The sequence below is a fragment of the Streptomyces sp. 135 genome (assembly GCF_020026305.1).
Lineage (GTDB): Bacteria > Actinomycetota > Actinomycetes > Streptomycetales > Streptomycetaceae > Streptomyces.
In genome coordinates this window covers 284,242-740,437 of record NZ_CP075691.1, presented here as the reverse complement: position 1 = coordinate 740,437, position 456,196 = coordinate 284,242, and the positions used below count along the sequence as shown (strand labels likewise).

Genomic DNA, 456,196 nt, shown 5'->3' with positions numbered 1-456,196 from the left:
TGTCGAACGGGTCGACTCCAACCGCACCTCGCATGAGACCCCGCTCTTCCAGACGGGGTACTCCTTCGAGCAGTCCACGGAGTTCGAGGCCACGCTGCCGGGCTGCGCGGTGACGGAGTTGTACGAGTTGTCCAATGGCGGGGCCCGGCTCCGTCTCGGTCTCGGCGCTGTGGACGCGCTGGGGGAGCTGAGTCTTCAGTTCGAATACGACAGGGAGCTGTTCGACCCGGGCACCATCGAGGCAATGGCCGAGAGCTACCTGGCGCTGCTCGGCGAGGCCGTGTCCCATCCCGAGTTCCCGCTGGGAGCGCTTCGCACGTCGACCGGCGCCGAGCCCGATCGGGAGCTCACCGGTCGGCCCGTGCCGGGGGACGAGCCGGCTACCCTGCACGCGCTGTTCGAGCGACGGGTCCGACAGAGCCCGGATGCGCCGGCGATCGAGCGTGAAGACGGTACTCAGGTCAGTTACGCACAGCTCAACAGCCAGGCCAACCGGCTCGCGCGGCATCTGCGTCAGCAAGGTCTTCGCACGGGCGAGCGAGTGGCGCTCGCCTTGCCCCAAGGCTCCTCCTGGCCGTCCGCCGTGCTCGCCGTGCTGAAGGCGGGCGGGGCCTACGTCCCTGTGGCTCCGGACGCGCCCGGCAGCCGCAAGGCCCACGTCCTCGCCGAGACCGCGCCCCGTTTGGTGCTCACGGTCATGGACCTCGCCGAGGACTTTGCCGGGGCGCACCCTGTGCTCGCCCTCGACGATCCGGCGGTTGTTTCCTCGATCGAGACCCAGACCGGTGAAGATCTCGAGGACATCGCTGTGCCAGGCCGTCAGGTCGCGTACGTCCCGTTCACCTCCGGCTCGACGGGAGTGCCCAAGGGCACCCTCGTCACCCATGTCAACCTGACTGCGTTCACTCGTGCCGCGGTGGACACATTCGAATTGGGCCCGGAAGACAGGATGCTGCAGCTCGCCGCGATGACCTTCGACGTACATGTCGAGGAGTTCTTCCCCACCTGGCTGGCCGGTGGCTGCGTCGTCTTCTTCGATGGCGTGCTCGGCCGGACCAGCCCGGAGAAACTGCTGCACCTCCTCGGAGAGCGCGAGATCACCATATGTGAGCTCCCCACCGCCTACTGGATCGAAGTAGTGCGCCTGATCGACCCTGCTGTTGTCTCCATTCCACAAACCTTGCGGCGAGTGCTGGTCGGCGGCGAACGCGCGCCGATCGACGTCTACCAGCGCTGGTTGGACTTCGGGATTCCGCTCACCAACGTCTATGGGCTCACCGAAACGGCGGTGACCAGCACGACCTACCAGCCTGGTGCTGACTTCGACCGCGAGGCGCTGCCGATCGGACGCCCCATGCCGCACGCCGCCGTCTACGTGCTCGACGCTTTGCTCGCACCGGTTGGACGCGGCGTGCCAGGGGAGATCTACCTGGCCGGCCCCGGCGTCAGTGACGGCTTGCTCAACCGGCCCGAGCAGACCGCCGAGCGCTTCTTGGCGGACCCCTTCGCGGCCGAGCCGGGCGCACGTATGTATCGCACCGGCGACCAAGGCCGCTGGACCACCGAAGGTGACCTGGAATTCCTCGGCCGCGTGGACCGCCAGCTCAAACTGCGCGGCCATCGGGTCGAGCTCGCCGAGATCGAATCGGTACTCGACGGCCATCCGGACGTGGCGCGGAGCCTGGTCGTGCCTCGGCGCACCGAGGCTGATCCGGCGACCGAGCTTGAGCTGATCGCGTTCCTGATCGGTGCGTACGCCGATGAGGCAACAGTCGCGGCGTACGTTCGTACCCAGCTTCCCCCACACCTGGTTCCGGCTCACATCTCCGTAGTCGAACGGTTTCCGCTCACCTCGCACGGCAAGGTCGACCAAGCAGCCTTGCTCGCGCTACAGAGCCGCGAGCGTGTCGTCCCCGAGGAAGCGCAGGGCAGCGAGCTCGAAGTCAAGATTGCGAAGATTTACTGTGAGGTACTCAAAGTACCGACGATCGACCTGCGGACGGACATCTTCGCGCTGGGTTTCCACTCTCTGGCCGCGCTGCGGCTCGTTTCCCGCCTCAAGAGCGTGTTCACGGTGCAAGTCCCGATTGCCGAGTTCTTCGTGGACTCCTCAGTCACCAACGCCGCCCGACTGATCGTGGCGGCGGGGGCCGACCAACCAGTCGGCTGACTGTGCCATCGGCGCATATGACCGACGTGCTGCGCGGAACGGATCTGGAAGCCTGGCGGGACGCATGCGAGAGAGACTCTGACACGTGGCGATGAGTTGCAACGTCCGTTCCTGGGACATACGCGAGCCTTTCGACGAGCACACGGGTCTGCCGGCGTCAGCGCTTCGGTGCTCTCTCGGAAGCCGATGTGCTCCGAGGGCTGCATTCAGCGAAGTACTCAACCCCGCTGTGGAGAGAGGTTACTTCGCGGAAACCCCCTGAACGGGCATAGGTGGAATGCCTCGGCGTTCAACGAGGAGGTGGACCCGGCTGCCGTTCCCGATCCGGCCCAAGTCGCGGGGTTCTTCCGCGCGGGTTGCCCAGCAGCGAGGGCGGACTGGCCAAGCGGCCCTACGATCTCCGGCATGCCGGAATCTCGTTCTGGTTGTATTCCGGTGTGGATCCGGCCGCATGCGCCCGCCGCGCCGGAGAGAAGAAGCCGAGCTTCTTCGCCGCGTACGACACCAGAAGATTCTTCGTCTGCTGGTGGTACAACAGCTGCTCCCAGGCTGACCTGGGAAAACGATGCTTTGTGAGCCTTTGGCCCGGGGGCTGGTCCAGTACTGGTCCGGATCTTGGTAGCCACTGGCACGGGCGGGAGGGGTCGGTCAATAGTGGGAAGTCGTGGGAGCGATCGGGATCAGGGGGCGCTCCCGCGGGCAGCCCGTGCAATCGGCTACGGGCGGTGGTCGTCGCAGAGCCATCCGGCGGGTTGCTCGAGCTCGGCGATCTGGGGACCATCCCTGCAGGTGCGGGGATGGTCCCTCCAGCGCCGCATCCCTGCGAGCCTCAGTCAGGTGCTCTCTACACCCGCTGGGATGGTTCTCGACGCGGAAGCTGATCACGCTCGCCGTAGAGAATTCCCGGACGAGTCTGAACGCCACGGCGTCTCCCGACACACGATTCGGCGAGCCCTCGACGCACCGCGTCCGGCCGACCACGAGCTCACCCGCCGCCGTCCCCTGCCCGTCGTCACTCCGCGCAAGTCCCTGATCGACCCGCTCCTCGATGAAGGGCTCGACCCGAAGGAAATCTGGGTCCGCATCATTGACTAGCACCCCTCCGGGCGATGATCGACTGGAGCTGGGACCTGCAGGGCGAGTCCGAGCGCACCGTGCTGCGCCGCCTCGCGGTGCACGCCGGGGGTGCACCCTGCAAGCGGCGGAAGCCGTCTGCGCCGGACCGGGAGTCGAGCGTGACGACGTCCTGGACCTGCTGGCCCGGCTGGTGGACCGCTCGATGGTCGTCAGGGCGGACGGCGGTGACGAGCCCCGCTACCGGCTCCTGGAATCCGTCGCGGAGTACGGGCTGGCCCGGCTGGACGAGGCGGGCGAGAGCGACGTCGTGCACCGCCGCCACCGCCGCTACTACACCGAACTGGCCGAGCACACCGCGCCGATGCTGCACGGCCCCGACCAGCGGCGCCGCCTGCGGCGCCTGGACGAGAACGGCGCCAACTTCCGCCGGGTACTGGAGGACACCGGCCGGCACGGCAGTGTCGAGGACCGCCTCCGCCTGGCCAACGCGCTCACCTGGTACTGGTTCCTGCGGGGCAGACTGCGGGAGGCGGACCGGTCCCTGGCGGCGGTGCTCGCCGCAAAGGCTCCGGGGAGAAGACCGCGGTGCCGGACGGTGTGGTGCCGACAGCGTCCCTGAGGGCTCAGGCTCGGGCCTGGCGGGCCGGGTTCGCCGTGCTCGTCGGCGACGACGCGGAACGCCTGCGGCACGGGAAGGGCGTCCGCGAACTCTCCCACGACATCACGGGTCCGAGGGAGCGTGCCAGGGCCCAGTCGTTCGTCGGGTTCGCCCTCTTCGGCGTGGGCCACCAGGCCACCAGCGAGGCCCTCATCGAGCGCGCGCTGGAAGGTTACGGGGCGCTCGGCGACGACTGGAGCGTCGCGGCGGCGCTGAGCGTACGGGCCAACCAGGCCCATGCCCGCGGCGACCTGGACCGGCCGGCGAGCGACGGCCACCGCAGGGCCGAACTCTTCACCCAACTGGGCTGACGGATGGGCACGTTGCAGACCATCGAGCCGCTGGCCTCGCTGGCAGAGATGGCAGGTGACTACGAGCGTGCTGTCGGCTTTCACGAGGAAGGGCTGCGGATGGCGGAGAACCTCGGGCTCTGGCCGGAGGCCGCCGACCGGCTGACCGGCCTCGGCAGCACGGCCATGCCGACCGGCGACCACGAGCGGGCGTGCGAATTCCACCAGCGGGCGCTGCGCCTCCCGGCGGAGCACAGCTTCAAGCCGGGGGAGCTCCACGCGGAGATCGGGCTGGGGCTCGGCGCCCGCCGCGAGGGCCGGCTCGACGGGGCCGAGGCGCACATGCGGCACGCGCTGGAGTGGCAGACCGCGATGTTTTTCGAACCCGGCCGCGCTCTGGTTCTGACCGAACTGGGCTTCGTGGCGGAACAGCGCGGCGAAGCGGACGAGGCGCTGCGCCTCCACCTGGAGGGCTGGGAGTCCGCGCGCAACACCGGTGACGTGCGGGCGCTCGCGCTCGCGCTGGAGGGACTGGCGGGAGCGCACTCCCTCGCGGGCCGGCCACAGAACGCGGCCCTGCTGCTGGGCGCGGCGCACGCGGCCCGTACCTCGGTCGGCATGCCGCTGCCGTCGGCCGTACGCGGCGGCGTCGACCGCGTCACGGCGGCCGTACGCAGCCACCTCGACGAGGACGCGTACCGGACCGCCCACGACCGGGGCGGCCGACTGACCTCCGAACAAGCCGTCGTCGCGGTCCAGGGCCAGTACGGCAACTTCCAGCCGCCGGCTCCCCCGAACACGACAGTCCCGCACCATCAACCGCCGCGCCATCGTCAGCGACACAACCAGCCGTTGACATGTTCGAACACGAGCGAGAGCCATCCGGACTCGACGGTGCCGCCTATGATCGAACCGCGCGTTGTCGATGGGGGAGGAGCTCAACGTCCATGACTGGTGGGCGGGTTGTTGTCGTCACTGGCGGCGGGACGGGCATCGGTGCCGCGACGGCCCGGTTGCTGCGGGCCGCCGGACACGATGTCGTGATCGCCGGCAGAAGACCGCAGCCGCTGCAGCAAGTCGCTGCCGAGACCGGAGCGCTGGCCCACCCTGCCGACGTCGCGGATCCCGAGGCCGTGCGCGAACTCGTCGCGACGACGGTGAAGGCCTACGGGAGACTCGACGGCATAGTGCTCAACGCCGGAATCGGGCGAGGCGGCGCGGTCGGCGACACCGAGGTCGAGGACTGGGAAGAGCTGATACGGACCAACCTCACCGGCCCGTTCCTCCTGCTCCGTGCCGCGCTACCGCATCTGCTGGAGAGCCGCGGCGCGGTGGTGGCGGTCGCCTCGGTCGCCGCGCTCCGCAACAGCGCCGGTAACGCCGCCTACGCGACGTCCAAGGCGGCCTTGCTCCACCTGTGCCGTTCCCTGGCCGTCGACTACGGGCCGCAGGGGCTGCGGGCCAACACGGTGTGCCCGGGCTGGGTGCGTACGGAGATGGCCGACCAGCGGATGGAACGGTTCGCGGCGGAGGCGGGGCTGGCGGGCGGTGCCGAGGCGGCATACGAGGAGGCGAACCGGCTGAACCCCGCCGGGCGGCCGGGTGATCCCAAGGAGGTCGCCGAAGCGATCGACTGGCTGCTGTCACCCGCCGCGTCCTACGTCAACGGGGCTGTCCTCACCGTCGACGGCGGCGTGACCACGGTCGGAGTCGGTGGCGCCGCCTTCGACTACCGGATCGAGGCACGCACCCCGCACCTGTGACGGACTCCGGGCAGGCTGACGCTCGGAGAGGGGCTTGTTGGTGTATCGCGGGCTTGTTGGCCTGGTGTGTTGTGGGTTCGTTGCGAGAGGCCGGGCGCATGGTTCCAGCGGGCGGTTACGCCGACAACGACCCCGCCAATCTCTCCGCCCCCTCCGGCAACTGCCCCTCGTGCATCGGCGCAGGCATCGGCGGCGTCATCGGCGGGTCTACGCCCTGACCCACCGGGACGACTTCGACCGGGACGACTTCACAGGCGCCCTCGGCCTCTCCGGCGGCCGAGCCCTGGCCACCGCCGCTGTCACCGACGCCGCGATCAGCATGGGCTACACCTATGCCATCAACACCGTGCGATGCCAGCCCACCAGCCCGACAGACGTCCTTATAGGTGGCCTCGGTGGCGCCCTAAGGCTTGCCCCGTAACCGCGGGTCACGGGTGAGATGATCATGGTGTGGCTGGTGTGATCACGGCGTCGGAGCCGTTCTGGATAAGGCCCTTCACCGGACTGAGGCCGCGGCAGTTCGACAAGCTGATCACCGCGTTGCGGGGTGAGGGCGCGGACCGGCCCGCAAGGGCCGACCCTGGTGACTACGGCTGAAGGATCGGGTCCTGCTGGTCGCCGGGTACTGACGCACGAACCTGACAATGCGGCAGCTCACGCCGTTGTTCGGGGTCTCGAGGTCCGCGGCCGACCGCATCATCGGGCATCTCGGTCCCCTATTCGCGCTCCGGCCCCGCAAGCGGTTCTGTATGGACACCGTGCTCATCGTGGACGGCACCAAGCGCCAGGGCATCATCGACGCCGACAGCCGTCTGGTCGTCGTGGTCCGTCGACTGCTGCCGGGTAACCGCGCCGACTGCAAGGGATGGGCGGAATCCGGGGCCTAGGCCGCCGTCGGGCACACCGCCACGATCACGGACGGCGGTTACCCGGGCACCGGCCTCGTGACGCCCCATCGGCGCAGGAAGGGCGAGGAACTCCCGGACTGGAAGCCCGCACACAACAAGTCCCACAAGCAGGCCGCGCCCGCGTCGAGCACGCCTTCGCCGGCATGAAGACCTGGAAGATCCTGCGCGACTGCCGTCTCCAGGGTGACGGCGTTCACCAGGCCATGCTCGGCATCGCTCGCCTTCACAACCTCGCCCTAACCGGATAACTCAAGTTCCCCTCGTTGGCACTGGCTTCTCACTTCGGAGACTGACTGCAACGCCCGAGCGGTGGACCAAGGGCGAGTCAGGGCTGGAGGTGTTTCAACGTGAACTCGGGCAGGGCGTACGGGCCGCCTTGCGGAGCTTCGGAACCGGCAGGGATGTCGGCGTCGGTGATATGCGACGCATGTTTTTCGGCGTTGTCGACCGGTGTGTAGGCCAGTTCGGATTCCGCGGGGAGTTCCCAGAAGCGGCGGGTGTTGGCAGAAACGGCGTAGACCGTGGCAAAGCGAGTGGAGAAAGGTGCGGTAAGCGCGGCGCGGCAGAAGCCGACGGCATCGCGCGGGCTGAGCCAAGTCGCCAGGTGGCGTGACTCGGTGGGCACTTCCTCGAAGCTACCGATACGCAGGCAGATCACGGAAACGCCGAACTTGTCCGCGTACAGCCGCCCCAGGGCCTCGATAGCCGCCTTGCTCACCCCGTACAGGCCGTCGGGGCGCACCGGCTCCTGCGGGCCGGTGCGATGGCCCGTGGGATAGAACCCGGTCACGCGGTTGCTGCTGGCCAGCACGACCCGCGGAATCGCCGAGCGGCGGGCCGCTTCCAGGACATGGTGGGTGCCCAGCACGTTGGCGTCCAGGAGTTGCTCAAGCGGTGCCTCGTCCGGCAGGCCGCCCAGATGGAGCACGGCGTCCGCCCCCGCGAGCGCGGCCTCGACGGAGGCCGCGTCCCGAAGGTCGACGGTGTGGACCACCTCATTCGCGGCTTCGACCTGGAGGACAGTGCGGTCGAGCAAGACGAGGCGGCCAGCCTCGCTGCGCAATGCCCGGCGTACGACCGAGCCGATGTTCCCCGCTGCCCCGGTGATGACCACTGTTCCCAGCCCCACTGCGCGCCTCCCCCAGTCCGCCTCATCAACGCCCTGATCCGGGCAGGCGGCGATCCTCTCATCGCCGGACATGCCAACCAACGGGTGGGGAGCCAACAGGTGGAGGTGACCAGGGCCGGGTCCTGGTCACCCGCAGCCACAGCCACAGCCACGACCGTGGGCCGGATCCAGGCAGCCTTCTCGATCACGTCGGACACGCGGTCAGGCGGTGGGGGTGCCGGCCACGCGGCGCTCGCCGCCGTTGCGCTGCTGCCAGAACTTGTAGACGGCGGTGGCGTCCTCGCGTGCCTCGTAGCGCATCGGAAGGCGGCGCTCGTCCCAGTTCTTGGCGAACTCGCTGTAGAAGGTGTCGAGCCCGAAGTATTTGCGGTCGTCCACGTAGTGGGGCTCGTAAGCGTCGCGGGTGGTGAGAAAGACGACCTCGTCCGGGGAGCAGTAGTAGAGCGAGCCCAGGCACATCGGGCAGGGGTGGGCGAGGACGTAGATGGTGGTGCCGGTCAGGTGCTCGGTGCCCAGCTTCGTGCACGCTTCGCGGATGGCGAGGATCTCGGCGTGGGCGGTGGGGTCGTTGGTCTGGGCGACCTTATTGGGGGACTCGGCGAGGATCTCGCCGTCCTTGACGATGACGGTCGCGAAGGGCCGACCGCCTTCGGCGACGTTCTGTCGGGCGATGTCGATGGTGCGCTGTGCGAAGTTCATGGGCGTCCGCCGATGGGGAAGGGGCGCGCGCGTGCCGTTTCGGCGTCGGCGGCGGGCCGCGAGGAAATGGGGGAGGGGCCGGTGCGGGCCCGGGGACGTGGTGGTCCGGGCCCGCACCGGGTTGTGCTGTCCTGCGGGTTGCCTCAGAAGGGCTTGGTGGGCAGGTACTTGCCGTCGAGGGTGATGACGGCGCGCTCGCCGCCCTCGGGGTCGGCGACCTTCTTCACGTCGAGCTTGAAGTTGATCGCGGAGATGATGCCGTCGCCGAACTGCTCGTGGACCAGGGCCTTGAGGGTGGTGCCGTAGACCTGGAGCATCTCGTAGAAACGGTAGATCGTCGGGTCGGTCGGGATGCCGCCCTCGATGGAGCCGCGGGTGGGAATGGTCTGCAGCAGCATCACCGCGTCGTCGTCCAGGCCAAGGAGCGCGGCGACGGCCTTCGCGGACTTCTCGGGCAGGGCGTGCTGGCCGAGGACGGCGGCGGTGACGTACGCGACTGACAGGCCGGCTGCGTCGGCGATCTGCTGCCAGGAGAGGCCACGGCGGGTCTTGGCCTCGACCGAGGCGATCGCGAGCTGCTGACGGGCGCTGTTGTCGAACTGGGCGTGCACCATGAGAGGCGGTTCCTTTCCAGTGGGTGCCGTCCCCATGAGGAGGGGCGGCAAATACGTGGGAGTCCGGGCGAAGGTGCCCGGACGAGATCAACAGGGGCTGGGTCAGGCCGCGAGGGTCTGGGGCGCGTCGTGGAGTTCCTCGACGGTGCCGGTGGGGATGTCGAACACCCAGCCGTGCAGCCGCACGCTGCCTTCGGCCATGGCGCGGGCCACTGAGGGGTGAGTGGCCAGGTTCGTCAGCTGGGCGGCGACGTTCTGCCGTACCAGGGCTGAGACCTTGTCCTCGCCAGCCGAGGGGGCGATGGCGCGGGCCTGGGAGGCGTCCGCGTGGCGCAGCCAGTCGGCAATGGCCGGGGCGCCGGTCAGGTCGTGGCCCTCGGCGAGGGCGGTCATGGCGCCGCAGGCGGAGTGCCCACAGACGATGACGTCCTTCACGCCCAGGACGGCGACCGCGTACTCGATGCTCGCGGCCACACCGTCGGCGCCGGGGGTGTAGGCAGGGACGAGGTTACCGGCGGTGCGGATGACGAACAGCTCGCCGGGGTCGGACTGGGTGATCAGCTCGGGGACGACGCGGGCGTCGGAGCAGCTGATGAACAGCGTGCCGGGCTGGTGGGCAGTGCCCAAGTGGGCGAAGAGCCCGGCCTTGGCGGGGAAGATCTCCCGCTGGAAGCGGTCGATTCCCTGGGCGAGATGACGCATGACCCGTACTCCCTTCGATCGGGTGTGCCGGTGGGGGCCGACGTCATTCACTGTCCACGACCTGCACCTATAGTGTCCAAGACTCACTACCACTGACATCTATCGGTCACATCTATAGTTGGGGTCATGAAGCCGGAACTGCGTCATCTGCGCTACTTTCTCGCCGTCGCCGAGCACGCCAATTTCACCCGCGCCGCCGAAGAGCTGCGGATCTCCCAGCCCACGTTGTCGCAGCAGATCCGACAGCTGGAGAAGGCCCTGGGCGTCCAGCTGCTGGACCGCACCGGCCGCACCGTACGCCTCACCGACGCCGGGACCGCCTACGCCCACTACGCCCAGCGCGCCCTACGGGACCTCGCGGCCGGTGAACGGGCGGTGCTGGATGTCCAGGACCTCTCCCGCGGACGCCTGCGCCTCGCCGTCACCCCCACCTTCACCGCCTACCTCACCGGCCCTGTGATCTCCGCTTTCCACACCCGCCATCCCGGCATCAGCCTGGATGTACGCGAGATGACCCAGGACCGCATCGAAGCCGACCTGCTCGCCGACCGGCTCGATCTCGGCATCGCCTTCGCCGGCAACCACCTCCCGGGCATCGAGGCCACCGCACTGTTCACCGAATCCCTCAGCCTCGTCGTCGGCCCCCACCACCCCGACACCGGCGCACCCGGACCCATGCCGGTCACCGACCTCGGCGAACGCCATCTCGCGCTGCTCAGCGGCGACTTCGCCACCCGACGGCACATCGACCAGCACTTCGCCGACCACCACGTGCAGCCGCGCATCGCACTGGAGGCCAACTCCATCAGCGCCCTCACCGAAATCGTGGCGCGCACCCGGCTCGCCACCGTCCTGCCCGACGCAATCACCCACGAACACCCCCACCTGACGCCCATCCCCCTCACCCCCGCACTCCCTACCCGCACCGTCACGCTCCTGCGCCGCGACAGCACCTACCAAAGCGCCGCAGCCCGCGCCTTCACCCTTCAGACCGTCCACTGGGCACACGCCCGGGTATGAGTCGGACCGCCCCCGGGCTCCGAAGGCGGCACGTGTGAAGCGCGGCTCCCGTCCTGCACAGCCGCAGATCCCCAGTCAGGAAACCGGGGATCCTCAAGGCCATAGATGCCTCACTCGTCGTAAACAACTCGGCCATGGAGGCGCCATCAATGCTCACCATCCACAGACACCGTCGATGCTCGCCGTGTCCGGAAAACGCGTTTCCGCAGGGATCAGGGCCAACGAAGTAGCGGACCCTACATCCGCCTTGCTCTTCATGGACCACGTCGCCCTGTGCGAGGGATTGGGTCCCTCCCGTACCGGGACAACGCTTTGGTCCTGTCGCCACCTCGCTGGTCCTGGAGGAGCAGCGAGGCCGGCAGGGGCAGTTCTGAATCGTGGTTCCGATGTGGGGTTCTCCTGGCGTCCCTTGAAGTGGACGAAGCCGGCTGACGGCCCGGGCCCGGCTGCAGCTTCGTGACCATGGCTGTTGGGCACGAACTTGATTGCCGGTTCGAGCACGTTGGTGGCTCGTACATGCATGGTTGCGGCGTGAGCGTGAGCGATCGAGGTCACTATGGCCAGGCCGAGGCCGACTCCTTCGCCGGTCTGGTGGCTGCGGGCCTGGCGGCGTTGGAAGGGTTCCAGGAGTCGGGAGACGGATTCTGGAGGTTGCCCACCAAGTGGGCGAGGAGAATGCTGTCACCGCGGACGGTCACCGGTTCGATCTTGGCGGTGAGCCTGGGGTCGTCGGTCTTCACTTCGGCGAGGACTTGCCGGACCACGTCGTGCAGTGGCACGTCCGCGTAGTGTTCCAGTCTCTGATCGCTGGTGGACAGCAGCAGGGACTCGATGAGGTGCTCGGAGCGGCGTACGACGGTGAGCATGTCGGCACCGGTTCGGGCGACGCGTCGTGGGTCGGGGTCGGTGGGTCCGACTTCGATCGCGGTGCGCTGGATGGCCAGAGGGGGTGCGCAGCTCTTGGGCGGCGTTGGCGGTGAACCGGCGCTGGGATTGCACCAGTGGAACGGACAACGGCCCTCGCCCGGGAGGAGGGGTCGAGAACCAGGACCATCACACGAACCCGAGACGGACAGGCGACAGCACGTGTATCCCAGCTCAACGCCGGCCCGGCAGCAAGGTCACGCACGAGCGAGCCAAGTCCGCACCATCTCATATGTCGACCACGACCGATGACGTGGAAGAGTAGGCGCCCTGGTCACAGGCACGGCGGTGTTCGGTGCCTTTACGTGTTCGTGCTGGCACACCGCTGTGCCATGCACTGATCGCCCTCTGTTGGCGGTTTCCCGCGGCGGTATCCCACCAGCAGGTCCGCCAGCTCCTTCGACCTGCTGAGCGCGACACAGTGACCGCCGCCGATCTCGTCGGGCACGATGCCGAGGCGCGCTCGCGCAAGGCCACGGAAGAACTCGGGCGGGAAGAAGCGGTCGTCCTCGCACACGATGAACTTCGTGGGCACGTCCGGCCAGGCCGCGCGGAACATCGTGGTAGAAGCTCTCGAATAGGTCCTCGATGGCAGACAGGCCCGCAGCATCCCCGGCCCGCTTGCAGCCGGTCGTCTCCCTCCAATCGTCCGGCCGCTCCCCCGGGGGCCGGGATCATCCCGGCCAGCAGGACCAGGTGGCTGGCCGAGAGCCGGTCGGCCACCAGCGGTGCGGTGAAGGCGCCGTAGGACTGGCCGACAACCACGAGACCCCGCCGCCCGCCGATGGCCCGACGACGGCATCGGCATGACCGGCAAACCCCGCAGAAGGCTGCTCCGACGGCAGGTCCGGGGCCACCGTTTCATGCCCCAGCGCACGCAGCTCGGCTTCGAGAAGATGCCAGGCCCAGCCGCTGTCGCCGCCGCCGTGAAATGCGTACGAAGGTCGCCATCTCCTATGTATAACGTCGCTCCGCCGTCCGGGCGGGCAGTGCGGCGAGACGGCGGGGGCCGCAGGTCAGGCAGAGGTTTCGGGAACAACCCGGGGCAGGGACCGAGCTCGGCGTACAGGGCGGCGTGCAAGGCGGTGGCCGGCTTGCGGGCCCGCTGCTCACCGTCGATGTCGTACAGCACGAAGTACACCGGACGGCGCAGGAGTCCGGGCGGACCTGGCGCGAGCGGATCAACCGGATCACCGCGTTGCGGACGGCGTCGTACACGCTGTCGTCGACCGGGTGGCCGACGGCGGCGCGTGTCCGCCTTCGCCGTCCGCCAAGGGCCCTGGCGCTCGACCGCGACGTACACCGCCTGCTGCTGCTTGGCCCGCCGGTAGGCGGCATTAAAGGCATCGAGGTCTGTGGCATTCGGGATCAGGTCGGCAGGGCACGCGCTGAGCGAGTCGAAGGGAAGGCATCTGACGAGCAAAAGCCCAGGTCAGGCGCCTTTTTGTGCCCCTAGAAGAAGCCGAGCTTCTGCGGCGAGTACGACACCAGAAGGTTCTTCGTCTGCTGGTAGTGCTCCAGCATCATCTTGTGCGTCTCGCGACCGATGCCCGACTGCTTGTAACCACCGAACGCCGCGTGCGCCGGATACGCGTGGTAGCAGTTCGTCCAGACACGGCCCGCCTGGATAGCACGGCCCGCCCGGTACGCGGTGTTGAGGTCCCGCGTCCAGACCCCGGCCCCCAGCCCGTACAGCGTGTCGTTCGCGATCTTGATGGCGTCGTCGAAGTCGTTGAACGACGCGACCGAGACGACCGGGCCGAAGATCTCCTCCTGGAAGATCCGCATGCGGTTGTCGCCCTCGAAGATGGTCGGCTGGACGTAGTAGCCGCCCGCCAACTCCCCGTCGTACTCGATGCGCTGCCCGCCTGTCAGGACCGTGGCCCCCTCCTGCTGACCGATGTCCAGGTAGGACAGGATCTTCTCCAACTGGTCGTTGGAGGCCTGCGCGCCGATCATGGTGTCGGTGTCGAGCGGATGCCCCGCCTTGATCTGCTCGGTGCGGGCGATCGCCGCATCGAGGAAATCGCTGTAGTGGCCGCGCTGCACCAGTGCCCGTGAGGGGCAGGTGCAGACCTCACCCTGATTGAGCGCGAACATCGTGAAGCCTTCGAGCGCCTTGTCGCGGAAGTCGTCGTTGGCGGCCCACACGTCGTCGAAGAAGATGTTCGGCGACTTGCCGCCCAACTCCAACGTCACCGGCTTGATGTTCTCCGAGGCGTACTGCATGATCAGCCGGCCCGTGGTGGTCTCCCCGGTGAACGCGACCTTCGCGACGCGCGGACTCGACGCCAACGGCTTGCCCGCCTCGACACCGAAACCGTTGACGATGTTGACCACACCGGGCGGCAGCAGGTCGGCGACCAGGCTCATCCAGTAGTGGATGGAGGCAGGCGTCTGCTCGGCGGGCTTCAGAACGACCGCGTTTCCGGCGGCCAGCGCCGGTGCCAGCTTCCATGTCGCCATGAGGATCGGGAAGTTCCACGGGATGATCTGCGCGACGACGCCGAGCGGCTCATGGAAGTGGTACGCGATGGTCTCCTCGTCGAGTTCGCTCAGCGACCCCTCCTGCGCGCGGATGACTCCGGCGAAGTAGCGGAAGTGGTCGATGGCGAGAGGAATGTCCGCAGCCAGCGTCTCGCGGATCGGCTTGCCGTTCTCCCAGCTCTCGGCCACCGCGAGCTGTTCGAGGTTGGCCTCCATCCGGTCGGCGATCTTCCGCAGGACGTCCGCCCGCTCGGCGACGGACGCCCGGCCCCAGGCGGGCGCGGCCGCGTGCGCCGCGTCGAGGGCACGCTCGACGTCCTCGGCGGTGCCCCGGGCGATCTCCGTGAAGGTCTGCCCGGTGATCGGGCTCGGGTTCTCGAAGTACTGCCCACGCGCGGGAGCCACGTACTCGCCGCCGATGAAGTGGTCGTAGCGCGACTGGAAGTCGACGATCGCGCCCTCGGTGCCGGGCGCTGCGTAACGGGTCATTTTGGCTGGCCTCCCGGGGAAGACTGCCCACCGTCGGGCAGCTCTCGCCCGGAGGCTAGGACCACGGACGTTGCATGTACGTTGCGGGAGTCCCCCGCAGCACGGTCGCGGAAGTGTCTCGCAGTGCGGTTGCGGGAGTTCCCCCGGGCACGGTTGCGGATGTGTCCGGCAGTACGGTCGTGGGAGTTCCCCCGGGCACAGTTACGGATGTGTCCCGCAGCACGGTCGTCGGAGTTCCCCCGGGCACGGTTGCGGGAGTTCCCCCGGGGCCGGTTGCCGGAGTCTGCCTCAGTACCGTTGCTCGGAGCCTTGCCCGGCCACGGCCAGCTCGCTGTCGAGTGCGCGCAGGCGCGCCAGAACGGGAGGCGTGGAGCGCAGCTCGGCCAGCGCCCGCCACACCACCAGGTCGTCCTCGCCCCAGGGGGCATGCGCCCAGTCCGCCAGCAGGTCGGCGTCGCCGCGATCGACCAGCGCCGCCCGCAACTGATCGGCGAGCCTACGGCGCAGTCGCACCAGCGCGGGCGCCTGAGACTGCGGCAACAGCGGACCGGCGTACGCGGCGGCTGCCCCCGCCACCGCACCAGCCGCCAGCCGACGCTCGACCATGTCGACATCGCACTCGACAGGCCCCGCCAGGCGATACGGACGCGACCGCAGCAACTCCGCCCCGAGCACACGCCTGAGCCGAGCCAACTCCGCCCGCAACGTCACCTGCGGCACCGACTCGTCCTCGTACAGCGCATACAGCAATTCGTCCCCGCTCAGCCCCTCCGGGTGACGGGCGAGCAACACGACGATCTCGCTGTGCCTACGACTGAGCCGCACCTTGTGCCCGCCCACCACAAGCAGCGCTTCGTCCCTGCCCAGCGCCGATATCTCCACCGTCTCCCCGCCCTTTGCCGGCGGCGCGAGCAACGCGAGTTGGGACTCCGCGGCCCTCGCCACCGCCTGGACGAAGGCGAGGCTGTGCGGGTGCGCGAGCCCGTCCCCGCCGGTGATGTCGACCGCCCCGATGAGCCTCCCGGTACGCGGGTCGTGCACCGGTGCCGCCGCACACGTCCACGGCTGTACGCCCCGCATGAAGTGCTCGGTGGCGAAGACCTGAACGGGCCGGTCCACGGCGACTGCCGTCCCCGGGGCGTTGGTCCCCACGGAGGATTCCGCCCACCGCGCACCCGGTACGAAGTTCATCAGCCCCGCGCGCTGTCGCGCCGTCGCGTGACCCTCGACCCACAACAGCCTGCCTTGCGCGTCACACACGGCGAGAAGGTGCTCCCCGTCTGTCGCGAAGGTGCCCATCAACTCCCGGAACAGGGGCATCACCCGCGCCAGTGGATGCTCCGCCCGGTACGCCCCCAGGTCGCCGTCGGCCAGCTCCACCGCGGCCCCGACGCCCTCCGGGCTGACGCGGGCCCTGGCCGATCTCCGCCATGAGTCGGCGACGACCGGACGCACCGGGCGTGACACCGTCCCGGCGGCGGTGAACCTCTCGTGCGCCCGGCGCAGCACCCGCACCCGCTCGGTGGGATCTGCTCCCGGCTCAAGAGCCACCCATGGATCGGTCAACTCGGCCTCCCGGAACGGCGGTGCGGTGGTGTCATCGTCGCGCCGGGAACGGTGACCGACAAGCGTGCCGCGACGGGCGAAACCCCCTGCCTTGGACCGCTGCGGTTGAAGCCGTCTCTCAGGCGAAGTTGACGAGGCGTATGTAGCGCGACCAGTCCCAGTACGGACCGGGATCCGTATGGTCCGAGCCGGGGACCTGGTGGTGCCCGATGATGTGCTCACGATCCATGGGGATGCCGTACTTCGAGCAGATCGCCGCTGTCAGCGCTGCGGACTGCTCGTACATCGCGTTGGTGAAGTACTGCGGCTTGTCGACCCACCCTTCGTGCTCGATGCCGATGCTGCGCGTGTTGTAGGTCCAATTCCCCGCGTGCCAGCCGACGTTGCGGTCACGGACACACTGGGCGATGTGGCCGTCCCTGGAACGCACCACGTAGTGGGACGAGACCTTCCTCGCCGGGTCCTGGAAGATGGCGAGCGTGTCCGCGTAGGTCTCCTGGGTGACGTGGATGACCACGTAGTCGATGGGATAGGTGCTGGGACGGTTGGCGGCCGTGTAGTTGGAAGTGCTGGCCGGGATCCACTCGGCCAGGGGGTAGTCGACCGCCTGGGCCTGGGCGGCGGTCGCGCGGTTCGCGGTCACGAGCGCCGCCGGAACGGCGGCGGCGACCGCGCCCTGGAGCAGTCGGCGCCGACTCGGGAAACGTCTCGTTCCATCCATGACTGACCTGCCTCTCGGTGGAGGGGAATGGCTGGACTGGCGCGCTGCACTGGGGAGGACCGCAGCCCGATGGCGTCTCGTGTGAATTACGTTACGGCGCTGCCTGGTTGGGGCGGAAGGGCGCGGCTCGGATCTGTGCACGGCGGCGTGATTGTGGAAATCTCGGCCACTCGAACGGGGGAGAGGAGGGGTTCAAAAGGCTTCACTTCGGCCCGCCCGGCGCGCCGGCCCCGCGGTGTTCCGCCGGGCAATGCGGCACGCGGCTCGCGTGAACTCGCCGGTCTCGGCGTGGCGTCGTGTCGCCCGCACCCGCCTACCCCGCCGCGCCGACTCCCACCGGATCATCCAGCACGGCCCGCACCACCGAGTGCGCCGCGCCCAGCAAGGGCCCGTCCGGCCCGAGCCCCGACACGGTGACCCCGCAGGCCCGGCCCCCGGTCCGGCCCGTCAACTCCCGCTCCAGCGACGGCAGCAGCCAGGGCGCCAGGCGGGACAGCGCCCCGCCGAGAACCACGGCCTCGGGATCCAGGAGATTGACGGCCCCGGTGAGCGCGATGCCCATGGCAGTGCCCGCACCACGCAGGGCCCGGCGTACCGCCTTGTCGCCCGCGGCAGCCCGCTCGGCAAGGAGTCCGAGCCGGTCCTCGCCGGGCTCCAGCCCCGCCGCTCGGAGCACCGCCACCTCTCCCGCGTACTGCTCCAGACAGCCACGGCCCCCGCAGGGACAGGGCGGCCCCTCGGCACACACCGGTATGTGCCCCAGCTCTCCCGCGAAGCCCCGTGTCCCGCGCAGCAGCCGGCCGTCGACGACGAGCGCGGCGCCGATGCCGATCTCCGCCGAGACGTGGAGGAAGTCCTCCGGTATGCCGTCGCCGAGCCACAGCTCGGCGAGCGCGCCGAAGTTGGCCTCGTTGTCCACCGTCAGCGGCAGCTCGGAGAGGAGCAACGGTTCGAGGTCGAGGTCGTGCCAGCCGAGGTTGGGCGCACGCACGAGCGTGCGGGTGTCCCTGGCGACGAGGCCCGGCACGGCCACCGCGAGACCTGCCGGGGTCATGCCCGCCCCTCGGGCGTCGTCGCAGACCCGCCGCACCAGGGCGGCGAGTTCCCGGAGGACCGGCTCGGGCGACCGCCCACGGTTGCCAACCCGCCGGACGGCACGCGCACGGGTCTCTCCTCGCAGGTCGACCGCGCAGACGGCGAGATGGTCGACGCCGACCTCGGCTCCGATGCCCACCGGGCCGCGCGCGCTGACCGCGAGGGCGGACCCGGGGCGGCCCACCCGTCCGGGGCGCTCGGGGCCGAGCTCGTCCAGAAGCCCGGAGCGGATCAATTCGTCCACGAGGGTGGAGACGGCGGCTCGTGTCAGCCCGATCCTGGAGGCCACCGCCGCACGGGACAGCGGGCCGTGCGCGGCGACGGCGTGCATCACCCGGGAGAGGTTGCGGCGGCGCATCCCGTGCTGGGTGTCGGGCAGCCGCGCACCCGATGTTCCTGGGCGCTTGTCGTGCAGCGGTGCGGTCATGCCTCGGTCAGCCCTCACTCCCCATGGGGCGCCCTGTCCATGAGCGGCGCCGCGTCGGAGAGTACCCCGGAGATCCGCGACAGCGTCGCCTCGTCCCTCTCCACCGGGTCGAGTACCGGCCCCTGGGCCGTGCCCCAGCGCCGTGCGATGGCGCTCGGGTCCTCGCCGGTCAGGATGCCCGCCGCCTGCGCGGCGGCACCGAGCGCGACCAGTTCCTGGGCCTGGGGCACCTGGACAGCGCGGCCGGAGAGACGACGTACGGTGTGCTGCCAGGCCGCGCCACGCGCTCCGCCCCCGATCAGCAGCAGCGGGGACGACCTGTCGGCGTCGGTGTCCAGGACGAGGTCGAGAGCGCCGAGCAGAGAGTGCACGGCCCCGTCGTACGCGGCCTGCAACAACTGTCCGGGCGTCGTGTCGTGCCGCAGGCCGTGCAGCATCCCGGTGGCGCGGGGGAGGTCCGGCGTCCGCTCGCCGTCCAGGTACGGCAGGAGCGTGACCGTGCCGCCCGGGGCCACTTCTTCACGGTCCAGGCGCAGCAGCGTCGCCACCCGGTCGACGGCCAGCGTGCAGTTGAGGGTGCACGCCAGCGGCAGCCATGCGCCTCGTGCGTCGGCGAAGCCCGCCACCGTGCCGGTCGGATCCGCGGGGCGGCGCTTCGAGACCGCGTACACCGTGCCCGAGGTGCCCAGGCTCAGCACCGGGGTGCCGGGGCGCAGCCCGAGCCCCATGGCGGCCGCCGCGTTGTCGCCGGTGCCCGGGGCGACCAGCGTGCCTTTGGAGAAGGGCAGTTCAGCGCCGCCTCGCACGGTGCCGACGACTTCACCGGGGCGTGCCACGCGGGGCAGCAGCGCCGGGTCGAGGCCGACCATACCGAGGATCTCCTCGTCGTACGTCTCCGATGCCGACGCCCACCATCCGGTCCCCGAGACGTCGCCACGATCGGTCGTGCCGAGTCCTGTGAGGCGTTCGGTGAGGTAGTCATGGGGCAGACGAACGGCGGCCGTCGCGCGCGCGGCGTCGGGCTCGTGCTCGGCGAGCCAGGCCCACTTCGTCACGGTGAAGGAGGGCCCCGGCACACTGCCGACCCGATCGGCCCACTCCTTGGGGCCTCCGAGCCTCTCCAGGAGGCTCCGGGCCTGCGGGGCGGAACGCACGTCGTTCCACAGGAGCGCCGGCCGCACCGGCTTGCCGTCCTTGCCCAGCGTGACCAGTCCGTGCTGCTGACCGCCGACTGACACCGCGGAGGCCTCCCGCGCGAGAGGACCGCACTGCCGCAGCGCCGCGCAGAGCGCTTCCCACCACTCCTGGGGGTCGCTCTCGCGTCCCTCGCCCGTGGTGACCCGATGCGGCGCCTGGCCGCTTGCCACGACCTGCCCGGTGGCCGCGTCGACGACCAAGGCCTTGGTGGACTGCGTGGAAGTGTCGACACCCACGACAAGGGGTCCCTGGGCTGATGGCGCTGATGACATAAGGGTCTCCGTTCCTGCGGCTCTCCCCGGGTGTGCCCCGGAGTTTCCTCCCCGACCTTCCCAGCGGCGCCCTCGGATACTAATTTGTAAAGCGCCATGACGAAATAGGTGAGGGAGCCGTACATGAACTACCAGCCCACCCCTGAGGACAAGTTCAGCTTCGGCCTGTGGACCGTAGGCTGGCAGGGCCGTGACCCGTTCGGCGACGCCACCCGAGGCGCACTCGACCCCGCAGACTCGGTACGTCACCTCGCCGAACTGGGTGCCTACGGAGTGACCTTCCACGATGACGACCTGATCCCCTTCGGGTCGTCCGACACGGAGCGCGAAGGCCACATCAAGCGGTTCCGGCAGGCGCTGGACGCGACAGGCCTGGTCGTACCGATGGCGACCACGAACCTCTTCACGCACCCCGTCTTCAAGGACGGCGCGTTCACCGCCAACGACCGCGACGTACGTCGCTACGCGCTGCGCAAGACGATCCGCAACATCGACCTGGCGGTGGAGTTGGGCGCGCGCACCTACGTGGCGTGGGGCGGCAGGGAGGGAGCGGAATCCGGTGCCGCGAAGGATGTGCGCGATGCGCTCGATCGGATGAAGGAGGCCTTCGACCTCCTCGCCGAGTACGTCACCTCCCAGGGCTACGACCTGCGGTTCGCGATCGAGCCGAAGCCGAACGAGCCGCGAGGCGACATCCTGCTGCCGACCGTTGGCCACGCCCTGGCCTTCATCGAGCGCCTGGAGAAGCCCGAGCTGTTCGGCGTCAATCCCGAAGTGGGCCACGAACAGATGGCGGGGCTGAACTTCCCGCACTCCATCGCGCAGGCGCTGTGGGCGGACAAGCTCTTCCACATCGACCTCAACGGCCAGACCGGCATCAAGTACGACCAGGACCTGCGGTTCGGCGCCGGTGACCTGCGCAGCGCCTTCTGGCTGGTCGACCTCCTGGAGAGGGGCGGTTACGAGGGCCCGCGGCACTTCGACTTCAAGCCGCCCCGCACGGAGGACTATGAAGGGGTGTGGGCATCGGCCGCCGGCTGCATGCGCAACTACCTGATTCTGCGGGAGCGGGCGGCCGCTTTCCGCGCCGACCCCGAGGTGCGCGACGCGCTGAACGCCTCGCGCCTCGACGAACTGGCGCTCCCCACGGCCGAGGACGGGCTCAGCGGACTGCTCGCCGACCGGAGCGCCTGCGAGGCCTTCGACGTGGAGGCGGCCGCCGCGCGCGGCATGGCCTTCGAGCGCCTCGACCAGCTCGCCATGGACCATCTCCTGGGCACGCGCGGCTGAGCGTTCCGCGGCGGGTGCGGGCCGCCTCCGGTGGCTGGGGGCGGCCGCCGTCCACGCCGCCGGGAAGGGCCCTCAGGGCGGCGCAGCGGGCTGTTCGTACTGTTCGCGGTCCGCGTGGCCGTCAGAGTCATCACATCCGTAGCAGGCCGAACCGCACCCGCGGCCCCTCCGTGTGCGCTGCGTCAGCGCTTCCGGGGCAGCCGCACGTACGTCACGGTGGTCTCGACGCCGCTGTCCACCAGACGCCCGTTCTTGTCGAACGCTTCCGCCCCGTCCCTCATCCCGAAGTCGTTGTCATTGATGAGGGCCAGCGTGCGACCGTCGACTGCGGCGACGCCTTCGATCTTGTCGGGTACGCCGTTGACAGCGCCCAGGTCGACGACCAGACGCTTGGCGAGGACGGGCACCCCGGAGGCCGTGGGGTCGTCGAGCTGCTCCAAGGAGGGCCGTGTGGTGGCCCTGTCCCACTTGCTGCCGAGGATGTCAGCTCGGTGGTTCAGTGTGACGGCCTGAAGCCTGGCGGCCTTGTCGGTGCGCTCCTGTACGAGCAGTCGGTCGCGGCCGACGGCCACCACGGAGGAGATCTTCAACTCCGAGGTGTCGTCCTCACCGGGATCGACGATGTCCACCGCGTCGAACCGGTAGGCGTACTCGGCGGTAACCGCCTGCTTCTTCGGCGAGAAGCGCAGCAATCGCGCCGTGCGCGACGCTTCGCCCGCGTCCTCGTCGGGCAAGGACAGGGGACTCTGCACGGCCATCACCAGATCGCCCCCGGGAAGCTGGGCGAGCCCTTCGAAGCCGCGGTTCGTCTTGCGGTGCAGCAGAACGCCGGGCAGCGCCTCGACCACCGGATAGCCGGCGTCACGCAGCTTCAGCCCCTGCGGGACGTAGCGCTTGAGTACCTTCCCGCGCGCGGAGACATGGATCAGGGAGGGTCCGTACTCATCGACCAGCCAGAAGCTGCCATCGGCGGCCCGCACGATGCCCTCGGTGTCCAGCCCGTTCGGGTCGTACGTGACCGAGGTTCTCGCGTCATAGGAGTACGGCGCCTCATCGCGCCCCTCCTGGTTGGGCAGGCCCGTGACAGGCCTCCCTGAGGACGTCGTGAGAGGCAGGGCGGAGACGACCTTCACCTTGTCCCCGGAGACCCGGATCTTCACGATGGCCGGGTCGAAACCGGGGACCGGGAAGGTGCGGCGCTTCTTGCCGTCCACCTTGATCTGGCCGTTGGGCCCCCGGTCCGTGACCGTCCAGAACTCGCCCTTGCGGCCGGCCGGGTAGAGGTCACTGCCGATGCCGCCGAGATCCACTCCGCGGTCGTCGCGCACCGTCCCCGGCAGCAGGGCGTTGCTGAAAACGCCGAGAGGGATGTCTCCCAGGGTGGCCGCTGCGGTGATACGCGCCTGCTTGTGGCTCCCGCTCGCCTGACTGCCGGTCGCGGTGCCTGCCACCGCCAGCCCGGCCACGACGGCGAGCGGAATGCCGATGGCTACGGAGCGGCGGACGCGACGCCTGCGGGAGGCGTGCGGGGACATCGGGGCCTTCTGGGGCACGAGTTCGGTCACAGCGGCCAGACTTCGCCGCTGCCGAGAACAGGAAGAAGCTGCCAGATGAACGACAGGAGACGCGCCGACGGCGCCTCCTGCGAGAGGCAGAAGGCGCTGCCGGTGTGCCCGGCGTACGGGCGTCCGGCGCGAACACGCCGGTGAGCGGGGCATGCTCTCCAAGAACACCGCACGCCGTCCGCGCGGTCGAGCGAACCGCCTGGCCCGTCACCCGCAGACCGAGAACGCCCTTGTCACTCGCTGCCGCTCGCCATGGCCAGAGCCGTCGCCGGGTCATGGGCGGCCGGTCCCGCCGGGGTCCAGCGGCCGCGCTCCTTGCGGTAGGGCCACCAACGGCCGTCCCGCCCGTGGCGCAGCTGAGCGTCCGAGCCGACGACGGTCCACCGATTGCGGGCCGCCCGCAGTTGTGGGCGCTCACCCTCTTCCCAGGCCGCTTCCAGCGCGGCACGCGCGCGTGCCAGCGGGTCGCCCTTGGGCGTCCACTTCTCTTCGAGTACACGCAGCGCGGCCTGACCCCCGTACCGCCAGGCCTGTACGGCGAGGGCGAGACCGTCACGGCCGCGTTCCGACGCCGTCGCGAGCCGGGCCTGGACGGCGGGCCCCGGAGCGGCGGCGGCCAGGCGTACGGCGTCCTCGCTCGCGGTCAATTCCTCCTCGATGGCATGCTGTTCATGACCAGGAGTGAGCGCGTCGGCCAACAGACGGTGCGCCTCGGCGGCCGCCTGCGCCGCCAGGAACTCCACGGCGGCCACATCGAGCCCCTGCGCGGGCTCGGCCTCCGTGTCGAGGGTCGGCGGCAGCCCCGGCTCGGGCGGCAACGCGGGCAGGACGGGCAGCGGCGGCAGGATGGCACCGTCCGCGTACGCCTGCGCGGCGCTGACGCCCTCTGGAGCGCCGTCCTCGGCCCCTTCGCGGGGCTCCGGTGCCTCGGCCCGCGCAACGCTGCGCTCGTGCAGCTCGTCGAGGAGTTCACGCTCCCCGCGGCCCCGCATCAGCAGGAGCACGAAGGGGTCCTGGTCGAGCAGCCGCGCCACCTGGTAGCAGAGCGCGGTCGTGTGCCCGCAGTGGTCCCACGCCTCACAGTCGCACTCGGGCTCCAGATCGCCGATGCCCGGCAGGAGTTCGATGCCTGCCGCCGCGGAGTCCTCCACCAGGTGCGGCGGCATGTCGCGGTCGAGGAGCGCCGCGATGTGCCCGGCCCGCTCAATGGCCATCGTCAAGAAGCGGTCCCACTCCTCCGGGCTCAGCTCCTGCAACAGCACATCGGAGCGGTGCGGGGTACCGTCGCGGTCCTTGACGACCGCGGTTATCCGGCCGGGCCGCACAGAGACCGCCCCCACCGCACCCGCACGCGCGAGCCGACGGCCGGCCTTGAGCTGACCGTTGTCCAGGGCCGTGTCCTCCAGCGCCTTCAGCCAGGCCTGGCCCCACCAGGTCTGCGCGAAGCTCCGCCCGTGCGGAGGCGGCAGTGCCTCGAAAGTACGCTCGTCCGTAGCCCCGTCGGCGTGCTTGCGGCCGTCCTCGGCCCCGTACGCCTCGTCATGGATGTCACTCATCGCGTGCCCCCTCGCAGCTCCACCAGGTCCGACAGTTCGGCGTCGGTCAGCTCGGTGAGACCGCTCTCACCCGAACCGAGGACGGCGTCGGCCAACTCCCGCTTGCGCAACAGCATGTCGGCGATACGGTCCTCGATCGTGCCCTCGGCGATCAGCCGGTGCACCTGCACCGGCTGCGCCTGCCCGATGCGGTACGCACGGTCGGTGGCCTGTGCCTCGACGGCGGGGTTCCACCAGCGGTCGTAGTGCACGACGTGCTCGGCACGGGTCAGGTTCAAGCCCGTTCCCGCCGCCTTCAAGGACAGCAGGAAGACCGGCACCTCACCGTCCTGGAAGCGCTGCACCATCGCTTCGCGCTCCGCGACGGGTGTGCCGCCGTGCAGGAACTGCGAGGGGATACCGCGGTCCGCCAAGTGCCGCTCGATGAGCCGTGCCATCTGCACGTACTGCGTGAAGACCAGCACGCTCGCCTCCTCGGCGAGGATGGTGTCGAGCAACTCGTCGAGCAGCTCCAGCTTTCCGGAGCGGCCCGGAATCCGGGGCTTGTCCTCCTTGAGGTACTGCGCGGGGTGGTTGCAGATCTGCTTGAGACCGGTCAGGAGCTTGACGATCAACCCGCGCCGCGCGAAACCGTCGGCTCCGGAGATCTCGGCGAGGGTCTCTCGGACCACTGCTTCGTAAAGGCCCGCCTGCTCCGTGCTGAGCGAGACGGCACGGTCGGTCTCCGTCTTCGGCGGCAGCTCGGGCGCGATCCCGGGATCCGACTTGCGCCGGCGCAGCAGGAACGGACGTACGAGCTGCCCGAGCCGCTCGGCGGCGCCGGGATCCGCGCCGTCCTCCACCGCCTTGGCGTAGCGAGTGCGGAAGGCACCGAGTTTGCCGAGCAGGCCGGGGGTGGTCCAGTCGAGGATGGCCCACAACTCGGACAGGTTGTTCTCCACGGGGGTGCCGGTGAGCGCCACGCGTGCGCGTGCCCCGATGGCGCGCAGCTGCTTCGCGGTCGCCGAGTACGGGTTCTTGACGTGCTGCGCCTCATCGGCGACGACCATGCCCCAGGAGGTCTGTGTCAGCCGCTCGGTGTCGAGCCGCATCGTGCCGTAGGTCGTGAGCACGAACTCGCCGTCCGCCAGGTCCTCCAGATTGCGCTGGGCCCCGTGGAATCGTCGTATGCGCGTGCCGGGTGCGAACTTCTCGATCTCTCGCTGCCAGTTCCCCATCAGCGACGTCGGACAGACCACCAGGGTGGGGCCCGCGGCGTCCTTCTGCGTCTGACGGTGCAGGTGCAGCGAGATCAGCGTGATCGTCTTGCCGAGACCCATGTCGTCGGCGAGGCAGCCGCCGAGGCCGAGCGAGGTCATCCGCGCCAGCCAGTTGAGGCCGCGCAGCTGGTAGTCGCGGAGCTCCGCGGCGAGTGCCTCGGGCTGGCCGACGGGCTCCATGCCCTCGGGGTCAGCGAGCCGCTCACGCAGCGTGGCGAGCCACCCCGTGGGCTCTACCTCGACGGATCGCCCCCCGACCTCGGTGGTGCCCGTCAGGGCGGCGCTGAGGGCGTCGATCGGGGTGACCTTGCGGTCCTGCTGGTCGCGGGCGCGGCGGACCTCCTCGGGGTCGATCAGCACCCACTGGTCGCGCAGGCGCACCACGGGGCGGTTCGACTCGGCGAGACGGTCCAGTTCGTCGCGCGTCAGCTGCTGGTCGCCCAGCGCGAAGCGCCAGTTGAAGGCGAGCAGGGCATCGGCGGAGAGAAACGACGGCGTGTCGGAGGACAGCTTGTCCGGCATTTTCTCGTCGCCGTGCCGCTCGTCGTCCGGCGGGCCGATGACGGCGCGCGCGGTGAGACTGCGTGCCAGTTCCTTCGGCCAGTGCACGTCGACGCCTGCGGCCGCGAGCATCCGGGCTCCTTCGCCGAGGAGTTCGGTGACTTCCTCGTCGGCGAGCTCGATCGCGTCGGGCACGGTCGCCGAGAGCAGCGGGGCGAGCGGAGGCCACGCGCGCGTGGCGCGACGCAGCGCCAGGAGGGCATCCATACGAGAGCGCGACCCGAAGACCTGCGCGGTCGAGCCGCCCCCTGCCCACACCTCGGCTGCGTCCGCGACCAGGGAGGGATCGCTGACGCTGTGCAGTTGCACAACGGCACGGAAGGGAAGCCGCGTACCGTCCTCGGTGACCGAGACGAGGCCGGGAATCTCCACGCGCAGCGAGATCCGAACTCCCGCGTCGTGCCCCGCCGCCACGTCCGCGGCCCACGCCCGCTGCTCGGGCACGTGCTGTGGCTCCGGTGACGCGAAGACCGGCCCGCCCGCGGCCAGCGCGGCGGCGGGGGAGCGGGGCAGGGTGTCGGCCACGGCATCGAGGAACTGTCGCAGCAGTCGCTCCGGCTCGGGCAGCCGCAGCGGTGTGCCGTCGTCCAGCGGCAGGGCGTGGGCGGCCGGTGGCATCGCCGCGGCGAGCTCACGCAGCCTCTGAAGATCCTGTACTCCCAAGGGGCCGGCGCGCCAGGAGTCGTGATCAGTGGCCGATAGTCCCGGCAACAGCAGGCCGCGGGCGGCGAACTGTAGCGCGAGCACCCCCGCCGTCCCCCAGAAGGCAGCCGCCGGGTGGGTTCCCGATGCGGCACGCGCGCGCGTGAGGACCGGCAACGCGGCCCGAACCGGCAGCAGTACCGCGGACACGGCACTCAGTTCGACGTCGTCATCCACCAGGAGGGCGATGGACAGCTCCTCGAAGGTGCCGTCGACGACCGCAGGCGGCTGCGTGCCATCCGGGCGCCAGAAGGCGACCCGGCCGCCACGTGCAGGGTCGGCGGGCACGAAGAGAACGGAACAGCGCGACAGTTCAGAAATCTCGTCGGGGGAGACGACAGGGAGTTTGTGCACAGCGATGGCGCATTCCTCAAATTTGACTACTGGGACCGGAGCGGCCGAGAGTACATCATGTGCAGGGCTTTCCGAGTGGCCGCGCGTGGTGATCCCGGTCACCTCGCGCGGAGGGGGTGTAGCCAACCCCCCTCTCCGAAGGCGCTGTCCCCCGATGGAACACGGGGGGTGCCGCCATGGTCGCCGCAGGTGACCGATCCGTACGTTGTGACACGTCAAGCCCGCCGTCACGGATACCGGAGACCCATCCATGCCCCAGGTCGCAGCAGCAGTCGCGGAACGGCCCCCAGCCATAGTCGGCAAGCAGCCCGCCGGAAGCGATTTCGCGCCCCTCCTGCGCACCGTCAAAGAGCAGGGGCTCTTGGACCGCCGAATCGGCTGGTACACACGCTCCATCGCGATCAACGCCCTGGCGCTGGTCGCCGTGGGCACCGGAATGTTCTTCGTCGGAGCTTCGTGGTGGGTGCTGCTGCTCGCCCCTGTCCTGTCCGTCCTGTGTGCCCGAACCGCCTTCATCGGCCATGACGCGGGACATTCGCAGATCACCGGCAACCGGTCCGTCAGTCGGGTCCTCGGCCTCGTACACGGCAACCTGCTGCTCGGGATGAGCTCGGCCTGGTGGAACGACAAGCACAACCGGCATCACGCCAACCCCAACCACATCGAGAAGGACCCCGACGTCGCCGCGGACGTCCTCGTCTGGACCAGCAAGCAGGCGAAGGTCCGGGTGGGCTTCCGGCGTTGGCTCACCCGCAACCAGGCCTGGTTGTTCTTCCCGCTGACGCTCCTCCAAGGCATAGCCATGAAGATCTACGGCTTCCAGGATCTGCGCCGGCAGTCGCCGCGCGAACGCGTGGCGGAGGGGACACTTCTTGTCGCCCACCTGGTGGGGTACGTGACACTGCTGCTCGCCACCATGCCCCTCGGCCACGCGATCGCTTTCGCCGCCATCCATCAGGCGCTGTTCGGCCTGCACCTCGGACTCGCGTTCGCGCCCAACCATAAGGGCATGGAAATGCCCGATCCGGACGGCGAGCGCTGGGGCCATCTGAGCCGTCAGGTGCTCACGTCCCGCAACATACGCGGCGGCCCGCTCACCGACTGGTTCCTCGGCGGGCTCAACTACCAGATCGAGCATCATCTCTTTCCCAGCATGCCCCGCCCCCACCTGCGGCTCGCCCAGCCGGTCGTGCGCGCCCACTGCGCCGCGCTGGGCATGTCGTACACGGAGGCCGGATTCGTCGACTCCTACCGTCAGGTGCTGCGGCACATGTACGAAGTCGGCGAGCCCCTGCGGGTCGAGTAGGCCGCGGACGCGGCGGGCAGTTCACATGCGACGAGCCGCTGGGTGAAGGCCAGTGGCTCGGAAGTCGGGATCCAGTAGGGGGACGACTCAGGGGTCTCTCAGGGTCGCGATCAGGAACCGTCTGAAGCCCGATGCCGTTTTCCCAGACAGAGAGCGGCGCCAGCCGCGAAGGAGGCGACACATGTCGAGGAACGCGAAGATCGCCGCAGGAGGTGTGGCGGCCGGGCTCATCATGCTGATCTGGCTGCCCTGGTGGGCCGCACTGCTGATCGTGCTCGGAGTCCCGGCGGCGGCCTATCTGACACTCGACCCCGGGCAGCGGCGCAGGCTGCGCCGAGTCACGCGCAAGGAGCTCGGCCACTGAGGTCGCTGTGCGGCTTCGGTGCTCCGGTTCGCTCGCGGCCCGACAGACGTCGGTTCCGCGAGCGAACCGAACAGTGTGTCGTGCCACCGAGCGTGTTCCTGCGGCCGTTTCAGGTGGGGCGGACCGCCATCTTGTCGAGGGCCTCCAGGAGCGCCGGAAGCTCGGGGCCGCGACCCACCGGCAGCACTTCGCCGGGCTCCTCGTCCAGGAGTATGAACGCGATGTCGTCGGTCCGGGCGACCATGGACCAGCCGGGGCCGTCGACCCGCAGTGTGCGGGCATCCCCGGTGGCGAAGGAGGACCGCACCCGGCCCAGGGGCGGAGGAGTACCGAGATAGGCACGCGCCTCGGCCAGGACGCGCCGGACGTCGGTCAGCGGTGCCTCCTCGGAGCCCGCCGGGGCCGCCTCCTGGGAGCCCTCCGGCGCGAAGTCAGCGTCATCGATCTGCTCCCGCCAGGCCGCCCACTGCAGCGCTATCTCGTCGGCGCCGAGGCGCCGTTGAGCCGGGCCCCAGGTGTCCGACCGCGGCGGTGCGAGAGGTATCCGGTTCTCGTCCTCGGGGTCCGGCTCCGGATCGTGTGGAACGGGCACGCCAGGGGCCGCGACCGCGACGGCCAAGGGCCAGCCGGGCAGTGCGGCGACGACCGTGCGCTCGTCGGGGGACAGGTCGTACTCCATGCCGCAGTCCCACGAGGCGATCGCCACGGCCACGAGCGACACGTCGTCGACGACGACCGTCCATCGCGCGCCGTCGCCGTCCTGTCCGAGTACCAGCCCGTACCCGGCGGCAAGGGGCGCGAGGCCCAGCGCCGCACACGCCTCCGGATAGTCGTCGCCCAGCACGCTGGGGAACTTCGCGGGCGTGAGGAGAACCGCCGTCAGCACGTACAGCGCGTCGTCATCGGCGGCGACAGCGTCGTCCGTACCGGCCATGCGAGCCTCCCATCGCTTCCTCTGTCGGCGCACCCTAACCAGTCGTCCCAGAGATCGTCGAGAGGTGGGTGACCAGGAAAATCACCGAGGTCCCGACCCCGATCCGGCTTCCCCGGGGCAGACCACGGCTCAAGCGGCGGGCAGCCCCAGCAGCGTACGAGCCACGTCCCGAGGTGACTCGTCACGTTCCCGCGCGAGGGCGATGACGGCCCGGCAAGCCAGTTCACTGACGCCGAAGGACAGCGCCTCCGGGGAGACCCAGCCCGTGGCTTCCGCCATCTCGTCCTGATCGTCCTCGGCGCAGGCCGCCACGTAGACAGCGGCCGCTTCGAAGAGATTGTGGGGGCGCTTGCGCTTCGCGGGGCCCTGCGCGCGCTCACCGTCGTCACGCTTGCCGGCACGCCATAACGTACGAAGCCTGTCAAACATGTGGTCGACCTTCCCCCGGGGTGTGACTTACACCGCTGAGTGCTCATCTGCCGTTGCCCAAAGTAGAGTTAGCGCTTCGGTCACAGAAGGGGGAGCGCGCGGTGAAGCGTTTCGAACGGCTTGAGCAGATCAGGCGTCTCGACCCGGAGAAGGACTTCCTCGAGATCTACCGGCTCACCGCGACGCTCGAATTTCCGTGGGACTACACGCGCGCACTTGAACTCGCCCTCTACCGCACCTACGCAGTGCCCAGCATCGGCCGACTGCTCGCCGAGACGGCCGAGCTGACGGACCGTACGCAGAAGAGGTACGACGACACGGCGCTGCTCCTCGACACCGTCGTTGAGCACGGATTCGAAAGCGACGAGGGCCGCACCGCTATCCGCCGCATCAACCAGATGCATCGCAGTTACGACATCAGCAATGACGACATGCGCTACGTCCTGTGCACGTTCGTCGTGGTGCCCAAACGATGGATCGACTCCTACGGCTGGCGCAGACTCTCGCGTCACGAGACGGTCGCCGCCGCCACGTATTACCGCACCCTCGGGCAGCACATGGGCATCAAGGAGATCCCGGGCTCCTACGAAGAGTTCGAGCGCTGCCTCGACGACTACGAAGAGGCCAACTTCGGCTGGAACCAAGGCGGGCGCGAGGTGTCCGACGCGACGCTCGACCTGATGGCCTCCTGGTACTCGCGCCCCCTGGCTCCCCTGCTGCGTTCCGCGACCCTCGCCCTGCTGGACGAGCCCTTGCTGCGCGCGTTCCGCTACGAACCGCCGGGCGCCGTCACACGGTCGCTGGTGAGGGGCGCGGTGCGGCTGCGCGGGCGCGCCGTCCGCCTGCTGCCGCCACGCAGGGCGCCGCACTATGCGCGGCAGAACTGGGAGATCAAGGGATACCCGGACGGCTACGAGATCGCGGAACTCGGCACCTTGCCGGTGCCCGGCGCCCGCGGCTGCCCGGTGCCGCACAAGGCCAGGTCAGCGGCCGCTCCCACCGAGTGACGCCAACGTCTCGCACAGCCACGCCAATTCGGCCTGGCTGGTCGCGCGGGCGATCGTGAGGATGCCGCGCCGGAAGGGGTCGTCGAGCTCCTCCGCGCGCAGCGGCCGCTCGCCCTCGTAGAAGAAGCTCGCCGGCTCCTCCAGGAAGGTCAGCCGCCTGCGCAGCACCGCCGCCTGGGCCGCCTCGTCGTCCAGGTGGCGGAGGAACGCGAGCAACGTGAACCAGCGGTTCTCGTCGGTGATGTCGCCTCGCGCCGGTTCCGCGAGCCTCTTGCGCAGTTCCCGCCTGCCCTCCGGTGTGAGGGTCAGGACGTGGCGTGGCGCCGCGACGGCCCCCGGCTGCGTCTCACGGGCCAGCAGTCCCGCCTTCTCCAGCCGCTTGATGGCCGGGTACAGCGTGCTCTCGGCGACGGGCCGCACGTGCCCCGTCAGTGCGGTGATGCGCTTGCGCAGTTCGTAGCCGTGCAGCGGGGCGTCATAGAGGAAACCGAGGATGGCCAGTTCGAGCATGGTCCGCATTCTGCCGCAGCCCTCACCGCTCCCGTTGTACCTCACCCCCGTTATACATCGGACACGATGTATTGTGCCGACATTGCTCAGGGTGCCTGGCGAGCGGCGTCGCGGCGCCCGACATGACGACGAGAGGCAGGGGAAACGGCCATGAGAGAAGCGCGATTCGACGCGCGCGGGAGCCGCGTGCGATGGACGGAGACCGGCGGGGACGAGCCGGCGAGGGTGTACGTGCACGGCCTCGGTGCGGCGTCGACCGTCTACCATGCGCACATCGCGGCCACACCGGAACTGGCGGGACGCCGCTCGCTGTTCGTGGACCTTCCGGGGCACGGCATCAGCGATCGGCCGGCCGACTTCGGCTACACGCTCGAAGATCACGCACGGGCACTGGCCGCCGCTCTGGATGAGGCCCAGGTCGCCGACGCGGAGATCGTCGGGCACAGCATGGGCGGATCCGTCGCCATCGTGCTCGCGTACCGGCGGCCCGACCTGGTGTCGCGGCTGGTCGTCACGGAAGCCAACCTGGACCCGAACCCTCCGCTGACGGCGGGCAGCAGCGGTATCGCCGGCTACGAGGAGGAAGACTTCGTCAAGGGCGGCGGCCACGCGCGCGTGCTGGAGAAAGTGGACCCTACATGGGCGGCCACCATGCGGCTCACCGACCCAAGGGCCCTGCATCGAAGCGCGGTCGATCTCATGGCGGGGACGCGGCCCACGATGCGCCGCATGCTGATGGAGCTGTCCGTGGACCGCGTCTACTTGCACGGCGCTTCGAGCGGTGAACTCCCGGAACGGGACGCGCTGCGTGCGTCCGGGGTGCGGGTGGTGACCGTGCCGGAAGCGGGACACAACATCATGTTCGACAACGCGGACGCGTTCGCCGCCGAAGTCGCGGGGCGGCATTGAGCGTCGGCCCGAAGGCGGGGCTCGCTCAGTTCTCGCGTACGGCCAGAGCGAGGAAGCGGGCGTCCTCGTCGACGTATGACGTCATGTGCCAGCCGGAACCGGCGAGGAGGGGGCCGAGGTTGGCCTCCGCCCGCAGATCGTCCGACGTGATCCGGCGTCCCTGACGGGTCGCGAGCGCCGCCCGGCCGATCGGGTGGAAGAGGGCGAGCAGCCCACCAGGGCGCACCACTCGCCGCAGCTCCCGCAAGTTCTCCGCGGGATCCGGCAGATGCGCGATGAGTCCGGCACCGAAGACCGCGTCGAGCGACTCGGCGAGCAGCGGCAGCCGTGCCACGTCGGCGAGGAGGAGCTGACCGTCGCGGTCCCTGCCCGCTTCTTTCGCGGCCACCAGCATGGCGGGCGTCAGATCTGCGCCGAGTACGACCCCTGACGCCCCCACGGCGTCCCTGAGGGGAGGGAGGGCGCGTCCGGTGCCGCAGCCCGCGTCGAGCACCCGGGAGCCGGGGCGAAGCCGGAGCTCGGCCACGGCTGCCTGGTAGGCGGGCCCGTCGTCAGGGAATCGGGAGTCCCAGTCGGCCGCGCGGGCCGTGAAGAATTCCTGGACCTTTGTGTGGTCGTCGCTCATGGGCCCCATGATCCCGCAAGAACCACACGCACGTTGGGGGTACTCGTTCGAGCGTGACCCGATCGTTCACGACCCTCTCTGTCATAGTCCACCAGCTTTCAAAATGTGCGCGTACCGGTATCGCCAGGGACTTCGAAGGAGGTGCTGATACGTCTGGTCGAATGCGCCGGGCGGGCGTACACCGCCCGGCTGCTCGACTCGGTGGGCTGACTCTCAGTCGGAGACGGCGGCGTACGCGAGCACCTTGTCGATCTTCACACGGACCAGGAGTTCGCCGGGCACGCCGTTACGCTTGCCGAATTCCTCGGCGCGTTCCTCGCCCATATAACGGGCACCGAGCCGGGCGGCCCAGTGCCGGACCTGGTCGATGTCCTCGATCAGTTCAGCCTGGCCCTGCAGGACGACGAAGGCGAACGGCGGCTGATCGTCGTCCACGCACAGCGCCACGCGTCCGTCGCGTGCGAGGTTCCGTCCCTTCACCGTTTCCTTGCCGGTGTTGAACACGAGGTCGTCCCCGTCCAGCAGGAACCAGATCGGTGCGATGTGTGGGCTGCCGTCCGCCCGGACGGTCGAGAGCTTGCCGGTCCGTGTGCCGTGCGAGATGAAGGCCCGCCATTGGTCATCGGTCATCTTCTGTGCCATGTCCTCATCATGCTTGCCGGGGCGCCGGTCGTGGGGAAGGCTGGCAGGTCAGATCCTCCAGCCAGGGGGAGCGGACGCGGGGAGACGGGACCATGGGGCAGAGCACGGGGCTGGGCTGGCTGCTGGACGACCTGACGCAGCGGATGGAACACGTACGGCATGCGCTGGTGCTCTCCAACGACGGACTGGTGACGGCTGCGAGTTCGGATCTGAAGCGTGAGGACGCGGAGCATCTCGCCGCGGTCTCGTCAGGACTTCACAGCCTTGCCAAGGGATCAGGGCGCCACTTCCACGCCGGCAATGTGCGGCAGACGATGATCGAGTTCGACGACGCCGTCCTCTTCGTCACGGCGGCGGGCGACGGCAGTTGCCTCTGTGTCCTGAGTTCCGCGGAAGCCGACATCGGTCAGGTCGCCTACGAGATGACGCTGCTCGTGAACCGTGTCGGCGAGCACCTGGGCGTCGGAGCCCGGCAACCGGAACGCACGCCTGTCGTGGACCTCTGACCTGCGCTGACGCTGTCACGACAAGAGTTATCCACAGGCCCAGCGAGGAGCGCGGTGGTCGGGCTACGGTTTTTCCCGAGAGCAATCACGTCTCACGGGGGAGAACCACCATGGCAAGTGACACAATCACGCAGACGGCCGATGCGGCTGCCGTCCGACCGCCGATCACGCCGAGCGGCGCCGCGAGGGAACTGGGTCTGAAGCGCGGCGAGTTCGACCTCGCGGTGATGTTGGGGCGCATCCGCACCGTCGGGGACACCGGGAGCGGTCAGCGTCGCGTGTCACGTGAGGAGATCGACCGCGTACGCGGAAGCGAAGGCTTTCCCGAGTCGTTGCGCAAGGACATCAGAGCCGTGGGTACCACGGAGGGCGCGAAGGTCATGGGCATCAGCCCGGCCCGCTTCACCCGACTCGCCCGAGTCGGTGCGCTGACGCCGGTCAAATTCTACTTGAACCGGTACCGAGCGGTCGTCTGGCTCTATCTCGCCGAAGAGCTGCGCCAGTTCGCCGAGATCGCAGCCAACGCCGGCCTCCTCACGGGACGCATGCCGGCAGCGTTGCGCGCACGACTGGAAGAAGGCCAGGACCTTAGGGCGCGCAACTGGCGGGGCCGCTATGCGGATTCCCTGCTGCGCCAGGCCGAGGACCCTTGGGAGCGCGCCGCCGCCATGGCTTCGCTGCTCGACCCGGTGCAGATTGCGGAGATCATCAGGGATCCGTACGAACGCGCCTACCTCAACCGTCTCAAGCCCGTGCCGCGCACCCACGGAGCACCGGACTCGCCCGTGGCTCGCATCGTCGAACGGATCACCACCGCTGACGACCCGGACGAGATCCGCTGGCTGCGCTCCAGCCTGCTGATCGGCCTCGTTCAGGCCCGCGCACAGCGCCCGGCGCCCCGACCCGCACAGCGCCCGGCGCCTCAGCCGATGCCCGAACGGGCAAGTCTTGCAGCGGAGCCCGCCCTCCCGAGAGAGGTGGTGCTCGACGCTTCGGCGGAGGAGCCGAGAGGTCTGCGGAAATGGCTGCGCCGCAGGCGGGCGTAGTCCGGTGGGCGCACGCCATCCATATCGGCGCTGCTACATCGTCGCGTGGAGGTCCTTGGCGTACTCCTCGATGGCAGGACGGTAGCCCGCAATCTCCGGATCCCTGCTCGTGGCGGCAAGCAGCGTCAGGAGCAACTCCATCGCGTCGTGGGTCCGGCCGGTGTTGTACAGCGCCATGGCCAGGAACGTCTTGAGCGCGCCGTCGTCGGGGAACTCGGCCGCCGCGTCGCCGAGCGTGGTGACGGCTTCCTCATAGCGGCCAAGGGTCCTGTAGGTACTGCCCAGGCCCAGGAGCGCTCCCCGCCGGTCGTCATCGGAAAGCCCCTCTCCGGCGAGCGCGCGCTCGTAGTAGGGAACGGCTTCGGCCTCCAGGCCCAGCGTGTCGTGGACCCACGCGGTCTGGTACGCCACCTCGGCGTCCTGCGGCCACCGCGCCGAGAGAGCGACCAGCCGCTCTCGGGCTTCCTCTCTTCGACCTGCCTCGCGCAGCCCGACCGCCTCGGCAAGGAGCCCCTCCCTGCTCTCGGCACTCTCGGCGCTCCCCGCCGTGTTCTCGCTCAACTGCCCGCCCCCCTCGTCACGTTGCCCCCATCATTCCGGACCCATCCGGGATCCTTCCCGGGCCCACTTCTGATCCACCCATGAATCCGATCTGAACGGAAAAGCAGATGCCGGACCTGACCCGCTCCAAGCCTGCTGCTCCGGGTGCTTCAACCGGCCAGCTCCTCTTCGAGCCATGTGCGGCCACGCGTGCGCGCGGTGAGTCGCACCCCGCCCAGGCGCGCGGCGAGACGCTCTGCCTCAACCCGCACAGCGCTCTGCGCGTCGCTCCCGACGTCTTCCAGGAACCTGCACACGATCTCACCTCGGCTGTCTTGAGCCCACCCCCCGACGATGCGGCCGTTCCACCACAGAGACGGGCCGATGTTGCCGTTTCTGTCGAACAGGCGGGGGCCGTGGTCGCCGAGGAACCAACCACGGTTCTGCCAGCCCATCGGAGTCGAGTCGAGCGCCGGGAGCAGGGCGGCCCACGGCTCAGGTGGAGGAGTCTGCTCCATGTCGTCGGGAAGCAGCAGACCGGTCACTCCGTCCAGGTCGACCTCGACAGGGCACAGCTCCGTCAGCGCTCGCTTCGTCTGGGTCTTGGTCCACCCGGTCCACCAGCGCAGATCATTCGCCGTGGCCGGACCGAACGTTCGCAGCCACCGCCGGGCGAGTTCGAACTGGGCTTCCTGGGTCTCCCAGTCGGCGAGCCCGCCAGGGAACCAATCCGTCAGCGGGGCCCAGCGGTACTGGTGAGAGGTCCACGTGCCGCGGGGGCGTCCGCGTACGACATGGCCCTCGGCGGCGAGCAGGAGAAGGAGCCTGCTGGCCAGTTTCTGCCGGTCCTCGTAGCTCTTGCCGCGCGCCATCACCAGCTCCGTGCTCAGACGTGGGTCGTCGCTCGCCAGCTCGGCCGCCGTTGCCTCGCCCCGCTCCTTGAGGGCCCGCAGAGCCGCCTCCTCGGCCTCCGCCAGCCACGCGGCGATTCCGGCCGCGTCCGCGGCGACGCCGCTCTCCGTGAGCATGCCGAGGAGGAGGCGGCGCTCCCGGGCGGCGACCGCGCGGGAACACGCGGCTTGCAGCACGGGAGCTACATCAAGGGACGTCACGAAGACCGTGCGGCGCATTCCCATCAACCGGATCACCGACCGGTCCTCGTAGAGCGCCCGCTCCACGTCCGCTACACGCCCGTCCCGCATACGGGCCCAGGCGCCCACGTACACCGACGACGGATCAGTGCCGTGCAGCGCCAGCAGAGACCGTGCCACCTCGGCCGGATCGTCCGCCCTGGTGTCGGCCGTCAGCCGATGCCGAAGTGCGAGTCGCGCCCGACGCTCGGCCACGCCTATTCGTTGCACCATGCCTCCCACCAGGATCCTCCGCCCCTCAGGCGCCTGGCGCCGGGCTGTCCATGTGGCGCTCCCCGTACGGGCGGAACAGCCCTTCCTGGACGACCGACACCAGGAGCCGGCCGTCGGTGTCGTAGATACGGCCTCGGGCGAGGCCGCGGCCCCCCGTCACGATGGGGGACTCCTGGTCGTACAGGAACCACTCGTCCGCCCGGAAGGGGCGGTGGAACCACATGGCGTGGTCGAGCGAGGCCATGTCGAAGCCACGCGGGCCCCACAGGGGCTCCACCGGGATGCGCACGGCGTCGAGGAGCGTCATGTCGCTCGCGTAGGTGAGCGCACAGGTGTGCACGAGCGGGTCGTCGCCCAGCGGGCCGACGGCGCGCATCCACACAGCGCTGCGCGGCTCCGCGTCCTTGATCTCCTCGGCGGTCCAGCGCAGCCGGTCCACATAACGGATGTCGAAGGGCTGGCGCCGCGCCATGCGCTCCAGCTGTTCAGGGAGCGCACCGAGGTGCTCCTTGATCTCGTCGACGACCGTCGGAAGCGACTCGGGGGCGGGAGCCTTGAGGCGCGGCGGCAACTGGTGTTCGAACGCGCCCTGCTCGGGCTGATGGAAGGAGGCGGCGAGATTGAAGATCGTGCGGCCCTGCTGGACGGCGGTGACGCGGCGCGTGGTGAAGGAGCGCCCGTCCCTGACCCGCTCGACCTGGTACACGATGGGCACGCCCGGGCGGCCCGGACGGAGGAAGTACGCGTGCAGGGAGTGCACCGGGCGGTCGCCCTCGGTGGTGCGGCCCGCTGCCACCAAGGCCTGTCCGGCGACCTGTCCGCCGAACACCCGCTGGAGGGATTCCTGGGGGCTGCGGCCCCGGAAGATGTTGACCTCGATCTGCTCCAGGTCCAGCAGATCGACCAGCCGGTCGGCGGGATTGCTCATGACAGTTCCTCGACTCCTGTCCGGGACGCGTGCTTCCTCCGGGCGGTCAGAGCTGGCCGACGTCCGTGACCCGGACGATGGCGCGGCCCTCCTCGTCGGAGGCCGCGAGATCGACCTCCGCGCTGATGCCCCAGTCATGGTCGCCGTTCGGGTCGGCGAACGTCTGCCGGACGCGCCACAGACCGTGCTCCGGATCCTCCTCGATGCGCAACAGCTTGGGGCCGCGCGCGTCGGGACCGGTCCCGAGATCTTCGTACTCATCCCAGTACTTGTCCATGGCCTCGCCCCAGACGTCCGCGTCCCAGCCGGATTCGCCGTCCAGTTCGCCGAGCTCCTCGACGTGATCGAGAGCGGCCAGCTCGACCCTGCGGAACAGCGCGTTGCGCACGAGGACGCGGAAGGCGCGGGCGTTCGCCGTCACCGGCTTGACCTGGTCGGCCTTCTCCTGGGCCTCCTCGGCCGTCATGACCTCGGGGTTGGCAAGCTGCTCCCACTCGTCGAGGAGGCTGGAGTCGACCTGGCGGACCATCTCACCGAGCCAGGCGATCAGATCCTCCAGATCCTCCGACTTCAGGTCGTCCGGAATGGTGTGCTCCAGCGCCTTGTACGCGCTCGCGAGGTAGCGCAGCACGATGCCCTCGGTGCGGGCGAGCTCGTAGAAGGAGGTGAACTCAGTGAAGGAGAGCGCCCGTTCGTACATGTCACGGATGACCGACTTCGGGGAGAGCGGGTGGTCGCCGACCCACGGGTGGCTCGTGCGGTACGTGTTGTACGCGTGGAAGAGCAGCTCCTCCAGGGGCTTCGGGTACGTGATGTCCTGGAGCCGCTCCATCCGCTCCTCGTACTCGACGCCGTCGGCCTTCATCAGCGCGACGGCCTCACCGCGCGCCTTGTTCTGCTGGGCCGCGAGGATCTGGCGCGGGTCGTCGAGAGTGGACTCGACGACGGACACCATGTCGAGGGCGTACGACGGGGACTCGGGATCGAGCACTTCGAAGGCGGCGAGGGCGAACGTGGACAGCGGCTGGTTGAGGGCGAAGTCCTGCTGAAGGTCGACGGTCAGCCGCACGATGCGGCCGGTGGCATCCGGCTCGGTGAGCTTCTCCACGACGCCGCCGGCGAGGAGCGAGCGGTAGATCGCGATAGCGCGGCGGATGTGCCGAAGCTGCTGCTTGCGCGGCTCATGATTGTCCTCGAGGAGGTGACGCATCGCCTCGAAGGCGTTGCCGGGACGGGCGATCACGGAGAGCAACATCGTGTGCGTGACCCGGAAGCGGGACGTCAGCGGCTCCGGCTCGGACGCGATGAGCTTCTCGAAGGTGTTCTCGGTCCAGCCGACGAAGCCCTCGGGAGCTTTCTTGCGGACCACCTTGCGACGCTTCTTCGCGTCGTCGCCCGCCTTGGCAAGCGCCTTCTCGTTCTCGATGACGTGCTCGGGCGCCTGGGCGACCACGAGGCCCGCGGTGTCGAAGCCCGCGCGCCCGGCCCGCCCGGCGATCTGGTGGAACTCCCGCGCGCGCAGCGTGCGAACGCGGCTGCCGTCGTACTTGGTGAGTGCGGTGAAGAGCACCGTGCGGATCGGCACATTGACGCCGACCCCGAGGGTGTCCGTGCCGCAGATGACCTTGAGGAGACCCGCCTGCGCGAGCTTCTCCACCAGGCGGCGGTACTTCGGCAGCATGCCGGCGTGGTGTACGCCGATGCCGTGGCGCACGTAGCGCGAGAGGTTGCGGCCGAACTTGGTGGTGAAGCGGAAATTGCCGATCAGATCGGCGATCTTGTCCTTCTCCTCGCGCGTGCACATGTTGATGCTCATCAGCGACTGTGCTCGCTCGACGGCCTGCGCCTGCGTGAAGTGAACGATGTAGACCGGCGCCTGCTTGGTCTCGAGCAGCTCCGTGAGTGTCTCGGTGATCGGCGTCAGACGGTACTCGTAGGAGAGCGGGACCGGACGCGTCGCGGACCGCACCACCGAGGTGGGCCGACCCGTGCGGCGGGTCAGGTCCTTTTCGAACATGCTGACGTCGCCGAGCGTCGCCGACATGAGGATGAACTGCGCCTGAGGCAGTTCCAGCAGGGGGATCTGCCACGCCCAGCCGCGGTCCGGCTCGGCGTAGAAGTGGAACTCGTCCATCACGACCTGGCCGATGTCGGCGTACTTGCCGTCCCGCAGCGCGATCGAGGCGAGGACCTCGGCCGTGCAGCAGATGACGGGGGCGTCGGCGTTGACCGACGCGTCACCGGTGAGCATGCCGACGTTCTCGGTGCCGAAGAGCTTGCAGAGGTCGAAGAACTTCTCCGAGACCAGTGCCTTGATGGGCGCCGTGTAGAAGGTCACCTTGTCCTGGGCGAGGGCCGTGAAGTGAGCGCCCGCCGCCACCAGGCTCTTGCCCGAGCCGGTCGGCGTGGACAAGATCACGTTCGCTCCGGAGACCACCTCGATCAGCGCCTCCTCCTGGGCCGGGTAGAGAGTGATCCCCTGATCCTCGGCCCACGACGAGAAGGCTTCGAAGAGGGCATCGGGGTCGGCATCCGGCGGCAGCTGATCAATAAGGGTCACACCCCCATCTTGCCTTCCTTCTCACCCGATCAGGGAACCGGAGGCCCTGACGAAGATCACGAACGCTACGCTGTGTCGCCAACGGGGCGTCAGAACAATCGAAATGGGGCGGGCGACAGCAATGATGGGACCGGCACACTCACTGTCGGGGGCGGCGGCCTGGCTCGGAGTCGGCGCGGCTGCCGCGGCCGCGGGGCACACGATGCCCTGGCCGGTCCTCCTCGTAGGAGCCCTGATCTGTGCCGGGGCGGCGCTCGCGCCCGACCTCGACCACAAGTCGGCCACCATCTCGCGCGCCTTCGGGCCGCTGTCACGCGGCCTGTGCGAGATCGTCGACAAGCTCTCCTACTCCGTCTACAAGGCGACGCGCAAGCAGGGGGACCCGCGCCGCTCGGGCGGGCACCGCACGCTGACGCACACCTGGCTGTGGGCGGTGCTGATCGGCGCGGGGGCCTCGGCCCTGGCGATATCCGGCGGGCGCTGGGCGGTCCTCGCGATCCTCTTCGTCCACATGGTGCTCGCCATCGAAGGCCTGCTGTGGCGGGCCGCACGCGGATCGAGCAGCGATGTGCTGGTGTGGCTGCTCGCCGCGACGAGTGCCTGGATCCTCGCCGGGATCCTCGACAAGCCCGGCAATGGCTCGGACTGGCTGTTCACCGCGCCGGGCCAGGAGTATCTGTGGCTCGGGCTCCCGATCGTCCTCGGAGCGCTGGTCCACGACCTGGGGGACGCCCTGACGGTCTCCGGGTGCCCGGTCCTCTGGCCCATTCCCATCGGACGCAAGCGCTGGTACCCGATCGGGCCCCCGAAGGCGTTGCGTTTCCGGGCCGGCAGCTGGATCGAGCTGAAGGTGTTGATGCCGGTGTTCATGCTGCTCGGGGGAGTGGGCGGCGCCGCCGCGCTCAACGTCATCTGAGGGCCGACCTTCGCACGAGCCTGGCCTGCGCCACCGGGCGGCGCGCTTCCGCCCCGCCGATCACCGCTGAGCCCGTGGTCGGCTCCTCGATGCCTGCGACAGGGCGGATCGGAGCGGTCCCGGACGCGTCGGTGAGGCCGACGATGATCAATCCGGGCGCGGCCGCCCCCGCTCACGCGCGAATGGCCGCCCCCGCCCATGCAAGGGCCGTGGCCCCGCTCACCGCGGAGCCGCTGCGCCCACCCCCTCCTGAGCAGCCGCTATCCGTGCCAGGACCGCCACAGCGCCGCGTACGCGCCGTCGGCGGACACCAGGTCGTCGTGGCTGCCGAGCTCGCTGATCCGACCGTTCTCCACTACCGCGATGACGTCCGCGTCGTGCGCGGTGTGCAGGCGGTGGGCGATCGCCACCACCGTGCGGCCGTCCAGGACGCGGGCGAGCGAGCGCTCCAGATGCCGCGCGGCCCGGGGGTCGAGCAGGGAGGTCGCCTCGTCCAGGACCAGCGTGTGCGGATCGGCGAGAACGAGACGTGCCAGTGCGATCTGCTGTGCCTGCGCGGGCGTGAGCGGGAACCCGCCGGAACCGACCTCGGTGTCCAGCCCCTCGTCGAGGCCACGCGCCCAGTCGGCCGCGTCGACCGCGCCGAGTGCCGCCCACAGTTCGGCGTCCCGCGCTCCGATCCGCGCGAGGAGGAGGTTGTCACGCAGGGAACCGACGAACACGTGGTGCTCCTGGTTGACCAGCGCCACATGGGAGCGGACCTCCTCCGCCGGCATCGCCGACAGGGCGGCGCCGCCCAGTGTGACCTGGCCGGTGCGGGGTCCGTAGATGCCGGCGAGCAGTCGGCCGAGCGTCGACTTCCCTGCGCCCGACGGTCCGACCAGGGCGACACGCGAGCCGGGCTCGATGGCGAGGGACACCTCGCGCAGCACGTCGACGCCCGCGCGGTACCCGAAGTGCACGTCGTCCGCGAGGACGTGACGCCCCTCCGGGACGACGGAGGTGTCGCCCGCGTCCGGCTCGATGTCACGCACGCCGACGAGCCGGGCCAGCGACACCTGGGCCACCTGAAGCTCGTCGTACCACCGCAGGATGATCCCCAGCGGGTCGACGAGCATCTGGGAGATGAGCACTCCCGCGGTCAGCTGCCCCACGCCGATCCAGCCCTGGAGGACGAAGACTCCGCCGATCATCAGTGTCGAACAGAGCACCGTGGTGTGGGTGAGGTTGATCGCGGGGAAGAGCACCGACCGCAAGTAGAGGGTGTAGCGCTCCCAGGCGGTCCACTCCTTGATGCGGCGTTCCGAGAGCTCGATGCGGCGTTCGCCGAGCCGGTGCGCCTCGATGGTGCGCCCCGCGTCGACGGTCTCGGCCAGCGCGGCGGCCACGGCGGCGTATCCGGCCGCCTCGGAGCGGTAGGCGGCGGGGGCCCGCTTGAAGTACCAGCGGCAGCCCACGACCAGGAGCGGCACGGCGACGAGGACCGCCGGTGCCAGCGGCGGCGCGGTCACGACGAGCCCGCCGAGCAGCAGCACCACCCACACCACGCCGATCGCCAGCTGCGGCACGGCCTCACGCATGGCGTTGGCCAGGCGGTCGATGTCCGTGGTGATCCGGGAGAGCAGATCGCCGGTCCCGGCCCGTTCCAGAACACCGGGCGGCAGCCCGACGGACCGTACGAGGAAGTCCTCGCGCAGGTCGGCCAGCATCCGCTCGCCGAGCATCGCACCGCGCAGCCGCACCTCCCGTACGAAGAACGCCTGCACGGCGAGTGCGAGCGCGAACAGCCCGATGGTGCGCTCCAGATGCAGGTCCCGGGCGTCGGCCGAGACCTTCTCGACGAGGTCGCCGAGGAGGTAGGGACCGGCCATCGAGGCGACCACGGCGAGCGTGTTCACCGCGATGAGCAGGGCGAAGGCCTTGCGGTGGCGCTGGAACAGCTCGCGTACGTAGGCGCGGACGGTCGAGCTCGCGCCGACGGGCAGGGTCTCCGCGGTCGTGGGGGCCGCCGGGTCGTACTCCGGGGGCGCCAGGCCGATCATGCCGTCTCCTCGATGTCGAAATTCGTGGGGGCGCCGACACTGGCGCGCTCGTCGTCGGTCTCGCGGGTCACGACCGCGCGGTACCGCGGTTCGCCGTGCATCAGTTCGCGGTGCGTGCCCACGGCCGAGACCTCGCCGTCGGCCAGGAAGACGACGTGTTCGGCACGGTCCAGGAGCAGCGGTGACGAGGTGAGCACCACGGTGGTCCGCCCGGCCCGCAGCCTGCGGATTCCGTCGCCGACCCGGGCCTCGGTGTGCGAGTCGACGGCGGACGTCGGCTCGTCGAGCACCAGGGCTTCGGGGTCGGTGACCAGGGAGCGGGCCAGGGCGAGGCGTTGGCGTTGCCCGCCGGAGAGGGAGCGGCCGCGTTCCGTGAGGTGGGCGGCCATCGGGTCGTCGTCCACCGACGCCTGGGCCAGCGCGTCCAGGACGTCCGCGCACTGCGCCGCCGCGAGTGCTTCTTCGGCGGTGACGGCTCCGGAGGCCGGTACGTCGAGGAGCGCGCGGAGTGTCCCGGAGAGAAGGACGGGGTCCTTGTCCTGGACCAGGACGGCGGCCCGGGCCTCGGACAGGGGCAGGTCATCGAGCGCCATGGCGCCAAGGCGTACGGACGGCAGGCCCGCGGCGTCCTCGAGCGCCGGGTGGCCGCCGAGACGTTCGGCGAGTCGCCCTGCCTCGTCCGGGTCGCCGCAGACCACGGCGGTCAGGCGCCCGGCCGGGGCGAGAAGCCCTGTCACGGGGTCGTACAGGTCACCGGTGGGACGAGCACCGCCCGGCCACGTCTGCCCGTCCGCCCGCGTCCGCTCGTCCGTCCGCGTTTGCCCGCCCGCCCGCGTCTGCGCGTCCGGCCACGCCTGTCCGGTAGCGCCCGCAGCCGCGCCCACCGAACCTCCGGCACCGACTTGCGGCACGGACGCGGTGAGACCGGGCTGCTTCTCGGCCTGTCCTGCCGTACGCGGGCCCGGGGTCTCGGGCCGCGGCCCGGACCGCTGCCCAGTCGTGGGCTCCGCCGCCCGCTCCAGCGAGAGCACCCGTGCGGCCCGCTTCGCGGAGGGACGTGAGAAGGAGTACGCCATGGCGATCTCCTCGAAGTGCCGCAGCGGATAGTTGAGCATCATCACCGCGCTGTAGACGGTGACCAGTTCGCCGACGGTGATCCGGCCCTCACGGGCCAGGTGCGCGCCGTGCCAGACGACCGCGATGAGCAGCAGACCCGGCATCAGGACCTGGATCGCCGAGATCGCGGCCCACATCCGGGCGCTGCGTACTGCCGCCGTGCGGACCTCCTGCGAGGCGCGGCGGTAGCGATCGAGGAAGAGTTCCTCGCCGCCGATGCCGCGCAGCACGCGGAGCCCGGCGACGGTGTCCGACGCCAGTTCGGTGGCCCGTCCCGCCTTCTCGCGCTGGAAGTCGGCCCGACTCGTCGCGCGGGGCAGCAGGGGAAGCACGGCGAGCGCGAGCACCGGAATGCCCACGGCGACGACGACACCGAGCGCGGGCTGGTAGACGAGGAGCCCGACGCACACCAGGAGGACCGTGAACGCCGCCGCCGCGAACCGGGAGAGCGCCTCCACGAACCAACCGATCTTCTCGACGTCACCGGTGGAGACGGCGACGACCTCACCGGCCGCCACGCGCCGGGTGAGCGCGGAGCCGAGCATGGCGGTCTTGCGCGCGAGGAGCTGCTGCACCCGGGCCGCTGCCGTCACCCAGTTGGTGACCGCGGTGCGGTGCAGCATCGTGTCGCCCAGGGCGATGGCCACGCCCAGCAGGCCGATCAGCGCGCCCGCGAGGGCGAGCCGACTGCCGGACCGGTCGAGCACGGCCTCGACGGCGATGCCGACCATGTACGGCAGGCCCGCGATGGAGCCGAAGTGCAGCAGGCCCCAGCCGAGGGACTTGAGCTGTCCCCCGAGCTGGTTCCGTCCCAGCCAGAGCAGGAAGCGCGGCCCTGACCGGGCATCGGGGAGGCCGGGGTCGGAATACGGAAGATCGCGAATCTGCATGACGTCCCAGGACTCGGAGCGGCGGCCGTCGGCTCCGCGGATGGTCAGGAGAGGCGGCGGCGGTAACAAACCGTGAAAGGTTCACCTCGGATCGTGGTCCGAAGCAAACGGTTTTCCGTCCGGGGGCAAAGAATCGGCCCCGTCTTCCAAGGGGCCGCAGGGCTGGACAAGTGAAGTGCGGGCCGGGTGCGACCATGGACGAATGCGTATAGCCGGTGTGGTGCGAGTGGTGGTCGCGGCAGCGGCCTGCGGTGTCCTTCTCACGTCCTGCGGGAGTGGGGACGGGAGTTCGGCCAAGGGGGGCGGTGCCGACGCGGGGCACGGCAAGGGTGCGGGCGGCGCGGGGAGCGACCGCGGAAGTGCCGCCGACCTCAAGCGCATCCCCGATGTGGGCGATCGGCTCCAGTCGAGGATTCCGAAGGACTCGCGGCAGGTCGTCGCGGTCTACGGCGAGGGTGAGGACTCGGCGAAGTCGAAGGTCGTGCTCTACACGAAGTCGAGTGAGACGGACACCACCTGGGAGCAGAACCGCAGCTGGCCCGCGCACAACGGCAAGAAGGGCTGGACCACCGACCACCACGAGAACGACAAGCGCAGCCCTGTCGGGGTGTTCACGCTCACCGACGCGGGCGGTGTCCTCGCGGATCCGGATGCCAAGCTCCCGTACACGAAGTCGGACTCCATGCAGGCGCCGCACTACTGGCCCAAGACGCACTGGCACGACTTCGACTACGTCATCGCCATCGACTACAACCGGGCCAAGGGCACCCCGCCGAACGACCCGACGCGCCCCCAGGGCCAGGCCAAGGGCGGCAGCATCTGGCTGCACATGGACCACGGCAGCGGCACGTCGGGCTGCGTGAGCCTTTCCAAGTCGGGCATGGAGCATCTGCTGCGCACGCTGGATCCGAAGCAGCACCCGGTCGTGGTGATGGGGGACAAGGCGAACCTCAAGGCGTAGACGCAGCGTCCCCCTAACCGCTTAGCCCCCTAGCCGCCTCGCCGCCCTGTAGAGAGCCCATTGCGGTGATCCGCGAGGGGCCATAGAAATCCCCCATGAGAAGACACGTCATGTCCATGCTCGTGGGGGCGGCTCTCGTCGCGAGCACGCTCGTCGGTGCGGGCCGGGCCACGGCCGCCACGGCCACGCCCCGCCCCGCATCCGCCGCTACGCCCCCGCCCGAGTTCGGCACCGACTGGCACGACCCGGTGACCGCCGCGCCCCCGGTCGCCAAGCCGCGCACCAAATCCTGCGAAGTGACGATCGCCGAGGCGCGGTTCAAGGACTTCACGCCGTACGAGGGTGACTACATGCCGCCCCGCGGCTGTGGCGACCGCTGGGGCAAGGTGGTGCTGAGGCTGGACGGCAAGGTGAAGGGGCGGCAGTACGACCGTCTCGGCTACCTGCGCGTCGGCGGCGTGGAAGTGTTCCGCACGTCCACCCCGCAGCCGTCCCCCGACGGCATCACCTGGTCCGTGGAGAAGGACGTCACCCGTTACAGCGAGACGCTGAGCCACGAACAGCGCGTCGAGATGCTCATCGGCAACGTCGTCAACGACACGTACACCGGCATCATCGACGTCAAGGCCACGCTGACGTTCTACGCGCGGGAGAAAGGCGCCGACGCGCGGGCCGAGAGCACTTCGGGGAGGGTGGCACCCGACCGTGTCCTTCCGCTCGGTGACGGCACCACGCTCACCACCCCGCGCAACAGCGAACGCATCGTCGCCGAGGTCTACGCGACCGGCTCCGGGGGCGGCTGCGAGGAGTACTGGTACATGACGGTTCCCGACGCCGTGCCCTACTCCTGCGAGGCGGACAACGGCCCCTACCGCGAGGTGCAGGTCAGAGTGGACGGCCAACTGGCCGGGGTCGCCGCGCCATTTCCGACCGTGTGGACCGGCGGCTGGTCCAACCCCTTCTTGTGGTACGTGATCCCGGGCCCCCGGGCTTTCGACGTCAAGCCCATCGAGTACGACCTGACGCCCTTCGCGGGGATCCTCAACGACGGCCGCCCGCATGAGGTGGAGGTCTCCGTCGTCGGCGTCCCGAAGGCGCAGACGGGGTGGAGCACCCCGGTCAACGTCCTGGTCTGGCAGGACGAGAAGAGCGAGCGCGTCACGGGCCGGCTGACCCGGCACACGGAGAACCCCCTCTCGAACAAGTCGACGTACACGCCCGGTTCGGGAGAGGCCGCTTACCGGCTCGACACCAAGGGCTGCCACCGTTTGAGCGTCTCCGGGCATGTGAACACCTCGCACGGCCGAGTGACCACCACGGTGACGCGCACCCTCGCCAACACCTCCGTGCACCGATGGACCGAGGGTGAGGCGGTGGACGCGCTCAAGGCCACCTGGACCGACCGCGAGACGGTCACGACGGGCGGCCGGTCGGTGCGCACCGACCGGACGTACACGATGGACGGCACCACGACGCTCGGGGCCGGTGATCGACTCCGTACGGAGATCTCCCTCGGGGACCGCACCGAGAGCGTCACGACGCACGGTGGCCGACGGGTCGGACGGACGGTGATCGACGACCGGTACGACGGCGACGCCTCCTACCTCACCAGCGTCCCGCGCGAGGAACGGCACGCGGTGGGCACCTCGCGTGAGCGCTACCGGCAGTTCGGCGACAGCGGCTGTCATGACCGCACCCTGGCCACCGTGCAGGGGACTCTGACGGAGGACCGGCTGCGCTGCTGAGGCGCGGACGCAGGGACAGCTTGGACCAGGGAGGGGACGGGCCCGGTGGTGACATGAACACCGTGACATGAACACCGCGCCCGAACCCGCCCTCGAACCCGCCCCCACCGGGCCCCTGCTGACCGCTACGCCAGCGCCTGCGCCTGCGCCGGAACCTGCGCCTACGCCTACGCCTTCGGCTTCGGTGAGTCCATCCCCGGGCGCGCCTTCCGCCACAGTCCCCGCGTGAAGTCGGGGATCGCCTGCGGTGCGCCCTTCGCCTTGATCGAGAGGTGGCTCAGCGGCACGGGTGCCGTCCACGTCGCGGCGTCGTACACGTCGAAGTCCGGGACGAGGCCGAGCTGCATGGTCTGCATCAGGCGGAAGATCATGATGTAGTCCATGCCGCCGTGCCCGCCCGGCGGGTTGGCGTGCTCCTTCCACAGCCAGTGGTCGAAGTCGGCGTACTTGGTGAAGTCGGCCCACTCGTCGTCCGTGTGGTCCGGCTCGATGTAGATGCGCGCGGGGTAGTCCTCGAAGACGCCCTTCGTGCCGCCGAGGCTGTTGATGCGGCTGTACGGGTGGGGGGTCGAGACGTCGAGATCGTTATCAGACCCACGTCAGTCGTAGGATGCCCCCTGGACATGACGAAGGCCCCCAGCCGAAGCCAGGGGCCATGACGCGCAGATCGTCACCAGTCGATTGGCTGGGCGTCTCCGCCTATGCACAACGGGCAGGGTCGTTTCCCAGTCGAGAAGCAGTGGGGACAGCCGCCGAACCCACAGCATTGGTCACACCAGATGGCCTGACTCCCTGTACAGAGCCCGCACAACTCGCCCAGCGTCCAGAGAGCCTGTACCAGTCCGTCACTACCGTTCTGGGCATCAGACCCGAAGGAGGGACGGTCCGTGGACGGACGCTCCGGGGCCATGGTCATGCGTCGGCGTCCTCGGATTTCTCAGGGGCAGACGCCGAGGAGGACGCGGAAGGATCCTTACGCAGTCTGCGTGATTCCGCGATCCGCAGCACGTCCGCCAGGCATTCGACCAGCCGAATACCGATGTACTCCACTTCAGCGCGCGTCGACAGCGGGTTAGTGAGGACTGTCTCCGCGTCGGCCAGAACGCCCCCTGCCACAGCGATCTGGGCCGTCTCCATAGTGTCAGCCACCCGTGAGAGGGGGCTTCCCGGATCGTCGCTGCTGAGTAGGCACGGCTTATCTGGTTCGTTCTGCCAGGGGAGTAAACGGAGGGCGGAGCCAACTTCCGTGGTGCCCAATTCCTTGCCGGTCGACTGCTCGTCGGTTGCTCTATGCATGACGCGGCCCCTCTCTGACAGTGATCAGTGAGGGGACCGTATGAGCATCGTCGGTGCTAATCCACGCGCGGGGCACGGTAGTTCTGCTGGCTCACCCCATGAAGAACTACCGCTCTTCGCAGTAGTTAGCCAGAAACGCCCAGGTGGACGGCCATTGACCGCATCTCCTCAGTCAGCGTCCGCTTGCGCGTCTTCAGGATGTCCGTCATAACTCGTCGTGCCATGGGTTGATGGGTCAGCCACGTGTCCGCAGTCTCCCGAAGGTTGACTAGCTCGTCCATGGCGTCCTGGTGGGATCCGAGGAGGGTGTGGGCGTGCGCGACGTCCAGGCGGTGCCGCCCCCAGTTGTTCATGTTGAGGCGTCCAACGGCCTTCATGCCTTTGGGACTGAGGGGGCCCTCTTCCGCCTTACGCAGTACTCCGCGCGCGTCCCCGATCAGCGCTAGGTCCTCCGCGGCCTTCGCTGCGACGGTCGCAGGTCCAAAGCCGCCCCAGTGCGAGGGGAAGTCGCTGTGTTCACGCTGCATGGCGCTGCCGGCGCTCTTAGCCATCCGCCGCGCGTGCTTGGCGACGTCCTTGCGGCCGTTTCGCCGGGACGCGGCTGCGACACGGAGCCAGAGTTCTCCCCAGAGCGCGATCTGATCGGGGGACGCGGTCGACAAGCGAGGCTCAATCTCCGCTGCGGTCTGGACGGCCAGCCGCTCACTTTCAGCGAAGCGGTCCTGCCTCAGTAGCAACCAGCACAGGCCGTTCACGCCCGTGGCGGCTAGCTGTGTCTGCCCTGTCTCCTGGGCTAGGCGGATGGCTTCGGACAGCGCCAGATAAGCCATGTCGTACTGACGTACTTGGGTCAGGAACTTCCCGGTGAGCAACAAGGCGTGCGCCCTTGCGATCTTGGCGTGTTCCTTCTCCTCACCCTCCAGGATGGCCACGGCAGCTTCAGAGCTACGGAGCAGTGCCGGAAGCTGCCGAGCCACGGCCCCGTAGCGGTCAGCCTGGTAGAGCGCGTGACCGTCCTTGACGCTCCGCTGGATGGTCCGCGGCTCTTCTGCATCCCCGGCTTCCATCTGAGGGACGGAGAGGCCCAGGGGAGGCATGAGGGCACGGCGGAGTTCTGCCAGGCTTCGGCGGTTCTCCTCGTCCTCTTGGCCGACCACGGACCGTGGCGCCTCACTGGCGAAGAGGGCGGCTGTGGTCACGTTCAATGCGGCGGCCAGGGCCGCGAGACTGCCCATGCTGACGTGGCCGCCTTGTTCAACCTTGGCGACGGTAGTCAGTGACAACCTGGAGGCGTGAGCCAGGTCCTCCTGAGTCATACCCGCTGTTCGCCGCAGCTTCCGTACGTTGTCTGCCAGACCTGTGGTCATACGCGCTCACCTCGCGTCAAGCGTACGCCCATCCCTGCCTGGGGAGACGGGCGTTGGCGGAGCAAGGACGACGGAACGCCCGCCAGCAACTCCGAGGAGGCTGACGGGCGTTCACGGCGTCAAGGCACGGTACGAAGGTGTGTCTTGGCCGGCTCGGACACGGGCTCGCGCTCTGCCGGCCTCCGGCGGACAACCAGGAGACGGGCCCGCGTCATCTGCGGGACCAGCGGATCACCGTCTGGCCGGTACACGCGGAACTCGGAGTCCCACACCCATTGATCCCTTCCGCATGCTGCTCCGGACAGGGAATCGAACGCCGTTACGTTGAAGCTGAACCCCAGCACTGGTTTGACGATGCGGGCCACGGCACGGCCGTACGACCGCAGGACCCGGGGCAGTTCGGCCATGTCGGCTATGCGCTCTTGGGCGTCCGGAAACTGCTCTTCACACCTTCCCCACGTCCAGCCGTTCACGATCGGAACGGGGACGAACACAGCCAAGTTCACCAAGGTCTCCGGCGTCATCATTACGTTTCCCTTTGCTCGCGTCTTGCTTGTGGGTTCAACGACCTACCAGCAAAGTGAACGGTTGCGCTCCATGTGGCGGCTTTGCGTGTCCGAAAACGAGCGAAAGGCCCCCGCCGAAGTGGCGGAGACCGATCGTTCCTGGTCAGTGGCGTACATCACATATTCCTATGGGTCTGCGTGTGACGCACGCCACAATTCGTACGGGGTCGCAGATTCCGGAAGCCCTCTTCCGTTATGCAGACCTAAGCTTTGGCCTACGCTCCGACACGGAGTGACGACCCCGTGTGAGCATCCTGGGCCGCCTGGTACTCCTTCAGATACCGGCGCCCGGAGCGGTCAGAGACGCCGAAGTACTCCGCCAGGCTCGACCCATTCACGGGCAGGCCGTCCCGCTTGATGTCCTCCACGGCAGCGGCCATGTCCGCGTGCGACGGCTTCGACGTGATGCGCAGGACCTCGTGAACGGTGTCCGGCTCCACAGCCGGCTCCTCCTCGTATCCGCGCTCCGCGTCCTCCTGGCCCTCCACGTCGGCCAGAACCTCCTCCAGGTCCTCCCCGATCGTGAACGGCACCGGTCGTCCAGTGGCGCCGGCCCCGACCCGCTCCATGTCCGCGGCCAGGCGGTTGACAGCCTCCTGGGTGCGGGCCAGATCCTCCGGGCCCGGCTTCAGCCACTCGACAGGAGTTCCTGTCTCCTTCGCCAGCTCCTCCACCATGCCGTCAACGACTGCGGCGAAGCCATCCGGGCTGTTGTCCAGGGCGGTCATGCGCTCCTCATGAGCCTTCGCCTGGGTGGCCACAGTGAGCTGGGCATCCTGAACAAGTTCGTTGGCGGTGCGCCTGTCCTCGCTGGTCTCCGCTGTCGACTCGTCAGGCTTCGAGACAGCCGCGTGAAGCTGCCTCATCAGGGCGCCGAATGCGAGGAGGGCAGCGGCCGGCGGGACAGCGGCCACGACGTACGCCAGGCGGTCCGCGTCAGGCCCGACCCCGAGCACGTTCAGCGCGATGGAGCCAACCGAGCCAGTCACGGTCAGCCCGATTGCCCAGGCGTCGCGCTTGCCGTTCAGGGCCGCGACCAGCATGAGGATCTCACCGGCGACGATGAAGAGGTCCAGGGTTGCGGGCCAGGCCCAGGCGCGTTCCGGGGAGCCGCCCAGGCCGTATGTCGCTGCGACGTCGTGAAGGTGCGCGTACGACAACCAGAACGCTGCGGCAGTCAGGGCGATGATGACCACACCCGCGGCGACAGTCAGGCGGGTCCGGATGCTGTCCACGATCAGGTCCTCTCAGGGGCGTTAACGGTGTCACCGGAGAAGGCCCCCGACCGGAGTCAGGGGCCGTACTAGTGCTTTGAACAGCGGTCGGTGCCGTACGACTTGCGTCGCCTGCAGGGGATGCCGCTGCGGGTCTTGGCTCCGCACTGGTTCCGCGGGTCGTGTGCCGGGCAGGTGGGCCGACCTGGGGTCGCCAGGTTGATGCACTGGAAACCCCGGGAAGTGGCCTGGCCGCAGATCACGCCTTGGCCTCACAGCGCGGGCAGAACCTGTACAGATGGGCGTACTGGGCCGACTCGATTTCGGCACGGGTGCGGAGTCGGGGGCCTTCCGTCTGCGACAGGGGACGGGGGTACCACCGGATGGACTTCCGGCACTTCGCCCGATAGTCCGCGCTCTTGTCGGCGGGCCCATCACCACTGAACTTGTGGAGCAGAGAGGCCGTAGCCGCCTCTCCCCATTCCTGGGCCTCCTCGGCGTCCGTCTCGATCAGGCGGACCGTGCGCCCATCCTTGTACTCAATGATGTGGTGTCCGCGGCCGGAGGACATCGTCTTGACCTGGCGACGTCCCTCCATCATCGCGGTATTGACCTCCGCCAGAGCCTCACGGACGGATACCTGGACCGTGAGGCTGTTCTCGGTGCGGTTGTAGACCTTCACGGAGGGCTCCTCTGGGGTGCGTGGTGGGGTGATGTCAGTAAGTTAGCCGACTCAATTGAGTCGCGTCAAGCGAGTCGGCTAACTTCGCGTCAGTCCGTGAGTGGTGCGCCCAGTTCCTCCCGGAACAGTGCGGCCATGGCCTGGCCCACGTAGCCGTCCTCTCCGCCGGCCCTGATGGCGTAGTCCAGGATCTTCGTCACGGGGTGGAGGCCCTCCCCGCCCAGCTCGGCCTCCAACTCCTCCTGGTCCAGGTCCAGGAGGAGAGCCGCGGAACGGGTCGACATGCGGATGTCGTCGGCCACCTTGGGGAGCATGACCGTCAGGATGGCGGCGCGTTCACGGACGCGGTTCAGCTCGTCGTACAGTGCGTCGATGTGGACCGACTCCTCCAGGTCCTCCAGCTCCCTGAACAGCAGCGGGACATGTGGTGCGCATCCCTCGTCGCATACGTGGTCGGGCCGCTGGCTGTCGTACTCGGACACGGTGTCTCCTCTCAGTGAGGAGGCCCCAGGAAAGGGGCCCCTCTGCGACTGACCGGAGAGGATGTGAGACGCGGTCAGTCCTCCGTCAGGGCCTCTTCCAGGGAGACGCCAGCCTTCTCAGCCGCTGCCTCCAGGGCGGTCAACTCCGTGCCGTTCTTCGCGATCAGGGCCGCCCAGCGCTTAGCGAAAGCCGTCTGAGCATCACGGCGGACCATGCGGACCATGGGTGCGCCCACGTCCCCGATACCAGCGGCCTTCATCGCGCGGGCCACGGCAGCATCGTCCTTGAACTTGCCCATGAAGCCGAACGACGCGGCCAGGACGTACGCCTGGCGCTGAGACATGGTGGCCACCACGCGACGGACCAGGGCCCGCTTCACCGCGTTCTCCGTGACCTTCTCCAGGATCGAACGCTGGGCGGTCAACGCGATGGAGCCGCGGCCCAGAGCCGCGTCAGCAGACTTCTCGGCAGTCGACGCCTGGGGGGCCTCCTGGCGCTGGGTGTGAACGGCGCGGAGCATGGCCACGGCCGTACCGAAGTCAGCGGTGCGGCAGGGGAGGGCCTCAAACAGCTCCAGGTCCGACTCCGTTACGGTGCCTGCGCGGAAACGATCCAGCGCGATAAAGACGGCCTCACGGGCGTCGGCGTCACGGGGAACAGTCAGGGCGTCCTCCAGGGCGTGAACGGCCTGAGTCCACTGGATCGGTCGGTACCCGACCGCGGCCACGTCGGCTTCCGCGTCAGCGCTGACCAGGGCGTCCGCGATGGTGGTTTCTCCGTCGTCCTCACCACCGGTCGGCGTGAAGATGCTGACGGATCCCTGGTAGGCCAGGCGCGCGGCGTAGGCGGCTTCCGCGGACATGCGGACACGGCTCTTGTAGGCGCCCCCGTTCAGAGCGGCCACCAGGCCTTTGTCCTGGACTGCGGACTCAGCCAAGTTCAGGTAGTCGCCTTCGGTCAGGTTGTGGCGCACGTCGGCGGTGCGGAAGTGCTTCACCATCTGCGCGAACAGCTTCTTGCCGTCGGTGTCGTCCTGAGTGCCGTTCAGGAGGTCACGGGCCACGGCAGGCAATTCCTTCTGGACGTAGGCCCAGACGTAGGCCCGAAACGCGTCCATCGAGTCACCCTCATACGTGGCCAGGCGCTCCAGCGCGATCACGTTTGCCTCCTGGAGGAGGTCCTCCTGATAGGCGGCGCGCAGTCCCTCGCTCGCGTCTCCGTCGGCAGTGTTCGCGGAGCGGCTGGCCAGGTATCCCAACTTGGTGGCCATGTGCTCCAGGATCGACGCCTGGGCGTCCCTGTCTCCTCCCTTCGCGGCGGCCAGAGTGGCGTCTGAGACGTCGCTGGTGATGACGGAGCCGATGACCTGGGTACGGGTCGTGACAATCACGGAGGGGGTCCTCTCGGGAGGCCCCCGGGCACGACGGCATGGCGGCATGGCGGTCTGGCGTGCGGACCGGGACGCGGGCATGGCGGGGCCTGGAGGCATGAAGGGGTAGGGAGTTGGCACCTACACGCGGAGGCTGATCGGGCCATCACGCATGTGGTGAGAATGTGAAAGTAGACGACTCAATTGAGGCGGGTCAATGACTTGGGAGATCTACGTTCTCAGGCGTCCCCCGTCCCGACTAGCGAAAAGACTCAGGTGAGACCCGGACCATCCCTGCGGAGGACCTGGCGGAGGAACGACCTCCGTTCGTAATCTGCGCCCACACAACCGTGATGACCGGGAAGGAACGCGGTTGCGTGAGGCGACTCATGAGGAGCGGCTCACGCAACCGTCCGTGGTTCGGGTCTAGGGCGTCGAATGCCTCAGATGGCCCTGGAGCGCAGGGGATTCCCCGTCAGAAGTCAGCGCCGTACAGTGATCCCCAGGATCGGATGCCGATTTCCGGCTTGCCGGCAGCGATGGGAACGCCCAGCAGATCGAAGGTCATGCAGTCGGCCACAGCGCGGGAGATCTCCTCCGCGTCCGCCTTCGGCATGGACAGGATCACCTCGTCATGCACGGGGAGGCGGACGTACCCGGCGCTGATCAGGCCCTTCTCGTCCATGTTGATCAGGGCCTGGCCCAGGCAGTCACGAGCCGTTGACTGGACCAGGTAGTTCGTCACGGCATACGTTCTGTCTCTATCCAAAGGGAGTCGGTGACCCGTGATCGACGTTGCCACCATGCCGTTGTTGAAAGCCTCGATCCGCCAGTCCTTCGCGGCGCGGCCAACTTCCGGGTACACGCGGTCATACGCGGCCATCGCGCGCTGAACAGCGGCCAGGGGGGCGCCTGTCTGCCTGCTCACGGTCGCGGCGCCCCCGCCGTAGACCTTGCCGAACGCGATGCCCTTACTGACCTTGCGGTCCTTCTCCGTGAACCCCTCCCCGAACACGAGCCTGGCCGTGTAGCTGTGAAGGTCCTCTCCCGCAGCGATGGCCGCCTTCATGCGCTTCACGTCGGCCAGGGCCGCCAGTACGCGGAGTTCTACGGCCTGGAAGTCGACCGACCCGGGGACGTGGCCTTCGTCGGCCAGGATCGCGCGGCGGATCATCTTGTCCGAGCTGGGGAGTGTCTGGACTGCGGGGTTCGTGACGGACATACGGAACGTCCGTGCCTGCATGGTCTGGATTCCCGGGTGGATGCGTCCGCTGGCGTCGACCTGGTCCAGGAAGTTGTCCGCGTAGGCGGAGCGCCACTTCCCGGACCGCTTCGAGCGAAGGACCGCATCCGCCAACGGATTCGGCGTGCGGGAGCCGATCGGCTTCCAATCGCGGTCCAGGTCCGCCAGAGCCATCAGGACGGCTTTGTCCACTTTCCAGGCGCCGGAGGCCGTCTTCTCCGTGAGGGTCTCGCCCATGCCCAGAAGGGCGTCAGCGACCTTGCGGCCACTGTTCACGGCGTCGACTCCGTACCGGGCAGCGATGGCCGCGTGAGTCTCGGCGTCGGTCACCAGGTCGTCCCGGAGACCCTCCGTGTACGGGACGTCAAGCACCATGCCGGCGCGCTGCATCTGGGCGCAGATACGGGCCACGCGATGCTCGTAGCGGGACAGCTTGGGGGAGACGCCCAGCCGCTCCAGGTGAACCTCCAGTCGCGGCCGGAGACGAGAGGTCAGGATGACGTCCAGGAGGCCGTACTCCAGGTACGTGGGGTGATCTAGGGGGACCTTCGCGAAGCCCTCAGCCACCTTCAACTTCAGCGCCTTGAAAACCGACTTCAGGCCGTCCTGGGTGTCGGGTGCGTTGGCGTCGATGTAGTGCGCTGACAGCGGCTTCAGAGACGAACCCACACCGCCCTCGAAGTCCTTGCGCGGGTCGATCAGCTTGGCCAGGAGCATCGTGTCCGTGGCCTTCGCGCACGTCTCTTCCAGCGGCACCTTCAAGTGCTTGTCGAAGACTTGGGCGTCGAAGCCGCCCCAGTTGTGTCCGGTCAGGTCCGGCAGGGTGCGAAGTGCCCAGGCGGCGGACTCAGCGAACACGCGACCGTGCTCGATGGGCAGGGCCCAGGCCTCGTCTTCCGTACCGAACTGGGCCAGACGCAGGAAACCGTCACCCCAGGCGTAGATCTTGAGTCCGCACGTCTCGGAGTCGACAGCGACGGGAACGCCGGCTTCGGCCTGGCGCCTGACCCAGGTCTCGAAGGCGTGGAGGTCCTGGGGACGCTCCACCACATAGCCGTCCCAAGGCTGGCCGTTCAGGGAACCGCTGAAATGCCTCACGGGCGTGTCCTCTCGGCAGGTGAGTGGTCACGCCCGAAGCCAGACCCCCGTCAAGGGGCCTGGCCTGGGTGGTTCAGTTGGAAGTCAGGTGGTGGAGGAGGTACGCCCCGATGAAGGCGGAGTAGGCAGGCGGGATGCATTCGCGGAGCCCGTCACGCGTGGCCCAAGGCATGTCCAGGTCCCGGCGGACGTAGGCGACTCCAGTGAAGTGCCCAACGGCGTGGTAGAAGTCCCCGTCTCGTAGAGGGCGGCCCATCTTCACGGTCTTCGCGGTGTGTTCCGGATGCTCGGGAGCCCTGAACGTGAACCCTCCGCCTGTCTCGAACAGTCGGTGTCTGTAGGTGTGCAGACCGAACATGGCCCCGCACAACACCACAGGAAGTTCCAGGGGGGCGCCCGGTACGTTCTCGATGACCCAGGGCCGCCCCAGTTCGGTCAGCAACTTCCGTGTTGGCGTGATGAAGTCAGGGTGTTCGTTGGCCTGGATTCGCTGGGCCAGCGTGAACGCCTGGCACGGCGGAGAGGCGCTGACAGAGTCGAAGAGATGGCCGTATCTGAGCAGGAATTCCACGGCGTCCGCCTGGACGAAGGCGTACGGGTACCGTGGCTGGGGGTCCAGGTCGACACCCAGGACCGTGAACCCTGCCCGCTCGTATCCCGCGGAGGCGCCCCCCTGACAGCAGAACAAGTCCAGGTGAACGGGCTTGCCCGCGCGGCGGAGTTCAGCGATCAGGGCCAGGATTTCGGCGTGGTCGGACAGCGTGATGTGCGGCATGGGGCGTGTCCTCTCGGCAGGGAGTGGTCACGCCCGAAGGCCCGACCCCGAAGGGCCGGACCAGAGGGGGGTACACGACTGACCGGAGAGGAGGTGAGATCAGGCGAAGATGCCGGGACCGGCGGGAGCGTCCGCGTGCTCCTGGTGGAGTCGGACACCGACCAGGGAGACACCCTTCGTGGTGTTCACGCGGCCCACCTGGCGCTCCTCCATCGCGTCCAGGAACGTGCGTCGGGTCCACTGCTCGCGCAGCGGGAGGCCCTCCGCTTCACACCACTGCTTGTACGCCTGGTAGGCCTCACCGGCGGTCATCTCGCAACCGTCGTCGCAGCGCTCCAGAACGCCAGGGAAAAAGCCGGCCATAGCGTCTGATGTGCGCCGGTACTCCTTCGTCGCGTCCTGGATGCGGTCCGGGTCCTGAAGGCCGTTGGCGTACCACTCCATCGCGCCCCGGACTACCCAGGCAGCGATGCCCTCGGCCTCCGCGGCCAGCTTCTGGTCCAGGGTGTGGTCCCGCTCCTCCGGCGTGAAAAAGCGGGTGAAGGGAATCAACTTGACGCGCCGCCACAGGCCTTCATCCTGGCCGCGGAAACGAGGCTTGAAGTTGGTCGCCAGCATGAGGAGGAACGTCGGCTTGAAGGTGAAGAACTCCTGACGCAGGAACCGGGCGCTGATCTCGTCCTTACCGGTGACGCGCTTCAGGACGGCTTCCGACATCGGCTTGCCCGACTCACCTTCGGAGGCCATGACGAAGCGGGCGCCGCGCAGGGCAGCGATGTCGTTGGGGATACCACCGCTGGCCCGCTCCTCGAAGGTGGCGAAGGGGGTGGTTTCCGTGACCGCGCGGAAGATGCTGGTCAGCGTGTCGGTGAGGACTGACTTCCCATTGGCTCCCTTACCGTGCAGCACGGCGAAGCACTGCTCTGCCTGATGACCTGTCACCCCGTACCCGGTCAGGCGCTGGATGTATGAAGGCATCTCCGGCATGCCCGGGAAGATCTCCTCCAGGAACGACTCCCAGCGCGGGGCCTGGGCCTCCGGCCTGTAGTCGATGTCCAGGCAGTACGTCAGGAGGTCCTCCTTACGGTGCTCCCGGAGCCGGCCAGTGCGGAGGTCCACGGTCCCGTTCCGGAACGACAGGAGGTCAGGCTGGGCGTCGAAGTCCGCGACCTTGACGGATACGGCGGGGACGGACTCCAGCGTGGCCATCAGGTCATCGATCTTGCGGCGGGTCGTGAACGACTTCGACGCCTTGCGGAGCGGCTCACCCGGGTCTTCCTTCTGGTCGGGCGTCTTCTCCGCTGTCTTCTCCTTCGCGGCGGCCATCAGGGCACGGCCGATGAAGTGGACCAGGGTGCGGACCTTCGCGTCCGACCGCTCCCAGACACGACCAGACCAAATGAAGAACCCCAGACCGGGCGCGTACTTGATCTTTCCGTCAGCGAAGTGCGCCAGGAGGTATGCGCCCTGCACGTCTGACGCGCCGTAGTCCGACAGGGTGTCGTAATACAGGTCCGTGATCAGGCGGACGTGTCGGGGGTCGATGTCCTCACCGTCAGCGTTAATGGCAGGTCCCTCCGCAGGGGCGGAGAAGGATCTGTCAGCGTCAACAGCGGCGGCCAGGTCTGCGGGGAAGTCGGCCACGTTGCGGGCCCTCCAGTCGGTCAGGTCATCACCGGCATGCGGGATGGGCAGTGCGAAGGTGTGGATGCCGTGATCACCCAGGCCGTCCGCCAGGCGCTTGGTGAACGCGTTGCCCGCGTTGTCGTTGTCACCAGCGATGATGACCCGCTTCCCAGCCAGGCCCGCGGCCAGTTCCGCGACCAGTTCAGGGGAGTTGACGAGGGAGGCCCCGCGCACGATCAGCGCGTTGTACCCGGCGGCCACGGCGGTCAGGCCGTCCCCAGGGCCCTCCGTGACGATGAACGTGTCCGTGTCCTGGTCGGCCAGGAGCACGCCGTACGAGGCCCAGCGGAGGCCGTCAGGGTTGGACAAGGACATCCATCGCGCAGGGCAGTTACCCGACAGGTCGCGTCCCTGGAGGCCGCGGGCCACTCCGTCGAAGCCGGCCAGGGGGACGATCAGGCGGGGATGATGGACGAAGCCGCGGGAACGGTCCTCCAGCGTGAGCCAGTGTTCCGGGGAGTCCACGCCCAATCCCAGGCGGATCGCCTCCTGGGATGTGGTGCCGAAGCGGTGGGCGGCGTACTCCACCGCCATGTTCGCCACGTGGTCCCCGCTGTCGGCCAGCAACGAGGCTGCGGAATCCAGGTACATCCGAAGCCGCGCCACTTCCGCCGGCCCGACGAGGTCCGGTCGCTTCGAGCTGACCACGCTGGCCGTGCCCGTGACGCCGAACATGTGGGTCCAGCCGAGCCCCACCGCCTTGATGACGTTGGCAGAGTCACAACCGGCCCGGCAGGTGATACGGCAGCGGCCGGAATCGTCGAACCAGATGCGCAGGGACGGACGGCTGTCGTTGTGCCCTGGGCAGATGGCCAGGTAGCCGCCGTCCGGTTGGTCGCTCACGTCCTGGAAGCGGTCCAGGATCGCGGACATTTCCACGGGGGACTCCTCTCGTCGGTGCCTTCATCACTGGCCGGAGAGGATGTCCCCGGGCACTGACGAAGCCCCCACCCGAGAGGGCAGGGGCCAGAGAGGGTCAGTCGTTAACGGGAGGCTCCACGAACACGCGTGTATCGGGCTGGGCGAATGACGCGACACTGATCGATTCCGTGGCACGGACAGCGGCCAGGACCTGGGCGAACTCCGCCAGGGTCCACGTGCAGTAGCCGTACCGCATGTTGGCCACGGCGGTCAGGCCAGCGGCCCAGACGTCTGGGTGATCGCGCCAGATGCGCCGATACGTGGCGTCGCTGATGTGCACGCGGGCCAGCGCTGGACCCTTCCCGCGAACCTTGTGGATCACCACGCCGTACGGGAAGCCAGCGTTAACGGCCTCGACCTCCGCCTGGCGCAACCAGGTAGGTACGGCAGGTGACTTGACGTCCTTCGCCTCCAGGATGAACGGCCAGGCGTGGAGGTCTCCAACGTCCTTCGCGCCCTCCTGGGCCTGACGCTTGACCAGCCGCCAGTCCGTGGGGTGGGAGTAGCCCAGGACGCCGTTCAGGTAGTCACGTATCGCGGACTCCCAGCGGGTACCGCGGGCCTTCGACGGGTTAGCCATGAGGGGTCACCTCCACCACGGGCACGGCGGGGAGACTTACGGTCGTCACGCTGGCGCCCTTCGAGATGGCGGCGGCCAGGGCCTCCACGATCCGGCCCCAGTCCCTACGCTGGTTCGCCTCGTAGTCGACATACACGCCGTCACCCAGACCCAGGGCCCGAACACGACCCAGGGCGGGAGCCTGATCCTTCGTGATGGTGAGGATCACGGTCATTCCCCGTTCCGGATACGCGCGGCCAGCTCTTCGGCCTCCGTCTTTGCAGCTGCCTCGCAGTCGCAGGACATCGACATGCAGAACTCGCCGTGGTTGCTGAGGATGATGCCTGCCAGCTCTTCGACCGCACTCACAGCGCACCAACTTCCACCAGGAGGCGAGTCACCAGAACGGCCACCATGGCCTGCGAGTCGTCCTCATCCAGGTCGTGGAGCAGCGGCGCCAGCGGTGACTCCCAGACCGCTTCGTCAAAGCGCTTACGCAGGTACTCAGCGTTCACGGCAGGATCGAACCCCATGCGTGCCTCCTCAGTAGGTGTTGGCACGCCCGAAGGCCCGACCCCGAAGGGCCGGACCACGGGAGGGTCAGTCCTGCTTCGTCAGCGGACCGTACGCGCCCACGACGGTGGTCAGCGTGCGGTCCTGGTAGGGGCCTGTGCAGGCGAGACGCTCGCAGTCCATCCGCGGAACACCGGTCAGAGATACGCGGCCGTTGAACGTCCAGGTATCCCCGTCGCGATCCACGTAGGTCGCGTTCAGGTCGTACTCAGTGCCGCGAAAGCTGAACGTGTTCAGGCGGGCCGCCAGGACCGGCTTCAGCGCCACCTCGTCAACCCAGATGTGCGTACCCGACGCGTACTTGACCACGTAAAACGTGGCCTGGGAACGGCCCAGGAACGGACCAGCCTCCACCTTGCCCGGGGTGTCCAGCGGCAGCACCAGGACATCGTCGCCGACCGCGAACTTCGGGCCCCGCTCCAGGGAGCGACCGTTGACTGTCGCTGACTTACCGGCATGGAGGCCGTCCAGGTGCTTGATGACGTACGCCTGGGTGCCCATCTGAGTCGTGAACGGGCCGAACTCGACCCTGACCTTCCGACCCTCAGACTTCAACGTGACCTCGTCGCCGACGCTGAACGTGTTGTTCTCCATGGGTGTGTCCTCTCGTCAGCCGCCCGCATAGGGGCGACTCAATGTCTGGGCACGCCCGAAGCCTGACCCCCATCAGGAGGCCAGGCAGCGGTTCAGATGTTGCGGAGGTAACGGGCGAGGACGTAGGCGCCCTCACCGCCACTGAAGCGGACGTAGTGGTCCCCGTCGTCGTCCACGTTGTTGATGACGGTGGCGGGGCCGGAGTGGTTGACCCGGTCACCATCAGCGGACCTGGCCCCCACCTGGACCGTGACCCTGTCACCGGCCCTGAAGGTTTGGGGCTCCTCGTCCTCCGCCGGGACGTACTTGGGGTTGTCCAAGGCCCTGAAGATGTCCATGTTGGCTCCGTTCTCCGCACTGGGGCGGAGGGGGCCCAGCACACCCCGCAGATAGTCCCGCTCCGCCTGGTTCAGCGTCAGCGTGAACGTGACCTCCGTGGAGGTGATGACCTTCTCCGTACGCGTCGCCTCAGCCATGGTGCTGTCCTCTCGTCAGGCCCCTGTCTGGGTCCTCTCACGCCGTAAGGCCCCCACCCGTCAGGGCAGGAGCCAGCGGCTAGACGGGGACCACCTCCAGGTAAAGGTCTTCGTCGTCGGACAGCGTCGACACGTCGATGCGCTCCTCCTCGATGCCGAAGCGTCGCCGGCGTTCGTGCAGGACCAGCGGAACCTCTTCAGGGAGGAACTCCCAGAGAGGGCGTCGCACATCAGCGTCAGAGGCGGTGCCCAGAACAGCAGAGACAGCGCGTAGTGCCGCTGGCTGAAGCGGACGCTTGAACCTCATGCGTCAGGCTCCGGGTCCTGCGAGATCGCGTCCTGGTACGAGCCGATGACCGTCATGACCGGCTTCACGAAGGACTGCATCTTGCCGTTCTTCTCCCACTCGATGTAGTCCAGGCGCAGGGCGCAGAGGGCCTCACCCTCGATGGCCTTCAACTGGCTCATGACGTAGGGGAAGTCCTCGGCGAAGGACCACGCCGTGGCCGTGTACTTGCCCGTGCCCAGGTCCTCATCCTGCGGGATCCTGACCGGGACGACGATGTTCGGCTTCGGGCCGCGCCGCTGCTTGGCCTTCTCCTTGCGCTCGTCCAGAAGCTTCGGGCAGTCACACGGCTTGCCCTTGTCCTCCTCCGGCGACAGGAACTTTGAGCCGTCGCACTCGTGGATCGGGTGACCATCCGCCCACAGGATCAGCTTGGACTCGATCTTGGAGGCGTCCACGATGACCTCGATGCGGTCCAGCTCCGTGTCCAGCGCATAGTCCCCGTTCGGGGCTTCGCTGATCGTGCCACCGAACAGCTCCCTCAGGGCCTTCGCCGTGTCGTGCCGCGGGGTCGTGATGCGCCACTCCCGCAGCGACACAGGCTGGTTGCCGTTGCGCTTGCCCGAACGGAACTGGAAGGCCCACTCGGGGCGGCGGGCAGCGTCGGCCTTCGCCTCGCGCTCCTCGCGCTGGGCCTTCGCCTCCGGATCGGTCGCGAAGATGTCAAGCATGGGTGTGCCTCCTGAAAGCTGGCGGAATGTGGGGCGCTGCTCGCCTCTGCCACTGACCGGGGAGGAGGTGAGAAGGGGCGCCAGAAGCGCCGTGTAGCGGCCTCTGCCACTGACCGGAGAGGAGGTGAGAAACCCTCAGAAGAGGGCCAATTGAGCGTCACCCAGGGGGATATCGAAGGTCTCCACATGGACCGCGTCAGCGGCACTGAACACGATCTGGCCCGAGCAGGAACCGAACCTGACAGCCGACTCCGGCACGTCGTACACCCAGACCCTGAAGCCGTTCTCATCCAATGCCGAGTGGAACGACGCGAACCAGGTCAGGAGGTCACCCAAATCCAGGAAGCCGCAAACCTCGTGCTTGCCGATCCCGCAAAGCGCGTGGTCCCAGCCAGGGCTCGGGTGTTCGGCGTCGCGGTGTGCCCAGCCCATCAACCGGAGGCTGGCTGTCACGGGAAAGTTCACGATGTACGGACCGACAGGGAACGTAACCCCGACGTCACTACGGGTCTGCTCTTCGTGGCCCACACGGAACACGCGCACGGCTGGTCTCCTCCCAGGCGATTTCTGTGTCACCACCGACCGGAGAGGACGTGAGAAGAAACGAAAAAAGGCCCCCCGACCAGGCACGGAGCCAGGCCAGGGGGCCAGTTGAAGGGTCAGCGGTGCGGCTGGGAGCCGCACTTACGGCCGCAGGTCCAACACCAGTCGGGGGAGCGCATGTCCTCCTCAGAGTTGCGTAAGGTCAAGAGGTGACCTCCTTCGAGACAGCGGACATGCGGGCCAGGACCTTCTCCGTGAGGGGGTAGTCACCGTGCTTGGTGGACATCAGGAGAGCGTCCTGCTCCTCCAGGAACTCCGCCAGCTCCTCCGCTCCGAAGTAGAGGACGAAGTCGTGAACGGGGTACATGGACGTCTTGCGGTAAGCCCTCACGGTCAGACCGCCTTCCAGACGACCTCAGCAGTCTCGATACGGGCTGACACCGTGAACGCGCGGTCAGGGTCGCGCCGTGGGCCACGGGACGCCGCCGCGAGGCCCGCAGCCCGAGTGATCAGGCCCTTCGCTGGCGCCGGATTGTCGTACGGCCCGAAAGTTCGCGAAGCGGCCCGACCGTCCGCGTAGGTTCTGGTGATGACAGCGCGAAAGACACGGCCATCGTTCGCGTGTGAGCGGGCCATCAGACCTCCTCCGCGAAGTAGGTGTCCCAGTCCGCGGCAGGGATCTTCGTGTACGCGGGCCAGCCGTCCTCCTCGCCAACAACGAAGATGTGGAGGTCCCGCTTGCTGCGCCTGGCCGTGCGGATGACGTTGCGAACGTTGGACTTGGCTTCGTGACCCTGCCACTCACCACGGCGGCCAGGCTGGAAGGTGAGGTAGGTCTCCATCAGCCGCCGGCCTCCTCACCCATCAGGAAGCGGGCCAGGCGCTCCACAGCGGCCACCTTGTCGCCGAAGCGGACACCGTCCTGGTAGCCGCGCCCGTTCGTGGCCAACTTGTCCACGTACTCCGTGGCCTTCGCCAGAGCGTCCTCGCGGGACATCGGGACAGGGACGACCACGGGACCGGACGGGAGGGCCGGCGTCACCGTGCTGGGCGTAGACGGCTCCACGACAGTCAGCGGACCGTACTCCTCAGCCACGTCGTGAAGCGGACGGGGGCGCAGACCCGAAGACGTGTACTCACCTGCGTCGTTCCTGGTCCACACGTCCCCTTGGCGGTCTCGGACATGGGTGAAAGCAGTCATGGTCACTTCCCCCGTCGCTGCGTGCCGGTGGTCATGGAGCCCTTGGACTTCGCCAGGGCCGACCCGATGACGTCCTTCGAGTCCGTACGGACCCAGTCGAAGGTCCGCCGCAGCGTCAGGAACGCGTTGAAAACCTGGCGGTCAGCACGCACACCCTTGAAGGACCAACCCTCATCCGTGATGTGCAGGACCGCGGCGGAGTTGACCTCCGGCATCGGCTCCTCGTTGCCCTGCGGGTCGATCACCACATCCGCGTAGCGGTAGGCAGCGAGTTGGAGGGCAACGTCGCTGTACGTGCTCTTCGACGTCTTGTAGTCGACCATGATCAGGATGGGGGTGCCGGATCGGTCCGGGGTGATGCGGACGCCAGTCGGTCCGCCAGCCTCCACCCAGACACGGAGGATCGCATCGAAGCTGCCGGCGTAATTGTGCTCGTACGACCAGGCGACGTCTTCAGCGCGAACCAGCTCCGGGTTCACGGCGGCCAGGAACTCCCGGAAGAACCGCACGTGGTTGACGATGTCGGAGTGGACGTAATCCAGCTCCTCACCGTTCATGAGCCGCTCGAAGGCATCGTGAGCGCGGGAACCGAGCTTCGAACGAGCCTCCGTGTAGCGGCGAGCAGCGCCGGACAGATACCGCCTGGCGCCAGCGCGGTCACGGGCGGCCATCTCCCGCAGGTAGTCGAAGCTGTCGATGGCCAGATCTGCGGCCATGCCGGCTTGCCACGGCCCCAGGAAGTCCTGTTTCGGAAGCATGCTGATGATGCTGGTCACGCCAGGGACTGTCACGTTCGGCGCAGTGTCGCGGAAATAGAACCGCGCACCTGCCTTCTTCACGGTGTCGATCGCTGTCATGGGAAAACCCCCAGGTAGAGAGGCTGAGTTGCCTTCTCTACTGACCGGAGAGGAGGTGAGAAGCCCCGAGGGAACCGAAAGGCGGGGAACTGTCCCGGCATTGGAGGTGTAGGCAGAGGGAGCCCTTAGTTGTAGATCTTTTTTATATGTGGGACGAAACAAAAATAAGAGATCTAGGGCTTTCTGGGGCCGCCCCCTCTCCAGCGCTGAAAACAGAGAAGGGCCGACCCGACCGGGCCGACCCTCGTCCTACGCGCTGCTCGCTACAGGCCTGCGGCCTTCGCCTTCGCTACCAGAGCGGCCCTGGCGCGGGCGTCCTCGCGCGCCAGCTCCGTGCGGCCCTTCCGCGGGAGGCTGATCCCGCAGTCCTCATAGAGGGCGTAAACGGCCTCCATCGGAGACAGGTCCGGGAATGCCGTGCTGGCCCTCTCCATCGCATCCGCAGGGAAGCCCTGGGGCCACTCGTCCAGCGACCGGAGACGTGTCACCACGACGTCCGTCATGCGGTTACGGACTGCCTTCACCAGAGATTTGTGTACGGCCGCCGGCATGTGTTCCTGGGCGCCCGCGTACATGTCACGGGCAATGTCCTTCGTGAACTTCGATTCAGCGGTAATGTCGGGCAACCCGCACTTATTCAGCATCTTCAGGCGCGCGTCCACGACCAGCTCGGCAATGGGTACAGCCGCATCCGCTGGCCGCATTCCCTGATCAGCAGCCTTACGAAACAGGTTCACGCCCCTAGTGACCATGGCTGGCACACCCCGCACGTCTGTGTAGGGCCGCAGGGTCACAGTCGCAGCGGGACCAGACGTGACCAGAGCCTCCGCCAGGGCCATGTGGAGGGCCTCCTGGTCCTGCGGTCGGCACTCTTGAATAGCGGCAGTCGCGCGCCTGGCCTCTTCCTGCGCCCGCTTCGTGGCGCCCTCCTTCAACAGGTCAGCGACACGGTCAACCAGATCGTGCGCGGCCTTCTTCTTCGATGCGGGGGGCATGGGGGTTCCCTTGATCGTCAACGGCTGGACGGCCAAAATACCGTACCGTAGCCGCCCCAAGAGAGTCGCCTGGAACGCAAAAAGGGACCCCCGAAGGGGCCCCAATCAGCCATGGTTCAGACGACGAGCGAGTCAGCGAGCCCGGCCACGCCCTCCAGGGAGCCACCGTTCACGATCTCGTGGTCTGCCGGGTAGTCGAGCATCTCCCGCTCACTGGGATGCGAGCCTGGCGTCTGGCCAGGGCGTTTCACGCGGACGATGTCGAAGCCGTGCATCGTCAGGTAGTCCGCTTCGTTCTGGTAGCGGACGTCAGTGAAGACGAGCGGGCGGCCCTGTACCTGGGCAGCGCGAACCTGGGGCCATGCTGCCTTGACCCAGAACAGCGGGTCAAGCTCCCGGATCGTCTGGCCGTAGTCCTGGAGGAAGCGGCGGACCTCCGGGTACCCGTCCTTTGCACACTCCCAGCCGATGTGATCCACAAGGGTGGACAGCCTGGTGTGATTGAGTCCGCCGAACCCCGGAAGGTCGTAAGGGATGACCGGGTCAGCCTTCAACGCTGCCTCCTTCAACTTGTCAGCGAAGGCGACGCGCACGTAGCCGTGCTTCTCCACGAGCCTGGCCGCGACAGTGTCTTTCCCTGCGCGGGACAGGCCCGTCAACGCGATGTTCTCCATGAGGTCCCCTCTGGTCTGTGGTGCTGCCATCACTGGCCGGAGAGGACGTGAGACCGTCAGGCGCCCAGAAGGACGCCCAGGCCGTTAACGATGTCGTCCACGGGGAGACCAGGGATGTAGCCAGCAGCCACAGTCAGGCCAGCGGCGGCCACGGCCAGGACAGTGCGCTTGTGCGCGCGAGCCCACGCGTAGGCGGTGCGTATCTTCTCCATCAGGCTCCTAGCTTCGTCGCGAGTGTCACCCCTGCCGAGATGACCGCGGTCACCAGGGCAGTGGGGACGGAGTACTTCCAGCGCTCCACGGCGCGGATGCGGGTCTCGTGGTCGACCAGCTTCGTGTCGACCGCCGCGTGGTTCAGCGTGGACGCCCGGACTTCGTCCCGGAGGGACACAAGCTGGTCGTAGATCTCCCTGGCACCGATCGTGACCGTGCCCAGGTCTTCGCTGTCCGGGTCAGTCATCAGTCGGTCCCGTCGGCCTTCGACTTGATGGAGAGGACGCGGCGCCAGCCGTCAGCGCCGAACACCTTGCCTGCGGTCGTCGTCTTGTAGTCCAGCTCCTGGGCGTAAAAGGCGTGAACGGCCTTTGCGGTCGCGTCGTCGTAAACGGACGTCACCTTCACCGCCGGCAGGAACCTGGCCAGGTTCCGCTGGAGCCAGCCGACGTACCAGCCGCGGTCACCGTGGCGCAGCTCCGGAAGGAAGCCGGACACGGCCAGCATCTTGTCCGGCCTGTCCGCAGGCGGCTTCGGCTTGTCCTCCGGCTTGTCCGCCTGTCCGGACAGGGTGGCCTCGATGTCCGCACGCACCTTGGCCATGTCCATCATGCGGCCAGGAGCCATGCCCGGGTCCCACTTGCCGGGGGAGCCCCACTCACCGTGGCCAATGACGCTCTTGGCCGTCCACTTGTGGAAGTCGCAGATGGCCGCGGACAGCTTCCGCAGGGCCGTGTACTGGGCCTTCGTCATCTCGTGACTGCCGGAGTACCAGATCTCCACGCCGTAGAAGCAGTCGTTACCGTCGACCGTGGCCTGGTTGTCCGCCGGAGGGTAGGCGCCGTAATCCTCTGACCGGACAGCGGCCAGAACGTCCGGGTCACCCATGCCGGCATGGTTGGCTCGACCCCAGCCGATCAGGTGGACAGTGCCGTCCTGGGCCAGGCCGAAGTGGGACAGGGGGCCAGGGAGTCCGGCCACACCACCACGTAGGAGGGCACGCTGGTCGCGGCTGTCCGACCCAGTGTGGTGGACCATGAAGCCGTTGACCGGACCCCAGGCCTTGCCGGTCGCGCGGTCACGGCTATGTGTCCGCCAGTTCTTGTACTCCGCAAACTTCACGCCCCACTTGCGGAGCTGGGTCAGGAGATCGTCAGGAGACATGGGGGAAGCCATAAAAGGTCCTTCCAAGAAAGGGGGCGGCCCCGGACAGTGCGCGGTCATGCCCGGGGCCAGGGGGATTACTGAATGTCCGTAGCTACTGCGCTACCGCCAGACGTCGTGCCATCGACCAGACCGCCGTTAACGTTCGTGCCGCCAATCTGGCGCAGGTCGTTGCCCCAGCGGGAGGTGTTGGTCACGGCGCCGATAGAGAGGCCGTAACTCATCTTGTTCGCGTTGTCCGAGTTGGGACGGACCGTGTTGCCCGTGAACGTCAGGGCGTTCTGGCCGTCAGAGGCGCGGATGCCGCTGAAACCACCGTTCGTGGCACGGCTGGCACCCTTCACGAAGTTGTCCCGGACGTGGATGTACGACGACGTCTGAAGCAGGATCCCTTCGTTCCAGGCGTCGCGGACCTGGTTGCCCACGATGCTGGAGTTGTCGGAGTCCACGCATGTGATGCCTCGACCGCCGGGCCACCAGACCGTGTTACCGGTCAACGTCATGTTGTTCATGTTCTCGGTGCTGATCCCGGTACCTGCCACGTTCGCGATCACGTTGTTTCCCAGCGTGGCACGGGACACGTATCGCATCCGGATGCCTGCCTGACCACCTGACGTGCCGTCGATGGTGTTGCCGACAACAGTGAGGTTCAAGACAGTGCCGGATGTCTCGCCCTGAGCCACGATCGCGTTGTCGTAACCACCGCCGCCGCGGAAGCTGTTGCCCGTCACCGTGATGTTCCGCATGACCTGGCTGGCGTTGGTCTGGGTGCCGTCCGGGAGCTTGGTGTCCTCCAGGTCCCCCACGATCACGGTCCGCAGGCGCACGCCAGAGCCACAGGAGACGAACGTGTTGGACGAGATCGTGACGTCTTCCCAGTTGTAGGCGCTGATCGCGAACTGGGTCAGGTTCTCGAAGGAGCAGTCGGAGATCCTGATGCGGCGGTGCCACTTCGTGATCGTCGCGGAGTGGGAGCCGATACCGCGCGGCCACGCCGTGGTCCCGGCCGTGCCGGAGTCCCCGAAATGACACGCGCTGATCGTGACGTCCTTCGTCTCCGTGTTGTCGTACGGTCCGAAGCCTCCGAAAACGCCTGAGGACTTCGCCAGGTCGAGCTGGACCGCCTCCGAAAAGTCACGGCCTCCCGGGTCCTTGTACCCCCGGAATCGACAGTTGGAAATCAGCGCGTGGTTCGTAGAGTTCAGCTCCACTGCGTGAAAACCGGGGACGTCCCGGATCTCCAGATCCCGGATGACGATGTCCTGGCAGTGGCCGAAGGACATACACATGGCCGACGACGTCATGCCTGCGGTGGTGCCGCGCATGTTCCAGAGGCCACCCTCCACGATGATGTTCGAGTGGCCCGTGTAGCCAGGGAAGTTCTGTCCCGAGTCACCGTTCAGCAGCATCGTTCCGCCGTGGTTGCGCCGAAGTTCAGCGCCCGCCATCAGCGTCAGACGAGTGTTTCCGTAGATGCGGATTGTGGACGCAGTCAGGTAGACACCCGGAGGTATCAGGACCCACGCTCCGCCCCTGTCTCTGGCATCATTCAGCGCGAGCTGAATAGCGGGAGCCGCGTCGACCGTGCCAGAGGAGTCAGCACCGTAGTTGGTGACCATGACCCAGGCGCGCTGGTTCATCGACTCCAGGCGGCCGGCAGTGATGTCCATACCGGGGAGCCATGAGGGAACGGGTGTCGTCAAGGGGGCCTCCTTAGCGGAGGGGAGGCCCTCCTACAGGGGTACGACAGCGGGGAATGCCAGGCGAATTGAGGCCCCCGCCTGATGGGGCTTAGTGACTCCGTTCACGGAGCGCACGACGGTGAAGGCCTGCGGTGACGTCGTCCCGCTGACTGCGGTCACAGACATGACTTCACCCCCGACTTCGATCGGGATGGGCATGTCCACCACGCTGGTTGTCCAGGGGAGGCCAGCAGAGGTCACGGTCAGAGTCGTGCTGGTGGCAGTGACAGCGGAGACCAGGGAAGAGCCATCCGTGTCGACCTTCGCCACCGGTTGCTGGCCCAGGACCAGGCGCAGGTTGTCGATCCAGACAGCATCGGCGCCCGCGGCAGCGGAGTTGTCCTTCCTGTACCGGAAGGTGACTGTCTTCGTGGAGGACACATCCAGCGTCTTGCGCGTCCACGGAGTGGCACCCTGCGCCCGGAGGACCTCCACACCATCGGCCAGGACCGTCAGGTAGTCGCCTGTGAAGCCAGCGCCGGCGGCTTCGGAGCTGGTGAAGTACCAGAAGGACAACTCAGTGGCGTTCGCTGGGATGGTCAGGACCGCGTCAGACGTCTGGTTGTTCGTGATCGCACCAGACTTCAGCGACCAAGTCCCTGTGTGGGCCTGGGCGGAGGAGCGGACCCAGGGGAGTGCGCCAGCGCTGGTCAGCGGAAGCGCGTAGTTGAGGTCCTCAAAGTCCTCCGTGACGACGTTCACGAGAGCCGTACGCCAGGGGCCACCAGGGGAACAGTTGAAAACGAGAGTCCAGCGGTACAGGTCGAGCGTCTCTGTCCAGCCCTCCACGATCAGGTCCACATCTCCATGCGCGACCCACGGGGGAAGGCCCGTCAAACGGATCAGGTCCCCTTCTCGCAGACCCAGGATCGCGGGGACGTGCGTCTCTGCCCCCGGCTTGTGGACAGTCACGGACACGGTTGGGTAGCGCGCACCATCGAAAGTGCCCAGATGGAGACGCCAGGACGCTGCCGGCTCGGTCTGGGTGTCGTGGGCCAGCGAAAGGGTCAGGGCTTCGTCATACCGACCGATACCATGCGGCGGTACCTGGACGGACAGGGGGCCCTCTGCCAGGAACGCGCGACCGGCACCACCGCCATCACGTGTCACAGTGATGTCGTTGCGGACAGCGCTGTCATCGTCCACGGGCTGGAGATCAGGGCCCAAACCAGGCGCCGTGTAGGACAGCGTCAGGACTGGGTACTGGCTGTAGAGGCTGGACCGATCCCGGTAGATCAGGCCTACCCGGCGGGGGTCCTCCAAGAGCATGCCGCCATCGGCCTGGGCCGCAGCGTCCAGAAGATTAAGGATGGTATCTCGGCGCTGGTACCCCACGCGCTCCGGCGTCAGCCTGCCTGGGATGCGGGACAGGGGAAGTCGCTCTTCGTCGGCCAGTCGGCGGAGACGCTCCCACGCAGTCTCTCCGTGGTAGGCATCGTCTGATCCGTCCATCAGCGTGGAATTCGCCGTGTCCAGAACGGTCAGATGGCCGATGCCCCACCCCTCCATGGCGGCGCCCCAGTTCGCGGTCAGGAAGGACAGGCGTCCGGCAGCACCCACACACGTATCCGTGAAGCCGCCGGCGTCTCCGCCTACGTCCTTCCAGTCGATGCGCCAGCGGACCGTGCCGTCCCCCTCGTCCCGGGCCCAGAAGCGCAAGCGCATCCACCCATGGAAGACGTCATCCCCAATACCCAGATGCGCAAGCGCCACAGTGTTGGTGCCGGAGCCGTACCCAGTGATTCGGGCAGTGCCCTTCTTCAGGGCGATGACCCAGCGGCGGACTGTGCCGTTCGGCGAAGAGAAGCTGATCAACTCCGTATAGTCCGCAGGCGGTTTGTCGTCTGCGGCATAGACGAACTCCACCTGCCAGGCGCCGGAAGCCATCGTCCCTGGGATCTTGGCCGACAGCGACGCGGCAGCGGTAAGGCGGGGAAGAGGAGAGGAGGAGGGCAGCGAGTCGAGAGAGGCGAACTCCACTCCGGTCAGGGCAGCGGGGTCCACGCCATGAACGGGGGAGTACGCACGTGTGGCCGCGCCTTCGTCCTCCAGAGGCCAATACGCCACAGGGTTACCCGACGGGATGCGGCGGCGGAGGGTCGAGTCGAAAGGCTTCTGGCCCTGGCCCAACCGCCGCATGATCCCGGACGCTTGGACAGGGGTCCAGATGTCGGAGCCGTCCAGCGCCCACTCCATAGGCCAGGAGGAGATCTCCCCCAGGAATCGGTCCTCACGCTCTCGGATCTCCGCCCCGCCGGACAGGGTCCACACACACCCAGCGGAGTCCGTGAACGACGTCGCTCCTGCGGCCTGGGCCGTGAAGTCCGGCGACGCGACCACGGGACCGGTGACGCCGTTCCGAACCTCGAACCTGTACCCGCGACCTGAAAAAGGGAGCCGGTAGGCCGAAGGGTTCAAACTCAGGTCAGAGGGGCCGATCGAGAGAGGAGCCGTCCCGTTGAAGATGGTCGGGACGTCGGACAGCAGAGACCGTGACGCAAACTCGGTCCAGGGCCCAGCCAGTGACTCCGCCCAGTAGAAGCGGGTCTGCCGCTGGCCGGCCCCGTTGTCCGCCTCCCAGGTCACTCGTACTGCCGCAGTCTCAGGGAGGACAGGCAGCGGACGGCTAGCGAACCAGGCATCTTCTTGACTTCCGTCGCCGGACCACGTGAAGTACAGCCGCCCCTGATCCACGCGCAAGAGCCATGACCGCTGACCAGCCGCAGCGTCCCACTTGCCGATCAGTGTCTGGTTCTGCGGCCCGTACCAGTTGGGGGCAATCTCCGCCCGGACGTCCAGAGCAGCCGAGACATCCAGGGCCGGACCGTCAGGAGTGGTGACGTGTTGCCCGCTGTCAGGCTCCATCTGGAGATACGGCGTCCCCGGACTGGGCACAGACACCCTCACCCGCGTGTTGCGCCCGATCAGGCCGTACAGCGGGGACATGGCGTTCCTGGGGGAGTATCGGCCGCCCCGGTTGTTCAGGGTCAGGGAGAGAGAGGAGGGGTCCGTGGTCGCGCCCTGGTCCCGACGCCCACGGGAGATCACCTTCTGGTCCCGGACATAGACATCAGGGCTGACATCGGTCCAGGCGCCAGCCAGGTGGAACTCCGTGCGGATGTCGAGAGGGAAGGCCACGGCCCCCTCCTTTCTCAGTAAGTACCGAATGCGGTCTGCACAGAGCCGCGGCCCTGGGTCTTGACGATGCGGCGGATCAGACGCTTCATGTCCTCGTCCGCGCCGGTCACGTCGAAGACGACGCGCTGTTCATTGCGCGAGGAAGCGCTGAAGACGCCCTTCGGGGTGATGTCTGCGGTCATGCCTGGCAGATCCGACGTCAGCCCCTGAAGCTGGCGCCTCAGTAGGGGCGTTTGGGCGTCGATGCCTCGCATGAAGCCCTGGAGGACGGAGCGGCCTGCTGGCGTAAGGATCTTCTTGTCAAGACGCTCCGGGCCCTTCCAGTCCGGCAGCATGCCGGTAAGGCTGGAGAGCTTCGACTTCACGGAGCCGAACATCGAAGTGATGCCGGAGATGAAGCCCTTGACCAGTTGCTTTCCGGCGTTGATCAGTGCGCTTCCGATGCCGGACAGGGCCGACTTCGCCTTACTGGGAAGCGTTTTGATCCAGCGAACGGCGTCAGAGATCCACTGCTTAACCGTGGAGATCAGCTTCACGCCGGCCTGGAGCGCGATCTGACCCACCTTCGTGATCAGAGGCCGGAGAACGGCAGCAACCTGCCCGGGAAGTCGGGTGATCAGGCTGACGATGAACCGTGCGGCACCCGAAACAGCCTGCTTCGCCAGCGCCCACGCCTGGGAGAAGTCGCCTCGCAGGATCGCAGCGACCGCCTGAACGGCAGGGATGACGACGGTAGTGATGTACCGGGCCAGATATTCGCCCAGGATCGCGGCCAGTTGCGCGATGATCGCGATCAAAGGGATGAGGATCGGGACCAAGGCCGCGACTACTTGGCCCAGGGCCTGGAAGAGCGGTACCAGGGCGGTCAGGATCGGGGTCAGCGCAGGGAGGACGGCAACAACCAGTTGAGCCAGGACTGGCAGGAGCGGGAGGAACGCCTGGAGGAGCGCCAGGACGGCCTGGACCAAGGCGGCCAGGACCGGCTTCAGGGCGACGATCACCGGCTGGAGGCTGGCCCCCAGCATCTTGATCACAGGCGCCAGGCCGGACAGGAGCTGGCCTAGACCGGGCCCCGCTACCTCCAGGAGTGTGCCGAGAAGCTCACCCAGGGTGGGCAGGAGTGCGCCCACGGCATCGAACAGACCATCGAATAGTGCGGCGGCGCCTCCAGCTCCAGAGGCCAGGCCTTCCAGGAAGCCACCCAGGGCTCCGCCCAGCGTGCCCAGGCCAGAGCCGATGGCCTCGACCAGAGGCTGTGCGGCCTCCATCGCGGGGACCAGGCCAGACAGGAGGCCCTTCGCGAACTCGCCGACGCCAGCCACTAGCGGCTCGATCATCGGCGCCATGGCCTTGAAGAGCTGGCCTATCTGCGGGGCCAGATCATCGAAAATGTCCTTCATCTGGCCGGCCGCTTCCTTCAGCGGGCCCACCAGTGGCTTGGCCAGGCTTTGCATCTCTGACGTGACGTGGCTCTTCAGGTCAGAGAAAGCCGACTTGACTTCCGCGTTCTGGGCAGCGACGGCAACACCCAGGCCGAGCACCGCGAGCGGCACAGCGGCCAGCGCTCCAGCCGCCCCTACTGAAGCGGCAGCGATGCCCCCCAGGAGTTTCGGGGCGGCGGACAGCGCCTTCATCCCGCCGGCCATGCCAGAGCGGAGACCGTTGCCCAGGGCAGAACCCATGCCGCGGCCAGCGCTGGCGAACTGGCCCTGCGCGTTACGCAAACGCCCGTTGGCATCACGGATCATGTCGTCCGTGCCGACGCCGATGGAGCGGAGGGAGGCCACGGCCCTGCGGGCGCCCGCAACCACGGGGTTGGTGTCGATCCCCAGCCGGACCGTGAGGGACGCCAGCGTGGCCATAGGCCACCCCCATTCATTTGTTTTGCGGTTGTGGTGCTGCGGTTGTTATTCGGTTGTGCTGACGGACCCGCCCAGAGCTGAATTCGCGGCCATCACGTCACGCCAAATCTCTTCAGGCGACTTACGGCGCTTGAACCAGACCGGGATGAAGTCGGAAGCCTTCGTCTTCTTTTTCGCACCCTGGGAGTTGGCGACAGTCGCGGCGACGATGCCAGCCTGGATATCACCGCGAAGGCGAATATCCAGCGGGCCCGTGATCTTCTCGTACGCCATCCACTCCGTGAGTTCACGGGAAGACGTGCGCGCAAGCAACTCACGGACAGGCATGCCCAGATGACTGGCCAGGCGGAAATAGAAGGCTCGCTCCGGGCGGGCAGTCAGTTTCCCGTCAGTTCCTTGACGTCAGAATCCGTCAGACCGGAGAGGCGGGAAGCGGCCTCCACGACCCTGGTGAGAGCCTGGGCGCTCTTCTCGCCCAGCCGCTTTACCGCAGCGCCCTGGAAAAGGCGCTTGCCGTTCTCGTCCACGAGACAGGCAGCGGCCAGGCGAGCGCGGTAGTTGTCCAGGGCGTTCTCCTTCGAGACGCCGGACATGTTGTCGTTCATCATGGCCGCCTCGAAGCGGTCGCGACTCGTACCGTCCATGCCCTGGACCAGGACCGTTCCGCCCCACTCGGGGACGTCCACCGGCTCCCGCTGGAGGTCATCGGCGGAAAGGATGTCGTCAGCAGACAGATAAGGCACGGGTCACGCTCCGGGGGTAATGGTCGGCTTGCCGGTCACCTTGAAGGTCAGTTCGCCGGTGAACTTGTCGTCCACGGGCGCCTCCTGCGTGAAGCCAGTCAGGATGGCCTTGAAGGCCCAGGAGCCACCGCCGGCAGTCGCCGGAAATACCAGCTTGTAATTCCGCGCTTCGGTGTCCTCGAAGTCCTCCACGAGGTCATCGTGCTTGCGGGGGTCGTAGTTCAGCTCCAGGCTGACCTCCCCGCCGTCCTTCAGGCCGCCGATGAACTCGCGCCATCCGGCAACCGAATCGTGGGCGGTCACGTCGTACGTCTCCCGCTCAATCTCGGGACCGGACACCGAAGTGACGTTTCCGATTGCGGTGAACGTCGGAGTCGTGGGGGTCATGTCGGAGCGCTGGAAAGAAATTCCGAACGCGTCAAGTCCAGCCATGCGGCCAGCTCCTAACAAGAAAAGGGAGGGAGAGCGTCAGACCGCGGTCAGCGTCACGCGGTACTGCGCAGAGATGTGGCGGACGTCAGGGTCTGGATCGCGCATGGCTTCGTGCTGTTCATGCCGGATCGAGACGTCCGTGAAGCCAGCGACAGCCAGGGGGACGCGGTCCAGCGCAGCGTCCAGTGCGGCAAAGACGTCGTACGCCTGACCGAAACCTGGCGCCTTCGACCAGATATCCAGCGTCACCACGACGTCCAGGCCCTGGTGATCGTGCGCGTCGTCACGTGTCTCCGTGATGGAGCCGAAGGAGACGTAGGGGAAGGCGGCTGGCTCCGGGACTTCGTCGTACAGGCCGGAGATTCGAGACATCAGGGCAGAGGACGCGGTGGCCTTCGCGTAGATGGCTGTCTGGAGAGGACGCAGAGCGGTAGCCACGTCACCATCTCCGTAGGAGGCGGCTGGCGGCGGCGCGGACTGCGCGCTCACCAGTGCGCCGATGAAGTTGGGCCGCAGGGCCTAGGAAGGGCTGGGCCTCCATCTTGGAAGTGCCCTTCTCCACGTAGTACGGATACTCCAGGCGGAGGGAGGGGTCGACCGTCACCCAGGCCTTGCCGGTGCTGGCGTTCGTACGCGCCTCGATGGAGCCCTCCAGACGCCCCGTACGCTTCGGGGCCAGGTCCTTAGCCGTGGCTTCGATGGCCCCCGCCCACTCCTCCAGCGCCTGATTACGGGCGCGATTCATGCGCAGAGGGAGTTCACGCAGGCGACGGAGAGCCGTCTGGAGGCCCGATACAGCGGATGCCATGCGGGCCTCCTATGGGGTAGCGGCCTGGTGTACCTCGCAGTTCACGCGCAGGTACGTCCCAGGCTCGGAAGGTTCGAAGACGGCCAACACCTTGAAGGTGCGGCCAGGCTGACGCAGCTCGTCACCGCGGCGCACATCAGCGCGGTCGTCCGCGTACACGACATGTGTCAACTTCGCGCCGGACTGGTCTGCCACTGTCCGCTCCGTGGCGGACGGCTGGGAGACACGGACCCGGACAGGCCTACTGCCTACCTGGGCCCAGGTGTCCACCCAGCCGCCCATGCCGTCAGAGACACGGGTCCGGCGCCAGAGGTCAGCGCGTGCGTTCAGCAGACGAGAGACTCGACTCACCGCGCACGCACCGACCCGACGCCACCGCCGAAGCGCGCGGCCAGGCGGTCCCGCTGGAACCTCGTCAGCGCCAGGGTGCCTGTCTCCAGGTCAGTGTCATAGCCGGCGGAGTAGTCCCCGATCCGCTCCGTCTTCAGAACGCGGGAGACACCCTCACCGGAACGGAAGGAGAGGAGTTCCTGGCCGACCATGCGGCACACCATGTCGACGATGTCGGCAGGGACCTCAGGCAGACCGTGAACATATGTCACCTCGACCAGGGTCAGGTCCGCGACACTGAACCAGCCGCAGGAGCGGTACAGCGCGCCAGAGGGGACCAGCGTCCAACGAGAATCCGCGAGGCCGTCCACCGTCACCGCAGACACCGACCGGACCGGCAGTCCAGGCAGACACAGCCAAGGCGACGGGCCGCCCTCCAGAACCACGGTGCTGGTCGTCTCAGAGACTGGAGAGCCCGCCGCCTGACGAACCAGGGTGGAAGCCACGTCCAGGTACGCGGTAACGGCGGTCAGCTCGTCCAGCTCGATGGTGACGCCCCGGGCCTCCAGGTCAGCGACCGTGGCGAGAGGAGCCAGGGCCATGGGACGTCACCTCCTAGGTGGTGGACTTGCGACGCGCGGGCGCGCGCCTGGGAGTGGGAGCCTTGGGCGGCTCCGGCTTCTCGTCTGGCGCGTACGTGTACTCACCGGACCCGTCACCTACCAGGCAGGCAGCGACGTCATCCGGGATGTACGCCCTGGCCCCATTCGGGCCGATCACGTACGCCACGATCAGGCCGTGCTGTCGGTGAAGGTCACGATGCCCTTACCGCCGCGCATGACCCGACCGCCGTAAACGTGCAGGCCGCGAAGACGGTCACTGAACTTGTTGTCCGCACGCATGGCCTCCGTCTTCTCCACCTGGGAGACGTACGCGAGCGTCGGGGTGTAGAGACCCACGGCCTGGGGCGCGGACACCGTCGGAAGGTTCTCGGACGAGATGATCGTGAAGTTCAGGTAGCGGCCCAGGGTCGCGTTCCGCAGCGTCTCGCTGGCGCCCGACTGGTCGACGTTCATCAGCTTCGCGTCCGCGTCCAGGAGGATTGCCTCGAACTCCGCGTTGATGATCAGGACGCGCTGGGACTTCGGGATCTTGTTCTTGTTCATCGACTTGTTCATGTCCCTGATCACGTTCAGCGCGGTGGCCGGAGTCAGGTTCGCGGACGGGAGCGCAGTCGAAGCGCCAGCAACAGCCAGGCCCAGAAGAAACTTGTCGGCGTCCTCCGCCAGGCCCTCACCTGCCGACCGGGTGAAGCTGTCCATCGAGCCAGCCGCCTGGGCGCGGTCGATGTCGTCCACGTAGAAGTCGAAGTTCTTCTCCTGGTCGATCAGGAGGTCTTCCGACGTGGTGGCCACAGCGTCCGGGGCGGTCGTGCGGCCCGCGGCCTTGTAGTCCTTCACGGCCACGGCGCCGGCAGTGTTGATACGGACCGTGTTGCCCCGGGTCGCGTTGCCTTCGTACTCGCGATTGGCGAGAGCTACGGCGATGGTCTGCTCACGGAAGTCGGTCAGGAGCTGGGCGTTCCAGATCTCCGGGATGAAAGAAGTGACAGCCACGGAGGCGTCCTTTCAGGGGGAGGGGTGCCGGAGATCCGGCAGGGAAGGGGTCGGCGTCAGCCGCCGGAGAGGATGTTCTTCAGCCGTCCCTCGCGCTTCGCCTTCACGATCGCTTCGGGGGACATGCCGTTGAGTTCCTGGCGGGTCAACTGAGTCGGGCCTGACGCTTTGCGCGCGGCGCCACCATCAGCGGTGCCCTGGAAGCGCGGTCGACCGTTCGCGGCCAGGTATGGCTTCCGAGTCAGAAGGTCCTCGATTGCGTCGGCCAGCTCCTCCGCGTCCACGTCCCCGTTCGCGTCCAGCTCGAACTGGGACAGGTCCAGGTACGCCAGGGCGTCCGACGGGTCGGCCAGCTTGCCAGCGGCAGCGGCCTTGATCTCAGAGCGGATGATCCGCTGGTTCGCCTTCGCGTTCGCCTCGCGCGTGGCCTGGCGCTTGATCTCCGCAGCGTCGGCCTTGTCGTCCGTGCCGGACGGCTTCGGGGACCGGAGGGTCTCCAGCTCCTCCTCCAGCTTCCGGCGCTGGTCCCGCTCTGTCTTCCACCGAGACTTCATGGAATCCAGGGCCTTCTTGCCGGCGTCGCCCAGATCGTCAGTACCTGCCGGATCGGGACCGTCACCATCTCCGTCAGCGCCAGCCGGAGGTGCCTCCGGGGGAGCAGGCTCCTGCGGAGTCAGGGTCTCGTCGTTCGGGGTCTGAAGCTCTTCAGGCATCGTCAACTCCATTGCGGGGTCATCAGAAGGGGGGGGGGGCGACGCGTTGCGCGTCAGCGGAGAAAGCCGTTCTTGTACAGCAGTCGGATTGCGTGATTGCGGTCCTCGCCAGCCAGGCGGTAGATCTCCTCCGGCATGAGCCGCGGAGGACGTTTCTTCTTGCGGGAGCCAGTCCCAACACGCGTCACCTGGACCGTGCGGCCGAACATCTCGACCTGATCCATGGACTTACGGGCGTTCACGACAGCGGAGATACGCGCGCCATCCTGAATGGCCTTCGCGCCAGCCTCCCCGAACGTCTTCCGACGTTGCGCCGGAGACATCGACTCGAAGAGGTCCTCCGCGTCCAGACGAGTCGGGCGGTTCCGGCGGGTTACCGGCTCCATCGTGCAGTCACACCGCGGATGCCGCAGGAAGCCACTGGAGACGCCATACTCGCGTCCAGCCAGGATGATGCAGCGGGAACACGCGGGAAGCTCCACCACGCGCACGTACGCGCGCACGCCCTTGTTCGCGACCATGGCCGCCTGGTCCGCCTGGCGCCCCGTGTCAGCGACGACAGTGCGAACGACCAGGTCCAGGAACGCAGCACCACGGGCCATTGCGGCACGCGGGCTGAACCCCCTTCGCTGGGCGGAGATCGAAGCCGGAGCACTGCGGGCCAGAAGCCCCATCGCGTCGCGACCGTCAGGCGTCTGGGAAGCGAACTGGGCGGGATCGACCTCCGGCCCAGCATCGGGTCCAAGCAACTCACGCATGAACGTGTTGGACCCCTCCGCGGCGTGGAGTTGGCCAGCCTGAACGTAGGCAGTGACCCGGGGGAGGAGCCGGGCCCAGTCACGGGCCACAGACTCCGGCCGGACCTTCGCCCACTCCGCCAGGACAGCGCGAGCCGTAGCGTCTGCCACAGCCGCACGCGCCTCCTGGTGTCTGCGCGCTATGGGGTTCCAGGCCATGCGACCCCCTACGCGGCTTCGGCAGGCGACTCATCAGGGTCGGGTGAACCCTGCGAAGGATTACGCGACATGAGGCCTGTGAGCACACCCATGGGGTCGGCCTCCAGCTCCTTGTCCCGCATCACCACCAGGTCCGCTACCTCAGTCGGTGTCAGGCCGTACTTCAGGGCGATCCACTCGAAGGGGAAACCCATCTGCCGAAGCTTCGTGAGCGCGTCAGCGAGCTGGGCATGGGAGCGGGACTCCGCGTCAGCCCACACCACTTGGCCGGCAGCGATGGACTTAGCCTTAGCGTCTTCTCCGCGGGCCAGTGCGATCAGCCGGAACATCTCCCGGAGGGCCTGGCCGAACCAGGTCTGTTTCTCCTGCACGCGCTTGACCAGGCCAGTCTCCGCGGCCAGGAGGGCATCCCCGGACAGGTTGGCCATCTTGCCAATCAGGTAGTGCTGGGGGGTGCGGGTCTGCGCAGCAATGTGGGCCACCGCAACTTCAATGATCTTGGTGTACGCCTCCAGGTTGGCGGCGGTCCATTCAGTGACCTTGACGTTCTCGCCCGTGAAGAACATGACGCGGTCGACCGCGAAGCGTTCCATGTCCACGGGGCGGGAACCGACGATCTTCCCTTCGGCGTCCAGGATCGGGACTTCAGGGACCTCCGCGCCCAGGACGATGCGCTGGGGGAAAGAGGCGTAGTCGGAGGCTGTGAAGAGCTGAGCCCACAAGAGGTTCACAGCGTCCTGCATCGCGATCACACCCGTGACGTCAGAGACAGGCTCCTCAGTCAGGGTCGGGCGATTCGGCAGCTCCACCATCGGGACAACACCCAGCGGATTCGGCTGGGGGTTAGGCTCCAGGCCCGTGTCCCGCGGCTCCCAGCGGTTCAGCTCCTCGTCAACCGCCTGCATCTGCGGGGACTTCGAGCTGGCCCCCAGTATCGGGCGCTCGAACTTCCAGACGGAGTCAGCCAGGTACAGCGTCGCGTACGAGACATTGCCGTCATCCCAACGCTTCAGGGCCGCCCTGCGCTTGCGACGCGAGCCAGGCTCGTACGCCACGATGCACTGGGCCGCGTCCTCGAAGGTGACCTCTGGAGTGTCCGGGTCGTCAGGGTTGCCCCAGACCAGGACGAAGGACCGGCCGGCATTGACCGCGCCCAGGAAGCCGAGTTGCGAATCAGCGTCCAGGCCGTTCATCTGCCAGACACGCCACGACTCGTCATCGGCCTTCTGGGAGCCAGCAGGCTGGATGCCGTTAACGGTCAGACGCTCCACTGGGGAGTCGCTGACGACCGGGACCCAATTGTCCGCAAAGTTGCGGTACCGGTCACCGTGGAACTTGCGGAACTGTTCGGAGGCGAAGGTGAGGCGCTGGATACCCCGGTAGTAGTCGGAGTTCCGTTGGATCTGGGGGCGCCTGGAGATCAGTTCGTCTTCCAGACGCTGAACCAGGGCAAGAGCCTGTTCGGGGGTGGTCAGGGTCTCCACCTCCTAGGCGGACATGTAGAGGGGTTTGCGGCGCAGGAGACCCGCAGCAATCGCATCGCAGGCGGCTTCGTGCGCGAGCACAGCGACCACGGCCATGTCGATCTTTCGACGGTGCTCCGGCTTCGCTAGGACGTATCGCTCCGAAGGGCGAGCAGCCATGCGCGCGTTGAAGACGTGCCGCTCCGTGACCGGGCAACCGTCATGCGTGAACGTGCTGTCGCGCTTCACGCAGTCCGTCTTCATGCGCTCCGCGGCAGCGTGCATCTGGACCGGCCGGCGAGTGTGCCAGCGGATGACACGACGCTCGCCGTAGCGCTCCGCCCAGCGGTCGACCTCTGTCTCCCAGTACGGCGGATCGGCATACATCAACTTCACGTCGTACGTGGCGAAGAGCTGATCCACAGCAGCATCGACTTCCAGGCGGGGAACCTGGCCGCCCCACTCCGCCGGGTCCCAGATCGTGGGCCGGTTGGAAGGGCCGTACGTCGGCGTGAACTGGAAGCCTTCGAGCGTCTCCGCGCGAATACCAGTCCAGTCGTCACTGTCGGACCCGTCGAAGCCGAGGACAATCGGGACCTTCATCAGCTTGTATGTGGACGGAGCCGGTATCGCCTGGTCGCTCTTGCGAGACAGCCAGTGCGCAGGCTCCAGCCAGGAGCCGTGACCGGCCATGATGCGGTTGCCGAAGAACCGTTCGGCCTGGCCAGGGTCGGACTCCAGTAGCTCCGCGGCCTCCGCCTCGATGGCGTCCAGGTCGATGTGTGGGCAGTCCGTGTAAACGGCCTTGTGGATGCGGCGCCGTTCCTGCTTGTTGCGATAGGACAGCGTGGGAGGAGCCTGGGGAAAGTACCGGTAGACGTCCTCTGCGGAGCCTTCCAGGGTCTTCTGGGCCGTGCTGTACTCGCTCGGGTCGTACGCGTTCGTCGTCTCCATCGAGCGGCCAGACATGCCGGCCAGGCCGCGACGCATCGTCTCCGCCACTTTGATCATCTTGTTCGTGGCGGTGTACGTACCTGTCTCGTCCTGCACGGCGAAGGTGATGGGGTTACCCAGGCGGGACTGTGCGGAGGACGTGACGACGTCGATGCGGCCCTCGTCGCCCACCTTGATGAAGCCCTCACGGACGCTCATCAGGGACGACAGGGAGCCGTGTTTGACCATGGCCTTCAGCGGCCTGTACACGTTCGCCACCTGGTCCTCAGACGTCGCCAGGAGCTGGATCAGGGGAGTCGGCTGGGGGACCGCCATAGGGTCACCAGCGCCGTAGACGAACTCCCAGCCGCAGGTACAGCCGAAGTCACGGCAGCGGTACGACTCGCCACCCTGGGCGAAGCCGGCGAAGACAGTCGGGCCAGCAGCTTCAGCCAGCACCACAGCCGCCGCAAAGGGGCCCTTACCGCTCTTCTGCGGCATGATCACCTGTGCGCGGCGGTACACGAAGGCCGTGGACTTCTGGCCCACTTCAGCGGTCGGCTTGACCGCGTACATGTTGCTGGCGACCTTCAATTGCCAGGGCAGCATCGTGAACCGTTTGCCCTGGTCAAAGCCATCAGGGATGACCGCGTGGTGTTCGATCCACGCCAGGGTCACCATCAGGACCTTGCCGTCAGTCACCGCTGACCGCCTTCAGGCGTGCGGACAGGTCCGCAACAGCCGAGACAGCGGCCTGAGGGGCGTCGGCGTCGGAGGAGTCGTTAACGGCCTGGATCGTCCAGCGGTTGCGGGCCATACCAGACGCTGAAAGGCCCAGGGACTCCGCGAGTTGCTTGACCTGGCCCCAGATGATGGCGCTAGACCGGGGCGACTCTGCGCGCGCGAGCAGGCGCACATAAGAGGCCACTTCGAAATCCAGGTGAAGCTGGTCCCACATGACCGCCTGGGGTGTTTCCCAGAGGCGTTCCCAGAGGTCCATCTCACGGTCGGTCGGGGAGATCAGCGGCCAGGCGGGGAGAGGGCCATCACGTCCGGCCGGCGGGAGGGTTGTCCAACCTTCGGCAGAGGCTTTAGCCTTGTGGCTCCGGTCAGTTGACGTCGGAGCGGGGCCACTTCGAGAGCGGGAACCACCACTGGGCATACGTGATCACCCCCTGGGTGCGCAGTCGGAAGGCTGGCGCCGATGGCGGGCCAGAGTCACGGAGCGTGAGTGACGAGCGTCACAGTCAGGTGTTTGAACCGGGCGCAGGGGGCAGAGCCCTCCCCCGCGTTCTTCGTCCCCTAGGGGTCAGGGGGTCACCCCCCGGGTTACGTCACGGTCAGTGACCGCGATCGTTCCAACCACCAGGCTGACTGCGTGCTGTCTCGCGTGAGTGATGAGCCTTCGTCATCGCGCGAAGATTCGCATGATCATGACCACGAGGACCTAGTGGACCAAGACCGTCGATGTGGTCAACATCAGAAGCAGCGGGACGCAGTGGCATGGGGAGATCAGCGCACTCATCACACTCACAGTACGGATGCTCGCGCAGGTAAGCGTTACGTGTGCGTGCCCATGCGCGGTCATAGCCTGCGCGCGAGGCGCCCCTACGTGAGGCCCTGGCGCGAGCCTGGCACGCCTCACAGCGACCGCCAGGCGTCAGCGTGGGGCAACCAGGGGTGGGACAGACGGACATGGCCCTTCGGGGCATGCGAAGGCCTCCTGAGTGGCAGGATTGTCACGACAGCTCGCAGGAGAGGAGCCGCAGATGGCCGAAGAGCACGCTGATAGCGAGTCGGCTAAGCAAGAGATCGCGGACGCAATGGCCCTGGCGCACATCTCGCGGAGCTTGGAAGATCCGAACACGCCTGACGACGCCCGGCAGCTACTGGAACGCCTGGCAGGTCCGATTGCGGACCGGCTCCAGGCGGGGTCACCCAGTGACCCAGAGAGCAATTCGTAGGCTGGGAGGGGATCAGACCCAGCCGCCCGTCAGGAAGTGTGCCCCCAACCAGCCGATGCCAGCCAGGAGGAGGAAACGGCGAAGCCTGGTGAAGCCATCAGGTTGGGGGTCACGGCGCGCGATGGCGAACCAACACCACACGTGCTCGCTGAGGGTGTCGTCAGGCCGCTTACGGGCCAGCGCGAGGCCCTCGATCACGCCGAAGGCGGCCAGCCAGGCGACCCAGGAGAGAGTCCAGACGTTCACGGGACCTCCAGGGGACCGTCAGGCGCCCTCATAGGGGCGACTCGAAGAGGGTCGGACAGCGTGGCAATGTAGTCCAGTTCCCTGGTCCTCACGCTGTCCTGGTGGGAGTCAGGGGCTCGAACCCTGTCGCGTCACCGCAGTGCGCTTTCACCATGTGCCCTCGTCAGGGCCTCCCTTGTGCTCCGTCAGCCTGGGCCGGTGAGGGCAACCAGGCTGACGGAAGACAACTCCCTGGCCGCAGCGTGCGTGCGCTACAGCCAGGGATTCCGCAACACAGGTACTCGGGGGAGTGTTCACCGCCGACCCGCCGGCCACGGCTACTAGTCCCCGTTTCGCTGCGTTAACGGAAGTAGTCAGGCGGAGGACCAGGAGCCAGGCTCAACCGGTCCTCCGCCGCATGTGCATCGACTGGCGGAGAGGAGGACGCCAGGAGCACACGAAAGCGGGTCAGAAGATCCCCAGGCGCTCTGACCGCCGAAGGGGGAGGGGTGCGCGGCACTCCCGGGAACTTCCTTCCCTATTACTAACCGGTGATGATGTGAGAAATCTGGACCGGTGAGGATGTGAGACGCAGCGACACGACGAAGGCCCCTGCCCTGACGGGTGGGGCCTTGTATGAGGCGTGCGGGTCAGTGCATGGGCGGAACCGTGTTCTCAGCCACCAGCGTCGCAGCGCGGGCAGCGTTGTCCGCGATGACCTGAAGCGCGTCAGCCAGGTGCGGGTAGGTGTCCGCGCCCCGCCATGTCTCCCTGACGAAGGCAGCACGGTTACGAAGTTCGTCCGCCGCGTCGGCGTGGCCGGCAGCATGGAGCGACTCCGCCATGGTCATCAACTGGTCGTCCAGGGAGTTCACGGCAATCGTCTCATTCTGTGGTCAGCGAACGCGGGTCTTCGTCTTTCGGCCCATCATCGCAGCGATCGGCCAGCCTGGTTGGCTACTCGGGAGCACGGTCCTCGCGAACGCCTATGGCGTAGCCCCAGAGGGCCCACGGCATCTTCTCCCTGACGTTGCTGTCGTCGAGCTGAAGGGCCTTCGCCAGGCGCCGGCCCAGGTCCTCCCAACCAGCGTCATCCAGCGTGCCGAACGAGTCGGCCGTGTCTGCCTCGCGGAGGATCTCCCGGGCCGCCTCGATGTCCACCCTGTCCACACTGTCCCCTCATGACGAAAGCCCCCAGCGTATCGCCAGGGGCTGTCAATCGGGTGCGTCAGGGCTGTTGCTGCGGCTTGTCCACGGTCACGATGTACTCGGCCTTGGGGACGCCCACCTGAGTCACCCTCGTGACCTCCCACAGGTCCCCGTGATTATCCATCACGAACTCACCAACGCGCGGGTACGTCAGGTACCACTCCACGGTGTCCTCGGTCGGCCAGGAAACGGAAACCTTGACCTTCGGCGTGTCCATGTGCTGTCCCCTCTGTTCAGTCGATGCTTGATGGTAGTGGCCCCAGCGGTGACCAGGGCCGCAACATTAGCCGCCTCAATTGAGGCACGTCAAGCCCCTTCGTGGTACTCGGCGGTGCGCCGCTCGATCTCCTCCTCCGACAGCCGCTCGTGAACGTCGAAGAACGGCTCCAGCCACGGCGTCAGCTTCGGGAACAGTTCCGCGATGAAGCGGTACGGGCAGCGGCCAGACTTCGCCAGGTTGTGATCAGCGCAGAGCGGTACCAAGTTGTCCAGGGTGTGACCGCCGCCGCGGATCAACGGAACGTTGTGGTCGATGTGCTCGAACGGGCCGCCACAGACCACACAGGAGTACAAGCCCTCTTCGTCCCAGTGGAGCCACACGTCCTCAGGCTGGTGACCGTCGTACTCGGCCCCGAACTTCAACGCCCGGTACCGGCGGCCGTTGCCCGCCGCCTGTGCCTTCACCCGCGGATCCTCGCGCCGGACAGACTCCCTGGCCGCATGGCAGACACGACACTGCGTGAACCGACCATCAGGGCGCGAACGGTCACGCGGGAACGCCGTGAACGGCAAGATGACGAAACAGCGGGCGCAGGACTTCGCAGGGATGCCCTGGGCGCGGAGCCTGGCGTTCACGCGGACGCGGAGCTGGCGGGAAGCCAGGGGAGAGGCTGAGTTCACGACGTCGCCCGGTAAGCAGCTCGCTTGCAGCGGCCCGAGCAGTACCGCGGAGGGCGCCCACGGCCCTGGTACGGGATCGGGGCAGCGCATGAGGGGCCGTGGCAGGTCGCCGACTCCCGAACGGCCTGACGAGCCGCCTGGAGGTCCTCCTGGTCGTCCTGGAGACCCTGACAGAAGTCGTCAGCGTCCTCGTACGGACACACAGTGCGCCGGCCAGGGCCAACCGGTTGGAACGGCTGGCCGCAGAGTCGGCAGTCACGGAGGGCGGAGGGCTTGCGCTGGATGGCCTTACGGCAGCGTGGGGAGCACGTCCGCCGCTGACGGCCAGTCAGTGGCTCCCCACAGTGCAAGCACACGTCTTCGTAGGTCACAGAGAGGCTCCTCACCGGTAGGCAGTGCGATCACTACCGGACCGGTGAGGACGTGAGACCCGGTGGAGGAGCGGAAAGGTGGAACTGTCCCGGCTCCTGGGGTGAGGCCACAGAAGACTGATAGTTGTAGATCTTTTTTATATGTGGGACGAAACAAAAATAAGAGATTCGTCCGCCGTTGCTCCTAGTCCTCGTCCCCTGCGTCGGGCGTCTCCCGCCACCGCAGCACCAGACGGTTCGAGTCGAAGCCCTTGGGGCCCCGCAACCCCGGCTTCAGGGTCAGCTCCTCGAAGGCGTTGTCCAGCTCCCGCCGGCGGTCATCGACCAGGGCGCCCTCCCAGTACTCAGCCATGGTCTGACCGGTCGGGACTAGGTCTGTCCGCCGTTCAGGCTCCAGGGTGGCCAGGTATTCCCGTTTGGCTTGTAGCTCCTGGAGCTTCACGAAGCCGGCCTCCGTCGCCTTGGTGGCCAGGGTGGCCATCGTGTCCCGCAGTTCCTCCTCCAGGGCGGCCAGTTCCTCCACCCCGGACACGAACGTCCGCTCCACGTACATGGGCATGTGACCAACTGTGGCGAGGAAGCGGCCAGTTACGTACGCCTCAACGTGCTCGGCTGTGGCGCTGACCGGTGATACGCATGTCTGGCCCTGCGTGCGTGTCTTGCAGCGGTAAGTAACGAGCGGTTCAGGGTTGGATGTCCGCCGCTTCACGCGCTCCACTCCCAGGGGCCGCTGGCATCCAGAACAGCGGATGAGTCCGGACAGCAGTCGTGAGGGGTGGCGGCCACCCTTCTTTTTGTCCGGCTTCGGGGTCAGTGCTTTCCGCAGGGCGGTGACCTGGCCCACCGTCAGCACTGCTGGCCACGGTGCGAGGATGTTCCCTTCGGCGTCACGGACAGGGTGGCCGTTGACCACCGCACGGCCCATGATGTGATCGCCAGTCAGCACGCTAGCGATGGTGCTACGACACCACTCCTTCGCGCGCCTGGGTTTCACGCCCATGTGGTTCCAGCGGCGGCTGATCATATTCAGCGTGTCAGGTTCGGGCTTCAGGAGGGCGTCCGCGGCGTCTCGAATGAGCTTGGCTTCTGTTGGCTCGATGTCCAGTACCCAGCCTTTCGGCTTGCCGTCCTCGTCTGTCTCGGGGTTCGGTACCGGCTTGTAGCCGAAAGGCAGTTGTCCGCCACTCCATCGACCGACAGTGCGAAGTCGTCTGTTCCTGTCCCGTGACCGGTCGCGGATGCGCTCGCGCTCTGCTCGCCCCACTTCGGCCTGAATGACGAATCGGAAGCGGAACGCATCTCCGTGTCGGCTGTCGATACCGAAACAGTCAAGAAGGTGTACGGGTTTATGGTTGGGCCGTCCCGTGGAGGGGTCCTTGCCTTCGATTACGTCCAGGATCTGGGCAGCGACGTTCAGGCCCTCTCGGGTCAGGCGGTCGGTGTGGTAGTTCACCAGAAACTGGGCGGCACCGGTTTTGGCGTCGTTCAGCCACTGTTGATACTCGTCGCGGTCGCGGAAGCCGCCACTTTTGCCATCGTCAACGTGGATTGGCTCCAGAACATCAATACCCTCTTTGGCGCAGAGGGCGCGCATGTCCGTGATCATGCCCTCCAGGGATACGTTCTCAGTGTCTGCCGCAACAGACAGGCGCGCGTACAGGCTGGCCTTCGGCCGTCGACTCATCACCCCATCAGAGTAGAGAGCTGATGTGGGTCTGGGGGTGGATTTGACGATTCACGGTGAGAGCGGATCTACGTCAGGACATCCTACGTCTGTAGTGGGTCTGGAGGAAGTAACGACACGTCATGCTCCAAACGGATCACCCGCCCCTTCGCCGTCTGCACGAGGCTGATCGTGCGGTCGCTCTCGATGTACGTCTCCTTCCAGCTCGGGTCGCCCGGCGGCATGTGCGCCTTGCGGTACTCGGCGAGGCCGAGAGCGGGCGTGCCGAAGCTGGATATGTGCGTGACGCGGTCGCCGCGGTTGACGTCCATGTAGTTGGCGACCGGGCCGAAGCCGTGGTTGGGGTAGAGATCACCGCGCAGCCGCGTGTGCCAGAGCCGGCGCCACGGGCCCTCGTAGTAATCGGGGTCGAACATCAGGCCGCGCAGATCGTGGTTGTAGGCGCCCGCGCCGTGCAGCAGGTCGCCGAACTTGCCCGCGTGTGCCATCCGCAGGACACGCATCTCGTTCTTGCCGTAGCAGCAGTTCTCCAGCTGCATGCAGTGCCTGCGGGTCCGCTCCGAGAGGTCGACCAGCTCCCACAGCTCGTCCAGACGCATGGCGAGGGGACACTCCACGCCGACGTGCTTGCCGTTCAGCATCGCCGACTTGCAGATGGCGAAGTGGGAGTCCCAGGGCGTCGCCACGTACACGAAGTCGATGTCCCCGCGCCTGCACAGGTTCTCGTAGTCGTCCTCGCCCTTGGTGTACGTCGCCGGGGCCGGCTGGCCCGCGGTGGTGACCTTCTTCGCGGCCGCCGCGGTCTTCTCCTTGACCGGGTCGCAGAGCGCCACGACGCGCACGCCGGGGATCGCGAGGAACAGGTCGATCATGGAGCCGCCGCGGTTGCCGAGGCCGACGATCCCGACCCGCACCGTGGAGCGCCGCTGGAACGGCACACCGATCATCGTCTTGCCCTTGCGGGCGGGCGCCTGGGCGGCCGTGTCGGCGGCCTCGGCGGGGACGGCGTCCGGGGCGTCGGCGTGGGCCGTGCCGCCCGCGAAGGCGCCGAGTCCGAGCCCGGCCCCGGCGAGCCCGCCGTGCGCAGCACCGTACGGCGCGAACGGCCGCCTCCCGGCGTGCCGGCGGTGCCTGCGTCGGGCGTGGCGCCGTCTGGGGTCGGTGTCGCGTTCTCGTCGTGCATCGGACCTCCGTAGCTGTATGTCGGGTGGTCTCTACCACTGGGGCGGAAGCCACCCTGATGGGGCTACGGCGGGGATGCAAGAGGCTGAAGTGGTCGGGAAGTTGGACTTCCTTGCGCCAGGTGCCGACCCCCACGGTGGCAGGCAGTGGCAGACGGTGGGGAACGGCGGCGAACGGAGGGGCGTCAGCGGCCGCGCGGCGCCGGCCCCGGCCCCGGCGGGCGCGTCGCGCGTTCCAGTTCGAGGAGGACGGAGTAGTAGCCGCGGCCCGTCGCATGGTCCATGCCGACCTCGCACATGCGGTTCGCGGAGAGGTGGGCGTCGTAGGAGCGGGCGGTGACCTCCGCCGCCTCCTTGCGGGTCGCCGACTCCGTCAGCTCCTTGTGGAGCATCCCGCGGTCTCCGGCGAACGCACAGCACCCGGCGTCGCCCGGTACGACCACCTCGTCCGCGCAGGCCTCCGCCACGGCACGCAACTGCGCTTCGTCGCCGAGGTGCCGCATGGAACACGTGGGGTGCAGTACGGCGGAACCAACCGTCCGGCGCACCGTCAGGTGGGGGAGCAGTTCGTCGGCGGCCCAGACGATCGAGTCGACGACCGCCAGCTCCCGGTGCAGCGCGCGGTTGTCGGCCGTCAGATACGGCACCACCTCGTGCGCGATGCCGAGCGTGCAGGACGACGCGTCGACGACCAGCGGCAGCCGGCCGCCCGCGGTCCAGCCCCAGGCCGCCTCGACGATGCGGTTGGCCATGAGGGTGTTCCCCGCGTCGTACCCCTTGGAGTGCCAGATCGTCGCGCAGCACGTCCCCGCGACGTCGTCCGGAATCCAGACCGGCTTGCCCGCGCGCGTGGACACGGCGACGACGGCCTCGGCCAGGGAGCGGTCGCCGGGGCCGCCGAAAATGCGGTTCACACACGCCGGGTAGTAGACGGCCGAGGCTCCCGCACGCGCGGTGCGCGGCAGTCGGCGGGCCGCGGCGCCCGGGATCTGCGGCAGCCACTCCGGTACGAGGTCGGGCCGCACGGCCTTGCGCGCCGTACGCGTCACCGCGGTCAGCAGCCGGTCGCTGATCCTGTCGGCGGCGGCCACCGCGAGCCGCGCGGACGCCTCGACGGCCTTGAAGTGCTTGGCGGCGCGCGCGGCCGTCCGTTCCTCGCGGGGCGAGTGCCGCGCGTGCCGGAAGCCCTTCATCAGGGCGCCCGTGTCGATGCCGACCGGACAGGCCAGTTTGCAGGTCGAGTCGCCCGCGCAGGTGTCCACTGCGTCGTAGCCGTACGCCTCGACGAGGCCGTCCTCGACCGGGGAGCCCGCAGCCTGGCGCATCATCTCGCGGCGCAGCACGATGCGCTGGCGCGGTGTCGTGGTCAAGTCCTCGCTGGGGCAGGTCGGTTCGCAGAAACCGCACTCGATGCACGGGTCCGCGATCAGCTCCACCTTGGGAATGGTCTTCAGGCCGCGCAGATGGGCCCGGGGGTCCCGGTCGAGGACGACGCGCGGGGCAAGGACCCCGTCGGGATCGATGACCCGCTTGGTGCGCCACATCAACTCGGTGGCCCTCGGCCCCCATTCCAGCTCCAGGAAGGGCGCGATGTTGCGGCCCGTGGCGTGCTCGGCCTTCAGGGAGCCGTCGAACCGTTCCACGGTCAGTCGGCAGAACTCGTCCATGAACGCGGCGTACCGCTCCACGTCCGAGGGGCGCGCCGCGTCGAAGGCGAGCAGGAAGTGCAGATTGCCGTGCGCCGCGTGGCCCGCGACGGCGGCGTCGAAACCGTGCCGCGTCTGGAGCTCCAGCAGGGCCTCACAGGCCTCGTCGAGCCGGCCCGGAGGCACCGCGAAGTCCTCGGTGATCAGTGTCGTCCCCGAGGGGCGGGAGCCGCCGACGGCCGTGACGAACGCCTTGCGCGCCTTCCAGTAGCCGCCGATGGTCTTCGCGTCGCGCGTGAAGGTGTTCGTCACCGAGGGAGCCGGGGTGACCAGCTCCAGCCCGGCCAGGACCTCGGCGGCGGCGGTCTCGTACGCCTCCTGGGTGGCCCGGTCCGGCGCGCGGAACTCCACCAGGAGCGCGGTCGTCGACTTCGGGAGCCCGGCCCAGTCGGCGGGCACCCCTTGCACGCTGACCGAGGCGCGCAGGGTGTTGCCGTCCATCAGTTCGACGGCGAGCGCGCCGGCGGCGTTGAAGAGCGGGACCGCGGCGGCGGCCGCGGGCAGCGAGGGGAAGAAGAGCAGGGCCGTACTGGTGTGCCGGTCCAGCGGCAGCGTGTCGAAGACGACCTCCGAGATGAAGCCGAAGGTGCCCTCGGAGCCGACCATCAGGCCGCGCAGGATCTCCACGGGCGTCGCGCCGTCGAGGAAGGCGTCGAGGCGGTAGCCGTTGGTGTTCTTGATCTGGTACTTGGCGCGGATCCGGGCCACGAGACCGGCGTCCGCCTCGATCTCCCGCTTGATCGCCAGGAGCCCCTCGCACAGGGCGGGTTCCGCCTCCGCCAGCCGCTCGTCGGCGTCCTGCTCGGCGGTGTCCACGACCGTGCCCGAGGGCAGGACGAAGGTCAGCGAGGCGAGCGTGCGGTACGAGTTGCGGGTCGTACCCGCCGTCATGCCCGAGGCGTTGTTCGCGACGACGCCGCCGAGGGTGCAGGCGATGGCGCTCGCCGGGTCGGGGCCGAGCACGCGGCCGAACCGGGCGAGCGCGGCGTTGGCGCGCACGACCGTGGTGCCGGGCCCGATGCGCGCCCGCTCACCCTGGCCGAGCACCTCGACGCCCGCCCAGTGCTTGCGCACGTCCACCAGGATGTCCTCGCCCTGGGCCTGGCCGTTCAGTGAGGTGCCCGCGGCGCGGAAGACGACCTCGCGGCCCTTGCCGTGGGCGTACGACAGGACGGCCGAGACGTCGTCGATGTCCTCGGGGACGACCACGGCCTGCGGCAGGAAGCGGTAGGGGCTCGCGTCCGAGGCGTACCGCACCAGGTCGGAGACCTTGGTCAGGACCTTGTCCGCCCCGAGCAGCGCGGTCAGCTCGGACCGCAGCGGCTCCGGGGTGCCCGTGGCCCGGCCGTCCGGGACGCGGTCGGGGGCGGGCCCTTCCGTGCGTGAGGTGGGGCGCAGGGCGTCCGGCTCGGGCTCCAACAGCGGCATGGGCTCTCCTCGGCGGTGGCGGCGTACGCGCGAGGGGGCCCGCGGTGCGCCTGGGCTTCAGCAGCGGCGGTGGCCGTCCCGCGGGTCCCGCACATCGAACAGGGCGTTCAGCAGACCGCCCAGCCGCGCGCGCTGTTCGGCGTCCAACGGGGCCAGGATGTCCTCCGCGGCGGCCCGCCGCGCGCCGCGCAGCTCGCCGAGGGCCTTCAGGCCCGCGTCGGTGAGCTCGATGCGGATCACCCGGCGGTTGGTCGGGTCGGGCACGCGCCGTACGAGATCACCGGCCTCCAGGGCGTCGACCAGCGTCGTCACGGCGCGCGGGACCACCTCGAGGCGGTCGGCGAGGTCGGCCATGCGGGGTGGGGTCTCGCAGTGCGCGAGGGTGCGCAGCAGGCGGGACTGGGCGGGGGTGATGCCGATCGGCACCAGGTGGCGCTTCTGGATCCGCTGCAACCTGCGGGTCAGCCGCAGCAGCTGTTCGGCGAGCAGGCCGTCGGGGTCCGGGGTGTTCATGCGGGAACTTTATCAGGACCTTGTACATTGTGAGTATAGGTAACAGTGAGCTATGCTCCTCGAGTTGTCTTCAGCGCAATTTGCGTAGCTCCCTCTAGATCCGTAGGAGCCCATGCGTCACGACGAACCCACCTGGACACCACCTGCCCCGGCGCCGGGCGAGGAGCCGCAGCCGCGCCAGATGCGCCGCATCCTGCGCCTCTTCCGCCCCTACCGAGGCCGCCTCGCGCTCGTGGGCCTGCTGGTCTGCGCCGCGTCCCTGGTCTCGGTCGCGGCCCCCTTCCTGCTGAAGGAGATTCTCGACACCGCGATCCCGCAGGGGCGCACGGGCCTGTTGAGCCTGCTCGCGCTCGGTATGATCCTCAGCGCGGTGGTCACGAGCGTCTTCGGCGTCCTCCAGACCCTGATCAGCACCTCCGTGGGGCAGCGCGTCATGCACGACCTGCGCACGGCCGTCTACGGCCGGTTGCAGAGCATGTCCCTGGCCTTCTTCACCCGCACCCGCACGGGCGAGATCCAGTCCCGCATCGCCAACGACATCGGCGGCATGCAGGCGACCGTCACCTCCACCGCGACATCCCTCGTCTCGAACCTCACGAGCGTGATCGCGACCGTCGTCGCCATGCTCGCCCTGGACTGGCGCCTGACCGTCGTCTCCCTGCTCCTGCTCCCGGTGTTCGTGTGGATCAGCCGCCGGGTCGGCCGCGAGCGCAAGAAGATCGCCACGCAGCGCCAGAAGCAGATGGCGGCGATGGCCGCGACCGTCACCGAATCCCTCTCCGTGAGCGGCATCGTCCTCGGCCGCACGATGGGCCGCGCCGACTCCCTCGCCGCATCCTTCGCCGACGAGTCCGAGCGGCTGGTCGGCCTGGAGATCCGGTCGAACATGGCGGGCCGCTGGCGGATGGCCGTCATCTCGATCGTGATGGCCGCCATGCCCGCCGTCATCTACTGGAGCGCGGGCCTCGCCTTCCAGATGGGCGGCCCCACCGTCTCCATCGGCACGCTCGTCGCCTTCGTCTCGCTCCAGCAGGGCCTCTTCCGGCCGACCGTGAGCCTGCTCTCCACGGGCGTGCAGATCCAGACCTCGCTCGCACTCTTCCAGCGCATCTTCGAATACCTCGATCTGACCGTCGACATCACCGAGCCCGAGAAGCCGGTGCGCCTCGACGCGATCAAGGGAGAGGTCCGCTTCGAGGACGTCGAGTTCCGCTACGACGAGAAGTCGGGACCGACGCTCCAGGGCATCGACATGGTGATACCTGCCGGCGGCAGTCTGGCCGTCGTCGGATCCACCGGTTCCGGCAAGTCGACCCTGAGCCACCTCGTCCCCCGGCTGTACGACGTCACGGGCGGCCGCGTCACCCTCGACGGCGTCGACGTGCGCGACCTCGACTTCGACACCCTCGCCCGCGCCGTCGGCGTCGTCTCCCAGGAGACGTACCTCTTCCACGCCTCGGTCGCCGACAACCTCCGCTTCGCCAAGCCCGACGCCACCGACGAGGAGCTCGTGGCCGCGGCCCGTGCCGCCCAGATCCACGACCACATCGCCTCCCTGCCCGGCGGGTACGACACCGTGGTCGGCGAGCGCGGCCACCGTTTCTCCGGAGGCGAGAAGCAGCGCCTGGCCATCGCCCGCACCATCCTGCGCGATCCGCCGGTCCTCATCCTCGACGAGGCGACCAGTGCCCTGGACACCCGCACCGAGCGGGCCGTGCAGGAAGCCATCGACGCCCTGTCCGCCGACCGGACCACCCTCACCATCGCCCACCGGCTCTCCACCGTCCGCGGCGCCGACCAGATCGTGGTCCTGGACGGCGGGCACATCGCCGAGCGCGGCACGCACGAGGAGCTCATGGCGCGCGACGGGCGTTACGCCGCCCTGGTCCGCAGAGACGCCCAACTGGAGCCGACGCCATGAGGATATGTCGGAAATAACCGTATTTACGGGTTAACGTGCCCCCATGCAGACCAAGATTCCGCGACGGGGCACGATTCGACTGACGCGGCGGGGCCGGATCGCCCTGATCGCGACCGGAGCCCTTGCGGTGGCCACCGCCGTGACGGTGCCGCTGCTGCTTCCGGACGACAATGCGCGGCCAGAGTCCTTGACGATCCCCGAGGGCTGGCGCTCGAGCCAGGTGTACGCGGCCGTGGACAAGGCCCTGAAGGTGCCGGCGGGCACCACGAAGAAGGCTCTGCCCAAGGCCGACCTGAAGCTTCCCGGTGACGCCGGGGGCAACCCCGAGGGTTATCTCTTCCCGGCGACATATCCGATCAGTTCCCGCTCGACCCCGGCATCGGTCCTGTCGTACATGGTGGACACGGCGAACAAGAAGTTCAGCGGCAGCCATGTGACGGCGGGTGCCGACCGCAACGCCGTCAACGTCTACCAGACCGTCACCATCGCCAGCATGATCGAGGCGGAGGCCGGCTCCAAGGCGGAGATGGGCAAGGTGGCCCGGGTCATCTACAACCGCCTCGACAAGGGCATGCCGCTACAGATGGACTCGACCATCAACTACGCCCTCAACCGCTCCACGCTCACCACCAGCGACCGTGACACGAAGATCGACAGCCCTTACAACACCTATGCGCGCATGGGCCTGCCGCCCACACCGATCAGCAATCCGGGCGAAGCGGCGATGCGGGCGGCGACCAGCCCGACTCCAGGGGACTGGCTGTACTTCGTGACGGTGAAGCCGGGTGACACACGCTTCACGGCGACCTTCGAAGAGCACCAGAGGAACGTCGCGGAGTTCGACAAGAACACCCGGCACAGCCAGGGGTCCTGACCGCCGCGCGGGGCGACGGATCACACCGTGACCGGCGCCCCCGCCAGCAGCCTGCGGATGTCGCGCACGGCGGCGCGGCCCGCGCGATTGGCGCCGATCGTGCTGGCCGAAGGCCCGTACCCCACCAGGTGGACGCGCGGGTCGGCGGCCGCTCCGGTGCCCTCCATACGGATGCCGCCGCCCGGCTCGCGCAGCCGCAGCGGAGCCAGGTGGTCGATCGCGGCGCGAAAGCCCGTGGCCCACAGGATGATGTCCGCGTCGACGCGCCGCCCGTCGTCCCACTCGACGCCCGACGGCGTGATCCGGTCGAACATCGGCAGCCGGTCGAGGACCCCGTCGGCCCGTGCCCGGCGGATCGTGTCGTTCACGGGTAGGCCGGTCACCGACACCACGCTGCGCGGCGGCAGCCCCTGGCGTACGCGCTCCTCGACCATGGCGACCGCGGAGCGCCCCCAGTTCTCGTCGAACGGCCCCTCGCGGAACACCGGCGGGCGACGGGTGACCCAGGTGGTCTCCGCCGCGTAGGGAGCGATCTCCATCAGGTGCTGCGTGCCTGACGCGCCACCGCCGACGACGATCACCCGCTGCCCCGCGAAAGCCTCTGGGCCGGGGTAGATCGCCGTGTGCAGCTGCCGTCCACGGAACGTCTCCTGGCCCGGGTAGCGCGGCCAGAACGGCCGGTCCCACGTGCCCGTCGCGTTGATCAGCGCCCGTGTCGACCAGGTGCCCGCCGAGGTCTCCACGAGCAGCCGCCCGCCCTCGCCCTCGCGCACCTTGTGTACGTCGACGGGGCGCCGCACCCGCAGGTCGAAGCGGTCCTCGTACGCCGTGAAGTACTCCCCGATGACCTCCGACGAGGGACGCGCGGGGTCGGCGCCCGTCAGCTCCATGCCGGGGAGCGCGTGCATGCCGTGCACCTTGCCGTACGTCAGCGAAGGCCACCGGAACTGCCAGGCGCCGCCGGGCCGGGGCGCGTGATCGAGGACCACGAAGCCCCGGCCCGGTTCGAACCCGACCCGCCGCAGGTGGTAGGCGCTGGAGAGGCCCGCCTGGCCCGCGCCGATGACCACCACGTCCACGTCGTGCGCCTCTGCGGCGGCTGCGTCCCGTACCCCGATGTAGTTCACGGTTCCACTAACCGCGTCAGGGGGCGAGATCTTCCCGGCGGGCCCACGGGGCTCAGCGTCCGCCCGCCACCAGCAGCGGAGCACCGCCCGGAGCCGACGCCGGACGACCGTTCGCCGCCGGCACCCCGGCGAGCGGTGACGCGGGGACGCGCGGCAGCAGCCCGCGCCGTGCCAGGTCCGGGATGACGCCCTCGCCGAACCAGTACGCCTCTTCGAGGTGCGGATAGCCGGACAGCACGAAGTGCTCGACACCGAGCGCGTGGTACTCCTCGATCCGGTCGGCGACGTCCGCGTGACTGCCGACGAGCGCCGTGCCCGCGCCGCCGCGCACGAGGCCGACCCCGGCCCAGAGGTTCGGTGCGATCTCCAGCTTGTCGCGGGAGCCGCCGTGCAGCGCGAGCATCCGCTGCTGACCGACCGACTCACTGCGGCCGAGCGCCTCCTGGGCCGCGGCGATCGTGTCCGGGTCGAGGTCGTCGAGCAGACGGTGCGCGGTGGCCCAGGCCTCGGCCGACGAGTCACGGGAGATGGTGTGCAGCCGGATGCCGAAGCGGACCGTACGACCCTCGCGTTCGGCCAGCCCCCGGATCCAGTCGATCTTCTGCTCGACCTGCTCCGGCGGCTCGCCCCACGTCAGATACACGTCCGTGTGCCGCGCCGCGACCGGACCGGCCGCCGCCGAGGAACCCCCGAAGAAGATCTCCGGCAGCGGATCGGGCGGCAGCGCGGTCAGCCCGCCCTCCACCTGGTAGTGCTCGCCGTCGAAGTCGTACGGCCGGCCGCTCCACACCCCTCGTACGACCGAGAGGAACTCATCGGTACGGGCGTAGCGGCGATCGTGGTCCAAGTGGTCGCCGAACCGTCGCTGTTCGGTCGCGTCGCCGCCCGTGACCACGTTGAGCAGCAGCCGTCCGCGCGTGATGCGCTGGTACGTGGCCGCCATCTGCGCGGCGAGCACGGGGGAGAGGACGCCGGGCCGGAAGGCGACGAGGAACTTGAGCCGCTCCGTGTGCTGCGCGAGCGCGACCGTCGTCAGCCAGGCGTCCTCGCACCACGTGCCGGTCGGCGTGAGCACCGCCTCGAACCCCAGCTGCTCGGCGGCCTTGGCGATCTGCGCCAGATACTCGATGTCGGGCGCGCGGACGCCGCTCACCGGGGTGACACGGGAGCGCGTGATGCCGCCGTCGGTGTACGCGTGCCGGTCGACGAGGGTGCGGCCGTCGCCGCCGGTCGGCAGGAACCAGTGCAGGTGGACGGTCATGATCAGGATTCCTCGCCGTTCGTGTGCGCGCGGTACGTGCGCGGCTTGGTGGTGGAGGGCGGCAGCCCGCCGTTGAAACGGGTGTCGACGAAATCGCCGAAGTCGATGCGGCGCGGGATCAGCTTCAGCGCGGTGAAGGTGTCCGCGATCTCCTGCTCGGAGGTCACGACGTTCTTGTCCACGGCCACTGGAACCCGCGTGCCGTTGGTGCGCTTGACCGCGTCGAACGCCACCTCGTAGGGCAGGCCGGTGTCCTTCGCCCAGACCTTCGCCCATGCCTGAGGATGGTCGTGGACCCAGTCCTGCGCCCTGCGCAGGCGCTTGAGGTAGTCGGCGACGGCCGCGGACTTCTTCTTGTCCTTCAGCGCGCCGGGCGCCGCGACCTGGAAGTTGAGGCCGTTCACGACACCGTCGCCGTCGGTCAGGACGCGGCCCGTCTTCGCCCGCAGCACTTGTGAGGTGTACGGGTCCCAGACAGCCCAGGCGTCCACCTTGCCACTGGTGAACGCGGCGAGCGCATCAGCCGGTTGCAGGTACTTGACCTTGATGTCCTTGAAGCCGAGGCCCGCCTTCTCAAGGGAGGCGATCAGCTGGAAGTGCGCGGACGACCCCTGTGCCACGGCGACGGAGCGGCCCTTGAGGTCCCGTGGCTTCTTCAAGGGCGAGCCGTTCGGGACGAGGATCGCCTCGCCCGCCGCCGTGCCATGGCTCGCGGCGATCACGGAGATCTTCGAACCCGCGCCCGCCGCGAACACAGGCGGGGTATTGCCCACCGCGCCGATGTCGACGGCCTTGGCGTTGACGGCCTCCAGGAGCGGCGGCCCGGAGGTGAAGGTCGACCAGCGGATCTTGTACGTGAGGTCGTCGAGCTCCCCGGCCGCGCGCAGCACGGCTTCCGAACCGCCGCGCTGGTCACCGACGTTGAGGGTGAGCGACCCCTTGCCGTCGGTACCGCCACCCGCGCCGCCGACCGAGGTGCCGGCCGACGAGGTGCCGGAGCAGGCGGCGAGGAGCAGGGCCAGGGGGAGGAGCAGGGCGGCCGGGGCGGGGTGTGGTGGTCGTCGCATGGGGTTTCCGTTCGATCGGTGCGTGAAGGGTGGGGGGAGGGGGCGGGGTCAGGCGGTGGCGCTCTCGGCGGGCGCCTCCACGCCGAGGCGGCGGAGCAGCTCCTCGCGCAGTTCGGCGAAGCGCGGGTCGGAGATGCCGCGCGGCCGCTCCAGGTCGATCCGCCTCTCGTACGCGATGACGCCGGCGTCCATCACGAGGACCCGGTCGGCGAGGAGCACCGCTTCCTCCACGTCGTGCGTGACGAGCAGGACCGCGCAGCCGCGCCGCTGCCACAGCTCGTCGACGAGCCGCTGTGCCTTGATGCGGGTGAGGGCGTCGAGCGCGCCGAACGGCTCGTCGAGCAGGAGCAGGTCGGGCTCCCGTACCAGCGCCCGGGCCAGGGAGGCGCGCTGGGCCTCCCCGCCGGAGAGGGTCTTGGGCCAAGCGCCGACGCGGTGCTTCAGGCCCACCTCCGCCAGCGCCTGCTCGGCGACGTCGCGCCCCGGCTTGCCCGGCAGCCCGAGCAGCACATTGCGCCACACCCGCTTCCACGGCATGAGACGGGGCGCCTGGAACGCCACGGCCTTGCGGCGCGGCACGAGGACGGTGCCCTCGATGTCGCGGTCGAGCCCCGCGAGGATGCGCAGCAGCGTCGACTTGCCGCAGCCGCTGCGTCCGAGGAGCGCCACGAACTCGCCCGGCCGGACGTCGAGGTGGAGGTCGTCGATGACGGCGCGCCCGTCGAAGGAGCGGGTGAGCCCGTCGACACGTACGGCGGACACGGGGGCCGGGATGGCGGCGTCGGCGGGCGCGGGGATCGGAGCGGTGGCGTCGGCGGAGGTCATCGGCCGGTGAACGTCGGTCGCCATTGCAGCAGGAGCCTTTCGAGGGTGCGGACGACGAGGTCGGCGACGAGGCCGAGGAAGGCATAGACGATCAGGCAGACCACGATCACGTCGGTCCGCAGGAAGTCGCGGGCCTGGACCATGAGGAACCCGATGCCGGAATCGGCGTTGACCTGCTCGGCGAAGACGAGCGCGAGCCAGGCGATGCCGAGCGAATAGCGCAGCCCGGTCATGGCCCCCGGCAGCGCGCCGGGCAGGACGACATGCCGCACGAGCCCCCACCGCGACAGGCCGAGCGACTCCCCGGCCTCGATCAACTGCGCGTCCACGCCCCGGATCCCCGCGTACACGTTGAGGTACAGCGGGAAGGAGACGCCGAGCGCGATGATGGCGATCTTGGGCGTCTCGCCGATGCCGAACCAGATGATGAACAGCGGGATGAGTCCGACGAACGGCACGGTGCGCAGCATCTGCACCCCGGCGTCCACGAGGTCCTCGCCGACCCGGAAGAGCCCCGAGACGAGGGCGAGTGCCGCACCGGCGGCGATGCCGAACAGCAGTCCCAGGGCGACGCGTTGCAGGGAGACACCCATGGCGGAGGGCAGCGAGCCGTCCCGGATCAGATCACCGGCGACACGGACGATGGTGCCCGGTGAGGCCAGGACGTCGCTGGACAACGCCCCTGTAGTGCTGAGGAGTTGCCACAGTGCGCCGAGGAGGACCGGCCCGGAGGTGCGGCGCAGCCAGCGGGGGAAGCGGGCGCGGCGGCTGGAGGAGGGGACGAGGGCTTCGAGTTCGGGGCCAGGGCCAGGGGCGACGCTGGGGCCGGGGTCACCGTCGCCGGTTGATGTCTCGGATATAGGCGAAATGTCGGTCGAGGCATGCGGAGAGGCATGGCTGACGCTCATAGGCGCTCCATGGCAGGAGGAAGAACAGGAGAAAGGAGGGGAGGGGAGGGGCGTGCGTCCGCGACCCGAGCGAGATCAGGCGAGACGGGGCGGACCGAACGGCCTACGGAGAGGGGAAAGCGGGTGAGAGGGCGTCAGCAGCCGCGGCGACACGCGGAAGAGGCCACCCGCAGCAGGTCGATGTGACCGCGCGTGGTGAGCAGAGCTGAACGCAACATGCCGCAGAACGTAGCGAGATCGCGTACGCAGGGTCAATGGCGTCTCGAAAGCCGGACGCCCCGTATCACTCGCTGGGCGGCGGGATGAGAGAGGATGGGGGTATGTCCGATGCGTTCACCACCCGAGTCCTGCGGGTCGCCACCGGTTCGAGCGAGCGGGTCCTCGACCTCACCCGTGACTGCGAGGCCTTCCTCCGCGAGGTCGCGGCCGGCCGCGACGGCCTCCTCAACGTCTTCGTCCCGCACGCCACGGCGGGCATCGCCATCCTGGAGACGGGGGCGGGCAGCGACGACGACCTCCTCGCCGCGCTGCACACCCTGCTCCCCGCCGACGACCGCTGGCAGCACCGGCACGGCAGCCCCGGCCACGGCCGCGACCACGTCCTGCCCGCCCTCGTCCCGCCGCACGCCACGCTGCCGGTGGTGGGCGGCAGCCTGGAACTCGGCACATGGCAGTCGGTGTGCCTGGTCGACACGAACGTCGACAATCCCGACCGGCAGGTCCGCCTGAGTTTCCTCGGCTGAGCGAGCCCGCGGACGCGGCGGTTCCGCGGGAGCGGGGACCGAGGGGTGAGGCGCGTCTCACCGAGCCGGCGGCTCTTGTCTATGCAACGAATTGCATAGAAAGATCTGCGCATGGCGCTAGAGCACGCGATCCTCGTCTCGCTGCTGGAGAAGCCGGGCTCCGGCTATGAGCTGGCCCGGCGGTTCGAGCGGTCCATCGGGTACTTCTGGACCGCCACCCACCAGCAGATCTACCGCGTCCTCAAGCGCATGGAGGGCGACGGCTGGATCGACGCCCGTGAGGTGGCGCAGCAGGCGCGGCCGGACAAGAAGGAGTACTCCGTCACCGCCCAGGGGCGGTCCGTCCTGTCCGCGTGGCTGCACGAACCCATCGCGCCCGAGAGCGTCCGGCACGAGCTCGCCGTGAAGATCCGCGGTGCCGCCTTCGACGACCCGGTCGCGCTGATCCGCGAGGTCGAGCGGCACCGCCAGGAGCACGCCGACCGGCTCGCCCGCTACCTCGCGGGGGAGCGGCGCGACTTCACCGGCCCCGAGGCTCCCACGCCACCGGACGCCGCGCAGGAGCTCCAGCATGTCGTGCTGCGCGGCGGCATCGCGTACGAACGCATGACGCTCGCCTGGCTCGACGACGTGATCGACACCCTCCACCGGCTCGGCCCCCAGGGCTGAGCCGCACCCGTACCTCGACTCCCTCAGGAATAGGCGAACCCCCATGGCCGACGCGCTGCTGTTCAACCCCCGCACCTACGACCCGACGCACTTCGACCCGGAGACCCGCAGGCTGCTGCGCGCCACCGTCGACTGGTTCGAGGCCCGCGGCAAGCGCAAGCTGATCGAGGACTACCGCTCCCGCGTCTGGCTGGCGGACTTCCTGGAGTTCGCCGCCAAGGAGGGGCTCTTCGCGACCTTCCTCACTCCCGCCTCGGCCGCCGAGGACGGCTCCGACAAGCGCTGGGACACCGCCCGGATCGCCGCCCTCAACGAGATCTTCGGCTTCTACGGGCTCGACTACTGGTACGCCTGGCAGGTCACCATCCTGGGTCTCGGCCCGGTGTGGCAGAGCGACAACGCGGCGGCGCGTGAACGGGCGGCCGAACTGCTCGCCCAGGGCGAGGTGTTCGCCTTCGGTCTGTCGGAGAAGGCCCATGGTGCCGACATCTACTCGACCGACATGCTCCTTGAGCCGGACAGTGACGGTGCCGGCGGCTTCCGGGCCACCGGCTCCAAGTACTACATCGGCAACGGCAACGCCGCCGGGCTCGTCTCCGTCTTCGGCCGCCGCACCGACGTGGAGGGACCCGACGGGTACGTCTTCTTCGCCGCCGACAGCCGCCACGAGGCGTACCACCTGGTCAAGAATGTCGTCGACTCCTCGAAGTACGTGAGCGAGTTCCGCCTGGAGGACTATCCGGTCGGCCCTGAGGACGTCCTGCACACCGGCCGCGCCGCCTTCGACGCCGCCCTGAACACGGTCAACGTAGGCAAGTTCAACCTCTGCACCGCCTCGATCGGCATCTGCGAGCACGCGATGTACGAGGCCGTGACCCACGCCCACCACCGCATCCTCTACGGGCGCCCCGTCACCGCCTTCCCGCACGTGCGCCGCGAGCTGACCGACGCGTACGTCCGTCTCGTCGGCATGAAGCTGTTCAGCGACCGCGCCGTCGACTACTTCCGCTCCGCCGGGCCCGACGACCGCCGCTACCTCCTCTTCAACCCGATGACGAAGATGAAGGTGACCACGGAGGGCGAGAAGGTCATCGACCTGACGTGGGACGTCATCGCCGCCAAGGGCTTCGAGAAGGACAACTACTTCGCCCAGGCCGCGATCGAGATCCGGGGGCTGCCCAAGCTGGAGGGCACGGTCCACGTCAACCTCGCGCTGATCCTGAAGTTCATGCGCAACCACCTGCTCGACCCGGCTGAGTACGCCCCCGTGCCGACCCGTCTCGACGCGGCCGACGACGCGTTCCTCTTCCGGCAGGGACCGGCCCGCGGGCTCGGCTCCGTGCGCTTCCACGACTGGCGCGCCGCCTACGCCGCGTACGCCTCGGTGGCGAACGTGGCCCGCTTCCGGGAGCAGGCGGACGCGCTGTGCGAGTTCGTCACGACCGCCGCCCCCGACGAGGAGCAGAGCCGGGACCTGGACCTCCTCCTCGCCGTCGGTCAGCTGTTCGCGCTGGTCGTGCACGGCCAGCTCATCCTGGAGCAGGCGCGTCTGACCGGGCTCGACGAGGACGTCCTCGACGAACTGTTCGCCGTCCTCGTGCGCGACTTCTCCGCGCACGCCGTCGAACTGCACGGCAAGGATTCCGCCACCGAGGAGCAGCAGCGCTGGGCCCTGGGTGCGGTGCGCCGCCCGGTCGTCGACGAGGCCAGGTCGGCGCGAGTGTGGGAGACCGTCGAGTCGCTGGCCGGGGCGTACGAGATGGCGCCGTAACGGTAACCGGGGTGCGCCCGCGCTTCAGGCGCGGGCGCAGTCCGGGCAGTGGCCCCGGTACGTCACCTCGACGTCGGAGACGGTGAAGCCGAACCTCTCCGAATCCGGCAGCGCGCTCAGCGGATCGCCGGTGGGGTGGACGTCCCGGATCGCGCCGCAGTCCGAGCAGATCAGATGCTGGTGGGGGCGGTGGGCGTTCGGGTCGTAGCGCTTGGCGCGGCCGTCCGTGGCCACCTCAAGGACCTCGCCCAGCGAGACCAGTTCGCCGAGGGTGTTGTAGACCGTGGCCCGGGAGATCTCCGGCAGCCGGTCGGTGGCACGCGCGAGCACCTCGTCGGCGGTGAGATGGACATGGTCGCCGTTGAGCACCTCCGCGACCACCCGGCGCTGAGCGGTCAGCCGCCAGCCGCGCCCCCGCAGCCGTTCCAGCAGGTCACTCATTGCCACCAGCCTTAGTGTGCGTCGTCCGACAACTGACTTCTCATGGGCTTGTCTGCCGTATTGACTTGGACTTGGTCCATCGTAGGATCGGTTCCGGCCGTAGCCAAGGGACAGGGCAACAGCAGGGAAAAGTACGTGACTTCAGGAGCCGGGTCCGTTCGCCGCGGAGCCGGGTACCCCGCTCACGGGCGATCCATGCGGCGAGCAGCCCGCCCCGTCCCGATGACCTGCGACCACCGAGGCTTCCGTGCCGGCGGAGCCGAGGTCAGCCATGGGCCTGTGCTGCGGCGGTGCGACCGTCAGCAGTTCCCGAGCATTGTGATCCGCCCCGTCCGGAAGGATTCCCGTGACCGAGAACCACGACGCGATCGTCACCGACCCGAAGCCCGAGGAGGTGACCGGCTGCCCCGTCGCGCACAACCGCGCCCCGCACCCGACCCAGGGCGGCGGAAACCGCCAGTGGTGGCCGGAGCGGCTCAACCTGAAGATCCTCGCCAAGAACCCCGCCGTGGCCAACCCGCTCGGTGAGGAGTTCGACTACGCCGAGGCGTTCAAGTCCCTCGACCTGCCGGCCGTCAAGCGGGACATCGCGGAGGTCCTCACGACCTCGCAGGACTGGTGGCCCGCCGACTTCGGCCACTACGGCCCGTTCATGATCCGCATGGCCTGGCACAGCGCGGGCACCTACCGGATCAGCGACGGCCGCGGCGGCGCGGGCGCCGGTCAGCAGCGCTTCGCGCCCCTCAACAGCTGGCCGGACAACGCGAGCCTCGACAAGGCCCGCCGCCTGCTGTGGCCGGTCAAGAAGAAGTACGGCCAGAGCATCTCGTGGGCCGACCTCATGATCCTCACCGGCAACGTCGCCCTGGAGTCCATGGGCTTCAAGACCTTCGGCTTCGCCGGTGGCCGCGCGGACGTCTGGGAGCCCGACGAGGACGTCTACTGGGGCCCCGAGACCACCTGGCTCGGCGACGAGCGCTACACCGGCGACCGCGAGCTGGAGAACCCCCTCGGCGCCGTCCAGATGGGCCTCATCTACGTCAACCCCGAGGGCCCCAACGGCAACCCGGACCCGCTCGCCGCGGCCCGCGACATCCGCGAGACGTTCCGCCGCATGGCCATGAACGACGAGGAGACCGTCGCCCTGATCGCGGGCGGCCACACCTTCGGCAAGACCCACGGCGCGGGCCCGGCCGACCACGTGGGGCCCGACCCGGAGGCCGCCCCGATCGAGCAGCAGGGCCTCGGCTGGAAGAACACGTACGGCACCGGCAAGGGCGCCGACACGATCACCAGCGGCCTTGAGGGCATCTGGACGAACACCCCGATCACCTGGGACAACAGCTTCTTCGAGATCCTGTTCGGTTACGAGTGGGAGCTCTTCAAGAGCCCGGCGGGCGCGCACCAGTGGCGGCCGAAGGACGGCGCGGGTGCCGGCACCGTCCCCGACGCCCACGACGGGTCGAAGACGCACGCCCCGACGATGCTCACGACGGACCTGTCGCTGCGCTTCGACCCGGCCTACGAGCAGATCTCGCGCCGCTTCCTCGCCAACCCCGATGAGTTCGCGGACGCCTTCGCCCGCGCCTGGTTCAAGCTCACCCACCGCGACATGGGCCCGGTCGCCCGCTACCTCGGCCCCGAGGTCCCGCAGGAGACGCTGGTGTGGCAGGACCCGCTGCCCGCCCGCACCCACGAACTCGTCGACGCGGCGGACGTCGCCGCCCTCAAGGCCCAGATCCTCGCCTCGGACCTGTCGGTGTCCCAGCTGGTGTCGACCGCGTGGGCCGCGGCCTCGTCCTTCCGGGGCAGCGACAAGCGCGGCGGTGCCAACGGCGCCCGCATCCGCCTGGAGCCGCAGAGCGGGTGGGAGGTCAACCAGCCCGACCAGCTGGCCACGGTGCTGCGCACCCTGGAGGGCATCAAGGCCACCTTCGACGCCGCGCAGAGCGGCGGCAAGCGGATCTCGCTCGCCGACCTGATCGTGCTCGCCGGTACCGCCGGCGTCGAGCAGGCCGCCAAGGACGCGGGCTTCGACGTCGAGGTGCCCTTCACGCCGGGACGCGTGGACGCCACGCAGGAGCAGACGGACGTGGAGTCGTTCGCCGCGCTGGAGCCGAGCGCCGACGGGTTCCGCAACTACCTCGGCAAGGGCAACCGCCTCCCCGCCGAGTACCTGCTGCTCGACAAGGCGAACCTGCTCACCCTGAGCGCCCCCGAGCTGACGGTCCTCGTCGGTGGCCTGCGCGTCCTCGGCGCGAATTACCAGGGGTCACAGCACGGCGTGTTCACCGCCACGCCCGGGACGCTGACGAACGACTTCTTCGTCAACCTCCTCGACCTCGGTACGGAGTGGAAGTCGACGTCCGAGGCCCAGGACACGTTCGAGGGCCGCGACGTCGCCACGGGCGAGGTGAAGTGGACCGCCACCCGTGCCGACCTCGTCTTCGGCTCGAACTCCGAGCTGCGGGCGGTCGCGGAGGTGTACGCGAGCGATGACGCGCGGGAGAAGTTCGTGAAGGACTTCGTCGCGGCCTGGGACAAGGTCATGAACCTCGACCGGTTCGACCTGGTCTGATCCTGTCTCTGCTGTTCCCCTCTGCTCTTCCTCTCCGCTCTTCCTCTCCGCTCTTCCTCGGTGACGATGTCCGGGGCGGCCGCCCGGCCGCCCCGGACATCGTCGTCACCTTCACCCGATCTCGACCACCCGCGCCCACTCGGGCGGCGCATCCGGCACGTGGTCGGGGTCGTCCTCGTCCCACGCGTCGTCCGCCCCCGGCCGGGGGAACAGGCCCACCACCGTCCGGCACGGCGGCCGGCTGTTCGGCCACGGCGTCTGCCCGTCCGTCAGGACCACGACGACATCGGGGCCCGGACGGGCCCCGAGCGCCTTGGCGAAGCCCGTACGGAGATCGGTCCCCCCACCGCCCACCAGCGGGATCCCCTCGCCCCGGCACAGCGGGTGCACGATCCGCGCCGCCGCGTCGCACGACACCACCGTCACCAGGTCGCGACGGCCGCCCACGGCACGGCCGATCGCGGCGACTTCCAGGAGCGCGCTGCCCAGTTCGGCGTCGCTGACCGAGCCCGACGTGTCGACGACCACGCAGACCCGCGGCGGCCTGCGCCGCAGGCTCGGCAGCACGACGCCGGGCACCCCGGCCGAGCGCCGAGCCGGCCGGCCGTACGTATAGTCCTCGCCCTGCACCGGCATGGGATGCTCATAAGGCCGCCTTATGGGGTCATAAATTCGACCCGGCTACTTACTTAGGTTTGCCTTAGTTTAGGCTTCCCCGCGAGTACCCCCATCACCGCTCGAAGGGAACCTGAACATGCCTCGCCCTCTGCGGGTAGCCATTGTCGGAGCCGGCCCGGCCGGGATCTACGCTGCCGACGCGCTGCTGAAGTCCGCGGTGGCCGTCGAACCCGGTGTGTCGATCGACCTCTTCGAGCGGATGCCGGCCCCCTTCGGCCTGATCCGTTACGGCGTGGCCCCCGACCACCCGCGGATCAAGGGCATCATCACGGCCCTGCACCAGGTGCTCGACAAGCCCCAGATCCGCCTCTTCGGCAACGTCGACTACCCGGGTGACATCAGCCTGGACGACCTGCGGACCTTCTACGACGCGGTGATCTTCTCCACCGGCGCGACCGCCGACCGCGCCCTGGACATACCCGGCATCGACCTCGACGGTTCCCACGGCGCCGCCGACTTCGTCTCCTGGTACGACGGCCACCCGGACGTGCCCCGGACCTGGCCGCTGGAGGCGGAGAAGGTCGCCGTCCTCGGCGTCGGCAACGTCGCGCTCGACGTGGCCCGCATCCTCGCCAAGACCGCCGACGAACTGCTGCCCACCGAGATCCCGGCGAACGTGTACGAGGGCCTGAAGGCCAACAAGGCGCTGGAGGTCCACGTCTTCGGCCGCCGCGGCCCCGCCCAGGCGAAGTTCAGCCCGATGGAGCTGCGGGAACTGGACCACTCCCCGAACATCGAGGTCATCGTCGACCCCGAGGACATCGACTACGACGACGGTTCGATCGCCACGCGGCGCGGCAACAAGCAGGCCGACATGGTCGCCAAGACCCTGGAGAACTGGGCCATCCGCGACGTCGGCGACCGGCCGCACAAGCTGTTCCTGCACTTCTTCGAGTCGCCCGTCGAGATCCTCGGCGAGGACGGCAAGGTCGTCGGCCTGCGCACCGAGCGCACCGCCCTGGACGGCACCGGCAACGTCAAGGGCACCGGCGAGTTCAAGGACTGGGACCTCGGCGCCGTCTACCGCGCCGTGGGCTACCTCTCCGACGAACTGCCCAAGCTGCCCTGGGACGTCGCCTCGGGCACGGTCCCCGACCAGGCGGGCCGGGTCATCCAGGAGACCGGCGAGCACCTGCCGTCGACGTACGTCACCGGCTGGATCCGGCGCGGTCCCGTGGGCCTCATCGGCCACACCAAGGGCGACGCCAACGAGACGGTCGCGAGCCTGATCGACGACCACGAGAACGGCCGTCTGCTCACTCCCGAGGCGCCCGCCCCGGAAGCCGTGGACGCCTTCCTCGCCGAGCGGAACATCCGCTTCACCACGTGGGACGGCTGGTACCGCCTCGACGCCGCGGAGAAGGCGCTCGGCGAGCCCCAGGGCCGCGAGCGCGTGAAGATCGTCGAGCGCGAGGACATGCTGGACGCGAGCGGCGCCTGACCTGCCCGGCCCGGGTCGTCAGCCGAGGTGACGTGTGTCGCCGAGGCTGACGACCTGCCGGTTGTGGAAGAAGTCGTCCTCGCGCAGCACCGTGATGCTCCCGCTGGGCGCCCGGAAACTGACCGAGCCCACCGTCTCGTACGGCATCTTGATCCAGGCCGCCACGACGAACGTCAGGGCGAAGCCGTGCGTCACGACGATCTGGTGCGCGCACGGGCGGCGCAGCAGCCCCTCCATGACGTCGTAGACGCGCCGCGCGCACTCGCCCCTGGTCTCCGCACCCGCCACGCCCTCGTGGTGGCCCATCCGGTCCCCGGCCGCCGGCGGCGGGACGAACCGCCGGTCCAGCCACTCCTGCGGGCGGCCCTCCGCCTCGCCGTAGGACTTCTCGCGCAGTCCGCGTTCCACGACCACCGGCACGCCGAAGGGCTCGGCCGCCGCGTGTGCCGTCCGCCGGGCACGGCGCAGATCCGAGGAGACCACCTCCACCTCCTCGCCCTCGGGGATCTGCTTCCGCAACGCCCCGGCGATCGAGGCCGCCGCGCTCAGCCCGGCCGCCGTGAGGTCCGAGTCGTGCCAGCCGCCCACCACGCGCTCGACATGGTGGGTCGCCTCCGGGTGGGCGATGACGTACAAGCTGCGCATCGGTTCCCGCCATTCCTGTAGGCCTCCACTCTGCTTCATGCATGCGGCGCGCATGGCTGATTCCCACTGCTCAGCGGAGAGTTGGAGCCGCGCGGACGTACCATGACCAGTTGATCGGGGACAGGGGGCAGGGGACAGGGAAAGGGAACCGGGGAACAGAGAACGGCGAGCGGGGGCGGTGCGGGGCAAGGACCCATGGAGACGGGCGTGGACACGGACATGCACTTCCGCTTGCTCGGACCGGTCGAGGCGTGGCGCGAGGGCAGACGCCTGGCCCTCGGCGGCCCCAAGCCCCGGGCGCTGCTCGCGGCGCTGCTCCTGGAACCCGGCCGGGTGGTCTCCGCCGACGCCCTGATCGACGCGATCTGGGGCGACAGACCGCCCGACACGGCCCGGTCCCTGATCCAGTCGTACGTGTCGGCGTTGCGTCGCGCGCTGTCACCCGACGTCATCGAGACACAGCCGCCCGGCTATCTGATCCACGCGGACGCCGACGTCGTCGACCGTGCCGCGTTCGAGCGGCTCACGGCGCAGGGCCGGCAGGCGGCGGCCGCGGGCGATCACGCTGGTGCCGCCCGGCTCCTGAGCGAGGCCCTCGCTCTGTGGCGCGGCCCCGCGCTCGGCGGGATCGGCGAGACCTTGCGGGCCATGGCCGACCAGCTGGAGGAGGCCCGGCAGGCGGCCCTTGAGGAGCGGATCGCCGCCGACCTCGCCCAGGCGGGCCGCGAGACGGAACTGGTCGCCGAACTCACCGCCCTCGTCGCCACCCACCCCACGCGAGAGCGCCTGCGCGGTCAACTGATGCTCGCCCTCTACCGGTTGGGCCGCCAGGCCGACGCCCTCGCGGTCTACGCGGAGGGCCGCGACGTACTCGCCGAGGAGCTGGGCATCGACCCCGGCCCGGGGCTGCGGGCCATGCACGAGGCGATCCTGCGGGGCGACGAGGAGCTGCTGCCCACCCCCCGGAGCGCGCCGGCCGCCGGTGACGCGCCAGCGGCCGCCGGTGAACGCCCGCGCGCCCACGACGTCGGCCCGGCGCTTGCCTCGCCCGCCCCCGCCCTCCTGCCGCCCGCCATCGGCGACTTCACCGGACGCGAGGCGCAGCTGAGCGAGATCAGGGCCGCTCTGACCGATACAGGTACGGGGGCGGGTACGGGGGCGCGCGAGGCCATGCCCGTCGTCGCCGTGACGGGACCCGGCGGCGTCGGCAAGTCCGTCCTCGGCGTCACCGCCGCGCACCGGGTCGCCGACGCCTACCCCGACGGGCAGCTCTACGCCGAACTGCGCGGCGCCACCGACCCCGTGGCCCCCGGTGAGGTCCTCGGCCGCCTGCTGCGCGCCCTCGGCGCCGACCCGCCCGAGGGCGACGCCGAGCGCAGGGACCTCTTCCGCAGCCTGGTGGCGGGGCGCCGGGTCCTGCTCGTGCTCGACGACGCGGGCAGCGAGTCGCAGGTCCGCCCGCTGCTGCCCGGCAGCGCCACCTGCGGTGTGCTGATCACCGCGCGCCCCCGCCTCGCCGCCCTGCCCTGCACGCACCGCACCGACCTCGACGTGCTCGACACGGAGCGCGGCGCCGACCTGCTCGCCCGGGTCGCCGGTGAGCGGCGCGTACGCGACGAGCCGGACGCCGTCCGCCGCATCGTCGAGCTGTGCGGCGGGCTCCCGCTGGCGCTGCGCATCGCCGGGGCCCGCCTCGCGACGCGCAGGCACTGGACGGCACGCACACTCGCCGAACGGCTCGCCGACGAACGCCACCGCCTGGACGAACTCGCCGTCGGCGACCTGGAGGTCCGCGCCGGACTCAGCCTGAGCTACCAGGCCCTGGACGCCCCCGCCCGCACCGCCCTGCGCCGCCTCGGCCTGCTCGCCGCGCCCGACGTCGCCTCCTGGGTGGTCGCGGCCCTGCTCGACGTGAGCGAGACCGAGGCCGAACGCGTCGTGGAGCAGCTGATCGACGCCCAACTCCTGCACTGCACCGTCGTCGACCGTGCCGGACAGCCCCGGTACCGACCGCACGACCTCGTCCAGGTGTACGCGGCCGAACGCGCCGAGGCCGAGGACAGCCCCGCCGAGCGTTCCGCCGCCGTCGGCAGGGCCCTCGGCGCCGGGCTCTGGCTCACCGGCCGCGTCGCGTCCGCCACGCCGTCCGGCGCGGTCGAACTGCACCGCGGCTTCCTGGACTCGGGCGGCCCGGTCAGCGCGGCTTCCGACGCCATGCGCCGGCTCGTGAGGCCCGTCGGGCCCGAGGCCACCCGGCGGGCGCTCGCCGACCCCTCCGCCTGGTTCGAGGCCGAGGCCGACGCGTTCGCCGCCGCCGTCGAGCGGGCCGCCGCCTACGACCTGCACACCCTGGCCTGCGAGGCCGCGGCCGCCCTGTGCTCGTCCGCGTACGCCGTCGGCAACCGCTTCGAGGCCTGGTGGCGCAGCCATGACGCCGCCCTGGCCGCCGCCCGCCGCGCCGAGGACCACTCCGGCGAGGCCCTGCTGCTCATCGGCCTCGGTCAACTCCGCTACGAACAGGACCGGTTCGCCGAGTCGCAGGAATACTTCCGCCAGGCGGCCGGGCTCTGCGCCGAGCTCGGTGACGCGCGCGGCCGGGCCGCCGCCCTCGCCGGACTCGGCAGCGCCCTGCGCGAAGCGGGCCGCCTGCGCGCCGCGCTCGACGTGCTCATCCAGGCGGTCGAAGGCTTCCGTGGGCTCCACGACGACCCGGGGCTCGGGCTCTCCTGCCGCTTCGCGGGCACCGTCCACCTCGAACTGGGCGAGCACCGGGAGGCGTTCGACCTCCTCGACGAATCCCTGCGCGCCTACCGCAGGCTCGGCAGCCGCCGCGGCGAAGCCCTCACGGTGCGCTCCCTCAGCCTCGTGCACCGCGCTCTCGGGGCGTACGAGGAGGCGGAGAGGCTCGCGGACGAAGCGGTGGGTCTGCTGCGCGTCATCGGCGACCCGCTCATGTCGGCGTACGCGGTGCAGGCGCGCGCCAAGTGCCGCTTCCGGCTGGGCCGTTGCGAGGAGGCGGCGGCCGATCTGCGGGACGTCCTCGACACCTGCCGCTCCCACCACGACCGCTTCGGCGAGGCCCTCGCCTTGCGCACCCTCGGCGAGTGCGAACTGGCCGTGGGCCGCCCCGGCACCGCCGAGAAGCACCTGACCGCGGCAGCCGCCTTCTGGGCCGCCCTCGAACTGCCGCTGCCCCGCGCCCGCACCCTGCGCGACCTCGCCGCGGCGCGCGAGGCCGCGGGCGACCGGGAACAGGCCCTCGCGCTGCGCGCCGAGGCACGGGAGGTCTTCACCGCGTACGAGGCACGGGAGCGGGACGAACCGGGCATCTGACGCCCGCCACCGTGGCTGCGGAACACTTGTCGCGGTTTTGCAGAGAACTTGCAGCGCCCCGCGCCATGCTCTACCTGTCGGCGGCACCAAGGGGCCGGCAGCAACGGGGGACCCAACGGGGGAAAGGCCACTGTTGCCTCGCACGGCCCATACGACCGCGACAGTCGGCCGTGTGGGCCGTTGCCGCGTGGAGCCACGGGGAACGACATGGGGCCACTGCACAAGGGGGAGTCCGGGGGCGGGTGGGAGCCCGCCCCGGCGCTGTGCCCGTCACTCCTGGCACGAAGGGGCCGAGCATGCCGCCGATCATCCTCATGAACGATCCACGGATCGTCGACATCCCGGTCCACGAATGCGGTGAGGCCTTGGTCGACCTGCGCCATCTCCCCTTCGTCGACGTCGACGACCGTCTCGCCGACCCGGCGGGGGCCTACGCCCAGCTGCGCGAGGGCGTCGTCTGGCGCCTGGCCCGCGCCGCCCGGCTGCTGCCCGAGGGGCTGCGGCTGCTGGTCACCGAGGGCTACCGCCCGCTCGACCTGCAGATCAGGTACTTCGAGGAGTACGCCGCCGAGCTCAGACGCGCGCACCCCGAGTGGTCGGCCGACCACCTTCGCCGCCAGACGAGCCGTTCCCTCTCGCCGCCCGAAGTGGGACCGCACGTCGCGGGCGCCGCCGTCGACGTCACGCTGTGCACCACGGCAGGGGACGAACTCGACCTCGGCACACCGGTGAACGCCAGCCCCGAGGAGAGCGACGGCGCCTGCTACACCGACACCGACCGCATCTCCGCGGCGGCCCGCCGCAACCGCCGCACGCTGAGCGCGGCCCTGGTCACGGCGGGCCTGGTCAACTACCCCACCGAGTGGTGGCACTGGTCCTACGGCGACCGCTACTGGGCCCACCAGACCAGCACGCCCGCCGCCCGCTACGGCCCTGCGACCTTCGCGGCGCGCAACGGCGGCCGGGGCGTCTCCTCCTAGGCCAGGGGGACGTCGAGACGGGCGCGGCGGTGGCTGAACGTGGCGATGGAGTGCGGGCCGTGGTAGCTGCCCATGCCGCTCTCGCCGACGCCGCCGAAGGGCAGGTCGGGCACGCGCAGGTGGGCCATCGGCAGCCCGAAGCCGAGCCCGCCGGACGAGGTCTCGGCGGCGAGGCGCCGCCGGGTGGTCTCGTTCTCCGTGAAGCCGTAGAGGGCCAGCGGCTTGTCGCGGTCGTTGATGAAGGCGATGGCCTCGTCCAGGTCCGCCACCTCCACGATGGGCAGGACGGGGCCGAAGATCTCCTCCCGCATGACCGGGTCGTCCCCCGTCACACCGGTCAGGACGGTCGGCGCGATGTACACGTCGTCGCGGTCCGTCCGTCCGCCGAACGCCACCGTCCCGGAGTCGAGCAGCGCCGCGACGCGGTCGAAGTGCCGCTGGTTCACCATGCGGCCGTAACCCTCGCCGCGCTGGGGGTCCGCGCCGAACATGCCCTCCACGGCTTCGGCGAGGGCGGCCGCGAGGGCGCGGGCGGTGGCCGGGTCGGTCAGGACGTAGTCCGGCGCGACACAGGTCTGTCCGGCGTTGCGGAACTTGGCGTCGGCCAGGCGCTTGGCGACCGTGGCGACATCGGCGTCCCGGTCCACGAACACCGGCGACTTGCCGCCCAGTTCGAGCGTGACGGGAGTCAGGTGCTCGGCGGCGGCCCGCATCACGATGCGGCCGACCGTGCCGTTGCCGGTGTAGAAGATGTGGTCGAAGCGCTGGGCGAGCAGCTCCGTGGTCTCCGGCACGGCGCCCTCGACGACGGCGACCGCCTCGGGGTCCAGGTAGCGCGGCACGAGGCGGGCCATCAGCGCGGAGGTGGCGGGGGCCAGCTCGCTCGGCTTGAGGACGACGGCGTTGCCCGCGGCGAGCGCGCCCGCCACGGGGACCATGGAGAGCTGCACCGGGTAGTTCCAGGGCGCGATGACCAGGACGGTGCCCAGCGGCTCGTACTGCGTACCGGCCGTGGATCCTTCCGGAAGGCCGGCGAGGGCTTCCCGGTCGAGCGGCGTCGGGGTGAGCCACCGCTCCAGATGGGCCAGCGTGTGGTCGACCTCGCGCACGGGGAAGTCGACCTCGGCGGCGTACGCCTCGGGGCGCGGCTTGCGCAGGTCGCTGTGGAGCGCGTCGGCGATGGCCTCGCGGTTCTCCGTGAACAGCGCCCGCAGCCGGGTCAGCTGCTCCATGCGCCAGGCGAGCGGCCGGGTGCGGCCGGTGGCGAAGGTGGCGCGCAGCCGGGCCACGAGGGCCGCGGTGTCTTCGGTGGGGGTGACGGCGGTGGTCATCAGGGGGTTCCTCGGGGGTTGCTGGGAGTGGGGGGAGGAGTGCGGGAAGCGCGGGGAGCGCTCGGGACGCCGAGCAGGCCGGTCGCGAGCGTGGCGGTCGCCGGGGCCAGCAGGTCCCGGGCACCGGGCATCGACTCCAGGCCGATGACCATCGCCACACAGATGTCGGCGGCCTCACGCGGCTCGACGCCCTCGGCCGTTCCCGCTTCGGTGAACAGTGCGGTCAGGAGATCACGCAGGTCGGTGGTGAACGCCGTACAGATCTCGCCGAACAGCCGGGCCTTGCCGTCGAGCAGCTCGGTGGCGTGTGGGGAGTCGCCGGCCAGCTGGAGCACCAGGTCGAGCTTGGCGGCCAGTACGCCGTGCAGCCGCTCGTCGTAAGGGGCGTCGGACGCGGCCGCCGCCCGGGCCCGCCGGAGCGCCTCCTCGTGGAGTCGTCCGGCGAGCCGGCGGAAGGCGTCGTCCTTGTTGCGCACGTACTGGTAGACGGCTGACCGGGACACGCCCATGGCGGAGGCGATGTCGTCCATCGTGGTGCGCCGGGCGCCGTACCGCGTGAGGCAGGCGTAGGCGGCGTCGAGGACCTCGTCGAGCCGGTCGGAGCCCATGGCTCAGGCCAGCTTCTTCAGCAGCTCGGCGGCGAGCGGCGCGGAGGAGGCGGGGTTCTGGCCCGTGACGAGGTTGCGGTCGACGACCACCTTCGGGGCCCAGGGCTCGCCCTCCTGGAAGTCGGCGCCGACCTCGACGAGACGGTCCTGGAGCAGCCACTTGGCCCGCTCGGCGAAGCCCGCCTGGGTCTCCTCGGCGTTGGTGAAGCCGGTCAGGCGGTACCCGGCGAAGGCGTTCGAGCCGTCGTCCTTCGTGGCGGCGAGCAGGGCGGCCGGGGCGTGGCAGACCACGCCGAGCGGCATGCCGATCTCCAGGGCGAGGGCGAGGAGCCTGCCGGAGTCGGCGTTGACGGCGAGGTCTTCCATGGGGCCGTGGCCGCCGGGGTAGAAGACGGCGGCGTAGTCGGCGAGGTCCACCTCCGCCAGCTCGGTCGGGCCCTGGAGCTCGGTGAAGGCGGCGAGCGAGGCGGCGACCTTGTCGGCACCCTCCTGGCCGCCGTTGGCCTCGGGGGCGAGGGAGCCGCGGTCGACGGTGGGAACCACGCCGCCCGGGGTGGCGACGACTACCTCGTGCCCGGCGGCCTTGAAGGCCTCGTAGGGGGCCACGGCCTCCTCGGCCCAGAAGCCGGTCGGGTGGCGGCTGCCGTCGGCCAGTGTCCAGTGGTCGGCGCCGGTGACAACGAAAAGGATCTTCGACATGGTGTGGTCTCACTCCGAGAGTCCGAGAGTCTGACGTTCTGTGTTCAGATCGTCAGTACGGCGACATCTCGAAGGTAGATCGATCGGACATAACTATCCAATGCGGAAACCAATGGGAGGCATCGGAAATCCGATGGGACGGCGCGGAATACGCCTCCTGGGGGCTGGGGGGGCTCAGCGCCCGGGAGCGCCGGCCCGCAGTCCGTCCATGACGAGATCCATGAGGCGCCCCGCGCGCGCCTGCCAGTCGCTCTGCGGGTCGATCTGCCAGAGCCCGGCGATGGCGAGCAGGAAGTCGTCGGGGGTCACGCCCGGGCGGATGGTGCCCGCTTCCTCGTTCGCCTTCAGGAGGTGCGCGACGGCCTGGGTCAGCGGGCCGTGGCCCACCCCGGACAGGCTGCCGAGCGCGCTGGTCGCCCGGCGTATGGCGTCGGCCAGGCCCGCCTTGGCCATGGCGTACTGGGCGAGGCGGTCCATCCACTCCCGCAGGGCCTGGTCGGGGGTGCGGCAGTGGAGCAACTGGCAGGCCGCGTCGCACACTTGCTGCACTTCGTAGCGGTAGACCTCCAGGACGAGTGCCTCGCGGTTGGGGAAGTTGCGGTAGAACGTCCCCTGGCCCACACCCGCCTTCTTCGCGATCGCGCTCAACGGCGCGTCGCTCGACCGCGTCAGCTCCATCAGGGCGACTTCCAGGATGCGTTCGCGGTTGCGCTGCGCGTCCGAGCGCATGGGCGCGTCCTTGTGGTGCCCCACTCGCTCTCCTTCCGCGCCTCGCGGCCGATACGGCCTTGCTAAGCGGACAGGTGTCCACTAAGTTCGACGACTGATGGGCAACTGGACAACTGTCCACTTAGGGCAACCATAGCGCCAGATCCGGCCGCTGGGGACAGCCCGCGCCCCGAGAAACCCCTCTCCTTCTCCTGTACAGCGCCACCGCCTCCCGAACCTCCCGCCGGGACCGCCTCGTTCGACGCCATCCGCGAAAGAAGGCTGCTCATGGCTCCATCGACGACCAGTGCCCTCACCCTCAACATCAACGGTGAGAAGCACACACTGTCCGTCGACCACCGCACCACCCTGCTCGACGCGCTGCGCGAGCGGCTCGATCTCACCGGCACCAAAAAGGGCTGCGACCAGGGTCAGTGCGGCGCCTGCACGGTGCTGATCGACGGCCGCCGCGCCGTCTCCTGCCTCCAGCTCGCGGTCGCCGCCGAGGGGCGTGAGATCACCACCATCGAGGGCGTCGCCGACGGCGACCGGCTCCACCCCGTGCAGCAGGCCTTCCTCGACCTCGACGGCTTCCAGTGCGGGTACTGCACCCCCGGACAGATCTGTTCGGCCCTCGGCGTGATCGAGGAGCACGCGGCGGGCTGGCCGAGCGCCGCCACCGAGGACGTGCGGCCCGAAGCGGGCGTGCCCGAGCTCACCGCGGAGGAGATCCGCGAGCGGATGAGCGGCAACCTCTGCCGCTGCGGTGCCTACGTGTCGATCGTGCAGGCCGTCGCGAAGGCCGCCCGCGCAGAAGAGGAAGCGATATGAGGGACTTCGCGTACCAGCGCGCCCACGACGTGAGCGGCGCGGTCGCCCTGCTCGGCGCCGACCCCGAGGCCCGCTATCTCGGCGGCGGCACCAACCTCGTCGACCTGATGAAGACCGGCGTCGAGCGACCCGCGCGCCTGGTCGACGTACGCGAACTGCCCCTGGACGGCATCGAGTCCACCGCCCAAGGCGGCCTGCGCATCGGCGCGACCGTCACCAACAGCGACCTCGCCGCCCACCCCGAGGTCCGCCGCCGCTACCCCGCGCTGGCGCAGGCCGTCCTCGCGGGCGCCTCCGGTCAGCTGCGCAACATGGCGACCGTCGGCGGCAATCTCCTCCAGCGCACCCGCTGCGGCTACTTCACCGACCTGAGCAAGCCGTGCAACAAGCGCGCCCCCGGCACCGGCTGCTCGGCCATCGAGGGCGAGCACCACAACCACGCCGTCCTCGGCGCCACCGAGCACTGCGTGGCCACCAACCCCTCCGACATGGCGGTGGCGCTCGCCGCCTTCGACGCCGTCGTCACGTACGAATCGGCCGACGGCACCGGTGAGTTGCCGCTCGCGGAGTTCTACCTCCCGGTGGGCGACACCCCGCACCTGGAGACCGCGCTGCCGGCCGGCGCGCTGATCACCGGTGTCATCCTGCCGCCCGTCCCGGTCGCCGCCCACTCCCGCTACCGCAAGGTGCGCGAGCGTGCCTCCTACGCCTTCGCCATCGGCTCCATCGCCGGCGCGCTCGACGTCCATGACGGTGTCGTACGTGAGGTGCGACTCGCCTTCGGGGCGGTCGCGTCCCGGCCGTGGCGGGCGCGGGAGGCCGAGCGGGTCCTGACCGGGGGCCCGGCGGACGCCGAGGCGTTCGCCGCCGCCGCGGACGCCGAACTGGCCGCCGCGCGGACGCTCCCCCACAACGCGTACAAGGTGACGCTGCTGCGCAACCTCGTCGTGGCCCTGCTGACCGAACTCACCGAGGAGGCCGCCCGATGACCACGACGACCGGACCCACCGCGGTGACGGGCTCCGTCGGTACCGCGCACACCCGCATCGAGGGCCTCGACAAGGTCACCGGCGCCGCGCGCTACGCCGGCGAGATCCCCTTCACCGACCTCGCCCACGGCTGGCTCGTGCTGTCCACCATCGCCCGCGGCCGTATCCGCTCCGTCGAGACCGAGCCCGTCCTCGCGATGCCCGGTGTCCTGAGTGTCCTGCACCACGGCAACGCGCCGCGCGTCGACGCGGACTACCAGGGCATGCTGGGGCGCCCCGACCCGATCGTCGGGGTCTTCCAGCACGACCGGGTGCCCTTCGTGGGCTGGCCGGTGGCGCTCGTCGTCGCCGAGACGTCCGAGCAGGCGCGGGAGGCCGCCGAGGCCCTGGTCGTCCACTACGACCAGGAACCGCACGACATCGAGTTCTCCGCCGGGCGCCCCGGCACGTACACGCCGGACACCGACGGCATGCTGGTGGAGAAGGGCGACCTGGAGGCCGAACTGGCCGCTTCCACGCACGTCGTGGACGCCGAGTACACCACGCCGGAGGAGCACCACAGCCCGATGGAGCCGCACGCGGCGACCGCGCGGTGGGACAGCGGCCGTCTCGACGTGGTCGACTCCAACCAGGGCAGCACCTGGATCGCGGACGAGCTGGCGAAGCTGTTCTCCCTCGACCCGTCCTCGGTGCGCGTGCGCTCCGAGCACGTCGGCGGCGCCTTCGGCTCCAAGGGCCTGCGGGTCCACCAGGTCTGCGCCGTGATGGCGGCGACCGTCCTGGACCGCCCCGTCCGCGTCGTGCTGACCCGACGCCAGATGTTCTCCCTCGTCGGCTACCGCAGCCCCACCGCGCAGCGCGTGCGGCTCGGCGCGGAGCCCGACGGGCGGCTGCGCGCCTTCGACCACCAGGGCCTGAGCCTGAGCTCGACCGTCCATGAGTTCGTCGAGGCAAGCGCCGGGTTCGGGCGTCCGATGTACGCCGCCGACGCGCACCACAGCGTCAACCGCGTCGTACGCCTCGACGTGCCGACGCCGACCTGGATGCGGGCGCCCGGCGAGGCCCCCGGGTCGTTCGCGCTGGAGTCCGCGCTCGACGAACTCGCCGAGAAGTGCGGCATGGACCCCATCGCGCTGCGGGCCCGCAACGAACCGGCGGTGGGGCCCGTCTCCGGGCTGCCGTTCAGCAGCCGCAACCTCACCGCCTGCTTCGACGAGGGCGCCCGCAGATTCGGCTGGGCCGGCCGCGACCCGCGCCCCCGCACGCGCCGCGAGGGCCGCTGGCTGATCGGCACCGGCACGGCCGCCGCCACCTTCCCGGTGCTCGTCGGCCCGGCCACGGCGGCCGTGACGGCGCAGGCCGACGGGACGTTCACGGTGCGCATCACCGCGGCGGACGTCGGCACCGGCGCGCGGACCGCGCTCACGCTGATCGCCGCCGACGCCCTGGAGGTGGCGCCGGACCGCGTCAAGGTCCACATCGCCGACAGCGACTTCGGCCCCGCCATGATCGCGGGCGGTTCCATGGGCACCCGGTCCTGGGGCTGGGCGGTCACGGCAGCGGCGCGCGAGCTGCGCGAGAAGCTGGTACCCGGCGGCGACATCCCGGCGGAGGGCATCACCGCGCGCTCCGACACCAGCGCCCTCCTCGGCACCCTCTCGCAGAAGGAACGCCACTCCTACGGTGCGCAGTTCGCCGAGGTCGCCGTGGACGTCACCACCGGCGAGGTCCGCGTACGGCGCATGCTCGGCATCTTCGCCGCCGGCCGGATCATCAACCCGCTGACCGCGCGCAGCCAGCTGGTCGGCGGCATGACCTGGGGCCTGTCCATGGCGCTGCACGAGGAGGCGGTCAGGGACCGGGCATCGGGCGCTCCCGTCGGCCCCGACCTCGCGGGCTACCACGTCGCCGCGCACGCCGATGTGCCGCACATCGAGGCGGACTGGGTGGATGACCCCGACCCCGAGGACCCCGTGGGGATCAAGGGCATCGGCGAGATCGGCATCGTCGGCGCGGCCGCGGCGATCGCCAACGCGGTCTGGCACGCGACCGGCGTCCGCCACCGGAACCTGCCGATCCGCCCCGACCGTGTGGTCGAGGACGGCCGGCCCGAGGGAGCTGTGACCGAGGCGGGCGGCAGCGGTGCTTGACATCGCCGCTGAACTGCACCAGTGGGTTCAGGAGGGCCGGGACTTCGCGGTCGCCACCGTCGTGGACGTCGGCGGCAGCGCACCGCGCGGTCCCGGCGCCGCCCTCGCCGTCGACAGCGAGGGCACGGCGATCGGCTCGGTCTCCGGCGGCTGCGTGGAGGGCGCGGTGTACGACCTGTGCGTCAACGCCCTCCAGGACGGCACGGCCACGGTCGAACGGTTCGGCTACAGCGACGAGGACGCCTTCGCGGTCGGCCTCACCTGCGGCGGCGTCATCGAGGTGCTCGTCACCCCGGTGACCCGGGACGCGCCGCACAGGGCGGTGCTCGCCGCCGCCCTGTCGGCCGCCGCCCACGGTGAGCCGGCCGCCCTGGCCCGCATCACCCGCGGCCCCGCCGACCTCCTCGGCAAGGCGCTCCTGGTCCGGGCCGACGGGACGTACGAGGGCAGCCTCGGCGGGCACCCGGAACTGGACCGCACGGCGGCGGGGGAGTCCCGCGCCCTCCTGGCGGCCGGCCGCACCGGCGAGTTCACCGTCTCGGAGAGCGGCTCGCGCTGCGGGAGTGCCCTGACGTTCCTGGTCGAGTCGAGCGTGCCGCCGCCCCGCATGATCGTGTTTGGAGCCGTCGACTTCGCGGCGGCCCTGGTCCGCGCCGGGAAGTTCCTCGGCTACCACGTCACGGTCTGCGATGCCCGCCCCGTCTTCGCGACGCCGCTGCGCTTCCCCGAGGCGGACGACATCGTGGTCGAGTGGCCGCACCGCTACCTGGAGCGGACCGGGACGGACGAGCGCACGGTGCTGTGCGTGCTCACCCACGACGCCAAGTTCGACGTGCCGCTGCTCGCCGCGGCGCTGCGGCTGCCCGTCGCGTACGTCGGCGCGATGGGTTCGCGCCGCACCCACGAGGACCGCGACCGCAGGCTCCGCGACGTCGGCGTCACCGAGGAGGAACGCTTGCGGCTGCGCTCGCCGATCGGGCTCGACCTCGGTGCCCGCACGCCCGAGGAGACCGCCCTGTCCATCGCGGCGGAGATCGTCGCGGCCAGACAGGGCGGCACGGGCCTGCCGCTCACCGGTTCACGGACGCCGATCCACCACGAGGCGCCCGTGAACCGCCCTCAGCGGGTGGTCAGTTCGTAGACAGTTCGTAGAACCCCCTGCCGAACGTGGCCGCCAGCAGGCGGTGGTGCCCGGCGTCGTACTCGATGTCGTCCACGGGGACCGCGGGCATGCCCCGGCCGAGGCGCGACCACACCGGCTTGCCGGAACGGGAGGTGAACACGCCCTGGTCGGTGCCGATGTGCAGCCGCCCGCCGTGCCCGAGGACGAGGTCGTTGACGGGCGCGTCCGGGAGGTTGCCCGACAGGTTCCGCCAGCTCCTGCCGCCGTCCGAACTGCCGTACACATGCGCTTTGTTGGACCCTGAGCGGTAGGCGGAGTGGGTGGTGTACACGCGGTCGGGGTCATGCGGGTCGACCACGACGCGGGTCACCCAGGAGCGGCCCTCGGCCAGTTTCGTCCAGTGCGCGCCGAGGTCCTTCGTGACCCAGACCCGGCCGTCGTCGGTGCCCGCGTAGAGCGTGCGGCCGTCACCGGCGGGCGCGATCGAGGTGATCGTGCCGTAGTTGGCGTAGAGCGGGTCGGGGCCCGGGCCCCCGGACAGGTCGGGGCTGACGGGCTGCCAGGTCACACCGCCGTCCGTGGAGCGGTTGACCACCTCGGAGCCGTAGTAGAGGACGCTCGGGTCCTTCGGGTCGAGGACGACGGGCGTGAACCAGTTGCGGCGCTTGAACGTCGTCTTGTCGGCGAAGTAGGTGAGGGTGTCACCGCCGTCCGTGGAGCGGAAGCAGTTGCCGTACTGGTAGCAGGCGAAGACCTTGTTCACGTCCGTCGGGTCGATCAGGTTCTCCTCGCCGTCGCCGCCGAGGTATTCGTTGAAGCGGGGCCCGCCCCAGGAGCGCAGCGAGCCGTTGTCCTGGGAGCCGCCCGAGATCCGGCCGGTGTCCTGCGGGGTGAGGGCCGCGCTGTACAGCTGGGTGTACGGCTCGTGCCGTGCCTTGGTCCAGCCGCCGTCGCCGTTCGCGTCGGAGCGGTAGACGCCGCCGTCGTTGCCGAGGTAGACGCGGCCCGGCCTGCGCGGGTCCCACACCATCGCGTGCTGGTCGACGTGGATGCTCGTGTCGTCGGCGCTCCAGGTGGCGCCGCCGTCCTTCGTGGTCATCAGAGGAACGCCCGCCACGTGCACGTGGTCCGCGTCCTTAGGGTCGGTCCACACCTTGCCGAACCACCAGCCGAACGACGACTGCGAGTCGGTCAGCTTCTGGTCGGCCGGGGTGCGCCGCCAGTGGTCGCCGCCGTCGGTGGACGCGTAGAAGCCCTCGAAGGAGCCGCTGGTCTTGTTGACGATCGCGTACGCCTTCTCGCCCGCGACCGCGAGGCCTATCCGGCCCACGTCCGGCCCCTGTGCGGGCAGTCCGCCGCCGAGCCGCCGCCAGCTCTTGCCGTCGTCGTCGCTGCGGAAGATCCCGGAGCCCACGCCGCCGTAGGTGCGCAGCTCCGGCGTACGGCGGTGGTCCCACAGCACGGCGTACAGCCGCTTGCCCCGGACGACGATCTCGGTGGCCCCGGTGAAGTCGTTGGCGCCGGACAGGATCCGCCGCCAGGTCTTGCCGCCGTTCTCCGAGCGGTAGACGCCGCGGTCACCACCGCCGTTGTAGAGGGAACCCGCCGCGGCCACGTAGATGCGGCGCGGGTTGCGGGGATCCACTGTGATCGCGCTGATGGCACCGGAGTCCCGCAGCCCGATCCGCCGCCAGTTCCTGCCCCCGTCGGCGCTGCGATAGAGACCGGTGCCCTCGTACGTGATGCTGCCGCCGCCGGGATTGGGCTCGCCGGTGCCCGCGTACAGGGCGCCGTCCGGCCCGGTGGCGACCGCGCCCATGGCCTGGGTCCAGCTGTCGGGCCAGGCGGACTTGAAGGTGCGGCCCGCGTCCGTGCTGCGCCAGACACCGCCGCTGGCCGCGGCGGCGTACAGGGTGTCGGCCCGCTTCGGGTCCAGGGCGAGCGACACGATCCGGCCGCCGATGTTGGTGGGGCCGAGCGCCTTCCAACGGCTGCCCGTGGTGGGCAGCTCGCGTGCCTGCGCGGCGGCGTTCTCGTGGGCGTGCCGGGGGATCGGCTCGCCCGGCACGGTCTTCTGCAGGTAGCGGTACTCGGCCGGTGCGGCGGGGCCGCGGACCGGGCGGTAGACATCGCCCGGTCCCGGCGGCGCCGCGCCCGCCGGTGGAGTTGCCAGGAGGACGACGCCCGCGAGCGGGGCGAGGACCAGATGAAGCAGGCGTCTGCGCATGGGCACCCTCTTCTTCGTCATGGCCAGAACAAGCCGTGCTGACGTTACGAGAGGGTACGAAGGAGCAGAAGGGCGGAAGTTGGCCTTTGTGACGGACCCGGGGAGCCTATGGCCCGCCGATCTTATGGCTCAAGGACGTTATGGCCCGGGGACCTTATGAGCCGGGCAGCTCCCGGGGCTCCAGCGGACGCGTCGCGGGCCCCTGGAGCACCTCTCCGTCGGTGCCGAAGCGGGAGCCGTGGCAGGGGCACTCCCACGTGGTCTCCGCCTCGTTGAACGCGACCAGGCAGCCCATGTGGGTGCAGCGGGCCGAGACGGCGTGGAGCGCACCGCCCGCGTCGCGGTGCACCGCGCAGCGGCGCCCCTCGACCCGGACCACGGCGCCCGAGCCGGCGGGGATCTCGTCCACCGAATCGACGTGACTGCGCAGCCGGTCGCCGACGAAGTGCTTGGCGACCTCGGCCTGCTGGCCCAGCAGCGCCGGCACCTCCCGGACGGTGGTCAGCAGCCGCCGCGGGTCGTACAGGTCGGCCCAGGGGGACTTCTCGCCCTGGATCAGCCGGGCGAGCAGGGTGCCGGCCATGACACCGCCGCTCATCCCCCAGCCGCCGAAGCCGGTGGCCACGTAGGTGTGGCGGGCGCCGGGGTGGAAGGGGCCCACCATCGGCACGCCGTCGGTCACGGAGTTGTCCTGGGCCGCCCAGCGGTAGGCCGTCTCCCCGACGTCGAAGCGCTCCCGCATCCACGCGTCGAGCGCCCGGAACCCGGCGGCGGCGTCACCCGTGCCGGGGGTGAAGCCCTCACCCGTGACGATGAGCAGCCGCCCGCCGTCGTCGCCGTACGGCGCGGTGCGCACCGAACGCTTGCCCTCCTCCTGCGTGATGTACATGCCGCCGGGGTCCTGCCCGGGGGCCAGCGGAGCGGCGACGACGAGCTCGCGCTGGGCCGACAGCCGGGCGAAGAGCAGGGCGCGGTCGAAGACGGGGTAGTGCGTGGCGACGACGACGGACTTCGCGGTCACCGTGTGCCCGGACTCGGCGGTCACCCGGCACGGCGAGCCTTCGCGCAGGCCGGTCACGCGGGTCCGCTCGTGGATGACGCCGCCCTGCGCGAGCAGGTCCGCGGCGAGCGCGAGGAGATAGGCGCGGGGATGGAACTGCGCCTGGTCCTCCACGCGCACCGCGCCCGCCACGTCGAAGGGCAGACCGGTGACCTCGGTGTACTCGGCGGGCAGCCCCGCCTCACGGGCCGCTGCGGCCTCGGCCCGCAGCTGGTCGGTCTCCTCGGGGCGGACGGTGTAGGTGTAGGCGGGCGCGCGCTCCAGCTGGCAGTCGATGCCGACCTCCGCGCAGACGGCCGCGACGTGCTCCACCGCCTCCTGCTGCGAGCGGGCGTACAGATGAGCGGCCTCCGCCCCGCGCGTGCTGCGCAGCCGCTCATACACGAGAGTGTGCAGGGAGGACAGCTTGGCGGTGGTGTAGCCGGTCACCCCGGCGGCGATGCGGTCGGCTTCGAGGACCGCTACCGTGCGCCCGGTGCGGGCCACCTCCCAGGCCGTGCTGAGCCCGGCGATGCCGCCGCCCACCACGGCGACGTCCACCTCGATGTCCTCGGCCAGCGGCGGGTAGGACGTCGGCCCGGTGCTGTCCATCCAGTAGGACTCCGGCCGGCCCGGCAGCGGCCCGGTACGAGGTGTGACAGCCATGGCGGCTCCCTGTTCTCATGGTTCTCATGCTCGGCGTTCGTTGATCCTGCGGGTTCCCCCGCCCCACCGGGTCAATCCGGTGGGGCGGCCGGGCTGCGGATCTTGCGGATCTTGCCCACAGGCTACGCAAAAGGTGCATAACGCGCCCGTGGGGTGAGGGTGACCGGCCCGCTAGAGCCAGTCCCGGGGCACGGTCTCGTTCCACGTCCGGGAGAAGACGCGGCGTTCCCCCTCATAGCCGTCGAGCGTCGCGTCGACGAGGAAACCGTCCTCGTCGCAGCGCAGCACCGTGCGGGTGTGCACGCTCACGTCCCAGTCGTCCCGCGCGAAGCTCATGGTCCAGGCCGACTCACCGGTCACCGACGTGAAGTCCTCGCCCGTGGACGTGTACCGCTCGAAGGCGCGGCAGCCGACGTCGAGCCCGATGTCCTCGTACCGCACGGTCCCGCGGTCCTTGACGATCTCCAGCGCGGAGTTGTAGCCGATCAGGTCCCGCCTGACCTCCCAGCGCTGGTCCGGCTGCGTCAGCCGGGTGGTGGCCAGCGGCTCGGTGCCCTCGGGCTCGCCGAAGGGGCGCAGCGGCGCGTTGTCCGGCTCGGAGACCGGCCGCACCGGCAGCCGCAGCGCGCTGGTGCCCTCGTACACGCTGAGCAGGACCGGCCGGGGCGGGGGCCAGGCGAGCGGCCAGTACGACGTGGACAGCGAGAGCCGGATGCGGTGGCCCGGCGGGAAGCACTGGGCCACGCCGTTGAGCTGGAGCGTCGCGCGGTAGCGGCGCCCCGGCTCCAGGGGTTCGGGCTCGCCCGTGCCGTCCCTGCGGGTGAGGTTGAGCACGCCGTACGTCACCCGGGTGACCCGCCCGTCGGGGGCCACGTCGGAGATCCGGGCGGCGACCGTGGCCACCGGTTCGCTGACCGACAGGTCGAGGTCGATGGCGGGGGAGCCGAGGATCTCCACCGGCTCGGTCAGCCGCGGGGAGTCGAAGACCAGCGAGCCGCCGTCCTCCTCGCGCTGGTCGTAGGGCAGGTCGGGCGGTGCGTTGTAGGAGGCCCACTTGCCCGCGAACTGGCCGACCGACAGCGGGGACTGCACGGTCATGGCCTCACCGGAGCCGGAGCCGTCCTTGCCGACCACTTCCCCGTCCCAGGCGATGCGGTGCCGGGTCAGCGGACGGCTGACCTCCTCGATGTGCGGCGACGGCCAGTGCGGCTCACCGACCCAGCGGCCCGGGCGCTCCTCGTATGCCGTGGAGGGCGGCACGCTGTCCTGCATCCAGGCCCGCAGCATCGGGCCCTCCATGACGCCGTTGTCCTCGCCCTTGAGCCAGTGATCCCACCAGCGCACCACTTCCTGGAGGTAGCCGATGGCCGGGCCCGGCTCGCCCAGATGCGGATACTTGTGCGACCAGGGGCCGATCAGTCCCTTGCGCGGCACGTCCAGATTGCCGAGCAGCCGGGTCACGGCGTTGGAGTAGCCGTCCGCCCAGCCGCTGGAGGCGAGGACGGGACACTGTACGTCCTGGTAGTTCTCACAGACCGAGGCGTGCTTCCAGTAGTCGTCGCGCCGCTGGTGGCGCAGCCACTCCAGGACCCAGGGGCGTGCGTTCTCAAGGCGCTCGTGCCACATCTCGCGCCAGCGGTCGCCGACCACGGCCGGGTCGGGGGGACAGGTGGCGTACGCGAACATGGTCCCCGCCTCGGCGAGGTTGTCCGACAGCATCGCGCCACCCATGTAGTGCATGTCGTCGGCGTACCGGTCGTCCGTGAACGACGAGATGACGATGGCCTTCAGGCTCGGCGGCCGCCGCGCGGCGACCTGGAGCGCGGCGAACGCCCCCCAGGAGATGCCCATCATGCCGGTGGAGCCGTCGCACCAGGGCTGCTCGGCCAGCCAGGCGAGCACCTCCTCGGCGTCGGTCTGCTCCACCTCCAGATATTCGTCCCGCAGGACGCCCTCGGACTCGCCCGTACCGCGCACGTCCACGCGCACGCACGCGTAGCCGTGCCCCGCGATGTAGGGGTGGTGGATCGAGTCGCGCACGGAACTCAGATCGCGCTTGCGGTACGGGATGTACTCGAGGACGGCCGGTACCGGCGCGTCGTCCGAGGACGCGGGGCGCCAGACGCGCGCCGACAGCCGGACGCCGTCGGACATCGGGATGAGGACGTGTTCTTCCTCTTTTGTCGCGTACGGGAGATTGCCCACGTAACGCATGGGGCCGTGCCATCCTCTCGGTCGGTTCTCTGGTGCCTGTGTCGCGTCGGCCGTGCTAGTCGTTGGTGACGTCGCGGCCGCCGGGCTCCGTCTCGTCGAAGGTGAGGCCGAGCGCGGCGACGCACCGGTCGTACTTGCGCCGCAGGTCCTCCTCGTCGTCGCCCCCGATGGAGAAGTGGGCCAGCTCGTAGCTGTAGCTGTCCTGGTGACCGGCGTCGGACAGCCGCTGGCCCTCCTCGACCAGCACGTCGATCCGGACGTCGCCGATCTCCCGCTCGATGCGGTCGATCTCCTCGCGCGTCGGTACGTCGTGCACCACGCCGTCGGCGAACCACCGGTAGTACCACTTGGCCGCCGTCGCGCAGGGCCCCTCGCGGTGGGGGAGCTTCGGGTCCTCGCCGAAGGCGAGGCTGACCATGCAGTGGTGGTTCGGGACACCGTCCACGTACTCGAACAGCTCCGCGTGCGCCTGCGAGTGCCGGGGGTTGATCTCCAGCAGGTTCAGCTCGTCCGTGCCGGGGTCGTAGAAGTACTCGATGCTGAAGGTCGCGTCGTCCATGCCGATCTGCCGCATCACCCGCTCCGACACGTCGTGCAGGCGCCGCACCACCGGCTCCGGCAGCGTGGAGGGGTACTGGTGGCGCAGGAAGCACGAGGAGTCCGGGTAGTTGATGGAGTCGAGGACGCCGTAGACCGTGACCTCACCCCGGTGGACGTAACCCTCGACCGCGACCTGGATGCCGGAGAGCGCCTCCTCGGCGAGACAGACCTGCGCGCCGATGCCCGCCATCTCCTCGGGCACCTCGATCTGGTCGAGTATGTGCTCGAAGGGTCGGCCGACCGTGCCGATGCCCTCCTTGATCCTGGCCACGGCCGCGTCGAACTCCTCCTCGTTCTTCACGCTGTACGCGAGCTTGGAGGAATACGACAGGGCGGGCTTGAGCCACATCGGGAAGCGCACGCCCTCCGGCGGCTTCGGCGTACTCGCCTCCAGGTCGACCCGGCCGAAGCGCGGATGCTCATCGATCACCTTCTGCTGCTCCAGGCGGCTCCAGTACTTGTGCTCGCACTTGACGACCGACTCCAGGCTGGTGCTGCGGGTGCCGTACCGGTCGCCCAGCATCGCGACCATCGTGCTGACCGGGAAGTCCCAGTAACCGACGATCGCGTCGATGCTGCCGTCGAACGCGTCGAGGGTCTTCTGTGCCTTCTCCATCAGCTCCGGTACGGAGACCTCGCCGCCCTGGAGCTCCTCGATCGTGAGCAGCGGATGGAAGCGGTAGTCCTGCGCGTGCGGGACGGCGTGCAGCGTGGGGAGGTTGGCCTCGTCCAGACCGATCACGAACACGTTCTTCTGGCGTACAGCCACAATTGCTCCTTCTGCTGGGGTCAGAGCGGCTGTGTACCCGCAGGCCAGAGGTGCACACGTCGGCCATCATGGGCAGGGAGCACCCCGACCGTGCAGACCATGCACCATGAGGAGAACCATGGCCGACCGAAGCCGCCGCGCCCCCTCCGTCGTGCGGGCGCTGCTCGACGCCCACGGCAGCACCTACGCCGAGGACGCCGGCATCCGGCTGCGGGACACGCCGCAGCCGCTGTACCAGCTGCTCGTCCTGTCGGTCCTGCTGAGCGCCCGCATCCGCGCCACCGTGGCGGTGGCCGCGGCCAGGGAACTCTTCGACGCCGGGATGCGCGACGCGCGGCGCATGGCCGACGCGTCGTGGCAGGCCCGCGTCGACGCGCTCGGCCGGGGCGGCTACCGGCGCTACGACGAGCGGACCTCCACGCAGCTCGGGGAGGGCGCCGAGCTGGTCCTGCGGGACTACGGAGGTGATCTGCGCCGCCTGCGGGACGGGGCGGGCGACGACGAGGAGGAGCTGAGCCGCCGGCTCCAGAAGGTGCCAGGCCTCGGGCCCATGGGCGCCGACATCTTCCTGCGAGAGGCGCAGCGGGTATGGCCGGGCGTGGCGCCGCGCCTCGGCGACAAGGCCTTGCAGGGCGCGCGGCGGCTCGGCCTGCCCGACGACCCGGACGAACTGGTGCGCCTCGCCGGGTACAGCGACCCCGCGGCCCTGGCGGCGGCCCTCGTACGCGCCGCCCTGGACAAGAGCATCGCCGAGGAACTGCTCGCGGACCCCGACAGGTCATGACTCCGGGCTGGTGGGAAGGCTTCGGCGTCACACCGGCAGCAGCCGCGCGATCAGCTCGCCGAGCTGCCGGGCGTTGCGGCATTCGTGCATCTCGACCAGCTCCGCGTACGCGTACGCGGCCGAGTCACCGGTCGACCACTGCGAGCGCGGCTCGGGGTTGAGCCAGTACACCCGGCGGGCCCGCCCGGCGATCCGCCGCAGCGCCGGGAGGTTCGGGTCGCTCATGTTCGTACGGGCGTCCCCGAGGACGAAGACCGTGGACCGCGGGCCGACCGCGTCGAGGTGACGCTCGGCGAACTCCCCGAGGGACGTGCCGTAGTCGCTGCTGCCGTGCCATGCGGTGACCGCCGCCTCACCGAGGATGCGGGCACCGAGGCCCACCGGGTCCGTGGAGCCGTGCGTCAGCAGCCCGGTGACCTCGTCCGCCCGATTGACGAACGCGAACACCCGCACCTTGCTGAACTGGTCGTGCAGCGCCTGCACCAGCAGCATCGTGAAGCTCGCGAAGCCCGCCACCGAGCCGGACACATCACAGAGCAGCACCAGCTCGGGACGCGCGGGACGGCGACGGCGCAGCACCGGCCGCATCGGCACACCGCCCGTCGACAGGGAGCCGCGCAGCGTGCGACGCAGATCGACGGCACCGTGCGCGGCGCGCCTGCGACGGGCGGCCAGGCGGGTCGCGAGCTTGCGGGCCAGCGGGTGCACGGTCCTGCGCAGCTCGTCCAGGTGGGCGCGGCCCGCGACGAGGAAGTCGACGCGGTCGGCGGTGGTCGCCACGGCCCGGCGGGCGATCTCCTCCGTGCCCCGCCGCTCGGCGACCCGGCGGCGTGCCTCGGTCCGGACCCGCTCACGGAACCCTTCGATGCGGCGCCGGATCTCGTCGGCCTCCAGACGGTCCGTGAACGCGGCGTCCCCGTCGGCGGCGGGGCCCGCGCGAAGGGCGGCGAGTACGCGCGCGAGGAGCGTCTCCGGCCGCAGCCGGCTCAGGGTCTGGTGGGAGGACCAGCCGTCCGAGCCGCCCTGCCCCGAGCCGTACCCGCCGAAGCCGGCCACCGCCTCGCGCGCCAACTGCTCCAGCAGCGCCCGGTCGTCGGTGGCGAGCGCGGCGACCAGGCGCTCGCGCAGCGCGTCCCGATCGGGCTCGGCGTCGCCGCCCCCGGTGGTCGTACCGTCGGGCGCGCCGACGCCCAGCGGAAAGTAGAGGTCGAAGACCGGGTCGAACACCGCCCGCTGGCCGTCCTGGTGGAGCAGCGCGGCGGCCAGCCCCTCCCTGACCCGCTCACGGTCGGCGAGGCCGAGCGCCTCCAGGGCCGCCGCCGCGTCGACCGTCTCGCCCGTGCCGATGCGCAGCCCGTGGGAGCGCAACGTCTGGACGAGGCCGGTGAGCCGGCCGCTGATCCCCTCCTCGGCAACCGGCCGGGCGAATCCGTCGGGGAGCGCGGTCACACGGCGTCCAGGTCCAGCTTGGCCGCCGCCTTCACCACGTCGTCCTGATGCTTGAGGAGGACGCCGAGGGTGTCGCGCACGACCGTCTCGTCCAGGCTCCGGGCGCCGAGCGCGAGCAGGGTGCGCGCCCAGTCGATGGTCTCGGCGACCGAGGGCACCTTCCGCAGGTCCATCGCGCGCAGCGCGCCCACGACCCGCACCACCGACTCGGCGAGCGCCTCGTCCAGGCCCGGCACCTTCGCCCGGACGATGCGGCGCTCCAACTCCTCCTCGGGGAAGCCGATGTGCAGGAACAGGCAGCGGCGGCGCAGCGCCTCGGACAGCTCCCGGCTCGCGTTGGAGGTGAGGACGACGAAGGGGCGGCGCTCCGCGCTGATGGTGCCCAGCTCCGGCACCGTGACCTGGAAGTCGCTCAGGACTTCGAGCAGCAGGCCCTCCACCTCGACGTCGGCCTTGTCGGTCTCGTCGATCAGCAGCACCTTCGGGTCGCCGCCGCGGATCGCCGTGAGCAGCGGGCGCGAGAGCAGGAACTCCTCGCCGAAGATGTCCGTGCGCGTCTCGTCCCACGACTCGTCGCGCCCGGCGGTGATGCGGAGCAGCTGCTTGGCGTGGTTCCACTCGTACAGCGCCCGGGACTCGTCGACGCCCTCGTAGCACTGGAGGCGGACCAGCCGGGCCCCCGCGACCTCGGCGACGGCCTTGGCCAGCTCCGTCTTGCCGACGCCGGCCGGTCCCTCCACCAGCAGGGGCTTGCCGAGCCGGTCGGCAAGGAAGACGGTGGTGGCGACCGCGGGGGAGGCCAGATAGCCGCTCCCGGCGAGCCGGGCCGCGACATCGTCGACGGAGGTGAAGTACCCGGTCGTCATGGGGAGTTCTCCTGGTGGTTCTGGTGGTCCTCGCCTTGCTCCGTCACCGGTACCCGATCAGTTCCGGCCGCCGCCGACAACAGGCACACACTGTTTGCGGCGCACGTCACGTTCCCGTCACCGCGCGGCCTGACCGGATCAGAGAAGCCGCCGCCCCGCGCGCAAACGACAGAAGCGAAAGGTTCACGCTTATGCCGTTGATCTCCGTGCGTCCAGAGGAGCAAGGCATGCAGATCCCTTCGGACCCGACCCACGCCGACCCGCGGTCCCGTGCCGCACACCTGCTGGGAAGGCCCTACACCCTCGGCGGCCTGACGCTGCGCAACCGCATCGCGATGGCCGCCGTGACCCGGCGCTTCTCGCCGGACGGTGTGCCCGGCGAGGACGTCGCCGCGTACTACGCACGGCGCGCCGAGGGAGGCGCCGGGCTGATCGTCACGGAGGGCACCTACATCGGCCGGGACGCGGCCGCCGCCTACGACCGTGTGCCGCACTTCCATGGCGTACGAGCACTGGCCGGCTGGGCCCGGGTGGCCGAGCGGGTGCACGCGGCGGGCGGCCGGATCATGCCGCAGCTCTGGCACACGGGCGTGGTCCGCACCGCCGCCGTCCCGCCGCTCGGCGTCCCCGCGGAGGGCCCCTCGGGGGTCGGCCTCGACGGGCGTCCGCACGGCAGGGCCATGACGCTCGACGACATCGACGCGGTCGTGGAGGCCTTCGCCGAAGCCGCCGCGGCCGCCGAACGCATCGGCTTCGACGGAGTCGAACTGCACGGCGCCCACGGCTATCTGATCGACGCCTTCCTGTGGCACGGCACCAACACCCGCACCGACTCCTACGGCGGCGGCCACGCCTCCCGCGCCCGGTTCGCCGCCGAGATCGTCGCCGCCGTACGCGCCGCGGTATCGCCCGGCTTCCCGGTCCTGTTCCGCCTCTCGCAGTGGAAGACCGACCACTACGACGCGCGCGTCGCCGAGGACCCGGGCGAACTGGAGCAGCTGCTCGCGCCCCTCGCGGCAGCGGGCGTGGACGCCTTCCACGCCTCCACGCGGCGCTACTGGCTCCCCGAGTTCGACGGCAGCGACCTGAACCTCGCGGGCTGGACCAAGAAGCTGACCGGCAGGCCCTCGATCACCGTGGGTTCCGTAGGCCTCGACCAGCAGTTCGCCGGGGCGCCGGGACGCACCCAGCGGTCCGGCGTCACCGGCATCGACCCGCTGCTCGACCGCCTGGAGCGCGACGAGTTCGACGTCGTCGCCGTCGCCCGCGCGCTGGTCGCCGACCCCGACTGGCCGGCCAAGGCGCTCACCGGGCGCCTGCACGAGGCGCTGCCGTACGACGCCTCGCTTCTCGACGCGCTGGTGTGAGAGCCCTGGTGTGAGACCCCTGGCGTGAGAGGGGAGCGCGGCGCCGCGTGAAAGAGTGGGCGGCGTCCCCCTCGATCCCCGGAGAGTGATCCACCATGACCTGGTCCGCGACCGCCCGGTACCGCCTGGAGCCCGCTCCCGGAGGCCTCGGACTCGTCCAGGACCTGCTCAACACCGTCTCCGCCGGCGCGCCTCCCTGGCCCGACCTGCTCGACGGGCTGCCGGAGGCGCGGACCTGGGCGGACGAGGCGGCCGCCGAGTGGGCGACGGCGACCGGGCAGCCCGCGCCGCGCGTCACCCTCGACGCCAAGGGCCTGCGTGAACTGCGGTCGTTCCGCGAGGCGCTCAGCGGGCTCGCCGCACCGGAGGGGAAGGGGGACGCGGAGGCTCCCGGGCCGGTCGCGCCGTACTCAGGGGAAGCCGCGCTGCGGCTCGGGGAGGACGGCGTCGTACGCCTGGAGCCGCACGGCACCGGCTGGCGCCACCTCGTGGCGCTGACCCTCGCCGCGGTGTACGAAGGGCAGCGGGCGGACACCGCCCGCCGTCTCAAGACCTGCCGCAACCCGCTCTGCCGGGTCGCCTTCTACGACCGCTCCCGCAACAACAGCGGCGTCTGGCACGACGTGAAGACCTGCGGGAACGCGGCGAACCTCCGGGCGTACCGCGCGCGCCGCCGCGAACAGGAAGAAGCCTGACGCGACGGCTCGCGGTTCGCGTCAGGCCTCGATGGGCGTCAGGACGAAGAGCGGGATCTCGCGGGTGGTCTTCTTCTGGTACTCGCCGTAGTCCGGCCACACCGCGACCGCCCGCTCCCACCAGAGCTGCCGCTCCGCGCCGGTGACGATCCGCGCGCGGTAGTCCTTCTTCACCGGACCGTCCTGCAACTCCACCTGCGGATGTGCCACGAGGTTGTGGTACCAGGACGGGTTCGCGGGATCACCTCCCTTGGAGGCCACCACCACGTACTCCCCTTCGTGTTCGACGCGCATCAGGGGGTTCTTGCGCAGCTTTCCGCTCTTGGCGCCCAGCGACGTCAGCACGATGACGGGCTTGCCCATCAACGTCGTGCCCTCGGTGCCGCCGGAGCTCTCGTACAGCTCGGCCTGCTTGCTCGCCCAGTCCCACGTACCGGGTTCGTAATCTCCAGTCAGAGGCATGCCGTACCCAACCACGCGCGAGCGCGGATTGTTCCGTGTCCCTCGGCTTCCCCGTCATGCGTTAGAAAGGCATCAACGATTCATCAAGGTGACAGGGGCGGGCATGGCTGAGCAGGACATACCGGAGGAGTATCTCGACGGCTATGCCCGCATCCTCGCCGCCGCCTCGTCGACGGGGCGGCGGCTGACCCGCGAGGAGTTGGACTCGCGGCGCGCGCTCGGCGAGCGGGCGGCGGACGCGGGGCACGGTCTGCGGTCCCTGGTCGGCGCACACCTCGCGGCCACCCGCGCCCACTGGCCCGCCTCGCGGACGGTCTCCGCCGACAGTGTGCTGGCCGCCGCCGAACAGGCCGTGGACGCCTTCGCCGAAGGGTACGAACGCGCCCAGCGGCTCGCCGTCCGCCAAGAGGAGGCCGTCCGACGGGAGTTCATCGACGACCTGCTCTACGGCCGCAGCGACCTCGGCCTGCTCGCCGAACGCGCGGAACGCTTCGGGCTGCGCCTGTCCTACGAGCACGCGGTCGCCGTCGCGGAGGGCCCGAGCGGCTACGAGGAAGGGCACCCTGTGCCCCGCGAGGTCGAGCGCGCCCTGATCGGCCGGTTCGGCGACCGCAGCATCCTGCTGACCACCAAGGACGGCCGCCTGGTGTGCGTCGCCCCCGGCGACCAGGACGAGGTCCTGACGTTCTTCGCCAAGCAGGCGTACGCCGCCACCGACGGCGGACGCGTCGCCATCGGCCGCCCGCAGCCGGGCCCCGGCGGCGTCGTCCAGTCGTACGAGGAAGCGCTGAACGCCCTGGACCTCGCCGAGCGCCTGGAGATCGACGAGCCCGTACTGCGCGCCGCCGACCTGCTCGTCTATCCCGTCCTGACCCGCGACCGGCAGGCCATGGCCGACCTGGTGGTGAACACCCTCGGCCCGCTGTGCGAGGCCCGGGGCGGCGCGCAGCCGCTCATCGACACACTGGCCGCCTACTTCGACTCGGGCTGCGTCGCGGCGGAGGCCGCCCGCCGGCTGGCGCTGAGCGTGCGCGCGCTGACCTACCGTCTGGCACGCATCCACCGGCTCACGGGCGCCAACCCGACGGACCCCGTGCACCGTTACACACTTCAGACGGCGGTGATCGGCGCACGCCTGCTCGACTGGCCCGCGAAGCCGTTCTGAACCCCGGCCGCGCGGGCCCGGCTCCTAAAGGGTGTTGCACAACGGCGATCACGTTCGGATCCGGCCACCAATCGCAAGGTCAACCGCCCGATTCTGCTCCCGTTTTCGCCGGTCTGGGTGACACCGTGAAACGGTCACGAAAGATCGTTCGGTCGTTGTGCAACAGCCTTTAGCCGAGCCGCGGGATCTCGATGGCCGGGCAGCGGTCCATGACCATGTCCAGGCCGGCCGCGCGCGTGCGCTCGTACGCCGCCTCGTCGATCACGCCGAGCTGGAACCAGACCGCGGCGGCCCCGGCCGCCACGGCCTCGTCGGCGACCTGGCCCGCCAGGCCGCTGTTGACGAACACGTCGACCACATCGACCGTGAACGGCACGGCGGACAGGGACGGATAGCCCTGCTCGCCGTGGACCGTCTCGGCCTTGGGGTGGATCGGCACGACGCGCTTGCCGAAGCGCTGGAGGACGGCCGCGACGCCGTACGCCGCCCGCTCGCGGTTGGCGGACAGGCCCACGACGGCCCAGGTGTCGCCCAGCTCCGTCAGGATCTTGCGCACCGTCTCCTGGTCGCCGTACATGACCTGCCTCCTCAAGGGTCGCGGCCGGATGCCGTCAGGGACTGCGGTCAGACGTTCACGCCGAAGTCCGACGCGATGCCCCGCAGTCCACTGGCATAACCCTGGCCGACCGCGCGGAATTTCCACTCCGCGCCATGGCGGTAGAGCTCGCCGAAGACCATGGCGGTCTCCGTCGACGCGTCCTCGGAGAGGTCGTAGCGCGCGAGCTCGACGCCGTCCGCCTGGTTCACGACGCGGATGAAGGCGTTGCGCACCTGGCCGAAGCTCTGGCCGCGGTTCTCCGCGTCGTGGATCGACACCGGGAAGACGATCTTCTTGACCTCGGCGGGCACCCGCGCGAGGTCCACCTTCACGGCCTCGTCGTCGCCCTCGCCCTCACCGGTGAGGTTGTCGCCGGTGTGCTCGACCGAACCGTCCGGGCTCGTGAGGTTGTTGTAGAAGACGAAGTGCTGGTCTGAGACGACCTTCCCGGAGTCGTCGCAGAGCAGCGCGCTGGCGTCCAGGTCGTGGTCCGTGCCGGTCGTGGTGCGCACATCCCAGCCCAGGCCGACCAGCACGGCGGTGAGGCCCGGGGCCTCCTTGCTGAGCGAGACGTTGCCGCCCTTGGCCAGGGAAACTCCCACGATGTCCTCCTGATGTTCGAGTTCTCGGTGTTCCGGGTGCCGGTTCCGTAAAATCTACAGGAATGTAGAAGAGGGCGGGGCGGGTCGGGCCCGTTACGATGTGGCGCTCCCGGCCGCCGCGGAGCACCAGGAGGCTGGAGGGAGCCCGGGCATGGAGCAGCACGACGACCGCGAGGAGCGCCGGCCGCGGCTGCGCCGTCGCGCGCAGGGCGAGCTGGAGCAGCAGGTCCTCGCCGCGCTGCACACCGCCCGCGGCCCGGTCAGTGCCGCCTGGGTGCAGGAGCGGATCGGCGGCGACCTCGCGTACACGACCGTGATGACGATCCTGACCCGCCTCCTCGCCAAGGACGTGGTGACCCGGGAGCGCGCGGGCCGGTCCTTCGCGTGGACCCCCGCCTCCGACGAAGCGGGGCTCGCGGCGTTCCGCATGCGCAAGGTGCTCGACGGCGAGAGCGACCGCGAGGCCGTCCTCGCCAGCTTCGTCACGACGCTGACGCCCGACGACGAGCAGCTCCTGCGCGAGCTGCTCGGGCGGGCGGGCGCCGAGTCGGACGACTGACGCCGATGGGAGCTCCTGCCTGATGGGCGTCTTCGTCTTCCTGCCCCTCGTGCTGCCGCTGACCGCCTGGCCCGTGGCCCGCCTCGCCGAGCAGCACCTCCACCCGCGTACCGCCACGCGCGTGCTCACCGCCGTCGCCGGCGTGATGGCCGTGTGCAGCACGCTCTGCCTGGCGCTCCTCATGGTCGTCGGGACCGCCCAACTGCCGGGAAATCCCCTGCCGGACGGCTGGTCGGACCCCGAGGTGCGGGCCGCCGTCCCTTACGACGAGGTCGCCGGGAAGGCCGCGATCCCCGCGCTGCTCGCCGTCTGCGCCGCGGCCGCGCGCACCCTCTGGCGGCACGCGCGCGTACGCCACCGGGGCCGCCGCGCCCTCGCGAAGCTGCCCGGCGCGTCCGTCGCCGTACTCCGCGACGAGGCGTCGTACGCCTACGCCCTGCCTACGCGGGGCGGCGGCCGGGTCGTGGTCACCACCGGCATGCTGGACCGGCTCGCGGCGCCGGAGCGCCGCGCGCTGTTCGCCCACGAGCGGGCCCATCTGGCCGCGCGGCACCACCGGCACCTGCTGGTCACGCAGTTGGCGGCCCGCGCCAATCCGTTCCTGCGGCCGCTGCGCACCTCCGTCGCCTTCACCACGGAGCGGTGGGCCGACGAGGCGGCGGCGCGGGCCGTGCGGGACCGCCGGGTCGTCGCCCGCGCGATCGGCAAGGCGGCCCTGGTCTCGCGGGGCGTCCCGCGCCGACCTTCGCGGGGCTCGCCGCGCCGGGACCGGTGCCGCGCCGCGTCGCCGCGCTGCTCGCCCTGGCGCCAGCGGCCCGCACCCGGCCCTCCCTGTTCACGGCGGTGGGGCTGGCCCTGTGGTGCGCGGCGTTCGGCACCGTGGTCTCGGCGATGTCGTCGGCGAACTCCGCGGTCACGATGGTCCTCATCCTGCGCGCGGCGACGCCGCTCTGAGCTGCCACGCCGTTTCGAGCTGCCGCGCCACTCCGGGCCGCCCCCGCCTCGGGCTAGAGGTCGAACTCGTGCGGCGGCAGGTCGAGCGCGAAGCAGGCCTCGCGGACCACGGCCTGCTCGTCCTTGTCGAAGTCTCCGTCGGCGCCGCCGATGACGATGCCGATCTGGATGACCGCGCGGGCCTCCGCCGGCTTCTTCTTCGCCTTGGCGACCTCCTGGAGGACGCTCACCTTGCCGAACGCGAAATCGGCGGTCAGCTTGTCCACGTAGGCGTCGAAGCGGCTGCGCAGGTCGTCCGCCGGGAAGTTCTGCAACACCTCGTTCGTGCCGATGAGCTGGGCCACGCGCTGCCGCTCGGCCGGGTCCACGGTGCCGTCGGCGGCCGCCACCAGGGCGCACATCGCCATGCTCGCGTCGCGGAAGGCACCGCTCTTGAGGTCGTTCTTCTTCGCCATCAGCTGGGTCTGCATCGTCGATGCCGATTCCTTGACGCGGTCCCACAGGGCCATTTCAGGACTCCATAAACGTATCGATGTATCGGGTGTATCAGCGTGTCGGCGCGGGTCCCGGACGCCTTGCGTACGTCCGTGGCCTCGCCAATTTCTACAACAGAGTAGAAACTAGCAGTCGGACCGAGAAGTTCCCGCCCAGCGGAAGGTGCGCGCGATGACGCCGACGGCACACGAACTCCTGCGGAGCACGGCCGCCCGGCTCGCTCTGGACCCCGAGGCGAACCCGCTCGTCCCGCGCATCGCGGACGGCACGGCCGCGCTCCGCACCCTCGCGGTCCTCGCCCTGGAGCAGCGCCACGTGATCCCCGCCGACCGGCGCTCCTTCCAGCACCTGGCCCGGCGGGCGGAGGAGGCCAAGGACCCGGAGTCCGCCGCCTTCTTCGGCGCCTTGGCCGACGGCGAGGCGCTCGCGCAGGAACGCCTCGTCCCGCTGCTCGCCGCCTGCGGGGTGAGCCGGGACGAGGCGGCGATGTACGAGCCGCAGGCCGGCTGTCAGGCCTACCCGGCCTACGCGGCCTGGCTCGCACTGAACGGCGAACCGGCCGACGTCGTCCTCGCGCTCACCGCCAACTTCGCCTCCTGGGGCCACTGTTGCGCCATGATCGCCGAGGCGCTGCGCGACCGCTACGGCTTCGGCGACGAGGCCCTCGGGTTCTTCGAACTCTTCGCCGAGCCCGCCCCGGAGCTGGACCGGCAGGCGCTCGCCGCGGTGCAGGCGGGCCTCGACCGGGGCCGGGTCACGGCCGCTCACCTGCGCTACGGACGGCTGGTACAGCGCTACGAGGAGATGTTCTGGCAGACACTGGCGAGCGGGGACGAGGCGGCGCGGGGCGCGTGAGGGGGTGGCGGTGCGGGGCAGGGCACCGGCCGGCCGAACTCCTCGGCAGCACGCCGACACCCGGGCGACGCGCCTGCGGCGGCACGCTCGGCCTTGCTCCTTGACACCGCCCGGCCGGTGAACCGTCCTGCCCCGCCCCGCAGTTCGTTCAACTGCGCGCCAAGGCCCCGCACCAGCGCGTCGAGCCCCGAGCCGAAGGCCTGCTCCCGCCGATGATCGCCCCCTCGGGTCACGCGCCGCGGGTGCCGGTCCTCGCCGCGGTCCTGCGCGCCGCGCACGGCGGCAGCAAGGCGGCGCGCGCGGCGTCGCGGTACGAACGCGCCCACGCGGCGAGGGCGTCGGGCGAGGACGGCACGGCGAACGCGGAGACGTCGATCTGCGGCTCGGCGCGAGGACCGCCTCGCCGTACGCCTTCGAGGACCCCCCTCGCGACCTCTCCTCATGCCCTCTCCAGGGCCCTCTTCCCAGACGCTTCTCCCGCAGAGTACGGTCCTGCCAGCTCGGACCAGAGGGTTTGGTTTTACGTGATTCCGGCCTGCGGCCTGCCTGTTCGGCGATCGCGTCTCGGGCCCGTCGGCGTCTGTGATTTCGGGAGTACGCGCGTGACCGCACCCCCTTCCTCCGTACCGCCCCCACGTCCAGCTCCCCCCTCCCACGGTCTCAGCGACGGCGCCGTGGGCACCGGCGACCTGGTCTTCTTCGTCGTGGCCGCGGCCGCGCCACTGACGGTCATGGCGGGCGTCGCCCCGCTGGCCATCGGCATGTCGGGCCGGGCGGCCCCGCTCGGCTACCTGCTCTCGGGGCTGCTGCTCATCGTCTTCGCGGCGGGCTTCACCGCGATGAGCCGGTTCGTGCGCAACGCCGGCGCCTTCTACGCCTACATCGGCAGAGGTCTCGGCCGCCCCACGGGAGCGGGCGCCGCGTACGTCGCGCTCTTCTCGTACAACGCGATCGAGGTCGGCCTGCTCGCGGCCTTCGGGTGGTTCACGGAGTCCGGCTTCCAGGACCTGACCGGGGCTCACGTGCCCTGGTGGGTCTGGGCGTCGGCCGGCCTGGCCGCCATCGGGGTGCTCGGCTACCTCAAGGTCACCCTCAGCGCCAAGGTCCTCGGCGTCGCCCTGGTCCTGGAGGTCCTGGTGCTGCTCGTCTTCGAGGCGGGCGTCCTCGCGCACGGCGGCGGCCCCGAGGGCCTCGACCTCGGCGCGCTCTCGCCCGCCCATCTCGGCGAGTCGGGGGTCGGCGGCATGTTCGTCCTCGCCGTCGGCGCCTTCGTCGGCTTCGAGGCGACCGCGATCTACGCGGAAGAGGCCCGCCGACCCGAGCGGACCGTGCCGCGCGCCACCTGCATCGCCGTGGCGTTCCTCGCGCTCTTCTACACCTTCACCGTCTGGATGATCATCAACGCGTACGGCGGCGGACGCGCCCAGGAGGTCGCGAACGGGCAGGGCGGCGCCGACATGGTGTTCGCCGCCACCGAACGCTTCACCGGGGCCTGGGCCGCCGACTGCATGCACGGGCTGATCATCACCAGCGCCTTCGCCGCCACGCTGGCCTTCCACAACGGCGCGGCCCGCTACTTCTACGCGCTCGGCCGGGAGGGCCTGTTGCCGGCCCGTCTCGGCACCGCCTCCGCCAGGACGCGAGCGCCCGCCGCCGCGGTCGTCGCCCAGTCGGCCATCGCGCTCGCCGTGATCGTCGTGACGGTGGTCAGCGGCGCCGATCCCTACAGCGTCACGTTCCTGTGGAGCAGCGGCTCCGGCATCCTCGGCGTGATGCTCATGCAGGCGCTCGCCGCGCTCGCCGTGTACGGCTTCTTCCGCCGCGACCGGCGCGCCATGCCGGCCTGGCGGGTCGTCGCCGCGCCTGTGCTCGCCTGCGGGGGACTGGTGACCATGATCGTCCTGGTCTGCGTCCACCTCGATCTCCTCACCGGAGCTTCGGCGGGCGTGAACGCCGCCTTGGTCCTGCCGCTGCCGGTGCTGTTCGGGGTGGGCATGGGACTGGCGCTGCGGGTCAAGGGGCAGGATCCGGCGGCGTACGAGCGGCTGACGACCGTGGACGCCGAGCGCGTCTGAGACCCCGGCGCGCCGACACCGCGCAGCCCCGCCACGCGGCGCGGCGACTTGGCGAACACCCACGACGAAGCGCACGCGAGAAGGAGAAGGCGACAGCATGGCCATGATGGCGACGACGACCCTGGTCTTCCTCGGCACGATCCGCACCGGGAGCGACCCCCGGGCGGACACCACGGCACTCGCGGTGCGCGACGGCCGGATCCTCGCGCTCGGCGACGAGGCCCGAAGCCTCGCCGCCACGGCGGACGAGGTCATCGACATCGGGGACGGCCTGCTGATGGCCGCCTTCGGAGACGGCCACGCCCACCCCCTCTTCGGCGGCCTGGAGAGCTTCGGGCCGCAGATCAAGGAGCTGGCATCCGTCGACGCGATCGTCTCCGAGGTCGGACGGTGGGCGGACGCGCACCCGGAGGCGGAGTGGATCGTCGGTGCCTCCTATGACCCCGCGCTCGCCCCCGAGGGGGAGTTCGACGCGCGCTGGCTGGACGCGGCGGTGCCCGACCGGCCCGTCGTCCTGCGCGCTTACGACTACCACACCGTTTGGTGCAACACCGAGGCCCTGCGCAGGGCCGGCGTGACGGAGACGACCCCGGAGCCCCGCCTCGGCTGGATCGTGCGCCGCCCCGACGGCTCGCCCCTCGGCACGCTGCGCGAATGGCATGCCTGCGATCTCGTGCTCGACCAGGTCCCCTCGCGCTCGGTGGACGAACTCGTCGAGGCGCTGCGCCGCGCTGGCCACGCGTACGCGCGCGCGGGCATCACCTGGGTCCAGGACGCCTGGGTGGAACCGGAGATGGTGGACGCGTATCTCGCCGCCGCCCGGCGCGACGCCCTGGCCGTCCGCGCCGACCTCGCCCAGCGCGCCGACCCCGACCGGTGGCGCGCGCAGCTCAAGCCGTTCGCCGAGGCACGCGCGCGTGTGTCCGCGGAGGGCGGGGACCTGCTGTCCGCGCGGACGGTGAAGTTCTTCAGTGATGGTGTCATCGAAGGCGGTACGGCCGCCATGCTCGCCCCGTACCTGGACGCGCCGCACAGCTGCGGCATGCCCGTGTGGGAGCCGCAGACGCTCGCCGAGGCCGTGCGCGCCTTCGACGCCGCGGGCTTCCGGACCCACATCCACGCGATCGGCGACGCGGGCGTACGGGCGGCGCTCGACGCCATCGAGTCCGCGGTCGCCGGCAACCCCGCTTGGGACCGGCGCCCGGTGATCACACACGTCCAACTGGTCGACCCCGCCGACCTGCCCCGCTTCGCCGCACTGGGCGTCATCGCCAACTTCGAGCCCCTGTGGGCCCAGCCGGACCCGCTCCAGACCGAGCTGTCCATCCCGCGGATCGGCGCACACCGGGCGGGCTTGCAGTACCCCATGGGCGAGCTGGCACGGGACGGCGTGCACCTCTCCTTCGGCAGCGACTGGCCGGTCAGTTCGCACATCCCCCTGGAGGGCATCCAAGTCGCCGTCACCAGGCGTACGTTCACGGGGGAGCCGGAAGAGGGCTGGATCCCCCACCAGCGGCTCACGGTCGAACAGGCGCTGACGGCGGCCACCTCCGGAGTGGCCCACCAGGCGGGTGCCGACGACCGGTTGCACGTGGCGCCGGGTGCCCCCGCGGACCTGGTCCTGCTCTCCGCCGACCCCCGCGCGGTCGATCCGATGGCGATCCGCCACGCGCGCGTACTGGGCACGTGGCTGGGCGGCCGGCCCACGTACAGGGCGGGGTCCGACCCGGTGGTGTGAGGCAGGCGCGCATCTGAGTGATCGGCGAGCGGTTTGAGGCGCGTTTCGGTGCCGGATCCGATGAGCGATGACTATAGGGTGGCTCGTGGAGGTGACCTCTGTGTCCACTGAGAACGATCTGTTCGGCGCCGTCGACGCGCTGCTGGAGCAAGTCGCGCAGGATGAGCTGCCGCCCCCCGCGGAACGCAAGCGGCTGCGCGAGGCGGCGGGGCTGAGCCAGGCACAGGTCGCTCAGGCGCTGGACGCGCGTCGCGAGGCGGTGGGGAACTGGGAGAGCGGCAGGACCGAGCCGCGGCCGCCGAAGCGGGCCGCCTACGCACGGCTGTTGGAAGGCCTCGCGGCCCGCTTCCCGGCACCCGCCGCCGACGAGCCCGCCGCGGCCCCCGCGCCCCCGGAACCGCTTCCGGCACCCTCCGTCGTACCGGCTTCCCGCCCCGCGGCGGCGAGCGACACCACCGGGCCGACTGTGGTGCCGCGACGCGCTCCCGCGAAGAAAGGCGCGAAGTCAGCCGCGAAGAAGGCCGGGGCGGCCGCCGTCGACCCCCGCTTCGAGAACGGCCCGCTCGCCGTCATCGACTGCGACCAGGACGGCCACGTGTCGGCGTACTGCGTCGGCGGCCTTGTCCTGGACGTACCCGCCAAGTCCATCCCGGCCCTTGTCGAGTGGACGTTGAAGGAGGCACGCCTCGGGCAGCCGCGGCTGCACCGCAACGGCAAGGACGCCGACCCGGTCCTGGTCCTGATGCCGTCCGCGCTGGAGCGCTACGGCCTGCCCGCCGCCCTGTCGGAGGAGGAGCGGAGGGCCGGCCGTCTCCCGGCCGGGCACGCGGTCCTCAAGCAGTTGGAGCGTGCCGAGTGGCAGCTCACCCAGCGCGGGTTCGGTCCGTGGGCGAGGATCTTCCGCCCGGCCGAAGGGGCGAAGCGCAACTGCGTCCAGCTGTGCGTCCCGGCCTGGAACGCCCTGGACGTCCGTGAATGGGACGACCGCGAGGCTCCGCTGCTGCCCACGATGAGCGCGGCCGACCTGGCCAGGTTCCTCGGTACGTACGCGACACGCGTGATGACGCCGCGCGGCACCACCGCCGTCACGGGCCTGGAGCTGATGGTGGCACTGCACCCGCCGACCAGGGCCGTGAGGGACGAGAGGACGGGGGAGTGGCACAGCGCCCCCGCGCCGGGCGCGCTGACGGCCGTGTACGAGCCGGTGGAGTGCGAGGTCCCCGACGGGCACCCCGTCCTCAAGGGCAAGTTCCCGCGCCACCATCAGCGCACGCCCGCCGAGATGCTGATGGAGGAGTCGTACGACTGGTGCCGGCCGCTGACGGACGCGGAGTGCATGCAGCCGTACGTCGTCGGCATCGACGTCAACATGGCGTTCGCCGCCGCCGCGAACCGGCTCACCGTCGGCCTCGGCGGACCCACCCACGTCCGACGCCCGGTGTTCGACCCGAAGCTGCCGGGGTCCTGGCTGGTCGACCTCTCCCACATCGCCCTGGACGAGCGCCTGCCGTCGCCGTTCACCGCCAGGGGAGAGCGCCCGGAGGGCCCGGCCTGGTACGCCACGCCCACGGTGGCGTACGCGGTGGAGCTCGGCTTCGAGGTGCGGCCCGTCGAGGCGTACGTCCGCCACGAGCACGGCGGCTACCTCGACGCCTGGTACCAGCGGCTGCGCGACGCCTACATGGAGACGATGGCCGACCTCGGCGTGGTCTCCGGCATGGAGGAGCACGCGTTCCTGGAGGCGATGGCCGCCTCCAAGAGCGTCGACCCGGAGATGGCGCTCGTACTGAAGGCCATCAAGGCGACCGCGAAGGGCGGCATCGGCAAGCTGCGCGAACGCCCGCGCGGCACACCGATGTTCGAGCCGTGGCCGGCCCTGGAGCGCAAGGAATGGCGCCCCGACATCCGGGCCGCCGTGCTGGCGACGACCCGCGTCAACATGCACCGCAAGATGATGAAGGTCGCGGCCGCCGCCGACATCTACCCGGTCGCGATCGGCACGGACTGCGTCGTCTACCCCTCGCCCGGGCCGAGTCCGCTGGACTTCCTGCCGCGCACCCCGGACGGCAAGCCGGTGCCCGGCGGCTTCCGGCTCGGCGTCAGCCCCGGGATGGTCAAGCACGAGGGCACCCAGACCACCCTGTGGGCCGAGGAGCAGTACGAGAAGCACGGCCTGGTGAACATCGCCCGCATCATCAAGGACGGCGGCAGGACCGCCGACGACGGGGAGTAGCCGATGCCGGACAAGCTCGGGGACAGCCTGGACCGGGCGGTGGAGAGCGCGTTCACCCGCCCGGTCCCGAAGTCCGCGCAGGCGCAGATGAAGTACCTGGTCAAGCAGTTCAAGGGTACGAAGGCCGCCGCCGAGGCGCTCGGGGTGTCCCAGCGGACCGTGGAGCGGTACGTCGTCGGGAAGCTCAAGCGGCCCCGCAAGGAGCTGGCCGCGCGCATGGAGCGCGAGGTCAAGAAGCGATGGCAGCCGCAGGTCAGGGCCAGGGCGAAGAAGCAGGCCGCGACCACTGACGGCATCGTCGTCTCCACCAGGGCGCGCTTCGGGTTCACCGCGGCCCCCGGCACCACCGACGACGCCCGTATCCGGCACATCACCCAGGCCCTGCCACCGCGGTGGGCCCAGCAGCTCTTCGACGCCCGCGACCAAGGCGCCACCGAACAGCAGCTCCTGGACATCGCCGCCCAGGGCCTGGGCCAGATGTACTTCCGCGACGACGGCCGCCGTGCGCGGGACCTGATGGTGGAGTTCACCGACGTGGAGGAGATCGAGATCGAGCTGTAGGTACGGGCGGCGGCGAGCACGGTATTCGGGCCAGGCCCTGCTCCTGGGGGTTTCCGAGGGCACAGGAAGGCAGCCGTTCGGCCCTTCGGGCTGCCCTGACGCCTCTGGTGCCGGTACCGCTCGCCCTGTATCCAGGGAGAGAAGAGATCCGCCGTCAGATGGGGAACACGTGCACGACCGTGACAGGGCGCGGACGACCGCCGCCGATACGAGCCGAGCGTCCCAGCAGCCCGCCCGACCACGGGCGGCTCCGGGGAGCCTCACGGCTCTCCAGGCGGCTGCCGGGAACGAGGCCGTGGTGCAGATGTTGCGCCAGGCCGGGCACCTGTCCGCGGAGCAGCACCAGCACGGTGCCGGCTGTGGGCACCAGCAGCCCGAGGTACAGCGGTCAGCCGTCCATGACGTGCTGCGTGCCCCTGGACGTCCCCTGGACGAGGCCACCCGTGCCGACATGGAGGCCCGGCTCGGCGCCGACTTCTCCGACGTACGGATCCACAGCGACTCGGCGGCCCGGTCCTCCGCGGCCGAGGTGGGAGCGCGGGCGTACACCTCGGGCAGTCACGTCGTCGTCGGGGACGGCGGCGCGGACCGGCACACCCTGGCCCATGAGCTCGTGCACGTGATCCAGCAGCGCCGGGGCCCCGTCGCCGGGACCGACGACGGGACCGGTCTGAAGGTCTCCGACCCCGCCGACCGGTTCGAACGGGAGGCCGAGGCCACCGCGCGACGCGTCATGGCGGGGCAGGCGACCGTGGTGCACGACGCCGGTTCCCCCGCGCGCGCGGGGGCCGGTGGGCCGGCCGCCGTGCAGCGGATCGTCAAGGTCACTCCCGGCATGTACATGCGGGGAGTGGAGGCCACCGAACAGACCTTCACCGCGGCCCAGCTCATGCGGTATCTGGCGATCGCCGTGCAGGACGAGGTGAGCCGCGCCCAGAACCTCAGCCCCAAGGGCGAGTTCCAGACGAAGCTCAACAAGATCAAGCGGGGGCTCAGGGGCACCACCCTCGGGATGCCGGAGGCCCTCCGGCTGACCACCGCACTCGTCAGTGAGGTGAACACCTTCCTGGAGAGCCAGGAGACCTACGTCTCCGACTACAACCCGCCGGACCACGCGGAGGGACCGGGCGCCATGGTTCCGGTGCCGAACGCCGCCACCCGGTACGCGACGGCGCCGAGCACCGAGGAAACCGGCTACTACCACACGTCCCTCTCCGGCCAGACGGAGCCGTATTGGGGGAACGACGACACGATGAGGGAGAAGACCGGCCGGGCACTCGGCCCGGTCGTCGCCGCGGGCGCCCCGCAGGAGCAGCCGAGGCTCCAGAACCATGCCCGGGGCGGGGCGAACCTGCCGCTGACGCGGCTCACGTTGAGGCAGGCCGTCGAGATGCTGCCGCGCCCGCTGCTCAACCTCATCTTCGATGTGCGCTACCAGTTGGAGACACCGGACACGGGACAGCGGCAACCGGTGATCGACGAGCGGACCGAGGCCCAGAAGGCGGTCCGCGACAAGAGCCCCAACCAGCCGGGCACGTTGCGCAGTTGGCACCAGGACGACTACGGCAGACTCCCCGACAACCAGTTCGACCCCGCGGCCGTCCCCGCGCATGCCCAGCCGCTGCACGCCCACTACACCGCTCACTCGCAGTCCGGCGCGGGCTCCTCGGTCCAGAACGCGGCCACGGCCCCGCGCGGCTTCGCCGAGTACACCGGCACGGGCAGCGACTGGGAGCACAACGTCAAGGTGGTGCTCGACTACATCAACAAGCGTGTCTACCTCACCCTGACGCACTACCAGTACTGGGCGCTGATCCCGTCCGAGAGCGGTGGCGGGCCGTACACGTTCTGGCAGGGACCGGGCCAGAATCTGCAAGTCGCCCAGGCGGAGCTGCAGGAGCAGCCGCGCGGCGCGAGCGGAACCATGATGAGTCCCTGGCTGGAGATCGTCCTGTCCTGACCGGGGGACCGTCCACTGCGGTCATCTCACCGTCATGGCCATGCTCATCGCACCATCATGGCCGTGCTCATGGCGTGACTTCCACCAGGCGGGGGGCGGCGAAGCACCAGCGCAGCCACAGCACGGATTCGATGTCCCAGAACGGTGCCGCCGCGAGGCCGTCCCGCACCGGGATACGGAACCCCTGGACCGCGACGATCGCACGCAGCGTCATGTGGACCCCGGCGTAGTCCCGGGCCACCCCGGCCCAGTCGGGGTGGACGTCGTCGCCGTGGACGAGGGGGTAGCGCCCGACGAAAGCCGCCCAGTCGCCCGCGCCGTTGATCTCGAGGACGGCGGCGGCGGGAACGGCGACCGGCAGGTGCCACGTCTGCCAGGGCCGGGGGTGGAGGCTCGACCCGAGGTCGAGGTAGATGCGCCACATGCCGGGCCCGTCACGCCGTGCCGTGGACGTGTAGAGCCCCGTCTGGAACGGCTTCGTACTGGGCGGGCCAGGATGGTCGCCGGGCACGGTGAACCGATCCGGGTCCAGGGCGGGCCGCCGGTCCGGTACCAGGCAGTGTGGGCTGGTGCCGATCCAGTGCTGGCGGCCCCGGTCGAGCGGCCCGCGGACCAGGCTCTCCTCGTCCCGGCGGAGCCGGTCCAGCAGGCGGCAGTCGTCGGCCATCTCGTCCGCCTCCGTCGTCTCGGAGGGAGCGAGGATCGCGGGCCCGCCCGCCAGGGCCGCCATTTCGGGCTCGGTCCAGCTCGTCATGACGGAGGTGAAATGGCGCAGCGCGGCGTCGGTGCCGGTGGTCAGGTCGTCGGCCGCGTCGAGTTGCTTCACTCGCCGGCTCAGAATCCGGGCTGAGGTGGGGCGCACGCTGGAACTCCTTCCCCGGCGGCGCCCCGTGCGGCAGGCGCCGCTCTTCCGACGCGGCCGCGGATCAGCAGGAGAGAGCCACCTCCTGGCCGAAGCCGTTGGAGGACCCGGTCGGCGGCCGGTAACCGGGCGGGAAGACGACCTTGAAGTACATCCAGCCGCGGTAGTTGCCGGGGCTGCACCTCACGGCCACGTTGTTCTGGCCGCCTCGGGTGTTCCGCTGCGTCCTCAGCCGGGACTGATTGACGAGCCGTCCGTTCTTGTAGAGGGCCGCCCGCGTGGTGATCTCCGGCACCGCACCCGTGCACGAGACCGTCACGACGACGTTGACCGTGCCGGGCACGTGCGTGGAGTTGTGCGGACGCTGCACCTGCCCCTCACACCGGATCACCGCCGAGGCGTCGGCATCCGAGCCGGACCGCCCCGCTTCCACTCGGCCATCGCTCGGCCCCTGCCCGGCGGGCACCGCGGCCGGAGCGGACGGATCGGGCCCCGCCCCTCGTGCCGCGCCGGGCGACGTACTGCCGATGAGTGCCAGGACCGTCATCGACGCCGCGGCGACCGTCGTCTTCCACATCCGCACGTCTGCTCCTCCGTGTTCACCTGCTCCGGTCGGTGCGCTTGCACCGAACACGGGAGGCTACAGTATGTAATCGTGTCGCTACATATAGCAACCTACTTGGTGTCGATGGTCGGCAGGTAGCGCGGTGCTCGCCAGGCCTTGAGGCGGTGCTCCACCGCCGCCCCGAGGGACAGGAGTTCGGCGTCCTCGTGGTCGCCGGCCATCAGGAGCATGCCGACCGGCAGTTCGTTCACGGTCCCGGCGGGCACCGAGAGGGACGGGTATCCGGCGACCGCCGCCGGTGTGGAGGACGGGATGACGTCGTTGTCGCCGCGTGCGCAGTCGGTCGTCCAGGCGGGCGGGTTCGTGGGGGCGGCGATGGCGTCCAGGCGGTGGGCGGTCATGGTCTCGTCGATGGAGCGTCGGGAGAGGTCCTTCAGTTCGGCGCGCATCACCCGGTAGCCGGGATCGGTGGTGGGCGGTGCGGCGAGGGCTTGTTCGAAGAGCTCCTGGCCGGTGAAGCAGCTCTGTTCCTCGGGGTGGGCGCGGTTGAACTCGATCAGTTCGGCGAGGTCTCGGGGGCCCTCGCGTGTGCTGAGGTAGGCGTCGAGGTCCCGGTGGAACTCGCTGAGCAGTGCCGGGAATTCGAGTTCGGCGAGCCGTGCCTGGTACGGGGGTGTCACCTCGACGACCACGGCTCCGGCCTTGCGGAGCTTCTCCGCCGTACGGGTCATCACCGCGTCCACGTCGGGTCCGAGCGAGGGCAGGCGCCACAGGCCGATCCGCTTGTCGCGCAGGCTGGTGCCCCACTGGTCCGCCGCCGCGCCCTTGTCCGGGAGGCTCGGCAGACCGGGGCGGCTCTGGAGGCCCGGGAGGCCTTGCGGGCCGCCAGGGCGGGCGCCGTCACCACGCGAGCCCTTGCGGCCGCTCAGCACCGACAGCGTGAGCGCGGTGTCGATCACGTTGCGCGCCATGGGGCCGGCCGTGTCCTGCTCGGCGGAGATCGGCACCACGCCCGACCCGCTGACCAGGCCGAGGCTGGGCTTGTGGCCGACGACGCCGTTCATCCCTGCCGGGCACACGATGGAACCGTCCGTCTCGGTGCCGATCGCCACCTGCGCCAGTGACGCGGCGAGCGCGGCGCCGGAGCCCGACGACGAACCGCACGGATTCCGGTCGAGGACGTAGGGGTTGCTGGTCTGCCCACCCACCGCCGACCACCCCGATGTCGGCTTCGCGGCCCGGAAGTTGGCCCATTCGGACAGGTTGGTCTTGCCGAGGATCACCGCCCCCGCCTCGCGTAGCCGGGTCACCAGCGCGGCATCGGTGCTCGGCGGGCTCCCGGCGAGCGCGAGCGATCCTGCCGTCGTCGGCATGTCACGGGTGTTCACGTTGTCCTTGAGCAGAACGGGGATCCCGTCCAGTGGCCCAAGGGTCGCGCCACGCCGGTGTCTGGCATCGCTGGCGGCGGCCTGACGCAGTGCGGTCGGGCTGGTACGCAGCACCGAGCGGATCTTCGGGTCGATGTCCTTGATCCGCCGCAGGTAGGCCCGGGTCAGCGCCGACGAGGTCAGCGAACCGTCCGCCATGCGCGCCTGTAACTCCGGAATCGTCACCGTGTCCAGGTCGACCCCCGGAACGAGCGGTGACCCGGTCACCGGCGACGAGCTGTCGGTGCGATGCCCGGCGGCTTGGGCACCGGCATGCGGTACGACCGTCAGCAGGGACCCCGCGACGAGGGCGGCGGTCATTGCGGCCATGCTCCTCTTCCTCATGCGGGTCAGCGGACTACACGGGCACCGTCCGGCGCAAGGGTGCGGGGCCACGGCAGTTCGCGAACGCCGCGCTCATGTCCGGGACTTGGCCACCGAGCTGACCTGCGCAAACGTAGTGGAACCCGGTGTCAGTGACCGTGTCAGTGGCGTGACAGGGGGCTGACAGGCCCGGCGGACATCTTGGAGACATCGGCCCCACCGGGACCGCACGCACCATCCACTCGCCGCCCGTCGCACCGAAAGGCACACCACCATGTCCGTCACCCTTACTGTCCAGGACAAGCACACCCTGCGGACCGCCGCGTACGGCGCCGTCTCGCTGCTGGCCGCCGCCGACGCCGCCGGCTCGCCCCATAAGGTCGCCACCCACGGCTCCCTCGCCTTGAGCTCCGCGACCGGCCTGGTCGGGCACGTACTCGCCGAGAAGTCGAAGATCGAGAACCTGAACGGCAAGTCCGTCGCCGCGCTCGCCGACCAGGTGCTGCCCGCCCTCACCGCGGCCATGGGCCTGCTCAAGAACCAGGCCCCGGCAGAGGCGGACAACTTCCGCGACGCCATAGACGTCGCCATCGAAGCGGCCGCCCGCGCCCACAAGGGCGAGCCCACCCCCGCCATGACCGCGATGACCCGCAAGATCACCGGAGCCCTCGACGCCGCGTGACGGCAGGCCTCGCAGGGCCCGCCGTATCGCCGTACCGCCGTACGCAAGGAGATTCATGATGGGACAGAACAACAGCGGCTTCTCCGAAGCCGGACTGCGCAGAGTGCGGGACGTGCTGGCACGGCATGTCGAGTCCGGCAAGATCCCGGGGCTCGTCGCCCTGGCCGGCCGGGGAGACCAGACGTACGTCGAAGCGATCGGGACGATGCGCCATGACGGCGATGCGCCGATGCGCCGGGACACCGTCTTCCGGATGGCGTCCACGTCCAAGCCGGTCGCGATCGCGCCGGTGATGATCCTCCTCGACGAGTGCAGGCTGCGCCTCGACGACCCGGTGGAACCGTGGCTGCCCGAACTGGCCGATCGGCAGGTGCTGAAGCGGGTCGACGGTCCGCTGGACGACACCGTGCCGGCAAGGCGGCCGATCACCGTACGGGACCTGCTGACCTCGACGTTCGGGCTCGGAATGGACGTGACGACGCTCGGCACCCCGATCCAGGCCGCCATATTCGAGCAGGCGATCTGGAGCCAGGGAGGGGAGCCGGCGCCCGAGCCGGACGAGTGGATGCGCCGCCTCGGCACGCTTCCGCTGATGTATCAGCCCGGAGAGCGCTGGCAGTACCACATCAGCCATGACGTGCTCGGCGTGCTGGTCGCCAGGGTCACGGGCCAGCCGTTCGAGGCGTTCCTGCGCGAGCGCGTCCTTGATCCACTGGGGATGAAGGACACCGGTTTCCATGTGCCCGCCGACGAGATCGACCGGCTGCCGCCCAGTTACGTCCCTGATCCGCAGACCGGCGAGTTCATCGTGTGGGACGAGGCGGCGGAGGGACGGTACAGCCGGCCTCCGGCGTTCCCGGCGGGCGGCGGCGGGCTGGTCTCCACCGTCGACGACTACTACGCGTACTTCCGGATGCTGCTGAATCAGGGAATGCACGGGAAGGACCGGATCCTGTCGCGCCCCGCTGTCCAGCTGATGACCACCAACCGCCTCACGCCCGAGCAGCAGACCGCCCGGGAGACGCTGGCCCGCGACAACGTCCATGTGTCGTTCGGCCAAGGGCAGCACGGCGGCTGGGGCTTCGGGATGGCGGTACGCACCTACCGCGGCGACTACGCCCCCGTCGGCCAGTTCGGCTGGGACGGCGGCACCGGCACCACGGCGTACGCCGACCCGGACAAGCGGCTCACCGGGGTCCTGCTCACGCAGGTGGGGATGTCCACCCCGGACGCGGCGCGGCTCATCCACGACTTCTGGACGACGCTGTACCAGGCGGTGGACGACTGATCCCACGGTCGGCGCCGGTCCCCTCGCCGATCACCGGAGTGGTGATCATCATGGCACCGTGACGGAAAACGCCGAGAGCCCCCGCCCCGTTCAGGCACACATGGCATCCCATGAGACGGAAGAGACGGACGGGCACGGGGCGGGGCTCGCGGTGACCACCGCCGCGTTCGCCTTTCTCCTCCTGCGGCTGTTCGCCGTGTCCGGCTACGACTGGCACACCGCTTTCGCGGTTCTCCACACCCTCGACCTCGACGACACCATCGGCCTCGTCCTCGGCACCGTGATGGCCGACTCGTTCGCCTCGGTGCTCTTCCTCACGCTCCTCCTGCCGGTCGCCGTCCTCCGGCTCGTCATGGAGGCGCGGGCCATGCGGGAGGCCAGGAACCGCGCGCTGGTGGAGGGCCGGCCTGCCGAGCGGCCCGACCTGGCAGGCGCGATGCTGCTGCTGATCGCGGTCGTGGCCGTCGTCGCGTACGTCGGGACCTTCCACAGCTGGTGGGTCCTGCTGGTCATGGCCGCGGTCGGCGGACTGGTCCTCGGGATCGGCTACGGCGTACGGGCCGGGGGACAGCTGCGGAGAGCCGCCTTCTGGGCCACACGTCACCTCGTGGCGCTGGCCGGCCTCGCGATGCTGCTCGGAGCGGCGACGATCACCACTCCGTGGGTCCCGCTGGAACGGATCGAGATGCGTGACGGCGAGGATCTGCGGGGGTACGTGATGCAGGCCGAGCCCGGGTTCCTGAAGGTGCTGACCGAGCATGGGCGGCACTTCCACATCCTGACGGATCAGGACGTCAGGTCGCGGGAGGAACTCGTGGGGCACTGAGACTCGTGGAGCACTGAGAGGCGAGCATGCCCGTACGGAGTGAGGGGTACGGGCATGCTGCGCGGACGCTGCCTACGACCGGACCGCGGGCGTCCCCAGTGGCAGGACGATCGCCGTGGCGGCTATCCCGTCGCGGACGATCCACTGGCCCGGGAACACCTTCAGCTCGACGCCCTCCACCACCGGCCCCTCCACGAGCAGCCGCGCCGTGAACGTCCCGTCCGGGTCCAGCTCCACCCGGGCCTCCTCGAAGCCGAGCCAGCGGCCGGTCAGGGGGAACCACGTCTTGTAGACGGACTCCTTGGCACTGAACAGCAGCCGGTCCCACGGCGTGCCCGGATGCCGGGCGCCCAGGCCGGCGAGCGCCGCACGCTCCGCCTCGTCGGCGATCAGCCCAAGGACGTCAGGGTCCCGCAGCGGCTCGCCCGGCTCCGCGTCGACGCCGAGCGAGGTCACCTCGTCGGCACGGGCCACGACCGCCGCGCGGTAGCCGGCGCAGTGCGTCATGCTGCCGACGACCCCCGCCGGCCAGCGCGGCGCGCCCCGCTGGCCCGGCAGGATCGGGGCGGGCGGCACGCCGATGCTCTTCAGCGCGGCCCGCGCGCAGTGCCGCACGGTGGTGAACTCGTTGCGCCGCTTGGCCACCGCGTTCGCCACCACCGCCTCCTCCTCGGGGAAGAGGACGGCGTCGGCGGGGTCGTCGTGGGTCTCGACGACGGTGACGGGCACGGCGGACAGCAGGGATGCCAAGGGGCCGGAGGAACCCGGGACTTGGCGCACGGGTATCGAGGGTGACGTCACGAGGGATCACGGTACCCGGCGGACGCCGCGCGCGGGCGGACAGTGACCTGTGCCACCCGGCGCCGCTCCCGGCGTGGGCGGTGCCCGGCGAGCGCCTACGCTGGCGTGATGCAGGACGAGTACCGCACAGTGGCCCGCGAGGGCGTGCACGAGACCGAGATCAGCCGTTCGCGGTTTCTGTGCGCCCTCGCGCCCGCGGCCACCGAGTGGGAGGCCCAGGACTTCGTCGCGCGCATCCGCAAGGAGCACCCGACGGCCAGCCACAACTGCTTCGCGTACGTCATCGGGGCCGACGCGGCGATCCAGAAGGCGAGTGACGACGGCGAGCCCGGCGGCACCGCGGGCGTCCCGATGCTCCAGATGCTGATGCGCCGCGACATGCGGTACGTCGCCGCGGTCGTGACGCGCTACTACGGAGGCGTCAAGCTCGGCGCGGGCGGACTCATCCGCGCCTATGGGGGAGCGGTCGGCGAGGCGCTCGACACGCTCGGCACCGTCACCCGGCGCCGCTTCCGCCTCGCCACCGTCACCGTCGACCACCAGCGCGCGGGCAAGGTCCAGAACGATCTGCGGGCGGCCGGCCGTGAGGTGCGTGACGTCCGTTACGGCGACGCCGTCACCATCGAGATCGGTCTTCCGGACGCCGACGTGGACGCCTTCCGGGGCTGGCTGGCCGACGCCACCGCGGGCAGCGCGGAGTTCGAACTCGGCGGAGAGGCGTACGGAGACGCCTGACGAGCGGGGCCCCGGGGAGCCGGGGCCCGGGGAGACGGACGGATACAGGAGTAGCCGCCCGTGATGTCCGACCCGCCCGTTAGTCTCGGGGATCATGAGGCTGCTGCACACGTCCGACTGGCATCTGGGCCGATCGTTCCACCGCGTGAACATGCTCGACGCCCAGGCCGCCTTCATCGGTCACCTGGAGTCGACCGTGCGCGAGCGCGACGTCGACGCCGTCGTGGTGTCCGGCGACGTGTACGACAGGGCGGTGCCGCCGCTCGCGGCGGTCGAGCTGTTCGACGACGCGCTGCACCGGCTCGCGGACCTCGGCGTGCCGACGGTGATGATCTCCGGGAACCACGACTCGGCGCGCCGCCTCGGCGTCGGCGCGGGCCTCATCGACCGCGCCGGCATCCACCTGCGCACCGACCCGGCCGCCTGCGCGGAGCCCGTGATCCTCGCCGACCGCCACGGCGACGTGGCCTTCTACGGCCTGCCCTACCTCGAACCCGCCCTGGTCAAGGACGAGTTCGGCGTGGCCAAGGCGGGCCACGAGGCGGTCCTCGCGGCCGCCATGGAGCGGGTGCGGGCCGATCTCGCCGGCCGCGCGCCCGGCACCCGTTCCGTCGTGCTCGCGCACGCCTTCGTCAGCGGCGGCCAGGTCAGCGACAGCGAGCGGGACATCACCGTGGGCGGTGTCGCGGCGGTCCCGGCCGGCGTGTTCGAAGGCGTCGACTACGCCGCGCTCGGGCATCTGCACGGGAGCCAGACGCTCGGCCCGCGCGTGCGCTACTCCGGCTCCCCCCTGCCGTACTCCTTCTCCGAGGCCGACCACCGCAAGAGCATGTGGCTGGTCGACCTCGGCCCCGAGGGGCAGATCGAGGCCGAGCGCGTCGACTGCCCGGTGCCGCGCGCGCTCGCCCGTCTCAGGGGCACCCTCGAGGACCTGCTCGGCGATCCCGCCCTCGCCCGGCACGAGGAGGCGTGGGTCGAGGCCACCCTGACCGACGCGGTACGGCCCGACGACCCCATGGCGCGCCTCTGCGAGCGCTTCCCCCACACCCTCAGCCTCGTCTTCGACCCGGACAGGGCACCCGACGACCCGGACGTCTCGTACGCCCAGCGGCTCCAGGGCCGCAGCGACCAGGAGATCGCCGAGGACTTCGTCGCCCACGTGCGCGGCGCGGGTCCCGACACGCACGAACAGGCGGTCCTGCGGTCCGCCTTCGACGCGGTCCGCACCGAGGACACCCTGCGCGAGGTCGCCCGATGAGACTCCACCGCCTCCGCATCACCGCCTTCGGGCCCTTCGGCACCACCCAGGACATCGACTTCGACGACCTCTCCGCCGCCGGGATCTTCCTGCTGCACGGCCCGACGGGTGCGGGAAAGACCTCCGTACTCGACGCCGTCTGCTACGCCCTGTACGGATCGGTGCCGGGCGCGCGGCAGGGCAGCGGACAGGGCATGACGCTGCGCAGCGACCACGCCCCGCAGGGCACGCGCACGGAGGTGTGCCTCGAACTCACCGTCGCCGGGCGCCGCTTGGAGATCACCCGACAGCCGCCGTGGGAGCGGCCCAAGAAGCGCGGCACGGGCACGACCACGGAGAAGGCGCAGAGCTGGCTCCGCGAGGGCACCCAGGCGGGCGGCTGGAAGGACCTGAGCCGGTCCCACCAGGAGATCGGCGAGGAGATCACCCAGCTGCTCGGCATGAGCAAGGAGCAGTTCTGCCAGGTCGTGCTCCTGCCCCAGGGCGACTTCGCGCGCTTCCTGCGCGCGGACGCGGAAGCTCGCGGCAAGCTGCTCGGGCGCCTCTTCGACACGCGCAGGTTCGCCGCCGTCGAACAGCGGCTCGCCGAGCAGCGGCGCACCACCGAGGCCGAGGTCAAGGAGGGCGACGCGGCGCTCCTTGCCGACGCGCACCGCATGCAGCAGGCCGCGGCGGACGCCGGCCGGGACACCGAACTGCCCCTGCCCGACCTCGCGCCCGGCGACCCGGGCCTCGCGACGGAGGTCCTGACCTGGGCCGCCGTCGCCCGCACGGCAGCCCGTGAGCGGCTCACCATCGCGCACTGCGCGCTCACGGCCGCCGAATCCGCGCAGGCCGCCGCCGAGCGCCGCCTCGCCGACGCGGCTGAACTCGACCGGTTGCAGGCCCGCTTCGCCGAGGCGCGGGAGCGAGCCGCGCGGCTCCACGCGCGCGAGGCGGAGCAGCGGGAGCGCGAGCACCGCCTGGAGCGGGCACGCAAGGCCGAGACGGTCGCCCCGCGCTCGGGATGCGCGAAGCCGCCGAGGCCGAGCACCGCCGGGCGACGCGGGAAGAGGCACGCGCGCGTGCACACCTGCCCGAGACCTTCGAGGCCGCGGCGCGGCGGGCCTCGCCGCCGCCCGCGCGCAAGGCCGCCGAGGAGCTCGGCGGCCTCGGCTCCGCCTGGCGCGCCGAGCAGCGGCTCGCCGACATCACCGCCGAGCGCGCCGCGCTGGACCGGCAGGAGCGCGCCGACGACGACCTCTTGCAGGACGCATCGGGCTGGCTCGACGGCTGGGAAGCGACCCGGACCGCCCTTCAGGAACGCGTCGCGTCCGCCCAGGAAGCCGCCACGCACGCCGAGCGACTGGCTTACCGCCTCGAACCCGCGCAGACCCGCCTGGACGCGGCCCGCCGCCGCGACCGGCTCGCGCACGACGCGGCGGCGGCGCGGGAGCGCGCCTCACCGCCCGCGAACACGCCACCGCCACCCACGAACACTGGCTCGCCCTCAAGGAACAACGCCTCGCGGGCATCGCCGCCGAACTCGCCACCCATCTGGCGGACGGCGAACCGTGCGCGGTGTGCGGAGCGACGGAACATCCCGCTCCCGCGCGCAAGACCGCCGGTCACGTGGACCGGAGCGCCGAAGAGGAGGCGCTCGCCGCCCACCGCGCCGCGCTGGAGTCGCGCTCGGCCGCCGAGCGCGCGCTCGGCGACGTACAGGCGTCGCTGACGGCGGCCACGGAGGCGGCGCGCGGCGGCTCGGGCGCGGAAGGGGACGTCGACCAACTGACCGCCGATGAGCCGACCGTTGACGAACTTGCCGCAGACGTAGCGGAGTTGAGGCGCTCCTACGCCGAGGCCCGTGACCGTGCCTCCGGGCTGCACGCCGCACGGGAAGCGCTCGCACAGGCCGAGCGCGAATACGACCGACGGGTCGCCGGACAGCAGGAGGCCGCGCGCCGCGCCGCGTCACGGGCCACCTTGCGCGAAGCCCTGGAGCGCGAACAGGAGTCCCTCGGCGCGGAGTTGTCCCGCGCGCGCGGACGGCCGGCAGCGTCGCCGCCCGCGCCGCCCAGCTGGAGCGGCGGACGGCGCTGCTCACCGAGGCCGCGGACGCCGCCCGCGCCGCGGACGACACGGCCGAGCGGCTCAAGGCGGCGGACGCGCGGCTCGCCGACGCCGCCTTCCGCGCCGGGTTCGACACGCCGGAAGAGGCGGCCGCCGCCCTGCTCGACGACGCCCGGTACCGCGAACTCCAGCACCGCATCGACGACTGGCGGAACGAAGAAGCCGCCGTCCGCTCCGTCCTCGCCGAACCGGACACGGCCGCCGCGCGCAGCGGCCCCCGCCGACCTGCCGGGCGCGCGGGCGGCGGCAGCCGCGGGCCGACGCCTGCGGGCCGCGTCGTCCGCGCTCGACGCCGCGGCGGGCGCTGCGCCGAACTCGACAGGCTCTCGGCCCGGACCGTCGCCGGGACACGCAGGCTGGCCCCCCTGCGCGCCGCCTACGACCGCGTGGCACGGCTCGCGGGGCTGGCCGCCGGCACCTCCGCGGACAACGAACGCAGGATGCGCCTGGAGTCGTACGTCCTGGCCGCCCGTCTCGAACAGGTGGCGGCGGCCGCGACGGTCCGGCTGCGGCAGATGTCATCCGGGCGGTACACCCTCGTGCACTCCGACGACCGTACGGGCCGCGGCCGCTCGGGCCTCGGCCTGCACGTCGTCGACGCGTGGACGGGCCGCGAGCGTGACACGGCGACGCTCTCCGGCGGCGAGACGTTCTTCGCCTCACTCGCGCTCGCGCTGGGCCTTGCGGACGTGGTCAGCGACGAGGCGGGCGGCGTACGCCTGGACACGTTGTTCATCGACGAGGGCTTCGGCTCCCTCGACGACCAGACCCTGGACGAGGTCCTCGACGTCCTCGACTCGCTGCGCGAGCGGGACCGCAGTGTCGGCATCGTCAGCCACATTGCTGACCTGCGACGACGGGTGCACGCGCAGCTGGAGGTGGTGAAGGGGCGGGCCGGATCGTCCGTACGGCAGGGCGGCGGCGGGTGAGAGCTCGGGCTGCCGCCGCCAGCGAATGCCCTGGGGGCCGGCCCCGTGCCTTCTGCCGTTCCACACGCCCGCACACGCCCGCACTCGTGCGCCCCAGCGGCAGCTCGGTCCACTGCCGAACACCCTCCTCGACCAGACGGCCGTACACCGCTCATATCCTTGATCGCGCGGTCTCCGTGGATCTTCCGAGGTGAGCTAGAGCCAGCCGGCTCTGATGCTGGTCGCCGATCCTGACTCCACGTCGATCTTCGGGTGTCCGAGTTCGCCGGCCCACACCCGCTCCAGCACCCGGCGAACGGTGCCCACGATCTCGGGCGCCGCTGCCCGAAGGCTGTCTGCGTCCGCGGCCGAGATCTCGTCCGGTGAGATGCCGGCCTCCCTCAGCAGACTGGAGATGTCGGTGAATTTCTCAGCCAGCCACGCCAGCGGCTCGTCAGACAACCCCTCGACGAATGTCCGTGGGCCGGGTTCCCAGCCGACGATATTCGGGTGGTGGTGTGTCCGATCGAAGGTGTTCGGAGCGGCGTCCGCGTCCTGGAGGAGATCTACCCGCCATAGCGGGCGACCGATCGTGATGGGGCGCGCCGAGTAGATGGAGCCGGGCAGCTCGCCGCTTTCGAAGACTCGTAGTTCCAGCCGTACCCCGCGCTCGGGGGACTCCTGCCCGTGCAGCGGATTCGGATTCCGGAAGTAGAGGTCACTGAGCACGACACCGACCCGCTCAAAGGCGAATGCGTACAACACGCCAACTCCCTGGGCTACTCGTGTAACAGGCGAGTCCTGCCCTGCCGAGCCTACGGAAGTTCGCTCCCGCCACGCGATCCGGAACCGGCCATCGGCGGAGCAGCTCTGGCTGGCCGGGTCCGCCACAAGATCGCGAAATCAGGACGGATTACCGGGAGTCCCGTCCCCTTCCACATTGGCCACCATCTTGCGCAGTACCTTGAGCGCGGCCACGTACTCCTCGTCGCTGATGCCCTGGTGGACCACGGCGCGTATCTCGGTCGCCAGCTCACGAAGCCGCACTCTGGCGGTCTCCCCGGCATCCGTGAGGTGCAGGCGCTGCCCGTCGTCGATCCGGAGCCATTCGCGGTGGAGCAACTGGTCGACGATCCTGGCAATTTCATGCGGCCCGTCAACAAGGTGTGTCAGCTGCGCGACGACTTCCTCGCGGCTCGGCGCCGTGGGGCCGCCGTTCACGCGGTTGAGTACCCAGTACTGCGGCTGCGTGGCGTCGATCTTGGCCATGGCGTCACGCAGATGCCGGGTGACGGTTGTATGGGTCAGGCCGCACCAGTAGCCGACCGGCTGAGTGGCCAGCATGTCATCGGTGGCGGCCGGGTTCGCCGGCGCCTGATCGGTGGTGGTTCCGGTCAGTGACTCCATGATCGCGAGGGTACATTCCCCCCAGCGCACTGAACAGCCGTTGCAGTGAATGCCGCATCCCGATTTCCGCCTTGGTCCGCGCCCCATCCTCATCGGAACTGCCATGTCCCCGCACCCTGGGTTGCCGTGCCGAGCGCGATGGAACAACGACAGACGAGGTCCTGTGCCGCAGCTCTGGCGTCTTGCTCGCCGGGGCAGCCCGCAGGCAGCGAACGCCGCCCGCTAGCACCGGGGCCTCGGTCACGGATCGTGCCCGTGAAGGGGTACGGGGGAGAGGGGTAGCGGCGGTGACAGATGCGTTGAGCGGCCCGGGAGTGCCCAGCTCCGCTCGTATGTACGACTACATGCTGGGCGGAGACGCCCACCAGAGCTGTGACCGGGACGCGGTCGCGAAGGTGCTGGAGGCGCTCCCGGAGGCGCCCCTGCTGGCTCGCGCGAACCGGACGTTCGCTCTCGCCGCCGTGCGGTACTGCGCCGCCCGGGGCATCCGCCAGTTCATCGACGTGGGCACCGGCATTCCCACCAGCCCGTCGGTGTTCGAGATCGCGCGGGCCTGCTCGCCGGAAGCGAAGGTCGTCGGGGTCGACTGCGACCCGGTGGTGCTCGCTGAGGGGGCCGCGTCGGTGTCGAGCGCCTCCAGTGCTCTCATCGAGGGCGACGTGCGTGAACCGGAGCGGCTTTTCGGCGCCCCCACGCTGAGAAGGCTGATCGATCTGGACGAGCCCGTGGCGGTTCTGCTCGTCGCCGTCCTGCATTTCATCAGTGATGAGGAGGATCCGGTCGCGATCGTGGCGCGGATACGGCAACTACTGGCTCCCGGCAGCGTGTTGGCGGTGTCCCACATCTGTGCCACGGGGAGCGACCCGGAAGCGGTGCGGCGGATCGAGGGTGTATACCGGCAGTCGTCCGGGGCGTTCCACATCCGCAGCGAACGCGGGATCCGGAAGCTGTTCGGCGACCTGCCGCTCGCCCGGCCGGGACACCTGGTCGACGTCCAGCGGTGGGGGACCGACTCCCCGTCCGCACCGACCCCGGTACGGATCGTCGCCGGGGTCAGCGCACCCATCCCGCCGTGAGCCACCGTCACGCCCATATCGCCGGTTCCCTCCCTGAGCCGGGCGTGCACGGCGCACATGGCGCTGCCTCCTGTTGGACGTAGTGCCGAAACGTCCTGAGTACGTACCACCGGGGCGTGGGTGCCACGCCACCAGCCGCAGCCGAGGAGGAATTTCATGCAGCAGGACGAACTGTACGAACCACCGGCCATGGCAGAGGTCGGTGACTTCGCCGAGCCGACCCGGGGTGAGGCCCTGGGAGCGTTCTAAGAGGGCGGGTTCCCTCCCTACGAGTGGTACCCCGGCCCCAACTGGCCGCGACCGGACAGCACATGACGGGGGATGTGCCAATGAGCGGTGATGTGTGCTTCGCCGCCCTCCCGGACGGTGAACGCGGCATGGCCGCGGCGGGGCTCCGAGGAGTCGTCCTGAGGCCGACGGGGCCGACGGCCGCAAGGCGCGTACCGACGGCCGCAATGCGCGTGCCGGCGCCTTGACGACATCGAGTTGTCGAGGCGTCGGTACGGCATAGCGTCTGGAGCTCATAGTCAGCAGTGAAGAGCGGAGCTGTCCCATGCACGGCGCAGGCGAGCGGATCGATACCTCGACGGCACATTCCGCGCGGGTGTACGACTACATCCTGGGAGGCAAGGACCACTACCTCGTCGACATCGAGGCGGGCGACGCCATGTGCCGGCATTGGCCGGCGCTGCCCGTGCACATGCTGGAGAACAGGCGGTTCATGCACCGTGCCGGGCGTTTTCTGGCGGAGGAGCAGGGCGTTCGCCAGTTCCTCGACATCGGCACCGGACTGCCTACGGCTCCCAACCTGCACGAGGTGGTGCAGTCGGTCGCGCCGGAGTCCCGCGTGGTCTACGTCGACAACGACCCGATCGTGCTGGCCCACGCCCGCGCGCTCTTGCAGAGCTCCCCGGAGGGGGCGACCGCGTACGTCGACGCGGACATGCATGATCCGGACGCCATCTTGGACAGCGCCCAGTTCCGTGCCCTGGTGGACCTGGACGAACCGGTCGGCCTGATGGTCATCGGCATCCTGCACTTCATCCTGCCGCCGGACGACCGGAACCTCGTGCGGCGTCTGCTCGAACCGCTGCCGTCGGGCAGCTTCCTCGCGCTGACCATCGGCACCGCGGACTTCGCGCCCGAGGAGATCGGCCGGGTGGCGGAGGAGTACGCGCGGCAGGGCATGCCCATGGCGCTGCGTGACCTGCCGACCGCCACCTCCTTCTTCGAGGGCATGGAGCTGATGGAGCCGGGCGTCACCCAGGTCCACAAGTGGCGGCCGGGCCCTGAGCAGGCCGGCATCGAGGACCGTGCCATTGCCATGTACGGGGCGGTCGCCCGTAAGAAGTGAGCACATGCCGGGTGACCTGGCGACCTGCGGCCAGGGGTGTACTTTCGGTCATTTCCCGGTGGCCGGGGCGCAGAGGTTGATGAGGGTTGGCAGTGCTTTGTCCTGCTTCAGGGGACGCCCCCTTGGGCGCGGCCTTCCAGAGCTGCCGCTCCTCAGCGTCCCAGCGGCCGTCGTGACAGGGGAGAGGAGTAGACGATGCTCGTCGTCACCGAACCCAGTGCGCCGATCCGGCCCGAGACCTCTTCGAGGTGGCTCATCGAGCGCGCGGCGACCTTGATGACGAAACAGTCGTCGCCCGTGACGTGATGCGCCTCCAGGATCTCCGGGGTCGCCTCCACCAGGTCGTGGAACGGCTTGTAGTTGCCGGTCGGGTAGCGCAGTCGTACGAACGCGAGGATCGGCAGGCCGAGCCGCTCCGGGTCGACCACGGCCGCGTAGCCCTGGATGACGCCCGCCTCTCCAGGCGCCGCACCCGCTCGGTGACGGCGCTCGGGGACATCGAGACGGCGCGCGCCAGTTCGGCATAGCTGGCGCGGCCCTCGCGCTGGAGGACGTCGAGGATGCGCCAGTCGGTGGCGTCCGTGGAATAACCGGTCATGCCCGAGAGGTAACAGGGAAATCCCCGGTGGATCAAGGGGGATGCCGGGGATCACCGCTTCAGACTTCCGGGCGCCGGCCATAGATTTTCTGCCATGAACACCACGAACCCGCAGCTCAGCGCCCCTTCCTCCGTCTCGGGCGCCTCGGCGGCCGCCACTTCGAATCCGGTCCTGCGGGTGCCGCCCGCCTGCCCGGCCGCGGCCGTCGCGCATTTCGGGACGAGCCTCGCTTTCCACGCCGACGTCTCCGACGTGGCGTCCGCGCTCGCCGACGGCGGCCGCCCCGGATTCATCGTGATCGACACCCGTTCCACCGCCGCCTGGGACCAGGGGCACGTGCCGGGCGCGCTCCACCTGCCCACCGCGCTGATCCCCGAACAGGCCGAGGCGCTCCTCGACAAGTCGGTGCCGGTCGTCACCTACTGCTGGGGTCCCGGCTGCAACGGCGCGACGCGGGCGGCCCTCGCCCTCGCCCAACTGGGCTTCAGGGTCAAGGAGATGCTGGGCGGCTTCGAGTACTGGGTGCGTGAGGGCTTCGCGTTCGAGACGTGGGAGGGCCGCGAGCGGCGTACCCCCGACGCGCTCACGGCTCCTGTCGACGCGGAGGACTGCGGCTGCTGAGCGGGGCCCGGGGCGGGGGGCGAAAGCCGCCGCCCCGCCCCGCCGCCCGCGAGCCGTCACAGCCGGGACAGTTCGTCCACCAGATCGTCCAGGCCCAGCGAGCCCTGGGACAGTGCCGCCATGTGCCAGGCCTTGGCGTCGAACGCGTCGCCGTGGCGTCGGCGCGCGTTCTCGCGGCCGAGGAGCCAGGCCCGCTCACCCAGCTTGTAGCCGATGGCCTGGCCGGGGATCGTGAGGTAGCGCGTCATCTCGCTCGCCACGTACTCCGTCGGACGGCCGCAGTGCGCGTCGTAGAACTCCTGGGCCAGGTCCGGCGTCCAGCGCTCGCCCGGGTGGACGGGCGAGTCGGCCGGGATCTCCAGCTCCAGGTGCATGCCGATGTCCACGATGACCCGCAGCGCGCGCATCATCTGCGCGTCCAGGTAGCCGAGCCTGCGCTCCGCGTCGGTCAGGAAGCCGAGTTCGTCCATGAGCCGCTCCGCGTAGAGCGCCCAGCCCTCCGCGTTGGCGCTGACGATGCCGACGGTCGCCTGGTAGCGGGAGAGGTTCTCCGCGACATGCGCCCACTGGGCGAGCTGCAGGTGATGGCCGGGGACGCCCTCGTGGTACCAGGTGGAGACGAGATCGTAGACGGGGAAGCGGGTCTCGCCCATGGTCGGCAGCCAGGTGCGGCCGGGGCGTGAGAAGTCCTCGGAGGGAGCGGTGTAATAGGGGGCCGCCGCGCCGCCGGGTGGGGCGACGTGGGACTCCACCTTCCGCACCCGGTCGGCGAGTTCGAAGTGTGTGCCGTCCAGCGCCTCGATCGCCTCGTCCATCAGCTCCTGGAGCCAGACGCGCGTCTCCTCGACGCCCTCGATGTGCGTCCCGTGCTCGTCGAGGTGGGCGAGCGCCACCCACGGCGTGGCCGCGCCGGGCAGGATCTTCTCGGCCTCGGTCCGCATCTCCGCGATCAGCCGGTGGAACTCCGACCAGCCGTACGCGTACGCCTCGTCGAGGTCCAGGTCGGTGCCGTTGAAGTGGCGGGACAGCAGGGCGTACCGCTCGCGGCCCACGGTGTCGGGGGAGCCCTCGATCGTGGGCGCGTAGACGTCCCGCATCCAGTCGCGCAGCGCCACGACCGAGGCGGTCGCGGCCCGCGCCGCGGTGTCCAGGTCGGCGCGGAGCGCCTCCGGGCCCTGAGCGGCGAACTCCTCGAACCAGCCGGGCCCGCCCTTGGGACCCGCCCACTCGGTGAGCTGCCCGATGAACGTGTCCGTGGGACGCGGCGACGCGAACAGCTTGCGCTCAAGACCGAGTTCGAGCGAGGCGCGGTAGCCCTCGAACGCGGCCGGCACGGCCCGCAGCCGCTCCGCGATCACCGCCCAGTCCTGCTCGGTCTCCATCGGGGTCACGGTGAAGATCTCCCGCACCTGGTGCGGCATGGTGTGCAGATTGCCGACCGAACGCAGGCCCTCACCGGCGTCGTGCACGGCCAGCTCCGCGGTGAGCCGCTCGCGCAGCAGCCGGCCGCAGCGGCGCTCGATCTCACTGTCGGCACCGGGCCTGCGCTCCGCCTCGTCGAGCCGGTCCAGCGTCGTCTGCGCCAGCCGTGCGAGGGCGTCCTGCCCCGCGGGCGAGGTGTCGGGGAGCCTGCTGTTGCTCTCCTCGACGCCGAGGTAGGTGCCGGTGATGGGATCGAGGGCGATGAGCTCGTCGACGTACGCGTCGGCGACCTCGCGGGGCAGGGGGCCGGCGTCCGACTGCGGGTTATTCGTGGCTGACATGCGGACATCCTCGTACGAACGACGGGCGCGCGTCACCAGGATTCGCCGACGGGATCGCGCGGCCCTTCGGCGGTGGCCTCGGGCGGCAGGAGCGGGCCGCACTCCCACTGCTGGAAGATCAACCTCGTCTCCACGCGCGCCACTTCGCGCCGCGCCGTGAACTCGTCGAGGACGAGCCGCTGGAGGTCCGCGGGACCGGCGACCGCCACATGCACCAGGAAGTCCTCGGGGCCCGTCAGATGGAACAGGGACAGGGACTCGGGCAGCGCCCGGATCCGCTCCACGAACGGCCCGACCAGATCGCGGCGGTGCGGCCGCACCTGGACCGAGAGCAGCGCCTGGAGGCCGCGGCCGAGGCGCGCCGGGTCCAGGCGCAGCTGGTGTCCGAGGATCACCCCCGAGCGCCGCAGCCGCGTCACCCGGTCGAGGCAGGTCGACGGCGCCACACCGACCTGTGCCGCCAGATCGCGGTAGGTGGTCCGGGCGTCGTTCTGCAACAGGCGCAAAATGTGGAGATCCACCGGGTCCAGTGCGACAGAGTCGGCCATCGGGCGAACGTAGCACGGTGTTTTCCATCGGAACCCCGTGTGATGTTCAGCCTGTGGGGCATGGACGCGAACACGGAGACAGCCATGGGGACGGTTACGCGGGAGGGCTCGCACCCCGGTGCCCACGCGGCGGACGGCGGCGGCACGGAGCGGCGGGCGCGGACCGACAGCTCGCGCCCCGTGCCGCGCGCTCTGGCCACCGAGGCCGTGCACGCCGGACGGGACGACCTGGCCGGCCTTGGCCTGCACGCGCCGCCCATCGACCTCTCCACGACGTACCCCTCCCATGACAGCCGGGCCGAGGCCGCCCGCATCGACGCCTTCGCCGCCGACGGCGTCCTCGACGACGGGCCGCCCGTCTACGCCCGCCTCGGCAACCCGACCGTCGCCCGCTTCGAGACCGCCCTCGCCCGCCTCGAAGGCACCGAGAGCGCCGTCGCGTTCGCGAGCGGCATGGCCGCCCTCAGCGCGGTCCTGCTCGTCCGCGGCGCCGCGGGCCTGCGGCACGTCGTGGCGGTCCGGCCGCTCTACGGCTGCAGCGACCACCTGCTCACCGCGGGCCTGCTCGGCAACGAGGTGACGTGGGTCGATCCGGCCGGCATCGCGGAGGCCGTCCGCCCCGACACCGGCCTGGTGATGGTCGAGTCGCCGGCCAATCCGACGCTCGCCGAACTCGACCTGGCCGCCGTGGCCCACGCCTGCGGTGAGGTGCCGCTGCTCGCCGACAACACCTTCGCCACGCCCGTCCTCCAGCGGCCGGTGGAGAGCGGGGCGCGCCTCGTGCTGCACAGCGCCACGAAATACCTGGGCGGGCACGGCGACGTCCTCGGCGGGGTGGTGGCGTGCGACGAGGAGTTCGCGCGGCGGCTGCGCCAGGTGCGGTTCGCCACCGGCGGGGTGCTGCACCCCCTGGCCGGATATCTGCTGCTGCGCGGCCTCGCCACGCTGCCGGTCCGGGTGCGGGCGGCGTCGGCGAACGCGGCGGAGCTGGCGCGGCGCCTCGCCGCGGACCCGCGCGTGGCCCGCGTCCACTACCCGCGTCTCGGCGGCGCCATGGTCGCCTTCGAGGTCCTCGGCGACCCGCACGAGGTGACCGCCGGCGTGCGGCTGATCACCCCGGCGGTCAGCCTCGGCAGCGTCGACACCCTCATCCAGCACCCGGCGTCCATCAGCCACCGCGTCGTGGACGTGGCGGACCGGCACTCGTCCGGTGTGAGCGACCGCCTGCTGCGCATGTCGTGCGGCCTTGAGGACGTCGAGGACCTCTGGCGCGACCTGGACCGGGCCCTCGGACCCGTCAGCGCTCAGCCCGCTGATGCCGTTCGGCGTGGACGCCCTGAGCCGGTGGGCTGACGGTCGTCGCGTCGAGGCGGGCCGTGATCACCAGCGTGCCCTCCTCGATCTGGTAGTCGAGCGGCAGGCCGAGGCCGCGCATCGCCGCGACCATGCCGGTGTTGGACGCCTGCGTCACCGCGTACACGCTCTCGCAGCCCGCGTCCACGGCCATGGCGACGAGTCGGCGGAGCAGCCGGCCGCCGATGCCGCGCCGCTGCCAGTCGTCCTCGACGAGCAGCGCGATCTCGGTCTCGTCGCCGTCCCAGAGCAGGTGGCCGATGCCGACGACGCGGCCGGAGGCCGTCTGCACCGCGAGGGTACGGCCGAACCGGGGGCTGAGCAGGTGGTTCAGGTAGCGGTCGGCGTCCCGCACCGGCCCGTGGTAGCGCAGGCTCAGGGTGCGCTGCGAGCAGCGGTCGTGCATGGCCTTGGCCGCGTCGACATCGGCCGTGTCGGCGCGGCGCAGGGTGATGGAGTTGCCCTCGGGCAGCGTCAGCGTGTCCTGGCTGAGCGGGACGCGCGGACCGAGCCGCGTGTCGAGCTCCACCAGCGCCCGCGCGCGGGCGAACTCCGTGGGCGTGAACGGCAGATAGGGCCGCTCCACGGTGATCACCTCGCCCTCGGGGCCCCTCAGACGCAGCACGGTTCCTTCGAGTACGCCGTCGACCGGCACCATGTCCTCGGGGGCCGCGGGCGTCGTCCCGTCCCGCCGCGACACCGCCCGGGACGCGGCGGGCAGCGACCGGATGGTGCAGCGGCCCAGGAGCTGGCGCAGCGCGAGCGGCAGCTCGGCGGCGTCGAGCGCGGTGCGGGTGGCCAGGCCCAGGACGCGGGTGGGGGCGTCCACCAGGTCGTGGGCGTCGGCGCGTTCGATCCAGGTGCCCGCGCCGCCCGCCCCGGCGATCGAGCGGGTCAGCTCGGCGGCGGGCAGCGCCTCGGGGGCGCGCAACAGGAACTCGTCGACCGTGCCCTCGGCCAGGGGGTGCGCCTGGAGGCTCAGGATGTCCACCCGCCGGTCGGCGAGCGCCATGCACAGCGCCGCCAGCGACCCCGGCTCGTCCCGTACGGTCGTGCGCATCCGCCACAGCGTCGTCGCCCCCGCGGGGTCGGCGGGGGTGGACCCGGCCTGCTCCGCGGTGGCGGGCGGCCGGGGGCCGGTATCGTGCGCCGGCGGCGGGGCGTGGTTGTGGTGCCGTGCCCACCAGATGTGGAACCCGGCCGTGGCGACCAGCACCACGGCCGAGACCACGAGGAGGGCGGGGCCGTCGGGGCCGTGCCCGATCATGTTCGCCACCGCGTCCGCCACCGCGACGGCGGTGAACAGGGCGGCCAGCTCGACGACGTCGCGCCGCCAGTGGTGAACGGGACGGCCGTGCTTGGTCCGTGTCACGTCAGACATCTCAGCTCGCATACGGCCACTGTGCGGGACCGGTGTTGCGTGATCACGAACGCCTTGTGACTGATGGGTTAAGAGGCCATCTGCCCTCTTCGTGCCCTTTCGCCCCGGGCGCTCTCCCGGTGCGCCGCCCCTACTGGCCGACCCGCCCCGGCCGCAGGACCTGCGTGAACAGTACGCCGCCGCCCTCCTGCCGCAGGCGCACGGTCAGCTCACCGCTGCCCCCGTCGATGTCGACCTCCCCGAAGTACGGCGGGGTCTCGGCGGGGGAGGTGTTCGCGCGGCTCGGTGCCTTGACGAACTTCTGCTCGGGGCCGAACGTCCCGTCCAGCTTCGTCGCGGGGAACCCACCGGCGGCCAGCGGCCCGGACACGAACTCCCAGAACGGCGCGAAGTCCTTGAACGCCGCCCGCGACGGGTCGTAGTGCTGTGCCGAGGTGTAGTGCACGTCGGCGGTCAGCCACAGCGTGCCGGTGATCTTCCGGTGCTTGATGTGCCGCAGCAGCTCCGCGATCTGGAGCTCACGGCCCAGCGGGGCGCCGGGGTCGCCCTGCGCCACGGCCTCGAAGTTCGTCCTGCCGTCGGGCACGACAAGGCCCAGCGGCATGTCGGAGGCGATGACCTTCCACACCGCCCGCGAGCGCGAGAGCTCCCGCTTCAGCCAGGCGAGCTGCCGGGCACCGAGGATGCCGGTGGCGTCGTCGGGCTGCCTGTTCGGGGAGTTGGCGTTGCGGTACGAGCGCATGTCCAGGACGAACACGTCCAGGAGCGGGCCGTGCCGCAGCACGCGGTACATCCGGCCGTCCTCGTCGCCCGGGGCCTGCGTGGAGATCGGGTAGTACTCGCTGAACGCCCGCAGGGAGCGCCCCGCCAGGACGTTCACGTCCTTCTCCGTGTAGCGGGCGTCGTCCAGGATCTGCCCCGGGTACCAGTTGTTGCGCACCTCGTGGTCGTCCCACTGCACGATGGAGGGCACCTGGGCGTTGAACCGCCGCAGGTTCTCGTCCAGCAGGTTGTAGCGGAACGCGCCCCGGAACTCCGTGAGGGACTCGGCGACCTTGGACTTCTCCTCCGTCGTGACGTTGCGCCACACGGACCCGTCGGGCAGCGTGACGCTGGACTGGATCGGCCCGTCCGCGTAGATGTTGTCGCCGCTGCACAGGAAGAAGTCGGGGTCACGGCGGCGCATCTCCTCGAAGACGCGGAAGCCGCCCCGGTCGGGGTTGATGCCCCAGCCCTGGCCCGCGATGTCGCCCGACCACAGGAAGCGCACGCCCTCCTTGCGGCCCTTGGGCGTCGTACGGAACGTGCCGGCGACCGGCTCTCCCGTACGCCGAGGATCGTCGGGGTCCTGGAGCAGCACCCGGTAGTGGATCTGCTCACCGGCGGGCAGTCCGCGCAGCCGTGTCGTCCCCGTGAAATCCGTGTCGGGACCGAGCAGCGGTCCGCGCCAGCGCCGGGGGTCGCGGAACGACTCCGTCGCCGACGTCTCCACGATCATCCGGGCCGGACGGTCGGACCGGACCCAGACGAGCCCCGCGTGCGCGCTCACGTCGCCCGCCTGCACGCCCCACCCGGCCTTCGGGCGTCCCGAAAGGGCGAACGAGGGAGCCGCCCCGGCCAGTGACGGCACGGTGAGCGCCGCCGGAACTGCCAGTGATCCGCGCAGCACGCTGCGGCGGCGGGGGGACGGGCTCGGCTGACGGTGTGACATGAATGCGCCTCCAGTTGACCGGTGCGACCAGTGTGCGGGTGCCTGACCAGGGGCGCGCCACAGCGTCCACACGAACCACAAGTGAACAACTTCCCCCGCGCGCGGGGGAACGGGGGCGCGGAGATCACTTGAGTCCCGGGCTCGGCCTCGGCCCGAGGTCGCAGGTCCGCGGACGGATGCCCAGGGCCGGCGCACCAGGACGTAAGGCCGATGTCAAGTGATCAACTTCCCTCTACGCTCATGCCCCAGGGGCACGCGAACGGGCGTGCCGCACAGAAGGGGGATCGACATGCCTGTCAACGGTCGGAGCCACATCCGCATAGCCCGCCCCTCCCGCGACCTGGCGGCGGCCGAGCGCTTCTGGGTCGGCGGACTCGGTCTTGGCGTGGTGTACCGCGCGGAGGGCGGTGACGCCCCGGGTGAGCACGACCTGCTCATGGTGGGGTGGCCGGACGCCTCCTGGCACCTCGAACTGGTCCACGAAGCCGCCGCTCCGGTCCAGCCGCGCCCCACCGAGGAGGACCTGCTCGTCGTGTACGTCGACGGCGAGGTCCCCGAGGAGCTGATCGCCCGCCTGGAGGAGCACGGCGGCAAGCGGGTCCAGTCGCCGAACCCGTACTGGAACGAATGGGGCGTCACGGTCGAGGACCCCGACGGCTACCGTCTGGTGCTCTGCACGCGCGCGTGGTCCAACGCCTGAGCCCCCAAAGGCTCCTGAACGGCTTCGGCCAGCAGCCGCACGCCCTCGGCGATCCGGGCGGGCGGCAGGTGCGCGTACCCGAGGACCAGACTCACGCCGGTCCCGGCCGGCGTGCCGTAGTCGCTCAGCGGCCGGACGGCGACCCCGGCCGCGGCGGCCCGCTCCAGGAAGACGTCCTGCGGGCCCCAGCGGTCGGGCAGCCGGGCGATGACGTGCAGACCGGCCGCGATCCCGGTGACGCGCACCCCCGGCAGATGCTCGCCCAGCGCCGCCACCAGGGCGTCCCTGCGGTCTCGGTAGGCGCGCTGGCAGCGGCGCAGATGCCGGTCGTAGTCGCCCCGTTCCACGAAGCGGGCCAGGAGTGCCTGGTCGAGCGTCGGATTGCCGAGGTCCATCACGCGCTTGCGCTCGACGACCTCCTCGGCGAGGCCGTCCGGCACCAGCAGCCAGCCCAGACGCAGGCCGGGCGCGAGCGATTTGCTCACCGACCCGGTGTAGGCCACGTGTTCCGGATCGAGCCCCTGCAACGCTCCCACCGGGGCGCGGTCGTAGCGGAAGTCCCCGTCGTAGTCGTCCTCCACGACGAGGCCGTCCACCGACCGCGCCCAGTCGAGGAGTTCGGCGCGCCGCCTCGCCGAATAGGCGATCCCCGACGGGAACTGATGGGCGGGCGTGGTGACGACCGCGCGTACGTCCCGCTCCCGCAGCGTCCCCGTCCCCACGCCTTCGCCGTCCACGGGGATGCCCACCGGGGTGATCCCGGCGGCGGCGATCAACGTCTCGTGCTCGGGGCTGCCGGGGGCCTCCACGCCGACCGCCGTGTGTCCACGCGCGCGGAGGGCCAGCGCCAGCAGCGTCATGGCCTGCGCCACTCCGGAGCACACGACGACGCGCTCCGGGTCCGCGACGACGCCGCGCCGCCGCACCAGCAGGTCGGCGAGGACCGTACGCAGCCGGGGCAGGCCGCGGGGATCCGGGTAGCCCAGCATGTGGTGCGGGAGTTCGGCGAGCACCCGGCGGTGGGCGGTGGCCCAGGCCGCGCGGGGGAACAGCGAGAGGTCCGGGACGCCGGGGAGGAAGTCCACGCGCGCGTGCCCGGGCCGGGGCGCGCGATCGCGGACCGCCGGCGCCGCGGCCCGCGCCGCACCGCCGACCCAGGTCCCCGAACCCCGGTCGCTGCGCAGATACCCCTCGGCCGTCAACTGCTCGTACGCCTCCGTGATCAGGCCTCGCGAGACGCCCAGGTCGGCGGCGAGTTCACGGCTGGAGGGCAGCCGGGTGCCGGATGCGAGCCGGCCCGACCTGACGGCCTCGCGCAGGGCCGAGCGCAGGCTGCGGCCCCGGCTGCGTGCCGGGGCGGAGGCCGCCGGGAGCAGCAACTCCCAGGCCGCGTTCCCGAGCGGACCGTCCACGGCGCTCTGTCCCACAGGTTTCTCCTCACAGGAGAGGGGGGTGGGGAAGTGGTCCCCGAACCAGACCTGAAAGTGGACCTTAATGGGGGCCGCCCCGCTTTCTAGCGTCGGGGCATGAACGCGAACTCCTCACGCGGGGCGCTGCTCGCGGCCCTCGCCTGCCTCCTCGTCGGGGGCTCCTTCACCGCCAACAGTCTGCTGGGCGACTACCCGTACACCGGCGGCCAGTTCGTCCGCTACGGACTGGCCTGCCTGCTCCTTCTGCCCTGGCTCGGCAGAGGCGGGACCGCCGCCCTGCGGCGGCTGCCGCGCCGTCAGTGGGGACGCCTCGCCCTCCTTGCGGCCGTGGGCATGGTCGGCTTCAACATGGCCATCCTGGCCGCGGAACGGTCGGCGGAACCTGCCGTACCGGGTGTCTTCGTAGGGTGCGCTCCGGTCGTCGTCGCCATCCTCGTGCCGCTCCTTGAACGGCGTCATCCCCAGCGCGTCGTCATCTACGGGGCGCTGCTCGTCGCCACCGGTGCCTTCGTCGTGCAGGGGTGGGGGCGCACCGACGGCATGGGGCTCGCGTTCTCGGTCTGCGCGCTCGCCGGAGAGGTGGGCTTCGCGGTGATCGCCGTTCCGCTGGTGCGGCCGCTCGGCCCGAAGCTCCTCTCCGCCACCGTGTGCGCGCTGGCCGCCGCCGAGTCGGCCGTCCTCGGGGTCGTCGTGGACGGCAGCGCGTTCGTGCGGTGGCCCGACCGCACCGAAAGCGCCGCCCTGTTGTGGCAGGCGGTGATCGTCACGGTCATCGGCTTCGTGCTCTGGTACACGGGACTCCAGCGCATCGGCACCGAGCGGGCCACCCTCTTCTCCGGCCTCATCCCGGTCGCGGCGGCGGGTACGGCGCCCCTGGTCGGCACGGGCACGTACGGCGCCGCCCAGGCCGTCGGCAGCGCGCTCGTGGGGGTGGGAGTGGCCGTCGGGTCCGGCGTCCTGCGCGGGCGCCGCTCAGCGGCAGGTGTCGAGGATGGCGCGGGCGACCAGCGCCGGGTCGTCGTTCATCGGGACGTGACCGCAGCCCGGGAGCCGCACGAGGCGCGCGCCGGGGATGGTGTGCTTGGCGCGGATCCCCTGGCGCCGCAGGAGCAGCCGGTCCCGGGTGCCCCAGGCGACGGTGACCGGAAGGCCCGGCACATCGTCGCGGAAATGGACGTCGAGCCCGGCCGTGAGGGTCGCCTCGAAGCCCGCGGCGTGGCGCAGCGCGAGCGTCTCGGCGACGACCGCCTCCGGTGAGCGGCGCCAGGGCCGGGCGTAGATGGTGCTGGTGAGCGCCGTGCGCCCGGCCGCGCTGGTGGACAGGCGCTCTATCACCGGCACGGGGAGCAGACGGGCGCCCCGCCGCATCGCGAGCAGCGTGCCGAAGGCGTACCTGCGCTCGGCCGGCGTCCAGAAACCGGCGGGCGAGAGCGCGGTGACGGAACGCGCGAGCTTCTCGCGGCCCAGCTCCAGGGCGAGCAGCCCGCCCAGGGAGTTGCCCGCGACATGGGGACGCTCGATCCCCAGGGCTTCACACAGCGCGCCGAGTGCCGGAACGACCGTCGAGAGGCCGTACGCCAGTCCGTCCGGCAGCGCGGGTGACGCGCCGAAGCCCGGCAGGTCCACCGCTATCACGTCGTGCTCGGCGGCGAGGATCTCAAGGACCGGGCCCCAGGCCTGCCGGTGGTGGCCTATGCCGTGCAGGAGGAGCAACGGCTCGCCGGCGCCCGCCCGTTCATAGGCGATCGTCACGGTGCGCGGGCCGTCGGACGACGCGACGCTGAAGGACACCTCTGCGGCCATGACTGCTCCTGTCCCCGCCGCGGGGCGACGGAATGCTCACCTGTGTTAGACGCGTTGTCAGCAACAATTACCGTTCAGTAGGCCGCACTTCAAGAGGCCGGCCGTCCGTCCTTGGCGCGATGGTCGGGCCCGCCGTCCATGTGCTGCGCGCCGCACCCGTTTCCGCTGGACAGAGGGTGCGCCGTGAGTTGGGATGGAACGGTGGCTACCGAGAGCGTGACCGATGTCTTCGAAGAGCACCGCCCCGTCCTGATGGGCGTCGCCTACCGCATGCTCGGCCGCGTGGCCGACGCGGAGGATGTCGTCCAAGAAGCCTGGCTTCGCTGGTCCGCCGCCGACCACGGCCAAGTGCGCGAACCGCGCGCCTACTTGGTGCGCGTCACCACACGCCTCGCCATCGACCGGCTGCGCCATGTGCAGTCCCGCCGCGAGGCGTACGTGGGTCCCTGGCTCCCCGAGCCCTACGTCACCGACTTCGGCCCCACGGTGCCCGACACCGCCGAGCGTGCCGTGCTCGCCGAGTCGGTCTCCCTGGCGGTCCTCGTCGTCCTGGAGTCCCTCTCACCCCTGGAGCGGGCCGTCTTCGTGCTCCGGGAGGCGTTCGGCTTCCCGTTCGCAGAGATCGCGCTCACCCTGGACCGCAGCGAGGCCGCGGTGCGCCAGCTCGCCGGGCGGGCTCGCAAGCACGTCGAGGCGGGCCGCCCGCGCTACGAGGTGGACCCCGCCGAGCGCCGCGACCTGACCGAGCGGTTCCTCGCCGCCGCGTCGGAGGGCGACCTCAGTGGGCTGATGTCGCTGCTCGCCCCGGACGTCCGGCTGGTCGGCGACAGCGGCGGCAAGGCCAAGGCGCCGCTGCGCGTCCTGGAGAGCGCCGACAAGGTGGGCCGCTTCCTGCGCGGCGTCGCCGCCAAGGGTGTGGCGGCCCCCGGGGCCGAGCTGGAATTCCGCTTCGTCGAACTCAACGGCGCCGAGTGCCTGCTCCTGCTGGTCGACGGCAAGCCCGACAGCGTCTTCCAGGTGGACGCGGCCGAGGGACTGATCCAGAACATTTACATCATCCGCAATCCGGACAAGCTCGTGTCGCTCGCCCGATAGGGACGGCACCGAGAAGGCGACCAGAACCGCACGATTCCATGGAAAGAAGCCCCCGCCGCCGGATGGGGGCTTCTTTCCATGGAATGCCGGCGCGCCCCCACGCACGCGTGGCCGATTCCCCCTGCTTGGCCTCGTGCGAACTCCGCATGAATGCTCTGTGGCATCAATCCTGTGCGGGCTGTAACGGATCGAGGATTGGTCTTGACCAAGGGTGGGCGCAGGCCTATGGTCGCAGGGATAGTGCAGGAACCTTTAATAAACAAGGGCGCTAAAAGGCCGCCGGTGAACGGCGATTGCGGAGGACAGGGTGGGGACCACGCAGCTCGAAACGGTGCCGGAGCCGAAGTACTGGCATCTGAAGACCGTGCTCAGTGAGGCGCTCGACTCCGAGTTCGCCGTGGGGGAGATCCTGCCGAACGAGCGCGAGCTCGCCGCCCGCTTCGGCGTCGCCCGCGCCACGCTCCGCCAGGCACTCGAACAGCTCGAACTCGAAGGCAGGCTCCAGCGCCGCCGCGGTGTCGGCACGACCGTCGCCCCGCCGCGCATGGGCGTCGCCGTCGGATCCGCGCAGGGCACCTGGCCGGGCGCGGCCGGTGACGCCTGGCAGCCCGCGGACTGCGCGCCCGCGACGCCGCCCGCGGCCGTCGCCCGCATGCTGGGGACCCGCCCCGACGAGCAGGTCCACGTGGTGCGGCGCACCCGCGTCTCGCAGGGCCAGCCCGTCGCCGCCGAGCTGCTGTACGTCCCCATGTCGTCGGTCGCCGAGCTGACCGGCATGGACGCACCCTCCGGAGCCGCACGCGCGCGTGTCATCCTGCGGGAGCTGGCACGGCACGACCTCGAGGGGCAGGACCGGGCCGTCGAGCTCGGCTCGGCCCGCGCGGACGACGCCAAGGCGCTCGACCGGCTCCCCGGAGCGCCGGTGCTCCTCGTGACGACCCGCTTCTTCGCCGAGGGCGGCACGGCCGCCGTCTCCGTGGCGACCTACCGCGCGGACACCTGCCGCCTCACCTTCGGCGACTCCGGCGGCGTGGAGATCCACCACGGCCCGGAACGCCGCGCTTCCTGACCTCGCCTTCCCGGCGGCGGCTTCCTGCGGGGAGCTCTCCCGGACCTACGCGTCGACCGCGCTTGGCGTGCCATGTTCCGGGTGCGTGGTTTTCGGCCGTGTGTCTTCGCTTGTGGTGTGTTGGCGGGGTGGTGCTTCCGTCGTCGCCGAGGCGTTCGGGGCGCTCTCCCTGGCGTGCGCGTTGCATGCGTCCGGCGGATGACGTTCCGTGGGCGTAGCGGCCGTGTCGCCGTCGGCGCTCGCGGATTCCGAGGGCGCCACTTGAACCTATGCGGCTACCGCGCTCGGCGCGCCACGTGCCCGGCGCGTGGTTTTCGGGCCGCGAGTCTCCTCCTGCGGCGTATTGGCGGGGTGGTGCTTCCGTCGTCGCCGAGGTGTTCGGGGTGTCCTCCCTGGCGTAGGTGTGAATGCGTCTGGCAGGTGACGTTCCGTGGGCGTAGCGGCCGTGTCGCCGTCGGCGCTCGCGGATTCCGAGGGCGCCACTTGAACCTATGCGGCTACCGCGCTCGGCGCGCCACGTGCCCGGCGCGCGGCTTTGCTGCCGAGCGCCTTCCCCCGCTGTGTCCCGGCCGCGGCCGCGTTCACTTGCGCGCGGTGACCGTGCCCTGCACGGCGAACAACTGCTCCTCGACGTGGTCGAGCGCCAGACGCAGCGCGCCCGTCGCCACCGCGGCCTCGCCGAGCACCGACAGCGCCACTCGGGGCGGCCGCAGGCAGTAGCGCGCCAACTCCCGGTGCAGCGGCTCCAGCACGCCGTCGAGCCCCGCCGCCCAGCCGCCCACCACGACCAGCTCGGGGTCGAGGGCCAGCACCAGGGCCGCGACGTCGTGCACCAGACGCTGGATGAAACGCTCCACGGCCGCCTGCGCCCGCTCGTCACCCTCACGGGCGTCCGCGAAGACCTGGGCGACCGCCTGCTCGTCCAGCGGGTGCAGCGGCTCGCCCGTGGTGGAGAGCAGCGTCTCCGGAGTGACCTCACGGCCCAGCAGATGCAGCGCGCCGATCTCGCCGGCCGCGCCGCCGAAGCCGCGGTGCAGTCGCCCGCCGATCAGCGACCCGGCCCCGGGGCTCAGCCCCGCGAGGACGAACACCACGTCGTCGGTGTCGGTCGCCGCCCCCTTCCAGTGCTCGGCGACGGCCGCCGCGTTGGCGTCGTTCTCCACGAGGACCGGGCACTTGAAGGAGCGGCGCAGCCGCTCGCCGAGCTGGAGGCCCGTCCATTCCGGCAGCGCCGTGCTCAACCGCACGGTGCCGTCCGCCTCCAGGATGCCGGGGCTGCCCACACCGACCGCGCGCAGCGAAGTGCGGGCTATCCCGGCCCGGCGCAGCAGCTCGGCGACCGTGGTGCGCAGGCGTTCGAGCCGCTCGTCCGCGGAGGCCTCCTCGCAGACGTCCTTCGAAGCCGTCCCGAGCACCGTGCCGTCCAGGTCCGACAGGAGGGCCGCCACCCGGTGCGGCCCGACCTCGAGGCCCAGCAAATGGCCCGCCTCCGCCCGGAAGCGGAACTTCCGGGCAGGCCGGCCCTGGCGCCTGGCGCCGCTCTCCTCGGCCGCGGACTCCACCACGAGCCCGGCCTCGATGAGCCCCTCGACGACCCCCTCGACGGTGGGCCGCGAGAGTCCGGTCACTCGGGTGATCTCCGTGAGCGTGGCCAAATCCGCGGCGCGCAGCGCGTGCAGCACCACCGCGGAGTTGATACGCCGCAACAGAGAGGGGTCCCCGCCGGTCAGCTGCCCCAACGTCCGTCCTCCCAGCTCGTGCGCATGATGGCCGGATCGTACTCGTAGGACCGGGCAGCGGCGAGTGCCGGGCCCGCATTCACCCTGCGCACAGCCGTCATCCCACGCCGGACGGGACCGGATCCGTGCGCGGCGACGCCCGCCCGCGGCCGGTCCCGATCCGTGGCCGCCCCCGGCGTCGATCACCCCAGCGGAAGCTCGACGCGCACCCGCCACTCACCGTCGTACGGGCCGGTGGGTCGCCCGCCCACCGAGCAACGCCGCCCGCTCCCGGATGCCGCGCAGCCCGCTGCCACTGCCCCCGGTCGCACCGCTCGCACCGGTCAGCGCGTTGCGTACGTCCATCACCAGACGCGCCTCGTCGAGGGCGCACCGGCACCGGGCCGCAGTGGCGCAGTACGTTCGTCAGCGCCTCCTGGAGCATGCGGTAGCCCTCCCGGGACACCGGCCCCGGCAACCGCTCCACCGGACCCGTCACCTCCACGTCAACGGTCGCCCCGAGGCACGCGCCGAGTCGAGGAGGCGTCCGGCATCGGTGAGCGAGGGACGGCCGCTCGCGGGCCGCCCGTCCTCCCTGAGGACGCGCAGGACGCGCTCCAGGTCCTCCAGCGCGGCCCCGCCGGTCTCCACGGCGTCCAGCGCCCGGTCGGTGAACTCCGGGTCCGCCGCGGCCTTGGCCGCGCCGGCCTGGACGACCGCCACGGTCAACGCGTGCCCGGTGGAGTCGTGCAACTCCCGCGCGATGCGGTTGCGTTCGAGGAGCTGTTCGGTGCGCTCCTCCAGCGCGGCGAGGCGCCCGGCGGTGGAGGGGCCGAGGAGGCGGTGGGCGGCCAGGGCCATCAACCGGCCCGCCACCACGATCAGTACGAGCTCCGCCACCACCGGCAGGAGGCTCAGAGGCACACCGGCCCAGCCCTGGGGCGCCGCTTGAAGCAAGCGCCCCTCGTCCCGCGCGGCCGCCTCGGTCGTCCCCAGCATGGCCAGCGAGAGCCCGAAGAGGTGCACCGTGGCCAGAGCCATGGCGCAGCCCACCTCCAGGCGCAGCACCAGCCACACGGCGGTCCTGCCACGGTCCCGCCAGGAGGCGGACGGGGCCACGGAGATGGCGGGATGCTCCGCGCCGTCCGCCACGCGCGTGGTCGCGCCGGGGAACAGCATCATCCGCGCCTGGAGTCCCTCGGCGCGCCGCATCGCGGGCACCATGGCGGCGGCCACCACCACCAAGGGCACGGGCAGGAGCGGCAGGAGGACCCAGTCGCCGAAACGTGGGCCGCGAGAGCCCCGGGTAGATGGCGGCACAGATCCAGGCGACCGCCGAACCCATGAGGATGTGCAGCCACCGCGTATAGGTGACCGCACGCGTCAGAGGTCTCACAAAGCCCGGCATGGCGCCATCGTGCCAGGTGGGCCGCGCCGCCCGGCCACCGGTGGACCCCCCCGGGCCGCGGGGCATGACCGGTTGTCAGTGGCGCCCGCTTTACTGGACGTCATGAGTACCGCACAGCATCTCGCCGTGATCGACCTGCTGCGCTCCCGGGAGTTCCCGGCGGAGCACGGCAGGTCGGAGTGCGGCTCCGAAGGACCCGGTTACCACATCGCCGAGTTAATGACGAGCGACACGTTCTGGGAGGACGACGGCTCTCAGCGGGACATCGTCGAGGAACAGTATGAGGCCGAGCGGGACGGTCTGACGGTCCTGCTCGGCGACCGCTGGGGACCGCCCCAGCGGTTCAGTCTGGCGAGCCTCTTCGAGCGCACCATGGAGGCGGCCCTCGGGGCTGATGGCGACGGCGAGGCCGAGGAGATACCGGAGCCGTGGGCCCAGCTCAGCTCGTCCGTGCCGGACCTGCACCTGTGGCACGTGGACGGCCGCTGGATAGCCCTCGGCGTCGCGCAGTGGGACAAGGAGCTGCCCTTCCAGCTCCTCGCCGTAATCACGGAGACCGACCCGCCCTGAGGCCTGCCGAGCGGACGGCGCGTCAGCCGCGGCCCGGGGCCTGGGCGTCGGCTTCCTCGAAGAAGCGGGCCACGTCCGCCTCCGTCACCTGCTCCAGCCGCGCGGGCGACCAGCGGGGCCTGCGGTCCTTGTCGACGACCTGGGCCCTGATGCCCTCGGGGAGGTCGGGCGAGCCGAGCGCCGCACAGGACACGCGGTACTCCTGTTCAAGGACGGCCTCCAGGGAGGGCAGTTCGCGCGCCCGGCGCAGTGCGGCGAGCGTGACCTTCAGGGAGGTCGGGGACTTCGTCAGGATCGTCTCGGCGGCCTCCTTCGCGTGTCGGTCACCGACGGCGTGCAGCCGGGCGACGATCTCCTCGACGGAGTCCGCGGCGTAGCAGTGGTCGATCCACTCGCGGTGCGCGGCCAGTTCACCCTCCGGGACCGCTTCGGCGTACTGCCGTACGGCTTCGGACGCCTCACGGTCGGCGAGGGCGGCGGTGAACTCCGCCAGACGCTCGGACGGCACATAGTGGTCGGCGAGGCCGCACAGCACCGCGTCGCCCGCGCCCACCGCGGCGCCGGTCAGCGCGAGGTGCGTGCCGAGCTCACCCGGTGTGCGCGTCAGGAGATAGGTGCCGCCCACGTCGGGCACGAACCCGATGCCGGTCTCCGGCATCGCGACCCGGGAGCGCTCGGTGACCACCCGCACGCTGCCGTGCGCCGACACTCCTACGCCACCGCCCATCACGATGCCGTCCATGACGGCGACGTACGGCTTCGGGTAGCGGGCGATACGGGCGTTGAGGCGGTACTCGTCGTGCCAGAACGCGGCCGACGCCGCCCTGCCGCCCGCCCTCACGTCGTCATGGATGGAACGGATGTCGCCGCCCGCGCACAGCCCCCGCTCGCCGGCGCCGGTGAGCACCACCGTCGCCACCGAAGCGTCGCCCTCCCAGGCGTCGAGGGCCTCCTCCATGAACCGGACCATGGGGTGGTTCAGGGCGTTGATGGCCCGCGGCCGGTTCAGGACTAGGTGCCCGGCGCGGCCCTCGCGGCGGAGCAGGACGGGCGCGGTGTCAAAGAGGGCGCCCCGGGTGGCGCCGGGAGTGGCGTTCATGGTGCGGAGGGCTCCGTTCCGTGAGGGCCGTGCCCCTGGAACGCGTCCAGGATCTGCTCGGCGGCCGAGGTGGCGGTCAAGGTCCCCTCGCGGACGCGCTGTTCGAGGTCCGGCGTCACCCGCTGCACCTCGGCGTGCGCGCGCAGCCTGCCGAGCAGCTCGTCCCGCACCATCGTCCACGTCCAGTCGACCTGCTGGTCGCGGCGCTTGGCGGCGAGACGGCCGGTGGAGTCGAGCAGCGTGCGGTGCTGTTCGAGCCGCTCCCAGAGGGTGTCCAGGCCACTCGACTCCCGGGCACTGCACGTGAGCACCGGAGGCGTCCACGCCGCGTCGGCCGGGTGCATCAGACGCAGCGCGCCCGCCAGTTCCCGCGCCGCCGAGCGGGCGTCCCGCTCGTGCGGACCGTCCGCCTTGTTCACGGCGATCACGTCCGCCAGTTCAAGGACGCCCTTCTTGATGCCCTGGAGCTGGTCGCCCGTGCGGGCGAGGGTCAGCAGCAGGAACGTGTCGACCATGTTCGCGACCGCCGTCTCCGACTGTCCGACACCCACGGTCTCCACCAGCACCACGTCGTAACCCGCCGCCTCCATCACCACGATCGACTCCCGCGTCGCCTTGGCGACCCCGCCGAGCGTCCCCGCGGAGGGAGACGGACGGACGAACGCGGCGGGGTCCAGCGAGAGCCGCTCCATCCGGGTCTTGTCACCCAGGATGGAGCCGCCCGTGCGCGTGGACGAGGGGTCGACGGCGAGCACCGCGACGCGGTGGCCGAGCGAGGTGAGCATCGTGCCGAGCGCGTCGATGAACGTCGACTTGCCGACCCCCGGCACGCCGCTGATGCCGATCCGCCGCGCCCGCCCGCTGTGCGGGAGCAGCTCGGTCAGCAACTGCTGCGCGAGCGCCCGGTGCTGCGGCCGCGTCGACTCGACGAGGGTGATCGCCCGCGCGACGTACGCGCGCTTCCCGTCGAGGACGCCCTTCACATACGTATCGATGTCGATCGTCACAGGCATGGGTCGGCGCTCACCGGCTCACAGGTCGTGGCCGAGGTCGGCCGCCAGTCGCCGCACCAGGTCGTGCGCCGCGTCCGGGATCACTGTGCCGGGCGGGAACACCGCCGTGGCGCCCGCCTCGTGCAGCGCCTCGACGTCCTGCGGGGGGATCACCCCGCCCACGACGATCATGATGTCGTCGCGTCCCTCGGCGGCCAGCTCCTCGCGCAGCGCCGGTACGAGGGTCAGGTGCCCGGCGGCCAGCGAGGAGACGCCCACGATGTGCACGTCGGCCTCGACGGCCTGGCGGGCGACCTCCGCCGGGGTCTGGAAGAGCGGGCCGACGTCGACGTCGAAGCCGAGGTCGGCGAAGGCGCTCGCGATCACCTTCTGGCCGCGGTCGTGCCCGTCCTGGCCCATCTTGGCGACCAGGATGCGCGGGCGGCGCCCCTCGGCCTCGTCGAACGCGTCCACCAGGGCGCGCGTGCGCTCCACGGACGGGGACTGGCCTGCTTCGGTGCGGTACACACCGGAGATCGTACGGATTTGGCCCGCGTGCCGCCCGTACACGCTCTCCAACGCGTCGGAGATCTCACCGACCGTGGCCTTCGCGCGGGCCGCGTCGACCGCGAGCGCGAGCAGATTGCCCTCAAGGCCCTGGCCCGGACCGCGCTCGGCCGCCGCCGTCAGGGCGCGCAGAGCGTCCCGGCAGGCGTCGTCGTCGCGCTCCTCGCGCAGGCGCCGCAGCTTCTCGATCTGCTGGGCGCGCACCGAGGAGTTGTCGACCTTCAGGACGTCGATCTGCTCGTCGGCGTCCACGCGGTACTTGTTGACGCCGATGACGGGCTGGCGCCCCGAGTCGATCCGGGCCTGGGTGCGCGCGGCGGCCTCCTCCACGCGCAGCTTGGGGATGCCGGCGTCGATGGCCTGCGCCATGCCGCCCGCCGCCTCGACCTCCTCGATGTGCTGCCAGGCGCGGCGCGCCAGGTCGTACGTCAGCTTCTCGACGTACGCGCTGCCGCCCCACGGGTCGATCGTCCGTGTCGTCCCCGACTCCTGCTGGATGAGCAGCTGGGTGTTGCGGGCGATGCGGGCGGAGAAGTCGGTCGGCAGGGCGAGCGCCTCGTCGAGGGCGTTCGTGTGCAGCGACTGGGTGTGGCCCTGCGTCGCCGCCATCGCCTCGACACACGTGCGCGTGACGTTGTTGAACACGTCCTGCGCCGTCAGCGACCAGCCCGACGTCTGCGAATGCGTGCGCAGGGAGAGCGACTTGGCGTTCTTTGGATCGAACTGCTTGACGAGCTTCGCCCACAGCAGGCGCGCCGCGCGGAGCTTGGCGACCTCCATGAAGAAGTTCATGCCGATCGCCCAGAAGAAGGAGAGCCGGGGCGCGAACGCGTCCACGTCCAGGCCCGCCTCCTGCCCGGCCCGCAGGTACTCCACCCCGTCGGCGAGCGTGTACGCCAGCTCCAGATCGGCCGTCGCACCCGCCTCCTGGATGTGATAGCCGGAGATGGAGATGGAGTTGTAGCGCGGCATCTTCTGCGAGGTGTACGCGAAGATGTCGGAGATGATCCGCATCGAGGGCTTCGGCGGATAGATGTAGGTGTTGCGGACCATGAACTCTTTGAGAATGTCGTTCTGAATGGTCCCGGCGAGCTTCTCGGGTGGTACGCCCTGTTCCTCGGCCGCCACGATGTACAGCGCCAGTACGGGAAGCACGGCGCCGTTCATGGTCATCGACACCGTCATCTTGTCCAGCGGAATGCCGTCGAAGAGCTGACGCATGTCATAAATGGAGTCGATGGCGACGCCCGCCATGCCGACATCACCGGTCACGCGCGGATGATCGCTGTCGTAACCGCGGTGCGTCGGCAGGTCGAAAGCGACCGAAAGGCCCTTCTGCCCGGCCGCGAGATTGCGGCGGTAGAAGGCGTTGGACTCCTCGGCGGTGGAGAAACCCGCGTACTGCCGGATCGTCCAGGGCTGGTTCACGTACATCGTCGGATAAGGGCCGCGCAGATACGGGGCCACACCCGGATAGGTGTCCAGGAAGTCCAGGCCCTCCAGGTCGGCGCCCGTGTACAGCGGCTTGACCCCGATGCCCTCGGGGGTCTCCCACAGCAGGTCGCTCTCGGACCTGCCCGTGGACTCCTTCACCGCGGAGCGCCACTGCTCGTGCGAGCCCTCGGCGTCCGCGCCGGGGCCGAGATCGACGGAGGAGAAGTCGGGGATGCGCATTACGCCACTCCCATGCGGTCGAGGGTGGAGGAGAGGACGGCCACGGCGTCACAGCCCGCGAAGACGTGCGCGTCGACGCCGTCGTACGCGCCGCGTCCCGCGAGGAACACCCGCTCCGCGCCCGCCGACTTGAGCGCCTGGGCGACCGCTTCGGCCTGTTCGGCGTAGAGAGCGTCGCTGGAGCACAGGCACGCCACCGTCGCACCGCTGGCCTTGAAGGCGTCGGCGGCCGTCGTCGCGTCCACCGTCGCCGGCTCGTGCACGGCCTCGATGCCGCCCGCCTGGAAGAGGTTCGCGGCGAAGGCGGCCCGCGCGGTGTGCGCCGCGGCCGGACCGAGCCCGGCGAGGAACACCTTGGGGCGCGCGCCCGTCGCCGCCAGATGGGCGTCGGAACGGGCCCGCAGCGCTTCGTACGCCTCGTCCCGGCGCACCCGCGGCAGGCCCCCGGAGGGTGTGGCCGGTGCGGTCTCGCGCTCCACGGGCCGCTCGTCCAGGTTCGGGAACTCGCTGACGCCCGTGATCGGTTCGCGTCGCTCGGCGAGCTTCTTGCCGCGCGCCGCCCAGGTGGCGGCGAGGCGTTCGCGGATCATCCCGGAGCGCAGGGCCGCCGCCTGGCCGCCCGCGCCCTCGATTTCCCGGAAGAAGTCCCATGCCGCATGGGCCAGTTCGTCCGTCAGCCGCTCGACGTACCAGGAGCCGCCCGCCGGGTCGATCACGCGGGCCAGGTGCGACTCCTCGATGAGGATCGTGGAGGTGTTGCGGGCGATGCGGCGCGCGAAGGCGTCCGGCAGACCCAGCGAGTGATCGAACGGCAGTACGGTGACGGCGTCGGCGCCGCCGACCCCGGCGCCCAGGCACGCCACCGTCGTGCGCAGCATGTTCACCCACGGGTCGCGGCGGGTCATCATCACCGGCGAGGTCACGGCGTGCTGCCGCTGCGCCCCGGCGGCAGGCGCGTCGCACACCTCGGCGACCCGCGCCCAGAGGCGGCGCGCCGCACGGAGCTTGGCGATGGTCAGGAACTGGTCGGCGGTCGCCGCGTAACGGAACTCCAGCTGTGCGCACGCCTCTTCGACCGACAGCCCGGCCTCGGTCAGCTCCCGCAGGTAGGCGACGCCCGTGGCGAGCGAGGCGCCCAGCTCCTGCGCGGCCGAGCCGCCCGCCTCGTGGTAGGGCAGCGCGTCCACGGCGAGGGCCCGCAGCTGCGGGTACTCCCGCCCGCACAGCCGGGCGAGTTCGACGGCCTCGGCCGGGTCCGATGCCTCGCCGGAGCGGGCCTCATGACCGAGTACGTCCGCGCCGAGCGTGCCGCGCGCCGACTCCTTGGGGACGCCCGCCGCCTCGTACAGACGTAGCAATTCACGCGCCGCCGGGGCGAATTCGCCGCCGGCGTCGAGCGCGACCGGGGCGAGGTCCAGATAGACGCCGTCCAGCGCCCGCGCAAGGCCGGAGACCGGTACGCCGTGGGCGCCGACGCCGAGCCACAGCGAGGTGACGCCGTTCTCCAGGTCGCCGAGCACGGCTTCGTTCGCGCGGGCGGGATCGGTGCTCGCGTGGCGCTGGCGCACGTCCCAGCCGGTGGGGGCGGTGCCACCGGGTGTGGCGCCCCGTACGAAGGGGGCGAAACCGGGATGGCCGACAGCGGGCGCGGCGTCACGTGAGGTGTACAGGGGGCGGGTGGTGAGCCCGTCCTCGAGCGCGGTGGACAGTGCTTCCTCGGCGGCCGTGCCCGATACGTCCTTACCCGACTTGCGCAGCACGCCTTCCACAAGGCGCTGCCACTGCTCATGGGTCGCATCAGGGAACTCGGCGGCCAGGGAAAGCCCGTCGTCAGGCAGGACCGTCATGCCCTGATGCTAGGGCGCAACCCATGGCACGCGGTGCCATCAAGGGCTGTGACCTTGCCCTCTTCTGAACGCTCTTGATCTCGAACGAGCGGGCGGCTAGTGCCGAGGGTCGCCGACGGGCAGCGGGCGCCCGCCCGGCAGCTCTCAGACGATGACGCGCGACGCACGCTGAGGCCGCGCCGCCGCATCTCCGGTGGCGTAGCGCACGTACTCGCGATGCAGCCGGAATCCGGAGTTCCAGGCCAGCAGGCGGCTGGGCCGGTTGTCCCGCCCGCACGACCAGCTCGCGGTCCGGCCGCGCGCGGTGATGTCCGCGCACAGCGAGGTGACGCAGGCCGACGCCAGGTGCTCGCGGCGGCGCTCGGGGAGGGTGAGCACGGCGATGTCCTCGTAAGCCGTGCCGACGAAGTAGCCGCAGGCGACGGCGGCGAGCCGGCCGCCCCGGTCCACCGCGCCCCAGGCGTGCCCCGAGCCGGCGAGCCCCGCGGGTCCGCCCCAACTGGCGTGTATCCATGCCCCGTCGGGGGAGAGGGCGGCGAGTGCCGGGGCGTCGTGGGACTCCAGGCGGCGGACGGTCACCCCCCGCGGGAGGCGCGGCGGGGCCACGGACTCACGGTGGACGTAGACCATGCGTTCGACCGGAATCACCCGATCGAAGGCGACGCCGAGCACGGGCAGGAAGCGGACGGGTGCCTCGACGTGACTGTGCGCGAAAGGGGCCAGGAAGGCCGGGGTGACGCTCCCCGGATCGCCGCTCAGCAGGACCCGGCCCGCGCAGGAGACCGCCACCGCGCGCGGTCTCAGGGCGTGGTCGCCCCACCAGGCGCCCACCCCCGTGGCCGTGACGTGCTCGTGCAGGGACGCGGGCCCTGGAGCCCCGGCGGTGAACCAGCCGGGTGCGGCGGGCAGGCGGTGCGGGGGAAGCTCGATCATGAACGCTCCTCCGGGTGAGACCTTCGAGTGAGACCTTTGAGTGAGGCCCTCGGGTGAGGCCTTCGGGTGAAAAGCGCCGCGTCACGGGACGAACCGTGCGCGCGGCGTCCGGCCGTCCCCTGCCGGGTACCCTGTGCGCCCGCCGCCAGTATCGCGTCAGGGAGGGGCGTCGACACGTCAACAACGCGTTATAGGGGGTCGGTTGGCACTCCGTGCCGGGCATAACGTCTTCGTGTACCGCAGGTGTTCTTCTGCCCTTCCCCTTCGCTCCACTGGAGGAGCCCCATGGCCGAGCTTCTGTGCGACGACGACCCCGAGCCCTGTGAACCCGGCCCGGCCGGGCCCCTGTTCGTCCCCGTCCGGCCGGGACCCGCGGGCTGCGTGGCCCGCCTGCGTAGGCCGCACCGCCTCGCGTTCCGCACACCGTGGCGAGCGCACCGCCGTCGCACCTCACCGCAGCGCCTGCGACGGTGTGGCGCCGCCCGGGACGCGCCGCGGATCATGGGCGCGGACCTCGGCGAACACTCTGCTGCCCTCCGCCCCGCAGGGGCGTCAGCCGCCGCCCCGACCGCAGCCGCCCCCATCCCCGGTGCGGACCTGTCCGTCTGGCCCACGTCCACCACACCGCTCGCCCACGGAGACCTGGCCGTCGCCGGGGTGCCGCTCACCGAGGTCGCCGAGCGGTTCGGCACCCCCGCCTACCTCCTCGACGAAGGCGACGTACGCGCCCGCTGCCGCTCCTATCTGCGGGCCTTCGAGGGCGCCGAAGTCCTGTACGCCGCCAAGGCGTTCCTGTGCCGCGCGATGGCGCACTGGATCGCCGAGGAAGGCCTCGGCCTCGACGTCTGCTCGGCCGGGGAGCTGGAGCTCGCCGTCACCACCGGCTTCCCCACGGACCGCATCGTGCTGCACGGCAACGCCAAGAGCCCCGGCGACCTGCGCGCCGCGCTCCGCCTCGGCGTCGGCCGCATCGTCATCGACAGCGCCTCCGAGATCGCGCGGCTGGCCGCCGCCGTCCCACCGGGCAGCCGCCAGAAGGTGCTGGTCCGGGCGGTGCCGGGCATCGCCGCCGGCGGACACGCCAAGATCCGGACGGGCACGGACGACCAGAAGTTCGGCCTGTCCATCACGGACGGCTCGGCCCAGCACGCCATCGCCCGCATCCTGGGCCGGCCCACGCTGGAACTGGTCGGCCTGCACTGCCACCTCGGCTCGCAGATCACCACGGAGAAGCCGTTCCTGTGCGCGGTGCGCCGCCTGGTCGGGCTGATGGCCCGGATCAAGGACCAGCACGGGGTCACCCTGCCCGAACTGGACCTCGGCGGCGGGCACGGCATCGCGTACCGCCCCGGCGAGGACGCGCTCGATGTCGCCTCCCTCGCCCGCAAGGTGCGCGCCGAGCTGACCGAGAGCTGCGCGGCGGCGGGTCTGCCCGTCCCGCGGCTCGTGGTGGAGCCGGGGCGGGCCATCGTGGGGCCCGCGGGGGTGGCGCTCTACCGGGTGCTCGCCGTCAAGCGGACGGCCGGGCAGACGTTCGTCGCGGTGGACGGCGGGATGAGCGACAACCCGCGGCCCGCCCTGTACGGCGTGCGGTACGCGCCCCGCCTGATCGGCAGGCGCTCCGCATCCAGTGCGGAACCGGTGACGGTGGTGGGGCGGCACTGCGAGGCGGGCGACATCCTCGCCTCCGATGTCCGGCTCCCCGGCGACGTACGCCCCGGGGCCCTGCTCGCCGTCCCGGTCGCGGGCGCGTACCACCTGTCGATGGCGTCCGGGTACAACCTCGTGGGCCGGCCGCCCGTGGTGGCGGTGGCCGACGGCCACGCCAGGCTGCTGGTCCGCCGTGAATCGCTGGAGGACTTCCGCAGCAGGGACGTGGGCCTGTAGGGCTCGGGTCGGCAGAAGAACGGCGGTCCGGGGCATCGCGCCCGGGCCGCCGCTCACGACATGTCTTAGAGAATCGCGCCCGGCGTGTAGGCCGCGGCCTCCGGGTGCTCCTTCAGGAGGGCCTCGATCCGCGCCACCACCGTGGCGACCTGGTCGCTCGCCGCCCCGGTGAAGGACAGCTTGTCGGCCATCAGCTCGTCGAGCTGGGCGCGGTCCAGCGGGATGCGGGAGTCCGCGGCGAGCTTGTCGAGGAGTTCGTTGCGCTCGGCGCCCTGCTCGCGCATGGCGAGCGCGGAGGCGACCGCGTTCTCCTTGATGGCCTCGTGGGCCTCCTCGCGTCCGACGCCCGCACGCACCGAGGCCATCAGGACCTTGGTGGTGGCGAGGAAGGGGAGGTAGCGGTCCAGTTCGCGCGCGACGACCGCGGGGAAGGCGCCGAACTCGTCGAGCACGGTCAGGAAGGTCTCCAGGAGACCGTCGAGTGCGAAGAACGCGTCGGGCAGGGCGACGCGGCGCACGACCGAGCAGGAGACGTCGCCCTCGTTCCACTGGTCGCCCGCCAGCTCGCCGGTCATCGAGGCGTAGCCGCGCAGGATGACGGTGAGGCCGTTGACGCGCTCGCAGGAGCGGGTGTTCATCTTGTGCGGCATCGCGGACGAGCCGACCTGGCCCGGCTTGAAGCCCTCGGTGACCAGCTCGTGGCCCGCCATCAGGCGGACCGTCTTGGCCAGCGAGGACGGCGCGGAGGCGACCTGCACCAGGGCCGTCACCACGTCGTAGTCGAGGGAGCGCGGGTAGACCTGGCCGACCGAGGTGAAGGCCGTCTCGAACCCGAGGTGCGCGGCGATGCGCTGCTCCAGGTCGGCCAGCTTCCCGGCGTCGCCGCCGAGCAGGTCGAGCATGTCCTGGGCGGTGCCGACCGGGCCCTTGATGCCGCGCAGCGGGTAGCGGGCGACCAGCTCGTCCAGCCGGCGGTACGCGACGAGGAGCTCGTCGGCGCCGGTCGCGAAGCGCTTGCCCAGCGTCGTCGCCTGCGCGGCGACGTTGTGGGAGCGGCCCGCCATGACCAGCTCGGCGTACTCACCGGCGAGCTTGCCGAGCCGGGCGAGGACCGCGACGGTGCGGGAGCGGATCAGCTCCAGGGAGAGCCGGATCTGGAGCTGCTCGACGTTCTCGGTGAGGTCGCGCGAGGTCATGCCCTTGTGTACGTGCTCGTGCCCGGCGAGGGCGTTGAACTCCTCGATGCGGGCCTTCACGTCATGGCGCGTGACCTTCTCGCGCTCGGCGATGGAGGCCAGGTCGACCTGGTCGAGGACGCGCTCGTAATCGGCGATCGCGGCGTCCGGCACCTCGATCCCGAGGTCCTTCTGCGCACGCAGCACGGCGAGCCAGAGCTGACGCTCAAGCTTCACCTTCTGCTCGGGCGACCAGAGGGTGGCGAGCTCGGCGGAGGCGTAACGTCCCGCGAGGACGTTGGGGATACGGGGCTTTGCAGGCGCAGCAGTCACGTGTACGGATTCTACTGGCCATTCATGCAGGCCAGCGCCACGCCCCCGTTCGTCGGAAGCTACGAGAGCCCATCGGGGGTCGCTACGGGAGCGGCCCGTCGTAGGGCAGCAGCTCCGGACGCTTCGGCGGGCGGCCGTCGCCGGAGGAGCGGCCGGTGAGGCGGCGGACTATCCAGGGCGCGAGGTGCTGCCGGGCGAAGCGGGCGTCGGCGACACGGCGCGCGGCCCAGTTCAGCGGGACGGCGGCCGACAGGGGGGTCCGCCAGTCCTCCTCGGGCGGATGGCCGAGCGCCTGCCACACCGCCTCGGCGATCCTGCGGTGCCCCTCGGCCGTGGGGTGCAGCCGGTCCACGTCCCACAGGCGCTGGTCGCCGAGGACGGGCGCGCCGTAGAGGTCGACGACGACCGCGCCGTGCCGGGACGCCAGGTCGTCGACGTGGGCGTAGAGCTCCTCCATGCGCGTGCGGAACCGTTCCATCACCGGACCGTTCCGCCCGGGGCTGCGCATCAGGACCAGCTGCTTGCAGGAGGGGGCGAGCCGTTCCACCGCCTCTTCGAGCAGGTCACGTACGCGGTTCATGTCGCACTTGGGGCGCAGGGTGTCGTTGAGCCCGCCCACCAGGGTCACCACGTCGGCCTGCATCGCGGCCGCCACGTCCACCTGCTCGGCGACGATCTGGCCGATGAGCTTGCCCCGCACCGCGAGGTTCGCGTAGCGGAAGCCGGGGTTCTGCGCCGCCATCCGCGCGGCCAGGAGGTCGGCCCAGCCGCGGTAGCTGCCGTCGGGCAGCAGGTCCGACATGCCCTCGGTGAAGGAGTCGCCGACCGCGACGAGACTGGTGTAGTTGGCATTCATCTGCATGGCGAAAGCGATGGTAACGCGCCCGCCTGGGGCGTCGGCGAGGGGCAGGGGAGTGGGAGTCCACGCGCTCGCCCCGCTCACGGTCGGGCTCGCGACCTGCCCATGCGGTCACAGCTTCCGCCGAGCCCGGCGAAGTGATCTGTTTCACACCCTGTCACAGCGGTCGACGGTGCGGTGACTCATGGCCGAACAGCCGCAAACGGAGGAGGCACCATGACCGGGAACACACATGTGGTCGTGATCGGTGGCGGGTACGCGGGCGTGATGGCCGCGAATCGGCTGACGCAGCGCGACGACGTGACCGTGACGCTGATCAACCCGCGCCCGGAGCTCGTCCACCGGGTCCGCCTGCACCAGCTGGTGGGCGGGTCCGACGACGCGGTCGTCGCCTACCAGGACGTGCTGGCCGGGCGGGTCCGGCTGGTGGTCGACACCGTGACGCGGATCGACGCGGCCGCGCGCAGCGTGACGCCGGCGGCCGGCGCCCCGCTCGACTACGACTACCTGATCTACGCCGTGGGCAGTGGCAGCGCGGAACCGAGCGTGCCCGGCGCCGCCGAGTCCGCCCACCCGATCGCCACCCTGGAGGAGGCACAGCGGCTGCGCGCGGTCCTCGACGCCACGCCCGCGACGGCCCCCGTGACGGTGGTCGGCGCCGGCCCCACCGGCATCGAGACCGCCGCCGAGCTGGCGGAACAGGGCCGCCGGGTGACGCTGGTCTGCGGCGGAGTTCTCGGCCCGTACCTGCACACGCGGGGCCGGCGCTCGGTTGCGAAGCGGCTGGCCGAGCTCGGTGTGACGGTCATCGACGGCTCCGACGCGAAGGTGACGGAGGTGACCCGCGACGCCGTGCGGCTCGCCGACGGCCGTGAGCTGCTGAGCGAGGTCACCGTCTGGACCGTCGGCTTCGGCGTTCCCGACCTGGCCGCCCGCAGCGGGCTGAGTGTCGACGCCGTGGGCCGCCTGCTCACCGACGAGACGCTGACGAGCGTGGACGACGCGCGCATCCTGGCGGCCGGGGACTCGGCGGCACCGTCCGGCCTGCCGCTGCGGATGAGCTGCCTGAACGCAACGCCGCTGGGCGCGCGGGCCGCCGACACGGTGCTCAGCCGACTCGCCGGTGAGCAGCCGAAGAGCCTTCACCAGTCGATGTACGCCCAGTGCGTCAGCCTGGGCCGAAACGCGGGCATCTACCAGTTCGCCAACAGGTCCGATGTCGCGGTGTGGTTGCACATCGACGACGGCCTGGCCGCAAGGATCAAGGAAATGGTCTGCAAGGGCATCCCCAAGCACCTGGCGGGAGAGGCGCGCAAGCCCGGTTCGTTCAGTCTGCACCGCATGCCGGGCGGTGTCGCCAAGCGCAGGCAGCTGCTGCGCGCCCACCGTGCCGAGGCACCGGCCGCCGCCGACCGGGCGGCCTGAAGCGATGAAGGATGAAAGAGGACGAGAGTTGGGCGACGACGTCACGGATCCGGCGACCGAGGCGTTCCTCGCCCACCGCAACCTGCTCTTCACCGTCGCCTACGAGGTACTCGGATCGGCGGCCGACGCCGAAGACGTCCTCCAGGAGACCTGGCTGCAATGGGTCAAGGCCGACCGGGGGCAGGTGCGCGACCAGCGCGCCTGCCTGGTCCGGATCACCACGCGCCAGGCACTGAACCGGCTGCGCACCATGAAGCGCCGCCGGGAGGCATACGTCGGCCCCTGGCTGCCCGAGCCGCTGCTCACGGCGCCGGACGTGGCCGAGGACGTCGAACTGGCCGAGAGCATGTCGATGGCGCTGATGCTCGTCCTGGAGACGCTGTCACCGACCGAGCGTGCCGTCTTCGTGCTGCGCGAGGTCTTCGACATCGGTTACGACGAGATCGCCGCCGCGGTCGACAAGAGCCCCGCGGCCGTCCGCCAGATCGCCCACCGGGCCCGCCGGCACGTCGCTGCCCGACGGCCCCGCCAGGCGGTCTCCTCGAACGAGAGCCAGGCGGTCCTGATGTCGTTCCGGTGTGCCGTCGAAACCGGGGATCCGCAGGCGCTCCTCGATGTGCTCGCCCCGGAGGTCGTCCTGATGAGCGACGGCGGCGGCATCAAACACGCCGCGCTGCGGCCGGTCACCGGCGCGGAGCGGGTGGCCCGTATGTTCGCCGGCGGCATCAGAAAGGTCGAGGGCACGATCACCACCGAACCGACCGTGATCAACGGCAACCCGGCACTCCTCGTCCGCCTGGACGGCGAGATCGACGGCGTCATGGCGATCAGGGTCGAGAACGCCCTCGTCACCGGCCTCTACTACGTCCGCAACCCCGAGAAGCTGTCCCATGTCACCTCCGCGATCCCGCTCACTCTTCGGCACTGACTTCTGCGCTGAACCCCAGCGGACTCGATCTCGTATCAGGAATCTCGGGCCAGGCATCTCGCTTTATGAAGGGAAGCGGTTGATGACTGTGACGGAGCAAGGGGCGACGGAGCAAGGAACGGTCTCGCTGGCCGGGAAGGTGGCGGTCGTGACCGGAGCGGGGTCCGGGATCGGCGCGGCGACCGCGGCAACACTGGCGGCGCGGGGAGCACGGGTGTGCTGCGCCGGACGTAACGTCGAGCGTGTCGAGCGGACGGCCCGGAAGATCACGGCCGCTGGTGGCGAGGCGTTCGCGATGCGGGTCGACGTGGCATCGCCGGAGGACAACGACGCGATGGTCCGCGAGACGGTGGCCCGTTACGGCGCCGTACACATCGCACATCTCAACGCTGGGACCGGGCACTGGGCCGGCGTCCTGGAGTACCCGTTGGAGGAGTGGGACCGCACGATGGCGGTGAACCTGCGCGGTGTGCTGCTCGGGTTGCAGGCGGCGGGGCGGGCGATGCGCGCGGTGGGTGGTGGCTCGGTCGTGGTCACCTCGTCGGCGGCCGGGCTCACCGGTGTCCGGATGTCGTCGGCGTACGCGGCGTCGAAGCACGGTGTGATCGGCTTGGTCAAGTCGGCCGCGCTGGAGCTGGGGCCGGTCGGTATCCGGGTCAACACCATCTGCCCGGGGTACGTCGCCAGCAACGACCTCCTGCGGAAGATGGGCTAGGAACTCGACATCGCGAGCCGATTTCCCCTGCGCAGGCCGGGGCGCAGTGAGGAGGTCGCCGACCTGGTCGCGTTCCTGGCCGGTGACAGCGCGTCGTTCGTCACCGGCAGCGTGTTCACCATCGACGGCGGCTGGCTGGCCGGCGGCATCGACTTCTAGGAGAGCCGCGGTCGGCGCCGCCGAGGCCGGGGCGAAGGGCCCCGGCCTCACGGAACAGCCCGCTCCGGCACGATCCGCCGCTCCCGGAAGCCGGGCGGGGCGGGCCGGGCCGAGGCGGGGTAGGCCCACGACGGTCACACGGGCTGGCCGAACAGCTCCCGCAGCACGTCCTCCATCGTGACCATCCCGGCGAGCCTGCCGTCGGAGCCGAGCACCGCCGCCACATGCGTACGGCTGCCCCGCATCGCGGTCAGCACGTCGTCCAGCGGTGTGGTCTCGCGCACCTGGGCGATCTTCCGCATGTCCGGCACCCGGAACGGCAGGTCCCGCGGCGCCCGGTCCAGGGCGTCCTTGACGTGCAGGTAGCCGACGATGCGACGGCCGTCGTCGACGACGGGGAAGCGGGAGAACCCGGACTCGGCCGAGAGGCTCTCCAACTGCTCCGGGGTGACGCCCACGCGCGCGTAGACCACGTCCTCCAGCGGCAGGACGACGTCCCTGACCGGCCGACGGCCGAGCTCCAGCGCGTCGTGCAGCCGCTCCTGCGCGCGGTCGTCGATCAGGCCCGCGTCACCGGAGTCCTTCACCATGCGGGCGAGGTCGTCGTCCGAGAAGCTCGCCGAGACCTCGTTCTTGACCTCGACCCGCAACAGCTTCAGCAGGCCGTTGGCGAACGCGTTGATCGCGAAGATCACCGGCCGCAGCGCGCGTGCGAGCGCCACCAGCGGCGGCCCGAGGAGCAGCGCGGTGCGCACCGGCTCGGCGAGCGCGATGTTCTTGGGGATCATCTCGCCGAGCAGCATGTGCAGATACGTCGCCAGGGTCAGCGCGATGACGAACGAGATGGGGTGGACCAGACCGTGCGGCACCCCCACCCCGTCGAACACGGGCTCCAGGAGATGCGCGATCGCGGGCTCCGCGACGACACCGAGGACGAGCGTGCAGAGCGTGATGCCGAGCTGCGCCGCCGCCAGCAGCGCCGACACGTGCTTCAGGCCCCACATCACGCTCTTGGCGCGGCGGTCGCCTTCCTCCGCGCGGGGTTCTATCTGGCTGCGGCGTACGGAGATGAGGGCGAACTCGGCGCCCACGAAGAAGGCGTTGACCACGAGGGTCGCGAAACCGATCAGCAACTGGATGGCGGTCATCGGGCGTCCTCCGCCTCGTTCTCGGTCAGCGGGGCGTGCAGCAGTACGCGCGCGGCGCGGCGCCCTGTGGCGTCCGTGACGTCCAGGCGCCAGCCGCCGACCTCGACGCTGTCGCCGACGGCCGGAATGCGGCCCAGCGCGGTCGCGACGAGTCCGGCGAGCGTCTCGTAGGGCCCCTCGGGGGCCCGCAGGCCGACCCGCGCGAGCTGGTCGGTGCGCGCGGCGCCGTCGGCGGAGTAGAGCGTCCTGCCGTGGTCGTCCGTGCCCGTGAGGGCGATGTCGGGCGTCTCGTGCGGGTCGTGCTCGTCGCGCACCTCGCCGACGACCTCCTCGACGATGTCCTCCAGGGTGGCGACTCCGGCGGTGCCGCCGTACTCGTCGATGACCACGGCCATCGTGCGCTTGCCGGAGAGCCGGTCGAGAAGGCGGTCGACGGTCAGCGACTCCGGGACGAGCAGGGGCTCCCGCATCAGTTCGGCGACGGACACCCGTGGCCTGCGCTCGGCGGGCACGGCGAGCACGTCCTTGATGTGGGCGACGCCGACGACCGTGTCGAGGTTGCCGCGGTAGACGGGGAAGCGGGACAGGCCGGTCGCGCGCGTGGCGTTCGCGACGTCCTCGCAGGTGGCGTGCGTTTCGAGGGCCATGACCTGGACGCGCGGCGTCATCACGTTCTCCGCGCTGAGGTCGGCGAGGTTCAGCGTGCGCACGAACAGCTCCGCGGTGTCCGCCTCCAGCGCGCCTTCCCTGGCGGAGTGCCGGGCCAGCGCGATCAGCTCCTTGGGGCCGCGCGCGGAGGCGAGCTCCTCGGCGGGCTCCAGGCCGAAGCGGCGTACGGAACGGTTCGCGGTGTTGTTGAGATGCGCGATGAACGGCCGGAACGCGGCGCTGAACAGCCGCTGCGGCGTCGCCACCCGCTTGGCGATGGCGAGCGGTGAGGAGATCGCCCAGTTCTTGGGGACCAGCTCGCCGATGACCATCAGGAACACCGTCGACAGCGCCGTGCCGATGACCAGGGCCACCGAGGACGCCGCCGAGCGGGGCAGGCCCAGGTCGCGCAGCGGGCCGGAGATCAGCTTGGCGATGGACGGCTCGGAGAGCATGCCGACCACCAGGTTGGTGACCGTGATGCCGAGCTGGGCGCCGGAGAGCTGGAAGGTGAGGTTCTTGACGGCCTTGAGGGCGCCGGCGGCGCCGCGCTCGCCGCGTTCCACCGCCCGCTCGAGCTCGCTGCGCTCGACCGTCGTGAGGGAGAACTCCGCCGCGACGAAGACACCGCAGGCCACACAGAGCAGCACCGCCACGAGGAGCAGGAGCACTTCGGTCATCGGGTCACCTCCGTCCCATGATCGGGCAGGGGCGGAAGGAATGCGCGATGTCGGGTACTAGGAGGCTCGCCCATGGGCGGACGCTCACACCTTTCATTCGGATACGAATAGTGCGTCCATGGTAAAGGATCAGCAAAGGCGCTGTGGAACCACTGCCGGGACGCACGGCGGACTCAGTCCGTGAGGGGCTTCACCCACCGGCTCCACTGCGGTTCGGGGGCATATCCCGCCGCGCGCCAGGTGTGGTGGGCGAGGTCGTTGCGGTCCAGGACCATCGCGTCGCCGCGTCGCCCCCCGAGGCGTACGAAACGCTCCTCCGCGGCGGCCAGCAGCGCCGACCCCACGCCCTGGCGGCGGTGGTCCGGGTGGACGGCGAGGCGGTAGAGGTGGCAGCGCCAGCCGTCGAAGCCCGCGATGACCGTGCCCGCGAGGTGGCCGCCGCGCTCGGCGAGGATCAGCGCCTCGGGGTCGCGCGCGACCAGCCGCTCCACGCCGGTGCTGTCGTCGCTGATGCTCGTGCCCTCGGCGGCCACCTTCCAGAAGGCGAGCACCGCGTCCAGGTCCTCGGGCGCCGCGGCCCGTATCCGAAGATCGTCCATGGGTCCATCTCATCACCGGGCCGCGGTGTGCGGCCGGAGATTTCCAGGATGCGGACGGTCGGGGGGCGCGTCAGCTGCCGCTCAGCTCCTCGATGACCGGGCCGAACGCCTCGAAGTACGGCTCCAGGACGGTGAAGTACGAGAAGCCGTACCGCTCCCGTTGGGCGCGCAGCTGCTCGGCGATCTGCCGGACCGTGCCGACCAGCAGGAGCGGCAGGGCGAGCGCGGCGTCCTCGGTGAGGTGCGGGACGTACTCGAGGACCGGCCGAATCGCCGCCCGGCGGTCGTCCGTCACCTCGACCAGCTGGATCAGCAGGTTCAGCTCGGCCGGCGTGGAGCGGCCCGCGGCGAACCGCCGGTAGGCGGCGACCCGCTCGTCCAGCTCCTCGGGCGTGAGGTGGAGCATCTTGCCGCCGGTGTCGCCCGGGACCGCCTTGGCCCCGGTGAACGCCGCGATGTCGGCGTGCTCGGCGGTGAGCTCCAGCATGCGGTCGCCGTTGCCGCCGATCAGGAGCGGCGGCCGGGGCCTCTGCACCGGCTGCGGCTGGTGCTCCTCGGAGCCGAGGAGCTTGTCCAGCTCCTCGACGGTGCGCCGCAGATGGTCCACCCGCTCACCGGGCGAACCCCACGGCAGCCCGGCGGCGTCGTGCTCCGCCTGCACATAACCCGTGCCGAGGCCCAGTTCGAGGCGGCCGCCGGTCAGCGCGTCCGCCGTGGCCACCTCCCGGGCGAGCAGCGCGGGGTTCCAGAAGCCGGCGTTCAGGACGAACGTGCCGACGCGCGGCCGCTCGGTGGCCTCGGCGGCGGCCACGACCGCGGGAAACGGCGCGGGCATGCCGAGATGGTCGGGGACGAGGATCACGTCGTAGCCGAGCGCTTCGGCTCTGCGGCACTTATCGCGCCATGCGACCCCCGCCGACGGGGTCATCATGTTGACGCCGAAACGGAACGGCCGGGCCATGAATTCTCCTCCTGGGCAGGCGAATTGGCGTACCGAGTGCCCCAGTCCATCACTCGTGCGCGATGGCCGCCAGTACATTCATGCGGGAGGCCCGCAGGGCGGGCAGCAGCGCCGCGGCGAGGCCCACGACCACCGAGCCGATCACCACGGCGACGATCGTCGTCCAGGGGAACGCGAGCTCCTGCATGCCCTGGAGCGCGAGTACCTGTTGCACGGCGACACCCCAGACCAGGCCGAGCGCGAGCCCGAGGAGCGCCCCGAACACCGCGATCACCACCGACTCCAGGCGGATCATCCGGCGCAGCTGACGCCGCCCGAGCCCGATGGCGCGCAGCAGCCCGATCTCGCGGGTGCGCTCCACCACCGACAGCGCCAGTGTGTTGACGACGCCCAGCACCGCGATGACGATCGCGAGACCGAGCAGCGCGTAGACGAGGTAGAGCATCACGGCGATCTGCTGCCGTATCAGCTCCTTGTAGTCGGCCTGGTCGCGCACCTGCACCTGCGGATACGGATCGAGGGCCTTCTCCAGCCGCGCGCGCAGCGCGTCCGCGTCCGTGCCGGAGGCCGCGTTGACGTAGACCGCCGAGTCCTGCCCGTCCGGCACGTACTTCTCGACCGTCTTCAGCCCGAGGAAGAGCCCTCCCTCGATACCGAAGCCCTCGGGAGAGCCCTGATCGGTGAAGGCCCCCACCGTCAGCTTCGCCTCCCGGCCGCCGGGGAACGTCGTCGCCAGCACGTCGCCGACGCGCACCCCGTGCTCGTGCGCGAAGTCCTTGTCCATGCCGATGTGGCCGGCCGCGAGTGCGGCTCGCGAACTCCCCTCGGCGTACGTGATGTCGGCGACGTCGTCGAGCCGCGGGTCGTAGCCCGCCGCGGTCGACTCGACCTTCTCGCCGTCGGGGAGCGCCAGCTCGACGGGGGTGAAGCGCTGGCGCACGACGAGGCCCGCGCCGCCGGTGTCCTCGATCTTCGCCGTGATCTCCGGTGAGAAGGGCATGAAGTTGGCGTTCTGTACGACGAAGTCGGCGCCGAGCGTCTCGTCGATCTGCCGGTCGAACGACTCGGTCATCGACGCACTCGCCACCGAGAGGCCGCCGACCAGCGCGAGCCCCACCATCAGGGCGGCCGCCGTGGCACCCGTGCGGCGCGGGTTGCGCAGGGCGTTGCGCTGGCTCATCCGGCCGACCGGACCGAAGAGCGCGGGGAACGCCCCGCCGAGCACCCGGATCACCGGGCGCACCAGGAGCGGTCCCGCGATGACGGTGGCGACCAGGGTCAGGACGATGCCGAGCCCGAGGAGCGACGCCGCCGAGGAGGTCCGGTCGGCAACCGCGCAGCCCACCAGGGCCGCCGCCCCGGCCAGCGCGACGACGGAACCGGCCACGGCCCGCATCTTCAACGGCCGCCCCACGCCGGCGATCTCGGCGTCCGCGAGCGCCGCCATCGGCGAGACGTGCGCGGCCCTGCGCGCCGGGAGATACGCCGCGACGAACGTGACGCCGACCCCGACGACGTAGGACGCCACGGGGGTCACCCACTTGAGGACCATCTCCGTGGACTTCAGGTTCATCCCGAGCAGGCCCATCAGCTCGATGAGACCGAGGGCCAGACCGATGCCGGCGGCCAGCCCCAGCGTCGAGCCGACCAGGCCGAGCAGCAGCGCCTCGAAGAGCACGGAGCGGCGCACCTGCCTGCGGTCGGCGCCCAGCGCACGCAGCAGGCCCAGCTCACGGGTGCGCTGGGCGATCAGCATCGAGAACGTGTTGACGATCAGGAAGATGCCGACGAGCACGGCGACACCGGCGAAGCCGAGCATCACGTACTTGATGACGTCCAGGAAGCCGCCGAGCGAGGCCGCGGCGGACTCGGCCTGTTCGTCGGCGGTCTCCAGCTCGTAGCCCCCGCCGACCTCGGCGGCGATGCGGCGCTTCAGCGTGTCGTCGTCGACGCCAGGGGCGGCGGTCACGGAGATGCTCGTCGCCGCGTCCGTGGCGCCGAGCAGTTCGCGCTGCGCGGTCGGGGTGTCCAGGAAGACCAGCGCGGCGCCCGGGTTGGTGGTGGTGAACGTGGCGATGCCGACGATCTCCACCTCGAACGAGCCGGGGCGGGCGAGGACGGTCAGGGTGTCGCCGAGTTCCACGCCCTTCTTGTCGGCCGTGTCCGCGTCCAGCATCGCCTGGCCCGCACCGCGCGGCGCATGCCCCGAGGTCAGCTCCACGGGGCTGCGGTCGGTGGGGTACCAGTTGGTGGCGATGGTCGGCGCGCCGGTGGTCGGGCCGACCGATTCGTTGTCGCGGTCGACGACGGTGATGTTCTCGACGGACGCGTCGATGTGGGTGTCCGCGACCCCCTCGACCCCCGCCACCCGCTCCTTCAGGCTCGCGGGCACGGTCGGCGTACGCCCGGAGGGCACCGACTCGTCGAGGTCCTCCTTCGGCCTGACCGTCACGTCGGCGGAGGTGGAGGCGAACAGCCGGTCGAACGTACGCGTCACCGTGTCCGAGAAGATCAGACTGCCCGCGACGAACGCCACCGAGAGGACGACGGCCAGAGCGGAGAGCACGAGCCGGCCCTTGTGTGCGAGGAAGCTCCTGAGCGTCGCCTTCAGCACCGCGGCCGCCGGTTCAGCTCTGCTCGGACGCGCTGTCGGAGTGGCCGCCCGGTGCGCCCGGCGGCGCCGTCGCGTGCATGGCGTCGAACCGCTTCATCCGTTCCAGCACCGCGTCCGCCGTCGGGCGCTCCATGTCGTCCACGATCCGGCCGTCGGCGAGGAAGAGGACCAGGTCGGAGTGGGCGGCGGCGCCGGGGTCATGGGTCACCATGACGACGGTCTGACCGAGCTGGTCGACCGCGTCGCGCAGGAAGCCGAGCACCTCCAGACCCGCCCGCGAGTCGAGGTTGCCCGTCGGCTCGTCGGCGAAGATCAGCTCGGGCTTCGACGCCAGCGCCCGCGCACACGCCACCCGCTGCTGCTGCCCGCCGGACAGCTGCGAGGGGCGGTGCTTCAGCCGGTCCCGCAGCCCCAGCGTGTCGATCACGTGCTCCAGCCACGCGTGGTCCGGCCGCTGGCCCGCGATGTCCATCGGGAGCGTCATGTTCTCCAGGGCGTTGAGCGTGGGGATGAGGTTGAACGACTGGAACATGAACCCGATGCGGTCGCGCCGCAGCCGGGTCAGTTCCCGCTCCTTGAGGCCCGTGATCTCCGTGTCGCCGAGCCACACCTGGCCCGCGGAGACGCTGTCCAGCCCGGCCAGGCAGTGCATCAGCGTGGACTTCCCCGACCCGGAGGGGCCCATGACGGCCGTGAAGCGCTCGCGCGCGATGTCCACGTCGACCGAGTCGAGGGCGAGCACGGTCGTCTCGCCCGAGCCGTACGCCTTGGTCAGACCCCGGGCGCGCGCGGCAGTCCCGGCGGCCCCGGAACGGCCGGTGAACGGTGCCGAATCAGGTATGGGCAAGGCCGCCTCCTGGGTTGTGGCCGTTCCGACTCCCGTGTGTGCGCCGAGAGTAGTGGGACGGTCTGAGCCCGCGGTATCCCCCCGAAGTCGGGCCCGCAGACGCATGTAAGGGGCACGGTCCGGGGGCCCTTGTCGCGCTAGCACACCGGCGCTAGCTTGAAGGAATGGCGAAGACTCAGCTGAACGTGCGAGTGGACGAGGACACCGCCCGAGCCGCGCGGGAGCGTGCCCTGGCCCGAGGCATGAGCGTGAACCGCTACATCGAGGAACTCGTGAAGCAGGACGCCGGGGAAATCGGCCGCACGTTCGTCGAAGCGGCCGCCGACTTCATGAAGCAGTACGAGTCCGTGTTCGCCGAGGAGTTCGGGACGGAGCGCGAAGGCACCCGTCCGCTCCGCGAGGCGGCGCTGCCGCTCGGTGAAGGTCGTCGTTGAGCCGTTGGACCTGAGAATCGATCTTGCCTGGCTCCTGATGATCGCCGAACACAAGACGCCCGGAGACCCCCAGGTCACCGACTGGGGAGCGCTCGTCGCCGCCATCAGCCGGCACGAGGCGGAGATATTCGGCATGCCCGTCTACGAGACCCCGCACGACCGGGCCGCGGCGCTCCTGCAACTGCTGCTGCACCTGCCCGCGCTGGAACGTTCCAACGCCCTCTTCGCCGCCTCCGTCGCGTACGCCTATCTCGTCGCCAGCGGCATGAAGGTGGTCACCTCGCCCGAACAGGTGCGTGACCTGGCGCGGCTGGTGAAGGACGGGGGTGCGAGCGTGGAGGCGATCGCCGAGCGGCTGCGTGAGTGGAGCCTGTGAGGAGGCGCGGTCGCGGGAGTATCGGGCGATGAATTCTGGACGATGACTTGCGGACGATGGGTCCTGGGCGATGAGTTCTGGACCTGAGGGCGGTCATAAGGGGTGACCAGCAAGGTACCCGGCCGGGGTGCGTGCCGAAGCCCGGACCCGCCCCGTCACCGGCAACCGGAGGAGATCCCATGCCCGCCGCCGTCCAGCCGATCGTCATCACTCCCGACGTCGACCGCCTCCAGGCCTTCTACGGCGACCTACTCGGAGCCGAAGTGACGGAGCGGTACCCACAGGACGGCGCGGTCTTCTTCGTGGAACTGCGGGTCGGCGACGGGGGGTTCGGCATCGCCGCGAACCCCGCGATCGAGACGGGCCCGCCCGGGCGGGTGCTGCTGAGCGTGGCGGTGGACGCCGTCGACGACGTGCTGGGGCGCGTCGAGCCGCTGGGCGGGACGGTGCTGGGCGAGCCGAACGACATGCCGTGGGGGCAGCGCGTCGCCCACATCAGGGACCCCGACGGCAATGCCGTCAACTTGACCCAGGCGATCTGACCACAGACCCACGCCTCCCGGGCGTCACGGGGCGTCCGGGCGGCGTGCCGTACCGATCACACAGTACGAGGTGGGCAGGCGCGGCCCCTTCGCGGGCACCAGGATCCGGCGGTACGCGCCGAGTTCGAAGCCGACCTCGCGCAGCGCGCCCAGTGTGTCCCGCGCGACGTGGCAGCCGCCGAACAGCGGCGGCCACACCGTGCGGTCCAGTACGCGCTGCGTGGCGGACATCAGCGGGCCCGGGGCCCGGCCGTGCTCGAAGAAGCGGAGTTCACCGCCGGGTCGCAGGACCCGGCGCAGCTCGCGCAGCGCCCGTGGCACGTCGCGCACACTGCACAGGACGAGCGAGGCGACGGCCGCGTCGAACGCCTCGCTCTTGACGGGCAGGGCCTCGGCGGTGCCCGGCACCACGTCGACGGGGACTTCTGTGCGCAGGGCGGCGGACAGGGCCAACTTCCGCAGCAGGCGCTCCGGTTCGATCGCCACGACTTCACTGACCGCACCCGGGTAGTGCGCGAAGTTCAGCCCGTTGCCCGCGCCCACCTCGATCACCCGGCCGGAGAGCCCGGCGAGGAGGTCCTTGCGGTGGCCGGAGATGACGGGCTCGGCGGCCACGCTCTGGCGTGCGTAGAAGCGGGCGAAGACGGGGTGGTGCACGGCGTCGCGGGACTTCGGCAGGCGTGACGGTCGGGGCACGGGTCCCTCCTCGGAGAGGTGAGCGGATACCGCAATGGTGCCCCGGTGGGCGGCATTCCCCTCCGACCGGGGCCCCGAGTCTCCCGGCGGATTCGGAACCCGCCGGCGGGGACGGCACGAGGCGGGCCGGCCCCCGCGCACCGCCGGCCTCGGGCCACCGCAAGGAGCCGCGGGCCACCGGCGGGCCAGGGGCTTTCCGCGGCGGCTCGGGATCCCAGCCCCTCCGGCGCCTGACGCCGTGCTTCAGCACCTCAACGCCTCCGGGTGCTCCCGCCGTGCGTCGGGCCCCCAAGGCCCGCGGCGCCTCCTCGCACCGCGGGACCTTGACGCCTCCGGTGCCTATCGCCGGACCTCGGGCCCCAACGCCTTCGCCGTCTTCGGCCCTGCCGCAGGACGCCAGCGGCCCAGGCGCTTTCCGTAGCGCCTCGGGCCCCACAACGGCCCGGTGTCTCCCGCTGTGTCTCGGGAGGTCAGTGGCCAGGCTTCTTTCGCTGTGCTTCGGAGCCCCGACGCCTTCCGGAGTCTCCCGCCGTGCTTCGGGGCCTCAACGCCTCCGGAGTCTCCGGCCGTGCCTCAAGACGCCAGCGGCCAGGCGCCTTCCGCAGCGCCTCGGGACCCGCAACCCCTCCGGTGCCTGACGCCGTGCTCCGGACCCCAAGGCCTCGCGCCTCGGGACCTCAACGCCCCCGGTGCCTATCGCCGGGCCTCGGGCCCCCAACGCCCCCGGCGCCTACACCGCACCAGGACCCCAACGCCCCCCTCCGCCCCCCGAGGCCGCCGCACCTCAGGCCCCGAACACCCCCGGCCCCTCCCGCCGAGTGAACACCCCCGCGTCCCACGTTCCGCCCAGCGCTGGACCGAGCCAGCCCCCGGCCGCGGCGCGGAACGCGGCGGCCTCCAGCGTGCCGGCGCCCTCCGGGACCGCGCCCAGGAGGTCCGCCTCCGCTGCCTTCGGGAGGTCCGTCAGGTTGCAGCGTGAGGCCAGGTCGGGGGTGGTCGGCCAGCTGCCGATGGTGACGCCCAGGTGGCGTACGCCGCGTGCCCGCAGTGCCTCCGCCGAGAGCCTCACCGAGTTCAGCGTGCCGAGGCCCGCCGACGCGACCAGCAGGACGGGGGCGTCCAGGAGCCGCGCCGCGTCGGCGAGCGTGCCGCCCTCCTCGTCGAAGCGGACGAGCAGCCCGCCCGCCCCCTCGACGAGCACCAGATCGTGCTCGGTGGCCAGCTTCGCGGCGGCGTCCGCCACGTCGGAGGGGTGTACCGGCGTCATCCCGGCCCGCCGCGCCGCGGTGTCCGGCGCCAGCGGCTCCGGGAAGCGGGCGAGTTCGAGCGCGGTGACACCCTCGCCCGCGAGCCGCCGCACCTCCTGCGCGTCCCCCGGCTCACCGGGCGCGACCCCGGTCTGCGCCGGCTTGAGCACGGCGACGCTGCGCCCGCCCGCCAGGGCCACCGCGGCCACCGCGGCCGTCGTCACCGTCTTGCCGATCTCCGTGCCCGTCCCGGACACCACGATCACCGTCATGTCAGCCCTCCCTCGCCGCCGCGGACACCGCGCGCGCGATCCGCGCCACGTCGTCGTCACCCGTGATGAACGGCGGCATCGTGTAGATCAGATCCCGGAACGGCCGCAGCCAGACCCCCTCACGCACCGCCGCCCGCGTCGCCGCGGCCATGTCCACCGGGTGGTCCAGCTGGACCACGCCGATCGCCCCGAGGACGCGGACATCCCGTACGGACGGCAGGGCCGCCGCCTCCGCGAGGCCCTCGCGCAGACCCGTCTCGATGCGCTTGACCTCCATCTGCCAGTCCTGCCCGAGCAGCAGGTCGATCGAGGCGCCCGCCACCGCCGCGGCCAGCGGGTTGCCCATGAACGTGGGCCCGTGAGCGAGGACCGGGACCTCGCCCCGCGAGATGCCGTCCGCGACCCGCGGCGTACACAGCGTCGCCGCCAGCGTCAGATAGCCGCCGGTCAGCGCCTTGCCGACGCACATCACATCGGGCGTGACCCCCGCGTGGTCCGCCGCGAACAGCGCCCCCGTACGGCCGAAGCCCGTCGCGATCTCGTCGAACACCAGGAGCACGTCGTGCGCGTCGCACGCCTCGCGGAGCACATGCAGATAGGCGGGGGAGTGGAACCGCATCCCGCCCGCACCCTGAACCACCGGCTCCACGATCACCGCGGCCAGTTCACCCGCGTGCCGCTCGATCAGCTCGCGCAGATGATCCGCGTACGTCTCCTCGTACGCGTCCGGCGGCGCGTCCGCGAACACCTGCTGCGGCAGCACCCCCTGCCACAGCTGATGCATGCCCCCCACGGGATCGCACACGGACATCGGCTGCCACGTGTCGCCGTGGTAGCCGCCGCGCCACGTCAGCATCCGCCGCTTCTCGGGGCGGCCTAGCGAACGCCAGTGCTGGAGGCACATCTTCACCGCGACCTCGACCGACACCGAGCCCGAGTCGGTGAGGAAGACATGCTCAAGACCCTCGGGAGACATGTCGACAAGGCGCTTCGCCAGCGCCACCGCGGGCTCGTGGGTGAGCCCGCCGAACATGACGTGGCTCATCCGGTCGAGCTGACCGCGCACCGCTTCGTTCAGCACCGGATGGTTGTAGCCGTGGATGGCCGACCACCATGACGACATGCCGTCGATCAGCTCGTCCGAGCCGCCCGCGAGACGCAGCCGCACCCCGCTCGCCGACTCGACGACCAGCGGCTCCTGGCGCCCCGGCATCGGGCCGTAGGGGTGCCATACATGGCGACGATCCAGTTCGAGGAGGTCGCCCAGGGGAAGCTCAGGCATTGGGCGCGAGGTCCGTTCCCGCGCCCCGGCGGCGTACCGCCACCAGGTCCGTCCGCGCCTCGTTGGACTCCGCCGGGGGCCCGTCCGCCCCGCAGGGACCGCAGCCGCCTCCCTCGTGCGACCCGCAGCCCGCGGCGGACTCCGCGTCCACCCGGTGCTCCGGCAGCGTCACCTGGTCCGTGCCCTCGACCTCGAAGCCGGCGTCCGCGATCATCTCCAGGTCCGCCTTGCCCGCCTGGCCCTCACTGGTGAGGTAGTCGCCGAGGAAGATCGAGTTGGCGAGGTTCAGGGCGAGCGGCTGCATCGAACGCAGATGGACCTCGCGACCGCCCGCGATGCGCACCTCGACGTCAGGGCAGACGAAACGGACCATCGCGAGGATCCGCAGACAGCGCTGCGGGGTGAGGTTCCACTCCTTGGCCAGCGGGGTGCCCTCGAAGGGGATCAGGAAGTTCACCGGCACCGAGTCCGGGTCGAGCTCGCGCAGCGAGAAGACCACGTCGACCAGGTCCTCGTCGCTCTCGCCCATGCCCGCGATCAGCCCCGAGCAGGCGGAGAGCCCCGCCGCGTGCGCCTTGCGCACCGTGTCGACACGGTCGGCGTAGGTGTGCGTCTTGGTGATGTCGGCGTACGTCGCCTCGGAGGTGTTGAGGTTGTGGTTGTACGCGTCCGCGCCCGCGCCCCGCAGCCGCTCCGCCTGACCGTCCGAGAGCAGACCGAGGCACGCGCACACCTCGACGCCCTCGTTCTGCTCCTTGACCGCCGCGATGGTCTGCGCCACCCGGTCCACGTCACGGTCGGTCGGCCCACGGCCGCTGGCCACCAGGCAGACCCGCTTGGCGCCGCCCGCGACACCGGCCGCCGCGGCCTGCGAGGCCTCGTCCGGCTTGAGCCAGGTGTACTTGAGGATCTCGGCCTTCGAGCCGAGCCGCTGAGAGCAGTACGAGCAGTCCTCCGGGCACAGGCCCGACTTGAGGTTGACCAGATAGTTGAGTTTCACCCGCCGCCCGAACCACTGCCGCCGCACCTTCCCGGCGGCGGCCACTACGTCCAGGAGATCGTCGTCGGACGTGGCCAGCACGGCCAGCGCCTCTTCACGGCTCGGCAGCTCGCGCCGAAGCCCCTTGTCCACCAGCGTGTTCAGGAGATCCATGGCGCTGATCCTTACGTACGGCAGTCTCCCCGGCCAAGGAGAGTTCGCACAACAGAAGCGGTTTGAGGTGTGGGTATTGCCACATACTGGCCAGGTGGCAGGACGGCTAGGGTCTGTGCAATGTCTACAAACAGCCACCCCGTGACGGGTGCGACGCGCGCGCCGTTCGACTGGCTCGACGAGCAGGCCGGGCTGCGCGCCGACGCCGGCCTCGTCCGCACCCTGCGCCCGCGCGCCGCCGACGCGGGCGGCCTCCTCGACCTGGCGAGCAACGACTACCTGGGGCTGACCCGGCACCCGGAGGTCACCGAGGGTGCCGCCGCGGCGGCCCGGCGGTGGGGCGGCGGCGCCACCGGCTCCCGGCTCGTCACCGGCTCCACGGAACTCCACGCCGAACTGGAGCGGGAGCTCGCCGATTTCTGCGGCTTCGAGGCGGCGCTCGTGTTCTCCTCCGGCTACGCGGCGAACCTCGCGGCGGTCACCGCGCTCGCCCCGCACGGCTCGCTGATCGTCTCCGACGCGGGCAACCACGCGTCGCTGATCGACGGCTGCCGGCTCGCGCGCGCCGTGACCCAGGTGGTGCCGCACAGCGACCCCGAGGCGGTGCGCAAGACGCTGGAGGCCCACGACGGCCCCGCCGTCATGGTGTCCGACTCGGTGTTCTCGGTGGACGGTGACGCCGCGCCGCTCGCCGAACTGGCGGACGTGTGCCGGGAGTTCGGTGCGGGGCTGATCGTCGACGACGCGCACGGCCTCGGCGTCCTCGGTGACGGCGGCCGGGGCGCACCACACGCCGCGGGCCTCGCGGGGGCCGCCGACACGGTGGTCACGCTCACCCTCTCGAAGTCCTTCGGCAGCCAGGGCGGCGCCGTGCTCGGACCCGCCAAGGTCATCGACCACCTGGTGAACGCGGCGCGTACCTTCATCTTCGACACGGGGCTCGCGCCCGCCGCGGCGGGCGCCGCGCTAGCGGCCCTGCGGCTGCTGCGCCGCGAGCCCGAACGGGCCGCCAGGGCCCGCCAGGTCGCCGCGGAACTGCACCGGCGCCTCACGGCCGAGGGCCTGTCGGCGGTACGTCCCGACGCCGCCGTCGTCTCCGTGCGCGCCCCGGCACCGGAATCGGCCGTGCGCTGGGCCGCGGAGTGCCGGGCCGCGGGTCTGGCGGTCGGCTGCTTCCGGCCGCCGTCGGTACCGGACGGCATTTCGAGGCTGCGGCTGACCGCCCGCGCGGATCTCACCGACGAACAGATCGCCGATGCCGTACGAGTGATCAGCCGCACCGCACCCCGATGAGACGGGCCGGCCCCGGGCGGGGGCAGGCCCGCGGTCAGCGGAGGCTGTCGACGAACGTCTCCCAGGGGCCGGGGGAGAAGAGCAGGGCGGGCCCCGCGGTGTTCTTCGAGTCGCGCACGGCCAGCAGGCGGGCCGCGGCGCGGGACTGGAGCAGGTCGTGCGTGGTCGTGTCGAGCGTGGCCGTCTCGACACAGTTGTTCATTCCGTTGCTGCGGCTGCTGCGCTGCCACCGCGCACCCTGAAGGGTGGTGCTGGAAGGTACGTACCGAGGCAGTGCGGTCATGGTGCCTCCTTACGCGCCGTCGCTTAGCCCGGCGATGAAATCCTCTGAGTCCTCGGGTGAAAGCGCCTGTTCCTGAAGGGAGTTGAAGGCCTCCACGTATGCCTGGAGGTCTTCTTTCCGTTCGAGATAGAGGCTACTCGTCAAGTGGTCGAGAACAACCACATCCAGATCAGCAATGTTCGGAAATGAGAAAATAACGAAAGGCCCGATGAGGCCCACATGCTCTCCGGAGGAGAACGGCAGCACCTGAAGTCGCACCTGTGGCAACTGCGCCACCTCCTGTAACCGTGCGAGCTGATGTGCGAAGACCCGCGGTCCGCCCACCGAACGGCGCAAAACCGCCTCGTCCAGGACCACGCTCAGCCGCACCGGAGGCTCCGCGCGCAGCACGTCCTGACGGGCCAGACGCACCTCCACCAGCGCGTCCACCTGCTCGTCGGGCAGCCCGCCGAGCGCGGCCCGTGTGACGGCGCGCGCGTAGTCGGGGGTCTGGAGCAGCCCCGGGACCACCGAGGTCTCCAGGGTGCGTACCCAACTCGCCTGCGCCTCCAGGCTGATGAAGTCGCGATAGGCGGCGGGCAGCAGGTCGCGGTACGCCTTCCACCAGTGGTGACGCCCCGAGGCGCCGGTGTCGTCGGCGCCCGCCAGGGCCACGAGCAACTCGCTGAGGTGGGCGTCCTTCACCTCGTACGCGTCGAGCAGGAGGCGCACGTCCGTGGCCTTCACACCGCTGCGGCCCGTCTCGATCCGGCTCACCTTCGACTGGTGCCAGCCGACCTTCGCGGCGGCCTGGCTGCTGGTGAGTCCCGCGAGGCCGCGCAGCGCGCGCAGTTCGGCGCCGAGCCGGCGGCGGCGCACCGCGGGGCCGTACTGCATGTCCGTCTCCTTCCGGACCGAGCCGTCGGGCATCCCGGCGGCAGAGCGGGGGGACAGAGGCGACAGTAGAGGAAGTGGCGTCCCCGCGCCCAAATACGGTCGGTCCTGGCAGAGTTCACCGCTTCGAGCGACAGATATATGCACATCTCGGTGGATCGCCACCCGTGACCGGCAAAGGAATGGGAGGCTGGCGCGAAGCACCAGTCCGGGGCCGTCCTCGAGTCATCCGCTCCGAGTCGGAGACCGACCCCGGTGGGAAAGGGACAGCGTCGCCATGGCAGATCACCAGGAAGCATCCGTCACTCTGCCGAGCGATCCCGCCTCGGTCCCGGCCGCCCGCGCGTACGTGGCGAACGTACTCACGGAATGGGGCCTGCCGGGCGAGGCCGAGGTGGCGGACACGATCAGACTCATCGTCTCCGAACTCGCCACCAACGCCGTGCAGCACACCAGAGGGCAGTCGCCCACCTTCACGGTGGACGTCGAGCTCGACCGGGACGAGCAGCTGCGGATCGGTGTCACCGACAGTCACCCGCGCTATCCGAGGCGGCTGCCGGCCGCCGTCCAGCAGGACAACGGCCGCGGCATGGTCATCATCCGCTGGCTGACCGCCGAATGCGGCGGCAAGCTATCCGTCAGCCCCACGGCGGAGGGCGGCAAGACCGTATGGATCGCCCTGCCCTGGACGGCGCCGGTCCAGCAGGGGCACCGCTGACGCCGCGCACCCGCCGCGCGGCCCGGCTCCGGCCGGACGCGGCGTGCGGGTCCACGGACCCCCGCGTCCGGCCGGGCGTGAGGGACGGGTCAGCGGACCCGGCCGTACCAGACGCTCTTGGTCCAGATCTTGTCCAGGCGTACCACGGTCCCCCTCTTCGGTGCGTGCCAGATGCGGCCGTTACCCGCGTAGATCCCGACGTGGTAGACGTTCCGGCCCGAGTGGAAGAACACCAGGTCGCCCCGGGTCCGCTGGGACTTCGAGATGTGCCGCGTCTTGTTGTACTGCGCGGCGGCGGTGCGCGGCAGCTTCTTGCCCGTGCGCTTGAACGAGTACAGCGTCAGGCCCGAGCAGTCGAAGCGGTTGGGCCCAACCGCTCCGTAGCTGTAGGGAGAGCCCTTCTTGGACGCCGCGATCTTGAGCGCTTTCGTTCCGTGGGTGGCTGCCTCGGCTTCCGACGTGAGCCCGGGGGCCACGACGGTGCCGCCCACAACGGCGAGGGTGAGGGCCGAGACGGCCCCGGTCCTGCCGAGCAGCGACGGAACGTGATTCAGCGCGGTCATGCGTAACCCTTCGTCAGCCGCCTGTGAAGGATGACCTGTCGGGTTCGGGCAGGCGAAGATGCCCGGCCGCGTCATGCTCTGCGGCTTCACCCCAAGGGCGTCGTCCGGACTTCCCGGACGGGCCCGCCTTGCTTGGGTCCTCCACTCCTGCCGGTGCACCGATGTCGACCGGTCAACCGGGCGGCGGCAGGACTCGGCGTCCGCCCGGATCGCCCCGCCGCTGTGGCGGGGTCTTGTCGTCGGAAGGGATCTTGACCCGAAAACCACTCGAAAACCGAGTCGAAACGACGTTTTGTGAGGCTCCTCACGACTGACCTGTTCGGGTGGACGCTGCCGAATTCGACTCCCAATGCCCCGTCTGGCGATGGCTCGACCAGCACCGGAACGTCCCATTCCGCCTTCGCCGTACGTATCCGGTGCGACTCTCGAACGCGTGATTAAGGAGCCCCTGCTACGCCAACTGAGGTAGCCCATCTGGTCGGTCGCACAGCGGATCCAGACGTTCCGGTGAGCGGAGCCCGTGCTTCAGCGGCCGCTGGGGGGGGGGCCACCGGCTCACCGGCTTGCCGACGGCGGCACGCCCACCCGTCCGGTCCGCCGCTCGCCGTCAAGGACGCGCAGGGCCCGGGCGAGCGTGGCGGCGTGCACCTCGCTCTCGCCGCGCCGGTGCATGAGGGCCAGCGCGTCCCGCAGGGCCGTCGCCCGGCCGACCAGGGCCTGGGCGGCACGCAGTCCGCCGTAGGTGTGCTCGGCGCGAGCGGGGTTGATCCGGCCGACCAGGTCGACGACTTCGAGGTAACGGTCGATCAACTCGGCCTCGGCGCGGGTCAGCGCGGGCAGTGGCGGCAGCTCGGGTGGCAGCATCCGCGGGTCACCTCGCCCCGCGCGCGCCGAGCGAGGTCTTGCGGCTCTGGACGATCCGGTCCACGAGCCCGTACTCCACGGCGGCCGGGGCGTCGAGGATCTTGTCCCGCTCGATGTCCGCGGCGATCCGCTTCTGGCTCTGTCCCGTGTGCCGCGCGAGGAGTTCTTCGAGGAGCCGTCGGGTCCGCAGGATCTCGTCGGCCTGGATCGCCAGATCACTGGCCTGCCCCTGGATCGGCTCGGAGAAGGAGGGCTGGTGGATCAGTATCCGCGCCCCCGGCAGCGCGTGCCGCTTGCCGGGCGTGCCGGCCGCCAGCAGGACGGCGGCGGCCGAGGCGGCCTGCCCGAGGCAGACCGTCTCCACGTCACAGCTGACGAACCGCATCGTGTCGTAGATGGCGGTCATCGCGCTGAACGAGCCGCCGGGGGAGTTGATGTACAGCGAGATGTCGCGGTCGGGCGCCGCGTACTCGAGGTGCGTGAACTGTGCCATCACGTCGTTCGCCGACGTGTCGTCGACGGGGGCGCCGAGAAAGACGATCCGCTCTTCGAGAAGCCGCGAGTACGGATCCAGGGTCCGCGTCCCCGAACTGGTGCGCTCGGTGAACTCGGGCAGGACATGACGTGCTGACGGACGGCGCATGGCGGGCCTCTCTTGCTAGGGGGCGGCGGAGGGTCCGGCTCTCCAAAAAATGTACAGGACGTACGTTTCCTTTGGGGGCGCTCAGCAAGGCAGCCTTCTGTCGACGACGAAGCTGATCTCGATGGCCTGACCGGGGAGGGTCAGTTCGGTGACGCCGAGGACCGTGGCGGTGGGGCGGTGGTCGCCGAAGTACGCCAGGTTGCCCTCCGCCGTCGCCGCGGCGTTCTGCCGCAGGTTCACCACGTACAAGTTCTGTGAGACCACCTGGTTCCGGGTGGCGCCGTAGTGGTCGAGGACCTTGTCCAGGTTGGTGTAGGTCTGCTGGAGCTGGGCACTGAAATCGCCCGCGTGCACGAAGGTGCCCGTCTCGTCGAACGCGAGCTGTCCGGAGACGTGGATCAGTTCGCCGGACCTGATCGCCTGTGCGTATCCGAAGTCGCTCTCGGCCGGGATGTCGTGGTTGAAGACGTTGAGGCTGGTCACGGTGTTCGCCCTCCCGAGGTGCTCTCTTGTGGTTACTCGGGAACTGTAGGAGAGTGGCCCCTGACCTGGAAGAACGCACTTTTCGGTGACTGGGGAACCTGATGGTGACCAAACAACTGCTCCAAGGGCTGCCCGAGGACGCGGACCTCAGGCGCGCGGACTCGCTGGCCCGGGAGATCTTCTCGGACGTCGCCAACAAGTGGGCGCTCCTGATCATCGAGACGCTCGGTGACGAGACCTTGCGCTTCAGTGCGCTGCGGGACGGGGTCGAGGGCATCAGCCACAAGATGCTCACGCAGAACCTGCGCATGCTGGAGCGCAACGGCCTGGTCGAGCGGAAGGTGCACCCCACCGTGCCGCCGCGCGTCGAGTACACCCTCACCGAGGCCGGCCGGGGCCTGCGCGCCACGGTCGACGGCATGTGCGAGTGGACCCACCGCCACCTCGGTCACATCGAGGCGTCGCGCCTCCGCTTCGACGCCTGAGGAGCGGCGCGCGCGGAACCGGCCCTGCCCGGCCCCGGCCCCGGCCCCGACGTCAAGACCCGGCCTCCGCGATCCGTGGCAGGGCGAGCCGATAGGCGGCCTCCACCGTCTCGGCTTCGGTGAAGCCGGGCGTATCCAGGCAGCGCCGCGCCAATCCGAGCGGACCGTCGTCACCACTACAGAGCAGGCGCGGCTCCAGGGTGGTGAAGAGGCGGTGGTCCCCATACCGGCGCCGGGACCGCAGCTGCGCCAGTACGTTGGTCTCCGCGTGCGCGATGGCCGCCCCGGCGAGCTGCCCGGGCGGGGCGGCTGCCTCCTGGCTGCGGTTGCGCCCGCAGGCCACCACCGCGCCATCAGCGTCGAGCAACGCCGCTCCGATCGGCCGGCTGCCCGCCCCGAACGCCTCCCACGCCAACGCGACGGGCAGTCGCCAGGCCGCCGGCAGTTCTGTCCCGGCACCAGACATGCACCGATTCTGCCCGCCAGGAAGGGGCGCGAACGGTTCCGCGGCGATGCGTCCGGGCGGCTGCGATCCACGGCTCACTCTGCGGAGCAGCTACTAAGCTGGACGGCATGGCCTACGAGATTCCGGTGACGCAAGCCCGGGCAGAGCTCGCCGAGCTGATCAACCGCGTCGTCTACGGCGGCGAGCGGGTCGTCGTCACGCGCCACGGCAAGCCGCTCGTGGCGCTGGTCTCCGCCGCTGATCTGGAGCGCCTCGAAGCGCTCGCCGAAGCCGTGGAGACCCCGGAGGAGCGCACGGTCAGCACCGTGACCTCGATCGGTTCCGCGCCGCCCGCCGGTACGGGGTCGGAGCACCGGCGGTTCGGCATCGCGGCGGAGCACCGAGGGCCCAACGTGACGTAACCGGACCGCCGTTGGGGCAGACGCAGGTCCGGTGCCGGCTCAGCCCACCGGTGCGGCATCCCGTACGGCCGAGGGTTCCTCCGGGGCCGGTGCGCGCCGCCCGCGCCGCGCGCCGAGCAGGACGCCGGTGAGGCCGAGCACGGTCCAGATGCCGAGGGTCAAGGCCGGTGCGGCGGCTTGGGCGCCGTCGAAGAAGGACACCGAGCGCAGCAGGGTGCCCCCGGCCCCGGGCGGCAGCAACTGCCCGATGACGCCGATCGGTTCGGGCAGCAGCCGTGGTGCGGAGGTCACGCCGGAGAAGGGGTTGCCGAGGAGCACCATCAGCAGGGCGCCGACCCCGATGCCCGCCGGGCCGAGCAGCGCTCCGATCCCGGCGACCGTGGCGCTCACCGCGAGGGTGGAGAGCCCCAACGCCCCTGCTTCCGCCCACCAGTTGCCGGTGAGGACACCCAGCCAGCTGTGGGTGAGCGCGGCCGCGACGACGCCGACGAGCCCGGCGGCCAGGACCAGTGCCCCCGCCGCGCGGAGCCCGCGCAGTCCGCCCAGTGTGACGAGCGCGCCGGCGGCGACCCCGGCGATCGCCAGCGGCAGCACGCTCGACCCGAGAGCCGAGCCCCTCGGGTCGGCCGCGGGGGCGGGCACCACGTCGACCGTTGGCACCTGCGTGCCCTCGGGTGCCTGTTCCCGCACCGCCTGCTCCAGGAGCTGGGCGACGACCGGGCTCGCGGCCGTCGCGGTCAGCAGCTTGGGGCCCTCGGGCGTGGCGACGACCGCGCCGTACACGGTCCGTCCCTCGATCGCGGACCGGGCGGCGGCCTCATCCGCGTAACGATGCACCTCGAACGCGCCCTCGCGCTGCTCGAGCCGTTGTGCGACCGGCTCCGCCGCGGCGGCCGGCCCGGCGACGCCGAGGGGCAGATCGCGTGGGGCGGTACGTGCGGCGGGCCAGGCGAAGGCCCAGAGCGCGAGCGCGACGAGTGCGGGGACCAGGACGGCCACCACCGCGATGCGCGGGCCTTGCCCGGAGCGGCTGTCGGGTGGCGGTGGCGTGGACATGAGGCTTCCTCCCATTCAGAGACAGGGATTCAAAGAGAAGGATCGTTCGTTTTACTTTGAGGCCACTGTCCTGCCGGTGCGTGCGGTTGTCAAGAAGGAATGTTCGTTTTACGTTGGGCGCATGGCTCGCGTATCCCAGGAACACCTCGATGCCCGACGGCGGCAGATTCTCGACGGCGCCGCCCTCTGCTTCGCGCGCAACGGCTTCCACGCCACGTCGATGCAGGACGTCCTGAAGGAAGTGGGCCTCTCGGCGGGCGCCGTCTACCGCTACTTCGCCGGCAAGGACGAGCTGATCACCGCGATCGTCTCCGAGGTGCTCACGGACATCAAAGGCATCTTCGATGTCGTCGCCCGGCAGAGTCCGCCGCCCCCGCCGGACGTCCTGCTGGGCCGCGTGGTGGCGCAGGTCCTCGACCTGAGGCCCGGTATGCGGGTGGAGGGGACCTCGTACTTCCCCCGGCTGATGGTCCAGGTCTGGACGGAGACACTCCGCAACGACGAACTGGCGGCCCTCATGGCCCGGATCTACGCGGATGTGCGCGCCGCCTGGGTGAAGGTCGTCGAGGCCTACCAGGAGGCGGGCATGATGCGCGCGGACGTGCCCGCCGACCACGTCGCCCGCACGATGATCGCCGTGGTGCAGGGATTCGCCGCGCAGTACGCCCTCTTCGAAGGGGTGCGCGTCGAGGCGCTGCGGGAGGGCCTCGGAGCATTGCTCGGTATGGCGGAGCCCAGCTGACGGTCATGGGCCGGTCAACGGCTGGTTAACCTCGTTGAAACTCCTCCCAACTACCCTCCCGTGCCACGCCACCAGGGGTTTTCGTAACCGGGGGTGCGCAAGATCACGCGTACTCGCTGTGTGTTACATCTATATCCGTCGCGGTGGCCGCGGCAGCCGGACCCCGCACGGTTCGGAGCGAGGACTGTGAGGTGGGACGCGTGCAACTGACCCCGCACGAGCAGGAGAGACTGCTCATCCACGTGGCCGCGGACGTGGCCGAGAAGCGAAGGGCGCGGGGACTGCTGCTCAACCACCCCGAGGCGATCGCCCTCATCACCTCCCACATCCTGGAAGGCGCCCGGGACGGCCGCACCGTCGCCGAGCTGATGTCGTCGGGGCGGAAGGTGCTCACCCGGGACGATGTCATGGCGGGCATCCCGGAGATGATCCACGACGTCCAGGTCGAGGCCACCTTCCCTGACGGCACGAAGCTCGTCACCGTCCACGACCCGATCGTCTGACGGGAGTCACGCGCCTCATGCATGCCGCCACGCACGGCACAGGTCAGGGGCCCGTCCCCGGGGAGATCCTCTTCGCCGACGAGCCCGTTCCCTTCAACGAGGGCCGCGAGGTCACCCGCCTCACCGTCCTCAACGCCGCCGACCGTCCCGTCCAGGTCGGCTCCCACTACCACTTCGCCGAGGCCAACCCGGGCCTGGACTTCGACCGCGGCGCCGCGCACGGAAAGCGGCTCAACATCGCCGCCGGAACCGCCGTGCGCTTCGAGCCCGGAATCCCCGTCGACGTCGAACTCGTCCCGCTGGCCGGCAAGCGCGTCGTGCCCGGCCTGCGCGGCGAGACCGGAGGTGCCCTCGATGCCTGAGCTGTCCCGTGCCGCGTACGCCGACCTGTTCGGCCCCACGACCGGTGACAGGATCCGGCTCGCCGACACCGATCTCCTGATCGAGATCGAGGAGGACCGCTCCGGCGGTCCCGGCCGCTCCGGCGACGAGTCGGTGTTCGGCGGCGGCAAGGTCATCCGCGAGTCGATGGGCCAGTCCCGCACCACACGCGCCGAAGGAGCCCCGGACACCGTCATCACGGGCGCGGTGATCATCGACCACTGGGGGATCGTCAAGGCCGACGTCGGCATCCGCGACGGCCGCATCACCGGCATCGGCAAGTCCGGCAACCCGGACACCATGGACGGGGTTCACCCCGATCTCGTCATCGGCCCGGAGACCGAGGTCATCGCGGGCAACGGCAAGATCCTCACCGCGGGCGGCATCGACACCCACATCCACTTCATCTCGCCGACCATCGTCGACGAGGCGCTCGCCTCCGGTGTCACCACCCTCTTCGGCGGCGGCACGGGCCCCGCCGAGGGCAGCAAGGCGACCACGATCACGCCGGGGGCCTGGCACCTGGCGCGGATGTTCGCGGCCATGGAGTCCAGCCCCGTCAACATCGGCTTCCTCGGCAAGGGCAACACCGTCTCCGCCGAGTCGATGCACGCCCAGCTCCGCGCCGGCGCCGTCAGCTTCAAGATCCACGAGGACTGGGGCGCGACGCCCGCCACCATCGACGCCTGTCTGAACGTGTGCGAGGAGACCGGCGCCCAACTCGCCGTCCACTCCGACACCCTCAACGAAGCGGGCTTCGTCGACGCCACGTTCGACGCCGTCGCCGGGCGCACCCTGCACGCCTTCCACGTCGAGGGCGCGGGCGGCGGACACGCCCCGGACATGATCACCGCGGTGTCACTGCCGAACATGCTGCCGAGCTCCACGAACCCGACCCGGCCGCACACGGTCAACACCGTCGAGGAACACCTCGACATGCTGATGGTCTGTCACCACCTCAACCCGGCCGTCCCCGAGGACCTGGCCTTCGCCGAGTCACGTATCCGGCCCACGACGATCGGCGCGGAGGACATCCTCCACGACCTCGGCGCCATCTCGATCATGTCCTCGGACTCGCAGGCCATGGGACGCATCGGCGAGGTCATCATGCGTACCTGGCAGACCGCGCACGTGATGAAGCGGCGCCGCGGCTTCCTGCCGGGGGACACCCGCGCCGACAACCGCCGTGCGCGTCGCTATGTCGCCAAGTACACGATCAACCCGGCCGTCGCACAGGGCATCGACCACGAGCTCGGCTCGGTCGAGTCCGGGAAACTCGCCGACCTCGTGCTGTGGGACCCGGCGTTCTTCGGCGTCAAGCCCCAGACCGTCCTCAAGGGCGGACAGATCGCCTACGCGCAGATGGGCGACGCCAACGCCTCCATCCCGACCCCGCAGCCGGTCCTGCCGCGCCGCATGTACGGGGCGCACGGCAGGGCTCCGGGGCTGAACTCGGTCAACTTCGTGACCCAGTCAGCGCTGGACGACGGGCTCGTGGAGCGCCTCGGCCTGGACAAGCAGTTCCTGGCCATCCGCTCCACGCGCGGCCGCTCCAAGGCGGACATGCGCGAGAACGACGCGCTGCCCCGCGTGGAGGTCGCCCCCGACAGCTTCGCCGTCACCATCGACGGTGAACTGGTCGAGCCGTCACCCGCCGCTGAACTGCCACTCGCCCAGCGGTACTTCCTCTTCTGACGGCCCCGACGGACTCTGGCGACGATCACATGTCACGCGCAGCACTCCTCGTCCTGGCCGACGGCCGTTTCCCCGCCGGTGGGCACGCGCACTCCGGTGGCGCCGAAGCGGCCGTCAAGGCGGGCCGGATCACCGGGGCCGAGAGCCTGGAGGCCTTCTGTCGAGGGCGGCTCCACACCAGCGGCCTGGTGACGGCGGCCCTCGCGGCGGCCGCCGCACTCGGCGTGGATCCGGCCGCCCTGGACGAGGCGGCCGACGCACGCACCCCCTCGCCAGCCCTGCGCGCAGCGGCGCGGCGGCTCGGGCGGCAGATGATGCGGGCCGCCCGCGCCACCTGGCCACACCCCGAACTCGACGTGCTGGCCAGGCGGTTCCCCAAGGGGGCCCATCAGCCGGTCGTCCTTGGACTCACCGCCCGCGCCGCCGGCCTCGGGCCCGACGACGCCGCGTACTGCTCGGCGTACGAAGCAGTCAGCGGCCCGGCGACCGCCACGGTCCGGCTCCTGAGCCTCGACCCCTTCGACGCCACGGCGGTCCTGGCGCGGCTCGCCCCTGATCTCGACCGGGTCGCGCGGGCCGCGGCCGAGGCGGCGGACCGCGCCGCCGCCGAGGGCGTCGACGCGCTGCCCGCGGCGTCGGCTCCACTCCTGGAGATCGGAGCGGAGGCGCATGCGGCCTGGCCGGTACGGCTCTTCGCGTCGTAGCCGCGACACGCCGGCAGCCGGGGTCCGAGAAGCCCGGAGCGCGCCCTGTACGCACACCACACGCACGACTTGCACTACCACCGCGAAGGAGCAGCACCATGCACCTCGACCACTCCCACGCCGGCCCCGCCGCCGTCTCCGCCGACGCGCACCGCCCCGACGGGCGCCGGCGCGCGCTGCGTATCGGGCTCGGTGGGCCCGTCGGGTCCGGTAAGACCGCGACCGTCGCCGCCCTCTGCCACGCGCTGCGCGACCAGCTGTCCCTGGCCGTCGTCACCAACGACATCTACACCCGCGAGGACGCGGAGTTCCTGCTCCGCGAGGCCGTGCTGCCGCCCGAGCGGATCACCGCCGTGGAGACCGGGGCCTGCCCGCACACCGCGATCCGGGACGACATCTCCGCCAACCTGGAAGCCGTGGAGGACCTGGAGGACGAGGTCGGGCCGCTCGACCTGATCCTCGTCGAGTCCGGCGGTGACAACCTCACCGCCACCTTCTCCAAGGGGCTCGTCGACGCGCAGATCTTCGTCATCGACGTCGCGGGCGGTGACGACATCCCGCGCAAGGGCGGTCCCGGCGTCACCACGGCCGACCTCCTCGTCGTCAACAAGACCGACCTCGCCCCGTACGTCGGCTCCGACCTGGCCAGGATGGCCGCGGACGCCAAGGCGCAGCGCGCCGAACTCCCGGTGATCTTCCAGTCGTTGCGTTCCGCGGAGGGCGTCGGTCCGGTCGCCGCCTGGGTGCGTGAGCAGTACGCCGCATGGACCGCGTCGGCGTGACGGTCGACCTCGCCCCGCAGGGCGACACGCAAGCCCTGCGGGGCGGCAAGGAGTGGCAGGGCGGCGCCGGCCTGCGGGCCACCGCCCGCGTCGAGGCGCGCGCGGACGGCCGTGGCGGCACCGCCCTGCCCGTGCTCGACGGCGAGGGCCCGCTCGCCCTGCGCCGCACCCGCTCGACCGGCCCCGCGGCGCGCGTCACACTGGTCGGCGCGATGAGCGGCCCCCTCGGCGGTGACCACCTCACCGTCGAGGCCACCGCGCGGGCAGGGGCATCGCTGCACATCGCCACGGCCGCGGCGACCCTGGCACTGCCGGGCCAGACCAAGGAGCCGGCGCACTACGACGTACGCCTCACCGTGGCCGAGGGCGCCGAACTGCGCTGGCTGCCGGAGCAGTTGATCTCCGTACGCGACAGCGACCTGCGGGTCACGACGCGTGCGGATCTCGCCGCGGGGGCCCGCCTGGTGCTGCGCGAGGAGCAGGTCCTCGGCCGCACCGGCGAGGACTCCGGTCGCCTGACCAGCCGCCTCACCGTGCGCCGGGCGGGCACTCTGCTGCTCGACCAGGAACTGTCGTGCGGCCCCGGAGCCCCCGGCGGCTGGGACGGCGCCGCGGTCCTCGGGGGGCACCGCGCCGTAGGCCAACTGCTCGTCGTACGACCGGAGTTCGAGCAGGGTGCCCCGCGGGCCGCGCCGCTGGGGGAGTGGGCGGCGCTCACGCCGCTGGCTGGACCCGGTGTCCTGGTCACCGCCGTCGCCCCGGACGCCCTGCGGGTACGCCGCACGCTGGACGAGGCCCTGCGCGATCTGTGCGGGTGACGTCACGGCACCCGTGCCACACCGACCCATCCGGCCCGCATGGTCAGTGAACCGGGCATGGCCGCGTCCGGCTTCCACTTCGGCCACGGGACGAAACCGGGGTCGACGAGCTCAAGGCCGTCGAAAAGGGAGACCGTCTGCTCCGGGCCGCGCAGAATGTAGGGAATGGCGCCGGAGTTGTTGTACTCCTCCTGCACGCTGCGGTGCAGTTCGTCGTCGGCGTCGGCGTGGGTCAGTGAGACGTAGCTGCCCGAGGGAAGACCGGAGACCAGACCACGCACCAGGGTCAGAACGTCTTCCCAGGGGTCGATATGGCCCAGCACGTCATTGATGACGAGACCGACGGGCCGGGACATGTCCAGCGTTCTGGCCGCGCCGCGAAGGATCGTGTCGGTGTCCCGCATGTCCGCCAGCACATAGTCGGTCGCGCCTTCAGGGGTGCTGTGCAGGAGCGTGTCGACGTGCATGAGGACGATCGGGTCGTGGTCCACGTAGACCACCCGGCTGTCCGGCGCTATGCGCTGAGCGATCTCGTGGGTGTTGTTGGCCGTGGGCAGCCCGGCACCCACGTCCAGGAACTGGTTGACACCTTCCCGCGCCATCCAGGTCACCGAGCGGCGCAGCACGTCGCGTGACTCCCGGGCCATCGGGACGATCAGCGGAAACTTCTCCTTGTAGGCGTCACCGGCCTTCTGGTCGGATTCGTAATGGTCCTTGCCGCCCAGCCAGTAGTTCCAGACACGTGCGCTGTGCGGAAGGGACGTGTCTATGTCGTGGAGGTCCGCTGGTTCACTGCCCACTGAAAAAGTGCCTCTCTCCATCGCCGTCAAGCGCGAACTCGGTGAAGCTCGGCGCCTTCACATTGTGCCGATCACTGGCCACGGCGTATCGGATTCGGGGGAATCGGACGTCACCGAGGGGGGCGCCGCCGTGCCTGACACCCGTCCCATTAGCCTCATGCGAGGAGACACCATGTGATGCGATGTGTCTCCACTCCGAGGAGGCGATGGTGAGCGGAACAGGCGTGCGGTTGCTCGCGGGTGCCATGATCGTGGTCTGCATGACGCTCGTCGGCCCCAGTGCGCCCAAGGGCACCCTCTTCGCCAGGCCGCTGCCCGCCGGCGCCCCCGAAGATGTCGTACCGAACCGGGTCATGACATGGAACATCTGCAATCCCTGCAACGAGAGCGGACAGAACATCGGCCGGGCGGCGGACATCGCCATGTACGCGCCCCAGGTCATCGGCCTGCAAGAAGCATGTGTGCGGGACGTCGAGAGGATCCGGGACCATCTGGAGTACCAGTACGGACTCGTCTACCAGGTCGAGTACGGGTCCGTGCTCCGCAGTTGGAGCCGCTGCGGAGGGCTGCCGTGGCGTCCGGGGGGCTTCGGGCAGGCCATCCTCTCGGCGGCACCGATGACGGACCACGTGAACGTGGAGTACCCCGACGGCGGATCCGAGGACCGCGGGTACATGGCGGTCACCACCACCGTGGACGGCCGGCCCACTCGGGTCTTCAACACGCACCTCGCCCAACGACGCCAGGAATCGGTCCGCGCGGAACAGACCGACGTACTCGCCGCGGCCGTCGCGCGACACGACCGCGCGATCGTTCTCGGCGACTTCAACGCCGAGCCGGACGCCCCGGAACTCGCCGAGATGTGGGCGGTGGCCGCGGACGCCGACCCTGAGTGCCGTTCCCGGGCCACCGGCACCTGCGAGGTGACGACCGACTGGTACAGCAAGTTCGACTACATCTTCCTGCGGGACATCGCCCCGGCCGGACACGGTGTGCATCTCACGCGGTACTCGGACCACAACATGTTTCACGCCGACGTGGATCTGACCGAGCCGACCTGAGCGCGCGGTCTTTTGAGGACCTGGATCCAGGGCACGCGTAGACAAGTGATCTTCGTAGTCCTCCTCCGGAAGGGTCCGAATGACCGTGCCCTCGCGCCCGGTGCCACACGTGGCCCGCGAACGGCGTTTCGACCTGCGCGCGAACGCCGTGTTCTTCATTCTGCTCGCGATCATCCTCTGCCTCGTGGTGTTCCTGGTCCGCACCGCGGCGAGCATCGTCGAGAGCCGCCCGCTGTGGGCAGGCGCGCTCGTCCTCGTGGCGCTCTCGACCGTGCCGCTGTGCCGGTCCAGGTGGCGCCGCTTCTCCGCCGCCAGGTGTGCGCGCCGCGCCGCCGAGGTGCTTGAGGAAGCCGCGGAGCAGGCCGCCGACAGCCTCGGTGCCGCGGAGGAGGCGGGCGCGGCGCGCGGCGCGCGGAGCGATGCGACGTACATGCCGCCGGGCGGCGAGGAGGCGACCGCCGTCCTCGACCCGCCGTTCGCCGAGGACGACACCTGCGCGTACGACTACGCCGAGCTCGCCCCGGACGGATTCGAAGAGGCCGTCGCGGACCTGTGCGCCCGTGACGCGTGCCAGGGCGTGGAAGTCGTCGGTGGCGCTTGCGACTTGGGAGCGGACGTCATAGCCGTGACGCCCGACGGGCGGCGGGTCGTCATCCAGTGCAAGCGTTACGGCGACGGGAACAAGGTCGGCTCGCAGGACCTGCAGCGCTTCGGAGGGACCTGTTTCACCGTCCACGAGGCCGACGTGGCCGCACTCGTCACGACGAGCGACTTCACCGCTCCCGCCCTGGAGTACGCGCAGCAGTGCGGCATAGTCTGCCTCGACGGCGCGGCCCTGGAGGCCTGGCGTGATGGCACGGGGCCGAGCCCTTGGGAGGGGGCGGGCAGGGAGAGCGCCGGTTCGGTCACTCCAGGGATTGATGGGTCATGACGTGATCGGCGATCTGGTGGAGCGGCTGCTCGTGGCGGAAGGCGTGGGCGCGCATGCGGGCCAGGGCGTCGTCCGGGGGGAAGCCGGTGCTTTTCGTCGAGGACGAGCAGGGCGTGGACGCGGGCGTAGGCGAGCGCCAGGGACTTGTGCCGGTCGGTGAGCGGGCCGGGGCAGCGCGGTACGGGTCATGGTGCCGATGCGCAGGTGACCGGTGGTCAGGGGCAGGGCGTTCACGGAGCGTATGTGCCGCCCGGCGGCGGCCTGCGTGAAGGCCGGCCACCGCCGTGCGCCTGGTGCAGGTCTGCCTCCTCGACCGGGGTGCGCCGCACGAAGGCGTCGGTGCGGGGGCCCTACCCGGTGGTGAGCAGGGCGTCCTCCATGCGCCGGGTGCGCTCGTCGGTGGCGTAGCCCCTGAGGCGCAGTTCACCGGCGACGACCAGCGTCACGCCGAGGCCGTCGGCGTCCATGTCGGCCGCGCAGGCCCCGGGCGGCCGCGGCGAGGGTGATGCCGCCGCCTGGCTCTTGCCCGGCCGACGCCGTCATCCACCAGGCCAATGGAATGATCAGCTACCGCCACGCCGTCACCACCAGCCAGGCGCTGGCCCTGCTGCGCGCCCACACCCACCACAGCGACCTCACCGACCTCGCCCACGCCATCAGACCGGGGCCGCTGTAGGTGAGCAACGGGACCCGTGCCCGCCACACCGTTTATCGGAATGGTAAAGAAGACCTGCCGTGTCTGTTGCCAGGGGCCCCGCAGGCGCAAGGATCCCCCGTACTGATCGAAACTGCTCGAATTCGACGTGCGGGAGGCCCACTTGAGACGGACCCGAGGGACCAGGCGGACGGCGGTGCTCGGATCCGCGGGCGCCCTTGTCGCCGCCACGCTGACAGCGGGTGCGATGGCCGCGCCCACGGCGAGCGCCGACGCGGGCGCCCGGTCCGGCAAGGACCGTGAGGCGCGCGGTGTCGCGCTCGCCGCCCAGCGGGCCGCCAAGGCCGGTATCGAGTGGCGCGACTGCCCGGCCGACTGGGGCCTGGAGAAGCCCATCCAGTGCGGCTGGGTCACCGTCCCCCTCGACTACGCCAAGCCGGACGGCAAGAGGATAAAGATCGCCGTCGACCGCATAGGCAACACCGGTACCAAGGAAGAGCGTCAGGGCGCCCTCCTCTACAACCCGGGCGGCCCCGGCGCCTCCGGCCTCCGCTTCCCGCGCCGCGTCGTCACCAAGAACAAACTGTGGGAGAAGACCGCGAAGGCCTACGACTTCGTGGGCTTCGAGCCGCGCGGCGTCGGCCACTCGGCGCCCGTGTCCTGCGTGGACCCGCAGAAGTTCGTGAAGGCACCCAAGCCGGACCCGGTCCCCGACAGCGAGGCCGACAAGCGCGTCCAGCGCAAGCTCGCCGCCGAGTACGCGGACGGCTGCCAGGAGCGCAGCGGCGCGCTGCTGCCGCACATGACGACGCCGAACACCGCCCGCGACCTCGACGTCATCCGTGCCGCCCTCGGCGAGAAGAAGCTCAACTTCCTCGGCGTCTCCTACGGCACCTACCTGGGAGCCGTCTACAGCACCCTCTTCCCGACACACGTACGCCGCATGGTCTTCGACTCCGTGGTCAACCCGCGCACGGACAAGATCTGGTACGAGGTCAACCTCGACCAGGACGTCGCCTTCGAGAAGCGCCTGATCGACTGGATGACGTGGGTCGCGAAGAACGACGCCGCATTCCACCTCGGCGACACCTACGGCGAGGTCCGCGCCCAGTGGGAGAAGCTGCGCGCCACCGCGAAGAAGCAGCCGCTGGACGGGACCGTCGGCCCGGCCGAGCTGCACGCCTACTTCCAGAACGCGCCGTACTACGACTCCTACTGGGTCGAGGTCGCCACGAACTGGAGCAAGTACGCCGCCGGTGACCCCAAGCCCCTCATCGAGGCGGCGAGCCCCGACATGGCGGACAAGGCCGGCAACGCCGCCCAGGAGAACGGCAACGCCGTCTACACGGCCGTCGAGTGCGCGGACGCCAAGTGGCCGCGCAGCTGGTCGAAGTGGGACCGGGACAACACCCGCATCCACCGGACGAGCCCCTTCTTCACCTGGGGCAACGCCTGGATGAACCTGCCGTGCGCGACCTGGTCGAGCAAGCAGCAGCGTCCGCTGGAGATCGAGAGCCGCAAGGGCCTGCCGCCCACGCTGCTCGTCCAGGCCACCCGGGACGCGGCCACGCCGTACCCCGGCGCCCTCGAACTGCACGAGCGGCTCAAGGGATCGCGTCTGGTCACGGAGAAGGACGCCGGTTCGCACGGCATCACCAACATCCCGAACCCGTGCCTCAACGACCGCGTCGACGCCTACCTGTTGACCGGCAAGCTCGACGCCTCCGACGTGACGTGCGGCCCGCACGCCACGCCGAAGCCGTAACATCCCCCTGCCGCGCCCCTATTGGGAGATCGTCTCGATCCGAGGCGAGGCGATCTCCCGGTAGTCCGCCGTCCGAAGCGCCAGCGAACGGTCCAGCCGCGCCGCGTTGAAGAAGATCTCCTCATGCTCCAACAGTGCGGGATCCACGACGAGTTCGAGCTCCGGGTCGAACGAGAACGGCAGGATCGTCCCGCTCACGCTCCCCGAGAGCCGCTCCGCCACCTCCTGCGTCGCGAAGCCGGCGTACGTACCGCCGAGCAACGCCTTCAGCGCGTCGAGGTCGACGCGCCGGTCGCCCGGCACCACGGCCAGCGCGTACCGCTTCGTCTTCTTCCCGGTCTTCACCATCACCACGATGCACTTGGCGGCCTGCTCCAGGGTGTTCCCGCGCAGCGCGCTCACCGCCTCCGTGGCGCCCTCCGGCTCGTGTTCGATGACCCGGTAGGCCGCCCCCCGCTCGTCCAGCAGTCCCACCAGCTTCGTGTACTGGGCGTGCTGCTCGCTCACTCAGTCCTCCTGTCGCGCCAACCAGGCGTCTTCCGCTGCGTAGTCGAAGAGATCGACATTGGGATCATAGGTCGCGGCCATCTTCGGGAACGCCTCCCGCCAGTCCCTGTCGCCGAGCTGGTCGACGAGCCAATGGACCGTCTCCGCAAGGGAGTCGGCGTACGTCCTCACCGGGCGATATCCCAACTCCCGCTCCGCGGCCGACATGTCGTACACCACCGGGTGCCGTGCGGACCACGGGGTGAGGCCGACGCCGCGCTCCGGAGGGTCACCCTCCACCAGCACCGTCCGCGTCTCCACACCCATCACCGCGTCCACGGCGGCGCCGATCTCCGCGACGGTCGGCGCGGCGGGGTCTCCCGCGTTGAGCGCCCGGGAGCCCGGCCGGGCCGCCGCGAGACGCACCAGCTCCGCGAGGGTGTGCGCGCTCACCGGGTGGAAGCGGCTGCGCCCGCCGTGGGCGAGCACCCGGACCCGTCTGCCGTCCACGTTCCGCTTCACGAAGTACAGCTCGCGGGGCGTGCGGCAACCCGGCCCGTGGATCGCCCCGGCCCGCAGCAACGTCACCGGCAACCGCTCGCCGAGCGCCAGGAGTTCCTGCTCCAGGGCGACCTTGCGCGTGCCGTACGTGGTGTCGCCGGGCGCGACCGTCGGCTGGGTCTCGGGGAGCGGCACGAGGTACTCGGGGAAACCGTCCGGCTCGTCCTGGGTGTCGAAGCTGCGCCCCCGCGCGTCCTCGTACACCGCTCCGCTGGAGAGCACCACGGCCGACCCGATCCGGTCGGCGAGCGCCGCGTACTGACGGGCGTGCCCCCGGTGGAAGGCGACCATGTCGACCACCAGCTCCACGCCGTCGCCGAGCACCTTCGCCAGCGCCGCGTCGTCGTCCCGGTCGAGCCGCGCCTCGCGTACGTCACCGGGCCACTGCTCGTCGCGCCCGCCGGTCCGCGAGACCGCCGTCACCGTCCAGCCGTCCTCGGCGAGAGCCCGTACGGCCACGCGCCCGGTCTGTCCCGTCGCGCCGATCACCACTGCGTTCTTCATGCAGGGAACGTACGTGGCGGCCCCGGCGCGACACGAGAACGTCTGCTCTCAGCAGAGTGTCGCGGGGCCGCGCCGCCGGCCCGGCGGCGGATCGGTCGCCTCAGCTCAGCGGCATCCGGGGGAACCTCCGGGACTCCTTCGCCCTCGCCGCGGCGCGCTCGGCCTCCTCCGCCTTCACGACAGCCGCGTACTTGTCGACGTACTCCTGCCCGGAGAGCCCCAGGATCGCGTACATGATCTCGTCGGTCACGGCCCGCAGGACCGCCTTCTCGCCGTCCATGCCGTAGTAGCGGGAGAAGTCGAGGGGCTCGCCGAAGCGGATCGTCACGCGCCGGAGGTTCGGCACCTTCTGGCCCGGCGGCTGCGCCTCGAAGGTGCCGATCATCGCGCAGGGAATCACCGGCACCTCCGCTTTGAGGGCCATCGCCGCGACGCCGACCTTGCCCTTGTACAGCCGCCCGTCGTGCGAGCGCGTGCCCTCCGGGTAGATGCCGAGCAGCTCGCCCTTGCGCAGGACGCACAGACCCTCGCGGATCGCGGCCTGCCCCGCCTCCTTGCCGGAGCGGTCGACGGGGATCTGCCCGGCGCTGCGGAAGAAGGCGGCCGTGAGGCGGCCCTTGAGGCCCGGGCCCGTGAAGTACTCGGCCTTCGCGAGGAAGGTGATGCGGCGCTTGATGATCGCGGGCATCAGGAAGTGGTCCGAGAACGACAGATGGTTGCCCGCGACGATCGCCGCGCCCGACTCCGGCACATGCTGCAGACCCTCGATCCTGGGCCGGAACATCAGCCGCAGCAGCGGGCCGAGGATCACGTACTTGAGTAGTAGATAGAACATGGCGGCCGCCTTCCCCTGATCCCGGTGCCGACGCACAGTAGCCAATCGGCGACGCGGACGCGAGAGCCCGTTCGGGCTCTTCCGGGCCGCCGCACGGGCGATCCACCGGCGAGGCGGCTCGACGCCCGGCGAGGAGGGGAGGTCCGCTGGCCTCGCCCGGGCGTCCCCGGCGCCACGGGCCGACGCCACAGAACGTCACCGTCACTCACCCGGAGGTTTCGCATGCGTCCGTTCACCGTCGCAGCCGCCGCGCTGATCGCCCTCGGCACGGCCGTCCCCGCCCAAGCCGCCGACGGGGCCCCCACACGGGAGCGCGGGTTCTTCCTCACCGTCTCGGGCGCCGAGAACTCCTGGGTGCGCGGCGTGATGCTGCGCTGCGAGCCCGAGCCGAGCGGCCCCCACCCGCAAGCGAGGAAGGCGTGCGAGGCGATCCACCGGGCCAAGGCGGACTTCGGCGCCCTCGCCGACGACCCGCGCGTGTGCACCAAGCAGTTCGAGCCGGTCACGGCGACCGCGGTCGGGACCTATCGGGACCGGTTGATCGTGTGGCGGAAGACGTATGCGAACGCCTGTGAGATGCATGTCGACACCGGTCACGTATTCCGGTTCTGACACCGGTCGACCCGCCGTGCACCCCCGGCTGTCGCGCGGCATCGCGCTCACGTGGCGCGCGACAGCACCATCCCGAGCGTGATCAGCCCGAGCACGACCCAGCCGAACCACAGCCAGCCGTTGCTTCCGAGCGCCACCGAGTAGGCCGTCACCATGACCAGGCCTCCGACGGTGAACCCACCCATGGTCTTCGTGGAACCGGGCATCGCTCTCAGCCTCCTCCCGGCAGCCTGCGGCGCGTGCGCGCCGAGACCGCGGTCCGAAGACCATCGTGACCCGTGAGTGCTCTCTCGCGCTACCGTCCGCGTGCGGCCAGTGAGGCCAGATAGGCGTTGTACGCCTCCAGCTCCTGGTCGCCGTCGCGGTCCGCGGCGCGGTCCTTGCGCCGGGACTCACGGTCCTCCGAGCGCCGCCACTGGAAGAGCAGGGCCACAAGGACGACCACGGAGGGGATCTCGCTGAACGCCCAGGCGATGCCGCCCGCGGCCTCCTGGTCGGCCAGCGCGTCGATGCCGAGCGAGGCCGGCGGATGCATGTACGTGCCGATCATCGGCTCGGTCGCCATCATCAGCGCGATGCCGAAGAACGCGTGGAACGGCATGCCCGCGAACAGCTCCAGCATCCGCATCACATAGCCGGGCCGGTGCGGGCCGGGGTCGACGCCCATGATCGGCCAGAAGAAGATCAGGCCGACGGCGAGGAAGTGCACCATCATCCCGATGTGGCCGGCCTTGGAGCCCATCAGCGTGTCGAAGATCGGCGTGAAGTAGAGCGCGTACAGGCTCGCGATGAACAGCGGGATCGTGAACGCCGGATGCGTGATGATCCGCATGTACCGGCTGTGCAGCACCCACAGAAGCCACTCGCGCGGCCCCTTGTGGCCGCGCGCCGCGACCGGCAGCCCGCGCAGCGCCAGCGTGATCGGCGCACCCAGCAGCAGCAGGATCGGCGAGAGCATGCTGATCACCATGTGCTGCACCATGTGCACGCTGAACATGACCATGCCGTAGTCGTTGAGCTTGGTGCACATCACGAGGAGCACAGTCAGGATGCCGAGCACGAACGAGATGGTGCGGCCCACCGGCCACTTGTCGCCGCGCCGCACGAGCCGCACCACGCCCCACCCGTACAGGGCGAGGGCCAGCAGGCAGCCGATGAGGAAGAAGGGGTCGGCCGAGAGTTCCAGGCCTCGCCCCAGCGTGAACGGCGGCAGATCCATGTTCATGCCGTGCCCGCTGTGATCCATCCAGTGGCTCCTGATTCGTGCGGATTGTGCGACGTGCGTCGGCACCAGAGTAGAACCGCCCCCGGCCGCTGCTGCGACCGGGGGCGGGTAGTGCAACGAGCAACGACTACAGCTACAGCACGCACTCCGCCTCGGCGTACCGCTCGTCGGGCACGGTCTTCAGCGTCTCGACGGCCTCGGCGAGCGCCACCATCGTGATGTCCGTGCCGCGCAGCGCCGTCATCATGCCGAACTCGCCGCGGTGCACGGCCTCCACGGCGTGCCAGCCGAAGCGGGTCGCGAGGACGCGGTCGTACGCCGTGGGGGTGCCGCCGCGCTGGACGTGCCCGAGGATGACGGGGCGCGCCTCCTTGCCGAGGCGCTGCTCCAGTTCGAGGGAGAGCTGGCGGGCGATGCCGGCGAACCGCTCGTGGCCGTAGACGTCCTTGCCGCCCTCGTCGAACTCCATGGAGCCCGCCCGAGGCTTGGCGCCCTCGGCGGCCACGACGATCGCGAACTTCTTGCCCGCCGAGAAGCGCTCGCCGACCTTCGCGGCCAGCTCCTCGATGTCGAAGGGGCGCTCGGGCACGACGATGGCGTGCGCGCCCGCGGCCATACCGGAGTGCAGGGCGATCCAGCCCGTGTGACGGCCCATGACCTCGACGATCAGGACGCGCTGATGGGACTCGGCGGTGGTCTTGAGCCGGTCGAGGGCCTCGGTCGCGACGCCCACGGCGGTGTCGAAGCCGAAGGTGACGTCGGTGACCGCGATGTCGTTGTCGATCGTCTTCGGCACGCCGACGATCGGCAGGCCCGCGTCGGAAAGCAGGCGGGCCGCCTTCAGCGTGCCCTCACCGCCGATCGGGATGATCGCGTCGAGGCCCAGGTCGGCGACGTGGCCCCGGGCGCGCTCCACACCGTCCCGCAGATGGGCGGGCTGCACGCGCGAGGAGCCGAGAATCGTGCCGCCGCGGGCGAGGATGCCGCCCACCGCGTCGAGGTCGAGCTTGCGGTAGTCGCACTCCAGGAGGCCTTTCCAGCCGTCGTGGAAGCCGATGACCTCGTCACCGTGGTCCACCACCGCGCGGTGCACGACGGAGCGGATGACGGCGTTCAGGCCGGGGCAGTCGCCGCCGGAGGTCAGGACACCAATACGCATAGCCCGGGAAACCTTTGCAACGTGGGCCGAATGACCGGACCACGTCGTCCGGCTGGATCCCCGCCACCCTATAGGCGCCGGGGGGCGGGGCCGCATCAGGCGTCCGAGGGCTGGACGCCCCCGCTCACATGTGCGGGCGGGGCGTCAAGCGGGCTGCCGCGGTGGGCGCCGGGCAGCGGCTACGCGGGCTGCTGCGCGGCGTTGATGCGCTCCGAGCGCAGCGCCTCGTACCAGCGGTCGTCCGTGGGCGGCAGCGCGTTCACATCGAGGGCCAGCTTCAGGAGCAGGTCCGCGATCAGCGGGTTGCGGGCGAGGACGGGGCCGTGCATGTACGTGCCGAAGACCGTGCCGTTGTACGCGCCCTCGGTGCCGTCGCCCGTGCCGTTGCCCCGGCCGAGGGTGACGCGGGCCAGCGGCCGCGCGTTCGGGCCGACGTGCGTGACGCCCTGGTGGTTCTCGAAGCCCGTCAGCGGGGGCAGGCCCAGCTGCGGGTCCATGTCGGCGAGGACGTCACCGACGCAGCGCTCGCCCTCGCCGCGCGTGGAGACCACGTCGAGCAGGCCGAGGCCCGGCTCGCGCTGACCGAGGTCGTTGATGAACTCGTTGCCGATGATCTGGTAGCCGGCGCAGACCGAGAAGACGATCGCGCCGTTGCCCACGGCGCGCTGGAGGCCGCCGTCGCGGCGCAGCCGCTCGGCCGCGAGGCGCTGCGGGCGGTCCTCACCGCCGCCGATCAGGTAGATGTCGCCGGAGGTGGGCACCGGCTGGTCGCTGCGCACGTCGTAGCGCTCGACCTGGAGGCCGCGCTGGCGGGCGCGGCGCTCCACGACCAGGGCGTTGCCCTGGTCGCCGTACGTGCTGAGCAGGTCGGGGTAGACCCACACCAGCCGCAGGCTGTTGTCGCTCATGCTCATGTGTCCCTACGAATGGTCTAGAAGGGCCGGTGGGGGTCAGTTGCCGACGCGGCGGCGCAGGTCCTGGAACGCGGTGTAGTTCGCGATCGTCTCGATACGTCCCGGCGGGGCCAGCTGCACCGCCTCGTCCACGGTCTCGCAGACCCGGAAGTCCAGGCCCGCGACCTCGAGACGCACGGCGAGGTCCAGCTTGCGGTCGCCGAGCACGAAGATCGGGTGACCGGCGAGGCGGGTGTAGTCGACGTCCCACAGCCAGGAGGTGTCGGTGCCGTCCGCGCCGCGGGCGTTGACGGAGAGGATCACCGGGGTCGGCGGCGGGTCGATCAGCGAAAACGTCTCGAGCCAGCCCGCGGGGTTCTTCGCGAGGAGCAGCCGCAGGTCGCGGCCCTGGAACTGCACGACGTCATAGCGCCCGGCGACGGCCTGCACCTGGTACATCCGCTCCAGGGCGACCTGCGGGGGCACACCGAAGACGGCGGCGACGGCGGCCGAGGAGGTGGCGTTGGCCTTGTTCGCGCGGCCGGGCAGCTGGAGGTGGATCGGCCAGGCCGAGCCGTGCGGGTCCAGGACGTGGTCGCCGGAGAGCACCCAGCTGGGCGCCGGGCGGCGGAAACCGCACTCGCCGCAGAACCAGTCGTCCCCGGGGCGCTGCATGACGCCACCGCAGGACGGGCACGACCAGGCGTCGTCCTTCCACTCCTGGCCCGCGGCCACCCAGACCACGTTCGGTGAGGAGGAGGCCGCCCAGACGACCAGGGGGTCGTCCGCGTTGGCGACGACGACGGCCTTGGTGCCGGCCAGGCCCTCGCGCCACTTCTCGGCGAGCATGCGGGTCTCCGCGGCGCGGTCCAGCTGGTCGCGCGAGAGGTTCAGCAGCGCGATGGCCTTCGGGTCCACGTCACGGGCGACGCCCGCCAAGTACTTCTCGTCGACCTCGATCACGCCGTACCTGGCGTCGGAGCCGCCGGCGAGCGCCGAGGTGATTCCGGCGGGCATGTTCGCACCGAGGGCGTTGGAGACCACGGGGCCGCTGGCGCGCAGGGCCTCCGCGATCAGGCGCGTGGTGGTCGTCTTGCCGTTGGTGGCCGACACGAGGACCACGTCCAGGTGTGTGGCGAGGCGGCCCAGCAGCTCGGGGTCGAGCCTGAGGGCGACCTTGCCGCCGATCACCGATCCGCTGCCGCGGCCCGCCGCGCGCGACACCGCCGCGGCCGCCTTGCCCGCCGTCACGGCCAGCTTGGCCCGCGGCGACAGCGGGTCCGTGTTGCCTGACATCTGTCGAGATCCTCCTTGCGTACGGCGCCGCGCCTGCCCGGCATCGTTTCGTTGCTCAGCCTATCGAGATCCGCTGACAAGCCCGAACCACGGCACCACGTCGATGCCGCTCCTGCCATGGACCGTACTCTTGCCGCCATGCGACACGGCTCGATCCCGGGCGCCTCGGGGCGCGTACGACCTCTGACCCTGCTCGGTGACCCCGTGCTGCACACGGCCTGCGAGGAGGTCACCGACTTCGGACCCGAACTGGCGCGCCTCGTCGAGGACATGTTCGCGACGATGTACGCGGCGCAGGGCGTGGGCCTGGCCGCGAACCAGATCGGCGTCGCGCGGCGGGTGTTCGTGTACGACTGCCCCGACGACGACGATGTCCGCCACCTGGGACACGTGGTGAACCCGAGGCTGGTCGAGGCGGACGGCGTCACCGTGCGCGGGCCCGAGGGCTGTCTGTCGCTGCCCGGCCTCGAAGCGGGCACGCCGCGCTTCGACCACGCCGTGGTCGAGGGGGTCGACGTGCGCGGGGAGCCCGTGCGGGTGCACGGGACGGGCTGGTTCGCGCGCTGCCTCCAGCACGAGTGCGACCACTTGGAGGGCGGCGTCTACACCGACCGCGTCACCGGCTGGCGGCGCCGCAGGGTGCTGCGGGCCGCCGCCAGGGCCCCCTGGAGCAACTGAGCTCCGCCGGGGGCGCCTCAGAACCCCGGCCCGCCGACGCGGTTGCCCGCGGCGGCCAGCCGCCCCCAGAGCAGATCCGCCAGGCTGCGCACCAACTGCTCGCGCGGGCACGGTCGTTCGCCGAGCCACCAGTCGCCGGCCGCGTGCATCATGCCGACGATGCCGTGCCCCCAGACGCGGGCGAGTTCGGCGCTCTGCGGGCCGAGGTCGACGCGCTCCTCGATGACCTCCGCAAGCTCTTCGCCGAGGCGGCGCAGCAGGGGAGCGGAGAGCAGGCCGACGTCGAAGCCCTGCTCGCCGGGCGAGGGTGCCTCGGAGGGGTGCATCAGGAACCGGTAGACCTGCGGGCGTGCCTCGATCGCCGCGAGATAGGTGTCGAGCGTCGCCTCGACCCGCTCCCTGCGCTCGGCGGGCGCGTCCAGGGCGGCGCGCAGCGAGGCGAGCAGGGCGTCCGTGTGCCGCTTGGCGAGCGCGGCGTACAGTCCGCCCTTGTCGCCGAAGTGGCGGTAGAGGATGGGCTTGGTGATGCCCGCCTCGGCGGCGATGGCGTTCATGGAGGCGCCGGGGCCGTCGCGGAGCACCACCCGGTCCGCGGCCTCCAGCAGCTCCCGCCGGCGCTGTCCATGGTCCGCGGATCTCTGCTGATCGGTCGGTTGTGTGGTCCCCATAAGCGTTTCTCCCCGCCCGTGCGATTGCGTGACGCACGCGCAACGTAACACCCGGGGTGGGGCGCGCATCGAACGGGTTGCCGGGAGTTGACACGGACTACTGGCCGGTAACAGACTTTGGTTACCGCTGGTAACGCCGCAAATTGATCGCAGGTCCTGGAGGGGTCATGGCCGAGTTCACCATGGAGCTCAACGACGAACAGAAGGAGGTCCGGGACTGGCTCCACGGGTTCGCCGCGGAGGTGATCCGTCCCGCGGCCGCGGAGTGGGACGAGCGCGAGGAGACTCCCTGGCCCATCATCCAGGAAGCGGCCAAGCTCGGCATCTACTCCCTCGATTTCTACGCCCAGCAGTTCTTCGACCCCACGGGCCTCGGCATCCCGATGGCCACCGAGGAGATCTTCTGGGGCGACGCGGGCATCGGCCTGTCCATCATGGGCACGGGCCTGGCCGCCGTCGGCGTCCTCGCCAACGGCACCGAGGAGCAGATCGGCACCTGGATCCCACAGATGTACGGCGACGCCAACGACGTCAAGGTCGCCGCCTTCTGCTCCTCCGAGCCGGACGCGGGCTCCGACGTGGCCGCCATGCGGACCCGAGCCGTCTACGACGAGGCCAAGGACGAGTGGGTCCTCAACGGCACGAAGACCTGGGCGACCAATGGCGGCATAGCCAACGTCCACGTCGTCGTCGCGGTCGTCGACCCCGAGCTCGGCTCGAAGGGGCACGCCTCCTTCATCGTCCCGCCGCACACGACCGGCCTGTCCCAGGGCCAGAAGTTCAAGAAGCACGGCATCCGCGCCTCGCACACCGCAGAGGTGGTCCTCGAAGACGTACGCGTCCCCGGCCACTGCCTGCTCGGCGGCAAGGACAAGCTCGACGAGCGCCTCGCCCGCGCGCGGGAGCGCGCCAAGGCCGGTGGCGAGCGCGTGAAGAACGCCGCGATGGCCACCTTTGAGGCGTCCCGCCCGGCGGTCGGTGCCATGGCGGTGGGCACGGCCCGTGCCGCGTACGAGGAGGCACTGGAGTACGCCAAGACGCGTACGCAGTTCGGCCGCCCGATCATCGACAACCAGGGCGTCGCCTTCCAGCTGGCGGACATGCGGACCCAGATCGACGCCGCGCGTCTGCTGGTGTGGCGCGCCTCGTGGATGGCGAGCACCGGCAAGAAGTTCGAGTCGGCCGAGGGCTCCATGTCGAAGCTCTACGCGAGCGAGGTCGCCAAGAAGGTCACCGCCCAGGCCGTGCAGATCCTCGGCGGCAACGGCTTCACGCGTGAGTACCCGGTGGAGCGGATGCACCGGGACGCGGCGATCTACACGATCTTCGAGGGCACGAGCGAGATCCAGCGCCTGGTCATCGCGAGGACCCTGTCGGGGATGCCGATCCGCTAGGGCCTGTCTGACGATTCCCGTCGTCGCCCGGATGGCGTCGCGAGGCAGGCGGGAACTGTCAGACAGACCCTAGGCCGCCGGCCCGCGTGTCACGGCCGGTACACGTACGGCGTCGTGGTGCACAGCGTGGCGAAGCCGAGCCGTGCCAGGATCGGGCGGCTGTCGTCCGAGGCGTCGACCTGGAGGTAGCGGTAGCCGCGCTCGGCGGCGATCCGGGCGCGGTGGGCCACCGTGGCGCGGTAGATGCCCTTGCCGCGCCACTCGGGAGCGGTGCCGCCGCCCCACAGGCCCGCGAAGTCGGTGCCGGAACGGAACTCCAGCCGGGCGCCGCACACGGGGCGCTCGCCCGCCATGGCCACGACCGCGACGATCTCGTCCGGCGTCTCCGTCAGCTGGGCGAGGACCCGCTTGGCCAGCTGCTCGCTCAGCGCGGCGTCGCCCTCGCCGAAGGCCGCGAGGTGCGCCTCGGCCATGAGCTCGACGCCCGCCGCGTCGGTCACCGGGAGCAGCCGGATGCCCTCGGGCAGCTCCGGCCCGGCGGGCAGGCCGTCGGACTCGGCGACCATCACCGTCTCCAGCGGATCGGCCACGAAGCCGGCCGCGAGGAGCCGCTCGGCCAGATCGGCGGGGCGGTCGTAGGAGTGCAGCTTCCACTCGAACTCGCGTCCCGCGTCCGTGAAGTGACGCACCTGCTCCGCGATCACGTCGTCCGCTGTCCTCGCGTCGACGTCCGCCCACAGGACGCCGTTCCAGTCGTGCTCCGAGCCGGTCTGGCGGACGACGCCGCCGATCCGCTCAAGCCGCGTGCCGGATCCCTCACTCCGTGCGTCGCGCCGAATCTGCTGGTCGTACGCGGCCAGAACCGCTGCGTGATCCATCCGGCCACTTCAACAGGGGCGGTGCGGGGCGGCAAGTGAATATCGGCGGGCCGGTTCAGGGGTCAGGACTGCCAGCGGCAGCGCAGCGCCGCCATGGAGAAGCCGGGCCCGAACGCCACGGTGATGCCGCGCGCGCCGTCGGCGGGTGGCCCTCCGTGCGTGCGCTCCAGGACACGCAGGATGCTCACCCCGCCGAGATTCCCGTCGTCGGCGAGGGTGTCCGTGGAGTGCCGCGCCGCATGGGAGTCGAGGCCGAGGAGGGCGGCGGTGTCCTGGATGATGCGCAGGCTGCCGGGGTGGATGACGGCGAAGTCGACGTGCTCCGGGCCGACCCAGTCGGCGAGCGCGGGCAGTACGTCGTCGGCCGCGGTCAGGGCCTGCTTGGTCGAGTCGAAGTGGAACCCGTCCGGAGAGATCCGGCCACGCTGCCGGTCGAGGCTGTCCGGCAGCACGTACTCGAAGGAGTCGTCGATCACGAGCCCGGGGCCCAGCGGGGTGTCGGAGACGACCGCGGCGGCTGCGGAGTCCCCGAAGAGGGCCTTGTAGATCATCGATTCGATGCCGGTGTCGGAGTGGTGGTAGACGCTGGAGATGACCTCCGCCGCCACCACGAGAACCTTGCTGCCGGGCCGCGCGGCGACCAGTTCGGCGGCGCGCATCAGGCAATGCGTGCCGCCCGGGCAGGCCAGCGTCGTCAACGCGATGCGCCGGACCGTCGGGCGCAGTCCGAGCCGTGCGATGAGGTGGACGTCGAGGTTCGGGACGGCCCAGCCGGTGCTGTGCGTGGTGACGATCGCGTCGATGTCGTGCGCGTCGAGGCCCGCGCCGTCCAGGGCGGCGAGGGCGGCGCGTTCGGCCATGGTGAGGGCGTCGGCGAACGCGGCACGGGCGCGCTCACCGATGTCGGCCGTGCCGGACACCGTCGGGGCGTCGAGAGGGCGGGTGAAGTTGCGGGTGCGCACCCCGCAGTTCTCCACGACACGGAGGATCGCGCGGAGCCGGGGATGACCGGAGTGGTGAGCGCTTATGTCCTCGGCGATCTCCGACGTGGTGACCTTGTGGTCACCGACGACGGTCCGGGGTCTGGAGACATGAGCGGGCATGAGGCGGCTCCCACAGGGCTCGGAAGGACGTTCGGGTGCGGCACAACGTACTTCACCGTCACGGACCCGTCTTCCTTCGAACGTGAGTGGAAGCCCTGTGGGAAGGGCGAGCCGTCAGAGCGCGCGGAGCATCGGCGCGCGCTCATGGGAGCGGAGCTCACCCGGGTGGTACACCAGGATCATCAGGCGCGCCCCGGGCGCCGTCATGGGCTGTGCCGTGCACATGGTGACCCAGCCCGGCCCCAGTTGGGGGTGCATCAGGGGGCGTTCGTCGCCGTCCGGGTGGGGATAGGAGACGCCGGTGCGGTAGAGCTCGGCCGTGTCGGGCTCCGCGAGTACCTCCTTCTCGATCTGGAGGAGGGTGTCGTCGTCGGGCCTGGAGGCGAGCGCGGCCCGCAGCTGGGGGAGGACCATGGGCGCCCAGGCCGAGTGCCAGTCCATGAGCGCCCGGCGACCGTCGGGGTCGAGCACCATCCAGCGCATCACATTGGAGGGGACATTGCCGGCGGGGAACATGGCGGCCAGTGGTTCGTTGTAGGCGAGCATGTCCCATGAGGCGTCGGTGACATAAGCCATATGGGATATGCCGTCGACTGCCTCCTGCCACACCCCGGGGATCTCTTTGCCGGACGACAGATGCAGCGGTCCCGGCGGGTCCTGCAAGAGCGCGTAGCGATTGAGGGAGACCCACTCCTGCTCATTGAGCCCGAAGAGGCGCGCGACGTCACGGAGCAATGCCGCCGGCGGATTGGGGTAATTGCCGGATTCGAGACGGTGGTACGTCCCGAAGGTGCGGTGCAGCAACTGATCGACCTGGTGCTGTGACAGGCCGGGAGCCCGCCGTCCCTGACCGCTCGGCCGCGAGAAGCCGTGCGATTCGGGGGCAATGAGGGCGCGTCGTTCGCGGAGCAGAGCGCGGAGCGCCGTCTTGTTCATGGTGGGTAATCCCTCTTGGTACACGCCGAGTTGGAGCGTGATCAGTCTAAATATTCACATCTTCTTTGGTAGTAAACATTGCCCGAAGAAAACGATCAGCCGCTGCGGCATCATGGTGTGCGCGACCTCGCCGACCTGCGAGTTTGATCGTCGGCGGGTGCGCGGGCACAACTGTGGGGCATCTTGTCCGGGGAGCTTGAGAATGGCTGAAATTCCCCGGCATTGGGTACCCCCTAGGCCCATCGGGCCGACGTGGGAAGCGCGTGGGACGGTTGTTCGTATTCTGATCCGTGTGGTCGGAAACAGGGCAACGCCGGACCGCGTGGACCTTCTTCCAGGTCCGGTTTCATGGGTCCACCGGCTGCGGTCGGTGCCGTCACTCGCCATTACGTAGCGGCCACGGTACCGACCGCCCGTGGTTGTCCCCGGCCACGTCACGCGGCCCTTATCCGTTCCTCGGCCCGCGCCAGGATCTCCGTGACCCGCAGCCCGAACCGGACGTCGCAAGGGTGGGCCGTGCCGGTGCGCACGGCCGTGACGAGTTCGTCGATCGCGGTGTCGAAGGCCTCGTCGGCGCCCTCCCACGGCGGCAGTACGGCGATGCCGTTCTCGCCGCGCAGCTCAACGGCCAGGCCCGAGCCCTTGGCCGGCGCCGTCAGGCTCAACGCCGCCGTGCTGGAGGCGCCGCTCGTGTGACGCAGGATCAGGTGGGCCGTGTCGCCGGGCCCCGGAGCGGCCGTCACGTCGCTCACGTCGCCGAGGATCGGCAGCAGCATCGACAGGGCGTGCGGTCCCACGTCCCACAGGCCACCGCGGCTCGCGCGCCACGGGGAGGAGAACGGGGCGGTTCCGTCCGGGGTGTAGAAGGAGCCGTACCAGTCGGCGCGGCCGGTGAACCAGCCGCCGACGGTGGCCTGTTCGGCCACCCAGGCCGAGCTGAGGGTGGCGAAGCGCAGCGTGAAGAAGACCACGGACGCCACTTCGGCGCGCTCGACCGCCCGGACCAGGTCGCGTGCGGCGTCCGGCGTCGTGGCCACCGGCTTGTCGAGGAGCAGGTGGCAGCCCGCCGCCGCGGCGCGCACGGCCAGCGGCGCCTGCACGTCGGGCGGGACCGCGAAGGCCACGGCGTCACTGGCCGCGAACAGTTCGTCGACGTCCGCGTACGCCGTCGTCCCGTGGGCGGAGGCGAGTGTGGCCGCGGCCTCCGGACGGCGGCCCCACACACCGCTGAGATCGATGTCCGGGTGCCGGGCGAGGGCAGGGGCATGCGTGGCGGTGGCCCAGGGGCCCGTGCCCACGAGGCCGATGCGGAGACGGTTCATGGGCGGCAGTATGACCGAAGCGGTCCGAAAGGGGCTTCTCGCGGCAGGAACCCCCTCATCAATGGCCTGTTGCCGACGGCGCGCATTCACGGACCGGATGACGGCAAGGTACCCCGGCACATGCCAATTTCCTGCGGGTGAATACCCATTCACCCGCTATGGAGAATTTCCATGCACTTCATCGGTGCGTGCCCGACGGCCTCGGCCGTCAACTCGGCCGTCGCAAGTGACCCGCCCCGTCGGCACGCCGGCCGCCCGAGGGCGCTCGCCGCGCCGTACGACGACCACCGCGGCGAGCCCCACCGCCAGGCCGAGCACCGTCTGCGCGCCGAAGGGTTCACCGAACATCAGGGCGCCCCACAGGGCCGTCACCGGAGCCATGAGGAACATCAGCGTATTGACCTGGGTGACCCCGGAGCGCCGCAGGATCAGCCAGTACAGGCCGTACCCGCCGAACGTGGAGAGCGTCACGAGCCAGCCGATGGCGACCCAGAAGGACATCTCGGTCGGCGGGGTCGCGGCCCGCGCCGTGACGGCGAGTGCCGTGAAGACGAAGGCACTTGTGAGGCAGTGGACGGTCATCGACACCGCCGGGCCGACCGGGCGCGTCGTGCGCCGGTCCAGGAACGTCGCCGCCACCAGCGACAGCATGCCGAGGAACGGCACGAGGTAGGCCCACCACGCGGTGTCGCCGCTGCCCGCGAAGTCGGCCGCCGTCACGATGACGACGCCGCCGACGCCGAGCCCGAGGCCGATCCACTGCGTGCGGGAGACGAACTGTCCGAGCAGTGGACCGGCGAGCGCTCCCGCCACCAGGGGCTGGGTTCCGTCGATCAACGCGGTGGTGCCGCTGGAGACGCCGAGCTGGATGGCGTAGTACACGGTGAGGAGATAGCCGCTCTGCGACAGCGCGCCCACGAGCACCTGCCGCCCGACGTCCCGTGCCGTCAGGCCGCGCCAGGACGCGCGGGTCAGCGTCAGCGCGACGGTCCCGAGGACCAGGGCCAGCGGAAGGAACCGCCACATGAGCACCGTCACCGCGGAGGCGCTGCCCGCGCCGAGCTTGGCCCCGATGAACCCGGAGCTCCAGGTCAGCACGAAGGCGATGGAGAGCAGGACGTTCATGGTTCTCCTTTCCCGCGGCGCGATGCCCGCCCCGGGTTCGGGGGAGAGGGTCGGCGCGAGAGAGTAGACCGATCTGTTTACTTACCTGGCCGAGTATACAGACCGGTCTACTATGGCTTCATGACTGAGAAGGCGTACGAGAGCCAGAAGGTGTACGGGAGCGAGAAGGCGCCCGGGACCGAGAAGGCGTACGGGGTGCAGGATGCGGTCGCCGCGCCGCGGCGCGTCACCATGACGCCGGCGGCGCGCCGCGCCCTCGACGCCGCGGGGCGGCTCTTCTACGAGCGCGGCATCCACGCCGTCGGCGTGGACCTGATCGCGGCCGAGGCAGGGGTGACGAAGAAGACCCTCTATGACCGGTTCGGTTCCAAGGAGCAGATCGTCGTGGAGTACCTCGCCGACCGGGACGAGCGCTGGAGGTCGTTCCTCGCCGGGTATCTGGCGGCGGCCCCCACGCCGCGCGCCCGGATCCTGGCCGTCTTCGACGCCTCCCGCGACTGGGCGGCGGACCACTCGGGCAAGGGGTGCAGCATGGTCAACGCGCACGCCGAGATCAGCGACGCCTCGCACGCCGCGTACCCGATCATCACCGGCCAGAAGGCGTGGATGCTGGCACTCTTCACCGGCCTGGCCCGGGAGATCGCCCCCGAGAACGCCGACCGCCTGGCGCGGACCCTGATGCTGCTGCATGAGGGCGGCCTCGTCGCGCACGGTCTGCACGTCTTCCCCGGCGCGGTCGAGCAGGCCCGGGACGACGCGGAGCGGCTGCTGACGGCCGGCTAGGCGCCGGGCGCCGTCGACCCTTGACAAGTCTTTGCCGGTGGCCGGAATGTTTCCGTCTGTGATCTTGGGCGGCCCCGGCTTCGTGGGGCGGAAGCCGCCTCTCCGCGTGGCATGCTCCCTGGCCTTGGCAAAGTGCGGCCGAAAGTGTGGGGGTGGTGGCCCTCGCCCGGTTTCCGGAATGTTGACCGTACGCAATCGGAGGCGCACGATCGACGGTATAGGTGCTAGATACACCTAGTTCGCCGAGCGGGAGGAAGCGTATGTGTGGCATCACCGGCTGGGTCTCCTTCGACCGTGACCTGACGGCCGCGTCCACCACCCTGGACGCCATGACGGAGACGATGTCCTGCCGCGGTCCGGACGACCGCGGCACGTGGACCGGCGGCCCCGCCGGGCTCGGTCACCGCCGACTCGCGATCATCGATCTGCCCGGTGGGCGCCAGCCCATGACGGTCGAGACCCCGACCGGAACCGTCGCCCTGGTCTACTCGGGGGAGACCTACAACTTCACCGAACTCAGGCGCGAACTCGCGGGCCGCGGCCACCGGTTCACCACCGAGTCCGACACCGAGGTCGTCCTGCGCGGCTACCTGGAGTGGGGCGAGTCCCTCGCCGAACGGCTCAACGGCATGTATGCCTTCGCGCTCTGGGACGCCCGGCACGACAAGCTCGTCATGGTCCGCGACCGCATGGGCATCAAGCCGTTCTACTACTACCAGACCCCGGACGGCGTCCTCTTCGGCTCCGAGCCCAAGGCGATCCTCGCCAACCCGCTGGCCCGCCCCCGCGTCGGCATCGACGGACTGCGGGAGCTGTTCTCCGTGGTCAAGACGCCCGGCCACGCGGTGTGGGAGGGCATGCGCGAGGTCGAGCCCGGCACCGTGGTGACCGTGGACCGCTCGGGGCTGCGCCGGCACGTCTACTGGTCGCTGGAGACGAGGCCGCACACCGACGACCGTGACGCGACCATCGCGAAGGTGCGCGAACTCCTCGAAGACATCGTGCGCCGCCAGCTCGTCTCCGACGTGCCGCGCTGCACGCTTCTCTCCGGCGGCCTCGACTCCTCCGCGATGACGGCCCTCGCCGCGCGACAGCTGGCCGAGGCGGGCGAGACGGTGCGCAGCTTCGCCGTCGACTTCGTCGGCCAGGCCGACAACTTCGTCGCCGACGCGCTGCGGGGCACGCCCGACACGCCGTTCGTGCACGACGTCGCGGAGGCGGCGGGCACCGAGCACCGCGACATCGTCCTGGACTCGCACGCCCTCGCCGACCCCGACGTACGCGCCAAGATGATCCGCGCGCGGGACATCCCCATGGGCTTCGGCGACATGGACGCCTCGCTCTACCTCCTCTTCCGGGCCATCCGCGAGCACTCCACGGTCGCGCTCTCCGGAGAGTCCGCCGACGAGGTCTTCGGCGGTTACCTCCAGTTCTTCGACGAACAGGCGCGTACGGCCGACACGTTCCCCTGGCTGGTGCGGTTCGCCGATCACTTCGGGGACGACTCCGGTGTCCTGCGCCCTGATCTGACCGCCGCGCTGGACCTGCCCGCGTACATCAAGGAGAGTTACGCGACAGCCGTCGACGGCATCCGGCGCCTGGACGGCGAGAGCGACTTCGAGTACCGGATGCGCAAGATCTGCCATCTGCACCTGACCCGCTTCGTGCGCGTCCTGCTCGACCGCAAGGACCGCGCCAGCATGGCCGTCGGCCTTGAAGTGCGCGTGCCGTTCTGCGACCACCGGCTGGTCGAGTACGTCTACAACGCGCCCTGGGCGCTGAAGTCCTTCGACGGCAGGGAGAAGAGCCTGCTGCGGGAGGCGACCGCCGATCTGCTGCCCCGGTCGGTGTACGACCGGGTGAAGAGCCCTTACCCCTCCACACAGGACCCCCAGTACGCCCGCGCCCTCCAGGGGCACGTCAAGGACCTGCTCGCGCGGCCCGGTCACCCGGTCTTCGAACTGGTGGACAGGGAGTGCGCGGCGCGGGCCGCCGAGCGGGAGGCGCCGCAGATCACCCAGGCGTCACGGCGCGGCCTGGAGCGCACCCTGGACCTCGCGCTCTGGCTGGACCTCTATCAGCCGGACATCGCGCTCTCCTGACATGGCCGCACGGTCTTCCCCGGCCCCGCTCACTCCTTGGGCTCACCCGAGGTGGCGAGCGTGTCGAGGAAGCGACGGAGCGCGGGCTTCCCGTCCGTCCCGAGGCTCCGCTGGACCGGTGGCACGCTCGCCCCGCGCCGGGCCTCGGGGATCCGGCACGGGTCGAGGCGCTCCTCGGCGCGGACGGTCACCGTGCGGCGTATGAACTCCGCCACCGGCATCCCGAGCCGGTCCGCGTGGAGCAGGACCGAGGCGTACTCCTCGGGCGTGAACAAGACCTGCACAGGCTGGGCACCGTCCATGGACGCATGATGCCGTCCGGGCGGATGTGACGCGGTGCGCTCGGCATATTCGCCCACGAACGCGTGAAAACCGCGGAAGGCGGCGACGTGAACGAGAAGTGACCCCGACCGGACGGGGGAATCGCGGTCGGGGCCACATCATGTTCAATAATAAACCACCGTGAGGTGTGCCCGTGCCACGGACCTGCTCGTATGAGCCGTGTTGCGTGGGGGGCTCACGCCTTCGCGATCATGACCGCCGACGCCGTGACGCCCACGACGACGATGAAGCCCCGCATCGCCACCGGCGGAAGGCGGCGCCCGTAGCGCGCGCCCACGAGTCCGCCCACCGTGGAACCGGCGGCGATCAGCCCGGCCGCCACCCAGTCGATGTCGGCGACCGCGATGAAGACGACGGCCGCGATTCCGTTCACGATCGAGGCGAGGACGTTCTTCACGGCGTTCAGCCGTTGCAGGTCGTCGAGGAGGAAGGCGCCGAACAGGCCCATGAGCAGCACGCCTTGGGCCGCCCCGAAGTAGCCGCCGTACACACCGGTGGCGAGGACGCCGCACCACATCGGCACACCGCCGTCCCGCTTCCCCCGGGCCCCGCGCTCCTTGAGCCGCCGGTTGAGCCAGGGCTGGAGCAGCACCAGGGTGCACGCGCTCAGGATCAGTACGGGCACCACCGCCTGGAAGGCGTCGGCAGGCAGCTTCAGGAGGAGCAGCGCGCCCGTGAGGCCCCCGATGAGCGAGGCCGTGCCGAACCGCACCAGGCGCTTGGCCTGGCCCTTCATCTCCCTGCGGTAGCCGTACGCGGCGCTCAGGGTGCCCGGCACCAGGCCGAGGTTGTTCGACACGTTGGCGAGCACCGGCGGGAAGCCGAAGGCCAGCAGGGTGGGGAAGGTGATGAGGGTGCCGGACCCCACCACCGCGTTGAGCCCGCCGGCCGCGACACCGGCGACCCCGACGGCCACCATTTCGAGCGCTTCCACACGTCACCTTTCCCACACGGTCGTGGCCCGCCCTCGGGGTGCGGTCGCACCCCGGGTCGGCGCCCGTCACCGGGTCGCCGCCCGGGGCCGACAACGATCTTGAGGCACAGGGAAAACCCAAGTCAATCCTCGGGTTTCCTTGTATCTCCCCAAGCGATACCTTCACCCCTCGTGACCCTGGACGATCTCCGTGTCTTCGTGGCCGTGTGCCGCGCGGGCAGCCTCAGCGCGGTGGCCCGCGACCTCACCTGTACGCAGTCGGCCGTGAGCCAGCACGTCAAACGGCTGGAAAGGGAGCTCGGCGTGAGCCTCCTGGAACGGCACGCGCGCGGCGTCGTGCCCACCTCGGCCGGACGCATCCTGCACGCCGCCGCGGCCGACGGCATCGGCGGCATCGACCTCGCGGTGCGGCGCCTGCGGGAGCAGGCGCGCGGGGACGCCGGCGCGGTGCGGATCACCACCGGTGCCACCACCGTGCGGCACTTCATGGCCGAGGCCGTCGTCGGCTTCCGGCAGCGCTATCCGCGCGTCAGCCTGGAGTTCCAGACCGTGGCCTCCAGCAGCGGCTGCTTCGACGCCCTCGCCGCCAACGACCTCGACCTCGCCTGGATCACCCTCGGCGAGCCCGTGCGCGGCATCGAGCAGCGGACCGTCCTGGCCCTGCCGTGGGTCCTCGCGGTCCGCGCCGACGACCCGCTCGCCGACCGGCCGTGCGTCGAGCCCGCCGAACTCGCCGCCGGGCAGATCATCACGCCACCGGCGAACTCGACCTCCCGCGCCCACCTCGACGCCCATCTCGGAGAGCTGGGCGTGACGCTGCCCGCCGGAACGAGCGTCGCCGACTGGGACACGGCCGTCCTCCTCACGGAGCTGGGCCTCGGCCAGGCCGTCGTCCCCGCGCTGCCGGCCGGGCGCGGCGACGCTCCCGCCGGGCTCCGCATGGTCCCGATCCCGCGGCTGCCGCCGCTGTCGGTCGGCTGGGCGGTGCGCCGCTGGGACGCGCTCAGCCCGCTGGCCCGCGCCTTCGCCGACACGGTGGCCGAACACTGCGCGCCGCTCGGCCCGCCGCAGGATCAGGGCAGCAGCCTGGCGGCGCGCGTCTGAAGGTGGTGGGCTTCTGGGTGGCTGAGGGTGTCTTTGGTGGCGTGCCGGTAGGCGGTGAGTGCCTTTGTGGTGTCGTTTGCCCGCTCCAGTGGATGCGCCCATATGGCCTGGAGGCGGTGATGGCCCGGCAAGTGACTGCTCGGGGCACCCAGTTCGCGTCCCGGGTCTTTCGGTCCTGCGCTGCGCGCCGCTCGGCCCGCCGCAGGATCAGGGCAGCAGCCTGGCGGCGCGCATCTGAAGGTAGCGGGCCTCAGGGCGGCTCAACGTGCCCTTGGCCGCCAACCGGTAGGCGTCGAGGGCTCCTTCGAGGTCGCCCGCCTTCTCCAGCAGGTGCGCCCGTACGGCGTCGAGGCGGTAGTGCCCCCGCAACCTGCCCTCCAGCGCGGCGAGTTCCTCCAGCGCGGCCTGCGGGCCGTGCACCATCGCGTACGCCACGACCCGCCCCAGTTCGGCCATGGGCTCCGGAGCGCGGCGTACGAGGACGTCGTAGAGGGCGAGGATCTGCGGCCAGTCGGTGGCGTCGGCGCTCTCCGCCTCGTCGTGCAGCGCCGCGATCGCCGCCTGCAACTGGTAGGCGCCCGCCGGGCCCTGGCCGAGCGCCTCCTCGACGAGCGCGGTGCCTTCGGCGATCGCACGGCGGTCCCACAGGGCGCGGTCCTGCTCGTCGAGCGGGATCAGCTCGCCGTGCGGCCCCGTCCTGGCCGCGCTGCGCGCCTCGGTGAGCAGCATCAGCGCCAACAGGCCCGTCACCGCGCCGTCTCGGGGCAGCAGCCGGCGCACGGAACGCGTCAGCCGGATCGCCTCCCGCGCCAGGTCCGCGCGGTGCAGGGCGTCCCCTGACGTCGCCGTATAGCCCTCGTTGAAGATCAGGTACAGCACCTGGAGGACCACCGCGAGCCGCGCGTCACGGTCCTCGGGCCCCGGCTGCCGGAACAGCGCACCTTTGACCTTCGCCTTCGCCCGGCTGATCCGCTGGGCCATGGTCGCCTCCGGCACCAGGTGTGCGCGGGCGATCTCGGCCGTGGTCAGGCCGCCGACGGCGCGCAGCGTGAGGGCGACCTGACCGGCCGGGGGCAGCGCCGGGTGGCAGCACAGGAACAGCAGCGTGAGCGTGTCGTCGTCCGAGGGGGCGCGGCTCTCGCCCGGCGGCGGAGCGGTGAAGGCGTCACGGGGCGTGAGCAGCGCGGCGTCCTCCTCGCGCCGCCGCCGCGCCTCGTCCGCGCGCAGCTGGTCCATCAGGCGGCGCGAGGCCACCCTGATCAGCCAGCCCCGCGGATTGTCCGGGACGCCCTGCTCCGGCCACTGCCGGGCCGCCGCGAGCAGCGCCTCCTGCACGGCGTCCTCGGCGGCGTCGAAGTGTCCGTACCGGCGTACGAGCGCGCCGAGGACCTGCGGCGCGTGCCGGCGCAGCAGGTCCTCGACTCCGGTCCCACCGGTGGTACGTCTCAACAACCGCCTCCCGCTTCCTGCACGGGCCGGATGACGACGGGCGGCTCGACCAGCCCCTCGGGGCCGGGGCACCGGATGATGCGCTCGGCGATCTCGGTCACCCGCTCCAGGCTCTCGCAGTCGAGCAGCCAGTACCCGGCGAGGACCTCCTTCGTCTCGCCGTAGGGCCCGTCCGTGATCACCGGGCGGCCGTCCTTGCCCGCGCTGACGAAGCGGGCCTGCGCGGGCTCGGTCAGGCCCTGGGCGTCGATGAGCTCCCCGGACTCGGCGAGATCGTTGTTGATCTCGTTCATGAAGGCGAACATCGCCTGGAGTTCCTGCTCGCTCCAGACGGGGCTGTTCTCGGAGGGCTTGCCCGCCATCGCCTCGTAGTCGGCCTGTGAGCCCTGGACCATCACCAGATACTTCATGACTTCGCTCCTCGGCTGCGCCGTCACCCCTCGTGGGCGACTCTCACAGGGGACGTCGGAGCGGGCGGCGCGTTCTCTACGACTCGCGGAAAGAGTTTTTCCCGGCACCCGGCGGGTTCTCTGCGGCAGCGGCGGAACCGGCCGCCCCAGCATGCTATCGGGGGACGGCGACGACTTCCTGGCGAGACGTATCGAAGAGGGGCGGCAACCTTTTCGGGCCGTGCGGCGACTGCTCAGCGGCCCGTGATCCACGGGCGCCCCCCACGTACGTACAGATGGGAAGCGACGCATGAGTGAGCTGCACGGCCACGGCAAGGCGCGGCACCGCAGAAGGAAGAGGGCCCTGCTGGCAGGTGTCCCGCTGGCGCTGGCCGCCGCGGGGGTCATGGCCTACGGCACGGTCTTCGGGGTGTTCGGCGAGGACGCGCAGCCGAGGGCCGCGGCCGCCGCCGCGCCGTCATGGGCGAAGGACACCGCCGACGGCTTCGCCTCGGTCCACGCGCTCGGCCAGAAGGGGACGTACGGCGGGCGGGACGGGAAGACGGTCACCGTACGGACCCTCGCCGACCTGGAGAAGTACGCGACCGCCCCTGAGCCGTACGTCATCGTGGTGGCCGGGACGATCTCGATGGACCCCAAGGGCAAGGAGATCAAGGTCGCCTCCGACAAGACGATCGTGGGCGCGGGCACCTCGGGACAAATCGTCGGCGGCGGGTTCTTCCTCGGCCAGGGCGTGCACAACGTGATCATTCGGAACCTCACGATCCGGGACTCGTACCACGGCACCTGGAACGACAAGGAGCACGACTGGGACGCCATCCAGATGGACGGCGCGCACCACGTCTGGATCGACCACAACGACCTGCGGCACATGGCCGACGGCCTGATCGACAGCCGCAAGGACACCACCTGCGTGACCGTGTCCTGGAACAGGCTCAGCGACAACAACAAGACGTTCGGCATCGGCTGGACCGAGAACGCCACCGCCGACCTGACGATCCATCACAACTGGTTCCGCGAGACGGAACAGCGCAACCCGTCGACCGACAACGTCGCCCACGCCCACCTCTACAACAACTACCTCCAGGACGCCCCGGGCACGGACATCACCTCGTCGTACGGCAACTACGCGCGCGGCAGGACGAAGATGGTCCTGGAGAACAGCTACTTCGACGGCATGAAGAACCCCGTCATCAAGGACGCCACCGCCGCCCTGGTCCAGCGCGGCAACGTCTTCTCCCGCACCAGCGGCCGCAACGAGAGCGGCGGCACGGCGTTCGACCCCAAGGCGTACTACAAGTACAGCCTGGACAAGGCGGCAGACGTTCCCGCGCTCCTCAAGTCCGGTGCGGGACCGCGCGGTTCGATCGGCACGACAACCGGTGCCCCGGCCGCCGCGAGTACCACCCTCACGGTGGCGAAGGACGGCGGCGGACGGTTCACCAGCGTGCAGAAGGCCGTCGACGCCGTCCCGGCGGGCAACACCTCGCGCGTGGTGATCCGGATCGCCCCCGGCACCTACCGCGAGACGGTCAAGGTCCCGGCGAACAAGCCCCACGTCACGTTCGAGGGCACGGGCCGCAGCCGCAAGGACACCGTCATCGTCGAGGGCCATGCCGCCGGCATGACGAAGCCGGACGGCTCGGGAACGTACGGCACCGGCGGCAGCGCGACCGTCGCCGTGGAGGCGGACGACTTCCAGGCCCGCCACCTCACCTTCTCCAACGACTTCGACGAGGCGAGGAACCAGCAGCTCAACGGCCAGCAGGCGGTCGCGCTGCGCACCGCCGCCGACCGGGTCCGCCTGGACGACCTCATCATCAGCGGCGACCAGGACACGCTGCTCCTGGACACGGCCGCCAAGGAGAAGTCGGGCCGCGTGTACCTCACCGACTCCTACGTGATCGGCAACACCGACTTCGTCTTCGGCCGCGCCACCGCCGTGATCGACAGGTCCGTCCTCACCCTCAAGAAGCGGTGGAACGGCACCTCGGCCGGCTACGTCGCCGCGCCCAGCACCCCGGCCGGACGCAAGGGCTTCCTCATCACCCGCTCGACCGTCGACGGCGATGTCTCCGCCCGGAGCTTCCACCTCGGCCGCCCCTGGCACGCGGGCGGTGACGCGAGCCTCGACCCGCAGACCACCGTCCGTGACTCCACCCTCGGCGCGGCCGTCAAGGCGGCCCCGTGGACCGACATGGGCGGCTTCTCCTGGAAGGACGACCGGTTCGCCGAGTACGAGAACAGCGGCCCGGGCGCCGGACCCGCCGGCGGCGACCGCCCGCACCTGACGGACGCCCAGGCCACCGCCCAGGAGACGGCGGACTGGCTCGGCGACTGGAAGCCGGCCCCGTGAACACCTCCGGCATCTGACGCCCGCCTCGCCCCGACCGTTCCCCCTGAACTAGCGTGATCCCGTGCCCGCGGACGCCCCGCGGGCACCTCGGGGCCGATGGGGGAGTGGGGGCGGCAGTGGCTGTCGACGTCGGGGTGTTCCTGCCGATGCTGCACGGGGACGGGAAGGGACAGGCCGCGGAGCGGGTGCGTCGCGCGTGGGTGCACGAAGTCGACGCGCACCTAAGTGTGTTCCGGGAAACGGGCCGCAAGGCGGTCACCGAGGCGCTGGCCGCCGAGCGTGCCGAGGCCGCGGCTCGATGACGGGCCGCGACCAGCCGACGGCCTCCCTCTGGGCCAACCCCAACTACCGCGCGTTCCTGGCCATCCAGACCCTCTCCGCCCTCGGGGACTCCTTCTCGTTCGTGGCGATACCGCTGCTCGTGCTGCACAGCACCGGCTCGATCGTGCAGATGGGCCTGGTCACCGGCCTGACGGGCGTCGCCTCCATCGTCACCGGGCTCTTCGCCGGGGTGATCGCCGACCGCGTGGACCGGCGCGCACTCCTCATGGTCACCGACGTGGCGCGATGTCTGCTGTACGCGACGATCCCGCTGGTCTGGCTCTTCGCGACGCCGATGTGGCTGATCTACACGGTCGTCCCGCTGGCCGGCGGCTTCGCGATGCTCTTCCGGGTCGCGTACGTGACGGTGGTGCCCGCGATCGTCGAACCCGACCAGATCACCAGGGCCAACGCCCATCTCTTCGGGTCGTACGCCATCGCCACGGTCGGCGGACCGACCCTCGCGGGCTTCGTCACCGCCGCGTCCGGGCCGGTCGCGGCCATCGGGGTCGACGCCGCGACGTTCGCCCTCTCCGCCGCGGGGCTCCTGCTGGTCAAGTTGCGGCCGATGCCGACGCCGCCCACCGACGAGCAAGGAGCGGGCGAGGAGGGCGGCAAGGGCCAACGAGGCGGTGTCCGAGGGGAGTTCCTCGCCGGAATCCGCTTCCTGTGGGCGCACCCCGTCCTGCGACCGCTGACCGTGCTGCTGTCCCTCTTCATCTTCCTCACGCACGGCATGACCGACGTCATCATCTTCCGCGTGAAGGAGGACCTCGGCCACGGGGACGACACCGTGGGCTATGTGCTGAGCGCGGGGACCATCGGCACCTTCCTCGCCTCCTTCGTGGTCACCCGCGTACGCAAGAGCCTTGGTTTCGGCCCCAGTTGGATCGGCGCCACCGCGCTCGGCGGGGTGGCCGTCGCCTGCTTCGGGCTGACCGAGAACGTGCCGGTCATCGGCGCCCTCTCGGCAGGCATGCTGCTCGCCACCGGTGTCGCGGGCATCTGCTCGATGTCCCTGCGCCAGGAAGTGACGCCCAGTCACCTGCTGGGCCGGGTCACCGCGGCGTTCTGGACCACGCACTACTCCCTCGGCCCGCTGGGCGCCGCCGCCGTCACCGCGGCGGCGGCGGGGTTCGGGGTCGCGGAGGTCTGCATGGTGGTGGGGGCCGGTGTGGTGTGCGTGGCGCTGAGCGGGACGCTCACGGGGGTCGCGCGCGGCTGAGGCGGGCGCCGGCGGTGGAGCGCCCGCCCGGATTCCGCTCGCTCACCCCGTCCGCGACGCGTCCCCCACCCGCTCCTCCTCCGGGCCGGGCGGGGCCGCCCCGCCGCCTCCGTCCCGTTTCTCGTCCCCGTGGCCGGGCCACCAGGCCGCGTGCCCGATGAGGGCCGTCAGAGCGGGCGTGAAGACCGCCGCCATGACGAAGGCGGCGATGACGATGCCGAAGGAGAGCGAGAAACCCATCTGGGAGAGCGTCGAGTTGCCCGCCAGCATCAGCGTCGCGAACGTTCCGGCGAGGATCACGCCCGCAGAGCCGATCGTCGGGCCCGAGTGCCGCACCGCCGTGCCGGCCGCGTCGTGCGGACCGCGGCCCTCACGGGCCTCCTCGCGCAGGCGCGACACCATGAGGATGTTGTAGTCGGTGCCGAGCGCGACCACGAACAAGTACATGATCACCGGCAGCATGAACATCAGCCCCGGCTGGTCGCCGAGCTGCTGGAAGAGCAGCGAGGTCGCGCCGAGCGTCGCGCCGAAACCGAGCGCGACCGACAGCATCAGGTACCACGGCGCCACGAGGCTGCGCAGCAGCAGGCCCAGGATCACCATGATGGCGAGGGCCGCCACGGGGAAGACGACCGAATAGTCGCGGTCCACCGCCTTGTTGATGTCGACGTAGACCGCCGTGACACCGCCGACCAGCGCCTCGGAGCCGGCCGGCGCCTCCTCGTGGGCGGTGGGGCGCAGCCGGTCCTTGAGGGTGGCGAGCGCCTTGTCGGAGGCGGGCGGGTCCGAGAGGATCACCGAGTACGACGCCGTCGTACCGTCCGGGCTCATGCGCGGCGCCGCGACCTCGCCCACGCCCGGGACATCGCCGAGCCGCTCGCGGAAGCCGGCGGCCTGCGCCTTGGTCAGCGGCTCGTCGTCCGTCGAGGAGAGGTAGACGGAGGTGGGGTCGGTGGAACCGGCGGGGAAGCCCTTCTCCAGGTCCCGCATCGCGACCATCGACTCCTTGTCCTTCGGCAGCGAGGACCCGGCGAGGTCGAAATTGGCCTTGTAGCCGAGCGCGCCGAGCGTCAACGCGCCCATGAACAGCGCCGAGACCACCGCCCACACGGCGGGCTTGCGGGCGATCGACGCGCCGAGCCGGGCGAAACCGCTGCCGTGCGGCTCCCGCTGCCAGGACTTCGACGGCCAGAACACCTTCGTGCCGAGCAGCGACACCACTGCCGGTACGAGCGTGAGACCGGCCAGCAGCGTCACGAAGACGGCGATGGCGAGCGCGGGACCCATCGAGCGCAGCATGCCGAGCGAGGAGAGCGTGAGCGCGGCGAAGGCGACGATGACGGCGCCCGCCGCCGACGTGATGGCCTCACCGACCCGCTCCACGGCATGCACCATGGCGCCCTTCGGATCCTCGCCCGCCCGCAGCGCCTCCCGGTAGCGGAAGAGCAGGAACAGGATGTAGTCCGTGCCGACACCGAACAGGACGACGGTCAGCAGCTCCTGGATGGAGGAGTCCGCCTTCATGTCGAAGGCCTTGTTGGCGGAGGCGATCAGCCCGGTCGCCATCGGCGAGATGAGACCGATGAGCACGACGGGCAGCAGCGCGATGATGGGGCTGCGGAAGATGACCAGGAGCAGCACGATGATGATCGCGATCGTGCCGACCCCCACGAGCATGCCGGCGCGCTCGGAGGCGTCCCGCTCGTCGAGGGCCTGGGCCGCGGAACCGGTGATCCCGGCCGACAGGTCCGTGCCGCTCAGCTCGGGTTTGAGGTCCTCGCGCAGCTGCTCGACCGCGTCCTGCTGCGAGGTGTCCTCGGGGTCGGTGATCTTCGGCATCGCGACGACCGACGTCTGCACCAGCTTGTTGGGCGAGACCTCGCCGGGCACGACGCCCTGTACTTCCCCGATCTTCTTCGCCTGGAGATCCTTGGAGACGCGGACCACGTCGGCGGAGTCGGCGGCCGTCAGCTTCCCGCCGTCGGACCGCTCGAAGACGATGATGGCGCCCACGTTCTGCTGCTTCGGGAACTCCTTCTCCTGTACGTCTGTCGCGCGGATCGACTCGTAATGGTCGGGAAGGAAACTCGCCTCGTCGCTGCTGGAGGTGAGCTTGGGCGCCAGCGAGATCACCGCGCCGGCCACCACCACCCACGCCAGGATGATCCACCAAGGACGGCGGACCACGAAACGGCCCAGACCAGAGAACATCGGCTACTGCCTCTCCTCGCCCCCGAGGCATCACAGTCGTGTTCCGACCAGCATCGGCCGGTCCGGGCGGCCCCGCCACTCGAGCCACTCGATTTGAGTCACTCGCGTCGCGGCGGGGCGCCCCCGGTCTCCCGCGGCCCGTTTCCGGCGCCGTCAGAAGTTGATCATGTGTCCGGCCAGGCCGTGCACCGCTTCCTTGACGGCCTCGCCCAGCGTCGGGTGCGCGTGGACGTTGCGCGCCACCTCATGGACGGTGAGGTCCCACTGCTGCGCCAGGGTCAGCTCGGGCAGCAGCTCGGTCACGTCCGGGCCGATCAGGTGGGCGCCGATGATCTCGCCGTACTTCGCGTCGCTGATGATCTTCACGAAGCCGACGGTGTCGCCGAGGCCGTGCGCCTTGCCGTTCGCCTGGAAGGGGAACTTCGCGACCTTGACGTCGAAGCCCTTCTCCTTGGCCTGCGCCTCCGTCCAGCCGAAGCTCGCGATCTGCGGCTGCGAGTAGGTGGCGCGCGGGATCATCGGGTAGTCGAGCTCCATCGTCTCGGCGTCCGCGAGGGTCTCGGCGGCGACGACGCCCATGGCCTCGGCGGTGTGCGCCAGCATCAGCTTCGCCGTGACGTCACCGATGGCGTAGATGTGCGGGACGCTCGTACGGCAGCGGCCGTCGACATCGATCGCGCCGCGCTCGGTGAGCGCCACGCCCGTCGCCTCCAGGCCGAAACCGGTGACGTTCGGCGCGAAACCGATGGCCTGGAGGACCTTGTCGGCCTCCAGGGTCTGCTGCTTGCCGTCCTTGCCCGTGACGGTCACCCGGACCTGCTCGCCCGATTCGTCGATCGACTCCACGCGCGTCGAGGTCATCACGTCGATGCCGAGCTTGCGGTACTGCTTCGCGAGCTCCTTCGACACATCCGCGTCCTCCAGCGGCGCGACGCGGTCGAGGAACTCGACGATCGTCACCTTCACGCCGTAGTTGTGCAGGACGTAGGCGAACTCGATGCCGATCGCGCCCGCGCCCGCGATCACGATGGAGCGCGGCAGGGAATCGGCGAGGATCTGCTCCTCGTACGTGACCACGCGCTCGCTGCGGCTCGTGCCGGGCAGCAGCCGGGGCGTGGCGCCGGTGGCGATGATGCAGTTCTCGAAGCCGATCGTGGTGGTCGTGCCGTCGGACTTCGCCACCTGAAGGGTGTTCGCGTCCAGGAACGTGCCCCGGCCGTCGAACTCCGTGATGCCGTTCTTCTTCATCAGGAAGTGGACGCCCTTGACCCGGCCGTCCGCTACCGTGCGGCTGCGGCTGAACGCCTCGCCGTAGTCGAAGGACACCTGCCCGTCGACCTTGATGCCGTACGTCTTCTGCTCGTGCGTGAAGAGATGGGCCAGCTCGGCGTTGCGCAGCAGCGCCTTCGTCGGGATGCAGCCGACGTTGAGGCAGACACCGCCCCAGTACTTCTCCTCGACGACCGCGACCCGCTTGCCCAGCTGGGCGGCGCGGACGGCGGCCACGTAGCCGCCGGGTCCTGCTCCGAGCACGACGACGTCGAAGCGGTCTTCCATGGAAGGTCCTCTCTGGGTGCGGATGGCTCTGGCCACGATCATGCGCCATGCGGCGGCCGGGATGGCGGGCGGGTGGCGCACACCACTGCCCGCCCCGGCGGATCCCGGCGCCCACACGCCCCGTCGGCGCCTCAACCGCCCCCTGGCACACGCCTGTTGCGGTTCCCGCCTTCCGCTCACCCGAACGTGGATCACCGGATAGTGTCACTCCGACGGCACACATTCCGTGCACCCCACGGGAGAGGTGGAGAGCGCACTGTGGACAGCGAGAACCGGTCCGAGACGGAGTCCCGTCCCTCGATTCCGTACGACATCCCGACCTCCGCACGCGCCTACGGCTGGATGCTGGGCGGCAAGGACAACTACGAGGTCGACCGCAGCTTCCTGCTCTCCACTCTGCCGTCGTTCCCGGAGTGCGTCGACATCGCCCGGCAGAACCGCGAATTCCTCTTCCGCGCGGTGCGGTACCTGACGCGCGAGGCGGGCATCCGCCAGTTCATCGACATGGGCTGCGGCCTGCCCACCGACGACAACGTCCACCAGGTCGCGCGGCGCTTCGTCCCGGACGCCCGCGTCGTCTACGTCGACATCGACCCGATCGTCCTCGCGCACGGCCGCGCGCTGCTCGCCGACGACGCCTCCACCACCGTGATCACCGGCGACATGCGCGACCAGAAGGCGATCCTGGACCACCCCGACCTGGTGCGACTCATCGACTTCGACGAGCCGCTCGCCGTGCTCTTCCTCTCCGTGGGGCACCACCTCACCGACGCCGACGGGCCGGGCCGCATCCTGCGGACCGTCATCGACCGGGCCGCGCCCGGCAGCCTCCTCGGCTTCTCGCAGGTCGTCGCCGACGATCCCGCCCGGGGCGCGGCCATGACCGCGCACATCTCCGGCGGCGGCGTCCCGTGGCAGACCCGCACCCCCGCCGAGGTCGACGCCCTCTTCGCCGGCTTCGAACCGCTGGAGCCGGGCCTCGTGAACCTCGTCGACTGGCGCCCCGACCCCCAGCAGCCGCCGCTCGCCCCCGTCGACCCCGACCTGGTGCCCTACCTCGGCGCCACCGAACTCAACAAGGGCATCTACGAGTACGGGGGAGTGCTGCGGGTGCGGCCCCAGGAGGGCTGAGCCGCCCGGGGGCGGTTGACCTGGGGCGCGTGGCGCCCCACACTGACGACCATGATCCAGCACCTGACCGCCGCCGTACGGACGTTCGGCGTCCCGTGGCGGCGCGGGTGCGAGCGATCGGGCCGCTAGGGCCTGTCTGACAGTTCCCGCCTGCCTCGCGACGCCATGCACGCTCCCCCGAGCTCTTCGAGCAGGGGGTGCCCCCACTCGCCGCACCGGGCGCAGGGCCAAGTACATCCAGTACGAGGCCCTACGCCCGGCACGCCGAGAGCACGCACCTGACGCCGCGAGGCCGCCCTCCGGGCGACGACGGGAATCGTCAGACAGGCCCTAGCCGTACGGAGTCCGCTCCGCCCGGCCCGCCCGCTTCCGCACCCGAAGGATCATCTCCCCATGACTGCCACGGACCGCACCACAGCCCTGCCCCACGCCCCTCTGCGGGAAGCCCGCGTCCCCGCCGACGGCATGTACGAAGGCCGCCGCACCCTGCGCCGGCTGCCCGAGGGGTGGCAGGAGCGGCCGTACGAACTGATCGACGTCGTGCCCCAGGGCCGCCTCATCGGCGCCGAGATCCGCGGCGTCGATCTCGCGCGGCCCCTCACGCCCGCCCTGCACGAGGAGCTGAACCGCGCGCTGCTGGAGTGGAAGGTGCTGTTCTTCCGCGGCGCGGCCATCACGGCCGAGCAGCAGCGCGCCTTCGCCCTCAACTGGGGTGAGCTGGAGACCAATCCGCTGCTCGCCCGCGGCTCCGCCGACGACGTCGTCCGTTTCGACAAGGGGGGCAGCGCCACCCCGACGTACGAGAACGTCTGGCACGCGGACGTCACCTTCCGCGAACGCCCCGCTCTCGGCGCCGTGTTGCAGCTGCGCGAGGTGCCGCCGTACGGCGGAGACACGCTGTGGGCCGACATGGCCGCCGCGTACGACAACCTCCCCGACGCCGTGAAGGAGCGCGTCGAGGGCGCGCGGGCCGTGCACGACTTCATCCCCGGCTTCGCCCGCTTCTACGGGCCCGACCGGCTCGCCCCGCTCCAGGACCGCTTCCCGCCCGTCACCCACCCCGTGGTGCGCACGCATCCGGAGACCGGGCGCCGGATGCTCTTCGTCAACACCTCCTTCACCACGCACATCGTCGGCATGGAGCGGGAGGAGAGCGACCGCCTGCTGAGCCTCCTCGTGCGCCAGGCCCATGTGCCGGAGTACCAGGTGCGGTTCCACTGGCAGGCGGGCGACGTCGCCTTCTGGGACAACCGCGCCACCCAGCACTACGCCGTCGACGACTACGCCCCCCACCGCCGCGTGGCGGAACGGGTCGCGATAGCGGGCGACCGCCCCTACTGACTTCCGCCCCTGCCGACTTCCGCCCCTACAGGGACGCCTCCCAGCGGATCTCGCCGTCGTGGACCTCGTCCGTGGCGGCGAGACCGGCCGCCGCCGCGACGGCCGCGGACGCGCCGTGGTCCGGGTGGACGTGCGCGACCAGCGTCCGTACGCCCTGTCCCGCCAGCCAGTCCACCAGGCCCCGGGCCGCCTCCGAGGCGAAGCCGCGCCCCTGCCAGGGCGTTCCGATCACCCAGGCGATCTCCGCGAGGGCGCCTTGTGCGCCGGGCACGACAGTGGCCTGCACCGTCCCGACCAGGGGCGCGGGCTCGCCCTCCCGAGAGCCCTCCCGGAAGCCGACGACCCAGTTGCACCAGGAGACACCGGGGTCGGAGGAGCCCGCGAGCATCCGCCGGTAGCGGTTCCGCAGCGCCTCGGCGTCGTCGGGGGAGCCGCCGATGAAGGTGTGCAGCGCGGGGTCGCCGAGCACGACGGCCATCTCGGCGGCGTGCTCGACGCGCAGCGGTACGAGGTCGAGTCGGGCGGTGCGGATCTCGTCGGCGGTGATCTGAGGGGGCATGGGCACATTGTGCGCCAGGCGTGTGGGCGCCAGACAGGTGGGCGGTGTGCGGTGGGTGAGTTCGCATGCCGACGAGGCACCCCTGAGCTGCGACGACGCATGATTGTCAGTGGTCGGTGCGAGAGTGAACGGCATGACACCACTGCTCTTGAGCGACATCGAGGCGGCGTTGCGCGACAGTTGGGGCGCGGACACGGCCGACCCGCGTTCCGGTGAGACCTGGCCGCCGGACAATCCGGCGCGGGACCAGTGCGGCGTCACCGCGCTCGTCGTGAACGACCTGCTGGGCGGCGAGTTGATACTCGGCGAGGTCCACGTCGCGGGCGAGCGGACGGGATACCACTGGTGGAACCGCCTCGCCTCGGGGGTGGAGATCGACCTCACCCGGGGCCAGTTCCTGCCGGGCGAGACCGTGACGGAGGGCGTCGCCGTCGTCAGACCGCCGGAGATCCGCCACTGCCGGGAGGAGTACGAGCTGCTGCGCACACGCGTGTCGAGCAGGCTCGACGAGGTGGCGCGTGAGCGTGCCACGGCGGCCGTTCACGCCACGTCGTAGACGTCCAGCCGTCCACACATGCCGAACTTTCCGCGTTCTGACGGCTGTTCGGCCCGCACGACGGCGTGCGCCAGATAGTCGGCCTCGCCGCGTTCGAGCCGGTCCAGCTGCGTGGCGGTCACCTCGGCCGCGGCGGCGGCCCCGGCCCGCCAGCGCTCACGCCACCGAGCGGGGTCAGGACGGCGTCGCCCGCCTCGGGCAACCCGCAGTTCTGCATGAGGACGTGGAGGGTCAGGTCGCCGTCGTTGACCAGGCGGTGGATGGTCCCGGGCGTGAACCACACCAGGGCCCCGGGCGACAGGGGCGTCTCCTGGAAGCCGGCAGCGGTCAGGGTCTGCACGGCGCCGCGGCCGCCGGTCACCGCGTACCCCTCCGAACAGGTCGGGTGCACATGGGGAGTTCCGCCTTGCCGCCCATCGGCGGCCGGCCAGTCGTACACCCTCAGCCGTGACACTCCGACGCCGCCGGGCAGTCCTGCGTACGGTGCGGGCGCGTCGGACGGTTCACCATGGACTCCTCGGATTCCTCGGGCTCCTCGCCGGGCGGCGGCTGCGGGAAACACTACGGCCCCCGGTGCCCGAGGACACCGGGGGCCGCCCCGCATCCCGGCAGCCTTCCCCCACGAAAGGTCACCGGGACTCCCCTGAGTGTGGATCAGGGTGAGATCTCGTCAGAAGGTCAATGCGGCACCCTCCCCGAGACCCGCCTTCATCATGCACCGGTTGGCGAAGGTGGTGGACCAGCCGACATGCTTGCCGTTCCACACACCGGCGACGGTCACCGTGACCGGCTGCCACTCCTTGGTACACATGACGTTGGACGTGTCGCGCACCAGGTGGGTCGGCTGGCCCCCCACCTCGGCGAGCTCGGCGCACGCCGCGGCCGGCGTCGGGTGGGTCCCGGCGGGGCGCGGCGCACAGGTCAGTGTCACGGCACGCTCGACTGCCGCGGAGGTGGCGTCCTCGCCCTGGCCGACCGTGAGCACCAGGGCAGAGGGCGCGTAGAGGCTCGTCGGCTTCGGTGCCTCGGCCTGCGCGGTGCCTGATGTCGCGGCGAGGACGCAGGTGGCCGCCGCGGCGGTTGCTCCTATCGTCCTGAGGGTGCGACGCATGGTGGACTCTCCTTCGCTGGTTGCGGTTGGTGACTGCGGTGGGGAGTCTTGCCGGTGCGGAGAGTGAGTGCCAGGCGGATGGTCGATTTCCGGATGTGTGCGTCCGGTGGACGGTTCCCGTACGAGGGTTCGGGCAGCTCAGGAGCGGTGGCCCGGTCGCGCGGCGCTTGTCCAGCATATGGACAAGCGGCATTGGTATAAACGCTAACTACGTCCCGACCTGCAGCTATGTGAAATTGGTTCTTTTTTCGACCACCTGTATCGACCGGAAATCATCGCTCAGGCGTGGTTAAACGGGGTCCTTGCGAGCTTGCGGAGCTTGTGACGGGGGTGTGGCGGCCGCCCCCTCGGTGCTGATCAACACCACCGTCGACGCGGCTCCGATGCCCAGAGCGGCCCGGCGCGCGGCACTTCCCTCACCCGTGAGGGCGGCACGCGCCCCCGCGAGGGAGGCGGCGCCGCACGGCCCGGACGAGACGCCCAGGTCCGCCAGGTCGCGCATGGCCGCCGCACTGTCGGCGTCGCGGACGGTGATCGCCGCGTCCAGGCCGTCGCGCAACGCGGGCCATGCGAGCGTCGAAGGCGTGCCGCAGTTGAGCCCCGCCATCGTGGTCACGCCGGTCTCCACGCTGGTCGGCCGCCCCGCCCGGAGGCTCGCGAGGACGCACGCGGCCACCTCCGGCTCCACGGAAAGGAGCGCGGCGGGCGCCTCACCGGCGGCCGTCGTGACGGACCGCCGGCTCCGGTAATGCGCCACGGCCGCCTGGGCCAGAGACCCCACGCCCACCGGGACCGCGACCAGGGACGGCGACGGCGCGCCCGCCGCGGCCAGTTGGGCGTCCACCTCCGAGAACAGCGTCGCGTACCCCTCGACGATCAGCGCCGGAACCTCCTCGTAGCCGTCCCACGCCATGTCCTGGATGAGCACCGCGCCAGGCGCCCCGGCCGCGTCCGCCGCCCTGCGCACCGCCGCGTCGTAGGACCCGGCCACGGTGGTGACCTCGGCGCCCTCGCCGCCGATGGCGGCCACGGCCGCCGGGTGGACGCCCTCGGGGACGAAGACGTGCGCGCGCAGACCGAGTTGCCGCGCCATTTTGGCCACGGCCCGCCCGTGGTTGCCGTCGGTGGCGGTGACCAGGCACAGCCGCCGGTCGTCCGAGGCCGCCGCCAGGACCCGATGGATCGCCCACGACGCGCCGAGCGCCTTGAACGCGGGCAGGCCGAGCCGCTCCGACTCGTCCTTGACGAAGACCCGTGCGACCCCCAACTCCGCGGCCAGTGCGGGCAGTTCATGCAAGGCGGTCGGTGTGTAACCGGGCAGCGCGGCATGGAACGCGTGGGCGTCCGCCGGAGGCGGGGCGCAGGTCCAGGACCGTGCGGCGGGTCGCGCGAACCAGGGGAGCCGGGGGAGGGGAGAGCGGGCGGACGATGACGAAGGGAAGGCGGGGGATTCGGCCACGGGGGAGGTCTCGTGTTCCATCATGAGAACAGCCTGCGGCGCCGCCCTCCCTTCGGTCCAGCGATTCTTTCCGACCGATAATGGTCGGAGAAGCCGATGAATGGGAGGCCCGGGGGTGTTCGATCTGCACCGGCTGCGACTGCTGCGCGAACTGAAGCACCGCGGCACACTCGCCGCCGTCGCCACGGCTCTCTCCTACAGCCCGTCCTCGGTCTCCCAACAGCTCTCCCAGCTGGAGACGGAGGTGGGCGTCCCGCTGCTGGAACCGATCGGCCGACGCGTGCGCCTGACCCCGCAGGCCGAGATCCTCGTCGCTCACACCGAGGCGGTCCTCGCCCGTCTGGAACGTGCCGAGGCGGACATCGCCACCTCGCTCTCGGGGCTGACCGGAACCCTGCGGATCGCCTCGTTCCAGACCGCGGCCCTCGCCCTGGTGCCGACCGCGCTCACCCTGCTGCGCGAGGAGCACCCCGCCCTGCGCGTCCACGTCACCCAGGCCGAACCGGAGGCCGCGCTGCCCGCGCTGCTCGCCCGCGACTTCGACCTCGTCGTCGCCGAGGAGTATCCCGGCGACCCCGGCCCCCGCCCCGCCGAGCTCCACCAGGAAGACCTCCGCCAGGACCCCCTGCGCCTTGCCCTGCCCGCCCCGCCGGACGAGGCCGCGCCGCCGCACATGAGTGGCGCACGGTCCGCGCTGCTCGCCTGCGCCGAGCGGCCCTGGGTCATGGAACCGCACGGCAGCGCGGCCCGGCGCTGGGCGACCACGCTGTGCCGCACCGCCGGGTTCGAGCCCGACGTGCGCTTCGAGTCCACCGATCTCCTGCTGCATCTGCGCCTGGTCGAGCAGGGACACGCCGTGGCGCTCCTGCCCGACCTGGTGTGGGGCGGGCGCCGACCGGCGGTGCGGCTGGTGCCGCTGCCCCGGGGGCAGCGGGCCCGTCGCCTGTTCACCGCCGTCCGCGCGGGCCGCAGCACCCACCCGGCGGTCCTCGCCTGCCGCCAGGCGCTCCGTCAGGCGGCCGACATGCCCGCCGGCTGACGGGGCGTCGCGGGGTCAGCTCCGGGAGAAGGCCAGCACCGCCGCGAGGTTCATCGGCTGCCGCGTCGACACGTACACGTACGGCGCGCCGCCGTAGGAGTTCCTCAACTCGATGCGCAGGGCCGTGGGGACGTAGGAACGCAAGAGCAGCAGCGCGTACGGATTCGCCCTGACCGTGCGCCACTCGAAGGCCTCCCGCTCGTCGAGGATCTCGGTGGCCCCGAGCGCCTCGATCGGGATGGTCCGCCCGCCGACGACGAGCGAGCCCGGCGTCACGAGGATGCGCACGCTGCCGTGCGCGTGCACGATCGCGGCGGCCACCGCGATGCCGGCCGTGGCCGTGATCACCGCGGCCATCACGCCGAAGGGAATGGCCCCGAGCCCCAGTCCGAATCCGCCCAGCGCGACCAGGGCCCACCAGGAGCGGGGGACGCTCAGCCGCTCTTCGTAGATGTGCATGACCGAATCCTGGCAGGTCGTCCGCCGCCGGCGACAGAGGGTCCGTCGTGAGGCAACGCGATGCCTCCGATTGCCGTCCTCCAAGAGACAAGAGGGGCACATGAGTTCGCTTGCGTGTCCTGAGAAGTGTGATGAGGAGGAGGACCACTTCGAGACGCGTCTCACGAGTGGCGACCACGGCGCTCGCGGTACTCGCGATCGCGGCGGCGGCCCCGGGGGCGGCCCACGCGCTGCCGCCCACCGACGCCCCGCCACCCGCGTCGTCCGGCCGGCCCGGCAGCGACGAGGACCTGCCCGAAGGCTGGCGACTGGCCGGTGAGGGAAGCGGCGAGGAACTGGTGTGGGCCTCGCCGAAGCCGGTGCCGATGGGGGACGCCCGGGTCGAGTTCTACTCCGGCGACAAGCTCCTCGGCAGGCCCGTGGCCGCCCAGGACGGCCGCTCGTTCCGGTTGCCGCTCAACGGCGCGCGTGTCGGCCCGGCGAAGAAGCTGCGCGTGCTGGCCGGCGGGCGCCGGCTGGACGAGGCGGGCCGCGGCCAGAAGTCGACTGCCCCGCCCGCCGCTTCCCCCGGGGCCCTTCCGCCCGCGGGCGCGGTCGACCCCGGCAAGCCCGGCCGCTACCGCACCGTCAGAGGCGCGTACGCCCTCAAGTCCGTGCGGCTGCCCGGCTTCCCGGAGCCGGTGGAGATGCGGGCCGACGTGGTCGGGCCCGCCGACGCGCCGGGGAAACGGCCGCTCGCTCTGTTCCTGCACGGCCGTCACTACACCTGCTACGGCACCGGGGACCAGGCGAGCGGGGACTGGCCCTGCCAGGCCGGCATGAAGCCGATCCCGAGCCAGGACGGCTACCAGCGGGCCCAGAAGCTCCTCGCCTCCCAGGGCTACGTCACCGTGTCCATCGCCGCCAACGGCATCAACGGCCAGGACCACCTCGCCGAGGACGCCGGTGCCCAGGCGCGCTCCTCGCTCGTGCGGCTGCACCTCGCCCACTGGGCGGACTGGACGCAGAAGCCGGCCGACGCCCCCGCGGCCGTGCGCGCCGTCGCCTCCGCCGACCTGTCACGCGTCCTCCTCGTCGGTCACTCGCGCGGCGGCGAGGGCGTCAACAGGGCCGCGCTCGACAGCCTCTACGCGCCGCCCGCCGACCAGGACGGCTACCACGGCCCGGTCCGCTGGAAGATACGCGGCAACGTCCTGATAGGCCCCACCATCTTCGGGCAGAACCCGGTCCCGGACGTCCCCTCGGCGACGATCCTGCCCGGCTGCGACGGAGACGTCTCCGACCTCCAGGGCGAGATCCACGTCGACGGGACGCGCCGTGTCGGCAGCGGCACCGCCCTGCACAGCGCGGTGTACATGGTCGGCGCCAACCACAACTTCTTCAACAGCGAATGGACTCCGGGGCAGGCGAAGGCGCCCGCCGAGGACGACTTCCACTCCGGCGACGACCCCGTGTGCTCCCCGGGCAAGAAGACCCGCCTGACCGCCAAGCAGCAGCAGGCCGCGGGTGCCACGTACATAGCCGCGGCGGCCCGGCTGTTCGTCGCGGGCGACGACCGGGTGCGCCCCCTCCTCGACGGCTCGAACCGGCGCGCTCCCTCGGCGGACCCCGCGCGGGTCCTGACCCACGCCGTCGGCGCCCGCCGCACGGAGGCCTTCCTGCCGGACTCCTCCGCCACGGTCAAGGGTGCCCGGCTCTGCGCACAGGTGTCCCCCGACGCCGCCCGCGCCTGCCTGTCGCCCGCCACGGCGGGCGCGTCACCGCACTTCGCCGGCTGGGGCGTCTCCCCGGAGCCCGGCCGTGACGCGGTGGCGATGCGCTGGACCCGGCCGGGTTCCCCGGCCCGGCTGAGCCCCGCCCGCCCGGTGTCCCTGGCCGGCGCCAAGGACGTGGCGCTGCGGGTGATCGTGCCGCCCAACAGCAAGGGCACCCGGCTCGACGTGACGCTCGTCGACAAGGCGGGCCACCGCGCGAAGCTCGGCACCGCCCGCGTCGACGGGCTGCCGGGCAGCGACCGGACCGCCTCGTACTGGGGTCGCGAGGTCCGCGTGCCGCTGACGGCACAGGCGAAGGACAAGCTGGACCTGAAGCGGGTGAAGACCCTGGAGCTCACCCCGCGCAGCCGCTCCGGCAAGGCCTGGCTGATGGACGCCTGGGGCTGGCGCCCCGGCACCCCCGCCGTCAAGGCGGCCGCCATGCCCCGCGTCGACATCGGCCGGCTGACCGTCGACGAAGGAAACTCCGGGGTGCGGACCTACCACGTCCCGGTACGCGTCTCGGGCAAGGGCAGCGGCCAGGTCCGGCTCTTCGCGCCCAGGCCCGGCTCCGACGAGGTCACGTCCCGGCTGGTGACGGTCCGCCCCGGCGGCCATGACATCGACGTACCGGTGGAGGTCAAGGGCGACACCCGCTATGGCTACGACCTCGCGCAGGACGCGTTCGCCAAGGCGGTGCGCGGTGCCGTCGTCGGCTCCCACCACGGTGGCGTGACGGCACGCAACGACGACCCGATGCCCGAGCTCACCCTTGAGCCCGTCGCCGACCGCGTCACCGAGGGCAAGCCGCTGAAGTGGCGGATGACGCTCGCGGAACCCGTCGACGTGGACATCAGTGCCGGCATTGCCTTCCTGCCGGTCGACAGGGGCGCCGAGCTCTCCACGCTCGACGTGGACCCGCGCTGGCTGGAGGACGAAGCCGGGCAGTCGCCCCGGCCCGGGCGCGCGCTCTCCAAGATGGCGGACGGTGAGTCCCTGTACCTCACCCTGCCCGCCGGCAAGAAGAGCGTCGATGTGCGCGTCCCCACCATCAAGGACACCGCGCGCGAACCGGACGAGTCCCTGAAAGCCCAGTTGTTCGTCTACGACCAGAACTGGGAACCGCAGGAGGGCCCGGTGTTCACCGGCACGGTCCGGGACGGCCAATAGCACGAAGCGACGAGTAGCACGAAGCAACCGGTAGTACGGGACGGGCGGTCAACTCGGCGGGAGTGACGCCGGGTTGACCGCCTCCCGCGTTTTTGGGCCGACAGCCGCTGACGGCATACGTAGGGTGCAGCCATGCCCAGAGACGTGACCAACGCCGAACTGCAACTCCTGCGCCCCGACCACGCGCCCGCCCTGCTCGCCTTCGAGGAGGAGAACCGCGCCTACTTCGCCGCGTCCGTCCCGGACCGGGGCGACGCCTACTTCCGCGACTTCGCGCCCCGACCACGCGCCCGCCCTGCTCGCCTTCGAGGAGGAGAACCGCGCCTACTTCGCCGCGTCCGTCCCGGACCGGGGCGACGCCTACTTCCGCGACTTCGCGGCCCGGCACAGCGCCCTGCTCGCCGAGCAGGCGGCCGGGCTCTGCTTCTTCCACGTACTGGTGGATGACGCGGGCGAGGTGCTCGGGCGGGTCAACCTGATCGACGTGGCGGACGGCGGCGCCGAACTCGGCTACCGCATCGCGCAGCGCGCCACCGGGCAGGGCCTCGCCACCCGGGCCGTCCGGCAGGCCCGCGACCTGGCCGCCACCGCGTACGGCCTCACCGAACTGCGTGCCGTGACGACGTGCGACAACCCGGCCTCACAGGCCGTGCTCGCCCGCTCCGGGTTCGTGGCCACCGGCGGCATCCGGCTCGACGGCCGCCCGGGGACCAGCTACGTACTGAGCCTCTGACACCTGCGCCTTTGGTGCGGACTGCTGCTGGGCCCGCTCCAGGAAGCGCAGCAGCTCCACCGGGAAGGGCAGGACGAGGGTGGAGTTCTTCTCGGCGGCGACGGCCACCACGGTCTGCAACAGGCGCAGTTGGAGCGCGGCGGGCTGTGCGGACATCTCCTTCGCCGCCTCGGCGAGCTTCTTGGACGCCTGGAGTTCGGCGTCGGCGTTGATGACGCGGGCCCGCCGCTCGCGGTCCGCCTCGGCCTGGCGGGCCATCGACCGCTTCATGGTCTCCGGCAGCGACACGTCCTTGATCTCGACCCGGTCGATCTGCACGCCCCAGCCGATGGCCGGGCTGTCGATCATCAGCTCCAGGCCCTGGTTGAGCTTCTCGCGGTTGGAGAGCAGATCGTCCAGGTCGCTCTTGCCGATGATCGACCGCAGGGACGTCTGCGCCATCTGCGAGACCGCGAACCGGTAGTCCTCCACCTGTACGACGGCGTTCGCCGCGTCGACGACCTTGAAGTAGATGACGGCGTCCACGCGGACCGTGACGTTGTCCCGCGTGATGCCGTCCTGCGCGGGCACGGGCAACGTCACGATCTGCATGTTGACCTTACGGAGCCGGTCGATGCCCGGGATGATCATGGTGAAGCCGGGGCCGCGCACCTGGCCCGAGAGCCGGCCCAGGCGGAAGACCACCCCGCGCTCGTACTGCTTGATCACACGGGCCGCCGCCATCGCGTACATGAGGCAGCCCGAGGCGGCCGCGGCGCCTGCTGTCAGCAGCTCCTGAACCATGGCGACCCCCCTGACGTCCGAGTCGGCCATTGATGTCACGATATGCCGGTATATGCCCTTTGGTCGAGCCCTGTCGGGTCCTCACCGGCCAGGATCACCTCCCGCACGGCGTCCCGCCGCTCCCGCTCGCTGGTGAAGAGCCGCTGCGGACACGTCCGCGAGCTGCCCATGACCGTGGCCAGGCCGTGCGCTGCCAGCGTGGCGGCGATGCGCCGGTACGGCACGGTCCGCAGCGCGAACGCTCACCCACACCGGCGTTCCGGGCACAGTCGAGCAGCGCGTCGAACGTACGGTGGGAGATGTATCCGATACCCCCGGTGACGGTGATCAGACCGACGCGGGCGACCGCGCGGCGCAGCCCGGAGCTGGGCGGATGCCGTTCGAGATCCTCCGCATACGCCTCGCAGCAGGCCCGCGTCCAGCGCGTACCGGGTGGCGTTCGCCGCGGCGTCGAGCCCGATCATCGGCGTGGCGTCCGGGCGCCGCCGCGTGGCGTAGAACTCCTTGTCGCACTCGATGAGTTCCTGCGGCGTGAGCGCGGCGGAGGTGTAGTGCGCGTACAGGTCGGCGAGCGTGAGGTCGTGGTTGAGCAGCGCCGCGTTGATGCCGTAGGAGCAGCACACGTCGAGGACCGTCACGGGACCCTCGTCGCCCGGCATCCGGGAGCGCAGTTCGCGCGTGCGGCGGAAGACGGCCTGGGCGTGGTGCGGGATCTCGTACTCGTAGGGCGCCAGCGTCCGGAAGTAGGCGCGCGGGTCCGGCTGGTCGTAGATGTCGTCGAACCGGGTCTTGCCCGACGGGGTCGCTGTCCTGTGCCGATCTGTGGCCATGGAGCACCTCCGGGAACGAGGGACGGATCTGGGACGGACGTGCACCTCTACCCGACCCGTGTCCCCCCCGGTAGGCCTCCTGGCGGTAACCGGCCACGGCGCCGTCCGGCCGTGTCGGCGGCGTCGTGTGGGGGCCGCCTCCCTGGCTACCCTGGAGCCGATGTTCTCCTCCCAGGGTCCCACGCTGCGCGAGCTGGCCGTCCAGGCGCTCTCCTCCACCGAGCGCGGTTACGACCTGCTCGCCCCGAAGTTCGACCACACGCCGTTCCGCACCCCTGACCGGTTTCTGGCGGCGACCGCCGAGGCCCTGCGCCCGCTCGGCCCCTTCGACGCCGGCCTCGACGTGTGCTGCGGGACCGGCGCCGGCGTCCGGACGCTGCTGCCGCTGTGCCGGGAGCGGGTCTGCGGCGTGGATTTCAGCGCGGGGATGCTGGCCGCCGCCGACCGGGCGGTCCCGCGGCCGGGCGGGAGCGGCCCGAGGGTCCAGTGGGTGCGCGCCGACGCCCGGGCGCTGCCCTTCACCGAGGGCTTCGACCTCGCGGTCAGCTTCGGGGCGTTCGGCCACTTCCTGCCCGCCGAGCGGCCCGCCCTGTTCGGCGGCGTCCACCGGGCGCTGCGCCCCGGCGGTCTCTTCGCCTTCCCGATCGGCGCGCCGCAGCCCGTCACCTCCCCGTGGCACTGGGCCCTGCTCGGCTTCGACGCGATGATGCGCGTGCGGAACCTCCTGCGGCGGCCCCGGTTCGTCATGTACTACCGCACCTTCGCCCTGGGCGACGTACGAAAGGACCTGGTCGACGCCGGGTTCGACGTGTCGCTGCGGCCCCTGGAGGAGTTCGGCCGCCGCGCGGACGGCAGCCCCCGGTGGCGCCTGGTGGTGGCCCGCAAGGGGTGAGGACCCGCAGGGATTGGTGGCCCGCGTCCGTGTGCCTTACGCCTTGCCGTCGGCCGCCGCCCGCAACGCCGCCACGTCGAGCTTCTTCATGCCGAGCATGGCCTGCATGGCGCGCTGGGCCCGCTCGGCGTCCGGGTCGGACAGGAGCTCGACGAGAGCGGCCGGCACGACCTGCCAGGACACGCCGTACTTGTCCTTGAGCCACCCGCAGGGCCCCTCCGAGCCCCCTTCGGAGAGCTTCGCCCAGTAGTGGTCGACCTCCTCCTGGTCCGCGCAGTCGATCGTGAAGGAGATGGCCTCGCTGAAGGTGAACTCCGGGCCGCCGTTGAGCGCCATGAACGGCTTGCCGTCCAGGCCGAACTCCACGGTCAGCACGGTGCCGGCCGGGCGCGGTGCGCTCTCTCCGTAGTACGAGATGTTCTTGATCTCCGAGTTCGGGAAGACCGAGACGTAGAACTCCGCCGCCTCCTGGCCCTCGGTGTCGAACCAGAGGCACGGTGTGATCGTGGGCATGGCACTCTCCTGTCGCGTACGAGCTGTCTCTGCCTATGCGCGTCTCTCCTATGCGCTGTCTCTAGGGGGACCGTCGCACCGACCGGAACTCATCGCCACACGGTCACCCGGTTTTCCGTAGGCTCGGCTCCCGCTCCAGGCGGATGCCGAAATGCCGCTCGTACGCCGCGAGCACCTCCGCCTCCGAGGACAGTTCGGTGACCTGCCGCTCGCCGTCCACGGTGGCGGTGAGGGTGCGACCGCTGAGGGTGAGCCGTCCGTCGTCCGTGACGATCGAGCAGACGAGGGAGCGGGCGAAGTGGGAGGCGGGTGAGGTGCGGTGGTACCAGGCGCCGACCGTGAAATCGGCCAGCGCGCGCGGGCGCGGTTCGAGCAGGTACTGCCGCTTGCCGTCCTTGAGGACCTCCAGGTCACCCGACGGACCACTCGCCGGATCACCCTCCGCGGACTCCACGAGACGGAACGTGCCGCCGGGGTCGCTCTGCTCGCCCCGCTCACCGAAGGCGAGCGGCAGGTGGCTGTGGGCGCCGAAGCCGACGTCCGCGAGCCAGTCGCCGCCGTCCCGCGTGCCCACGCGCAGCGCCAGGTGGTCGTACGGGATGCCGAGCCGCCCCGTGTCGTCGTACACCCGCGCCTGTAGCAGCGTGACGTCGAAGCCGAGAGCCGTCAGGAGGGCGGCGAAGGCGCCGTTGAGCTCGTAACAGAAGCCGCCGCGGCGCGCGTCCACGATCTTCGTCACCAGCGCCCCGGCGGTGAGTTCGATCTCCTCGCCGAGGTGGACCGACAGGTTCTCGAAGGGAATGGCGCGCAGATGCGCCAGGTGCAGGTCGCGCAAGGCCTGCGTGGTGGGGGCGGCGGGGCGCACGGCGCCGATGCGCCGCAAGTAGGCGTCGGTCTGTTCGGTGTCCATGGGGCCAGTGTGGTGGGCAGGCGACGGCCGGGCCAGGGACCACCGGACGCACCCCGCCCCGACCTCGGCCTTAAGACCTCCGTACGACCCGCCTCACCCTCTGCGTCCCCCGCGCCCGCGCGCGTCAATTCCCGGATGACGCACGCCAGTACGTGTGTATAGTCACCGGTGACGCACGCGTCCCGCCGGGACGCGCCACGACGCGAGACCCAGGAGGTGAGCCCGATGACCACGCAGCACTCTTGCCGGGCCCTCCTGACCGCAGTCCGCGCCTGACGCCCGTTCCTCCCGAACACCGACAGGCCGCGCCGCCCAGGAGCAACCGCGCGCACCGCGATCGAACACTCCTGAGCGAAGGAACCGAAACACCCGTGAACACCACGTCTTTGCAGGCCCCTGTCCGAGACTTCCGGGTCAGCGTCTCCGACGACGTCCTGGACGACCTGCGAAACCGTCTTCGACGCACCCTCTTCACCACGGCCACCGACCCGACGTACTGGGCGGCGGGCACCGACCCGGACTACCTGCGCGACCTCGTCGCCCACTGGGCGGACGGCTTCGACTGGCGTGCCGCGGAAGCCGCGCTCAACGCCCACCCGCACCACATCGCCGAAGTCGCGGGCGCCTCCGTCCACTTCGTGCACCTGCGCGCGGCGCGCCCCGACGGCGGCCCCGCCCCGCTGCCGCTGGTCCTCACCCACGGCTGGCCGAGCAGCTACGTCGAGATGCTGGACCTCGCCCGGCGGCTCGCCGACCCCGGCGGTCACGGCGGCGACCCCGCCGACGCCTTCGACGTGGTCGTGCCCTCGCTGCCCGGCTTCCTCCACTCCGGGCCGCCCCCGGGGACGTTCACCCGCGAGGGCGTCGCCGGGATCTGGCACACGCTGATGACCGAGGCCCTCGGCTACCGGCGCTTCGGTGCCTTCGGCGGCGACATCGGGGGAGGGGTGACACAGTGGCTCGGCGCCCGCTTCCCCGGGGAGGTCGCCGGCGTGCACATCACCTCCGCGGTGGTCTCCGCCGACTTCGACGCGGACCCGCCGACCGCCGAGGAGCAGGCCTACCTCGACCACCTCGCCGCGTACGACCTCGACGACCAGGGTTACAGCGAGATCATGTGCACCCGGCCCGACACGATCGCCGCCGCGCTGCGGGACTCCCCGGCGGGCCTGCTCGCCTGGATCATCGACAAGTACCGCGACTGGAGCGACTGCGACGGCGACCTGGAGGCCCGCTGGGACAGGGACACCCTGCTCACGGTCGCCACCCTCTACTGGGCCACCGGCAGCATCGGCTCGTCCTTCCGGCAGTACTACGACTACGTACGGCACAACAAGCCGGTGCCGCCCGTCTCCGTCCCCGGCGCCGTCACCCTCAGCCATGAACCGGCCAACCTGAACTACCCCAAGAGCCTCGCCGAGCGCGTCTTCACCGATCTGCGCCACTGGAGCACCCCGCGCAACGGCGGCCACTTCATGGCGTACGAGGAGCCCGAGCAGGTCGCGCGTGAACTTCGGGAGTTCTTCCGCCCGTTGAGGACGCCCGGCGCCACGGGCTGACCTCGGCGGAGTCGACTCCAGCGCCCCCGTGGTCACCGACCGCGGGGGCGTCCGCGTTCCGAAAGAGCCCCGCACGCTTACTGGGTACGGTGTACGCTTTTGCAGTCTCCCTCTCTCTTACTCTCCCTCTCCGTCCTTGCCAAGGAGTGCTCAGTGAAGACCAGCCCCGCCGACAGCCACAACGTCATCCAGGTCCGCGGAGCCCGCGAGAACAATCTGCGGGACGTCTCCGTCGACCTCCCCAAACGGCGGCTCACCGTCTTCACCGGGGTCTCCGGCTCCGGAAAGTCCTCGCTGGTCTTCGGCACCATCGCCGCCGAGTCGCAGCGCCTGATCAACGAGACGTACACGGCGTTCATCCAGTCCTTCATGCCGAGCCTCGGCCGCCCCGACGTCGACGCGCTGCGCAACCTCAGCGCGGCGATCGTCGTCGACCAGGAGCGGATGGGCGCCAACTCCCGCTCCACCGTGGGCACCGCCACGGACGCGTACACGATGCTGCGGATCATCTTCAGCCGCCTGGGCGTCCCCCACATAGGCACCTCGGGCGCCTTCAGCTTCAATCTGCCCGAAGGCATGTGCCCCGAGTGCGAGGGCACCGGCGAGGTCTCCACGGTCGACGTCGACCAGCTCCTGGACCGCGAACTCTCGCTGAACGAGGGCGCGATCACCGTCCCGTACTACGCCGTCGACTCCTGGAGCTGGCAGATCCTGGTCAACTCGGGCTTCTACGACCCCGACAAGAAGCTCAAGGACTTCACCGAGCAGGAGTGGGCCGACCTCCTCCACAAGGAGCCGGTCAAGGTGAAGGCGGGCTCCAACGGCTTCACGTACGAAGGCCTCGTCACCAAGATGCAGCGGACCTGGCTCGCCAAGGACCGCGACTCCCTGCAGCCCCACATCAAGGCCTTCGTCGACCGCGCCGTGGTCTTCGCCCGCTGCGCCGTCTGCGAGGGCACCCGCCTCTCCGCCGCCGCGCTCTCCTCGAAGATCGACGGGCTCAACATCGCCGAGTGCTCGTCGATGCAGATCAGCGACCTGGCCACATTCGTGCGCGGGCTCGACGATCCCGGTGTCGCGCCCCTCATCGCCGGGCTGAGCGAGCTTCTGGAGTCGCTGACCGAGATCGGGCTCGGCTATCTCAGCCTCGACCGCACCTCGGGCTCGCTCTCCGGCGGCGAGGCGCAGCGGGTCAAGATGGTCCGCCACCTCGGCTCCAGCATCACCGACGTGACGTACGTCTTCGACGAACCGACCATCGGTCTGCACCCGCACGACATCCGCCGCATGAACGACCTGCTCCTGCGGCTGCGCGACAAGGGCAACACGGTGCTGGTGGTCGAGCACAAGCCCGAGGTCATCGAGATCGCCGACCACGTCGTGGACCTCGGCCCCGGCGCCGGCGAGGCGGGCGGCGAGATCTGTTACAGCGGCGACGTGGCGGGCCTGCGCGCGTCCGGCACCCTGACCGGACGCCACCTGGGCCACCGTGCCCGGCTGCGCGAGACCGTACGCACCCCCAAGGGGCGGCTCTCCATCAAGGGCGCCGACCTGCACAACCTCAAGGACGTCGAGGTCGACATCCCCCTCGGCGTGCTCACCGTCGTCACCGGCGTCGCGGGTTCCGGCAAGAGCTCCCTCATCCACGGCTACCTCTCGGGCCGCGAGGGCGTGGTGGTCGCCGACCAGTCGCCCATCCGCGGCTCGCGCCGCTCGAACCCGGCGACGTACATCGGACTCCTCGGCCCGATCCGCACCGCCTTCGCCAAGGCCAACGGCGTCAAGGCCGCGCTGTTCAGCGCCAACTCCGAGGGCGCCTGCCCCAAGTGCAACGGCCTCGGGCTCCTCTACACCGACCTCGCGATGATGGCCGGGGTGGCGTCCGTGTGCGAGGAGTGCGACGGCAAGCGTTTCACCGCCGAGGTGCTCACCTACCGGCTGCGCGGCAAGAACATCAGCGAGGTCCTCGGGATGTCGGTCGCCGAGGCCCACGACTTCTTCCCGGCGGGGCAGGCCCACACCATCCTCGGCCGCCTCTCCGACGTCGGCCTCGGCTATCTGCGGCTCGGACAGCCGCTCAACACGCTCTCCGGCGGCGAGCGCCAGCGGCTGAAACTCGCCATCCACATGGCAGAGAAGTCGTCTACATACATCCTCGACGAGCCGACCACCGGACTGCACCTGGCCGACGTCGACAAGCTCCTCGCCCTGCTCGACCGCCTGGTCGACGACGGGAACTCCGTGATCGTCATCGAGCACCACCAGGCGGTCATGGCACACGCCGACTGGCTCGTCGACCTGGGGCCCGGCGGCGGTCACGACGGCGGACGCGTGGTCTTCACCGGCACCCCGGCCGAACTCGTCATGCGGGGAGAGACCGTGACGGCGCGGCATCTCCGGGAGTACGTGGTCGGCTGACGCGGAGGCGCGAGACATCCGGGCCACCGGGCGAAACGGGACATCATGCAGGTACGCGGTGAAGGGGAGCCGAATGTTCCGCGCCAATGACGACGAAACTGTTGACACGTGACTGCACCCTGTGGCCTAGACGGAGCCCTCGGCCCTCCTCCCAGGGGATGACACTCCACCGCACGCAGTACAGCGACCGTGGGCCGATAGTCCGGCTCGCAGGCGGACTCCCGCCCCCGGATCGGCAGTGAGGATGGAGAGGCATCCTGCTGGACCCCCTGACGTGCGGTGATCGTGCGGAAGGAGGGTCGTTTCCTGCCTGCCCAACCCGACGGGAGTCCCTTTCGCCGTGGCTACGTTCCTGTACAAACTAGGCCGCCTCGCCTTCCGGCGACGCCGTTATGTGGCGCTGCTCTGGGTGGCGCTCCTCGTCGGTGCGGGCGTCGCTGCCTCGACCGCTCCCGCACCGCCCGAGGACTCCTTCTCCATGCCGGGGACCGAGTCGCAGAAGGCCTTCGACGTCCTGGAGAAGCGCTTCCCCGACTCCGGCGCCGACGGCGCGAGCGCCCGCGTCGTCATACGTGCCCCCAAGGGCGAGAAGATCACCTCCGCCGACTCGAAGGCCGAGGTCGCGAAGATGGTCGCGGCCATCGGCAAGGGCTCGCAGGTGGCGGGCGTGGAAGACCCGTACAAGGCGAAGACCGTCAGCAAGGACGGCACCACGGCCTACACCTCGGTGACGTACAAGGTCCCCGCCCCCGAGCTCACCGACAAGTCGCGTGACGCCCTCACCAAGGCCACCGACCAGACCCGTGACGCGGGCCTGACCGTCGAGACCGGCGGCGACGCCGTCATGGCCGAGCAGGAGATGGGCGGCAGCGCCGAACTCATCGGCATCGCGATCTCCGCCGTCGTCCTGATCCTCACCTTCGGCTCGCTGGTCGCCGCGGGCATGCCGCTGCTCACCGCGATCATCGGCGTCGGCATCGGCACGCTGAGCATCGGCGCGCTCGGCAGCGTCCTCGACCTCTCCGCCACGACCACCACGCTTGCGATGATGATCGGCCTCGCCGTCGGCATCGACTACGCCCTCTTCATCGTCTCCCGCTTCCGCGCGGAGATAGCCGAGGGCCGCACCCCCGAGGACGCGGCGGGCCGCGCCACCGGAACCGCGGGCTCCGCCGTGGTGTTCGCCGGACTCACCGTCGTCGTCGCCCTCTCCGGCCTCGCCGTCGTCAACATCCCGATCCTCACCAAGATGGGCCTGGCCGCGGCGGGCACCGTGGTCGTCGCCGTCCTCATCGCGCTCACCATGATCCCCGCGCTGCTCGGCTTCGCCGGCCGCAAGGTGCTGCGCCGCAAGGACCGCAAGAAGTCCACCAGCGAACTCCAGGACCCGAACGCCAAGCCCAAGCTCGGCACCCGCTGGGCCCGCTTCGTGCTGCGCCGCCCGCTCGCCGTGCTGCTCGTCGCGGTCGTCGGCCTCGGTGCGGTGGCGGTCCCGGCCGCCAGCCTCGAACTCGGCCTGCCCGACGAGGGCACGGCCGCGCCGGACAGCACCCAGCGCAAGGCGTACGACATGCTGTCCGAGTCCTTCGGCGCGGGCTTCAACGGCCCGCTGATGGTCACCGTCAGCAAGGACTCCGGGGCCGCCGACGCCGCCAAGACCGTCGGCGACAAGCTCGCCGAGGTCGACGGCGTGGCCGCCGTGACACCCCCCACGCCCAACAAGGCCGACAACACCGCGATCATGAACATCGTCCCCGAGACGGGGCCGAGCGATCACGAGACCGAGGAACTGGTCAAGTCGATCCGTTCCAGCGCCCAGGACATCGGGCCCGACACCGGCTCCGAGATCCTGGTCACCGGCCAGACCGCGATGACCATCGACTTCTCGCAGACCCTGGACGACGCGCTCCTGCCCTACCTGGGCCTGGTCGTCGGCCTCGCGTTCCTGCTGCTGATGCTGGTCTTCCGTTCGATCCTGGTCCCGCTCAAGGCCGCGCTCGGCTTCCTGCTCTCGGTGGCCGCCGCGCTCGGCGCAGTCGTCGCCGTCTTCCAGTGGGGCTGGCTCGCGGACATCGTGGGCGTCGACCAGCCGGGCCCGATCATGAGCATGATGCCGATCTTCATGATCGGCGTGGTCTTCGGTCTCGCGATGGACTACGAGGTCTTCCTCGTGACCCGGATGCGGGAGGCGTACGTCCACGGGGCGAGCCCCGGCGAGTCGGTCGTGACCGGCTTCACCCACGGCGGACGGGTCGTGGCCGCGGCCGCGATCATCATGATCAGCGTCTTCTCCGGCTTCATCATGGAGAACGACGACATGATCAAGATGATGGGCTTCGGTCTGGCCGTCGCCGTCCTGTTCGACGCGTTCGTCGTCCGCATGGCGATCGTCCCCGCCGTGCTCGCGCTGCTCGGCAAGTCCGCCTGGTGGCTGCCGCGCTGGCTGGACAAGGCGCTGCCGAACGTCGACGTGGAGGGCGAGAAGCTGCACAAGGCCCTCGGCGACACGGCCTCGCCCGAGGCCGAGACCGACCGGGAGCTTCAGCCTGTCGGCAGGTGACACGCGGCGGTTCGCGCCGAGCGGGCCGGTCGGGGCGTCCCCTTCGGGGGAGCGTCCCGACCGGCCCGCTCGGTCTTTCCGGCCCGCTCGGTCTTTCCGGCCCGCTCGGTCTTTTCCGGCCCGCACGGTCGTTTTCCGGTCCGCACGGGAATTCCGGCAGGCACGGCTCTGTCGGCCGCACGGTTTTCTGCCCGGCTTCGGCGCGTCAGACGTCGTCCCCCTGCGCCGAGTCGTAGTCGGCGCGGGCGGCGGCGATGGCGGGCCGGTGGTCGATGGACCAGTCGGCGAGCGCCTTGACGAGGTGCGTGAAGCTGTGGCCCATCTCGGTCAGCTCGTACTCGACCTGGGGCGGGATCGTCGGATACACGGTGCGCTTCACCAGGCCGTCACGCTCCAGGCGGCGCACCGTGACGGTGAGCATCCGCTGCGAGATGCCGCCGTGGATCCTGCGCTGCAGCTCCTTGAACCGCAGGACGCCCGCGGCGAGTTCGACGACCACGTACACCGACCATTTGTCACCGAGCCGGTCGAGGACGTCCCGGACCCCGCACTCGTCCTGCGGCGTCTCGCAGGTGATCACCGGCTCCCCGGCCGCGGGAGTGGTTACCGCGGTGTGCCCTGCTGACATTCAAGTGCCTCCTTACGCGGCCGGGTTGCCGCCGATGAAGATGGTCCCGGGCCGCTGACCAGCGGCTCCACCAAGAGGAACCACTCTCGACGGGGGAACCATCCCATGCTCATGATCACCGGCGCCACGGGTGCCCTCGGCAAGCTCGTCACCGCCCGCCTCGCCCGCGCCGTCGGCCGTGATGATCTCGTCGTCGGTACCCGGGCCCCGGCGCCCGGCGAGCGCCGCATCGACTTCGACGACCCGGCGTCGCTGGACTTCTCCGGTGTCGACACCCTCCTGATGATCTCCGCGGGGGCTGCCGAGGACGACGTCGTCATCGCCCGTCACGACGCCGCGATATCCGCCGCCGAGAAGGCGGGCGTGCGCCACCTCGTCTACACCAGCCTCAGCGGCGACGGCGACCACCTCACCTACGCGCTGGCCCATCGTTGGACCGAGCGCAGACTGCGCGCCTCCTCGCTGGAGTGGACGGTGCTGCGCAACGGCCTGTACGCGGAGTTCCTCGCCGCCGTCGCCGCGCCCGGCCCCGACGGCACGATCGCCGCGCCACTGGGGAGCGGCCGTCTGGCCGCCGTGGCCCGTGAGGACCTCGCGGAGGTCGCGGCACGCGTCGCGCTCGCCCCCGCCGAGCATGTGGGCCGTACCTATGAACTGGTCGGCGAACGCCCCCTGGGCGGCGCCGACTTGGCCGCGGCCCTCGGCGGCTCCTACGAACCGGACACCCTGGCCGCCACCCGCACCGCCGTCATCGAGGCGGGCCAGGCCCTGCCCTTCCAGGTGCCGATGCTGCTGAGCACGTACGCGGCGATCACCGCAGGCTTCCTGGACGGCACGTCGATCGGCCGTAACGACCTGCACCCCTTGCTCGGCCGCGAGCCGCGTCCGGCGATCGAGGCGTATGTGAGGGCGGTACGGGGTTGAGGTTGGGGTGGGGTTTGGTCGGTGGGGGGCGGTGTGTTGGGAGTGAGGGTGGAGCCGGGACCATCCGCCCGGGATGCGCTGCGGGGCCGTGGGCCCCACGTCCCCGCGGCCGGGGCCCGGTACAGGGCCGAGGCCGGTGCCGCGTCCATCCGCCCGGGGGCGTAAGCGCGGAGCCGGGGACGGGGCCGCCCCTCACGCCAAGGACGCCGCCCGGCCCGGATCGATGGCGTGCTGGAGGGGGCGGCCCCCCAGGAAACGTTCCAGTTCGTCGCGTACGAGGTGTCCGAGGCGGTGGCATTCGGCGCCCAGGGCGCCGGCCACGTGGGGGGTCAGGACGACGTTGGGGAGCGTGAACAGTGGTGAATCGGGCGCCGGTGGCTCCGGGTGCGTGACATCCAGGACGGCGGTCAGGTCCTGCCTGGCCCGCAGGACCTCCGTCAGCGCCTCCTCGTCGATGAGCGCGCCCCGGGCCGTGTTGACCAGCGTCGCGCCCGGCGCCAGGGAGTTCAGCAGCCGCGCCCCGACCGCGCCGCGCGTCTCCGGCAGGAGCGGCGCGTGGAGGCTGACCACGTGGGAGGTGGCGAAGAGCTCCTCGATGCCGACGAGCCGTACGCCCATCTCCCGGGCGGTGTCCGCGCCGGTGAGGGGATCGGTGGCGAGGACCTCGACGTCGAAGCGGCCGAGGTGCGCCGCGACGAGCCGCCCGATGTGGCCGAGCCCCAGCAGCCCCACGCGTGAGCGGTAGGCGCCCGGGACCTCGACGTCGCGCGGGAACCGGCGGCCGACTGCCGCTTCGCGGCTGACGCGGTGCACCTGCTTCAGTCCGAGGAGGATCTGCGCGAGAGCGAATTCCGCCACCGGGATCGCGTTGGCCGCCGCCGCGGAGACGATAGGGATGCCGCGCGCCCAGAAGGCGGGCGTGGTCACGTGCCGCACGGAGCCCGCCGCGATGAGCACGGCGCGCAGCGCGGGCGCCCGGGCGAGGAAGGCCTCGTCGAGGACGGGAGCGCCCCAGCCGGTGAGCAGGATCTCGGCACGGCGCAGCGCCTCGGGGTGGTCGTCGAGTCGCTCCCTGGTGAGGGGCGGGCCCTGCCGGTCCACGAGCCGGTCGATGCCGGCGAGTACCTCGGGCGGATAGACGTCCGGCCTGCGTGCCTCCTCCATGACGAGCAGTGCGGTGGCTCGGGGTGCCGTCTCGGCCATGTCGATTCCTCTCCTCGGCTGCTGTGCTGACACCGCTGACGCCCTGTCAGCGGTATGGCCCGCGGCCGGGCGCCGATCGGGTGTGTGCGGAAAAGTCCGGCTGGATGTCGAAGCTTGGCGCGGCCTGTCCGAAATTTCGGACGAACCGTCCGCAGTGGACCATACATCGGATGACTGAAGAAGCCGCAAGGGGTGGGGAGTTGCCGTCGACCGATCTTGGCCCGGCGGGGCGGCGGCATCGTACGCGATCCACGTGAACGCGGGCGATCACTGCCCTGTACAGCCAGAACCGTGTCCAGGAAGACGGGTCGCGCGTATTGGCGCCCCTTCGGCGGGTGCGGCGCGTGGGGGAGGGGTGCACAGGGAAGTGTGCGTCGGTCCTTCCGGCTCGCCAGGAAAAATTTTGTATTCATCGGAGTATTGACCCTGGGATTTACAGCCCGTTACCGTCCCCGGCAAGCGCTTACCAGAGCCAACCGTGATGCGGCGAAACGGGAGTTGTGATGCGGAGATCGCGGTGGATCGGTGCGGGTTTCCTCGCATCGGCACTGATCCTCACCAGCTGTACATCAGGCCCCGCGGGAGCGGACGTCGAGCAGGACTCCAAGGCGACGCTCCAGTTGTGGACCAGGACCACCCCCGGCGGCCCGGGGGAGAAGGGCACGCTCGCGCTCGCCGCCGCCTTCGAGAAGGCCACCGGCCACAAGGTCGAGGTCACCGCCATCTTCGACGACTTCGAGACGAAGCTTCAGCAGCGGGCCGCGCAGCGGGACCTCCCCGACATCGTCATGAACGACGTGACCCAACTCGGCGCCATGCACGAGCAGGGCCTGCTCCGCGAGATCGACCTCGACAAGATCAAGCACAGCAAGCAGCTCATCGCCCAGGGGCTCGGCTCCGGAAAGAGCCTGGACGGCAAGCAGTTCGGCCTGCCCTACTCGGCGCAGGCCACCGCGCTGCTCATCCGCAAGGACTGGCGGGAGAAACTGAGGCTCGACACCCCCCGGAACTGGGACGACTTCACGGCGATGGCCGAGGCCTTCACCACCGAGGACCCCGACGGCGACGGCAAGAAGAACACCTTCGGCCTCGCCGCCCCGCTCTCCACCAAACGCGGTTACGCCTCCTGGTACTTCTCCAACTTCCTCTGGGCCGCGGGCGGCGACTTCATCACCGAGGCCGGGGACGGCACGTACGAGCCCGCCATGACCACCGAGAAGTCGGTGAAGGCAGTGCAGTGGTTCCGCGACCTCGGCTGCGAGGACAAGGCCATCCAGCCGGGCGCGGTCACCATGGACACCCCGCCCACCAACGAGACCTTCGAGTCGGGACGCACCGGCATGTTCGCCGTCGGCCCCTACCTGCTGCCCCGCTTCGACGAGGTGCTCGGCAAGGACAAGTACGAGGTCGTCCCGATGCCCAAGGGCCCGAAGGACGCGACCGTGCTCGCCGAGGGCGGCACGATCTACCTGATGGCGGGCTCCGAGAACCAGGCGGGCCAGGACGCCTTCGCCGACTTCGCCGTCTCCGCCGAGGGCCAGCGGACCGGGATGCGCGGAGAGACCGGCTTCACCGTGCAACTGCCCGTCAACAAGACGGTCGACATCTCCGAGGTCCGCCCCGACCCCCGCTGGAAGACCTACGCCGAGGTCTACCGCTCCTCCGGACGCTACGCCCCCTCCATCCCGAACTGGTCCGCCGTGCGGCAGACCACCGCGGAGACCGTCAACGCGCTGATGGCCGACTGCGACCTGGACACCCGCGGTGAACTCCGCGACCTCGACAAGAAGCTCGCCGACATCCTCGAGGAACAGGGAATCGCCGCGTCATGAGCCTCGACCAGGTGAAGCGGGCCCCGCTCCCCGAGCGGCGCGCCCACCGCGCCGCGGGACGGGGGGCCGACGGGGCCGACGGGGCCGCGGCAGGCCACCGCCGACGCGACCGTCGGGCCGGCCGGTGGTGGACGCCCTGGCTGTTCCTGGCACCGGCGCTGCTCCTCTTTTTGTACTTCAAGTTCATCCCCATGGCCAACGCGCTGACCATGTCCTTCCAGGAGGTCCAGCCCTACCTCGGGAACCGGTGGGTCGGCACCGAGAACTACGCCACCGTCCTCGGCTCCGACGGCTTCCGCGACGCCGCCTGGCACACCGTCGTCCTCGCCGCCGGGCAGACCGCCGGCTCCATGCTCCTCGGCCTGGCGCTCGCCCTGCTCATGGAGGGCCAGGGCCGCCGCCTGGGATTCGTGCGCTCCGCCGCGTTCCTGCCGGTCGTCGTGCCCATCGCCGTCGTCGCCGAACTGTGGCGCATCATGTACCACCCGACCGAGGACGGCATGGTCAACTCCCTCCTCGGACTGGTGGGGTTCGGCCCCTCGGGGTTCATCAACGACCCCGACTCCTCGCTCGTCTCCATCATGGTCACCGGCATCTGGCGGGGCGCTCCCTACGACATGATGATCTTCCTCGCCGGACTCGCGAGCGTGGACCGGGGGCTGTACGAGGCCGCGAAGGTCGACGGCGCCTCCCGGTTCCAGCGCGTGCGGCACGTGACGGTGCCCGGGCTGCGGTCAGTGTTCTCGATCCTCTTCATCCTCGCCGCGATCCGCGGACTGCGGGTGTTCACCGAGGTGTTCCTGCTCACCAACGGCGGCCCCGACGGCTCCACCGAGGTCGTGATGACCCTGATCTACAAGCTGGGCCTCGAACAGAACCGGCTCGGCGTCGGAGCGGCGGGAGCCGTCCTGCTGTTCCTCATGACGCTGATCCTCACGATCGCCGTCCACCTGGTGCGCCGCAGGGAGAGCAAATGAACGCCCCCACCGAGACCGCGCTCGGCCTGACCGAGAGCAGGAGCCCCGGCGGGCGGCTCCTGAAGGCCCTCACGTACCTGCTGGTCCTCGTCGTCTTCGCCGGACCGCTGCTCGCCCTGCTGGTCAGCGCCTTCAGCAAGGTCAAGGACCCCACCCAGCTGAGCGTCATCCCCTCGGCCGCCACTCTGGACAACTTCAGGATCGCCTTCGACCAGGGCGTGCTCGCGTACCTGCTGAACTCCTTCTTCGTCGTCGGCTTCGGCCTGCTGCTCCAAGTGGCCGTCTCCGTCCTGGCCGGGTACGCGCTGGCCCGCAAGGTCTTCCCCGGCATGACGCTGGTCCTCGTCGCGATCCTGGCGACCCTGATGCTGCCCGAGGAGATCCTCGCCCTCCCGCTGTCCCTGATCCTCGCCGATCTGCCGGTCGTCCACTTCAACCTCATCGGCACCCTCGCCGGCATGATCGTCCCCCTCGGCGCCTGGGGGTTCTCCATCCTGGTGATGACCGAGTTCATGAAGGACGTACCCAAGGAACTCGAAGAGGCCGCCCGCATCGACGGCGCCGGTGACCTGCGTATCTTCGCCCAGATCATCCTGCCGATGTGCAAACCGGCGCTGGGCGTCATCGGGGTCTTCGGTTTCACGATGATCTGGGACCAGTACCTGCTGCCGCTCCTCGTCGCCACCGACTCCTCGTCCTACACCCTGCCGCTGGCGCTGCGCACCCTGCGCATCGACCCCGACGTCACCCCGGGCGTGGTCCTCGCGGCCTCCCTGCTGGCACTTCTCCCCTCCGTGATCGTCTTCCTCTTCTTCCAGCGCTCCTTCGTGCACGGCCTGTCGTCCGGCGCCCTCAAGGGCTGAACGCGGCACGGCCGTACGAGATCCACGCGGCGCCACCTCGAAAGGACCCCCCTCCCGTGACGCAGAGCGCTGACACGACCTGGTTCACCCACGACCGGTTCGGGATGTTCGTCCACTGGGGCCTGTACTCCCTCGCCGCCCGCCACGAGTGGGTCAAGAACCGCGAGAAGCTCACCGACGAGCAGTACCAGGTCTACTTCGACCACTTCGACCCCGACCGCTACGACCCCATCCGGTGGGCGAGGACCGCCAAGGCCGCCGGCATGCGGTACGTCGTACTGACCACCAAGCACCACGACGGCTTCTGCCTCTGGGACAGCGACCTCACCGACTACAAGGCGACCAACACGCCCTGCGGCCGCGACCTCGTCGCACCCTTCGTCGAGGCGTGCCGCGCCGAGGGACTCAAGGTCGGCTTCTACTACTCCCTCATCGACTGGCACCACCCCTCCTTCCCCGTGGACGGCACCCACCCGCAGCGCGACGACGCGGAGTTCAAGGCCGCCGCCGCGGACCGGGACATCCGCGACTACCGGCGCTATCTGCACGGCCAGGTAAGGGAGTTGTTGACGCGCTTCGGACGCGTCGACTACCTCTTCTTCGACTTCTCCTACGCCGGACGCCACTGGTGGGGCGGCAAGGGCGCCGACGACTGGGACGCGCCGACGCTGCTGGAGACGGTCCGCGGACTCCAGCCGCACATTCTCGTCAACGACCGCACCGGCCTCCCCGGCGACTTCGTCACCCCCGAGCAGTACCAGCCCGCCGGCCCGATGTACGACGACGAGGGCCGGCCCGTGGTCTGGGAGGCGTGCCAGACGCTCAACGGAAGCTGGGGCTACGACCGCGACAACCTCGACCACAAGAGCGCCGACCTGTTGATCCGCATGCTCGTCGACGGCGTCTCCAAGGGCGGCAACCTCCTGCTCAACGTCGGCCCCACCGGCCGCGGCGACCTCGACCCGCGCGACGTCGCCGTCCTCGGCGAGCTGGGCCGGTGGACGGACCTGCACGAGCGGTCGATCCGAGGCTGCGGCCCCTCGTCCTTCACCGCCCCCGCCGACTGCCGCTACACCCGGCGCGGCGACCGGCTCTACCTCCACCTCTTCTCCTGGCCGCTGCGCCACCTGCACCTGCCGGGCCTCGCAGGCCGGGTGCGCTACGCCCAGCTCCTCAACGACGCGTCCGAGATCACCCGCGTCGAACTCGCCCCCGGCCGGCCCGCGCTCAACACCGAGGTGGGCGGCCAGCCCGCCGGAACGCTCACCCTCCAGCTCCCCGTCCGGCGCCCCGACACCCCCGTCCCCGTCATCGAGCTGTTCCTCGACACCCCGGCGGACAGCTGACATCACGTACCGCCCCGACCCCCGAACCCGACCCCCCCACGGAGGCATCATGCAACGCCGCACGTTCCTCACCGGCACGGCCCTCGGAGCGGCGCTCGCCGCCGTGCCGCTCGGCGCCCCGCGCACGGCCGGCGCAGCGCAGGCCGAGCCGGCCGTCACGGCGACGGCTCGCTCCCTGAACGACCTCCAGAAGGCGATCGACGGCGCGGCACCCGGCGCGCGGATCGTCCTGGCCGACGGCACCTACACCGTGCCGTCCGGCAGCTCCGTCAAGATCTCGGGCAAGAACGGCACCCAGACCGCGCCCATCACCATCACCGCCGCGTCCCGAGGCGGCGTCGTACTCCGCGGCGAGCGCGGCTTCGTCTTCGACAAGTCGAGCAACATCACCGTCACCGGCTTCTCGTTCCGCCAGAGCACGACCCTGGAGATCCCGGCGACCTGCTCGCGGATCCGCCTCACCCGCAACGACTTCCAGCTCGCCGACGTCGAGGGCCTGCACTGGGTGATGGTGCGCGCCGACGACACCAAGGTCGACCGCAACCACTTCCACGGCAAGAGCACGCTCGGCGTCTACCTCTGCGTCGAAGGCGCGGGCGGCACGGCCATGGCCCAGCGCGTGCACATCCTCAGGAACCACTTCTCCGACCACACCTTCGCCGGAGACAACGGAGGAGAACCGATCCGGCTCGGCGTCAGCCCCCGGGCCCTGTCCGCCGCCCACGCCACCGTGGAGTACAACCTCTTCGAACGCTGCGACGGAGACCCCGAGGCCATCTCCGTGAAGTCCTCGGACAACACCGTCCGGTACAACACGATCCGCGACAGCGCCGGCGGCATCGTCCTGCGCCACGGCAACCGCACCCGCGTGGAGAGCAACTACCTGCTCGACGGCAAGGACGGCCTGCGCGTCTACGGCAACGATCACCTCATCGTCAACAACTACCTGGCGGGCCTGACCGGCCGGGCCCTGGTGATCGGCAGCGGCAGCACCCGCGACCACCACAGCGGCGAGAGCGCGGAGGAGCGGCGCGGCAACGACGCCTGCGACCGCGCGGTGATCGTCCACAACACCCTGGTGCGCAACGCCGAGACGCTCCTCGGCGAGTCCAGGACCTACGAGCCGCAGCAGGTCGTCGTCGCCGACAACCTGCTGGTGAGCGACTCCGGCAAGCTGGTCGACATGGGCGCGACCACCGGCTTCACCTGGCAGGGCAACATGCTCTGGGGCGCGGCCGCCGACGGGAACATCCCCGCGGGCGGCTACAGCCGGCGCGACCCCGGCCTGCGCCAGGACGCCGACGGGATCTCCCGGCTGACGGCGGGCAGCCCGGCGATCGGCAAGGCGACGCTGACGAGTCCGGCCGTCACCGACGACATCGACGGCCACCCGCGCGGCAGCGCACGGGACATCGGCGCCGACGAGTACACGACGGCGGCACCGCTGCGCCGCCCCCTCACGGCGGCGGACGTGGGCCCGAACGCCTCATGAGCGCGGGCGCCCCGACGACGAGAAGAGCGGGCCTGTGCTCCGTCACCCTCCGGAACCGGTCCCGGTGACACGGCGCATTCCCCGCGCTCGCCCGCGCCGCGGTGCTCCTCGGAGCGCCGCGGGTGCGGGTGTGGGCGGGCGGCGTCCTCGTCCTGGAATTCCACACGGGCACCCTCACGGACACCACCGCCTCCACGCTGGCGGAGCGCGCAAGGAACGCCAAGGAACACCAAGGAACACCAAGGAAGAGGACATGCACGTCACGGCAGCCGACAGACTCCTGTTCATCGGCGACTCCATCACCGACGCGGGCCGCGACCGCGCGGACGGCACCTCGCTCGGTGACGGCTACGTCGACCGGATCGCGCGAGCCCTGCGCGCCCGAGCGGGTGCCGCACCCGCCGCCGTCATCAACAAGGGCCTCAACGGCAACCGCGTATACGACCTCGAAGCCCGCTGGGCCACCGACGTCATCGCCCCGCGGCCCACCCTCGTCACGGTCAAGATCGGCATCAACGACACCTGGCGGCGCTACGACCGGGGACTGGCCAGCCCCGTCGCCCGGTTCGAGGCGTGCCTCGACCGCCTCCTCGCGTACACCGCGCAGAAGCTCGCCGCCCGCCTCGTCGTCATCACCCCCTTCCTGCTCCCGGCCGGCCCGCACCAGCAGCGCTGGCACGAGGACTTGGCCCCCCGCACCGAAGCGGTCCTGCGCGCGGCGCGTGCCAACGAGGCGACGGTGGTGCGCGCGGACCTGGTCATGGCCCGCGCGGCCGAGAAGCACGGGGCGGCGGCGCTGGCCCCCGACGGGGTCCATCCGAGCGTGCTCGGGCACGAGCTGCTCGCCGGGGCGTGGCTCACCGCCGTGCTGCCCCCGTCCGACCGCCCCGCCGCCTCGGCGTGAGCCACCCGGGCCCGGTCGCCCGTTCCCCCATGTGGCGTATCCCGAGGGGCGCCCGCGCCGGTCCCGGGGGAGCGTCGTGCCATGCGTGCCTTCCCCGCGCCCGCCGCGCACCGCGTCCCCAGCGCCGTGCGCGTCGTGCTGTGCTGGATACCGGGCACGGCGGCCCTCGCGCTCCTGCTGGCGTGCGCGGCGGGCATCGATCCCGCCACGTCCGCCGCCTCGGCCGGTGACGGCGGGGCGTCCACGCCGACGGTCGTCTCCGGGCGCCGATCCGTGATGCCCGCCGCCGCGATCCCGGCGCGCCGGGCGGCCACGGAGTTCCGGGCGGCGCGACCCCGCATCGTGCCGCGCGAGGCCTGGCTGGCCCCCGGCACCCCCGAGCCGCCGCGCGCCCGCTACGCCGACCGGGTCGAGGCGCTCTTCGTCCACCACACCGACTCCCCGAACCGCTACGCCTGCGCCGACGCGCCGCGCATCATCCGCTCGCTGTACGCGGGACAGGCAGGCAGCCGGAAGTGGGACGACATCGGCTACAACTTCCTGGTGGACCGCTGCGGCACGCTGTACGAGGGGCGCGCGGGCGGCGCCGAACGGCCGGTGGTCGGCGCGCACACGCAGGGGTTCAACCAGCGCTCGGCGGGCGTCGCGGCGATCGGCACCTTCACCGCCGGGACGCCGATGCCGGGGGCCATGGCCGACGCCCTCGCGGCCCTGGCCGCCTGGAAGCTCGGCCTCGCGGGCATCGATCCGCGCGGCACCGCGCTGCTGGTCTCCAGCCACAGCATGAGCCGCTTCCCCGAGGGCACCGACGCGGTCCTCCCCGCGGTCGCGGGCCACACGGACGGTTACCCCACGCACTGCCCCGGCGCCGCGCTGACCGCCCGGCTGCCCGCGATCAGGGAGGCGGCGGCCCGCCTCCAGGGACGCTAGCCGGGCCGCCTGTCCAGCGGGCGGCGCCCTACCCGGCAGGCGCCGCCGTACTGTCGCGCAGGACCAGCCGCGTGGGCACCAGCGTGGTGCCGCGCTCGGCCTCGCCCTGCCGGACCTGGCGCAGCACTCCTGCCACGCAGCGCCGCCCGACCTCGGCGAAGTCCTGGTGGACGGTGGTCAGGGGCGGCAGGAACGACCCCGACTCGGGGATGTCGTCGAAGCCGATCACGCTGACGTCGTCCGGCACCTTGCGACCCCGCTCGTGCAGGGCCCGCAGCAGACCGAGCGCCATCTGGTCGTTGGCGGCGAACACCGCCGTGCAGTCGTCCCGTTCGGCGATCTGGAGGCCCGCGCGGTAGCCGGACTCCGCCGACCAGTCGCCCCGCACCGGCGGCGGTGCGAAGCGCCCCTCCTCGGCGAGCGCCGCCCGCCAGGCGTCGGCGCGGCGCTGCGCGGCGTACGACTCCTCGGGCCCCGCCAGGTGCCACACCGTGCGGTGGCCGAGGCCGAGCAAGTGCCGTACGGCGGCGCGGGTCCCGCCGGCCTGGTCGGTGTCGACCACGGTGTAGCGGTCACCGGCGTCCGAGTCCGCCACGACGACCTGCACGTGCGGCGGCAGGTCGATGGTCGCCGCGTCGAGCAGGTGCACCTCCATGATGACGATGACCGCGTCGACGGCGAGTTCACCGAGCCGGGAGAACGCGCCGCGGACCTCGTCCTGGGTGGGCACGGCGACCGGGAGCAGGGTGACGGCGTAGCCCTCCTCGGCCGCCGAGGTCGCGATCGCCTCCAGCGTGCGGACGTTCCCGGTGGTGGAGAGCGTGAAGGTGATGACGCCGATGGTGCGGAACTCGCCGCGCTTGAGGGCGCGGGCGGCGCTGTTGGGCCGGTACCCGAGCTTCTTCATGGCGGCGAGGACCTCGTGCCGGGTCTCCTCGGTCACGCCCGCGTAGCCGTTGGAGACGCGGGAGACGGTCTGGGAGGAGACGCCCGCGAGACGGGCGACATCCGCCATGGAAGCGCTCGTGCGCCTGCCGGTCGGGGGCCGGCCGCTCTCCCGCGCCCGTGCCGCACTCCGCGTCGAGGTGCTGTCCGCTGCTTCCACGCTCTCCCTTGACCCCCGTCAGCGGGGCGGTGTAGACATGCCGCCACCAGATGTTTACGTAAACATATCACTCCGCGTCCTACTCGGCTGTCCCCTTCGGAACGCGATGTTTACGTAAACATCGCGGTGGTGGGCTACGCCGGTTCCGAGATGGACGAGCGAGGAACGACGACATGACGACGCTTCAACCGCCGGTGGCCGCAGGACGGCGTCCGTCCCGGCCCCCCTCGCGGCGCTCCCGCCGCTCATGGGCGGGATGGGGGTTCATCGGCCCCTTCGTGACCGTCTTCGCCCTGGTCTTCCTGGCGCCCCTCGCGTACTCCATCTATCTCAGCCTCTTCCGGGAGCAACTCATCGGCGGTACCACGTTCGTGGGCCTCGACAACTATCAACAGGCCCTGCGGGACGAACAGTTCTGGGCGGCCTTGGCGCGCGTCTCGCTCTTCCTCGCGGTCCAGGTGCCGATCATGCTCGGTATCGCCCTGCTGGTCGCCCTGGCCCTGGACAGCGGCCGCCTGTACGGCAAGGACTTCTTCAGGATCTCGGTCTTCCTGCCCTACGCGGTGCCGGCCGTGGTGGCCTCACTGATGTGGGGCTTCATGTACGGCAGCCGCTTCGGGCTCGTCGGCGACATCAACGCCGCCCTCGGCGTCTCCCTGCCCGACCCGCTCTCCCCGGGCCTGGTGCTCGCCTCGATCGGCAACATCGTCACCTGGGAGTTCGTCGGCTACAACATGCTGATCTTCTACTCCGCGCTCCGCGTCATCCCGCACTCCCTGTACGAGGCGGCACAGATCGACGGGGCCGGACAGTGGCGCGTCATAGCGGCGATCAAGCTGCCGGCGATCCGTGGCGCCCTGGTCATCGCCACCATCTTCTCGATCATCGGCAGCTTCCAGCTCTTCAACGAGCCCGCCATCCTCCAGAAGCTCGCGCCCAACGCGATCACGACCGACTACACCCCCAACTACTACACGTACTCGCTGTCCTTCTCCGGCCAGCAGCACAACTACTCCGCGACGGTCGCCATCGTCATGGGCCTGATCACCATGGTCGTCGCCTATGCCGTCCAGCTGCGCGGCATGCGCAAGGGAGCGTGAGCCCATGACCGGCCTGAGCACCACCCCCGTCTCCCGGCCCACGACGAAGCGGCCCGCCGTCGCCCCGCGGCTGCGCGTCCAGAGCCGCCGCACCACGCGCCGCCCCGGGCGCAGCGTCCTGCTGACCGTCCTCACCGGTGTCGTCCTGCTCTACAGCCTCGTACCGCTCGTGTGGCTGCTGCTGAGCGCCACCAAGACGCAAGAGGGCCTCGCCGGCTCGTTCGGGCTGTGGGTCGACGGGGACTTCGCACTGTGGGACAACATCCGCGAGACCGTCACGTACCAGGACGGCGTCTTCCTCCGCTGGCTCCTCAACACCCTGCTGTACGTGGTGCTGGGCGCCGGCGGCGCCACCTTCCTCGCGGTCCTCGGCGGGTACGCGCTCGCCAAGTTCGACTTCCCCGGCAGACGCGGCGTGTTCGCGGTCGTCATCGGGGCGGTCGCGGTGCCCACCACGGCGCTCGCGGTCCCGACGTTCCTCATGTTCAGCGAACTGGGCCTGACCGACACGCCCTGGGCCGTCATCGTGCCCTCCCTGATCTCGCCGTTCGGCCTCTACCTGATGTGGGTGTTCGCGACCGAGGCGATCCCGAAGGAACTGATGGAGGCCGCCCGCATCGACGGAGCCGGCGAGCTGCGCACCTTCTTCCAGGTCGCCCTGCCGCTGCTCGCGCCCGGCACCGTCACCGTGCTTCTCTTCACCACCGTCGCGACCTGGAACAACTACTTCCTGCCGCTGATCATGCTGAAGGACCCCGACTGGTACCCGCTGACCCTCGGCCTCGACGCCTGGAACAAACAGGCGTCCACGGCCGGCGGCGAAGCCGTCTTCAACCTCGTCATCACCGGCTCCCTGCTGACGATCGTGCCGCTGATCGCGGCCTTCCTGCTGCTCCAGAAGTACTGGCAGTCCGGCCTCGCCGCAGGAAGCGTCAAGGAGTAGTCCTCCCTTTTCCGCACGCCCCCCAAGAAGTGGAAGCATCGCCATGCCCAAGCGCTCCCGCCGCCTGCTGCGCGGCACAGGTCTCCTCTGCGCCCTCGTCCTCGGGGCGAGTGCCTGCGGCGGCTCCGACGACGACAACTCAAGCCGGAAGCCGGTGGGGTCGGGCGACCTCCAGGCCGCCCTCAAGAAGGGCGGCACCGTCACGGTCTGGGCGTGGGAACCCACCCTCAAGCAGGTTGAGGCCGACTTCGAGAAGAAGTACCCGAAGGTCGACGTCAAGCTGGTCAACGCGGGCACCAACAACGACCAGTACAAGGCCCTTCAGAACGCCATCTCCGCGAAGAAGGGCGTCCCCGACGTCGCCCAGATCGAGTACTACGCACTCGGCCAGTACGCCCTGACGGAGTCCGTCACCGACCTGACGCCCTTCGGCGCGGACAAGCTCGGCGACTCCTACTCGCCGGGCCCGTGGAACTCCGTGAAGTCCGGCGACGGCATCTACGGCCTGCCCATGGACTCCGGCCCCATGGCACTCTTCTACAACAAGAAGGTCTTCGACAAGTACGAGATCGCCGTGCCGACGACGTGGGACGAGTACGTCGAAGCCGGCCGCAAACTGCACGAGGCGAACCCCAAGGCGTACATCACCAGCGACGTCGGGGACGCGGGCCTGACCACCAGCCTCCTGTGGCAGGCCGGTTCGCGCCCGTACGAGGTCGACGGCACCAAGGTCGGCATCGACTTCACCGACACCGGCGCCAGGAAGTACACCCACACGTGGCAGAAGCTCATCGACGAGAAGCTCGTCGCGCCCGTCGTGGGCTGGAGCGACGACTGGTACAAGGGCCTCGGCGACGGCACCATCGCCACCCTGCCCATCGGCGCGTGGATGCCCGCCAACTTCGCCTCCGGAGTCAAGGGCGCCGCGGGCGACTGGCGCGTCGCGCCCCTGCCGCAGTGGACGAAGGGAGCCGGGGCGAGCGCAGAGAACGGCGGCAGCTCCCTGGCGCTGCCCGCGCTCGGCAAGAACAAGGAACTCGCCTACGCCTTCATCGAGTACGCCAACTCCGGCGACGGCGTACGGACCCGCATCAAGGGCGGCGCCTTCCCGGCGACCACCAAGGACCTCAAGTCCAAGGCGTTCCAGGACACGGAGTTCCCGTACTTCGGCGGCCAGAAGGCCAACAAGATCTTCGCCGAGTCCGCGGCGAACGTCCCCGCCGACTGGAAGTACCTGCCCTACCAGGTCTACGCCAACTCGATCTTCAACGACACCGTCGGCAAGGCCTACGTCTCCCGGACGCCCCTGGCCAAGGGCATCGAGTCCTGGCAGGAAGCCTCGGTCGAGTACGGCACCGAGCAGGGCTTCACGGTCGAGAAGTAGCCGACGGCAACTCCCCGCCCGGCCACCCCGCGGCCGGGCCACCCGTACCCCGCGCCGCCCGCGAGCGGCGGCGCACCGGAAGGACCACCATGACCTCCCCCCTCCCCGTCCGGCTCCCGGCAGGCCCGGACGGCACCCCGCGCCCCCGCCTCGCGTACGGCGCCGACTACAACCCCGAGCAGTGGCCGCGCGAGGTGTGGGAGGAGGACATCCGGCTCATGCGCGAGGCGGGCGTGAACCTCGTCTCCGTGGGGATCTTCTCCTGGGCCCGCCTCCAGCCCACCGCCGGTACCTGGGACTTCACCTGGCTCGACGAGGTCATGGACCTGCTCCACGAGGGCGGCATCGGCGTCGACCTGGCCACCGCCACGGCCTCCCCGCCGCCCTGGCTCACCACGGCGCACCCGGAGATCCTGCCGGTGACCGCCTCCGGCGAGACCCTGTGGCCGGGGGCGCGCCAGCACTGGCGGCCCACCTCGCCCGTCTTCAGGACGTACGCGCTGCGCCTGGTGCGCGAGATCGCAGGCCGCTACGCCGGCCACCCGGCCCTCGTGGCCTGGCACATCTCCAACGAGCTGGGCTGCCACAACGTGTACGACCACTCCGACGACGCCGCCCGCGCCTTCCGCGACTGGCTGCGCCTGCGCTACACCACCCTCGACGCCCTCAACCACGCGTGGGGCACCGCCTTCTGGTCCCAGCACTACAGCGACTGGCAGCAGATCCTGCCGCCCCGCCTCGCCGCGTCGCACCCCAACCCCACGCAGCAGCTGGACTTCAAGAGGTTCTCCTCCGACGCGCTGAAGGAGTACCTGCGCGCCGAGCGGGACGTCCTGCGCGAGATCACCCCGGACACCCCCGTCACCACCAACTTCATGGTGATGGGCGGCATCAAGGGCATGAACTACGCCGACTGGGCGCACGAGGTCGACTTCGTCTCGAACGACCACTACGTGCGGCCCGGCCCGCAGGCGCGGGACGAGCTGTCCTTCTGCGCCAACCTCACCAGCGGCATCGCGGGCCACCGCCCGTGGTTCCTCATGGAGCACTCCACCAGCGCCGTCAACTGGCAGCCCGTCAACGTCCCCAAGCGGCCCGGCGACCTCGCCCGCGACTCGCTGCTGCACGTCGCGCACGGAGCCGACGCCGTCTGCTTCTTCCAGTGGCGCCAGTCGGCGGCGGGCGCCGAGAAGTACCACTCGGCGATGGTCCCGCACGCCGGGGCGGACAGCGAGGTCTTCCGCGCGGTGACCGGCCTCGGGCGCACCCTTGAGGCGCTCGCGCCGGTCACGGGCGCCACCAGGGAACCCGCTCGGGTCGCCGTCCTCTTCGACTGGGAGTCGTGGTGGGCGAGCGAACAGGACTCCCACCCCACCTCGGTCCTCGACTACCACCAAGAGGCCCTCGACTGGTACTCCGCCCTCCTCGCCCTCGGCATCCGGGCCGACGTCGTCACCACGCGCTGTGACCCCGACACGTACGACCTGCTGATCGCGCCCGTGCTCCACGTGATCCCCGAAACGCTGGCCAAGGACCTGACGCGCTACGTCGAGAGCGGCGGCCACCTGGTCACCACGTACTTCTCCGGAGTCGTCGACGAGAACGACCACATCTGGCTCGGTGGCCACCCCGGCGCCCTGCGGGAGCTCCTCGGCATCCGCATCGAGGAGTTCGGGCCGCTGCCCGCCGACGACGGCGTCGAGCTGGACGACTCCACCACGGGCACCGTGTGGACCGACCGGATCACCGTCACCGGCCCCGAGGTGGAGGTCCTCGCCCGGTACCGGACCGGCGCGTACACCGACCGCCCCGCCGTCACGCGCCGGACGGCGGGCCGCGGCTCGGCCTCGTACGTCTCCACCCGCCTGGGCGCCGACGGCCTCACCGCGCTGCTGCCGCGACTCCTCGCCGCCGCCGGTGTCGACAGCGAACTGCCGCCGGCCGCGCGGGGCCGCGTCGAACTCGCCGTACGGCGCGGCGACGACAGCCGCTATCTGTTCCTCGTCAACCGGACCGACGAGCCGGTGCCCGTGCCCGGGCTGACCGGCGAGCTCGTGATCGGGCCGAAGCGTGACGACAGCGGTGGGGGCGTCCTCGTCCTGCCGCCCAGGGGCGTCGCCGTACTGCGACAGCCCACCGACTGACCACGACCCCGCCGCCCGACCTCTGTACAGCGCCACTTCGCAGCGACCGCACACGAGTTGGGAGCACACGTTGGCACGCCGTAACCGCACGCGACGCCTCATCGGGGCCGTCGGCGTCACCGCACTCGCCACCGGGGCCGCCCTGGTCACCGTCCCGCAGCCGACGGCCGCGGCAGCCGCCGCCGTCACCGTCCGGCCCGACCCCTCCTACCAGCAGCAGAAGTTCCAGGGCTGGGGGACCAGCCTCGTCTGGTTCGCCAACGCCACGGGCGGCTACCCCGAGGAGATACGCCAGAAGCTGGCGAGCCTCCTCTTCGACGACGACGGCCTCGCCCTGAACATCGCCCGCTACAACATCGGAGGCGGCAACGCCCCGGACGTCAAGGACTACCTGCGCGCCGGGGGAGCGGTCGAGGGCTGGTGGAAGGCCCCCGAGGGCACCACCCGCGAGGACACCGACTGGTGGGACGCCGACGACCCGGCGCACTGGAAGCCCGGCGCCGACACCGCCCAGCGCTGGTGGGTCGACCGGATCAAGAACGACATCGACCACTGGGAGACCTTCAGCAACTCCCCGCCCTGGTTCATGACCAAGAGCGGCTACGTCTCCGGTGGCTTCAACGCCGCGGACGACCAGCTCAGGACCGAATCGGTCGACGACTTCGCCGCCTACCTCGCGGGCGCCACCGAGCGCCTGGAGAAGGCGCACGGCATCAAGGTCGACACCCTCGACCCGTTCAACGAGCCGAACACGACCTACTGGAGCACCCGCCTCGGCCCCGACGGACAGCCGGTGGGCGGCCGCCAGGAGGGGGCCCACATCGGCCCCGAGCTCCAGCAGAAGGTCATCCGTTCCCTCGCGCCCGCGCTGAAGGAGTCCGGCACGGACGCGAAGATCTCCGCGATGGACGAGACCAACCCCGGCGTCTTCGCCCAGAACTGGAACACCTACCCCGACCAGGTCCGCTCCCTGGTCGCCCGGATGAACGTGCACACCTACGGCACCGGCGGCCGGACGACCGTACGCGACCTGGCGAAGGCGGCGGACAAACCGCTGTGGATGAGCGAGGTCGAAGGCGACTGGGGCGACGGCCAGGACTTCGACGACATGTCACCCGGCCTCGGCCTCGCCCAGCACATGGTCGACGACCTGCGCGAACTGGAGCCCCGCGGCTGGATCTTCTGGCAGCCCGTGGAGGACTACGACAACATGAAGCCCGGCGGGGAGTCCGTGAAGGGCGGCAACTGGGGCAGCATCCAACTGCCGTTCAGCTGCACCGCCAAGGACACGCTCGCGACCTGCCCCATCCGTACGAACACGAAGTTCGACACGGCCCGCAACTTCACGCACTACATCAAGCCCGGCGACCGTCTCATCAAGGTCGACGACACCTCCAGCGCCGCCGCCGTCGCCAAGAACGGCAGGGGGGCCACCGTCGTCCACGTCAACCGCACCACCGCGGACCGCGCGGTCACCGTCGACCTGTCCAAGTTCGGCCGGGTCAGCCGCGGTGCCACGGTCACCCCGGTGGTGACCAGCGCCGGGGGCAAGCTCGAACGGCACGAGGCGGTCGAGGTCACCGACCGGAAGGCCACCTTCACCGTGCCCGCGGAGTCGGTGACCTCCTTTGTCATCGACGGCGTGTCCGGCGTCGCCAAGGACGCGGCCCTGCCGCAGCAGGGCCACAGCTACCAGCTGACCGGTGTGCAGAGCGGCAAGGACCTCACCACCGCCGCCGACGGCACCGGCCTCGTCATCGAGGCCGCGAAGGAGGGCGACACCGCGCAGCGCTGGCAGCTGCGCCCGACCGGCGGCGACACCGGCAGCAGGCAGCGTCACGTCGTCACCTCCCAGGCGGACGGCAAGCGCCTGGCCGTCCGGGACGGCGCCCCCGTGCTGGAGCCCGACCGGGGCCAGGCGCGGACATCCGCCCAGTGGCTGATGTCGACGACCGGCGACGGGACATGGACCCTCCTCAACGCCGCCACCGGACGCCTCCTCGAAGTCGGCGGGCAGGCCACGCACGACGGAGCCGCCGTGACGACCTGGACACCGAACTCCGGTGCCAACCAGCGCTGGCAGGTCGTCGACACCACGCGCTGAGCAGTGCGCCCCACGGACCCGGCCGGGAGCGGCGACATCCGCCCCGGCCGGGTCCCGGCATGTGCCGTCGACGTGACAGGCGGCCCGCGCGCGTCGGCGAGAATCATGTGCATGGCAGCGCTGAACGAGATCCTCCCCGTGGAAGCCGTCCTCCTCGACGCCCCGGCGGCCGACTGGCGCGAAGCCGTCCGGCGTGCCGGTGACCTCATGGTCGCGACCGGAGCCGCCACGGACACGTACACGGCCGAGATGATCGAGAACGTCGAGCGGAACGGGCCGTACATCGTCGTCGCCCCCGGCCTCGCCTTCGCCCACGCCCGGCCCTCACCCGCGGTGCTCGGCACCGGCATGTCCTGGGTGCGGCTCGCCGAGCCCGTGGAGTTCGGGCACGAGAGCAACGACCCCGTCGAACTGGTCGTCGGCCTCGCCGCCGAGGACGCCTCCGAACACACCTTGGCGATGGGCGCGCTCGCCCGGCTGCTCGCGGACCCCGGCACCGCGCGCGCCCTGCGCGAGGCCCCCACGCCGCAGGCCGTGCACGCCCTTCTGGCGAGCGGAGAGCCGGCCGCGGCGCGCGGCGGCGGAGAGCCGCACAAGATCCTGACCGTGTGCGGCAACGGCGTCGGCACGAGTCTGTTCCTCAAACAGGCCCTCGAAGGCGTCCTGGACCGCTGGGGGTGGAGCGCGTACGTCACCGTCGAGGCGACGGACACCATCTCGGCCAAGGGCAAGGCGAACGAGGCCGTCGCCATCCTCACCTCGCGGGAGATCGCCAGGACGCTCGGCGATGTCGGCATCCCGGTGAAGGTCGTCGAGGACTTCACCAGCCCGGCCGAGGCCGACCGCGTCCTTCGCGACACCTATGACGTCTGACGACCCGGGCAAGGAGTACCCACCATGGACTGGCTCGTGTCGATCGCCGAGTTCCTCGTCGACGAAATCCTCAGCCAACCCGCGTACCTCATCGGCCTCATCACCGCCGCCGGACTGACCGCGCTGAAGAAGTCCGCCGGGCAGATCGTCGGCGGCGCCATCAAGGCGACGCTCGGCTTCCTGCTGATCGGGGCGGGCGCCACCCTCGTCGTCGGCGCCCTGGCCCCGCTCGGCGAGATGATCCAGGGCGCCACCGGAGCGCACGGCGTGATCCCCACCAACGAGGCGATCGTCGGCATCGCCCAGGAGAAGTACGGCGCCCGCGTCGCCTGGCTCATGATCCTCGGCTTCGCGGTCAGCCTGCTCCTCGCCCGCTTCACACCTCTGCGCTACGTTTTCCTGACCGGCCACCACATGCTGTTCATGGCCACCCTGTTGACCATGGTGCTCGCCGGCTCGGGGCAGGCGTCGTGGGTCGTGGTCGTCGTGGGCGGCGTACTGCTCGGCATCCTCCTGGTGGCGCTGCCGGCCTTCGCACACCCCTGGACGAAACGCGTCACCGGCAACGACAGCGTGGCGATCGGCCACTTCGGGACGGCCGGATACATCGCGGCCGGGGCGACGGGTCGGCTGGTGGGGCGCCGCAGCCGCTCCACCGAGGAGATGAACCTCCCCGAAGGGCTGCGGTTCCTGCGCGACTCGATGGTGGCGACCGCCTTGTCCATGGTGCTGATCCACCTCGTCATATCGCTCGTCTTCCTCGGCAAGGTGGGCAAGGAGGACGCGTTCAAGGCGTTCGGCGAGAACGGCGCGGCGGGCGCGAGCGGCGTCGGCGACTACGTCATGCAGTCCGTGATGCAGGGCCTTCAGTTCGGCATCGCCGTCGCCGTGATCCTCTTCGGCGTCCGCACCATCCTCGGCGAACTCGTGCCCGCCTTCCAGGGCATCGCGCGCAAGCTGGTGCCGGGTGCGGTGCCCTCGCTCGACGCGCCGATCGTCTTCCCCTACGCCCAGAACGCCGTCCTCGTCGGCTTCATCTCCAGTTTCATCGGCGGCCTCGTCAGCCTCGGCCTGCTCGCCTGGGTCTTCCACCCCGCGTTCGGGCTCGCCCTCGTCCTGCCGGGCCTCGTCCCGCACTTCTTCACCGGCGGCGCGGCCGGCGTCTACGGCAACGCGACCGGCGGCCGCCGGGGCGCGGCCCTCGGCGCCTTCGTCAACGGCGTCCTCATCACCTTGCTGCCCGCGCTGCTCCTGAAGGTCCTGGGCGCCTTCGGCGAGGAGAACACCACGTTCGGCGACGCCGACTTCGGCTGGGTCGGCACGCTCATCGGGTACGCGGCCAAGGCGGGCGGGGCCGGTGGCGTCGTCCTGACGCTGCTGGTCGGCGTCGCCGTCCTGCTCGGGGCGGTCGTCGTCCAGAAGCGGGTCGTGGAGACGGGCTGGGACCCGGGCGCCCACCGTGACGCCCTGCTCCCGCCCGGCCGGACCCCGGCCCCGGCCGCGGCGGGCGGGGACACGGCAGGCACTCCGGTGACGTACGGCAAGATCGCCCCGCCGCGCGGCGCGCCGAAGCCGCCTCCGCCCCCAGGGCGCTGAAAACCGGTGGGGCTTCGACCGGACGGCTGCCATGCTTCTGATCATGGACAGTGCCGGACACGATCTGCGCGCGCGGTACGCCGCGTATCGATGGACCCCCGCGACGAGTGGCGCGTCGGGCGCCGAGGTGCACCGCCTCACCGACATGGGCGATGCCGGGCCCGATCTGTACGTCAAGGTCGCCGCCGCCACGTACGGCCTGTCGGGCGAGGCCGACCGCCTCGCCTGGCTCGCCGGGCGGGGCATCCCGGTGCCCCGCATCGTCGAGCGGGGCACCGACGGGGACGTGGCGTGGCTGGTGACGGAGGCGGTGCCGGGCAGGCCGGCCGCCCAGCGGCTGCCCGAGGACAGGCGTCCCGCCGTGGCCGAGGCGCTCGCGGACATCACTGCCGCCCTGCATGAACTGCCCCTCGCCGACTGCCCGTTCGACCGCAGCCTCGCGGTCACGGAGGCGCAGGCCGTCCGCAACATCCACGAAGGCCTCGTCGCACTTGAGGATCTCGACGAGGAGCGCGCGGGCTGGTCGGGCGAGCGCCTCCTGGAGGCCCTGCACCGTACCCGCCCCGCCTCGGAGGACCTGGTGGTCACCCACGGCGACCTCACCCCGGAGAACGTGCTGATCGACCCGGAGACCTGCCGCGTCACCGGACTCATCGACGTGGTCCGCCTCGGCCGCGCGGACCGGCACGCCGATCTCGCCATCACCCTGCGGGAGTTGACGAGCGAGGACGACCCGTGGTTCGGCCCGGCGTGCGCGGAGCGCTTCGTGGCGCGGTACCTCCAGAGGGTCGCGGGGAAGGTCACCGTCGACGAGGACCGACTGGCGTTCTACCGGCTCCTCGACGAATTCTTCTGACGGCCACTCAGCAGTGCCGGTACACGTACCCCGCCTCGCCCTCGGGCCGCACGTCACGGTCGCGCAAGGTCACCGACAGTTCCTTGCCCCAGGAGCGGCAGGCGGCGGTGAAGTCCTCCGTCTCGTACTCGATGTCGAAGACCCTCCCTTCGTACGCCTCTTCGAAGGCCCGGCACTCCCGGTAGCGGGCGCACTCCTCGGTCACGGCGAAGTCGAAGCCGATGGTGCGGCGGCGGTCCAGCAGGTCGGTGGTGTTCTTCTGGGCGATGGCCAGGCCCTCTTCGTGGGACCGGCGGGCCAGGAGGCGGGCGAAGGACGCCGCGTCGTCGGCGGTGAGCAGGCCGTCGGAGCGTTCGTAGGAGTCGAGGTTGTCCGGCTCCACCGCGTCGAAGCCGTCCCGCGCGCAGCCCTCGATCCACTCGCCGACGACTTCGGCGAGCGCGGAACGCTTGGCCTTGGTGGAGATGTCCAGCAGGGGCTCCTGCCAGTCCTCGTCGACGACCGTCCGCCCGTCCTCGCCGCGCAGCAGCAGCTCGGGGTGCTCGCGTTGCCACCAGCGCGCGGCCTCCTTGCCGGGCTGGGCCTGGAAGGCGTTGACGTAGCAGATGTTGTAGCGGCCGGGGGCGGGGTCGGCGGTGCGGTCACGGGCGACGGCCCGTACCTTCGCGGGCGGCCGGTAGGGGCCGCCCAGCTGGTAGTCGAAGGCCGCGTCGGCGGGTGGTCGGCGGACGCCGTCGGCGGAACCGGAGGGGCGGCCCGCGGACGTGCCGGACCCGTCGCGGCCCGTGGCGTCGGACGAGCAGGCGGCGAGCGGGCCGAGGACGGCGAGGAGCAGGACGCCGCCGACGCCCGCTCGTAGGGTCCGCCCGAAGCGGTTCTTGCTGGTGGGCCACTTGATTCCGGTCACCGGACCAGGATCGCAGCCGCTCACCGCCGGCCCGCGCGCGGGGCGCCTGGTATGGGCGGGTTCGCCGGGCTCGGCGGTGTGGCCGCCCGGCGTTCCCGTCACCGTCAGGGCAGGTTGAGGACCTCGGCCGCCCGCGCGGCCATGCCGGCCTCCCCGGCGGCGTTCGGGTGCACGGGCACGAAGTTCGTGCCGAACAGCACTGGCTCGATCCACCGCTCGCCCGCCGGGCGGCAGGCGTCGTGGGCGTCGGAGGCGGCGGCCATGTCGACGAACGTGGTGCCGGTCTCGGACGCGGCGCGCTGCGCGGCTCCGTTCAAGTGGGCCTGGAGATCGCGGAGGTAGGGGACATCGCCTTCCGCGACGGGCATCTTGGCGAAGCAGCCGGGGACGGCCTTCGCCGGGGTGATCCACGGATAGCCGAGGATCGCGACCTCTGCCTTAGGCGATCTGGCCTTGATCTGGTTGAGGGAGGCCTTGATCGCCGGGTAGGTCTTGGACTCGATCTGGTCCTTGAAGGTGTTGCCGTACGTGTCCTTGCAGGGGGAGCCCTTGCCGCCGGAGAGAACGCCCGAGGTGCCGCAGGCGAGGATCGCGTTGATGAACGTGTTGTTGTCGTTGCCGCCGATGGTGAGCGTGACCAGTTCCGTGTCGCTCTTCAGCGCGTCGAACTGCGGGGCGACGCCCGGGTACTGTGCCGTGGTGAAGTCCTTGGTCTGGGCTCCGCCGCAGGTCACGTCCGTCAGCTTGGCGCCGAGCGAGGCGGCGAGGAGGCGCGGGTAGTTCTTCGAGGTGCGGGCGCACAGAAGCGGCGCGCCCGGGTCGAGGGGCAGTACGCCCGACCCGGCGCTGTAGCTGTCGCCGAGCGCGACGTAGCGCAGAGGCTCCGAGGCGTCGGCGGCGGCCGGGCCCGCTCCGAGGCCGAGCGTGGCGATTCCGGTGACGGCGGCGAGAGCCGCGACGGTCCGATGCTGTGCGGGCATCCGCATGGACGTACTCCTCCGGGCGGGTGGGGGGTGGGGCCCCAGGGTTCGGGCAACGTAATGCACGACTTCCACGGCAACTACGTGTAGGGATGCGTGTCCTGGGGCGGCTTTTTGGCATCCGCGTGACAAGGGGGCTGGCAGACTGCCTGGCCATGAGCAGATGTGAAACGGCTGTGGGCGGCAGCGGCAGCGGCAGCGGCAGCGGCAGTGGAGTCGGCGTCGGCGTGACGTTCGGACTGCTGGCCGCGTGGGCGCTGCACGATGCGGAGGAAGTGGCCTTGGTGCCGGGCTGGACCCATGCCCGGGTGCCCGAACTGCGAGAACGGTTCCCGCGCGTACCGGAGCGCATATGGCGGCAGTTGGAGTCCGTCGACCGGCGTGAGTTCACGGCCGCGGTCGCCGGGATGGGCGTCGTGGTGGCCGCGGCCGCCGCCGACGGGCACCGCACCGGCGGACGCTCCGCCTTCTACCAGGCCGCTCTCAACGGCTTCGGGCTGCACGGCCTGGTGCACCTGGCGCAGGCCGCCGCCGTTCGCTCGTACACGCCGGGATCCGCCACCTCGCCGTTGGTGGTGATCCCCTTCACCCTCTGGGCCCGTGGCCGACTGCGGGACGCGGGCGTCCTGCGTCCCGCACGCCCCCGTGACGCCGTGCGAGGCCTCGCGCTCGCCGCGGCGGCCACGGCCGGGACCCACATGCTGGCGCGACGGCTCGTGCGCAAGGGGCGGACGGAGTCCGCGAATCCGGGCCCGCGTATCGGCGACGCTGCCCGGCCATGAAGACCCGGGCAACCGGCCAGGTATGACCGGACCCTGGCTATGCTGCCCCGCATGGACATAGTGATCCCGCTCTTCGACCGCTTCGAGCCGCTCGACGCGATCGGGCCGTACGAGATCCTCGGATACGTGCCGGACGCCACCGTGCGGTTCGTCGGCGCCGAACCCGGCCTGGTACGGGACGTGTTGGGCTCCCTGCCGGTGCACGTACCGACCGGCTACTCCGAGGTCGAACACTGCGACGTCCTGCTGATCCCGGGCGGGGGCAGCTTCCAGACCATGATCGGCGACCCCGAATTCCTGGACTGGGTGCGCCGGATCCACGCCGGCACCCGCTTCACCACCTCCGTCTGCACCGGCTCCCTGGTGCTCGGCGCGGCCGGCCTCCTGGACGGACTGACCGCCACCACCCATTGGGACGCGGCCGCCGACCTGGAGGCGTACGGCGCCGTCTACACCCCCGAGCGGGTGGTCCGCCACGACCGGGTGATCACCTCGGCCGGAGTCTCCTCCGGCATCGACATGGCCATCCGGCTGGTCGCCCTGCTCACCGACGAGGTGACCGCCCAGGCCATCCAGCTCTACACCGAGTACGACCCGCAACCTCCCTTCGACACCGGCTCGGTGGCCAAGGCCCCGGCCGAGGTGCTGGAACGGGCCCGCGCCCTGGGTTAGCCAGGGCTTTGGGTCGGCTGAAAACCGCGGCCACACGGGGGCAACGAATGCTCCGCATCCACTTCACCGATGCCGACCTGAACCGGACACGTGTCGCGGCCGCCCCCGACCCTCTCTGGGAGACCTGCACGGGCCTGCACGGTTTCCAGTCCGCCAAGGGCGTTGGGACTACGCGGACTGGTACCGCACCTCCCGGACCCGACTGCACGTCACCGGGTTCAACCGCACCCTGCGTACCCTCTTGCTGCCACTGGTCCCGCGCGCCACGTACTTCCCCGGGTGCAAGTCCTGCACGACTACTACGACACCGTCATCGCCCCGTACGGCGACCGCATCCTGACATCACGGGCGCCCGCTGGGGCCTCGCCGACGCCGAGGCCGTCCTCGAACTCCGAGCCGTCCACGCCAACGGCGACCTCGACTCCTACCTCGCCTACCACCACACCCGCGAACACCAGCGCACCTACCCCGACCAGCACGACTACCAACTCGGGGCTTGATCAACGACCTTCCCCGAAGAGATCCGCACCCGCTGTGGTTCGCCCCCGGGCGGCTCCGCGAGGAGGGCGAGACGCCCGACTGCCGTTTCTCGCTCGCCAACGAGCGAACCTTCCTCGCCCGGCTGCGCACCGCGCTCGCCCTGCTCGTCGCGGGGGTGCTCTGCGCGCTGCGCGCGGTCAACCACTGGGTGCGCTGCGAGCGGGCCATGCGGGGCGCGACGATGACCTGCCCGCGTCCCGCTTCCCGGCTCTGCTCGCGGTGCTGGTGGCGGTGGTCGCGCTCGCCATGGTGGTGATCGTGGTGTTCGGGTGGGAGGGGTGAGCGGGGCACAGGCCGTGCCGCGGGACCCGGGGCTCCAGCCCGAGCGGACCCGCCTCGCGTGGCGGCGTACGACGCTCGCGTGCACGGTGGCCACGGCGCTCGGGGTGCGGGTGGTGCTGCACGACGGCGCGTCGGCGGCGGACGCCGTCACGTGTGCGCTCTGCCTGCTGCTGTGACCGGACTTCCTGGCCGTCGCGCACCGCAGGATGACGGCACTCAGCACGGCCCGCCCCCGCCCGCTCGGACCGCGCGCAGCCGTGGCCGCGGCCCTCGGCGCCACGTTCCGCGCGGTGTGCGCCCATGGGGATGCTCTTCACATGAGGCGGCGACAGACGACGAGAGGCCGGGCCCGCGAAGGGCCCGGCCTCTCGGACGGTGAACCGGCGCCTACCAGTAGGTGCGCGTGATCGTGTCAGGCAGGTGTCCCTGCCGCTCCCGCTCCTGGAAGATCACCGAGGCGGCCATCAGGAAAGCGCGCCGGATTCCCGGGTCCGGGTCGGGGTTCTCCACATTCCCGGCGCTTTTGTCGAGAAGCATGGCGCCGAGAGGATGTCCCTGTGCCGTGCACGGGCGGGCGACCGATCCCCCCGGGTCGATCAGCACGTTCCCGGTGACTCCTTCCGCCGTCTCCCAGGCGTAGACGGCGGATCCCGTATCGAGAGAAGCGATTTTCTTGCACGTCAGGGATGCTGTCATCACCGGAACCCTATCCCGTCCGCCGCGGGAGCATGTCCGTCCCAGGTACGGCCCGCGTCCAGGGTCGCCTGGTGTGCCCGGCGGTAGTTCTGGTCCCCGTGCTGCCGCATCCAGTTCGACTCGTACGACTCGTGGGCCAGCAGATCGAAATCGCTGGGGTGCGGATTTCCGTCCTGGAGGCGTTCCCGCGCAGCGAGATGGACTTCGAACTGGAGTGGGCGGACCACGCCTATAACGCGATCCGCGCCGACGCCCAGCTCGACCGGGTGGCACAGTCCGGCCTGCGGAAGGCCGAGCCGGTACAGGTCGGCGAGGGCGTCGCAGCCCTGCTGGCGGAGCATCGTCTCGGCGCGGTAGAGCCGGTAGGCGGGGCGGACGGGCAGGTACTTGTCGATGAAGGCGCCAGCGCCGCCGTTCTCGCCGGTGGCGGCGTCCTTCAGGTCCCCGAGGAACACGAACGGCGACTTGGCGACGTCGACGAAGGCGTCCTTGAAGATGCCGAGCGCCTCGCCGACGTCGTCGACCCGCTCGTTGTCCGGGTCGTCCGGGGACAGACCGCTGGGGTCGGTGAGCGCGCTCGGCACGTTGTCGGCGTAGGCGTACGCGGACACGTACGGCGCCGTCAGGTCCCGGGCGGCCGGGCCGGGCCGGGTGAAGCGCCCTGTGGTGGTGTCGTACTGGCGGGCGTGCAGGTCGAGGTTGCCGGTGGTGGGCTCGTGCCGGGCGCCGGTGTATCCCGGCGTGCTCGCGGGTGCGCCGCCCGTGGCGGTGGCAAGGACGCGGGTGCCGACGGGGTGTGGCCGCGCCCCGCGGAGGCGGTGTTCCTGAACGACGCCCACGCCTTCCTCCTCGGCGAGTGGCGGGCGGGCGCCGCGCGCGGGCACCACCGCTGCGTGGGCATCACCTTGGGGACCGGCGTCGGTTCGGCCTTCGCCGTCGACGGCGACGTACGGCGGACGGGGCCGGGGGTGCCGCCGCGGGGCCGCGTCGACCTCCTCAGGGAAGGCGGCAGACCGCTGGAGGACTGGGTGTCGCGCCGCGCGATCCTGGCGCGCTACGGCGGTGACGAGCCGGACGGATCTCTGGACGTGCGCGAGATCGCGGACCGGGCGCGTGCGGGGGAGCGGCGCGCCCGCCACGTGTTCGACGAGACCTTCACGACCCTCGGCACCGTCCTCGCTCCCTGTCTGCGTGCCTTCGACGCGACGGCCCTCGTCGTCGGCGGCGCCATGGCAGCCTCGTGGGACCTGATCCGCCCGGCCCTGCGCGCAGGTCTCGGGGACACGCCGGTCACGCTGCGCGCCGGGGCGCTCGGCGAGAACGCGACGCTGATCGGGGCGGCGGCGTACGTGACCTGAGACGGTGGGCACGGCGGGCGTGACGACACGGCGGGAGCGGTGGGGCGTTGGACGGAACGGAACAGCACAGGAGGGGCGGCCAGCCCACCCTGCGGGACGTCGCCGAGCGCGCGGGCGTCAGCGCGATGACCGCCTCCCGCGTGCTGCGCGACGATCCGCAGGTGCTGCCCGCCACCCGCGAGCGGGTCCGGGCAGCGGCCGCCGCGCTCGGTTACCGCCCCAACGAGGTGGCCCGCAGCCTCCGGCTCGGCCGCGGCTCGGGCCTGGTCGGACTCGTCGTCACCAACCTCGCCAACCCCTTCTACTCACGCCTTGCCCTCGGCGTCGACTCCGTCGTCGTCAAGGACGGGCTGAAGACGGTCATCGGCAACACCGGGCAGGACCCGCACGCCGAACGGGAGCTGGTGGCCGACCTCGTGGCCCGCCGCGTCGACGGCATCATCGCCGTGCCTGCGGGCGCCGATCAGCGTCACCTCGCCGCGGCGGTGGCCGAGGGGGTGCCGGTGGTCCTCGCAAGCCGCCCGCCGGAGGGCTTCGCCGCCGACTGCGTCCTGGTCGACGACTTCGGCGGCGCCCATGACGCCACGGCCCGCCTCGTGTGACGCGGGCACCGCCGCATCGGCTTCCTCGGCTCCCCGCCCGCCGTGCACACCGGCACCGAACGGCTGCGCGGTTACGCGGCCGCCCTGTCCGCGGCGGGCCTCGCCGTCGACGACCGCCTCGTGCGCCAGGGCCAGACGGAACCGCAGGAGGCGACGCGCGCGGCCGCCGACCTGCTCGCGCTGCGCGAGCCGCCGACCGCGCTGTTCTGCTCCAACAACCGCAACACGATAGGGGCGTTCCGCGCGATCCGCGCCCTGCGGTCCTCCGGTGGCCCCGACGTCGCCCTCGCGGGCTTCGACGACTTCGAACTGGCCGACGCGCTGGGGCTGCCCCTCACGCTCGTCGCCTACGACAGCGACGAACTGGGCCGCGCGGCAGCCCGGCTCCTCGCCACCCGCCTGAACGCCGGCGGGCCCGGCACGGCCACGAGGGGGCGTCCTGTGCCGCCGCCTCGGCAGGTCGTGGTGCCGACGAGCCTGGTGGAGTACGAGGGAGGCAGGTAGTCCGCGGAACGCTCGGCGCGGGGCGGAACCGCCCGTGGGCCCCGTACGTTGAGCGGGGCGGGTCGCGCCGTGCGTGGCCGTCGGGCAGATGACCGTCGGGTACGGACGAGGGGACGGAGGCACGCGTGTCGCAGCAGAGCCGTTCCGCGCGTCTGGCCGCCGCCGCGCTCTCCCTCGTCGTCACCGTCCTCGCCGTCTTCGCACCGTCCGCCGCCGAACCGCTCACCCACCACACGGTGGTGGCGCACGCGGGCAAGCAGGCCGGGCCCGACGACGTCCCCGCGCTGCGCGTCGTAGCGCACCGCCTCGACACCCACCTCCCGGGGCCGCATCCGGTCGGCCCCGCACGCACCCCCGACCCGGCGCCGCACCGCGCCACGGGCGGCCCGGCGTCGCACCCGGCCGCCGCGCGAGTGCGAGCGCACGAGGCGGCCGACACCGCCGCCCCGCGCGCCCCGCCCCACCGATGAGTACGCAGACAGCCCCCGACGCCTGACCCGGCCCGCGCCACGCCGCCCGGTCACGCGTCCTTCCGTCCTGCCTTCATCGTGGAGAACCCATGTCCCGTGCGCCTGAGTCCAGCGCGCCTGAACCCCGCGAGCCCAAGCCGGGTGCGTCCGCACCGGGCGAGCCCGCGTCCACTTCGGGCGAGCCCGTGTCCGCTCGGCCCCGCCCCGGCACGCGTGAATCCGCTTCGCCCCACGCCGGCACGTCCGCGTCCGCTCGGCCTGAACCCGGTACGTCCGCGTCTGCTCGTCCTCTCCGTGGTACGTCTGCGTCCGCGCGGCCCGATGCTGGCGCGTCTGCGTCTGCTCGGCCTGACCCTGGTGCGTCTGCTCGGCCCAGCCCCGGTACGTCTACGCCCGTTCGGCCCGACCCCGGTACGCCCGCGTCCGCTCCGCCCCACCCCCGTACGCGCCAATCCGCTCGACCCCACCCCCATACGCGCAAACCCGCCAGGCCCCGCCCCAGCGGCGGCCCCCGCGCGGCCACCGCGGTCAAGTCGACTGGTCCGCGCACGCCCGGTACGGGCAAGTCCCGCGCACCCCTGTGGCGGGCCGTCGTCGCCGTGTGTGTCGTCGCCCTCTCCCTCTACGTCGCCCTCACCCAGACCGCCCGCCTCGGGCTCGATCTGCGGGGCGGCACCCACATCGTCCTGGAGACCAAGGACTCACCCACCGTCGCGGCCGACGCCGCGTCCACCGACCGTGCCCTGGAAGTGTTGAGGCAGCGCGTCGACGCGCTCGGTGTCGCCGAACCCGGCCTCGCCCGCTCCGGTGAGAAACGGATCATCGTCGAACTTCCCGGCGTCCAGGACCCCCGCAAGGCCGCCGAAGTCATCGGCCGCACCGCCCAGCTGACGGTCCACCCGGTGACGGGGGAGAGCCCCGACCCGGGCGAGGCGAAGCCCGCGGCAGACGGCGCGCGCACCCTGGCCGACCCCGACCGGCCGGGGAACCATCTCGTCCTCGGCCCCACCGCGCTCTCCGGCACGGGCGTCAAGGACGCCGAGGCGCGCCTGGATCCGCAGTCGCTCGCGGGCTGGACCGTCTCGCTCGACTTCCACGGCAAGGCGGGGGACGCCTGGGCCCGCGTCACCGGCAAGGCGGCCTGCGCACCGCAGGGAGCGCCGGAGCGTCGCGTCGCCATCGCGCTCGACGACAAGATCATCTCGGCGCCCGACGTCAACCCGGACGTGGCGTGCGAGGTCGGCATCACCGGCGGCAAGACCCAGATCACCGGCGGCTTCAGCCAGACCGAGGCCCGCGACCTCGCCGCGCTCGTCAAGGGCGGCGCCCTGCCGGTGCCCGTCGACATCGTCGAGCAGCGGACCGTGGGCCCCACGCTGGGCGCCGACGCCATCGCCGCGAGCACCCAGGCCGCCCTCATCGGCATCGCCCTGACCGCGCTGTTCATCACCGTCGTCTACCGGCTCCTCGGCTTCCTCGCGGCCCTCGCCCTCGCCCTCTACGGACTCATCTCGTACGCCGCCCTCGTGGCGCTCGGCGCGACGCTGACCCTGCCCGGCCTCGCCGGATTCGTTCTGGCCATCGGCATGGCCGTCGACGCCAACGTCCTCATCTTCGAACGGGCGCGGGAGGAGTACCTCGGGCATCCCGGCGTCCGCTCCAGGGACCTGGCCAAACCGGTGCGCACCGGGTTCGCCAAGGCGTGGAGCGCGGTCATCGATTCGAACGTGACGACGCTGCTCGCCGCCGGACTGCTGTTCTTCTTCGCCACCGGGCCCGTCAAGGGCTTCGGCGTCACCTTGTGCATCGGCGTCCTCGCGTCCATGGTCACCGCGCTCGTCATCACGCGGGCCCTCGCCGACTTCGCCGTCGCCCGGGACTTCGTGCGCGGACGCCCCGCCCTGACCGGCATCGCCTCCACGGGCCGCGTCCGCACCTGGCTGGCCCGTCGCGACCCGGACCTGGTGCGCCACCGCCGCCGCTGGCTCGGCGCGAGCGCGCTGCTGGTCGCCGTGGCCGTCGCGGGCATCGCGCTGCGCGGCCTGGACTTCGGCGTCGAGTTCACCGGCGGCCGTCTCGTCGAGTACAGCACCAGCAGGTCCGTCGACGCCGACACGGCGCGCGCCGCGGTGTCGGACGCCGGGTTCCCGCGCGCCGTGGTGCAGGAGTCCGGGGAGGGCGACATCAGCGTACGCACGGAGCGGCTCACCGATGACGAACAGCGGCGCGTCAAGGCGGCGTTGGAGAAGCCCGGCGGCACCGTCACCGTCGAGCGCGACGAACTGATCGGCCCGAGCCTCGGCGCCGAACTGCGTCATAAGGCCCTGATCGCCCTCGGCATCGCCGTCGCCGCCCAGCTGATCTATCTGAGCGTGCGCTTCCGCTGGACGCTCGCGGCGGCGGCCGTGTCCGCCATGGTCCACGACGTGCTGCTGGTGGTGGGCCTCTTCGCCTGGCTGGGCAAGCCGATCGACAGTGTCTTCCTCGCGGCGGTGCTCACCGTGATCGGCTACTCGGTCAACGACACGGTCGTCGTCTTCGATCGCGTACGCGAGGGCCGGCGCCGTGACCCGCGGGCGGACCTGGCGGCCGTCGCCAACCGGGCGGTCGTGCAGACACTGCCGCGCACCGTGAACACGGGCATGGGCGCGCTGTTCATCCTGACCGCCCTCGCGGTGCTCGGGGGCGACTCCCTCGCGGACTTCTCCCTGGCGCTGATCGCCGGGGTGGTGGTCGGCATGGCCTCGACGGTCTTCACGGCCGTCCCGATCGCCGTCGCGCTCGAACGGCGCAGCCCCGCGGCGCCGCCATCCGGCCGAGGAGACCGTACGGCCGAAGTGCCCGACTCCTACGGCCCGTTGGAGGCGCGCAGGAGGAAGGAGCGGGGGACGGGCGCGGTCGTCTGAGACGGCGGCGGGCGGCCCGGCGGGACCTCGCCGGGCCGCCCGCGAGGCGGTGAGGGGGGGGCCGGCGAGCGGAGCTCCGGGGGACTAGCGCCCCGCCCCGCCGTCCAGAGCCGGGACGATCACCGCGAACGCCTGATCGAGCAGCGCGGCCGGGTCGTCGGCGCCGTCGCTGTCGCACCACCGCCGCAGCACGGCGTCGAAGGCGGTCAGCGCCATCCCGGCCGCCAGCCCCGGATACAGCGCCGTCGCGGGGGCGAGCCCGAGACGCTGCCCCAACTGCGCGGTCAGATCGTCGCGCCAGTGCGCCTGCCGTTCGAGGAAGCGCGCGTGCAGGGCGGGCGTGCGCAGGATCAGCCGCACGACGCGCAGCGCCCTCTCGGAGTCGGCGGCGCAGGCACGCAGGGGGATCCGAACGGCGTGCAGCAGCGCCTCGGAGGGGCGCTCGTCGGCGGGACGGTCCGCCAGCTCCGTACGCATGTCCGAGCCCATGTCGGCCAGGAACTGGACGACCACGTCTTCCTTGGACGCGAAGTACCGGAAGAACGTGCGCCGGGAGACACCGGCGGCGGCCACGATCTCGTCGATGGTGACGCCGTCGTACCCCTTCAGCGCCAGCAACTGCAGTGCCGACTCGGTCAGTTCGTCGGAGACGAGCCGGCGCTTGCGCTCGGCCATGCTCACTTCTGGACGGTGACTCACCCCGCCATCGTACACGTCATGCCTTCAATGGCACTCAGGAGCGCGTTGACACTCAGTGTCATGCGGTGCACGATGTGCCGCATGACGCAGCAACAGTGGACCATCGATCGGATTCCGGACCAGACGGGCCGGGTGTTCGTCGTCACCGGGGCCAACAGCGGTCTCGGCCTGGCGACCACGCGGGCGCTCGCGCGCCGGGGCGGGCAGGTGATCCTCGCCGTGCGCGACGAGGAGAAGGGCCGCCGGGCCGTCGCCGAGATCACCGCCGAACAACCGGACGCGCAGCTGGAGGTGCGCCGCCTGGACCTGGCCGATCTCGACTCGGTCGGCACCTTCGCCGCCCGCATGCGCGCCGAGCACCCGCGCCTTGACGTACTGGTCAACAACGCCGGGGTGATGGCGCCGCCCCGCACGCTGAGCGCACAGGGCCATGAACTCCAGTTCGCCGCCAACCACCTCGGGCACTTCGCGCTCACGGCAGCGCTGCTCGACCTGCTGAGCGCGGGCGACGATTCCCGCGTGGTGACGGTGAGTTCGGTGAACCACCGGCAAGGGCGCCTCTTCTTCGACGACCCGCACGGCGAGCGCGGCTACCGGCCCATGGCCTTCTACAACCAGTCGAAGCTCGCCAACGCCGTCTTCGGCCACGAACTCCACCTGCGCCTCACCGAGGCGAAGAGCCCCGTCCGCAGCGTGCTCGCCCACCCCGGCTACACGGCCACCAATCTCCAGCTGCACGGACCCATCGGCCTGTGGCGCGTCCTGCTCGGCCGCATCGGCAACCCGCTGTTCGCCCAACGCCCGGCCGACGGCGCCCGGCCACAGCTGTACGCGGCCACCGATCCGAGCGTGCGGAGCGGCGAGTTCATCGGCCCCGGCGGCCTCGCCGAGCTGCGGGGCGCGCCGAAGCGGGTGGCGTTGTCGGCCACGGCGGCCGATCCCGAGACGGGCCGCAGGCTGTGGGAGCTTTCCGAGCGGCTGACCGGCGTGCGGTACGAGTTCCCGACCTCGGTCTGAGCCCGCGCCGCACGGCCGCCCTTCGGGACCCGGGGCGGCGGGGGCGGCCCGTCAGATCTTGCGCCAGCGCGCGTTCACCCAGGAGAAGAGGCCGAAGGCGACGAGACCGACCGCGATGAGGGCGAGCAGCCAGGGCCCGAAGCCGGTCTCGGTGAAGGAGCGCAGGGTGTTGTCGATGCCCTTGGCCTCACCGGGCTCGTGCTGCAACGCGGCGGTGAGGGCGAACCCCCCGGCCACGGCGAACACCGTGCCCCGAGCCACTCCGCCGGCGATCCCGAGGACGTCCGTGACCTGCCGCATCCGTCGCGGCATCTCCGAGAGCCGCAGTCGCTTGTGGAACTTGCGCAGCAGCGCGCGTCCGGCGATCCACAGCCCGGCGACGAGCACACCGGCGCCCGCGGCGGCGACGATCCACTGCCCGCCGGGCCAGTCAAAGGCCTTCGCCGTCACGTCCTTGGTCTGCCGGTCGCTGGAGCCGCTGCCGCTGCCCTCGTCGCCCGTCGCGTACGCGAGGACGGAGTACGACACGAACACGTAGAAGAGGAAGCGCGCCCCGGACAGCGCCCGCTTGCCCGCCTTGTCCCCGTCGGGTCCCGCCTGCCCGAAGAGGGCCTCCGAGAGCCGCCACAGCGCCATCCCGGCCAGGGCGATGCCGAGCAGCCACAGCAGTACGTTCCCGAAGGGCCGGTCCGCGAGCTCCGCCACGGCGCCCCCGCGGTCGGCCTGCCGGCCCCCGCCGTCGGAGAAGGCGATGCGCAGGGCCAGCGCCCCGATGAGGAGGTAGATCACTCCGCGGCCGACGAAACCGGCCCGCGCCACCGCGTCGACGGTCCGTCCCTTGGCGGCTCGCCTGGCCCGCCCCTTCCCGTTCGCTGTCACCGAAGGCAGATGCATGGCTTCCAAGTGCCCCCGCGGTACCGCCTTATGCGGTTCGAGCGGTTCTTCGCCGGTCGGCGTCGGGGGGCGGGATCAGTGGTGTCCGGTGCGGGCTCCCGGCCGCCCGCCCGTGTACGGGGGGCAGGCCGGGATCGTGAACGTCCGGTCGAGGCGGGTGATGCGGAGTACGCGCCAGTTCCGCGGACTGCCGGGCACGAGCCACAGGGTGCCCTGCCCCGCGGCCACGTACTGCCGGATCCGCACCAGCAGCCGCAGGCCGCCGGCGTCGAGGAACGTCACCTTTCGCAGGTCGGCCACGACTTGGTGGCCCGCCTGGTCGAGGAGTGCCGTCACACGGGGGGTGAGTTCCTGGTCGGCCCAGGCGTCGAGCTCACCCCAGAACGCAAGGACATCTGTGCCGTTCACCACGCGGTGTTGCAGGCCGAAGGTGAAGTCGGCGGTGCCCGTTTCCCAGTCCAGCAGTGTCCTGCCTCCTTCACTCAACGTAACCGCTCGGGGGGTGGCGAGGCGTTCGGAGACCGGCGCCTGACGCCACCATCCGGGGGCACAGTCATGGGCGGCACCGAGGTCCTATGTCCATCGTTCCCGCTCAGCGGCGTTCGTACCCTTGTCTGGGCGGTAGTTTGAGCGAACCGCCGATTCGATCAAGGGCCAAGTCAGCGATTACGCAGTGTAATTACATGTCGGAGGGGCGGCGGCGCGAGGGGAGAGTGGGCGGCCGACAGGCTGTCGTGGGCCGCCAAGTCCCTGAAAACGCGGCAAAACCGCCCACTCCAAGAAGCGCGGGCAATTCGTACGGATCGTCGCCAGGCTGTCGTGCGCGGGGCGAGCAGCGGATACGGTGCTGACGTGGTGATCGATAGGGAGGGGCCGGTGCCCGGTACTGCGCTGCTCATCGCGGCGGCCCCCGTCAGCAAGAGCCGTCTCGTGGACGCGGCTTCCGTGCTGCCCGTGCTCGCCGCGGTCTCACCGGCCGCGCTCGCCGGCACGGACACCGCGAGCGTGGTGGAACTGGCGGACCCGCTGGACCCGCAGACGGTCCTCACCCGGCTGCGGGCCGCGGCCATGGCGCCCGGCCCTTTGACGATCTACCTCATCGGGCAGGTCCATCTCGACCGCCGCCAGCGCCAGTTGCACGTCGCGCTCGCCCGGACCACCTCCGCCACCATGCGCTATACGGCGTTCCCCTGGCACTGGTTCACCCAGGAGCTGCGGCTGCGCCCGACGGGCAGCACCGCGCTCATCACCGACCTGCACACCGACACCGAGAGCTGGCAGGCCCTGAACGAGCACCCGCTCGACGCGGGGCCCGGCGTCGCGCTGTACGGCCGCATCGCCCCGCCGGCCCGGCGCCGCACCCCCGCGGTGCCCGCCTACATGAAGGCGCTCGCCACCATTTTGCGCAGCGGTCACCGCCCCCCGTTGCTCCCGCTCCACCAGCAGGCCGCCCAGTCCCTCGGCGAAGACGCCCCGGACCTGCTGCTCGCGCTCGACCCCCACGCGGCGCCGCCCGCCGCCGCGACGCACCTCCCCCCGGTACCGGCCGCGAACCCGGCGGCCCCCGATCAGCACACCGACCCGCACGCGGCGATCACCGCGGCCGTCGAGGCGGGTCGGCACGGCGAGGCGGCGGCGCTCGCGGCCTCCTGGGAACAGGCCGCCCTGCGCATGCATGGTCCGAGTTCGAACGAGGTCATCCATTGGATGGAAGTCCGCGCCGACCTGGCACGGTTCGCCGGTGATCCGGCGCGCAGCTGCGAGACGTGGCTCGCGGTGGCCTCGGCCCGCCTCACGGCCGGACAGGCCCCCGACTCCCCGGAGGTCGAGGCCGCCGCCGACCGCGCCCACCACCTCTGGGACCGGGTACGCGACCCCGAGGCCGTCCGCGCCCTCGGCCCCGCCCTGATCCGCCTGCGCCGTCAGGTCCCCGGCCGCCAACGCGGCACGCTGACGCTGGCGCAGCGCCGCCTGGAGCAGTTCCACGGGCAGCGCGTCGGCTGAGGCCGTTCGGTTACCGGGCCTCGGCGGCGGCCTGCAGGTCACGCAGGGCCGTCAGCCCGCCGTGCCGAAGGCCTGCGTCCACCAAGGCCCTCCGGAGCCGTTGTGGATGCCCACTCCCAGCTCCTTGTAGTCGCAGTTGAGGATGTTGGCGCGGTGGCCGGGGCTGTTCATCCAGGAGTCCATCACCGAGGCCGGGCTCTGCTGGCCCCGCGCGATGTTCTCGCCGTACGTGCTCCAGCGGTAGCCGGCCGCCGTGATGCGGTCGCCGGGGTCCGTGCCGTCCGGGCTGGTGTGGTCGAAGTAGTTGCGTGCCGCCATGTCGGCGGAGTGCTTCGTGGCGGCCGTGGTGAGCTTGCCGTTGGAGCGGACCGGGCCGCAACCCGCCTTCGCGCGCTCGGTGTTGACCAGTGCGACGACCTGCTCGGCCGTACCGCCCGCGGGCGCCGGAGCCGGGTCGGGACGCTCCGGCTTCGGCTTGGGGGCGGACTCGGACTCCGGCTTGGTCTTGGTTTTGGTGGGCGCCGTAGACGGCTTCGGCTCTGGCTTCTTCTTCGGCTTCGTCTTGCTGGGCTTCGGCTTGGCGGACGGAGAGGCCGAACGCTTGGGGGAGGGGGACGCGCTCTTCGAGGCCGACGCCGGATCCGAGGCAGTGGCGGAGCCGGGGGCGGCGGCCGTGGCCGGGGAGGTCTCGTCCGACTCCGGGCCCGTCAGGAGATGGACCGCCGCGCCACCGGCGACCAGTGCGGCGACCGCCGCGGCCACCCCGGCGGTGCGGCGCCGGCGCCTGGCGCGTTCCTGCCGGGCCAGCGTCCGCGCCGAGACCGGTGCGCCGCCGTCCTGCGAGGCGGTGGCCGAGCCGACCACGACGAGATCGGGCCGCGTGACCCGCTGGGCGAGGGCCGCCCCCGCCGGAACGAGAGCGAGCGCCACGAGCAGCCGCTCGGCGGGCACCAGATCGGACCAGTGGCCCGCGCAGACCGTGCAGTCACGGGCGTGACGGGCCAGCCGCTTGCGCCACAGCGCGGAGGGCACGCCGTCCCAGCCCGCGGTCAGCTCCTTGAGCCCGTCGCAGAGCGGCCCGGCAGCCAGGGCACGGACGACCACCCGCGCCGTCTCCAGCTGGGCCTTCATCCGCTGCACCCGCACCGCCGCGTGCTGCGGCGACAGCTCCAGGGCCTCGGCGACCTCCGCCCGCGTCAGCTCGCCCGCGGACTCCAGCCACCACAGGGACAGCAGGGCCCGGTCGTCCTCGTCCAGCCACCGCGTCGCCTCCGCCGTCTCCTTGCGCTGCCCGGAGAGACCGAGCCGCGTGATGGTCAGATCCACGAAGTCCGCGCCCGGATCCACCACGTCGTACCCGTCCTTCAGAGCGCCACCGCCGGGTATCGCGCTCGCAGCGCGCTCCCGCCAGTGGCCGCGTATCTGGTTCATGGTGATGGCCACCAGCCAGCTGCGGAAGTTCTCCGGGTCGCGCAGGCCGTCGAGACCGCCGAGGACGCGGAGCATGGTCTCCTGCACCACGTCGTCCACGTCCGCGTGGCCGTTCAGGGCCCGCCCGACGATGTTGTAGACCAGCGGAAGGTACTCCGCCACGAGCGCGTCCTGCGCCTGCTGGTTGCCGTCCTGCGCTGCCCTGACCATCGCGACTTGGCGTTCGCTGCTCACGCTGTGACCACTTTCTGTGTGGGGACCTGTCTCCTCCGACACAAGGGAGACGCGTGGCCCGGGCCCGGATAACGGAAAACCGGCCGGCCTCACGGCTCGTCGTGGGCGGTGAGCTGCTCGGACCTGGCCACGAGCCGGGACAGTTCGACGCGAGAGCGTACCCCGAGCAGCGCGAAGACGTTGCGGAGGTGATGGTCGACGGTCCTCGGACTCACCGACAGGCGCCGCGCCACCTCGCGGTTGGTGGCGCCCTCCGCGACGCAGAGGGCGATCCGCAGCTGCTGCGGAGTCAGTCCCGACAGGCCGCCGGGCGGCTCGGCGGCGCGGGCCTCCCCGGTGGCGCGCAGCTCGGCCCGCGCCTGCTCGGCCCAGGCGCGGGCGCCGCACCGCTCGAAGGAGACCAGGGCGTCGCGCAGCCTGCCCCTGGCCTCACCGGGGCGGCGCCTGCGCCGCAGCCACTTGCCGTACAGGAGCTGGGTGCGGGCACTCTCGAAGTCGCCGCCGACCAGTTCGTGGCGGGCGAGCGCCACCCTGTAGAGCGCGTCACCGTCCTCGGGGGCGGCGAGGAGTGCGTGGCAGCGGGCCAGCTGGGCGGGGGCCTGCGGGTCGGCGCCCTGCGCCGCCCACGCGGCGAACTCCTCGACGCAGACCCGGGCCGAGTCCGCCTCCCCGGCGAGGGAGGCCGCCTCCACGAAGCAGGGCACCGCGAGCATCCGCACGGCGAAGTGACCGCGCCGCGGCCCGGGGCGCACGACCGGGGCGAGCCGCGCGGCGGCCTCGGTGCCCGGCCCCGGCCCAGGTCCACGCGGGCCAGCGCCCACTGGACCAGGGTCGCGGCCTGCGCGAGGCCGTGCCGGTCGGCGGTCCGCGCCGCCGCGGCCGCGTGACCGGCGACGGCTTCGTCCTCGCCCTCCATGGACGCCACCAGGGCGAGGATCGCGTGATGCTGGGCGGCGATGTTGCGCTGCCCGGTGCGGCGCGCCGCGCGAAGGCCGTCCTCGGCGTGGGCCCGGGCGCGCGCGTGCCGCCCGGCCCGCAGCTCGGCGTAGGCGAGGTACTCCAGCGCCTTCGGTACGTGGATCTCCGTGCCCGAAGCTCGCGCGGCGGCCAAGGCCCGGGCGTTGATCCGCGACGCCGCCGCGAGGTCACCCACGACGAGGGCCGCCACCCCGGCCCGCAGCAGCCGCGACGGCTCCTCGGCCCCCTGCCCCCGCGCCACGACCCCACGCAGCCCGCGACTCGCGGCACCGAGCCGTCCGCGCATGACGATGGACATGGCGGCGCGGTATTCCTCCGCGAGGGTCTCTTCGGTGGGGGGTTCCTGGATCGGCGGCTGTTCGGCCGAGGGCTTCTCGGGTGCCGACTCCTCCGCGAGCGGCTCCTTGGGCAGTGGCTTCCCGGGTGCCGACCCGTCTGCCAGCGGCTTCTCGGGCAGCGGCTCCTCCGCCAACAACCCTTCCGCCGGCGACTCCTCGGGCAGTCGCTTCTCCGGCGGTGACCCCTCCGTCAGCGATTCATCGGGCCGTGCCTTCTCGGCCCGATGATCCGCGCCGGCCGGTGCCGGCCTCGTGGCCTCGGTGTCCTGGGGGGTGTCCAGCGCCGCCGCATACGCCTCGGTGTCCGGGGGAGTGCCCAGCGCCGCCAGATACGCCTCGGCGTCGCCCATGTCCCATGCCGCTGCCATCGCGCCCAGGCGGGCTTCCCGGGCGCGCTGCGGATCGTGTGGGGCGAGGAGGTCCGCCGCGAGCAGGAGGGCCTCGCGGGCGTCGGTCACGGGGCCGTCGTCGAGGGCCAGCTGTCCTCGGGTCAGCTCTACCGCGCCCCGCACCCGCGCGTCCGTCGACTCGGACTGGGCAACCGCGAGCAGCTCCCGCGCCCGCGCCGGGCGGCCCGCGAGGCGGGCGTGGTGTGCGGCGGCGGCGCGGCGCAGGGCACGCCCGCAGGGGCTCCGTGAGGTCGGCGGCAGCGGAGAGCGCCGCCGCGCGCAACGCGTGGGACGGCGCGGTTCCCGGAGCGTCCGCCGCGGCGGCCAGCGCCGTCGCGAGCCGGGCGTCGCTTCCCTCGGTCGCCAGGGCGCAGTGCAACAGGCGCAGCAGCGAAGACGTACGGCTGTCGTCGAGGACCGAGGCGAGCAGCCGGTGCGCGGCGCGGCGCCGGACGGGCGCAGCACCGGCGTACAGGGAGCGGCGCAGGCCCGGTGCGTCGAAGCGGATCCGGTCGGCCGTGCGGCGCACCAGCCCGGCCGCCTCCGCGGGCAGCAGGGACGCGTCGTCGAGCCCGGCCGCCGCCCCGGCCCGCAGGACCACCTCCGCGTCGGCGCCCGCGGCGGCCGCCCCGGGCTCGTGCGCGGCAGCCGCAAGGAGCAGCAACTCGGCGGTGTCGTAGGGGAGTTCCGCGGGGTCTACGCCACCGTACGCAGGCACGGAACCGGCACACAGCCGCCGCGGCAGCGGAACCCGCCCCGCCAGCTGCTGCGGCGTCAGCGCGGCGACGAGCGCGCGGAGCGTCCCCGGATTGCCGCCGGCCGCCTGGAGGAGTTCCCCGCGTACGACGGTGTCCGCGACTCCCCGCGTGAGGTCGTCGAAGAGCGCGGCGGTCTCGGCCGGGGCGAGCGGATCGAGGTGGACGACGGGTAGCGCCGCCAGCTGCGGATCGTCCGCGCGGCACGCGGCGACGGAGAGGATGAGGCCCACGGGATGCGGCCCGCCGAGGCGACGGGCGGCGTACCCCAGGGCGGCGCGGGAAGCGGCGTCCCACAGGTGCGCGTCGTCCACGCAGACCAGCAGAGGCCGCCCGCCCGCCAGCTCGCGGACCACGGCGAGCACGGCCCCCGGCCCCTCCGGCAGCGGGCGCGGAGCCGCCCCCGTACACCAGAGGGAGTGGACCCCGCTGTACGGGATCAGGCTCTCGGCGGGGACGGCGCGCGTACTCAGGACCGTCCCCGACCGGAGTGAACGGAACGAGCGGACGGCGTGGGCGAGCAGCGTGCTCCGGCCGAGCCCCGGCGCCGCCGCCAGCACCAGGGCTCCGCCCCGCCCTTCGCGCACGCCGGTCAACAGGGCGTCGACGGCATGCAGTTGAGCGCTCCGGCCGTATATCCGGAGGGGACCCGTCACAGTCGTCAGTCCGGCCACGACCGTCACGTTACTTCCGCGTAAAACTTCTTGGAACCCTCTCAGGAGGTGTGCGGGCAGTTGCCCCGGTACTCCTCTATCGTCGTGCTCGGCCGGGGCAGCGGGCAGAGGAACTTCTCATAGCGCACGTCGTTGTCGATGAACCGCTTGAGCCACGAGACGCTGTACTTCGCGATGGTGGTGTTCGAGGTGTTCGGCGTGAAATGGCTCGCGCCGTTCAGTTCGAGATACGCCTTGTCGAGGGAGCCGGGAAGGCTCTCGTAGAAGGGCTCCGAGTGCGAGGAGACCGGGGCGACTGTGTCGCCGTCCGCGCCGACGACCAGGGTGGGGGTGCGCAGTTCGGGCCACGTCTTGTCGAGGTTCCAGCCGGTCAGCGGGATCGCCGCCTGAAGCGCCGGCCGGCTCTTGGCGGCCTCCAGCGACCCGCCGCCGCCCATCGAGTGGCCCATGACGCCGAGCCGGCTGCTGTCGATGCGGCCGCGCACGGCGCTGCGCTGCGTCAAGTAGTCCAGCGCCGCCAGGAGTTGGGCGCCTCGGCTGGCGGGCTGGTCGACCGTGGTGAGGGTGTCGATGGTGAAGACGACGAAGCCCTGCGAGGCGAGCCGCGGCCCCAGCCACGAGATGGTCGACTGGGTGGCCGTGAAGCCGGGGGAGATCGCCACCGCGCCGAAGGTACCGTCGGCGGTGCTCGTCGGGTAGTAGATCGTGCCGCCACCGAAGCCGGTGACGCCCAAGGAGGACACGCGGGTCTCGGACACGGCGTAGTGGCCGCGTGGGGCCTCGATGCTGGACACGGTCGGCTCGGGACCGCGTTCGTACGGATTCTCCGCGGCGCCCGCGCTGCCCGACTGGGCGGTGATCAGCCCGCCCACGGCCAGAAGGGCGGCGAGCGACGCCCGCAGGAGGCGCGGCCGCAGCCGTGACCTGCGCGGGGACGGAGGGCTGCCGGGGATCTCAAGACTGGACTGCTGCACGACGGTCGCATCCTTTCGACGGTGCGATGACTGGCAGCGGCCACTGTCCGGCCACATCCACCCCGGGCACATCGGCGAAATCACCGGCCTTGAACGACCGGGCGACACGTGCACTGCTCCGGACGCGGAGGTACGCGGCTGTCGGCTCTGGCGGGCCGTGGGTGGCGCGTCGCCCGACGCGTCCCCACCCACGGCCCCCCGGCCGCCGTCCCGGGGGTGACGGCGGCACCCTCAGCGGCACCGACCCCGCTGAGGCGCACAGGGAGCGGGGGCCTGGCTCCCCGGAGGGCCCGCAGTCGGCGGCGGCCGAAGAGGTTGCCCCTTGCCCCTGTGCTTCCGCCGCCGGGGCGCACGCGGATGCGGGGCGCCGAAGATTCTTCACGTACCTTCATCACGCGTCGCCTTCACGTACCTTCATCACGCGTCGCCTTCACGTACCTTCATCACGCGTCGCCTTCACGTGTCTTCTCCACGCATCGCCTTCACGCGTCTTCTCCACGCATCGTCCTTACGTATCGCCCGGAGCCGCGTCCCGCAGGAGCGAACGCAGCCGGTGCATCCCGCGCCGCGCGTGGCTCTTGACCGTGCCCAGCGGCCACCCGGTGCGCTCGGCGATCTGTGACTGCGTCAGGTCCTCATAGAACGTCAGACGCAGCACCGTCCGCTGCGCCGCCGGCAACCTCGCCAACTCCTCCGCCACAAGCACCCGGTCGAGCACGGCGTCCGCTTCTTCGCGGTGCGGCCACTCGATGCCGTACCGCGCTCCCACGCCTTCCACGAGGGCCGCCCTGCGGGACCGCGCCGCCAACGCGTCCGCGATCTTCCGCCGGGCGATGCCGGTCAACCAGGCGGTGGGGCTGCCGAGTTCGGGGCGGTACCCCCGCCGGCCGCGCCACGCCGCGAGGAACACCTGCTGGGCGACGTCCTCGGCCTCACGGCTGTCACCGAGCGCGCGCCGGGCCAGCGCCTGCACCCGAGGGCCCCACTGCCGGTACACCGCGACGAGGCACGCCTCGTCACCGCGGGCCAGTCCCGCGGCCAGCGCGTCACCGCTGCCCGGCACCTCGGCTCTGTCCGGCACCTCGGCTCTTCCCGGCACTTCGGCGAAGGCCCGCGCGGGCCTTGGCACCGCTGCACTCATGGACGCCCGTCAGCTCCTCTTCACGATCGTCAACCGCACTCCACCCGGCGGAAATCGGGCAGGCGGACCGAGGCCCCGGCCACGGCTGCGTCATACTCGGAGCGGCTCCCCGCACCCGGCAACCCGCGTCGTTTGTGCGTCGTATCGTGAGCGGATGAGCGAGCCCAGTGAACGCGGCGACCGTCCTGAGGGCACCCGGACGACCGAGGGCACCGGGACCCCCGAAGCCGGCCTCACCACAGGCGCGCTGGCGAGGCGCCTGGGAGTGTCGCCCACGACGCTGCGCACCTGGGACCGCAGGTACGGCCTCGGTCCCGCCACGCGCGAGCCCGGCCACCACCGCCGCTGGTCGGAGCGGGACATCGCGGTGGTCGAGGAGATGGGCCGCCTCACCTCGCTCGGGGTGCCGCCGGCCGATGCCGCGCGCGAGGCGCTCCGGCACGGCCCCGAATCCGCCGCCGCCCGCCTGCCGTCGCCCCGGCAGGCCCCCCGCGCCCACGAGGGATCACCGGACGCCTTCGTACGGCAGCGGCGGGGCCTGTCGCGCGCGGCCGTTCGCCTCGACGCTCCCGCTGTCCAGGACCTGCTGACGAACGCGGTGGAGCGGCACGGTCTGCTCGCCGCGTGGCAGGAGGTGATGGTGCCGACGCTGCACGCGGTGGGCCGCAAGTGGGAGGAGGCCGGTGACCGGTACGTGGAGGTGGAGCACCTGCTGTCCTGGCACGTCTCCCGTACCCTGCACCGCTGCGCCACCGCCCCGGCCGCCCCGTCCCCGGCGGCACCGCTCGTCCTGGCCTGCGTCCCCGGCGAGCAGCACTCGCTGCCGCTGGAGGCACTCAGCGCGGCGCTCGGCGAAGTGGGCGTCGCCCAGCGCATGTTCGGGGCGGCCGTGCCGGTCGAGGCGGTCTCGGCGGCGGTCCGCAGGACGGGTCCCGCGGTCGTCGTCCTGTGGTCGCAGGCCCGCTCCACCGCGAGCGTGCCGCTGGCCCGGCACATCGCCGACACCCGCTGGGGCGTGCGCGGTGCCCGCGGCAGGCCCGTCGTCATGCTCGGCGGACCGGGCTGGGCGGGTCCCGCGGTGCGCGGCGCCCTGCGGCCGACCACCCTGCGGGAGGCCCTGGCACAGATCGGCAAGGTGTGCGGGGGGCGTGTCAACACCGCGCCGCGCCAACGCGGTTGAATCGCGGAGCGCGCCCGGCACCCTTGACACGTGCGTACTGTTTCGCGACCTTTGAGCATCGCCGAGCAGTTCGCATCGGTCGACGACCGTGGAACACGCGCGTGCGCGGCGTGCTCACCTCGCGCGGGCGTGAGCAGCGGTCCGTCGAGATCCGGAGAAGCGGCAGGACGCCGACAGCGCGTCATGGGGGGAGCGGTCGCCCATGCGATCCAAGAGCGATGATCCGCACGCGGTCCCACCGGCAGGCGTGACGCCCGGCAGGCCTTGCGCGGAGACCGACGAAGGGCGGTCGAGCTGAGGTGGACATCACCATCCACGGACTCTACGGGCTGAGCGACCCGCTCCGCGCGGCCTGGCACCGGGCGATGGACGAGTCGCCCGAGTACGCCAACCCGTTCCTGGCACCGGAGTTCGCCGAAGGCGTCGGCCGGTTCCGCGGCGGCGCCCGGGTGGCCGTGTTACGGGAGGGCGGTGAGCCCGTCGGCTTCTTCCCGTACGAGCGGAACTCCTTCGGCGTCGGCCGGGCGATCGGCCTCGGCCTCTCCGACTGCCAGGCGCTCGTACACCGCCCCGGAGTCGTGTGGGACACCGAGGAACTGCTGAAGGCCTGCCGGCTCGCCGTCTTCGAGTTCGATCACCTCGTCGAGGAGCAGAAGCCGTTCGGCGGGCACGTCACCGGCACGTTCGCCTCGCCGGTGCTCGACCTGAGGGCCGGTGAGGGCGACTACGCGCAGTGGCTGCGCGACGCCTACCCGCGGCTGGCCAGGGCGACGCTGAAGAAGGAACGCCGACTCGTCCGCGACCTCGGCGAGTTGCGGTTCGTCTACGACGAGCGCGACCCGCGCGTGCTGCGCACCCTCATGCGCTGGAAGTCCGCCCAGTACCGCAGGACGGGCCGCATGGACCGCTTCGCGCGGCCGTGGATCGTCGGTCTCGTGGACCATCTCTTCGAGCTCCGCGAGGAACACCTCACCGGCGTGCTCTCCGTGATGTACGCCGGCGACCGGCCGGTGGCCGCACACTTCGGGCCGGCCTCGCGCACGGTGTTCGCCGCGTGGTTCACCGCGTACGACCCCCAGTTCCGCTACTACTCGCCCGGGCTGCTGATGCATCTGCGGATGGCGGAGGCGGCGGGGCGGCACGGCGTACGGATCATGGACCTGGGGCGGGGCGAGAAGGAGTACAAGGACCGGCTCAAGACGCGGGAACTGCGGGTGGGTGAAGGCTTCGCGACGCGCCCCCATCCGGTGGCAGCCGCGCACCGGATGTGGCGCAGGCCGGTGCGCGGCCTGCGGAACACCGTCCTGGCCCATCCCGGACTGCGCGAGCCCGCCGACCGGCTCCTGAAGACGCTCGGCACGCTGCGCACGTCGAGCCGGGAGAAGCCCGTCGGCCCGGCACCCCGGCTCCGCTGACCACAGCCTCGCCCCGACCCGCAGCAGCGGAAGAGAAAGGGTGCCGATGCCCTACGGATCACGGCTCACCGCGGAGATGACACGACGGCTCGGACGCGAGTGCCTGTACGTCCCTTCGGCCCGGCTGGCCCTCTATCTGGCGCTGCGCCGCTGGTGCAGGCCGGGCGCACGCGTCCTGATGTCACCGGTCAACGACGACGTGATCCTTTTCGTGGTCCTCGCGGCCGGACTGCGCCCGGTCCAGGCCCCCGTCTCCGTCTGGGACGGCAACATCGACCCGGCCGCGGTCCCGGAGTCGACCTGGCGGAACGTGGACGCCGTACTGACCACCAACCTGTACGGAGTGCCGGACCGCGTCGTCGAACTGCGCCGCCGCTGCGAACAGTTGGGCATACCCCTCTTCGAGGACGTGGCGCACGCGATCGGCACGCGCGTAGCAGGACAGCCGATCGGCACCTTCGGGAAGGCGGCGGCGTTCAGCCTGTCCAAGCACGTGGCGGGCATGGCCGGCGGCTTCCTCGCCGTCGAGGACACCGTGACGCGACGGGAGTTGGAGCGGCTGCGCGACGAACTGCTCGTGCCCGGCCGCCTCCGCGGCGACATCGCCACCACGCTCCGCCCCCTGGCGCGTTCGGCCGTACGCGGCCTGCGCCTGGTGCGCCCGGTATGGCGGACGATGCGGCGCCTGGGGCTGCTCGAACGCGACACGTTCCGCATGGAGCTGCACCCGCGGCGGCTCGCGGACTGCGCACGCCGCGCGCCGAGCCTGTCGGCGTACGAGCCATGGGTGCGCGTCGACCTCCACGGCTTCCGCGAGCGCCACGGGGCCCTGGTGCGCGGGCAGTTGAAGCTGCGCATGGACCGGCTCGACGGCGCCCTCGCCCGGCGCTCCGTGGGGGTATCCCTGCTGGCAAGCACCGCCTGGGCGGGCCGGGCGCTGCGCGAGCGCACGGCGGAGGACGGCCCGCCCCCTCTCTTCCGTGTGCCGCTCCTGGTCCAGGACCGCGACGCGCTCCTCGACCGTCTCGTGGACCACGGCATGGTCTGCGGGTACGTCTACGACCCTCCGCTCGACGACTACGCGGGCGCGGAGTTCGTCGAACCGTCCCCCGACCCGTCGGCCGCCCGCTGGTTCGCCTCGCACACCCTCCCGGTCGACCCGCTGCTCGCCCACAAGGTCGTCCGCGCCCTGACGAAGGAACGCGTGAGGCCCGCGAGCCCGGAGGCGCGGCACCTCCGAAATCCCCGACGCGATAGGGACGTTCCGCAGGCGCCCCCCGCACCGTGTTGCTAGCGTCACGCCATGTCCAAGATCGAGATAGACGCGCTGACCGCCGAGTTCTTCGGCGCCTTCGACAACCGGGGCGGCAAGTCCGCCGACGTGGCCCGGATCCGCCGCCTGCTCATTCCGGGCGGCGTGATCGTCGTGGCCGGTCCCGAACTCAAGGTCTACACCGTGGAGGAGTTCATCGAGCCCCGCGAACGGCTGCTGAACGACGGCCGCCTCGTCGAGTTCTCCGAGTGGGAGACCTCCGAACAGACCTTGATCGCGGGGGATGTCGCGGCGCGGTTCGGCGAGTACCGCAAGGCGGGCGTCCTGGACGGCGAGGCATTCGAGGGCGCGGGCACCAAGAGCATCCAGTTCGTCCGGGACGCCGGTGGCTGGCGGATCGCGGCGTTCACCTGGTGCGACCAGCCCTGACGCGGGAGGGGCACGCTTCCCCCGCCCCCTTACCGGCGGGTAGGGTCGCCGGTCGAGGAACGGAGTCACCCATGCCCCGCACGTTCACCGTCTCCCGCAGCATCCTGGTCCAGGCGCCGCCCCAGGCGGTGTACGAGGAGATCAGCCGACCCGCGCGGATGGGGAGGTGGAGCCCCGAGAATCTGGGCGCCACCCTCCGCGGCGCGGACCGAGCCGCCCACGTGGGCATGGTCTTCGACGGACACAACAAGCGCGGCGCGGTCCGCTGGACGACGCGCTGCACGGTGACCGCGGCCGAGCCCGGAAACCGCTTCGCGTTCCGTGTCCACGCGATCGGACTCAAGCGCCCGCGCCTGCGCGCACCCATCGCCACCTGGGAGTACCGCTTCGAGGAGGCGGGCTCCGGGATCGCGGGCGGTGTCACGAGGGTGACCGAGACATGGACGGACGACCGGCGCTCCTGGCCGGACTCCGTGGCCGGCGCGTTCGACTGGATCGCCACCCGTGGGCACACGTTCGCCGACTTCCAGGTCGGGAACATCGACAGGACGCTGCGCAACCTCAAGCGGGACCTGGAGGACCGGCGCGGCGCCTGACTGCCGGTCGGCGTGTCGTCATCGTCTGGGGCTTGGCGGGTGCGTGGCAGTCGGCTGCCCGGGGAGGTGTCGGAGGCCAAGGTCTGGACATCGCCGGGGCGGGCATCGGGCGCCGGTCGGCGTGCCTTCATCGTCACGCGCCCGCCGCCGGTGAGGTGTCGGAGGTCGGGGCCTGAGCATTGCCGGGGTGGCCGTCGGGTGCCGGTCGGCGTGTCGTCATCGTCAGGGGCTCGGCGGATGCGCGTCAGTCGGCCGACGGCGGGGTGCCGGAGGTCAAGGTCCGAACACCGCCGGGGCGGCCCGCCGGGCGCCCACCGGCACGCCCCCACTACGGGAAGCGCGTCACCGCAGCCGCCGGGCCCTGTGGTGCCGGACCGTCAGGCGTGCGTCGACGGCCACGGTGCGGGGCGCCGCCGCGGCTCTCGCCTCGGTGACGGCCTGCCGCGTGAGATCGCGCAGCACCGCCTCCGGGCGGCTGCCTGCGGCCAGGACCAGCGTGATGCGTGCGCGCAGCCGGCGGGGGCGGCCCAGCAGAACCACGCGCGCATGGACCACGCCGTCGACGGCCTCCGCCCGCTCGGCCATCGCCGCCGCCAGCGCCGGACCGGACAAGGTCACGCCCCGCAGCCCGAGCGGCAGTTCCCGCAGGCGCCCCACGCGGACCTGAGCCCAGCCCCACCACAGGAACAGCAGTACGCCGACGGAGAGCGCGGCGATCACCACGGCGGGCCACCAGCCCTGGTCCCGCCAGCGGCCGAGGGCCTCCCCGTCGAGCCATGTCCTGCCTCCGGGGAGGCGGGGCAGGCTCGCGGGCAGCCGGTCCCGGACGACGCCGGTCGCGGAGGCCAGCGTGGCGCCCGCGGCCAGCAGTGCCACCGCCACCCCGAACAAGGCGGCGCGGTTGGTGCCGTTACGGAGCCGGCTCATGGCAGGGTGCTCCTCCGCGTCGAAGCGTCGGCCGCGGGCGCCACGTCCGCCTCCGGTGGCGCGGGAGCATGCCAGGCGGGCTCGGCGCGCACCCGGACCCGCAGCCGCGGGGGCCTCGCCAGACCGCAGGCGGCCAAGGCCTCCTCCGCGGTCTCGGCCACCGCACGGCGCGCGGACTCCAGGGGGCCGAACGCAAGCCCGGCCCGCACCCGCGCCCCACGGCGCCCGACACGGACCCGCACCCGGGTGATGCCGGGCAGCTCCGCCACGGCGTCCCGCAGCAGCACCGCCACGGCACGCCGGTCGAGCACCGCCCGGACCTCCGGGGACGCTCCCGCCATGGGCAGCTCGCGCCGCCGCCCCGGCGTGAGGGCCAGGACCAGCAGCCATACGCCGAGGAGGAACACGGCGGCCGCCAGGGCCACGCCGGGCCATGCGCCGCCGTCCGGGCCGTGGGTGGCCAGCCACTCCATCAGCCGGTCCCGCCACCGGGCGGGAGGCCGCCCGGCCGCGTGGACGGACACCACGTCGTACAGGAACAGACCGCAGACCCCCGCGCAGGCGAACGCCAACGCTCCGGCGAGGGCCCGACGTTGGGACCACGGTCGACGCGCCCGGCCCACGGCCGCAGACTCCCTGGCCCGCTTCGGCGACGCGGCCACCGCCCCGGACGGTCCGTGGGCCCCGTCCGCCGTCCCTTCAGCCTCTCCCGATTGCTCTTTCTCTCCCTCGCCCCGTACCTCTTCGCGCACGCGCAGTTCGCGGATCCGGACCCGGGCCGAGGGCACGGCGAGACCGGTGAGGCGGGCCGTGCGGTCGGCGACGTGCGACCGTACGCGTTCACCCGCCTCGTCGAGCACGGCGGGGTAGGGCAGCGTCACGGCGACCCCCACCCTGGCCCGGCGGCCACGCACCACGGCCGACCCTCGGCTCACCTGTACCTCGCCCGGCGCCAACGCCTCCGTGGCGGCCCGTTCCGCGATGCGGCGCACCGCGCGCTCGGCCACGGTCGTCGCGCCGCGCTCGGCCGGGGGCGTGGTGCGAGGCTCCACCGGACGCGTGCTCATCGCCGCTCCCGGTCACGGCCGCCGAGGAAGTCGCGTATGTCCGTGCCGTTGTCCACGAGACGCCCGAGGACGAAGCCGACCGCGCCGAGCGCGGCCACCAGAAGGAACGCGCCGAAGCCGCCGAACCACCCGGCGAACCCCAGGGCCATCCCGGCGATCATGCCTGCCAGAGCTGTGCTCGCCACCCGCTACTCCACCCGCGTCTCGCCGGCGGAGTCCGCGGTCTCGTCGTCGGGCAGCCGTACGTCGTTGACCGCGACGTTGACCTCGACGACTTCCAGACCGGTGATCCGCTCCACGGCGCCGATGACGTTCTCGCGCACATCATGGGCGACGTCGGTGATCGGCACGCCGTACTCGACGACGATGTCCAGATCGATCGCCGTCTGCCGCTCGCCGACCTCGACCTTCACGCCGCGCCCGACGTTGGGCCGCCCGCCCGGCACCCGGTCCCGCACCGCGCCGATGGTCCGCGAGAGGCCGCCGCCCATGTCGAAGACGCCGGGGATCTCCCGCGCCGCCATCCCGGCGATCTTCACGACCACGACATCGGCGATGGATGTCTTCCCCCGGGTCGCGGCCGGCTCGCCCGCACCGGTGCCGCCCGTCACCGTGGTGGTCCCCGCCACCGCGGCGGTGCCCGCGCTCTTCTGGGCTGTCCCGGTGGGACCGCTGTCGGTGCCACCGGACGTCGTGGCCGCGTTCGAATGAATGTCCTGAGTCGCCATATCGGCATCTCCTCGTCATCGGAGTCCTGTGACCGGCCGTCAGCCGCCTGTCGGTCGGCATGTCGGTCGGCTGAGCCTTCGGTACCCCGGCCGGGTGCCCGGCTCCGTGCTTGTCTGACACGGACGGCGGGAATTCGTTACGCGCCTCGGAAGAACTTCTCCTTCCGGGAGGTACCGTGCCTTCGCCGCGTAACGCGGGCGGCCTTCCGTGTGTCGTACGAGCACGACCTGGACGAGAGGAGCCGCGTGTGCCCGGGGACCGGGGCAGAGCGCCCGAGGACGGAGCGGAGGAGTCCGCACGGCGCGAGGACGGATTGCTGGCGGTACGGGCCGGGGAAGGTGACGAAGAGGCCTTCGAGGAGTTGGTGCGACGCCACGCGCCCGGCCTGCTGCGGCTGGCGACGCGGCTGCTGGGGAGTCGGACGGAGGCCGAGGACGCCGTGCAGGAGTCGTTCGTGAGCGCATGGCGCAAGCTGCCCGAGTTCCGGCGGGACGCCCGGTTCAGTACGTGGATACACCGCATCGTCACCAACCGGTGCCTGAACGTGCTGCGCGCCCGCCGCCCCGCCGTGGGCCTGGAAGGCGTACCCGAGCCGCAGGCCCCGGAGCACGAGGCATCGCCCGCCAGGGTGGCCGAGGGGCACGCGGCCGTGGCGGACCTGAGCAGGGCGATGGCGGGACTGTCACCGGAACAGCGGGTGTGCTGGGTGCTGCGCGAACTCAACGGCCTTTCCTACGAATCCATCGCCGAGTCGGTCGGGATCAGCCCGGAGGCGGTGCGCGGCCGCGTCTTCAGGGCGCGGCGCTATCTCACGGAGGCGATGGCCGCATGGCGGTGAACGAGGGGACCGGGCCGGGCGAGGAGCGCGGGACGGCCACCGGGGAGAATCCGGCGGACGGCTTCGCGGAGCGTGAACCGCTGCCCTGCGGACGGGAGTTGTGGAGCGTCTGGGAGCACTGGGAGAGCGGCGAACCCGATCCCCACGCCGCCGCGTGCCCGCACTGCACCGAGGCGCTGGACACCCTGCGCCGCCTGGAGGACGTCGTCTCCGCCGCGCGCGCGTCGGAGCCGCGGGAGCGGGAGGAGGCCGACGCCTCCGCGCTCGTCGGCCGCGTCATGGAGGTGGTCCGGCTCGAACTGCGGCCGGGCCGGACGCTGCCGCTCGGCGAGGAGGACGAGGACGCCTGGATCGTGGAGGCGGCCGCCGCCCGAACCGTCCGCGCGGCGGCCGAGACCCTGACCGGGGTGCGGGCGGGCAGTTGCCGCATCGAGGTCCGGCCCGAGGACGACGCGCCCCCCGCCCCGGCGGGACGCCTACGGCGGGGCCCGGTCAGGATCCGCCTCGAAGTGCAGGTCGCCCTCACATGGAATCTCCAGGAGGTCGCCGAGCGCGTCCGCCGCAGGGTGCTGGAGGCGGCCGACGCCGAGCTGGGCATGCCGGTCGCGACGGTCGACGTGACGATCGGCGACCTCATCGATGAGGGGACCGAGCACGACGACGACGTGGAAGGACGGCGACCGTGACGGAGCAACACGCATCCGGTGAGCTGACGGACACCGTCGCGAGGGCGGTCCTCGACACGGCCGGAGTCGCCTTCCTGCGGCCCGGCCTGGCCCAACTCCTGCGCGCTTCGGGCCCCCTGAGCCGCGTACGCGCGGGGAGTCCGGGCGTCGGAAGGTCGTCGCATTCCTCGGGCGTACGTGTGAGACGGCTCGGCGGTACCGGGGGGTGGCACATCGAGGTGCACGTCGTCCTGCACCGGGGCCACCGCGCTGTCGACGTGACCCGGTCGGTGCGCGCCGCGGTCACCGAGGCCCTGCGCGGGGGGGCGGACGCCCCTCTTCGGGTCTCCGTGACCGTGACCGGGTTGGTGTGAGGCCCTGTGGCGTGTTGCCGTTCGGTGACATGGATGACAGAGCTGTGACGTGCGCGAGGGCAACGGCCCAGGGGCGGCGCGGGTCGTATGGGGCGTGGGGTCGAAGGGCGGACGGATCCGCCCGGAGCAGGCCGACCGAACCATGTGGGGGAGAACGATGATGAGGACGAGCGTACGCAAGAACAAGGGTCTGTTCGCCGCGGCAGCCGTGGTGGCCGTGGCGGGTGTCGCCGCCGGGGCGGTGCCCGCTTCCGCCGCCGGCGGGCCCCGCTTCCTGGAGCCTTCCGAGCTGCCGCCGCACGCGTCGTCGCCCTGGTATGCCGGGCCGGTGACTTCGGGGCAGCCCGACCCGCTGCCGATGTGCGTCGGCGAGGGGCTGCCGTCGACCTCCGTGCACCGCACGTACCGCACGGACCTCGACACCGGTGCGCTCCAGGTGACCGTGGTCGAGCGCAGCGAGCAGCGGGCCAAGGACTTCGCGGCCCTGCTGCGCAAGAAGCTCGACGGGTGCGCGAAGACGGTGATGCAGCAGAACCCCGAGATCACCGCGGCGCAGAAGTACTACGGCAAGGTGAACGTCGAGGAGGGAGCACACGTCTACGGCGTCCACACGGTCGCCTCCTGGGGAGCCACCGACATCAACATGTTCTCGGTGGGGCGTGACGGCAACACGGTGACGCTCGTGACGTGGGGACAGATGGGCACCTTCGCGGACGCCCAGGCCGGCGACTTCAAGACCACCACCGCCACGGCCGTCAACAAGCTGTACTGACCCTCGACGAGCCGCACTCACCCTCGGCCTCGGCTCCCGGCATGCATGCCGGGGCCGCTTCCGGCGAGGGTGGGGCGGCGGCTTCGAGGCGGTAGCCGCCGCCGTCCCTGACGACGTGGCCCGCCGTCGGCGGCGGGAAGTGGCCGCCGAGCAGCAGGGTTCCGGTGTCGGCGAGGCCCGCGAGGAGCTCCCGGCGGCTGCGGACGGCCCGGTCCGGGTCCGTGTCCACGCAGCTGGTGATGTCGGGGTGGCGCATCTGCACCGGATGGTGCACGCAGTCGCCGGTGACGACGGCGTCCCGATCGCCGCCTTCGAGCCGCACGGCGACATGGCCCGGCGTGTGGCCGGGGGTGGACAGCAGCCGGACGCCGTCGGCCACTTCGGTCCCGGGGCCCCTCACGTCGACGAGGTCGAGCAGCCCGGCGTCCCGGATCGGGTGGACCGAGTCCCGGAACATCTGCCGGCGCGGCTCCTCCAGGTCACCGTTCGCCCAGTGGTCCCATTCGGCGCGGGACGCCAGATAGCGGGCGCGGGGGAAGGTGGGCACCCAACGCCCGTCCTGCCGACGGGTGTTCCAGCCGACGTGGTCGGTGTGCAGATGGGTCAGGACGACCAGGTCGACGCTCTCCGGCGCGAAGCCCGCCGCCGTGAGCCGGTGGAGGTAGTCGGTGTCCAGGTCGTGCCAGGCGGGGTTGGCCCGGGTCTTGCCGTTGCCGATGCCCGTGTCGATCAGTACGCGCAGTCCGTTCGCCTCGACGGCGAACGTGTGACTGGCAAGCCGCAGGACGCCGTCGGCCCCGGCGAAGTGCGGCCGGAGCCACGGGGTGCCGTCCACGACGTCGGGAGTGGCGGTGGGCAGCAGCCAGGGGCCCGTCTGCGGGGGGAGCGCCACTTCGTCGATGCGGTGCACGAGCAGATCGCCCACGGCCCAGCTCGGCGCGGGACTGTCGGCGGACTGCGGGGAGGCGATGTTCTCGGCCATCTCGGAGGCCCTTTCAGATTCGAGGGGAGGTTAAAAGCAATCTCTTTGCGTTAGGTGACGGTATGCCGTACGGTCCACTAACGCAAACGTTGAGCTTTTAAGGCTTCTCCGCCCCGGAAGGAACACCGTTGACCATGCCGACGACCCCAGATCTCCTCCCGCACGAGGTGGCCCGCTGGGCACAGCGGGCCGGACTGCCCCTCGAACCAGGACGGCTCGACCTGGTGACGGCCACCGCCAACCACATCCAGGGCGTCATCGCCGTACTGCGTGAACTCGATCCGGGCGAGGTCGCACCCGCTCCGGCGTACCCGGCGCGGCGCGGCGTGGAGGAGGGGCGGGACGATGCGGCCGTATGAGTTGACCCTCGCCGAAGCGGCGAAGGCGATCGCGGCGCGCGAACTGTCGCCCGTGGAGCTGACCGACTCGGTGCTGCGACGCGTCGAGTCCGTGGAAGGGCGCCTGAACGCCTACGTGACGGTCCTTGCCGAGGCCGCGCGCCGGGCGGCCGTGCGAGCCGAACGGGACATCGCGGCGGGGCGCCAACTCGGTCCGCTGCACGGCATCCCGATGGGCCTCAAGGACCTCATCGACGTCGCCGGCCTGCCCACCAAGGCCGGCTCCCGCGTCCGGGAGTCGGCCCCCGTGGCCGACCGCGACAGCACGGTCGCGAGCCGGTTGCGCGCCGCCGGAGCGGTCCTGCTCGGCAAGACCCACACCCACGAGTTCGCCTACGGACTCACCACGCCCCGGACCCGCAACGCCTGGGCCCACGACCGGGTGGCCGGCGGCTCCAGCGGCGGCTCGGCGGTGGCGGTCGCGGCGGGGGAGGCCACCTTCGCCCTGGGCACGGACACCGGCGGGTCCATCCGGGTCCCCGCGGCGCTCAACGGCGTGGTGGGACTCAAACCCACGTACGGACTCGTCCCCGTCCGCGGTGTCACGCCCCTGTCCTGGTCCCTCGACCACGTGGGGCCGATCACCCGCACCGTCGAGGACGCCGGACTCGCACTCGAAGCGCTCCTCGGCGGCGGGGGCGACACCGCGAGCCCCGCCGGCGGGAGCCTCGCCGGGCTGCGCGTCGGCGTCCCCCGGAACCACTACTTCGACCGGGTGCACCCCGAGGTGGAGGAAGCCGTCCGCGCCGCCATCGACGTCCTCGGCGCGCTCGGCGCCGAACTCGTCGGCGTCGCCATCCCGATGAGCGAGTACCTCCAGGCCACCCAGTGGGGGCTCATGGTCCCCGAGGCCACGGCCTACCACCAGCGGACCCTTCGTACGTCCCCCGAGCTGTACTCCGACGACGTCCGCACCCTGCTCGAAGCGGGCGGGCTCGTCCCGGCGGGCGATTATCTGCGCGCCCGGCGGTCCCGCACGCTCATGCGCGACGCCTGGACGCGGCTCTTCGAGACCGTCGACGTCGTCGCCGCGCCGACGGTGCCCGCCACCGCCGCCCACCGCGACCAGCGGACCATCCCGTGGCCGGACGGATCCGAGGAGAGCGTGTCCGACGCCTACGTACGGCTGTCGGCCCCGGCGAACATCACGGGCCTGCCCGCCCTCACCCTGCCCGTCGGCGCCGACAGCGCGGGACTGCCCATCGGCATGCAGCTCATCGGCAGGCCCTTCGCCGAGGCCACGGTGGTGCGGACCGGCCGCGCGTACGAGGCGGCTCACGCGCCGGGGCCGGGAGAGCGGGGGAGGGGACTGCCGCCGCACGCCGCCGCAGCGCACTCGGCGGCGCCGACTGGGGCAATGTCTTTGCGTTAAGGTGAAGGGGTGAGCCCAAGACCAGCCGTCCGCCCCGGAGGACGCAGCGCCCGAGTCCAGCAGTCGGTGCACACCGCGGTGCGCGAACTACAGGGCGAGGGCGGCGATCTCACCGTCCCCCGGATCGCCGCGCGTGCCGGTGTCACCCCGTCGACGGTCTACCGCCGGTGGGGAGACCTCCAGGAACTCCTCGCGGACGTCGCCGTGGAGCGGCTGCGCCCCGAGACGCCCCCGGGCGACTTCGGGAACCTGCGCGAGGACCTGGAGCGCTGGGCCGCGGACTTCCTGGAGGAGATGTCCTCACCGCCGGGCCGCTCCTACATCCGCGACGCCCTGGCCGCGGACCCCGCCGGAGGGAGCGCCGGCCAGTGCTCCGCCTACGCCGTCGAACAGGTCGAGACGATCCTGCGCCGCGCGGCCGAGCGCGGCGAACACGTCCCCGGCACCGACACGGTGATGGACCACGTCGTGGCGCCGATGATGTACCGCATCCTCTTCCGCCCCGGCCTGCTCGACGCCCAGTACGCCCGCGACCTCGTCGCCACCGTGTTCTACCGCCTGATGCCGCTGCCCTGACCCGCCCTTCCGGGAGGACTTCCTGCCCTGTCGTGAGAGTCGTTGGTCCCGCGTGACGCCCGGTCACCAGGGCAACCGTTCCTTACTCCGGTCGCCGGATCCGTCTGGCGGCGCCCCGCCGTGTAGTCATGCTGAAGGCGGGTACCGGAGCGACCGATCGACTCGAAAGTGAACGGAAGGTAGCACCGTGGGCGTCATCGCCTGGATTCTGGTCGGCTTGATCGCGGGGGCGATCGCCAAGGCACTGACACCGGGGAAGGACCCGGGCGGGCTGATCGTCACGATGCTGATCGGCATCGTGGGCGGGCTCCTCGGCGGCTGGCTCGGCAAGCTGATCTTCGGGGTGGAGTCGATCAACGGCTTCTTCCACCTGTCGACCTGGATCGCTGCCGTCGTCGGATCGGTGGTCGTCCTGTTCCTGTACCGGATGGTGACCGGCCGCTCCGCCCGCTGAGCCCGGCCGCGCCGCGAGAGCGCGACAGCAGACGAAGAACACCCCCAGGAAAAGGCGAAAGGCAATGTCATGGCTGACAACACCCTGAACGGCCGCCGCGTACTGGCGATCGTGACCAATTACGGAGTCGAACAGGACGAGCTGGTGGTGCCGGTGCGGCACCTGCGGGAGCGGGGGGCGCACGTCGACGTGGCCGCCGTGTCCGGGGACGAGATCCGCACCCTCGTGGGCGACAAGGACCCCGGCAAGACCGTCGACCCGGACCTCACCCTGGCCGACGCGGACGCCTCCTCCTACGACCTGCTGCTTGTACCCGGCGGCACGGTCAACGCCGACACTCTGCGCCTGGAGGAGAGCGCCGTCGCGATGGTCCGCTCCTTCGCGGAGTCCGGCCGCAAGGTGGCGGCGATCTGCCACGGCCCGTGGCTGCTGGTCGAGGCCGGTGTCCTGGACGGCAAGACCCTGACGTCCTACGCCTCGGTCGCCACCGACATCCGCAACGCCAAGGGCACCTGGGTCGACAAGTCCGTCATGCACTGCGGTGCGCAGGGCTGGGACCTCATCACCTCCCGCACCCCGGACGATCTCGACGACTTCCTCCGCGAGATCGGCTCCGTGTTCGAAGCGGCCGCCTGACGGACGCACGCCGAACGGCCGGGAGGCCCGCCCTCCCGGCCGTTCGGCGTGCGTCAGTACTGCCGGCGCCGTAGCCGGTACGCGGTGTACCCGCCTGCCGCGAGGACCAGGGCCACACCCGCTCCGATGTAGACGACGTCCGCACCGTGCGAGCCGCCGCCCCCGGCGCGCACGCCCCGTTCGGGGGTGATCGCCCCCGCCACGGTGATCGAGTACGTGGAGGTGCCGCCGCCGGGACAGGAGACGCTCACGGTGTGGCTGCCGGCGCGGGCGTCGGTGCGGATGGTGCCCGTGCCCGTGTAGACGCCGGCCGAGCCGGTGGACAGCTGGACGTTCTGGGCGAAGGCGTTCGAACGGGCGGTGGCCGAGTCGGCGGTGCAGCCACCGCTGACGGAGACGACCACCGACTGCCCCGGCCGGCCGGGGCTCGGGGTGATCGACAGGGACGGCTCGGTCTGGTCCTCGGTCCGGCCGTCCGTCCGGGGCCCGGTCTGGACCTCGCCCTGGGTCGGTGGCTCCACCGGGGGTTCCACGTCGGCCAGTGCCTGCGGCGCCATCAAGGCGAACGCGGCGACGCCGAACGCGGCTGCGGTGACGGTGGGACGGACGTGCATGAGACAGACCTCGATCCTTCGCGCGGCCGGGAGCATGCCGTCCCTGCGGACTCCGCGCGCTGCCCCTCATGCAAGGCGCAACCGGCGCCGTCGGCGCGCCGGACACGGCCACGCGGAGTAGCCGCCGACCGGCTAACGCACCGCCCAGACCAGCACCCCGCCGAGGACGAACAGCAGACCGATGCAGATGTTGGTCCGGCGGTAGGCCACGAGCACGGCGGCGAACTCGCGGATCGTCGCGTTGGGCCAGAAGTACGAGGCCGTGGGGGCGCCCACCACCTGGGCCCTGACCCCGGCCCGGCGCGCGGTGAGCGCGGCACGGAAGGCGTGGTAGTTGTTGGTGACGACGACGCACCGGTAGTCGGGCTTCGTCTTCTCCATGATGGCCTTGCTGAACCGCAGGTTCTCCCCCGTCGTCGTCGAGCGGTCCTCGCGCTCGATCAGCCCGGCGGGAAATCCCCGGTCGGTCAAGTAGTCGGCCATGGCGTGGGATTCCGGCAGATCCTCGTCCGGCCCCTGACCGCCCGAGGTGATGAGCACCGGAGGGGCACCGTGCGCCGAGAGCCGCGCGTGCACCTCCTGCGCCCGCCGGAGCCGGCCGGCCAGCAGCGGCGGCACCGTGGAACCACCGACGAGCCCCGAGCCGAGGACGACCACGAAGTCGGCCCTGCGGCGGACCTGCAACCGGCCGTAGAGAAACGCGTAACAGACGAAGCTCAGGAAGAGGAAGGAGACGTAGCCCGACAGCCCGAGCGCGGCCGCTCCCACCCCGAGCAGCACCGGCGTACGCACGAGGGCGGCAGTGATCACGAGGGCGATGACGCCGAGGATGCTCAGGGCGGCCGCCAGCGAGAGCAGATTGGCCGGGCTCCTGCCCTCCTTGCGCAGCATCCGCAGGCCGTTGACGAAGAGCAGGTAGGTGAGCACGAGGATCCCCAGCGCGCCCACCGCGAGCAGCGAGAAGGCGATGACCAGGCCCGACGTCGAACCGGACCGGATCAGCCGGGACAGCCAGGCGACCAGTCCGCAGAGCACGGCGAGGCCCAGGATCACCGCGTTGCCGAACCTTCGGCGCTCGCGCAGCATCCGCCAGGAGAAGACGAGGAAGAGCAGGGCCGCCGGGATGTAGACCAACATCCGCACAGCGTATGGGGGCGTGAGTTCCGGGCGGAGCGCGCCCCTTGCCACCGGGACCGGTGGCAAGGGGCGCTGCCGCCGGGTCAGTACCGGCTGGAGTGCGCGGACCGCTGCGGCGGAACCCTGAACGGGCGGTACGGCCGCGCATGACCGGCCATGGCGTCGACCTTGCGGTCCTGCGGACGCGGGAGGAGCAGCTCGTGGAAGAGCTCGTATCCGGCGAGCATGGCGCGGCGCATGGCCTCGGTGTCCATCTCGCCGGCGGCGGCACGCCGCGCCGCCTCGTGCAGTTCACGGCCGCCCTGCGCGTGCCGCGGGCAGTGCAGGGAGAGGGCGTCGGCCTGGCGCTCGCGCGACTCCGCGGGGAAGCCGCGCTCGGCTGCCAGCCGGTTGAGGAGGGCGTTGGCCTGGGCGACCGTCTGCCCCGGGGCGTCGATGAACCGTGCCTGGAGCATGGCCCACTCGGCGCTGTACCGCTCACGGGCAACGGTGCTCAGACCCCTCACCCGCAGCCCGCCGAAGCGCCGCAGCCGTTCGCTGAGCTCTCGCTCGGCTGCCTCTGTGTCCCCACGGTGCCGCGCCACCGCGCGGTCGAACTCGGGACCGAAGCGGCGCCGGAGGTCGTCGGTGGTCGTCTGGTTCAGCGGGCGGGCGAGCAGCAGCGCCGTGACGATCGCCACCGCAGCACCCAGGATGGCCAGCATGCTTGCGGACATGTGCCTGCCTTCCGCAGAGGATCCCTCACGCGAGGCTTTCGCTACAGCGAGTTACCAATTAGGGGGTCGCATAAACGCATGGGGTGACATCCGCGGCGGCGATTCACCTTTCCAGGCCTGAGAAGACCACGTCAGGGCCTCGCCGCGCGCCGTCTTCTCCGTCAGGCGCCCGCCGTGCCGCGCCGGGTGGACCGGTGCCACCAGTGCCGCCGCCGGGGATGCACGGCCCGCCCGAGCCGGCGCCCCAGGACGAGGTAACCGAGCAGCGCGCCCGTCGTGTTGAGGATGACGTCGTCGATGTCGAAGGTCCGGCCGGTCACGAAGGCGCCCTGGGCCAGCTCGACGAGGACCATGGTCACCGCCGTGGCCACCGCCACCCGCACCAGACCGCGCGTCCGGGGCAGCAGCACCGGCAGCAGCAGCCCGAAGGGCACGCCCAGGAGGATGTTGCCGCCGATCTGCTTGACCGTGTCACGGAAAGCGGGTTGGCCGAGGTAGTCGCGAATGGAGTCACCGGGCTTGAAGTTGCTGTGCGTCAGCGCCTCGGACGCCGCCGAGGGCTCCAGGGTCAGCCGGGCGAGGACCACGCCGAAGGCCACCATCCCGGCGAAGGCGGCCAGCATCGTCGCCGCCCGCGCCAGCGGGGACAGGGTCGTACGGCGGGGGGAGGTGTCGTCGGCGGCGTCCCCCTCACTCGGGTTCGCATAGCGGTCCGTTCGTGCCATCAGTGCCTCCAGGAAGGGCCTCTGGACGGTGCGGGCGACGCGGGCGGTGTGCGGCGCCCGATGCCGACGGGTTCCTCGCACCGCGCGTCCCAAGCGCGGAAGACGCCCCGCAGGCGCGGAAGACGCTCCCGTCGGCGCGGGAGACGCCTCATCAGCGAGAAGACGCCTTACACCCCTCTCGGCGGGGTGCGACAATCTGCTGGCAGGACCACGGCCGTGACCTGGACCGGTGCGGTGGTCCTCCCGCTCGACGAATTGGCTGAGGACGGGCCCGGGACGTTGTCGTGCCCGGAACCCGGTGGTGGGGAGGAACCGACGGTGATGGAGTGGCGGTACATAGCCAAGGGCGCGAGAGCGGTTCCCGAACCCATGGCCACACCCCTCATCTGGACGGCGGCTTCCTGGGGCTCCTTCGTGCTGGTGAGCACGTTCGACCTGCTCGGCGCCCTCGACCGCACCAGCCTCGCCCTGACCGCGCTGTCCCTGCTCGCGGCGGTCCTCGGCATGCTGGGCCGGTTCGTCGCGGCGCCGGGGACGGCGCTGCTGTGCTGGGCGCTGCTCAACTTCTTCGCCACCCACCCCACCGGGGAGATCTCCTGGGCGGGCCACCGTGACCCCGGATGGATGGCCTGCCTGCTTGCGGCGGCTCTCCTCGGCACGGCGACGGCCCGGGTGCTGTACGCGCGCGCCGCGTACCGGCGCGTCACCCCGTACGACGGAGCCGCCTGACACCGGGCCGTCCGGCGGGGGACAGGCGTGTGCGGGCCTCCGTCACTCCGCGGCGGCCCGCACGCGGGCCAGTTCCACGGTGAACTGCGCCCCGGCGAGCAGCGCCAGGTTGGACACCCAGAGCCACACCAGGAAGACGACGACGCCCGCGAGGGAGCCGTAGAGCCTGCCGTAGGAGCCGACGCCCGAGGCGTACCACGTGAAGAGACCCGAGGAGAGCAGCCACAGGGGCGCCGCCAGCAGGCCGCCCGGCATGATCTGACGCCAACCGCGGGCCCCGGGCGGCGCGTTGCGGAAGAGCACCAGGACGAGCAGCGCCACCAGACAGACCAGAGCGGGCCACTTGAGGACGCTCCACGCGGTCTGCCCCGCGTCGCCGAAGCCGAGCCGCCGCCCCAGCCCCTCGGCGAGCGGGCCGCTCAGTACCAGGAGCAACGCGCTGGCGACGAGGATCGCGAGGAGCGTCACCGCGGTCATGAGCACGCGGTGCGCCTTGCGCAGGGCGGGCCGGCAGTCCGCCACGCCGTGCATCGCGTGCAGAGCCCGCCGGAACACGGCCGCGTAGCTGGACGCCGACCACACCGCGCTGACCGCTCCGCCGATCACCACCATCAAGGCCGCGGAACGGGCCTCGGCCATCTCGCTGAGCGCCTGGTGCAAGGAGTGGCCCGCCTGAGCGGGGGCCCAGTCCGTGACTTCGGCGATGAGCGCCTCGGTCGTACCGGGACTGACCAGGCTGATGAGGCTGACCGTGACGAGGAGGGCGGGGAGCAGGGCCAATATCGCGTAGTACGTCAACGCCGCGGCCCAGTCCGATATGTCGTCGTTCCACATCGATATGGGGGTACGACGCAGGGCGGTCCGTCTCCGCGCGGGCGGCGGTGGACTGTCCATGGGGCTGCTCCTTCTCACGCGTACGGCGCGCGCGGTGCCGTCTTCCGTCTCGAAGCGCCGGTCAGTCCCGCTGCTCGGCCTCGTTGCGGTTCAGCCCGTGCGCCAGTTCCTGAAGTACTTCGTGCTGCGTCTTTCCGGTCATCTCGGCGATCTGGAAGAGCAGTGCGGCGCACAACGCGGTCGCGCTGTCGGCGACTTGGTCGAGATTTCCGTCGGCGGCGCGTTTCTCGGCGACGTATTCCTCCATTACCTGTTCGCCGGAAATGTACGCCGTCATGGCTTCGATGCCGGCGCGTACGCGGTCGTAATCATTCATCGTCATGCCCCTAGACTTTCATGTCACCTCACCTGCACGCCAAAACGGCTTCCGGCCCTGCTCGTGCTGCCATGCATAAGGGAGCAGTCCGGGGGCACACGGTGCACTGGAGGTTGATAACGATGGTTCCCCTTTTGATTGTTCTTCTGCTGGCCCTGGTTCTCTTCGGTGCCGGATTCGCGCTGAAGGCGCTGTGGTTTGTCGCGGCGGTGGTGCTCGTCCTGTGGCTGCTCGGCTTCGTGATGCGTTCTGCTGGAGCGGGCGGCCGACGAGGGCGTTGGTACCGCTGGTAGAAACCGGCAGAAATCCGCAGCACCACCGCGGCCGGGGCCCGGACGGAATTCGTCCGGGCCCCGGCCGCGTATCGATCAGGCGGCATCCCTGTCCCGCATCCGCTGCCCGAGACTCTTGGGCGTGGACGCCGATGCCGATGCCATGGCCGGTGAAACGTCACCGCCGCCGGGAATCAGGCGCAGATGACGCCGACGGGGGTGCCTGGCGTGACGGGCGGAAGGAGCCTGTCCTTTGGTGTCGAGCAGCCCGTCCTCCAGACGCACCACCACGAACAGCAGAAGCGCCAGCCCCGGCAGGAGCAGGACGGCGACCGAGATCATGCCGCTCCCCTTTCCGTTGAGGACGCGGTGCGGGTGCCCGTCAAACCGGCAGGCAAGGGCGTTCTGCCGTGAAGATTCCGCAATAAATCGGCCTCCGCCCGCCGCGGAGCCACGCCCCGCCTCGGTAGGGGAGGGGCGCGTCCTCTACTTCTGGCGCGCGAGGGCCAGTTGGTGCAGGTCTTCCAGCGCGTCGAGGACGACCGTGCGCCGGTGCCAGTCGATCCACGTCCCGATGGCACGGCTGGTGTGGTGCAGGGCCTGGAGCTGGGACCGTGCAAAACCGTCCAGGGGGTTCGAATGATGGGAGGAGATGACGCCGCGCACTGTCCTGGTGTCGTCCACGAGAGGAACGCTGTGGACGCCGCGTGCGCCGGCCGAGAGGATCACATGGCGGGAGACGTCGTCGAACCCGGGCGACAAGGCGACTTCTTTCACGGTGACCTGGTTGCCGCCGTCCGCGGCCCGCGAGCAGGCGGTCCTCCCGTCGACGAACGCGAAGTGGTCGGTGAACTGCCGGGGCAGACCGGTGTGTCTCTCCATACGCAGCGTGCCGTCCTCGACCAGCTGGACGTTGCCCATGTGCGTACTGGTGATCTCCAGCACGCGGCGCAGGGCGGCGCCGAGCACCTCGCCCTGGTTCCTCGCGTCGAGCGTGCCGACACCGAGAGCGGTCAGGGGCGGGGCCGGGGCCTGTGTCCGCTCGCCGAACCACAGCGAGGCGCCGCGGGCCGGTCCCGGCACACGGGCGACGGCGACCGCCACTTGGTGGAGTTTGATGTTGGCCCGCTGGGAGGCCTGGCGCATCAATGCGAACGCCGCGTCCGCGTCCGGCAGGCCGTACCGCTCGACCAGCACCCCCTCGGCCAGCGCGATCTTGGGGCGAGCGCGTACCTGCACCTCCAGCTCGAACACCTGCTCCCGAAGCTGTTGTGCCTGGGCGGCGAGTCGTTCTGCCTCCTCCCGGGGGGAGGCGGGCTGCTCGCCATGAGGGTGGGGCACGAGTCGGTGGTCACGTCGGTGGTCCGTCATGCTTTCTTTCTTCCGCGGGCGCGCCCCGAACGGGGCTCGCTCCCGAGCACTGAGGGTGACAGTAGCCCGCCGCGCACGGAGTCGGCATGGCAGCCCCGGAGGTCGGCCGGGAAGTGCCCGCGGATCCCGCGCTCCGCTGGTCGGTCGCGGCGGGCAGGCATGGACGGTACGCCGCTGGGGACCCGGCCGGTGAGCCGCCCCCGCACCGCCGCGGGCGTCGGGCCGCCCTTCCCGAAGGAGTAACCGTGCTCGCTATCGGCGCAGCCGTCGTGTTCGTCACAGCCTGGATCCTGCACCTCACCGAGACCTCCACCAACATCTTCTTCGGCACCACCAGCCTGATGCTGCTCGGCCTGACGCTGACGGCCGCGCACCTCGCGGGCGTCGGCGCCGGCTGGGCCCCACAGCGCGGACGCCGCCGCTGACCCGCGGCACCGTCCGCGGCCTGCGGCCGAGGGGCGTCAGTCGTCCACGGTGGCTTCGACGAGGTCGTGCCCGGCTTGCGTCAGCGTGACCTGGACGGTCCGAGGCCGCCCCTCACCGGGGAGGCGGGTAATCAGCCCCACCGGCCGCCGCCGTGAACCGCTCGACCGGCTCGCGGCAGAGCCGGCGTACGGGCCCTGGTGTGCGACTACACCGACCCCGCCGCGCTCACGGCGCTGCTGACCGGCCTGCCGGACCGGATCGACGTCCCGGTGAACAACGCCGGCGGCAACACCGACCTCGACGCCGACGGGGAGCACGACCTCGCCTCCTACGCCCGGGCGTTCAGCGCCAACCTGGGCGCGAACCTCCTGAGCGCCGTGCTGACGACGAAGGCGCTGGACGAGCGGCTCGCGGCCGGCGGCGCCGTCGTGCACATCGGGTCGATCGCCGCCGAGCCGGGAGGCGGATCCTACGGCGCCGCCAAGGCCGGCTTCTCGCCGGCCGCCCTGGGTCGCGCCGCTCACCCCGGCCAGAGGGTGAGCAGCGCGATCACGAGCAGGGCGAGCAGCGCCCAGCCGAGCACCCCGAGTCCCCTGCGCCGCGGATCGCGTCCCTGGTGCCCCGCCCCGAGGCCGTGCGCTTCGTCTCTCATGACCGGCCAGCGTACGGGCTGGCCTCCACGGACGCGTGCAACGGCGGCCGACTTCCCGCCCGGCGGGAACTCCACCGCTCCCGCGTACGACTTCTGAGACGTCAACCGTCGGACGATCGAGGGGTGTTGGTGGGACATGAGCACGGATGATGGCAAGCGGACGCCGAGCCGTCGCGGTCTGCTGCGCGGCACGGCCGCGGGCGCGGCGGTCGCGGCCGTCGGGGCGGGCGGCTCGGCGCGGGCCGCTTCAGGGACCGGGCAGGACCGGGCCGCCGCGGGGAGCGGGAAGGTGCGGGTGGCGATACTGCTCTACGACGGCTTCACCGCGCTGGACGCGGTGGGACCCTACGAAATGCTGTGCCGGGTACCGGACACGCGGGTCACGATGGTCGCCCGGGAGGCCGGACCGGTGCGTACGGACACCGGTGAGCTGAGCCTGGTCGCGGAGCGCGCGATGCGGGATGTGCACCGGGCCGAGGTGCTGCTCGTGCCGGGCGGCGGGCAGCGGGGTACCGAGGCGATGATGCGCGACACCGAGGCGCACGACTGGATCCGCCGCATCCACCGCCGCTCGGTCTGGACGACCTCGGTGTGCACGGGCTCGCTGATCATCGGCGCGGCGGGACTGCTGCGCGGCCTGCCCGCGACCACGTACTGGGCCTCCCGCCCGTACCTGAAGGACGTGGGCGCGGTCTACACCCCGGGGCGCTTCGTCGAGACGGGGAAGATCATCACGGCCGCCGGTGTCTCCGCGGGGATGGACATGGGCCTGCACCTGGTGAGCCGCCTCACCGACGAGAAGGTGGCCCGGGCGATGCAGCTCGCGGTGGAGTACGACCCCGACCCGCCGTACGACACCGGGAGCCCGGAGAAGGCCGACGCGGCGACGCAGGCACTCGCCCTGAAGCTGCTCGCCGACGCGGCCCGCTGACGGGCGCATTCCTTGGGCGAGGGGCGGCCGCTCGGTGGGGCGGCCGCCCGGCTCCCGCCGCGGCTAGTCGAAGCGTGTGGTGTCGCCCGCGCCGTGGCGCACGACCTCGGCCTCGCCGCTGGAGAAGTCGATGACGGTGGTGGGCTCGGTGCCGCAGTCACCGGAGTCCAGCACGACGTCCACGACGTGGTCGAGGCGCTCCTTGATGTCCCAGCCCTGGGTGAGCGGCTCGTCCTCGTCGGGCAGCAGCAGGGTGCTGGACAGCAGGGGCTCGCCGAGTTCGGCGAGCAGGGCCTGCGTCACCGTGTGGTCGGGGATGCGGACTCCGACGGTCTTCTTCTTCTGGTGCAGCAGCTGGCGGGGGACTTCCTTGGTCGCGGGCAGGATGAACGTGTAGCGGCCCGGGGTGGTGGCCTTGATGGCGCGGAACACGTCGTTGTCGAGATGGACGAACTGACCCAGCTGTGCGAAGTTCTGGCACACGAGGGTGAAGTGGTGGCGCTCGTCCAGATTGCGGATCGTACGGATGCGGTTGATGCCGTCGCGGCTGCCGAGCCGGCATCCCAGCGCGTAGCAGGAGTCCGTGGGGTACGCGATGAGCGCGTCGGAGCGGATGCTGTCGACCACGCTCGTGATGCTGCGCCGCTGGGGGTTGTCGGGGTGCACGTCGAAGTACTTCGCCATTGGCCGAGTCTAGGTGATCGGCAGGCGCGGGCCGCGGTCCCCGTGCCGGGGTTCAGTGCCAGGGGCAGCGCGGCAGCCCGGGGAACGGGTCGGTGTTCGTGAGGACGCTGCTCGCGGGCATGTTGCCCCAGGCCCGGATGTCGGGGAGGTTCACCGCCTCGTCGCCCTGCGTGTAGTACCAGATGTTGTTGCCGCCCTTGTGCGCCTCACCGATCGAGTAGCACACGAACCAGCTCTGGGTCGTCTTGAGGCGCCCGGTCACGGGGGCGTCGAAGGCCGGGCGTCCGTACAGGTCCCCTGGGGCGTTGGCGCAGTACAGGTCGCCGGTGAAGGTGTTCCCGAGCGTGTCCTTGTGGACGACGCCGGGCCGCAGGACACAGGTCACCTCCTCGTCGGCGGCCGCCGAGGCCGGGGCGGTGGCGGGCACGGCGGCCGCCGCAGCGAGGACGAGGGCCGAGGCGACGGTGCGTCCACGGCGTATCACCTGGGAAAGGGCCACGAGTTCACTCCTGGGGTTCGATGGGGCGGATCGGCGGATCGGCGGATCAGTGGATCAGCTGGGCAGGCAGGCCGGTACGCCCGGGAACGGGTCGGGCTCGGTCTCGATGCGGAACGCGGGAACGTACCCCCAGCCCTTCCACAGCGGCCAGTTGGTCACCTCGTCGCCCTGCGTGTAGTACCAGATGCGGTTGCCGCCCTGATGCAGGTCGCCGCTCTCCCAGCACACGAACCAGCTCGGTGACGTCTTCAGCTTGGCGATGACCGTCCCGTAGACCTCCGGGGTGGCGAAGACGTCCGCCACCGCGTTCTCGCAGTACAGGTCCTTCGTGTACGTGTGGCCCTTGACGTCGGTGTGCCGCACATCGTCACGGACGTAGCAGACCGGCCCGGCCGCGTCCGCCGCGCTCGCCGTCGCGGGCAGGCACAGCGCGGCCGTCGCCGCGGCCAGCGCCGCCCCTACGAAACGGTTCGTCATCCCCGTCACCCCCACGAACACTTGGGCAGGCCCGGCACCGGGTCCTGCGGTGTCTCCAGCATCACTGCGGGCATGTAGCCCCACCCCTGCGCCGTCGGGCGTGAGACGACCTCGTCGGCCTGGGTGTAGTACCAGATGTTGTTGCCCCCGGCGTGCGGGTCACCGACCTTCCAGCACACGAACCAGCTGCGGGTGGTCACCATCCGGCCGACCACCGGGCTGTCCTTGAACGACTGGAGGCGTACGTCACCGGGCGCGTTGTCGCACAGGATGTCCGCGTCCCACGTCATCCCCGTCCAGTCCGTGTGCGCGCTGCCCTCACGCATGACGCACGCCGTGGCCGCGTCCGCACCGTGGGCCGGCACGGCCGTGCTCATCAGGCCCGTGGCGGCGACCACCGCCGCGAGCAGCGCGCCGCCGGTTCTTCGCTTCATCGAAACTCCCCGTCCTCCGGTGAATCCCTTCGTTGGCCGAAGTCTGACGGGGGCCGCTGACGGCGCGCTGACTGATCCGAACGAAGCGGTCGCGCCACCCGGAGCCCGGCTCCGGACCAGGTACCACGGGCAAATAAGGTAGCCGCATGTCCGAGGACTCCCCCCTGATACGAAGCTTGCGCACGGCTGTTGAGGCGGCACCCGCCGATGTACCGCTACGGCTGCATTTGGCCGATTTGCTGCTACAGGCCGGGCAGGCGGACGCCGCCGTCGCGGAGGCGGCCGTCGCGCTTCAGCACGCGCCGGGCGACGGCGAGGCCCGGGCACTGATGGCCCGCGCGATGGGCGCCCCCGCCCCTGCCCCCACACCCTCGGCCGACCCGCCCGCCCCCGACGCCCGCACCGGCTTCGACTGGCGTGCCGCCGCCGACCAAGTGGGCGACGTGCTCCCGCCGCGCTTCGTCGAGGCGCCCCTGACCGCCGACGGCAGCGGCGACCCCGAGGACGCCGCCGCCTGGGACGTGGACACCCCCGGCAGGATCCGCCTGGCGGACGTCGGCGGCATGCGGGAGGTCAAGGAGCGCCTGGAGGCGGCGTTCCTCGCCCCCATGCGCAACCCCGAACTGCGCAAGCTGTACGGCAAGAGCCTGCGCGGCGGGCTCCTCCTGTACGGGCCGCCCGGCTGCGGAAAGACCTTCATCGCCCGCGCCGTCGCCGGTGAACTCGGGGCGGGTTTCCTGTCCGTGTCGGTCAACGACGTCCTCGACATGTGGATCGGCAACTCCGAGCGCAACATGCACGAGATCTTCCGGACCGCCCGCCGCCAGGCGCCCTGCGTCGTCTTCCTCGACGAACTCGACGCGCTCGGCGCCAAGCGCAGCCGCACCCAGCACAGCGGGCTGCGCAACACCGTCAACCAGCTCCTGACCGAGCTGGACGGCATCGACTCGGCGGCCAACGAAGGCGTCTTCGTGCTCGCCGCCACCAACGCCCCCTGGGACGTGGACATCGCCCTGCGCCGCCCGGGGCGCCTGGACCGTACCCTGCTCGTCCTGCCGCCCGACGCCCCCGCGCGCGAGAGCATCCTCCGCTACCACCTGAGCGAACGCCCCGTCGAGAACGTCGACTTGGGCAAGCTCGTCAAGGCCACCGACGGCCTGTCCGGCGCCGACCTGGCCCATCTGTGCGAGTCCGCCGCGGAGAGCGCCCTGCTCGACTCGGCGCGCACCGGCACGGTCCGCATGATCGGCATGCGGGACCTGCTCGCCGCCGCACGGCAGACCGTGCCCTCCACGGAACCGTGGTTCGCCTCCGCGCGGAACGTCGCCATGTACGCCAACGAGGGCGGCACGTACGACGACTTGATCACCTATCTGAAGAAGAAGCGGAAGCTGTGAGCACGCCGACTCCCGTCCTCGACCAGGCCCAGGCCCTGATCGAACTCGAACGCTACGGCCAGGCCCAGACCCTCCTGGCCCGCCACCTCGCCGAGGACCCCGGCGACGTACGCGCCTGGGTCAAGATCGGTTACTGCCACCTCCACACGGAACAGCCCGCGCAGGCGCTCGCGGCGGCCGACGAGGCCCTCCGGCTGGCCCCCGAGGACTACGGCGCGCTCAGGCTGCGCGCCCAGGCGATGGTGCGCGACAACGGCTGGCTCAAGGTCCAGCCCGTCCTGCGCGAGATGATCCGTGTCGCTCCGCACGACTCGTTCGCCCACGCCATGCTCGCCGACGCCGTCTGGCGGGAGGCCCTGGTCCGTCACGCCCGCGAGAGCGGCGCCGGGCAGATCACCCACGAGGCCGCCGACCGGGTCACCCGCGAAGCCGCCGACCTGGCGACGGAGGCGCTGCGGCTGGGGCCCGAGGACGTCTACGCCCACGAGATCGCCCACCGCATCGCGAGCACGGCCGGGAACGGCACGGTCTCCGACATGCTCGACGAGACCATCCTCCGCATCGACCCGCACCACGCCGAGGCCCTCGCACGCCAGACCCGCAAGGCGGCACAGGCACCGGGCGTGGGGGCCGCCCGGGCCACCGAGCTGTACGCGGACGCGCTCGCCGCAGAGCCCGGCTCCCCTTCCCTGCGCCAGGCACTCGACCACGCCACCTACCGCCTGCTGCGCGGCACGCGATGGCTCGCCGTGCTCTGCGTGGTGCTGGCGGGCGCCATGGTCGACGTCTTCCCCGCCGACGAGCGGACCGCCCCGGAACTGCCCGTCCCCGTCGGCCAGCGGCTGTGGTTCCTGTTCATCATGGCCGTGATCTGGGCGTTCGGGGCGTGGCGCCGCTACCGCCGACTGCGGGCGGGCGTCCAGCTCAACGCCCGCTCCCTGGTTCGCCGCGGCCGCTGGGCCCGCGTCGTCCTGGCCCAGGCGGGCTGGGCCATGGCGTGCGCCCTGCTGATCGCCGAGATCCCGTGGACGGACCGGGCCGTGCCGCAGATCATCTTCTGGGCCGGACTCGTGCCCACCGCGGCGACCATCTGGTTCGACAAGAAGAAGGCCAACTAACCGGCTGGTGTCGCTCGCCAGGCGCACATACGTCCTCGGGATCCGCCCCCAGGTCGCGGCCCGAGCCCGGTCGGCAGGGGTGCCGACGTCGAGGTTCTCGTCGGGCTGGAAGGTGTTGAGGAACGCCCGGAACTCGTCGTCGGTGAGGTCGGCGCCGAGGGCCTCCTTGAAGGCGGCGAGCGTCGCCGGGTCGGCGGTGCGGAAGTTGGTGCGCAGCAGACCCAGCTCGGCCGGGTTCCCGAGGAGCGCCGCGGCGAAGGCGGCCGGGTCGACGTCCGCCATCTCCGGTTCGGCGTAATAGTCACCGACGGTCAGTTCCACGGGGCACCAGGCGGAGACGTAGACGATGCGGTCGACCAGGTCGGCCTGTTCCGCTCGGCCCGCTCCAGGACTTCTATGACGCGGGTGACGTTGTCGGTGAGCGTGACGCGGCTGGTGCTCCCAGGTTCGCCTTGGCCAACTCGTTCTCGTTCGCGCCGCTCCAGGCCGAACTCGCCCTGCTCGGGCACGCCGTGTACGAACACGAACGTCGGCAGATTCTGCATGTCCGCAGCGTTCCGCCGAAAAGATCTTCATGACAAGCCCCGGAGCCACGGATGTCCGCCCCGGGGCGTGTCGGTCGACGGGGGGCGTCAGGCGATGCTGCGGCGTACGAACACGTCGTACGCGGAGTTGGTGTCACCGGGGACGAGGTCGGAGGCGTAAGAGGAGAAGACGGTGAGACTGCCGTCGGCGCTGATCGACCCCTCCGACGAGTAGCCGTCGCCGCCTTCGCCGTCGGCGTGGCCGGTACTGACGCGCTGTGTCTTCCCCGTCTCCCGGTCGCGGACGAAGACGTCGCTCACGGCGTTGGCGTCCCGCGCGATGAGGTTGGCGGCGCTGGAGGAGAACGCGACGTACCGGCCGTCGGCGCTGACCGACGGCACGCCCGAATGCCCGTCGCCCTGCGTGCCGTTGTCGGCGACGCTCACCCGCTGCGTCGTCCCTGCCTGGCGGTCCCTCACGTACACGTCGATGCGCCCGTTGGTGTCGCCGGGCACCAGGCCGGCGGCGCTGGAGGAGAAGGCGACGTGACGCCCGTCGGCGCTGATCGAGGGCGACATCGAGTCGCGGTCGCCCTGGGCGCCGGTGCCCGTCACGCTGACGCGCTGGGTGGTGCCGGACACCAGATCGCGTACGAAGACGTCCTCGGCCGCGTTGGTGTCGCCGGGCACGAGGTTGGACGCGTCGGAGGTGTAGGCCACGTACCGGCCGTCGGCGCTGATGGAGGGCGTCGTCGACTCGGCGTTGCCCTGGGCGCCGCCGCCCGCGACGCTGACGCGCTGCGTGGTCCTGGTCTGCCGGTCGTGGACGAAGATGTCGTCGGCCGCGTTGGTGTCGCCGGGCACGAGGTTGGACGCGCCCGAGGTGAAGGCCACGTACCGCCCGTCGGCGCTGACCGAGGGGGAGAACGACCAGCTGTTGCCCTGCGTGCCGTTGCTCGCGATGCTCACGCGCTGCGTGGTGCCGGCGGTGCGGTCGCGCACGAAGACGTCCCGCTGGCCGTTGGTGTCACCGCTCACCAGGGCACGCGCGACGGACTCGAAGGCGACGTACCGTCCCTCCCCGCTGATCGACGGCTCGTCGGACCACTCGGCGGGGGCGCTCTCGGCGTCCCCGTCGGTCAGGCTGACGCGTTCGGTGGTGCCCGTCGACCGGTCCCGCACGAACACGTCCGGCGCCAGGTTCTTGTCGCCGGGTACGAGGGAGGCCGCGTCGGAGGTGAAGGCGGCGTACCGCCCGTCCCCGCTCAGGACCGGTGCGCTGTCCATGATCTGCATGGACGTCTGGGCGCCGCCGGAGGTGATGTTGACCCGTTCGGCCACGGTGGCGGGAGGCAGCACGGGCGGGGCGTCGAGCGGCGTACCGTTCCCCGCCCGGGGCGCCCGCTGGACGAAGCCGCTGCCGGACTGCCCGTAGCACTGGGCGAGTTGGAGGGGTGCGCCGGACGCGTGGGAGCCCGAGGTGACATCGAGGCAGAGGGCGGGGGAGGGGGCGGCGGCCTGGATCCCGACGTGCTCGGCCCCGCTGTCGACGAGGCGGAAGTCGGCACCGGCCGCCGCGGTGCAGGCGCCCTGCCGTGTCTGCGTGCCCACGTGGGCGGAGCCGGGGTCGGGAACGGTCAGGCAGTGGTTGCTGCGGGCGTTGACGACGTTGATGGTGCCGCCGCCGGTGGGGGACTCGCGCAGGTACCACTCGGCGCCGGGCTGCCCCGTGCAGTCGGCCTGGACGATCGGAGCGTCGAGGGACTGCGAGGAGTCCTTGGCCTCCAGGCACTTGCCGCTGTGCACGGCGGTGATGTTCACCGCCGAGGCGGCATGAGCCCGCGGAGCGCTCACACCCACCGCGGCCATCGCCACCACGGCCGTCCAGGGGACGACCAGTAACCGCGTCCGACGCGACCACATGAGCTGACGCACGATCAGGCTCCTTATGCCGAAACGATGTGAGCGATGCGACCACTATGAGGCGATGCGGCGGACGAAGACGTCGGGGCGGGCGTTGGTGTCCCCGCCGATCAGATTGGCCGCGGCGGAGGCGAAGGCGACGAAGCGCCCGTCACCGCTCACCGACGGCGAGGTGCACAGGCCGTCCGCCTCGATCCCGCTGCCGGAACTGCTGACGCGATGGGTGGCGCCCGTCTCGCGGTCCCGTACGAAGACGTCCGCCACGCCGTTCGTGTCGCGCACGAGCAGATTGGTCGAGCCGGACGAGAAGGCGACGTACCGCCCGTCGCCGCTGACCGCCGGAGCCGTCGCGTAGGCATTGCCCTGACCGCCACCACCGGAGAGGCTGACGCGTTCGATCGTGCCGGCCCGCCGGTCCCGCAGGAAGACGTCCTCCTTGCCGTTGGTGTCGCCCGCCACCAGGTTCGAGGCGTGGGAGGCGAAGGAGACATGGCGGCCGTCCGAGCTGATCGAGGGGGCGGAGGAGGCGCCGCCGTTGCCCTCGCTCCCGTCGCCGGCGACGCTGACGCGTTCGGTGGCGCCGGACTGCCGGCCCCAGACGAAGACGTCGTGCTGGTTGTTGGTGTCACCGGCGACGAGGTGCGCCGAGTTGGAGAGATAGGCGATGTGCCCGCCGTCCGCACTGATCGACGGCCGGGTCGAGTTGTCGTAGCCGTCGTTCCCCTCGCCCGTCTCGCTGACGCGCTGGGTGGTGCCGGTCTGCCGGTCCCGTACGAAGACGTCCCATTCGTTGTTGACGTCCCCCGGCACCAGGGTGGCGGAGAAGGACTGGAAGGCGACGTGGCGTCCGTCGGCGCTGATGGAGGGGGCGGACGCCCCGTAATTGCCCTGTGCGCCGCCGCTCGCGACGCTGACCCGCTGGGTCGTGCCGGCCTGGAGGTCGCGTACGAAGACGTCCCCCGAGTTGTTGGTGTCGCCGGGCACGAGGTTGGACGAGCTGGACTCGAAGGCGACGTGGCGTCCGTCGGCGCTGATGGCCGGCTCGGAGGCCCCGGAGTTGCCCTGGCCCCCGCTGTCCGTGACGCTGACCCGCTGGGTGGTGCCCGTCTGGAGATCGCGTACGAACACGTCGCTGTAGCCGTTGGTGTCACCCGGCACCAGGTCGGCCGCGTTGGAGACGAAGGCGATGCGGCGCCCGTCCGCGCTGATGGCCGAAGCGCCGTGGGAGTCCGAGGCGGGCTTGGTCTGGGCGCCGCCCGAGGCGACGCTGACCCGCTCGGGAGCCGCGGTCGGGGTACCCGGCGGCAGCGGATCGAGGGGAGTGTCGTTGCCGTCGCGCGGCGCCCGTTGCACGAAGCCGGTGCCGGACTGCCCGTCGCAGGTGCCGAGTTGGAGGGGTACGCCGGATGCGTGCGAGCCCGAGGCGACATCGAGGCAGAGGGCCGGGGCGGGCGCGGCGGCCTGGACCCGGATGTACGCGGTGCCGGTGTCCACGAGGCGGAAGTCGGCGCCGGCGGTGACGGAACACGCCCCCTGACGCGTCTGGGTGCCCACACGCGCGGAGGCCGCACCGGGCACGGCCAGGCAGTGGCCGCTGTGCATGTTGACGATGTTGATCGTGTTGCCGCCGCTCGGGGACTCGCGCACGTACCACTCGGCGCCGGGCTGCCCCGTGCAGTCGGCCTGGAGGACCGGCGTGTCGAGGGACTGCGAGGAGTCCTTGGCCTCCAGGCACTTGCCGCTGTGCACGGCGATCACGTTCACCGCCGAGGCGGCATGGGCGGCCGACGCGCCAGGGCCGACCGAGGCCGCCGCGACGCCCCCCACCGCGACCAGTGCCGCGCACACCCGGTACCGCCACCGCTGCTGGCCCATGGACCTCGTCCTTCCCGCTGGTGCGTGGCAGCCTGCCGGGCGGCGCTGACATGCCGCTGACGCGGGGGTGCGGCGAGACGTCACGGACTGCTCCGCGTGAGGTCACGGACCGCTCTGCGAGGGAATGGAGGGTTCCGTCTCGGTGGTGACTCCGCCGTTGGCCGCGGGGGCCGCGCGGGCCGCGTGCGTCTTGTTGACGGCCGCCATGAGCTGCGTGTGGACGCCCTCGGGCAGGCTGCTGCCCTGCGCGGTGCTGACCAGCTCACCCGCCAGGCGGTGCAGCTTGGTGTTGGTGTTCTGCGAGGCGGTGACCAGCACCTCCCAGGCGGCCTCGGGGCTCAGGCTGAAGGAGGACATCAGGATGCCGCGGGCCAGGTCGATGGTGGGCCGGGTCTGCATGGCCCTGCGCAGCTGGGCGACGACGGTCCGCAGGTCCTGGCCGGATTCCTCGTCCTTGTCCGGGTCACGGACCGCTCCCGGAGCGGCGGCCCCGTCCTCCTGGCCCTCGGGTGTGAACAGGTAACGGGTGCCCGTCACGTCCAGGATCCGGTCGACCGCCGGGCTCCCGGCGGCGATGCGGATGGCCTTGCCCTGGTGCAGGGCCCGGTGGCGCAGGCCGAGCAGGAGGTTCAGGCCGGAGCAGTCGCAGAACCCCACCCCGCTGAGATCGAGGTCGACGGAGCGGGCCGCCCGGCCGAGGGCCTGGTTCAGCCCGGGCCGGAGCTGACGGCCCGCCTCCAGGTCGAGCTCTCCCCGCAGCGCCAGGGTGGTCCGGTCGTCACCGTCCGGCACCGTCTCGAAGGACGCCGGGGACGGGGTCGGCGGTAGAGACACCCGTGTGGGGCCGTCCTGACCATGCTCGGCGCCTTCCCCCGTGAGGGGCCGCTCAGGGTGTGCAGGCTCCGGCATGGCTTCTCCCTCTCGTCATTGCCTACCGCCGCTCCAGGCTGCCCGTCGCGGCGTACACACGTCAACTAATACCTGAAATGTAGTACGTGTTTTTGAAATCGCGTATGCCGAGTCGCTAGAGTTGGGCCATGGATGGAGTGCCCGAGCCCCACACTGGATGGACGTTTCTCACTAACCACGCACGGGTGCTGGCAGCTATCGCGGACAATCACAACGCCCGTATCCGCGACATTGCCGCACACTGTCGACTCACGGAGCGCGCGGTGCAGAAGATCATCGCCGACCTGGAGCAGGAGGGTTATCTCTCCCATACGAGGGAGGGACGGACCAACACGTACCGGATCGACCCGGCCAAGGTGTTGCGTCACCCGGCCGAGTCGGGGCTGGCCGTGGCCTCCCTGCTCTCACTGCTGGCCCGTGACGAAGCTCACCGTGCCTCGATGCCCGACGCGGACAGCCGGCGTCACGCCACGGCCTGACAGGACACAGGGCGGACGTGGTCGTCGGCTGGGAATGGGACGACACGCTGTTCGGAGATGATCGCCGAAGCGGGGCGGCAGGCCGCCCGGCGGGGAGTGGCCCACGAGGCGCGGTGGGTGCGCGCCCGGGCCGAGGAACTGCCCCCGGACCTCGGGCAGTTCACCGCGGCGGTCTTCGGCCGGTCCTTCCACTGGATGGACCGCGAACGGGTGGCGGCGACCACCAGGGATTTGCTGGGACCCGGCGGCGCGCTCGTGCACGTCTCCGATCTGAAGACCGAGAGCCGCGGCGTCGACGGCCTCCCCCACCCGGCGGTGCCGTACGAGGCGATCGAGGAACTGGTCAGGCATTACCTCGGACCGGTGAGGCGAGCCGGTCAAGGAGTGTTGACACAGGGCACGCCGGGCGGTGAGAGGGAGATCCTCACCAGGGCGGGCTTCTCCGGCCCGCGGCGTCACGTCGTGCCGGGCGGCCAGGCGCTGGAGCGTACGCAGGACGATGTCGTCGCGTGGGTGTACTCGATGTCGTTCTCGGCCCCGCACCTCTTCGGCCCGCACCGCGACGCGTTCGAGGCCGCCCTGCGCGAACTGCTGCGGCAGGCTGGCCGCCGCTCAGAGCTTCTCGGCCTCGCGCACGCGGTGCAGGTGGACAAGGACGTCGTAGGCCCGGCCGAGGGCGAGCGTGGGCAGCGGATCCGCCTCGAAGACCGAGCCGGCGTCGTAGGTGGGGCGGGCGGTGTCCAGCCAGGCGCGGGCCGCGGGCGGGGCGGTGCGCAGATCGACGTAGTAGTCCCGGTGGCGGACCCGGTCGAGGGTGTGTTCGTTCATGCCGCGCGTGGCGGGCGGCACGGTGGTCTTCGTCCACTCGCCGCCGAGGGAGGTGTCCTTGGTGAGGAAGGAGCCGCCGGCGAAGGTGAAACCGATGGCCAGGTATGCGCGGCCGAGGGCGTCGCGCAGGTAGGACCCCTGCGTCTTGGGGTACATCCGCGGGTGCGTGGAGAGAAAGCCGACGTGGCCGTTGTGCGCGGACAGCAGCACCTTGCCGCCCGTCCGGCGGTGCCACCAGGCGACGTTGTCGGCCATCGCCCGGTCCCGCAGGTGCTCCGCGGCGGTCACCGACGCCGGGTCGGTGACATCCAAGGCGGCGAAGGCGAAGGTCTGCGTGATGTTCCGGGCGTGCTGCACCGCCCACTCGTACGCCTCGCCGTCCGTACCCGTGGCGGCGGTCACCGTCTCCAGCGCCCGCTCGGCCCTGACGGCGTTCTGCCGCCGCTCCGCGAGCGGCTTTCCCAGGTACGCGAAGATGTCGTCCAGGGGGCGCAGGCCCGCGTACAGCTCGACCAGCCGCGGCAGCGACCGCGGGTGGGCCTCGCGTACGTAGGAGGTCACTCGCTCGAAGATCCGGTCGCCGAGGCCGGGGGCGCCGACGTCGTCACCCATGAAGCGGACCCTGTGTCGCGGCCGGCGGCGGTTGTGCTCCCGCATCCAGGCGAGCAGGCTCACGAACTCCTCCCGCTCCCACGGCGATCCGGCGAGCGTCTCCTCGGCGATCCGCCGGGCCGTGCCCTCGCCGCCCCGGACGTACTCGTCGATCCGCAGACCCGCCGTCCAGCTCATCTCCAGGGCGAAGGTGGTGAAGCCCTTCTCCTCGACGAGGTGGCGGAAGACCCGCTCCTTCATGGCGAAGAACTCGTGCGAGCCATGCGTGGCCTCACCGAGCCCGACCACCTCGGCAGAGCCGACCATCCTGCCCAGTGCGCGCAGGTCGGTGGTGCGGCCACCAGGGTCGGTGGCACGCAGCGGGTGGGCGACCCGCTCAAGTGCCCTTACGACGGAGGGGCGTTGGCCGACCGTCGGCGTGGCCGCTCCCGCCTTCGGCGCCCACAGGGCCGTGGCGGCTCCCGCCGCCGTGACCATCAGCAGCTCCCGTCGGCCGGTCGGTTTCTTGTGCGCCGCCATCGTGATCGCTCCTCAACTCGGTTTCCGGATCGGTGCAGCGATCATGGTCCGCGGGGGCGCGGCGGCGCGCTGCGGTGTGCCTCCGACTTGGCCGGGGGATAACCCCCGCCCGGCCCGGTGGGAGGCCCTCCGCGATCACGAGCACACCCGGGAATGCCTGCTCAGGGACGGCTGTTGTGATGTCTCGACCAACACATGATCAAGGAATGGGGGCAGCGCATGTCAAGCGACGACGGCCGGGTCCAGGGGACTGTGGCGGAAGGCTTCGAGGCCGTACGGGAGGCGTTCGCCGCGGTGCTCGACGAGGCGAGGGACGCCCCCGAGGCACAACTCGCCGTCGATGTCGACGGCCGCCGGGTGGTCGACCTGTGGGGCGGCCCCGGCACCGCCGCGGACACGCTGACCGGCCTCTACTCCATCACCAAGGGTGCCGCCCACCTCGTGGTCGCGCTCCTGGTGCAGGACGGCGTCCTCGACCTGGACCGCGAAGTGGCCGCCCACTGGCCGGAGTTCGCGGCGCACGGCAAGGACCGGCTGACGCTGCGCGAGCTGCTCGCGCACCGCTCCGGGGTCGTCGGCGTCGACGGCGGGTTCACCACCGAGGAGTTGGCCGACGACCGGCTGATAGCCGCGCGGCTCGCGGGGCAGCGGCCGTTCTGGGAGCCGGGCACCGCGTACGGCTACCACGGCTTCGTGATCGGCGCGCTGACCGGCGAGGTCGTGCGGCGGGTGACCGGCCGCTCCATCCAGGAGATCTACGAGGAGCGGATCAGGGCGCCCTACGGGCTCGACTTCCACCTGGGGCTGCCCGAGTCGCTCGAAGCGCGCCGTGCCGACGTGCTGCCGTTGGTGCCCACCCCGGAGGAGGCCGAACGGCTCGCGGCCGGTGCCGCTGCCCCACAGAGCGTCGCGGGCGTCGCCTTCAACCAGAACGCGACGCCGCCGACCGACCTGGTGGCGTTCGCCAACACCCGTGCCGTACGGGCGCTCGGCCCCACCTCGTCCGGCGGGGTCGGCACCGCGCGGGGCGTGGCCGGAATGTACGCGGCGGCGATCAGCGAGGTGGACGGCCGGGCGCCGCTCCTGAAGCCGGAGACGATCACCGAGTTCGCCCGGGTCCAGTACCGCGGAACCGACCGGGTCACCGGCAACGAGGACGTCTTCGGCCTGGGCTTCGAGGAACTGAGCGGCCGCTACCCCTTCCTCGGCCCGGACGCCTTCGGCCACAGCGGGGCGACGGGCTCGCTCGGCTTCGCGGACCCGGACAGCGGCGTGGCCTACGCGTACACCCGCCGGCGCTTCGGCTTCCCGTCGGGCTACGGGGCGGGCCCCGAGAACCACCGGCTGGCCGAGGCCGCGGTACGGGCGGCCCTCGCACGCCGGGAGCGGTAGCCCCCGGGGCGAGCGCGGCTGCCGGGCCCCGGCGCCGATGACGCGCCCGTCACGGCTGGACGCCCGCCACCATCAGGCGTTCCAGAGCGGTGATCCCGAAATGGGAGCGCGTCCTCGGCGGCTCCAGGAAGCGGAGTGTCTCCCACTTGTCGCGCAGCCCCTCCAGGGCGACCTGGGCCTCCAGCCGCGCGAGGCCCGCGCCCAGGCAGTAGTGGGCGCCGAAGCCGAAGCCGAGGTGGCGCTTGATCCGGCGGTCGTAGTCGAGATGGTCGGGCCGGTCGAAGACCTCCCCGTCGCGGTTGGCGGTGCCCAGCATGATGAGGACCAGGTCGCCGGCCGCGATCTTCTGGTCGGCGACCTCGAACGTCTCCGTCGCGACCCTCGCCACCTGCTGGACCGAGGTGTCGAAGCGCAGCAGCTCCTCCACGGCGGGACCGAGGTCGGCCGTGCGCAGCCGCTCCCAGGAGCCCGTGTGCAGGATCGACCGCACGGCCTTGCCGATGAAGGTGGACGTCGTCTCGAAGCCGGCGTAGATGAGGAACGTCGCCGTGGCCCAGACGTCCTGCAGCCCGATCTCGCCGTCGCGGTGGGCCTGCCGGAGGAGGTACAGCGCCGACTCCTCGGGCAGTTCGCCTTCGAGGGCCCGGTCGATGAGGGCGGTCATGTCCTGGAGGGCGGTGTGTCCCCTGGCGACCACCTCGGGGAGGTAGTCCGCCACCAGCAGGGCCGCGACGTCCAGGGCCCACGGTTCGAGGTGGGGTGCGACGGCCGCGTCCAGACCGAGGACGCGGCAGATGACCCGGCCCGAGAGAGGGATGGCGAGGCCTTCCATGATCTCCAGGGAATCGCCGCCCCCGGACAGCAGCTCGGCGACCAGTTCCTCGATGAACGGCCGGTGCGCGGCGATGCGTTCGGCGGAGAAGAGCGGGGCCACCAGCTTCCGGGCACGGTGGTGGGCCGGATTGTCGTTGAACATGAACCACTTGCGTACGAGTCCCGAGGTGCGTGCCCCGTCACCGCCCGCGCCGCCTCCCGCCGCCGCGTGGAGAGGGGTGCTCGCCCGTTCCGGCCACGCGGAGGACAGGGCGGGGTGGCGCAGGAGCCCGGTCGCCGCACGGAAGCCGGTGACGAACCACAGTTCGAGGTCCTCGTCCCAGCGGACCGGTTCCTCCTCCCGCAGCCCCAGATAGTCACGGCACGGGTCGGTCGTCGTCCCGGAACCGCTCTGGTACGGGCACCCGGTGGCGGGCGCGGGAGGCCCTGCCGGGTGCCGGTCGTTCGTGGCCGCTGCGCGGCTCACAGGACTCGCTTGACTCACTGGGACTACCTCTGCTCGGGAGTTCGTGCCGGCGCCGGGGCCGGCTCAGTCGTACGGTTCGAGATGGTGGAACGCGCGGCGGTACCAGGCCAGCGGGCGTGCCGCCGTGCGGAGCCGGGTGTCCGTCAGCTCGCCGATCAGCAGGTCGTGGTCGCCCACCGCGACGACTTCCTGCCGGGTGCACCGGTAGAGGGCGCTCGCGTCGGTGACCACGGGGAGCTGAGTGCCCGGGAGGGTGGAGACCTCGCCGCCCGCGAAGCGGTCGATGTCCCTGGTGGAGAAGCGCGTGGCGAGATGGCGCTGGTGGTCGCCGAGAACGTTGATCACGAACTCCGGGGCCCGGGACAGGGCTCCGTGACAACTGGCCGATCTGGCCACGGAGACCGAGACGAGCGGCGGATCGAGCGAGACCCCCGTGACGGTGCTCGTCGTGAGGCCCCAGTCCTGTCCGTCGTGGCGCGTGGTGACGACACAGACCGGCACCGCGAGCAGCGACATGGCCTCCCGGTAGTCCTGTGCGCTCACTGGTGTGCGTCGCTGTGCGGGCACCGTCACGAAACAGCCTCCGACTCGGTCGCGTGGGGGTCCGGGGTGGGCGCGGGGGGCCCGTCCCGCCGGTCAGACACCGAGCCGCTGCTTGATCTCGGCGAAGTACGGGATGTGCTGGTAGTCGCGCACCTCGGGGTCGAAGACCGTGTAGGCGTTGGTGAATTCGAGCAGCTGCTTCTTGACCGCGTTCACCGGTTCCGTGTGGATGTGGCTCTCGATGGCCTGGATCTCGCCGAGGAAGGCCGCGAGGACGACGGGCAGGTCGGCGGAGAGCTTGATCCGCCCGCCGTCGAGGCGGATCCCCTTGTGCTCCGTGAGGTAGTTGAAGAGCAGCTGGGAGGCCACCGCGTCGTAGTTGGGGCGGGGGATTCCCTCCACGGCGTAGCGCAGCAGCCGCTCGGCGAGAATGAACTCGTAGGCCGTCATGGCCTCGTCCCGCGGCAGATTGTCGTCATGGATGCAGGCCAGCATTCCGGATACATCGACCCGCAGCTCCTCCAGGCCCGCCAGCGGCTTCATCTTCTTCGAGGAGAGGAAATCGGGGATGGGCATGTCGCCCTGCTGGTGGTGGTATTCATGCAGCCTGACCCACCATGAGGCGGCCTGCTCGACCTTCTTGTCCGACGCGCCCTGGATTCTCGGGAAACTGCCCGGTTCCATGACCGCGTCAATCATTTTCCGGGTTATTCGATTGTGTCGCTCGACGAATTTGTCAACGAAATAGAAGATGAGGTCCTCGGGCTTCTGGATGCCGTCGATGTGGTTCTCTGGGAAGAGCGCCACCACGACCCGCGAGTGGAATCCCTTGGTGGCGCCGATGATGTTCACCGGCATGGTGTTGCTCGCGTACCTGTCGGCGAGATACGGGTCCGTGGGGAGCGTCTCGTAGGTGAGGTAGTCCAGGCTCAGCTTCGGGAAGTACGACGCGTCGAAGAGCGAGAATATGTGGTTGTCCCTGCGGGTGTTGATGTGCTCCTTGACGGCTTCCAGGCGGTTGCCCTCCTTGAAGGAGCGTATGTCCTCCAGGAGCGCCCGAACGGCCGGCAGGCCCCGCATCGAGCCGCTGCTCTCAAGCTTCTCGGAGAGATCCGCGAGCGTCGCTCCGTCCCGGAACAGGGCCCGCTCCGGAAGGGTTTGCCGGATCTCGTGGACCTCCGCGAATACCTCGTCCATTTCGTCCATCCCTTCACGCGTGAAGTGTGCGGCACACGGAATCCGTACTTGAATGATGCATTCCGCTTCGCCGCCGATCTGGCCCGTCGCGACATGGGTGGCAACGGGGTGGAACAGCGGTGCAAGTCTAAAGATTCAACTGCGCGATCTCAATGAATCCAGGCCCGGGATTTCGATGGCCGACCCATGCGGTCCCGCTGTCCGCGGAGCCTTGCCGTCCGGGGGTCGCGCTGTTAGCTTCTAGGTCAAGATCGGCTGTCCGCGACGGCTGTATTCATGCGCCATCTGGAGGTTCGTATGAGCGAGCAAGGTCTTTTTTCCGTGGTCCTCAACGAGGAGGAGCAGTACTCGATCTGGCCGCAGGGGAAGGATATACCGGACGGCTGGCGTGCGGACGGGGTAACCGGCACAAAGGAAGAGTGCCTCCGTCATATCGACGAGGTGTGGACCGATATGCGGCCGCTGAGCCTTCGCCGCGAGATGGAGACGCAGGGCTAGCGATATGACCGGCACCGCGAAAGACAGGAAAGACAAGAAGGACAAGTGGCTCGCCTACCGGCGGCCCGGAGACGAGACGGCCACCCGGCTGTTCTTCCTCCCCTACGCCGGTAAGGGAGCCTCCGGTTACCGGGAGCTCGCGGACAGCTTCGGCCCCGAGGTCGAACCCGTCCTGGTGCAGACCCCGGGTCGGGAGGGCCGGCTCGCCGAGCCGGCCGTGCCCGACATCGACGAACTGGTGGGGCAGTTGGCCACCGCGCTGCGGGACCACCTGGACGTGCCGTTCGCCTTCTTCGGGCACAGCATGGGATCGCTGATCGCTTTTGAGTTGGCGGCCCGCCTGGAGCGGACCGAGCCGGAACTCCCCGGCCCGGTCGGCCTGTTCGTCTCGGCCGAGAGTGCCCCGCATCTGCTTGTCCCTCCCGAGGTGACCGATGAGCAGCTCACCGACGAGCAGTTCCTCGCCGATCCGACACGAGTGCGGGACAACAGCCCGCTCAAGTCCGACCCGCTGTTCCTGGAATTGATGCTGCCGAGCTACCGGGCGGACTGCCGGCTCGTCGAGCGCTACGCGGCCAGGGACACCTACTCCTCGGTGCGTTGCCCGATCTCCGCGTTCACCGGCGAGTACGACGAGGTCGTACCGCCGGAGTCCGTGGCCGCCTGGAAGCAGCACACCGAGGACCGGTTCCGGCTCCGGATGCTGCCCAGCGGCGAGGAGGCGTTCTTCGAGCCGGAGTCCTTCCCGCTGATCACGGCGGCGGTCGAGAGCGACCTGCGGGCCGCCCGGCAGTCCTGACACGTCCACCGGGGCCGGTGGGAGAGGCGAGCCGCCTCTCCCACCGGCTTCGGCCTTGCCGGGGCTAGCCGAGGAGATCGCCGACCTTGCGGTCCACGCCCGCCGTCATCCGCTCCAGCACCTCGGACAGTTCGGCCGCCAGCTCCCGCACCACCGATTCCTCGGCCCTGGCCTCGTCATAGATCATGGCGAGCCGCAGCGGCCTGACGTCCACCGAGACGATCAGCGCGGCGCCGACCCGGGAGAAGCCCGCCGTCTCCACCACCCTGAGCCCGCCCGCCGGCACGTCCTGGAAGTTGTGCGGGTAGTTGTGGATGATCAGCAGCGTGTCCCACAGGGCCCCGGACGTCCCCGCCCGTTCCTGGAGGACCCCGAAGTCGGCCGTGGACAGCTCCTTCAGCCGGGCACCGCGCTGATGAAGCCCCTTCAACCAGTCGGCCACCTTCTCCCCGGTGTCGATCCGCAGGCCGGACGGCAGCGTGTTGATCATCAGGCCCAACATCCGCTCCACGTCGTGGACCTCCGCCTCACGGGCGGAGAAGACCAGGCCGTACCGGACGTCGGGCGTGCCCGTGCGCCGGGCGAGCACGACCGCCCAGGCCGCCTCGATCAGCGTACTGAGCGTCAGCCCGTGCTCCCGCACGAAAGCCTCCGCCGCCTGGGGGAGCGGGAAGCGGAGCTCCCCGTAGGGCAGGGGCGAGGGCTCCACTTCGGCAGAGAAGACCGTCCGCGAGGAGAGGCCACGCAGATGCTCCTCCCAGAACCGCTCCGCCGACGCCCGCTGCCGCGCGCCGAGCCACTCCACGTAGCTGCTGAAGCACTCGCGCGGCTCCACCGCCGGCTCGGGGCCGCCGGCCCGCACCGCCGCGTGCAGCTCCAGCAGTTCGTCGTAGAGCTGGGCGAAGCTCCAGCCGTCGAGCAGGACGTTGTGCCGGGTCCACACCATGGCCCAGCGGCGCTCACCGAGCCGCAGCAGGACCATGCGGCTCAGCTGTGTGGCCCCCGCGGGGAAACCGGCGCGCCACTCCTCCTCCAACAGCTCGCGGCGCCGGCGCTCCTGCTCCTCGGGCGGGTACGCGCTCCAGTCCTCGTGGCGGAAGGACGGCTCGGTGGGCGGATGCACCGTCTGCTCGCTCAGCTCAGGCCGCTCGTGCAGCGCGACCGAGGTGCGCAGCACGGGGTTGCGCTCGACCAGACGGCGGAAAGCGGTCCGCATCGCCTCCGGATCGATCTCGCCCTCAAGCAGCAGCTCGGCGGGCACGATGTACATCCCCCGGCCGGGAGCAGCCGCGGCCTCCCGCAGCATCTCCCGCTGGAGCGGTGTCAGCGGGAAGCGGGTGCGGCTCCCGGCGGGCACCTGGACCGCGCCGCTCCCGGCGTGCTCGCCGCCGTCGCCCTTCGTGCCGCCCTCGTCCTTCTCGGCGGCCGCGGCGAGCGCGGCGAGGGTCGGGTGCCTGAAGAGCACGGGAACCGTCACCTCGAAGCCCGCCTTGCGTGCCCTCGCGACCATCTGGATGCCCAGGATGGAATCGCCGCCCAGCTGGAAGAAGTCGTCCTCCCGGCCGATCCGGTCGACCTCCAGCACCTCGGCCCACAGAGCCGCGAGCATCAACTCGCGCGCCCCGAGCGGCGGCGTGCCACCGGTGGCCTCGACGGCGACGGGCTCCGGCCGCCCGGGGGCGGGCAGCGCACCGCGGTCCAGCTTTCCGCTGGCGAGCTTCGGCAGCCCGTCGGGCAGTTCCACGAACACCGCGGGCAGGGCGAACTCGGGCAGGCGCGCGGCGAGATGGTCCCGCAGCTCCTGCTCGCCCCCCGCCGGGGCCCCGCAGTGGTAGGCGACGAGCCGGAGCCCGCCGCTGCCCTCCGCCGCCACGACCGCCGCCTCACGGACCGCGGGGTGGGCGAGCAGGGCGGCCTCCGCCTCACCCGGCTCCACCCGCACGCCACGGATCTTGACCTGCCGGTCGATGCGGTCCACGTACTCCAGCGCCCCGTCGGCACGCCAGCGCGCCCGGTCCCCGGTGCGGTAGAGCCGCCCGCCGGGCGGGCCGAAGGGGTCGGGGACGAACCGCTCGGCGGTCGTGCCGGGCCGCCCGCGGTAGCCGCGGGCCAGCTGGACACCACCGAGATACAACTCGCCCGGGACGCCGATCGGCTGCGGGCGCATCCGCTCGTCCAGCACATAGCAGACCGTGTTGGCCACGGGCCCGCCGATGGCCACCGAGGCGGGCCGCTCCGGCACCGCCCAGCAGGTGACGTCCACGGCGGCCTCCGTCGGACCGTACGCGTTGAACAGACGCGCGCCCGGCAGCACTTCCCGCGCCCTGGCCGCCAGCGCCGGGTCCAGCGGCTCCCCACCGCTGAACAGCACCCGCAGCCCCGTGCACCGCGCGGCTTCCGGCTCCTCCACGAAGTGCCGCAGCAGCGACGGGACGAAGTGCGCCACGGTGACCCCGTGCTCGACGACGAGCCGGGTCAACTCGCTGAAGTCACGGTGGCCTTCCGCGCTGGGCAGCACCACCGTCGCGCCCATGTGCAGCGGGCCGAAGAGCTCCCACACCGCGTAGTCGAAGGTGGGGACGGCGTTCTGGAGCACCACGTCCCGGGCGCCGAGCCCGCAGTCCTCGCGCATCCAGCGCAGGCGGTTGACGACGGCGCGGTGCGAGACCATGACGCCCTTGGGCGTGCCGGTGGAGCCCGAGGTGTAGAGCACGTAGGCGAGATTGCCGGGCCCGGGTCGGCCCTCCGGCGAGGCCGGCGCCCCGGCCGGCCGCTCGTCGAGGCGGCGGACACCTGAGGCGTCCACCAGCAGCTCGGCGCCCGCGTCGGACACCATGAGCTCCCGGCGCGCGGCGGGCCAGTCCGGGCCGAGCGGCAGATACGCGCCGCCCGCCTTCAGCACGGCGAGCAGCGTGACCAGCAGCCGCACCGAACGCTCCAGGCAGACCGCGACCACCGTCTCGGGCCCGGTGCCCAGCTCGCGCAGCCGGGCCGCCAGTTCCTCGGCCTCCGCGTTCAGCTCGGCATAGCTGAGCCCGCGCTCCGCGCTGATCACGGCGGTGCGGTCCGGGGTCGCCCGCGCCTGCTCCTCGAACAGTTCGTGGACGCAGCGGTCGGGGCCGAGGTCCGCCGAGGTGTCGTTCCACTCGTGCAGCACCTGCCGCAGCTCCGCCGCGGGGACCGTCTCCAGCGCGGACAGCGGCCGGTCGGGGGCGGCCGTCACGGCCTCCAGCAGCGCGCCGAACCGGTCGGCGAAGCGGCGTACCGTCGCCTCGTCGAAAAGTGCCGTGGCGTACTCGACGTCCACGAGCAACTCCTGCGGCGCCTCCCAGACGTACAGGCTGAAGTCGTACGTCGCGTGCCGGCGCGGCACGGGGAAGAAGACGGCCGAGACCTCGCCCAGGTCGGCGCTGATGGCGGGCGGGGTCGGCTGGGAGACCAGGGTGGTCGAGAACAGCGGCGGCCGCGATCCGTCCCGCTCCAGCTCCAGTTCGGACAGCACGCGGCCGAACGGCACGTCGCTGTGGGCCATCGCGCCGAACCCGGCCTGCCGGGTGCGGTCCAGCAGTTCACGGAAGGTCGGATCACCGCCGAGATCGCCGCGGAAGGCGACCATGTTGACCAGCGCGCCCACCATCCGCTCGAGGCCGGGTCGCGACCGCGAGGTCACCGGGGACCCGACCACCACGTCCTCGCTGCCCGCCCAGCGGCCGAGCAGCACCTGGAACGCCGCGAGCAGCACCGTGAAGCGCGTCGCCCGCTGCTCGCGCGCCAGCGCGTCGAGGCCGTCCCTGACCGTGCCCGGCACGGCGAAGCGGAACCTGCGCCCCGCCGTGTCGCGCACCTCGGGGCGGGGCCGGTCCAGCGGCAGCTCCAGCTCGGCTGCGTCCGTCAACTGCTGTCGCCAGTAGTGCAGTTGCGCTTCCAGATCCTTGGACTGCTGCTGAAGGGTGTACTGCGCGTAGGAGGGGGCGGGCCCGGGCAGCTCGCGGCCCGCGTAGAGAGCGGCCAGCTCCGCGCACAGCACCTCCATCGTCGGCCCGTCGGCGACGATGTGGTGGGAGTACAGCAGGAAGACGTGGTCGGTGGGGGAGAGCCGCACGAGATGCGGCCGCAGCAGCGGGCCCGCGCCCAGGTCGAAGGGCTCGGCCAGCCGGTCGAGGGCGTACGCGCGTGCCTCGTCCTCGCTTTCGGCGTCCCGCCGCACCAGCGTCAGCCGGGGCGCGGCGTCGGCCGGCCGGATCTCCTGCACCGGCCGCCCGTCGGGGCCGGCCGGGAAGCGGGTGCGCAGCGCCTCATGGCGCACCACGAGCGCGTCGACGGCCGACTGCAACCGCTCGGGGTCCAGCGGGCCGCTCAGACGCAGCGAGAGCAGTTCGGTGTACGCGAGGTTGCCGGGGGCGACCTGCTCGGCGACCCACTGGGCCTCCTGCTCGGGAGAGAGCGGCAGTTCGTCCGGCACCGGCACCGGTTCCGCACGGCCGGTGGCCGCGGCGGGCTCCGGGGGCGGGGGCAGCTTCCGCACGGCCTCGACCAGGGCCTCGGTGAACTCCTCCAGTTCGGGGTGGAAGAAGAGCAGCGTGAGCGGCAGCCCGTCGCCGAACTGTTCGCGCAGCGACGCCATCAGGCGGGCCCCGCCGATCGAGTCGCCGCCCAGCTCGAAGAAGTCCGCGTCGGCGTCGAGGCCCGTCCTGCCGAGCGCGGCCTCCCAGGCGCCGACGGCGGCCGCCCGGATGTCCTCGGGGCGCCGGACGAGGTCCGCGGGTGTGGCCTGCGTGTCCATGGTGTCTCTCCTCATCGCCGGTCCTGCGGGGGGCCCTCGGAGCCGAGATGGGCCTCCAGCTCGTCGACGTCTACGTGGTAGCGGTGGGCGGAAGCGTCGGGCAGATCCCCGATGCGCGTCTCCGGGTCGGCGACGGCCGCCGAGAGCATCGTGGCGAAGGTCTCGATGGCCTGGACGACCGTGTCGTGGTCGAACAGGTCCAGCGCGTACTCGAACCGGCCGAAGGCGCCGAGCCTGCTGTCCCAGAGCGTCAGCGTGCTGTCGTAGAGGGAGGTCTGCGGGTCGGTGTCGATGGGGTTCAGCTGGAGCCCCGACATCTCGAACGGGTCGTTCCAGGGCAGGAAGAGGTAGCGGAGCCGGAACAGCGGCGTCCAGGAGATGTCGCGCTCCGGGGCCAGCCGGTCCACCAGCGACTGGTAGGGCGCCTCCGCGTGGGAGAGCGCGCCCGACACCGTCCGGCGCACGTCGGCGAGGGCGCTGCGGAAGGTCTGCTCGGGGCGCAGCCGGGTGCGCAGCAGCATCGGCCGCAGCAGCAGGCCCAGCAGATTGTCCGGCGAGCGGTCACGGTTGGCGGTCGGGGAGCCGAGCACCAGGTCGCTCTCGCCGGTGGTCCGGCCCAGCGAGGCGGCCAGCGCGGTGTAGGCCGTCATGAACGGCGTGACGCGCTCGGCCCTGCTCAGCGCGTTCAGCTGCGCGGTGGTCCGGTCCGGGAACAGCATCCAGGCCCGGTGCCCGGCGAAGGACGGCACGGCAGGGCGCTCGCCGCCCAGCGACTCCTTCAGCGGGAAGGTCGCCGGGTCCGGTGCGCCCGCCAACTCCCGCTCCCAGTACGCCAGCTGGTCGTCCAGCAGTCCGTCGCGCAGCCGGGCGCGCTCCTGTTCCGCGAAGACCCGGTAGGGCACGGACGGCGGCAGGTCGGCGCCGCGGCCATGCAGCAACGCCCCGTAGACGGTGAAGAGTTCCTTCAGGAAGACGGTGAAGGACACCCAGTCGGTGATCATGTGGTTCTTGACGGCCGCGAGCTGGAACTCCTCGGCGCCCAGCGTGATCAGCGCGAGCCGCATCGGCGGCAGGCCGGCGGGAAAGGGCCGCCGGGCCAGCTCCGTACGGATGGCGCGCGCCGCGCGGACCCGCTCGGCCGGGGCGACATCCGTGACGTCGAAGCGCTCAAGGGCCACGGGGAACTCGTCGGGCGCACCGATCCGCTGGAAGGGCTCGCCCGTCGCCGACTCGCCGAAGGCGGTGCGCAGCACCTCGTGCCTGCCCACCACCGTCCGCAGCGCCTTCTCCAGCAGCTCGGGCCGGAGCGGGCCGCGGATCCGCAGTCCGGTGGTGACGTAGTTGGCGGGGCCCGGCGGCAGCGCCTTCTGCACCCGGAACATCCGCTCCTGGTCGATCCCGAGCGGGGCGGTGGTGACGGGCGAGGTGACGGCGGGCGCCACGAGGGAAGCGCTGCCCGAAGCGCTGGAGCCGGCGGGCTCGGCCCGGTACGACTCCTGCACACCCGCCAGCAGGTCGATGCTCCGCTGCGCCTGCTCCAGCGTGACGCCGAAGTCCACCAGGCAGGCCGCCTCGTCGACGCCCGCCTCCGCGAGCCGGTCCAGCAGGCCGCGCACCGTGCGCGGCGAGCCGATCAGCGCCGTCTGGTGGGCGTAACGCTCGTAGGCGAAGTCGAGCTGCGCCTCGATGTCGGCGCCCCCGGCGTCCGTACCGGAGCCCTCGACCATGTCGCTCTGCTGCCCGAGGTAGCCGCGCAGGTACTCGCGCAGCGGCTCGCGACAGCGTTCGCGCGCGGCGGTCGCGTCCTCCTCCAGGTAGGTGTGGAGCATCACGCTGACGATGCCGGTGGCGGGATCGTGGCCGCCTGCGGCGCGCTCCTTGCGGTACAGCGCGATGTTGGCGGCGAGCTGCTCCGTCTCCGTGCCGATCAGCCCGGTCAGGATGTTCGCGCCCAGCCGGCCGGCCTGCACATAGGTGTCCGGGTTGCCGGAAGCGGTGATCCAGATGGGCAGTTCGGGGGTCACCGGCCGGGGATAGAGCGTCGGGGTGATCTCCGTGCCCTTGGGGCCGGGGAGGGTGACCTCCTCGCCCCGCCACAGCTTCCGCACCACGGGGATGGTGTCCCAGGTGTACTGGCGGCGGTCCTCGTACTTCTCCGGGGCGATGACGAAGTCGGTGCCGTGCCAGCCGGTGGCGAAGGAGATGCCGACCCGGCCGCCGGAGAGGTTGTCGATGACGGACCAGTCCTCCACCACCCGCACCGGGTGGTGCAGCGGCAGCACCAGGCTGCCCGCGCGGATCTGGACCCGTTCGGTGACGGCCGCCAGCGCGGAGCCGAGAACGGACGGGTTCGGGTAGATGCCGCCGAAGTCGTGGAAGTGCCGCTCGGGCGTCCACACCGCGGCGAACCCGAGGCGGTCGGCCTGGCGGGCCGTCTCCATCAGGAAGCGGTACGGCCGCCCCTTGTCCCCGGCCGTGTTGGCGAAGTAGAAGAGGCTGAACTTCAGCGGCCGCCGGGGTGGCCTGGCGGCAGCGGCGCGCGCACCGAGCCGTTCGGTGAGCGCGGCACGCTGCGCGGGGGAGAGGGCGGCCAGCCGGTCCCGCAGCGACGGGGTGAGCGCGCCCTTCGCGTCGTCGTGCGGGGGCGGGGTCGGGGTCATGCCTTCGCTCCTTCTGCTCCGCCGGTGCCGAGCAGCCGGACGAGTTCGTCCTCCGGAAGCCCTTCCAGCTGGGCCATCAGTTCGTCGAGCTCATCGGGCTCGGGGGGACCGGCGTGCGTGGTGCCCTCGCCGCCGCCGTCGATCAGCGCGGCGAGCTCCGACACCTGCGGCGCCTCGAAGAGGTAGCGCACGGGGAAGTCGGTGCCCAGCTGCTTGCGCAGCCGGTGCACGAGCTCGGCCGCGAGCAGCGAGGTGCCGCCGAGCCCGAAGAAGTCGTCCTCCGGGCTGACGTCGTCGATGCCGAAGGCCTCGGCGAAAGCGGCCAGCACGATCGCCTCGGTACGGCTGCCGGATCCGGCAGGGACAGGGGCGGCGGACGCCTCCCGCGCGGCCGTGGTGGCCTCCGCCTCGTCGGCGGCGGCCACGCCGCCCGCCTGCGCGCGGGCCGGCGCGTCGAGCCAGTAGCGGTCCCGGGCGAAGGGGTAACCGGGCAGCTCCGCGTGCGAGCGCCGCTCCCCGGCGTAGTACGCGGCCCAGTCGATCTCGGCCCCGGCCTCCCACGCCTGGCCCAGCGCGCCCAGCAGTTGGGCGTCCGGCGCCTGGCCACCGGTCAGCGGAAGCGACGCCACGGGCGCGTGCCGCAGCGCGCGCAGATGCCTGCGGGCCAGCTCCGACATGCCCTTGCCCGCGCCGACCTCCACGAAGAGGGTGTCCTGCCGCGCCGCCAGCAGATCCACCCCGGCGCCGAAGCGGACCGTGCCGCGCGCCTGCGCCGACCAGTACGCCGGGTCGCAGGCCTGCTCCGCGGTGATCGGCTGCCCCGTCAGGCAGGAGATGAACGGCAGCGACGGCTCCCGCAGCCGCACGGCGCGCAGCTCCCGCTCGAACGCGGCCAGCATGGGGTCCAGCATCGCCGAGTGGAAGGCGTGCGAGGTGTGCAGCACCCGGCACTGCACGCCCTTCGCGGCCAGGCCGGCGCGCAGCTCCTCGACCGCCTCCGCGGGCCCGGACAGCACGCACTGACGCGGGCCGTTCACCGCCGCGAGGTCCAGCTTCGCGTCCCGCGCGTGGGCGGCGGCCTCCTCCCCGGGCAGCGCCACGGCGAGCATGCTCCCGTGCGGCAGCGCGGCCATCAGGCGGCCGCGGGCGGCCACCAGGCGCAGCGCGTCCGGCAGCTCGAACACCCCGGCCAGGCAGGCGGCGACGTACTCGCCGATGCTGTGCCCGGCCATCGCCCGCGGGATGACCCCCCACTCCTGCCACTGCCGTGCCAGCGCGTACGAGAACGCGAACAGCGCGGGCTGGGCCTTGTCGGTGCTGTCGAGCGCCTCGGCGTCGGCGCCGGGGTCGAGCAGCAGGTCCCGCAGCTCCACGCCCTCGCCCCGCAGCAGCTCCAGGCAGGCGTCGAGCTCCTCGCGGAACCGGGGCGCCACCTCGTGCAGTCCGGCGGCCATGCCCGGACGCTGCGCACCCTGCCCGGGGAAGAGGAACACCGGGGAGGGCGGCTCGCCGGCCACCCTGATCCGTCGCGTGTCCACGTCCCGCAGCCGGGCCCTCGCCTCCTTCGCGTCGGCGGCGACCACCGCGAGCCGGTGCGGCAGCAGCCGCCGGCCGGTGGCCAGCGTGTGGGCCGCGTCCGCCACCAGGTCGGCGGGGCCGTCCGGGAGGTCGAGCGCGTCGGCGACACGCAGCCGCCAACGCTCCAGCGCGTCCTCGTCGACGGCCGAGAGGACCAGCAGCTCACGCCCGCGCGGGCTCGGCGTCCCCGGGGCCTCGGCGGGGGCCTGCTCAAGGACCACGTGCGCGTTGGTCCCACCGACACCGAACGAGCTGACCGCGGCGCGCCGGGGCGTGTCCCCGGACGGCCAGACCGCGCTCTTCACGGGTATGTAGAAGGGCGAATCCTCCAGCTCCAGCAGCGGGTTGGGCTTCTCGAAGTACGGGCTCGGCGGGATGATCCCGTCCCGCACGGCCAGCGCCGCGCGCATCAGCCCGGCCACGCCGGCCGCGGCGTCCAGGTGCCCGATGCCGGCCTTCGCCGAGCCGAGCGCGACACGCCGGCCCGCCCAGGCCTTCTCGTCACCCGTCCCATAGGCACTGCGCAGCGCCTCGATCTCGATGGGGTCGCCGATCCGGGTGCCGGTGCCGTGCGTCTCGACGTACCCGATGGTGTGCGGGGCCACGTCGCCGAGCGACATCGCGTCGCGGACCACGGCCGCCTGCCCCTCGACGCTGGGCGCCGTGAAGCCGACCTTGGCCGCGCCGTCGTTGTTGATCGCCGAGCCGCGGATGACGGCGTACACCCTGCGGCCCTCGGCCACGGCGTCGTCGTACCGCTGGAGGAGCACGGCGCCCGCGCCGCTGCCGCCCACGGTCCCCTCCGCGCGGTGGTCGAACGGACGGCAATGGCCGTCCCGTGAGGAGATGCTGCCTTCCTTGTAGAGATGGCCGACGCGGTGCGGCAGTTCGATGGTGGAGCCGCCCGCCAGCGCGATGTCGCTCTCGTGGGAGAGCAGGCTCTGGACGGCCATGTGGACGGCGACCAGCGACGCGGAGCAGGCGGTCTGCACGCTCACCGCGGGCCCGCGCAGGCCCAGGCGGTAGCCGGCCGCGGTGGCGAGGAAGTCCTTGTCGTTGAGGATCCGCCCTTCGAGCATGTTGATCGAACCGCCCAGCGCGGGCACCGCGTTCAGCCACAGATAGCGGGTCATCCCGGCCGCGGCGAACACGGCGGCACGCTCGGCGTAGCGGTCGGGGTCGCAGCCGGCGTCCTCCAGCGCCTGCCAGGCGCACTCCAGGAAGATCCGCACCTGCGGATCCATCAGCCGGGCCTCGCGCGCCGTGTAGCCGAACGCCTTGGCGTCGAACCGGTCGTAATCCGCGAGCGGCATCCCCGACCGGACGTAGTCCGGGTCGTCCACCAGCGCCGGGTCCTCGCCCGCGGCGATCAGCTCGTCGCGGCTGTACTCCACGAGCGCCTCGGTGCCCGCCACCGCGTTCCGCCAGAACGCGGGGACGCTGTCGCTGCCGGGAAAGCGCCCGGCCATCCCCACGATCGCGATGAGATCCTCGGTGTCCGTCATGTCCGTACGCTCCGCCATGTGTCCCCCGTCAGCCATCCGTCCCCGCCTTTCTGCGCCGGTGGAACCGGCCTCGGGCCTTGCGTCGTTGGTCCTGGTCCGCGTCGTCCGCCGGGCCCGGGCCGATCGCCTCTTCGGCCGGCCCGGTGTCCCCCATGTGCGCGGCGAGCGCGGCGATGGTCGGGTACGCGAACAGCTCCACCAGGCGGGGCGGGGTGATCCCGGCGCCCAGCTCGGCGAGGCGCGCGTGCACCCGGATGAGCAGCAGGGAGTTGCCTCCCGCGTCGAAGAAGTTCTCGTGGATCCCGATCCGGTCCACTCCGAGCACCGAGCACCACACCGCGGCCAGCCGCTGTTCCAGCTCGCTGCGCGGAAGCACCCGGGCGGCGGCGGGCTCGGGCGCCGCGCTCTCCCGCCGCGCCGGGGCGGCGGCCAGCGCCCTGCGGTCCACCTTGCCGTTGGGAGTCAGCGGGAAGGCGGCCAGCGTGGAGAGGCGGTCCGGGACCATGTAGCCGGGCAGGCCGCGCGCCAGGTGCTCGCGGAGCCGGTCCAGGTCCGGCGGATCGCCGACCGGGGTGGCGGCCGGCAACTCGGCGTCCGGCAGACCGGGCCTGCGGCCGTAGACGATGCCCACTTCCAGCTCGTCGAGGATGGTGCGGCTCGCGGTCTCGAACCCGTGCCGCTCAAGCACGGCCAGGACCTGGTCCCGCCGGTCGTCGCCCTCGATCTCTACGGCGACCTGCCGTACGCGCCGCCAGTCGGCGTCGTCGAGACCCGCGAGCACGTCCAGCTCGGCCCGCTCCACGTCGACCTTCAACAGCCCTACGTCCGCCAGCCCGTGCTCGGCCATCAGCTCGTGCAGCGTGGTGAGCCGGCAGGTGAACTGTTCGTTGCGGTACTGGTCCGCGAGGAAGTCCTCGACGTCCGCGGCGTCGGCCGCGGGCATCAGCACCGCCGCTCGCCTGCGGTCGGCCTCCGGGTCGGCGTAGCGCCCGGAGAGGCCGGTCAGCGCCGGGTAGTACGTGAACTCCGCCGTGCCGGGGGAGTCCGCGAGGCCCGCGTTGACCAGCACCGCGTCGATGCCGTTGGCCCGTACGGTACGGCTCAGCCGGTCGAAGGTCGGCGGGATCGGCTCCACGGAGACGATCCGCGCGGGCCGGCAACTGCGGTGCACCCACAGCGTGGTGCCGCCGACGTTGGCCCCCGCGTCGAGCACGGTCATGCCGTCCCACAGCCGCAGGAAGCCGGCGCCCAGGTAGTCGCCGTCCTCGAAGATCTCCTTGTGGATCTCGGCCGCGGCCCGGTGGTCCCCCGTGGCGACCACTCCGCCGGACGGCAGCGGGATCAGCTCCGGATCGTCGCCCTCCACGGCGTCGAGCACGGCGCCGCGAGGACGTATCCACGCGGCGAGCGCCGCGCGGTCCCCCTCGCCCACCACACCGACGACCGCCCGGTCCACTCCCGGGAACGCCTCGATGTGCGCCTCGATCTCCCCGAGTTCGATGCGCCGCCCGCGCAGCTTGACCTGGTCGTCCAGGCGGCCCCGGTACTCGAGGACCCCGTCGGGGCGCAGCACCGCGAGGTCGCCCGTGCGGTACAGCCGGGCGCCGGGCGGCCCGAACGGATCGGGGACGAAGCGCTCCGCGGTCAGGTCCGGGCGCCGCCAGTAGCCGCGCACCACGCTGTCCCCGCCGATGAGCAGTTCGCCCGGGGTGCCCACCGGCACCGGCTCGCCCTCCGGGTCGACCAGGTGGAAGCGGGTGTTGGCCACCGGGCGCCCGATCGGCGGCGGGCCCTCCCCCGTCACCGGGTGCGTGCTGGACCAGATGGTGGTCTCGGTGGGGCCGTACATGTTGAGCACCCGGCCGAGGAGCACTTCGGAGAGACGGCCGGCGAGCGCGGCCGGGAAGGCCTCACCGCCGATCACCAGCTGCTCCAGCTTCCCCAGCGCGGCGAGGCCGCCGTCCGTCTCGGCCAGCGCGAGCGCCAGCGACGGCGTGCACTGCAGGTGCGTCGCGCCGTGCCGGGCCAGCTGGGCGAGGACCGACTGGTCCTCCTGCGGTTGCCCGCCGCCGGCCGCCGTCGCCCACTGGGCGCGCAGGGCGTCGAGTTGGGGCAGTGAGGACAGGACCTGCTCCGGGTCGATGCCGAAGTCGATGAGACAGGCGATCTCGTCGACCCCGGAGGCCGCGATGCGCTCCACCATCGGCCCGCACGACTGCGGCGAGCCGATGAGCCCCGCCTCGTCGGCGAACCGGTCGTAGTAGCGCTCCAGGAGCACATCGAGCTCCTCCCGCGCCAGCGCCTCGATGTCCGCCGCGTCCGCACTGCTCAGGAGCCGCTTCACCAGCCCCAGCGAGCTGCGCAGATAGTCGACGAACGGCTTCTTCGCCAGCTCCCGCACCGCCTGGGCGTCGCTGCCCACCGCCGTGTGCACCATCAGCGCCACCCGGCCCCGGCCGGGGTGTCCCGCCTCGTCCCAGGCCTTGCGGTAGCGGGCCACCTTCTCGGCCAGCTCCTCGAGGCTCTGGCCGAGCAGGTGGGTCAGGAGGTTGACGCCCGCGCGGCCCGCCGCCTCGAAGGTGGCCACATCACCGGAGGAGGTGAGCCAGGCGGGCAGTTCGCCGCGGGCCGGGCGCGGATACGACCCCACCTCGATGGTGGCGCCCGCTCCGTTGACCCGCTCGACCTTCTCGCCGCGCCACAGCGCGCGCACGGTGTCCATGCCCTCCATGAGGACCCGCTTGCGGTCGGCGTGCCGGTCGGGGGCGAGCACGAAGTCGTCGGCCAGCCAGCCGGAGGCGAAGGACACCTCGGCCCGGCCGCCCGAGATCCCGTCCACCACCGCCCATTCCTCGGCGACCCGCAGCGGGTCCTGGAGCGGCAGCACCACACTGCCCGCGCGGACGGCGATCCGCCGGGTCACCGCGGCGACGGCGGCGCCGGTCACGGACGGGTTCGGGTAGAGCCCGCCGAAGGGGTTGAAGTGCCGCTCGGGCGTCCACACCCCCGCGAAGCCGTGCCCGTCCGCGAACTTGGCGCCCTCCAGGAGCAGCCGGTACGGCTCGGGGCCCTGCTCGCCCTCCGCGCTGGCGAAGTAGAACAGGCTGAAGTCCACCGAGGGGCGGGGCGCCTCCCGCTCCTCGCCCTGGAGGACGACGGTGACGCCGCGGGCCAGCGTCCAGAGCAGTTCGAGGCCGGCGATGTCGAACGAGATGCTGGTGGTCGCCAGCCACACCGAGCCCTCGGCCGCGGTGATGTGCTCGTCCATCGCGTACAGGAAGTTGGTCAGGGCCCGGTGCGGCACCGTGACGCCCTTGGGGGTGCCGGTGGAACCGGAGGTGTAGATGACGTACGCGGGGTTCTCCGGCAGCACCCCGGAGCCGGTGGTGCCGTCCCCGGCGACGGTTTCGCCACCGGAGCCGTCCCCGTCGAGCGGCTCCGCCCCGGTCAGGACGATCGAGGCCCCGGAGTCACCGAGCATCTGCTGCCTGCGCCGCTCGGGGTAGTCCGGGTCCACCGGCACATAGGCGGCCCCCGACTTGAGTACGGCGAGCAGCGCGACCGGCAGCTCCTCGGTACGGCGCATCGCCACGGCGACCAGCTGCTCGGGACCGGCGCCCCTGGCGATCAGCGAGCGGGCCAGCCGGTCGGAGCGGGAGTCCAGTTCGGCGTAGGAGAGCCGGACGTCGCCGTGGACCACGGCGGTCGCCTCCGGGGTGCGCCGGGCCTGCTCGGCGATCCGCTCGTGCACGAGCTCGGCGCGAGGGTACTCCCGCGCGGTGTCGTTGAGCCGGCGCACGGCCTCGGCGTCGGCCCCGGTCGCCAGCGGCAACCGCGCGATCGGCGTCCCGGGCTCGGCGAGGGCGCCGGTCAGCAGGGTCGTCAACTGCTCGGCGTAGCGCTCGATCGTGCCCGCGTCGAACAGATCGGTGTTGTACTCCAGGACCCCGGTGGCACCGGAGGCGTGCCGCTCCACGGTCAGGATCAGATCGAGGGGCACCGTGCCGATGTCGAGCGGCACCTGCTCGGCGTCCAGACCCGGCAGCCGCAGGGTGCGGCCCTCGCTCTCGTACCACGCGAACATCAGCTGGACGATGGGGGAGTGGCTGAGCTGGCGGGACGGCTGGAGCTCGTCGACCAGCTTCTCGAAGGGCACGTCGGCGTACGGATAACAGGCGAGGGCATCGGCCCGCACCCGGTCGACGAGCTCACCGAACGACAGGGCGCCGTCCACCTGACTGCGGATCGGCAGCGTGTTCGTGAAGGAGCCCACCACCCGCTCCAGGGCGGGGTCGGGCCGGTCCGTCACCGGGGTGCCCACGACCAGGTCGCCGCGCCCGGTGCCGCGGTGCACGAACGCCAGGAACACGGCGAGCATCGTCATGAAGGGGGTGGCCCCGCGCTCCGCGCCGAACCGGACGAGCGCCGAGGCCAGCTCCTCGCCCAGCTCGAACCGGTGCGTGGCCCCCGCGTAGCTCTGCATGGCGGGGCGGGTGCGGTCGGCGGGGAGCTCAAGCAGCTCGGGGGCGCCCGCGAGGTGCTCGCGCCAGAAACCGAGCCCCTCCTCCAGCGCCTGCGCGGTCAGCTGCTCGCGCTGCCACGTCGAGTAGTCCGCGTAGTGCAGGGCGGGCTCCTCGGCGGGCTCGCCACCGCCGTAGTGAGTGCTCACCTCCTCGGCGACGAGCTCCATCGACGCTCCGTCGGCGACGATGTGATGCACCGCCAGGAGCAGGACGTGATCCTCGGCGCCGAGCCGGACGAGCACCGCTCGCAGCAGCGGCGCACGGCTCAGGTCGAACGGCCGTGCGACCGCGGCGCGCAGCAGGGAAGGCAGCTCCTCCTCGGTGCCTTCCAGCCGCTCGAGCACCACGTCGACGGAGTCCTCCACCACCTGGAAGGCGGTCCCTGACACCTCGGCGAAGCGGGTGCGAAGCGCCTCGTGGCGGGCCACGACGGCCGCGACGGCCGACGTCAGCGCGGCCTCGTCCAGCGCGCCGCGCAGCCGTACCGCCACGTGCACCAGGGGGGACGCCTCGTCGGGCGCCATCTGGGCCAGGAACCAGAAGCGTTCCTGGGAGAAGGACATGCGGGCACTGCGTATTTCCGACATGCGTCAGCTCTCCTCTGCTCTGTCTTCGTCGAGCAGCTCGGCCAGGGTGCGGCGCGCCGCGGGGCGCAGCGGCGCGACGCCGGAAGATGGTCTGTCCTGCCCCGCACTCGCGGTGGCGGTGGCCAGGGCCGTGTCCACGGCCGCTGCCAGGTCGCCGATCGTCCCCGGTCGCAGGACCAGCGGGAGCAGGGTCGGCACGGGCAGCGCGCGGGCCTTGGAGAGCCTGCGGGCGAGCCGGGCCGCCTTCAGTGAATCGCCGCCCAGCTCGAAGAACTTGTCCTCCACGGTCAGTTCACGGATGTCGAGCAGCTCACCGAGGAGCTCCGCCACGAGCCGCTCGGTCCCGGTCCGCGGTGCCCGGCCGCGAGTGGCGCTCGGCTGTGCGAGGTCGGGCAGCCGGTCGGCGTCGAGCTTGCCGTTCGGCGACAGCGGCAGCTCGGGCAGGACCACGAACCGGCCCGGCACCAAGGACTGCGGCAACGTTTCTGCCAGGAAGGCGCGCAGCCCGTCGAGGTCGAAGCCGTCCGCGTCCGGCACCGCCACGTACGCGACCAGGCCGCCGTCGCGCACCCGGACATGGGCGGCGCTCACCGCGGGGTGCCGCTCGGCCACGGCCTCGATCTCGCCCGGCTCCACCCGCAGCCCGTTCAGCTTGATCTGCTTGTCGGCGCGGCCCGCGAAGACCAGATCGCCGTCGGCACGGCGGTACGCCAGATCCCCGGTGCGGTACATCCGGCTGCCGGGCGGGCCAAGCGGGTCGGGGCGGAACCTGTCGGCGGTCTGCGCGGGATCGCCGAGGTAGCCGCGGGCCAGGCCGTCCCCGGCGATCCACAGCTCTCCCGTGACGCCTGCGGGGACAGGGATGCCCGCCGCGTCCAGTACGTGCAGCCGTACGTTCTGAAGGGCCCGGCCGATCGGCAGGCTCTTGGCCTCGGTGAGCTCCTCGGGCAGGGGGACCGGCACGGCGTACATGCTGGCGCTGACGCTCGCCTCGGTCGGGCCGTAGGCGTTGACGACCAGGCAGTCCTGCCGCAGGCGTCCGGCCAGCCGGCGGTAGGCCTCGACGGAGACCGCCTCGGCGCCGACACTGATGCCGCGCAGCTCAAGGCCGGACCGCCGGGCCGCCTCCGGCACCATGTACGGCGCGAGGAACGTGCTCTCGATGCGGTGCTCGACCAGCCAGTCCAGATGGTCCTCGGGCGTGGTGCGGGCCCGGTCGGGCGCCAGATGCACCTCGGCGCCGCGCGCGAGGGCGGGGAACATCGCGTACACCGAGGCGTCGAAGCTGAAGCTCGCCCACACCGCGGCCCGGCAGCCACGCGGCACCAGCGCGTCGTAGTGCGGGTCGGTGATCAGGTTCACGACCCCGGCGTGCGGGATGACGACGCCCTTGGGCCGGCCGGTGGAGCCCGAGGTGTAGATCACGTACGCGGGATGGCGGGGATCGACCGGCGTGTGCAGGTCGTCGCCGGGCAGCTCCCGGGTGTCCGGCAGCTCTCCGGAGAGCACCACGGCCGCCTTGGAGTGCGACAGCATGAACTCCCGCCGCTCCCGCGGGTAGGTGGGGTCCACCGGAAGGTAGGCGCCGCCCGCCTTGAGCGTGGCGAGGATCGCGACCGGCACGTCCAGGCCGCGTTCGAGCGACAGGGCGACAATGCGCTCCGGGCCGACGCCGAGGGACGTGAGGTGGCGGGCGAGCCGGTTGGCCCGGGTGTTCAGTTCGGCATAGCTCAGCCGGTCGCCCTCGTGGACGAGCGCGGTGGCCTCCGGGGTGCGCCGGGCCTGCTCCTCGACGACCTCGTGCAACAGCCGCGGGGCGTCCGGCGCCAGGTCCTTCGCGGTGGCGTTGAGCCGCCGCAGCTCCTCGTGCTCCGGTGCGGTGAGCAGCGGCAGCGCGGAGAGCGGGGTGCGCGGCGCCGAGACCGCGCCGCGCACCAGCGTGGTCAGGTGCCCGGTCAGCCGGTCGATGCTCTGTTCGTCGAAGAGGTCCGTGCCGTAGATCACGGCTCCCGCGATGCTGCCGTCGGGCCGGCGCTCCAGGGTGAAGGTCAGGTCGAACTGCGTGGCGCTGAAGCCCGAGGGCAGCGGCTCGCGCTCCACTCCGGGCAGGTCGAGCCCCTCGCCGGGCATGGTGTGCAGCGAGAACAGGACCTGGACCAGCGGGCTGTGGCTGAGACTGCGGGACGGAGCCAGCTCCGCCGTCAGCCGCTCGAACGGCACCTCCTGGTGGGTGAACGCCGACAGCGAGGTCTCCCGCACCCGGCCGAGCAGCTCGGCGAAGGTCGGGTCGCCGCCCAGCGAGGTGCGCAGCGCCAGCGTGTTGACCAGGAAGCCGACGACCCGGTCCAGCTCCGGCCGCAGCCGGCCCGCGACGGGCGAGCCGACGACGAGGTCGTCGATCCCGGTGTACCGGTGCAGCACCGCCTTGACGCCGCTGAGCAGCACCATGAACAGGCTGGCCTCGTGCTCCCTGGCCAGCGCGTCCAGATCCGTGACCAGTTCGGCGGGCAGCGTGAAGTGGTGCGTGGCGCCGCGGAAGGACTGCACCGCGGGGCGCGGCCGGTCGGTGGGCAGCGGCAGCAGATCGGGCGCACCGGCCAACTGCTCGCGCCAGTAGGCCATTTGACCGGCCAGGTCCCCGTCTCCGGAGCCCGTGGTCCCACCGGGCGCCCCGGCCGCTCCCGCGCCCTCCAGCCGCCGGCGCTGCCACTCGGCGAAGTCGCGGTAACTGAGCGGGGGCTCGGCGGGCAACGGGCGCCCCGCGTACAGCGCGCTCAGATCCTCGAAGAGGATCCGCAGCGACCCGGCGTCCGCGATGATCTCGTGCACGGTGAGCTGGAGTACGTGGTCGTCCTCCCCCAACGGCACCAGCAGGGCCCGAAGCAGCGGCGCGCTGCCCAGGTCGAAGGGCCGGTACGCCTCCTCGTCGAGCGTGCTCCGCAGCCCGGCCTCGTCCTCGGGCCGGTGCGCCTTAGCCGTACGCAGCTCCAGCCGGACCTCGTCGGCCACGACCGCGAGCCGCGTCTCCCCGGAGCTGTCGAAGGAGGTGCGCAGCGCGTCGTGCCGCGCCGCGAGGGCGGTCAGCGCGCGGCGCAGCGCCTCGGTGTCGAGCGGGCCGCGCAACCGGTAGGCGAAGGCGTTGTTGTAGGCCGTGTTGCCCGGCTTCAGCTCGTCCAGGAAGAGGAACTGCTCCTCGCCGAACGAGGGCAGGCCCCGCGTCGGGTCCGCGCGCCGGGGCACCGCCGCGGCCATCGCGGGGGCCTCGCCGTCGCCCTGGGCCTGCCGGACGGCCTCGGCCAGCTGCGCCACGGTCCGGCCCTCGAACATCAATCGCATCGGGAGCTCGATGCCGTACGTCTCCCGGATGCGCGCGACCACTTGGGTGGCGATCAGGGAGTGGCCGCCCAGGTCGAAGAAGTTGCGGTCGGTGGCCACCTCGTCGACGCCCAGGGCCTCGGCCCACATCCCGCGATCACCTCCTCGACGGAGTCCGCGCCGCCCGCGCGCCGTCCGCGGCGGCGCGCGCCGAGGGCGCGGGCAGCGCGGCACGGTCGGCCTTGCCGTTCGGCGTCAGCGGAATGCGGTCCAGTACGACCAGGGAGCTCGGCACCAGCTGAGCGGGCAGCCTGCCACGTACGAACTCGCGTACGGCATAGGACAGTTCACCGGTGGCTTCGTCCGTCAGTTCATCGGCGGCTTCGTCCGCCGTCTGCTCGGCCGGCACCACATAGCCGACGAGGCGCCGGTCGCCCGGTCGGTCCTCGCGCACGGTGGCGACGGCCGCGACCACCGCGGGGTGCGCCCGCAGCGCCTCCTCGACCTCGCCGAGCTCGATGCGGAAGCCACGGATCTTCAGCTGGCCGTCCAGCCGCCCGCCGAACTCCAGGACTCCGTCCGGCCGCCTGGTCGCGCGGTCCCCGCTGCGGTACATCCGTGCCCCGCCACCCGCGAAGGGGTCGGGCAGGAAGGAGGCGGCGGTGCGGTCGGGCCGGCGCCAGTACCCGTAACTCAGGCCGGTACCGCCGATGTACAGCTCGCCCGGCGTGCCGTCGGGGACCGGCTCCAACCGCTCGTCCAGCACGTACAACCGCGTCTGGTCGATCTCGGTGCCGATCGGGACGGCGTCCGCCTCGGCGGGCAGCGCGGCCGTGTCGTAGACGGCGGAGAAGGTGCTGGCCTCGGTGGGGCCGTAGCCGCTGAGCAGGCGCCCGCCGGCCGGCAGGTGCTCACGGGCGGCCCGGACGCTGCCGGGGTCGGCCGCCTCGCCTCCGATGATCAGCTGGGGCACGGTGGCGAAGGCGCTCGGCTCGTTCCTGATCACCTCGTTGAACAGGGAGGTGGTGACGAACACCGTGCTGAGCCGCTGCTTTTGGACGAACTCCTTCAGGTGGCGCGGGGAGATCATCACCTCCCGGTCGATGGCCACCAGGCAGGCGCCGTTGAGCAGCGCCATCCAGATCTCGAGGACGCTGGCGTCGAAGGAGAGGTTGCCGCCGAAGCCGACCCGGTCCTCGGGCGTGAGCCGCAGGTAGCAGGTGTCCACCACCAGCCTGATGACGGCCTTCTGGGTGGTGAGCACCCCCTTGGGGCGGCCCGTGGAGCCGGAGGTGTACATCATGCAGGCGGGCTGGGCCGCCGACTGCCGGCCGGGGCGCTCCCCGGCACACGCCGCGATCAGCTCGGCGTCGCCGTCCAGCCGCACCACGGGGGTGGCGTCCCAGGGCAGCAGCTTGTCGTGCGGCTGACGCGTGACGACGAGGTCGAGCACGGCGTCCTGGGCCATCCAGGCGAGCCGCTCGGCCGGGTACGAAACATCCAACGGTACACAGACCGCGCCGCACTTGAGCGCGGCCAGCGTGGCCAGCACCATGTCGGACCGCCGGTCGGTGCAGACACCGACGAAGGCCCCCGGCCGCACTCCCCGGTCGATCAAATGGGCGGCCAGCCGATTCGCGCGGACGTCGAGCTCCGCGTAACTCCACTCGTGCGTATCGAAGATGATGGCCGGCCGCGCAGGCGCGGAATCGACGTGTTTCTCGAAAAGCCCCGCGAGAGTGGGCAGGTGAGCCCGAAACATAACATCCGTCCGATCGTGGGGTATTGAAGCAGTCGGTGTTTGAAGCCAGATGCTTACAGGGGCCGTTCGCCAGATCAAGATCTGGACTTCCCGGCTTGAACACTGCATGATCTCGGTCGAGACGGGGGCGGGGTGACAGCTCCACTCGCCGTAGTTCCGACCAATGGAGGACGCGTGTGACCAGTGCGGACACTTCCGAGCAGGTCGATGCGCGACTGGACCGGCCGCTGCTGGTGCTGGGCGCTCTCATGGCCGCGGGCACGTTCGCGGCCGCCCTGGACGCGACCATCGTTTCGCTGGCACTGGACAGTATTCGTTCGGAATTCAACACTCCGATTGAGACGATCCAATGGATTATCACCGGCTATCTCCTCGGAATCGCGACAATAATCCCGGTGACCGGCTGGGCTGTCGACCGTTTCGGCGCACGGACCATGTGGCTGACGGCGATGGGGCTTTTTCTCGCCGCCTCACTGCTTTGCGGAATTGCTTGGTCCGCTCCTTCCCTGATCGTTTCCCGCGTGATCCAGGGATTCGGCGGCGGCATGATCGTGCCGATAGCCCAGGCCGTCCTGGCCCGCGCGGCTGGGCCGTCCCGGGTGGGCCGGATCATGGCCCTGGTGACCATTCCCACCCAGTTCGCCTCAGTGATCGGCCCGACCCTGGGCGGCCTGCTGGTGGAGACGACGACCTGGCGCTGGATCTTCTACCTCAACCTGCCCATCTGCCTGATCGCCGGTGTACTGGCGGCCAGGCTCCTGCCGCCCGACGAGCCCCAGCGCGAGGCACGCCTCGACCTCAGGGGCCTGCTGATGCTCTCCCCGGGCCTCGCCCTGCTGGTCTTCGGCGTCTCCCGGGTGGCCGACGGCACGACGGCGGTGCTCGTCCCGGTCGCCGCGGGCGCCGTACTGCTGGCGGGTTACGTGGTGCACGCCCGCACCACCCCGCACCCCCCGGTCATCGACCTGCGGCTCTTCTCCACCCGCTGGTTCCGGACACTGGCCGCGATCATGCTGGTGTACGGAGGCTTCTTCTTCGGCGCGGTCTATCTCTTCCCGCTCTACTTCCAGCAGGCCAGGGGCCATTCGGCGCTCCAGGCCGGCCTTGAGGTGGCGCCCCAGGGCATCGGTCTGCTGCTGATGGTGTTCCTGGGCGGCTCCCTGGCCGACAAGCTGGGCCCCCGGCCGGCCATGCTGGGCGGCCTCGGCCTGCTGGCACTGGGGACGCTCGTGTACACGCAGCTGCCCGCCGACCCGCCGATGTGGCTCCTGCTGACCGCGCTGGCGGTACGCGGCGCGGGCGTGGGCCTGTGCGTCGGCCCGCTGATGGCCGCCGTCTTCCAGGGCGGGTTGCCGAAGGCGTCGATACCGCGGGCCACGACGGCCGTGAACATCCTGCAACGCGTGGGCGGTTCGTTCGGCACGGCCCTGTTCGCCGTGGTGCTGACGAGCCAGGCGGGTGACCAGCATGACGCCACGCCCGCGGACTTCAGCCATACGTTCTGGTGGGTGGCGGGCCTGATCGTCCTGGCCCTGGCGCTCACGCTGACGCTGCGGCGCGGGCATCCGGCCGGGGCGGCGGCGGGGGACGACTGAGCGGAGGCTTCGGGCGCTCGGGCTGACGCCGCACCGAGCCGGTCGTGCCAGGTACGCACGCTGCGTCGACCGGAGTTGCCGCTCGGCCACAGAGGACTTGACCCCGGTTGCTCAGCTGACTCTCCGGTGCGCGGCGTCGGTGCGCGGCGTCGGCGTGAGAGCGAGCACGCCGACGCCGCGCACCGGCGTGTGCGCTGTCAGCGTGAGCGGGCTGACTCCCAGTGCCGCAGCGATGCCGGGTCGACGGCTTCACAGGCACACGACGCCATGCCAACGTCCGGACTCGGCCCGAAGGTTGAGACTCATGCTGAGAGGCGGTGGCGCCTCGGCGGGCTGCCGGTCGCAGGGCGACGTACGTGTCCTGCGTGATCCGGCGGGGCACCCCCTTCTGTCTGTTCGTGCGCGCGGGCGCCGTCCGTGTCCCGCCGGGGAGGCTACGCGGTCGGCCGGGGGGCGATTCGCTTCTGACGGCAACCTTTCCGCCCTGCCGGTGGTCAAGTGTGTTTTGGCGTCGGTGACGTGCGAGGTCCCGTGAAGCGGCTGGAGCAAGGGCAACGGAAGGCGCAGACGTCGCGGCTCGTGGCGGCGTCGAGGGCCGGGCGGGACAGAGCCATGGCCCGCGGACCTCGGACCCCGGCGCCCACGGCGGTGCGCGTCGCCGGGCGTCCGCTGGCGTACGCCGCCGCGGCACTGGCCACCGTACTGGTGGCGTCAGGGTGCGGCACCGCGGATCGTCCGGCCGAAGGCGGCGGCGACAAGGAGGGGCAGCACGCCGCCCGGTCGCGGGCCGAGCGGCCGCCGGCCGGGAAGCCCTCGGCGCGCCCACGCCCCGGTGACCTCAACGGCGACGGCTACGACGACTTCGCGGCGATGGTGGCGGGCCGGAGCCTGGTGGTGGTGTACGGCTCGGCGGCCGGACTGGACCCGCGCCTGCGCACCGTGGTCCCCCAGCCGGCCGCGAAGACGGGGCCGGAGGAGACGCGGCTGTTCCGCGCCGATCTGGACCACGACGGCTACACCGACCTCGTCCAGGCACCCGAGCACCGCGGAGCGACCGTGCTCTGGGGCGGTCCGCGCGGCGTGGGCGATCCGCAGCCGCTCGCCGGGGCGCCGAGAAGCCCGACGGCCACCGGTGACTTCGACGGGGACGGCAACGCCGACCTGTTCGTCCCGGGCGGCGCCACGGGCCCGGAGGGCACGGTCTGGTACGGCCCCCTCAAACGCGACGGCGCGCCCGCCCGCCGCCAGGATCTGACCAACGGCCGTTGGCCGGACTCGATCCCGGCCCGCTCCCTGGCCGGTGACTTCGACGGGGACGAGGCCACCGACCTGGCACTGTGGTTCCACGGGAGCGACCCGCGGATGGAGGGCGACGGCGATGTGACGGTCAGAGGTCTGCACTATCTGCGCGGCGGACCCCGAGGGCTGACGGCGCCCGAGCGCCGGGAGCGGCCGGACCCGGGCATGGAAGGACAGCCGGGCGACGTGGACGGCGACGGCATCGACGACCTGTACGGGGCGAGCTTCCTCGCGTCAAAGAAGAAGCTGAGCGCCGGATACCGGCTCAGCACCCGCTCCGGACCCGAGAGCGGCAAGCGGGACTGGGTGAGCACCGGCCCCGCGCCGGGACTGACCGACACGACGCAGTACGGCGGCATGGGCGGCACCGCCCTCGGCGACGTCACCGGCGACGGCAGGACCGATCTGGTCACTTCGGCGACCGGCGCCAACGACAGCAACGGCGTCGTCTGGCTGGTCCCCGACCTGCTCGCGGCGGAAACCGGGGCCGTGCGCGCGACCAGCCTGGACAGCCCGGGCGTTCCGGGCAGCGACACCCCCGCCCCCGCCCGGGGCCCGACCCGCAACCACATCACCGTCGTCGGCCCACTCCTGGACACCGACGGGGACGAGCACCTGGACGTGGTGGTCGGCGCCCCCGGCTTCCTGGACACGAAGAAGCGGGACCTGGACGCCTTCTGGGTGCTGCGCGGCACGGGGGAGGGGCTGCGGTACCAACGCCACTTCACGGCCCGGGAATTGGGCTGAGGGACGGCGCCGTCGCAGGGCTCAGCGCCCGGCCGTGCCGTCGGTCAGTTCCCGCAGGATGTCGGCGCGGCCCGCGTGACGTGCCGTCTCCTCCATGAGGTGGGTCAGTGTCCAGCGACGGGACGGGGCTCGTCTGCCGTGTCCGGCCGGACGGGGGCCCGCTGCTCCGAGGTCGTCCCAGGACGCGATCTGTTCGTTCGCCGCGGCGTTGGTCTCCCGGTAGGCGGCGAGGACGGTCTCGGCGGTGTCGCCCGGGGTGGGCCGGAACGTCGCTGCCAGTCCCGGACGCTCTCACCGAGCAGCCAGTGGCGCTCCACGTAGGTGAGGTGCCTGACGAGCCCGAGCAGATTCGTCCCCGACGGCACACCGGGGGCGCGGGCCCGGGTCTCCGGCAGGCCCTCGGCCTTGGCCGTGGCGCAGACGCGCAGATAGTCGAGGAAGCCGGTGAGTACGTCCTTCTCGCCGGGGCCGGTCGACGGCGGACCGGCGTCCCGTTTCCGACCGACGCTCATCGCCGCGCCCCGGGGTCCGGCCGTCCGCCCTGGACCGCGCCCACGTGCCGCGGACCGCCGCGGGATCGGAGCACCCGGGCGGCCGGCTCGTCGTCGGCCGTGGCTCCACGGCGCCGTGGTCGTGGAGCCGCGACCCCGACGTCGGCTGCCCGTCGCCCCCGGAAGCGGCCGAGGAACCGGCACCCGACGCCTCGGAGCGGTCGCTCGAACGTGCCGGCACCCCTCAACGGCCGGCCACGGGCCCCGAGGGCAGCAACGCGACCGTCGTCGGCCATGTGCTGGTCCTCCGCCGGGCGGGCACGCTGCTGGAACTCCCGCACGGCGCCGGCGGAGATGTCGGCCGCCGTCATCCGCCGGTCGCGGGCGGCGAACCAGAGGGTGTCCTCCCCGGCCGCGCACCCGGCGGGGGCCAGTGCCGTACCGCGGGCAGTTCGTCCCAGGAGTCGTCGGCCCTGTCTTGAGCGGTCATCTCTTCTCCCTCCCTCTCTTCTTCTCTCTCCTTCGCGAGGACTGTCGAGCACCCACGGACTGTTGAGCACGGAAAATTGCCGTTATGGCATGATCGGGCGGCGTGGCGGGCGAGACGGATCAGGTGCTGGACGCGGTCGGGCCCCGCCTGCGCGCCCTGCGGAAGCAGCGCGGGCTGACCCTGGCCGACCTGTCGACGGCGACGGGGACTTCGGAAAGCACGCTGTCCCGGCTGGAGAGCGGCGGGCGACGGCCGACCCTGGAACTGCTGCTGCCGCTGGCACGCGTGTACGGGGTGCCCCTCGACGACCTCGTCGGCGCCCCCCGGACCGGCGACCCGCGCATCCACCTGCGGCCGGTGCACCGCCACGGCATGACGTACATCCCGCTCACGCGCCGGGCCGGCGGGGTACAGGCGTTCAAGATGCTGATCCCGAGCCGCCCGGAACCGGCGCTCCCGACGCCGCAGACACACGGTGGCTACGAATGGGTGTACGTCCTCAACGGACGGCTGCGGCTCCTGGTCGGCGACCGCGACGTCGTCCTGTCGCCCGGCGAGGCCGCGGAGTTCGACACGGCGCTGCCGCACTGGCTCGGCTCGGCCGACGGGCACGCGGTCGAAACGCTCGTCCTGTTCGGCCCGCAGGGCGAGCGGGCACACGTACGCGCGCACCCCACCCGGTAGCCGGGGACCGGGACGCCGCCGCAGGCTTCCGCGGTCCGAAGTCCGGCCGACGGCTGTCTCCGCCGGGCGCATGGTTTTCGGCCGCCGGGGCAGGAGGAGGAACCTGCGGCAGGAAGCGGTGTGCCGGCCATGGCTGGAGGAGGCCGAGGTGTTCGAGGGGTTCCAGGAGACGCGGGTCGAAGTCGGCGAGGCGTCCCTCTTCGTCCGGTACGGCGGAGACGGCCCGCCGGTGGTGCTCCTGCACGGGCATCCCCGTACGTCGGCCACGTGGCACCGGGTCGCGCCACGGCTCGTGGCGGCCGGTCACACGGTCGTCTGCCCGGACCTGCGCGGCTACGGACGCTCCAGAGGGCCGCGGTTCACGGCGGATCACGCGGGCTACTCCAAGCGCGCCGTGGCCGGTGACGTGGTGGCCGTCATGCGCCGCCTCGGGCACCCGCGGTTCGCGCTGGCCGGACACGACCGCGGAGGCAGCGTGGCGCTGCGCCTCGTGCTCGACCACCCCGACGCCGTCTCGCGAGTGGCGTTCCTGGACTGTCTGCCGCTGACGGAGCATCTGTCGCGCGTCACCGCCGAGTTCGCCACGCAGTGGTGGCATTGGTTCTTCTTCGCGCAGCCGGACATCCCCGAACGGGTCATCACCGCCGACCCCGACAGCTGGTACCGCGGCGATCCGGAGGTCATGGGGGTGGAGAACCACGACGAGTGGCGGCGGGCCACCCGCGACCCCGACGTGGTGCGGGCGATGCTCGAGGACTACCGCGCCGGTCTCACCATCGACCGGCGGCACGAGGAAGCCGACCGGGAGGCCGGCACACGCGTCGACTGCCCGGCGCTGGTTCTCTGGTCGCTCAAGGACGACCTGGAGGACCTCTACGGCGATCCCCTCGCGATCTGGCGCCGGTGGGCGACGGACGTCCGCGGGCACGGCATCGACTCCGGGCACCATGTCGCCGAACAGGCACCCGAAGCCCTGGCCTCCGCACTCGCCGACTTCCTTCGGTGAGGCCCGCAAACGCGACCCGGTAAAGGGGTCACGCGTCCCTGCGTCTCAGGGACCACCACCCCGCAAGCACCGCCGCGCCCGTCCACAGCGCCGTCACCCCGAGACCCGCCCAGGGCGCGAGGTCGCTCGGCGGGTCCACGTACAGCACCTGCTGGCCGGCACGGTCGGGGAGGTAGTCGGCGAGGGAACCCGACGTCTCGCCCAGGATCATGGAGACGATGAGGATGAACGGGATCAGGATGCTGAGCACGGCGAGGCCGCTGCGCAGCACCGCCGTCAGGCCGGCCGCGAAGAGCGCCATCAGCGCGAGGGCGCGCAGCGCGTCCCCGTCGCCGAGGCTCAGCGCCGCGTCGCCCAGGAAGGCGCTGCCGCCGAGGAACGACACGAACGTCGTCACCAGGCCCATCACCAGGGCGAGCCCTGCCACGTTCGCGAGCTTCGCCGCGTAGAACAGGCTCCGGTTCGGCACCGCCGTCAGCGACGCGTGGATGGCTCCGCCCTGGTACTCGGACGACATGGCCATCGTGCCGAAGGAGATCGCCGCGATCTGGCCGAGGTTGAGACCGAGGAAGACGGAGAAGAGCGCGTCGAAGTCGGCGCTGTCCGCCTCGGAGTCGCCGAGCGCCGCGTTGGCCGCCACGGCGAAGCCGGCCGTGAGCAGGAAGACGGCCAGCAGCGACCACGCGGTGCCGCGCAGGGTCCTGATCTTGATCCACTCGGAGCGGAGTACGGCCGCGGTGGACATGGTCAGGCCTCCTGCGGGGCTCGGGTGGAGAATTCCGTCGCGGTGGAGGTGAGATCGAGGTACGCCTGCTCCAACGTGGCCTCCTCGGAAGCGAGTTCGAGCAAGGCGATGCCTTCCTGGGCGGCCAGCGGACCGATGGCCTCGATCCGGGCGCCGTCGATCAGCATGCGTCCGTCGTCCGCATCGACGGGAGTGTGGCCGTGCCGCAGCAGCACCTGACGCAGGCGGGCGGGCTCCGTCGTACGACCCGGACACGTGCCTTGATCCGGGCCGCGATGAAGTCCTTCGTCGGTGTGTCCGCCAACAGCCTGCCCTTGCCGAGGACGATCAGGTGGTCGACGAAGGAGGCCGTCTCGCCCATCAGATGGCTGGAGACCAGCACGGCGCGGTTCTCCCGCGCCAGGCGGCGCATGAGCTCACGGATCCAGATGATGCCCTCGGGGTCGAGGCCGTTCGACGGCTCGTCGAGGAGCAGCACCTGAGGGTCGCCGAGCGGGGCCGCGGGAATGCGGTTGCTCGCGGCGAGAGCCAGGAGGTGACTGGGCGGTGCGGGAACCATGCGGCGCTCGTCCAGCCGCGTGAACGGCCGGCCGCCGATCGTCGCCGTGCCGGAGCTCGGGCGGTCGAGGCCGAGGATCAGACGCATGGTGGTACGGAGAAGGTGAGGTGGTCGACCGCCCGCACCTGTCCGTAGACCTTGCTCAGGTCCTTCACATCGATGGCTGTCATGGTGACGACACTGCCGTTCGCGGCCAGGCGCCCGCTTCCCCCGGCGGAGGGAAAGTCCTCCCCCACGCGGGGGAGGCAACTGCCTTGCCCCGCTGGGATCACGGCCTTCATGAAGCGTCTCCATCGGCTGCCGCGGACCGTGTCGCGCGCGGTCACGTACACCCGGTGGCTGCACCTCTTCATGGGCGCGGTGGCCGCCGTCGGGGTGGTCGAAAGTCGCCTTCCCCGGCCTCGCGGACCCCAGCGCGGGCATGTGGCAGCTGTTGCTCTTCGCGCCGCTCCCGCTGCTCGCGCTCGCCGCGTTCGTCCCCGGCACCCGGGTCGCCGAGACGATGCAGGCCCGGCTGCTCCGCTACCCCGGACCGCAGGCACCGCACGAGCACCCGGCGCCGGAGATCGCCGGCTCGCCCTCGGACCCGTGGGGCGACCGGTGGCGGGTGTTCGTCTGGCTGACCCTGCGGCTGTGGCTCGGCTTCGGGGTCACCGTCGTCACGCTCAACGGCGTCGGGCTGACACTGGGGCTCCTGATGCCGTCCCTGTGGCCGCCGTTCGGGCCCGCGCCGATGCCGCTGCCCGGCCGATGGGGCTGGTGGTACCCGCTGCTGGCCCCCGTGTCCGGCGCCGCGCTGGTAGCCGTCGTCCGGGGCGCGGGCACGCTGATGGCCGGCCTCGCGCCCCGGCTCCTCGGCCCGTCCCCGGCGGAGCGGCTCGCGGAACTGGAGGAGCTGACCGAGCGGCTGCTGGAGCGCACCCGGCTCGCCCGTGAACTGCACGACATCATCGGGCACGCGCTCACCATCGCCGTCGTGCAGGCGGGCGCGGCGCGCGCGGCCGGGACACCGGAGTTCACCGACCGGTCACTGGCCGCCATCGAGGACACCGGACGCGAGGCGCTGACCGAACTGCACCGCGTCCTCAGGCTGTTGCGCGAGGACGCCGACCCGACGGCGCAGCGGCCCACGCTCACGCACGCCGGACGGCTGGTGGAGTCGGCGCGCGGCCCCGGGGCCGCCGTGAACGCCCACATCGGCGGGGACCTCGGCGCCGTGCCCGGCCCGGTCTCGCGCGAGGGCTACCGCATGCTTCAGGAGTGCCTCACCAACGTACTGCGGCACGCGGGCCCGGTTCCGGTGAGCGTACGCGTCGAAGTCCTCGACAGCTGGCCGGAGTTGGAGGTGCGCAACCGACGTGTGGCGGGTGCACGTCAGCCTGCCGCTACAGTGATCCACATGCCGATCACCGTCCTGCTCGTCGACGACGACGCGCTCGTACGCGCCGGACTGCGCGCCATCCTGGAGGCGCAGCCCGACATCGAGGTCGTCGGCGAGGCGGCGGACGGCGCCGCCGTCATTCCCCTGGTGGGGAAATTGAAGCCGGACGTCGTCGCCATGGACGTACGCATGCCGCTGATGGACGGCATCGAGGCGACCCGGGCCGTGCTGCGGACGGTCGCCGACCCGCCGAGGATCCTCGTCATCACCACGTTCGAGGAGGACGAGTACGTCTACGGGGCGCTGCGCGCCGGCGCCGACGGGTTTCTCCTCAAGCGCGCCAGGCCCACCGAGATCGTGCACGCCGTACGGATCGTCGCCGAGGGCGAGTCGTTGCTCTTCCCGCCCGCGCTGCGCTCCCTGGCAGCCGCGCACGGCAACGCGTCGGCGCGCAGCGCACTGGCCAAGGCCGCGCTCACCGAACGCGAGGGCCAGGTGCTGCGGGCCGTCGCGCGCGGCCTGACGAACGCGGAGATCGCCGCCGAGCTGCACCTGGGCACCGAGACGGTCAAGACGCACGTGAGCGCGGTACTGGCGAAGCTCGGCGCGCGCGACCGCGTCCAGGCCGTCATCACGGCGTACGAGTCGGGTTTCATCACCGCGGGCGCGGACGAGTAGCGGCACCCGCCCGTGCAGTCCGGTGACCGAACCGCGCCCGCCCGCGGGACTGGCTCGTCCGTGGCACGGCTGACGCCCCGCAGCACGGACAGTTGCGCGGCGCGCAGTTCGGTCCGGGGGCGATGCCGAAATCGATCGGCGCCGCGCTGCTCACGGCCGTCCCCGGGAGCCACGTCCTGGCCCTGGTCTCGGCGGCCCCCACGACGGTCGAGCTGCTCCCATGGCGAGCCGTCGGTCGGCAGGTGAGCACGGGTCGTGCGCCTCCGGTCCGTCCGATCGAATCCCAGGCGCCACCATGTCCCAGCCCCGCCGGCAGCAGGCGCGGGCATCGCGAACATGGTCGGCTCCCTGTCGCAGATGCTCGGCGCCAAAGGCATCCGCGCCAACAGCGTGGCGCCGGGACCCATCTGGACGCCGCTCGTCCCCTCCACCATGCCGACCAAGCAGGTGGAGAGCTTCGGTTCCCAGGTCCCCCTCGGGCGGCCGGGCCAGCCGGCGGAGCGGGCACCGGTCCACGTCATGCTCGCCTCGGACGAAGCGAGCTACGTCTCCGGGGCCCGGATCGCGGTCATCGGTGGACAGCCGATCCTGTGAGCGACCCCGGCGCCGCCCTGTACCCGCTGCGGCTGACGGTGACGGCCAAACCCCTGGTGTTCGGCGGCCAGGCCATCGCCCGCCGCCTCGGCAAGACCGGCATCCCGGGTCCCGGTACTGACCAAGTTCATCGACGCCACCGGCGCCCTCCGGCCAGAGCCGGCAGACCACTGGTCCTGATCCACGGCTGGACCTTCAGCGGCCGCTTCTTCGACCGCCACGTTCCAGCCCTCGCGGAACAGACGGTGTCAGCGTCCCGTCAACGCCCTCCTCTACGCTCCGCGTCCGTCCGGGATCGTTCCGGGCCGACGAAGCCGACGGAGCCGAGGAAGGGACGTACAGATGCGCCGACAGACGTACGAGCACGGGAGGACGCCGTCCAGGTGGGCTTCCATGGCCGCCTGGATCGCCTGCGGCATACTGGCGGCCTCCACCGTCTCGGCGGGCCCGGCGGCCGCCGGGGACCGTGCCGCGCCCGCGGCCGACGGCGGCGCCGACATCAACATCGTCGCGCTGCACAGCGGAATGTGCCTGGAGGTCGGCTCGGCGGAGAGCGGCGAACCGGTGCGCCAGCGCAACTGCGCGGGAAAGCGCGGGGCCCTGTGGACCCTGCGACAGTCGCCCATGGGGTCGGACCTGGTGCACGTCGTCAATGGCTCCAGCGGACTGTGCATGACCGTCGCGGACTCCGGCCCCGCTGACGGCGCGCCGGTCCGGCAGGGCAGGTGCGGGGATCAACCCGGTGCCAGTTTCCGCATGGTGGACAGCGGGGAGGGCGCCTGGCTCCAGCCGGTGACGGCGAGCCCGCGCGCCTGCGTGGGCATCGCGGACGCGTCGACGGCCGACCGTGCGGAGTTGCGGCAGTTGACCTGCGCGGGCGCGGCGGGCATCCGGTTCCAGCAGCGCCGGCCGCCGCACGAGTGGCGTACCACGATCGTGAACTCCGCGAGCGGGAACTGCCTGGGGATGCGCGACGCGGGCCACGCGGAACTGGCATGGGCCGTGCAGCGGACCTGTTCGGGCAGCGCCGACGAGACCTGGCGCATCGTGGTGCTGGGCGGCGGAAGCGTCGCGATCGTCAACGTGAACAGCGACAAGTGCCTGATGGCGACACGGGACACGAACGGAGCCAACGGAAGCCAGGCCAAACAGGCCACGTGCGACGGCTACCCGTACCAGAGGTGGTCCATGGAGGAACAGAGCCCGGGCGTGTACGCGCTCAGCAACCACTTCCTGCGCCAGTACGTGGGGATCCGCCCGCCGGTCACGGCCGACGGGGCTCTCGCGGAGTTCTGGGAGCGCAGCCCCGAACGCGGTCAGGAATGGCGGATCGGCGGGGGAGGGGAGGGCCGGGCCACCGCGTAGGTGCGAGGGCGCGTCGGCGAGCGTGAGGGGCGAGCCACTCCCCGTCAGTCCTCACGCCCGCCGGAACCCTTGCCGTGGTGCCGCCCGCCACGCGGATGCCACAGGCGCAGCCACACGTCACGCGCGTGACGCCCCGCCTCCGCCCGGCTGCGCGCCACCATCTCGCGGGCCTCGCCGTGCGTCTCCACCATGGGCCCGGAGCCGCGCAGCGGCCGTCCGGCCGTCTCGTGCAGGAAGAACGTCGACAGCAGGCCGATCGCGCCCGCAACCATCAGGTAGAAGGCGGGGACCAGCGTGTTGCCGGTGGAGTCGACCAGGTAGGAGGCGAGCAGCGGGGTGGTGCCGCCGAAGAGGGAGACGGAGATGTTGTACGAGATCGACAGGGCGCCGTAGCGCAGACGTGTGGGGAACAGGGCGGGCAGCGTGGCCGCGGCCGTGCCCGCGAAGCAGACCAGGAGCAGACCGAGGATCGCGCAGCCGAAGGCGGGCATCAGGATGCCGCCCTTCCGGATCAGCAGGAACGCCGGGACGGCGAGCACGATCAGGGCGATGCTGCCGGCCATGAACATCGGGCGCCTGCCCCACCGGTCCGAACTGCGGCCCACGGTGGTGATGGCGAGCGCCACCAGCAGCATGGTGCCGAGCACCAGCAGCTGCGCGGTCGTGTCGCTCTCTCCCAACGTCACCGTCATGAAGGTGGGGAGATACGACGTCACCATGTAGTTCGTGACGTTGTAGAGCAGTACCAGCCCCATGCAGATCAGGACCGCCTGCCAGTGGCGCGTGAAGATCTCCTTGAGGCGGCCCTTGCCGGACTGGCGGGCCTGCTCGACGGGGTCGTTCTCCCCCCGCTCATGGACGGCTTCCCGCTCGGCCGCGGCGGACGCCGCCTCCTGCTGGAACGCGGGCGTCTCCTCCAGCTTCACGCGCATGTACAGGCCGATGAGTCCGAGCGGCCCCGCGACGAAGAAGGGAATGCGCCAGCCCCAGCTCTCGAGGCCGTCCGTCCCGAGCGTCAGCGTGAGGACGGTGACCAGGCCGGAGCCCAGCGAGTAGCCGATGAAGGTGCCGAAGTCGAGCCAGCTGCCGAGGAATCCGCGCCGCTGGTCGGGCGCGTACTCGGCGATGTAGGTGGTGGCACCGGCGTATTCGCCGCCGGTGGAGAAGCCCTGGACCAGTCGGCACAGGAGGAGCAGCAGCGGGGCGGCGAACCCGATCGAGGCGTACGTGGGCAGCAAGCCGACCGCGAAAGTGCTCACAGCCATCATGATCATGGTGGCGGCGAGCACCCGCTGCCGGCCGATGCGGTCACCGAGCGGCCCGAACACGAGCCCGCCGAGGGGCCGGACGAGGAACGCCGCGGCGAACGTGGCGAAGGTGGCGACGACTTGGGCGCCCGGCGAGCTGGAGGGGAAGAAGACCTTGCCGATCGTGCCCGCCAGATAGGCGTAGACGCCGAAGTCGAACCACTCCATGGTGTTGCCGAGCGCGGCGGCTGTCACCGCGCGCCGCACCTTGGGACGGTCCGAGACCATCACATCCTCGGCACTGAGCGCCTTCTTCCGGCGGCGCAGCAACGTACGGGCCATACGGTCCGTCGCGGCACGTGACGAGCGCGCCGTGTCCGCCTCCGGCCCACGAGGCTGCCGGGCCTTTCCACGCGGAAGGCCTTTCACCATGGAGCTTTTCTCCTCTTGTCCGCCGAGAAAAAGCTGTATCCACGCAAAATTAGGCCGCACCGGAAAAACCGGCAAATCCGACGCTTCGGGCGGGAGGGGCCGCGCGGACCCGTGGCTGCGCTATAGTGGATCTTGAACTGGTCGCCGCGACTCGCGGTGGCCGGCGATGCGTCGGTGGTCCAAGGAAAGACGCCCCGCTTCCTGCGGGGAAATGCAGGTGCAAGGCCTGCCCGGCGCTCGACACAGGGGCCCGTCCGCGTACAGCGCGGACGGGCCCCTCACGTATGCGGCCGACAGGCGCGGGCGGTCAGACCTCGCCGCGCCAGGCGCCGGTCTCCACACCGCCTCGCTGCTCGATGAACTTCTTGAACCGCCCGAGGTCACCGGCGACCTGACGCTTGACGAAGCCGAGCTTGTCCCCGACCGTCTCGGCCAGGCCCTCGGGTGCGTACTCCATTTGCAGCATGACCTTCGTACGCGCGTCGTCCAGGCGGTGGAAGGTGACGACGCCCGCCTGCCTGGCCTGCCCGTCGACCGTGGTCCATGCCACGCGCTCGTCCGGGATCTGCTCGGTGACCGTGGCGTCGAATTCCCGCTCCACACCGTCGATCTTCGTCACCCAGTGAGTGAGCGTGTCGGTGCGCTGTTCGATCCGCTGCACGCCTTCCATGAACTCGGGGAACGTCTCGAACTGGGTCCACTGGTTGTACGCCGTACGGACCGGCACGTTGACTTCGATGGATTCCTCGACCTGCGACACGGATGACACCTTTCCTCGTGGAACTCGCCCGGCCGCTTCTTTGCCGGGCCGGGGTGTGCGTCGTTTTCCTCTCCCCGCGAGTGCCCAGGGCCCGCGCTTTCACTCCCGTCGCGCCCGATCGGCCGCCGCGTCGGGGCACCGCCTCGCATCACTCGTTCGGCCCTCTTGCGCCCGCCGATCGCTGGGGAGTGTCGGCTCGGACGGTTCGTACACAGCGAGGACACAGGATGAACGACAGCGATAGCAGCGGCGGACGAGAGCGGGTCCTCACGGTAGGGGTCGTCGTCGCCCGCACCGGACGGCTGACCAGTCTTGGCGACCCCTTGGACTTCGCCATGACCTTGCTGGCACCAGAACTGGCGGCGGCGGGCCCCCGCGGCTTCCGCATCCGGCTGGTGGGCCGGGACAGCCGTTCGTCCGCCGACGGCGCACGGCAGGCGGTGAAAGAACTCGTTCAGGACGAGAACGCCGCGATCATCGTGACCCTGGCCGGAACCCAGGTCCTGCCGGCCGTCGCGGACACCTGCGAGATCATCGGAGTGCCGTGCCTGTCGAGCACCTTCCCCTGGCAGGTCTACTACTACGGGCGAGGAGGGGACCCGGCGCGCCCCTTCGACTGGACGTACCACTTCTGCTGGGGACTGGACGACATCGCCGAGACCTTCGCCGACCTGTGGGCACAGGCCGGCGGGGCAGGACGCCAGACGGTGGGCTGCCTGTGGAACGACGGCCCGCAGGGCGCCTGGTCACGCCACCCCCGGCACGGATTCGCACCGGCCGCCCGCGCGCGGGGACACCGGCTGGTGGAGCCCGGGCCCTACCAGGAGCCGGCCGTGGACCTCGACCGGCACATCACCGCGTTCCGGGACGCCGGCGCCACCCTCGTCACCAGCGCGGCCACCGGCCAGGACCTGGCGCTCTTCCGCGCCCAGGCCGCCGAGAGCGGCTGGCAGCCCCGCCTGATCACCTGCTCACGATGGCTGGCCTACCCGCCGTCCCCCGCCGTCAGCGGCCGCCAGTCCGCCCAGGCCGACGTGGCCACCCTCGTGTACTGGACCCCGGCCCACCCCTATCGCTCGTCCCTCGACGGAACCACCGCGGCCCAACTCGCCGAGACGTACGAGCAGACGACAGGACGACAGTGGTCGCAGCCTCTCGGCCTCGCCCACGCCCTGTTCGAGGTCGCCGCGCACGCACTGACGACCGCCGACGACCCCACCGACCGCCGGTCCGTGGCCGCCGCCCTGAGCCGCAGCCGCCTGGACACCATCGCCGGCCCTCTCGACTGGACCAGCGGGCCCGTACCCAACGTCGCCACCGTGTCCCTGGCCGGCGGTCAGTGGCAGCCCGGCACCCGGCACGACTACGAACTCGTCGTCGTCACCCCCGGCAGGACGGAGGGCGTCCGCGTCAACGGTGACCTCAGGACGGCCTGAGCCGGGGGCGGGCGGCTACTTCGGCGGGTGGAGCTTGCGGAAGTACGTCCAGCTGGTCTCGTTCGGCTCGCTCCACTTCTCCGGTGCCCGGGCGAACTCCGGGTGGCGCCCGGCGACGTAGGCCCGGGTCCGCTCGGGCACCTCGGCGTACGAGCCGAGCTTGCGGCCCCGGCAGTGGAAGGTGAGGCCGCCGGGCCGCTGACCGCGGGCCATCCACGGGAGCCACGGCGACATCCGGCTCCACGACATGGTGGCCGGCACGCTCGGCGCCGGGCCGGCCAGGTCGGCGCGCTCGGCGAAGAACTGGAAGAGCTCAAGGGCCTTGTACGTGTCGCCGCCCGAGTGCACGGGATACTGCGCCACCGGCAGCGGCGAAGGATAGGCGAGCGGGATCTCCAGGCTGAAGCAGACCTGTCCGCCGAGCTCGGTCGTCGGGATCGGAAAGGGGCGCCACCTCTGGTTCGCCGGGTCGTTCCATATGTGCACCACGGGCAGGTCCCGCCAGGTCTCCAGGATCTCGCGGCTGGTGGGGTCCAGATAGAAGCCGGCCTCGCGGGTGAGCAGTTGGTAGGCGTCGGGGCCGGCTTCGGCGTCCTGGACCAGGCGCGCGACGTTCAGCCCTTCGAAGCCGAAGACGTGCTGGTAGGGCTCGTCGGGGGCCCAGGAGTACACGTCTCCGGACCACCAGTACGTGACCTCCTCCCCGTCGAGCGAGGCGCGGGTGCGGGCGAAGGAGCGGAGCAGCTCCGAGGGTGTCGTCATACGGAGTACTCTGCGCGATCACCGCCCGGCCGGGCGGCACGCGCCCGGCAAGGGCCGAAAAGCGACGGCCCGGGACTCAGGCGCGCACGAAGTCCGCCCGGCCGAGCATGTCGAACCGGCTGACGCGAGCCGGCACCTGCCGGGAGTCGCACCGGGGGACGAGGTCGGCCAGGCGCCGGCCGTTGTCGGCGAACGAGAGGCGGGCGCGCCAGCCGTCGTTCGCGTACTCGACCACCCGGAACGTGAAGGCGCGTACCTCTCCGCTACGTGAGGTGAGGGTGGCCGTGCCGTTCTTCCGGAACTCGAAGGTGCCGCGCTGCGTCGCGTGCTTGTAGGTGCCGACCCAGGCGGCCTTGTGGCTTCCGCACTGCGCGGCCCTGGGGGCCGCCTGCGCCCGGTCCATGGCGGTGGCCGGCACCGAGGCCGCGAATGCCGACAGAACGGCGCAGGCGCTTACGAGAGTGCGACGCATGAGGATTTCCTTCGGAAGAGGCCGACGAGACGTGTCCGGCCGGGACGCTGACGGCAAGTCAGGGTACTACGCAAAGTCATCGACCCGTCACTTCACGTGTCCGGTCCGGTCGGTGGCCGCCGTTGCGCCGCCCCGGGATCAGTGGCTGTGCATCGTCTGTGCCATGCGCACCAGCTCGTCGGTCTCCGGCGCGTCGATCTCGACGTCCAGGACGGTGCAGACACGGGCCAACAAGTAGTAGAAGCCCGCCAGGACGAGGGTCTCGACGATCTGTTCCTCCGTGTAGTGGGCGGCCACGGCCGCGTGGCGGGCGTCGTCCACGAGGGGTGAGGCGGCCGCGGCCGCGGCGAAGTCCAGGAGCGCCTGCTGGGCCGGGGTGAAGACCTCGGCGTCGTACCGCGTGTGGCGCACGGCCTCGCGCTGTGCGTCCGTGACGCCCACGGCGCGGGAGATGGGGACGTGCTGCGCCCACTCGTACTCGGCCTCGAAAACGGTGGCGTAGGTGAGGATGAGCAGTTCGCGGTCCGTCGCGCTGAGGCTGGCGTCGGCGAAGAGCGCGGCGCCCAGGCGGGCTATCTGCGTGACGGACCGGGGCGCGTGACCGAGCATCCGGTACACGTTGATGATGCGTCCCTGGCTGAGGGAGCGCAGGGCTTCGGGCAGGGCCTCGGTGTCGAGGCAGGGGATGCGGGACATGTGAGGGCTCCTTGGCCGGGGCCGACGGGTGTGGGGTCGGCGCGGGGTGGGTGATGCATGGACGGGCCGGGCTGGGCGGGGACGGGGGTGAGGAGGGCGTGGCGGTCGTGGGCGCGGGGTGTCAGGCCGCCCGGTCGTCGTACCAGCGCGGCTGCGACGAGCCGCGGGGGACCAGGAGTTGGCCGCGCCAGGCGGGCGGGGTCTCGCTCAGGCTGACCGGCGGGGCGACCAGGGACAGGTCGCCGAGCGGGGTGGTCCGGGTGAGGCGGCGGGGCGGCGGCAGCGGAGTCGGGGGCAGCAGCCGCTCGGACTCCGTGCGCGTGAACGTACCCAGCTGCCAGGCCCAGTTGGCGACACCGGCCAGGGAGACCCGGACCCGGTAGCTGCCGCCCTCGCGGGCGCGGCGCAGCACCGCGCTCATCACGCCGGCGGCGGCGAGATAGGCGGCCAGGTAGTCGTTGAGCATGCGGCCGGGCGGCAGTTGGGGGCGTCCGTCCTGCCGTTCGCTCCAGTTGACGCCGGTCAGGGCCTGGGCGTGCTGGTCGAAGCCGCCGCGGTCCTGCCAGGGTCCGCTGTGGCCGTAGCAGCGTACGGATACGTGGATGATGCCGGGGGAGATCTCGGCGCACTCCTCGGGGGTCAGGCCGAGCCGGGCCATTTTGGCGGGCCGGTGGTTGTGCACGAAGACGTCCGCGCCGCGCAGCAGTTCGTCGAAGGTGCGGCGGCCGTCGCCGCCGGCGTCCAGGGCGAGCCGGGCGGAGCGCAGCCCGACGCCCGTCTCGTTCCAGCACAGGTCGTGGTCGAAGGCGTTCGGCTCGCACACGTGCAGGACGTCGGCGCCCTGTTCGGCGAGGACCCGGCCGGCCGCGGTGCCCGCGAAGACATGGGTGAACTGCAAGGAGCGCAGACCGGACAGCGGCTGGTCACCGGCCGGCAGCGGACGCGGCGGGGCGTCGCCCACCCGCTCGACGGCCACGAGGGGTTCGCTGAGAACCGCCCGGCCCTGGGGGTGCGCGAGGAACTCCTCCCTGCTGCGGACGATCGCCAGGGGCACCCCACGGGTGGCCGCCTCCTCCTCCAGCTCCCAGGAGACCCGGCCCGCGATGGCCGCGCCGATGTGCTCGCGGGTGTGCGCGGTGCCGAGCAGGTCGAGGAAGGTGTCGCGGGTGTGCGGGTAACAGGCGATCGGGATCGCCCAGCGGTCGTCCGCGGTGCGGTACAGGTCCCACAGGGCGGGGGCGGGGGCGCCGTCGAGGCCGAGGACGCTGCCCATGTTCGAGCCGTAGCCGTTCAGGGTGTTGCCGCCGCCGAGGTAGGGCGTGAGCTGGTGCAGCGCCTGCCCGAGGTCCAGGCCAAGGCGCTGCCGGCGCCCTGTCGCGGCCTGCCAGATCTGTGCGGCACCGACGGCGGAGGACAGCAGGGCTATGCCCATGGCCGAGCCCAGCCGGATGGTGGACGGCACCAGTGGGTCCTGACTGCGCACGACGAGGTCGCTGACCGCGTCATGGCGCGAGAGGCCCAGCGTCTTGAGTGTCCTGTCTAATTCATCGACCAGATCGAATTCATTTTCGTTCATGCCGGAAACATAACACCGATTCGGCGTGGATAAACCAACCCGCAGAGATGCGTCGGCCGTCATCAGGAGTCATCAGTCGGCTATCAGGTCACTATCAGGAACGGCTGTTTCGATTTCGGTCAGCAGTCGATTCGCAGAGAGGCGGTGACGTGGGTGTCGCATGATTTTCCCGCCATGGAGGAGCTGAGGCTCCTGCCGGAGCACGAGCGTCGGGAGCTCGTGGAGACCTTGGTCGTGGGGGAGTTCAGAAGCGCTCTCTTCATGACCCCGCAGGACGAGTTCCCCCTGGACGCGGGCTTCCTCGACCTGGGGATGACCTCGCTGAGACTGAGTGAGGTGAAGCTTTCCCTGGAGAAGAAACTGGAGTGTGAGATTTCGACGGCCGCTCTTTTCGGTCACCCGACCGCCGGTCAGTTGATAGACCACCTCTGCGCGTGAACCACACTTCCTGACCGGAGGGAATAAATGTCGGACGCATTGAACCCGACGGCGGCCGAGCTGGCTGCCGTACTCGCCGATCTGCGACGGAAGGAGGAAGCGCTCGCCGCACTCGAACGCGAGAAATACGAACCCATAGCCATCGTCGGCATGGGGCTGCGTATTCCGGGCGGGAACAATGACGCCGACACGTTCGCGCAATTCCTGCGCGAGGGACGCTCGGGCATCGGGCCCCTGCCGGCCGGTGAGCGTCGCCAGATGGCCCCGGACGGGTCTGCCCTGGAGGAGGAAAACTCCGGAGGTGGCGGAGGCGGCGGAGAGGACGGCGGCGACTGGCCGCGCGGCGGCTTCCTGCGCGACGTCGACCGCTTCGACGCCGCCTTCTTCTCGGTCTCGCCCAAAGAGGCCCCCTACATCGACCCGCAGCAGCGGCTGGCCCTCCAGACGGCCTGGGAGGCGCTGGAGCACGCGGGCATCGATCCCACCTCGCTGCGGCACGGCGACACCGGCGTGTTCATGGGCGTCACCACACTCGACTACATCTTCGAGTCCACCGACCTCGCCCCCGCCGACGTCGACGGCTACCTCGCGCCCGGACTCACCCACAGCGCGGTCTCGGGCCGCCTGTCGTACTTCCTCGGGCTGCGCGGACCGTGCATGACCGTCGACACCACCTGCTCCTCGTCGCTGACCGCCACCCACCTGGCCGTGCAGGCCCTGCGCGGCGGCGAGTGCGGGGTCGCGCTCAGCGGGGGCGTCAACGTCATCCACAACGCGCACAACCACACCATCCTGTCCCTGGGCGGCGTGCTCTCCGCCGACGGGCAGTGCAAGACCTTCGACGAGCGGGCCGACGGCTACGCCCGCGCCGAGGGCTGCGGCGTACTCGTCCTCAAGCGGCTGTCCGACGCACGGCGCGACGGCGACACCGTCCACGCCCTGATCCGCGGCTCCGCGGTCGGCCAGGACGGCGAGAGCGCGGGCCTCGTGGCCCCCAACGGCGCCGCCCAGGAACAGGTGATGCGCTCCGCCCTGGCCCGCTGCCGCCTCGAACCCGGCGACATCCAGTACGTCGAGGCGCACGGCACCGGCACCGCGCTCGGCGACCCCACCGAGATGGACGCGATCAGCGACGTGTTCGCCCTTTCGCACACCAGCGCCCGGCCCGTGGTGGTGGGGTCGCTGAAGACGAACATCGGCCACATGGAGGGCGCGGCCGGTGTCGGCTCGATCATCAAGGCGGCGCTCCAACTGCGGGAGCGTACGGTCTTCCCGCACCTGAACCTCGTCACCCCCTCCCGGCGCATCGCCTGGGACGACGCGCCCGTCACCGTCCCGACGGAGTGCCGCCCCTGGCCCGGCACGGGCACCGGCCGCGCCATGGTGAACGGCTTCGGGGTGACGGGCACGATCGCCTCCGTCGTCCTCGAGGAGGCGCCGGCCGAGACCGGCGCGGACGACGGCGCGGCAGATGCCGACGGGCGCCCCAGCGCCGTACTCACCCTGTCCGCCAAGAGCCGCACCTCGCTGCGGCGGCTCGCCGAGCGCTACCTCGACCACCTGGACCGGCACCCCGACACCCCGCTCACCGATCTGTGCCGGACCTCCAACACCGGGCGCGCGCACTTCCGTCACCGGATCGCCGAGGTGGTGGGCGACCGGGACGACGCGGTCCGGGCGCTGGGCAGGCGCGCCGCCTCGCTGGCGGCGGGCACCACCCGCGGCGGCGGCTCGGCGAGCGTCCCGAAGGTGGCGTTCCTCTTCTCCGGCACGGGCACGCAGTACCCCGGCATGGGCGCCGCGCTCCACCGCCAGTACCCGGTCTTCCGCGCCGCCCTCGACGAGTGCGACGGCATCCTGACCCCGCTGCTCGGCGTGCCCCTCGGCGAGCTGGTCCGCGGCGAGTGCGAGGCGCCCGAGCGCGTCCACGAGCCCCGGTACCTCCAGCCCGCGCTGTTCAGCCTTGAATACGCGATGGCCCGGCTGTGGCTGTCCTGGGGCGTGCGCCCCTCCGTGCTGATGGGCCACAGCCTGGGCGAGTTCGCCGCGGCCGCGGTGGCCGGTCTCTTCTCGCTCGAAGACGGGGCCCGGCTGGTGGCCGCCCGCGGACGGCTGAGCGAGGCGCTGCGCGACAAGGGCGGCATGGCGGCGGTCGGCGCACCGGCCACCGAAGTCGCCCCGCTCATCGAGCGTTACCCCGACCTGTCGATCGGCGCCGTCAACGGCCCCGGCCAGTGCCTGCTCACCGGCGGCGACGCGTCGCTGGCCGACGCGGGCCGCCGCCTGACCGAACGCGGCGTCAAGGTCACCCCGCTGCGGGGCGCGGTGCCCTACCACTCGCCGCTGATGACCGAGATCGTCGACGAGTTCCGTGAGGTGCTCGACACCGTCGAGTTCCGCACCCCGACCATGGCCGTCGTATCCAATGTGACCGGACGCGTGGCGCGCGGACGGCAGATGGCGGACCCGGAGTACTGGATCCGGCATCTGCTCGAACCGGTGCGGTTCGAGGCCGGTGTGCAGGCGGTCGACCAGCGCGGGCGTCACGTCTTCGTCGAGCTCGGACCCTCGGCCGCCCTCACCGCGCTGGCCAGGACGTCGGCCGGTGAGGCCGACCACGTCTGGCTGAGCAGCACCTTCCGCGACGACCACGACGGCGACATGATCCGCCGGTCCCTGGCCAAGGCGTACGAGGCGGGCGTACCGGTCTCCTGGGCCGGCTACCACGAGGGCGCGCCGCAGCGCCGGATCCCCCTGCCGACGTACACCTTCGACGGCAAGCGGTACTGGCTGCCCACCCCGCAGCGCCGGGCCGCCGAGGCCGCCTGGCAGGCGGAGCGGACCCCCGAGGGCGAACGGGGCGCGAGCGGCGGCCTGTTCTACGAGCAGCACTGGATCTCCCAGGCCCTGCCCGGCACCCGGAGCGAAGGGCGGCGCGTACTCGTCGTGGGGGACACGGCACGGCTGCCGCGCGGGCTCGCCGAGGCGGCCGCCTCCGAAGGTGTCGCGCTCGCCGTCGCCGCCGACCCGGCAGCCCTGGCCGACGCGCTGGACGGCGAGCCGCCCACCGACGTGTGCTGGCTGTGGCGTACCGGCACGGCCGAGCGGGGCACGGAAAGCGGTGCGGCCCGGCTGCGCGCCGAATGCGAGGCCAACTACCGGGAGTTGCTCGCCGTGCTGGACACCCTGGCCCGCAAGGGCTTCGGCCGTGGCCAGCGGCTGTGGCTGGTGAGCGAGGGCGCGCAGCACCTGCCCGGAGACAAGGGCACCGAACCGGCACCAGCCGCCACCCTGTGGGGCTTCGGCCGGGCCCTCGCCATGGAGTACCCGGGATACCGGGCGACCCTCGTGGACCTGCAACCCGGCACCGACAGCGGCACCGACGGCGCCGCCGGGTTGGTGGGGGAGTGGCTGTCCGCCGGGGAGAGCGAACCGGAGATCGTCCACCGCGACGGCGAGCGCTGGGTACGCCGACTGCGCACGGCCGACCCCGTGCCCGCGGACTCCCGGCCCCTCACCGTCCGCCCCGACCGCACCTACGTGGTGGCAGGCGCCACCGGCATGGTCGGCCGGGCCCTCGCGCGCCGCCTCGTCGCCCTGGGCGCCCGCCACCTGGCGCTGCTGAGCCGCACCGGTGGTCCGGCCCCCGCCCTCGGGGACGGCGTCACGGCGAGTGTCCACGCCTGCGACCTCGGCTCCGAGCGGGACGTGACCCGCGTCCTGGCCGAACTCGCCGACACCGCGCCCCCGGTGGGCGGCGTGATCCACGCCGCGCAGGAGGCCGCGCGGGACCTGCCGCTCGCCGAACAGACCTGGGAGAGCCTGGACGCCGTCTTCCGTACGAAGGTCTACGGCGCCTGGCTGCTGCACGAGGCGACCGCCCACCTGCCCGAGCTCGACTTCTTCCTCGGCTGCTCCACGGCCGGCGCCCTGCTCGGCGCCGCCACCCAGACCGGCGCCGGAGCGGGCAACGCCTTCCTCGACCACCTGATGGCACAGCGCGCCGGCGCGGGCCTGCCCGCCACCGCCGTCAACTGGGGGCCCTGGGCGCCCCGGGAGCCAGGACGGCAGCTCAGCCCCTCCCTGATCCGCAGCTGGGAGGGCCAGGGCATCACGCTCCTGGACGAGGACGAGGCCACCGGCGCACTGCCCCGACTCCTGGACGCCGGGCGCACCCACATCCTCATGGGCCACTGCGACTGGAACCGCTTCGTGGCCCGCAGGGCGCCGAGCGCGCTCTTCGCGGGGCTGGTCTCCGGCGCCGCCACGGACGGGGCACGGACCGACATCGGCGCGCTGACCGACACCTCCGGAGCCACCCGCTCGGCCGGGATCAACGCGATCGTACGCACCCGGCTCGCGGACGTCCTGCGCTTCGAGTCGGCCGACGACCTCGAACCCGACGCCGAGCTGGCCGCCCTCGGCATGGACTCGCTCAACGCGGTCGAGATCCGCAGTTCGCTGGAGGCCGCCTTCAGGGTCACGCTGCCCGCCTCCGTCACCTTCGACCGGCCCAGCGTGGACCTCCTCACCGAATACATCGAACAGCTGCTGTCCGGGGCCGAGGCACCGGCGCGCGAGGCAGGAACGGGAGCACCCTGATGACCGACGGAACCCGGACGACCAACGACAGAATCCCGATGACCAACGGCGGAAGCCCGATGACCACGTCACCGCGATCGCGGACCCTTCAGGAAGTGATCGCACGGCAGGCCGCACTCCGGCCGGACCAGCCCGCCGTCGTCTGCTCCGGCCGGACGCTCACCTACCGGGAGCTGGACCGGGAGAGCGAGCGCACGGCCCGGGTGCTGCGCGCGTCCGGCGTCGGGCCCGGCTCCCGCGTGGGCTACCTCGGCAAAGAGGCAGTGGAGTACTGGGAGCTGGCCTTCGCCTGCGCCCGGACGGGCGCGGTCCTCGTCCCCGTCAACTGGCGCCTGACCGCGCAGGAGGTGGACCACATCCTGCGCGACTCCACCACGGAGATGCTCCTGGTGGACGAGGAACACCTGCCCGTGGCCGCCGAGGTGCGCAAGGGGCTGTCCACCTTGCGGACCGTGCTGTGCCTGGACGCCGACGCCGCCGACGCCGAGTCCCTGGCCGCCCGCAAGGACGCGCTGTCCGCCGGGGCCGCCCCGGAGGCGACCGGAAGCGGGGCGGACGACGACACGAACAGCCCCGTCGTGCAGATCTACACCAGCGGCACCAGCGGTCTGCCCAAGGGCGTCGTCCTCGCCCACCGCAGCTTCTTCAACGTCGCCGAGGCGATGGAGGACCACGGCCTCGACTGGCTCGACTGGCGGCCCGGCGACCGCAGCCTGATCGGGCTGCCCGGCTTCCACATCGGCGGCCTCTCGTATGGCATGCAGGCGTTCAACGCCGGTGCCACGGTGGTCTCCCTGCCCGCCTTCATCAGCTCCGACGCGGTACGGGTCGTCGAGGAGGAGCGGGTCACCACCGCCATCGTGGCCCCCGCCATGCTGGAACTGATGCTCGCCGAACCGGCCGCGGCCCGGGGCGCCCTCACCTCCCTGCGCAAGGTGGTCTACGGCGGCTCCCCGATCGGCGAGGAGCTGCTGAGCCGGGCGATCGCCGTCCTGGACTGCGACTTCCTCCAGATCTACGGCAGCAGCGAGACCGGCAACTTCGCCGTCTGCCTGCCGCCCGCCGACCACGTCCCCGGCAGCCCCCTGCTGCGTGCCGCCGGCCGGCCGTACCCGGGCATCGAGGTGCGCGTCGAGGACCCCGAGGGCAACGAACTGCCGACCGGAGCGGTCGGGGAGATCTGCGTGCGCACCCCCGCCCGGATGCTCGGCTACTGGCGGCTGCCCGAGGCCACCGAGCGCACCGTGGTCGACGGCTGGGTGCACATGGGGGACGCCGGCTACCTCGACGAGGACGGGTACGTCCACGTCCGTGACAGGGTCAACGACATGATCATCGTGGCGGGGGACAACGTCTACCCGGCCGAGATCGAGGACGCCCTCGCACGGCACCCCGCCGTGGCCGGTGCTGCCGTGGTGGGCCTGCCGCACGAGCGGTGGGGGGAGTCCGTGCACGCCCGGGTGGTCCTGGCGGCGGGGCAGCAGGCCGGGGCCAGGGACCTGCTGCTGTTCCTGCGCGGCCGCCTCGCGGACTTCAAGATGCCCACGTCGTACGACTTCGCCGAGGCGCTGCCCCGCAACCCCAGCGGCAAGGTCCTGCGGCGGGCGGTGCGCGACGAACTCGCCGCCGCGGAGGGCTGACCGGCTCACGTAGGACATGGCGCGCATGGCGGTGGCCCGCCCCTCGCCGAGGGGACGGGCCACCGCCATGCGCGGCCTCCGCGGCCGCAGGGGACTTATCCCTCGTAGGCCTCGTGGCCCTCGTAGTCCCGCGGAGCGAAGACCGCGGTGCGCTCCCGGTAACTCTCGATGCTGGAGGGCCAGTTGTTGACCACGCGGCCCTCGCTCGTCGTGTACCAGCTCCCGCAGCCGGCGGCGAAGGCCGTGCCCGCCAGGTCCCGCTGGAGCTCCTCGTTGTAGCGCCGCTGCACCTGCGCGGCGACGTCCAGGGTGCGGTCCCCGCCGCCGTCCAGGGCTCCGAGCGCCTGGAGCACGTAGTCGATCTGGCACTCCACCATGAACAGGATCGAGTGATGGCCCAGGTTGGTGTTCGGGCCGTAGAGCATGAACATGTTGGGGAAGCCGCTGACCGCCACGCCGAGATACGCCTCGGGCCCCTCCTTCCACGCCTCGCGCAGTGTCAGCAGGTTCCGCCCGACGATCTCCACGCCGCCGGTGCGGTCGAGCGGCTGGAAGCCGGTGGCGTGCACGATCACGTCGACGTCGTGCCGCCGTCCGTCCGTGGTCCGGATGCCCTCCGGTTCGATCCCGGCGATGGGCTCCGTCACCAGCTCGACGTTGTCGCGGGACAGCGCCGGGTAATAGTCGTCGCTGATCAGCACCCGCTTGCAGCCGAACGCGTAGTCGGGGGCGAGCCGATCGCGGAGCCCGTCGTCGGCGACCTGCGCGGCCAGGTGCTCGCCCGCCACCCGCTGGAACTCGTCCCGCACCGGATTGCCGTCGTCGCGCAGGCCGGCGGCCCAGCCGTCGCGCTCACGGTACATCTCCTCGCGCAGAGCGGCGTAGCGGTGCGGTTCGGCGAGCAGCGCGGCACGCTCGTCGTCCGCCAGCGCCCGGTCCTGGCGCGGGAGCAGGTAGTTGGCGGACCGCTGGAACACCGTGAGGCGCTCGGCGGCCTCCGCGATGGCGGGCACCAACTGGACGGCGCTGGCCGCGCTGCCGATACAGGCGACCCGCTTGCCCGTCACCTCCAGGTCGTGGGGCCAGCGTGCCGTGTGCACCTGTGTCCCGGCGAAGCGGTCCGCGCCCTCGACCCGCGCCCACGCCGGCCGGTCGAGCTGCCCCCACGCCGTGATCAGCACGCGGGCCCGCAGCCGCTCACCGCGCGAGGTGCCCAGCAGCCAGCGGCCCGCCTCGTCCGACCACGTGGCCTGGGTGACCTCCACGCCGAAGCGGATGTGCTCGTCCAACCGGTGGCTCCTGGCGAACCGTTCGAGGTTGCGCAGGATCTCCGGCTGCCCGGCGTAGGTGCGGCTCCAGTCGGGCTGCTCGCCGAAGGAGTACCAGTACAGGTGGGACTGCACGTCGCAGGCCGCGCCCGGGTACGTGTTGTCGCGCCAGGTCCCGCCGATCGAGCCGGCCTTCTCCAGCACCGTGAACGCGTTCCGCCCTGCCTCCTTGAGACGGGCGGCCATGCCGAGGCCCGACATCCCGGCGCCGATGATGACGACCTCAAAGTCCTCGTCCATAGTCGTTCGCCTTTCCCTCACAGTTGCCTCTTCTGCTGTTGTCGCCCCACCCTGGCCAGAGGTGCTGATCGACGGCTGAAGAGCCGCTGATGGACGGCTGAGGTCGTGCGGAGAGGAATACGACACAGATGTCGACCAGGGAGTGAGAGAGGGATAACACGCAGGGCGGACAGCAATAAACGCCTTCAGTGCGTTTGCTGGAGAAAAGACAGCGAGAAAAAGCCCCTTCTCGCTCTGCCTTTGTTCTCGGGTCCGACTTCCTGCGTGGGAGTTTGTCCTCGGAATATTCTGACGCGGTGCGCTGACGCGCGGCTGACACGGTAAAGGAAGCTGGCACGGCATAGGAAGAGGCTGCGGCGGTACGCCCCCGGTGGTTTCCGGGCGTACCGCCGCAGCCTCGTCGGTGCGGCGCGGCTCCTCGCCGTCTCTACGCCGGCACGGCCGCGTCCAGCGAAGGGGCCTGGTTGAGGATCTCCCGCAGCCGCTCGCGCAGCCTCAGCGAGGGCTCCACGCCCAGCTCATTCGAGAGCCTGTGCCGCGTGCTGTTGTACGTCTCCACCGCCTCCGCCTGCCGCCCGGTCCGGTACAGGGCCAGCATGAGCATCTCGGTGAGGCGCTCTCGCCAGGGGTGGATGGTGCGCATGCGTTTCAGCTCGCTGATGGTGTTCACCGGGTCCGCCAGCTGTATCTCCAGCCAGAGCTTGTCCTCGACGGCGGACAGCTGCTCCTCCTCCAGCGCCAGCGCCACGCTCTGCGACATCGGCCCCCGGGCGACGTCCTGGAAGGGCGCGCCGCGCCACAGGGCCAGCGCCTCGTCGAGCAGCCGGCGCGCCTGGGCGGGACTGTCCCGCGTGCAGGTGCGGGCCCGGGCGGTCAGCCGGCGGAAGGCCGCCGCATCGGTCTCGGCGCCGCCCAGGTGCAGGACGTAACCCGACGAGCGTGTGAGCAGCTCGGGCGCCGGCGCGTCCGGGCCCGCCGCCTGCTGCAAGGTCCGGCGTAACCGGTACACGTGCGCCTGGAGCGAGTTCTCGAAGGTGGGCGGCGGGTTCTCCCCCCACAGTTCGTCGTAGAGCTGCTCGGCGGAGAGCGGGCGGCCGGGGGTCACGAGCAGCGCCGCCAGCAGGGTGCGCTGCCGGTTCCCGCCGACGGTGTGGGCGCGGCCGCCCGCGCGCACTTCCAGGGGGCCCAGGAACGCGAAGACGGGACCGGTCCCGGAAGCGGCCGGTGCCTCGGGCTCGGACGGCTGCCGCCGGCCGTTCTTCCGGCGCGCATCCTCGAACTGTGAATAGGCGATCATTTTTCCTCCTGCTGGCGCGGTTCCTTTAATTGACTACGGCATCCTTCTCGGCCGCAAGTGCCCATGGGCGGCGGGCGTCGTTTCCACGCCAGTGCGTGTTCCTGGTGGCAAAGCTGAATTCCTGGCGGTGATGTCGGGGTGGATGGGTGCATATCGGACGGCAGATGTGCGCGTTTCCTATCTCTGCGCACGGGTCATTCGGTTCCAGTCATGGCTGGTTCGGTTGCCGTATCAACTGTTTTTCAATAACCCGGCGGGCTGCCACCCTTCTTTCATCGGACGATCAGGAACCTGTCAGGTGCGAGTGCTTGCATCGCAGAACCCCTGGAAACCCGAGAACCCGAGAAGCCCGAGAACCCGAGAAGCCCGAGAACCTGAGAAACCCGAGAGAGAAGGTGTGCGATGGGGGCTGCCCGTCAGCCGCTCCGCGTGGGCGTCCTGTTACCGACCCGGGAGCAGGCGATCCTCGGCGAGTACAGCGTCTCGGCCCTGCTGGACTTCGCGCGACGGGCCGAGCGGCTCGGCTTCGACTCCTTGTGGACGGGCGACTCGCTCACCGCGCGCCCCCGGCTCGACCCCCTCGTGGTGCTGTCCGCCGTGGGCACGGTGACCCGGCGGCTGCTCCTCGGCACCGCCACCCTCACCCCGGCGCTGCGCCACCCGCTCGTCGCCGCGAGCATGGTCAGCAGCCTGGACCACGTGAGCTCCGGCCGGCTCGTCCTCGGAGTGGGATCCGGTTTCCCGGGGCCGGAGAGCGACGAGGAACTGGCCGCCGTGGGCGCCCCGGCGGCCGACCGGGCCGACCCCGCCGACCGGGCCCACCAGTTGGACGAGACCACGGCACTGTGGCGGACGGCCTGGAGCAGTACCCGGCCCGGCGCGCCGAACCGCTTCGCGGGCCGGCACTGGCAGGCGGCGGGCCTGGACCGGCTGGTCCGCCCCGCGGCGCCCGACGGACCGCCGTTGTGGCTCGCCGCCGACGCCACCGCCCCGGTGCTCGAACGGACGGCCCGCCTCTACGACGGCTGGCTGCCGTTCCTCGCCTCGGCCGAGGCCTACGGCCGTGCCCGGCGCCGCCTTGAGGACCTGTGCCGGCGTGCCGGACGCCAGGCCGGGGCGGTGACCCCGGCCCTGTGCCTGACGGTCACGGTCGGCCCGGACGAGCGACGGGCCAGGGTCGAGCTGGACGACTACCTGGAGCACTGCTACGGCCGCGGCCTGGGGGAGATGTCGGCGACCCAGGCCTGCGCCTGGGGGCCGAGCGAGTACTGCGCGCAACGCCTCGCCGACTATGTGCGCGCGGGCGCCCGCCACATCGTGCTCCGCATCGGATCACTGCGACCGGAGACACACCTGCGGGAGATCGCGGACGTACTCGTGTCCAAGGCCCGCCAGACGGATCAGGAGAGCGCATGACGACCACCGGCAGCACCCGACGGGCCCGCTGGTTCACCACCGCCGGGGCGGACCCGAACGCCGACCACCAGGTGTTCCTGTTGCCGCACGCCGGCGGCACGGCCCCCGCCTACCAGGCCTGGGCCGCCACCCTGCCCTCCACCATGGAGGTGCGCACGCTCCAGCTGCCCGGGCGTCAGGAGCGGCTGGGCGAGGAGCCGTTCACCGACGTGGAACCGCTGCTGGACGCGCTCCTGGAGGCGTTCGAGGCCGAACTCGACGGGCGGCCCTACGTGCTCTTCGGCCACAGCTTCGGAGGGCTGCTCGCCTACCGGCTGTCCGTGGCCGCCGCGTGGAACGGCCTGCCGGCGCCCGCGCTCCTCGCCGTCTCCGCCTGGGCCCCCGGGCTGGCACCGGCCGCCGAACTGGCCCAGGTCTCCGGCATGTCGGACGACGAACTCCTCGCCCGCGTGGCGCAGCTCGGCCTGATGTCGGAGGGCACGTCACTCGACCCGGCCACCCTGGCCTCGATCATGCCCGCGCTGCGCGGCGACTTCCTGACCGCCGGGAGTCTGCGCGAGGACGGCGAACCGGCGCCCTGCCCGGTCGCCGCGTACTGCGGCGCCGCCGACCCGATCGCGCCGCCCCCCGGCATGGCCACCTGGGAGGACCACTCCGCGGACTTCCTCGGCACGGCCCAGTTCCCCGGCGGCCACTTCTACCTCTTCGAGCACGCCGCTGCGGTCCAGCACAGCCTCAACCGCCACCTGCGCCGACTCGCCGCGCGCAGCTGAGCGCCCCCTCAAGCCCGGATCGGCGTACGGAAGCTCGCTTCGAGGACCTCGCCGTACTCGACGGGGTGCGTGGTCAGTCCGACGTGCCCGCCCGGGAAGTGCTGGAGCGGGACGCCGAGACGTCCGGCGAGGAAGGCGGCCGCGCGGCACGGCAGTTCACCCGCCGAGTCCCGGCCACGGGCGAGCGCGAGCCGGTCCGTGAGGGAGCTCAGCCGGTGGACGTCCGGGGCGTACGCCATGAAGCTCGGCACGATGCGCCCGACGAAGTACGGCAGGCCGGCCATCGTCTGCTCGGCGCGCGCCGCCGCCCGCGGCGGAAGCCGGAGCTCGGCTTCCGCCGCGGTGGCCTCGCCGTCCTCCTTCAGCCCCGCGGCGAACACGCTCATCGCCGGCACGAGCCCCTGCGTACGGAACGTCTCCCGCACACGCGCGAGCCACGCCCGATGCGCGGCGACGTCCGGCAGGACCTCCACCACCGGCGGCTCGTGCGCCACGACGCGTTCGACGCGCTCGGGCCGGGTAGAGAGCAGATGCAGGGCCACGATCGCGCCGGAGCTGGTGCCGAACACCCTCGCGGGGGCATCGGGTGACAGCAGGTCCAGGAGGCGCAGGGCGTCGTCGGCGTGCTGGGCCACATGTTGCTCGGCCGCCGGGTCGTCCAACGTGCTGCGGGCCATGCCGCGCGGGTCGTACGTCACCACCGTGTGCGTGGCGGCCAGGTGGTCCACGACGCCGTCGAAGGCGGCCGCGCCGCCCGTTCCTCCGGGGATCAGCAGCAGCAGCGGGCCGCTGCCCCGTACTTCGTAGTGCAGGGTCGCGCCGTTCACGCGCAGGCTGTCGGCGACAGGGGCGGTCATGAGGAGTCTCCGTCTCGGGACGTGGGCCAGTGCTCCAGGAGGGTGTGCAGCGCGTCGAGGGCGCGGTCCCACGAGCGCTGCGGCGCGCGCTGGTGGGCGAACCCGCCGGCGGCTTCCAGGGCGACGAACCCGTGGAACGTGCTGCGCAGCAACCGGACCGCGTCGGTCAGGTCCGGCTCGGACAGTCCGTAGCCGCGCAACATGCCGTAGGTCAGCTCCACCGCACGTCGCGGGCCGGGTGCCGCCGCGGCCAGTTCGGGGTCGATCCGGATCGCGGCCTGCGTCGCCGCGTAGCGCCCCGGGTGCCGATGGGCGTACTCCCGCCAGGCGTTCGCGTACGCGACCAGCGCGTCCTTGCCCGCGCGCCCGGCGGTCGCCTCCGCGATGCGCAGGGTTTTCTCGTCCGCGGCCAGCAGCGCGATCCGCCCGCGCAGATCCTCCAGGCCGCGGACGTGCGTGTAGAGACTCGCGTCCTTCACGCCCAGCCTTCGCGCCACCTGGGACATGCTCAGTCGCTCGAGGCCGACCTCGTCCGCCAGTTCGGCGCCCGCGATCGTCACCCGCTCCGCCGTCAACCCGGCCCGCACCATGTGCCCACCACTTTCCTAGGGCTCCTAGGAATAACCTAGGGCTCCTAGGGACGGCAAACCGGTAGCCCAGGAAAGGGGCGATTTTCGGCCAACGTTAGTGCAGTGCTCAACAGTCGGCCAGGACAAGGCTGGTTGGCCCTCGCGGTGATCAATAGCCTGGTGCGCGTTGCCTGTATCGACCAAGGAGCTCTATGTCCGCCGCGCAGCAGGTCCCCGACATCCTCTCGCCCGAGTTCGCCCGGGACCCGTACCCCGCCTACCGCGAGATGCGGGAGAGCGCGCCGCTCCTCTGGCACGAGGCGACCCAGAGCTGGATCATCTCGCGGTACGAGGACGTCGAGCGCGTGTTCAAGGACAAGGGCTCGCAATTCACCACCGACAACTACGACTGGCAGATCGAGCCCGTCCACGGCAAGACGATCCTCCAGCTCAGCGGCCGGGAACACGCCGTGCGCCGTGCCCTCGTCGCGCCCGCCTTCCGCGGCAGCGATCTGCAGGAGAAGTTCCTGCCCGTCATCGAGCGCAACTCCCGCGAACTCATCGACACCTTCCGGCACACCGGCACCGTGGACCTCGTCGAGGGGTACGCCACCCGCTTCCCCGTCAACGTCATCGCGGACATGCTCGGCCTCGACAAGGCCGACCATGCGCGGTTCCACCGCTGGTACACCACCGTCATCGCCTTCCTCGGCAACCTGGCGGGCGATCCCGAGGTCGCGGCGGCCGGCGAACGGACCCGGGCGGAGTTCGCGGAGTACATGATCCCGATCATCCGGGAGCGCCGTGACCGCCTCGGGGACGACCTGCTGTCCACACTGTGCGCCGCCGAGGTCGACGGCGTCCGCATGAGCGACGAGGACATCAAGGCCTTCTGCAGTCTGCTGCTCGCCGCCGGCGGCGAGACCACCGACAAGGCGATCGCCAGCATCTTCGCCAACCTCCTGCGCCACCCCGAACAGCTCGAAGCCGTCCGGCGGGACCGCACGCTGATCGCCCGCGCGTTCGCCGAGACCCTGCGGTACACGCCGCCCGTCCACATGATCATGCGGCAGTCGGCGGCCGACGTGGAGCTGTCCGGTGGCACCGTCCCCGCCGGGGCCACCGTCACGTGCCTGATCGGCTCGGCCAACCGTGACGAGCGGCGCTACGCGGACCCGGACCGCTTCAACATCTTCCGGGACGACCTCACCACCACGACGGCATTCTCCGCCGCCGCCGACCATCTCGCCTTCGCGCTCGGCCGGCACTTCTGCGTGGGCGCCCTGCTGGCCAAGGCCGAGGTCGAGGTCGGCGTAGGCCAACTCCTCGACGCGATGCCGGATGTTCGGCTTGCCGACGGCTTCGACCCGGAGGAGCAGGGGGTGTTCACGCGGGGCCCGCAGTCCCTGCCGGTGCGGTTCACCCCCGCAGCCACCTGACCCCGGGCGGGGCGCCGACCACCTCCACAGGCGGCGCCCCACCCGGACTCAGTGCGTCACAGGCGTGAACCGCACCGGCAGCGACGTCAGACCGCGCATCCAGATGGACGGGCGCCACCGCAGCTCCTCCGGCTCCACCGCGAGCACCAGATCGGGCAGCCGCTCCAGCAGCGTCTCGACCGCGGTCCGGGCGATGACATCGGCAAGCAGCGGCGCCGGATAGGGACAGCGGTGCTCGCCGTGGCTGAAGGAGAGGTGCGCGGAGTTCTCCGGGCCGACGTGTGACTCGGGCCAGATCTGCGGGTCCGTGTTGGCGGCGGCGAGACCGAGCACCAGGCAGTCGCCCGCCCGGATCTGCCGCCCACCGAGCTGCGTGTCGCGCACCGCCCAGCGGCCGATGAAGTTCTGGGTCGGCGTGTCGAGCCACAGCACTTCGTTCAGGGCCTCGCCGACACTCAGCCGCCCGCCGGACACGTTCAGGGCGAACCGGTCGTCGGTCAGCATCAGCCGCAGCGTGTTGCAGATCCAGTTGGCCGTCGGCTGCTGGGCCGCCGCGATGACGGAGATCAGGTCCTGGACGATCTCCTCGTCGGTGAGGCCCGCCGGATGCAGCAGCATCCGCGAGGTGACGTCCGCGCCGGGCCTCTCCCGCTTCTCCTTGACCAGCCGCTGGATGCGCTCACCCACCCGCATGTACGCCGCCACGGGGTCGTCGCCCTCCGCCGCGTCGAGCGAGATCCGCAGGTCATCCACGAGTTGCTGCGTATCGGTGCCCGTCTCCGGCATGCCGCACATCTGCACCGCGGCCCGCATCGGCAGGGCATGCGCGTACGCGCTCATCAGCTCCGCCTGGCCACTGCCGGCGAACTCCCCGATCAGCCGGTCGGCGATCCGCCCGCTGTCCCGGGCCAGCTCGAACTGATCGACCCCCTCCAGCGCCTCCGTGATCACCCCGGCCCGCCGCCGGTGCTCCTCGCCCTCGGTGAAAAGCACCGACGGCTGATAGCCGACGAACGGCATCAGCGGCCAGTCGGCGGGGATGTTCTCCCACTGGCTCCAGCGCCGCGAGTCACGGGCGAACAGCTCGTCATGGCTGGTCACATAGCTGACCTCGGAGTAGCCGAGCACCAGCCACGCGGGCACGTCCCCGTCCAGCAGCACCGGCGCCACCGCGCCGTGCTCACGGCGCAGGGTGCGGTACAACTGCGCGGGCGTCTGCTGGTACTCCAGTCCGCCCAGGCGTACGGCGCCCGCGTGAGCGGGGCACCCCGGCGGCGGGGCGCTCTGCTCGAAAGAGGATCCGGTCGGCTCGGTCACGGTGTCATCTCCTGGGCCATGGCCAGTTCGTAGAGGTGGTCCACGAGGGTGATCAGGACGTCCTTGCCCGACGACCTCACCCGCGCGTCACAGTCGATCAGCGGCACATGGTCCGGCAGCGCGAGAGCCTGGCGGATCTCCTCCAGCGAGTGCGTGAAGGGATCGTCGTCGAACCGGTTGACCGCCACCAGGAACGGCGTCTTGTGGTGTTCGAGACGGTCGATCGCGTACCAGGAATCGTCCATCCGCCGCGTGTCGACCAGGACGACCGCGCCGAGCGTGCCCGAGAAGAGCCGGTCCCACAGGAACCAGAACCGTTCCTGGCCCGGAGCGCCGAACAGGTAGAGGACCACCCGCTCGTTGAGGCTGATCCGGCCGAAGTCGAAGGCCACCGTCGTCGTGGTCTTGCCCGCCACCTCGGACGTCTCGTCGACGCCGACGCCGGCCTGCGTCATCACTTCCTCGGTGTTCAGCGGACGGATCTCGCTGACGGAGCGGACCAGCGTGGTCTTGCCCACCCCGAACCCGCCTACGACGACGATCTTCAAGCCGGTCTCGGCCGTGTCGGAGAGAGGGGTACGGGAGGGCAGCTCAGAGATTGCGGAGTCCATGGAGCACCTCCTTGAGAAGGGCGGAATCGGGCATCGAGGCGACCGAGTCGGCCGCGCGGGGGTGACGAGCGGTGATCCGGCCCATCGCGAGCAGGTCACCGAGGAGAATCCGCACCACGGTGATCGGCAGCTTGAGCTCCGCGGCGATCTCGACCACGGCCGACGGGTGCCGGCACAGTTCGAGGATCCGTACATGCTCCGACTGCATCCCGGCGGTGGGCTCGCACTCGCTCACCACCAGCGTGACCAGGTCGAAGGAGTCGTCGTCGGCACGACTGCGGCCACCGGTGACCGTGTAGAGCCGGTCCGGATCACCGGTGTCCACGGGCCTGCGCGGCGTCACGAGGCCCCGCTGTCCGTGTCCTGGGCGCGCGGCTCGGCGCGCAGGTGCTCCCCGATCTGCTCGACGAGCTCGGTCATCTGGTGGCCCACCACTCCCGGGTCGGCGTTCTCGTCCGCCACGACCGCCAGGTGCGCGCCGAGACCCGCCTCGACGATGAAGAGCAGCCCCCCGTGGAACTCGGTCATGGAGTGCCGGACGCCACCGGTTCCGTCGCCGAACTCCGCGGACGCGCCCTGGGCCAGGGCCTGGATGCCGGAGCAGATGGCCGAGAGCTGGTCGGCCTGGTCGAGCGTCAGGTGATCGCTCCAGCACAGCTTCAGGCCGTCCCGGGAGAGCACCAGGGCGTGCCGCGTGCCGGGAGTGCGCTTGAGGAGGTTCTGCAGGAGCCAGGTCAGGCTGTTGTCGGTGGTCTGCATGGTAGGTGGGGGCGCGGTGTGGCGGGCATGCCCGGGCACCGGCCCGTGCCTCCAATCTTACGATCTTGAGCGGGGGAAGAGGCGGCGCCGGACCCGGGCGCCGTGCGGGGGCTTGGCTCTACTCGGCGGGCGAAGGACCGGGCCCGGTGGGGGAGCCGGGCTCGGCCGGGGGTTCGGGCGCCGTCGGGAAGCCCGGCGCTCCGCCACCGGCACGCCGCGCGCGGTGGAAGGCGCCGAAGCGGGAGCCGCGTCACGGGGCTGCTGCCCGGCCTCGCCGCTCTCCGGCGCCGCGGCCGCGTCGGAAGCCGCCCTGCGCTGCGTTCGAGGTCCGCCTCGGCCATGGTGCGGCCGGGGCGCGTACGGGTAGCCTGTTCGGCGTGGCGGCAAGCCTGCGGCGGCTGCGGGCGGCTGGGCGGCGGCGGGCCGCACGGGAGGCGCTGCCGCGTCGGCCTGCGGCAACTCGGGGCGGCGGGGCCTGCGGGTACACGGGATCTCCTCGGCCGCCGGGGCGGGCTCGGCGGGGAGCGGCGCGGGCGTCGGGCCGGGGACCCGGCCCGCGGGCTGCTGCGGAGCGGGGTCGCGCTGCTGGGCGAGGAGCTGCGGGGGCAGCAGGACCACCACACCCGTACCGCCGCGTGAGGACGGGCGGAAGTTGACGCTCATGCCGTACTTGGCGGCGAGGCGGCCGACCACGGCGAGACCGAGGCGGGTGCCCTGGAGCGAGGCCAGGTCCGTCACCTTCCCGGAGACGGCCTCCTCCGCCCGGCGCATCGCCGCGTCGGCCATCTTCAGACCGCTGTCCTCGATGGTCACGACGATCCCGGCGCTGCGCTCCTCCACATAGACGTGCACCTCGTCGATGGGCGGGGAGAAGTTCGCCGCGTTGTCCATGAGTTCGGCGAGCAGGTGCATGACGCTCTCGGCGGCGAATCCGGCGACCGCCACGGTCGTGGAGCAGTGCAGCCGCACCCGCTGGTAGGCGGAGATCCGGCCGACGGCGCCGCGCAGGATGCTCTCCATGACGATCGGCTTGTTCCACGCGCGACTGGACCGGCCGCCCATCAGCAGCGCCAACCGGTCGGTCATGAGCCCCAGTTGGGACGTGCTGTGGTCCAGCCGCAGCAGGTCGCCGAAGACCTCGACGCCGTGGCGCTCCTGCATGTCCCGCAGATCGGCGAGCATGCTCACGGACTTGGCCTGTACGCGACTCAGCGCCTTGGCGGAGGCGGCCTGCGCGGCGGCGGCACGGCGCTCGCTGTGGGCGAGTTCGCGGACGAACGATTCGGCGGGCACGCGCAGCAGGGGGTTTCGCGGCCACTGGAGGCCGGCCAGGACGGTGTCGGCGGAGGCTCCCTCGCGCAGCTGCGCGATCGCGGCGGGCAGCGTGACCGCGGTGAGTTCCTCGAACTCCTCGGTGGCCTGGGACAGCTGCCTCTGCGCCTGGTCCCGCTGCGACCGCACGGCATCGGCCTGCCGCACCGACTCCTCCACCACGGACGCGAACACGTGGGTGAGCTGGCGCAGTTGGGCATCCGACGGCGGAGCCGTGTGCGCCAGAGCCTCGGTCGCGCCCGCACCGTCACGAAGCTGCTTCACGAGCATCGGGAGGGTGACGTTCACCAGATGCGCGGACTCGGCGCCCTGGCGCCCCAGTTGTGCCTTGAGGGCCTCGGTGTCGGCGTGCTCGGCGTCGGCCGTCTGCCGGATCCGCCGGACGGCCGAGGAGCTGACGAGCAGACAGACTGCCAGGCACAGCCAGCCGGCCAGGATCGAGGCCACGGTCCAGCCACGGGCCTCGGCGGGCGCCGCGGAGCCCGCGACGGCACCGGCCCCACCGGTCACGGCCAGCACGACCAGGGGCACGGTCCACGCGGGGCGCCGCGCCTTCGCTATTCGGCGTGGGCTGGGAGGAGCAGGCACTGACATTCAGCGGTCCCTCGGTCCTTGAGTGCAGGAGAACAACGGGCCGACCGACTGCGCGTCGGTCGCAGGACCGGAGAGGAACGCCAAGAGGACGTCGATCTTCCGGACCACACATCACGCCATGCTAGCGATGTCGGGGAGCGTGAAAGCCGGGGAGGTGGAACAGCGCGCTCCGGTGGCGAGTTCGTCGTGATCTCGCCCCCTCGAACATGGCTCGGTGGTAGAGGAGTTCGACTCGTCATCCGACTCATGAGGGGCGCTCCGACGGTGATTCAGCGCCTGTGAGAGGGACGCACGCAGGGCGCGTCCCGCCGGGCCGAACCGCGGCCGAGAGCGCGGGAGCTGCGCCTAGCCGTCTTCCGGCAGGTGGAAGTAGACGGTCCCGGACCACCAGGGGCCGTGCTCGGTCGTCTCCGACTCGATCACCACGTCCTTGACCTCGGCGGGCCCCAACGCCTCGATGGCATCGGCCAGCCGCCGCAAGAGGGCGGGAACGCTGTCGCAGCCCGGGCCGGCGGGGTTGGCCTGAGAGAAGTGCCGCACGGTCCAATGCCTCGGTGTCTCGATCACGGACAGATCGTAAGGCCGGTGACGGCACCCGCGGCCGCGCATGACGAGGCGCCGATCACCCTGGCTGCCCGAGGCGCTATCCTGTGGCCGCGGCCGCCGACATAGCCCCGTAACCTGCGGCTTTTCCGGTCGAAACGGCCGCGTCGCAGAGGCAGAAAGTACAGGTTGTGGACTACCAGGCCGTTCTCGAAGAAGTCGCCGCCTTCGCCCGGCCGCTGGTGGGCCGCGGCCAGGTGGCCCAGTACATCCCGGCGCTCGCGGACGTGGACGCCGAGCGCTTCGGCATGGCGGTCGCCGACGTCAACGGCGAGGTGCACGGGGTGGGCGACTGGGAGGAGCCGTTCTCCGTCCAGTCCATCTCGAAGGCCTTCAGCCTCGCCCTCGTCCTCGCGGAGGGCGGCGAGCGGATCTGGGACCGGGTCGGCACGGAGCCGTCCGGCAACCCCTTCAACTCGCTGGTCCAGCTCGAGTACGAGAACGGCATCCCGCGCAACCCCTTCATCAACGCCGGCGCCCTGGTCGTCACCGACCGGCTGCAGAGCCTCACCGGAGACGCCGGCACGACGATGCTGGAGTTCCTGCGCGCGGAGAGCGGCAACCCGCATGTCGCCTTCGATCCGGTGGTGGCGGCCTCCGAGGCCGAGCACGGCGACCGCAACGCGGCTCTCGCGCACTTCATGGCGAGCTACGGCAACCTCGACAATCCCGTGACCACGGTCCTTGAGCACTACTTCCGGCAGTGCGCGATCCGGATGAGCTGCCGCGACCTCGCCCGCGCGGCGGCCTTCCTGGCCCGGCACGGGCTGCGCCGCGACGGCACGCGCCTGCTGCCCGCGCGCGAGGCGAAGCAGGTCAACGCGGTCATGCTCACCTGCGGTACGTACGACGCGGCGGGCAGCTTCGCCTACCGCGTCGGCCTGCCGGGCAAGAGCGGCGTCGGCGGCGGCATCGTCGCGGTGATCCCGGGCCGCTGCACCCTGTGCGTCTGGAGCCCGGGCCTGGACACGTACGGCAACTCCGTGGCGGGCGTGGCGGCACTCGACCACTTCACCACGGTGACGGGCTGGTCGGTGTTCTAGCCGGCGTCCCGCCGGTCATCGGATCCGGCACTTCTCCTCCGTGAGCCGTGCGGTGTCGCCCGCCCTGCGGCTGCACACCTCCGGGGAGCGGTACGTGTCGCCGCCCTCCTCGCGCCGGACCTCCACCAGCGCGATGCTGTGCCCCGCGCGTGCCTCGTACAGCGGGGCCCTGGTGACGTCGATGGTGCCCGTGGCCAGCGACTTCACGCTGACGTTGCGCAGATTCACCCAGGTCGCCGCGCGGTTGCGCGGGGCTTTGCCTGCCGCGGTGTGCAGCGCCTTGGTCGCGTCGTGCGAGAGGGCCGCCTGTCCGCTGGCGAGTCGGGGACTGTCCGGGCCGATCCTGCCGGGGAAGGACTCGGGGAAAGCCTTCTGGGCGTCCGCGCAGAAGTCCGTGCCCCCCCGGACCGCTCATCTTCGCCAGGGTCACGTGGTACAGCGTCACGTTGGGACCCACCCGCTCCTTGTCGGGAGGGAACCGCGCCTTGGAGAGGTCGTCCCCGGTGAGGATCGTCATGTCCTCCTTGCAGCCCTTCTCCTCGCCCAGCTCGCTCCTCAGGGACCGGAGATCCTCGACACGCCCCGCGAAGTAGATGACCGTGGGAACGTCCTTGCGTTTGCAGATGGTTTCGGCCTGCTCGCCCATCTGCGGGGTGCCGTTCGGCACGTCGTACGCGAGGAGGTCCTGCATGGTGAAACCCTCTCGCGCCAGCATCCGCCCCCCGAACGTGGCCTGCGCCTGCGTGTAGGCGTCCGTACGCCCCTCCCTCTCCTTCTCCGTCCCCGTTCCCTTTCCCTTGTCGGGCTGCTTCCGCGCCAGGACGAGCGCGGACTGATCACTGCCGGGCGTACACAACTGCCGGGCGATCAGCCCGAGTTGAGCGAACACGTCACCGTCGGCCGCGTCGTCCTCGGCATGCAAGACGACGACCGGCATGGGCGGCGCGCTGGTCCGGAACTCGTGGATCCGGTCCTCCAGCTCCTGCTGGACGTCGATACCGGCCTCGGTCGACATGGCATGCCCCGCCCGGCACTCCAGCGGTTTGTCGCTCTGCCCCCTGCTCATCTCAACCCTCCGTCAGAACGGACGAATTGTGAGAATAGCGGCTGGGGCGCGAGGTGCGGCCTACGTCATCACGCGGGGCGCCGACGATCAGGGCGGGCCACTCGCCGAACGCACGTTCTGAGCCAACCGCGACACCTGGGGGTCCGGGGCCTGGCGCCGTCGTTGACGGCAGCCCTGCTCAACTGCCGTACCGCCGGGGAAGTTACTCCATGGATAAGTTCGGTAACGGTGCGTGTAGGGTGCTCTCGTTACCTGGAAGGAGGGCGACCTCTCGCATGAGACTGTCCTGTGCCGACGAGATGTTGTTGCTCAACGGATGCCCGGGCGTCATCGGGCTGGCGGTGGTCTTCTCCGGTGAGCGGCCCGACGTGGAACAGGTGCGGGCGCGCGTCGCCGAGAGATGGACCGGCCTGGAGCGGATGAACTGCGTGCTCGACCGCGCGCCGGGCGACGCCGGGACGCGGCGCGGAAGACTGTTCGCACGCCGTGGCCGCCCGCGGTGGACCGTGCCGGGGCCGTTCGACCCCGCCGTCCATGTGACCGTCGCCCGGAGCAAGTTGGACGACCTGTGGGCGGAGAGCGTGGACCGGCCGCTCGACGGCGAGGTCCCGCCCTGGCGGCTCTTCGTGGTTCCGGACGCGGCGCACGGCGGCGGTTTCGCCCTGGCGCTCGTGGCACAGCACGAGCTGCTCGACGGACGTTCCCTGGCGACGCTGATGCGCTCGCTCATGGACAGCCCCGCGACGACGAGGGTGCCGGCGCGACCGGCGCCGCTCACCCGTACCGGGCTGCGCGCGGCGGGCAGGGAGCTCAGGGTGATGGCGGCCGCCGGGCAGGCCCTCCCGATGCGGTCGCCCCGGGAGACGTACTCCTCGATCGCGGTGTGTGAACTGCCCGCGCAGACAGTGCGGTCCGCCCGCCGCCAGCCCCCCGACGGCCGCGGCGCCACCCTGAACGAACTGCTGGTCGGTGCGGTGGCCGGGGCACTGCGTGCAGAGTACGGGCCGGTGCCGGGGTGGCGGCAGCGGGCGGAACCGGTGTACACGGCCGTCCCGTGCGACCTGCGTACCCGGGCGAACCCGAGGGAACTCGGCAACACCCTCACGGCGGTCCGGGTTCCGTTGCCCGTCGGGGTGGAAGGCCCCGTGGCACGGCTGCGGGCGTGCCAGGCCGCGATGGCCACGGTCCCCGAGCGGGCCGCCGTCCACGCCGGTGTGCTGTTCCCCGCGGCGGAAGCGGTTCGGCGGACAGGGCCGTGGGTGACCAGGCTCCTGGCAGGCCGCGGCCGCCGCTCATGCTTCGCGGCGGCCGCGACCACAGCCATGAAGTGGCCCGGCGGGGCGAGCACGTTCGAGGGACGCCGACTCGTGCGCACCGTGGGGCTACCGCCCTTGCGGTATCCGGGCACCGTCAGCTTCGCCCTGGCCCAGGCGGGGGACGCGTTCACGCTCACCGCGGTGGGCAACGCCCGCCCGGACGACGCGAGACGGCTCGCCGACGCGGTCCTCACGGAATTCGAGACATGGGCTCGGACGGCGACGCCGTCACTCTGAGCCGGCCCTGACAGCACCAGGAGATGGAGGCAGTTGCATGGATGTGGAACACGGCGACGCAGACGTATGGGAGACGCTGCGCCCGCTCTGCGCGCGGGTGATGTCGGTGCCGCCGGAGGTTGTTGTGCCGCAGGCCCGGCTCGTTGCCGACCTGGGTGCCGACAGCCTCGACATCACCGAACTGGAAGCGGCGTCCGAGGACGTATTCGGCGTCTCCCTCAAAGGCGCCGACAAGTCCGGGGTGTCCACCGCGGGTGACGTCGCCGACCTCATCGTGCGGCTGCGCGCCCACGAAGCCCACAGCCCTCTCGCCCGATGAGCGGCCGACCGGCCGTCGCCGTCACAGGACTGGGCGTCCGCTGCGCCGCCGGGGCGACTCCGGCGGCGCTGTGGGAGAGCCTGATCGCGCGCCGCCCCGCGATCTCGCCGCACGCCTTCGACGACGAGGGCACCGTCGTGGGCCCGGCGTCCGTCATGACCGAATTCGACCCGACCGGCTACCTCTCGCCCAAGGAGGTGCGGCGGGCCGACCGGTCGGCGCAGCTGGCGGTGTGCGCGGCCATGGACGCCGTGGAGGACGCCGGGGGGCTCCAAGTCCCGCCCGCGCGGCGGGCGGTGATCACCGGCACTGCCTACGGAGGGCTGGTCAGCCAGGAGAACGGCATCGGACATCCCGACGTGCTCTATGTGCCCCGGCTGATGAACAACGCGGGCGCGTACTGGGTCGGCGCCCGGCTCGGTATCACGGGCCCCAGCCTGACGGTCTCCACCGCCTGCGCGGCCGGCACCCACGCGGTGGGCGAGGCGCTGCAGATGATCCGGTCCGGGTGTGCGGACGTGGTGGTGGCGGGAGGACACGAGAGCCCCCTGACCCCCACGACGGCACTCGCCTTCGGGCGGTCCGGCGCGATGGCCACCGACTTCGACGAGTCCGGCGCCGCGTCACGGCCGTTCGACGCCGCACGGCACGGATTCGTCCTCGCCGAAGGGGCCGCGTTCCTGGTCATCGAGCGGCTGGACCTCGCCCGGGCGCGGGGCGCCCGGATCCACGCCACACTGACCGGCTACGGGCGCAACTCCGACGCCCACCACCTCACGGCACCGCACCCCGACGGCGAGGGCGCCCGGGCGTGCATGGATCAGGCGCTCGCCGACGCCGGTACGACGGCGCACGCCGTCACCCACGTCGACGCGCACGGTACCGGCACCGAGCTGAACGACCTGGCGGAGGCGCGGGCCATCGCCGCCCTGTTCGGCCCCGGCGCGGTGCCGGTCACCGCTCCGAAGTCGGTGATCGGGCACGCCCTGGGGGCGGCTGGGGCACTGGAAGCCGTGATCGCGGCCTTGTCCGTACGGGAAGGACTCGCGCCGCCGACCGCGTCCCTCACCCAGCTGGACCCCCGGTGCGACATCGACGTCGTCACCACCGAACCACGCAAGATCTCGAACGGGCCGGTGATCAGCAACAGCTTCGCCTTCGGCGGCCACAACGCCTGCGTCGTGTTCGACTCATCCCACGACTGAGTACCTGAAGGAGGCTGCGGAGCATGAGACTGACGGCCGTCGAAGAGGGGCACCTGCGCAATGGGCTGCCGGGGACGATCGGCATCGCCGGGGTGTTTCCCGGAGCGCGGTTCGACCTGGCGGGGGTGCGCTCCCGTGTCCATGACCGGTGGGGCGGGCTCGACCGGATGAAGTTGGTCGTCGAGGCTCCCACCGGGCCCACGGCACTGTTCGGCCACCGGTGGGCAGCATGCCGGGCGTTCGACCCCGCCGCGCACGTCACCGCCACGGACCAGGAACTGGAATCCGTGTTCGCCGACGGCGTCGGTCACCCGCTGCCGCCCGGACGGCCTCCCTGGCGACTCCTTGTCACACCGCACGCCCTCGTACTGCTCGCCCATCACGCGCTGCTGGACGGCCGCTCCCTGGAGACCCTCCTCCGGCTGCTGATGGACGACGCCGTACCGACACCTCCTTCCGGACCGGCCGCGGCACACCCGCCCGCGATCGCCCGACAGCGCCCGGGCCTGCGCCCCGGCGGCATCGGCAGGGAGCTGCGCCGCATCGGGGCCCAGGGTCGGCGCCTCCCCGCGGTGCCTCACAGTGGAGCGCGGCCGTCGGTGGCCGTGGTCGAACTGGACCCGGAGGTGATGCGTGCCGCTCGCCGCCGGCCGGCCGACGGACGCGGGGCGACGCTCAACGAACTGCTGCTCGGCTCGTACGCCGGTGCCCTCCGCGCCTGCTACGGCCCGCTGCCCTCCTGGCCCGCGGGACCGGCCCCCTTCTATGCCACCGTGCCGGTCGACCTGCGGACCCGCGCCGACGCCCAGCGGCTCGGCAACGGAGTGACCGCGCTGCGCATCCCGCTGCCCATCGACAGCGAGTCCCCGGTCACCCGACTGAAGGTGTGCCAGGACCTGGTCGCGGCGTTCCACCACCGCAGCGACGCCCACCGCGCGATCCTTCCCGCGCTCAAGGCCATCGCCCACGCCGTGCCGTGGCTGGCGGGGGTGATGGCCAGGAACCTGGCCCGTCCCGAGGCGACCACGAGTCTGTGCACCGCCTTCAAGTGGCGGGGCAGCCCCAGCCACTTCCTCGGCAGTCCCTTGGCGCGCGTCGTACCGATGCCCCAACTCGCCCCGCAGGGCACGGCGAACCTCTGCCTCGTCCACACCGCCGACGCCTACACTCTCACCGTCGTGAGTCACCTGGGGCCGGGGGACGCCTGGATGCTCGGCGAGGCCGTGGCCCAGGACCTCAAGGCGGTCGCGGCATCCGGCACGTCCGCCGGTTAGCGCGCTCGGCTGGAACGGCCTTTCGCGAGCGGCTGGGCGAAGCGTCCTCCTTCGCTGCGCTCACACGGAGCCGACCACGCCGACGCGTTCCGCGGTGCGGCGCACACGGGGCGGTACGGGTGAAGGTGGGGGAGTGGAGCAGAGGACAGACACCGGGATTTTCACCCGCGGGTTCGGGGCGCCGCCGCGTGACGGCGCCCCGAACGCCGTACTCGTACACGGGCTCGGACTCTCGGGGCGGTACCTCGTGCCCCTGGCGCGCCGGCTGGCCGCGAGCGGCACGACCGTCCTGGTACCCGACCTGCCGGGCAACGCGCGATCCCGCGCCGCCGCGCGCCGCGCACTCGACGTAGGGCAGGTCGCTGACGCCTTGGCGCACTGGCACCGGCAGCTGTCCCTGGGGCCGAGCTGCCTCGTGGCCAACTCGGTCGGCTGCCAGGTGACCGCGGCGCTCACCGCCCGCCACCCGGACCTGGTGAGCCGGATGGTCCTGGTCGGCCCGGCCCTCGAACCGAGGACATCCGGCCCGCGCCAGTTCGGCCGGCTTCTCGCGGACGTGCCCCGGGAGCCCTTCTCGCTGCTCCCGCTGGCCGCGGCGGACTATCTGGTGACCGGGCTGCCGCGCTGCGCCGCGTCCTTCCGCAGCGCCCTGCGCGACGCGGCCGAGTCGTTCGAGGGGAACCTGGCCCGGGTCCACGCGCCGACGCTCGTCGTACGCGGATCGGGTGACACCATCGCCTCCGCCGCCTGGATCCGGCACGTGGCGCGGGTCGTCGGCGACGGACGAACGGCCGAGATGCCAGGCGCGGCCCATGCGGCCCACTACAGCGCGCCGGACGCCATGGCGGCGCTCATCGAAAAGTTCACGGAGGGAGAGCTGTCATGAAGCGGCCGAGTACGACCGACTCCTCACGGCCGCCCCGGCACACGGAACGACCGTCGCCCTGGCTGCGCCTGCTGCCCGGCATCTCCCCGAAGCGCCGCGGCTTCGTGCTGGCCTGGTGGGGATTCGCGCTCACCTTCGGCGGGATGCGGCTGCTCACCTGGCTCATCCACATCGATGTGGCCGGGGTGGGCGACGTCCAGGCCGGTGGACTGCACATCCACCACTACGTGTGGGGCATCCTGCTGCTCGCGGCGGTGGGCGCGGCGGGCCTCGCGGAGCGTTCGGCGGGGGCACGCGCCTGGATGGGGCTCGCCTACGGGGTGGGCCTCGCCCTCATCGTCGACGAGGCCGCGCTGCTGATCAGTCTGGAAGACGTGTACTGGGACACCGAGGGCGGCGTCAGTATCGCCCTGGCCATCGCCGTGATCGCCGTCGCGGGCAGTGTGCTGGCGATGACGCGGGGGCGGCGCGCCTCCAGGAGGGACCGGGGTGAGAGCTGAGCCGGTGAAGCCCGGTCGCCCGGTGGTCAGGTGACCGGCGCGTCGGGGGCCGGGCGGCGCCGGTCCAGGATCCCCGCGACGATTCTCATCAGCCGATCCGGCACCTGATCGATGCTTCCGTTCTGCGTGCTGACCTGCGCGCCTTCGAGTACGAAGGTGATCTCGGCCGTGGCCTGTTCGGGATCGGGCAGGCCTGCCTCGGCGCACATGCCCACGAGTCTGCGGGTCTGCTCGGCCTTGTGCTTCTCGATCACTTGCCGTGCGGGATGGGAGCGGTCGGGCAGTTCGGCGAGGGAGTTGATGAACGGACAGCCCCGGTGCGAGATGGTCGGCAGTCCCTCGGCGATGAAGCGGGCCAGGCCGAGGATCTGTTCCCTGGGCCGGCCGGGATGGTCGGCCTCGACCCGGTCGAAGGCGGCCTGGTAATCGGCGGCGAGGATCCGCAACCACTCCGCGACCAGCGCGTCCTTGGTCTCGAAGTGCCGGTAGATCGCCATCTTGGTGGTCTCGGCCTTCTCGGCGATCGCCTGGACGCCCACCCGCCGGATGCCCTCGCTCTGGAAGAGCTCTTCCGCCGCGTCGAGGATGCGCTCACGAGGCGGCAGTTTCGCCACCCTGCCCGGCCTGCTGGTGGTCGATGCCATGACTGCTCCGTGACGTCCGTTCCGTCGTGGGCGGCTCCTGCCGGCCATCGCCTGTTACGGTACCAGCCAGACCCATTCGGTACCGATCGGTATCGTCAGGGACTCAACGGTATCGACCTTCCCTTCTGGGAGTGACAGTGAGAATCACCGAGTACGTGAGCTTCGACGCGGTCGGACTCGCCGAGCTGGTGGCCCGGGGCGAAGTGACCCCCGCCGAACTGGAGGCCGCCGCACGCGAGGCCGCGCGGGCGGTCAACCCGCAGATCAACGCCATCGTCGAGACCTGGCCGGCCGACGACGAACCCATACCCGGCAGCTCACCGCTGGCCGGGGTCCCTTTCCTGATCAAGGACATCGGGGTCTCCATGGCCGGGAGGCGGATGGAGCTGGGCAGCCGTCTCGCGGCAGGCAACGTCGTCGCCGCCGACTCCTCCCTGATGCTGCGCTTCCGCCGCGCAGGCCTCGTGACGTTCGGACGTACGTCGACACCGGAGATGGCCTACAGCAACACGACGGAACCCGTGCTGTACGGCGCGACCCGCAACCCGTGGGACCCGGCGCGCAGCGCGGGCGGATCCAGCGGGGGCGCGGGCGCGGCCGTCGCCGCCGGGGTGGTGCCGATCGCACACGCCACCGACGCCGCTGGCTCGATCCGCATCCCCGCGGCCTGCAATGGCCTCTTCGGGTTGAAGCCGACCCGTGGCCGGGTCTCCGCGGGCCCCTCCTTCGACGAGGTCTTCAACGGTCTCGCCGTGCAGGGCAGCGTCAGCCGGACGGTACGCGACAGCGCGGCACTGCTCGACCAGGTCCGCGGCCCGGAACCGGGCGACCCCTACTTCGCACAGGAGCCGTCCCGGCCGTACGCGGAGGAAGTCACCCGCCCTCCGGGCACGCTGCGGATCGGTGTCCTTCGCCAGGCATGGGGTGGACACCGCACCACCGCGCCCGTGGCCGACGCCCTCTCCCGCACCGTGCGCCTGCTCGAATCCCTCGGCCATCAGGTGGAGGAGGTCAAGGCCGACCTCGGCGTCGACTGGGAGGAGTTCGTCCTGGCGAGCGCCCACCAGTGGACGGCGAATCTCACGGCTTCGATCGACGAACTGGCTGCCGCCTTCGGCCGGCCCATCGACGACTCGACCCTTGAGCCGCCCATTCTCGCCAGCTACCACTACGGGCAGCGGGTGAGCGGCGCCCAGTTCGTCACCGCGCTCGCCGTCCGGAACCGGGTGGCTCGCAGCCTGGCACGGTACTTCGCCGCTCACGACATGCTGCTCACGCCGACCCTGCCGGAACTCCCCGTGCCCCTGGGCACTCATGCCGAGGGCGCGGAGACTCTGGACGGCCTTGGCTGGCTTCGTCGTCTCTTCGACCTCTCGCCGTTCACCGTGGCGTTCAATGTGGCGGGCACGCCCGCGATGTCGGTGCCCGTGACGGCCGACGCCGAGACAGGGCTGCCGGTCGGCATGCAGTTCGCCGCCGGTTACGGACTCGAAAGCCGCCTCTTCCGTCTCGCCGGCCAACTCGAACAGGCCGGCCCGTGGTCGGACCGGACCCCCAAGGTCTGGGCAGGGAACCACACGGGCCCCTGAGGGCGGGCGCCCCGGACGACTCCGGCCCCTCCCGATGTCATATCGGAAGGGGCCGGTTCTCGTAGCGGGGACAGGATTTGAACCTGCGACCTCTGGGTTATGAGCCCAGCGAGCTACCGAGCTGCTCCACCCCGCGTCGGTGAACCCCACTCTACGTCAGGTGAACGGCTGCGAATGACCACTCCGATCTGTCAGCCGACCAGCGGCCCGGCCTACGACTGAGCTGGTCGCAAGGCGCCGGCGATGACGGTGGTCACCATCTTTCGGACGGCGGCGATCTGCGGCGGGGCGCTCGCCCGGTCGGCGAACAGCAGGTGCCCGGCCCCGACGAGAGTGGGGGCGAGCGTGTCGATGTCGGCGTCACCGGCCAGGCGCCCCGACTCCCGCTCGGCAGTGAGATAGGCGGCGATCATGGCGGCGCCTTGCACGGCCAGCGGGATGCCGGTCAGACCGGCCTCGCGCAGCCGGGCGCGGAGGCCGTCACGGAAGGTGATGAGCGCGACGATTGCCACCGTGACCGGCTCGAACAGGTCCTCAAGCGCGTCGGCGAGGTTGTCCACCACGCTGCCGGTGCCGGCGGCCGCACGCAGCGTCGTGGTCCGCTCCTCGATGCCGCGGACGCGGTCGAGGACCAGCTCCGCCAGGAAGGCGTCGAAGTCGGTGAAGTGCCGGTGCAGCACACCCTTGGCGCAGTTCGCCTCCTCCGTGACCGCCCGGCTGGTCAACGCGCCGGGCCCGTCCCGAAGCAGGACGCGCTCGGCGGCTGCGAACAACTGGCCGCGCACGTTGTGGATGTGCACCCCTGACGGCATTGTGCTCCCTTTCCGCGCCGCCCCGCCTTAACAAGTGGGCAATCGCCCATTAGGGTGGGCGCATGCCCATTTTACCGCAGGGCCAGCCGGACGGGTCCGGACCCGAGCCCCACCACCACCGGCGGACAGCCGAGTCGTTCGGAGTGGACGCCGAACGCTACGACCGCGCCCGACCGCCGTATCCCCAGGCCCTGGTGGACGCAATCGTCGCGGCAAGCCCCGGTCGACGTGTCCTCGATGTCGGAGCCGGGACCGGCATCGAGGCCCGGCAATTCCAGGCGGTCGGCTGCACGGTGCTCGGTGTCGAGCCCGACGAGCGGATGGCCGCCTTCGCGCGACGCAGCCGGGTCGAGGTCGAGGTCGCCAGGTTCGAGGACTGGCAGCCGGCCGGACGGCAGTTCGACGCGGTCATCGCCGGCACCGCCTGGCACTGGGTGGACCCCGTCGCCGGCGCGGCCAAGACGGCCCAGGTGCTCCGGCCCGGCGGCCGACTCGCCCCCTTCCACCACGTCCCTCAACTCCCGGCCGAGGTGATCGACGCCCTCGCCGAAGCGCTCCAACGGGTCGCCCCCGATTCCCCGTTCAACCCCGGCCTGCTGAGAGGCTCGGCCGTGGACGCGTACCAGCCGTTGTTCGCGAAAATCGCCGACGGGATCCGCCGGACCGGCGACTTCAGCGAGCCCGAACAGTGGCGCTTCGCCTGGGAGCGCACCTACTCCCGGGAAGAGTGGCTCGACCAGCTCCCCACCTTCGGCGGCCTCACCCAACTCCCCCCAGACAAAATGGCCGAGGTCCTGGACAGCGCAGGGGCCGCGATCGACAAGCTCGGCGGCCACGTCACCATGTCCTACACATCCGTCGTGATCACCTCGACCCGCTCCAGCCACACGATCGCTGAAGATCAGCCCTCGGCCCGCCGCTAACGCACTCCGATCTGTCAGCGCTCGCGGTTCCAGAACCCGAGGTTGTGTTCGCGGTAGTAGTCGACGGGACCGATCCGGTGCGGTGCCAGTGACTGCGTGTACGGCCGTCCCACGTGGCCCGGCCGGTAAGGCGGCCAGGCGGGCAGACCGGCGCCGCGCGGTGTGCCGGTGCGGGCGAAGGCGGCCCAGTAGCCGCTCATCGTGGCCGACAGGAGGCGTTGCGCCGGGGTGAACTTCCGCTCCGCCGTCTCGTCCTCGAACAGGTACGGGATGTCGCCCGCGTGGAAGGCACCGAAGTCGAAGTCGCCGGGCAGCGGAAGGAACATCGGTGCGTCTCGGTCGGCGAACTCGTAGGCGTATACGGGGGCATGTCGCGCCAGCGCCTCGTGCTGGTCGTGCGTGCCACGCGCCCACATGCGGTCGGTGATGACGGTGGCCCGCGCCAGCGCGGGAGACGGGTACGCGGACGTGGGGTACTCGGCGCGCACCCGCTTCGCCGGCCGCTTGCCGAACGCCGTGTGCAGCGCCCGCGCGTAGTCGGCCTCGGTGAACTCTCTGCCCACCGCGTCGTACGTCATCCCGACGAACGTGCGGTGTTCGTCGCGGGTCGCGCCGGACAGGACGGGCACGCGGTGGAATCGGCCGGCGCGCAGGGCCGTCGGCGGCAGCTCGGGCAGGGTGGCGTTGCCGTATCCGAAGGCCTGGAAGGCGTTCATGATGTACGGCACCTTGAGGATCGTCTTCACGGGCAGGGCGCGCAGGCAGGCGAGCGTGCGCTGCGGGCGGCGGTCCCGGCAGCCCAGGGACGAGGTCATCTCGGTGGTGACGCCCTCCATCTCCCGCCCCGTCCGCCATACGTACCAGGGATATCCCGGCACGCCGGGCCCCATCGCGCCGGCCGGCATGTCCATCACGGCCTCGCCGCTCGCCATGACGGCACGGTGGAACAGCCCCCGGGAAGCGGGTGACGTCAGGTGTGCGGCCACGGCGGCGACGCCGAACCCGGTCTGATCGACTTCCGTGACCTGGTGCTCGCCGCCTATCCCGGTACGACCAACATGGGCATCAGCAGGGCGTGCGGCAGCGGAGGCCAGAGCGAACACAAGGAGGGCCGCGCCTGGGACTGGGGCGTGAACGTGCAGGGTCAGGGGCATCTGGCCGACGACCTGATCAACTGGCTGCACGCCACGGACCGGCACGGCAACCCGCACGCCCTCGCACGCCGCTTCGGCATCATGTACATGATCTGGAACCGGCGCATCTGGATGGCCAATCGCCCCGACGCCGGCTGGCAGCCCTACCGGGGCGCCAACCCACACACCAACCACATCCACTTCAGCTTCTCCTGGGCCGGTGCCCGCAGGGAGACGAGCTGGTGGAAGGGGCCCGTGGTGCCGGATCTGCGGCAGCGGTTGGTGGTGGGGATGTCGGCGGATGGTCGCGTGGAGGTGTTTCATGCGGCGGTCGATCAGATCTATCACACGTATCAGCATCAGCCGGGGGGTGAGTGGTCGGGGTGGCGGGCTTTTGGTGGGCCCGCGTCGGCGACGATCGCGTTGTCGGCGGCTCCGGACGGGCGGTTGGAGCTGTTCGCGATGAGCGGGGAGACGTTCGTGCACCGGTATCAGGCGAAGGTGTCGGGGGAGTGGGTGGACTGGTACGCGTTTGGTGGTGGTGGGGATCATCTGGCGGTGGGGCGCAATCATGACGGTCGTTTGGAGGTCTTCGCGTCCAACGCTGAGGGTGTGCATCATCGTTGGCACAACACGCCGGGTGGGACGTGGCATGACTGGCGGCCGTTGGGTGGTCCGGCGAGCGCGCGGCTCGCGGTGGCTCCCGCTTCGGACGGCCGTATCGAGGTGTTCGCTCTGACGGATGACATTTTCCGTCATACGTGTCAGACAGATCTGTCGGGGACGTGGCGGCAGTGGGTGGACTTCGGCCTGGGTGGTGAGCATCTGGCGGTGGCGAAGAACCGTGACGGGCGGCTGGAGGTGTTCGCTTCCAACTCCACTGGTGTGCATCACCGTTGGCAGAATGTGCCGGGTGGTGACTGGCATGAGTGGCGGCCGTTGGGTGGCCCGGCGGGTGCGCGGCTCGCGGTGGTGGAGTCGCATGATGAGCGCATCGAGGCGTTCGCCATGAATGACGACGTCGTGCAGCACAACTACCAGGTCAATGGTTCCGGCGCCTGGCGCACGTGGCAGGGCTTCGGTGGCGGGGGCTACTTCATCCGGGCCCTGCGCAACCGCGACGGGCGCCTTGAGATCTTCGCGAACAACCCCGGTGGTGTCCATCACCGCTGGCAGCACCAGCCCGGCAGCACCTGGCACGACTGGCAGCCGATGTGACCCGGCCTCCTTCCGCACACCTGGCCGTCGCGGGCACCGCACACCGGTGTCCGCTACGGCCGACGGGGCTGTCACAGCCGCCAGCGCAGATCCTGCTCGGGGGTGTAGCGGCACATCGTCCCGGTGGAGACGGCGCGGCGCAGGTGGGCCGCCAGCTCGGGGTGCCGCTGGTCCAGCTTGCGCAACGTGTCACGGATGCGGGCGGTGACATTCTTTCGGGCACGCTCGCGCGAGTCACCCAGGCGGCGCGCCCGGCCTCCCAGGCCCGCGTAACGGCGCAGCTCCTCCAGCAGGTCGGCGCGCTCCTGGTCGTAAGCGGCCGCGCGCCGGTCGTCCCCCTGCTCGACCGCCCGGTCGATCTCCGCCTCCAGCCGCTCCAGATGACGTCGGTAGCGGCTGCGCGCCTCGTCGTCCAGCACCTCGTCGGCCCCCATGCCCTGCACGGTGGTCACGGTGTCGTCGTCCGGGTTCAGGAGGCGCACGGCCGCGATGTCCTGGCCGGGCAGGCTCAGCAGGCAGTGCAGGTCACGCAGACCTTTCGCGTCGGGCATGTGCACGGTGCGACCCCCGTACGTCAGCCGCCACACCTCGCCGTTGCGGCGGAACTCGTACGCGGGGGTCGAACCGTCCTGGCCGGGCCCTGCGCCGTGGCCGTGCGTGTCCACGTGCTCGACCCGGGCGAGCAGATGCGTCATGCCGAGTTCGCGCGCCTGCGACGCCGCCTCGCTGAGCAGCGTGGCCACGTGGCCCTCGTCGTGAGCGCCCTGCGCCGTGAGGGCGGCCGCCAGTTCGAGACGGGCCCGCAGCGACCACGGCAGCGCGTGCAGTCGGTCGGCCGACTCGCGGGCCTCGGTGAGGTGGCGCACCGCGGAGTCCCACCGCTGCTGCGCGGCGTCGAGGACGCCCATCCAGAGCGCCGCCGGGCCGCTGATGTCCCACCCGAAGAGGGAGACCAGCCACTGGCCGGCGTACGGGGCCAGCGCGGCACGCACGTCGTCGCACCACGCGGGGTCGCCCGAAGCGGCGGCCGCCTGGGCCTGGTGGCACAGCCACAGCGGGGTGACGCTGCGGTGGAGCACCGTGTCACCGCCGGCGCCCGCGCCCGGCCGGGGCACGGGCACTCCGTGGCCTTCGCCGGCTTCCACATCGGTGAGGGCCTCGACGAGGTCGACGTACGGGTGCTGCTGGGCGCGCAGCGTATCCAGCAGCTGCCTCGCCTCGGTGAACCTGTCCCGCAGGACGAGCAGGCTCCAGCGGTGGTGGGAGGCGAAGTACCGGTAGTAGTTGGCGCCGGGGGTGTTCATGGACTCCGAGGCGTCGAGCAGCTCCGTCGCCTCGGTGAGCCTGCCGGTCAGGGCGTGGACGATGCTGCGGTCGATCACGGTGTGCAGCCGCAGGCGGGCCGAGCCGTCGGCGGCTCCCAGGGCCACCATGGCGTGGAAGTCGTCCATGAACCGCGGGTCGCCCGCTTCGAGTGCGGCGACCCAGCGCATCGACATCGCCACGTGCTCCGTCCACAGGTCGCCGCGCCGCCGGGAGACCGCGACGAGTTCTCCCGCCAGCGCCCGCCGGTCGCCTGCCGCCCGCGGCCCCCACTCCGACTGGAGCCGCGCCCACAGTCCGATGTGCAACGTGTCGTCATCGCCCGCCGCGTGGGCCCCGGCGACCACCGCGGCCGCCACCCGCCGGGCCATGGAGGACTGTGACAGCGTCGGTTCGGCTGCCGATGTCGACGCCGGTGTCGATGCCGATGCAAGTGACGTACGCGGTGTGGGTGTCGGCGATCGTGGCGTCGAATCGTCGGAAGCGGCGGCGCCCTGTTGTTCGTACGCCCAGCGCAGGGCGCGCGGCTTCAGCAGCGCGGTGTCGCCTCGTCCGTCGGCGCCGTACAGGGTCAGCGCGGTCCGCCCCATCAGCAGCGGGTCCCCGAGGCTCCTCGCCGAAGCGGCCGCGTCGGCGAACACCCGCCAGGAACGCTCGTGTTCACCGAACATCTGGAGCGCCGTCCCGAAGTGGAGGGCCAGCAGCACCCGCCGCGCGGGGACCTCTTCACCGAGGCGGTCCAAGGCGCGCTCGTAGTGACCCGCAGCTTCCTCATGCGCCATTCGGCTCTCCGCGTGACGCGCCGCCGAGAGCAGCAGGTCCACGGCCTCGTCGCGGTCCAGCTCCTCGAACGCGCGACGGGCGTGGCGGGCCAGCTCCACCGGAAGCGTCGCGTCCTGCGCAACCGCCGTGCTCCGCAGCGCCCGTACGGCGGCCGCGTGCAGTCGGCGTACGCGCGGCGCGTCCAGACCGCCGTACAGCGTCTCGCGCACGAGGTCATGCTTGAAGAGCGCCTCCCCGGAGCGTTCGCGCGCCACCAGCTGGGCGTCCGCGGCCTGGGCCAGCCACCGGCGCACCTCTTCGGGCGATGCGGCCATCACGCTCGCCAACGTGTCGGTGCGGAACCGCCGCCCCAGCACGGACGCGGCACCCAGGCACTCCGCCACGGCGTCGTCCAGCAGGCGCAACCGCTGCTGGAGGGAGGCGTGCAGGCCCGGCGACATCCCGCTCACTTCATGACCGCCCGCCCACAGGCGCGCCGTCTCCTGGACGAAGAAGGGATTGCCGCCCGTCCGCCGCAGCACCTCGCCCACGAGTCTGCCGTCCGGCGCGCACCCCACCGTACGGCGCATCAGTTCGGCGACGTGGGAGGCCCCGAGTCCCGTCAGAGTGAGCTTCGTGGCCCGGGTCTCCAGTGATCGGAGCCGGTCGCGCAGCGGATGGTCGGGCCGTTCGACCTCCACGGGCCTGTACGTCGCCACGATCAGCACCCGCTCCAACGACATGTGCTGGGCCGCGAACTCCAGGAGGGCGACCGACGCCGTGTCGGCCCAGTGCACGTCTTCCAGTACGACCAGCACCGGCTGGTGCTGCGCGGCGGTGACCAGCATGGTCGTGACCGCGTCGAACAGCTCGAACTGCCCCGCTTCCTCCGCCGTGCCGCCACCGCCAGGGAGCACCTGCCACACCACACCGGCGGCCTCCGACGCGGCCTCCCACGCCTGCGCCCCCAAGGACCTGCGCAGACTCCGTATGACCTGTGTCCACGGCCAGTACCCGGGGGTGCCGTCGGCGCCCCAGCACGACCCGCGCAGCACGGCCATGCCCATCCGCCCCGCCTCGCGGACCGCGCAACCGGTGAGGGTCGTCTTGCCGATGCCCGCCTCGCCGGTGATCAGCAGCAGACCGCCGTGACCCCCGCGGGCCCGTTCCAACTGTTCGCGCACCGAGCGCAGAAAGTCGTCCCGCCCGAGCAGCGGCTGCCCGGCACCGTCCTCGGACGGCGGCACGGTCACCGCCGGCACCGGTCCCGACCGGCGTGCGCCGCACAGGCCATGCCCTCACCACCCCCGCAGCGTCCGCGTCCGGCAACAGCCGTCGTTCCGCCCGGAAGCGTCGAGCTTGTTCGAAAACCGGATCAACTCCACCAAAAGCGTGAACGGTACGGCGCGTCGGCCGGTCTCGGCACGCCGCGGAGACGTACGTGTGCGTTGGACCGCTGATGACCTGCCGTCAGCGCGCCAGGAGTTCCCGGACCGCTGCCGCGATCTCGTCGGGGGCCTCCTCCGCCATGAAGTGACCCGCGCTGGTGAGCCGGTGGTCGAGGTCCGGCGCCCACGCCTTCCACACCTGAGCGGCGTCGTAGCCGAGCTGGGCGCCCCAGTCCTGTTGGACGACCGTGACCGGCATCGCCAACTGGGAACCGGCATCGAGGTCCGCCTGGTCGTGCGCGATGTCGACACCCGCGGAGGCGCGGTAGTCGGCCACGATCGAGGGCACGGCCGCGGCGCTCGCACGCAGGTACGCGGCGCGCACCGGGTCCGGGATCGCGGCCGGATCGCCCGCCCAGGCATCGATGAACGAGCCGAAGAACGCGTCCGCGCTGTTGGTGATCAGGGTCTCCGGCAGGCCGGGCGGCTGCGCCATGAGGAAGAGGTGGTAGCCCACCGCGGCGGAGACGCCGTGCAGCACGTTCCACATGTCGAGCGTCGGTACGACATCCATGATGCCGAGGTGCGTGACGGTCTCCGGGTGGTCGAGTCCGGCCCGGAAGGCGACGAGGGCGCCGCGGTCGTGGCCGACGAGAGCGAAGCGGTCGTGCCCGAGCGCCGCCGCGAGCGACACGACGTCGGCGGCCATGGCGCGCTTCGCGTACACGTCGGGACCCGTGGCCGCCGGTTTGTCGCTCGCACCGTATCCGCGCAGGTCAAGGCAGATGACCGTGTGTTCGGTGGCCAGACGTCGCGCGACGTGCCGCCACATGAGGTGTGTCTGGGGAAAGCCGTGCAGCAGGACGACCGGGCTGCCGGTGCCGCCGATCGCGGCGGACAGCTCCACGCCGTCCGCGCCGGGCAACCGGGTGTGGTCGAAGCCGGGAATGCCGAGAGTCATGTGGGGTCCTTTCCCCGAGCCGGGTGACTGACGGGTTCAGGGTGTGCGGCGTGGATGAGCAGCCGATCAGTACGGTGCGGCGTCGATGAGCAGTGGATCAGTACGGCTGGGGCGGCGCGGACCGGATGCCCGAGGATGGGGGCATGCGGATCGATGTACTTGGTGCGGTACGGGCGTGCGACGACGACGGCGGCCCGATCGCCCTGGGCGGCCCCCGGCACCGCGAGGTGCTCGCCCGGCTTGTCGCCGCGGAGGGCAGGATGGTCACCGCGGACACCCTCGTCGCCGACCTGTGGCCCGAGCCCCCGGCCCGCGCCCTCGGCGCACTGCGTACGTTCGTCGCCGCGCTCCGCCGTGCCATCGAACCCGGCAGGCCGCCCCGGACCCCGCCGCGCGTCCTCGTCACGGAAGGCACCGGCTATGCGCTGCGCCTGCCCCGCGCGGCCGTGGACGCCCACCGGTTCCAGGACGCCCTGGCAGAGGCACGCCGTTCTCCCCCTTCTCCCGAGAGTGCGGCCGCCCTCGGTGAGGCACTCTCCTCGTGGCGCGGGCCCGCCTACGCCGATCTACCGGACGCCGCATGGGCCCAGCGGGAGAGGGCCCGGCTCGACGAACTGCGGCTGCAAGCCGTGGAACTCCGCGCCGGCCTCCTCCTTGACGCAGGCCAGGGATCCGGCGACGCAGGCGACGCAGGCCAGGGTTCTGGCCTCGTCGCCGAACTGGGCGCGCACGTCGCCGAGCACCCGTGGCGCGAACCGGCCTGGGGGCTGCTCGCCCGCGCCCTCTACCGCGACGGACGCCAGGCCGACGCGCTGGCCACGCTCCGCCGTGCCCGCACGATGCTCGTGGAACAGCTCGGCCTCGACCCCGGCCCCGCCCTCCAGCGCCTCGAGACGGACATCCTCAACCGGTCCGCGACCCTCGAAGCGACACCTCGCGCCTGGCCGGGCACCGACGTCCGGCTTGGCCCCCGCACGACGGTGGAGCTGGCCCGCACCCTCGCGCTCGCAGGCAGCGACGCCCTCGTCCTGTCCCGGCGCAACCGCCTCGCGGCCATCGAGGCGGCCGAACGCACGGGGGACGTGGCGCTGACCGCCCGCGTCATCGGCGCCTACGACGTGCCCGCGATCTGGAGCCGGGCCGACGACCCCGGGCAGTCCCGCGCCGTCGTGTCGGCCGCCGAGCGCACGCTCACCGCGCTCGGCCCCGGCGGCCCCGCCGACCTGAGGGCCCGGCTCCTCGCCACCGTCGCCGTCGAGAGCCGCAGCGCGGACACATACGGATCCGCCGCACAGAACGCACGCCGGGCCGCGCGTCAGGCCGAAGCCCTGGCACGGGAGCTGGGGGACCCCGCGCTGCTGGCCTTCGCGCTCAACGGCGTGTTCCTGCACTCCTTCTCGCGGCCCGGTCTCGCACCGGAACGGGACGGGATCGGGGCCGAACTCGTCACGCTGTCCACCCGGCACGGCCTGCCGACCTTCGCGATCCTCGGCCGACTCGTACAGATGCAGTCCGCGTCGGCTCGCGGCGACCTCATGGCCGCCGGCGAGCACGCGACCGCCGCGGAGGAGATCGCCTCCGTCCACGAGTCGCCCCTCGTATCCGTCCTCACCCTCTGGTTCCGGGCCCGCGTCACCGCCGCCCGGAGCACCGAAGAGGGCGGACCGACCGCCGCGGCGGCCGCGGCGGCCTACCGCGCCGCCGACGAAGCCCTCAAGACGGCGGGAATGCCGGGGCTGCGGCACGGCCTGCTGCCGCTCGCCCTGCTCGGCCTGCGCCTGCTGCACGACCGGCCCGCCCCCACCGGACCCCAGTACGACTGGGGGCCTCACCTGCCCTGGGCGGCACCGCTCGTACTCCTCGCCCAGCACAGGCCCGAAGAGGCGCGCGCCGCCCTCGCCGCGACGCCCGAGCCGCCGCGCGACCACCTCCAGGAGGCCCTCTGGTGCCTCACCGCCCATGCCGCCACGCGCCTCGGCGACCACGATACCGCCGCGCGTGCCGCGACGGCCCTGCGCGACGCCCGGGACGAGGACGCGGGCGGCGCCAGCGGCCTGCTCACCCTCGGCCCGGTGGAGCGCTATCTCACGGAGGCCGAAGCCGCCGGCGCTGTTTGACAGACTCAGCATGCGCAGATCATCATTCCATTAATTGTTTAATGGAATCGAGAGAGGCGCTTGGTGCACATGACCCCTGCCGACAACACCGAGGCCGGCGACCCCTCGAGCGCCACCGCGCTGGAGGCCCGCGGCCTGGGCAAGCGCTACCGACGGGGCTGGGCGCTGCGCGACTGCTCCTTCCGGCTGCCCGCCGGGCGGATCTGCGGCCTCGTCGGCCCCAACGGTGCGGGAAAGAGCACCCTGTTGGGGCTCGCGACCCGCCTGGTGACCCCGACCGAGGGCGTACTGCGCGTCTTCGGCGTGCCGGTGGAGGACCCGGCCGCGATGCCCCGGTTCGCGTTCCTCTCGCAGGACAAGCCGCTGTTCAAGCGGTTCACCGTGGCGGAGACCCTGCGGATGGGCGCCGAGCTGAACCCCGGCTGGGACATGGCCGCGGCGGAGCGGATCGTCCGGGCGGGGCCGGTGCCCATGGACGCCAAGGTCGGCACGCTCTCCGGCGGTCAGCGCACCCGCGTCGCGTTCGCCCTCGCCTTCGGCAAGCGGCCCGATCTCCTGCTGCTCGACGAGCCGATGGCCGACCTCGACCCGCTGGCCCGCGACGAGATGAGTTCCCTGCTGCTGTCCGAGGCCGTCGAGCGCGGTACGACGGTGGTGATGTCCTCCCACGTGCTGGCCGAGCTGGAGGACATGTGCGACTACCTCCTGGTCATCGCGGACGGCCGGCTCCGGATGGCCGGCGACACCGACGAACTGGTCCCGGCCCACGCCCTGGTGACCGGACTCGCGCCCGACGGCAAGCCGCCCGCGGACCTCACCCCGCACACGGTGGTCGAATTCCGGGCCTCCGGCCGCCAGTTCCGTGCCCTCCTGCGCCCCCACGGCCCGCTCGCCCCGGACTGGGAGGTCTCCGAGCCCAGCCTGGAGGAAGTCCTGCTCGCCCACCTGCGCTCACCGGGCACGGAACCGCTGTTCACCCGAGCCGCCCGTATCGAGGCCGAAGGAACCCACGCCGCATGAGCACCACCCTGGCCGACAGGCCGCGCACCGGAAAGCCCGTCGGGAAGCCGGGTCTGCTGCACGGCCTCACCTGGCTCGTCGTACGCCAGCACCGCACCGCCCTGTGGCTGATCGGCGCCGCGACCCTGCTCGGCGCGGCCATGATCGTCTACCAGCGCGGCGAGATGGTCTCGATGCTGGACCGGCTCGGCTGGCCCGGCAAGGACGTCAACCTTCCCAACAACCCCGAGGGATTCCAGTACGTCTCCGGGGCCCTCGGCGGCCTGCCCGTCATCCTCGGCGTCTTCCTGGGCGCGCCGCTGATCGCGGGCGACCAGGAGCACGGAACCGCCCAGCTGGTCACCACCCAGTCGGTGCCCCGCCGCCGCTGGCTGGCTGCCAAGCTGATCGGCTGCCTCTCCGTGGTGCTGGTGTCCACGGCGGTGCTCGGCGCGCTGTTCACCTGGTGGTGGGAGCCGTACCGCGAGGTCCTCCCCGCGGAGTGGATGCAGGGCGAGATCTTCGACGCCACGGGTCCTATGCCGGCGGCGCTCTCCCTCTTCCTCACCACCTGCGGCATCGCGATCGGCATGGTCCTGCGCCGGGCCCTGCCGGCGATGACGGTGACCTTCTTCTTCTCCGTGGCCGTCGAGCTCGCCTGGGGCGAGTTCCGCGACCGGCTGGCCACCCCGCGCCTGTTCACCTACCCGCTGAACGCCGACAGCCCCGCCTTCCTCGACCAGGCGGTCGAGCACGACCGGTGGATCGGCACCGCGGACGGACAGCTCTTCGGCTGGGGCACCTGCGCCGAGCAGACCGAGCGGGCCACCAACGCCTGCATCAAGGAGCACGGCATCGTCAACAACGTCATCGAGTACTTCGGTTACGACCAGATGCCCGGCATGCAGTGGACCGGCGCGGGCCTGCTGCTCGGCGGCACCGCCGTCGTGGCCGTCTTTATCCTGTGGTGGGCGACGCGGCGGCCCCTCTAGGGCGAGCCGAGGCAGCAGGTACGTAAGGTGTCGGCAGGCGAGCAGAGAGTGGGGACAGTGGTCGAATTCCGTATCGACCGGCGCAGCGGCGTGGCCACGTATCTGCAAATCGTGCGGCAGGTCGAACAGGCCCTGCGCATGGGCGCCTTGGTGGAGGGCGACCGGCTGCCCACCGCGGCCCAGGTCGCGGCGGCGACCAAGGTCAACCCGAATACGACGCTCAAGGCGTACCGCGAGCTGGAGCGCGCCGGCCTCGCCGAGGTCCGCCAGGGAGCGGGCACGTTCATCACCCGCTCCCTCGCCAGCCCCCAGGCCGGGCCCGACTCACCGCTGCAGACCGCGCTGGCGGAATGGATGCGGCAGGCGCGGTCGGAGGGGCTCACAGGGCAGGACGTGACGGCGCTGTTCGAGGCGGTCCGCGCGGCGACGTTCGAAGCCGCCACCCAGGACTGATCCGGCGCTGCCGAGCCGCTACCGCTACCGCTTCCGGTCCGGCGGACGACGCCTTGCGACCCAGCGCAGCAGGAGCACCGAGGACACGGCGGCGAACGCGCACCACGTGGAGATGTACTCCTGGCGCCACAGCGCCACGCACACCGCGGCCCCGACCGCGACCAGCACGCCGAACAGGACGAGGCCGCGGTCGCCGGACAGGAGCAGCGAGCCGATGGTGGCGAGCAGGTAGGCGACGACGATCAGTTCCGGCCGCGGCAGCCCCAGGGCGTATCCGACCGTGTGGCCGCGGATGTCGGCCGTCACGGTGCGGGTCGCCAGTGCGTACGAGAGCACCACCGCCGCCCCGGCCCCCGCGGTGAGCGGAATCACCAGACGGCGGCGGGCGGCCCGCGGCGCCGCGCACAGCACACCCGCCGGAACCCACAGCGCGAGCAGCGGGAGCGCGATCGCGGCCCAGGCGAGGGTGGCGGGCCCCGTGCCGCCGTCGTTGCGCCAGACCGCGGACTCGATGATCTGATGGGCTCCGAGGAGCAGCGGAAGCGCCGCCAACGGCAGGTCACGGGGTCGCCGGGCCGCGAGGGCCACACTGACGACCCCCACGGCGGCGATGCCCGTACCCGCCACGAGATCGGCCGTCGCGCTCCAGCACATGGCAGGAACCCTATGGCCGACGCGGCGCGGGGGCGCGCCGGGCGGGCCCGATAAACAATCGACCAAGAAATTGACAGAGGTGCGGCGATATGCCCCGGAGACTTTTTGGAGAAGCATTTCGAGCTCGCACACTCAGAATTGACAAGGGTGCTTGAATATGGCTTCCGCTACTCGCTGAAAGCAGATTTTTGTTCAATTGACAGGGGCGTGACGATTGCCTACGGTCCAGGTCGTCAGTTTTTGCCGATCGCTCCCGAAGGTATTCATGACCGCGTCCTTGACGCCG

The 456,196-nt window shown here is 71.1% G+C and carries 402 protein-coding genes, 1 tRNA gene, 24 pseudogenes and 1 riboswitch (2 of these 428 running past the window's edge); of the genes and pseudogenes, 184 read left to right on the top strand and 243 right to left on the bottom strand.

What is annotated here, in order from left to right; translation table 11 throughout:
* The 7 genes and pseudogenes from KKZ08_RS03435 to KKZ08_RS03405 all read left to right on the top strand — a co-directional run.
* Positions 1-2,170 carry the 3' portion of a non-ribosomal peptide synthetase gene (locus KKZ08_RS03435; RefSeq protein WP_223773018.1) on the top strand. Its footprint begins 1,043 nt before the window's first position, so the window shows 2,170 of its 3,213 coding nt (coding positions 1,044-3,213); the start codon falls outside the window, past its left edge; it ends in the stop codon at positions 2,168-2,170.
* Between the two features lie 858 nt (positions 2,171-3,028).
* Positions 3,029-3,265, top strand: a complete 237-nt coding sequence (locus tag KKZ08_RS03430; protein WP_223773017.1) for a hypothetical protein — start codon at positions 3,029-3,031, stop codon at positions 3,263-3,265.
* Positions 3,266-3,449: 184 nt separating this feature from the next.
* Positions 3,450-3,866, top strand: a complete 417-nt coding sequence (locus KKZ08_RS03425) for a hypothetical protein (RefSeq protein ID WP_223773016.1) — start codon at positions 3,450-3,452, stop codon at positions 3,864-3,866.
* Entirely contained in the window at positions 3,833-4,216 is a 384-nt protein-coding gene (locus KKZ08_RS03420; RefSeq protein ID WP_223773015.1) for a hypothetical protein, read from the top strand. Before KKZ08_RS03425 ends, KKZ08_RS03420 begins: the two co-directional genes overlap by 34 nt.
* Positions 4,217-4,219: 3 nt before the next feature.
* The gene (locus KKZ08_RS03415; RefSeq protein ID WP_223773014.1) at positions 4,220-5,146 is read left to right on the top strand and encodes a hypothetical protein; all 927 of its coding nucleotides are present in this window, start codon (positions 4,220-4,222) and stop codon (positions 5,144-5,146) included.
* Positions 5,143-5,958: an SDR family oxidoreductase gene (locus tag KKZ08_RS03410; RefSeq protein WP_223773013.1), complete on the top strand. Its 816-nt coding sequence runs from the start codon at positions 5,143-5,145 to the stop codon at positions 5,956-5,958. The genes KKZ08_RS03415 and KKZ08_RS03410 overlap by 4 nt, the downstream gene beginning before the upstream one ends.
* A gap of 450 nt (positions 5,959-6,408) precedes the next feature.
* Positions 6,409-7,114 (top strand): annotated as a pseudogene (locus KKZ08_RS03405) (transposase).
* A 77-nt stretch (positions 7,115-7,191) separates the two neighbouring features.
* On the opposite strand, the gene KKZ08_RS03400 reads toward KKZ08_RS03405, so the two are convergent.
* The 4 genes from KKZ08_RS03400 to KKZ08_RS03385 all read right to left on the bottom strand — a co-directional run bounded on the left by KKZ08_RS03400 (position 7,192) and on the right by KKZ08_RS03385 (position 10,010).
* Positions 7,192-8,067, bottom strand: a complete 876-nt coding sequence (locus KKZ08_RS03400; RefSeq protein ID WP_223773012.1) for an NAD(P)-dependent oxidoreductase — start codon at positions 8,065-8,067, stop codon at positions 7,192-7,194.
* 129 nt (positions 8,068-8,196) lie between these two features.
* Positions 8,197-8,694 carry a nucleoside deaminase gene (locus KKZ08_RS03395; protein WP_223773011.1) on the bottom strand — a complete coding sequence of 166 codons (498 nt, stop codon included), beginning with the start codon at positions 8,692-8,694 and terminating at the stop codon, positions 8,197-8,199.
* A 143-nt stretch (positions 8,695-8,837) separates the two neighbouring features.
* Positions 8,838-9,308, bottom strand: coding sequence for a cyanase (gene cynS / locus KKZ08_RS03390; protein ID WP_223773010.1), 471 nt, complete (start codon positions 9,306-9,308; stop codon positions 8,838-8,840).
* Positions 9,309-9,410: 102 nt separating this feature from the next.
* Positions 9,411-10,010 (bottom strand): carbonic anhydrase, encoded by a 600-nt coding sequence (locus KKZ08_RS03385; RefSeq protein ID WP_223773009.1) that lies wholly within the window; start codon positions 10,008-10,010, stop codon positions 9,411-9,413.
* 126 nt (positions 10,011-10,136) lie between these two features.
* Between KKZ08_RS03385 and cynR the strand changes: the two genes are divergently transcribed.
* On the top strand, positions 10,137-11,030 hold the full coding sequence (gene cynR, locus KKZ08_RS03380) for a transcriptional regulator CynR (protein WP_223773008.1): 894 nt from the start codon (positions 10,137-10,139) through the stop codon (positions 11,028-11,030).
* A gap of 554 nt (positions 11,031-11,584) precedes the next feature.
* Here the strand turns inward: cynR and KKZ08_RS03375 are convergent.
* The 7 genes from KKZ08_RS03375 to xylB all read right to left on the bottom strand — a co-directional run bounded on the left by KKZ08_RS03375 (position 11,585) and on the right by xylB (position 20,208).
* Positions 11,585-11,896: a hypothetical protein gene (locus KKZ08_RS03375; protein WP_223773007.1), complete on the bottom strand. Its 312-nt coding sequence runs from the start codon at positions 11,894-11,896 to the stop codon at positions 11,585-11,587.
* 359 nt (positions 11,897-12,255) lie between these two features.
* A complete protein-coding gene (locus KKZ08_RS03370; RefSeq protein WP_223773006.1) occupies positions 12,256-12,513 on the bottom strand; it encodes an alpha/beta hydrolase in 258 nt (85 codons plus the stop codon).
* Positions 12,514-13,406: 893 nt separating this feature from the next.
* A complete protein-coding gene (locus KKZ08_RS03365) occupies positions 13,407-14,930 on the bottom strand; it encodes an aldehyde dehydrogenase family protein (RefSeq protein ID WP_223773005.1) in 1,524 nt (507 codons plus the stop codon).
* Between the two features lie 288 nt (positions 14,931-15,218).
* Positions 15,219-16,496: a GAF domain-containing protein gene (locus KKZ08_RS03360; RefSeq protein WP_223773004.1), complete on the bottom strand. Its 1,278-nt coding sequence runs from the start codon at positions 16,494-16,496 to the stop codon at positions 15,219-15,221.
* 118 nt (positions 16,497-16,614) lie between these two features.
* Entirely contained in the window at positions 16,615-17,217 is a 603-nt protein-coding gene (locus tag KKZ08_RS03355) for a peptidoglycan recognition family protein (RefSeq protein ID WP_223773003.1), read from the bottom strand.
* 313 nt (positions 17,218-17,530) lie between these two features.
* Positions 17,531-18,739, bottom strand: coding sequence for an ROK family transcriptional regulator (locus tag KKZ08_RS03350; protein ID WP_223773002.1), 1,209 nt, complete (start codon positions 18,737-18,739; stop codon positions 17,531-17,533).
* 14 nt (positions 18,740-18,753) lie between these two features.
* Positions 18,754-20,208 carry a xylulokinase gene (xylB, locus tag KKZ08_RS03345; protein WP_223773001.1) on the bottom strand — a complete coding sequence of 485 codons (1,455 nt, stop codon included), beginning with the start codon at positions 20,206-20,208 and terminating at the stop codon, positions 18,754-18,756.
* A 123-nt stretch (positions 20,209-20,331) separates the two neighbouring features.
* Between xylB and xylA the strand changes: the two genes are divergently transcribed.
* Positions 20,332-21,498 carry a xylose isomerase gene (xylA, locus tag KKZ08_RS03340; protein ID WP_223773000.1) on the top strand — a complete coding sequence of 389 codons (1,167 nt, stop codon included), beginning with the start codon at positions 20,332-20,334 and terminating at the stop codon, positions 21,496-21,498.
* A gap of 182 nt (positions 21,499-21,680) precedes the next feature.
* Here the strand turns inward: xylA and KKZ08_RS03335 are convergent, their stop codons facing one another.
* The 3 genes from KKZ08_RS03335 to KKZ08_RS03325 form a co-directional block, all read right to left on the bottom strand.
* Positions 21,681-23,033, bottom strand: a complete 1,353-nt coding sequence (locus KKZ08_RS03335; protein WP_223778890.1) for an esterase-like activity of phytase family protein — start codon at positions 23,031-23,033, stop codon at positions 21,681-21,683.
* 263 nt (positions 23,034-23,296) lie between these two features.
* Complete coding sequence (locus KKZ08_RS03330; protein ID WP_223772999.1) at positions 23,297-24,619, bottom strand: SWF or SNF family helicase; 1,323 nt, start codon at positions 24,617-24,619, stop codon at positions 23,297-23,299.
* Positions 24,616-27,495, bottom strand: a complete 2,880-nt coding sequence (locus KKZ08_RS03325; protein ID WP_223772998.1) for a DEAD/DEAH box helicase — start codon at positions 27,493-27,495, stop codon at positions 24,616-24,618. Before KKZ08_RS03325 ends, KKZ08_RS03330 begins: the two co-directional genes overlap by 4 nt.
* Before the next feature lie 250 nt (positions 27,496-27,745).
* On the opposite strand from KKZ08_RS03325, the gene KKZ08_RS03320 reads away from it, so the two are divergent.
* On the top strand, positions 27,746-28,801 hold the full coding sequence (locus KKZ08_RS03320; protein ID WP_223772997.1) for an acyl-CoA desaturase: 1,056 nt from the start codon (positions 27,746-27,748) through the stop codon (positions 28,799-28,801).
* Between the two features lie 181 nt (positions 28,802-28,982).
* The gene (locus tag KKZ08_RS03315) at positions 28,983-29,165 is read left to right on the top strand and encodes a hypothetical protein (protein ID WP_223772996.1); all 183 of its coding nucleotides are present in this window, start codon (positions 28,983-28,985) and stop codon (positions 29,163-29,165) included.
* Positions 29,166-29,274: 109 nt separating this feature from the next.
* On the opposite strand, the gene KKZ08_RS03310 is transcribed toward KKZ08_RS03315, so the two are convergent.
* On the bottom strand, positions 29,275-30,099 hold the full coding sequence (locus KKZ08_RS03310; protein ID WP_223772995.1) for a hypothetical protein: 825 nt from the start codon (positions 30,097-30,099) through the stop codon (positions 29,275-29,277).
* Positions 30,100-30,228: 129 nt separating this feature from the next.
* Entirely contained in the window at positions 30,229-30,528 is a 300-nt protein-coding gene (locus KKZ08_RS03305; protein ID WP_223772994.1) for a hypothetical protein, read from the bottom strand.
* A gap of 101 nt (positions 30,529-30,629) precedes the next feature.
* Between KKZ08_RS03305 and KKZ08_RS03300 the strand changes: the two genes are divergently transcribed.
* Positions 30,630-31,535, top strand: coding sequence for an oxygenase MpaB family protein (locus KKZ08_RS03300; RefSeq protein WP_223772993.1), 906 nt, complete (start codon positions 30,630-30,632; stop codon positions 31,533-31,535).
* Here the strand turns inward: KKZ08_RS03300 and KKZ08_RS03295 are convergent.
* Positions 31,512-32,045 (bottom strand): PadR family transcriptional regulator, encoded by a 534-nt coding sequence (locus tag KKZ08_RS03295; RefSeq protein ID WP_223772992.1) that lies wholly within the window; start codon positions 32,043-32,045, stop codon positions 31,512-31,514. The two genes, KKZ08_RS03300 and KKZ08_RS03295, sit on opposite strands and share 24 nt — an antisense overlap.
* A 150-nt stretch (positions 32,046-32,195) precedes the next feature.
* Between KKZ08_RS03295 and KKZ08_RS03290 the strand changes: the two genes are divergently transcribed.
* Positions 32,196-32,954, top strand: coding sequence for an alpha/beta hydrolase (locus tag KKZ08_RS03290; protein WP_223772991.1), 759 nt, complete (start codon positions 32,196-32,198; stop codon positions 32,952-32,954).
* Between the two features lie 25 nt (positions 32,955-32,979).
* On the opposite strand, the gene KKZ08_RS03285 is transcribed toward KKZ08_RS03290, so the two are convergent.
* Complete coding sequence (locus KKZ08_RS03285) at positions 32,980-33,579, bottom strand: class I SAM-dependent methyltransferase (RefSeq protein ID WP_223772990.1); 600 nt, start codon at positions 33,577-33,579, stop codon at positions 32,980-32,982.
* A gap of 132 nt (positions 33,580-33,711) precedes the next feature.
* On the opposite strand from KKZ08_RS03285, the pseudogene KKZ08_RS03280 reads away from it, so the two are divergent.
* Positions 33,712-33,789 (top strand): annotated as a pseudogene (locus KKZ08_RS03280) (ATP-binding protein); the annotation flags it as partial.
* A gap of 3 nt (positions 33,790-33,792) precedes the next feature.
* On the opposite strand, the gene KKZ08_RS03275 reads toward KKZ08_RS03280, so the two are convergent.
* On the bottom strand, positions 33,793-34,221 hold the full coding sequence (locus KKZ08_RS03275) for a PPOX class F420-dependent oxidoreductase (protein ID WP_223772989.1): 429 nt from the start codon (positions 34,219-34,221) through the stop codon (positions 33,793-33,795).
* A 92-nt stretch (positions 34,222-34,313) separates the two neighbouring features.
* Between KKZ08_RS03275 and KKZ08_RS03270 the strand changes: the two genes are divergently transcribed.
* Together KKZ08_RS03270 and KKZ08_RS03265 are read left to right on the top strand one after the other, a co-directional pair.
* Positions 34,314-34,727, top strand: a complete 414-nt coding sequence (locus tag KKZ08_RS03270; RefSeq protein WP_223772988.1) for a roadblock/LC7 domain-containing protein — start codon at positions 34,314-34,316, stop codon at positions 34,725-34,727.
* 110 nt (positions 34,728-34,837) lie between these two features.
* On the top strand, positions 34,838-35,773 hold the full coding sequence (locus KKZ08_RS03265; RefSeq protein WP_223772987.1) for a DUF6397 family protein: 936 nt from the start codon (positions 34,838-34,840) through the stop codon (positions 35,771-35,773).
* Positions 35,774-35,806: 33 nt separating this feature from the next.
* Here KKZ08_RS03265 and KKZ08_RS03260 read toward each other — a convergent pair whose 3' ends face one another.
* From KKZ08_RS03260 to KKZ08_RS03245, 4 genes are all read right to left on the bottom strand, one after another.
* Complete coding sequence (locus KKZ08_RS03260) at positions 35,807-36,334, bottom strand: tetratricopeptide repeat protein (protein ID WP_223772986.1); 528 nt, start codon at positions 36,332-36,334, stop codon at positions 35,807-35,809.
* 149 nt (positions 36,335-36,483) lie between these two features.
* Complete coding sequence (locus KKZ08_RS03255) at positions 36,484-37,677, bottom strand: winged helix DNA-binding domain-containing protein (protein WP_223772985.1); 1,194 nt, start codon at positions 37,675-37,677, stop codon at positions 36,484-36,486.
* A gap of 25 nt (positions 37,678-37,702) precedes the next feature.
* Positions 37,703-38,605, bottom strand: a complete 903-nt coding sequence (locus KKZ08_RS03250; protein WP_223772984.1) for an acyl-CoA thioesterase II — start codon at positions 38,603-38,605, stop codon at positions 37,703-37,705.
* Between the two features lie 46 nt (positions 38,606-38,651).
* Positions 38,652-41,165 carry a DEAD/DEAH box helicase gene (locus KKZ08_RS03245; RefSeq protein WP_223772983.1) on the bottom strand — a complete coding sequence of 838 codons (2,514 nt, stop codon included), beginning with the start codon at positions 41,163-41,165 and terminating at the stop codon, positions 38,652-38,654.
* A 121-nt stretch (positions 41,166-41,286) separates the two neighbouring features.
* Here KKZ08_RS03245 and KKZ08_RS03240 point away from each other — a divergent pair, with 121 nt between their 5' ends.
* Positions 41,287-42,081, top strand: coding sequence for a metal-dependent hydrolase (locus tag KKZ08_RS03240; protein WP_223772982.1), 795 nt, complete (start codon positions 41,287-41,289; stop codon positions 42,079-42,081).
* A 260-nt stretch (positions 42,082-42,341) separates the two neighbouring features.
* Here KKZ08_RS03240 and KKZ08_RS03235 read toward each other — a convergent pair whose 3' ends face one another.
* Together KKZ08_RS03235 and KKZ08_RS03230 are read right to left on the bottom strand one after the other, a co-directional pair.
* The gene (locus KKZ08_RS03235; RefSeq protein ID WP_223772981.1) at positions 42,342-44,123 is read right to left on the bottom strand and encodes an ABC transporter ATP-binding protein; all 1,782 of its coding nucleotides are present in this window, start codon (positions 44,121-44,123) and stop codon (positions 42,342-42,344) included.
* Complete coding sequence (locus KKZ08_RS03230) at positions 44,120-46,129, bottom strand: ABC transporter ATP-binding protein (protein WP_223772980.1); 2,010 nt, start codon at positions 46,127-46,129, stop codon at positions 44,120-44,122. Before KKZ08_RS03230 ends, KKZ08_RS03235 begins: the two co-directional genes overlap by 4 nt.
* Positions 46,130-46,331: 202 nt before the next feature.
* Here KKZ08_RS03230 and KKZ08_RS03225 point away from each other — a divergent pair, with 202 nt between their 5' ends.
* Both KKZ08_RS03225 and KKZ08_RS03220 read left to right on the top strand, forming a co-directional pair.
* A complete protein-coding gene (locus KKZ08_RS03225) occupies positions 46,332-47,090 on the top strand; it encodes a L,D-transpeptidase family protein (protein WP_223772979.1) in 759 nt (252 codons plus the stop codon).
* Between the two features lie 95 nt (positions 47,091-47,185).
* The gene (locus KKZ08_RS03220; protein ID WP_223772978.1) at positions 47,186-48,835 is read left to right on the top strand and encodes a peptide-N4-asparagine amidase; all 1,650 of its coding nucleotides are present in this window, start codon (positions 47,186-47,188) and stop codon (positions 48,833-48,835) included.
* Between the two features lie 167 nt (positions 48,836-49,002).
* Here KKZ08_RS03220 and KKZ08_RS03215 read toward each other — a convergent pair.
* The 52 genes and pseudogenes from KKZ08_RS03215 to KKZ08_RS02955 form a co-directional block, all read right to left on the bottom strand.
* Positions 49,003-49,413: pseudogene (locus KKZ08_RS03215) on the bottom strand (gfo/Idh/MocA family oxidoreductase); the annotation flags it as partial.
* Positions 49,414-49,747: 334 nt separating this feature from the next.
* Complete coding sequence (locus KKZ08_RS03210; protein WP_223772977.1) at positions 49,748-50,131, bottom strand: hypothetical protein; 384 nt, start codon at positions 50,129-50,131, stop codon at positions 49,748-49,750.
* A 125-nt stretch (positions 50,132-50,256) separates the two neighbouring features.
* The gene (locus KKZ08_RS03205; protein WP_223772976.1) at positions 50,257-51,498 is read right to left on the bottom strand and encodes a helix-turn-helix transcriptional regulator; all 1,242 of its coding nucleotides are present in this window, start codon (positions 51,496-51,498) and stop codon (positions 50,257-50,259) included.
* Positions 51,499-51,617: 119 nt separating this feature from the next.
* The gene (locus KKZ08_RS03200; RefSeq protein ID WP_223772975.1) at positions 51,618-52,025 is read right to left on the bottom strand and encodes a hypothetical protein; all 408 of its coding nucleotides are present in this window, start codon (positions 52,023-52,025) and stop codon (positions 51,618-51,620) included.
* Between the two features lie 839 nt (positions 52,026-52,864).
* A pseudogene (locus KKZ08_RS03195) lies at positions 52,865-53,305 on the bottom strand (DUF2637 domain-containing protein); the annotation flags it as partial.
* A 232-nt stretch (positions 53,306-53,537) separates the two neighbouring features.
* A complete protein-coding gene (locus KKZ08_RS03190) occupies positions 53,538-53,960 on the bottom strand; it encodes a hypothetical protein (protein ID WP_223772974.1) in 423 nt (140 codons plus the stop codon).
* Between the two features lie 89 nt (positions 53,961-54,049).
* A complete protein-coding gene (locus tag KKZ08_RS03185; protein WP_223772973.1) occupies positions 54,050-54,442 on the bottom strand; it encodes a hypothetical protein in 393 nt (130 codons plus the stop codon).
* 74 nt (positions 54,443-54,516) lie between these two features.
* Positions 54,517-55,833 (bottom strand): hypothetical protein, encoded by a 1,317-nt coding sequence (locus KKZ08_RS03180; protein ID WP_223772972.1) that lies wholly within the window; start codon positions 55,831-55,833, stop codon positions 54,517-54,519.
* Positions 55,834-56,287: 454 nt separating this feature from the next.
* Complete coding sequence (locus tag KKZ08_RS03175; protein ID WP_223772971.1) at positions 56,288-58,153, bottom strand: DNA polymerase; 1,866 nt, start codon at positions 58,151-58,153, stop codon at positions 56,288-56,290.
* Between the two features lie 73 nt (positions 58,154-58,226).
* A complete protein-coding gene (locus tag KKZ08_RS03170; protein WP_223772970.1) occupies positions 58,227-58,928 on the bottom strand; it encodes an SAM-dependent methyltransferase in 702 nt (233 codons plus the stop codon).
* Between the two features lie 99 nt (positions 58,929-59,027).
* Positions 59,028-61,487: a phage/plasmid primase, P4 family gene (locus KKZ08_RS03165; RefSeq protein WP_223778889.1), complete on the bottom strand. Its 2,460-nt coding sequence runs from the start codon at positions 61,485-61,487 to the stop codon at positions 59,028-59,030.
* 103 nt (positions 61,488-61,590) lie between these two features.
* Positions 61,591-62,115, bottom strand: a complete 525-nt coding sequence (locus KKZ08_RS03160; RefSeq protein ID WP_223772969.1) for a hypothetical protein — start codon at positions 62,113-62,115, stop codon at positions 61,591-61,593.
* The gene (locus KKZ08_RS03155) at positions 62,108-62,323 is read right to left on the bottom strand and encodes a hypothetical protein (RefSeq protein ID WP_223772968.1); all 216 of its coding nucleotides are present in this window, start codon (positions 62,321-62,323) and stop codon (positions 62,108-62,110) included. Before KKZ08_RS03155 ends, KKZ08_RS03160 begins: the two co-directional genes overlap by 8 nt.
* A 136-nt stretch (positions 62,324-62,459) precedes the next feature.
* On the bottom strand, positions 62,460-62,627 hold the full coding sequence (locus KKZ08_RS03150) for a hypothetical protein (protein WP_223772967.1): 168 nt from the start codon (positions 62,625-62,627) through the stop codon (positions 62,460-62,462).
* Between the two features lie 67 nt (positions 62,628-62,694).
* Positions 62,695-63,261 carry a phiSA1p31-related protein gene (locus KKZ08_RS03145; RefSeq protein WP_223772966.1) on the bottom strand — a complete coding sequence of 189 codons (567 nt, stop codon included), beginning with the start codon at positions 63,259-63,261 and terminating at the stop codon, positions 62,695-62,697.
* A gap of 92 nt (positions 63,262-63,353) precedes the next feature.
* The gene (locus KKZ08_RS03140; protein ID WP_223772965.1) at positions 63,354-63,737 is read right to left on the bottom strand and encodes a hypothetical protein; all 384 of its coding nucleotides are present in this window, start codon (positions 63,735-63,737) and stop codon (positions 63,354-63,356) included.
* Positions 63,738-63,816: 79 nt separating this feature from the next.
* Positions 63,817-63,966 (bottom strand): hypothetical protein, encoded by a 150-nt coding sequence (locus KKZ08_RS03135; RefSeq protein WP_223772964.1) that lies wholly within the window; start codon positions 63,964-63,966, stop codon positions 63,817-63,819.
* Between the two features lie 74 nt (positions 63,967-64,040).
* A complete protein-coding gene (locus tag KKZ08_RS03130) occupies positions 64,041-64,754 on the bottom strand; it encodes a hypothetical protein (protein ID WP_223772963.1) in 714 nt (237 codons plus the stop codon).
* Between the two features lie 135 nt (positions 64,755-64,889).
* Complete coding sequence (locus KKZ08_RS03125) at positions 64,890-65,297, bottom strand: hypothetical protein (protein WP_223772962.1); 408 nt, start codon at positions 65,295-65,297, stop codon at positions 64,890-64,892.
* A gap of 202 nt (positions 65,298-65,499) precedes the next feature.
* Positions 65,500-65,688 (bottom strand): hypothetical protein, encoded by a 189-nt coding sequence (locus tag KKZ08_RS03120; protein ID WP_223772961.1) that lies wholly within the window; start codon positions 65,686-65,688, stop codon positions 65,500-65,502.
* Between the two features lie 244 nt (positions 65,689-65,932).
* Entirely contained in the window at positions 65,933-66,139 is a 207-nt protein-coding gene (locus KKZ08_RS03115; protein WP_223772960.1) for a hypothetical protein, read from the bottom strand.
* Complete coding sequence (locus KKZ08_RS03110; RefSeq protein WP_223772959.1) at positions 66,139-66,393, bottom strand: hypothetical protein; 255 nt, start codon at positions 66,391-66,393, stop codon at positions 66,139-66,141. The genes KKZ08_RS03115 and KKZ08_RS03110 overlap by 1 nt, the downstream gene beginning before the upstream one ends.
* A gap of 107 nt (positions 66,394-66,500) precedes the next feature.
* Positions 66,501-67,355, bottom strand: coding sequence for a PD-(D/E)XK nuclease family protein (locus KKZ08_RS03105; RefSeq protein ID WP_223772958.1), 855 nt, complete (start codon positions 67,353-67,355; stop codon positions 66,501-66,503).
* A gap of 263 nt (positions 67,356-67,618) precedes the next feature.
* The gene (locus KKZ08_RS03100) at positions 67,619-68,350 is read right to left on the bottom strand and encodes a hypothetical protein (protein WP_223772957.1); all 732 of its coding nucleotides are present in this window, start codon (positions 68,348-68,350) and stop codon (positions 67,619-67,621) included.
* A 116-nt stretch (positions 68,351-68,466) separates the two neighbouring features.
* The gene (locus KKZ08_RS03095) at positions 68,467-69,024 is read right to left on the bottom strand and encodes a hypothetical protein (protein WP_223772956.1); all 558 of its coding nucleotides are present in this window, start codon (positions 69,022-69,024) and stop codon (positions 68,467-68,469) included.
* Positions 69,025-69,080: 56 nt separating this feature from the next.
* Positions 69,081-69,236 (bottom strand): hypothetical protein, encoded by a 156-nt coding sequence (locus KKZ08_RS03090; RefSeq protein ID WP_223772955.1) that lies wholly within the window; start codon positions 69,234-69,236, stop codon positions 69,081-69,083.
* Positions 69,236-69,484: a hypothetical protein gene (locus KKZ08_RS03085; RefSeq protein ID WP_223772954.1), complete on the bottom strand. Its 249-nt coding sequence runs from the start codon at positions 69,482-69,484 to the stop codon at positions 69,236-69,238. The genes KKZ08_RS03090 and KKZ08_RS03085 overlap by 1 nt, the downstream gene beginning before the upstream one ends.
* Positions 69,484-70,401 (bottom strand): N-acetylmuramoyl-L-alanine amidase, encoded by a 918-nt coding sequence (locus tag KKZ08_RS03080; RefSeq protein WP_223772953.1) that lies wholly within the window; start codon positions 70,399-70,401, stop codon positions 69,484-69,486. Before KKZ08_RS03080 ends, KKZ08_RS03085 begins: the two co-directional genes overlap by 1 nt.
* Positions 70,402-70,478: 77 nt before the next feature.
* Positions 70,479-72,104 carry a right-handed parallel beta-helix repeat-containing protein gene (locus tag KKZ08_RS03075; RefSeq protein ID WP_223772952.1) on the bottom strand — a complete coding sequence of 542 codons (1,626 nt, stop codon included), beginning with the start codon at positions 72,102-72,104 and terminating at the stop codon, positions 70,479-70,481.
* Positions 72,105-72,134: 30 nt separating this feature from the next.
* Positions 72,135-75,281: a hypothetical protein gene (locus KKZ08_RS03070; protein ID WP_223772951.1), complete on the bottom strand. Its 3,147-nt coding sequence runs from the start codon at positions 75,279-75,281 to the stop codon at positions 72,135-72,137.
* Positions 75,282-75,295: 14 nt separating this feature from the next.
* On the bottom strand, positions 75,296-77,143 hold the full coding sequence (locus KKZ08_RS38575) for a hypothetical protein (protein WP_263303327.1): 1,848 nt from the start codon (positions 77,141-77,143) through the stop codon (positions 75,296-75,298).
* 45 nt (positions 77,144-77,188) lie between these two features.
* Entirely contained in the window at positions 77,189-77,416 is a 228-nt protein-coding gene (locus KKZ08_RS03060; RefSeq protein ID WP_223772950.1) for a hypothetical protein, read from the bottom strand.
* A 104-nt stretch (positions 77,417-77,520) separates the two neighbouring features.
* Complete coding sequence (locus KKZ08_RS03055) at positions 77,521-77,886, bottom strand: hypothetical protein (RefSeq protein ID WP_223772949.1); 366 nt, start codon at positions 77,884-77,886, stop codon at positions 77,521-77,523.
* 3 nt (positions 77,887-77,889) lie between these two features.
* Positions 77,890-78,318, bottom strand: coding sequence for a phage tail tube protein (locus KKZ08_RS03050; protein ID WP_223772948.1), 429 nt, complete (start codon positions 78,316-78,318; stop codon positions 77,890-77,892).
* 36 nt (positions 78,319-78,354) lie between these two features.
* A complete protein-coding gene (locus KKZ08_RS03045) occupies positions 78,355-78,756 on the bottom strand; it encodes a DUF3168 domain-containing protein (RefSeq protein WP_223772947.1) in 402 nt (133 codons plus the stop codon).
* Between the two features lies 1 nt (position 78,757).
* Positions 78,758-79,126, bottom strand: coding sequence for an HK97-gp10 family putative phage morphogenesis protein (locus KKZ08_RS03040; RefSeq protein WP_223772946.1), 369 nt, complete (start codon positions 79,124-79,126; stop codon positions 78,758-78,760).
* Positions 79,127-79,473: 347 nt separating this feature from the next.
* Positions 79,474-80,058 carry a hypothetical protein gene (locus KKZ08_RS03030; RefSeq protein WP_223772944.1) on the bottom strand — a complete coding sequence of 195 codons (585 nt, stop codon included), beginning with the start codon at positions 80,056-80,058 and terminating at the stop codon, positions 79,474-79,476.
* Between the two features lie 189 nt (positions 80,059-80,247).
* Positions 80,248-81,072 carry a P22 phage major capsid protein family protein gene (locus KKZ08_RS03025; RefSeq protein ID WP_223772943.1) on the bottom strand — a complete coding sequence of 275 codons (825 nt, stop codon included), beginning with the start codon at positions 81,070-81,072 and terminating at the stop codon, positions 80,248-80,250.
* Positions 81,073-81,128: 56 nt separating this feature from the next.
* Positions 81,129-81,785, bottom strand: a complete 657-nt coding sequence (locus KKZ08_RS03020) for a hypothetical protein (protein WP_223772942.1) — start codon at positions 81,783-81,785, stop codon at positions 81,129-81,131.
* Between the two features lie 53 nt (positions 81,786-81,838).
* Positions 81,839-82,543, bottom strand: coding sequence for a hypothetical protein (locus KKZ08_RS03015; protein ID WP_223772941.1), 705 nt, complete (start codon positions 82,541-82,543; stop codon positions 81,839-81,841).
* Positions 82,544-82,749: 206 nt separating this feature from the next.
* Positions 82,750-84,225, bottom strand: coding sequence for a phage portal protein (locus tag KKZ08_RS03010; protein WP_223772940.1), 1,476 nt, complete (start codon positions 84,223-84,225; stop codon positions 82,750-82,752).
* 3 nt (positions 84,226-84,228) lie between these two features.
* Positions 84,229-85,839, bottom strand: a complete 1,611-nt coding sequence (locus KKZ08_RS03005) for a phage terminase family protein (RefSeq protein ID WP_223772939.1) — start codon at positions 85,837-85,839, stop codon at positions 84,229-84,231.
* Positions 85,832-86,137: a hypothetical protein gene (locus tag KKZ08_RS03000; RefSeq protein WP_223772938.1), complete on the bottom strand. Its 306-nt coding sequence runs from the start codon at positions 86,135-86,137 to the stop codon at positions 85,832-85,834. Before KKZ08_RS03000 ends, KKZ08_RS03005 begins: the two co-directional genes overlap by 8 nt.
* A 976-nt stretch (positions 86,138-87,113) precedes the next feature.
* The gene (locus KKZ08_RS02995; protein WP_223772937.1) at positions 87,114-87,347 is read right to left on the bottom strand and encodes a hypothetical protein; all 234 of its coding nucleotides are present in this window, start codon (positions 87,345-87,347) and stop codon (positions 87,114-87,116) included.
* 629 nt (positions 87,348-87,976) lie between these two features.
* Entirely contained in the window at positions 87,977-88,201 is a 225-nt protein-coding gene (locus KKZ08_RS02990) for a hypothetical protein (RefSeq protein WP_223772936.1), read from the bottom strand.
* An 82-nt stretch (positions 88,202-88,283) separates the two neighbouring features.
* Complete coding sequence (locus KKZ08_RS02985; protein ID WP_223772935.1) at positions 88,284-88,487, bottom strand: hypothetical protein; 204 nt, start codon at positions 88,485-88,487, stop codon at positions 88,284-88,286.
* Between the two features lie 67 nt (positions 88,488-88,554).
* On the bottom strand, positions 88,555-88,752 hold the full coding sequence (locus KKZ08_RS02980) for a hypothetical protein (protein WP_223772934.1): 198 nt from the start codon (positions 88,750-88,752) through the stop codon (positions 88,555-88,557).
* A gap of 89 nt (positions 88,753-88,841) precedes the next feature.
* Positions 88,842-89,390, bottom strand: coding sequence for an HNH endonuclease signature motif containing protein (locus KKZ08_RS02975; protein ID WP_223772933.1), 549 nt, complete (start codon positions 89,388-89,390; stop codon positions 88,842-88,844).
* A 600-nt stretch (positions 89,391-89,990) separates the two neighbouring features.
* The gene (locus KKZ08_RS02970; RefSeq protein ID WP_223778888.1) at positions 89,991-91,490 is read right to left on the bottom strand and encodes a recombinase family protein; all 1,500 of its coding nucleotides are present in this window, start codon (positions 91,488-91,490) and stop codon (positions 89,991-89,993) included.
* A 113-nt stretch (positions 91,491-91,603) separates the two neighbouring features.
* Positions 91,604-92,673 (bottom strand): annotated as a pseudogene (locus tag KKZ08_RS02965) (Gfo/Idh/MocA family oxidoreductase); the annotation flags it as partial.
* 183 nt (positions 92,674-92,856) lie between these two features.
* Complete coding sequence (locus KKZ08_RS02960; protein WP_223772932.1) at positions 92,857-95,805, bottom strand: FAD-binding and (Fe-S)-binding domain-containing protein; 2,949 nt, start codon at positions 95,803-95,805, stop codon at positions 92,857-92,859.
* 57 nt (positions 95,806-95,862) lie between these two features.
* Positions 95,863-96,318 carry a MarR family transcriptional regulator gene (locus KKZ08_RS02955; protein ID WP_223772931.1) on the bottom strand — a complete coding sequence of 152 codons (456 nt, stop codon included), beginning with the start codon at positions 96,316-96,318 and terminating at the stop codon, positions 95,863-95,865.
* Positions 96,319-96,430: 112 nt separating this feature from the next.
* Between KKZ08_RS02955 and KKZ08_RS02950 the strand changes: the two genes are divergently transcribed.
* On the top strand, positions 96,431-98,239 hold the full coding sequence (locus KKZ08_RS02950; protein ID WP_223772930.1) for an ABC transporter ATP-binding protein: 1,809 nt from the start codon (positions 96,431-96,433) through the stop codon (positions 98,237-98,239).
* Between the two features lie 43 nt (positions 98,240-98,282).
* Positions 98,283-99,113 (top strand): endolytic transglycosylase MltG, encoded by an 831-nt coding sequence (gene mltG / locus KKZ08_RS02945; protein WP_223772929.1) that lies wholly within the window; start codon positions 98,283-98,285, stop codon positions 99,111-99,113.
* 20 nt (positions 99,114-99,133) lie between these two features.
* Here the strand turns inward: mltG and KKZ08_RS02940 are convergent, their stop codons facing one another.
* Genes KKZ08_RS02940 through KKZ08_RS02920 form a run of 5 tightly spaced genes read right to left on the bottom strand, consistent with a single transcriptional unit; the run spans position 99,134 to position 104,301 of the window.
* Positions 99,134-100,240 carry an NAD(P)-binding domain-containing protein gene (locus KKZ08_RS02940; protein ID WP_223772928.1) on the bottom strand — a complete coding sequence of 369 codons (1,107 nt, stop codon included), beginning with the start codon at positions 100,238-100,240 and terminating at the stop codon, positions 99,134-99,136.
* Between the two features lie 52 nt (positions 100,241-100,292).
* On the bottom strand, positions 100,293-101,501 hold the full coding sequence (locus KKZ08_RS02935; protein WP_223772927.1) for an LLM class flavin-dependent oxidoreductase: 1,209 nt from the start codon (positions 101,499-101,501) through the stop codon (positions 100,293-100,295).
* A gap of 2 nt (positions 101,502-101,503) precedes the next feature.
* On the bottom strand, positions 101,504-102,568 hold the full coding sequence (locus KKZ08_RS02930; RefSeq protein ID WP_223772926.1) for an ABC transporter substrate-binding protein: 1,065 nt from the start codon (positions 102,566-102,568) through the stop codon (positions 101,504-101,506).
* A 48-nt stretch (positions 102,569-102,616) separates the two neighbouring features.
* Positions 102,617-103,417, bottom strand: a complete 801-nt coding sequence (locus tag KKZ08_RS02925; RefSeq protein ID WP_223772925.1) for an ABC transporter ATP-binding protein — start codon at positions 103,415-103,417, stop codon at positions 102,617-102,619.
* The gene (locus KKZ08_RS02920; RefSeq protein WP_223772924.1) at positions 103,390-104,301 is read right to left on the bottom strand and encodes an ABC transporter permease; all 912 of its coding nucleotides are present in this window, start codon (positions 104,299-104,301) and stop codon (positions 103,390-103,392) included. Before KKZ08_RS02920 ends, KKZ08_RS02925 begins: the two co-directional genes overlap by 28 nt.
* A 320-nt stretch (positions 104,302-104,621) precedes the next feature.
* On the opposite strand from KKZ08_RS02920, the gene KKZ08_RS02915 reads away from it, so the two are divergent.
* The 3 genes from KKZ08_RS02915 (at position 104,622) to KKZ08_RS02905 (ending at position 107,484) form a co-directional block, all read left to right on the top strand.
* Positions 104,622-105,044 (top strand): YjbQ family protein, encoded by a 423-nt coding sequence (locus KKZ08_RS02915; RefSeq protein ID WP_223772923.1) that lies wholly within the window; start codon positions 104,622-104,624, stop codon positions 105,042-105,044.
* Positions 105,045-105,155: 111 nt separating this feature from the next.
* Entirely contained in the window at positions 105,156-105,713 is a 558-nt protein-coding gene (locus KKZ08_RS02910) for a PadR family transcriptional regulator (protein ID WP_223772922.1), read from the top strand.
* Between the two features lie 43 nt (positions 105,714-105,756).
* Positions 105,757-107,484, top strand: coding sequence for an acyl-CoA dehydrogenase family protein (locus KKZ08_RS02905; protein ID WP_223772921.1), 1,728 nt, complete (start codon positions 105,757-105,759; stop codon positions 107,482-107,484).
* A gap of 24 nt (positions 107,485-107,508) precedes the next feature.
* Here KKZ08_RS02905 and KKZ08_RS02900 read toward each other — a convergent pair whose 3' ends face one another.
* Positions 107,509-107,925 (bottom strand): Fur family transcriptional regulator, encoded by a 417-nt coding sequence (locus KKZ08_RS02900; protein ID WP_223772920.1) that lies wholly within the window; start codon positions 107,923-107,925, stop codon positions 107,509-107,511.
* Between the two features lie 346 nt (positions 107,926-108,271).
* On the opposite strand from KKZ08_RS02900, the gene katG reads away from it, so the two are divergent.
* Entirely contained in the window at positions 108,272-110,503 is a 2,232-nt protein-coding gene (katG, locus tag KKZ08_RS02895) for a catalase/peroxidase HPI (RefSeq protein WP_223772919.1), read from the top strand.
* 111 nt (positions 110,504-110,614) lie between these two features.
* Here katG and KKZ08_RS02890 read toward each other — a convergent pair.
* Positions 110,615-111,127: pseudogene (locus KKZ08_RS02890) on the bottom strand (VWA-like domain-containing protein); the annotation flags it as partial.
* Between the two features lie 130 nt (positions 111,128-111,257).
* On the opposite strand from KKZ08_RS02890, the gene KKZ08_RS02885 reads away from it, so the two are divergent.
* Complete coding sequence (locus KKZ08_RS02885; RefSeq protein WP_223772918.1) at positions 111,258-112,622, top strand: FAD-dependent oxidoreductase; 1,365 nt, start codon at positions 111,258-111,260, stop codon at positions 112,620-112,622.
* Positions 112,623-112,640: 18 nt separating this feature from the next.
* Here KKZ08_RS02885 and KKZ08_RS02880 read toward each other — a convergent pair whose 3' ends face one another.
* Positions 112,641-113,267: a histidine phosphatase family protein gene (locus KKZ08_RS02880; protein ID WP_223772917.1), complete on the bottom strand. Its 627-nt coding sequence runs from the start codon at positions 113,265-113,267 to the stop codon at positions 112,641-112,643.
* A gap of 207 nt (positions 113,268-113,474) precedes the next feature.
* Between KKZ08_RS02880 and KKZ08_RS02875 the strand changes: the two genes are divergently transcribed.
* Together KKZ08_RS02875 and KKZ08_RS02870 are read left to right on the top strand one after the other, a co-directional pair.
* Complete coding sequence (locus tag KKZ08_RS02875) at positions 113,475-116,600, top strand: BTAD domain-containing putative transcriptional regulator (RefSeq protein ID WP_223772916.1); 3,126 nt, start codon at positions 113,475-113,477, stop codon at positions 116,598-116,600.
* A 296-nt stretch (positions 116,601-116,896) separates the two neighbouring features.
* Positions 116,897-117,580, top strand: a complete 684-nt coding sequence (locus tag KKZ08_RS02870; RefSeq protein WP_223772915.1) for a M15 family metallopeptidase — start codon at positions 116,897-116,899, stop codon at positions 117,578-117,580.
* Here the strand turns inward: KKZ08_RS02870 and KKZ08_RS02865 are convergent.
* The 4 genes from KKZ08_RS02865 to KKZ08_RS02850 form a co-directional block, all read right to left on the bottom strand.
* Positions 117,577-118,911: an aldehyde dehydrogenase family protein gene (locus KKZ08_RS02865; protein ID WP_223772914.1), complete on the bottom strand. Its 1,335-nt coding sequence runs from the start codon at positions 118,909-118,911 to the stop codon at positions 117,577-117,579. The genes KKZ08_RS02870 and KKZ08_RS02865 overlap by 4 nt on opposite strands.
* Entirely contained in the window at positions 118,911-119,519 is a 609-nt protein-coding gene (locus KKZ08_RS02860) for a TetR/AcrR family transcriptional regulator (RefSeq protein WP_223772913.1), read from the bottom strand. The genes KKZ08_RS02865 and KKZ08_RS02860 overlap by 1 nt, the downstream gene beginning before the upstream one ends.
* 3 nt (positions 119,520-119,522) lie before the next feature.
* Entirely contained in the window at positions 119,523-120,218 is a 696-nt protein-coding gene (locus KKZ08_RS02855; protein WP_223772912.1) for a type 1 glutamine amidotransferase domain-containing protein, read from the bottom strand.
* Between the two features lie 174 nt (positions 120,219-120,392).
* A complete protein-coding gene (locus tag KKZ08_RS02850) occupies positions 120,393-120,947 on the bottom strand; it encodes a TetR/AcrR family transcriptional regulator (protein ID WP_223778887.1) in 555 nt (184 codons plus the stop codon).
* Positions 120,948-121,214: 267 nt separating this feature from the next.
* On the opposite strand from KKZ08_RS02850, the gene KKZ08_RS02845 reads away from it, so the two are divergent.
* The 4 genes from KKZ08_RS02845 to KKZ08_RS02830 are packed head-to-tail and all read left to right on the top strand — an operon-like array spanning position 121,215 to position 126,037.
* The gene (locus tag KKZ08_RS02845; protein ID WP_223772911.1) at positions 121,215-121,757 is read left to right on the top strand and encodes a 2Fe-2S iron-sulfur cluster-binding protein; all 543 of its coding nucleotides are present in this window, start codon (positions 121,215-121,217) and stop codon (positions 121,755-121,757) included.
* Positions 121,754-122,746 (top strand): xanthine dehydrogenase family protein subunit M, encoded by a 993-nt coding sequence (locus tag KKZ08_RS02840; RefSeq protein WP_223772910.1) that lies wholly within the window; start codon positions 121,754-121,756, stop codon positions 122,744-122,746. Before KKZ08_RS02845 ends, KKZ08_RS02840 begins: the two co-directional genes overlap by 4 nt.
* Positions 122,743-124,896 (top strand): xanthine dehydrogenase family protein molybdopterin-binding subunit, encoded by a 2,154-nt coding sequence (locus tag KKZ08_RS02835; protein ID WP_223772909.1) that lies wholly within the window; start codon positions 122,743-122,745, stop codon positions 124,894-124,896. Before KKZ08_RS02840 ends, KKZ08_RS02835 begins: the two co-directional genes overlap by 4 nt.
* On the top strand, positions 124,889-126,037 hold the full coding sequence (locus KKZ08_RS02830) for an XdhC/CoxI family protein (RefSeq protein ID WP_223772908.1): 1,149 nt from the start codon (positions 124,889-124,891) through the stop codon (positions 126,035-126,037). The genes KKZ08_RS02835 and KKZ08_RS02830 overlap by 8 nt, the downstream gene beginning before the upstream one ends.
* Here KKZ08_RS02830 and KKZ08_RS02825 read toward each other — a convergent pair.
* From KKZ08_RS02825 to KKZ08_RS02810, 4 genes are all read right to left on the bottom strand, one after another.
* Positions 126,027-128,246, bottom strand: a complete 2,220-nt coding sequence (locus KKZ08_RS02825; protein WP_223772907.1) for a sialidase family protein — start codon at positions 128,244-128,246, stop codon at positions 126,027-126,029. The two genes, KKZ08_RS02830 and KKZ08_RS02825, sit on opposite strands and share 11 nt — an antisense overlap.
* A 154-nt stretch (positions 128,247-128,400) precedes the next feature.
* Positions 128,401-129,951 carry an FAD-dependent oxidoreductase gene (locus tag KKZ08_RS02820; RefSeq protein WP_223772906.1) on the bottom strand — a complete coding sequence of 517 codons (1,551 nt, stop codon included), beginning with the start codon at positions 129,949-129,951 and terminating at the stop codon, positions 128,401-128,403.
* Between the two features lie 171 nt (positions 129,952-130,122).
* Positions 130,123-132,165 (bottom strand): CocE/NonD family hydrolase, encoded by a 2,043-nt coding sequence (locus KKZ08_RS02815; RefSeq protein WP_223772905.1) that lies wholly within the window; start codon positions 132,163-132,165, stop codon positions 130,123-130,125.
* Between the two features lie 55 nt (positions 132,166-132,220).
* Entirely contained in the window at positions 132,221-133,537 is a 1,317-nt protein-coding gene (locus KKZ08_RS02810) for an ATP-grasp domain-containing protein (RefSeq protein ID WP_223778886.1), read from the bottom strand.
* Positions 133,538-133,652: 115 nt separating this feature from the next.
* Between KKZ08_RS02810 and KKZ08_RS02805 the strand changes: the two genes are divergently transcribed.
* The gene (locus KKZ08_RS02805; protein ID WP_223772904.1) at positions 133,653-134,318 is read left to right on the top strand and encodes an endonuclease; all 666 of its coding nucleotides are present in this window, start codon (positions 133,653-133,655) and stop codon (positions 134,316-134,318) included.
* Between the two features lie 27 nt (positions 134,319-134,345).
* On the opposite strand, the gene KKZ08_RS02800 is transcribed toward KKZ08_RS02805, so the two are convergent.
* Together KKZ08_RS02800 and KKZ08_RS02795 are read right to left on the bottom strand one after the other, a co-directional pair.
* On the bottom strand, positions 134,346-135,767 hold the full coding sequence (locus KKZ08_RS02800; RefSeq protein WP_223772903.1) for a VWA domain-containing protein: 1,422 nt from the start codon (positions 135,765-135,767) through the stop codon (positions 134,346-134,348).
* Positions 135,764-136,633: a MoxR family ATPase gene (locus KKZ08_RS02795; RefSeq protein WP_223772902.1), complete on the bottom strand. Its 870-nt coding sequence runs from the start codon at positions 136,631-136,633 to the stop codon at positions 135,764-135,766. Before KKZ08_RS02795 ends, KKZ08_RS02800 begins: the two co-directional genes overlap by 4 nt.
* A gap of 227 nt (positions 136,634-136,860) precedes the next feature.
* Here KKZ08_RS02795 and KKZ08_RS02790 point away from each other — a divergent pair, with 227 nt between their 5' ends.
* Together KKZ08_RS02790 and KKZ08_RS02785 are read left to right on the top strand one after the other, a co-directional pair.
* Positions 136,861-138,000, top strand: a complete 1,140-nt coding sequence (locus tag KKZ08_RS02790; protein ID WP_223772901.1) for a 12-oxophytodienoate reductase — start codon at positions 136,861-136,863, stop codon at positions 137,998-138,000.
* A 95-nt stretch (positions 138,001-138,095) separates the two neighbouring features.
* Entirely contained in the window at positions 138,096-138,695 is a 600-nt protein-coding gene (locus tag KKZ08_RS02785) for a CGNR zinc finger domain-containing protein (protein WP_223772900.1), read from the top strand.
* 21 nt (positions 138,696-138,716) lie between these two features.
* On the opposite strand, the gene KKZ08_RS02780 is transcribed toward KKZ08_RS02785, so the two are convergent.
* Positions 138,717-139,157 (bottom strand): nitroreductase family deazaflavin-dependent oxidoreductase, encoded by a 441-nt coding sequence (locus KKZ08_RS02780; protein WP_223772899.1) that lies wholly within the window; start codon positions 139,155-139,157, stop codon positions 138,717-138,719.
* Between the two features lie 103 nt (positions 139,158-139,260).
* Between KKZ08_RS02780 and KKZ08_RS02775 the strand changes: the two genes are divergently transcribed.
* The gene (locus tag KKZ08_RS02775) at positions 139,261-140,322 is read left to right on the top strand and encodes a helix-turn-helix domain-containing protein (protein WP_223772898.1); all 1,062 of its coding nucleotides are present in this window, start codon (positions 139,261-139,263) and stop codon (positions 140,320-140,322) included.
* 169 nt (positions 140,323-140,491) lie between these two features.
* Here the strand turns inward: KKZ08_RS02775 and KKZ08_RS02770 are convergent, their stop codons facing one another.
* Both KKZ08_RS02770 and KKZ08_RS02765 read right to left on the bottom strand, forming a co-directional pair.
* Positions 140,492-140,899: a CoA-binding protein gene (locus KKZ08_RS02770; RefSeq protein WP_223772897.1), complete on the bottom strand. Its 408-nt coding sequence runs from the start codon at positions 140,897-140,899 to the stop codon at positions 140,492-140,494.
* Between the two features lie 47 nt (positions 140,900-140,946).
* Positions 140,947-141,522: a TerD family protein gene (locus tag KKZ08_RS02765; protein ID WP_223772896.1), complete on the bottom strand. Its 576-nt coding sequence runs from the start codon at positions 141,520-141,522 to the stop codon at positions 140,947-140,949.
* Between the two features lie 151 nt (positions 141,523-141,673).
* Between KKZ08_RS02765 and KKZ08_RS02760 the strand changes: the two genes are divergently transcribed.
* Together KKZ08_RS02760 and KKZ08_RS02755 are read left to right on the top strand one after the other, a co-directional pair.
* The gene (locus KKZ08_RS02760) at positions 141,674-142,081 is read left to right on the top strand and encodes a BlaI/MecI/CopY family transcriptional regulator (protein WP_223772895.1); all 408 of its coding nucleotides are present in this window, start codon (positions 141,674-141,676) and stop codon (positions 142,079-142,081) included.
* 22 nt (positions 142,082-142,103) lie between these two features.
* A pseudogene (locus tag KKZ08_RS02755) lies at positions 142,104-143,035 on the top strand (M56 family metallopeptidase).
* Between the two features lie 53 nt (positions 143,036-143,088).
* On the opposite strand, the gene KKZ08_RS02750 reads toward KKZ08_RS02755, so the two are convergent.
* A complete protein-coding gene (locus tag KKZ08_RS02750; RefSeq protein ID WP_223772894.1) occupies positions 143,089-143,544 on the bottom strand; it encodes a TerB family tellurite resistance protein in 456 nt (151 codons plus the stop codon).
* A 157-nt stretch (positions 143,545-143,701) separates the two neighbouring features.
* Here KKZ08_RS02750 and KKZ08_RS02745 point away from each other — a divergent pair, with 157 nt between their 5' ends.
* Positions 143,702-144,385: a transcriptional regulator gene (locus tag KKZ08_RS02745; protein WP_223772893.1), complete on the top strand. Its 684-nt coding sequence runs from the start codon at positions 143,702-143,704 to the stop codon at positions 144,383-144,385.
* A gap of 229 nt (positions 144,386-144,614) precedes the next feature.
* On the opposite strand, the gene KKZ08_RS38570 is transcribed toward KKZ08_RS02745, so the two are convergent.
* Positions 144,615-144,740: a hypothetical protein gene (locus KKZ08_RS38570; RefSeq protein WP_263303326.1), complete on the bottom strand. Its 126-nt coding sequence runs from the start codon at positions 144,738-144,740 to the stop codon at positions 144,615-144,617.
* Between the two features lie 247 nt (positions 144,741-144,987).
* Between KKZ08_RS38570 and KKZ08_RS02740 the strand changes: the two genes are divergently transcribed.
* The 5 genes from KKZ08_RS02740 (at position 144,988) to KKZ08_RS02720 (ending at position 152,952) form a co-directional block, all read left to right on the top strand.
* A complete protein-coding gene (locus KKZ08_RS02740; protein ID WP_223772892.1) occupies positions 144,988-146,460 on the top strand; it encodes an APC family permease in 1,473 nt (490 codons plus the stop codon).
* A 97-nt stretch (positions 146,461-146,557) separates the two neighbouring features.
* Positions 146,558-148,198, top strand: a complete 1,641-nt coding sequence (locus tag KKZ08_RS02735) for an amidohydrolase (RefSeq protein ID WP_223772891.1) — start codon at positions 146,558-146,560, stop codon at positions 148,196-148,198.
* A 67-nt stretch (positions 148,199-148,265) separates the two neighbouring features.
* Positions 148,266-150,431, top strand: a complete 2,166-nt coding sequence (locus KKZ08_RS02730) for a helix-turn-helix transcriptional regulator (RefSeq protein WP_223772890.1) — start codon at positions 148,266-148,268, stop codon at positions 150,429-150,431.
* Positions 150,432-150,434: 3 nt separating this feature from the next.
* Complete coding sequence (locus KKZ08_RS02725; protein ID WP_223772889.1) at positions 150,435-150,992, top strand: XRE family transcriptional regulator; 558 nt, start codon at positions 150,435-150,437, stop codon at positions 150,990-150,992.
* A 304-nt stretch (positions 150,993-151,296) separates the two neighbouring features.
* Positions 151,297-152,952, top strand: a complete 1,656-nt coding sequence (locus KKZ08_RS02720; RefSeq protein WP_223778885.1) for a DUF4157 domain-containing protein — start codon at positions 151,297-151,299, stop codon at positions 152,950-152,952.
* Positions 152,953-153,019: 67 nt separating this feature from the next.
* Here KKZ08_RS02720 and KKZ08_RS02715 read toward each other — a convergent pair whose 3' ends face one another.
* The 3 genes from KKZ08_RS02715 to KKZ08_RS02705 form a co-directional block, all read right to left on the bottom strand.
* Positions 153,020-153,814, bottom strand: a complete 795-nt coding sequence (locus KKZ08_RS02715; protein WP_223772888.1) for a hypothetical protein — start codon at positions 153,812-153,814, stop codon at positions 153,020-153,022.
* Positions 153,815-153,878: 64 nt separating this feature from the next.
* Positions 153,879-154,391, bottom strand: a complete 513-nt coding sequence (locus tag KKZ08_RS02710) for a hypothetical protein (protein WP_223772887.1) — start codon at positions 154,389-154,391, stop codon at positions 153,879-153,881.
* A 98-nt stretch (positions 154,392-154,489) separates the two neighbouring features.
* Positions 154,490-156,151, bottom strand: a complete 1,662-nt coding sequence (locus KKZ08_RS02705; RefSeq protein WP_223772886.1) for an amidase family protein — start codon at positions 156,149-156,151, stop codon at positions 154,490-154,492.
* Between the two features lie 253 nt (positions 156,152-156,404).
* Here KKZ08_RS02705 and KKZ08_RS02700 point away from each other — a divergent pair, with 253 nt between their 5' ends.
* From KKZ08_RS02700 to KKZ08_RS02690, 3 genes are all read left to right on the top strand, one after another.
* A complete protein-coding gene (locus tag KKZ08_RS02700; protein ID WP_223772885.1) occupies positions 156,405-156,812 on the top strand; it encodes a hypothetical protein in 408 nt (135 codons plus the stop codon).
* A 58-nt stretch (positions 156,813-156,870) separates the two neighbouring features.
* Positions 156,871-158,100, top strand: a complete 1,230-nt coding sequence (locus KKZ08_RS02695) for a serine hydrolase domain-containing protein (protein WP_223772884.1) — start codon at positions 156,871-156,873, stop codon at positions 158,098-158,100.
* 100 nt (positions 158,101-158,200) lie between these two features.
* The gene (locus KKZ08_RS02690) at positions 158,201-158,926 is read left to right on the top strand and encodes a hypothetical protein (RefSeq protein ID WP_223772883.1); all 726 of its coding nucleotides are present in this window, start codon (positions 158,201-158,203) and stop codon (positions 158,924-158,926) included.
* 72 nt (positions 158,927-158,998) lie between these two features.
* Here KKZ08_RS02690 and KKZ08_RS02685 read toward each other — a convergent pair whose 3' ends face one another.
* Complete coding sequence (locus KKZ08_RS02685) at positions 158,999-159,676, bottom strand: 4'-phosphopantetheinyl transferase superfamily protein (protein WP_223778884.1); 678 nt, start codon at positions 159,674-159,676, stop codon at positions 158,999-159,001.
* A 159-nt stretch (positions 159,677-159,835) separates the two neighbouring features.
* On the opposite strand from KKZ08_RS02685, the gene KKZ08_RS02680 reads away from it, so the two are divergent.
* The 3 genes and pseudogenes from KKZ08_RS02680 (at position 159,836) to KKZ08_RS02670 (ending at position 164,761) form a co-directional block, all read left to right on the top strand.
* Positions 159,836-160,462 carry a YigZ family protein gene (locus tag KKZ08_RS02680; protein ID WP_223772882.1) on the top strand — a complete coding sequence of 209 codons (627 nt, stop codon included), beginning with the start codon at positions 159,836-159,838 and terminating at the stop codon, positions 160,460-160,462.
* Between the two features lie 94 nt (positions 160,463-160,556).
* Positions 160,557-161,720, top strand: a complete 1,164-nt coding sequence (locus KKZ08_RS02675) for an exonuclease SbcCD subunit D (protein WP_223772881.1) — start codon at positions 160,557-160,559, stop codon at positions 161,718-161,720.
* Positions 161,717-164,761: pseudogene (locus tag KKZ08_RS02670) on the top strand (SMC family ATPase). The gene KKZ08_RS02675 and the pseudogene KKZ08_RS02670 overlap by 4 nt, the downstream one beginning before the upstream one ends.
* Before the next feature lie 195 nt (positions 164,762-164,956).
* Here the strand turns inward: KKZ08_RS02670 and KKZ08_RS02665 are convergent.
* Both KKZ08_RS02665 and KKZ08_RS02660 read right to left on the bottom strand, forming a co-directional pair.
* The gene (locus tag KKZ08_RS02665; RefSeq protein ID WP_223772880.1) at positions 164,957-165,505 is read right to left on the bottom strand and encodes a hypothetical protein; all 549 of its coding nucleotides are present in this window, start codon (positions 165,503-165,505) and stop codon (positions 164,957-164,959) included.
* 138 nt (positions 165,506-165,643) lie between these two features.
* Positions 165,644-166,147, bottom strand: coding sequence for a MarR family winged helix-turn-helix transcriptional regulator (locus tag KKZ08_RS02660; protein WP_223772879.1), 504 nt, complete (start codon positions 166,145-166,147; stop codon positions 165,644-165,646).
* Between the two features lie 314 nt (positions 166,148-166,461).
* Between KKZ08_RS02660 and KKZ08_RS02655 the strand changes: the two genes are divergently transcribed.
* From KKZ08_RS02655 to KKZ08_RS02645, 3 genes are all read left to right on the top strand, one after another.
* Positions 166,462-167,223: an SAM-dependent methyltransferase gene (locus KKZ08_RS02655; RefSeq protein ID WP_223772878.1), complete on the top strand. Its 762-nt coding sequence runs from the start codon at positions 166,462-166,464 to the stop codon at positions 167,221-167,223.
* A gap of 156 nt (positions 167,224-167,379) precedes the next feature.
* The gene (locus KKZ08_RS02650; RefSeq protein WP_223772877.1) at positions 167,380-167,472 is read left to right on the top strand and encodes a lasso RiPP family leader peptide-containing protein; all 93 of its coding nucleotides are present in this window, start codon (positions 167,380-167,382) and stop codon (positions 167,470-167,472) included.
* Positions 167,473-167,776: 304 nt separating this feature from the next.
* Complete coding sequence (locus KKZ08_RS02645) at positions 167,777-168,577, top strand: SAM-dependent methyltransferase (RefSeq protein WP_223772876.1); 801 nt, start codon at positions 167,777-167,779, stop codon at positions 168,575-168,577.
* A gap of 152 nt (positions 168,578-168,729) precedes the next feature.
* Here the strand turns inward: KKZ08_RS02645 and KKZ08_RS02640 are convergent.
* Positions 168,730-169,175, bottom strand: a pseudogene (locus KKZ08_RS02640) (Lrp/AsnC family transcriptional regulator).
* 94 nt (positions 169,176-169,269) lie between these two features.
* Between KKZ08_RS02640 and KKZ08_RS02635 the strand changes: the two are divergent.
* Entirely contained in the window at positions 169,270-169,797 is a 528-nt protein-coding gene (locus tag KKZ08_RS02635; RefSeq protein ID WP_223772875.1) for a rhodanese-like domain-containing protein, read from the top strand.
* Positions 169,798-169,853: 56 nt separating this feature from the next.
* On the opposite strand, the gene KKZ08_RS02630 is transcribed toward KKZ08_RS02635, so the two are convergent.
* A complete protein-coding gene (locus tag KKZ08_RS02630; RefSeq protein ID WP_223772874.1) occupies positions 169,854-171,560 on the bottom strand; it encodes a DUF885 domain-containing protein in 1,707 nt (568 codons plus the stop codon).
* Positions 171,561-171,592: 32 nt separating this feature from the next.
* Entirely contained in the window at positions 171,593-172,108 is a 516-nt protein-coding gene (locus KKZ08_RS02625; protein ID WP_223772873.1) for an Lrp/AsnC family transcriptional regulator, read from the bottom strand.
* 60 nt (positions 172,109-172,168) lie between these two features.
* Here KKZ08_RS02625 and KKZ08_RS02620 point away from each other — a divergent pair, with 60 nt between their 5' ends.
* Complete coding sequence (locus tag KKZ08_RS02620; RefSeq protein WP_223772872.1) at positions 172,169-173,461, top strand: PLP-dependent transferase; 1,293 nt, start codon at positions 172,169-172,171, stop codon at positions 173,459-173,461.
* On the opposite strand, the gene KKZ08_RS02615 is transcribed toward KKZ08_RS02620, so the two are convergent.
* Positions 173,406-174,842 carry a GNAT family N-acetyltransferase gene (locus KKZ08_RS02615; RefSeq protein ID WP_223772871.1) on the bottom strand — a complete coding sequence of 479 codons (1,437 nt, stop codon included), beginning with the start codon at positions 174,840-174,842 and terminating at the stop codon, positions 173,406-173,408. The two genes, KKZ08_RS02620 and KKZ08_RS02615, sit on opposite strands and share 56 nt — an antisense overlap.
* 130 nt (positions 174,843-174,972) lie before the next feature.
* Positions 174,973-176,553: an alkaline phosphatase D family protein gene (locus tag KKZ08_RS02610; RefSeq protein ID WP_223772870.1), complete on the bottom strand. Its 1,581-nt coding sequence runs from the start codon at positions 176,551-176,553 to the stop codon at positions 174,973-174,975.
* A gap of 289 nt (positions 176,554-176,842) precedes the next feature.
* Here KKZ08_RS02610 and KKZ08_RS02605 point away from each other — a divergent pair, with 289 nt between their 5' ends.
* Positions 176,843-177,253 (top strand): VOC family protein, encoded by a 411-nt coding sequence (locus KKZ08_RS02605; RefSeq protein ID WP_223772869.1) that lies wholly within the window; start codon positions 176,843-176,845, stop codon positions 177,251-177,253.
* Here the strand turns inward: KKZ08_RS02605 and KKZ08_RS02600 are convergent.
* A complete protein-coding gene (locus KKZ08_RS02600; RefSeq protein WP_223772868.1) occupies positions 177,211-178,680 on the bottom strand; it encodes a PLP-dependent aminotransferase family protein in 1,470 nt (489 codons plus the stop codon). The two genes, KKZ08_RS02605 and KKZ08_RS02600, sit on opposite strands and share 43 nt — an antisense overlap.
* A gap of 99 nt (positions 178,681-178,779) precedes the next feature.
* On the opposite strand from KKZ08_RS02600, the pseudogene KKZ08_RS02595 reads away from it, so the two are divergent.
* Positions 178,780-179,616, top strand: a pseudogene (locus tag KKZ08_RS02595) (DMT family transporter); the annotation flags it as partial.
* Positions 179,617-179,655: 39 nt separating this feature from the next.
* On the opposite strand, the gene KKZ08_RS02590 reads toward KKZ08_RS02595, so the two are convergent.
* Positions 179,656-180,486, bottom strand: a complete 831-nt coding sequence (locus tag KKZ08_RS02590) for an alpha/beta fold hydrolase (protein WP_223772867.1) — start codon at positions 180,484-180,486, stop codon at positions 179,656-179,658.
* Positions 180,487-180,687: 201 nt separating this feature from the next.
* Between KKZ08_RS02590 and KKZ08_RS02585 the strand changes: the two genes are divergently transcribed.
* Together KKZ08_RS02585 and KKZ08_RS02580 are read left to right on the top strand one after the other, a co-directional pair.
* Positions 180,688-181,581 carry an RNA polymerase sigma-70 factor gene (locus KKZ08_RS02585; protein WP_223772866.1) on the top strand — a complete coding sequence of 298 codons (894 nt, stop codon included), beginning with the start codon at positions 180,688-180,690 and terminating at the stop codon, positions 181,579-181,581.
* A gap of 307 nt (positions 181,582-181,888) precedes the next feature.
* Positions 181,889-182,650, top strand: coding sequence for a GntR family transcriptional regulator (locus KKZ08_RS02580; protein WP_223772865.1), 762 nt, complete (start codon positions 181,889-181,891; stop codon positions 182,648-182,650).
* Between the two features lie 581 nt (positions 182,651-183,231).
* Here KKZ08_RS02580 and KKZ08_RS02575 read toward each other — a convergent pair.
* Positions 183,232-184,389, bottom strand: a complete 1,158-nt coding sequence (locus KKZ08_RS02575) for an ROK family transcriptional regulator (protein ID WP_223772864.1) — start codon at positions 184,387-184,389, stop codon at positions 183,232-183,234.
* A gap of 182 nt (positions 184,390-184,571) precedes the next feature.
* Positions 184,572-185,776: pseudogene (locus KKZ08_RS02570) on the bottom strand (histidine kinase).
* Between the two features lie 102 nt (positions 185,777-185,878).
* Here KKZ08_RS02570 and KKZ08_RS02565 point away from each other — a divergent pair.
* Complete coding sequence (locus KKZ08_RS02565; RefSeq protein WP_223772863.1) at positions 185,879-186,346, top strand: hypothetical protein; 468 nt, start codon at positions 185,879-185,881, stop codon at positions 186,344-186,346.
* Between the two features lie 22 nt (positions 186,347-186,368).
* On the opposite strand, the gene KKZ08_RS02560 is transcribed toward KKZ08_RS02565, so the two are convergent.
* The 5 genes from KKZ08_RS02560 to KKZ08_RS02540 form a co-directional block, all read right to left on the bottom strand.
* On the bottom strand, positions 186,369-187,445 hold the full coding sequence (locus tag KKZ08_RS02560; RefSeq protein WP_223772862.1) for an enoyl-CoA hydratase/isomerase family protein: 1,077 nt from the start codon (positions 187,443-187,445) through the stop codon (positions 186,369-186,371).
* Positions 187,442-188,458: a methylmalonyl Co-A mutase-associated GTPase MeaB gene (gene meaB, locus KKZ08_RS02555; RefSeq protein ID WP_223772861.1), complete on the bottom strand. Its 1,017-nt coding sequence runs from the start codon at positions 188,456-188,458 to the stop codon at positions 187,442-187,444. Before meaB ends, KKZ08_RS02560 begins: the two co-directional genes overlap by 4 nt.
* Before the next feature lie 18 nt (positions 188,459-188,476).
* On the bottom strand, positions 188,477-190,678 hold the full coding sequence (gene scpA, locus KKZ08_RS02550; RefSeq protein WP_223772860.1) for a methylmalonyl-CoA mutase: 2,202 nt from the start codon (positions 190,676-190,678) through the stop codon (positions 188,477-188,479).
* Positions 190,678-192,525 carry a methylmalonyl-CoA mutase subunit beta gene (locus KKZ08_RS02545; RefSeq protein WP_223772859.1) on the bottom strand — a complete coding sequence of 616 codons (1,848 nt, stop codon included), beginning with the start codon at positions 192,523-192,525 and terminating at the stop codon, positions 190,678-190,680. The genes scpA and KKZ08_RS02545 overlap by 1 nt, the downstream gene beginning before the upstream one ends.
* A gap of 144 nt (positions 192,526-192,669) precedes the next feature.
* Positions 192,670-193,458, bottom strand: a complete 789-nt coding sequence (locus tag KKZ08_RS02540; protein ID WP_223772858.1) for a GNAT family N-acetyltransferase — start codon at positions 193,456-193,458, stop codon at positions 192,670-192,672.
* Positions 193,459-193,743: 285 nt separating this feature from the next.
* Between KKZ08_RS02540 and lysA the strand changes: the two genes are divergently transcribed.
* Positions 193,744-195,345, top strand: a complete 1,602-nt coding sequence (lysA, locus tag KKZ08_RS02535; protein WP_223772857.1) for a diaminopimelate decarboxylase — start codon at positions 193,744-193,746, stop codon at positions 195,343-195,345.
* 65 nt (positions 195,346-195,410) lie between these two features.
* On the opposite strand, the gene purB is transcribed toward lysA, so the two are convergent.
* Both purB and KKZ08_RS02525 read right to left on the bottom strand, forming a co-directional pair.
* Positions 195,411-196,853: an adenylosuccinate lyase gene (gene purB, locus KKZ08_RS02530; RefSeq protein ID WP_223772856.1), complete on the bottom strand. Its 1,443-nt coding sequence runs from the start codon at positions 196,851-196,853 to the stop codon at positions 195,411-195,413.
* A gap of 82 nt (positions 196,854-196,935) precedes the next feature.
* Positions 196,936-197,715: an SGNH/GDSL hydrolase family protein gene (locus KKZ08_RS02525; protein WP_223772855.1), complete on the bottom strand. Its 780-nt coding sequence runs from the start codon at positions 197,713-197,715 to the stop codon at positions 196,936-196,938.
* 213 nt (positions 197,716-197,928) lie between these two features.
* Between KKZ08_RS02525 and KKZ08_RS02520 the strand changes: the two genes are divergently transcribed.
* The 3 genes and pseudogenes from KKZ08_RS02520 to KKZ08_RS02510 all read left to right on the top strand — a co-directional run bounded on the left by KKZ08_RS02520 (position 197,929) and on the right by KKZ08_RS02510 (position 200,939).
* A complete protein-coding gene (locus tag KKZ08_RS02520) occupies positions 197,929-199,137 on the top strand; it encodes an FAD-dependent oxidoreductase (RefSeq protein WP_223772854.1) in 1,209 nt (402 codons plus the stop codon).
* A 4-nt stretch (positions 199,138-199,141) separates the two neighbouring features.
* Positions 199,142-200,065 carry an RNA polymerase sigma-70 factor gene (locus KKZ08_RS02515; RefSeq protein WP_223772853.1) on the top strand — a complete coding sequence of 308 codons (924 nt, stop codon included), beginning with the start codon at positions 199,142-199,144 and terminating at the stop codon, positions 200,063-200,065.
* Positions 200,028-200,939, top strand: a pseudogene (locus tag KKZ08_RS02510) (SDR family NAD(P)-dependent oxidoreductase). Before KKZ08_RS02515 ends, KKZ08_RS02510 begins: the two are co-directional and overlap by 38 nt.
* 134 nt (positions 200,940-201,073) lie before the next feature.
* Here the strand turns inward: KKZ08_RS02510 and KKZ08_RS02505 are convergent.
* The 6 genes from KKZ08_RS02505 to KKZ08_RS02480 form a co-directional block, all read right to left on the bottom strand.
* The gene (locus KKZ08_RS02505) at positions 201,074-202,087 is read right to left on the bottom strand and encodes a hemolysin family protein (RefSeq protein WP_223772852.1); all 1,014 of its coding nucleotides are present in this window, start codon (positions 202,085-202,087) and stop codon (positions 201,074-201,076) included.
* Positions 202,084-203,415 (bottom strand): hemolysin family protein, encoded by a 1,332-nt coding sequence (locus KKZ08_RS02500; RefSeq protein ID WP_223772851.1) that lies wholly within the window; start codon positions 203,413-203,415, stop codon positions 202,084-202,086. The genes KKZ08_RS02505 and KKZ08_RS02500 overlap by 4 nt, the downstream gene beginning before the upstream one ends.
* 173 nt (positions 203,416-203,588) lie before the next feature.
* Entirely contained in the window at positions 203,589-204,014 is a 426-nt protein-coding gene (locus KKZ08_RS02495; protein ID WP_223772850.1) for a GNAT family N-acetyltransferase, read from the bottom strand.
* A 70-nt stretch (positions 204,015-204,084) separates the two neighbouring features.
* The gene (locus KKZ08_RS02490; protein WP_223772849.1) at positions 204,085-204,975 is read right to left on the bottom strand and encodes a TIGR03621 family F420-dependent LLM class oxidoreductase; all 891 of its coding nucleotides are present in this window, start codon (positions 204,973-204,975) and stop codon (positions 204,085-204,087) included.
* A 49-nt stretch (positions 204,976-205,024) separates the two neighbouring features.
* Positions 205,025-207,589 (bottom strand): ABC transporter permease, encoded by a 2,565-nt coding sequence (locus KKZ08_RS02485; protein WP_223772848.1) that lies wholly within the window; start codon positions 207,587-207,589, stop codon positions 205,025-205,027.
* Positions 207,590-207,602: 13 nt separating this feature from the next.
* Complete coding sequence (locus KKZ08_RS02480) at positions 207,603-208,436, bottom strand: ABC transporter ATP-binding protein (protein WP_223772847.1); 834 nt, start codon at positions 208,434-208,436, stop codon at positions 207,603-207,605.
* Positions 208,437-208,600: 164 nt separating this feature from the next.
* Between KKZ08_RS02480 and KKZ08_RS02475 the strand changes: the two genes are divergently transcribed.
* The 3 genes from KKZ08_RS02475 to KKZ08_RS02465 all read left to right on the top strand — a co-directional run bounded on the left by KKZ08_RS02475 (position 208,601) and on the right by KKZ08_RS02465 (position 209,788).
* Positions 208,601-208,870 carry an antitoxin gene (locus KKZ08_RS02475; RefSeq protein WP_223772846.1) on the top strand — a complete coding sequence of 90 codons (270 nt, stop codon included), beginning with the start codon at positions 208,601-208,603 and terminating at the stop codon, positions 208,868-208,870.
* A gap of 4 nt (positions 208,871-208,874) precedes the next feature.
* A complete protein-coding gene (locus KKZ08_RS02470) occupies positions 208,875-209,246 on the top strand; it encodes a fic family toxin-antitoxin system, toxin component (protein ID WP_223772845.1) in 372 nt (123 codons plus the stop codon).
* A gap of 179 nt (positions 209,247-209,425) precedes the next feature.
* The gene (locus tag KKZ08_RS02465; protein ID WP_223772844.1) at positions 209,426-209,788 is read left to right on the top strand and encodes a VOC family protein; all 363 of its coding nucleotides are present in this window, start codon (positions 209,426-209,428) and stop codon (positions 209,786-209,788) included.
* A 24-nt stretch (positions 209,789-209,812) separates the two neighbouring features.
* Here the strand turns inward: KKZ08_RS02465 and KKZ08_RS02460 are convergent, their stop codons facing one another.
* From KKZ08_RS02460 to bioB, 4 genes are all read right to left on the bottom strand, one after another.
* The gene (locus tag KKZ08_RS02460) at positions 209,813-210,484 is read right to left on the bottom strand and encodes a class I SAM-dependent methyltransferase (RefSeq protein ID WP_223772843.1); all 672 of its coding nucleotides are present in this window, start codon (positions 210,482-210,484) and stop codon (positions 209,813-209,815) included.
* Between the two features lie 784 nt (positions 210,485-211,268).
* Positions 211,269-212,003, bottom strand: coding sequence for a dethiobiotin synthase (bioD, locus tag KKZ08_RS02455; RefSeq protein WP_223772842.1), 735 nt, complete (start codon positions 212,001-212,003; stop codon positions 211,269-211,271).
* Between the two features lies 1 nt (position 212,004).
* Positions 212,005-213,285 carry an adenosylmethionine--8-amino-7-oxononanoate transaminase gene (locus KKZ08_RS02450; protein ID WP_223772841.1) on the bottom strand — a complete coding sequence of 427 codons (1,281 nt, stop codon included), beginning with the start codon at positions 213,283-213,285 and terminating at the stop codon, positions 212,005-212,007.
* Positions 213,278-214,438 carry a biotin synthase BioB gene (gene bioB / locus KKZ08_RS02445; RefSeq protein WP_223772840.1) on the bottom strand — a complete coding sequence of 387 codons (1,161 nt, stop codon included), beginning with the start codon at positions 214,436-214,438 and terminating at the stop codon, positions 213,278-213,280. The genes KKZ08_RS02450 and bioB overlap by 8 nt, the downstream gene beginning before the upstream one ends.
* Positions 214,439-214,558: 120 nt before the next feature.
* Here bioB and KKZ08_RS02440 point away from each other — a divergent pair, with 120 nt between their 5' ends.
* Positions 214,559-215,731 carry an 8-amino-7-oxononanoate synthase gene (locus KKZ08_RS02440; protein ID WP_223772839.1) on the top strand — a complete coding sequence of 391 codons (1,173 nt, stop codon included), beginning with the start codon at positions 214,559-214,561 and terminating at the stop codon, positions 215,729-215,731.
* Between the two features lie 34 nt (positions 215,732-215,765).
* Here KKZ08_RS02440 and KKZ08_RS02435 read toward each other — a convergent pair whose 3' ends face one another.
* Together KKZ08_RS02435 and KKZ08_RS02430 are read right to left on the bottom strand one after the other, a co-directional pair.
* Positions 215,766-216,014: a DUF397 domain-containing protein gene (locus tag KKZ08_RS02435; RefSeq protein ID WP_223772838.1), complete on the bottom strand. Its 249-nt coding sequence runs from the start codon at positions 216,012-216,014 to the stop codon at positions 215,766-215,768.
* Between the two features lie 9 nt (positions 216,015-216,023).
* Positions 216,024-216,890 (bottom strand): helix-turn-helix transcriptional regulator, encoded by an 867-nt coding sequence (locus KKZ08_RS02430; protein WP_223772837.1) that lies wholly within the window; start codon positions 216,888-216,890, stop codon positions 216,024-216,026.
* A 274-nt stretch (positions 216,891-217,164) separates the two neighbouring features.
* On the opposite strand from KKZ08_RS02430, the gene KKZ08_RS02425 reads away from it, so the two are divergent.
* Positions 217,165-217,605, top strand: a complete 441-nt coding sequence (locus KKZ08_RS02425) for an ATP-binding protein (RefSeq protein ID WP_223772836.1) — start codon at positions 217,165-217,167, stop codon at positions 217,603-217,605.
* 89 nt (positions 217,606-217,694) lie between these two features.
* On the opposite strand, the gene KKZ08_RS02420 is transcribed toward KKZ08_RS02425, so the two are convergent.
* From KKZ08_RS02420 to KKZ08_RS02405, 4 genes are all read right to left on the bottom strand, one after another.
* Positions 217,695-218,168 carry a C40 family peptidase gene (locus tag KKZ08_RS02420; RefSeq protein WP_223772835.1) on the bottom strand — a complete coding sequence of 158 codons (474 nt, stop codon included), beginning with the start codon at positions 218,166-218,168 and terminating at the stop codon, positions 217,695-217,697.
* A gap of 3 nt (positions 218,169-218,171) precedes the next feature.
* Positions 218,172-218,348: riboswitch (cyclic di-AMP (ydaO/yuaA leader) on the bottom strand.
* Positions 218,349-218,723: 375 nt separating this feature from the next.
* Positions 218,724-219,032, bottom strand: coding sequence for a hypothetical protein (locus KKZ08_RS02415; RefSeq protein ID WP_223772834.1), 309 nt, complete (start codon positions 219,030-219,032; stop codon positions 218,724-218,726).
* A 7-nt stretch (positions 219,033-219,039) separates the two neighbouring features.
* A complete protein-coding gene (locus KKZ08_RS02410; RefSeq protein WP_223772833.1) occupies positions 219,040-219,675 on the bottom strand; it encodes an ATP-dependent Clp protease proteolytic subunit in 636 nt (211 codons plus the stop codon).
* Positions 219,676-219,756: 81 nt separating this feature from the next.
* On the bottom strand, positions 219,757-220,158 hold the full coding sequence (locus tag KKZ08_RS02405; RefSeq protein ID WP_223772832.1) for a RidA family protein: 402 nt from the start codon (positions 220,156-220,158) through the stop codon (positions 219,757-219,759).
* A 101-nt stretch (positions 220,159-220,259) separates the two neighbouring features.
* Here KKZ08_RS02405 and KKZ08_RS02400 point away from each other — a divergent pair, with 101 nt between their 5' ends.
* Positions 220,260-220,643, top strand: a complete 384-nt coding sequence (locus tag KKZ08_RS02400) for a helix-turn-helix domain-containing protein (RefSeq protein ID WP_223772831.1) — start codon at positions 220,260-220,262, stop codon at positions 220,641-220,643.
* A 52-nt stretch (positions 220,644-220,695) separates the two neighbouring features.
* On the opposite strand, the gene KKZ08_RS02395 is transcribed toward KKZ08_RS02400, so the two are convergent.
* Positions 220,696-221,109: a hypothetical protein gene (locus tag KKZ08_RS02395; protein ID WP_223772830.1), complete on the bottom strand. Its 414-nt coding sequence runs from the start codon at positions 221,107-221,109 to the stop codon at positions 220,696-220,698.
* A 107-nt stretch (positions 221,110-221,216) separates the two neighbouring features.
* On the opposite strand from KKZ08_RS02395, the gene KKZ08_RS02390 reads away from it, so the two are divergent.
* A complete protein-coding gene (locus KKZ08_RS02390) occupies positions 221,217-221,510 on the top strand; it encodes a type II toxin-antitoxin system Phd/YefM family antitoxin (RefSeq protein WP_223772829.1) in 294 nt (97 codons plus the stop codon).
* Between the two features lie 39 nt (positions 221,511-221,549).
* Here the strand turns inward: KKZ08_RS02390 and KKZ08_RS02385 are convergent, their stop codons facing one another.
* On the bottom strand, positions 221,550-222,566 hold the full coding sequence (locus tag KKZ08_RS02385) for an ABC transporter permease (protein ID WP_223772828.1): 1,017 nt from the start codon (positions 222,564-222,566) through the stop codon (positions 221,550-221,552).
* A 121-nt stretch (positions 222,567-222,687) separates the two neighbouring features.
* Between KKZ08_RS02385 and KKZ08_RS02380 the strand changes: the two genes are divergently transcribed.
* The 7 genes from KKZ08_RS02380 to KKZ08_RS02350 all read left to right on the top strand — a co-directional run bounded on the left by KKZ08_RS02380 (position 222,688) and on the right by KKZ08_RS02350 (position 228,191).
* Positions 222,688-223,308 carry a TetR/AcrR family transcriptional regulator gene (locus KKZ08_RS02380; protein ID WP_223772827.1) on the top strand — a complete coding sequence of 207 codons (621 nt, stop codon included), beginning with the start codon at positions 222,688-222,690 and terminating at the stop codon, positions 223,306-223,308.
* Positions 223,309-223,508: 200 nt separating this feature from the next.
* On the top strand, positions 223,509-223,811 hold the full coding sequence (locus KKZ08_RS02375; protein WP_223772826.1) for an urease subunit gamma: 303 nt from the start codon (positions 223,509-223,511) through the stop codon (positions 223,809-223,811).
* 17 nt (positions 223,812-223,828) lie between these two features.
* The gene (locus KKZ08_RS02370) at positions 223,829-224,173 is read left to right on the top strand and encodes an urease subunit beta (protein ID WP_223772825.1); all 345 of its coding nucleotides are present in this window, start codon (positions 223,829-223,831) and stop codon (positions 224,171-224,173) included.
* The gene (locus KKZ08_RS02365; RefSeq protein ID WP_223772824.1) at positions 224,166-225,887 is read left to right on the top strand and encodes an urease subunit alpha; all 1,722 of its coding nucleotides are present in this window, start codon (positions 224,166-224,168) and stop codon (positions 225,885-225,887) included. The genes KKZ08_RS02370 and KKZ08_RS02365 overlap by 8 nt, the downstream gene beginning before the upstream one ends.
* Positions 225,888-225,916: 29 nt before the next feature.
* Positions 225,917-226,591 carry an urease accessory UreF family protein gene (locus KKZ08_RS02360; protein ID WP_223772823.1) on the top strand — a complete coding sequence of 225 codons (675 nt, stop codon included), beginning with the start codon at positions 225,917-225,919 and terminating at the stop codon, positions 226,589-226,591.
* Positions 226,592-226,689: 98 nt separating this feature from the next.
* The gene (ureG, locus tag KKZ08_RS02355; RefSeq protein ID WP_223772822.1) at positions 226,690-227,373 is read left to right on the top strand and encodes an urease accessory protein UreG; all 684 of its coding nucleotides are present in this window, start codon (positions 226,690-226,692) and stop codon (positions 227,371-227,373) included.
* Between the two features lie 71 nt (positions 227,374-227,444).
* The gene (locus KKZ08_RS02350; RefSeq protein WP_223778883.1) at positions 227,445-228,191 is read left to right on the top strand and encodes an urease accessory protein UreD; all 747 of its coding nucleotides are present in this window, start codon (positions 227,445-227,447) and stop codon (positions 228,189-228,191) included.
* A 2-nt stretch (positions 228,192-228,193) separates the two neighbouring features.
* Here KKZ08_RS02350 and KKZ08_RS02345 read toward each other — a convergent pair whose 3' ends face one another.
* The gene (locus tag KKZ08_RS02345; RefSeq protein WP_223772821.1) at positions 228,194-228,991 is read right to left on the bottom strand and encodes an SAM-dependent methyltransferase; all 798 of its coding nucleotides are present in this window, start codon (positions 228,989-228,991) and stop codon (positions 228,194-228,196) included.
* Positions 228,992-229,173: 182 nt separating this feature from the next.
* On the opposite strand from KKZ08_RS02345, the gene KKZ08_RS02340 reads away from it, so the two are divergent.
* The 3 genes from KKZ08_RS02340 (at position 229,174) to KKZ08_RS02330 (ending at position 233,403) form a co-directional block, all read left to right on the top strand.
* Positions 229,174-230,052: an endonuclease/exonuclease/phosphatase family protein gene (locus tag KKZ08_RS02340; protein ID WP_223772820.1), complete on the top strand. Its 879-nt coding sequence runs from the start codon at positions 229,174-229,176 to the stop codon at positions 230,050-230,052.
* A 109-nt stretch (positions 230,053-230,161) separates the two neighbouring features.
* Positions 230,162-230,983, top strand: coding sequence for a restriction endonuclease (locus tag KKZ08_RS02335; protein WP_346657862.1), 822 nt, complete (start codon positions 230,162-230,164; stop codon positions 230,981-230,983).
* Positions 230,984-231,801: 818 nt separating this feature from the next.
* Complete coding sequence (locus tag KKZ08_RS02330) at positions 231,802-233,403, top strand: alpha/beta hydrolase (protein ID WP_223772818.1); 1,602 nt, start codon at positions 231,802-231,804, stop codon at positions 233,401-233,403.
* An 18-nt stretch (positions 233,404-233,421) separates the two neighbouring features.
* On the opposite strand, the gene KKZ08_RS02325 is transcribed toward KKZ08_RS02330, so the two are convergent.
* The 3 genes from KKZ08_RS02325 to KKZ08_RS02315 all read right to left on the bottom strand — a co-directional run bounded on the left by KKZ08_RS02325 (position 233,422) and on the right by KKZ08_RS02315 (position 235,789).
* A complete protein-coding gene (locus KKZ08_RS02325) occupies positions 233,422-233,910 on the bottom strand; it encodes a YbaK/EbsC family protein (RefSeq protein WP_223772817.1) in 489 nt (162 codons plus the stop codon).
* Positions 233,911-234,954, bottom strand: coding sequence for an NAD(P)-dependent oxidoreductase (locus KKZ08_RS02320; protein ID WP_223772816.1), 1,044 nt, complete (start codon positions 234,952-234,954; stop codon positions 233,911-233,913). It lies immediately after the preceding gene.
* A gap of 100 nt (positions 234,955-235,054) precedes the next feature.
* The gene (locus tag KKZ08_RS02315; protein ID WP_223772815.1) at positions 235,055-235,789 is read right to left on the bottom strand and encodes a lysophospholipid acyltransferase family protein; all 735 of its coding nucleotides are present in this window, start codon (positions 235,787-235,789) and stop codon (positions 235,055-235,057) included.
* A 222-nt stretch (positions 235,790-236,011) separates the two neighbouring features.
* On the opposite strand from KKZ08_RS02315, the gene KKZ08_RS02310 reads away from it, so the two are divergent.
* Entirely contained in the window at positions 236,012-236,401 is a 390-nt protein-coding gene (locus KKZ08_RS02310; protein WP_223772814.1) for an SSI family serine proteinase inhibitor, read from the top strand.
* Positions 236,402-236,448: 47 nt separating this feature from the next.
* Here KKZ08_RS02310 and KKZ08_RS02305 read toward each other — a convergent pair whose 3' ends face one another.
* The 5 genes from KKZ08_RS02305 to KKZ08_RS02285 form a co-directional block, all read right to left on the bottom strand.
* Entirely contained in the window at positions 236,449-236,607 is a 159-nt protein-coding gene (locus tag KKZ08_RS02305) for a hypothetical protein (RefSeq protein WP_223772813.1), read from the bottom strand.
* A gap of 89 nt (positions 236,608-236,696) precedes the next feature.
* Complete coding sequence (locus tag KKZ08_RS02300; RefSeq protein ID WP_223772812.1) at positions 236,697-237,647, bottom strand: cytochrome c oxidase assembly protein; 951 nt, start codon at positions 237,645-237,647, stop codon at positions 236,697-236,699.
* Between the two features lie 112 nt (positions 237,648-237,759).
* Positions 237,760-238,785 carry a 6-phosphofructokinase gene (locus KKZ08_RS02295; protein ID WP_223772811.1) on the bottom strand — a complete coding sequence of 342 codons (1,026 nt, stop codon included), beginning with the start codon at positions 238,783-238,785 and terminating at the stop codon, positions 237,760-237,762.
* A gap of 179 nt (positions 238,786-238,964) precedes the next feature.
* Positions 238,965-239,693: a glutamine amidotransferase gene (locus tag KKZ08_RS02290; RefSeq protein WP_223772810.1), complete on the bottom strand. Its 729-nt coding sequence runs from the start codon at positions 239,691-239,693 to the stop codon at positions 238,965-238,967.
* 42 nt (positions 239,694-239,735) lie between these two features.
* Positions 239,736-240,974, bottom strand: coding sequence for a MurT ligase domain-containing protein (locus KKZ08_RS02285; RefSeq protein WP_223772809.1), 1,239 nt, complete (start codon positions 240,972-240,974; stop codon positions 239,736-239,738).
* A gap of 138 nt (positions 240,975-241,112) precedes the next feature.
* On the opposite strand from KKZ08_RS02285, the gene def reads away from it, so the two are divergent.
* Positions 241,113-241,652: a peptide deformylase gene (def, locus tag KKZ08_RS02280; RefSeq protein ID WP_223772808.1), complete on the top strand. Its 540-nt coding sequence runs from the start codon at positions 241,113-241,115 to the stop codon at positions 241,650-241,652.
* A 17-nt stretch (positions 241,653-241,669) separates the two neighbouring features.
* Here the strand turns inward: def and KKZ08_RS02275 are convergent, their stop codons facing one another.
* Complete coding sequence (locus KKZ08_RS02275; protein ID WP_223772807.1) at positions 241,670-242,320, bottom strand: TetR family transcriptional regulator; 651 nt, start codon at positions 242,318-242,320, stop codon at positions 241,670-241,672.
* A 167-nt stretch (positions 242,321-242,487) separates the two neighbouring features.
* Here KKZ08_RS02275 and KKZ08_RS02270 point away from each other — a divergent pair, with 167 nt between their 5' ends.
* Entirely contained in the window at positions 242,488-243,714 is a 1,227-nt protein-coding gene (locus KKZ08_RS02270; RefSeq protein ID WP_223772806.1) for an acyl-CoA dehydrogenase family protein, read from the top strand.
* Positions 243,715-243,803: 89 nt separating this feature from the next.
* Here the strand turns inward: KKZ08_RS02270 and KKZ08_RS02265 are convergent, their stop codons facing one another.
* From KKZ08_RS02265 to KKZ08_RS02245, 5 genes are all read right to left on the bottom strand, one after another.
* Positions 243,804-244,592, bottom strand: a complete 789-nt coding sequence (locus KKZ08_RS02265) for a GNAT family N-acetyltransferase (RefSeq protein WP_223772805.1) — start codon at positions 244,590-244,592, stop codon at positions 243,804-243,806.
* A 62-nt stretch (positions 244,593-244,654) separates the two neighbouring features.
* Positions 244,655-245,695: a 3-oxoacyl-[acyl-carrier-protein] synthase III C-terminal domain-containing protein gene (locus KKZ08_RS02260; RefSeq protein WP_223772804.1), complete on the bottom strand. Its 1,041-nt coding sequence runs from the start codon at positions 245,693-245,695 to the stop codon at positions 244,655-244,657.
* A 114-nt stretch (positions 245,696-245,809) separates the two neighbouring features.
* On the bottom strand, positions 245,810-246,631 hold the full coding sequence (locus tag KKZ08_RS02255) for a helix-turn-helix domain-containing protein (protein WP_223772803.1): 822 nt from the start codon (positions 246,629-246,631) through the stop codon (positions 245,810-245,812).
* Positions 246,632-247,065: 434 nt separating this feature from the next.
* Entirely contained in the window at positions 247,066-247,953 is an 888-nt protein-coding gene (locus KKZ08_RS02250) for a Gfo/Idh/MocA family oxidoreductase (RefSeq protein ID WP_223772802.1), read from the bottom strand.
* 156 nt (positions 247,954-248,109) lie between these two features.
* Entirely contained in the window at positions 248,110-249,078 is a 969-nt protein-coding gene (locus tag KKZ08_RS02245) for a DMT family transporter (protein ID WP_223772801.1), read from the bottom strand.
* 231 nt (positions 249,079-249,309) lie between these two features.
* Here KKZ08_RS02245 and KKZ08_RS02240 point away from each other — a divergent pair, with 231 nt between their 5' ends.
* Both KKZ08_RS02240 and asnB read left to right on the top strand, forming a co-directional pair.
* Positions 249,310-249,861 carry a TetR/AcrR family transcriptional regulator gene (locus KKZ08_RS02240; protein WP_223778882.1) on the top strand — a complete coding sequence of 184 codons (552 nt, stop codon included), beginning with the start codon at positions 249,310-249,312 and terminating at the stop codon, positions 249,859-249,861.
* A gap of 260 nt (positions 249,862-250,121) precedes the next feature.
* Positions 250,122-251,963, top strand: a complete 1,842-nt coding sequence (gene asnB, locus KKZ08_RS02235; protein ID WP_223772800.1) for an asparagine synthase (glutamine-hydrolyzing) — start codon at positions 250,122-250,124, stop codon at positions 251,961-251,963.
* A gap of 29 nt (positions 251,964-251,992) precedes the next feature.
* On the opposite strand, the gene KKZ08_RS02230 is transcribed toward asnB, so the two are convergent.
* Complete coding sequence (locus KKZ08_RS02230) at positions 251,993-252,265, bottom strand: hypothetical protein (RefSeq protein ID WP_223772799.1); 273 nt, start codon at positions 252,263-252,265, stop codon at positions 251,993-251,995.
* 215 nt (positions 252,266-252,480) lie between these two features.
* Entirely contained in the window at positions 252,481-253,239 is a 759-nt protein-coding gene (locus KKZ08_RS02225) for a sulfite exporter TauE/SafE family protein (RefSeq protein WP_223772798.1), read from the bottom strand.
* A 171-nt stretch (positions 253,240-253,410) separates the two neighbouring features.
* On the opposite strand from KKZ08_RS02225, the gene KKZ08_RS02220 reads away from it, so the two are divergent.
* Entirely contained in the window at positions 253,411-254,343 is a 933-nt protein-coding gene (locus KKZ08_RS02220; RefSeq protein WP_223772797.1) for a LysR family transcriptional regulator, read from the top strand.
* A 207-nt stretch (positions 254,344-254,550) separates the two neighbouring features.
* On the opposite strand, the gene KKZ08_RS02215 is transcribed toward KKZ08_RS02220, so the two are convergent.
* Together KKZ08_RS02215 and KKZ08_RS02210 are read right to left on the bottom strand one after the other, a co-directional pair.
* Complete coding sequence (locus KKZ08_RS02215; protein WP_223772796.1) at positions 254,551-255,792, bottom strand: sigma-70 family RNA polymerase sigma factor; 1,242 nt, start codon at positions 255,790-255,792, stop codon at positions 254,551-254,553.
* Entirely contained in the window at positions 255,789-256,202 is a 414-nt protein-coding gene (locus tag KKZ08_RS02210; RefSeq protein ID WP_223772795.1) for a YciI family protein, read from the bottom strand. The genes KKZ08_RS02215 and KKZ08_RS02210 overlap by 4 nt, the downstream gene beginning before the upstream one ends.
* Before the next feature lie 289 nt (positions 256,203-256,491).
* Between KKZ08_RS02210 and KKZ08_RS02205 the strand changes: the two genes are divergently transcribed.
* From KKZ08_RS02205 to KKZ08_RS02195, 3 genes are all read left to right on the top strand, one after another.
* Positions 256,492-258,558 (top strand): pectinesterase family protein, encoded by a 2,067-nt coding sequence (locus KKZ08_RS02205; protein ID WP_223772794.1) that lies wholly within the window; start codon positions 256,492-256,494, stop codon positions 258,556-258,558.
* Between the two features lie 116 nt (positions 258,559-258,674).
* Complete coding sequence (locus KKZ08_RS02200) at positions 258,675-258,860, top strand: hypothetical protein (RefSeq protein WP_223772793.1); 186 nt, start codon at positions 258,675-258,677, stop codon at positions 258,858-258,860.
* A complete protein-coding gene (locus KKZ08_RS02195) occupies positions 258,857-260,104 on the top strand; it encodes an MFS transporter (protein WP_223772792.1) in 1,248 nt (415 codons plus the stop codon). Before KKZ08_RS02200 ends, KKZ08_RS02195 begins: the two co-directional genes overlap by 4 nt.
* A 42-nt stretch (positions 260,105-260,146) precedes the next feature.
* Here KKZ08_RS02195 and KKZ08_RS02190 read toward each other — a convergent pair whose 3' ends face one another.
* Complete coding sequence (locus KKZ08_RS02190) at positions 260,147-262,315, bottom strand: MMPL family transporter (protein ID WP_223772791.1); 2,169 nt, start codon at positions 262,313-262,315, stop codon at positions 260,147-260,149.
* Positions 262,316-262,468: 153 nt separating this feature from the next.
* Entirely contained in the window at positions 262,469-263,872 is a 1,404-nt protein-coding gene (gene lpdA / locus KKZ08_RS02185; RefSeq protein ID WP_223772790.1) for a dihydrolipoyl dehydrogenase, read from the bottom strand.
* Between the two features lie 258 nt (positions 263,873-264,130).
* Here lpdA and KKZ08_RS02180 point away from each other — a divergent pair, with 258 nt between their 5' ends.
* A complete protein-coding gene (locus KKZ08_RS02180) occupies positions 264,131-265,003 on the top strand; it encodes an SAM-dependent methyltransferase (RefSeq protein WP_223772789.1) in 873 nt (290 codons plus the stop codon).
* A gap of 465 nt (positions 265,004-265,468) precedes the next feature.
* Positions 265,469-266,344, top strand: coding sequence for a TauD/TfdA family dioxygenase (locus KKZ08_RS02175; protein ID WP_223778881.1), 876 nt, complete (start codon positions 265,469-265,471; stop codon positions 266,342-266,344).
* A 25-nt stretch (positions 266,345-266,369) separates the two neighbouring features.
* Here KKZ08_RS02175 and KKZ08_RS02170 read toward each other — a convergent pair whose 3' ends face one another.
* Positions 266,370-266,903 (bottom strand): GNAT family N-acetyltransferase, encoded by a 534-nt coding sequence (locus tag KKZ08_RS02170; RefSeq protein WP_223772788.1) that lies wholly within the window; start codon positions 266,901-266,903, stop codon positions 266,370-266,372.
* Between the two features lie 133 nt (positions 266,904-267,036).
* Between KKZ08_RS02170 and KKZ08_RS02165 the strand changes: the two genes are divergently transcribed.
* Positions 267,037-267,459 carry a hypothetical protein gene (locus KKZ08_RS02165; RefSeq protein WP_223772787.1) on the top strand — a complete coding sequence of 141 codons (423 nt, stop codon included), beginning with the start codon at positions 267,037-267,039 and terminating at the stop codon, positions 267,457-267,459.
* On the opposite strand, the pseudogene KKZ08_RS02160 reads toward KKZ08_RS02165, so the two are convergent.
* The 3 genes and pseudogenes from KKZ08_RS02160 to KKZ08_RS02150 all read right to left on the bottom strand — a co-directional run bounded on the left by KKZ08_RS02160 (position 267,444) and on the right by KKZ08_RS02150 (position 270,053).
* Positions 267,444-267,982: pseudogene (locus KKZ08_RS02160) on the bottom strand (cupin domain-containing protein). The gene KKZ08_RS02165 and the pseudogene KKZ08_RS02160 overlap by 16 nt on opposite strands.
* A 147-nt stretch (positions 267,983-268,129) precedes the next feature.
* Positions 268,130-268,570 carry a subtilase-type protease inhibitor gene (locus KKZ08_RS02155; protein ID WP_223772786.1) on the bottom strand — a complete coding sequence of 147 codons (441 nt, stop codon included), beginning with the start codon at positions 268,568-268,570 and terminating at the stop codon, positions 268,130-268,132.
* A gap of 289 nt (positions 268,571-268,859) precedes the next feature.
* Positions 268,860-270,053 (bottom strand): diaminopropionate ammonia-lyase, encoded by a 1,194-nt coding sequence (locus KKZ08_RS02150; protein WP_223772785.1) that lies wholly within the window; start codon positions 270,051-270,053, stop codon positions 268,860-268,862.
* A gap of 91 nt (positions 270,054-270,144) precedes the next feature.
* Here KKZ08_RS02150 and KKZ08_RS02145 point away from each other — a divergent pair, with 91 nt between their 5' ends.
* On the top strand, positions 270,145-271,068 hold the full coding sequence (locus tag KKZ08_RS02145; protein ID WP_223778880.1) for a LysR substrate-binding domain-containing protein: 924 nt from the start codon (positions 270,145-270,147) through the stop codon (positions 271,066-271,068).
* 15 nt (positions 271,069-271,083) lie between these two features.
* Here KKZ08_RS02145 and KKZ08_RS02140 read toward each other — a convergent pair whose 3' ends face one another.
* Entirely contained in the window at positions 271,084-271,527 is a 444-nt protein-coding gene (locus tag KKZ08_RS02140) for a DUF3093 family protein (protein ID WP_223772784.1), read from the bottom strand.
* Between the two features lie 131 nt (positions 271,528-271,658).
* On the opposite strand from KKZ08_RS02140, the gene KKZ08_RS02135 reads away from it, so the two are divergent.
* Both KKZ08_RS02135 and KKZ08_RS02130 read left to right on the top strand, forming a co-directional pair.
* Entirely contained in the window at positions 271,659-274,451 is a 2,793-nt protein-coding gene (locus KKZ08_RS02135) for a hypothetical protein (protein WP_223772783.1), read from the top strand.
* 295 nt (positions 274,452-274,746) lie between these two features.
* Entirely contained in the window at positions 274,747-275,184 is a 438-nt protein-coding gene (locus KKZ08_RS02130; protein WP_223778879.1) for a GNAT family N-acetyltransferase, read from the top strand.
* Here the strand turns inward: KKZ08_RS02130 and KKZ08_RS02125 are convergent.
* Genes KKZ08_RS02125 through KKZ08_RS02115 form a run of 3 tightly spaced genes read right to left on the bottom strand, consistent with a single transcriptional unit; the run spans position 275,092 to position 276,797 of the window.
* Positions 275,092-275,967 (bottom strand): slipin family protein, encoded by an 876-nt coding sequence (locus tag KKZ08_RS02125; RefSeq protein WP_223778878.1) that lies wholly within the window; start codon positions 275,965-275,967, stop codon positions 275,092-275,094. The genes KKZ08_RS02130 and KKZ08_RS02125 overlap by 93 nt on opposite strands.
* 35 nt (positions 275,968-276,002) lie before the next feature.
* Entirely contained in the window at positions 276,003-276,191 is a 189-nt protein-coding gene (locus KKZ08_RS02120; protein WP_223772782.1) for a hypothetical protein, read from the bottom strand.
* 18 nt (positions 276,192-276,209) lie between these two features.
* Positions 276,210-276,797: a hypothetical protein gene (locus tag KKZ08_RS02115; protein WP_223772781.1), complete on the bottom strand. Its 588-nt coding sequence runs from the start codon at positions 276,795-276,797 to the stop codon at positions 276,210-276,212.
* A gap of 160 nt (positions 276,798-276,957) precedes the next feature.
* On the opposite strand from KKZ08_RS02115, the gene KKZ08_RS02110 reads away from it, so the two are divergent.
* A complete protein-coding gene (locus KKZ08_RS02110; protein WP_223772780.1) occupies positions 276,958-277,689 on the top strand; it encodes a class I SAM-dependent methyltransferase in 732 nt (243 codons plus the stop codon).
* 36 nt (positions 277,690-277,725) lie between these two features.
* Here the strand turns inward: KKZ08_RS02110 and KKZ08_RS02105 are convergent, their stop codons facing one another.
* Both KKZ08_RS02105 and KKZ08_RS02100 read right to left on the bottom strand, forming a co-directional pair.
* Positions 277,726-278,202, bottom strand: a complete 477-nt coding sequence (locus KKZ08_RS02105) for a VOC family protein (protein ID WP_223772779.1) — start codon at positions 278,200-278,202, stop codon at positions 277,726-277,728.
* Between the two features lie 103 nt (positions 278,203-278,305).
* Entirely contained in the window at positions 278,306-279,112 is an 807-nt protein-coding gene (locus KKZ08_RS02100; RefSeq protein WP_223772778.1) for an arylamine N-acetyltransferase, read from the bottom strand.
* A gap of 371 nt (positions 279,113-279,483) precedes the next feature.
* On the opposite strand from KKZ08_RS02100, the gene KKZ08_RS02095 reads away from it, so the two are divergent.
* From KKZ08_RS02095 to KKZ08_RS02085, 3 genes are all read left to right on the top strand, one after another.
* Positions 279,484-280,671 (top strand): epoxide hydrolase family protein, encoded by a 1,188-nt coding sequence (locus KKZ08_RS02095; RefSeq protein WP_223772777.1) that lies wholly within the window; start codon positions 279,484-279,486, stop codon positions 280,669-280,671.
* A 153-nt stretch (positions 280,672-280,824) separates the two neighbouring features.
* Positions 280,825-283,089, top strand: coding sequence for an excinuclease ABC subunit UvrA (locus KKZ08_RS02090; RefSeq protein ID WP_223772776.1), 2,265 nt, complete (start codon positions 280,825-280,827; stop codon positions 283,087-283,089).
* A 340-nt stretch (positions 283,090-283,429) separates the two neighbouring features.
* Entirely contained in the window at positions 283,430-285,649 is a 2,220-nt protein-coding gene (locus tag KKZ08_RS02085; RefSeq protein ID WP_223772775.1) for an MMPL family transporter, read from the top strand.
* 205 nt (positions 285,650-285,854) lie between these two features.
* Here the strand turns inward: KKZ08_RS02085 and KKZ08_RS02080 are convergent, their stop codons facing one another.
* Complete coding sequence (locus KKZ08_RS02080; protein ID WP_223772774.1) at positions 285,855-286,277, bottom strand: helix-turn-helix domain-containing protein; 423 nt, start codon at positions 286,275-286,277, stop codon at positions 285,855-285,857.
* Positions 286,278-286,382: 105 nt separating this feature from the next.
* Here KKZ08_RS02080 and KKZ08_RS02075 point away from each other — a divergent pair, with 105 nt between their 5' ends.
* Complete coding sequence (locus KKZ08_RS02075; protein WP_223772773.1) at positions 286,383-287,201, top strand: NAD(P)H-binding protein; 819 nt, start codon at positions 286,383-286,385, stop codon at positions 287,199-287,201.
* Positions 287,202-287,393: 192 nt separating this feature from the next.
* Here KKZ08_RS02075 and KKZ08_RS02070 read toward each other — a convergent pair whose 3' ends face one another.
* Positions 287,394-288,404, bottom strand: a complete 1,011-nt coding sequence (locus tag KKZ08_RS02070; RefSeq protein ID WP_223772772.1) for a hydroxyacid dehydrogenase — start codon at positions 288,402-288,404, stop codon at positions 287,394-287,396.
* A 503-nt stretch (positions 288,405-288,907) separates the two neighbouring features.
* On the opposite strand from KKZ08_RS02070, the gene KKZ08_RS02065 reads away from it, so the two are divergent.
* From KKZ08_RS02065 to KKZ08_RS02035, 7 genes are all read left to right on the top strand, one after another.
* Positions 288,908-290,236, top strand: a complete 1,329-nt coding sequence (locus KKZ08_RS02065) for a sugar ABC transporter substrate-binding protein (protein ID WP_223772771.1) — start codon at positions 288,908-288,910, stop codon at positions 290,234-290,236.
* On the top strand, positions 290,233-291,213 hold the full coding sequence (locus tag KKZ08_RS02060) for a sugar ABC transporter permease (RefSeq protein WP_223772770.1): 981 nt from the start codon (positions 290,233-290,235) through the stop codon (positions 291,211-291,213). Before KKZ08_RS02065 ends, KKZ08_RS02060 begins: the two co-directional genes overlap by 4 nt.
* Complete coding sequence (locus KKZ08_RS02055) at positions 291,210-292,076, top strand: carbohydrate ABC transporter permease (protein WP_223772769.1); 867 nt, start codon at positions 291,210-291,212, stop codon at positions 292,074-292,076. Before KKZ08_RS02060 ends, KKZ08_RS02055 begins: the two co-directional genes overlap by 4 nt.
* Before the next feature lie 56 nt (positions 292,077-292,132).
* On the top strand, positions 292,133-293,422 hold the full coding sequence (locus tag KKZ08_RS02050) for an alpha-L-fucosidase (RefSeq protein ID WP_223772768.1): 1,290 nt from the start codon (positions 292,133-292,135) through the stop codon (positions 293,420-293,422).
* 49 nt (positions 293,423-293,471) lie between these two features.
* Entirely contained in the window at positions 293,472-294,914 is a 1,443-nt protein-coding gene (locus tag KKZ08_RS02045; RefSeq protein ID WP_223772767.1) for a polysaccharide lyase 6 family protein, read from the top strand.
* Between the two features lie 253 nt (positions 294,915-295,167).
* Complete coding sequence (locus tag KKZ08_RS02040; protein ID WP_223772766.1) at positions 295,168-295,818, top strand: SGNH/GDSL hydrolase family protein; 651 nt, start codon at positions 295,168-295,170, stop codon at positions 295,816-295,818.
* Between the two features lie 81 nt (positions 295,819-295,899).
* Complete coding sequence (locus KKZ08_RS02035) at positions 295,900-296,748, top strand: peptidoglycan recognition protein (protein WP_223772765.1); 849 nt, start codon at positions 295,900-295,902, stop codon at positions 296,746-296,748.
* 28 nt (positions 296,749-296,776) lie between these two features.
* Here the strand turns inward: KKZ08_RS02035 and KKZ08_RS02030 are convergent, their stop codons facing one another.
* Positions 296,777-297,763 (bottom strand): LacI family DNA-binding transcriptional regulator, encoded by a 987-nt coding sequence (locus KKZ08_RS02030; RefSeq protein ID WP_223772764.1) that lies wholly within the window; start codon positions 297,761-297,763, stop codon positions 296,777-296,779.
* A gap of 263 nt (positions 297,764-298,026) precedes the next feature.
* Between KKZ08_RS02030 and KKZ08_RS02025 the strand changes: the two genes are divergently transcribed.
* From KKZ08_RS02025 to KKZ08_RS01990, 8 genes are all read left to right on the top strand, one after another.
* Positions 298,027-298,953, top strand: coding sequence for a sugar ABC transporter permease (locus KKZ08_RS02025; RefSeq protein WP_223772763.1), 927 nt, complete (start codon positions 298,027-298,029; stop codon positions 298,951-298,953).
* A gap of 4 nt (positions 298,954-298,957) precedes the next feature.
* Positions 298,958-299,896: a carbohydrate ABC transporter permease gene (locus KKZ08_RS02020; RefSeq protein WP_223772762.1), complete on the top strand. Its 939-nt coding sequence runs from the start codon at positions 298,958-298,960 to the stop codon at positions 299,894-299,896.
* A 43-nt stretch (positions 299,897-299,939) separates the two neighbouring features.
* Positions 299,940-301,280, top strand: coding sequence for a sugar ABC transporter substrate-binding protein (locus tag KKZ08_RS02015; protein WP_223772761.1), 1,341 nt, complete (start codon positions 299,940-299,942; stop codon positions 301,278-301,280).
* A gap of 89 nt (positions 301,281-301,369) precedes the next feature.
* Complete coding sequence (locus tag KKZ08_RS02010; protein ID WP_223772760.1) at positions 301,370-303,424, top strand: beta-galactosidase; 2,055 nt, start codon at positions 301,370-301,372, stop codon at positions 303,422-303,424.
* 70 nt (positions 303,425-303,494) lie between these two features.
* Entirely contained in the window at positions 303,495-305,528 is a 2,034-nt protein-coding gene (locus tag KKZ08_RS02005) for a glycoside hydrolase (protein ID WP_223772759.1), read from the top strand.
* A 111-nt stretch (positions 305,529-305,639) separates the two neighbouring features.
* Positions 305,640-306,401, top strand: coding sequence for a PTS sugar transporter subunit IIA (locus tag KKZ08_RS02000; RefSeq protein ID WP_223772758.1), 762 nt, complete (start codon positions 305,640-305,642; stop codon positions 306,399-306,401).
* Between the two features lie 24 nt (positions 306,402-306,425).
* Positions 306,426-307,997, top strand: a complete 1,572-nt coding sequence (locus KKZ08_RS01995) for a PTS ascorbate transporter subunit IIC (protein WP_223772757.1) — start codon at positions 306,426-306,428, stop codon at positions 307,995-307,997.
* A 43-nt stretch (positions 307,998-308,040) separates the two neighbouring features.
* On the top strand, positions 308,041-308,853 hold the full coding sequence (locus KKZ08_RS01990; protein ID WP_223772756.1) for an APH(3') family aminoglycoside O-phosphotransferase: 813 nt from the start codon (positions 308,041-308,043) through the stop codon (positions 308,851-308,853).
* 7 nt (positions 308,854-308,860) lie between these two features.
* Here KKZ08_RS01990 and KKZ08_RS01985 read toward each other — a convergent pair whose 3' ends face one another.
* On the bottom strand, positions 308,861-309,751 hold the full coding sequence (locus KKZ08_RS01985; protein ID WP_223778877.1) for an endo alpha-1,4 polygalactosaminidase: 891 nt from the start codon (positions 309,749-309,751) through the stop codon (positions 308,861-308,863).
* A 113-nt stretch (positions 309,752-309,864) separates the two neighbouring features.
* Positions 309,865-310,740, bottom strand: coding sequence for an SGNH/GDSL hydrolase family protein (locus tag KKZ08_RS01980; RefSeq protein ID WP_223778876.1), 876 nt, complete (start codon positions 310,738-310,740; stop codon positions 309,865-309,867).
* A 155-nt stretch (positions 310,741-310,895) separates the two neighbouring features.
* Here KKZ08_RS01980 and KKZ08_RS01975 point away from each other — a divergent pair, with 155 nt between their 5' ends.
* The 5 genes and pseudogenes from KKZ08_RS01975 to KKZ08_RS01955 form a co-directional block, all read left to right on the top strand.
* Entirely contained in the window at positions 310,896-311,522 is a 627-nt protein-coding gene (locus KKZ08_RS01975) for an HXXEE domain-containing protein (protein WP_223772755.1), read from the top strand.
* A gap of 51 nt (positions 311,523-311,573) precedes the next feature.
* Positions 311,574-312,194 carry a DJ-1/PfpI family protein gene (locus KKZ08_RS01970; RefSeq protein WP_223772754.1) on the top strand — a complete coding sequence of 207 codons (621 nt, stop codon included), beginning with the start codon at positions 311,574-311,576 and terminating at the stop codon, positions 312,192-312,194.
* 338 nt (positions 312,195-312,532) lie between these two features.
* Positions 312,533-312,694: pseudogene (locus KKZ08_RS01965) on the top strand (ISKra4 family transposase); the annotation flags it as partial.
* Positions 312,695-312,726: 32 nt separating this feature from the next.
* Positions 312,727-313,016 (top strand): annotated as a pseudogene (locus KKZ08_RS01960) (DUF202 domain-containing protein).
* Positions 313,004-313,288, top strand: a pseudogene (locus KKZ08_RS01955) (DUF202 domain-containing protein); the annotation flags it as partial. The pseudogenes KKZ08_RS01960 and KKZ08_RS01955, both read left to right, overlap by 13 nt.
* Before the next feature lie 115 nt (positions 313,289-313,403).
* Here the strand turns inward: KKZ08_RS01955 and KKZ08_RS01950 are convergent.
* Positions 313,404-313,712 carry a hypothetical protein gene (locus tag KKZ08_RS01950; protein ID WP_223772753.1) on the bottom strand — a complete coding sequence of 103 codons (309 nt, stop codon included), beginning with the start codon at positions 313,710-313,712 and terminating at the stop codon, positions 313,404-313,406.
* A complete protein-coding gene (locus KKZ08_RS01945) occupies positions 313,712-314,551 on the bottom strand; it encodes an RHS repeat-associated core domain-containing protein (RefSeq protein ID WP_223772752.1) in 840 nt (279 codons plus the stop codon). Before KKZ08_RS01945 ends, KKZ08_RS01950 begins: the two co-directional genes overlap by 1 nt.
* Here KKZ08_RS01945 and KKZ08_RS01940 point away from each other — a divergent pair.
* The 4 genes and pseudogenes from KKZ08_RS01940 to secD all read left to right on the top strand — a co-directional run bounded on the left by KKZ08_RS01940 (position 314,531) and on the right by secD (position 319,552).
* On the top strand, positions 314,531-315,070 hold the full coding sequence (locus KKZ08_RS01940; RefSeq protein ID WP_346657861.1) for an ROK family protein: 540 nt from the start codon (positions 314,531-314,533) through the stop codon (positions 315,068-315,070). The two genes, KKZ08_RS01945 and KKZ08_RS01940, sit on opposite strands and share 21 nt — an antisense overlap.
* Positions 315,071-315,159: 89 nt before the next feature.
* A pseudogene (locus KKZ08_RS01935) lies at positions 315,160-316,176 on the top strand (LacI family DNA-binding transcriptional regulator).
* Between the two features lie 125 nt (positions 316,177-316,301).
* On the top strand, positions 316,302-316,646 hold the full coding sequence (locus KKZ08_RS01930; protein ID WP_223772751.1) for a hypothetical protein: 345 nt from the start codon (positions 316,302-316,304) through the stop codon (positions 316,644-316,646).
* 578 nt (positions 316,647-317,224) lie between these two features.
* Positions 317,225-319,552: a protein translocase subunit SecD gene (gene secD / locus KKZ08_RS01925; RefSeq protein WP_223778875.1), complete on the top strand. Its 2,328-nt coding sequence runs from the start codon at positions 317,225-317,227 to the stop codon at positions 319,550-319,552.
* An 84-nt stretch (positions 319,553-319,636) separates the two neighbouring features.
* Here the strand turns inward: secD and KKZ08_RS01920 are convergent, their stop codons facing one another.
* The gene (locus tag KKZ08_RS01920; RefSeq protein ID WP_223772750.1) at positions 319,637-320,227 is read right to left on the bottom strand and encodes a TetR family transcriptional regulator; all 591 of its coding nucleotides are present in this window, start codon (positions 320,225-320,227) and stop codon (positions 319,637-319,639) included.
* A 105-nt stretch (positions 320,228-320,332) separates the two neighbouring features.
* Between KKZ08_RS01920 and KKZ08_RS01915 the strand changes: the two genes are divergently transcribed.
* Positions 320,333-321,268, top strand: coding sequence for an oxidoreductase (locus tag KKZ08_RS01915; protein ID WP_223772749.1), 936 nt, complete (start codon positions 320,333-320,335; stop codon positions 321,266-321,268).
* 51 nt (positions 321,269-321,319) lie between these two features.
* Here the strand turns inward: KKZ08_RS01915 and KKZ08_RS01910 are convergent, their stop codons facing one another.
* The gene (locus KKZ08_RS01910) at positions 321,320-322,162 is read right to left on the bottom strand and encodes a DUF1206 domain-containing protein (protein WP_223772748.1); all 843 of its coding nucleotides are present in this window, start codon (positions 322,160-322,162) and stop codon (positions 321,320-321,322) included.
* Positions 322,163-322,237: 75 nt separating this feature from the next.
* The gene (locus tag KKZ08_RS01905; protein WP_223772747.1) at positions 322,238-322,648 is read right to left on the bottom strand and encodes an STAS domain-containing protein; all 411 of its coding nucleotides are present in this window, start codon (positions 322,646-322,648) and stop codon (positions 322,238-322,240) included.
* Positions 322,649-323,038: 390 nt separating this feature from the next.
* Here KKZ08_RS01905 and KKZ08_RS01900 point away from each other — a divergent pair, with 390 nt between their 5' ends.
* Positions 323,039-324,166 (top strand): hypothetical protein, encoded by a 1,128-nt coding sequence (locus KKZ08_RS01900; protein WP_223772746.1) that lies wholly within the window; start codon positions 323,039-323,041, stop codon positions 324,164-324,166.
* Positions 324,167-324,217: 51 nt separating this feature from the next.
* Here KKZ08_RS01900 and KKZ08_RS01895 read toward each other — a convergent pair whose 3' ends face one another.
* The 4 genes and pseudogenes from KKZ08_RS01895 to KKZ08_RS01870 all read right to left on the bottom strand — a co-directional run bounded on the left by KKZ08_RS01895 (position 324,218) and on the right by KKZ08_RS01870 (position 331,080).
* Positions 324,218-325,831: a sigma-70 family RNA polymerase sigma factor gene (locus tag KKZ08_RS01895; RefSeq protein WP_223772745.1), complete on the bottom strand. Its 1,614-nt coding sequence runs from the start codon at positions 325,829-325,831 to the stop codon at positions 324,218-324,220.
* An 89-nt stretch (positions 325,832-325,920) separates the two neighbouring features.
* Positions 325,921-328,965: pseudogene (locus tag KKZ08_RS38910) on the bottom strand (LuxR C-terminal-related transcriptional regulator).
* Positions 328,966-329,006: 41 nt separating this feature from the next.
* Positions 329,007-329,882 carry an alpha/beta hydrolase gene (locus KKZ08_RS01875; protein ID WP_223778874.1) on the bottom strand — a complete coding sequence of 292 codons (876 nt, stop codon included), beginning with the start codon at positions 329,880-329,882 and terminating at the stop codon, positions 329,007-329,009.
* A gap of 565 nt (positions 329,883-330,447) precedes the next feature.
* The gene (locus KKZ08_RS01870) at positions 330,448-331,080 is read right to left on the bottom strand and encodes a sigma-70 family RNA polymerase sigma factor (RefSeq protein ID WP_223772743.1); all 633 of its coding nucleotides are present in this window, start codon (positions 331,078-331,080) and stop codon (positions 330,448-330,450) included.
* A gap of 154 nt (positions 331,081-331,234) precedes the next feature.
* Between KKZ08_RS01870 and KKZ08_RS01865 the strand changes: the two genes are divergently transcribed.
* The 5 genes from KKZ08_RS01865 (at position 331,235) to KKZ08_RS01845 (ending at position 335,973) form a co-directional block, all read left to right on the top strand.
* A complete protein-coding gene (locus tag KKZ08_RS01865; protein WP_223772742.1) occupies positions 331,235-332,260 on the top strand; it encodes a cobalamin B12-binding domain-containing protein in 1,026 nt (341 codons plus the stop codon).
* Between the two features lie 299 nt (positions 332,261-332,559).
* Positions 332,560-333,675 carry a GNAT family N-acetyltransferase gene (locus KKZ08_RS01860; protein ID WP_223772741.1) on the top strand — a complete coding sequence of 372 codons (1,116 nt, stop codon included), beginning with the start codon at positions 332,560-332,562 and terminating at the stop codon, positions 333,673-333,675.
* A 46-nt stretch (positions 333,676-333,721) separates the two neighbouring features.
* Entirely contained in the window at positions 333,722-334,969 is a 1,248-nt protein-coding gene (locus tag KKZ08_RS01855; RefSeq protein ID WP_223772740.1) for a DegT/DnrJ/EryC1/StrS family aminotransferase, read from the top strand.
* Between the two features lie 9 nt (positions 334,970-334,978).
* Positions 334,979-335,377: a DUF4440 domain-containing protein gene (locus KKZ08_RS01850; RefSeq protein ID WP_223772739.1), complete on the top strand. Its 399-nt coding sequence runs from the start codon at positions 334,979-334,981 to the stop codon at positions 335,375-335,377.
* A 71-nt stretch (positions 335,378-335,448) separates the two neighbouring features.
* Complete coding sequence (locus tag KKZ08_RS01845) at positions 335,449-335,973, top strand: SRPBCC family protein (RefSeq protein WP_223772738.1); 525 nt, start codon at positions 335,449-335,451, stop codon at positions 335,971-335,973.
* 342 nt (positions 335,974-336,315) lie between these two features.
* On the opposite strand, the gene KKZ08_RS01840 is transcribed toward KKZ08_RS01845, so the two are convergent.
* From KKZ08_RS01840 to KKZ08_RS01825, 4 genes are read right to left on the bottom strand one after another with little or no spacing between them, the layout of a single operon-like run.
* The gene (locus KKZ08_RS01840; RefSeq protein WP_223772737.1) at positions 336,316-336,900 is read right to left on the bottom strand and encodes a hypothetical protein; all 585 of its coding nucleotides are present in this window, start codon (positions 336,898-336,900) and stop codon (positions 336,316-336,318) included.
* On the bottom strand, positions 336,897-337,967 hold the full coding sequence (locus KKZ08_RS01835; protein WP_223772736.1) for a DUF6286 domain-containing protein: 1,071 nt from the start codon (positions 337,965-337,967) through the stop codon (positions 336,897-336,899). Before KKZ08_RS01835 ends, KKZ08_RS01840 begins: the two co-directional genes overlap by 4 nt.
* Complete coding sequence (locus tag KKZ08_RS01830; RefSeq protein WP_223779368.1) at positions 337,964-338,152, bottom strand: hypothetical protein; 189 nt, start codon at positions 338,150-338,152, stop codon at positions 337,964-337,966. The genes KKZ08_RS01835 and KKZ08_RS01830 overlap by 4 nt, the downstream gene beginning before the upstream one ends.
* A 3-nt stretch (positions 338,153-338,155) precedes the next feature.
* Positions 338,156-338,695, bottom strand: coding sequence for an Asp23/Gls24 family envelope stress response protein (locus KKZ08_RS01825; protein WP_223772735.1), 540 nt, complete (start codon positions 338,693-338,695; stop codon positions 338,156-338,158).
* 248 nt (positions 338,696-338,943) lie between these two features.
* Between KKZ08_RS01825 and KKZ08_RS01820 the strand changes: the two genes are divergently transcribed.
* From KKZ08_RS01820 to KKZ08_RS01805, 4 genes are all read left to right on the top strand, one after another.
* Positions 338,944-339,534: an RNA polymerase sigma factor gene (locus KKZ08_RS01820; protein WP_223772734.1), complete on the top strand. Its 591-nt coding sequence runs from the start codon at positions 338,944-338,946 to the stop codon at positions 339,532-339,534.
* Entirely contained in the window at positions 339,525-340,220 is a 696-nt protein-coding gene (locus tag KKZ08_RS01815; protein ID WP_223772733.1) for an Asp23/Gls24 family envelope stress response protein, read from the top strand. The genes KKZ08_RS01820 and KKZ08_RS01815 overlap by 10 nt, the downstream gene beginning before the upstream one ends.
* Positions 340,217-340,573: an Asp23/Gls24 family envelope stress response protein gene (locus KKZ08_RS01810; protein ID WP_223772732.1), complete on the top strand. Its 357-nt coding sequence runs from the start codon at positions 340,217-340,219 to the stop codon at positions 340,571-340,573. Before KKZ08_RS01815 ends, KKZ08_RS01810 begins: the two co-directional genes overlap by 4 nt.
* 157 nt (positions 340,574-340,730) lie before the next feature.
* Positions 340,731-341,345 (top strand): hypothetical protein, encoded by a 615-nt coding sequence (locus KKZ08_RS01805; RefSeq protein ID WP_223772731.1) that lies wholly within the window; start codon positions 340,731-340,733, stop codon positions 341,343-341,345.
* Here KKZ08_RS01805 and KKZ08_RS01800 read toward each other — a convergent pair.
* Positions 341,329-342,327: an MBL fold metallo-hydrolase gene (locus tag KKZ08_RS01800; RefSeq protein WP_223772730.1), complete on the bottom strand. Its 999-nt coding sequence runs from the start codon at positions 342,325-342,327 to the stop codon at positions 341,329-341,331. The genes KKZ08_RS01805 and KKZ08_RS01800 overlap by 17 nt on opposite strands.
* 134 nt (positions 342,328-342,461) lie before the next feature.
* On the opposite strand from KKZ08_RS01800, the gene KKZ08_RS01795 reads away from it, so the two are divergent.
* From KKZ08_RS01795 to KKZ08_RS01775, 5 genes are all read left to right on the top strand, one after another.
* Positions 342,462-342,686 carry a hypothetical protein gene (locus KKZ08_RS01795; RefSeq protein WP_223772729.1) on the top strand — a complete coding sequence of 75 codons (225 nt, stop codon included), beginning with the start codon at positions 342,462-342,464 and terminating at the stop codon, positions 342,684-342,686.
* Positions 342,673-344,097 carry an amidase gene (locus KKZ08_RS01790; protein ID WP_223772728.1) on the top strand — a complete coding sequence of 475 codons (1,425 nt, stop codon included), beginning with the start codon at positions 342,673-342,675 and terminating at the stop codon, positions 344,095-344,097. The genes KKZ08_RS01795 and KKZ08_RS01790 overlap by 14 nt, the downstream gene beginning before the upstream one ends.
* A 9-nt stretch (positions 344,098-344,106) precedes the next feature.
* On the top strand, positions 344,107-344,673 hold the full coding sequence (locus KKZ08_RS01785; RefSeq protein ID WP_223772727.1) for a TetR/AcrR family transcriptional regulator: 567 nt from the start codon (positions 344,107-344,109) through the stop codon (positions 344,671-344,673).
* Positions 344,674-344,860: 187 nt separating this feature from the next.
* Positions 344,861-345,127: a GlsB/YeaQ/YmgE family stress response membrane protein gene (locus KKZ08_RS01780; protein WP_223772726.1), complete on the top strand. Its 267-nt coding sequence runs from the start codon at positions 344,861-344,863 to the stop codon at positions 345,125-345,127.
* A 69-nt stretch (positions 345,128-345,196) separates the two neighbouring features.
* Complete coding sequence (locus KKZ08_RS01775; RefSeq protein WP_223772725.1) at positions 345,197-345,763, top strand: type 1 glutamine amidotransferase domain-containing protein; 567 nt, start codon at positions 345,197-345,199, stop codon at positions 345,761-345,763.
* Between the two features lie 53 nt (positions 345,764-345,816).
* Here the strand turns inward: KKZ08_RS01775 and KKZ08_RS01770 are convergent, their stop codons facing one another.
* The 4 genes from KKZ08_RS01770 to KKZ08_RS01755 all read right to left on the bottom strand — a co-directional run bounded on the left by KKZ08_RS01770 (position 345,817) and on the right by KKZ08_RS01755 (position 348,955).
* Positions 345,817-346,377, bottom strand: a complete 561-nt coding sequence (locus tag KKZ08_RS01770; protein ID WP_223772724.1) for a hypothetical protein — start codon at positions 346,375-346,377, stop codon at positions 345,817-345,819.
* 132 nt (positions 346,378-346,509) lie between these two features.
* On the bottom strand, positions 346,510-347,514 hold the full coding sequence (locus KKZ08_RS01765; protein ID WP_223772723.1) for a YdcF family protein: 1,005 nt from the start codon (positions 347,512-347,514) through the stop codon (positions 346,510-346,512).
* An 83-nt stretch (positions 347,515-347,597) separates the two neighbouring features.
* Positions 347,598-348,230 (bottom strand): hypothetical protein, encoded by a 633-nt coding sequence (locus tag KKZ08_RS01760; RefSeq protein WP_223772722.1) that lies wholly within the window; start codon positions 348,228-348,230, stop codon positions 347,598-347,600.
* Between the two features lie 161 nt (positions 348,231-348,391).
* Positions 348,392-348,955 carry a VanZ family protein gene (locus tag KKZ08_RS01755; RefSeq protein ID WP_223772721.1) on the bottom strand — a complete coding sequence of 188 codons (564 nt, stop codon included), beginning with the start codon at positions 348,953-348,955 and terminating at the stop codon, positions 348,392-348,394.
* Between the two features lie 369 nt (positions 348,956-349,324).
* On the opposite strand from KKZ08_RS01755, the gene KKZ08_RS01750 reads away from it, so the two are divergent.
* Entirely contained in the window at positions 349,325-349,684 is a 360-nt protein-coding gene (locus KKZ08_RS01750; RefSeq protein ID WP_320592275.1) for a hypothetical protein, read from the top strand.
* 42 nt (positions 349,685-349,726) lie between these two features.
* Here the strand turns inward: KKZ08_RS01750 and KKZ08_RS01745 are convergent, their stop codons facing one another.
* Positions 349,727-350,578 (bottom strand): YihY/virulence factor BrkB family protein, encoded by an 852-nt coding sequence (locus KKZ08_RS01745; protein ID WP_223772720.1) that lies wholly within the window; start codon positions 350,576-350,578, stop codon positions 349,727-349,729.
* Positions 350,579-350,639: 61 nt separating this feature from the next.
* The gene (locus tag KKZ08_RS01740) at positions 350,640-350,894 is read right to left on the bottom strand and encodes a hypothetical protein (protein ID WP_127911481.1); all 255 of its coding nucleotides are present in this window, start codon (positions 350,892-350,894) and stop codon (positions 350,640-350,642) included.
* Between the two features lie 122 nt (positions 350,895-351,016).
* On the opposite strand from KKZ08_RS01740, the gene KKZ08_RS01735 reads away from it, so the two are divergent.
* Positions 351,017-351,187: a hydrophobic protein gene (locus KKZ08_RS01735; protein ID WP_223772719.1), complete on the top strand. Its 171-nt coding sequence runs from the start codon at positions 351,017-351,019 to the stop codon at positions 351,185-351,187.
* A gap of 75 nt (positions 351,188-351,262) precedes the next feature.
* Here KKZ08_RS01735 and KKZ08_RS01730 read toward each other — a convergent pair whose 3' ends face one another.
* Positions 351,263-351,508, bottom strand: a complete 246-nt coding sequence (locus tag KKZ08_RS01730) for a hypothetical protein (RefSeq protein ID WP_223772718.1) — start codon at positions 351,506-351,508, stop codon at positions 351,263-351,265.
* Positions 351,509-351,652: 144 nt separating this feature from the next.
* Complete coding sequence (locus KKZ08_RS01725; protein WP_223772717.1) at positions 351,653-352,537, bottom strand: ANTAR domain-containing protein; 885 nt, start codon at positions 352,535-352,537, stop codon at positions 351,653-351,655.
* A gap of 245 nt (positions 352,538-352,782) precedes the next feature.
* Between KKZ08_RS01725 and KKZ08_RS01720 the strand changes: the two genes are divergently transcribed.
* From KKZ08_RS01720 to KKZ08_RS01710, 3 genes and pseudogenes are all read left to right on the top strand, one after another.
* Positions 352,783-352,962, top strand: coding sequence for a hypothetical protein (locus KKZ08_RS01720; protein WP_223772716.1), 180 nt, complete (start codon positions 352,783-352,785; stop codon positions 352,960-352,962).
* Positions 352,963-353,142: 180 nt separating this feature from the next.
* A pseudogene (locus KKZ08_RS01715) lies at positions 353,143-353,460 on the top strand (SDR family NAD(P)-dependent oxidoreductase); the annotation flags it as partial.
* A gap of 291 nt (positions 353,461-353,751) precedes the next feature.
* Positions 353,752-354,546: a DJ-1/PfpI family protein gene (locus tag KKZ08_RS01710; protein WP_223772715.1), complete on the top strand. Its 795-nt coding sequence runs from the start codon at positions 353,752-353,754 to the stop codon at positions 354,544-354,546.
* Between the two features lie 63 nt (positions 354,547-354,609).
* On the opposite strand, the gene KKZ08_RS01705 is transcribed toward KKZ08_RS01710, so the two are convergent.
* From KKZ08_RS01705 to KKZ08_RS01690, 4 genes are read right to left on the bottom strand one after another with little or no spacing between them, the layout of a single operon-like run.
* On the bottom strand, positions 354,610-355,230 hold the full coding sequence (locus KKZ08_RS01705) for an L-threonylcarbamoyladenylate synthase (protein WP_223772714.1): 621 nt from the start codon (positions 355,228-355,230) through the stop codon (positions 354,610-354,612).
* Positions 355,231-355,282: 52 nt separating this feature from the next.
* Positions 355,283-355,729 carry a hypothetical protein gene (locus tag KKZ08_RS01700; RefSeq protein ID WP_223772713.1) on the bottom strand — a complete coding sequence of 149 codons (447 nt, stop codon included), beginning with the start codon at positions 355,727-355,729 and terminating at the stop codon, positions 355,283-355,285.
* A 54-nt stretch (positions 355,730-355,783) separates the two neighbouring features.
* Complete coding sequence (locus KKZ08_RS01695) at positions 355,784-356,206, bottom strand: hypothetical protein (RefSeq protein WP_223772712.1); 423 nt, start codon at positions 356,204-356,206, stop codon at positions 355,784-355,786.
* Between the two features lie 5 nt (positions 356,207-356,211).
* On the bottom strand, positions 356,212-356,640 hold the full coding sequence (locus KKZ08_RS01690) for a hypothetical protein (protein ID WP_223772711.1): 429 nt from the start codon (positions 356,638-356,640) through the stop codon (positions 356,212-356,214).
* A gap of 146 nt (positions 356,641-356,786) precedes the next feature.
* Between KKZ08_RS01690 and KKZ08_RS01685 the strand changes: the two genes are divergently transcribed.
* Positions 356,787-358,037, top strand: coding sequence for an ATP-binding protein (locus tag KKZ08_RS01685; protein ID WP_223772710.1), 1,251 nt, complete (start codon positions 356,787-356,789; stop codon positions 358,035-358,037).
* The gene (locus tag KKZ08_RS01680; protein ID WP_223772709.1) at positions 358,034-359,155 is read left to right on the top strand and encodes a tetratricopeptide repeat protein; all 1,122 of its coding nucleotides are present in this window, start codon (positions 358,034-358,036) and stop codon (positions 359,153-359,155) included. The genes KKZ08_RS01685 and KKZ08_RS01680 overlap by 4 nt, the downstream gene beginning before the upstream one ends.
* A 3-nt stretch (positions 359,156-359,158) precedes the next feature.
* On the opposite strand, the pseudogene KKZ08_RS01675 reads toward KKZ08_RS01680, so the two are convergent.
* The 4 genes and pseudogenes from KKZ08_RS01675 to KKZ08_RS01660 all read right to left on the bottom strand — a co-directional run.
* A pseudogene (locus tag KKZ08_RS01675) lies at positions 359,159-359,700 on the bottom strand (alpha/beta hydrolase); the annotation flags it as partial.
* An 87-nt stretch (positions 359,701-359,787) separates the two neighbouring features.
* Positions 359,788-361,614 carry an RICIN domain-containing protein gene (locus KKZ08_RS01670; RefSeq protein ID WP_223772708.1) on the bottom strand — a complete coding sequence of 609 codons (1,827 nt, stop codon included), beginning with the start codon at positions 361,612-361,614 and terminating at the stop codon, positions 359,788-359,790.
* A gap of 42 nt (positions 361,615-361,656) precedes the next feature.
* Positions 361,657-363,477 (bottom strand): RICIN domain-containing protein, encoded by a 1,821-nt coding sequence (locus KKZ08_RS01665; RefSeq protein WP_223772707.1) that lies wholly within the window; start codon positions 363,475-363,477, stop codon positions 361,657-361,659.
* Positions 363,478-363,579: 102 nt separating this feature from the next.
* Positions 363,580-364,311 carry an ANTAR domain-containing protein gene (locus KKZ08_RS01660; RefSeq protein WP_223772706.1) on the bottom strand — a complete coding sequence of 244 codons (732 nt, stop codon included), beginning with the start codon at positions 364,309-364,311 and terminating at the stop codon, positions 363,580-363,582.
* A 203-nt stretch (positions 364,312-364,514) separates the two neighbouring features.
* Here KKZ08_RS01660 and KKZ08_RS01655 point away from each other — a divergent pair, with 203 nt between their 5' ends.
* Positions 364,515-364,865: a helix-turn-helix domain-containing protein gene (locus KKZ08_RS01655; RefSeq protein WP_223772705.1), complete on the top strand. Its 351-nt coding sequence runs from the start codon at positions 364,515-364,517 to the stop codon at positions 364,863-364,865.
* Positions 364,866-364,922: 57 nt separating this feature from the next.
* A pseudogene (locus KKZ08_RS01650) lies at positions 364,923-365,465 on the top strand (class I SAM-dependent methyltransferase); the annotation flags it as partial.
* A 12-nt stretch (positions 365,466-365,477) separates the two neighbouring features.
* On the opposite strand, the gene KKZ08_RS01645 reads toward KKZ08_RS01650, so the two are convergent.
* Entirely contained in the window at positions 365,478-366,824 is a 1,347-nt protein-coding gene (locus KKZ08_RS01645; protein WP_223772704.1) for an erythromycin esterase family protein, read from the bottom strand.
* Positions 366,825-367,043: 219 nt separating this feature from the next.
* Between KKZ08_RS01645 and KKZ08_RS01640 the strand changes: the two genes are divergently transcribed.
* On the top strand, positions 367,044-368,216 hold the full coding sequence (locus KKZ08_RS01640; protein ID WP_223772703.1) for a serine hydrolase domain-containing protein: 1,173 nt from the start codon (positions 367,044-367,046) through the stop codon (positions 368,214-368,216).
* 49 nt (positions 368,217-368,265) lie between these two features.
* On the opposite strand, the gene KKZ08_RS01635 is transcribed toward KKZ08_RS01640, so the two are convergent.
* The 3 genes from KKZ08_RS01635 to KKZ08_RS01625 form a co-directional block, all read right to left on the bottom strand.
* Complete coding sequence (locus KKZ08_RS01635; protein WP_223772702.1) at positions 368,266-369,516, bottom strand: cytochrome P450; 1,251 nt, start codon at positions 369,514-369,516, stop codon at positions 368,266-368,268.
* A gap of 63 nt (positions 369,517-369,579) precedes the next feature.
* Positions 369,580-370,059, bottom strand: a complete 480-nt coding sequence (locus tag KKZ08_RS01630; protein WP_223772701.1) for a flavin reductase family protein — start codon at positions 370,057-370,059, stop codon at positions 369,580-369,582.
* A 93-nt stretch (positions 370,060-370,152) separates the two neighbouring features.
* Positions 370,153-371,256: a DUF6421 family protein gene (locus KKZ08_RS01625; protein ID WP_223772700.1), complete on the bottom strand. Its 1,104-nt coding sequence runs from the start codon at positions 371,254-371,256 to the stop codon at positions 370,153-370,155.
* Positions 371,257-371,553: 297 nt separating this feature from the next.
* Between KKZ08_RS01625 and KKZ08_RS01620 the strand changes: the two genes are divergently transcribed.
* Together KKZ08_RS01620 and KKZ08_RS01615 are read left to right on the top strand one after the other, a co-directional pair.
* Positions 371,554-371,754, top strand: coding sequence for an MbtH family NRPS accessory protein (locus KKZ08_RS01620; RefSeq protein ID WP_223772699.1), 201 nt, complete (start codon positions 371,554-371,556; stop codon positions 371,752-371,754).
* A gap of 4 nt (positions 371,755-371,758) precedes the next feature.
* Positions 371,759-372,553, top strand: a complete 795-nt coding sequence (locus tag KKZ08_RS01615; protein ID WP_223772698.1) for an alpha/beta fold hydrolase — start codon at positions 371,759-371,761, stop codon at positions 372,551-372,553.
* Between the two features lie 64 nt (positions 372,554-372,617).
* Here the strand turns inward: KKZ08_RS01615 and KKZ08_RS01610 are convergent, their stop codons facing one another.
* The 6 genes from KKZ08_RS01610 to KKZ08_RS01585 are packed head-to-tail and all read right to left on the bottom strand — an operon-like array spanning position 372,618 to position 393,266.
* On the bottom strand, positions 372,618-377,336 hold the full coding sequence (locus KKZ08_RS01610; RefSeq protein ID WP_223772697.1) for a non-ribosomal peptide synthetase: 4,719 nt from the start codon (positions 377,334-377,336) through the stop codon (positions 372,618-372,620).
* An 11-nt stretch (positions 377,337-377,347) separates the two neighbouring features.
* Positions 377,348-379,996, bottom strand: coding sequence for a MupA/Atu3671 family FMN-dependent luciferase-like monooxygenase (locus tag KKZ08_RS01605; protein WP_223772696.1), 2,649 nt, complete (start codon positions 379,994-379,996; stop codon positions 377,348-377,350).
* Positions 379,993-383,079: a type I polyketide synthase gene (locus KKZ08_RS01600; protein ID WP_223772695.1), complete on the bottom strand. Its 3,087-nt coding sequence runs from the start codon at positions 383,077-383,079 to the stop codon at positions 379,993-379,995. Before KKZ08_RS01600 ends, KKZ08_RS01605 begins: the two co-directional genes overlap by 4 nt.
* A 28-nt stretch (positions 383,080-383,107) precedes the next feature.
* The gene (locus KKZ08_RS01595) at positions 383,108-388,189 is read right to left on the bottom strand and encodes a MupA/Atu3671 family FMN-dependent luciferase-like monooxygenase (RefSeq protein WP_223772694.1); all 5,082 of its coding nucleotides are present in this window, start codon (positions 388,187-388,189) and stop codon (positions 383,108-383,110) included.
* A gap of 3 nt (positions 388,190-388,192) precedes the next feature.
* A complete protein-coding gene (locus KKZ08_RS01590) occupies positions 388,193-391,654 on the bottom strand; it encodes a non-ribosomal peptide synthetase (protein WP_223772693.1) in 3,462 nt (1,153 codons plus the stop codon).
* A gap of 7 nt (positions 391,655-391,661) precedes the next feature.
* Entirely contained in the window at positions 391,662-393,266 is a 1,605-nt protein-coding gene (locus KKZ08_RS01585; protein ID WP_223772692.1) for an amino acid adenylation domain-containing protein, read from the bottom strand.
* 176 nt (positions 393,267-393,442) lie between these two features.
* Here KKZ08_RS01585 and KKZ08_RS01580 point away from each other — a divergent pair, with 176 nt between their 5' ends.
* Positions 393,443-394,861 (top strand): DHA2 family efflux MFS transporter permease subunit, encoded by a 1,419-nt coding sequence (locus tag KKZ08_RS01580; protein ID WP_223772691.1) that lies wholly within the window; start codon positions 393,443-393,445, stop codon positions 394,859-394,861.
* Positions 394,862-395,473: 612 nt separating this feature from the next.
* Entirely contained in the window at positions 395,474-396,907 is a 1,434-nt protein-coding gene (locus KKZ08_RS01575) for an FG-GAP and VCBS repeat-containing protein (protein WP_223772690.1), read from the top strand.
* A gap of 21 nt (positions 396,908-396,928) precedes the next feature.
* Here the strand turns inward: KKZ08_RS01575 and KKZ08_RS01570 are convergent.
* Positions 396,929-397,419, bottom strand: a pseudogene (locus KKZ08_RS01570) (DinB family protein).
* A 44-nt stretch (positions 397,420-397,463) separates the two neighbouring features.
* Between KKZ08_RS01570 and KKZ08_RS38565 the strand changes: the two are divergent.
* The 3 genes from KKZ08_RS38565 to KKZ08_RS01555 all read left to right on the top strand — a co-directional run bounded on the left by KKZ08_RS38565 (position 397,464) and on the right by KKZ08_RS01555 (position 399,578).
* Positions 397,464-397,880 carry a hypothetical protein gene (locus KKZ08_RS38565; RefSeq protein ID WP_263303325.1) on the top strand — a complete coding sequence of 139 codons (417 nt, stop codon included), beginning with the start codon at positions 397,464-397,466 and terminating at the stop codon, positions 397,878-397,880.
* A 110-nt stretch (positions 397,881-397,990) separates the two neighbouring features.
* On the top strand, positions 397,991-398,572 hold the full coding sequence (locus KKZ08_RS01560; protein WP_223772688.1) for an XRE family transcriptional regulator: 582 nt from the start codon (positions 397,991-397,993) through the stop codon (positions 398,570-398,572).
* A 148-nt stretch (positions 398,573-398,720) separates the two neighbouring features.
* The gene (locus KKZ08_RS01555) at positions 398,721-399,578 is read left to right on the top strand and encodes an alpha/beta hydrolase (protein WP_223772687.1); all 858 of its coding nucleotides are present in this window, start codon (positions 398,721-398,723) and stop codon (positions 399,576-399,578) included.
* Positions 399,579-399,606: 28 nt separating this feature from the next.
* On the opposite strand, the gene KKZ08_RS01550 is transcribed toward KKZ08_RS01555, so the two are convergent.
* Together KKZ08_RS01550 and KKZ08_RS01545 are read right to left on the bottom strand one after the other, a co-directional pair.
* Positions 399,607-400,323, bottom strand: a complete 717-nt coding sequence (locus KKZ08_RS01550; protein ID WP_223772686.1) for an ABC transporter permease — start codon at positions 400,321-400,323, stop codon at positions 399,607-399,609.
* Between the two features lie 2 nt (positions 400,324-400,325).
* Positions 400,326-401,052 (bottom strand): annotated as a pseudogene (locus KKZ08_RS01545) (AAA family ATPase).
* Positions 401,053-401,303: 251 nt separating this feature from the next.
* On the opposite strand from KKZ08_RS01545, the pseudogene KKZ08_RS38905 reads away from it, so the two are divergent.
* The 4 genes and pseudogenes from KKZ08_RS38905 to KKZ08_RS01525 all read left to right on the top strand — a co-directional run.
* A pseudogene (locus KKZ08_RS38905) lies at positions 401,304-401,930 on the top strand (histidine kinase dimerization/phosphoacceptor domain-containing protein); the annotation flags it as partial.
* A 351-nt stretch (positions 401,931-402,281) separates the two neighbouring features.
* Positions 402,282-402,941: a response regulator transcription factor gene (locus KKZ08_RS01535; RefSeq protein WP_223778872.1), complete on the top strand. Its 660-nt coding sequence runs from the start codon at positions 402,282-402,284 to the stop codon at positions 402,939-402,941.
* A gap of 255 nt (positions 402,942-403,196) precedes the next feature.
* Complete coding sequence (locus KKZ08_RS01530; RefSeq protein ID WP_223772685.1) at positions 403,197-403,535, top strand: SDR family oxidoreductase; 339 nt, start codon at positions 403,197-403,199, stop codon at positions 403,533-403,535.
* 393 nt (positions 403,536-403,928) lie between these two features.
* Positions 403,929-404,900 carry an RICIN domain-containing protein gene (locus tag KKZ08_RS01525; protein WP_223772684.1) on the top strand — a complete coding sequence of 324 codons (972 nt, stop codon included), beginning with the start codon at positions 403,929-403,931 and terminating at the stop codon, positions 404,898-404,900.
* Between the two features lie 44 nt (positions 404,901-404,944).
* Here the strand turns inward: KKZ08_RS01525 and proP are convergent, their stop codons facing one another.
* Positions 404,945-406,489, bottom strand: a complete 1,545-nt coding sequence (gene proP, locus KKZ08_RS01520; RefSeq protein WP_223772683.1) for a glycine betaine/L-proline transporter ProP — start codon at positions 406,487-406,489, stop codon at positions 404,945-404,947.
* Between the two features lie 397 nt (positions 406,490-406,886).
* A complete protein-coding gene (locus KKZ08_RS01515; protein WP_223772682.1) occupies positions 406,887-407,339 on the bottom strand; it encodes an SRPBCC family protein in 453 nt (150 codons plus the stop codon).
* A gap of 227 nt (positions 407,340-407,566) precedes the next feature.
* On the opposite strand from KKZ08_RS01515, the gene KKZ08_RS01510 reads away from it, so the two are divergent.
* On the top strand, positions 407,567-408,775 hold the full coding sequence (locus KKZ08_RS01510) for an ABC transporter substrate-binding protein (protein WP_223772681.1): 1,209 nt from the start codon (positions 407,567-407,569) through the stop codon (positions 408,773-408,775).
* A gap of 15 nt (positions 408,776-408,790) precedes the next feature.
* On the opposite strand, the gene KKZ08_RS01505 is transcribed toward KKZ08_RS01510, so the two are convergent.
* From KKZ08_RS01505 to KKZ08_RS01490, 4 genes are all read right to left on the bottom strand, one after another.
* The gene (locus tag KKZ08_RS01505; protein WP_223772680.1) at positions 408,791-409,537 is read right to left on the bottom strand and encodes a DUF1838 family protein; all 747 of its coding nucleotides are present in this window, start codon (positions 409,535-409,537) and stop codon (positions 408,791-408,793) included.
* 76 nt (positions 409,538-409,613) lie between these two features.
* On the bottom strand, positions 409,614-410,009 hold the full coding sequence (locus KKZ08_RS01500; RefSeq protein WP_223772679.1) for a hypothetical protein: 396 nt from the start codon (positions 410,007-410,009) through the stop codon (positions 409,614-409,616).
* Between the two features lie 138 nt (positions 410,010-410,147).
* Positions 410,148-410,705, bottom strand: a complete 558-nt coding sequence (locus KKZ08_RS01495; RefSeq protein ID WP_223772678.1) for a carboxymuconolactone decarboxylase family protein — start codon at positions 410,703-410,705, stop codon at positions 410,148-410,150.
* Positions 410,706-410,826: 121 nt separating this feature from the next.
* Positions 410,827-412,281 carry a CoA transferase gene (locus KKZ08_RS01490; protein ID WP_223772677.1) on the bottom strand — a complete coding sequence of 485 codons (1,455 nt, stop codon included), beginning with the start codon at positions 412,279-412,281 and terminating at the stop codon, positions 410,827-410,829.
* A gap of 174 nt (positions 412,282-412,455) precedes the next feature.
* On the opposite strand from KKZ08_RS01490, the gene KKZ08_RS01485 reads away from it, so the two are divergent.
* From KKZ08_RS01485 to KKZ08_RS01475, 3 genes are read left to right on the top strand one after another with little or no spacing between them, the layout of a single operon-like run.
* Positions 412,456-412,719: an acyl carrier protein gene (locus tag KKZ08_RS01485; RefSeq protein WP_223772676.1), complete on the top strand. Its 264-nt coding sequence runs from the start codon at positions 412,456-412,458 to the stop codon at positions 412,717-412,719.
* A 27-nt stretch (positions 412,720-412,746) separates the two neighbouring features.
* Complete coding sequence (locus KKZ08_RS01480) at positions 412,747-417,321, top strand: type I polyketide synthase (RefSeq protein ID WP_223772675.1); 4,575 nt, start codon at positions 412,747-412,749, stop codon at positions 417,319-417,321.
* A complete protein-coding gene (locus tag KKZ08_RS01475; RefSeq protein WP_223772674.1) occupies positions 417,321-418,961 on the top strand; it encodes a long-chain-fatty-acid--CoA ligase in 1,641 nt (546 codons plus the stop codon). Before KKZ08_RS01480 ends, KKZ08_RS01475 begins: the two co-directional genes overlap by 1 nt.
* A 95-nt stretch (positions 418,962-419,056) precedes the next feature.
* Here the strand turns inward: KKZ08_RS01475 and KKZ08_RS01470 are convergent, their stop codons facing one another.
* Positions 419,057-420,529 (bottom strand): NAD(P)/FAD-dependent oxidoreductase, encoded by a 1,473-nt coding sequence (locus KKZ08_RS01470; RefSeq protein WP_223772673.1) that lies wholly within the window; start codon positions 420,527-420,529, stop codon positions 419,057-419,059.
* Between the two features lie 427 nt (positions 420,530-420,956).
* On the bottom strand, positions 420,957-421,826 hold the full coding sequence (locus tag KKZ08_RS01465; protein WP_223772672.1) for an AfsR/SARP family transcriptional regulator: 870 nt from the start codon (positions 421,824-421,826) through the stop codon (positions 420,957-420,959).
* A 402-nt stretch (positions 421,827-422,228) separates the two neighbouring features.
* Between KKZ08_RS01465 and KKZ08_RS01460 the strand changes: the two genes are divergently transcribed.
* Together KKZ08_RS01460 and KKZ08_RS01455 are read left to right on the top strand one after the other, a co-directional pair.
* Positions 422,229-423,242, top strand: a complete 1,014-nt coding sequence (locus KKZ08_RS01460) for an LLM class flavin-dependent oxidoreductase (RefSeq protein ID WP_223772671.1) — start codon at positions 422,229-422,231, stop codon at positions 423,240-423,242.
* Complete coding sequence (locus KKZ08_RS01455; RefSeq protein WP_223772670.1) at positions 423,239-424,015, top strand: alpha/beta fold hydrolase; 777 nt, start codon at positions 423,239-423,241, stop codon at positions 424,013-424,015. The genes KKZ08_RS01460 and KKZ08_RS01455 overlap by 4 nt, the downstream gene beginning before the upstream one ends.
* 8 nt (positions 424,016-424,023) lie before the next feature.
* Here KKZ08_RS01455 and KKZ08_RS01450 read toward each other — a convergent pair whose 3' ends face one another.
* Entirely contained in the window at positions 424,024-424,872 is an 849-nt protein-coding gene (locus KKZ08_RS01450) for an alpha/beta hydrolase (RefSeq protein ID WP_223772669.1), read from the bottom strand.
* The gene (locus tag KKZ08_RS01445) at positions 424,869-425,462 is read right to left on the bottom strand and encodes a TetR/AcrR family transcriptional regulator (protein ID WP_223772668.1); all 594 of its coding nucleotides are present in this window, start codon (positions 425,460-425,462) and stop codon (positions 424,869-424,871) included. Before KKZ08_RS01445 ends, KKZ08_RS01450 begins: the two co-directional genes overlap by 4 nt.
* Before the next feature lie 191 nt (positions 425,463-425,653).
* Here KKZ08_RS01445 and KKZ08_RS01440 point away from each other — a divergent pair, with 191 nt between their 5' ends.
* Positions 425,654-426,880: a cytochrome P450 gene (locus KKZ08_RS01440; RefSeq protein ID WP_223772667.1), complete on the top strand. Its 1,227-nt coding sequence runs from the start codon at positions 425,654-425,656 to the stop codon at positions 426,878-426,880.
* A gap of 48 nt (positions 426,881-426,928) precedes the next feature.
* Here KKZ08_RS01440 and KKZ08_RS01435 read toward each other — a convergent pair whose 3' ends face one another.
* The 6 genes from KKZ08_RS01435 to KKZ08_RS01410 all read right to left on the bottom strand — a co-directional run bounded on the left by KKZ08_RS01435 (position 426,929) and on the right by KKZ08_RS01410 (position 432,060).
* Entirely contained in the window at positions 426,929-428,197 is a 1,269-nt protein-coding gene (locus KKZ08_RS01435) for a cytochrome P450 (RefSeq protein ID WP_223772666.1), read from the bottom strand.
* Entirely contained in the window at positions 428,194-428,808 is a 615-nt protein-coding gene (locus KKZ08_RS01430) for an ATP/GTP-binding protein (protein ID WP_223772665.1), read from the bottom strand. Before KKZ08_RS01430 ends, KKZ08_RS01435 begins: the two co-directional genes overlap by 4 nt.
* Entirely contained in the window at positions 428,789-429,151 is a 363-nt protein-coding gene (locus KKZ08_RS01425; RefSeq protein WP_127912619.1) for a DUF742 domain-containing protein, read from the bottom strand. Before KKZ08_RS01425 ends, KKZ08_RS01430 begins: the two co-directional genes overlap by 20 nt.
* Positions 429,148-429,567, bottom strand: coding sequence for a roadblock/LC7 domain-containing protein (locus tag KKZ08_RS01420; RefSeq protein WP_205038597.1), 420 nt, complete (start codon positions 429,565-429,567; stop codon positions 429,148-429,150). The genes KKZ08_RS01425 and KKZ08_RS01420 overlap by 4 nt, the downstream gene beginning before the upstream one ends.
* Before the next feature lie 57 nt (positions 429,568-429,624).
* Positions 429,625-431,430 (bottom strand): ATP-binding protein, encoded by a 1,806-nt coding sequence (locus KKZ08_RS01415; RefSeq protein WP_223772664.1) that lies wholly within the window; start codon positions 431,428-431,430, stop codon positions 429,625-429,627.
* Positions 431,431-431,838: 408 nt separating this feature from the next.
* Entirely contained in the window at positions 431,839-432,060 is a 222-nt protein-coding gene (locus KKZ08_RS01410) for a hypothetical protein (RefSeq protein WP_223772663.1), read from the bottom strand.
* A 167-nt stretch (positions 432,061-432,227) separates the two neighbouring features.
* Between KKZ08_RS01410 and KKZ08_RS01405 the strand changes: the two genes are divergently transcribed.
* Positions 432,228-433,139, top strand: coding sequence for a glutaminase (locus KKZ08_RS01405; protein ID WP_223772662.1), 912 nt, complete (start codon positions 432,228-432,230; stop codon positions 433,137-433,139).
* 15 nt (positions 433,140-433,154) lie between these two features.
* Here KKZ08_RS01405 and KKZ08_RS01400 read toward each other — a convergent pair whose 3' ends face one another.
* A complete protein-coding gene (locus KKZ08_RS01400) occupies positions 433,155-433,367 on the bottom strand; it encodes a hypothetical protein (protein WP_223772661.1) in 213 nt (70 codons plus the stop codon).
* A gap of 1,113 nt (positions 433,368-434,480) precedes the next feature.
* Here KKZ08_RS01400 and KKZ08_RS01395 point away from each other — a divergent pair.
* The 6 genes from KKZ08_RS01395 to KKZ08_RS01370 all read left to right on the top strand — a co-directional run bounded on the left by KKZ08_RS01395 (position 434,481) and on the right by KKZ08_RS01370 (position 439,942).
* A complete protein-coding gene (locus tag KKZ08_RS01395; RefSeq protein WP_223772660.1) occupies positions 434,481-435,758 on the top strand; it encodes a wax ester/triacylglycerol synthase domain-containing protein in 1,278 nt (425 codons plus the stop codon).
* Positions 435,759-435,795: 37 nt separating this feature from the next.
* Positions 435,796-436,077 carry a phosphopantetheine-binding protein gene (locus tag KKZ08_RS01390; RefSeq protein WP_223772659.1) on the top strand — a complete coding sequence of 94 codons (282 nt, stop codon included), beginning with the start codon at positions 435,796-435,798 and terminating at the stop codon, positions 436,075-436,077.
* The gene (locus tag KKZ08_RS01385) at positions 436,074-437,282 is read left to right on the top strand and encodes a beta-ketoacyl-[acyl-carrier-protein] synthase family protein (protein WP_223772658.1); all 1,209 of its coding nucleotides are present in this window, start codon (positions 436,074-436,076) and stop codon (positions 437,280-437,282) included. Before KKZ08_RS01390 ends, KKZ08_RS01385 begins: the two co-directional genes overlap by 4 nt.
* A 23-nt stretch (positions 437,283-437,305) precedes the next feature.
* The gene (locus KKZ08_RS01380) at positions 437,306-438,556 is read left to right on the top strand and encodes a wax ester/triacylglycerol synthase domain-containing protein (protein WP_223772657.1); all 1,251 of its coding nucleotides are present in this window, start codon (positions 437,306-437,308) and stop codon (positions 438,554-438,556) included.
* 133 nt (positions 438,557-438,689) lie between these two features.
* Positions 438,690-439,442, top strand: a complete 753-nt coding sequence (locus KKZ08_RS01375) for an alpha/beta hydrolase (protein WP_223772656.1) — start codon at positions 438,690-438,692, stop codon at positions 439,440-439,442.
* On the top strand, positions 439,439-439,942 hold the full coding sequence (locus KKZ08_RS01370) for a hypothetical protein (protein ID WP_223772655.1): 504 nt from the start codon (positions 439,439-439,441) through the stop codon (positions 439,940-439,942). Before KKZ08_RS01375 ends, KKZ08_RS01370 begins: the two co-directional genes overlap by 4 nt.
* A 26-nt stretch (positions 439,943-439,968) precedes the next feature.
* On the opposite strand, the gene KKZ08_RS01365 is transcribed toward KKZ08_RS01370, so the two are convergent.
* Positions 439,969-440,586: a TetR/AcrR family transcriptional regulator gene (locus KKZ08_RS01365; RefSeq protein WP_223772654.1), complete on the bottom strand. Its 618-nt coding sequence runs from the start codon at positions 440,584-440,586 to the stop codon at positions 439,969-439,971.
* 137 nt (positions 440,587-440,723) lie between these two features.
* On the opposite strand from KKZ08_RS01365, the gene KKZ08_RS01360 reads away from it, so the two are divergent.
* Positions 440,724-442,175, top strand: coding sequence for an amidase (locus KKZ08_RS01360; protein WP_223772653.1), 1,452 nt, complete (start codon positions 440,724-440,726; stop codon positions 442,173-442,175).
* Between the two features lie 62 nt (positions 442,176-442,237).
* Here KKZ08_RS01360 and KKZ08_RS01355 read toward each other — a convergent pair.
* Positions 442,238-442,311, bottom strand: a tRNA-Met gene (locus KKZ08_RS01355).
* Positions 442,312-442,387: 76 nt separating this feature from the next.
* Positions 442,388-442,987 carry a TetR family transcriptional regulator gene (locus KKZ08_RS01350; protein ID WP_223772652.1) on the bottom strand — a complete coding sequence of 200 codons (600 nt, stop codon included), beginning with the start codon at positions 442,985-442,987 and terminating at the stop codon, positions 442,388-442,390.
* Positions 442,988-443,049: 62 nt separating this feature from the next.
* On the opposite strand from KKZ08_RS01350, the gene KKZ08_RS01345 reads away from it, so the two are divergent.
* A complete protein-coding gene (locus KKZ08_RS01345) occupies positions 443,050-443,910 on the top strand; it encodes a class I SAM-dependent methyltransferase (protein WP_223772651.1) in 861 nt (286 codons plus the stop codon).
* A 14-nt stretch (positions 443,911-443,924) separates the two neighbouring features.
* On the opposite strand, the gene KKZ08_RS01340 is transcribed toward KKZ08_RS01345, so the two are convergent.
* Entirely contained in the window at positions 443,925-444,896 is a 972-nt protein-coding gene (locus KKZ08_RS01340; protein WP_263303324.1) for a carboxylesterase family protein, read from the bottom strand.
* Here KKZ08_RS01340 and KKZ08_RS01335 point away from each other — a divergent pair.
* The gene (locus KKZ08_RS01335; RefSeq protein WP_223779367.1) at positions 444,885-446,261 is read left to right on the top strand and encodes a hypothetical protein; all 1,377 of its coding nucleotides are present in this window, start codon (positions 444,885-444,887) and stop codon (positions 446,259-446,261) included. The genes KKZ08_RS01340 and KKZ08_RS01335 overlap by 12 nt on opposite strands.
* Positions 446,262-446,332: 71 nt before the next feature.
* On the opposite strand, the gene KKZ08_RS01330 is transcribed toward KKZ08_RS01335, so the two are convergent.
* Positions 446,333-449,599, bottom strand: coding sequence for an AAA family ATPase (locus tag KKZ08_RS01330; protein ID WP_223772650.1), 3,267 nt, complete (start codon positions 449,597-449,599; stop codon positions 446,333-446,335).
* A 217-nt stretch (positions 449,600-449,816) separates the two neighbouring features.
* Positions 449,817-450,695: an alpha/beta hydrolase gene (locus KKZ08_RS01325; protein WP_223772649.1), complete on the bottom strand. Its 879-nt coding sequence runs from the start codon at positions 450,693-450,695 to the stop codon at positions 449,817-449,819.
* A 143-nt stretch (positions 450,696-450,838) separates the two neighbouring features.
* Between KKZ08_RS01325 and KKZ08_RS01320 the strand changes: the two genes are divergently transcribed.
* The 4 genes from KKZ08_RS01320 (at position 450,839) to KKZ08_RS01305 (ending at position 455,256) form a co-directional block, all read left to right on the top strand.
* Positions 450,839-452,812, top strand: coding sequence for an AfsR/SARP family transcriptional regulator (locus KKZ08_RS01320; protein WP_223772648.1), 1,974 nt, complete (start codon positions 450,839-450,841; stop codon positions 452,810-452,812).
* 69 nt (positions 452,813-452,881) lie between these two features.
* Complete coding sequence (locus tag KKZ08_RS01315) at positions 452,882-453,832, top strand: ABC transporter ATP-binding protein (RefSeq protein WP_223772647.1); 951 nt, start codon at positions 452,882-452,884, stop codon at positions 453,830-453,832.
* Complete coding sequence (locus KKZ08_RS01310; protein WP_223772646.1) at positions 453,829-454,803, top strand: ABC transporter permease; 975 nt, start codon at positions 453,829-453,831, stop codon at positions 454,801-454,803. Before KKZ08_RS01315 ends, KKZ08_RS01310 begins: the two co-directional genes overlap by 4 nt.
* A 48-nt stretch (positions 454,804-454,851) precedes the next feature.
* Complete coding sequence (locus KKZ08_RS01305; protein ID WP_223772645.1) at positions 454,852-455,256, top strand: GntR family transcriptional regulator; 405 nt, start codon at positions 454,852-454,854, stop codon at positions 455,254-455,256.
* Between the two features lie 24 nt (positions 455,257-455,280).
* Here KKZ08_RS01305 and KKZ08_RS01300 read toward each other — a convergent pair whose 3' ends face one another.
* Positions 455,281-455,910, bottom strand: coding sequence for a DUF6629 family protein (locus tag KKZ08_RS01300; RefSeq protein WP_223772644.1), 630 nt, complete (start codon positions 455,908-455,910; stop codon positions 455,281-455,283).
* A gap of 265 nt (positions 455,911-456,175) precedes the next feature.
* Between KKZ08_RS01300 and KKZ08_RS01295 the strand changes: the two genes are divergently transcribed.
* Positions 456,176-456,196, top strand: the start of a protein-coding gene (locus KKZ08_RS01295) for an MFS transporter (RefSeq protein ID WP_223772643.1). It continues 1,551 nt past the right edge of the window; 21 of the gene's 1,572 nt are visible here — the first part of the coding sequence; its start codon is at positions 456,176-456,178; its stop codon lies off the right edge, out of view.

Bases quoted from the DNA above. Each gene is read 5' to 3' on its own strand.
- KKZ08_RS03430 (WP_223773017.1), top strand. From the start codon at position 3,029: ATGGTTCTCGACGCGGAAGCTGATCACGCTCGCCGTAGAGAATTCCCG.
- KKZ08_RS03425 (WP_223773016.1), top strand. From the start codon at position 3,450: ATGGTCGTCAGGGCGGACGGCGGTGACGAGCCCCGCTACCGGCTCCTG.
- KKZ08_RS03415 (WP_223773014.1), top strand. From the start codon at position 4,220: ATGGGCACGTTGCAGACCATCGAGCCGCTGGCCTCGCTGGCAGAGATG.
- KKZ08_RS03410 (WP_223773013.1), top strand. From the start codon at position 5,143: ATGACTGGTGGGCGGGTTGTTGTCGTCACTGGCGGCGGGACGGGCATC.
- KKZ08_RS03400 (WP_223773012.1), bottom strand. From the start codon at position 8,067: ATGTCCGGCGATGAGAGGATCGCCGCCTGCCCGGATCAGGGCGTTGAT.
- KKZ08_RS03395 (WP_223773011.1), bottom strand. From the start codon at position 8,694: ATGAACTTCGCACAGCGCACCATCGACATCGCCCGACAGAACGTCGCC.
- cynS (WP_223773010.1), bottom strand. From the start codon at position 9,308: ATGGTGCACGCCCAGTTCGACAACAGCGCCCGTCAGCAGCTCGCGATC.
- KKZ08_RS03385 (WP_223773009.1), bottom strand. From the start codon at position 10,010: ATGCGTCATCTCGCCCAGGGAATCGACCGCTTCCAGCGGGAGATCTTC.
- cynR (WP_223773008.1), top strand. From the start codon at position 10,137: ATGAAGCCGGAACTGCGTCATCTGCGCTACTTTCTCGCCGTCGCCGAG.
- KKZ08_RS03375 (WP_223773007.1), bottom strand. From the start codon at position 11,896: ATGCTCACCGTCGTACGCCGCTCCGAGCACCTCATCGAGTCCCTGCTG.
- KKZ08_RS03370 (WP_223773006.1), bottom strand. From the start codon at position 12,513: ATGTTCCGCGCGGCCTGGCCGGACGTGCCCACGAAGTTCATCGTGTGC.
- KKZ08_RS03365 (WP_223773005.1), bottom strand. From the start codon at position 14,930: ATGACCCGTTACGCAGCGCCCGGCACCGAGGGCGCGATCGTCGACTTC.
- KKZ08_RS03355 (WP_223773003.1), bottom strand. From the start codon at position 17,217: ATGGATGGAACGAGACGTTTCCCGAGTCGGCGCCGACTGCTCCAGGGC.
- KKZ08_RS03350 (WP_223773002.1), bottom strand. From the start codon at position 18,739: ATGACCGCACCGCTGCACGACAAGCGCCCAGGAACATCGGGTGCGCGG.
- xylB (WP_223773001.1), bottom strand. From the start codon at position 20,208: ATGTCATCAGCGCCATCAGCCCAGGGACCCCTTGTCGTGGGTGTCGAC.
- xylA (WP_223773000.1), top strand. From the start codon at position 20,332: ATGAACTACCAGCCCACCCCTGAGGACAAGTTCAGCTTCGGCCTGTGG.
- KKZ08_RS03335 (WP_223778890.1), bottom strand. From the start codon at position 23,033: ATGTCCCCGCACGCCTCCCGCAGGCGTCGCGTCCGCCGCTCCGTAGCC.
- KKZ08_RS03330 (WP_223772999.1), bottom strand. From the start codon at position 24,619: ATGAGTGACATCCATGACGAGGCGTACGGGGCCGAGGACGGCCGCAAG.
- KKZ08_RS03320 (WP_223772997.1), top strand. From the start codon at position 27,746: ATGCCCCAGGTCGCAGCAGCAGTCGCGGAACGGCCCCCAGCCATAGTC.
- KKZ08_RS03315 (WP_223772996.1), top strand. From the start codon at position 28,983: ATGTCGAGGAACGCGAAGATCGCCGCAGGAGGTGTGGCGGCCGGGCTC.
- KKZ08_RS03310 (WP_223772995.1), bottom strand. From the start codon at position 30,099: ATGGCCGGTACGGACGACGCTGTCGCCGCCGATGACGACGCGCTGTAC.
- KKZ08_RS03305 (WP_223772994.1), bottom strand. From the start codon at position 30,528: ATGTTTGACAGGCTTCGTACGTTATGGCGTGCCGGCAAGCGTGACGAC.
- KKZ08_RS03295 (WP_223772992.1), bottom strand. From the start codon at position 32,045: ATGCTCGAACTGGCCATCCTCGGTTTCCTCTATGACGCCCCGCTGCAC.
- KKZ08_RS03290 (WP_223772991.1), top strand. From the start codon at position 32,196: ATGAGAGAAGCGCGATTCGACGCGCGCGGGAGCCGCGTGCGATGGACG.
- KKZ08_RS03285 (WP_223772990.1), bottom strand. From the start codon at position 33,579: ATGAGCGACGACCACACAAAGGTCCAGGAATTCTTCACGGCCCGCGCG.
- KKZ08_RS03275 (WP_223772989.1), bottom strand. From the start codon at position 34,221: ATGGCACAGAAGATGACCGATGACCAATGGCGGGCCTTCATCTCGCAC.
- KKZ08_RS03270 (WP_223772988.1), top strand. From the start codon at position 34,314: ATGGGGCAGAGCACGGGGCTGGGCTGGCTGCTGGACGACCTGACGCAG.
- KKZ08_RS03265 (WP_223772987.1), top strand. From the start codon at position 34,838: ATGGCAAGTGACACAATCACGCAGACGGCCGATGCGGCTGCCGTCCGA.
- KKZ08_RS03255 (WP_223772985.1), bottom strand. From the start codon at position 37,677: ATGGTGCAACGAATAGGCGTGGCCGAGCGTCGGGCGCGACTCGCACTT.
- KKZ08_RS03250 (WP_223772984.1), bottom strand. From the start codon at position 38,605: ATGAGCAATCCCGCCGACCGGCTGGTCGATCTGCTGGACCTGGAGCAG.
- KKZ08_RS03240 (WP_223772982.1), top strand. From the start codon at position 41,287: ATGATGGGACCGGCACACTCACTGTCGGGGGCGGCGGCCTGGCTCGGA.
- KKZ08_RS03235 (WP_223772981.1), bottom strand. From the start codon at position 44,123: ATGATCGGCCTGGCGCCCCCGGAGTACGACCCGGCGGCCCCCACGACC.
- KKZ08_RS03230 (WP_223772980.1), bottom strand. From the start codon at position 46,129: ATGCAGATTCGCGATCTTCCGTATTCCGACCCCGGCCTCCCCGATGCC.
- KKZ08_RS03225 (WP_223772979.1), top strand. From the start codon at position 46,332: ATGCGTATAGCCGGTGTGGTGCGAGTGGTGGTCGCGGCAGCGGCCTGC.
- KKZ08_RS03220 (WP_223772978.1), top strand. From the start codon at position 47,186: ATGAGAAGACACGTCATGTCCATGCTCGTGGGGGCGGCTCTCGTCGCG.
- KKZ08_RS03210 (WP_223772977.1), bottom strand. From the start codon at position 50,131: ATGCATAGAGCAACCGACGAGCAGTCGACCGGCAAGGAATTGGGCACC.
- KKZ08_RS03205 (WP_223772976.1), bottom strand. From the start codon at position 51,498: ATGACCACAGGTCTGGCAGACAACGTACGGAAGCTGCGGCGAACAGCG.
- KKZ08_RS03200 (WP_223772975.1), bottom strand. From the start codon at position 52,025: ATGATGACGCCGGAGACCTTGGTGAACTTGGCTGTGTTCGTCCCCGTT.
- KKZ08_RS03170 (WP_223772970.1), bottom strand. From the start codon at position 58,928: ATGCCGCACATCACGCTGTCCGACCACGCCGAAATCCTGGCCCTGATC.
- KKZ08_RS03165 (WP_223778889.1), bottom strand. From the start codon at position 61,487: ATGTCCGCGATCCTGGACCGCTTCCAGGACGTGAGCGACCAACCGGAC.
- KKZ08_RS03160 (WP_223772969.1), bottom strand. From the start codon at position 62,115: ATGGCTAACCCGTCGAAGGCCCGCGGTACCCGCTGGGAGTCCGCGATA.
- KKZ08_RS03150 (WP_223772967.1), bottom strand. From the start codon at position 62,627: ATGGGGTTCGATCCTGCCGTGAACGCTGAGTACCTGCGTAAGCGCTTT.
- KKZ08_RS03145 (WP_223772966.1), bottom strand. From the start codon at position 63,261: ATGGAGAACAACACGTTCAGCGTCGGCGACGAGGTCACGTTGAAGTCT.
- KKZ08_RS03140 (WP_223772965.1), bottom strand. From the start codon at position 63,737: ATGGCTGAGGCGACGCGTACGGAGAAGGTCATCACCTCCACGGAGGTC.
- KKZ08_RS03130 (WP_223772963.1), bottom strand. From the start codon at position 64,754: ATGCTTGACATCTTCGCGACCGATCCGGAGGCGAAGGCCCAGCGCGAG.
- KKZ08_RS03115 (WP_223772960.1), bottom strand. From the start codon at position 66,139: ATGGAGACCTACCTCACCTTCCAGCCTGGCCGCCGTGGTGAGTGGCAG.
- KKZ08_RS03105 (WP_223772958.1), bottom strand. From the start codon at position 67,355: ATGACAGCGATCGACACCGTGAAGAAGGCAGGTGCGCGGTTCTATTTC.
- KKZ08_RS03100 (WP_223772957.1), bottom strand. From the start codon at position 68,350: ATGCCCCCCGCATCGAAGAAGAAGGCCGCGCACGATCTGGTTGACCGT.
- KKZ08_RS03095 (WP_223772956.1), bottom strand. From the start codon at position 69,024: ATGGAGAACATCGCGTTGACGGGCCTGTCCCGCGCAGGGAAAGACACT.
- KKZ08_RS03090 (WP_223772955.1), bottom strand. From the start codon at position 69,236: ATGGAGAAGATACGCACCGCCTACGCGTGGGCTCGCGCGCACAAGCGC.
- KKZ08_RS03085 (WP_223772954.1), bottom strand. From the start codon at position 69,484: ATGACTGACCCGGACAGCGAAGACCTGGGCACGGTCACGATCGGTGCC.
- KKZ08_RS03080 (WP_223772953.1), bottom strand. From the start codon at position 70,401: ATGTCTCCTGACGATCTCCTGACCCAGCTCCGCAAGTGGGGCGTGAAG.
- KKZ08_RS38575 (WP_263303327.1), bottom strand. From the start codon at position 77,143: ATGGCCACGCTGGCGTCCCTCACGGTCCGGCTGGGGATCGACACCAAC.
- KKZ08_RS03060 (WP_223772950.1), bottom strand. From the start codon at position 77,416: ATGGCGTACGAGAAGATCACGGGCCCGCTGGATATTCGCCTTCGCGGT.
- KKZ08_RS03050 (WP_223772948.1), bottom strand. From the start codon at position 78,318: ATGGCTGGACTTGACGCGTTCGGAATTTCTTTCCAGCGCTCCGACATG.
- KKZ08_RS03040 (WP_223772946.1), bottom strand. From the start codon at position 79,126: ATGGCATCCGCTGTATCGGGCCTCCAGACGGCTCTCCGTCGCCTGCGT.
- KKZ08_RS03030 (WP_223772944.1), bottom strand. From the start codon at position 80,058: ATGGCCCTGGCTCCTCTCGCCACGGTCGCTGACCTGGAGGCCCGGGGC.
- KKZ08_RS03020 (WP_223772942.1), bottom strand. From the start codon at position 81,785: ATGCCTGAAGAGCTTCAGACCCCGAACGACGAGACCCTGACTCCGCAG.
- KKZ08_RS03015 (WP_223772941.1), bottom strand. From the start codon at position 82,543: ATGCGTGAGTTGCTTGGACCCGATGCTGGGCCGGAGGTCGATCCCGCC.
- KKZ08_RS03000 (WP_223772938.1), bottom strand. From the start codon at position 86,137: ATGGACCTCTGGGAACGCCTCTGGGAAACACCCCAGGCGGTCATGTGG.
- KKZ08_RS02980 (WP_223772934.1), bottom strand. From the start codon at position 88,752: ATGGACACGCCGAAGGTCAAGGTTTCCGTTTCCTGGCCGACCGAGGAC.
- KKZ08_RS02970 (WP_223778888.1), bottom strand. From the start codon at position 91,490: ATGAGTCGACGGCCGAAGGCCAGCCTGTACGCGCGCCTGTCTGTTGCG.
- KKZ08_RS02960 (WP_223772932.1), bottom strand. From the start codon at position 95,805: ATGCCGCTGTTGGAGCCCGAGCCGGACGCCCTGCGCCCCACCTCACGC.
- KKZ08_RS02955 (WP_223772931.1), bottom strand. From the start codon at position 96,318: ATGAACACCCCGGACCCCGACGGCCTGCTCGCCGAACAGCTGCTGCGG.
- KKZ08_RS02950 (WP_223772930.1), top strand. From the start codon at position 96,431: ATGCGTCACGACGAACCCACCTGGACACCACCTGCCCCGGCGCCGGGC.
- mltG (WP_223772929.1), top strand. From the start codon at position 98,283: ATGCAGACCAAGATTCCGCGACGGGGCACGATTCGACTGACGCGGCGG.
- KKZ08_RS02935 (WP_223772927.1), bottom strand. From the start codon at position 101,501: ATGACCGTCCACCTGCACTGGTTCCTGCCGACCGGCGGCGACGGCCGC.
- KKZ08_RS02930 (WP_223772926.1), bottom strand. From the start codon at position 102,568: ATGCGACGACCACCACACCCCGCCCCGGCCGCCCTGCTCCTCCCCCTG.
- KKZ08_RS02925 (WP_223772925.1), bottom strand. From the start codon at position 103,417: ATGGCGACCGACGTTCACCGGCCGATGACCTCCGCCGACGCCACCGCT.
- KKZ08_RS02920 (WP_223772924.1), bottom strand. From the start codon at position 104,301: ATGAGCGTCAGCCATGCCTCTCCGCATGCCTCGACCGACATTTCGCCT.
- KKZ08_RS02915 (WP_223772923.1), top strand. From the start codon at position 104,622: ATGTCCGATGCGTTCACCACCCGAGTCCTGCGGGTCGCCACCGGTTCG.
- KKZ08_RS02910 (WP_223772922.1), top strand. From the start codon at position 105,156: ATGGCGCTAGAGCACGCGATCCTCGTCTCGCTGCTGGAGAAGCCGGGC.
- KKZ08_RS02905 (WP_223772921.1), top strand. From the start codon at position 105,757: ATGGCCGACGCGCTGCTGTTCAACCCCCGCACCTACGACCCGACGCAC.
- KKZ08_RS02900 (WP_223772920.1), bottom strand. From the start codon at position 107,925: ATGAGTGACCTGCTGGAACGGCTGCGGGGGCGCGGCTGGCGGCTGACC.
- KKZ08_RS02885 (WP_223772918.1), top strand. From the start codon at position 111,258: ATGCCTCGCCCTCTGCGGGTAGCCATTGTCGGAGCCGGCCCGGCCGGG.
- KKZ08_RS02880 (WP_223772917.1), bottom strand. From the start codon at position 113,267: ATGCGCAGCTTGTACGTCATCGCCCACCCGGAGGCGACCCACCATGTC.
- KKZ08_RS02870 (WP_223772915.1), top strand. From the start codon at position 116,897: ATGCCGCCGATCATCCTCATGAACGATCCACGGATCGTCGACATCCCG.
- KKZ08_RS02865 (WP_223772914.1), bottom strand. From the start codon at position 118,911: ATGACCACCGCCGTCACCCCCACCGAAGACACCGCGGCCCTCGTGGCC.
- KKZ08_RS02860 (WP_223772913.1), bottom strand. From the start codon at position 119,519: ATGGGCTCCGACCGGCTCGACGAGGTCCTCGACGCCGCCTACGCCTGC.
- KKZ08_RS02855 (WP_223772912.1), bottom strand. From the start codon at position 120,218: ATGTCGAAGATCCTTTTCGTTGTCACCGGCGCCGACCACTGGACACTG.
- KKZ08_RS02850 (WP_223778887.1), bottom strand. From the start codon at position 120,947: ATGCGCTCGGACGCGCAGCGCAACCGCGAACGCATCCTGGAAGTCGCC.
- KKZ08_RS02845 (WP_223772911.1), top strand. From the start codon at position 121,215: ATGGCTCCATCGACGACCAGTGCCCTCACCCTCAACATCAACGGTGAG.
- KKZ08_RS02840 (WP_223772910.1), top strand. From the start codon at position 121,754: ATGAGGGACTTCGCGTACCAGCGCGCCCACGACGTGAGCGGCGCGGTC.
- KKZ08_RS02835 (WP_223772909.1), top strand. From the start codon at position 122,743: ATGACCACGACGACCGGACCCACCGCGGTGACGGGCTCCGTCGGTACC.
- KKZ08_RS02825 (WP_223772907.1), bottom strand. From the start codon at position 128,246: ATGCGCAGACGCCTGCTTCATCTGGTCCTCGCCCCGCTCGCGGGCGTC.
- KKZ08_RS02820 (WP_223772906.1), bottom strand. From the start codon at position 129,951: ATGGCTGTCACACCTCGTACCGGGCCGCTGCCGGGCCGGCCGGAGTCC.
- KKZ08_RS02815 (WP_223772905.1), bottom strand. From the start codon at position 132,165: ATGCGTTACGTGGGCAATCTCCCGTACGCGACAAAAGAGGAAGAACAC.
- KKZ08_RS02805 (WP_223772904.1), top strand. From the start codon at position 133,653: ATGGCCGACCGAAGCCGCCGCGCCCCCTCCGTCGTGCGGGCGCTGCTC.
- KKZ08_RS02795 (WP_223772902.1), bottom strand. From the start codon at position 136,633: ATGACGACCGGGTACTTCACCTCCGTCGACGATGTCGCGGCCCGGCTC.
- KKZ08_RS02790 (WP_223772901.1), top strand. From the start codon at position 136,861: ATGCAGATCCCTTCGGACCCGACCCACGCCGACCCGCGGTCCCGTGCC.
- KKZ08_RS02785 (WP_223772900.1), top strand. From the start codon at position 138,096: ATGACCTGGTCCGCGACCGCCCGGTACCGCCTGGAGCCCGCTCCCGGA.
- KKZ08_RS02780 (WP_223772899.1), bottom strand. From the start codon at position 139,157: ATGCCTCTGACTGGAGATTACGAACCCGGTACGTGGGACTGGGCGAGC.
- KKZ08_RS02775 (WP_223772898.1), top strand. From the start codon at position 139,261: ATGGCTGAGCAGGACATACCGGAGGAGTATCTCGACGGCTATGCCCGC.
- KKZ08_RS02770 (WP_223772897.1), bottom strand. From the start codon at position 140,899: ATGTACGGCGACCAGGAGACGGTGCGCAAGATCCTGACGGAGCTGGGC.
- KKZ08_RS02760 (WP_223772895.1), top strand. From the start codon at position 141,674: ATGGAGCAGCACGACGACCGCGAGGAGCGCCGGCCGCGGCTGCGCCGT.
- KKZ08_RS02750 (WP_223772894.1), bottom strand. From the start codon at position 143,544: ATGGCCCTGTGGGACCGCGTCAAGGAATCGGCATCGACGATGCAGACC.
- KKZ08_RS02745 (WP_223772893.1), top strand. From the start codon at position 143,702: ATGACGCCGACGGCACACGAACTCCTGCGGAGCACGGCCGCCCGGCTC.
- KKZ08_RS02735 (WP_223772891.1), top strand. From the start codon at position 146,558: ATGGCCATGATGGCGACGACGACCCTGGTCTTCCTCGGCACGATCCGC.
- KKZ08_RS02730 (WP_223772890.1), top strand. From the start codon at position 148,266: ATGACTATAGGGTGGCTCGTGGAGGTGACCTCTGTGTCCACTGAGAAC.
- KKZ08_RS02725 (WP_223772889.1), top strand. From the start codon at position 150,435: ATGCCGGACAAGCTCGGGGACAGCCTGGACCGGGCGGTGGAGAGCGCG.
- KKZ08_RS02720 (WP_223778885.1), top strand. From the start codon at position 151,297: ATGTTGCGCCAGGCCGGGCACCTGTCCGCGGAGCAGCACCAGCACGGT.
- KKZ08_RS02710 (WP_223772887.1), bottom strand. From the start codon at position 154,391: ATGTGGAAGACGACGGTCGCCGCGGCGTCGATGACGGTCCTGGCACTC.
- KKZ08_RS02705 (WP_223772886.1), bottom strand. From the start codon at position 156,151: ATGAGGAAGAGGAGCATGGCCGCAATGACCGCCGCCCTCGTCGCGGGG.
- KKZ08_RS02700 (WP_223772885.1), top strand. From the start codon at position 156,405: ATGTCCGTCACCCTTACTGTCCAGGACAAGCACACCCTGCGGACCGCC.
- KKZ08_RS02695 (WP_223772884.1), top strand. From the start codon at position 156,871: ATGGGACAGAACAACAGCGGCTTCTCCGAAGCCGGACTGCGCAGAGTG.
- KKZ08_RS02690 (WP_223772883.1), top strand. From the start codon at position 158,201: ATGGCATCCCATGAGACGGAAGAGACGGACGGGCACGGGGCGGGGCTC.
- KKZ08_RS02680 (WP_223772882.1), top strand. From the start codon at position 159,836: ATGCAGGACGAGTACCGCACAGTGGCCCGCGAGGGCGTGCACGAGACC.
- KKZ08_RS02675 (WP_223772881.1), top strand. From the start codon at position 160,557: ATGAGGCTGCTGCACACGTCCGACTGGCATCTGGGCCGATCGTTCCAC.
- KKZ08_RS02660 (WP_223772879.1), bottom strand. From the start codon at position 166,147: ATGGAGTCACTGACCGGAACCACCACCGATCAGGCGCCGGCGAACCCG.
- KKZ08_RS02650 (WP_223772877.1), top strand. From the start codon at position 167,380: ATGCAGCAGGACGAACTGTACGAACCACCGGCCATGGCAGAGGTCGGT.
- KKZ08_RS02645 (WP_223772876.1), top strand. From the start codon at position 167,777: ATGCACGGCGCAGGCGAGCGGATCGATACCTCGACGGCACATTCCGCG.
- KKZ08_RS02635 (WP_223772875.1), top strand. From the start codon at position 169,270: ATGAACACCACGAACCCGCAGCTCAGCGCCCCTTCCTCCGTCTCGGGC.
- KKZ08_RS02630 (WP_223772874.1), bottom strand. From the start codon at position 171,560: ATGTCAGCCACGAATAACCCGCAGTCGGACGCCGGCCCCCTGCCCCGC.
- KKZ08_RS02625 (WP_223772873.1), bottom strand. From the start codon at position 172,108: ATGGCCGACTCTGTCGCACTGGACCCGGTGGATCTCCACATTTTGCGC.
- KKZ08_RS02620 (WP_223772872.1), top strand. From the start codon at position 172,169: ATGGACGCGAACACGGAGACAGCCATGGGGACGGTTACGCGGGAGGGC.
- KKZ08_RS02615 (WP_223772871.1), bottom strand. From the start codon at position 174,842: ATGTCTGACGTGACACGGACCAAGCACGGCCGTCCCGTTCACCACTGG.
- KKZ08_RS02610 (WP_223772870.1), bottom strand. From the start codon at position 176,553: ATGTCACACCGTCAGCCGAGCCCGTCCCCCCGCCGCCGCAGCGTGCTG.
- KKZ08_RS02605 (WP_223772869.1), top strand. From the start codon at position 176,843: ATGCCTGTCAACGGTCGGAGCCACATCCGCATAGCCCGCCCCTCCCGC.
- KKZ08_RS02590 (WP_223772867.1), bottom strand. From the start codon at position 180,486: ATGGCCGCAGAGGTGTCCTTCAGCGTCGCGTCGTCCGACGGCCCGCGC.
- KKZ08_RS02565 (WP_223772863.1), top strand. From the start codon at position 185,879: ATGAGTACCGCACAGCATCTCGCCGTGATCGACCTGCTGCGCTCCCGG.
- KKZ08_RS02560 (WP_223772862.1), bottom strand. From the start codon at position 187,445: ATGAACGCCACTCCCGGCGCCACCCGGGGCGCCCTCTTTGACACCGCG.
- meaB (WP_223772861.1), bottom strand. From the start codon at position 188,458: ATGCCTGTGACGATCGACATCGATACGTATGTGAAGGGCGTCCTCGAC.
- scpA (WP_223772860.1), bottom strand. From the start codon at position 190,678: ATGCGCATCCCCGACTTCTCCTCCGTCGATCTCGGCCCCGGCGCGGAC.
- KKZ08_RS02545 (WP_223772859.1), bottom strand. From the start codon at position 192,525: ATGACGGTCCTGCCTGACGACGGGCTTTCCCTGGCCGCCGAGTTCCCT.
- KKZ08_RS02540 (WP_223772858.1), bottom strand. From the start codon at position 193,458: ATGATCGAGCTTCCCCCGCACCGCCTGCCCGCCGCACCCGGCTGGTTC.
- lysA (WP_223772857.1), top strand. From the start codon at position 193,744: ATGGCCGAGCTTCTGTGCGACGACGACCCCGAGCCCTGTGAACCCGGC.
- KKZ08_RS02525 (WP_223772855.1), bottom strand. From the start codon at position 197,715: ATGCAGATGAATGCCAACTACACCAGTCTCGTCGCGGTCGGCGACTCC.
- KKZ08_RS02520 (WP_223772854.1), top strand. From the start codon at position 197,929: ATGACCGGGAACACACATGTGGTCGTGATCGGTGGCGGGTACGCGGGC.
- KKZ08_RS02515 (WP_223772853.1), top strand. From the start codon at position 199,142: ATGAAGGATGAAAGAGGACGAGAGTTGGGCGACGACGTCACGGATCCG.
- KKZ08_RS02505 (WP_223772852.1), bottom strand. From the start codon at position 202,087: ATGACCGCCATCCAGTTGCTGATCGGTTTCGCGACCCTCGTGGTCAAC.
- KKZ08_RS02500 (WP_223772851.1), bottom strand. From the start codon at position 203,415: ATGACCGAAGTGCTCCTGCTCCTCGTGGCGGTGCTGCTCTGTGTGGCC.
- KKZ08_RS02495 (WP_223772850.1), bottom strand. From the start codon at position 204,014: ATGGACGATCTTCGGATACGGGCCGCGGCGCCCGAGGACCTGGACGCG.
- KKZ08_RS02490 (WP_223772849.1), bottom strand. From the start codon at position 204,975: ATGGCCCGGCCGTTCCGTTTCGGCGTCAACATGATGACCCCGTCGGCG.
- KKZ08_RS02475 (WP_223772846.1), top strand. From the start codon at position 208,601: ATGGCGAAGACTCAGCTGAACGTGCGAGTGGACGAGGACACCGCCCGA.
- KKZ08_RS02465 (WP_223772844.1), top strand. From the start codon at position 209,426: ATGCCCGCCGCCGTCCAGCCGATCGTCATCACTCCCGACGTCGACCGC.
- bioD (WP_223772842.1), bottom strand. From the start codon at position 212,003: ATGACGGTGATCGTGGTGTCCGGGACGGGCACGGAGATCGGCAAGACG.
- KKZ08_RS02450 (WP_223772841.1), bottom strand. From the start codon at position 213,285: ATGCCTGAGCTTCCCCTGGGCGACCTCCTCGAACTGGATCGTCGCCAT.
- bioB (WP_223772840.1), bottom strand. From the start codon at position 214,438: ATGGATCTCCTGAACACGCTGGTGGACAAGGGGCTTCGGCGCGAGCTG.
- KKZ08_RS02440 (WP_223772839.1), top strand. From the start codon at position 214,559: ATGTCTACAAACAGCCACCCCGTGACGGGTGCGACGCGCGCGCCGTTC.
- KKZ08_RS02435 (WP_223772838.1), bottom strand. From the start codon at position 216,014: ATGACCGCACTGCCTCGGTACGTACCTTCCAGCACCACCCTTCAGGGT.
- KKZ08_RS02430 (WP_223772837.1), bottom strand. From the start codon at position 216,890: ATGCAGTACGGCCCCGCGGTGCGCCGCCGCCGGCTCGGCGCCGAACTG.
- KKZ08_RS02425 (WP_223772836.1), top strand. From the start codon at position 217,165: ATGGCAGATCACCAGGAAGCATCCGTCACTCTGCCGAGCGATCCCGCC.
- KKZ08_RS02420 (WP_223772835.1), bottom strand. From the start codon at position 218,168: ATGACCGCGCTGAATCACGTTCCGTCGCTGCTCGGCAGGACCGGGGCC.
- KKZ08_RS02415 (WP_223772834.1), bottom strand. From the start codon at position 219,032: ATGCTGCCACCCGAGCTGCCGCCACTGCCCGCGCTGACCCGCGCCGAG.
- KKZ08_RS02410 (WP_223772833.1), bottom strand. From the start codon at position 219,675: ATGCGCCGTCCGTCAGCACGTCATGTCCTGCCCGAGTTCACCGAGCGC.
- KKZ08_RS02400 (WP_223772831.1), top strand. From the start codon at position 220,260: ATGGTGACCAAACAACTGCTCCAAGGGCTGCCCGAGGACGCGGACCTC.
- KKZ08_RS02395 (WP_223772830.1), bottom strand. From the start codon at position 221,109: ATGTCTGGTGCCGGGACAGAACTGCCGGCGGCCTGGCGACTGCCCGTC.
- KKZ08_RS02390 (WP_223772829.1), top strand. From the start codon at position 221,217: ATGGCCTACGAGATTCCGGTGACGCAAGCCCGGGCAGAGCTCGCCGAG.
- KKZ08_RS02385 (WP_223772828.1), bottom strand. From the start codon at position 222,566: ATGTCCACGCCACCGCCACCCGACAGCCGCTCCGGGCAAGGCCCGCGC.
- KKZ08_RS02380 (WP_223772827.1), top strand. From the start codon at position 222,688: ATGGCTCGCGTATCCCAGGAACACCTCGATGCCCGACGGCGGCAGATT.
- KKZ08_RS02370 (WP_223772825.1), top strand. From the start codon at position 223,829: ATGCATGCCGCCACGCACGGCACAGGTCAGGGGCCCGTCCCCGGGGAG.
- KKZ08_RS02365 (WP_223772824.1), top strand. From the start codon at position 224,166: ATGCCTGAGCTGTCCCGTGCCGCGTACGCCGACCTGTTCGGCCCCACG.
- KKZ08_RS02360 (WP_223772823.1), top strand. From the start codon at position 225,917: ATGTCACGCGCAGCACTCCTCGTCCTGGCCGACGGCCGTTTCCCCGCC.
- ureG (WP_223772822.1), top strand. From the start codon at position 226,690: ATGCACCTCGACCACTCCCACGCCGGCCCCGCCGCCGTCTCCGCCGAC.
- KKZ08_RS02340 (WP_223772820.1), top strand. From the start codon at position 229,174: ATGTGTCTCCACTCCGAGGAGGCGATGGTGAGCGGAACAGGCGTGCGG.
- KKZ08_RS02320 (WP_223772816.1), bottom strand. From the start codon at position 234,954: ATGAAGAACGCAGTGGTGATCGGCGCGACGGGACAGACCGGGCGCGTG.
- KKZ08_RS02315 (WP_223772815.1), bottom strand. From the start codon at position 235,789: ATGTTCTATCTACTACTCAAGTACGTGATCCTCGGCCCGCTGCTGCGG.
- KKZ08_RS02310 (WP_223772814.1), top strand. From the start codon at position 236,012: ATGCGTCCGTTCACCGTCGCAGCCGCCGCGCTGATCGCCCTCGGCACG.
- KKZ08_RS02305 (WP_223772813.1), bottom strand. From the start codon at position 236,607: ATGCCCGGTTCCACGAAGACCATGGGTGGGTTCACCGTCGGAGGCCTG.
- KKZ08_RS02300 (WP_223772812.1), bottom strand. From the start codon at position 237,647: ATGGATCACAGCGGGCACGGCATGAACATGGATCTGCCGCCGTTCACG.
- KKZ08_RS02295 (WP_223772811.1), bottom strand. From the start codon at position 238,785: ATGCGTATTGGTGTCCTGACCTCCGGCGGCGACTGCCCCGGCCTGAAC.
- KKZ08_RS02290 (WP_223772810.1), bottom strand. From the start codon at position 239,693: ATGAGCGACAACAGCCTGCGGCTGGTGTGGGTCTACCCCGACCTGCTC.
- KKZ08_RS02285 (WP_223772809.1), bottom strand. From the start codon at position 240,974: ATGTCAGGCAACACGGACCCGCTGTCGCCGCGGGCCAAGCTGGCCGTG.
- def (WP_223772808.1), top strand. From the start codon at position 241,113: ATGCGACACGGCTCGATCCCGGGCGCCTCGGGGCGCGTACGACCTCTG.
- KKZ08_RS02275 (WP_223772807.1), bottom strand. From the start codon at position 242,320: ATGGGGACCACACAACCGACCGATCAGCAGAGATCCGCGGACCATGGA.
- KKZ08_RS02270 (WP_223772806.1), top strand. From the start codon at position 242,488: ATGGCCGAGTTCACCATGGAGCTCAACGACGAACAGAAGGAGGTCCGG.
- KKZ08_RS02265 (WP_223772805.1), bottom strand. From the start codon at position 244,592: ATGGATCACGCAGCGGTTCTGGCCGCGTACGACCAGCAGATTCGGCGC.
- KKZ08_RS02260 (WP_223772804.1), bottom strand. From the start codon at position 245,695: ATGCCCGCTCATGTCTCCAGACCCCGGACCGTCGTCGGTGACCACAAG.
- KKZ08_RS02255 (WP_223772803.1), bottom strand. From the start codon at position 246,631: ATGAACAAGACGGCGCTCCGCGCTCTGCTCCGCGAACGACGCGCCCTC.
- KKZ08_RS02250 (WP_223772802.1), bottom strand. From the start codon at position 247,953: ATGAACCGTCTCCGCATCGGCCTCGTGGGCACGGGCCCCTGGGCCACC.
- KKZ08_RS02245 (WP_223772801.1), bottom strand. From the start codon at position 249,078: ATGAACGTCCTGCTCTCCATCGCCTTCGTGCTGACCTGGAGCTCCGGG.
- KKZ08_RS02240 (WP_223778882.1), top strand. From the start codon at position 249,310: ATGACGCCGGCGGCGCGCCGCGCCCTCGACGCCGCGGGGCGGCTCTTC.
- asnB (WP_223772800.1), top strand. From the start codon at position 250,122: ATGTGTGGCATCACCGGCTGGGTCTCCTTCGACCGTGACCTGACGGCC.
- KKZ08_RS02230 (WP_223772799.1), bottom strand. From the start codon at position 252,265: ATGGACGGTGCCCAGCCTGTGCAGGTCTTGTTCACGCCCGAGGAGTAC.
- KKZ08_RS02210 (WP_223772795.1), bottom strand. From the start codon at position 256,202: ATGAAGTATCTGGTGATGGTCCAGGGCTCACAGGCCGACTACGAGGCG.
- KKZ08_RS02205 (WP_223772794.1), top strand. From the start codon at position 256,492: ATGAGTGAGCTGCACGGCCACGGCAAGGCGCGGCACCGCAGAAGGAAG.
- KKZ08_RS02195 (WP_223772792.1), top strand. From the start codon at position 258,857: ATGACGGGCCGCGACCAGCCGACGGCCTCCCTCTGGGCCAACCCCAAC.
- KKZ08_RS02190 (WP_223772791.1), bottom strand. From the start codon at position 262,315: ATGTTCTCTGGTCTGGGCCGTTTCGTGGTCCGCCGTCCTTGGTGGATC.
- lpdA (WP_223772790.1), bottom strand. From the start codon at position 263,872: ATGGAAGACCGCTTCGACGTCGTCGTGCTCGGAGCAGGACCCGGCGGC.
- KKZ08_RS02175 (WP_223778881.1), top strand. From the start codon at position 265,469: ATGTACGAAGGCCGCCGCACCCTGCGCCGGCTGCCCGAGGGGTGGCAG.
- KKZ08_RS02170 (WP_223772788.1), bottom strand. From the start codon at position 266,903: ATGCCCCCTCAGATCACCGCCGACGAGATCCGCACCGCCCGACTCGAC.
- KKZ08_RS02165 (WP_223772787.1), top strand. From the start codon at position 267,037: ATGACACCACTGCTCTTGAGCGACATCGAGGCGGCGTTGCGCGACAGT.
- KKZ08_RS02155 (WP_223772786.1), bottom strand. From the start codon at position 268,570: ATGCGTCGCACCCTCAGGACGATAGGAGCAACCGCCGCGGCGGCCACC.
- KKZ08_RS02150 (WP_223772785.1), bottom strand. From the start codon at position 270,053: ATGATGGAACACGAGACCTCCCCCGTGGCCGAATCCCCCGCCTTCCCT.
- KKZ08_RS02140 (WP_223772784.1), bottom strand. From the start codon at position 271,527: ATGCACATCTACGAAGAGCGGCTGAGCGTCCCCCGCTCCTGGTGGGCC.
- KKZ08_RS02135 (WP_223772783.1), top strand. From the start codon at position 271,659: ATGAGGAGGAGGACCACTTCGAGACGCGTCTCACGAGTGGCGACCACG.
- KKZ08_RS02125 (WP_223778878.1), bottom strand. From the start codon at position 275,967: ATGGTTCAGGAGCTGCTGACAGCAGGCGCCGCGGCCGCCTCGGGCTGC.
- KKZ08_RS02115 (WP_223772781.1), bottom strand. From the start codon at position 276,797: ATGGCCACAGATCGGCACAGGACAGCGACCCCGTCGGGCAAGACCCGG.
- KKZ08_RS02110 (WP_223772780.1), top strand. From the start codon at position 276,958: ATGTTCTCCTCCCAGGGTCCCACGCTGCGCGAGCTGGCCGTCCAGGCG.
- KKZ08_RS02105 (WP_223772779.1), bottom strand. From the start codon at position 278,202: ATGCCCACGATCACACCGTGCCTCTGGTTCGACACCGAGGGCCAGGAG.
- KKZ08_RS02100 (WP_223772778.1), bottom strand. From the start codon at position 279,112: ATGGACACCGAACAGACCGACGCCTACTTGCGGCGCATCGGCGCCGTG.
- KKZ08_RS02080 (WP_223772774.1), bottom strand. From the start codon at position 286,277: ATGTCAGCAGGGCACACCGCGGTAACCACTCCCGCGGCCGGGGAGCCG.
- KKZ08_RS02075 (WP_223772773.1), top strand. From the start codon at position 286,383: ATGCTCATGATCACCGGCGCCACGGGTGCCCTCGGCAAGCTCGTCACC.
- KKZ08_RS02070 (WP_223772772.1), bottom strand. From the start codon at position 288,404: ATGGCCGAGACGGCACCCCGAGCCACCGCACTGCTCGTCATGGAGGAG.
- KKZ08_RS02065 (WP_223772771.1), top strand. From the start codon at position 288,908: ATGCGGAGATCGCGGTGGATCGGTGCGGGTTTCCTCGCATCGGCACTG.
- KKZ08_RS02060 (WP_223772770.1), top strand. From the start codon at position 290,233: ATGAGCCTCGACCAGGTGAAGCGGGCCCCGCTCCCCGAGCGGCGCGCC.
- KKZ08_RS02055 (WP_223772769.1), top strand. From the start codon at position 291,210: ATGAACGCCCCCACCGAGACCGCGCTCGGCCTGACCGAGAGCAGGAGC.
- KKZ08_RS02045 (WP_223772767.1), top strand. From the start codon at position 293,472: ATGCAACGCCGCACGTTCCTCACCGGCACGGCCCTCGGAGCGGCGCTC.
- KKZ08_RS02040 (WP_223772766.1), top strand. From the start codon at position 295,168: ATGCACGTCACGGCAGCCGACAGACTCCTGTTCATCGGCGACTCCATC.
- KKZ08_RS02035 (WP_223772765.1), top strand. From the start codon at position 295,900: ATGCGTGCCTTCCCCGCGCCCGCCGCGCACCGCGTCCCCAGCGCCGTG.
- KKZ08_RS02030 (WP_223772764.1), bottom strand. From the start codon at position 297,763: ATGGCGGATGTCGCCCGTCTCGCGGGCGTCTCCTCCCAGACCGTCTCC.
- KKZ08_RS02025 (WP_223772763.1), top strand. From the start codon at position 298,027: ATGACGACGCTTCAACCGCCGGTGGCCGCAGGACGGCGTCCGTCCCGG.
- KKZ08_RS02020 (WP_223772762.1), top strand. From the start codon at position 298,958: ATGACCGGCCTGAGCACCACCCCCGTCTCCCGGCCCACGACGAAGCGG.
- KKZ08_RS02015 (WP_223772761.1), top strand. From the start codon at position 299,940: ATGCCCAAGCGCTCCCGCCGCCTGCTGCGCGGCACAGGTCTCCTCTGC.
- KKZ08_RS02010 (WP_223772760.1), top strand. From the start codon at position 301,370: ATGACCTCCCCCCTCCCCGTCCGGCTCCCGGCAGGCCCGGACGGCACC.
- KKZ08_RS02000 (WP_223772758.1), top strand. From the start codon at position 305,640: ATGGCAGCGCTGAACGAGATCCTCCCCGTGGAAGCCGTCCTCCTCGAC.
- KKZ08_RS01995 (WP_223772757.1), top strand. From the start codon at position 306,426: ATGGACTGGCTCGTGTCGATCGCCGAGTTCCTCGTCGACGAAATCCTC.
- KKZ08_RS01990 (WP_223772756.1), top strand. From the start codon at position 308,041: ATGGACAGTGCCGGACACGATCTGCGCGCGCGGTACGCCGCGTATCGA.
- KKZ08_RS01980 (WP_223778876.1), bottom strand. From the start codon at position 310,740: ATGCCCGCACAGCATCGGACCGTCGCGGCTCTCGCCGCCGTCACCGGA.
- KKZ08_RS01975 (WP_223772755.1), top strand. From the start codon at position 310,896: ATGAGCAGATGTGAAACGGCTGTGGGCGGCAGCGGCAGCGGCAGCGGC.
- KKZ08_RS01970 (WP_223772754.1), top strand. From the start codon at position 311,574: ATGGACATAGTGATCCCGCTCTTCGACCGCTTCGAGCCGCTCGACGCG.
- KKZ08_RS01950 (WP_223772753.1), bottom strand. From the start codon at position 313,712: ATGACAGCATCCCTGACGTGCAAGAAAATCGCTTCTCTCGATACGGGA.
- KKZ08_RS01920 (WP_223772750.1), bottom strand. From the start codon at position 320,227: ATGGCCGAGCGCAAGCGCCGGCTCGTCTCCGACGAACTGACCGAGTCG.
- KKZ08_RS01915 (WP_223772749.1), top strand. From the start codon at position 320,333: ATGACGCAGCAACAGTGGACCATCGATCGGATTCCGGACCAGACGGGC.
- KKZ08_RS01910 (WP_223772748.1), bottom strand. From the start codon at position 322,162: ATGCATCTGCCTTCGGTGACAGCGAACGGGAAGGGGCGGGCCAGGCGA.
- KKZ08_RS01870 (WP_223772743.1), bottom strand. From the start codon at position 331,080: ATGAGTGCAGCGGTGCCAAGGCCCGCGCGGGCCTTCGCCGAAGTGCCG.
- KKZ08_RS01865 (WP_223772742.1), top strand. From the start codon at position 331,235: ATGAGCGAGCCCAGTGAACGCGGCGACCGTCCTGAGGGCACCCGGACG.
- KKZ08_RS01855 (WP_223772740.1), top strand. From the start codon at position 333,722: ATGCCCTACGGATCACGGCTCACCGCGGAGATGACACGACGGCTCGGA.
- KKZ08_RS01850 (WP_223772739.1), top strand. From the start codon at position 334,979: ATGTCCAAGATCGAGATAGACGCGCTGACCGCCGAGTTCTTCGGCGCC.
- KKZ08_RS01845 (WP_223772738.1), top strand. From the start codon at position 335,449: ATGCCCCGCACGTTCACCGTCTCCCGCAGCATCCTGGTCCAGGCGCCG.
- KKZ08_RS01840 (WP_223772737.1), bottom strand. From the start codon at position 336,900: ATGAGCCGGCTCCGTAACGGCACCAACCGCGCCGCCTTGTTCGGGGTG.
- KKZ08_RS01835 (WP_223772736.1), bottom strand. From the start codon at position 337,967: ATGAGCACGCGTCCGGTGGAGCCTCGCACCACGCCCCCGGCCGAGCGC.
- KKZ08_RS01825 (WP_223772735.1), bottom strand. From the start codon at position 338,695: ATGGCGACTCAGGACATTCATTCGAACGCGGCCACGACGTCCGGTGGC.
- KKZ08_RS01815 (WP_223772733.1), top strand. From the start codon at position 339,525: ATGGCGGTGAACGAGGGGACCGGGCCGGGCGAGGAGCGCGGGACGGCC.
- KKZ08_RS01805 (WP_223772731.1), top strand. From the start codon at position 340,731: ATGATGAGGACGAGCGTACGCAAGAACAAGGGTCTGTTCGCCGCGGCA.
- KKZ08_RS01800 (WP_223772730.1), bottom strand. From the start codon at position 342,327: ATGGCCGAGAACATCGCCTCCCCGCAGTCCGCCGACAGTCCCGCGCCG.
- KKZ08_RS01795 (WP_223772729.1), top strand. From the start codon at position 342,462: ATGCCGACGACCCCAGATCTCCTCCCGCACGAGGTGGCCCGCTGGGCA.
- KKZ08_RS01790 (WP_223772728.1), top strand. From the start codon at position 342,673: ATGCGGCCGTATGAGTTGACCCTCGCCGAAGCGGCGAAGGCGATCGCG.
- KKZ08_RS01775 (WP_223772725.1), top strand. From the start codon at position 345,197: ATGGCTGACAACACCCTGAACGGCCGCCGCGTACTGGCGATCGTGACC.
- KKZ08_RS01770 (WP_223772724.1), bottom strand. From the start codon at position 346,377: ATGCACGTCCGTCCCACCGTCACCGCAGCCGCGTTCGGCGTCGCCGCG.
- KKZ08_RS01765 (WP_223772723.1), bottom strand. From the start codon at position 347,514: ATGTTGGTCTACATCCCGGCGGCCCTGCTCTTCCTCGTCTTCTCCTGG.
- KKZ08_RS01760 (WP_223772722.1), bottom strand. From the start codon at position 348,230: ATGTCCGCAAGCATGCTGGCCATCCTGGGTGCTGCGGTGGCGATCGTC.
- KKZ08_RS01755 (WP_223772721.1), bottom strand. From the start codon at position 348,955: ATGGCACGAACGGACCGCTATGCGAACCCGAGTGAGGGGGACGCCGCC.
- KKZ08_RS01750 (WP_320592275.1), top strand. From the start codon at position 349,325: ATGGCCACACCCCTCATCTGGACGGCGGCTTCCTGGGGCTCCTTCGTG.
- KKZ08_RS01745 (WP_223772720.1), bottom strand. From the start codon at position 350,578: ATGGACAGTCCACCGCCGCCCGCGCGGAGACGGACCGCCCTGCGTCGT.
- KKZ08_RS01740 (WP_127911481.1), bottom strand. From the start codon at position 350,894: ATGAATGATTACGACCGCGTACGCGCCGGCATCGAAGCCATGACGGCG.
- KKZ08_RS01735 (WP_223772719.1), top strand. From the start codon at position 351,017: ATGGTTCCCCTTTTGATTGTTCTTCTGCTGGCCCTGGTTCTCTTCGGT.
- KKZ08_RS01730 (WP_223772718.1), bottom strand. From the start codon at position 351,508: ATGATCTCGGTCGCCGTCCTGCTCCTGCCGGGGCTGGCGCTTCTGCTG.
- KKZ08_RS01725 (WP_223772717.1), bottom strand. From the start codon at position 352,537: ATGACGGACCACCGACGTGACCACCGACTCGTGCCCCACCCTCATGGC.
- KKZ08_RS01710 (WP_223772715.1), top strand. From the start codon at position 353,752: ATGAGCACGGATGATGGCAAGCGGACGCCGAGCCGTCGCGGTCTGCTG.
- KKZ08_RS01705 (WP_223772714.1), bottom strand. From the start codon at position 355,230: ATGGCGAAGTACTTCGACGTGCACCCCGACAACCCCCAGCGGCGCAGC.
- KKZ08_RS01695 (WP_223772712.1), bottom strand. From the start codon at position 356,206: ATGACGAACCGTTTCGTAGGGGCGGCGCTGGCCGCGGCGACGGCCGCG.
- KKZ08_RS01690 (WP_223772711.1), bottom strand. From the start codon at position 356,640: ATGAAGCGAAGAACCGGCGGCGCGCTGCTCGCGGCGGTGGTCGCCGCC.
- KKZ08_RS01685 (WP_223772710.1), top strand. From the start codon at position 356,787: ATGTCCGAGGACTCCCCCCTGATACGAAGCTTGCGCACGGCTGTTGAG.
- KKZ08_RS01665 (WP_223772707.1), bottom strand. From the start codon at position 363,477: ATGGGCCAGCAGCGGTGGCGGTACCGGGTGTGCGCGGCACTGGTCGCG.
- KKZ08_RS01655 (WP_223772705.1), top strand. From the start codon at position 364,515: ATGGATGGAGTGCCCGAGCCCCACACTGGATGGACGTTTCTCACTAAC.
- KKZ08_RS01645 (WP_223772704.1), bottom strand. From the start codon at position 366,824: ATGGCGGCGCACAAGAAACCGACCGGCCGACGGGAGCTGCTGATGGTC.
- KKZ08_RS01640 (WP_223772703.1), top strand. From the start codon at position 367,044: ATGTCAAGCGACGACGGCCGGGTCCAGGGGACTGTGGCGGAAGGCTTC.
- KKZ08_RS01625 (WP_223772700.1), bottom strand. From the start codon at position 371,256: ATGGACGAGGTATTCGCGGAGGTCCACGAGATCCGGCAAACCCTTCCG.
- KKZ08_RS01620 (WP_223772699.1), top strand. From the start codon at position 371,554: ATGAGCGAGCAAGGTCTTTTTTCCGTGGTCCTCAACGAGGAGGAGCAG.
- KKZ08_RS01615 (WP_223772698.1), top strand. From the start codon at position 371,759: ATGACCGGCACCGCGAAAGACAGGAAAGACAAGAAGGACAAGTGGCTC.
- KKZ08_RS01610 (WP_223772697.1), bottom strand. From the start codon at position 377,336: ATGGACACGCAGGCCACACCCGCGGACCTCGTCCGGCGCCCCGAGGAC.
- KKZ08_RS01605 (WP_223772696.1), bottom strand. From the start codon at position 379,996: ATGACCCCGACCCCGCCCCCGCACGACGACGCGAAGGGCGCGCTCACC.
- KKZ08_RS01600 (WP_223772695.1), bottom strand. From the start codon at position 383,079: ATGACGGACACCGAGGATCTCATCGCGATCGTGGGGATGGCCGGGCGC.
- KKZ08_RS01595 (WP_223772694.1), bottom strand. From the start codon at position 388,189: ATGTCGGAAATACGCAGTGCCCGCATGTCCTTCTCCCAGGAACGCTTC.
- KKZ08_RS01590 (WP_223772693.1), bottom strand. From the start codon at position 391,654: ATGTGGGCCGAGGCCCTGGGCGTCGACGAGGTGGCCACCGACCGCAAC.
- KKZ08_RS01585 (WP_223772692.1), bottom strand. From the start codon at position 393,266: ATGTTTCGGGCTCACCTGCCCACTCTCGCGGGGCTTTTCGAGAAACAC.
- KKZ08_RS01575 (WP_223772690.1), top strand. From the start codon at position 395,474: ATGGCCCGCGGACCTCGGACCCCGGCGCCCACGGCGGTGCGCGTCGCC.
- KKZ08_RS01550 (WP_223772686.1), bottom strand. From the start codon at position 400,323: ATGTCCACCGCGGCCGTACTCCGCTCCGAGTGGATCAAGATCAGGACC.
- KKZ08_RS01535 (WP_223778872.1), top strand. From the start codon at position 402,282: ATGCCGATCACCGTCCTGCTCGTCGACGACGACGCGCTCGTACGCGCC.
- KKZ08_RS01525 (WP_223772684.1), top strand. From the start codon at position 403,929: ATGGCCGCCTGGATCGCCTGCGGCATACTGGCGGCCTCCACCGTCTCG.
- proP (WP_223772683.1), bottom strand. From the start codon at position 406,489: ATGGCCCGTACGTTGCTGCGCCGCCGGAAGAAGGCGCTCAGTGCCGAG.
- KKZ08_RS01510 (WP_223772681.1), top strand. From the start codon at position 407,567: ATGAACGACAGCGATAGCAGCGGCGGACGAGAGCGGGTCCTCACGGTA.
- KKZ08_RS01505 (WP_223772680.1), bottom strand. From the start codon at position 409,537: ATGACGACACCCTCGGAGCTGCTCCGCTCCTTCGCCCGCACCCGCGCC.
- KKZ08_RS01500 (WP_223772679.1), bottom strand. From the start codon at position 410,009: ATGCGTCGCACTCTCGTAAGCGCCTGCGCCGTTCTGTCGGCATTCGCG.
- KKZ08_RS01495 (WP_223772678.1), bottom strand. From the start codon at position 410,705: ATGTCCCGCATCCCCTGCCTCGACACCGAGGCCCTGCCCGAAGCCCTG.
- KKZ08_RS01490 (WP_223772677.1), bottom strand. From the start codon at position 412,281: ATGAACGAAAATGAATTCGATCTGGTCGATGAATTAGACAGGACACTC.
- KKZ08_RS01485 (WP_223772676.1), top strand. From the start codon at position 412,456: ATGGAGGAGCTGAGGCTCCTGCCGGAGCACGAGCGTCGGGAGCTCGTG.
- KKZ08_RS01480 (WP_223772675.1), top strand. From the start codon at position 412,747: ATGTCGGACGCATTGAACCCGACGGCGGCCGAGCTGGCTGCCGTACTC.
- KKZ08_RS01475 (WP_223772674.1), top strand. From the start codon at position 417,321: ATGACCGACGGAACCCGGACGACCAACGACAGAATCCCGATGACCAAC.
- KKZ08_RS01470 (WP_223772673.1), bottom strand. From the start codon at position 420,529: ATGGACGAGGACTTTGAGGTCGTCATCATCGGCGCCGGGATGTCGGGC.
- KKZ08_RS01465 (WP_223772672.1), bottom strand. From the start codon at position 421,826: ATGATCGCCTATTCACAGTTCGAGGATGCGCGCCGGAAGAACGGCCGG.
- KKZ08_RS01460 (WP_223772671.1), top strand. From the start codon at position 422,229: ATGGGGGCTGCCCGTCAGCCGCTCCGCGTGGGCGTCCTGTTACCGACC.
- KKZ08_RS01455 (WP_223772670.1), top strand. From the start codon at position 423,239: ATGACGACCACCGGCAGCACCCGACGGGCCCGCTGGTTCACCACCGCC.
- KKZ08_RS01450 (WP_223772669.1), bottom strand. From the start codon at position 424,872: ATGACCGCCCCTGTCGCCGACAGCCTGCGCGTGAACGGCGCGACCCTG.
- KKZ08_RS01445 (WP_223772668.1), bottom strand. From the start codon at position 425,462: ATGGTGCGGGCCGGGTTGACGGCGGAGCGGGTGACGATCGCGGGCGCC.
- KKZ08_RS01440 (WP_223772667.1), top strand. From the start codon at position 425,654: ATGTCCGCCGCGCAGCAGGTCCCCGACATCCTCTCGCCCGAGTTCGCC.
- KKZ08_RS01430 (WP_223772665.1), bottom strand. From the start codon at position 428,808: ATGGACTCCGCAATCTCTGAGCTGCCCTCCCGTACCCCTCTCTCCGAC.
- KKZ08_RS01420 (WP_205038597.1), bottom strand. From the start codon at position 429,567: ATGCAGACCACCGACAACAGCCTGACCTGGCTCCTGCAGAACCTCCTC.
- KKZ08_RS01395 (WP_223772660.1), top strand. From the start codon at position 434,481: ATGAGACTGTCCTGTGCCGACGAGATGTTGTTGCTCAACGGATGCCCG.
- KKZ08_RS01390 (WP_223772659.1), top strand. From the start codon at position 435,796: ATGGATGTGGAACACGGCGACGCAGACGTATGGGAGACGCTGCGCCCG.
- KKZ08_RS01385 (WP_223772658.1), top strand. From the start codon at position 436,074: ATGAGCGGCCGACCGGCCGTCGCCGTCACAGGACTGGGCGTCCGCTGC.
- KKZ08_RS01380 (WP_223772657.1), top strand. From the start codon at position 437,306: ATGAGACTGACGGCCGTCGAAGAGGGGCACCTGCGCAATGGGCTGCCG.
- KKZ08_RS01370 (WP_223772655.1), top strand. From the start codon at position 439,439: ATGAAGCGGCCGAGTACGACCGACTCCTCACGGCCGCCCCGGCACACG.
- KKZ08_RS01365 (WP_223772654.1), bottom strand. From the start codon at position 440,586: ATGGCATCGACCACCAGCAGGCCGGGCAGGGTGGCGAAACTGCCGCCT.
- KKZ08_RS01350 (WP_223772652.1), bottom strand. From the start codon at position 442,987: ATGCCGTCAGGGGTGCACATCCACAACGTGCGCGGCCAGTTGTTCGCA.
- KKZ08_RS01345 (WP_223772651.1), top strand. From the start codon at position 443,050: ATGCCCATTTTACCGCAGGGCCAGCCGGACGGGTCCGGACCCGAGCCC.
- KKZ08_RS01325 (WP_223772649.1), bottom strand. From the start codon at position 450,695: ATGACTCTCGGCATTCCCGGCTTCGACCACACCCGGTTGCCCGGCGCG.
- KKZ08_RS01320 (WP_223772648.1), top strand. From the start codon at position 450,839: ATGCGGATCGATGTACTTGGTGCGGTACGGGCGTGCGACGACGACGGC.
- KKZ08_RS01315 (WP_223772647.1), top strand. From the start codon at position 452,882: ATGACCCCTGCCGACAACACCGAGGCCGGCGACCCCTCGAGCGCCACC.
- KKZ08_RS01310 (WP_223772646.1), top strand. From the start codon at position 453,829: ATGAGCACCACCCTGGCCGACAGGCCGCGCACCGGAAAGCCCGTCGGG.
- KKZ08_RS01300 (WP_223772644.1), bottom strand. From the start codon at position 455,910: ATGTGCTGGAGCGCGACGGCCGATCTCGTGGCGGGTACGGGCATCGCC.